Raw genomic sequence first — 461,373 nt, forward strand, 5'->3', positions numbered from 1 at the left:
ATCTGATTATCAATCTCAGCGGTCTTTACCGTTAAATCACTCCGGGTCTGGGTGAGCTGCAGTTCTATCTGCATTTTCTGCGATGATAACGACTGAAATGCATTTTGCTGCTGGACGAAAAGAGAGTGCTGATTATTGTACTGATCTTTATTGATCAACCCCCGCTGCAGGTAGCTGCTGTAGTTTTTCAGCGATGTCTCAATATGTGAAAGCCCTTTTTTGGCCGTCGTCAGCATTTTCTCGGTTTCATCCAGGGAGCGCTCATAGCGCTGAATCTGGCGACGCGTGGTGCCAATAAAATCATCTTTGTTAGCTTTTAGTTTTTGGATGATATCTTCAGCATTGACAATCTTGGCTTTCACCATCGAAACATTGGTATCACTGACGTTGCCGACGTCGGTGTTTTTGGACACATCCAGCTCAAATAACACGGCGCCTTTCTTAACAACATCACCAACCTGGACATACTGTTTCGAGATCGAACCCAACAGCGGTGAGGAGATATTAAGAGGATGAGGCAAAGTGATCACCTCGCCGGCGACATCAATTCTTTTGGTATATTTAAAAAAGCAAAGCATGGCGATGATAACAGCTAAAAAAGCGATACAGCAGGCGGAAACTATCAGCGGCGAAACGCCTCCGAACAAAATCACGCGTCCTTTCCAGTAGCTTCGCTGATGCTCTATCGCTTCCTGTCTGAACAATCTTTTACCCATGAGTACCTGACCTGATATAAAAAGGCCCGACGCATCGGGCCAGAAGAGGAATTAATTCAAAATCATGGTTTAAAGGTGCCGTCGAGATAACCCTCGACCAGCTTTTGGGTATACTTCCAGGTATCATCGTAACCCACAATCGCGCCGCCGATACCGCAGGTAATGCCGCCGATAATACCGCCGACGATCATGCCAACACCCTGACCAATCGAACCAACACCCAGGAGCCCGCCGCCGTCGCCGCCGTGCGTACCACCAATAACGGCCCCGCCAGCAAAGCCGGCAACTGCGCCAAGCGTTGCGCTGACTACCGCTTCACCGATATTGCCAAAAATATCCCACGGGCTGCTCCAGGAGTAAGCACCAGAAACGGCATTCATTTCTTCAAGAGAAAGTACTTTCATCACAATTCCTTATATATTTAATTTGTATATTCCAGATGGTATAAATTTATCAATCACATATGCTGTGTTGATGGGAGGCTATTTTCGGCACTTCCTGTAAAAAAACAACTTTAGTTTCATGAATAATCCAGGCTTCAGATCTAAATAAGAAATAAAAATATGAATAAGAAAAGTGATTGTTATCAAAGAGTATCGTTATCCGGACTTAACCTGTTTTCTACAGCCTTCGATCATATAGAGGGCAGCATCCTCATACCGCGGTGCTGATACCAGCGTCGGCCGTGATGACCTGTCGCGAAGGGTGCCGGACTGGGCACTATTATTTTTTCTGAATCACAAAAAAGAAGGTGTAATTTGTAATATTTAACAATAACATAGAACAAAATTAACCAAGGAGAAAACCAAGACATCAACGACTCAGCGGCCCATGGATGATGAACTTCAACCCTCACTGGTAGCTATCTCATTTTTTATTTTCTGAGCACCAGAGCTTGCAAAGCGTTACCGCTGTCGATAACAAGGATATTACGACTGCCATGAATAATAATAATCACGCGGCCACGATTATTATAAGCGTTTCACTACTATCTTACCTAAAAGAAGAGCGACGCTGACTCAGCGCCTCAAATCAAACCGCACTCAATCTTTATAGATATTAACTTTGTTTAACCTCGTAACTTATCTCAACGGATGTTTTCCCACCTATATCGCCCCGGCAGCGCCCGCCATGAGTACGCTCCCCATCGTCCAGGAAAGCCATTTCCCCTGCTCGCTGCTTAACGTTTTACCTGTATTAAGTTTTATTGAAAAAAATTCAGATGAGTATTTTAACAGACCAGGATTAATATAGCGGCACTTACCCATACAAGCCGTAAGGGTTGCAGAGTAAGTATATATGGATACATACGGGAGAAGTTGCTGAAGTCTATATACACGGTCTCTTTTCCGGTACTCAATATTTTAACTTTAAATGAATGGATTAAACGGATGAAAAAAACAATTCTGGCTATGGTTATTACTGCCGCTACCGCTTTCAGTGCTCAGGCTTTGGCAACGAACCAGGCTGAAGTTACTATTCTGGGTGAAGTAGCAGACTCTCAGACTTCCTGCGTCGTGACACCGACCGGTACCCTCAACAACGGTATCGTTAAGTTAATGACCGTGACCACTGCTGAAGCAACCGGTCAGTCTGTTAATACCTTATTTAAAAACCAGAAGTTTGGTTTCCAGGTTAAAGACTGTGCTATCGGCGGCGCGGATGAAAGCAACATTACCGGTCTGAGCGTGAAAGTCACCGGTACATCCTCTGTAGCCCCTGAGATTCTGGACAACGTTGCCGATAACGGCGCTAAAAACATCGGTATTGGTATTCAGAAAGTAAGCAACAGCGCTCGTATCAAATTCGATGGCACTGCGGTTGCTGAAGCCTATACCCCGCAGCAGGCAACTAACCTGGAATATCTTGCTGGCTACGTGAAAGTCAACGCGGCAAACCCGGTTACTGAAGGCCCGGTTAAAGGTGTTGCAACCTTTACCATTGATTACACCCTCTAATTAATTTTTAAGGGGCCTGCTCATTCAGCAGGCCCTTTTAATTAAATGCTGAAGGAATCTAATGTACCAGATGATGATCAAGGCAATCATTGCCTTCGCCATGATACTGAGCGGCTTTGCGCATGCAGGTATTGTTATCGAATCAACTCGCTATCTTTATAAAGAAGGCGCTCGTGAGATATCTGCGCAGATTGATAATAAAGACGAAATGCCTTACCTGATCAAGTCGTGGGTTGAAGCAGCAGAGGGAAAACCTCCTGCATTTATGGTCACGCCCCCCCTTTTTCGCCTGGAGATGAAACAGAAAAATACCGTCCGTATATTCTCCACTGGCAACGTCAATGCCCCCACTGACCGTGAATCATCCTATTTTTTCAATATTATGGCCATCCCGCCGTCGGATGATACCTATGCGAGCAACAATACTATACAGCTCGCCGTTCGCCATCGCATGCGGCTTATTTACCGACCGAAGGCGCTAGCCGAGCTGTCCAATAATACCGAAGCCGAGAAAATAGAATGGCGCAGGGCCGGAAAGCAGCTCACCATAAAAAACCCAACGCCATTTTTCTTTTATTTCAGAAATGTCCAGATTGGCGCCAGTGAATATCAGGCACAAATTAAATTTATTGAGCCTTTCTCCTCAAAAGCTATAACGCTAAAAGATAACGGCAATGCTACCAAAGTAACGTGGAAAATAGTCAATGATTATGGAGGTGCAGGTTCCCTCTATTCATCGATATTGCCATAAACAGTTCGCATTTATAAATGGATGTTTTTATGCCAATAGAACACAAAGATCACTTCAGGCTATCTACGCTCTGCATAGCGATTATTACTATAATGACGGCGAGCATTCACACTACGGTGAATGCGCGTGAATTCTTTGATCCCGCATTTATTACATCAGCCAATGGAGGTGACGCCTCCAACGTCCCCGACCTGTCAATTTATCAGTCGGTCAACGCTCAGGCTCCGGGCGACTACCGGGTTGACGTCGTCTTTAATGGTCGCTACCTGGAAACCAAAAACGTTAAATTTGTCGCGACCGAGCGCAGCAGCAGGCTTGATAAACAGCTAAACCTAACCCCCTGCTTTACGCTGGAGGCCCTCTCCCGGTATGGCGTCAGAGTTAAATCATTTCCCGAGCTAAAAGAGAACGAACAAGGCTGCGCCAACTTCGATATTATTCCAGACAGCAAAACAGTGTTCGATTTCACCGCCCAGCGCCTGGATATTTCCACCCCTCAGGCCGCGATGAGCACGGTAGCCAACGACTACATCCCGCCGGAAAAGTTTGATGACGGCATAAACGCCATGTTTGTGAACTACCAGTTTAACGGTTCGCAGGATTATAAAAGCGATAATGAATACTACGGCCTGAATCTGGAATCCGGGATAAACCTCGGCCCCTGGCGCATCAGGAACCTTAGCATGTGGAACAAAAGTAAGGGGGAATCAGCTCATTTTGATTCCGCCTATCTTTATCTGCAGCGCAGCTTGCGCTCTATCAGCAGCGACCTGATCATCGGTGAAAGCTCTTCTCTATCCGGCATATTTGATAGCGTCCCCTTTTCCGGCGTGCAGCTGGCGACGGATACCAGCATGCTGCCGGAGAGCATGCGCGGCTACGCCCCGGTGATCCGCGGTATTGCTAAAACCAACGCCCGGGTGGTGATCAAACAGAATGGCTATCAGGTTTACCAGACCTACGTCGCGCCGGGCGCGTTTGAAATTACGGATATGTACCCCAGCGGTGGGAGTGGCGATCTGTATGTTACGGTTGAAGAGTCCGATGGCTCGAGACAGAACTTTATCGTGCCCTTTGCGGCTCTGCCGGTGATGCTGAGGGAGAACCAGTTCGAATATGAAATCACCTCGGGGAGATACCGCCCTTACGTCGGCAGCATTGATGAACCCCCTTTTACACAGGCCACCGCCAAATACGGCTTATCAACCAGCGCCACCATTTTTGGCGGTATGCAGGCATCGGCAAAATATCAGGCCCTTTCTGGCGGAATGGGGTATAACCTCGCCAACCTGGGCGCCCTGTCGGCCGACGTGACCCAGGCATGGTCAAAAAAACGCTATGACGATAAAACGTCCGGCCAGTCGTGGCGCATACGCTACGGTAAAAATATTATCGAAACCGGAACCAATTTCACTATTGCCGGCTATCGCTACTCGACAAAAGGGTTTAACACCCTTTCCGAAGTGCTTAATACCTATTCCGATGACGGACGTTATTACTCGGCGCGCTCTTTACGCAATCGTACTAACCTGACGCTTAACCAGAGCCTGGGTAAATCGCGAGGTAGCCTGTCCATCAGCGCCCTCATCGAAGATTACTGGGATAACAAGCGTACCAATAAATCATTGAGCCTCGGCTATAACGGCGGCTGGCGGGGTGTTAACTACTATCTGGGCTATAGCTATAACCGCTATACCTGGGGTACACACAGTTCCAGCCATGAGGTGCGAAACGATCAGCGCCTCGCGCTCACCATCTCCATACCTCTGAGCAACTGGCTGCCAAATACCTATGCCAGCTATCAGATCACCGAAAGTAGCCCAGGCTCTACGGATCAGTACGTTTCTTTAGGCGGCATCGGGCTGGAAAACAATAATCTCGCCTGGGACATCCAGCAGGGTTACAGCAACCGTGAGCACTATAGCGGCGACCTCAGGGGAACCTATAACGGCTCGCGCGGCAGCGTCAACGCCGGCTATAGCTACGACAACAACAGCCGGCGCTTCGACTACGGCGCCAGCGGCAGCCTGATCGCGCATGCGAACGGAATAACGTTTGGCCAGAATATCAGCAACGCGGCCGTGCTAATCCAGGCCCCAGGTCTGGACAACGTCAGGCTCAGCTCGGATTCAACAATCGTCACCGACAGTCGCGGCTACGCCATCGTTCCCTATATTACCCCCTACCGCAGTACCGATATCACTCTGGACAGCACATCCTTTGGCGACGACATGGAGCTGATGCAGACCACGCAGCAGGTTGTTCCCACCCGTGGCGCCATCGTGCGCGCAAACTATGCCGGGAATATTGGGCAGCGGGCATTTATTCGGCTTAAAACGCCAGCAGGCCGGGAGGTGCCATTTGGCGCGATGGCCACGCTTGCCGGTGCGGCTAAATCCCAGGCCAGCATCGTGAGCGACGCAGGCATGGTTTATATGACCGGCCTGCAGCCAACAGGTGCACTGACGGTCAGCTGGGGTAAAAATGCGGGCCAGAAATGTACCGCCATCTATACCTTACCTGCCAGTCAGAAGAAAAACGCCGGAGTCAGCCAGACTGAAGCCCTGTGTCGATAATAATCATAACGAGATGAGTGAAATGAAAAAAATGATTGTACTGCTGGCCGGAATATTTTTCTGCGGCGGGGTTTCGGCTGCACGGCTATGCTCTTATACCGATTCTGCGGGTAAAGAGGGTCCTAATGGTGGCGTAGAAGAACGTCAGGGTATGACGATGTACCCCAAGATATCAGCCGATCCGACTCTTCCGGTTGGCGCAATCCTTTATAGCCGAACGATAGGCGGGATGAATCTACATCACCGACTCTATACCTGCGGACCGGGAGCAAATTATATCGTCGCCGTGAGCAGGCCAGAGGTTCCGGGGATGAGCCTTCGCGGCATGCCCGTTTATGAAACCGGCGTTGACGGTATCGGTATTCAGTTCAGCGATATATTCTCGAGCCGGATCGGTAAACAGATCGTCGGAAAGGCAGGAACCTGGCCAACGCCTTATGATAAATCCGCGCAGTTTCTCGCAACGCCGTACTTTTCTGCCTGGTTAGTTAAAACGGGCCCCATTGATACCAGCGGGGCGACCAACATCAACGTCGAAATTGAGTTTCGCGTGGCAGACCCGGCCGACCCGGGATATGCAAGAAAAGGCGCTATCTACTGGGTAAACCCCAAAACATCAAGAGCAATATCCTTTCGTAATGAGAGCTGCAATATTTCGCTTAAAGGGCCGAGTACGGTCCATCTGCAAAGAATTGCCAAAAGCGATCTGCTGGCGCTTGCTCGCGGGGCGACAACCGGCAAAGGTAAAGAAATTGACATGAATATTACCTGCCCAACTGAACTGCAAGGTCAGAAACTCACCTACTGGTTTAACCCCAAGGGAGCGGTTGGCACCGCTCCAGGAGTACTGGAAAATACAGCAGTACCCGGAGGCGCCAACAACGTTGGGATCATTTTGAAAAAAAATAATCTTCCGGTGAAATTTTTCGATACCGATGCCTACACTATTCCATCCCTTAGCCTTAATCAGGACATCAGCTTTACCGCTGATTATTACATGATAGATCCTGCTATTACGGACGGGCCGGTTAAAGCGGTTCTCGAGGTCGTTATCCAGGAAGATTAATCCCCGGCATTCAGAGTATAAAATGCCCTCAGCAAGAGGGCTTAAACGATTGGGGTAGATACGGGTATTTTGAATACGTTGGCAGGGCCTGCTACACGAACCTCCGCATTCGGCCGTTAACAGCCCGACTCAGGAAACAAAACGACTAGCGGGGCCCTTATCCTTAGGCCAGCCCTGAAGTTCAGGAGACCGCCCTGCCAGCCTGACTCATCGCAGCTTTTTTACATATCTGGCCTGAGCGTTCCTTTGACAGGCTCAGAGCGAAACGGCTAGCGAGCCTTCACCTAACGTCACGAACGAGTATGTTTAAATAATATAATAATAACAAAATTCATTTTACAGCTATTACGCTCACGTGCTTATGCTTGTCTTTTACCAGGAGATAAATAAAATGGCGAACGACAGCAATAAATTACATAAATTAATAACAGACTTACGCACCAATTATATCATTAATGAATGCGTAGAGTTCCAGCCGGCGACAAGTACCCTACGTAATATCCACAATCCAGATCTTAAGGTCACGCTTAATTTACCCGCCGGGCGCTGTTTGCTGTTATTAATTAATCATGGGGGCGACGTCGTCACACAGCAGGATTTTATGAATATCGTCTGGAAACAGAGCGGCATGCGAGTCACCGCCAACGCCTATTACCAGAATATCTCGATTCTCCGCAGAGGCCTTACCCATGCAGGGTTAGAGGAAAATGTGATTATCACCCTTCCCCGGATCGGGCTGACTCTGGCCTCCGGCACGCAAATCCGCCAATCAGTCACGGACGCATCCCCTGACTCAAGAAGCACCAAGAAACCGCTCCACAATACATCGATCGCGGTGGTTAAAGACAATAGCCACAAGGAGATCGAACTCGCATCGACGATTATGGACGAATATAGCTTAAAAAATGAGCCGGCATGGTCGGAAGACCGCAACAAACCCTTGCCAGCCACTCTTGTCAGCATTAAGAGACGCAGACCGGTTCTCACGGTAAAAAATGGCGTTCTTCTGGCGGCAGCCATCGTGGCGATTGCCGCGCTTTTCTCATACATGGCGGGTATAAAAGAAAGCTATTTTTCTGGCTATGAAACGATAACCTCGACCCAACAACGCTGCCATGTTTTTTCGGCAGAACCGGCATCCGACAGCCTGAAAAAAGCAGTGCTCAGCAAATATGGCGAACATATCACCCGCGATTGCCGGAACTATCCCTGGGTATACGTGACGACAACAACAGACCTCCCGAGAACCTCGATCATCCGCTGCAATAAACCCTTCGCGCAATCGACTGCGTGTATTTCCGAATACTTTATTGAATAATGGCAAAAACGTTATGCCACCATTTCGCTGCATTGACGGATTAAAACATCAAGTAAAAATCATGCCGGGATCGCTCTTAATTTAATCTGATATCAGACAATCTGCCGTCAGGTTCATGCCGACGCATAATGGCAACCCGATGATTCGCTTATGTTATTGAGGGAAAGAATGTCCTGCCCGCGATAGCCCGCTCGGACAGGCTCGTTGATTCAAAGCAATTATATAAATAAGACTTTTCGCCAGGAGTCAGAGTATGCAGTGCTTAATCTATCACTTATACTTTTATCTAAATGTGAAAATATCTTAATTTTATCTGCATCCGCCGGATAAATCTTACCTGCTGCTGAATGAGTTATATATAATTAATGCATAGATATTACGTTATTAACAATGCTGTTGAATTCCACCCAACGACCCGCAAGTTAAGAAATATTATCATCCCCACGAATATGGTCGTTCTGAACTCTCCGGCAAGCCGTTGTTTATTATTATTAATCGAGAGATCCGGCACAATTGTGACGCAGCAAGAGTTTATGTATAACGTTTGGGAAAAACTCGGGCTCGTAGTCTCAGCAAATACCTACTATCAAAACATTTGTCTACTCAGAAAGGGGATGAAAGAGATTGGGTTTCACAGCGACCCCATCACAACGATACCGCGTATTGGCTTAACGCTGGCCCTTGATACACAGATTCAGACCATTGAATCCACTGACCCGCCAGCACCAGACAATGATGATGGACAGGCAGCCGATGACGCAGCATTGCCCGCATCTTATGAAGAGCTGAACAAAGCGGACTCTGGCCATGCCAGCAGCCCGCACGAAACCGTCGAGTCCGTTGCTGATATACCGGCATCAGTCCCCGACATTCCCGATCCGCTGTACCTGAAAAAGGGAGACGCCGGCAGACTCAGTAAACTTTTTTTGCTCATCTCGATTCTTATCTTTTCTATTCTGCTGACGGATCTCAAGGTCATTGTGGCCCACTTCCAGGATCAGCGTTACTTCGAAAACTATCAGCTCACCGTCAACACCGATGGCTGCCATCTGTTCCTCAATAAAGATATTCATAGCGCCGATGAACGAACGAAAGCGCTTAACTACGGCGTTCAGTTCAAATCTGACTGCCAAAAGTTCCCATGGGTATATATCAGCAGATACGCCATGCTGCCCAGGGCTTCGGTGATTCGCTGTAATAAACCCATGTCCAGCCCTAACTACTGTATTTCAAACTATTTTATTGAGGATCATTAGAATGAGACATTACCGTGTATCGGTGTATGTGCTTTGTGTATGCTTATTTTTAACTTTAATACTGGCGGGTTATTCGTTGTGGCAGCGCTATCAGCCGCTTGAATTCACATGCAAAGCAACCTTTGTTCAGCACCACGCGGACGAGAACCTCTATGTCTCGTTAACTTACAGAATTAGCAAAGATAGCGGCATGCTCAGCATGAATGGCCGCTCCCTTACTAATGGGGCAAACAAATTCAATCGAAAAATATTTTTCAACATTGAAAAGCGCAACAACGTTTATCACCTGCACTCGGTTAACAATGTCGTTTTCCCTGATGAAACCGTTAACAACAGCTGGTTAGAGAAATATGAACCTATGTTTTTCGTTTATCCCCAAAAGGATATTTACGTGAAAATACTTGAGCAACAAAACAGCTATTTATTTATATTCTCGACCTTGCCAGCCTACGTATGTCATAAGCAAAAAGGTCTCTGAGATCGTCATCGTCCTTGCAAGCCACGGCGCTCTTTGCGTAACCGGCCATGACAGGCAGAGTCCTGCCGGATGATTTAAACGTGATTATATTTCTTACAGTAGAACACCGGCATATTATGTAAGTAGATGACAGGATTTTTATACTTATCGTACTCAATCTTCAGCGCAAGCTCTTTTCCTGCTTCATAAAAGAATGCAGGAAAATGAAAATCCACATTGCTGCCTTTGCTGTTATCGGTACTCAGGTACTCGACATACTGATTTTTAAGTATGTAAACATCATTATTTTTCACGTATGTAAAATTAATGACTCTGCCAACCTGCGACTGCACGCCATTCTCAGCGGCGATGGCGTGCACCGTGAGTTCGCCTTTATCATTCCCCAGGGTGAAACCAAAATTTGAGTCCAGACGAAAACCATCATGCAGCAAGGTATGACGACTCTGGCATACAATTTTATTATTTGAATCATCCGAATTGAAAAAATAGACCGCCGCAAATACAGTCACTATCAGTAAAGCTGCCAGGTAATATATCTTTGTTCGCATTACTTTACCTTCATGTTTTTCATTACCGTCAGCGAGCGGCAGTTTTGATTGTTTTTATCGTATACGGGGCAATACATTAAGTTTAAGCGTGTATTCATTGGCGACGCAGTAAAATAAACCACTTCTTTATTCGCACAGGATAACCCTAGTGCCCTGAGGATTTCCTTAATCTCGGCGGGTGAATAATTGCGGTCTGCTGAAAATAGAGTACAGCCATCGGAAGAGATTTTGATATAGTCAGCAAAAGCATCGCCGCCGGCGCTATAGTGATGATTAAAAATACTCACTAAAGCCATCGCCACAATGACGACTATCCCTGCATTCCTTAACCATTTACCTCTGTTATTGCCATGACTATTTACCGAACTCTCTGCTGGCTTGATTTCATCTACCGCCGGATCGTGTAATACCTCGGGCGTGCTATTAAACACCTCCAGAGTATCATCAACCTCTGCCAGGGCTGGAATTTCATTCGCGATATTATTCGGAGCCAGGGCCTCTTTGCCGTCAAGGTCGGTTTTTACACTGTTGTCAATTTGTAGCTCAATATCTTCATCCGGATACAGATATGCTACTTTTACGCTATTATTAAACCTCAATCCGTGCCTTGGCACCGTATCAATAACGTCTGAAAACCCTAAAGCTGCAAGGGACTTTCGGAGATGTAAAATACACTGGTAATAAGTGTTATGGCTCACCCCGGCATTGCGCTTGCTTCCCCATCCGCAGAGGATCAGCTCTTCCTGAGAAACTATCTCGCCCTGGTGACGGAGTAACTTTTCCAGACAGCAGCTCGCAGGAAGATGTAGCTTAATTTCTTTTGCATTTAGCTTATCAACAATCACCCGCTGGGAAGGGACGAACGCAGCCCTCTCCCCAATAATAAAGCTTTGGATGTTATCTGAGCGATCCATATTACTACACCCTTAGCTACCAGTGTCTTTGAAATCAGTGAGTTAGATATTCGGCGAATGAAGAAAATTTTTCGCGCAAATATTAACCGAACAAATAAAGATTAACAAACGGAATTTAACTATGTTCCGGTGTAGAAAATCCATATCGCAATACGCAAAATGCGAGGGATCTCTATTTATTTCAGCAACATCCATTGACAGACTATCAACTTGTTTCCAGGTTAGCATTGGTGTAACTAATTATAAATGCTAATGCCTTCCAAAAAGTCTTTAAAAGGTTATCAGAATGATTAGTTTATTAATCACCGTTCCTGACAACTCGTATCACGTAGCATCATCTTCTTCCCCGCCAGCGGGATATTTAGCCAGATTCTACTCTAACCGCTTACTTTTCGCCGGCAGTCGGGACGGCTGAAACGCATGAGATGATGAACGCAAATGATAAACAAAGCTGGAGTATTGCACCACAGACCGCGATGTCGGTAGAAACATATCAAAACATTCGATAATCTTCTGAAAATAGTCGCCTGCTTCTATATCCTGAAAAGAGTGGCCAATAAGATTGATATATTAAGATCAGATTGTTACGAGACCACATCAGGTTTTAACCGTTCTAAAACACCTAACTTACACATGGCAAGCATTTCATTTACCCACCAGGTATTCGAGTTTAAAACACTCTGCGACTATATACAGGCACTGATTATAAAGCCGACAAACCAGATATTCAGCCACGAGAATTGATGGTAGCTTTTGTTCACAATAAGGCAATCTGTTTTTCGAGGGGCAAATAATTAACGAACTATCGTGTGGCGAAGGGGTTACAAAACACCACGGCAAATCAGCGGCACGCTCGGCCGGAACAATAAGATAGCGTCGGGAGCGATTAAGGCGGCGAGGCTGGACGATATCGCCTTCTCTATCGCGGGCATCGACTGCGCGCTCCATGCCCTCCATGCGAATAAATCCGGGAAATGACGTCTATCTGCAGGATGTACAGAACCCAATGCAAAGCGCTATCGGCATCGCGCTGCGGGGAAGGTTTCGGCAGTCATCCTCAGGAACTGCGCGCACAGCCCGCGCTAAGATAAATAAAGGACGTTATCTCCGGCGCCGGTTACCGCCCGCCTTCAGCGTAAAGGAGAGTAAAACCGCCGGGCAAACTGGCAGTCTCGGGCAGAATTACTAAGCTTAATCAGGTAAAACGGTTATTTTTCTTATAGGGAGCGTATATGGGATTCTGGAGAGTTGTTTTAACGATTATTCTGCCGCCGCTTGGCGTACTGTTGGGTAAAGGCTTCGGCTGGGCATTTATTCTTAACATTGTGCTGACGCTGCTGGGTTATATTCCCGGCCTGATTCACGCGTTCTGGGTACAAACCCGCGATTAACCGCCCCCACCATTACGGCGCACAGGCGCCGTTTGTTTCGTTAAGCCTGGCAGAACAATAATGGCTATCTGTATATTAAGCTTGAATAATATTTGTCAGCCGAGTCACCCTATCGCGCGGCTCAATGCCGTTTTAATAACAGCCCTCTTATTATGGGGTCTTTATTATTAGCCAAAAGCAAGGCGTGCCAGGTAAATCCGAAACCCTGCAGCTTTAGGAGCTTTACCTACGTGCGCAGAGATATTCGCGTAAGAAAGTCATTGCATGATTTTGAAACATAGGTGACGTTGACTCTTCAGGCCATTTGCAAAATGCACTTCATTTGAATAAGCCCGATGAAGTCAAAATAGAAAAGTATTTTGCTTATTACCCCATGGAACCGCCAGTGTAATAAAAACACTGGCAATATAGATAAACGATAAACGATAAACGATAAACGATAATGCCAGATAGTTAATACAGAAGCCGCAATCACAAAAAACGATGAGCCAGGATTATAACTGACGCTGCTCCAGACTGGTATGTATCGTTTTAATTTCATCTTTTAAGCTGTCGCCACGGTATACCATCGACGTATCGTAACGTTGATACTTCTCTTCCCGTGCGGCGCTAAACCAGTTAAACGAACCGATGCATAGCACCCCTTCATCCCCAATCACAATTTTACTGTGGACACGATTAACCAGTCTCGTCTCGATACCCATCTCGCTCAGCTTTTCCACGGCATCATTAAGTTGCTGCAGTTTCTCTTTACGCTTTTCATAATTGGCATGTTCGATATTAAATTTCCTGTCCGTCACTACCGTGATATCAATCCCGCGCGATCGCGCCTGAATCATCGACGTCAAAAAGCCGGTTTGTTCCAGCTTTTGCCAGGTCAGCCAGGGGGAGACGATTGTAATACTTTTCCCGATAGAGCCAAAAGTCTGGTTCAGAAACGCATCGTGCTGCTCAACACCGTGCAAGGTAGAGATCTGTGTTTGAGCTGAACTAAGATCGTGGCGTTCTGTGTACTCAAACTGCAATGCATTGCTAGTGGACGCAAACAGGTATTTTGCCAGCAATCCTCTCGGCGAGGAGCCTGGTTGGATCTCGAATAGGTCCATATCCCCCAAGACCAGGAAACTATCTTTAGCACGTGAAACCGCAACGTTCAGCATGCTGCTATCTCTGTCGATAAACCCGCCATCTTCATGCTTCGAATAAACCGGAGAGAAAAGTACAATCGCCCTTTCCGCCCCCTGCAATGAATGAACAGTACCCACAGTTAACGAATGCTCATCGCCATTACACTTAATATCCAGCTTACGTAATGACGATTTAATCGCGCTGACCTGCGCCGAAAATGGGGTCACAACGCCGACTAATTCATGTAAAGGCTTATCGTAATGGCGCTCAATGTCATCTTTGTGAGCTGCAAGCCACGCTGCTATCGTCTCAGCTTCAAAAGCGTTATAACGACTTCCACCGTTGGCCTGCATACCTTTACCATCAATATGCAAATAGCCCATTGCCGGGAATATTGTCTCTTTTTCTTCCCCTCGTTTGGGCTGCAACTTACCGTGATAGCAGAGGGTGTTACAGTAGCCAATGATGTTATCGAAGCAACGACGGTGTTCATAAAGGTACATCCCTCTCGCCAGATCCGGATCGTAATGGTAGCGGGAATTAAACTGTGCAACCTTCATAACGCTGCCAGAGGCAGCACTTTTTCCAGAGTCACACACCAGGGCATAAGCTTCAGTAAGTTCTTCCTGCGTACCTCCCGGAAGAATGTTCTCCTCAACCATATTGCCGATATCAATACCGGGCAAGCTATTCCAGATAGGCGCGATCTGTTCTGTGTCACCAATCACCAGGGCTTTCTTCGCCAGTGCGAAAGAAGCTGCCGCAACCTCAGGCAACACCTGCCCCGCTTCATCGACAATCAGCAAATCGGCAAAGTTATATAAATAGCCATCATCAAACTTCTTGCCGCCAACATGCTCCCTGATGATCATATGGTGAGGAAGCATAAAGCAGGTCATCACGACACAAGGAGTTAGTTTCATTCTACGCAGCCAGCGGGCTTTAATGGCCTTCGCCCCTTTAAGACCTTTTTCTTTTTGAAGGTTATCGATAGCAGCCATATCCATCAGCCACCGGCCTTCCCAGTAATGCGTCGCCAGCAGAAACGCCGGGAAACGGAGCAGTGTATCGGCAAGCTCATCAGCTTCGTGCAGACTTAACTCTGTTTCGCCCGGATTTCCCAGTGAGTGAGTAATATCATGCCAGCGTATAGCTGTTTCGCTTTCACGTCGGGAAATGTCCTCAGCAAGATCAATTTGCTGTTGATACCCAGCCTGCTCTTTATGAGCTTGTTCAATCAATCCATCGATAAAGGCATCAATTCCATCAGGCTGAGATCCCTGGAATGCTGTCATTCTTTCGCCAAACGTAGCCTCCAAAAACAGCTTCATTTGATAGTGACGCTTAGTACGAACGGCGGGAAGCCAGGAGAAGAGAGCGAATATGATCGACTCACCGGCTCGATATTGTTCCCACTGTTTTTTGCCCTGCGTTAATAGCGAGATTTCATTTGTGCTATTGAGCAGTAACGTTCTCTTATCCTGAATATACTGTTCGAGATCGTCACTGATGGCATGCCGTTCCTGACGGATTGCGTTCAGGTCATCCCACGCAGGCTCAATTTGCTCAAGCTCTGCAGAGAGTTCAACCAAACGCTGATGCAGGAGATCCACAACCTGTTCAGGTGAATGACATTTCTCATTCGGAAAAGCTGCCCTTGCCTTTTCAAGGAAGAAGCACTGGGCACCTTCAACATATTCAAGGGATTCAACACGGTTAAAAAAGTCTTCCGTCTGGTATTTTTTTACCGCCTCGGCTCTTCGTCCCGAAGACGGGAAGTAAGCGCCAAAGCTTTTTACATCAGGTAACCAACGCCCGGCCATAGGCCCAGTGCCGGTAGCAAAATCTTTACCGAAGGCCTCGATAATATTGGTAACGGCCTGATTGTTGGTTGATGTCGCAATCACCACCGGCGGTTCGGTTTTGTTTAAAGCCGCTCTCGCCCACTCAGTAGCAATGATTGAGAGAACCAGAGTAGTTTTCCCGGTTCCCGGAGGACCGTTCACGGCAAGAATATCGCCCGGCTGTTGAGTGAGATAATGGCTAAGGGCATCGCGCTGCGCCACAGCCAGCGGAAATTTATCACCGGAATGCCCCAGACGCTCACTGAACATGGCATTACTGGCAAGGAGCGGCTCAACAGGAAACTTATCTTTCGAGGCAAATCGCGCCAGCAATGGCACCTCTTTTTTGCACGACAGCAGATGATCGTACATAGGCAGGATATGGATGCTGGCCCCTCCTGGCTGGTTAGCTTTAATAATGTAGCCATATCCAACTGGTTCATATTGCTCAGGTGATGCAAGCCATCTGCCAGCAACATTTTTTAAAAGTTCATCAGTATCTTTAAGGTACTTTTGCCACAACTGCTGATAACGAGCATATCGTTCCACTCGTTGTTCATCAGTCTCATCACGCAGCTCATCCTCATTACCGGGACCAAAAGTGAATGAATCATGCGTGGTTTTGTACTTGTCATATTCCGCCATCTCACCAATAGAAAAGGTACCTTTAGGGAGAGGTTCAAGCAGGTCTCGGGGAATGGTGGCAGGCGATAAGGGAAACAAAAATCCTTCCCGGTTCAAGAGTGTGGAAGTTACCAGAGGCGTAACTATACCTGGTGCGCCCGCCGTTCGCTCTTTACCATGCTTTAACAGACGGAGCCATACCTGGGGCCGTAATAACACCTCGACGGTTTTAACCTGCTCGTCTTCGCCCTCGAAGAACGACTGCACGATCTCTTCACCCAACCTTCCTTGATCAACGTTCATCCATTGTGTGAATGAATCTTCATCTTTGCGCTCAAATGCCCCTTTTCCAGACTCGGCATCAGCTAAGGTGTTACGCCAGTAAGAAGTGAATCCCTGAGTGTTCCTGTCCATTCCCCGTCCTGTAGCTTAATAAAAACCAATTGATTTCATTAATATAAACGCAGTTCATGGTTGAGTATTGTCCACGATGCGAGCACGATCGCAATAATTTGTTTGTATTGAAAAGATTAATTGATTATTAGCCTAAATTGGGGAGATTCATACCAGAAATTCATAAATACGCAGGGGAATGTGCCGACTTTCGGCATATTCAACCAAGCTGACAACGATTATTCCTGATTATGACCGAAGCATATTCGCGTTAGGGCTGCGCCCACTTTGCCAGACGTAATAATTCATCCTCTTCAGATTCTGCCATTTCATTTATCATGAATAAATCATAAGGAAATAAAAAAGCTAGCAATATGCAAATGCTACCAAGTTCTAATATAAATATGGTTTATGCAATCTAGCTTGCCCCGATCATTACCGTCTTCCCGGGATTATTTTTTTTAAAACGATGGTACTGCAATATCAGTTCTGCCAAATCATCATCTACCGCATAGAAGTAGGCTTCCGGCACATCAAGTACCACTGCCAGTTTACAGGCTAATGTAAAATCAGGGGCATGGACGCCCTTTTCGTATGAGCTAATCCGGGAACTCGCGGATTCCTCTTCCAGACCCGCCTTTACACCCAATGTCGCCTGAGTCATACCGGCGATCACTCTGGCTATTTTCAGTCGCTTTCCAATCACGTTTGCCATCCAGCTCTTCTCAGAAGAGAAGAATTATCTCCCTCTGGATTGCGCACCACTTCACGTATAACAATGTAAATTCATGCAATCCTTGAATTAGAGATTAAAAAAGAGCCATTATTAAAGCAATCCATGAATTTATATGGTTATCCAGAGAAAATCTCATGGACAGATAAGAGGAGAGAGCCCCTCCAGGCCGGAAGCCTCTGTCGAAAATAAACGGGTAAATGATTAACTCGCCAGGCATTCATCTGGACCCTTTCGCCTTCAAAGAGGGCAAATATAACCCCGTTAAAACAATGAGTTTCGTTTGTAACCTTAACCACCACAGGGAACTTTACTTATGAAAATCACCACCGCTGCCGCACTGCTCACTCGCCCTACGCAAGGAGGTCGCCATGTTTCTGGTTACCCTTGCTGAAAGCTTTATCGATATCTTCCAGCTCGCCGGGAAGGTCTTTCTTGACATGATGAGCGGGATAATCCCGATGCTGATCTGCCTGCTGCTCGCCATCAACTTTCTGATGAAGCTGGTAGGCCAGCAGCGCATAGAGCGGGTCGCGACGCTGCTTGGCCGCTCGCGCATTCTGACCTATGGCCTGCTGCCGATCCTCGGCTGGTTTTTTATGAGCAGCCCCGGCGCGTTGACGCTCGGCAAGCTGCTGCCCGAAAAGAGTAAACCCGGTTATGAAGACGCTCTGGGCACCACCGCCCATCCGCTAACCAGCCTGTTTCCCCACGTGGTGCCCTCGGAGCTGTTTGTCTGGCTCGGCGTCGCCGCAGGGATCCAGACACTGGGCTACCGGTAACCGAGCTGGCGCTACGCTATATCGCTGCCGCCATCGTAATCGGCCTGCTGCGCGGCATGATCACCGAATATCTGTTCCTGCGCTTACGCCATAAAGCAACGGGAGGTACAGCATGATCTATCAGGCCCATATCGAACGCATCGGCCCTCACGTAGCGGACGGGCTGGCGGATAACCTACTGATTACCTTCCGCGCCGACGGCCCGGCGGACTGCCTGGACTATGCCCTCGCTCTGAGACCGGTTTTCCGGCACGAGCATGCCCGTCTCCTGGCGGGAGATCGGTTAGTTATCGACGGCGAAAACTACACTATCAGCGCCGTTGGCAGCCATGCCCTACAGGCTCTGCTGGAACTCGGGCACCTGACCTTCATCTTTGATGGCGCCAGCACGCCACGCCATTCGGGAGCCGTGCATCTGGCAGGGAATGCGCCAGCGCTCGTTGCATTACAAGGGGATATGACCGTTAAGGAGGGGACGCGATGAACATTGTCAATGTTGCTCCCGGCAGCGAGGGGTACGGTTCCGGGCTGGCGCTGCCAATCGGCAGCGGCCTGAAGGTGGTCTCGCTGACCGGACGCGAAATCCATCCCGTCGCCCGCAGGCTGGGTGAGCTTACGCAATCGGAAGTGATCAACGGCTTTCAGGCCGTCCCGCCAGATGAGGAGACGCTGTGCGTGGTGATCAACTGCGGCGGTTCGCTACGCTGCGGGCTGTATCCCAAAAAAGGGATCAAAACGATTAACGTGATGCCCACCGGCCAGGCCGGACCGCTGGCGCAGTTTATCAACGCCGGCAACTACGTTTCGGACGTGCGGGAGGCGCAGATTACGCGTATTACCCGGGAGACATTAGCGAGCGAGCCGCAGACGGCGATTGTCGAACCTTCCCCGCCTGCCGCGAGGCCCCAGTCCGTCCCCACGCCCGGCAACATGCTGATTCTGGCGGTGGAAAAGCTCGGCAATAAGACCGGCCACGTGATTGCCCTGCTGTTTGCCGCCAGCCGCGAGGCGGTGGACGTGTCGTTGCGCACGGTGATCCCCTTTATGGCCTTTGTGTCGGTGCTGATCGCTATCGTGCAGGCCACATCGTTGGGCAACGTAATCGCCCACGCCCTGACGCCAATGGCGAACTCGCTGTGGGGATTGTTGCTGCTGTCGGCGATCTGCGGCATCCCCTTTCTGTCGCCCATTCTCGGGCCCGGCGCGGCGATTACCCAGGTAGTGGGGGTGATGATTGGCACCCAGATTGGGCTGGGACATATCTCGCCGGCCTTCGCCCTGCCCGCTCTGTTCGCCATTAACGTGCAGGTGGGTTGTGATTTCGTCCCCGTCGGCCTCTCGATGCAGGAGGCCAAACCGGAGACCATTGCCAGCGGCGTACCGGCCTTCTTGCTTTCCCGCCAGCTAACCGGCCCGCTGGCCGTGATGATTGGCTGGGTATTTTCCCTGGGACTGTTTTAATACATCTGAAAGGAACGTCATCATGATGAACAACTTAAAAGTGGCCGTTGTCGGCGCGGGAATTTACGGCAAACATCATATCAACGCCTATCTGCATAACCCGGACGTGGAGCTGGTCGCGGTGTGTGACAACAACGTGGAGCGGTGCCATGCCGCAGCGAATGAGCTGGGCATTCCGGGCTATGCCAGCCTGCCCGCGCTGCTGGATAAACAGCAGGTGGATATCATTTCCGTGGCGACTTCCGATCCTTTCCATAAAGAACCTGCTCTGCAGGCCATTGCCCAGGGTAAGCATGTGCTGATTGAGAAACCGCTGGCGACCTCGGTCGCCGACTGCGAGGCGATTATTGCCGCCGCCGTGGCGCACGGAGTGACCGTCGGCGTCGACTTTCACAAGCGCTGGGACCCGGCAGCGCTCCGCGTGGGCATGGAGGTACAGAAGGCAGAAAGCGGCAAGATCCTGCGCGGCTATATCAATATGGATGACGTGATCGCCGTTCCGACCGAATGGCTGGCCTGGTCGGCACAGAGTTCGCCGGTGTGGTTCCTCGGCTCGCACTGCTTCGACCTGGTGCGCTATATCAGCGGGCAGGAGGTGAAATCGGTTTACGCGGTCGGGCAGAAACGGCTGCTGGCGAGCAAAGGGCTGGACACGTGGGACAGCGTGCAAAGCACCCTCCTGATGGAGGACGGCAGTTCGTGGGTGATTGAAAACAGCTGGGTCCTGCCCGCCGCTTTCCCGAAAGATAACGACGGGCGCATGGCGGTGCTGTGCGAGAACGCCTGGATCCGCTCCGATTCACAAAACCGCGGGCTGGAGATCTTCGGCCAACAGTCGGTTAAAACCCCGAACAGCTACTTTATTACCTACCGCGACGGCGTCGCCAGCGGGTTTGGTATTGACCCGATTAATGACTTTATTAAAGCGGTGAAAACCCATACTCCGTATGCCGCCAGCGCAGACGACGGGCTACAGGCCAGCCGGATTTGCGAGACGGCGCATAAAAGCCTGCAGAGCGGCCAGGTGGAGCTACTGGTTTAAAGGGGCCGGGAACAGGGATGTCTCCTCTCCCTTTGTCACTTTATACATCCGGTGACTGGCATTAGCCGATAACCGGATGGACTGCCCCGCGGATGGCTATCCCCGCCACGCCTTCGGCGCGAATCATTCACACGTCGAACACATCAATTTCTTCATGCTACCGCATCGTTTAAAAGCAGCGCGCCGCAGAACCGGACATTCCCGGAAGACGCCGGGCATCCTCCCGGGCATCGATGAAGCGAAGGGGCTTATTCGCAGGATAGCGTCATGGGCTGATATTTTTACCCTGTGGTTGATAATAATATCTCGCGTTAAATAGTTTAATTTTCAATAAGAAAGTAAATCCATTCATTTATTCTATTCATTCGCTACACACATAAAGATTAAATATCCTTATCAGCTTCTTAAAATAAGCCAGAAGGCGCCGATTAAGTTTTATTATCAGTTGGACTTTATTTTTATTACTGGGTAAATTTACAGGTGTTATTTAGCGCGATGCGAACGTGTTGAAGCACGTCCGCACCGCTTATCACAATCACTATTTACAGAGAATAGCAATTATGACTGAGACCGATTGTATTGCAGATTCATTCGATGCAGAAGCGCCGATGAAAAATAAGCGCCAGCTTACCGTGAGCTATGCGAGCCGTTTTCCGGATTATACCCGTATTCCGGCTATCGTTATGAAGGGCCAGTGGCTGGAGGCGGCCGGGTTCGCGACGGGAGCAAAGGTAGAGGTTCGGGTCATGGCGGGCTGCATCGTGCTGACGGCGATTGAGCCGGAACCGGAGCTGGAAGAAGCGATGCGCAATGTAGAGAAGCTGTCGGCAAGGAAGCAGAAACAGGTCCGGGAGTTTATTGGGGTGATTGCGGGGAAACGGGACATAAAGAATTAATGCTTCTGCGCTGGTGAGTATTTGTGGAGACAGGAGCACTACTTTCTGTCTCCCAAAAGACCCTGTACATCATTCTGTGTAAACGCCTTTCCTCAGTAACGTTGACTAAGCCCTCACATTCCAGTCATCGGTATACTGCACGTTACCATCGACATAGCGCCATGTGATTCTATCGTACATAAGGGCGATAGATTCCATATGATTGATCTGCGCGTTACCAGCCATTTTAGCGTTTGGCATACCCGGATTCACGCCTGTAATCTTCACGCCTTCAAGGGTCATAATGAAGTAGCACTCTTCCTGCCCTGCATCATTAATACGATACCAGCGAATCTCCGCGCTTTTCAGCGTCTGACCCGTCGATACGGCTCTATATAGATACGGGCTGGAGCTATCAAACTCCTTTTCAATCATCATCGGAGAGTGCGATCGCTTGCCAGTGATCTTGCCATTGGCACCGTCCACCGGAATGTTCAAACCGTGACTAAAGCCAATAATCTCGATACTCCCTTCACGATCCTTAACATCTACAGCTCCCTTAATATCTGCGCCACCATCATCTTTAAGCCACATATAAGCCGGAATAGGCATTTTACAAACTCCTTTTGATTGTGATTTTATTCATAACAACCCCATAACAAGCCACCGTTAGCAACAAATTGAAAGTCATGATTGCCGTAATAATGAGAGCTGAATATGTTTCTCTATCAGGAAAAAAAACCTGGTAAGGCAGAAATCGGAGCAGTAGCCAGAACAACAACGTGAACGCAAATAACTTAGCTAAACGCCGCAGCGTGGATAAAATCCAATTCTCAGGGAGATTGGCTGGACTAACCTTATGCGTCACGCCGCTGTAAGCGGTAATAATCGCACTCATGACAGGAACACTGATCAGGGTATTAATCAGGATACTGAAGTAAATATGTAACGATTCCCACACCTCTAAATCAGGTTCACCCAGTATGAAACGAGTAAAATTACTGGCGCTTTGGAAATCGAAAAGAGCAATGATTGAACTGACTAAACCGTCGTAAGAAATCACCTCAGAGACAATCAGCATAACAACAGAAAACAGCGCTATCTTAATGAACAAGCTAAGGACATGTTTTGCCATTGGCAATCACCTCAATTGTGCCGTAGGCCTTGAGTTTTCTCATACAAGGAACATCTACCTGCTGTGTTCTCAGCAATGCGTTGCGTAACATGGCAAAATCTGAATCATGTGGAAGGGTGATACAACCTTCTGATAGTGTGCCACTACAGTCTGCACCGCCATCATCTTTAACCACATGTACGGAGGGATTAGCATTTCATTTGCTCCTTATTTTTCTGATCAACTTCATCGTTATGAAATAAATAACAGTAGTGGTAATAACGGCCGTTAGAACGTCAAGGTAAAAATAAGTGTCATACATGGTTTCGGCGTTAATATCGCCGTAAACAAGGTCACTTATCTTTGATGCTATTGCATGATTAATGTAAATCTCTGGATTGCCTAATATTCTCCCTACAGCCATACAGATCAGCAGAAATAGAGCCGTTTTTAGCAATCTTACGCCCCATCTACGGGCAAGTGTTGGTGTTGCCATTAGCCACTACCTCAACCCAACCACGAGCCATAAGAGAGCGCATACACGGGACCTGAATAAGCGATGTGTTCATCAATGCATTGCGAATTTGTGCGAAGTCGGAGTTATGGCCAATAGTTATGCAGCCCTCTGATAATGTTCCAGGATGAAGCCGGAATAATCCACGGTAAACATCGTTAATCCAGGTTCCGTCATCAATGCCCCAATCATCCTTATACAGAGCAAACCATTCATCACGTCCAAACTCTGCGCCGTGCTTAACCTTGTTCCATGTATCCTGTCCTTTGGCTTTCAATCCTGAAAAAAAACCGCCAGCACCACGATCAACTATCCAATATTTGCCAGGAGGCAACGGGCCATCCCCTTTTACAGCGCCACACGCTCCCTTGTTTCGATAAACACCATTACCGGAAAAAGCCATGAACACGCCTACGCCGTACAGATTGAAAGGTGCATAGTCTGCCCCGTTCAAAATCAACGTTCCTTGTAGAGCCATAAACCACCTAATACCCTTTTATAATATATGGATTAGGGTATAAGCTGTTTAGCAAACAGTCTATTTTAACTTTATGATTTTATTTGAAATAATCTTATTTTGTTGATAGTAAGCTTCTGGCGATAGGATATGGGTTATGGCAAATAGTGAAATTTATCAGGATATGCATGTACTCTTCAGGAACCTGGCTGAGATGCAGATAAAGTTTAAGCCAGGCAGATACTTGCAGCGCCGTTAACACTCACAGCGGCCTTTGTGCGGGAAATAATGAGGTAACATTGAGCATGCAAGAAAATTAAAATATTTCAGTGAGCTGGTTTTAAAAAAAACAAAGTGCGCTGTCATGGCATCGCACCCGGTACGGCAGGCATGATGGCTGTACTCGATAAGACAGACAGTAATTCCGGCGGCCTCTGCACTCATTTGCGCGTTATTGCCGTTCATGCTGTTAAAGAATTGCCATTGCGCATCACTGTCAGTATCCGGCACCATAAAAGCCCCGCCGTTGCTGAGAGTGTAAAAATTCCAGATACCCCCGCTGTAATCCGCACAGAAACGGTCCATCCAGGCGAAGATGCGCGGTTCCAGTAATATCCACTGTGGAATCGTGCCAAAATGCTGCGGCCAGAAGCCGGGGCGCTGTTCATCGGCGACAGGCGTGGCGAAAATAGTGTCTGACGATAAGGTGGCGATTCAGTATTTCCAGAACCTGTTACGTATCCTGCTGAATTCAGCAGGCGTTAATCAGCTAACATCAACCCCTCTAGGAAGATTAGAGAAAATCCATTATGAACTGTTATCTATCTCACAAAGTCGGCGGTGATATAATAACATCACCTAGTCCATTACGATAGGGCTTCCAATATTTGATATCTTCAGTCACCCTTATAAACAAAAATCAAATTGTTAAATTAATTTATCAAGGTATTTCTTACCTTCAGCAGTATTCAATAAAATTTTTACAAGCTCGGAATATATAGATTTATGGCAAGTCAAATGCATGAAACTTGAGGAACTCAGATTATTTAATACATATGTATTTACAATAGCAACGCGCAGCCTCTTGCAATTATCCCAATTCGAAAACCACCCCAGATCAGGAAGTTTATCTACAAAACTATTGTAGCTCTCAGGGTTAGAACTTTCTAAATAACCATGAATCTCATCAAAGAAACTTTCGAATATTATCTCATTATCTCCAGAAGGATGTTTAAGACTTAACTCGAACAGATACAGTATTAGTTCAATGCGTTCCTTACCATCTAAATTATCAACAGCAAATTTTAAGCTTGTGGCCCAATCCTTTATATCAACAGCGAAAAGCAAATTAGATGATTTTAGTACAGTGAAATATTTATATAATGCAATTGTTGATTTTGACTTTGCTACTACACCATGCTCAATAATATATTTTGGATTCTCATCAACGATCTCAACCCATGCTTCAGATATAACACAAGATTTATCAACACAATATTTTTCAAAAGAAGAAAAAACGAAGCGAACAGTTGTTGCTTTAAATCTGCTATACATTTTCGACACTAACTCACAATCACCAATATTTAGCATTTTCAACATTAAAGATTTTGCTAACGCTACATCATCAAGTGGAATAAAATCAATGTAGTTAATTTTTTCATTAGTTGTTGCGTTTATAAACTCATCATTATCCATTAATGATGGTTTATTTAATAGCAAATACCACTTCAACTTTGGAGTTGATTTCGTTAAAGAGAAAAAATTATTGCTTTTAATATTAAGCAACATTACATTCAATAATTTAACACATAAGTCACTTTCATTACCAACAGACATCTCTCCGATTTCAAGTATTTCACCGACTCTATTATCAAAATCTAAATTGATAGAATAAATAATATCATCAGTTAACAAAGGCAATGATTCTTGAATATCATTTCGGATATAAAAAACAATCAAATCAAATGTATTAACCAATGAAAAATATGAGAACTTCCCATTAAAAATAATATCATACTTTAGCGTTTTAGCCTCATTCAATGAAGGAAAATAATATATTACCTTCCTTAGCAGATTAAAAAGAACCTCTCCTTTCAGCTCACTCTCTAAGGTGTATGAATATATCTCAGAAATATATTTAAAACTTTTACGCCCAGATAGAATATCCGTCCCATAGCGCCATAAATATCGTCTAAATATTGTCCCCTCTGAAGACATAGCATCACTTATTGCATTTTCTTTCCAAGTGGTTAATGTTTCTGACACAGAAGATATCTTTTCATATCGGGCATTAGCCGAGCTTCTCACAATTGAAATATCAAACCGATTATTCTTATCTATGGTTTTTTCATATGAGTTTGATGCAGTTCTAAATGAGAAAGAACGCCTTAATCTAGGCCATTGCTGTGACCATATACAAAAAATAGACTCATCTAAATTCTCAACAGAAGATTCTATTCTAATCTTACCGCTAAGATTATATGCTGCATTGATAATTTCATTAATGCTTTCAACACTAATATTTTTTTTATTATTAATATCCTCAGTAACTTTATCATTTATGATTATTGAACGATTATAAATATCAAATCCGCTGTCAAGATTAGGTCTTGATATATACTGAGCAAGAATAGATAGATCACGTAATCTAGCCATCTCTGGGAATGGAATTAACAATACATGCGACCAAACGCATCCAGGCCTTGGCATTTCATACGCCATCCATGTGTACATCAAGGCGTAGACCTTGGCTCCGGGAAGTGGTATCCCAGTCCAGTATCCCCCACTTGATGGCAACATCAAACCAGGAGCTAAATCGCTTAGTAATAAAAGAGTTGTAGACACATCTGGAGGCAGACTCATTGATGTGGCCAGCAAACGATGTCCATTCTCATAACCATATATACATTGATGGATTTCTATCTCTTTCATTATATTACCTATCATTTTATTCTTTAGACATTAACCAAGCAATTGGACTTGTAAGATCATGCGGTTCAGTATCTTCGCCAATACAAGTAATACGCTTACTGGGGACTTTAAGTGCCAATTCGTTCCTTGAATCACTCGTTACATCTCCCCCTTGTGCTGAAATGCCAAATATTCTAAAATTAAAATAATCTCGGTTATTCATTAAAAATTGAAAAAGTAAAGGATACTCTCTTTCTAACCATTTTAAAGGAGATAGTGATTGTGCCTCGACCACATCCCACGCAGATATAATAATGGATAATTTCCTATTTACAATTTTGAATGGCTTATTTTGTAAAAACTGTAATAACTCGACTAAACTTACTTGACTTGGAACCATTTTATGGTCCCACTCAGTGTGTTCATCTGTCACTTCTGTTATATTTTGGCTTTGATTAACAGGTGCAACATCACGAATTGACAATCCATCAGTAATTTTATCGGCTGTAACAAATAATAAGATCCCTCCATCTCCATTAAGGCCTTCAACATAATCCTTCTTACATTTCCTAGATGCTATCTGTAGCTCAAATGATTCTCCAGAAAATTCTGGGAAATTTAAAAGAGCATTTTTCCCGGTATGAGACTCTTTGACATCAATTGAAACTTTCGTCTCTGCGGCCAACGAAGTACGAGGTACTTCTTCACATTTTTGCCAAAGATCAGCAATTTTATCTAAATATACACGATTTCCCACTAAACGATTTAAGATAAATTTACTATTCACTTCATTGGATGTTAATAAATGCCATAAAGCTGCAAGATAAGTTGTTTTACCTGAACCAGGCATGCCAATTATTGTATGCTGCATCGTAATCATAAAATCAATCCATTATTGTTCGTAGAAGTAAACGATCAAATTCAGATACAAATTTTTGATATTTAATTTCTTTTCTAACAGTTATTGGTTTCGCAGAACACCAACCTTTAACTAAGTTATCTAGACCACTGGCTAATGGGTACTGTGCTGAAGGATCTCTCGCTGAAACCTCGCTAAAAGATAATTCACCTAATCTTGGCCCCATATCATTTATTAGACTAGCTTTAAACTCTTGGATTAATTCATCAAGAATTTCTTTTTGCGGTATCTCACTTAATAAATCAAGCTTTGTGGTTACAACTTGAACTTTGGATGTAGATGATAAAGCCTCAGCATCAAGAAAGGCCCATAGTGTTCTTCGAACAGCCTGCATAGCGCTATGTCGCTGAAATGGATCAGCTAGTTTTGCACCATCGAGTAATAATACAATGTAATCGGATTTTTTGATCTCAATTAACTCTTTTATACTATCTGAATTGCTTCTGGCTTGCTGATACTGTTCACCCGCTCTATCTGATAACATTAAGTCAACAAATTCATGTTCTAAATTTTCTGCTTCTTCCTTTACAAGAGAAAGATGAAAGTACCTCAAACCATCAAAAAAGGATGTGCGTAACGTATCCGGCATAACCCTCCCAGAATCAATGCGCGAATGATGTGCTCTTTTCTCAAAACCAATCAAAGTCCTACTACCTTTAAATGAATAATCAGAAAATTTCCCTTTCAAAAAACATTCATATAAAGAACAAATCAATGTAGTTTTACCACTATCGAGCTCACCTATGATTGCTACAAATTTAGCTGGCTTAGATAATAAAAAATGGTCTACATCAGCAATTGTTAAAGTTTCTCCCGATGATAGAGATACGAAATCATTATCTAACAATACATCATCGACAACTTCCTCTTCATTTTCATCTCCTTCATATCCATCTAAATCGACTAAATGAGAATCATCTATGCCGATAAATGAGCACGATTCAGGAGGAGAATGCCCCTCAAGGCAAATTCCTGTCGTCGAAAAACTACAGTCGCTTCTGGCACACAGTGAATTAGCATCCATTATGAACACACCTCAGCTTAATTTAGAGATAAGCAGTGCTTCTTGATACATTTGTACTGCAAGATTTAAAGGTGATAATTGAATTTGTGCATCTGTACATGTTAGTTTATTAAATGCTTGATACCATCCTTCACCCTGTCCTATCTCTTGCGATTTACTTATTGCTGTAGTAATGATACAAATATCGGAAACCTTAGAGTAATTATCTAAAATTTCTAATGACTGATGTAAATCTGAAGGGAGTAAATTTACGACATGAGCAATAGAAAGAGGTTTTTTGGAAAGTTTTGCTCGAGAATTTATAATCCTCTGTAGTAGAGCTGGAGCTGCAACTGGGCCACTATCACTATTTGTTAATACCGCCAAATCTAATCCCGCCATAATAGCGGCAACTCCGACATCTAAGTCTGCAAATGGTTTATCAAGTATTCGGCTATGATTACCAATAAGCCACCATAACATGCTGACCTCTTCCCTCAATTCAGAGGTTTGATTAATTAATGGCTTTAGGACGCTAAAGATCTGATTAACACTCTTCTGAAGAGCCTCGCTTGCTTCATTTGATGATGATTTTACAATATTAGCCAAAGCCGCCACATCTATTGTTTCCGCTAGCTTATCAAGCTCGATAGCAGCTTTATTTTTTGCTGGAGTTTTTATCTTAGTTATATCTGCATGAGGGGAGTTTCTTGAGTTAAATGAATGATCTACTAATGCTTGCTGCGCTTCCTGAATAAAATCTAATTGTAACAATGGCTCTCTATGACCGCATGCTGAGGCAACAACCGGAATCAAAGCGGCATTTATGTTACCATCAGCAAGTGCAGCTGAAAGTAAACACACTGATAATACAGATGCCTCACGTTTATTATCAATTAGACTAAAACTAGAATCTGTTTCGAGAAAGGAATCTCTAAACCAATTATTATCTGCAGAACAATCCATTCCAAAATAACGTCTTGTCAAATCTAATATTTTATCATCATCTAGATCTGGAAGAATTCTCTCAATAGCTTCTTGGCGGAGCCTAATAATCTCTGGGCCGGGAGCAATATTTGCTGCTCTGTATTGATCGGCAAAACTATAACTACGCATTTATATATTCTCCATCATTGAGGGCAAAAATCACGATATATCACGAATTTCCTTTTCCAACTCTTCGATCATACCTCGATCTCTAGCTCTTATGAAGACTCGACGGAACCGCTCAAAATCAGGTTGATCTCTATCTTCCTCTTCTAGGAGGCCAAGTTTTCCAGCTATAGCAGATTTTTGGCTCAATGTAAGTTTAAAGAATTTTATGCTTACATTTCGTAAATTATCCATAGGATCACTCGCTGAATCCAAAATGTTAGGTAGTGACATGGACTCATTGCTTGGTGTAATCACTGATTGGGCAGCAGGATCCCAGCTTTCTAAAGGGATCTTTTTCCGGTAAACATCGTCACTTCTACGCATTTTGGGTCTAAACTGGCCTGGAGTAGACTGCCATATTCGAATATGTGCAGCTATATCCAACTCTCTTTCCCCACTGGCTGAGTTTCCTATACTAACCTCTATAAGATTATATCCAGGCTCCCAACCCGGCTCAACGCGATCTGGGTGGGCTGCACTAGCAGCAATGCGAACAGTATCATCTTGAAGTTCAATTCGGCTAGAATGCTCATGGCCAAAAAGTTGAATTCGCGCCACATCATTCAGATGGCTTTTTAACTCCTCTCCATGTCCTAGCCAAGTAAAAGGATGATGGCAGAGAACAATATGTTCCACCCCTCTTTCTCTTGCTATTTGAAAACACGCAGGATCCACATATAAGTCACCTTTTTTATCTGCATGACTAGATACCAAAGCGGAGTTTAGCCCATTAAGTCTTAGAATCGAGCCATCGTTCAGCCTTAAATCTCGGGTAGCAATAGTCCTAAGAGGCGCTTTAACGTCACAAAAAAACTGAACTGCAAATGAGTTAAATTCATCCAAGGATGAGTAGAGAGGATGACTAGTTTCCTCATCCATAAGCATACTTCGCATCAGCCCATCACGAACAAGTGGGTTAGATTGTTTAATCTCTTTGTGTAGCATTTGCACTATCGGTCTTGAAGCGGTTTTGCGAACGACATCATGATTCCCAGGGATAACAAAGACACTCTCAATGTCCGTACCACACTCTTTAGCCAGTGTTTCAAGCCATGCCAAGGCAAATTTGTACTCTTCGGGATGTCCTGCGAACGCAATATCTCCTGATATCAATATAGCGGAAGGTGACGTTTCCAATTTTCTGCACATATCCCTTGCATCTATAACCAATTCGTTACGTAGATGTCGGTTGGGATCCATTGGCGTACTTATCTCATCGAGTCGAAAATGGATATCAGATAAGTGTAGGAGTAACATAGATGTCCTCTTAATATTCTTATAAATCAAGCCATTGATACTAAACACAACGTGTTCATGAACCAATTTAAGCCTATGGTTATGTTTTCTAAGTTAATAAAATAACAATATTGTAGCCTAACGTATTGCTTTGACTAAAAAATGCTTGAGCGATGTCAAAATCTGCAAAATGGAGGTGAAGTGTATCAGAAGTATCACGGTGACCTGCTCCCCGTTGATTAATACACCGCGATATTAGTAATGTCTTCATAAGCCACATGAGGACATCCCCATGAAGAAGCGTTTTTCCGACGAACAGAGCATCAGTATCCTCCGCGAGGCTGATGCCGGGGTTTCTGCCCGTGAGCTCTGCCGTAAGCACGCCATTTCCGACGCCACCTTTTACATCTATGGACTACCTCCGTTTTGCAAGTACTGAATCTGGTTTTGGGTTGTTGCTTACATCTATCCGGCATCAGGAAAATCTGTGCCCAAATGGGTAATCCGCACACAATCGCCTCAACAACTGGACGGCCTCTGAGGCCAGTATAAAAATCAGGTTCCGATTGTGCAGGTGCAACCTGTCACCATTTCTCAGTACGCTGCAACTTTTTCTGGCAGGGGATTAATTTCACACTACCTGATACTCGGTCTCATTTCTCAGCATCGACCAGATTATTCTCGCGTTTTTGTTAGCGACCGCCACGGTCGTTTTATTAAATCCGCGCCGTTCCTTTAACTGGTTAACCCACTGATTCATATGGCCATCATTGTTATTCGTGGCAACCCTGACGACAGCGCGGGCACCATGAATAAAGAGTGTCCGCAGATGCTTGTCGCCTTTTTCGTCATATTCATCAGCACCTGCCTGTCGCCACTCGAATGCTGGCGTGGAACCAGACCCAGCCATGCAGCAAAGTGGCGGCCATTCTTAAATTCAGTTCCTTTGCCAATAGCAGCAACAACGGCCGTGGCCGTTTTAGGGCCAATGCCTTTAACTTTGGCGATACGCTGACAGGCTTCTGATTGCCTGAATACTGTTTCAATTTCCATATCAAAAAAATGGATCCGACGCTCGAGATCGTTAAAGAGATCATAGAGTTCGGCAATTGTTCTGCGCATACGGGAACTTAGACCGTTTTCTGCATCTTCAAGGATAAGAGGAATAGCCGGCGAGCTCTGGAAACAGCACTGCCAATGGGGATCCCCCGGTCAAGTAACAGCCCTCTTATTTGACAGACTGTAGCAGTGCGGTGATTGACAATACGCTGCCTTGCCCGGTGTAAAGCCTGGATATCCTGCTGTTCGGGGCTTTTTGGCGGCACGAACTGCATTGTCGGTTGCATCAGAGCCACTGCGATGGCCTGTGCATCATTACCATCATTTTTTTGCCCGCGGACAAAGGGTTTTACATACTGAGGACTGATGACCTTTACTTTGTGCCCCAGTTTCTCAAACTCACGCTGCCAGTAAAATGCCCCGGTGGACGCTTCGATCCCAATCAGACATGCAGGAATATTTGCCAGCGTCTGGAGCAATTCTTTTCGGCCAGTGCGTTTCGTATAAACCGGTTTGCCGGCTTGGTTTAACCCGCAGAGCTGAAAAACATTTTTAGCCAGATCAATACCCAGAAATACGATATTCATGGCGATTCTCCTGGTGAGCACATTTCGTACAGTTAACCGCAGAGGGAGGAGGTAGTCCATCCCATTACCTGGCGTAAGAAGTATGGCGGTATGGAGGTACCCGAGGTTAAGCGCCTGAAGTCGCTTGAGGAAGAGAACGCCAGGCTCAAGAAGCTGCTTGCTGAAGCCATGCTGGATAAGGAGGCGCTTCAGGTGGCTCTGAGGCGAAAGTACTGACGACAGGCCAGAAGCGGGAAGCCGTGGTGTTGATGTGTGATGCGACCGGTCTGTCGCAACGTCGTACCTGCAGGCTTACAGGTTTGTCCCTGTCGACCTGCCGTTATGATGCTCAGCGTCCGGCTGCTGATGCACATTTATCAGGGCGTATTACTGAGCTGGCGCTTGAACGCAGACGTTTTGGTTATCGGCGCATCTGGCAGTTGCTGCGTAGGGAGGGCCTTCACGTCAATCACAAGCGGGTATACCGTATTTACCACCTTAATGGACTGAGCGTAAAACGCAGACGACGCCGTAAAGGGCTGGCGACCGAACGGTTTCCGCTTCTGCGCCCGGATGCGCCGAACCTTACATGGTCGATGGATTTCGTTATGGACGCTCTAACCAACGGTCGCAGGATCAAGTGCCTGACCTGTGTGGATGATTTCACGAAGGAGTGTCTGACGATTACCGCTGCTTTCGGTATTTCAGGCGTTCAGGTCACGTGTATTCTGGACAACATCGCGCTGTTTTGGGGCTATCCTACGACAATAAGAACCGATCAGGGCCCGGAATTTACCTGCCGCGCACTCGATCAATGGGCCTTTGAGCATGGTGTGGAACTACGGCTTATCCAGCCAGGTAGGCCAACGCAGAACGGATTTATTGAGAGTTTTAACGGACGCTTTCGCGATGAGTGTCTGAATGAACACTGGTTCAGCGATATTCTTCATGCCCGGAAAACGATTAATGACTGGCGGCAGGATTATAACGAGTGCCGTCCCCATTCATCGCTGGATTACCAGACACCAGCTGAATTCGCAACGGACTGGCGAAACAGGAAATATGAACAAAAACCAACCGACATTACTAACTGAAGGTTGTATCTAATCCTGGGGGCAGGTCACAGAATCCGTGAACGATGGCAATCACTCCAGCGCTTGTTACTCGCATGCCATTCACGGGCAATCGTTTCAAAGGTGTAAGCCCCCGCATTTTCAGCCTGAGCTTCTTTCTGTTCAGCTTTGGGGTCAATGCCCTGCCCTAAAATCTTTTTAGCTTAGTCACGCTTAGCACGTGCCTCAGCAAGCGTCAGACGCCAAAGGCAAGCCGGTCCTCTTTTTTGTCGGCTGGCCGTCGGTACTTCATACACCAGTACTTCGATCCTTTGGTAGTGACCTCAAGGTACAAACCGCCACCATCAGCCATTTTATAGGTTTTTTCTTTAGGCTTTGCAGTTTCGACCTGGCGGGCATTCAGCTTCATCTTGGGGGCACATTTCTTATCGAAGTGGGGATGCCTCCAGCGGGGTCTTTATTGCAACGGATGTGCTCGGACGATACCGGATGAGAAAATCATCCTACACAATGATTTTAAGTATTTTTTTGGACTTCCCCGGACGGGGATGGACAGGATACTGGTGCCGAAGGCCGGACTCGAACCGGCACGTATTTCTACGGTTGATTTTGAATCAACTGCGTCTACCGATTTCGCCACTCCGGCACAGAAGGGATACGGAAACGTTGTGGATTATACCTGTCGTTGGCTGCCATGCAAGCAACAGCGTATGCCAGCTACGCTAAGTGTCGAAAAAAACAGCGTAACCCGCCTTTTGCCGCGCTAACCCGCGCGCTCCCCTGCTCTCTCAGGCACTTATCTCCGAACCTGCTCGCAAAAAACTGCAAACGCTTCAGGGCGGTTTACATTTTCAGCCATTTGTTATCAGATCCTGTTATTGGTTCGCGTAATAACGCCGATACTTTCCCAATAACAGGGTGCCCGCTATGCGTTTCTATCAGATCGAACCCACGCTGGAGAACTACTGGCGCGGCATTATTCTGTTTGGCAAGAACGTCGCCTCTTACAAGTTCGCGCTGGCCCATGCCCTGTACGACGTCCGCCGCGACGGCAGCGACCTGATCCTGCTCGAAGACCTGGCGCTGCCCTTCAGCCAGCATCTGTGCCGCCATCTGCAGCAGGCGCCGAAGCAGATCACCTCCGCCAGAAGCCAGTTCCTTAATACCTGCGACAGCTTTAACCGCCGGGAGATAAACCAGGATCGGCTCACCGCCGCCACGGTGAAGCTCGGCTTTAGCGTGGTGCTGGATAAGTTTCATAACGTCAATCAGGGCGAAATCGATACGCGATTTTTTATCGACGAGCGCAAAACGCATAAGGGCATCCGCCTGACCGACAGCTTTTACCAGCTGACGGAGCGCCAGCAGTACCCGAACCTGATCCATGAAACCGAGGCCCGCTGGCGGCTGGTCGAGCAGGCGTGGGCGATGAACGTCTCCCGCATCCTGATCGCCATCGAGTACGATGCGGCCGAACAGCAGCTATTCAGCGCCAGCAATGCCCGTCGGGTAGCTATCTCCAGCTGTCGCGACAGCCTCAATGGCTACCAAAAAGGACGATGCTTCTACTGCTACGCACCGGTTAGCCTCGATAGCGGCGACGAGAACCTGGCCGACGTCGACCACTTTATCCCGTGGAGTGCCCGTCAGGAGGTGGGCAACATCAACGGCGTCTGGAATCTGGTCCTCGCCTGCCGGAGCTGCAACCGCGGCGAACGGGGCAAGTTTATGCGGGTGCCGTCGCAAAAATTACTCTACCGGTTGCGCGACAGGAACGAATATTTTATTACCAGCCACCTGCCGCTGCGCGAAACGCTCATCCGCCAGACCGGGAGCACCCCGGCGCGCCGGCATGATTTTTTAAACAACGCCTGGAATACCGCGCGTATTACCCTGCTTCATGAATGGGAGCCCCAGGCCGCCGGGCCGGATATCTTCTGATGACCATCAACTACTACCAACACAACGCCGACAGCTTTTTTACCGCCACCGTCGCTGTCGATATGTCCTCCCTGTACGCCCCCTTCGTTGAGGCGCTAACGCCGCCGAAGCTGATCCTCGATGCCGGCTGCGGTTCCGGGCGCGATGCGAAAGCTTTCGCCGAGATGGGCTATCGGGTCGAGGCCTTTGACGCCTCCTCGGAAATGGTGGCGCGGGCGGCGCGCTACAGCGGGCTGCCGGTCCGCCAGCGCAGTTTTGCCGACATCAGCGAAACCGCGCGCTACGATGGGATCTGGTGCTGCGCATCGCTGCTGCACGTGCCTGGCGATGAGCTTCCCGGCGTGATGCAGCGGCTGGCGACGGCGCTTAAACCCGGCGGCGTCTGGTACGTCTCGTTTAAATACGGGACCGGCGAGCGCGAAAAAGAGGGGCGACGCTTTATCGACCTCGATGAGGCGGGCCTCACGGCGCTGGTCGCCGCGCTGGCGGATATCGACATCACGCGGATGTGGCAAACCCTGGATAAGCGCCCGGACCGCAGCGAAACCTGGCTGAATGCGCTGCTGCTGAAGGCCTGAGCCTCTGCTCCCTTCCCCTTGCCGCCGGGGGGAACCCTGGCCGCTCTTCGTTTCTCGCCCCACCCACGCCCCTCCCCCCACACCTCCTTCTGCCAAGCGGCGCCACCCCCAATGCTCTACACTTCCTTCTTATCTACGCCAAACCCAAGGAAACCGTCATGAGCATAATTAAAAGCTACGCCGCCAAAGAAGCGGGCGCCGATCTGTCACTGTGGGAATACGACGCCGGCGAACTCCGGCCGGAAGATGTCGAGGTCAAGGTGGAGTACTGCGGCATCTGCCACTCGGACCTGTCGATGATCGACAACGAATGGGGCATGTCGAGCTACCCGCTGGTTGCCGGTCATGAAATCATTGGCCGCGTCGCGGCGCTGGGCAGCGCGGCGCGGGAGAAGGGGCTGAAGGTCGGTCAGAAGGTCGGCATCGGCTGGACGGCCCGCAGCTGCGGGCACTGCGACGCCTGTATCAGCGGCAACCAGATCAACTGCCTGGAAGGCTCGGTGCCGACCATCATCAACCGCGGCGGCTTTGCCGATAAGCTGCGCGCCGACTGGCAGTGGGTGATCCCCCTGCCGGAAAGCATCGATATCGAATCCGCCGGCCCGATGCTCTGCGGCGGCATCACCGTCTTTAAACCGCTGCTGATGCATCACGTCACCGCCACCAGCCGCGTCGGCGTCATCGGCATCGGCGGCCTCGGCCACATCGCCATCAAACTGCTGCGCGCGATGGGCGCGGAGGTCACCGCCTTCAGCTCCAACCCGGCAAAAGAGCCGGAAGTGCTGGCGATGGGCGCCGATCGCGTAGTCAACAGCCGCGATCCTGAAGCCTTAAAAGCGCTGGCCGGTCAGTTCGACCTGATCATCAACACCGTGGCGGTGGATCTCGAATGGCAGCCGTACTTCGAAGCGCTCTCCTGGGGCGGCAACTTCCACACCGTCGGCGCGGTGATGAAGCCGTTCCCGGTTCCCGCCTTCACCCTGATCGGCGGCGACCGCAGCATCTCCGGTTCGGCGACCGGCAACCCGTCCGAGCTGCGCAAGCTGATGAAGTTCGCCGGACGCAGCAAAGTGGCGCCAACCACCGAGCTGTTCCCGATGTCGCAAATCAACGAAGCGCTCAAGCACGTGCGCGAAGGCAAGGCCCGCTATCGGGTAGTGCTGAAAGCCGACTTCTGACGATCTCCGCCGCGCTCAGGCCGCCTATACGCTGCCTGAGCGCCGGTGTGTAACCTCTCCGCCGGGCGGCCCGTCTGCCCGGCAGCTGCGTCTCCGGTCATTAAATAGTCATCTTCCCGCCATACTTTTGCAGTCAAAGCTTCTCACAATCCGTGCTTCGACAATGCCCGATTGAGACGTCGCCGTTATGAGAAAAAGCTGGCTCCCCTGGCTGATACTGTCACCTTCGCTGCTGTTTTTACTGCTCTTTACCTGGTTCCCGCTGGGGCGATCGGTCTACGACAGCCTGTTCGATACCCGGATGGTCAGCGACGGCGCGCAGTTCGTCGGCCTCGATAACTTCACCCGCCTGTTCGCCGATAGCGTCTTCTGGCAGTCGCTGGTCAACAACCTGCTCTATATCCTGCTGACGGTGGTGCCGGGCGTGACGCTGGCCCTGCTACTGGCGGTGGCGCTGAGCGAAAACCACCGCGTCAACCGCTGGCTGCGCACCGCCTTCTTCTTCCCGATGATTATCCCGATGGTCAGCGCCGCCGCGCTGTGGCTGTTTATCTTTATGCCCGGCCTCGGCCTGCTCGACCACTATCTGACGAAGATCGTCGGCCCGATGAACAACAACTGGCTGGGGCGCAGCAACACCGCCCTGCTGGCGCTGGCGCTGATCGGGGTGTGGAAGTTTGCCGGCTACTACATGCTGTTTTTCCTCGCCGGCCTGCAGAGCATCCCGGCCTCGGCCCGCGAAGCGGCGATTATGGAAGGCGCCACCCGCAGCCAGGTGTTCTTTAAGGTCACCCTGCCGCTGCTGCGCCCGACTCTCAGCTTCGTCATCACCACGGCGCTGATCTACTCCATCACCCAGATTGACCACGTGGCGGTGATGACCCGCGGCGGGCCGGACAACGCCACCACCGTGCTGCTCTACTACATCCAGAACCTGGCGTGGGATACCCACGACCTCGGCAAAGCCTCCGCCGCCACCTTCCTGACGCTGGCCGGGCTGTTCGCCTTCTCGCTGCTTAACCTCAGACTACTGGAGAAAGGAGCCCACCATGAGCGCTGAAATCTCGCCGCTGGCCGTGCGCTCACCGGCCGCATCGCGCCCGCTGTGGCTGCGCCTGCGTCGTTCGCAGCCCTTCACTCTTAGCGTGCTGATGTGCTGCCTGGCGCTTCTGTGGGTGAGCCCGTTTATCTGGATGCTGGCAACCTCGTTCAGCGCCACCACCTTCGGCGAGGATATGGCCTCGCTGCTGCCCAGGCTGCCGCTGACCCTCGATAACTTCCGCGATGCCTGGGCCAGCGCCGACTGGCTGAGCCTCTATGCCAACACCCTTATCTTCACCTTCGGCACCTTCTTCGTGCAGCTGCTGACCATCACCACCGCCGGCTACGTCTTCGCCTGCCACGAGTTCCGCGGCAAGCAGACCCTGTTCCTGCTGTTCCTGGTGCAGCTGATGATCATGCCGGTGGTGATGATGGTGCCAAACATGCTGACCCTTAAAACCTTCGGCCTGCTCAACACCCTCACCGGGGTGATGATGCCCTACTTCACCTCGGCGTTCGGCGTGTTCCTGATGCGCCAGGCGTTCCTCGCCATCCCCAAAGAGCTGGAGGAGGCCGCGCTGATGGAGGGCTGCCGCTGGTGGCAGGTGCTGTTCCGCGTGCTGCTGCCGATGTCCTGGCCGTCGGTGCTGGCCTTCGCCACCGTCAGCATTACCTACCACTGGAACGAATACCTGTGGCCGCTGATGATGCTCAACGATCCCGATAAGCAGGTGCTGACCGTGGGGCTGGTCTCCTTCGCCATGGGCGCCGAATCCGGCGGCCAGTGGGGCACCATCGGCGCCGGGACGCTGATGGTCTGCCTGCCGCTGATGCTGGCGTTCATCCTTTTCCAGAAACAGTTCCTGCGAAGCTTCGGCTTCTCCGGGATCAAATAAGGAGTTATTGATGCTGTTAGCGCAAATTTCCGATACCCACTTCCGCAGCCACGGCCAGAAGCTGTACGGCTTTATCGACGTTAATGCCGCCAACGCCGACGTGGTTTCCCAGCTCAACGCCCTGCAGGAGCGTCCGGACGCGGTGGTGATCAGCGGCGATATCGTCAACTGCGGCCGCCCGGAGGAGTACGAGGCAGCCCGCCAGATCCTCAGCGGCCTGAACTATCCGCTGTATCTCATTCCCGGCAACCACGACGATAAAGCGCTGTTTCTCGAATACCTGCATCCGCTGTGCCCGCAGCTCGGCAGCGACCCGCAGAACATGCGCTACGCGGTGGACGATTTTGCCACCCGCCTGCTGTTTATCGACTCCAGTCGCGCCGGCACCTCCAGCGGCTGGCTGACCGACGAGACCATTAAATGGCTGGAAGCCCAGCTGTTCGACGGCGGCGATAAGCCAGCGACGGTGTTTATGCACCATCCGCCGCTGCCGCTGGGTAACGCCCAGATGGACCCCATCGCCTGTGAAAACGGCTATCGCCTGCTGGCGCTGGTGGAGCGCTTCCCGTCGCTGACGCGCATTTTCTGCGGCCATAACCATAGCCTGACGATGACCCAGCACCGCCAGGCGATTATCTCCACCGTGCCGGGAACCGTCCATCAGGTGCCCTATTTCCACGAAGATACCCGCCCGTACTACGACCTGTCGCCGGCCTCCTGCCTGATGCATCGCCTGGTGGGCGAGCAGTGGGTGAGCTACCAGCACTCGCTGGCGCACTATGCCGGGCCGTGGCTGTATGACGAAAACATCAGCTGCCCGACGCAAGAGCGCTAATCACGATGCTGAGTCTGCAAAATATCACCAAACGCTTCGACGGCAAGCCGGCCCTCAGCGCCCTGTCGCTGGATATTCACGAAGGCGAGTTCGTGGTGCTGGTTGGCCCCTCCGGCTGCGGCAAAAGCACCCTGCTGCGCCTGCTGGCCGGGCTCGATCGGGTCAGCGACGGTGAAATCTGGCTCCACGAGCAGAACATCACCGATATGTCGCCGCGCGAGCGCAACTTCGCGATGATCTTCCAGAACTACGCCCTGTTTCCGCATCTGTCGGTGCGCGACAACATCACCTTCGGCATGAAGGTGCGCAAAGAGGAGAAGGCCAGCTGGCAGCCGCGGGTGGATAACGTCGCGCAGATGCTGCAGCTGGACGCCCTGCTGGATCGCAAGCCGGCGAAGCTCTCCGGCGGCCAGCGCCAGCGGGTGGCGATGGCCCGCGCCATCGTGCGCAATCCGCGCCTGTTCCTGATGGATGAGCCGCTCTCCAACCTCGATGCGCGCCTGCGCAGCGAGGTGCGCGACAGCATTATGGACCTCCACCAGCAGTTGAAAACCAGCACCGTCTACGTCACCCATGACCAGACCGAGGCGATGTCGATGGCCGACCGCATCGTGGTGATGAACGCCGGCCACGTGCAGCAGGTCGGGCGCCCGGAGCACCTCTACGCCCACCCGGCCAATCTGTTCGTCGCCGGATTTATCGGCTCCCCGGCGATGAATCTGCTGTCGCTGCCCTGCGCCGACGGCGAGGTGCGGCTCGGCGAGCTGCGCCATCCGCTGCCGCCGGGCTATCGCGACGAGTCCCGCGTCTGGCTAGGCCTTCGCCCGGAACACATCAGCGATCGCGTGGAGGAGGGCCACCTGCGCCTCTGTGCCACCGTCCTGCAACGAGAGCTGATGGGGGCCGATTACCTGCTCCACGTCAGCACCCCCATCGGCACCCTGCGCTTTAGCCGCCGCCATCGCGGCGCGGTGCCGGAGAAAGGCGACTCGCTGCTCCTCGGCTTCTCGCCCGGGGATATTCATCTTTTTCATGCTGAGCAACAGCATAATTTAGCGCCCGCTCATCAGGCGCTTACTCCAGGAGATTGACCATGCTTAAAACTCTGACAGCGGTCGGGCTTTCGCTCGCGCTAAGCGGCGCAGCGCTGGCGAAAGAGAAGATCGATTTCATGTTCCCGGCACCGGTAGACGGCAAGCTGACCATGGAGATGACTCGCGTCATCAAGGCCTTTAACGACTCGCAGCAGGACGTCGAAGTGCGCGGGATCTTTACCGGCAACTACGACACCACCAAGATCAAAGCCGAGTCGGCGCAGAAGGCCGGGCAGCCGCCGGCGCTGGTGATCATGTCCGCCAACTTCACCACCGACCTCGCGCTCAAGGATGAGATCCTGCCGATGGACGAGCTGTTCAAATACGGCGACCAGAAGGCCGGAGATTTCCTGGTCAAAGAGTTCTGGCCGGCGATGCACAAAAACGCCCAGGTGATGGGCACCACTTACGCCATTCCGTTCCATAACTCGACGCCGATCCTCTACTACAACAAAACCCTGTTCGAGCAGGCCGGGATCAAGCAGCCGCCGCAGACCTGGGCCGAGCTGCTGGCGGATGCCAAAAAGCTGACCGACGAGAGCAAAGGCCAGTGGGGCATTATGCTGCCGTCCACCAACGACGACTACGGCGGCTGGATCTTCTCGGCGCTGGTGCGCGCCAACGGCGGGAAGTACTTTAACGAAGACTATCCTGGCGAAGTCTATTACAACGCCCCGACCACCATCGGCGCCCTGCGCTTCTGGCAGAACCTGGTCTATCAGGACAAGGTGATGCCCTCCGGCGTGCTCAACTCGAAGCAGATCAGCGCGTCGTTCTTCTCCGGCAAGCTCGGGATGGCGATGCTGAGCACCGGCGCCCTGGGCTTTATGCGCGAAAATAGCAAAGACTTCGAGCTCGGCGTGGCGATGCTGCCGGCCAAAGAGCAGCGCGCGGTACCGATAGGCGGCGCCAGCCTGGTGAGCTTTAAAGGCATTTCCGACGCGCAGAAAAAGGCGGCCTATCAGTTCCTCACTTACCTCGTCAGCCCGCAGGTCAACGGCGAGTGGAGCCGCTTCACCGGCTACTTCTCCCCGCGCAAAGCGGCCTACGATACGCCGGAAATGAAGGCCTATCTGCAGCAGGACCCGCGCGCGGCCATCGCCCTGGAGCAGCTGAAATACGCCCATCCGTGGTACTCCACCTGGGAAACCGTCGCGGTACGCAAGGCGATGGAGAACCAGCTGGCGGCGGTGGTCAACGATGCGAAGGTCACCCCGGAAGCGGCGGTCGAGGCCGCGCAGAAAGAGGCCGATGCCCTGATGAAGCCCTACGTGGATAAAACCGCGCTCGCCGAGATAAAGTAAACCCCCGCCTCGTCGCCCGCCCGGTCGCACCGCGCCGAGCGGGCGACGAGGAGTTTTCACCCCAGCCGTTTGATTTTTCAGCGTAAAAAAGGTACTTTTTCACCCTCTCCCCGCGCGAATGGTCGTACATAATGCCTATTATTCAGTCTGTTGAACGTGCCTTGACGATCCTCGATCTGTTTAACGACCAGGCGAAGGAGCTCAAAATCACCGACATCAGCAAGCAAATGGGCCTGAGCAAAAGCACGCTCCATTCGCTGCTCAAAACCCTGCAGCTGCACGGCTATATCGATCAGAACCCGGAAAACGGCAAATACCGCCTCGGCATGAAGCTGGTGGAGCGCGGCCACTTTGTGGTGGGCTCAATGGATATCCGCCAGAAGGCGAAGGGCTGGCTGACGGAGCTCTCGCAGCATACCGGGCAGACCACCCATCTCGGTATTCTCGACGGCCGCGAAGGCGTCTATATAGAGAAGATCGAAGGCCGGCTCGCCGCCATCGCCTACTCGCGCATTGGCCGCCGCCTGCCGGTGCACGCCACCGCCATCGGCAAGGTGCTGATTGCCTGGCTGAGCGACGCCGAGCGGGATCCCCTGCTCGATGGCTATCACTACACCGCCTTCACGCCCGCGACCATCACCTCCCGCGAGGCGCTGCTGGATGTCCTGGCGCAAACCCGCGCCCGGGGCTACGCCCTGGACAGCGAAGAGAACGAACAGGGCGTGCGCTGCGTGGCGGTACCGGTGTGGAATCATGAATCGCGGGTGATTGCCGCGCTGAGTCTCTCCACCCTTACCTCACGGGTGGATGACGACGAGCTCACCCGCTACCGGCTGCAGCTGGAAGAGGCCGGGCGCCAGCTGTCAAAAGCGCTGGGCTACCCGGCCTGATGGCCTACGCCTCTACCGGCAGGTAGCGGAAGTAGTCAAAATCAGCGTAGCAGCCGTCGCCGCTGATGTCCTCGCAGTGCAGGCCGACAAACGCCCCGGTAAAGAACCCGCGGCCGCCGATATAGTCGTCCGACAGCTTCCACGCCGCATAGTCGACAGGCACCCGGTGCCAGTTCTCGCCGTCAAACGAATAGCTATAGCGGTACACCAGGTGGTCGACGTCCACCCGCAGCCACACGCTCTGCGCCTCGTCCGGCACCGGGATCGGCTGCTCGTGCAGCGGCCAGGAAGGCACGTTGTGGTCGAGCTGCAGCACCTTCAGCGTTCTGCCCCGCCCCTCTTCGAAGTCGACAAAACAGTAGCTCCAGTTTTTGGTGTTGTAATAGCAGGTTAAACCGGCGCTCTGCTGGAAGTTCTCCGGCGCGAACTCCATCCGCGTTTCGGCGCGGAAGGCAAAGTGCTGCCAGCGCCGCGCCACGGTGGACTGGGTAAAGGTGGAGTTAAGCGAATCGTTGCCGTACAGGCGCAGATAGCCCGGCCGGGCGCTGAGGGAGCCGAGCGTCTCATCGAAGGGAATGCGCAGGGTTTGCAGCTCCGGGTCGAGGGCTGCGCCGTCGAACTCGTCGCACCACGCCGGCTCTGCCGCCGCTTTGCTTTCCGTCATCTGCGGGCCGGGCACCGTCAGCGCCGCGTGCTTGCCGCCCTCGATGACCGGCCAGCCGTCGCGCCAGGCGACGGGCGTAATGCCGGTTTCACGCCCCAGCGAGCAGTAGCCGCGCCCGCCGGACGCCAGCAGCGGCACGCCGGGCAGGCGCTGCGGGCGGCTGACGAGGTACGCCATATACCACTCGCCGGTATGCGTCTCCAGCAGCGAACCGTGGCCGCTTTTCTGCAGCGGGTTCTCCGGCAGGTGCCAGCTGCTCATCAGCGTCACCTCAGGAGAGAGCTCGTAGGGTCCGTCGATATTTTTCGCCCGCAGCACCACCACCGCGTGCTCGTAGCTGGTGCCGCCCTCCGCCACCAGCAGGTAGTACCAGCCCTCTTTGCGGTACAGGTGCGCCCCTTCGGTATAGCGCAGGTCGGTGCCGGTAAACAGGGTTTTGCGCGTCGGCGACAGGGTTTGCGTCTGCGGGAAGTACTCCTGCATGACGATAGTACAGTGCGGATCGCTGTGGTGGCGCGGCCCCCACGGGCGATAGATGTAGTATTTGCGGCCATCGCTATCGTGAAACAGCGACGGGTCAAACCCGCCGTTGCCCATCGCAATCGGCTCGCTCCACGGGCCTTCGACGGACGGAGCGGTCACCAGATAGTTACGGCCGTTTTTCCACGGCGAATCAACGATCTTCACATCGGTATACAGCAGCCAGAACAGGCCGTCGGCGTAGCTCAGGCACGGCGCCCAGATACCGCCAGAGTCAGGGTTGCCTTTCATATCCAGCATCGACACGCGGTCCAGCGGCGTACTGACCAGCGACCAGTTTTTCAAATCCCGCGAGTGGTAAATGCGCACGCCCGGAAACCACTCAAAGGTGGACGTCGCGATGTAGTAATCCTCGCCCTGCCGGCACAGCGACGGGTCGGGGTTGAAGCCGGTCAAAATCGGGTTAGTAATCGTATACATATTGTCTCCCTCTTAATTGGATGCGGCGGCCGCGGCGGCAGGAACATCTTCACTCTGCGCCGCGCGATGCTTAAGCAGCTGCTGGCTGATGGCCTCAACGCGCTCATCGCTCAGCTTGTAAAGTGAGAGCATGATGAACATGCCGACGTAGAGCACCACCGGCACCACGCAGAACAGGATTTTAATGGTGGTGAGCACTTCCACCGGCTGCACGCTGCTGCTGGCGGAGTAGTTCACAAAGGCGAGAACCCAGCCCACCACCGCGCCGCCGATCGCCAGGCCAATCTTCAGGCTGAACAGATAGGTGGAGAACACCAGGCCGTCGAGGCGGCGGCCGCTGCGGCTCTCTTCGTAATCCACCACGTCGGAGGCCATCAGCCACTGCAGCGGCGTGGTGGTGTTAAAGATGAACAGGAAAACGATGTTGAGCGCGAAAATCAGCGCAATATGTTCGGCAGGGATAAAGAACAGCAGCAGGCTTAACAGCGAATAGACGACGATAATTCCTTTGAAGGCCTTCACCCGATCGAAGCGCCCCAGCAGGCGCGACGAGGCCAGCGAGCCGAACATGGTGGCGATGCTGCCGTACAGCAGAAACTGCATCGCCATCTCCGGGTGATCCATTACGTATTTGACGAAGTAGAGCGTCGCCCCGCCGCGCACCACGTTGGAACAGGTCGCCATCATTTTGAAGGTGCACATGATCCGCCACTGGGTATTGCCGAACAGCAGCCGGAGATCTTTCATCACCGAGGCGCCCGGCTGTACCTCAAAGGTGTAGCGCTCTTTGGTGGTAAAGAAGCAGACGTACAGCAGCACCACGCCGGTCAGCCCCAGCACGCACATCGCGCCAAAGTAGCCCACCTGCTCGTTGCCCTTGCCGATGATCCCCACCAGCGGCAGCGCGATACCGCTGATCGCCAGCGATCCGGCGGCAGCAAGGAAAAAGCGCCACGACTGCAGCGTGTGGCGCTCTTTCGGATCGGCGGTGATCACCCCCGGCATCGCACAGTAGGGCACGTTGACGAAGGTGTACACCAGCGTCAGCAGGATATAGGTGATGCTGGCATAGATGATTTTACCCTGCGCGGAGAAGTCCGGCGTGTAGAAGGTCAGCATGCAGACGAGGCCAAACGGGATCGCCCCCCACAGCAGGAACGGGCGGAACTGACCGTGGCGGGTACGGGTGCGATCCACCAGCAGCCCCATCAGCGGATCGGTGACGGCATCCAGCACGCGCGAAACTAAAAACAGCGTGCCCATCACCCCGGCGGAGAGCCCAAAGACGTCGGTATAGAAATAGGCCAGCAGGAACATCGTTGCCTGCCAGACAAAGCCGCAGGCGGTATCACCCAGCCCGTAGCCAATTTTATCTTTCATGGTTAATTGCATATTTATCCCCAACCCCAAAGAGTGGAATGATGCAAACGTCAGGGGCCTGAAGAGGGCAAAAAAATACCCGCTGCGTCGTCAGGAAAACACCCGTGATGCGTGTGCCTAATTCACGTTTTCGTGTTAACAGAGTGTAATAAGCTGCTCGTTTTTACGGCAATGACCATTTTTAATTTATGAATTATGTTTTTTGGTTTTTGTGATTGCGGTCGGTATAAATCGAAAACTGAAAAAATATTTTTAGCTTTTATTTTTTAATGGCTTATTAAATAATAAACCCCTCTAAAAATAACCTTTTTAGGCCAATGAAAATTCGCCCGCGGAATATGTTCCGCAGGCTAAAATTAACGCTTAATTATTTATAAGCCGAGGGCTTTTTTACCGGCGTTAATAACCTCAATAATTTTATCAGTATCATAAATACAGCCTTTCCAGGTGCCGCCGCTCACCGACTGCAGCGCGGCCCAGAGCCGCGTATCGTCCGGTAAAAAATCGTGAGGGTGCAGATCCGGATGCGGCGCTCTCGCCGCCAGCGCCAGGGCGCCCTCTTCCGGCGTCAGGCGCGCCTCCGCCGTGCCGATAAAGTTCACGCTGCCGGTCAGGGCCAGGCGGTCAACCACGATCTCGATAATGTCGTTATCGCGCAGCCTGCCGATGGGCCCGCCCGCCAGCGCCTCGGGCGCGACGTGGCCAAAACAGGCGCCGGTCGAGACGCCGGAGAAGCGCGCGTCGGTGATCAGCGAAACCGTTTTGCCCCACGAAACGTGCTTCAGCGCCGAGGTGAGCTGGTAGGTCTCCTCCATGCCGGTGCCGGACGGCCCGCCGCCGATCACCACCATGATATCGCCCCGCTCAATCTCGCCGTTTTTAATCGCCCCGATCGCCCGCGCTTCAGAGACAAATACCCGCGCCCGGCCGGTGTGGCGATACACGCCGTCGTCGCCCACCACCGACGGGTCGATGGCCGTGGCTTTGACGACCGACCCTTCCGGCGCGATGTTGCCCACCGGGAAGGCCACCGTCGAGGTGAGCCCTTTCGCCCTGGCGCGCTCCGGCGGCAGGATCACGTCATCCGGATCGACGCCGTCCTGCTCCAGCAGGCACTGGCGGAACTTCTGCCGACGCTCAGAGGCCTGCCACCAGTCGAGGTTTTCCCCGACCGTCTGGCCCGTGACCGTCATGGCGTCCAGGTGCAGCAGGCCAAGATCGCGCAGGTGCAGCATGACTTCCGGCACGCCGCCGGCGAGGAACGCGCGCACCGTCGGATGATAGTCCGGGCCGTTGGGCAGCACGCTGACCAGCCGCGGGACCTTGCGGTTGATCCGCGTCCAGTGGTCAACGTCGGGAATGGTGCAGCCCGCCGCGTGGGCAATGGCCGGAATATGCAGCAGCAGGTTGGTCGAGCCGCCAAACGCGGCGTGGAGCACCATCGCATTTTCGATAGCCTTATCGGTCAGGATATCGCGGGTGGTAATGCCGCGATTATCCAGCTCGCTCACCGCCCTTGCCGACTGGCGGGAGATCTCCAGCCACACGTCCTGCCCGGACGGGGCCAGCGCCGAATGCGGCAGCGCCATGCCCAGCGCCTCCGCCACCACCTGCGAGGTGCCGGCGGTGCCTAAAAACTGGCAGCCGCCGCCCGGCGACGCGCAGGCGCGGCAGCCGAGTTCCGCCGCTTCCTGCAGCGACAGCTCGTGGTTGGCGTAGCGCGCGCCGATGGTCTGTACCTTTCCGGCATCCTCGCCAAAGGTTGGCGGCAGCGTCGCCCCGCCGGGTACGAGGATCGTCGGCAGATTATGCATCGCCGCCAGGGCGATCATCGTTGCCGGCAGCCCCTTGTCGCAGGTGGCGACGCCGATCACCGCCCGCCGGGTAGGCAGGGAGCGGATCAGGCGGCGAAACACGATCGCCGCGTCGTTGCGGTACGGCAGGGAGTCGAACATCCCGTGGGTGCCCTGGGAGCGCCCGTCGCACGGATCGCTGACGAAGGCGGCGAAGGGAATGCCGCCGTTGCGGGTGATCTCCTTTGCCGCCGCCTGCATCTGCAGGCCAATCTCCCAGTGCCCGGTATGGTAGCCCAGCGCGATCGGCCGACCGTCGCCGGCGCGAATGCCGCCCTGGGTGCCGACGATCAGCACCTCTTTGCCCGTCAGCTTGTTGGCGTCCCAGCCCATACCGGCGTTCTGCGTCATGCCGAACAGGTTGCCGCTCGGCGACTCCATCAGCATCTGCGGCGTCAGCGGCAGCGCGCCCTGAGGGCCAGCGGCGTGGGTGGTGACCGCATAGAATGCATCGTCCTGCGGGGTGAAAATCTTGTCGATAGTCATCGTTTTTTTCCGTATCAGCAGAGCTTGAGCCGTTGCAGCAGCGCTTTGAGCTGCGCCTTGCCCGCCTCATTCAGCGGCGAGGCCGGCGGCAGCACGTGCGTTGACAGCGGCCGGCCGCACAGGACTGTCGCCTCTTTAATGACGTTCACGAACGGCGTATCGAGCTGGTAGATCTGCGGGATTTGCAGCAGCGTCTGATGATAGTGCGCCGCCTGCGCCAGGTCGCCGTCGCGGAAGGCCTGCAGCAGCTTAACCGACAGCTGCGGCGCAAAGTTAGCGCTGGCCGAGATCGCCCCGTCGCCGCCCAGCAGCAGCGTATTGAACAGGTGATCGTCGTAGCCGCAGAGCACCGAGAAGTTCGGGTGCGCCGCCTTTACGGTCAGGATCATGCTGCGCAGATGGGCCACGGAGTCGATGGTGTCCTTGATGCCGACGATATTGCTGCGCGAATCCGCCAGGGTTTTGACCAGCGCTGGCGTCAGGTCCTGGCCGCTGAGCGTCGGGAAGTTATAGAGAATAACCGGCAGCGTCACGCAGTCCGCCACCTGCTGGTAGTAGCGGATCAGGTTCTGTTCCGACACTTTCCAGTAGTAGGGGTTAATCACCACAATGCCGTCAGCCCCTTCCGCCTGCGCGTGCTGGCTGAGCGCTATGGTCTCCCGCGCGTTGGTGCCGCCGGTGCCAATCAGAACCGGCACCCGCCGATCGACGTGGCCGATAGCGAATGCCGCAACCGCTTTACGCTCTTCGGTGCCGAGCTGCGAGAACTCCCCGCCGCTGCCGAGGAAGAACAGGCCGTCAACGCCCGCGGCGATCGTATCGTCGATAAGCGCCGCGAAGCCCGGCTTATCAAGCTGGCCGTCGGCGGTAAAGATGGTGGAAACAGGCGGAATAATCCCCGAGAACTGCACGGTCTGCTGCATGAGATCTCCTTGCTGAAGCATTGCTCGCTATTTTTGTTCTACATTGTAGAACAGCGTTCGTTTATTTAACGATCATACTATGCTGCCGGGAAAGGGAAGGTAAATGGGGTTGCGGACGTAAGTGCCGGTTTTTCAGGCTGGATCACATAATGCTGCAACGGCGCTGATCTATCGCCCCGCTCAGCGCAGCGGAGGCGGAGAAAATCCTCAATACGCGGCAAACTCTGCTTTCATCAGGCGCAATACGGGCGGGGAAAATGTCGAAGATAGCGCGCGGCGCCGGTGCGGACTACAGGAGCGCGGGCCCGCAGGCCCGTCTCCCCGCCAGGCGCCGGGCCTGACGGGATTCGTTGGATTAACGCTGGCTTAGGCCTTATCCGCCTGGGATTCGGCCCACACCTTACGCGCGGCCTTGCGCTCTTCGCTGGTATCAAGCCGGTCCTGCAGATAGTGCTCAATCTGCTCGAGGCTGCGGTTGCGGGTTTCCGGCACGCATTTAATGACGAACAGCGCGCCAAACACGCCGATCCCGGCGAAGATAAAGAAGGTTCCGGAGAGGCCAATCCACGACAGCAGGATCGGGAAGAAGAGCGAAATCATGAAGTTGGCGATCCACATTGAGAACACCGCCCCGCCCATAAAGATCCCGCGCAGGCGGGTGGGGAAGATCTCCGACAGCAGCAGCCAGGTCACCGGCGACAGCGCGCCCTGCTGGAAGCTGAGGAACAGCAGCATGCCCACCAGCACCATATAGGCCCGCAGCGCGTCCGGCTGGCCGTTGACGGTTTCCGGCAGCAAATAGCTCACCGCGCCGATAAACACCAGGCAGGCGGTACAGCCAAACTGGCCGATCATGGTCATCGTCCGGCGGCCAATTTTACCCAGCATCCAGATGCCGACAAAGGTCATCAATACCGACACCACCCCGTTGGCAATGGTGGCAAACAGCGCGGCGTTATCGCTCATCCCCACCGACGTCAGCACCGTTGGCGCGTAGTACATAATGGTGTTTACGCCGGTAAGCTGCTGAATAACGGCAATACCGATACCAATCATAAACAGCTTAAACAGCCACGGAGTCATAATTTCGCGGAACCGCGGCTTGCCGAGACTGCGCTGCTCATCGAGCGTTTCGCTGATCTCCATCAGCTCCCACTCGACGTCCTCTTTGCGGCGAGTGCGCTCCAGAACCCGACGCGCTTCCGCCAGGCGCCCCTTCATCGCGTACCAGCGCGGCGAATCCGGCATAAACATCATGCCAAACCACAGCAGTACGGCGGGCAGTGTGGCGACCGCCAGCATCCAGCGCCAGGTACTCTCCCCGCCCCATACGGCGTGGAAGCCAGCGTTCGAGATATAGGCCAGCAGCTGGCCCGAGACAATCATCAGCTCCTGCAGCGTCACCAGCTGCCCGCGCTTGTTCGCCGGCGCCATTTCGGCGATATAGACCGGCACGGTTGCCGCCGCGCCGCCAACCGCCACGCCGAGCACCAGGCGAAAGAAAATCATCCAGTTAACGTCGGGCGCCAGCGCGGTACCGATGGCGCCAATGGCGAAGATAACCGCCAGCCAGAGGATGATTTTCTTTCTACCCGCCGCGCTGGCCATATAGCCGGAAAGCAGCGCGCCGAACGCGGCACCGAACAGCAGCGAGCTGGTCACCAGGCCGGTGGTGAACGGGGTGAGATGCAGCTCATTGCCCATAAACAGCAATGCGCCGGAGATAACGCCGGTATCGTAGCCGAACAGCAAACCGCCGAGCGTTGCTATCAGCGCAACGACTTTCACAAACGGCGTGGTCGGGGCGTCGCTATTGGGCCCCGAGGCCCTGTTGAGGGTGAGATATTGTTCCTTTGACATAAAAGACTCCAGTAACCTGCCTTGTAGGGGGAGATCCGCTCTGGTCTGAATGCAGAGGCGATGGCCTCACTGACGTGTTTATTTGATTAGCGCACGGCGCCGGGAAAAAGCAGGCCACGCTGCTGCATGGCCTGAAGTGAAGCAACGATTAAATTCCTGCCATTTCGCGAATATATTTCCGCGCCTTCAGCGCATATTCGAAGGGGTTGGCCAGCGCCGGATCCTGCTCGGCTTCCACTACCATCCAGCCCTTGTAGCCAAAATCATCCAGCAGCTTAAATACCGGACGGAAATCGATCGCGCCGTCGCCGGGCACGGTAAAGGTGCCCTTCTTCACGCCGTCGAGGAAGGAAAGCCCCTCGCGGCGCACCTGCTCAATCACCGCCGGGCGCACGTCCTTCAGGTGCACGTGGTTGATACGCGGCAGATATTTTTTGAGGATCGCCAGCATCGGCTCCGCGCCGCCTTCGGAGTACCAGGCGTGGCCGGTGTCGTACAGCAGGAAGACGCCGTCATCCACCAGCGACATAAACTTATCGATCTCTGCCGTCGTTTGAACGCCGGTTCCCATGTGGTGGTGCAGGCAAACCTGCATCCCTTTTTCCGCAGCCAGGCGCCCCAGGGTGTTGTAGCCCTCGGCAACCCGCTGCCACTCCTCTTCGCTAAAGCACGGCTTGGCATCGGCCAGAATCGGCTTGTCCAGCCCCTGGATGCTGCCGCTTTGCTCGGAGCAGCCGATCACCTTCGCCCCCATCGCATGGAGGAAATTCATATGGTTAACGAATTCATCAATGGTTTTTTCGCGCTGCCCGTCGGCAAAAAAGGTGCTAAACCAGGCGTTGCAGATCTGGATACCGCGGATCGCCAGCATCGGCTGCAGCACCGCCGGATCGCGGGGATATTTACTGCCGACTTCGCTGCCGCTAAAGCCCGCCAGCGCCATTTCGCTGACGATCTGCTGGAAGGTGTTTTCGCTGCCCAGCTCCGGCATGTCGTCGTTAGTCCAGCCGATCGGGGCAATAGCCAGTTTGATATTATCTTTGTTCATTAGGTTGCTCCTGCCGCCGCGTCTTAACGACGCAGCAATTCACGTTCGATGAGTTCACGGGTTTCCACTGCCTGGTACTTCATCTTCTCCGGGTAGCCGAACAGGGAGGCGGCCACAATCGGCTCGCCGCCGACTTTGAACGTCCGTTCGGCAAATTTCATCTCGCGCAGCGTGCGGAACAGCGCGTTGAAATCTACGTCCCCTTCGCCGACGCCCACGTGCTGGTGCACGGCGGCATCAACGCCCGGCGGGTTAACGATGTAACGGCAGTGCCTGGTATGGTTGCGGGTATCGGCGATCAGCACGTGGGAGAGATCGTCGCCGGCGTAGCGCAGCATCTTCTCCACGTCGCCTATCCCTTTGTCATAGAAGAAGGTGTGCGGCACGCTGTACACGTACTTCACGTTTTCACTGCGGAACGACTTCACGATATCGACGGTTTCGTTGTTCTCTTCGCAGAAGTCCCACGGATGGGCCTGGATCTCAACGCGAATACCTTCGCGCTCAAAGATCGGCAGCAGCTCCTCCATTGAGCGATAGAACATCTCTTCGCAAATTTCCGGCTGGTTAGGATCGCCCGAGAACTCGGTGTTGATCACCTGGACGCCCATCTCCACCGCGACTTCGATCAGCCGCTTCCAGTTTTTCACCGCCGCCTGGCGACGCGCTTCATCCGGACCCGACCAGCGATAGACGCAGATGAATGAAGAGAGCTCAACGCCGGTGTCGCGCAGCGCCTGCTTGTACTCGGCAATCACTTCGCGACCGGCGCGCGGGTGCTTATAAAACGGGTTAATCTGCGGATGCGGCGACTGCTCAATATAGCGGTAGCCCCACTCCGCGACCTGATGCACCATCCCGCTAATCCCGAGGTCTTTAATCACATCCACATCAAAGGCAATTTTCATCATCGAGTCCTGTTTGCAGAGGTTGCACAGACGCAGCCGCGCTTAGCGCTGATAGAAAGCCGGGCACTCCGGCAGCGCGACCGCGACCGGCCCGGTGCTTTCCTGCGCCTGCAGGCAGGCGTCGGCGGCGACGGAGGCGGCATAGCCATCCCACGCCGACGGGCCCTGCAGCCTGCCGGCCCGCACGTCGTTGATAAAGGCCTGCAGCTCGACGTCGTAGGCTTTGATAAAGCGATCTTTCCAGTCTGTGAGGATCGGCGTCGATAGATTGGCCGCTTTGCGCATCTGCACCGCCGAGGGTTCCGGCAGGCGCGCAATCCCGGTTTCACCCACCACTTCGCACTGAATGTCATAGCCGTACTGGCAGTTGACGAAAACTTCGACGTCGATCAGGGCGCCTTTTTTGGTTTCAAACGAGACGATCTGCGGATCTCTCAGCCGGGCGTGGGTGTGGGAAGTGGCGCGCGGGAAGCGAACCTGCACCGAGCGATAGTCGTCGTTCAGCAGCCAGCGCAGCACGTCCAGCTCGTGGATCAGGGTGTTGGTGATCGCCATATCGGTGGTGTAGTTCTCGCCGACGCTCTGGTTGCGGTGCGCGCACTTCAGCATCAGCGGCGCGCCGATATCGCCGTCATCAATCACTTTTTTCAGCGCCAGGTAGCCTTCATCGTACGGACGCATAAAGCCGACCTGCACCAGCCTGCGGCCAGCTTTTATTTCGGCATCGACAATGCGGCGGCAGCCTTCGGCGCTCATCGCCAGCGGCTTTTCGCAGAATACCGGCTTGCCGGCGGCAATCGCCGCGAGGGTGTACTCTTCGTGAGTCGGGTCCCATGAGGTCACCAGAATAGCGTCAACGTCGCTGGCGTTAATCACGTCGTGACCGTCGGCGTAGACTTCGGCGTGAACGCCGGGCAGCGCAACCGCCGCCCGCGCGTTATCGGCATTGATGTCCGAAACGGCCACCACCGTGGCCCCCTGTAATACCTGAGTGCAGCGACGGATATGCTCTTTACCAATGGCGCCTGCGCCAATAACGCCTAATCTGAGTGACATAATAGTGTTCTCCCGCGGTTCTGTAGGGTTCAGGGTGGGTGTTCTGTTTTAGTAATCCCGCGCCTCGGCGCGTTTTTCATTAATCTGTTCTGCGACTTTGCGGATCCGCTCGGACAGCGCCGTCTGGGCCACGCCGACGTTCCACCAGCTGCCGTACTTATGCACCATGGTTTTCGGCAGCACTTTAATATCAATCAGCGTGCTGACCGTTTCACGACGCGCGGCGTCCAGCGCATGGCGCAGTTCATCAAGGGTGGTGACGCGCCAGGTTTTGCAGCCGTAGCCCGCGGCGATGGTCGCGAAATCGACCGGCACCAGGCCGCCCTGCAGCCGCCCGCTCTCCGCCGAGCGGTAGCGGAACTCGGTGCCGAAGCTGTCCATACCGTGCTCGATCTGCAGGTTGTTAATACAGCCGTTGGCCATGTTATCGAGCAGCACGATGTTGATCTTCGCGCGCTCCTGTAAAGAGGTGACCAGCTCGGAGTGCAGCATCATGAATGAGCCATCGCCCACCAGCGAATAGACCTCGCTTTGCGGCTGCGCCAGCTTCACGCCCAGCGCGGCATTCACCTCATAGCCCATGCAGGAGTAGCCGTACTCAACGTGATAGGTGTTGGTCCCCCGGTTGCGCCAGACGCGCTGCAGATCGCCGGGCAGGCTGCCCGCCGCCGCCACGATCACTGCATCGGAGGCCAGCGTTTCATTCAGCACGCCGAGCACGCTGCACTGCGTTAAGGTTGAATCCGTGATCTGGCGGAATTCGCGGTACACCGCATCGCGATCCAGGCGGTCGTCAATTTCCGGGACGAAGGACTCGTCCTGCCATACCGCCTGATAGACGCGCTGGGTCTCTTTCAGCTGGCGGCTCTGGACGCTGTCGATCTGCGCTCCCCACTCTGCCTGCCAGGACTCGCCCGCCAGGGCGTCGTCCAGCGCGGTGAGCGCTTCGCGGGCATCGGCCAGCAGCGGGATCCCGTCGAGCTTCCAGGCGTCAAAATTGCTGACGTTGACGTTAAGGAAGCGCACGCCGGGATGCTGGAAAAGCCATTTTGACGCGGTGGTGAAATCGCTGAAGCGGGTGCCGATACCGATCACTAAATCGGCCTCTTTCGCCAGCAGGTTGGCCGCCAGGCAGCCGGTTTCGCCCACCCCGCCAACGTTCAGCGGATGGGAGGAGACCACCGAGCCTTTCCCGGCCTGCGTTTCCGCAAAGGGGATGCCGTAGCGTTCGGCAAAGCGGGACAGCGCCTCGCCGGCACCGGCGTACTTCACCCCGCCGCCGCAGATAATCAGCGGCTTGCGGCTGGCCTTAATCGCCGCCAGCGCATCCGCCAGCTGCGCGGCGCTGGCCGGGCGACGGTCGAGCCGATGCACGCGTCGGGCAAAGAAAGAGAGCGGATAATCCCAGGCTTCGCCCTGAACGTCCTGCGGCAGACAGAGGGTCACGGCGCCGGTCTCAGCCGGGTCGGTCAGGACGCGCATCGCGTTAATGCAGGCGCTCATCAGCTGCTCCGGGCGCGTAATGCGGTCCCAGTATTTGCTCACCGCGCGAAACGCGTCGTTGGTGCTGATGCTCAGGTCATAGCTCTGTTCAACCTGCTGCAGGACGGGATCAGGCTGACGGGTCGCAAACACGTCGCCGGGCAGCAGAAGCAGAGGAATACGGTTGGCGGTCGCGGTGGCCGCAGCGGTAATCATGTTGGCGGCGCCCGGCCCCACGGAGGAAGTGCAGGCGATGATCTGCCGGCGCAGAGACTGTCTGGCAAAGCCGGTCGCCGCGTGCGCCATCCCCTGCTCGTTACGCCCCTGGAATACCCGCATTTCTCCGCTGTCCTGCTCCAGCGCCTGGCCCAGCCCCAGCACGTTGCCGTGGCCGAAGATGGCAAAAATACCTTTGACGAATTTATGCTCTTCGCCATCGACTTCCAGATACTGGTTATCAAGGAACTTCACCAGCGCCTGCGCCATTGTCAGTCTCAGTTTGCCCATGTTGCACAATCCTTATTGTTCAGTATTTGTGTGTGGGTTAGCGCTTTTGCCCCTGCGGCGATACCGGAAGAGGTCCAGACAAGTCGTTAACGGCCACTGGAATACTTTTGGATTATAGGCAAACATTTTTTTCATTAAACATAAATACAGAAAAAACATTTCATTTTGCGAGAAGGATCAAACTCTCGGCGCATTTCACTCGTTTCATCGACATCGGTGCGCAACCCGCCTCCCATTCTGCGTCACGCCACATACAAATATCCTTTTAAAAATCAGGTATAAAGATGTTTATTACTCACCCTTTTTCACGCAAGAGCAGCCGGCGCCAGCAAACCTTTGTATAATGGTGCCCGGCGCCGCAGAGTGGTAGATCCCTCACACTTTTGGTTTTTTAATTTCGATCCAATTTGCAAATGAAATATTTATTTCTCAAACTAAGGGGAATCGTTCACTCTCAGGCTGTTTGTGGAGACCTCGTCGATATCGACCCTTCCGTACAGCAGACATGCAAAAGGAAACCGTAGCTATGAATGCAGCAGTAAAGCGGCTCGACGTCATCTGTATTGGCCGGGTGGCTGTCGACCTCTATGCCCAGCAGATTGGCGCAAGGCTGGAAGATGTCGCCAGTTTCTCTAAATATCTGGGCGGCTCCTCGGGCAACGTGGCCTTTGGCACCGCCATTCAGGGGTTAAAATCGGCGATGCTTGCCCGCGTGGGTGATGAGCACAATGGCCGCTTTTTACGTGAAACGCTAAGCCGTGCCGGGGTCGATACCGAATACCTGATAACCGACCAGCAGCGCCTTACCGCGCTGGTGATGCTGGGAATTAAAGATCAGGAAACCTTCCCGCTTATTTTTTACCGCGACAACTGCGCCGATATGGCGCTGACGCCGGAAGATATTAAGGAAGAGTACATCGCCTCCTCCCGGGCGCTGGCGATCACCGGCACGCACCTTTCGCATGCCAACACCCGCGCAGCGGTGCTGAAAGCGCTGGAGTACGCCCGCCGCCACGGCCTGCGGACGGCGCTGGATATCGACTACCGCCCGGTTCTTTGGGGATTAACCTCGCCCGGCGATGGTGAAACGCGTTTCATTGCTTCCGGTTCCGTCACCCGTCAGCTGCAGGAAGTGCTACATCTGTTCGATTTAGTGGTCGGTACAGAAGAAGAGTTTCATATTGCCGGCGGCAGCACCGATACGCTGACGGCGCTGAAAAACGTCCGCCACGCCACCAAAGCCACCCTGGTATGCAAGCGCGGTCCGATGGGCTGCGTGGTGCTGGAAGGCGAGATCCCCGACAGCTGGGACAGCGTGCCGCTGCAGCAGGGCGTGCGGGTGGAGGTACTCAACGTACTGGGCGCCGGCGATGCCTTTATGTCCGGCCTGCTGCGCGGCTGGCTGAACGACGAGGGTTGGGAGCAGGCCTGCCGCTACGCTAACGCCTGCGGGGCGCTGGTGGTCTCTCGCCACGGCTGCGCGCCGGCGATGCCGACGAAAGTGGAGCTGGATGACTATCTGCTGCGCGCGGAATCGGTCCCGCGCCCGGATCTCGACGCCCGTCTGAACCATCTCCATCGGGTGACCAGCCGCCGCCAGCAGTGGCCTGAGCTGTGCATCTTCGCCTTTGACCACCGCAAGCAGCTGGCGGATCTGGTGCAGGAAACCGGTCGCGATACGGCCTGCATCCCGCAGCTCAAGCTGCTGCTGCTGGCCGCCGCCGAAGCGGCAGCGCAGGAGGCCGGGCTCGATCGGCGCAGCGGTATTCTCGCCGATGGCACCTACGGCCAGCGCGCGCTGAACGCCATTACCGGCAAAGGCTGGTGGATCGGGCGGCCAATCGAGCTGCCGGGCTCTCGCCCGCTGCGTCTTGAGCACGGCAATATCGGCTCTCAGCTGATCGACTGGCCGCTGGAACAGGTGGTTAAGTGCCTGGTCTTCTATCATCCGGCCGATCCGGCGGCGCTACGCGCCGAGCAGGATGCGCTGCTGCTGGAGGTCTGGCAGGCCTGCAATAAGTCCGGGCACGAGCTGCTGCTGGAAGTGATCCTGCCGGAGAGCGGCCCGGATAAGGACGAGCGCCACTATTACGCCATGCTGGAACATTTTTACCGCCTCGGTATCCAGCCCGACTGGTGGAAGCTGCCGCCGCTCTCCAGCGCAAACTGGGAGAAGATCGCCGCGCTGATCGAACGCGAAGATAGCCTGTGCCGCGGGATCCTGATCCTTGGCCTCGACGCGCCGCCCGATCGCCTGCGCGCCGGATTCGCCGAAGCTGCGAACCACCCTATCATCAAAGGCTTTGCCGTCGGCCGCACCATTTTTGGTCAGCCTTCGCGCCGCTGGATGCAGGGCGAGCTTAGCGATGAGGCGCTGATCGATGAGGTGAAACGCAACTACCTGGCGCTTATCGGCTACTGGCGCGAAGCCCGCGGCTAATCCTGCTCAGCCCGCACCTTCCCCCTCCGGTGCGGGCTTTTTTCGCTTTCTTCGTGAAATGAATCGCGTATTTCATCGCAAAAAATGAAAAATTCGCTTCATTTGGTACACTGGAAGTTATATTTCTTTCATTTCATCAGAGCGCAATTTATGGCCAATAATCCAACCCAACTTACCATCCTGCAGGATGAGATCAGGCGTCGCTACGATACGTTAAGCAAACGCTTAAAACAGGTGGCGCGCTATATTCTGGATAACAGCAATAGCGTGGCTTTCGATACCGTCGCCTCTATCGCCCAGCAGGCCGACGTTCCGCCATCCACCCTGATTCGTTTCGCTAATGCTTTTGGCTTCAGCGGCTTTAACGAAATGAAGCAGATGTTCAGACAGCATCTGATGGAAGAGACCGCCAACTATACCGAGCGCGCACGCCTGTTCCGTCAGACCACCAACGACGAGAGCTCGCCGCCGGAAACGCCGACCGAAATTCTCAATATGTTTACCATGGTCAACACCCAGGCGCTGCAGCAGCTTGCCATGCAGACCTCGGGCGACGATCTTGAGCGCGCGGTAGCCCTGCTGGCGGAAGCGGAGAATATCTACGTTATCGGCCTGCGTCGCTCGTTTAGCGTCGCCTCCTATCTGACCTACGCCCTGCGCCATCTTGACCGCAAGGCCTTCCTGATCGACGGGCTCGGCGGCATGTTTACCGAGCAGCTGAGCCTGGTCGGCCCGAAAGACGTGGTGGTAGCGGTCAGCTTCTCGCCTTACGCCCGCGAGGTGGTTGAGCTGGTTGAGCTCGGCGCTCAGCGCAAAGCGCGGCAGATTGCTATCACCGACAGCCAGGTCAGCCCGCTCGCGGCCTTCAGCGACGTCTGCTTCGTGGTGCGCGAGGCCCAGGTTGACGGGTTCCGCTCGCAGGTGGCTTCGCTGTGTCTCGCCCAGACGCTGGCGGTTTCGCTGGCCCTCAACAGCAGCAAAGATCAGCAGGCCCAGCAGCAGCAGGCCTGAGGCACCGCCTCCCCGGAGGCGGCGCGTCCGCCCGTCCGCTCGACCACGACCAGACGTACTCTCTTCTCCCGGACGGCGGCGTCAACGCCTTATCCGGGCTAGCGCCGCACGCCTTGTCATCTCGTCCAGTCAGGCGACATTGTGCAAATTCGCCCCGCCCGCCCAGACAACCTGCTATCGGCCCGGGTCGCGCGGCCGGGAACGCTCAGGCAATAAAAAAGGCCGGTTAGCAAATCTAACCGGCCCTGCGTCGCGTTCACGGCGTATCAGTCATGGCGAGGATAGTCGGGGCTATTGATCCACGCGTGATCTTCTTCCCAGCTAAACAGCCACCGGCGGTCCGGCCCGGCCATCACGTTCAGATAGTAGCTGTCATAGCCGGCAATCGCCGCCACCGGATGATAGCCGCGCGGCACCATCACCACGTCGTGGTTGTAGGGCGCCATGCAGGCGTCCAGGCTGCGGTCATCGGTATAGACGCGCTGGAAGGCAAAGCCCTGCGGCGGGTCGAAGCGGTGATAGTAGGTCTCCTCCAGCTGGGTCTCGCGGCCAGGCAGCGCGGTATCGTGCTTGTGCGACGGCCACGAGCTGGTGGCCCCCTCATCGGTGTAGACCTCGACCACCAGCAGGCAGTCAGCCTGCGCGCTGTCCGGCAGAATATTGTGCACCTGGCGCTGGTTGCGCCCTTTGCCGCGATGCTCAACGCCAACGTCCTGCGGGCGAATCACCCGCGCGGGGAAGCTCCCCTTACCCGGCGCGCTGCAGACCGCCAGCTCGAGATCGGAATCGGCGGTAACCTCGACTTTATCCTGCGGCGGCACGTAGACCGACCACGGCGGCGTGCGCTCAAACGGCGACATCCGCTGCCCGAGGTCCGGGAAATCGGCCTTCGTCGTTTTGACCGAGGCCAGCCCGGCGACCAGCACCAGGCACAGCTCGCGTTCGCCGCTTTCCAGCGTCACGCTCTGCCCTTTTTTCAGCATCCAGACGTCAAAGCCGATATAGCGCCAGCCGGCGCTTTGCGGCGTAATGTGCTGGATCTGCCCCTCTTTTTGCGATTTAGCCAGTAACGACATGGCGCTCTCCTTCGCCGATTAGCCTAACGTCGGCATGCTGAATTCAGATACGGTTTGCTGCCCTTCCGGCCAGCGGACGGTGGCGGTTTTCATGCGCGTGTAGAAACGCACGCCGTCCGGCCCGTGGACGTTCAGGGCACCGAAGACCGAGCGCTTCCAGCCGCCAAAGCTGTGGAACGCCATCGGTACCGGCACCGGCACGTTGACCCCGACCATCCCGGCCTGCACGTCATGGACGAATTCACGCGCGGTATGACCGCTGCTGGTGAAGACGGCGCTGCCGTTGCCAAACTCGTGGCTGTTCACCAGTTCCAGCGCGCTGTGATAGTCGGCGACGCGCACAATCCCCAGCACCGGCCCAAAAATCTCTTCCCGCCAGATGGTCATCTCCGGCGTCACGTTATCAAACAGCGTCCCGCCAACATAGTAACCTTCATCGTAACCCGGCACCCGCGGCTTACGGCCGTCGACTACCAGCGTTGCGCCTTCGCTGACGCCCTTATCAATATAGCCCAGCACTTTTTTCTGATGGCTGTCGGAAACTACCGGGCCCATTTCGTTCTCTTCTTTGCCGCGCATGCAGCCAGGGCCGACCTTCAGCGCCTGCACCAGCGGCTGGAGGCGGGCAATCAGCTTGTCTGCGGTTTCATCGCCGACGGCAACCACCACCGGCAGCGCCATGCAGCGTTCTCCCGCCGAGCCAAACGCGCCGCCCATAATCGCGTTCACCGTGGCATCGAGGTCCGCATCCGGCATCACGATCGCATGGTTTTTCGCTGCGCCGAAGGCCTGCACGCGCTTCCCGTGAGCGCTGGCGGTTTTGTAGATGTACTCCGCCACGCCGGAGGAGCCGACAAAGCTGACCGCCGCAATGCGCGGGTCGGTGTAGAGCTGCTCGGCATCTTCGTTGCTGCAGTGGATCACGTTAAAGACGCCATCCGGCAGGCCCGCCTCTTTGAGCAGCTCCGCAAGACGTACCGCCGCGGTAGGGGCCAGCGCAGGCGGCTTGAGGATGAAGCTGTTGCCGCAGGCCAGCGCCAGCGGGAACATCCACATCGGCACCATTGCCGGGAAGTTAAACGGCGTAATCCCCGCCACCACGCCCAGCGGCTGCATCAGGGAGTAGCTGTCGACGCCGGTACCGACGTCGGATGAATACTCGCCTTTAATCAGGTGCGGGATCCCGCAGGCAAACTCAACCACTTCCAGGCCGCGTGTCAGCTCGCCCAGCGCATCCGACCACACCTTACCGTGCTCGCTAACGATGATCCCCGCCAGCTCTTCGGCATGTTGTTCCAGCAGCATTTTAAAGTTGAACAGCACCCGGGCGCGGCGCAGGGGCGTAGTACGCGACCAGCTTTCAAACGCGTCGCGCGCGACCTGAATGGCGTCAGAGACCTCCTCGGCGGTGGAGAGCGTGACTTCGCGCACCACTTTGCCCGTCGCCGGGTCAAACACCGGCATCGTTTCATTGCTGCTGCTGGTAACGGTCTGCCCGCCAATAAAGTTTCCTGTGATCGTCATGTTCTCGCCTCATGGTGTGGAAGGCCAACGCTGCGGCCCATCTCCGATTTTGCTGTGCTATAACCGTAGTAAAATGAAATTTATATTTCAACACAGATATAAAATGAAATTCTAATTTGGTGATGATGGTCGCAATTTTAAGCAATAACGCTTCTGTTCCTGCAAGAAAGCGCGATCGCACGGAAACAGACGCTGCGGCGCTTCGGCCCGACGCGCATCGTCCCTTTTTCGCACGCTATTTTGCGAGGCGGCTCAAATAACCACCATTTCACTCATTGCCTATTTTGGAATAAACGTTTTGACTAGAGGGTAATCGAACGAAGCCACTTCATCCTGTTCCCGGAGAGTAAAATGACCATTGCCCTGCACCGCTTCTGCATTAATCGCAAGATCGCCCCTTCGCTGAATATCGAGTCCTTCTTTCGCCTGGTGAACAGCCTCGGGCTGAACAAGGTCGAGCTGCGCAACGATCTCCCCGGCGGAAAGGTGACCGACGATCTCAGCGCCCGCCAGGTGCGCGAACTGGCCGAGCGCTACCATATTGAGATTCTGACCATCAATGCGGTTTATCCCTTCAACTGCCGTACGCCGGAGGTGCGCAGCCTGACCGAATCTCTGCTGAAGGAGGCGCAGGCCGTTGGCGCGAAGTCGCTGGTGCTCTGCCCGCTCAACGACGGCAGCGCGGTCTCCACCGACGAGACGCTGAGCGCGCTTCGCGAGCTGGCGCCTCTGTTCTCTTTTTACGGCATCCACGGGCTGGTTGAGCCGCTGGGCTTTCCGCAAAGCTCGCTGCGCTCGGCGGCGCAGGCGCAAACGCTTATTCACGATGCCCGCGTGCCGTTTAAGCTGCTGATCGATACCTTCCACCACCATCTCTACCCGCAGGCGGATGAGGAGTTTTGCCAGCTGGAGATCGACGCTATCGGCCTGGTCCATCTCTCCGGCGTCGAGGATACCCGCCCGCGCGAGGAGCTCACCGACGATGAGCGCATCATGCTGACGCCGCGCGACAGGCTGCAAACCTGCGAGCAGGTCAAAAACCTCGAGGCGCGCGGCTATCAGGGCGTTTACGCCTTCGAGCCGTTTGCGCCGGAGCTGGCAAACTGGCGTGAAGACGATATCCGTCGTGAGGTAGAGCAGAGCATCGCGCTGATCCAGCAGCACTGCGCCTGAAGAAAATAAACGCCGACTCTGCCCTAAAGTGGCGATTCCCTGCGTCTTTTTGCGGCCAGGTTGCCTATAATCGACGCAGGATAAATGGAGGAATCGACCATGAGCTCACCCCTGCTGATTGCGCGTACGCTGGAAAAACAGCTGCATCTACTCCCCGGAATGGCCAACCGTCACGGCCTGATCACCGGGGCTACCGGGACCGGTAAAACCGTCACGCTGCAGAAGCTGGCGGAGTCCTTTTCCGAAATCGGCGTGCCGGTTTTTATGGCTGACGTGAAAGGTGACCTCACCGGTATCGCCGAGGCGGGCCAGAGCAGCGAAAAGCTGCAGGCGCGACTGGAAAAAATCGGCGTCACCGACTGGCAACCGCACGCTAACCCGGTGGTAGTGTGGGATATTTTCGGCGAGAAAGGCCACCCGCTTCGCGCCACGGTTTCCGACCTCGGCCCGCTGCTGCTGGCGCGCCTGCTGAACCTCAACGAGGTCCAGTCCGGGGTGCTGAATATCATTTTCCGCATCGCCGACGACCGCGGCCTGCTGCTGCTCGACTTTAAAGATCTGCGCGCCATTACCCAGTACATCGGCGATAACGCGAAAAGCTTCCAGAACCAGTACGGCAACATCAGCAGCGCCTCGGTGGGAGCTATCCAGCGCGGCCTGCTGACGCTTGAGCAGCAGGGGGCGGAGCACTTCTTCGGCGAGCCGATGCTGGATATCGCGGACTGGATGCGCGTTGATGCCAGCGGCAAAGGGGTGATTAATATCCTCAGCGCTGAAAAGCTGTATCAGATGCCGAAGCTGTACGCGTCCAGCCTGCTGTGGATGCTCTCGGAGCTCTACGAGCGCCTGCCGGAAGCCGGCGATCTGGACAAACCGAAGCTGGTCTTTTTCTTCGACGAGGCGCACCTGCTGTTTAACGATGCGCCACAGGTTTTACTCGATAAAATTGAACAGGTTATCCGCCTTATTCGCTCCAAGGCGGTGGGGGTTTACTTCGTTTCGCAAAACCCGGCGGATATCCCCGACGCGGTGCTCGGCCAGCTGGGCAACCGGGTGCAGCACGCCCTGCGCGCCTTCACGCCGAAGGATCAGAAGGCGGTAAAAACGGCGGCGCAAACCATGCGCGCCAATCCGGCGTTCAGTACCGAACAGGCTATTCAGGAGCTGGGCACCGGCGAGGCGCTGGTTTCCTTCCTCGACGAAAAAGGCAGCCCGTCGGTGGTAGAGCGGGTGATGGTTATCGCCCCCTGCTCGCGGATGGGGCCGGTGACGGACGACGAGCGTAACGGGCTGATTAACCACTCCGCGCTGTACGGAAAATACGAGGAGGAGGTCGATCGCGAGTCGGCGTTTGAAATGCTGCAAAAAGGGGTGCAGGCCACCACCGAACAGCAGGATGCGCCGCCGGCCAAAGGCCAGCAGAGCAGCGCCGACGACGGCCTGCTCGGCGGCCTGAAGGATATTCTGTTTGGCACCACCGGCCCGCGCGGCGGCAAGCACGACGGTATTGTGCAAACGGCGGCCAAAAGCGCGGTGCGTCAGGTGACGAATCAGATAGTAAGAGGGATGCTGGGTAGTTTACTCGGCGGGCGAAAACGGTAGGTTAATGCCCCCTCTCCGCGGCGGAGAGGGGGAAGTGCGCTAGCCTTTTCGCATCATCAGCCAGAGGCTTATCAGGAAGAAGCTGGCGCTCGGCAGCAGCGCGCCGATGATCGGCGGAATGCCGTAGACCAGGGTCAGCGGGCCGAAAATCTGGTCCAGCACGTAGAAGATAAAGCCGAAGCTAATCCCCGTCACCACCCTCACGCCCATCGCCACGCTGCGCAGCGGACCAAAGATAAACGACAGCGCCATCAGCATCATTACCGCCACCGACAGCGGCTGGAAGATCTTGCTCCACATATTGAGCTGGTAGCGGCCCGGATCCTGACCGCTGGACTTCAGATAGGTGACGTAGTTGTGCAGGCCGCTAATCGACAGCGCGTCGGGATCCAGCGCTACCACGCCCAGCTTGTCCGGCGTCAGCTTGGTATTCCAGGTGCCGCTGACCATCTGCGAGCCGGTAATCTGTTTCGGGTCGGTGAGGTTGGACTCATCAACCTGCGACAGGCGCCAGACCTTATTCTCGCTATCGAATTTCGCCGACGCGGCGTAGCGAACCGACTGCAGGCGACGCGCATCGTTGAAGGCGTAAATGCTCACGCCACCCAGCTCGTCGTTACCTTTAACCCGTTCGATATAGACAAAATTGTGGCCGTCTTTCGCCCACAGGCCCTGCTGGGTGGAAAGCAGCGAGCCGCCGTACATCTGCTGAGCGCGGTAGTTACGCGCCATCTGCTCGCCCTGCGGCGCAACCCATTCGCCCATCGCCATCGTCAGCAGAACCAGCGGGATAGCGGTTTTCATTACCGCCAGCGCCACCTGCAGACGAGTGAAGCCTGAGGCCTGCATCACCACCAGCTCGCTGCGCTGTGCCAGCGCGCCGAGGCCAAGCAGCGCCCCGAGCAGCGCCGCCATCGGGAAGAATATCTGCACGTCTTTCGGCACGCTGAGCAGGGTGTATAACCCTGCGCCCAGCGCGTCGTAGCTGCCCTGCCCGGCCTTTTTCAGCTGATCGACAAACTTGATAATGCCCGACAGCGAAACCAGCATGAACAGCGTCATCATGATGGTGTTGAAAATCGTCTTACCGATATAACGGTCAAGTACGCCAAACGCCTGCATCACGCCGCTCCTTTGTTAAAACGGGCACGGAAGCGACGCATTGGCACCGTATCCCACAGGTTCAACAGCACCGCCAGCGCGAAATAGAGCAGGTTGATGCCCCACATCCAGATCATCGGGTCCATTTTACCTTTGCCGCCGTTCGACTTAATCGAGGTTTGCAGCAGGAAGAAGACCAGGTAAAGCAGCATGGCCGGCAGCATCGACAGCACGCGGCCCTGACGCGGGTTGACGACGCTCAGCGGAACCACCATCAGCGCCATGATAAAGACGGTCGCCACCAGCGTGAAGCGCCAGTGCAGCTCGGCGCGCGCGCGATCGGTCTGGGTATGCCACAGCGTGCGCATATCCATCTGTTCGGTATCATCGGGATCTGAGGTGACCGCCTGATGGCCGACAATCGCCTGATAGTTTTTGAAATCGGTGATGCGGAAATCGCGCAGCATGGCGGTGCCCTCAAAGCGGGTACCTTGATTCATGGTCACCACCTGCGAGCCATCTTTCCGCTGCGAGAGTTCGCCCGAATCGGCGACCACCACCGACGGACGAGCGTTGCCTTTCGGCCGCAGCTGCGCGAGGAATACGTCCTGGAAACGCTTGCCGTTAACGCTTTCAATAAACAGCACCGCGCTACCGTCGCTGGCCTGCTGGAACTGGCCCTGGGCCAGCGCGGCCATGCCGGGGTTCGCTTTTGCTTCCGACAGCACTTCGTCCTGATGCCGGGACGACCACGGCCCCGCCCACATCACGTTGACCGCCGCGACCGCGCCGGTGAACAGCGCGAGGATCATCGCCGCCTTCACCAGCACCGCTTTGCTCAGGCCGCAGGCATGCATCACCGTGATTTCGCTTTCGGTGTAGAGTTTGCCCAGCGTCATCAGCAGCCCGAGGAACAGGCTCAGGGGCAGGATCAGCTGCGCCATTTCCGGAATGCCCAGCCCTAACAGCGAGAGCACCAGATTTGTCGGGATATCGCCATCTACCGCAGCGCCGAGGATCCTGACCAGTTTCTGACAAAAGAAAATGAGCAGCAGGATGAATAGGATCGCCAACTGGCTTTTCAGCGTCTCACGAACCAGATATCTTATGATTATCACTATAAATACGCCCGTAAAAACCCGTCTTATTGCAGGAAAATTGCTTGTTTCATGGCTTAAACGTCATTTATTCTCTTTAGTCGTCGAAATCATCGCTAAGATTAAATGACTCATCGGTTCTGCGTATCAGGTTTTTTTCTGACGAACCAAGGCCGTAATAACGTTAAGATTAACACGAAGTCACCACAACAGCGGACATGAGTTACGAAAGCTTTCAATTCTATCCGTAGCCACCGTCGTTGTCTTTAAGATTCAGGAGCGTAGTGCATGGAGTTCAGTGTAAAAAGCGGTAGCCCGGAGAAGCAGCGGAGTGCCTGTATCGTGGTCGGCGTCTTCGAACCGCGTCGCCTCTCCCCCATTGCCGAACAACTCGATAAAATCAGTGACGGCTATATCAGCGCCCTGCTGCGTCGCGGTGAACTGGAAGGTAAGCCAGGCCAGACGCTGCTGCTCCACCATGTGCCAAATATTCTGTCAGAGCGCATTCTGCTGATTGGATGTGGCAAAGAGCGCGAGCTGGATGAGCGCCAGTACAAGCAGGTGATTCAAAAAACCATTAATACCCTGAATGATACCGGGTCGATGGAAGCGGTCTGTTTCCTGACCGAGCTGCACGTCAAAGGGCGTAACAACTACTGGAAAGTTCGCCAGGCCGTTGAGACCGCGAAAGAGACGCTGTACAGCTTCGATCAGCTGAAGACTAATAAAAGCGAACCGCGTCGTCCGCTGCGTAAAATGGTCTTCAACGTGCCCACCCGCCGCGAGCTGACCAGCGGCGAGCGCGCAATCCAGCACGGTCTGGCTATCGCCTCCGGGATCAAAGCGGCAAAAGATCTCGGCAACATGCCGCCGAATATCTGCAACGCGGCCTATCTCGCCTCTCAGGCGCGCCAGCTGGCGGATACCTGGAGCAAAAACGTCGTCACTCGCGTGATCGGCGAGCAGCAGATGCGCGAGCTGGGAATGAACTCCTACCTTGCAGTCGGCAACGGCTCGCAGAACGAATCGCTGATGTCGGTGATTGAGTACAAAGGCAACCCGGCGGAAGATGCGCGCCCGATCGTGCTGGTCGGTAAAGGCCTGACCTTCGACTCCGGCGGTATCTCCATCAAGCCTGCCGAAGGCATGGACGAGATGAAGTACGACATGTGCGGCGCGGCGGCGGTGTACGGCGTGATGCGTATGGTGGCCGAGCTGCAGCTGCCGCTGAACGTCATCGGCGTGCTGGCGGGCTGTGAAAACATGCCAGGCGGTCGCGCCTATCGCCCGGGCGACGTCCTGACCACCATGTCCGGCCAGACGGTTGAAGTGCTGAATACCGATGCTGAAGGCCGCCTGGTGCTCTGCGACGTCCTGACCTACGTTGAGCGCTTCGAACCGGAAGCGGTGATTGACGTGGCGACGCTGACCGGCGCCTGCGTGATTGCCCTCGGCCACCATATCACCGGCCTGATGTCGAACCACAATCCGCTGGCCCATGAGCTGATTGGCGCATCCGAGCTGGCGGGCGACCGCGCGTGGCGTCTGCCGCTGGGTGACGAGTTCCAGGATCAGCTGGAGTCCAACTTTGCGGATATGGCCAACATCGGCGGCCGTCCGGGCGGAGCCATTACCGCCGGCTGCTTCCTGTCGCGCTTCGCCCGCAAGTACAACTGGGCGCACCTCGATATCGCCGGCACCGCATGGCGTTCGGGTAAAGCCAAAGGCGCGACCGGTCGTCCGGTGGCGCTGCTGTCGCAGTTCCTGCTCAACCGCGCCGGCTTTACCGGCGAAGAGTAATCTTGCAGGCCGGATGGCGCGACGCTTATCCGGCCCGTAAGTTCGAGCAATTAGAATTCAGTACCCTATGGATTTCGAGTTGCATCGCGGCGGCAGAGCGGCGCACACTTCCGCCAGCATAGTTCACTCTGCGGCCGGGGGTGCCCAAAGGCAGCCAACCAAGAGGCAACGGGAAAGACAACGGGTAGAGATATGAAGAACGCAACCTTTTATCTGCTGGACAACGACGCGCAGCAGGACGGCCTGAGCGCCGTCGAACAGCTGGTGTGTGAAATTGCCGCGGAGCGCTGGCGCAGCGGCAAGCGCGTGCTGATCGCCTGTGAAGATGAGCAGCAGGCGGTTCGCCTCGACGAAGCGCTATGGACGCGGCCACCGGAGAGTTTTGTTCCGCATAATCTGGCGGGAGAAGGCCCCAGAGGCGGCGCGCCGGTGGAGGTCGCCTGGCCGCAAAAGCGCAACAGCAGCCCGCGGGACATCCTGATCAGTCTGCGGGTAAACTTTGCAGATTTTGCCACCGCTTTCACAGAAGTGATAGACTTTGTCCCTTACGAAGACTCTTTGAAACAACTGGCGCGCGAACGCTACAAAGCGTACCGCATGGCTGGTTTCAACCTGAACACGGCAACCTGGAAATAATGGAAAAGACATACAACCCACAAGATATCGAACAGCCGCTTTACGAGCACTGGGAAAAGCAGGGCTATTTCAAACCGAATGGTGATGAAAGCCAGGAGAGCTTCTGCATCATGATCCCACCGCCGAACGTCACCGGCAGTTTGCATATGGGTCATGCCTTCCAGCAAACCATCATGGATACCATGATTCGCTACCAGCGCATGCAGGGTAAAAATACCCTGTGGCAGGCCGGTACCGACCACGCGGGTATCGCAACCCAGATGGTGGTTGAGCGTAAGATTGCCGCCGAAGAGGGTAAAACCCGCCACGATTACGGTCGTGACGCCTTTATCGACAAAATTTGGCAGTGGAAAGCGGAATCCGGCGGCACCATTACCCGTCAGATGCGCCGCCTGGGCAACTCTGTGGACTGGGAGCGCGAGCGCTTCACCATGGACGAAGGCCTCTCCAACGCCGTGAAGGAAGTCTTTGTCCGCCTGTACAAAGAGGACCTGATCTACCGCGGCAAGCGCCTGGTCAACTGGGATCCGAAGCTGCGCACCGCGATTTCCGATCTCGAAGTGGAAAACCGCGAGTCTAAAGGCTCCATGTGGCACATCCGCTACCCGCTGGCCGACGGTGCGAAAACCGCCGACGGTAAAGATTACCTGGTGGTGGCCACCACTCGTCCGGAAACCGTACTCGGCGATACCGGCGTGGCCGTTAACCCGGAAGATCCGCGCTATAAAGACCTGATCGGCAAATTCGTTATTCTGCCGCTGGTTGACCGCCGCATTCCCATCGTCGGCGACGAACATGCCGATATGGAAAAGGGCACCGGCTGCGTGAAGATCACCCCGGCGCACGACTTTAACGACTACGAAGTCGGTAAACGTCACGGCCTGCCGATGATCAACATCCTGACCTTTGACGGCGATATCCGCGAAACCGCGGAGGTGTACGACACCAAAGGCAACGAATCTGACGCCTACCCTAACGCCATCCCGTCCCAGTTCCAGAATCTGGAACGCTTTGCCGCGCGTAAAGCGGTGGTTGCTGCCGTCGACGCGCTGGGCCTGTTAGAAGAGGTTAAACCGCACGACCTGACCGTACCGTACGGCGATCGCGGCGGCGTGGTTATCGAGCCGATGCTGACCGACCAGTGGTACGTTCGTGCCGACGTGCTGGCAAAACCGGCGGTGGAAGCGGTTGAGAACGGCGACATTCAGTTCGTGCCGAAGCAGTACGAAAACATGTATTTCTCCTGGATGCGCGATATTCAGGACTGGTGTATCTCCCGTCAGCTGTGGTGGGGTCACCGCATCCCGGCATGGTACGACAACGAAGGCAACGTCTACGTTGGCCGCACCGAAGAAGAAGTGCGCAGCGAAAACAACCTGAGCGCAGACGTCGCGCTGCGCCAGGACGACGACGTTCTCGATACCTGGTTCTCCTCCGCGCTGTGGACCTTCTCCACCCTCGGCTGGCCGGAAAACACCGACGCGCTGCGTCAGTTCCACCCCACCAGCGTGATGGTATCCGGCTTCGACATCATCTTCTTCTGGATTGCCCGCATGATCATGATGACCATGCACTTCATCAAAGATGAAAACGGCAAGCCGCAGGTTCCGTTTAAGACCGTCTACATGACCGGCCTGATCCGCGATGACGAAGGCCAGAAGATGTCCAAGTCCAAGGGTAACGTGATTGACCCGCTGGATATGGTCGACGGTATTTCCCTGGCCGACCTGCTGGAGAAACGCACCGGTAACATGATGCAGCCGCAGCTGGCGGAAAAAATCGCTAAGCGCACCGAAAAACAGTTCCCGGACGGCATCGAGCCGCACGGTACCGACGCTCTGCGCTTCACCCTGGCGGCGCTGGCCTCAACCGGCCGCGACATCAACTGGGACATGAAACGCCTGGAAGGCTACCGCAACTTCTGTAACAAGCTGTGGAACGCCAGCCGCTTCGTGCTGATGAATACCGAAGATCAGGACTGCGGCTTCAACGGCGGCGCCATGGAGCTCTCTCTGGCCGATCGCTGGATCCTGGCTGAATTCAACCAGACCATCAAAGCGTACCGCGAAGCGCTGGATAACTTCCGCTTCGATATCGCCGCGGGCATTCTGTACGAGTTCACCTGGAACCAGTTCTGCGACTGGTATCTGGAGCTGACCAAGCCGGTAATGAACGGCGGCAGCGACGCCGAGCTGCGCGGCACCCGCAATACGCTGGTCACCGTGCTGGAAGGCCTGCTGCGCCTGGCACACCCGATCATTCCGTTTATCACCGAAACCATCTGGCAGCGCGTGAAGGTAATTTGCGGCGTAACCGCCGATACCATCATGCTGCAGCCGTTCCCGCAGTACGATGCATCCCAGGTTGATGAAGCCGCGGCTTCCGATACCGAGTGGCTGAAGCAGGCCATCATCGCCGTGCGTAACATTCGCGCGGAAATGAACATTGCCCCAGGCAAACCGCTGGAGCTTCTGCTGCGCGGCTGCAGCAACGATGCCATTCGTCGCGTAAACGACAACCGCAGCTTCCTGCTGAACCTGGCGCGCCTGGAAAGCATCACCGTGCTGGCTGCCGATGATAAAGGTCCGGTTTCCGTCACCAAGATCATCGACGGCGCCGAGCTGCTGATCCCGATGGCCGGCCTTATCGACAAGGACGCCGAGCTGGCGCGTCTGGCGAAAGAAGTGGCGAAAGTCGAAGCGGAAATTGGCCGCATCGAAAGCAAGCTTTCCAACGAAGGCTTTGTCGCCCGCGCGCCGGAAGCGGTCATTGCTAAAGAGCGTGAAAAGCTGGAAGGTTACGCGGAAGCGAAAACCAAGCTGGTTGAACAGCAGGCCGTCATCGCCGCGCTGTAACCCTCAGCCCCTTGCCTGACCGGGCAAGGGGCCCAATCACCGCGTATTCCCACGCGCTAACGACCAGGTTGCAGCACAAACGTCCGTCGCGTTGAACAGCGCTTGCGCTGCCCCCTTTTCCGATGTTATTAACAACAGCATCATCTGCCATTTTTGCTATGAGTAATCGTATGAATACCATCGCGACCATCACGGTGTCGCTGCGCCGGATCACCGCGCAAGACAATGCGGCTATCGCCGGCGTTATTCGCCAGGTTTCAGCCGAATACGGGCTGACGGCCGATAAAGGCTATACGGTAGCCGACCCTAATCTGGATGAGCTTTTCCAGCTCTACAGCCAGCCGGGTTCCGCATACTGGGTGGTGGAGCAGGATGGTCAGGTCGTCGGCGGCGGCGGCGTAGCGCCGCTGGCCCACAGCGAGCCCGATATCTGCGAGCTGCAGAAGATGTACTTTATGACTTCCGCCCGCGGACAGGGGCTGGCGAAAAAGCTGGCGCTGCTCGCGCTGGATCATGCCCGCGAGCAGGGATTCAGGCGCTGCTATCTGGAAACCACCGCCTTCCTGAAGGAAGCTGTGGGGTTATACGAGCACCTTGGTTTCGAGCATATTGACGAACCGCTGGGCCATACCGGCCACGTGGATTGTGAAGTGCGGATGCTTAAAACGCTGTAGTTGGTCTTGTTGTTTACGCTTCCCCGGCCGCGCTGCGCTTACCGGGGACCCGCCCTCTTCCCGTTGCTCCGGGAACCCCACTTCAGGCCGCCACCGGCACTCCGCTATGGAAGCGAATCTCCGCCTCCGGCGCGTTGATCAGCGCAGCTTCCGCGGCCCCCAGCTGGCGCACGCGCTCGCTGATATCTTCCCCGGCAATCTGCTGCGCCAGGCGCAGGTAATCCTCGAAGTGGCGCGCTTCGGAGCGCAGCAGCGACAGGTAGAACTTCTGCAGACTCTCCTCCAGCCACGGCGCCAGAGCGGCAAAGCGCTCGCAGGAGCGCGCTTCGATATAGGCCCCGCAGATCAGCTTATCGATCAGCATCACCGGCTCATGGGATCGCACCTCCCGGCGCAGCCCGCGGGCGTAGCTGCTGGCGGTCATTTTGACGTAGGGAATATCGTGCGCCAGCATGATCTCGCGCACCTGCCAAAAGTGGTGCAGCTCTTCTTTAATCAGCAGCACCATGCTGTCAATCAGCTGGCGTCCCCACGGGTCGTCCGTATGCGGCATGGTGCTCTTATTGATCCGCTTATGCAGCGCGACGAAATCCGGCTCCGGGCCCCAGCGGTAGGTAAAGTCCTCGTACGGCTTCAGGCAGGCCAGCAGCTCGTCGGCGCCCTCTTTATCCGCCACATATTTACGCACCAGCAGCATGGCGTTCTGCGCCGCTTTCAGCTCGCAGACCATATGATCGGTGAGTAGCAGCGGCAGGTTTTCCGGCTTACGGGCTTCATCAATCCACGCTTGCGGGGTGGTGCAGTGCAGGAAGTTGAGTACGGGGGAGAGTATTTGCGGGTAGTCCATCGAGATTCCTTGCTATACGGCGGCAGATACCGCCGTATCCATCAGCGGCTTAGTGACGTACGCCGTCGTCATCTTCATCGACGAAATCTTCGTCATCGTCTTCGTCGCCATCTTCACCGTTAGGGTCTTCGTAGTAGGTACCCCAACCGTCATACTCGACGCCAAACTTTTCTGCCAGCGTCATCAGCTGTTCAACCTGAGCATCAATCAGCTCAACCTTCAGCGCGCTCTCGCTCAGGATATCGCAGCAGATAACGGTTTCGCCCTCTTCGACTTCCAGCTCTTCCGGCTCGGTCACTTCGTAACCCAGCTTGAAGGCTTCGACCGCAACTTTTTCCAGCGTTTCGAAGTCGTCGGCGGAGAGATGATGCTCAATGGTGTACAGCGCGTCCGGATCGCTGCCGTCTTCGAGCAGCTCTTCGATAATCAGACGCGTTTCTTCACGCTGTTCTTCCAGTAGTTCCGGGTTTGCCATGGCTCGTTCCTCATAATGTGCGGCAGTTACTTCTATTGTCACATACCGCCGTGATTGCCTCCACCTTTGCGCGAAAGATTTGTGCGGCGGGGTTGCAAATGAATATTCATACATATAAAGTGAATTTTAATTCAATAAGTGGCTTAAGCCATGCGAGGGAACCATGTCGACGTTTTATCAGAAGCATTTTTTGAAGTTGCTTGATTTTACACCTGCAGAAATCACCGCCCTGCTCAAGCTGGCGACCAGACTCAAAACCGATAAAAAAAACAGCATTGAAATCCAGCATCTCGCCGGCAAAAACATCGCGCTCATCTTCGAAAAAGACTCTACCCGCACACGATGCTCTTTCGAAGTTGCCGCATTCGATCAGGGCGCGCGCGTGACCTACCTCGGGCCAAGCGGCAGCCAGATCGGCCATAAAGAGTCCATTAAAGATACCGCTCGCGTGCTGGGCCGGATGTATGACGGTATTCAGTACCGCGGCCACGGCCAGGAAGTGGTTGAAACCCTCGCCCAATACGCCGGCGTGCCGGTGTGGAACGGCCTGACCAACGAATTTCACCCTACCCAGCTGCTGGCGGATCTGCTGACCATGCAGGAACACCTGCCGGGGAAAGCGTTCAACGAGATGACCCTCGCCTACGCCGGCGACGCGCGTAATAACATGGGCAATTCGATGCTGGAAGCGGCGGCCCTTACCGGGCTGGATCTGCGCCTCGTCGCGCCGGCGGCCTGCTGGCCGGAAGAGAGCCTGGTGGCCGAGTGTAAAGCGCTGGCGCAAAAGCACGGCGGCAACATCACCCTGACCGAAGATATCGCCGCCGGCGTGAAGGGCGCAGACTTTATCTATACCGACGTTTGGGTATCGATGGGCGAAGCCAAAGAGAAGTGGGCCGAGCGTATCGCCCAGCTGCGTGACTATCAGGTGAACAGCAGCATGATGGCGCTGACTGGCAACCCGCAGGTGAAGTTCCTCCACTGCCTGCCGGCGTTCCACGACGATCAGACCGCGCTTGGCCAGCAGATGGCCGCCGAGTTTGGCCTGCATGGCGGGATGGAAGTGACCGACGAGGTGTTTGAATCCGCGGCGAGCATCGTCTTCGATCAGGCCGAAAACCGCATGCACACCATCAAGGCGGTGATGGTCGCGACCCTGAGTAAATAACCCGCGGAGACTCCCGGCGGCGGCGCGTGCGCCTTATCCGGGCCACCGCACCGCCCCCTCTCCCCGGCAAGCACTGCGCAACCGGGGAGTGATGGCCCTTAGCCCATCAGCATCTTCACCACCGCTTTGCGCACTTTGGCAGGCGAGCCCACCGCGCACAGCGGCTTATGCACCTCTCCTGGATAAAACACCACAAAATCTCCCGCGCGGAGGATCATGGTTTTCTCCTCCTCGCCGGCGGCGAGGAACGCGATGTCTTTATCCGCCAGCCAGTCGATATCCGGCGTCCCGGCGGGCCGGGTGCTGAAGGTCATCCCCTCCTCGCCCTGCAGCACAATCTGGATATCCAGGTAGCGTGCGTGATACTCGGCGCGGCGCTCGCTGAGCGCTTCGGTGGTATCCTGCGAAATCAGATAAAACAGGTTGTTACCGTCAATATCGTGCTTACCGAGCGGCGTCTGCTCGCTGACGTGAGCCTTAACGTATTCGATAGCGTGACGCAGCGGCTCCGGAAGCCAGGCCTGCAGATGGTGAATGTTGCCGACGATCATAATAACCCTCAAATATAAAACAGCTTTTCATTTCTGGTTTTTATACGCCCCTTGCGACTGCCATACCACCACTTTTTAACGCTTTTTTGCGCTGGCGCAGCGATATTGAAGCAAACGTTTACCTGTTTGTGGACTAATCGCTTGATCCGAAATTTGAGCTGCGTATAATGCCGGTCGATTTGCCGGGAGGAAGCATGGTCTATTGCGTACGACATTCTGTCTTACCGCGTCTGAAAACAGGCGCTGGCGTAGCGTTTTTCTTTCCGTTGCTCAATGAATTCTCGAAGCCCCTTATTTAAGGGGCTTTTTTTTTGCCCAGGCGTCAGGAGATAAACATGGCTAACCCGCTATATCAAAAACATATCATTTCCATAAACGATCTCAGCCGCGAAGACCTTGAACTGGTCCTGGCGACCGCTGCAAAGCTGAAAGCGCACCCGCAGCCGGAACTGCTGAAGCACAAGGTTATCGCCAGCTGTTTTTTTGAAGCCTCTACCCGCACCCGTCTGTCGTTCGAAACCTCCATGCACCGCCTCGGCGCCAGCGTGGTAGGCTTCTCCGACAGCAGCAACACCTCGCTGGGCAAAAAGGGCGAAACCCTCGCCGACACCATTTCGGTCATCAGCACCTACGTTGACGCCATCGTAATGCGTCATCCGCAGGAAGGCGCCTCACGCCTGGCAACCGAATTCTCCGGCGGCATTCCGGTGCTCAACGCCGGCGACGGCGCTAACCAGCACCCGACGCAAACCCTGCTGGATCTGTTCACCATCCAGGAGACCCAGGGCCGCCTGGAAAACCTCAACGTGGCGATGGTCGGCGACCTGAAATACGGCCGCACCGTACACTCCCTGACCCAGGCGCTGGCGAAATTTAACGGCAACCGCTTCTACTTTATCGCGCCTGACGCGCTGGCCATGCCGCAGTACATCCTCGATATGCTCGATGAGAAAGGGATTGCCTGGAGCGTCCATAGCGCCATAGATGAGGTCATGGAGGAGGTCGATATTCTCTATATGACCCGCGTCCAGAAAGAGCGCCTCGACCCGTCGGAATATGCCAACGTGAAGGCGCAGTTTGTGCTGCGCGCCGCCGATCTGGAAGGCGCCCGCGACAATATGAAAGTGCTGCACCCGCTGCCGCGCATTGACGAAATCACCACCGATGTTGATAAAACGCCGCACGCCTGGTACTTCCAGCAGGCCGGCAACGGCATCTTCGCACGCCAGGCGTTACTGGCACTGGTACTGAATAGCGAGCTGGCTCTGTAAGGGGAAACGACCATGACACACGATAATAAACTGCAGGTAGAAGCCATTAAGCGTGGCACCGTCATCGACCACATCCCCGCGCAGGTGGGCTTTAAGCTGCTGACGCTGTTCAAGCTGACCGAAACCGACCAGCGCATCACCATCGGCCTGAATCTGCCGTCAGGTGAAATGGGCCGCAAGGATCTGATTAAAATCGAGAACACCTTCCTGACCGACGAGCAGGTCAACCAGCTGGCGCTGTACGCCCCGCTGGCGACGGTAAACCGCATCGACGATTACGAAGTGGTCGGCAAGTCGCGCCCTAATCTGCCGGAGCGGATTAACAGCGTGCTGGTGTGCCCGAACAGCAACTGTATCAGCCACGCCGAGCCCGTTTCCTCCAGTTTTGCGGTGAAAAAACGTGAACATGACATCGCGCTGAAGTGCAAATATTGTGAAAAAGAGTTTTCACATAATGTGGTTCTGGCCAACTAATTGAGGTTGGTATTGGCAACCCGGCTCCCTATAATGGCCGGGTCCTTAACGCGCTATCCTTCAAGCTGCTTCCTTGTCGGCGGCGTGAGCGCCCACGGCGACTCGCCTCCTGCCGCGTCGATGCAACCCGAAGGATTTCGCGTCACTTCTTAATTAAGCTGTTATTCAGGAGAACTCATGTCTAAAACTATCGCGACGGAAAATGCACCCGCAGCTATCGGCCCGTACGTTCAGGGTGTTGATCTGGGTAGCATGATCATCACTTCCGGCCAGATCCCGGTTGATCCTAAAACGGGCAGCGTACCGGAAGATGTTGCCGCTCAGGCGCGCCAGTCTCTGGACAACGTAAAGGCTATCGTTGAAGCAGCAGGCCTGAAAGTGGGCGATATCGTTAAAACCACCGTATTCGTTAAAGACCTGAACGATTTCGCCACCGTGAATGCCGCGTATGAAGCGTTCTTCACCGAGCATGATGCGACCTTCCCGGCACGCTCCTGCGTCGAAGTTGCGCGTCTGCCGAAAGACGTGAAGATTGAGATTGAAGCGATCGCGATTCGCCGCTGATTGTTCAGCCCTCTCCGCCGCGGAGAGGGTTATCTCCCGGCCGCGGGTTGAGCAGCCGTTACGGAACGCATATTCCATTCTAAAGCCTCACGACCTTCTGTCAGCTTTCGTTACCGAAATAGGTGATTAAGCGCAGCGAAAGCGATTTAACTCATTTAGCGCCGGGAAGCGTTAATATATACACCATTAATTATATATTAATTAATCTATCTTTTAACGAAAACAATTAAAACACTCCTTTAATAACCCCTTGACGCCCGGGGAGTTCCATTATTATTAAGTAGACTGTTTGAGCAATATGCGTATTATGTATTAAAATCGCTAACTAGGATAAAGCTGAATGCATGCTGCCGATCTTTTAAGGGTAAATTTTCAGAGTCACCGCCAGTTAGCAATCAATGCCGACAAAGGATTTACAACCACGCTGCAGGCTGCGGGAGGCGTTGCATCGGATATTTATTCGGGAATTGAAAGGGCCAGCTGGTACGCAAGCTGTTTAATACCTCGATACAATGATGTTTGCCAGCAGCTGAAATCCGAAGAGATAAGGACAGCCTACTCCATAATGTCTATTTTTAGATACCGGGATGTTATCGCCCACATGCTTTACTTGTACTTCCAGACCCTGTGCGAAGATATCAAAGAAGGTAATATCAATGGGTCCGCTCAGCAGCTGATTCGCCGGACTACCGGCCTTATGGCGCATATGACAGCGGCAGGCGGAACACGGTTCGCCATAGCAGCAGCCATGGCAGAGGCTATTGCGCAGTCGGCATTTTTGAAAAAGTCCGTCGCGCAGAAGCTGGCGGGAAAAATGCCGGTTGGTACGTACCTCCTTCAGATCTATGGGATTCAACACAAAGTCGCCATGGCGGCCAGAACGCTCAAGGCAACGGCACCGAATTATTATTGGCTCCTTTACCAGGCAAAGCTAGAAATGCTCTATTACTTCATTGAGCCCGCTCTTTCTGAATTTATCCAAAAAACAAACGCCGGCATCTATGCTAACCTCGACCAGCTGGCGGATGAGATCGGAGAGAGATTCAATGTTTAACAGTTTAATCTCACTTTTACTCTATAACTTTGTCCTACCCATCATTCTGATCTGTTTTGCTATTCTGTGGTTATATTTTCTGCCTGAATACTGGTGGGGGCTAATGTTGATCACCGCTGGCCTTATCTTTTGGTTTTTCCCCATCATCACGAATAAATTTGATAAATTCAAATAAATCAATCCTGTAAATATTGAATAAATATACCTAAGGAATTTATTATGTCTAATCCAGCCTGGCTTTGGTTAGTGGATGCCAATGGTTCTCCACTCGTCGGTTCGTCCCTGGTGACCAACCGCATCGGTGCTATTGAAATTCGATCGCTGACCCATAACGTGAATCTTCCAACGGATGGAAATACGGGACGACTAACGGGAACACGTATCCACGCGCCAATCCAGTTCCAGAAAGAGTTCGATCGCGTCACTCCGTTTCTTTATAAGGCCCAAAGCGAAGGAGCGACGCTTAAATCTGCCACGATAAAAATGTATACGGTCGTTGAAGCGGGGATCGAAAAAGAGTATTTCAATATCATCCTGACCAACGTAAAAATAACGTCCATTACCGCGGATCTTTATCCTGGAGCATCCACAGGGACGCATCTGGAAACCGTTCTGCTGCGCTATGAAACCATCACGTGGAAACACTGCGACGGGAACATTATCTATACGGACAGCTGGAATCAGCGCGTTGTCGCGTAATTGCGAGGAGCGGGCGCCGCCTGTACACAACGGCTGAGTGGCGCCGGGGTATCTTTGGCTATTCATCTCGCGGCAACGCGTTCCGCTCACGCACAAAATCAATAAACGCCTGCAGGGGCACCGGGATCAGCCGACGATCGTGGTAGTAAAGATAGGGCCCGGAGAACGACAGCCACCACGGCTGTAATATTGGCTCGAGCTGGCCGCTGGCGAAAGCGGGCTGCAGCCACTCTTCAAACAGGTTGATAACGCCGGTACCGGCAATCGCGGAGTCAACCGCCAGGTCGACTGCGCTACCGACGCTCACCACCAACGGGCCATTCACCTGAATGCTGTAGCTTTCCCCCTCGCACTCAAACTCCCACGCCGGCATGACGCCCGTGGCGTAGCGGCCGCGTATACATTGATGGTGCATCAGATCGCGCGGGTGCGTAGGCCTGCCGTGCTGGCTTAAATACGCCGGTGCAGCGGCTACGGCAAATCGCTGGCGTCGCGGCCCGATAGGCAGGGCAATCACATCCTGCTCAAGCCGCTCGTCATAACGAATTCCGGCATCGCAGCCGTCACGAAGCACATCCTGGACGTTACTTTCGGCGACGATCTCCAGCTGGATATTGGGGTAACGGCGGATGAACTCCGGCACCAGCGCGGGTAATACCAGCCGCGCGGCGCTGACCGGCACGTTCAGCCGCAGCGTGCCGCCGGGAGTATTACGATAGCGATTGAGGGAATCCAGCGCGGCGTTCACTTCGTTCATCGCCGGAAGCAGACGCTCAATCAGCGCCCTGCCGGCTTCGGTCAACACCACGGTGCGCGTGGTGCGATGAAACAGCCTGATGCCAAGCTGCTCTTCCGCACGACGCACGGCATCGCTTAACCGCGACGCGCTGCTGCCAGTGATCCGCGCCGCCTCACGAAATCCGCCGGCCTTCGCCACTTCGACCACCGCATGCAGCAACCCCATATCCATCGACACTGTGCGCCACCTCGTACAGGTTGTCCTCATTTAGCTGGATAGTTGCACAGCACATTCACCGATACAATCGAAACACACTCATACAGGAGAGCACCATGTCAAAACCCACGATGACTTACCGCCTCGGCGACCGCGAAGTTAACCGTTTAGGCTATGGCGCAATGCAGCTGGCAGGTCCGGGCGTTTTTGGCCCGGTTAAAGATGAAGCGCGAGCCATTCAGGTTCTTCGCGACGCCGTCGCCTCCGGCGTTAACCACATTGATACCAGCGACTTTTACGGCCCGCATGAGACCAACCGGCTGATTAAAAAGGCGCTGCATCCCTATTCCGACGACCTGTGCATCGTCACTAAAGTTGGCGCTCGTCGGGATGAAAAGGGCGGATGGCTCCCGGCCTTCAGCCCGCAGGAGCTGACTCGCGTGGTAGAAGAGAACTTACAAAATCTGGGGCTGGACGCCATACAGGTGGTGAATCTGCGCAGCATGCACGACGTCCATGCGCCGAAGGAAGGCTCGCTGGAAAAGGAGCTGGAAACGCTGATTCAGCTGCAAGAGCGCGGATTAATCCGCCATATTGGTCTGAGTAACGTGACCGCCAAACAGATCGCCGATGCGCAAAAGATGACGCCGATCGTCTGCGTTCAGAACATGTACAACCTTGCCAACCGGCAGGACGACGGGCTGGTCGATAGCCTGGCCGCCCAGGGGATCGCCTACGTGCCGTTCTTCCCGCTTGGCGGTTTTTCGCCGCTGCAGTCCTCGCGGCTCGATGAGGTTGCCCGCGAATTACAGGCTACGCCCATGCAGATCGCCCTCGCCTGGCTGCTCAGGCGCTCGGCCAATATTCTGCCGATCCCCGGCACCTCGTCGCCGCAGCATCTGCAGGAGAACCTCGCAAGCGCGCAAATAGTATTGTCGGATGAGGTGATGGAAAAGCTGAACGGGATCGTTAGCTAAGCAGCAGGATTCAGCGGGAAAGCGCCTCTGCCACAGTGCCGGCCCTAAGGCCGGCCTGTCATATATCCCCTACTCGACCTTCGTCGCCCGCAGCAGTTTCTCCAGCGGATAGACCGCCGCAATCACCAGCTCATCCTGGGTTTTCGCCGCCTCATCCAGCTGCGCCTGCACCGACGCATACTCCTTATCATCCAGCGTGCCCTGACGGGCCACCAGGTCCGTCAGCCGCAGCCCCAGCGTCGCCAGCTTATCAACCTGCTGCACCACCGGGCCGATCGCCGCCAGCTGATAGCTGCTTTCCGTCAGCGCCAGCGCATCGGCGGTATTATTTTGCCAGCGGGTAAAGACGTGACGCAGCGCGTCCGCGCTTTCGTTATCTTCCGCGTCGCTAATCAGCCTTTCGGCCCAGCGGTCAAGGCTGCGCACGGTGTCGCTCTCCGGCGGCAGCGCGTCGGCCAGGCGGTTCAGCGGCTCAAGCTGATGATAGTTATTGGCCTGGAATTTCAGGTGCTGGCGCGTGTAATAGTGCGCCGGCTCGATGGCCTGGGCGAGGATCTGCAGCGCCAGGGTGCTGCCGCCGTTTGCCAGCCGGGTGAACTGCACCAGCTGCAGCCCGTGCTGCTGCAGGCCGACCGAAACCGTTGACCAGCCGTCCATCGCCTGCAGGCGCTGGTACATATTGTCGCTGTCTTTGACATCCTGCGCCGACCACAGGCGCTCGGCGACCGCGAAGGCCCGCGGCCACAGCTTGATATCCAGCACCGGCGCCGCCACGTTTTCCGCCCACAGCGCCGCTTCGCCGCCGAGCAGGTTCTTCTGCTGTTCGGCATCGGGAACCACCGGCTGGATCCCCTCCGGCACCTCGTCCAGCCGCTGCCCGCTCACCGGATAGCGGACGTTGCCCAGCAGGAAGTAGCCGCCAAGCCTATCGTCGTTGACGGTGAGCACCGGCCGGGTTTCCCCCATCCAGGTATCGACGCTGAAGGTTATCTGGTTATCGTTCAGCCACGCGATATCCTGCACCGCCCGACGCGATTTGCCTTTAAAATCAATAAATCCGCGCCAGCCGCTGTCGCCTTTTATCAGCGTGAAGCTGCCCTCCACCGCGCTCCCCTTCAGCCGCGGCATCACGAAGCGCCAGCTTTGGGCGCTGTCGTTATCGGTGATGGTGTCGACGCCGTTCAGGCCCTGCGGGACGACTTCATTGCGGTAGTGATAGGCGGTGTACTGCGGCTGATCGAGATAAAATCCGGTAGAGAGGATCCCGCGATAGCCGTGCTTCGCCACCTCCCCCAGCGCGTCCTGCCCCTGCCACGACTGGATCAAAATGCTTTTCGGCAGATCGGGGTGATAGATTTCGTCCCAGCCCACCATCTGCCGATGGTATTTTTCGAGGATCGTCTCCAGCCGGCGGTTGAAGTACGCCTGCAGCGCGTGGCTGTCCGCCAGCCCCTTGCCGCGCATAAACTTCTGGATCGCCGGATTCGCCTGCCACTGGCTGTCGTCAACCTCATCCCCGCCAATGTGCAGATAAGGGTCGGGGAAGATCGCCGCCAGCTCGCCGATCATCGCTTCGGCAAAGGCGTATGTGGCCTCTTTGGTCGGGTCAAGCACCGGCTTAAGCACGCCCCAGTGGCGCTCCATTTGATAGGGTCCCGGCGCGCTCATCAGCTCCGGGTAGGCCACCGCAATGGCCGAGGCGTGCCCGGGCATGTCAATTTCCGGCACCACGCGGATGCCGCGATCCGTCGCGTAGCGCACGATCTCTTTCATCTGCGCCTGGGTGTAGAACAGCCCGTCGCTGGCCTGCTGCTGCAGCTTCGGATAGCGCGTGGAGGCAAAGCGCCAGCCCTGATCGTCGGTCAGGTGCCAGTGGAAGACGTTGAGCTTGGCGGCCGCCATGCCGTCAATTTGCCGCTTGATGGCGTCCAGCGGCATAAAGTGGCGCGCGGAGTCGAGCAGCAGCCCGCGCCACGGGAAGCGCGGCGCATCGTCGATCGTAACGTAAGGAATGGCGGTATTCTCCGCGCCGTTCTGGATCAGCTGGAGCAGGGTTTCCATCCCGCGCAGCGCGCCGAAGCGGGTATTCGCCCTGAGGGTCACGCCCTCGGCGCTCACCTTCAGCTGGTAGCTTTCATCGCTGTCGGGGCGCGGAGTGGCCGGGACCTTTTTGGCAATCACCACGTTAATCGTCGGCGCTTTCGCCGGCGCCAGCTGCGGCTGCAGCGTCCAGCCGGTCTGACGGGCGATGCGCTCGCGCCAGCGGCTGGCGGCATCCCCCAAATCGTCGCCGCTGACGTTTAGCGTCAGCTGATTATTCAGCACCAGCGCGCCCTGCGTCTGTGGACGCTCGACGTGAGCCGGCCAGGGCATAAGCGGCAGATCGCCCGGCGGGGCGGCGCAGGCCAGGCCGCTGAGAATTAATCCGCTGGTAAGCACTCCATAGCGCAGGGTGTTAAGCATGAGTTTTCCTTTTGATGACGGGCCAAAAAAAAGCAAAACATTTGGTTAACATGCGCCAAAAAGAGCGTCAAGGAAATGAGATGACGCGCTTCACAACTTAATGAAGTTTAAGATAAATGCCCTCTCCCCTGAGCGGGAGAGGGGCGGAGAAAACCGGGGTTACTGCCAGCCGTAGCGGCGGCTGTAGAAGCCTTTGACCATCTGGGTCAGCGTCATGTAGCCCGCCAGAATCGCAATCAGCCACGGGAAGTAGCTCAGCGGCAGCGCCTGCAGCTGCAGATAGCCCGCCAGCGGCGAGAACGGCAGCGCGATGCCGACCACCATCACCACCAGGGTCATCGCAAACAGCGGCCACGCGGCGCGGCTCTGGACGAATGGAATGCGTCGGGTACGGATCATATGCACAATCAGCGTTTGCGACAGCAGCCCTTCAATAAACCAGCCCGACTGGAACAGCGTCTGCGCTTCCGGCACGTTGGCGTGGAATACCCACCACATCAGGCAGAAGGTGAGGATATCGAAGATGGAGCTAATCGGGCCGAAGAAGACCATAAAGCGCCCCAGCTCGGCCGGGTTCCAGCGCTGCGGCTTACGGATCTGCTCATCGTCAACGTTATCAAACGGGATCGCTACCTGGGATACATCGTACAGCAGGTTCTGAATCAGCAGGTGCAGCGGCAGCATCGGCAGGAACGGCAGAAATGCGCTCGCTACCAGCACGCTGAAGACGTTGCCGAAGTTCGAGCTGGCGGTCATTTTGATGTACTTGAGCATGTTGGCAAAAGTGCGACGCCCTTCGATAACCCCCTCTTCCAGCACCATCAGGCTCTTTTCCAGCAGGATGATATCCGCCGCCTCGCGGGCGATATCCACCGCCCCATCGACGGAAATCCCGATGTCCGCCGCGCGCAGCGCCGGGGCGTCGTTAATCCCGTCGCCCATAAAGCCCACCACGTGCCCCTCGCGTTTGAGCAGCGTCACGATGCGCTCTTTATGCAGCGGCGCCAGGCGCGCAAACAGGGTGGTGCGTTTCGCCAGCGCCGCCAGCTCATCATCGCTGAGCGCTTCAATCTGGCTGCCGACAACCACCTCACCCGCGTCCAGACCCACCTCATGGCATACCTTCGCCGCCACCAGCTCGCTATCGCCGGTGAGGATTTTGACGGTAATGCCGCTGGCCTTCAGCGCTTTCAGCGCCGGGGCGGTGGTCTCTTTCGGCGGATCGAGAAAGGCGATATAGCCTTCGAGGATCAGGTCCGACTCGTCGGCCCGCTGATAGTCCCCTTCCCGCGCCGGCAGATAGCGGGTGGCCACCGCCACCACGCGCAGCCCCTGACGGTTCAGCGTGTCGGTTACCCGGCGGATACGGCGCAGCATGGTCTCGTCCAGCGGCACGATGTCGCCGTTGTAGCGGACCTGGGTCGAGACGTTGAGGATCTCCTGCAGCGCGCCTTTGCAGATAAGCTGATGGACGCCCTCCTGCTCGCTCACCACCACCGACATCCGGCGGCGCTCAAAGTCGAAGGGGATCTCGTCCACTTTCTGCCAGCGCTCGGCAAGCTGACGGGCGGCGTCCAGCTCCACGCCCTCCAGCACTGCGGTATCGAGCAGGTTTTTCAGCCCGGTCTGGTAGTGGCTGTTAAGCCAGGCGACGTTCAGCACGCGCTCGCTGACTTTGCCTGAAACGTCGGTATGGTTTTCCAGCACGATTTTATCCTGGGTCAGGGTGCCGGTTTTATCGGTACACAGGATATCCATCGCGCCAAAGTTCTGGATGGCGTCGAGGTGTTTGACGATGACCTTCTGTTTTGACAGCTTCACCGCCCCGCGCGCCAGGGTGGAGGTGACGATCATCGGCAGCATTTCCGGCGTCAGGCCAACCGCCACCGATAGGGCGAACAGCGCCGCTTCCCACCAGTCGCCTTTGGTAAAGCCGTTGATCAGCAGCACCACCGGCGCCATCACCAACATAAAGCGGATCAGCAGCATGCTGACGCGGCTGATGCCCTTCTGGAAGGCGTTGGGTTCGCTCTCCTGCTCGCTCACCCGCCCGGCCAGCTGGCCGAACCAGGTACCGCCGCCGGTGGCGAACACGATCGCCTGCGCCGTGCCGCTCACCACGTTGGTGCCCATAAAGCACAGGGTATCGCACTCCAGCGGGTTGCTCTGCAGCGGGTCGCGGCTGCGGGCCACTTTTTCCACCGGCAGCGATTCGCCGGTCAGCGAGGCCTGGGCGACAAAAAGATCGCGCGCCTGGAGAATGCGCAGGTCCGCCGGGATCATATCTCCCGCCGAGAGCTTAACGATATCCCCCGGCACCAGCCGGTCGATAGGCAGCTCGCACCAGCGGCTTTCGCCCTGTTCGTTGACCACCCGCAGCACCGTGGCGGTGTTGCTGACCATCGCCTTCAGCGCATCCGCTGCCCGGGTGGAGCGGGCTTCCTGAATAAAGTTGAGCAGCGTGGAGATCCCGACCATCAGCGCAATCACGCCCGCGGCAAACAGATCCTCCGTAGAGTAGGAGACGATACCCAGCACGGTCAGCAGCAGGTTGAAGGGGTTGCGATAGCAGGTCCACAGATGCACCCACCACGGCGAAGGCTTCTGGGCGGGGATTTGGTTGTCGCCGTGCGCCGCAACTTTCTGCGCCACTTCGGCGGCGTTGAGCCCTTCCGGGTGGCTGTCGAAGGCGCGCCAGAGTTCGTTTTCATCCATGGCCGCCACGTTCAGGCAGCGCTTGCCCAGCGAGTCAGGGATCGGCGCGCTGGCCAGATTGCGGGCATCGGGGAGCGGATCGCGCTGCACCAGGCGGTGTGGCAGGTGGCGGCTAAGCTGCGCAAACAGCTGCCGGGTAAAATTTTTCAACATAAACAGTCCCTCCGCGCTCGCACAGCGAACGCAGCAAAATCGACGGGCACGGTAAAACATACCTGTCAGGCATTATTTTTTATGGCAGGGACATCAAGAACGTCACTGCTTTACGCTTCCGGTAAAGCAGTGCTAAGCAGGCTTACCGGAAAGAGATATAACTCCATCGAGGATGAGGAGTGGGATCGGGGTCCATAAAATCTCCGGTAAGTGAGTAAAAACGGCGCGGATTATACCGCGGCCAGCGATCTATTTGTGGCAATTATGGCTATGGTAAACCCGCGTAACTAAACCGGACGTAAACCAGACTTTGCTCATTGCGGTCTGGTTGAGTAGCATTAGGCTCAATTTAATCGGACCATCGCGAGAACCCTGCATGCAAAACCGGCTGACCATCAAAGATATCGCGCGCTTGAGCGGCGTCGGGAAATCGACGGTATCGCGCGTGCTCAACAATGAAAGCGGCGTCAACGAGCGCACCCGCGAGCGGGTGGAAGCGGTTATGCAGCAGCACGGCTTCTCGCCCTCCCGCTCCGCGCGCGCGATGCGCGGTCAGAGCGATAAGGTGGTGGCGATTATCGTCACCCGTCTGGACTCGCTGTCGGAAAACCTTGCCGTGCAGACCATGCTGCCCGCTTTTTACGAGCAGGGTTACGATCCGATTATGATGGAGAGCCAGTTCTCCCCGGCGCTGGTTAGCGAGCATCTCAGGATCCTCGCCCGCCGCCATGTCGACGGCGTGGTGCTGTTTGGCTTTACCGGCATTACCGAAGAGATGCTCACGCCGTGGCGCGAAACGCTGGTGCTGCTGGCCCGCGACGCGCCGGGCTTTGCCTCGGTCTGCTACGACGACGACGGGGCGGTGAGGATGCTGATGCAGCGCCTCTACGATCGCGGCCATCGCCATATCAGCTTCCTCGGGGTGCCGCATAGCGACGTCACCACCGGCCAGCGCCGCCATCAGGCCTACCTCGATTTCTGCCAACAGCACCGCCTCACGCCCACCGCCGCGCTGCCGGGCCTGGCGATGAAGCAGGGCTATGAAAACGTCGCCAGCGTCCTCGGCGCCGACACCAGCGCCCTGCTGTGCGCCACCGATACTCTCGCCCTTGGCGCCAGCAAGTATTTGCAGGAGCAGCGCATCGACAGCCTGCAGATCGCCAGCGTCGGCAGCACGCCGCTGATGAAGTTCCTGCATCCGGAAATTCTCACCGTCGATCCGGGCTACGCCGAGGCCGGACGCCAGGCGGCACGGCAGCTGATCGAACAGATCGCCGGCAACGCTAACCCTCGTCAAATCGTCATTCCCGCGGCGCTGATTTAATCCCGTCAGCAGGATTTATGTGATCGTGGCTGCGTTTCGGGAACGTTCCCATTTTGCAAACGAAGCGGAGCGGTTAGGATTCGTCTCAGTTCATTACGCAATCTCTTCCCTCTGTTTTGAGGCCTCACAATGAGTAAAGTAAATCAGCAGGACATCGATAAATTAATCGAACTGGTAGGCGGGCGCGACAACATCGCCACCGTCAGCCACTGTATTACCCGTCTGCGCTTTGTGTTAAATAACCCGGCCATCGCCAGGCCGAAAGAAATTGAGCAGCTGCGCATGGTGAAGGGCTGCTTTACCAACGCCGGGCAGTTCCAGGTGGTGATCGGCACCGACGTGGACGACTACTACAAGGCGCTGCTGGCCACCACCGGCCAGGCCTCTGCGGATAAAGAGCAGGCCAAACAGGCCGCGCGGCAGAACATGAAGTGGCACGAGCAGCTGATCTCGCACTTTGCCGAGATCTTCTTCCCGCTGCTGCCGGCGCTGATCAGCGGCGGCCTGATCCTCGGCTTTCGCAACGTAATCGGCGATCTGCCGATGAGCAACGGCCAGACGCTGGCGCAAATGCACCCGTCGCTGAAAACAATCTATGACTTCCTGTGGCTGATTGGCGAAGCCATCTTCTTCTACCTGCCGGTCGGCATCTGCTGGTCAGCGGTGAAGAAAATGGGCGGCACGCCGATCCTCGGCATCGTGCTGGGCGTCACGCTGGTTTCTCCCCAGCTGATGAACGCCTACATGCTCGGCCAGCAGGTACCGGAAGTGTGGAACTTCGGCCTGTTTACCATCGCCAAAGTGGGCTATCAGGCGCAGGTGATCCCGGCCCTGCTGGCCGGTCTGGCGCTGGGCTTTATCGAGACGCGTATGAAGCGCATCGTGCCTGACTACCTCTACCTGGTCATCGTCCCGGTATGCTCCCTGATCCTGGCGGTGTTCCTTGCTCACGCCTTTATCGGCCCGTTTGGCCGCATGATCGGCGACGGCGTGGCCTTTGCGGTGCGCCATCTGATGACCGGTAGCTTCGCGCCGATTGGCGCCGCGCTGTTCGGCTTCCTGTATGCGCCGCTGGTGATTACCGGCGTCCATCAGACCACCCTGGCTATCGATATGCAGATGATTCAGAGCATGGGCGGTACGCCGGTGTGGCCGCTGATTGCGCTCTCCAACATTGCCCAGGCCTCGGCGGTAGTCGGCATTATTATCGCCAGCCGCAAGCAGAATGAGCGTGAAATCTCCGTCCCGGCGGCGATCTCCGCCTACCTTGGCGTCACCGAGCCGGCGATGTACGGCATCAACCTGAAGTACCGCTTCCCGATGCTCTGCGCGATGGTCGGCTCCGGCCTCGCCGGGCTGCTGTGCGGCCTGAACGGCGTGATGGCGAACGGGATCGGCGTCGGCGGCCTGCCGGGCATCCTCTCCATCCAGCCGACCTACTGGCAGGTTTACGGCCTGGCAATGGCTATTGCCGTCGTCGTGCCGATTGTTCTTACGACCTTCGTGTACCAGCGCAAATTCCGCCAGGGCACCTTGCAGATTGTCTGATTTTATCTTCCTTCCGGGGCGCGAAAGCGCCCCCTCGTTGTAGCAGGAAAGCACTATGAATACCCTTCCCCTCTGGTGGCAAAACGGCGTTATTTACCAAATCTATCCGAAGAGTTTCCAGGATACGACCGGCAGCGGTACCGGCGATCTGCGTGGGGTCACCGCGCGCCTCGACTACCTGCACAAGCTCGGCGTGGACGCCATCTGGCTGACCCCGTTCTACGTCTCGCCGCAGGTGGATAACGGCTACGATGTGGCGAACTACACCGCCATCGATCCGACCTACGGCACGCTGGATGACTTTGACGAACTGGTGGCCGAGGCGAAAGTGCGCGGCATCCGCATCGTGCTGGATATGGTGCTTAACCACACCTCAACCGCCCACGCCTGGTTCCGCGAGTCGTTAAAGAGAGAGAGCCCGTACCGCCAGTTTTATATCTGGCGCGACGGCGAGCCCACCACCCCGCCGAATAACTGGCGCTCCAAATTCGGCGGCAACGCCTGGCAGTGGCACGCCGAAAGCGGTCAGTACTATCTGCACCTGTTCGCCGCCGAGCAGGCGGACCTCAACTGGGAAAACCCGGCCGTGCGCGCGGAGCTAAAAAAGGTCTGCGAATTCTGGGCCGACCGCGGCGTTGACGGCCTGCGCCTCGACGTTATCAACCTGATCTCGAAAGAGCAGACCTTCCCGTCCGACGCCGAGGGCGACGGCCGCCGCTTCTATACCGACGGCCCGCGCGTGCACGAATTCCTGCAGGAGATGAGCCGCGACGTCTTCACTCCGCGCAATCTGATGACGGTCGGGGAGATGTCCTCCACCACCCTGGAGCACTGCCAGCAGTACGCGGCGCAGGAGGGCCAGGAGCTGTCGATGACCTTTAACTTCCACCACCTGAAGGTGGATTATCCCGGCGGCGAAAAATGGAGCCTCGCGCGTCCTGACTACGTGGCGCTGAAGGCGCTGTTCAGCCACTGGCAGCAGGGGATGCACAACCGCGCGTGGAACGCGCTGTTCTGGTGTAACCACGATCAGCCGCGCATCGTTTCGCGTTTCGGCGACGAGGGCGAATACCGGATTCCGGCGGCCAAAATGCTGGCGATGGTGCTGCACGGGATGCAGGGCACCCCCTATATCTATCAGGGGGAAGAGATTGGCATGACCAATCCGCACTTCTCGCGAATCAGCGACTATCGCGACGTCGAAAGTCACAACATGTTTATTGAACGTGCCGCCCAGGGGCAGGCGCCCGACGAGCTGCTGGCGATTCTGGCCAGCAAATCCCGCGACAACAGCCGGACGCCGATGCAGTGGAGCGGCCGCGAGAACGGCGGCTTCAGCGAAGGCGAGCCGTGGATTGCATTGTGCGATAACTATCGCCACATCAACGCCGAGTCGGCGCTGGCCGATCCTGATTCGGTGTTCTATGCCTATCAGCAGCTGATCGCGCTGCGCAAAAGCACGCCGGTGCTGACCTGGGGCGACTATCTCGATCTTTGCCCGGCGCATCCGTCTCTGTGGTGCTATCGCCGTCAGTGGCAGGGGCAAACGCTGGTGGTGGTGGCTAACCTGAGCCGTGAATTCCAGAACTGGCAGCCGGATGAGATGAAGGGCGACTGGCGGGTATTGATGAGCAACTACGCGGAAGCGGCGAATCGCCCGGCGGCCATGACCCTGCGTCCGTTTGAAGCCATGTGGTGGCTGCAGGAGTAAGGCGACGCCGCGGCTGGCGCAGCGCTTGAGCGGGCTACGTTAGGGTAGCCCGAGCTGGCGCCGCGCCTTTGTCGTCAGACTCTGTCGGCCGTTGACAGCGCGCTGCTGGCCTCCTGGCGGGTCGAGGCGTGCTCCTCTTTCGCCTTCAGGCGATCCCACGCCCGGAAGAACGGATAGTAAACCACCAGCGAAATCGTCAGGTTCGCCACCTGCAGAATGGTGCCGGAAATATGCCCGCCCGTTGCCAGATAGCCGCTAATAAAAATCGGCGTGGTAAACGGCAGCGCAATCCCCGCCGGCGGAGCGACCAGCCCGGTCGCCATCGCGGTGTACGAGACAATCACCAGCAGAACCGGCGTCAGGATAAACGGCAGGAAGAAATAGGGGTTCATCACCAGCGGGATGCCGAACACCATCGGTTCGCTGATATTAAACAGCGCGCCGGGCGCGGCGATTTTCCCCAGCTGCTTCATCTGCTGGCTGCGGCTTCTGAACAGCATAAACAGCACCAGCCCCAGCAGCGCCCCGGTGCCGCCGGGAGCAATCCACAGATCGTAAAACTGCTGCGTAATGATGTGCGGGATCGGCTGGCCGTTCTGAAACGCGGTGAGGTTTTCCGACATATTCGACAGCCACACCGGCTGAATAAACACCAGCACGATGGCATCGCCGTGCAGCCCCAGCGTCCACAGAATGCCGATCAGGATAACCGAGAAGATCATCCCCGGCAGCGTGCCGCCGACGTGGTGCATCGGGATGCCGATAATGGTGGCGATCATGCTGTTAATGTCGCCGAACGGTGAGGCTTCGACGATCAGGCGCAGCGCCAGCACCACCGCCAGCACGCAGAATCCGGGGATCAGCGCGAGGAACGATTTCGCCACCGCCGGCGGCACGCCGTCCGGCATGCGGATAACCAGGTTGCGACTGGCGACAAAGCGGTAAATCTCGGTGGAGAGCAGCGAAATCACGATGGCAACAAACAGCCCCTGGCTGCCCACCAGCCCGACGGGGATCACCCCTTTGACCACTTCCGCCGCGCCGTGCACCGGCGTAAACAGCGTGCTTTGCGGGATCGTCATCACGAAGGCGACCAGCGACATCGCCCCGGCGGTCAGCGGATCAAGCGTGCGGTACTTCTCCGCCAGCCGGTAGGCAATCCCGAAGCTCGAGATCAGCGCCATAATGTCGTAGGTCGCTTTGACCGGATAAAGAATTTTATCGCGCCAGACGTCGCCGAACAGGCCGCTCATCATATCGGCATAGCCGGGAATGGGCAGGTAGGCGAAAATCAGGAAAAATGAACCAATCAGCATAAACGGCATATTCAGAATAATGCCGTCGCGCACCGACAGGACGTGCTTTTGCCCGGCGATTTTCAGCGCCGCAGGCATGACGTAACGTTCAATCCACGTTGTGTTCGACATAAGACGATCCCCAAAGGAAATAACGATCAGTTAAATTGCGTCAGCCATTGACGGTTGATGGTTAAGACTTCGTCCAGCAGCGCCTGCGCGTCGGTGACGTTGCCCACCAGCGGGTTGGTCACCAGCGCCAGCAGCGCGCTATCGCGGCAGCCGTGTACCGCGGCTTCAATGGTCAGCCGCTCAAAGGCCTTCACCTGCTGCGTCAGGCCGTTCATCGCCGGCGGCAGCGCGCCAAAGGTCAGCGGCCGGGCGCCCTGGGCATCAATAATGCTGTTGGTTTCCACCACCGCGTCATCGTCAAGGCCGTGAATCGCCCCGTTGTTGCGGGTGTTCACCACCATCTCCTTGCCGAGATTGTTATGAATTGCGTTGATAAGCTCCACGGCCACTTCCGAGTAGTAAGCGCCGCCGCGGAAGCTGAGCTGCTCCGGCTTCTCATCGAGGGCCGGGTTGGCGTACAGCGCGAACAGCTCCTGCTCGACCTTCATCACCTGCTCGGCGCGGGTGCCCTTGGTTTTTGCCGCCGCGATCTCCTCCGCCAGCATCGCCGGCGTCAGCCAGAAGTAGCGATGATAGGGGCAGGGAATAGCGTTCAGCGCGCGCAGGAACGGCGCCGGCCACGGTAGCTCTTTGATATTGTTCATCGACAGCGCCTGACCATCGCACAACATATCGATAACCTTGCGGGTCACGTCTTCGTGCCCCTGCATCACTTTATGCACCCATACCATATGGTTGAGTCCGGCAAAGCGCAGGTTAACCTCTTCCGCCTTCGCGCCCAGCATGCCGGTAATCATGTGCTGCATATTAATCGGCACGTTGCACAGGCCGATAATCTTCGCCTTGCTGTAGCGGCTCACCGCTTCGGTGACAATCCCGGCCGGGTTGGTGAAGTTGAGGATAAACGCCTGCGGCGCCAGCTGCTCGACCTTGCGCGCCACCTCAAGGATCGCCGGGATGGTGCGCAGCGCTTTGGCGAATCCGCCCACGCCGGTGGTTTCCTGGCCCAGCAGGTTGTACTTCAGCCCGAGGCGCTCGTCGCCGGCCCGCGCCGCCAACTGGCCGACGCGCAGCTGGGTCAGGACGAAGCTGGCCCCGCGGATCGCCTCGTCCAGCGCAAAGTGGACGCTGACGATGACGTGCTCCAGCCCTTTGCGGGTCAGCATCCGCCGCGTCAGCGCGGCGATAATTTCCACCTTCTCCCTGCCTGATTCAACGTCAACCAGCGCCAGCTCCGTAACCGGAAGCTGTTCATAACGAACGATAATTCCTTCAATAAGCTCCGGCGTATAGCTACTGCCGCCGCCAATGACGGCAATTTTTAGTGCTTGCATAGAGACCTCTTTCGGCATGCAGAGAGCCGCGCGCGGTCGACGTGAGCGCGCGTGATGGTTCAGGGATATAAGAGAAAAATCAGGAATTAAGCAGCGCGAGCGCCTTATCAAGCACCGCCGCGCCGCGCATCATGCCGTAGTCGGCCATATCGATCACCGCGACCGCTTTTCCGTGCGGAGCGGCCAGCGCGCTCAGGCGTCCGGCCTCATACTTCACCTGGGGCCCCAGCAGGATCACGTCGGCATTGGCCAGCTCGCGCTCAAATTCCGCGACCGCCACCGCGTAGATATCCAGCGACAGCGCGCGCTGCTGCGCCTCGGCTTTCATCTTCGTGACCAGCATGCTGGTTGACATACCTGCTGCACAGCACAGAACGATTCGTTGCATGACTTCTCCCCCAGATGGATTTATGACTTCGCCCGTTAGGGCCCCAGCGAATATATTGTTAAGATTGTGTGAAAGTGAAGGCTATCTGAAAATAATTTTCATCAATGTGATCGAAACGTAATTTTTGATCATTATTGCTCGCGCCGTTTGCCCGATTACCGGCGAAACCATAGGAAATACCTTGGGCTGGTGCTATAAATAGGCACAGACGGTAAGTGAAAAATATTTTCAACGTGATGTTCTGGGGAAAGGGACGGTCAGGATGGATATCGTAGGTCAGTTGCAGCAAGGGCTGGTGCGTTTTAGCACCCAGGAGTCGCGGGTTGCGGCGTTTATTCTGGAAAATTTGAGCTTTACCGCCAGCGCGTCCATCGATGAACTGGCCGCCAGCGCCGGGGTCAGCCCGGCCACCATCACCCGCTTCGCCCGCTCCGTTGGCTGCGAGGATATTCGCGATCTGCGCAAGCAGCTGGCGCAGGCCAGCGAGCGCCGGACCAGCTGGGTGAGCCCGAACAGCCACGCCCTGCCCGCCGCCTGGCGCGACAGGCTGAGCTATCTTGGCGATACGCTGACCCGGCAGTTGGCGCAGACCTCGGAGGCGGCGGTCGAGAAGCTCAAATCCCGCCTGCTGACCGCGCGCGCCGTGCACTGCTTCGCGCTCGGCGCCCAGGATGTTGCCCTCGCCACGCTGCTGCAGCACCAGCTGCTGCCCTCCGGCATCGCCATCAACCTGTGCCAGGACAGCGCCCTGATGCGCATGACGGCCTCGACGCTGAGCGACGATCACCTGCTGCTGGTGCTGGTCACCGCCGGCGCGGACAATATTTTGCAAAGCGCGACCCTGCAGGCGCGAACCCAGGGGGTAACCATCATCGCCCTGGCGCCGGAAAACCACGCCCTGGCCAACATGGCCGCCGGGATTATTCCGCTCCCCGATAGCCCGCAGCTGGCCCGCTACGCCCTGCTGCTGCTGGTCGATCTGCTGAACGATACGCTCATTGCCTGAGCCGCGCCGCCTGCCGCCTGCTCGGGCGGCGTCACGACATTTTTATGCTTGTTTTTTAAGCAGATAAATTTACATTTAGCGCAAGCGCCCATCATCCGTACTCTCACCTTTTTACTTTGTCCTGCATCAATAAAATCGCAAACATCTTTGATGCAAATCACTACATATAGAACTTAAAATGCGTCCCGGCCCAACATATTGTATTAATCGTCTATTATGTCGACACAGCCCATCGTACTCAGGCGGTGGTGGGATGTGGATAAAACGGGCCGGAACCGCAGGAAAACGGCGGCAGCTATAGCGCCTCGCGACCTCGGTATACCTTCCGCCTCTGTGGATAACCTGTTCTATAAAGTATGGAGTGATCATGACACCGCATGTGATGAAAAGAGATGGCTGCAAAATGCCGTTTAAGTCAGAGCGCATTAAAGAAGCAATTCTGCGTGCAGCTAAAGCAGCGGGAGTCGATGACGCAGACTATTGCGCCACCGTCGCAGAAGTCGTTAGCCAGCAAATGCAGAACCGGGCTCAGGTCGATATTAACGAGATCCAGACCGCCGTTGAGAACCAGCTGATGTCCGGTCCGTGGAAGCAGCTGGCTCGCGCCTATATTGAATATCGCCACGATCGCGATATCGAGCGTGAAAAACGCGGCCGCCTGAACCAGGAGATTCGCGGCCTGGTAGAGCAAACCAACTCGTCCCTGCTTAACGAAAACGCCAACAAAGACAGTAAGGTGATCCCCACCCAGCGCGACCTGCTGGCCGGGATTGTCGCCAAACATTACGCTCGCCAGCACCTGCTGCCGCGCGACGTGGTGCAGGCGCACGAACGCGGCGAGATCCACTATCACGATCTCGACTACTCGCCGTTCTTCCCGATGTTTAACTGCATGCTGATTGACCTCAAGGGCATGCTGACCCACGGCTTTAAAATGGGCAACGCCGAGATCGAGCCACCGAAATCTATCTCTACCGCCACGGCGGTTACAGCGCAGATTATCGCCCAGGTCGCCAGCCATATTTACGGCGGGACCACCATCAACCGAATTGACGAAGTGCTGGCACCGTTCGTGGCCGAGAGCTGCAAGAAGCATCGTAAAATCGCCGAAGAGTGGCAGATCCCGAACGCCGAAGAGTACGCCCGCTCTCGCACCGAGAAAGAGTGCTACGACGCCTTCCAGTCGCTGGAATACGAAGTAAATACCCTGCACACCGCCAACGGCCAGACGCCGTTCGTCACCTTTGGCTTTGGCCTCGGCACCAGCTGGGAATCGCGTCTGATTCAGCAATCGATTCTGCGCAACCGCATCGCTGGCCTCGGTAAAAACCGCAAAACCGCGGTGTTCCCAAAGCTGGTCTTCGCCATTCGCGACGGCCTGAACCACCGGTTTGGCGACGCCAACTACGACATCAAGCAGCTGGCGCTGGAGTGCGCGAGCAAGCGCATGTATCCGGATATCCTCAACTACGATCAGGTGGTGAAGGTCACCGGCTCGTTTAAAACGCCGATGGGCTGCCGCAGCTTCCTCGGGGTGTGGGAAAACGAGGACGGCGAGCAGGTTCACGACGGCCGCAACAACCTCGGCGTCATCAGCCTCAACCTGCCGCGGATCGCGCTGGAAGCGAAGGGCGACGAAGCCGCCTTCTGGAAACTGCTCGACAGCCGCCTGGAGCTGGCGCGTAAGGCCCTGATGACGCGCATTGCGCGCCTCGAAGGGGTGAAGGCCCGCGTCGCGCCAATCCTCTATATGGAAGGCGCCTGCGGCGTACGCCTGAAGGCGGACGACGACGTGGCGGATATCTTTAAAAATGGCCGCGCGTCGATTTCGCTGGGCTATATCGGCATTCACGAGACCATCAACGCGCTCTCCGGCAACCAGCATATGTACGATAGCGACGCGCTGCGCGAGAAAGGCATCGCCATCGTCAAGCGCATGCGCGACGCCGTGGAGCAGTGGAAGGAGGAGACCGGCTACGGCTTCAGCCTCTACAGCACGCCAAGTGAAAACCTGTGCGATCGCTTCTGTCGCCTCGATACCGCCGAGTTTGGCGTCATCAGCGGCGTGACCGATAAGGGCTACTACACCAACAGCTTCCACCTCGACGTCGAGAAGAAGGTGAACCCTTACGATAAGATCGACTTCGAAGCGCCTTACCCGCCGCTGGCTAACGGAGGCTTCATTTGCTACGGCGAATACCCGAACATTCAGCACAACCTGAAGGCGCTGGAAGACGTTTGGGATTACAGCTATCAGCACGTGCCGTACTACGGGACCAACACGCCCATCGACGAGTGCTACGAGTGCGGCTTTACCGGCGAGTTCGAGTGCACCAGCAAAGGGTTTACCTGCCCGAAATGCGGTAATCACGACGCGGCCCGCGTCTCGGTCACCCGCCGCGTGTGCGGCTATCTCGGCAGCCCGGACGCCCGTCCGTTCAACGCCGGCAAGCAGGAAGAGGTGAAGCGCCGCATTAAGCACCTTGGCAACGGGCAGCTCGGTTAATTCCGAGCGGTTTAGCCCCTCCCCCTCTCCCCAACGAGGAGAGGGGATCAATCAGTAGCCGTTTGACCATTCAGGAGCCGCTCCCGGATCGCGCCGCAAAGCGCTTTTTATCCAGGGCTACCGCCACTATATGGGTTTCCTCAAATCAGTTGGCGTTGTAGCAAGGCGGCAAGCGAGCAAGTCCCGGGGAGCTTACTGTAGTAAGTGACCTGGGCGCACGAGCGCAGCCAACGCCGCTACAGCGTCAAATGAGAAGAGGAAACAATGAATTACCATCAGTACTATCCGGTAGATATCGTCAACGGCCCCGGCACCCGCTGCACCCTGTTCGTCTCAGGCTGCGTCCACGAATGCCCCGGCTGCTATAACAAGAGCACGTGGCGGCTCAACTCCGGCCTGCCGTTCACCACCGAAATGGCCGACCGCATCATCGCCGACCTCAACGACACGCGCATTCAGCGTCAGGGAATCACCCTCTCCGGCGGCGATCCCCTGCATCCGCAGAACGTATCGGCGATCCTCGCGCTGGTGCAGCGCATTCGCGCCGAGTGTCCCGGGAAGGATATCTGGATGTGGACGGGCTACAGGCTTGAGGAGCTCAACGACGCGCAGATGGCGGTGGTCGACCTGATTAACGTGCTGGTCGACGGCAAGTTCGTCCAGGATCTAAAAGACCCGATGCTTATCTGGCGCGGCAGCAGCAACCAGGTGGTGCACCACCTGCGCTAGCCGCGCTTAAAAGCGGCTGACGCACTCCATTGCCACGGTTTTAAATTCGTCAAAGCTGCCGGTGGCGGCAAGACGGGCCATCGCGCGTTCGCGCAGGAAAGTCACGAAAATATCGTAGATCGCCATCGCCTCTTCATACTCGCTCTTGCTGATGGCCAGCAGGAAGATGATGTGGGCGGTTTCGTCGCCCCAGACCATACCGTTCGGGGCAATCACGGTGTAGACCACCGTTTTTTTCGCCAGCAGGCCGAGGGCGTGCGGTAGCGCAATGCCGTCGCCGAGCATGGTGCTGACGATGGCCTCACGCTCGACAACCGAGTCATAAAAACCGGCGTCGACAAACCCCTCCTCCTGCAGCTGCTGGCACAGTTCGGCAAACAGCGTCTGGCGATCGATGGGGGTGTCGATTACCCGGAAATGGGCCTCGTCGAAATACTTATCCAGCATCCACGGGCGGGTTCTGTCCACCAGCACCAGCTTACCGATCTGATCCAGCTGATAATCCGTCGGGAACGGGGCGATGGTGACCACCGGCTTATCCTTTTCACTGATGCGCACGGTGGAAATCACGAAATCCTCGGCAACGGCCTCAAGCAGCTCGTACTCGCGCTGCGACAGGGTGGCGGCAATTTCCAGCTGCGGATATTTGCGCTGCAGGGTCGCCTCGATCATCCGCACCATCGCGTTGCTGGTATCGCACACCAGCAGCACGCGCGGCTGGCGCTGGTAGCCGATATTGTAATGGCGCTCGAGGCCGACGCCGATGTGCAGTACCAGGAAGCCAATCTCGTTTTCGCTGATCGCATAGGGGGTGTATTTCCCCCAGCTGGAGACGGCCGCCAGGGTCATATCCCACGCCATCGGATAGTGCTGCTTGATGTTATCCAGCAGCGGATTGGGGATCATTATCTGGTAGCGCACCCGGGTGATCATGGTCTTAATATGGGTCAACAGATCGGCGTGCAGCTGGGCGTCATCAAGCAGGTTGTAGTTATACTGGGTGTTGATATAGCGCAGGATGTAGTTCACCAGCGCTTCGTCGTCATCGGCGCTGATGGTGCCCGGATCGACGTCCTGTACCTGGCGGGCGGCAAGGTGCACGCACAGCCACTCCTCTTCCGCCGCAGAGAGCGCCTTCCCCGCCAGCTGCTGCAGCATCCCGACCAGCTCCCGGGCGGCATCGCGCACGTTCTGCGCCACGTCTTCAGCGCTAAATTCCGCCAGCGGATAGCCTTCGCTGGCGCGACGCACCACCACCGCGCTGTAGAGGCGGATAAAACGCTCGCCCTCATCCGTCAGACGGACGTGGTGGCGGGTGAGGATCTCCTGCAGCTCGCGCGCCAGCCGGGCGGAACCCTCGGCGCTCAGACCGCCTTTATCCACCGGCAGCGGCAGTCCACCCTGCTGCGCATGCTCCCACAGGAGATCGGTCAGGCAGGCGCGAATCGACACTTCGCTGCCGAATAGCTTCATGCCGTGGCGCGGGCGCGTCTCGAGGGTTAGCTGGTAGCGCTGGAAGCGTTCGCGCACGTCCACCATATCGCTCTGCAGCGTGGCGCGGCTGACGAACCACTCGTCGGCAAGGTCTTCGAGCTTGAGCGAAAAGGCCGAGGTCAAAAAGCGTATCAGCAAAAAGTTGATGCGATCCTGCGCGGTACGCGGAATATGCTGCGCCTTCGGGGTGGTCTCCGCCAGCGTCTGGTATAGCGTCGGGTCGTCAACGTTGAGCCGATAGCCGCTGCCGCGGATAAGCATAAACTGCGCCCCGTAGGGCAGCAGCAGCGCGTTAAGCGCCGTGATATCGGCGCGTACGGTACGGGTAGAAACTGACAGCCGCTGCGCCAGTTCATCCTGCGGCAGCGTTTCGTTTTGCAGCAGGCTAAACAGCTGCGCTAAACGTTGGTTGGGGAATCGCATGTCAGTTCCTTCATCTTTACGGCTCAAGGTTGAGCGGATATCACCATCTGTGACGGGCTGCCTACCGGAGTATAGTCCGGGGCAAAGGTCAGCCTGCCGCTTTCGGGCGCCACGCTGAAACGGGTGATATTATCGCTACGCTGGTTCATGACGTACAGCCACTGCCCCTGATTATCCAGCGTGAGCGTTCGTGGGTAGTCCCCGCGCGTCCAGATATCTTCCTGATGGCTCAGGCTACCGTCCGCCATCACGCTAAAGTGGGCGATGCTGTTATGCAGGCGGTTCGCCACGTACAGCTGTCTGCCGTCGGCGCTCAGCGCCAGGCCGGCGGCAAAGCTGGTGCCTTTATAGCCCTTCGGCAGCGCGGAGATCGTTTTGCCCTCGCGCAGCAGGCCGCTGGTCTTATCAAGGTGATAGAAAGTTAGCGTAGAGGACTCTTCGTTAATCAGCCACAGTCCGTCGCCCTTCGGCGTGAAGACAAAGTGACGCGGCCCGGCGCCCGGTGAAGACGCGGCGATAAACGGCGGATCGTTGGGCGTCAGCTTGCCGCTGGCGCCGTCCATCCGGTACTGATAGATCCGATCCAGCCCCAGATCGGTGGAGTAAACGTATTTTCCGCTGGGATCGGCCGAGATCATATGGGCGTGGGGGCCGTTATGGTCGCTAATGGCGAAGCTGCCCTCAACCGCCGCCGCCGGGCGCGCCGCGCCGGCCGGTCCCTGATCCTGATGCACGTCCACCGCCTCGCCCAGGCGACCGTCTTCCTGCACCGGCAGCACGGCGGTCGTGCCGCTAACGTAGTTTGCCACCAGCAGATGGCGACCGTCCGGCGTCAGGGAGAGATAAACCGGCCCGGCCCCGCCGGAAGAGACCTGATTCAGCTCGCTCAGCTCGCCGTTGGCCCCCACGCGCCACGCCTGCACCACGCCCTTTTCCACTTCGCTGGCGGCGTACAGGGTTTTGCCGTCGCGCGAAACGGTGAGCTGCGCGACGTTGGGCAGGGAGCTGACCAGCGTTCTATTGCTCAACGCGCCGGTTTTCGCCTCGACGGTAAAGCGATACAGGCCTTCACCGTTGGGGTTGTAGGTACCGACCCAGGCGTACTGCGCCTGGGCGCAGGTGCTGGCGGCGAGCAGGGAAAGTGAAGCAACAAGCAGGTGACGAGCGGCAGGCATGGTGACTCCTTGATGGTTCGGTGAGGTGTAAGTGGCCATCCCCCGCCCCGCCCTTGCGGCGAGGTTCGGGGGACGGCAGAGCAATGACTATTTAACCAGCGCCCTGGTCATCTCCAGCAGCTGACGCACGTCCGCCGGACGGGTGTTGCCGCTCTCTTTATCAATAATAGAGCTGTAGATGTGAGGGATGATTTTACTGACGCCGGCGTCCAGCGCGATCTGCAGGATCTCGCCGTAGTTTTGCAGATCGATCCCGCCGGTCGGCTCCAGCCAGAAATCGTGGCGGGCGCAGGCCTGCGCGACGGCGAGGTACTCATCGCGGTGCTTCAGGCCGCCCATCGGGAAATATTTGATTGAGCTGCCGCCCATATCTTTTAGTAACGCAATGGCGGTTTCCAGCGGCACAATTCCGTCCGCGGCGCCGCTGCTCAGCGGGCCGGTGGAGATCTTCACCATCCCCGGCGTGCCGGTCGGCGACACCAGGCCGTTGACGACGGTTTCGCTCTGCCCCAGCAGCGCGCGGCTGGTGCCGACGCCGGTAAAGACCTGGTTGACGTGCTGCGGCTGCACCTGGCGGGAGATCTCGCTGACCATAGCCGACTGGTTTGGATCTCCCGCGCCGAGGCCCACCGACAGCGCGTTATCGATAAGCCGGGCGTATTCACGCATATCGGCCACCGCGCTCGCCACGTCCGGGTAATTTTTAGAGAGCACGCCGACCAGAACATGACCTTCCGCCGCTTCGTAGATGTCGCGGGCGTTGTCTTTACTGCCCGCCAGGACGTTCAGGCACACGCGATCGCGGTAAAAATTCGGGGTCAGTTTCATGCTTTCTTCTCCTTGTTCAGAACTTCGCCGATGCGGCGGGAGACGATCTCCAGCTGCTGTGCGGTAACGCTGCGCACGTCGGCCTCAATAATGCCTTCGTTGGCCTTATAGCCGCGGAAGTAGATGGCGTATTCGCCCTGCTTCAGCGCCTCAACCAGCTCGCCGGTGGCGATGCCGGTCACGGCTTCAGCAAACTTAATTTCCGCCCGCGCGATATCGCGACCGGCGCTGTCCCAGACCACCCGCGCGCTCACCCCGGTGAGGGCGTTGAGCTGGTTAATGAACGGCGTCATCTTCGCCACCATCTCATCGCCGCTCTCCTTGCGCGCCGTCAGGTAGTGTTCAATCGCGCAGGTCAGGCCAAGAATGCCCTCTTTACCGACCTTCATCGCCCGGCCAATGCCGCCTGACTGGCGTTTGACCCACTCCACGTACTGCGTTTTACCGATCACCAGGCCGCTGGTTGGGCCCTCAATCGCTTTGGCGCCGCTGTAAATTACCAGGTCGGCGCCGGCGCTGTAGTAGCACTGCAGATCTTCTTCCGCCGCCGCGTCGACGATCAGCGGCAGGTTGTGCTTACGCGCCACCACCACCGCCTGCTCAACGCTGAGCATGCTTTTCTGCACGCAGTGGTGCGATTTGATGTAGAGGATCGCCGCGGTCCGCGGGGTGATCGCCGCCGCCAGCTGATCGGCGGAGCACTCGTTGGCGTAGCCGGCTTCCACCAGCCTGCCGCCGCCCAGCGCCACCATCGATCCCACCGGCGCGCCGAAGTTGACGTTATGGCCCTTCGGTAGGACGATTTCGTTGTTTTCGATCGGCGTGACGTGAAGGTTCTCCAGCAGCCAGCTGCTCTCTTTCACCAGTACCGCCGCTACCGACTGGGCGATCCCCGCGGAGGCACAGGAGACAACGGTGGCCCCTTCGACGTCCAGCAGGTTGGCGATGTACTCGCCGGTTTTATTGACCAGGTCTTTCATTTCGAAGTAGTGGTTCATGCCGCTCATCACGGCTTCGACCACTTCAGGGCGCGGCGTGGATACGCCCAGCGCCGTCATGCGGCCTGATGTATTAATCACTTGTTTTAAATTGTACTTTTCAAAAATCGAAGGCATTTTCCGCGCTCCCTTGTTCGGTCAGATAGCCCTTGCCTGCGCGAATCGCGGCAAGCGGCACCAGAATAGTGTCAGCCTGCAGGCTCTCTTTTTCGGCGTCGACCAGTACCGTCGGCGCATGCTGCAGAGCAAACAGGGTTAAATCAGCGTCGTAGCCCACGGCCAGGCGCCCTTTTTGCGTCAGGCGCAGCCCGTCGGCGGCGCCGGCGGTAACGCACTCCACCACCTGCGGTAGCGACATGCCGATGGCGAGAAACTTCGACATCACCAGCGCCAGCGAACGCACCGGGCCGTCAATACGGTTGCGGCAGTAAATATCGGAGCTGATGGTCTGCGGTAGAATGCCCAGCGCTATCGCCCGGCGCGCCACCTCAAAACTGAAGCTGGCGGTGCCGTGGCCGACGTCAAGGCGCACGCCGCGCTTCAGGGCGCGGGTCACCGAGGCGCGCAGCTCGCCGGACGCGGTCAGAATGCGGTTCGGCTTGCCGTTATAGCAGTGGGTGATGATGTCCCCCGCGCTCAGCAGGTCGGCAATTTCATCGAGGTTCGGCGGGTTATTGCCGATGTGCACCATCAGCGGCAGGTCGCCGTTTTCGCGCTGCATCGCCTTCGCCCGCTCGAGGGGAGTAATGCCGTTGTCGCCAACCACGCTGCTGCTCATGCGCGCCTTCAGGCCGACGATAAAGTCTGGGTGGCGCTTCACCGCCTGGCTTACCGCATCGGCATCGACGTTGGCCATATTGGCCAGCTCGTTCTGGGCGATCAGCCCGACGCGGGAGATGTTGAGCAGCGCAAAGACCTCGGTGGCCGCGCTGCGGGTCAGCTGATAAAAGTCGTCGATATCGTCCGCGCCGGTGCTGCCGGCATCAATCACCGTGGTCACGCCGGTGGCAATGCCCACGCTGTCCGGCTGGTCGTAATAGATCGGTGAGTTCGGGTAGCAGTGAACGTGGGAATCAATCCAGCCGGCGCTGGCGTAGCAGCTGCCGTCCAGCTCAACGGTTTTGCGCGCAGGCGCGCTAATCTCGCCCAGCGCCGCAATCTTCCCGTCCTGAATGGCGATATCGGTCAGGGTATCGTCGACGAGGCGCGCACGGCGCAGGAGTAAATCAAACATGGGTCTCTCCTGTTAAAGCGGGCGCTCGCGCGCCCGCAGGACTTAACCAATAGCAATCGGGAAAAGGGAACCGAGGATCATCGCGCCAAGGATGGCGCCGCCGGTGATCGGCTTCTGCCAGATGTAAAACAGCAGGGCGCCCACCAGTGAACCGATACCGATAGGAATCGATGCGGTCATCGCGCTGAGGATAATCAGCGGCCCAAGGAAGCGGCCAGAGGCGTTACCCGCCCCCATCATGACGTCGGCACCGTAGGTGGAGTCGCTCTGATTAATGGTGAACTTACGCGCCAGGATGATGATGTAGCCGACGGCAAGGCCCAGCGCCAGGCCGGTAGCCAGCGAGGCGGCAAAGTTAGCCACCGGGAAGACGAAGCCCGCGCCCAGCAGCAGCGCCGGAACGCCGAGGCCGATACCGGTCTGAATCGCGCCGCCGATATCAAGGATCCCCACCAGCGAGCCTTCAATGATGCGCGCAAACAGGAAGCTGGCGCCAAACGCCGCGACTGCCCCGTAGGCGCCGGTATCAATGCCCGCTTTCAGCATGGCCACGAAGGCCACTTCGTTAAACGCGCCGATGCCGTAGAGGTAGTACATGTGTGTCCCGGCGAAGACGCCGGAGGAGAGCAGGCCAACGAAGATCGGGAACGACCAGTCGGCATACCAAAAACCTTTATTCTGTTCCATTGAGAGGCTCCTGTTATTTGCCGCTGAGCGAGTTGTGAATCAGATCCAGCCAGTTCGGTACGCCCAGGTGGAAGGACTCCAGGGTCTTAATATCGAAGCCGCGGAAGAAGGCGCTCAGCACGAACAGTGCAACAATGGCGGACATCATCACTTTGGTGACGCGGTGCCAGCCGCTCTCTTCGACGCCTTTACCGATCAGGATGCCCAGCACCAGACCCGGAACGGCGTTACCCATAATCAGCTGCGCGGCGCCGCCGAAAATGGTGGCCCAGAAGCCCGACTTTTTGCCGGCATCGATAGCCGCCAGCCAGAAGATAACCGGCATCACCGTGTTAACCAGCAGGTTAGCAGCGGGAACCAGGACCTTAACGGCGGTGACCTGCAGCGCTTCCGGCACGGAAGAAGCGGTCAGGTTAAGGAAGGAGACCACGAACATGCCGATAACGCCGCAGGCAATCGCCATCTTCTTCGGATCGTGCAGCGTCTCGCCGACGTTGCGGTTTTTCAGCATCAGCGCCGCGGCGCCCCAGTTAGGAATGATGCGGTGATCGACGTCCTGGGTGAAGGAGCCTGCTGCGACGGAAGAGGCCCAGGCGTTAAAGAAGAAGCCGAGGCCAAAGGAGAAGTGGGAAGCCGGATCGCCTTCACAGGAGTTCAGCTCGCCCAACGTACGAAATGCACCCATCCCTTGCGTGGTGGGCGCATGAAACATACGTGCCGCTCCGGCGCCCACACCGACGCCGACCAGGCCGCCGATAATGAGCGATTTTATTAAAATTATCAGGAACATAGTTTAACCCTATGGTGAAAATCAGGTTTGCGTGACGAAATCCACTTTATCGAGATTAATGGCGGTCACGTTGACGGTGACGTTCAGCTCCACGCTGTAGGTCCGTCGTTCACGGCGCAAAAAGAAGAATAAAAACGCTTCTTTGCGCACCGCTTCACGCGCATGAACAACCTCCACATCCTGTGGCTCAATACGCAGTAAGATGTGCGGCGAGGTTTTCATCACCGCCGCCTGCACGTGGTTCAGGGCATCGGCGAACGCCCTTGTCTTGCTCTCGCCTTTGCCCGTAACGCTCACCGTGGTGGTGAATTGCTCTTTCATACTCAGGCGCCGTATTTCTTTTTCCAGGCTTCTACCAGGCGCTCGCCCAGCTCTTCTTTATCCATAAAGCCGAAGCCCAGAACGTTGTAGCCTTCGTTGATAGCGGTGACGCCTTCATCAACGGAACGCATGCCGTATTTCGCTTTGTAGCCATATTTATTTTGCGCGGTGATGGCGCCTGCGCCGCCGCTGCCGCAGAAGGAGATGCCGAAGGTGGCGTTCTCTGCTTTCATCATGTCGCCCAGCTTCATATCAGCGGCAACGCCCGGTACCACGACTGCACGAGCTCCGGCTTTTTCCGCGCCAGCGGCAACTTTCTGCCCTTTACCCAGGCGATCGCCAATTACTACGGTGATTTGTTCCATTTTTTAGCTCCTTACAGGTTTTCTTTTGCGACTTCGAAGTGGACGGACAGCAGCCAGGACTCTTCTTCTGGCAGGTTGCCGAACTGCGCGACCACTTCGCGGGCCAGCATCATTGAATCTTGTGAAATCTCTTCAAACAGGCTGGCATCCACTTCCGGCAGCGGCTCGCCGCTAATTGACCGGTGGGCCATAGCCCGCACGTGGGAGGTCAGCATCTGCTCCTGGACGGCGTTGGGGATGATGTTACGGCGACCTAGCAGGGTATAAACCTGCTGCAGCATCTTCTCAGCCAGCTGCTCGGTTTGCGTTGCCTGCTCCCCTACGTCGTGTGTTACCGCTCCGTTATTCACTTGTCTTACCCCGTTGATGTCTCTGGGGACAAAACTAACGCCGGGGGTGAGGAGTTTGTAGCGAGTTGTTTTCCACTTCGAAGTGGAAAGGCCGCCGGACGATGCGATCCATTGCACATAATTGGCCTAAATCTGCCATTTTCGGCAAAACGGCGTGAGGAGAGTCACAAGAACGTCATTAAATTAGCGTGCGCAAGCGGCCGAAACGGCGGCAGAGAAGAGCGGGAAAATGTGACAGGGATTGGGTTTATGCGAAGACGACGTGCAGGAGGTACCGGCTGATACCTCCTGGAAAAGATCTTAACGGTACTTCTGGTGGTAGGTGTTACGCGTGGTTTTGAACGCTTCCGCAGCGGTCTGCGCCTCTTTGACCTTGCCTTCATTGGCCAGCTTCAGGGCGCCGTCAATCTGGCCAATCAGGATATCGAGGCCGTGGCGATAGTCCTTCATCTCCGCGCTGTCCGCCGCTTTGCCTTCCAGCTTCGGCGGGGTCTCTTTCTGCGCATCGACGGCGGCGTCGCGCATCTTCGTCAGCGCCGCTTTCAGCTCGCCGGCATCCGCGGTCTTCTGCACCACCTGCAGATTCTGCGCGATAGTATCCATATCCTCGCCCAGATCGGCGGCAAACGCCGACGCTGAACCCATCGCCAGGGCTGAGACAGCCAGCGCTGCTAACAGTTTTTTACGCATTGCTCACTTCCTTTTTTATTATTTAAGCATAAGGAAAAGGCGCCACCTGGGCGCCCTTCTATACCCGTTATTGCTCAAGCCGAGGCCTGAATAATCCGGTATAACACGCCGTTATTGCCCGGCGATTTTCATCTCTGGCAGCAGCACGGAACCGCACTGGATGTTGCTGCGCATTTCGATATCGTCGGCGACGGTCACGATATTACGCCACATATCTTTCAGATTTCCGGCGATGGTGATTTCGCTTACCGGATACTGAATTTCACCATTCTCCACCCAGAAACCGGACGCGCCGCGCGAGTAATCGCCGGTCACACCGCTGACACCCTGCCCCATCAGTTCGGTGACGACAAGCCCGGTGCCCATCTCTTTAAGCAACTTTTCAAAACTCAGGCCGCGGCCGTTGATTCGCCAGTTGTGGATGCCGCCCGCGTGTCCGGTGCTCTTCATGCCCAGCTTGCGCGCCGAGTAGTTGGTCAGCAGCCACTGCGTCAGAATGCCGTCCTTAATGATGTCGCGACGCTCCGTACGCACGCCTTCGCTGTCGAACGGCGTTGACGCCAGCCCTTTCAGCAGGTGCGGATGCTCTTCGATGGTCAGCCAGTCCGGGAGGATCTGGGTGCCGAGGGCGTCAAGCAGGAAGGTCGATTTACGGTACACCGCGCCGCCGGCAATCGCGCCGACCAGGTGACCAAACAGCCCGGTCGCCACTTCATTGGCAAAAATCACCGGCGCCTTCATGGTCGAGAGCTTGCGCGGCGCCAGGCGCGAAAGAGTGCGGCGGGCGCACTCGTCGCCCACCCACTCCGGCGATGCTAAATCTTCAATCGCGCGGCCGATGGTATAGGCGTAATCACGCTCCATATCGCCGTTTTCTTCCGCGATAACGCAGCTGGACAGCGAATGGCGGGTAGAACAGTAGCCCTGCAGCATGCCATGGCTGTTGCCGAACACCTTGATGCCGTAGTGGCTGTTGAAGCTGCCGCCTTCGGTGTTGGTGATACGTTTATCGGCCTGCAGCGCCACCTGTTCAGCGCGGGCGGCCAGCTCGATGGCCCGATCCGGCGTCACTTCCGCCGGGTGGAACAGGTCAAGATCCGGGGCGTCAAAGGCCAGCAGCTCTTTATCGGCAACGCCGGCAAACGGGTCCGGCGAGGTATAGCGGGCAATATCCAGCGCCGCCTGCACCGTACGGGCAATCGCCTGCGGGCTAAGATCGGTTGAGGAGGCGCTGCCTTTGCGATGCTGATGATAAACGGTGATGCCTAAGGCACCATCGCTGTTGAATTCTACGTTCTCCACCTCGCCGTAGCGGGTGCTGACGCTGATGCCGGTGGTTTTGCTGACGGAGACTTCAGCACCGTCTGATTTACCTGCCGCCAGTTCCAGCGCCGTGGTCACGGCCTCTTCCAGCGCCTTACGCTGCTGTGCAACTTGAGAGATGACTTTCATCGCTAATGCCATAATGTAGGAAGGAGTTAATTGAAGTCTAACAGAGAACCGTTTTTCAGTGCGCGCCTTAACTGGTAACATTAGCCTCTTTTTTTAAGGAGCCTGAGATGACAAAGCAGCCCGATGACTGGCTCGACGACGTTCCCGGTGATGACGTCGAAGATGAAGACGATGAAATTATCTGGGTCAGTAAAAGTGAAATTAAGCGTGACGCCGAAGAACTGAAGCGTCTTGGCGCGGAACTGGTAGAGCTGGGGAAAAACGCGCTGGATAAAATCCCGCTCGATACCGACCTGCGCGACGCCATTGAACTTGCCCAACGGATCAAGAAAGAGGGCCGCCGCCGCCAGATGCAGCTGATTGGCAAAATGCTGCGCAGCCGCGACGTTGACCCGATTCGCCAGGCGCTGGACAAGCTGAAGAACCGCCACAACCAGCAGGTTGCGCTGTTCCATAAGCTGGAGATGATCCGCGACCGTCTGATTGCCGATGGCGATGACGCGGTGCCGGAAGTGCTGAACCTGTGGCCGGAAGCTGACCGTCAGCAGCTGCGTTCGCTTATCCGTAACGCGCAAAAAGAGAAAGAAGGCAACAAGCCGCCGAAGTCCGCGCGCCTGATCTTCCAGTATCTGCGTGAGCTGGCCGAAGGCGAAAGCTAATTTCGCTCCCGCCCGCCTGGCTTCTCCGCAGGCGGCGCGCCTGTCCGGGCTACCTGATTAACGTTTAACCTGTAGCCCGGCATGCGTGCGCATTGCCGGGAAGGCTGGCTTTCCCCGCACCACCCGCAAGGGCTCTCTCTTTGTTCCCACCGTCAGGCCATCCTGAGGCCTATGTTCAGCGCCTTTCAGCTTTTTTTGCGCCTGTTTTGCCCCTGTTTTGCTTCTCTTTGCCTTCTCTTTTGCCTCCCTGCTGCTTGCCTGCGTTTTTATCCTGCCTGAGCGCCGTTTTGCCAGGCGTCAGCAGACGTGACTTTTTTGCTGCCTCTGCCGCCAACAAAAGCTGAATCGTTAAAGCTAATGGCGCATAAATTCACATTTTTATCGGCAACAATTACGCCAAATTGCATTAAAACAGGACTTCAGTCGCAGTTAAAAACAGCAAATCGCGCATATTCTCACCAGGTGAGGCACTTCACATTTTCATCATCCGCTAACTATTAGATTCCTTTCATTGATAACAATATCGATTCAGCAAAAAGGGACGAAAAATGAAAAAAATAGTAGCGTTGACGGCAGTAGCGATGATGATTTCTGGGCAAGTCGCGGCAAAAACCTGGGTGCTGACAAGCGCTGAAAGCAGTACAGAGAAAGGAAACTGGCAGGTAAGCAGCGATCAGCTGAAAATAAAAGATCGCCATTTCAGCATCGAGCAAAAAGTGCTCCACGGCGGCAAGCAGGAGGGGAGCAAAGTTATCGTGATTCGCAGCCAGGACGGCCTGACTATCGCGCTCAGCCCGACTCGCGGTATGAACTTGCTCAAAATCGAAGGTTTCGGCACGCGGATGGGCTGGGACTCGCCGGTCAAAGAGGTGGTGAACCCGGCGTTTATTAATCTGGAAAGCCGCAACGGGCTGGGCTGGCTGGAAGGTTTCAATGAGATGATGGTGCGCTGCGGCTACGAATGGACCGGTCATCCGGTCACCGCCGACGGACAGATTTACACCCTGCACGGCAAAGCCGGAAACACGCCGGCCTCGCAGGTTGAGGTCGAGGTTGCCGATAGCGCGCCGTATGAAATTCGCATTCGCGGGCTGGTGAAGGAGAGCACCTTCAAGAAGGCCGATCTGCAGACCATGACCGAGCTGCGCTACGTGCCGGGCAGCAACAGCTTCAGCCTGCACGATGTCTTAACCAACCATGCCGATTATCCGCATGATTATCAGATAATCTACCACAGCAATTTCGGTACGCCGATTCTCGAAGAAGGCGCGCGTTTCCTTGCGCCGATGGCCAGCATCAGCCCGTTCAACGACTATGCCAAAGCCGGTTTGAAGACGTGGCAAACCTATGCCGGACCGACCAAAGACTTTGACGAGATGGTATTTAATATTCAGCCGCTCGCCGATGACCATCACCAAACGCTGGCGGCGGTAGTTAACAAGGCTGGCGATAAAGGCGCGTCAATTCAGTTTGATACCCGCCAGCTGCCGGTCCTGACGCTGTGGAAAAACACCGATAGCCAAAAACAGGGCTATGTTACCGGCATCGAGCCAGGCACCAGCTATGCCTATCCGGTGACCATTGAGCGCGAGCAGAAACGCGTGAAGCAGCTGCAGCCGGGCGCCAGCGCGCAGTTTGATCTGACCTATACCCTGCTGCACAACAATAAACAGGTTGCCGAGGTTGAGCAGAGGATTGCGGCGATCCAGGGCGATGCGAAGGTTGCGGAAAACGACGCGCCGATCGCCAAAGAGTAACCTCCCGGCAGGCGCTGCTCCCGGGCTTACCGCAGAGGCAGCGCCGACACCGCACATCCCCTTCCCGGCGCCAGCGCCGGGATATCGCTTAGGCCATCACCACCTGGCGCAGCTGCTGCGCAAAGCGCCGGTACTGCGCCTCGTCAATCGCCTGCGGGTAGCTCAGCGCCATCAGCGCATGATCGGCGATGCCGTAATGATAGGTCGGGTGACGGTGCGGCCACGGGTTGTCGCTAAAGCCCATCGCGGCGTAAAACTGCAGCCGCCGACGGGCGATTTCCGTGGTCAGCGGATCGATCTCGAGGATGGTCAGCGGCGCACGCTTTAGTATTTCCGCCAGCAGGCGCTTGCCGTAACCGCGCGAGCGCAGGCCGTCGTCAATCGCCAGATGTTCAATGTAGCCATAGCCCGCAAACTGCCAGCTGCCGCTTAGCCCGATAAACTCGCCGTCATCAAACCACGCCTCCAGCGCATAGTGCGGGTCGCGCAGCGCGCGCTGTTTAGCCAGCGGCTCGCGCTGCTCGTGCCAGGGGAAAGCCTTGACGTACAGCGCGTCCAGCGCGGGAAAGTGCGGCGAATCGATCGAGGTCAGTTTTTCAGAAGTGAGCATGACAAAATCCAGGATGGCAAAAAATCTGCCCTCGCGCGGAGGGCAGAGAGACGATCGTCGGAATTACTCCGCCGCAGCCGCCTTGCTGGCCAGCTTATCCAGCAGCTTCTGATGAATGCCGCCGAAGCCGCCGTTGCTCATCACCAGAATGTGGTCGCCCGGATGGGCGGTTTTGATGATCATATCCACCAGCACGTCGACATCGGCGCTCCAGTGGGCGGGCTGCACGCAGGCTTCAGCCACCTCGGCGACCTGCCACGGAATATGCTGCGGCTGCAGCAGGAAGACTTCATCCGCGCGGCCCAGCGACGGCGCCAGATCGTCTTTGCAGACGCCCATTTTCATGGTGTTCGAGCGCGGTTCGAGCACTGCCAGAATGCGGGCAGTGCCGCCAACCTTGCCGCGCAGCGCCTGCAGCGTCGCGAGGATCGCCGTCGGGTGGTGGGCAAAATCGTCGTACACGGTGACGCCGTTCGCTTCGCCGCGCAGCTCAAGGCGGCGGCGGGCGTTGATAAAGCTGCCCAGCGCGTTGGCGGCGTCTGCCGGCACCACGCCGACATGGCGGGCGGCGGCAATCGCCATCAGGCCGTTATGCATATTATGCTCGCCAACCAGCGTCCACTTCACTTCCCCGACTTTCTCACCGTCAAGCCAGACTTCCCACTGCGAGGCGTCGGCGTTAAGCTTCTTCGCCTGCCAGTGGCCCTGCTCGCCGACCAGCTCCTGCTCGCTCCAGCAGCCCATCGCCATGGTCTGCTTCAGGTTGATGTCGTTTTCCGGCAGAATAATTTTGCCCTGGCCCGGGACAATGCGCACCAGATGATGGAACTGCTTCTGGATAGCCTTCAGGTCATCAAAGATATCCGCGTGATCGAACTCAAGGTTATTGAGGATCAGGGTTCGCGGGCAGTAGTGAACAAATTTCGAACGCTTATCAAAGAAAGCGCAGTCATATTCATCCGCTTCGATAACAAAGAACGGGCTGCCGCCCAGGCGCGCGGAGACCTCGAAATTACCCGGCACGCCGCCAATCACAAAGCCCGGCTGATAGCCGCAGGCTTCGAGGATCCAGGTCGCCATGCCGGCGGTCGTCGTTTTACCGTGGGTGCCGGCTACCGCCACAACCCAGCGATCGCGCAGGACGAAATCATGCAGCCACTGCGGGCCGGACATGTACGGAATGTTGTTTTCCAGCACCGCTTCGACGCACGGATTGCCGCGGGTCATCGCGTTACCGATGATTACCAGGTCCGGCCGAGGCTCCAGCTGGCTGGCGTCATATCCTTGAATAAGATCGATCCCCTGATTTTCCAGCAGGGTGCTCATCGGCGGATAGACGTTAGCATCCGACCCCGTTACCTCATGACCGAGGGAACGCGCCAGCATTGCCAGCCCCCCCATAAACGTGCCACAGATACCTAAAATATGAATGCGCATTCGTCACTTCCCTCTTTAATCTGGCGCACATTTTACCCTTATGTTCGGCATCAGAGAAATGCATTTCAGGCGAATCCGTTTTTTGCTGGCGCGATTCACCTGTGCGTATTTTTTTTATTCTTTGTTAAGATTGTTGCGTTCGTTTTACTTCACATAAACATGCAGGGAACGGGTTATGAAAACGTTAGGTGAATTTATTGTCGAAAAGCAGCACGAGTTCTCCCACGCAACCGGCGAGCTAACTGCTTTGTTGTCGGCGATAAAACTAGGCGCCAAGATCATCCACCGCGATATCAACAAGGCCGGTCTGGTCGATATCCTGGGTGCCAGCGGTGCTGAAAACGTCCAGGGCGAGGTGCAGCAAAAACTCGATCTGTTCGCCAATGAAAAATTAAAGGCCGCACTGCGAGCGCGCGATATTGTTGCCGGGATCGCCTCTGAAGAAGAAGACGAAATCGTCGTCTTTGAAGGCTGCGAACACGCAAAATACGTGGTGCTCATGGACCCGCTGGATGGTTCCTCTAACATCGACGTTAACGTCTCTGTCGGGACCATCTTCTCCATCTACCGTCGCATAACCCCGGTCGGCACGCCGGTCACCGTCGAAGATTTCCTGCAGCCGGGCAGTAAACAGGTCGCCGCAGGCTACGTCGTTTACGGCTCCTCCACGATGCTGGTTTATACCACCGGCTGCGGCGTGCACGCCTTCACCTACGATCCTTCTCTTGGCGTATTCTGCCTCTCCCAGGAGCGCATGCGCTTCCCGGAGAAAGGTAATACCTACTCCATCAACGAAGGCAACTACATCAAATTCCCGATGGGTGTGAAGAAGTACATTAAGTTTTGCCAGGAAGAGGATATCGCGACCCAGCGCCCCTATACCTCGCGCTATATCGGCTCACTGGTAGCGGATTTCCACCGCAATCTGCTGAAAGGCGGTATTTATCTCTACCCAAGCACCGCCAGCCACCCGGACGGGAAGCTGCGTCTGCTGTACGAATGCAACCCGATGGCGTTCCTCGCCGAGCAGGCGGGCGGTAAGGCCAGCGACGGTAAAGAGCGTATTCTCGATATCGTCCCGGTTAGCCTGCACCAGCGCCGCTCCTTCTTCGTCGGCAACAACCATATGGTTGAAGACGTCGAAAACCTGATTAAAGAGTTCCCGGACGCGTAACGCTTCTGACTTCCCCTCTCGCCCGGCGAGAGGGGAATTTACGCTAGCGATTCGCCGCCCCACTCACCCGCGATACCGGCGAGTTCTGGCGGTTTTCCCACAGCACCGTCAGCCCGCGCTGCAGCGCAATAAAGATAAACAGCAGAATGCCGATCGCAATTTTCGTCCACCACGAGCTGAGCGTACCGTCAAAGTTGATGTAGGTCTGAATCAGCCCCTGAATCGCCACGCCGAACAGCGTGCCTAATACCGTGCCGACGCCGCCGCTGAGCAGCGTGCCGCCAATCACCACCGACGCAATCGCGTCCAGCTCAACGCCCACTCCGGCCAGCGCGTAACCGGCCTGGGTATAGATAGAAAAAACGATCCCCGCCAGCGTCGCCAGCCCGGTCGAGAGCATGTAGATGCGGATGGTGGTCCCACGCGTCGAAATGCCCATCAGGTTCGCCGAGACGGCGCTGCCGCCAATGGCGTACACCTGATTGCCAAAGCGGGTGCGGTGGGCCATAAAAATGCCCGCCACCACCACCAGCAGCATCAGCAGCCCCATCGCGCTCAGGCGACCGCCGCCGGGAATGGTCCATGCCAGCCCGGAGAGCGTGTCATACACCGGATGATCGATAGGGATGGACTCTTCAGAGACCAGGTAGCTCACGCCGCGCAGGAAGAACATCCCGGCGAGGGTAATGATAAACGCCGGGATCTTCAGCGTATCGATAAGCCAGCCCATCAGCGCGCCAAACGCACAGCCCATTACCAGCACCAGCGGGAACGCCAGCAGCGGCGTGATCCCCCAGACGCCAATCGCTTTTGCGAGGAACACGCCGGTGAAGGCGATGACCGACCCGACCGAGAGGTCGATGCCGCCGGAGAGGATCACGAAGGTCATCCCGACGGCAATAATGCCAAGAAAGGCGTTATCGGTGAGGATATTGCAGATCACCCGCGTCGAGGCGAAGCCGGGAAACTGGGTCAGACAATAGAGGTAGCCCAGCACGAATACGGCAAGGGTAATCATCAACGGCAAGTTACGTTTTATCACGGCCGCGCACTCCTTTCAGTAAGCTGATAAAGCGCGGCGACTGAACGATCAGTACGCACAGCACCACCACCGCTTTCACTACCTGGTTTAACTCCGGCGGGAAGCCCGACAGCAGGATCCCGGTGTTCATCCCCTGGATAATCAGCGCGCCGATGACCGAGAGCAGCAGGTTAAAGCGCCCGCCCATCAGCGATGCGCCGCCGATCACCACCGCGAGGATGGCGTCCAGCTCCAGCCACAGACCGGCGTTGTTGGCGTCGGCGCCGCGAATATCCGCCGCAACGATGATCCCGGCTATCCCCGCGCACACGCCGCTGAGCACGTAGGCCAGCATCACGACGATGCGGGTGTTGACCCCGGCATTTTTCGCCGCCCGAATGTTGATCCCGACCGCTTCAATAAACATCCCCAGCGCGGTTTTGCGGGTGAACAGCCAGAACAGCAGCAGCGTGGCGGCAGCAATCAGCACCGGCGTCGGCAGCAGCAGCAGCGAGCCGCTGCCGAGCCACGCCAGAGGCGGCGAGTCAAAGGTGACAATCTGCCCGGAAGTGATCAGCTGCGCGACGCCGCGCCCGGCCACCATCAGGATCAGCGTGGCCACGAACGGCTGGATCTTCAGCACCGCCACCAGGATGCCGTTCCATAGCCCGGCCAGCGCGCCCGCGCCCAGCGAGGCCAGCAGCACCACCGGCAGGCTATGCCCGGCAACGGTCATTGAGGCGGCGGTCGCGCCGGCAATCGCCATCACCGCGCCGACCGACAGGTCAATCCCGCCGGTAGCGATAACCAGCGTCATGCCAATCGCCAGCAGCGCGACCGGCGCCGCGCGGTTAAGAATATCGATGGGGCTACCGAACAGGCGCCCCTCCTGGAGGACAATCTGGAAAAAGTGCGGCGCCACCAGGCTATCAACGGCCAGCACCAGCAGCAGCGCAATAATTTGCGGCATACCCTTCGGCCAGCTGAAGCGACGCTTCGTTTGGCCGGTTTGCGGAAGAGATCCTGGCATCATGATTTACTCCTATGCCGCAATTGCGTTCATGATCGCCGGAACGGAGAGCTCCCCGAGCGGGATCTCCGCCACCTGCTTGCGATCGCGCATAATAATGACCCGATCGGCATAGCCCACCAGCTCTTCCAGCTCTGACGAAATGACCAGCAGCGCCAGGCCATCGGCGCATAGGGTTTCAATCAGGCGGATGATCTCGGCGTGGGCGCCGACGTCTATCCCGCGGGTCGGCTCATCGAGGATCAAAAACTGAGGTTTGGTCAGCAGCCAGCGGGAAAGCAGCACCTTCTGCTGATTGCCGCCGGAAAGAAATTCGATCGGCTGCTCGGCGCTGGGGGTACGGATACCCAGCTGGCGGATAAAGCGTTCGGCAATTTCATTTTGCTCACGCCGGGAAATCGGACGCAGCCAGCCGCGCTGCGCCTGCAGGGCCAGCACGATGTTCTCCCGCACCGACGCCGCCGCGATAATGCCGTCGGTTTTTCGGTCTTCCGGGCAAAAGCCGATCCCGAGGCTGGAGGCCTGATGCGGCGAGCGCAGCGTCTGCGGCTTGCCTTTAATCCACGCATTGCCGCTATCGGCCGGCTTGATGCCAAAAATCACCTCCGCCGTTTCGGTGCGTCCGGAGCCCAGCAGCCCCGCCAGGCCGACGATTTCGCCGGGGCGGACCTGGAGGTCGAACGGCGCGATGGTGCCCTTTTTACCAAATCCTTCAAAGGCGGCGATCGGCTTGTCGCTCAGCAGGGTGCGACCCGCACGCTGCAGCGCGTTATGCTCCAGCTCGCGGCCCAGCATCATTTTCACCAGCTCAATCTGCGGCAGTTCGCGGGTTTCCCGGCAGCCGACGAAGCCGCCGTTGCGCAGCACGGTGATCCGATCGCTCACGGCATACACCTGATCGAGAAAGTGGGTAACAAAAATCAGGCTGACGCCGCTATCGCGCAGCTGGCGCATCAGGGTAAAGAGCATCTCCACCTCCTGGGTATCCAGGCTGGCGGTAGGCTCATCGAGGATCAGCACTTTGGCCGACAGGTCAATGGCGCGGCAGATAGCGACAATCTGCTGCATCGCCACGGAAAAGCGGTTAAGCGGTTCACGCACGTCGAGGGAGAAGCCGTAGGAGGCCATCAGATCGGTGGCGCGCTTTTCCATCTCTTTGCGCCGCAGCAGGCCAAAGCGGCGGGGCTCGCGGCCGATAAACAGATTGTCCGCCACCGACATATTCGGCAGCAGGTTCACTTCCTGGTAGACGGTACCGATGCCCAGCTGCTGCGCGTGGGCGGTATTTTTCGGCGCAATGGTCTGGCCCTCAAGCCAGATAGTGCCGCGATCGGCGTGATAAACGCCGGTGAGCGCTTTGATCAGGGTCGATTTTCCCGCGCCGTTTTCACCCAGCAGGGCCATGATCTCACCGCGCCGCAGGCTGAAATCGACGTTATCCAGCGCCTTAACGCCGGGGAAAAATTTGCTCAGTCCCTCGGTACGAAGGATCTCCTGGTGTACATCGCCGTTCATGGTTTCCCCTCCCCTAACCCTCTCCCCACCGGGGAGAGGGGACTAAACCGAGCGTCCTGATGGCCTACGCTCACTCAATAGCCCATGTTTTTCTTCTTCTCTAACTCTTCTTTCGCCGTATCCGGCAGGTAGAGCGTCGATTTGGTGATGGTCAGCTTCTCAGGCAGGGTGCCGTCTTTCTTGAATTTCTCCAGCGCATCAAACGCCGGCCCGGCCATGTTTGGCGTCAGCTCGACGCTGGCGTTAGCTTCGCCGGCGATCATCGCTTTGTAGATATCCGGTACGCCGTCAATCGAGCCGGTCAGAATATCTTTGCCCGGCTTCAGCCCGGCCTCTTTAATTGCCTGGATGGCGCCGATGACCATGTCGTCGTTATGGGCGTAAACCATGCAGATGTTCTTGCCGTTGTTTTCCGCTTTGATAAAGCTCTCCATAACCTCTTTCCCTTTACTGCGGGTAAAGTCGCCGGACTGAGAGCGGATAATCTTGATGTTCGATGCTTTAGCGATGGCGTCAGCGAAGCCTTTTTTGCGGTCAATGGCGACGCTGGCCCCGACGGTGCCCTGCAGCTCAACGACGTTGCACGGCTTGCCGTCGACGGTTTTCACCAGCCAGTCGCCAATCAGCTGGCCTTCCAGCACGTTATTGGCGGTGACGGTGGTCATGTAGAGATCTTTGTCTTTTACATCAATGGAGCGGTCGAGCAGGAATACCGGAATTTTGGCCTCTTTGGCCTCTTTCAGCACCGGCTCCCAGCCCGTCGCCACGACCGGGGCGATAAAGATGGCGTCGACGCCCTGCGCAATGAAGGAGCGTACGGCTTTAATCTGGTTTTCCTGCTTTTGCTGGCCGTCGGCAATCTTCAGAGTAATACCGCGCTTAGCGGCCTCCTCCTTCGCAACGCTGGTTTCGGCCGCACGCCAGCCGGATTCAGACCCGACCTGCGAAAATCCTACGGTCAGAGGGGCAGCTATTGCCATAGATGACATAGCTGCGGAAACTGCTGTGACAAGAAGTAAGCGCTTCCACATAAGGCGATCCTCGTAGGGTTATTGTTAGTAAGATTGTTATCTGCGGACAAACTATAGACAATCAGAGATGTAACTGAATGCGTTACATCACACTTCGAAGAAGTAAACCAAATGTTAATTCATGCCGTTTAAGGCAGCTCAGAGCGGGTAAGGCTTTTGCAGCGATGCCACTATCGCCGCAGATGGCGAAAAATTTAGCACTTTGATAAATCAATCACATGCAATGTAAACGGTTACATAAATTTATTCAGGATGTGGCTATGTTTATGGATTTTCAGGTTGTTTTGCGATCGAAAATGACGCCATCTTTCCGCTGCCGGAAACAAAAGAAGCGAAGACATTCGATGTGAGTTGGCTATAATACCGGGCACTTGTTTGCTATACATTTTAAAGGAACAGACATGAGCTTACTCAACGTACCTGCGGGTAAAGATCTGCCGGAAGACATCTACGTCGTTATCGAGATCCCGGCGAACGCAGACCCAATCAAATACGAAGTCGACAAAGAGAGCGGTGCACTGTTCGTTGACCGCTTCATGTCCACCGCGATGTTCTATCCGTGCAACTACGGCTACATCAACCACACCCTGTCTCTGGACGGTGATCCGGTTGACGTGCTGGTCCCGACTCCGTATCCGCTGGAGCCAGGCTCAGTGATCCGCTGCCGTCCGGTTGGCGTTCTGAAGATGACCGACGAATCCGGTGAAGATGCCAAACTGGTTGCGGTACCGCACACCAAGCTGAGCAAAGAGTACGATCACATCAACGATGTGAACGACCTGCCGGAACTGCTGAAAGCCCAGATCACCCACTTCTTCGAGCACTACAAAGATCTGGAAAAAGGCAAATGGGTTAAAGTTGACGGTTGGGACAATGCTGCTGCAGCGAAAGCTGAAATCATTGCTTCCTTCGAGCGCGCTGCGAAGAACTAAGTTCGCCTCTGCGTGAAGCCAGACCCTGAACGCCGCCTGCCGGCTAGTAAGGGTTTTTTTATGTCCGCTGTTCGCCCCTGCCCGTTTAGTTCCCCTCTTTCTCCTGACCTGCTGACAAACCTGCGGCCAGATTTGCGCCTACCAGAATAGGGAGTCGGCCGGTCATATTTGCAATTGCGAATGAAATTAAAAATCATTATCATTTTCAATTCGTAAACAAATGTGAATAAACGTCAATGAACCTCCACAATGTGAAGACCTTAACGCTCTGTTCCGGCATGGCGCTGACCGCGGCTCTGCTACTCACCGGCCTGACCGCAACGGCTGCCGCGCTGCCTGAGAAAGATTTCCTGACTCGTGAAGTGGGTCATGGCGTCTATGAGCTGGCGGTAGACGCGCAGCAGCATGCGCTGTTCGCCGCCTCCGCCCCTTCGTTTGATAAAGACAAAACGACGGGGCAGATTTACAAGCTGGACCTGGAAAGCCTCACCACCGTTGAAGTCATCAAAACCAGCCGTCGGGCGTTTGCCACCGCGCTGGATGAGGTGAACCATGTCCTGTACGTCGGCAATACCCTCGAAGGCTCGGTCACGCTGGTCGATACCCGCAGCGGCAAGGAGCTGGCGGTGCTGCAGCTCAGCGAGGCGAGCGACCCGCAAGCGATTATCCATACGCGCGAAATGGTCCTCGATAAGCAGAACCACCGCCTGTACGTCTCCGGCGTCGCGGAGAAGGGCGTTGTCTGGGTGATCGATACCGCTAAGCGGGCGAAGATTGCGACCATCAGCGAGATGGGCGAATACCCAACCGGCATGGCGGTCGATCCGCTAAAAAACCGCCTCTACGTGGTGAACGGCAGAAATGGCCTGATCGTCATCGATACCACCAGCAATAAAATTATCGACCGCTTTACCGTCGCCGCGGATAAAAAGCGCTTTTTCCTTAATATCGCCGTGGATGCCAAAAACAGCCGCGCCTTTATTACCGACCCGGATTTACCCAATGTATTAGTGGTCGATATTGGTAACGGTAACGTCCTTTCTAAAATTGACGTGATTAACTCCCTGGCCGTGATTTATAACGAGAAGCGCCAGGAAGTTTATATTACCCACCGCAACGCCAAACTGATAACCATCGCCGACAGCGAAACCGGCAAGGTAAAACAAAGCATTCAGACTACCGCCCTGCCCAATAGCCTTGCGCTTTCCGCCGATGCCAACACGCTGTACGTCAGCATTAAACAGCCCGAAGAGCTGATCGGTAAAAAGCCTGACTACGTGATGAAAATCGACCTGACTCAATACTAATCATCATCACGCGTTATTTTTCACCTTGTGGCGGCGCGCCGTCGCGAGGTGATGTCGTTATTTTCTCTTTGCAGGTGTCTATATTATGAAAACGCGTCAACTGATTACGCTTACGGGGATCGTCGCGCTGTCCGGCGGGGTTATTTTGCCCTCTCAGGCGGAAGAACTCAGCGAAACCTCGCGCAGCGGCGAAGATCAAATGGTGGTGACCGCCACCGGCTTTGCGCAGGAAAAGCGTGAAGCACCGGCGACCATCTCGACAATCGATCGTAAAACGCTGGATGTTCAGCCCGATCGCAACGTCGGCGAGGCGATAAAAAATCTCCCCGGCGTGTCGGTGTCGAGCGGCAGCGAAATATCCTCGGGCAGCATCATGATGCGCGGCATGGACCCTTCCTACACCGCCTTCATGGTGAACAGCGTCAAGCAGAATACCGGCGAATCTCGCCCCTATGGCCAGGACCTCGGCACCGAAGCCAGCTTCCTGCCGCCGATGGAGGCGATTGAGCGTATTGAGGTGATTCGCGGCCCGATGTCCTCCCTCTACGGCTCAGACGCCATCGGCGGGGTGGTGAACGTCATCACCAAAAAGCCTTACGGCGTGAAGGAGTGGACCGGCGCCCTGGCCGCCAACACCTGGCTCCAGGAGCACCGTGATTTTGGCAATACCAGCCAGATGAATCTGTTCACCATGGGCCCGCTGATCCCCGACGTCCTCGGCCTGAGCCTCGCGGCCGACTGGCTGGATCGTCGCGATGACGAACGCGAAAACTACTTCGGCAAGCACAACCGCAAATCCCTCGATATGACGCTCGGCCTGGCCGCCAGCGAGAACAACCTCTTTGACCTGAACGTGGTCACCGGCGAGCAGGAGAAAAATCGGACCTGGCAGCGCGGCACGCCCTGGACGTGGCGCTTCGACCGCGACGCCTTAACCCTGACGCACTCCGGCTGGTATGCCGACGATACCGTCGCCACCACCAACTACATTAATTATGAAAAGGGCCGCTCAAAGTACGTCTATGGCGGGCAAACGCCGCAATACGTGCAGACGGAAAACTACGTTGCCAACAGCCAGACAACCCTGAGCCTGGCTAACCACAAGCTGACCGTGGGCGCGAACTTTACCCGCGAAGAGCTGAATGACCGCTTTGATGTCGCCAACAAAACCCTGCCGGGCGCCACGCCGGTCACCAAAGTGAGCCGCAACGGCTGGGCGCTGTTTGCCGAAGACGGCTGGACCCTCGGCGATTTCATCCTGACCACCTCAGGGCGCCTCGATCGCGATGATAACTTTGGTACCCACGTCACGCCTAAGCTGTACGGCAACTGGGCGTTTAGCGACGCATGGGCGCTGAAGGGCGGGGTCTCTGCAGGCTATAAAAAACCGGAGCTGCGCGCCACCTCCAGCGATTTTATTACGCCGCACGGCTCAACCGTACCCTATCCCTTCCTGACGGTCGGGAACGACGACCTGAAGCCGGAGAAAAGCGTTAACTCCGAGCTCGGCCTGTACTGGACGGGCAGCGCCCTGGCGCTTGACGGCACGGTCTTCTATACCCAGTTCAAAGATAAAATTACCGAGCAGAACATCTGCGAAACCACGGCTACCAGCCAGTGCTCCGTTAACGGCTACAAAGCAGACTCAATCGACAAGTACTTTAACGTCAGCAAAGCGGACGTCTACGGCGTCGAGCTCAACGCTGACTGGCAGATTAGCGCCGATATCAAGGCTAACGCCAACTACACCTACAACCACAGCGAGCAGAAAAGTGGGGCGGAAAAAGGCTATGCCCTGAACGACTACCCGCGCCACATGGCCAATCTGTCGCTCAGTTGGGCGGCAACGCAGAGTCTGGACGCCTGGAGTACGGTGAACTATCGCAGCAGCAACCGTGATAGCGGCAGCCACGATGAGTATGAGGCCTATACGATGGTGGATGTCGGCCTGCGCTATCGTGTCAACAAAAACGCGCAGCTGCTGGCGGGGATCTATAACCTGTTTGATGCCGACCCTAAACGCACCACCTCGTGGGGCGAGTACGGTCAGATAGAGGGTCGACGCTATAACCTCGGCGCGCGCGTCGAATTCTGATTAGCGGCCACAAAAAACAGCGCCACCCGAGGGTGGCGTTGTCGTTTTTAATACTGGTCTCTGTCTAACCAGTTACCGCTCTCTATCCGCGTAAATCCCTCAACCGGGCGCTGATAGACATACATCCATGCGCCGCCATACGGCGTCTGGATAAGATGGCGCGCGTATTCGCCGCCTTTGGTACGCAGAGCATCCAGTTCGGCCAGCGTCGATGCGTCAATACGATAGACTTCACCATGTACCGTGCCTTCACCGGGCACCGCGCCTGGATAGTGGCCCAGGCTGTACAGCTGATAATCGTTGACACTATGAGCGCCCAGCCACTGAGCGTTGGTCATCCAGTGGCTGTTGCCTTGTTTGCGTCGTAAACTGCCGTAAACAAATATTCGCATTGCTAAAACTCAAACTGATAGAGCAAATCGAGAGCCTGGTCTACGCCAGACACCGCTTCCATATATAGCTTCGGCATCAGGCGATAGCGTAATGTCAGCGTCGCCAGGGAGTCGAAGATACCGACCCCGTATTTTACCTGCAGACCCGGCAGCACGTAGCCGCTGACTACCACCTGGGAAGAGTCGCCTACCCCCTCGGTATCCAGCGCCAGATTGCTTACGCCAAACGTCTCGCCGATTTTACCCACAACCTGACCACTTTGTGCAACCCCCAGGCCAATAAGCATTGACGTCATTGCGGCGCTATCGCTCTGCCCGCTGCTCAATCCCTGGCCGCGCAGCAGATAAGAAAGCGCTTCCTGCTGCGACATGACCGGGTCGGAGAAGATCTCCGCCCGCGGCTGGTCGGCCGAGCCGGTGACGCGAACGCCGGCAATTACGTCGTCTTCTGTCGCATCCGGGTTGCGAATGGCTTCGATATTCAACGAAGGCTGATCCGGCGGACCGGAGAACAGGAGCTCGCCTTTACGGACGATCAGATCCTGACCGTAGGCGTGGAAGCGCCCTTCAGGAATATTGATCTGCCCGTTGAGGCCCAGACCCTGTTTATCCTGAGCAACTTTTAAATCGCCGGTCAGGCGCGCCTTCAGGCCAAACGCGCTGAGGCGAACGTTGTTACCGACGTGGATAGTCAGGTTGCTGTTGATCGGGATACCGGCGCTCTGCGGCTTAATCGGCTGCAGGGAGTCGTTCAGCATCACCTCATCGGAAGAGACGCCGACCGCGCTCTCCGGCACGTCGTTAACCACAATACGCGCCCACGGAATATCGACGCTACCGTCAAGATTAAACAAGCTCGGCGTCGCGGTAAAGACCACGTCCGGCGAAACGTCCAGGCGCACCATCGGCGGCACCGTAATACGTACCCGGCTGCCCTTCGCCGCGATCTGCGCGCGCCAGTTGTCTATCTGGGTCCAGTCGGCGTTCCCGTTCAGGCTAATCTGCCCCTGACGCGTATTCACCGTTCCCTGCAGCGTCGAGCGGGTGCCGTTGAAGTTCATCGCCAGCTGGCTCGGCTGCATATCGAACGGCATAAAGTTACCGTCAATATCCACGCCGTTCAGCTGCATCTGACCAAACAGCTGCGGATTTTTCACATCGCCGCCGAGGCGCAGGTTGGCGTTAAGCCGCCCTTCCGCCTTTTCCCCACGCGAGAAGATCGGATTAATCATCGCCAGCGAGAAGTTATTGATGTTGATATTGCCGCCGAGATTGCGTCGGCCCTGCGGGTCGGTGACCTGAACCTGCCCGTCAAGCTGACCGTTATTGGTCAGGCGGATCAGCCAGCCGAGCTGCGCGCGGTTGTTGTGCAGATCGGCGGTGAGGTTCAGGGTATCGAAAGCCACCGGCAGCGGCGCATCGTTGACCGTCTGGGTCACCTTCACGTTGCGCCCGCTCAGCGTCACCTTGCCCTGCGGCAGCCCCTCTTTGGTGGTGTCCCAGCTCACGTCGGCGTTACCGCTAAATACGCCGCTGGCCTGGGTGGCTTCCGGCATAAACGGCTTGAGCATCGCGAGGTCGAAACGGTTGAGGTTGACGACCGCCCGTCCGCTCGCGCCCGCATCGATCGTCTGCGGCACGCAAAGCTCGGCGTTCGGGTTGGTCCAGCAGTGCGGCCCAATGCTGATTTTCTGCTCGCGGTTACGGTAGTCCAGCGCGATATTACGCGTCAGCGAAACCGGGCCCACCGGCGTCTGGAAGCGGGTATTGCTCAGCGCGCCTCTCCAGCGCTCCTCTTTGCGGTCAAAGCTCCCCGCCAGCGACAGCTGGCCGGATACCGGGTCGCCCTGCACCCTAAGCTGCAGGTCATGCTGCTTCTCATTCCCCTTCGCATTGAGCTGCACCAGGCTGATATTGACGCCCGGCTGGCTGATACGATCGATACGCACGTCGAGGTTGCCGCCGATCTGATCGCTGGATTTCACGTCGCCTTTGACGTTAACCTGGGCGATCGACAGCTCCTGCCAGCGCAGGGCGCGGGCGGTGATATCCGCCAGCAGCTGCGGCGCCTCCACGGTGCCGCGCACCTTCACCAGCCCTTTCGCCGTTCCGCCAAGGCCCGGCAGGGCGTTGTCGAGATGCGGGGCATCAATGGTGGCGTCGAGATCGAGATCTTTAACCCCCAGCTCGCCTTTCACATCGGCGCTGTTGGGACCTAACGCCAGGTGCAGGCCGGGAATTTTCCACTGCATATAGCTATTGCCCTGCAGGGAACCGCTGACATCAACCTTATTCTGCTTCACGTTACCGGTGATTTTCAGCTCCGGCACCGACATCTGCCAGCTGCCGCCGTAGAGGCTGCCCTGGGTTTTGATCAGACCGTTGAGCTTCGAAGGCCAGTCCGGAACCTCTTTGGCGGTGTTAATGCCGTCGAGGGTCAGCTCGCCGCGCCAGCTAATCGCCTGCTGCCAGTCGAGCAGCGCCTTAAGCTCGGTTTTCCCTTCCAGCGCGGCGACGGTCAGCTTATCAATATTCACCTGCTGCTCGTTGCCCTTCGCATTGAGGCTGATTTTCGCCGGCGGCAGGGATTGCCCCTTCACCGCGGTACTCATCGCCAGGGCGTAGTCGGTCATCTTGCCGCTGAACGTCAGCTGCAGATCGTCGGCCTGGAACTGCTTTTCACCGCTAAACGGCCAGTAGAGCTGCTTGCTTTTCAGTTCCATATTGAGCGGCAGCCCGGCTTCCGCCAGCTGCGTTTCGGCGCGCAGCGTCATCGCCACCGGGCCGGCTAAATCAACGCCAACCGTCAGCTTTTTACGCATCTCGCCGCCGACCTTCAGCTGGACCTTCTCGCCCTTGAGCGGGTCAATATTCAGCGCACCGTTGAGGGTGATATCAACCGGCCAGCTGTCCTGCAGCTGCGCGCTGCCCGAGGCGGTGACTTTGCCCTGGTCGGAATCGACATCCAGCGTATCGAGCTTCATCTGCCCGTCAATGCTGCTGACCTTCAGCAGCAGGCTGTAGATGGTCATATCGGTATCGCCGGTGATCCGCAGCTGCTCACCGCGGAACTCCTCGATATTGAGGTTAAGCGGCAGGTGGACGTCGGCCATTTCCGGGAGCACCGGCTTCTCAAACAGCGCCTTCATCGTCTCGCCGAGCGGTTTCTCTTCCGGCTGCGGATTCTCTATCTTCGGCTCGACGATCTGCTCCTGCGCCACCTTGACAACTTTCGGCAGCGCGATAAGCAGCCCCTGCAGCGACGTCGGCGTCAGGGTCAGGTTTTTCTCCTGCCAGCGCAGGCCGGTGGAGAAGTCGCGCACCGAGACGGCGGTATCATCAATTTTGACGTTAACGTTTTGCAGCGCGACGCGGCTCAGGGTGATGGGATACGGCGTGGAGAGATTCAGCGGCCCCGTATCTTCCTCTTCTGCCGGCGCGGAAGGCGGCATTTTTGCGGTATCGATAGCGACGTAGATATCGCGCAGCGAAATATCGTTGACGCACAGGCTGCTGTCCCACAGGCAGCGTAATTTGACCGCAAGGTGGAACTGACCGGCGGTCACCGCTACGCCCGGCTGGGCAAAGCGCACGTTCTCCAGCGTCAGGTCACGCCAGCCGCCGGTGACCTTGCCGATCTCCAGGCCAGGTACCCAGCGGTCCGCCGCCTTCAGCACCAGGTGCAGGCCGCTGGTGGTGCCGACCAGGAAGCCAACCGTGCCCAGCAGCAGGACCAGAAAGAGCATGATCCCGAGGCTTATCTTCTTCCATAAACTCATAATTCAGGCCCCAGACCGATGTAAAACTGTAAACCGTGTTCGTCTTTATCGCCGACCGGAGCAGCGATATCCAGCTTGATCGGGCCGACCGGCGACTGCCAGCGCACGCCAACGCCGGCGCCGGTTTTGAAGTCGCTTTTGCGGATATCGCTGACCGCTTCACCGCCGTCGATAAACATCGCGCCCCACCATTTTCCGCTGACGTTGTATTGGTACTCCAGCGAGCCGGTAGCCAGCTTCGATGCACCAATCAGCTTGCCATCATCGTCTTTTGGCGAGATAGATTTGTATTTGTAGCCGCGAATGCTGCGGTCACCCCCGGCGAAGAAGCGCAGATCCGGCGGGACCTTGTCGAAATTATCGGCCTCAATCCAGCCGAGGTTACCGCGCACCACGAAACGGTGGCGATCGTAGAGGGTGCGGATCCACACTTCCTGTGCCTGGGCGACGACAAAGTTAATGTCCGAGCCCCACATGGTGTTGGAGTAGTCCACCGAATAGCGCTGGGAATCGCCCCAGGTCGGCATCAGGCCGCCCCGCGAGCGGGTGCGGTTAACCGATACCCCGGGATAAATCAGCATGGTGGTATTGGTGACGTTAGCCTGGGTAAAGTGATCGAGGCTCCAGCGCAGATTGATCGCGCGCTGCCAGCCGCTCGACATCTCCCAGAAACGCGACGCCCCGAGGGTGGTGGAGTCGGCTTTGGTATCGTTGAGATCCGTGCGCTTGAAGCCGCCCTGCATCAGGTAATACTGCTCCAGCGGGCTTTTCAGCAGCGGGACCTTATAGCTGAAATCAACCTGCTGTTCCGGCGCGGAGAGGCTGAGGCTGGAGGTCAGGCTGTGGCCGTAGGAGTTCATCCACGGCTTTCTCCACGTCGCCTTCACCCGCGGCCCGACGTCGGTCGAATAGCCGACACCGGTTTCGACGGTATTCTCTTTGCGCGGTGCGACGACGCCCTTCAGGGGCAGGACTTTCGTTTTTCTGGATTTTTCAAACTCCGGCGCGACCACCACCGAGCTGAACCAGCCGGTGGCCGCCAGGCGGCGGTTTAGCTCCGCCAGATCCTCGGAGGTGTACTCATCCCCCTCCTTAAATGGCACCAGATTTTGCAGATATTCGTCGCGGATCTGCGATCCGCTGAAGGTCACGGCGCCGAAGCGATAGCGCTCGCCGCTGTTGTAATCGATATCCCAGAAGGCCTGATGGCGATCGAGAGAGACCCCGAGCTGGCTTTTATTGAATTCACTATCAAAGTAGCCTTTGCGCAGCGCAACGCGGGTCAATGAGCTTTTAAAACCGTCGTAATCGCCGTGGTTCAGCACGGTGCCGATTGCCGGACGCGTTTTTAACAAATCCAGATAGTCACGGTCGGTTCGCGCGCCGCCGCGCAGGATCACGTCGGTGCCGCCAATACGCACCGGTTCGCCTGGCGTCACTTTGGCGATCAGCACCTGCCGCCCTTTTGCCGGCGGCGGACGTAAATCAAAATCGATCGTCGGTTCGTAGTAACCTAGCGCTTTTAGGCCTTCACGGATGGCATCATCAACGCGCGCGCGAAAGCGGCGATCCGGCGTGACTTCATCACTTTGGATCGTCGACAGCCGGGCACGGACGTTTTTTTGCAGCTCCCCGGATAGTCCCTCAACCTGCAAACGCACGCTCGCGGCGCTAGCGACCCCGCTGACCAGCAAAAGGCTGGTGACACATAACTGGCGGATTTGTAGCACGTTTTCTCCTGAATATCCTTGTTTCCCCCCGAAGGAAACGAAAGCGCCGTTCCACGGCTTAACAAAACCCTAACAACTAAGGGTTGAAAAAGTGACGATAACCCAAATAATTCTTATGTTTAAATCCAGACGTACCGATCGTGTTTATTGTGTAAAAAGACACGCATCGTTACAACCTTAACTACGACTTATGTTTCAGAGAGGCCAACCGTGAGTCTATTTGATAAAACGCATCTTGTCGCCCAGGCGGATGCGCTACCCGGACGCAACACCCCCATGCCGGTGGCAACGCTCCACGCCGTCAATGGCCACTCCATGACTAACGTTCCTGCGGGAATGGAAGTTGCGCTGCTGGCGATGGGCTGCTTTTGGGGAGTTGAGCGCCTGTTCTGGCAGCTGCCTGGCGTTTACAGCACCGCCGCAGGCTACACCGGCGGCTACACCCCTAACCCCACCTACCGCGAAGTTTGTTCCGGCGACACCGGCCACGCCGAGGCCGTACGCATCGTGTATGACCCGCAGGTCGTCAGCTATGAGCAGCTGCTGCAGGTATTCTGGGAAAACCACGACCCGGCTCAGGGAATGCAGCAGGGCAACGATCGCGGTACCCAGTATCGTTCGGCCATCTATCCGCTGACGCCGGAGCAGGATGCGGCCGCCAAAGCCAGCCTGACGCGTTTTCAGGCGGCGATGCGCGACGCCAACGACCCGCGGCAGATCACCACTGAGATAGGCACGGCGAAGCCGTTCTACTATGCTGAAGACGACCACCAGCAGTATCTGCATAAAAATCCGTATGGATACTGCGGGATCGGCGGTATCGGCGTATGCCTGCCGCCACAGGCCTGATAGTGAATATTACCGGGGCGCACAATTAACGCTCTGGCGGCTTTACAGTACCTTACGCTATACTAGGCTGTGTTGTAGCCGGTCCAGTGCCTTCGGACCGGTTTTTTATGTATTCCACATTAGAGTTATCAACTTCCCTTCCGAGGATCTGGCCTCAACGGCTAGATAAACTATGTTAAACAGTATTTTAGTAATACTTTGTCTGATTGCCGTCAGCGCATTTTTTTCGATATCCGAAATCTCGCTGGCCGCCTCACGTAAAATCAAACTCAAACTGCTGGCCGATGATGGCAACCTGAACGCTCAGCGCGTTCTCAAAATGCAGGAAAACCCCGGGATGTTCTTCACCGTTGTGCAAATCGGCCTGAACGCGGTAGCGATTCTCGGCGGTATCGTCGGCGATGCGGCATTCTCACCGGCCTTCAACAGCCTGTTAAGCCGCTATATGTCCTCGGAACTCTCCGAGCAGCTCAGCTTTATTATCTCTTTTACTCTGGTCACCAGCCTGTTCATCCTGTTTGCTGACCTGACCCCGAAACGCATCGGTATGATTGCGCCAGAAGCCGTGGCTTTGCGCATCATCAACCCGATGCGCTTCTGCCTGACGGTGTTCCGCCCGCTGGTGTGGCTGTTCAACGGCATGGCTAACAATATTTTCCGGCTGTTCAAAATACCGATGGTGCGTAAAGACGACATCACCTCCGACGATATTTACGCGGTCGTTGAGGCCGGCGCGCTGGCTGGCGTGCTGCGTAAGCAGGAGCATGAGCTGATTGAGAACGTGTTCGAGCTGGAATCGCGTACCGTTCCGTCGTCGATGACCTCGCGTGAAAATGTTATCTGGTTCGATCTCCACGAAGACGAGCAGAGCCTGAAGAACAAGGTTTCGGAGCATCCGCACTCCAAGTTCCTGGTCTGTAACGAAGATATCGACCATATCATCGGCTACGTGGACTCCAAGGATCTGCTAAATCGCGTGCTGGCGAATCAAAGCCTGGTGCTGACCGGCGGCGTGCAGATCCGCAATACGCTGATTGTCCCCGATACCCTGACGCTCTCCGAAGCGCTGGAAAGCTTCAAAACCGCCGGCGAAGACTTTGCGGTCATCATGAATGAATATGCGCTGGTGGTGGGGATTATTACCCTCAATGACGTCATGACCACCCTGATGGGCGATCTGGTCGGCCAGGGGCTGGAGGAGCAGATCGTCGCCCGCGATGAAAACTCATGGCTGATTGACGGCGGTACGCCGATTGATGACGTGATGCGCGTGCTCGATATCGACGATTTCCCGCAGTCCGGCAACTATGAAACTATCGGCGGCTTTATGATGTTTATGCTGCGCAAAATCCCCAAGCGCACCGACGCGGTGAAATTCTCAGGCTACAAGTTTGAGGTGGTGGACATCGATAACTACCGCATCGATCAGCTGCTGGTCACCCGCATCGACAATAAGCCGACGGTGCTGGTACCGAAGCAGTCGGAAACGATGGCAGGCGAAAAAGAGTCGGCATAATCGCCGCCTTCAGAAACACTAACGGCTCCCATCAGGAGCCGTTTTTCTTACCGTACAGCTATACCACTTTTCAGATTAAGCCATCTCTGTTTGCAGACGCAGAACCTGACGATTGACCTCGGACATCACAGAAAAGTGCTGCTTGTCCTTTACCTTCGGGATAAGGATTTTGCCCTTATCAAACTCAAAAGCGCCAACATCCTTGATATATAACCGTCCACGGAACAGGATCTTCACGTACTTCGCCACTTGCAGCGGATTGTAGCGTTGGAAAATTTTCATTGTTGTCTCCTGCCAGGGTTACGCTCCTGTGGTGCCACACTTAGCCCACGAGTCCAGAACGCAAATTTTAATGCCCTGAAACTATAGTCCAGAACTTCTGTAATACCCAGCATGCATAAGTTTATTTACCTTTTGATGACACTAATTAAGAATTTTCTTTTCATACATACGTAGAAGTGAGTATAAGTCACCGATTTTATTCGAATATGTGCGTTAACACGCAATCTGGCACTCTGATTGCGTGTCATGCCGATAAATCGCACTTATGCTTAAGCCAGACCAAGTGGTCGGATCACCTGTACATAATAAGGAAACATCATGGCCCTACGTAAAATTCTGGCGGCTTCACTCCTTCTGCTTCCGCTGATCGCCTCAGCGCATAATTTTGTCGATGGTCAGCGCGTCGCGCCGGTTGGCATCGCCGACCGGGGAGAATTAATTCTGGATAATGATAAGTTTAGCTATAAAAACTGGAATAGCTCGCAGCTGGCAGGAAAAGTTCGCGTACTGCAGCACATCGCCGGGCGCACCGCGGCAAAAGAGAAAAACGCCACGCTGATAGAGGCTATCAAGGCCGCGAAGCTGCCGCACGATCGCTATCAGACCACCACTATCGTCAATACCGATGACGCAATCCCGGGCTCAGGAGTGTTCGTGCGCAGCAGCATTGAGAGCAACAAGCAGCTCTATCCGTGGTCGCAGTTTATTGTCGACGGTAACGGTCTGGCGCGTAAGGCGTGGCAGCTGCAGGAGGAGAGCTCGGCCATCGTGGTGCTGGATAAGGACGGCCGCGTTCAGTGGGCTAAAGACGGCGCGCTAACCCAGGATGAAGTGCAGCAGGTTGTCGCCCTGCTGCACAAGCTGCTCAGTAAATAGATACCCGGAAGCCGGGGTTGAGGAAGGATTCACGCGGCGTGTAGTCGAGCGTTCTTCCCTGCCAGTCGTGAACGTGCGCCCCGGCGGCAACCGCGACCGCATGGCCGGCGGCGGTATCCCAGCTATTGGTCGGCCCGAAGCGCGGATAGAGCTGGGCCTGACCTTCCGCCACCAGGCAGAACTTCAGCGATGAGCCGATCGAAGTGGTTTGATGTTCACCGATCTGCTCCAGGTACTCCTCCAGCTCCGGATCGTTGCCGTGGGAGCGGCTGATGACCACCAGCGGAGGCCGGGCGTCGCGAACCTGAATTTGCTTACGCCTGCCGCACTCATCTTTCCAGGCCTTGCCGTTTTCCGCGCAGTACAGCACCTTCATCACCGGCGCATAGACCACGCCAAGCACCGGTTTACCCTTCTCAATCAAGGCGATATTGACCGTGAACTCGCCGTTGCGCTTGATAAACTCTTTGGTGCCGTCCAGCGGATCCACCAGCCAGTAGCGCTGCCAGTGCTGGCGCACCTGCCACTCCTGGGGGTCTTCTTCAGACAGGATCGGGATATCGGGGGTCAGCGCCAGCAGGCCGCTCATAATGACTTTATGCGCAGCAATATCCGCCGCGGTGACCGGAGAATCATCCTTCTTGCTGGCGACGTCCATCGGCTGATTTCCATCATAGACTTCCATAATGGCATCGCCGGCGATCCGTGCAAGCTGACATACTTGTTCTAACATTCTCCACCTCATCTGGTTGCAGTGGCGTTAACTCGTTGTTTTATTTATATCGCATCGCTGCGAGTTCCGCTATCTGTGATAGCGATGGCGGTTTCAATTGTCGTTTTTCTGGCATGATTCACAATTCTGTAAGCAACAGAATGTAAATACATTTTCTTCTGTGCCATTGCTCATAAAAAAGGACGCCTCTGATGATTAAGTTTAGCGCAACGCTCCTGGCCACGCTGGTCGCTGCCAGCGTAAACGCGGCGACGGTCGATTTGCGGATCATGGAAACCACCGATCTGCACGGTAATATGATGGATTTTGATTATTACAAAGACGCCGCTACGGAAAAATTTGGCCTCGTGCGCACCGCCACGCTGATTGAAAAAGCCCGCCAGGAAGTGAAAAACAGCGTGCTGGTCGATAACGGCGACGTTATTCAGGGTAGTCCACTGGGCGATTATATGGCGGCGAAAGGTCTCAAAAGCGGCGATATTCACCCGGTTTATAAGGCCATGAACACGCTGGATTACGCCGTGGGCAACCTTGGCAACCACGAGTTTAACTACGGCCTCGATTTCCTGCACAAAGCCCTCTCCGGCGCGAAATTCCCCTACGTCAACGCCAACATTATCGACGTAAAAACCGGCCAGCCGATGTTCACCCCGTACCTGATTCAGGATACCAAAGTCGAGGATAGCGACGGCAAAACGCAGACCCTGCGCATCGGCTATATCGGCTTCGTGCCGCCGCAAATCATGACCTGGGATAAAGCCAATCTCGCCGGCAAAGTGACCGTCAACGACATCACCGAAACCGCGCGCAAATTCGTTCCACAAATGCGCGAGAAAGGTGCGGACCTGGTGGTGGTTATCGCCCACTCTGGGCTCTCCGCCGACCCGTATCAGGCCATGGCGGAAAACTCGGTCTACTACCTCAGCCAGGTTCCGGGCGTTGATGCCATTATGTTCGGCCACGCGCACGCGGTATTCCCGGGGAAAGATTTCGCCAGCATCAAGGGCGCCGATATCAGCCAGGGCACGCTTAACGGCGTTCCGGCCGTGATGCCCGGCATGTGGGGCGATCATTTAGGCATCGTCGATCTGGCCCTCAGCCACAAAGACGGCAGGTGGCAGGTCACCCAGGCGAAGGCCGAAGCCCGGCCAATCTACGATCCGCTGGCGAAGAAGTCGCTGGCGGCAGAAGATGGCAACATGGTGACGGTGCTTAAAGCCGACCACGACGCAACGCGCGAATTTGTCAGCAAGCCTATCGGCCGCGCCTCCGACAATATGTACAGCTTCCTTGCGCTGGTGCAGGACGACCCGACCGTGCAGGTGGTCAATATGGCGCAGAAAGCCTACGTCGAGCACTTTATTCAGGGCGATCCTGACCTGGCGAAGCTGCCGGTGCTCTCCGCCGCCGCGCCGTTTAAGGTCGGCGGACGCAAGAACGATCCCGCCAGCTTCGTCGAAGTGGAGAAAGGCCAGCTCACCTTCCGCAACGCCGCCGATCTGTATCTCTATCCGAATACCCTGGTGGTAATGAAGGTGAGCGGCAAGGAGGTTAAAGAGTGGCTGGAGTGCTCTGCCGGACAGTTCAATCAGATAGACCCGACCAGCAGCAAGCCGCAGTCATTAATCAACTGGGACGGTTTTCGCACCTATAACTTCGACGTGATTGACGGGGTCAATTACCAGATTGACGTCAGCCAGCCGGCGCGCTACGACGGCGAGTGCCAGATGATTAACCCGCAGGCGCAGCGCATTAAGGATCTGACCTTTAACGGCAAGGCCATCGACCCGGCGGCCACCTTCCTTGTCGCGACGAACAACTACCGCGCCTACGGCGGCAAGTTCGCCGGTACCGGCGATAGCCACATTGCTTTTGCTTCCCCGGATGAAAACCGTTCGGTGCTGGCGGCGTGGATTAGCGCCGAGTCGAAAAAGGCGGGGGCCATCCACCCGGCGGCGGATAATAACTGGCGCCTGGCGCCGATCCACGGCAAGGTGCCGCTGGACATCCGCTTTGAAACTGCGCCAACCGAAAAAGCGGCGGCATTTATTAAAGAGCAGGCGCAGTACCCGATGCGTCAGGTTGCTACCGACGATATCGGCTTTGCCATTTATCAGCTGGACCTGAGTAAGTAGCTCTCTGCTCAGGCAACGGTCTGCTCGTGGTTCGCCAGAACCGCGGGCAGATTCAGCTCAATCCAGTCGGCCAGCGCCGCCACCTTCTCGCTCACCTGTTCACCCAGCGGAGTCAGGCTATATTCAACGTGCGGCGGGACCACCGGATACGACACCCGGTCGATAAAGCCATCCTGCTCCAGCGCCTGCAGCGACTGGGCCAGCATCTTTTCACTCACCCCGCCCATCTTGCGACGCAGGTCGCTGAAGCGGTGGGTTCCCGCGCGCAGCGCCACGAGGATCAGCACGCCCCAGCGGCTGGTGACGTGCTTCAATACATCACGGGACGGGCACTGCTCGGCAAACAGATTGCCGTCGCGCAGCTGCTCACTCAGCGTCGGATTCGCCATTTCATACTTACCTTTTTGTACGTACTTACTAAAAGTTAGCTAAGGTGTTAGCTTACCACAACAGTCAATAAACACGAAGGAGAAGACCCATGATCGCAATTACCGGCGCCACTGGCCAGCTAGGCCATCACGTTCTACAAGAGCTGTTAAAAACCGTTCCCGCCAGCCAGATTGTGGCGATTGTCCGTAACCCGGCGAAGGCCGAATCCCTGAGCCAGCAGGGCCTCGTCGTTCGTCAGGCGGATTATACCGACCAGGCGGCGTTCACCGCCGCGCTGCAGGGCGTGGATAAGCTGCTGCTGATCTCATCCAGCGAAGTGGGCCAGCGTGCGTCCCAGCATCGCAACGTCATCCAGGCGGCCAGGGCCGCCGGGGTCAAATTTATCGCCTACACCAGCCTGCTGCACGCGGATCAGTCTCCGCTTGGCCTGCACGCTGAGCACGTGGAAACCGAGAAGATGCTGGCCGAGTCCGGTATCGCCTATACCCTTCTGCGCAACGGCTGGTATACCGAAAACTATCTCGCCAGCGCGCCGCCGGCTCTGGAACACGGCGTCTTTATCGGCGCTGCCGGCGACGGTAAAATTGCCTCAGCGACCCGTGCCGACTATGCCGCCGCTGCCGCCCGCGTCATCGCCGAAGAGGGCCACGCCGGGAAGGTTTACGAGCTGGCGGGCGACGAGGCCTGGACCCTCAGCGAGCTGGCCGCCGAGCTGAGCAAACAGAGCGGTAAGAACGTGGTTTATCAGAACCTTAGCGAAGCCGACTTCGCCGCGGCGCTGAAGAGCGTGGGCCTGCCGGCAGGGCTGGCGGATATGCTGGCGGACTCCGATATCGGCGCCTCTCAGGGCGGCCTGTTTGACGATAGCCATACCCTGAGCAGCCTGATTGGCCGTCCGACTACCTCCCTGGCGGAGAGCGTCAAAGGCATTCTGTAACTGTTGCAAACTGGTTAATTTTTGTAGCATCCCCGCAGGTCATCTCCGATAATCAGGGATGGCCTACGGGGAGAAAGCAGATGCAGGGTGTACCGGAACAGTTCAGCGATGAGAGAGACAGCGCGCGCTTTCGCCATCTGGCGCAGGTGCCGGGCGTGGAGCTGTATCATGCCCATATCTCCCGCTACGCCTTCGAACCGCATACCCACGAAGCCTTCGGCATTGGCGCGATTGAGCTGGGCGCCGAGCGCTTCCGCTATCGCGGCAGCCAGTACGTCGCCGCGGTGAACTCCATCGTTACCATGAATCCCGACGAGCTGCACACCGGCGAAGCGGAAACCGCCGACGGCTGGCGCTATCGGATGGTCTACCTCGATCCCGCGCTGCTGGAAGAGGTAACCGGCACGCGCCACTGGTGGTTCAGCGAAGTCGTGCGCCAGGACCCAAAGCGCTCGCGACAGCTCTGCCATCTCATATACGGCCTGTGGCACACCGACGATCCGCTGGCCCAGCAGGGCCTGCTGCTCAACCTTATCGACACCTTTCGCCCGTTTGCCCATCACGCGCCGGTACTGACGGAAGCGGCCCATCGCTTCGAGCGCGTGCGCGAATATCTGCACGATAACTATATGCGCGCGGTCACCCTTGATGAGCTGGCGCAGGTTGCCGCCCTTAGCCCGTGGCACTTTCAGCGCCAGTTTAAAGCCCATTTCCACGTCACGCCCCATCAAATGCTGATGGCTATTCGCCTGTGGCGCGCCAAGGCCTTTCTGACGCACGGGATGCCCGCCGCCGAAGTTGCCGCCGCCGCCGGTCTTACCGACCAGTCGCATCTCACCCGCGCCTTTACCCGCCGCTACGGCATTACCCCGGTACGCTATCAAAAGCAGGTCATCCAGCGCTAATGCGCAATCTCATACAATATTCCCGCGCCGGCCTCCCCTACACTTTGGCCAACGATAACGATGATGGATGGCAAGATGATTAGCGGCGTGCTGTATGCCCTGCTGGCAGGGTTGATGTGGGGACTGATTTTTGTCGGCCCTCAGGTGGTGCCGGAGTACCCGGCGGTATTGCAGTCAATGGGGCGCTATCTGGCGCTGGGGCTTATCGCCCTGCCGCTGGCATGGCTCGGCCGCGTGAGGCTGCGCCAGCTTTCGGCACAGGACTGGTGGGTTGCCTGCGGGCTGACCATGATGGGCAACCTTATCTATTATGTTTGTCTCGCCAGCGCTATCCAGCGTACCGGCGCCCCGGTCGCCACCATGATTATCGGCACCCTGCCGGTGGTGCTGCCGGTGTTTGCTAACCTGCTCTACAGCCAGCGCGACGGCAAGCTGCCGTGGCGGCGTTTATTCCCGGCGCTGGCGTGCATTGCGCTCGGCCTGGCGTGCGTTAATATCGCCGAACTGCGCCAGGGCATGGAGGCGTTTAGCTTCTGGCGCTACGGCTCCGGGATCGCGCTGGCGCTGATCTCCGTTGCCTGCTGGGCGTGGTACGCGCTGCGCAACGCCCGCTGGCTGCGTGAAAATCCGGATAAGCATCCGATGATGTGGGCAACGGCACAGGCGCTGGTGACGCTGCCGCTGTCGCTGGTGGGCTACGTCGCCGCCTGCTGGTGGCTGCACGGCCAGCAGGTCAGCTTCCCCCTTCCCTTTGGCCCGCGTCCGCTGGTTTTCGTGACGCTGATGCTGGCCATCGCCGTGCTCTGCTCGTGGGTCGGGGCGCTATGCTGGAACATCGCCAGCCAGAAGCTGCCGACGGTGATCCTCGGGCCGCTTATCGTCTTCGAAACGCTTGCTGGCCTGCTGTATACCTTCCTGCTGCGCCAAAGCCTGCCGCCGCTGCTGACGCTCAGCGGTATCCTGCTGCTGGTATTAGGCGTTATCTCCGCCGTGCGCGCCCGACCGGAAAAGCCGCGGCTGGTGGCGCAGGTCAGCGCGAATAAAAAATAGCCTGGTATCCGAAAGGGGTATTCCCTTGTCGATAAGATGCATTTAAAATACATCTTATATTCTTGATGACGAGGTAATTGCTATGGCTTTCCGTGACCAACCTTTAGGCGAGCTGGCGCTGACGATCCCGCGCGCCTCCGCGCTGTTCCGTAAATACGACATGGACTACTGCTGCGGCGGGAAACAAACGCTGGATCGCGCAGCATCGCGCAAAGAGCTGGACGTTGCGGTCATCGAAGCGGAGCTGATGGAGCTTGCGCAAGAGCCGGCAGAGCGCGACTGGCGCGTCGCGCCCTACGCCGAGATCATCGACCATATTATCGTGCGCTATCATGACCGCCATCGCGAGCAGCTGCCGGAGCTTATTCTGCAGGCCACCAAAGTTGAGCGCGTGCATGCCGATAAGCCCAACGTGCCGAACGGCTTAACCAGGTACCTGACGATGCTCCACCAGGAGCTCTCCAGCCACATGATGAAAGAGGAGCAGATCCTGTTCCCGATGATTAAGCAGGGCATGGGAACTCAGGCCGCTGGCCCCATCAGCGTGATGGAAAGCGAACACGACGAAGCGGGCGAGCTGCTGGAAGTGATCAAGCACATCACCCATAACGTGACGCCGCCGCCGGAAGCCTGCACCACCTGGAAAGCGATGTACAACGGCATTAATGAACTGATCGACGATCTGATGGAACACATCAGCCTGGAAAATAACGTCCTGTTCCCGCGCGCCCTTGCCGGAAACTAAATAAAAAAAGGCGCCCGCGGGCGCCCTCGGTACTGTCACTCTTATTGGCCACTCCGGGTGGCCTTTTTTATGACGGCCGTTGCAAGCAACGTTAAAAATCTCTCCCGGAGATTTTTTTATTTCGCGAGACGTTTCTTACCGGCAAAGAACCAGCCCACCGCCAGCAGAACAAACCACAGCGGCGTGACGATCAGCGCCTGGCGCGTGTCGGTTTCCAGCGTCAGCAGCACCACCACGAAGACGAAGAACGCCATACAAACCCAGCACATCAGCTTGCCCAGCGGCATCTTATACTTCGACTGCTCGTGCAGCTGCGGGCGCTTTTTGCGATAGACCAGATACGAGCACAGGATAATGGTCCAGACGAACATAAACAGGATCGCCGAAACCGTGGTGATCATGGTGAACGCGGAAATCACGCTCGGATTCACCATCAGCATCACCACGCCGCCCAGCAGGCACATGCAAGAGAAGGTCAGGCCTTTCGCCGGTACCGCACGTTTCGACAGTTTGGCGAACATCGACGGTGCCTGACCATCCTGCGCCAGGCCAAACAGCATACGGCTGGTGGAGAATACGCCGCTGTTGGCCGAAGAGGCCGCGGAGGTCAGCACCACGAAGTTAATCAGGCTGGCCGCAGCCGGCAGGCCCACCAGCACAAAGAGTTCCACGAACGGGCTCTTGGTCGGAACCACCGAGCTCCACGGCGTCACCGACATAATCACGATCAGCGCGAAGACGTAGAACATAATGATACGCAGCGGGATAGAGTTAATCGCGCGCGGCAGGGATTTCTCCGGATCTTTGGTTTCCGCAGCGGTGGTGCCCACCAGCTCAATCCCAACGAAGGCGAAGACCGCAATCTGGAAGCCGGCAAAGAATCCGCTGATCCCTTTCGGGAACCAGCCGCCGTCATTCCACAGATGAGAAAAAGAGGCTTCTACGCCGGTCGGCGATTTGAAGTGCATCATCACCATGACCAGGCCGACGACAATCAGCGCCACGATAGCGACGATCTTGACCATCGCAAACCAGAACTCCATTTCCCCGAACATTTTCACGGTGGCAAGGTTCAGGCTCAGCAGCAGCAGGATAACCGCCAGCGAGGCCACCCAGTCGGAGAGGCCCGGGAACCAGAACTGGGCGTAGGCGGTAATCGCCACGACGTCCGCCATCCCGGTCACCACCCAGCAGAACCAGTAGGTCCAGCCGGTAAAGTATCCGGCCCACGGCCCCAGAAGATCGGCGGCGAAATCGCTGAACGATTTATATTCCAGATTCGACAGCAGCAGTTCGCCCATCGCACGCATGACGAAAAACAGCATGAAGCCAATGATCATATAAACAAAAATGATGGATGGCCCGGCGAGACTGATGGTTTTACCGGACCCCATAAATAAGCCGGTACCGATAGCGCCGCCGATGGCAATAAGCTGAATATGCCGGTTTGTAAGATTTCGCCGCAGCGTTTGTTCCGTCGGAGCCTGCTCTTCAGCAGCGACTTTAACCTGATCTACCATGTGATATTTTCCTGTTGTACCTGTCTGTGTTGTTCAGGCTCTACTGGCCCGTCATTGGTCATTACCCTTGGAAAAGGGCTTATCGATATTAGGTAAGAATCGGAAGGATGAATACTATGATTTAGATATAATGTTAATTTTATGTTTAAAGTGAGTGTTATATCACTCCGGTCACGCGAAACAGCTCACAAAACTACGCCAAAAAATCATTTAAGCAATATTAAACTCTAACTAAATTCAAACTTAAGCGTTTTACGCTATTTTTATTTGCTTCCCCGCCCCTTGGGGAGAGGAAGCCACTACTGCTTAGATAATATCCAGCAGCTCTACTTCAAAAATCAGGGTGCTGAACGGAGGAATCGATGCGCCCGCGCCGCGCTCGCCGTAGGCCAGGTTGTGCGGAATGGTCAGCTCCCATTTTGAGCCAACCGGCATCAGGGTCAGCGCCTCAATCCAGCCGCCGATCACGCCGGTTACCGGGAATTCAGCCGGTTCGCCGCGCGCAACGGAGCTGTCAAAAACGGTACCGTCGATAAGCTTACCGGTGTAGTGCACGCGAACGTGGTCGGTACGCGCCGGGATAGCGCCTTCGCCCTGGGTCAGGACGCGGAACTGCAGGCCGGATTCGGTGCTGTTCACGCCTTCGCGCTCGCGGTTTTCATCGAGGTATTTCTGGCCATCTGCCGCCAGCTCCTGGAAACGTTCGCGGCGTACCGCATCGGCACGTTCGTGAATTTCACGCAGCGCGCGGTGAACGGCTTCTACCGGCACCTGCGGCTGATTGCCTTCCAGCGCATCAGCAATACCGGCTACCAGCGCCTCAGGCAGCAGCCCCTGCAGGCCAGATTCGCTCAGCTGTTGTCCAACCTGCAAGCCGATACCGTAACTTGCCTGCGCTTCGATAGTGTCAAAAGTCGGGGTTGCCATCTTTGTTCCTTTTTTGGGGGGAAAATTCATACTCTATAAACTTCGACCTGCGGGAAGGCGGCAGGCTCCTGAGCCTTAGCGGTATAAATAACGCCATAAGCGAAGCGAGCGGCACTGCCAGCGCACCGGCAACCCGAAAGACGACGAGTATAAAGTGGTGGGCAGCATATCAGCCACAGCACGATGGGTAAAACTTTGTCGCTGGATGATGACAAATCTGAGGGAAACAGAAACAATAGGCAATATCAGGCTAACCTCACGAAACATATCTTTGTCTCGTCCATCAGGAAGTTAGCCATCTATACTCTACGGAGCAGCATAAAAATATGCGGAGCAGGAGGAAAGCCATGCACGGGCGCTTTGAAATGACACCTACCCTGGCGAAGATCTGGCACGCCCCGGATCATATTCGCATTATGGATCCGCTGCCGCCAATGCACCGTCGGGGCATTATCGCCGGAGCCCTGCTGGTGGTTATCGGCATACTGCTCCCCTCCGAGGACAGCAGCACGTCCGCCCAGGTCAGCCGCGACGCCAGCCTCGATATGCAGTCGCAGTCCCAGCCGCAATCGTCCTCACAGCAGGCTATCCCGCTGCCGCCCATTACCTCAACGCCTACGGTGAGCGACGCCGATCAGATGGCGCCGGTGGCACCAGAGCCGGTTCAGGACGAGCAGCCGGCCGAGCAGCAGAATCAGACCTACTCTCCGCCTCCGCAGCAACAGCAGCAATCTGCGCCGGGCATCGAGCAGCAGTGGCGCACCTATCGCATCGAGTCAGGGAAAACCCTGGCCCAGCTGTTCCGCGACCATAATCTGCCGCCAACCGACGTTTACGCGATGGCCCAGGTCGAAGGTTCGGGGAAACCGCTCAGCTCGCTGCAAACCGGGCAAACGGTACAGATTAGGCAGAATGCGAATGGGGTGGTAACCGGCCTGACTATCGATATCGGCGGTGGGCAGCAGGTGCTGTTTACCCGTCAGGCAAACGGCAGCTTTATTCGTGCGCGATAGTCTATCGCGAATAAATTAGCGTGGGGGAAGGCAGAAAAGCAAAACGCCGGCACAAGGCCGGCGTCTCGACGCGAGCAGAGTAAAAAATTACTCAGCTACAACGTTAACAACCAGTTTCGCGAAGACTTCGCTGTGAACCTGGAAGTCCACTTCGTGCTCACCGGTGGTGCGCAGAACGCCGTTCGGCAGACGAACTTCGCTCTTAGCGACGGCAACGCCAGCTGCAGTTACAGCGTCAGCGATGTCGCGGGTACCGATGGAACCGAACAGTTTACCTTCGTCGCCTGATTTAGACGCGATGGTAACGTTGCCCAGTGCATTGATTGCTTCAGCACGTGCGTTAGCAGCTGCCAGAACGTCAGCCAGTTTGGCTTCCAGTTCAGCGCGACGCGCTTCGAAGAATTCAACGTTTTTCTTGGTAGCTGGAACAGCTTTACCCTGTGGAACCAGGAAGTTACGAGCGTAGCCCGCTTTAACATTAACCTGATCACCCAGGCTGCCCAGGTTTGCTACTTTATCAAGCAGAATAACTTGCATTACCTTATCCTCTTAAAGTCGTTAATAGACAGCGGCCGATTACTGATGACGATCGGTATATGGCAGCAGGGACAGGTAGCGAGCGCGCTTGATGCAGCGAGCCAGCTGACGCTGGTATTTTGCGCGAGTACCGGTAATACGGCTCGGGACAATTTTACCGCTTTCGGTAATGTAGTTTTTCAGCGTAGCGATGTCTTTGTAATCAATCTCTACAACGCCTTCCGCGGTGAAACGGCAGAACTTGCGACGACGGAAATAACGTGCCATTTGGCTAGTCTCCAGAATCTATCAATTCAATCTGCTCGGCATGCAGAACCATTTTGCTCAGGCCGTTCTTTGCCTTGTGGCAAGAAATGAACCCCCGAACGATTACTGCACTGCCGACCGTTATACTGTGAGTAATGGCCTGGTTTTGGTGTCCGCTAATGATAACGGGCATTTGACACCATGCCTGCCGGTGAAAACCGGCTTCCTCCTGCACTGAACGATGCTCAAGCACGAACTGGCAGTGTGGAATTCCTGACGGGCTGACCTTACGAATTGGCGTCCTGCAGATAATGCCGGACAGCTCCAGACGGTTGGTCATCAGGATTACTCTTCAGAATCCCCAGCTTCGGAATCATCTGCGGTTTCGTTTGCGAAATCTTCGCGACGCTCACGGCGCTCGTCTTTCGCTTTAACCATCGGAGATGCTTCGGTAACAGCGTGCTTAGTACGCATTACCATGCTGCGGATAACGGCGTCGTTGAAGCGGAAGTTTGTTTCCAGCTCATCGATCGCTTCCTGCGGGGCTTCAACGTTCAGCAGAACGTAGTGAGCTTTGTGCAGTTTGTTGATCGGGTAAGCCAGCTGACGGCGGCCCCAGTCTTCCAGACGGTGGATCGTACCTTCTGCTGCAGTGATTGCACCAGTGTAACGTTCGATCATACCCGGAACCTGTTCGCTCTGGTCAGGATGGACCATAAAAACGATTTCGTAATGACGCATCGAATTGCTCCTTACGGATTATTCAGCCTCCTGTCTGGGTCAGCCGCGGCCCATGGAGGCAAGGAACGTGGTTAAAGGGCGGCTGAAAAATTGACGCGTCATTCTAATTGCGAACCACCATAAACTCAAGCTGATTGCGCAAATAATTCGCACTAACGGCAAAGCCGCGCTAAGTCAGTGATTTAAAATTAATCAACGGCAGCAGCGACACTTTTTTGAACAACTTCATCAGAAATGGTCGCGATGCACCCGGCAGGGAGTGATTACACTTACATCAAGAGCAATCTATAGCCCAATGGAGCCCGGGTTAACGTCAGGACAGTTATAAGGAGCGTAGATTATGAAATACATCCTCATTGCCGTAATGGCTGCGCTTTTACTGAGCGCCAACGCGCTGGCAGCCATCAAAATCGATGGACGTCAGGCACGTAACATGGACGATGTACAGAGCCTGGGCGTTATCTATATCAACCACAATATGGCCACTGAGCAAGAGGCCGATAAGGCCCTTAACCAGCTGAGCGACGAACAGGGGGCAAAATACTTCCAGCCGATCCTGATCCACGAACCGGAAAGCAACGGCGCAATCCACGCCAGCGCCGCGCTCTATCGCTAACCACCCTTCTCTAACCCCTTCGCCTCCGCTGCGGGGACGAAGGGTCCAGCTCGCCGCCGCGCCTAAAGCGTGCGCTTAAAGAACCCGACCGTTTCGGCCAGCGCCTCTGGCGTAATGCGATGGCGCACGCCCTGCTGCCAGACGCAGGTCAGGTTTTCGGCCAGGCCGCTTTGCTGCAGGGCCTGCTGGAGGCGGAAGGTTTCGCCAGGCGGTACCACGTCGTCCTCATCGCCGTGCCAAAGCAGCAGCGGCCTGCTGGCGAGCGTCGCCAGCTGATGGCTGACGTCCCACTCCGTCAGCTGCTCCGCGTCCAGGGAGGGTGAAGGAAACAGGCTTTGCGCGAGGCTGCTGAAATAGCCGGACCCCATCAGACAGGCGACGCTTTTCAGCTGCGGATGATGGGTCATAATGCCCAGCGCCGTCATTCCGCCCATCGAGGCGCCGGCGACCGCCAGCCTGTCGTCCGCAATCCACCCCTGCGCGGCGATCGCAGCGCGAAGCGCGGTGAATTCGGCGAAGTTCTGTAGCAAGATGGGCCAAAAGCGCTGCATTCGCCCTTTTTCATCGCCGAAGTAGCGCGCGCCATGCTCCGGCGCATCGGGCATGATGACGCGAAATCCCGCCTCCGCCAGCGCCACGGCGAAGTAGCTATAGACCAGCTTAGAAGAGGTGAATCCGTGATAAAAAACGATACACGGCAGAGGCCGGTCTGACGCATTTTGCGGACAGGCATGAAGCACCTCGCCGCCCGCAAGATTACGCACTTCCAGTACAATCATTTATCGTCTCCCATCTCTAGAGTAGCGATGTGCCATGGGCTAACATATAGCCAAAGGCGTGGGTTCAGCCGCGATTTATAATGTTGAGAACTGGGTTACGCTTTCACAACATTTTCATTCGAAAATCGCGTCAGAGATAACAATTCGGGAACATTCCCCGGAAATGTCATTCAGGCTACCACTACACTGTGACTAACAGGAAACGAGATATGGTTATGCGTAGGTTTACACCGTGGTTACTGGCGATTGTTCTGAGCGGCTGTAGCGCCCTGCAGGGAACGCCTGAAGCCCCGCCGCCTGCGACCAGCCATCCGCAAGAGATTCACCGTAACCAGACCAGCGGGCTACAAAAAATGGGGACGGTGAGCGTGCTGATGTATGGTTCGCCGATGGATGTTGAAGCTGCGCTGAAGGTCAAAGCAGAAGCGGCTAAAGCGGATTACTACGTCATCATAATGATTGATGACACCCTGGTTCCCGGCCAGTGGTATTCGCAGGCAATTCTGTACCGTAAATAACGGTGCGACGCCTTTAACCCCGCTTTACATTGCTTTGCATCCGTTCACGTTCTCCTGTGCATAATAACGTTCAGCCAGTCAAACCTGGCAGGACGTTAGCAACGGACTGCCCTCGGGCCACGCGAAATGGAGCTGACGATGAAACGATCATTTACCTTACCCAGCCTGCTGTTTAACGCTACAACGGCACATACTGCAGCACAGTCCGCAGAATTTGCCAGCGCGGACTGCGTCACTGGCCTGAATGAAATCGGCCTGATTTCCGTCAACAATATTGCCGGCAGCCAGCAGGACGTCGAGCATGCCATCGCCGTGAAGGCCGATGAGCAGGGCGCCTCCTGGTATCGCATCGTCCAGATGTACGAGGAACAGCAGCCGGACAGCTGGCGGGTACAGGCCATTCTCTACGCCTGAGGCGCCTGGCGCCCGCGCCCGGTGCCGCGCAGCAGCAGGTCATCGAGCGTTTGCGCGTCCAGCCGCACGCCGCCGCGCGGGTCGAGCATCATTCGACACCAGGCCTGAGCCAGCGGCGGTGAAGCGTAGCGCATCATCTGCGCTCCCGCGCCTAGCCGGTACACCAGCCGGGTTATCTCCCGGCCCTGCTCTTCCGCTGGCCGCCTCAGCAGCTGCTGCAGCTGACGCCATCCGCGATCGAAATGGCGATTCTGCCCTTTAACTTCCGCACACTCTGTCGCCAGCAGCTCCAGCGCCGCCGGCTGCTTGCTCAGCACCCGCATCACGTCGAGACACATAATATTCCCGGAGCCTTCCCAGATGCTGTTCACCGGCGTCTCCCGGTACAGGCGCGGCAGCTCGCTCTCCTCGCAGTAGCCGATACCGCCCAGCACCTCCATCGCTTCGCCAACAAAGGGGATCGCGGATTTGCAGATAGCAAACTTCGCCGCCGGGGTAAACAGGCGGGCCCACAGCGCCTCCTGCCCGTCGTTTCGCTTGTCCCACGCGCGCGCCAGGCGGAATAAAAAGGCGGTTTGACCCTCAAGCTGCAGCGCCATCTGGCCCAGCACCTGGCGCATCATCGGCTGCTCGACCAGGCTTTTACCGAACGCCTGGCGCTGAAAAGCGTGATAGAAGGCGACCGACCAGGCCCGACGCATTAAGGCATGGCTGCCCAGCGCGCAGTCGAAGCGGGTCAGGCCGCCCATTTTGAGGATTTGCCGTACGCCGTCCCCCTCTTCGCCCACCAGCCAGCCGCAGGCGTCATAGAACTCCACCTCGCTGCTGGCGTTAGAGCGGTTGCCGAGCTTATCTTTGAGCCTTTCGAGATGCAGCGCATTGCGCTGGCCGTCCGGCAGAAGACGCGGGACAAAGAAACAGGAGAGCCCGCCGGGCGCCTGCGCCAGCACCAGGTGCGCATCGCTTTGCGGTACCGAGAAAAACCACTTGTGGCCCACCAGACGATAAAACCCGTCGGCGCTCTTTTCGGCGCGGGTGGTATTGCTCAGCACATCCGATCCCCCCTGCTTTTCCGTCATTCCCATGCCGATCAGCAGCCCGCGCTTCTGGCTGCCCGGCACCAGGTGCGGATCGTAGCGATCGCTCAGCAGCGGCGTCAGCCAGTCGCTAAACGGCCCGGGGAGCGACTGCTGCAGCAGAGGCGTGGCGGCGAAGGTCATGGTTATCGGGCATAGCGTTCCGGCCTCCACCTGCGCATGCAGCATAAAGCGCGCCGCCCGGGCCACGAAAGCGCCGGCGCGCGCGTCGTCCTGCCAGGCGAGATTATGCACCCGGTTAGCGCACAGCCCCTGCATCAGCAGGTGCCAGGCGGGATGAAAGCGCACATCGTCAAGCCGCGTGCCGGTCGCGTCATAGCGCAGCAGCTCCGGCGGATTAACGTTAGCCAGCCTCCCTAGTTCCAGCGACTCTGCCGTTCCCAGCTGCTGGCCGATGCTGGCCAGCAGATCGCCATCCCAGGCGGCGCCCTCGCGGGCTACGGCTTCGCGCAGCGCGGTATCGGACAAGAATAAGTTGCTGTTCAGCAGCGGCGTCGGCTGATTAAACACGGTATGAGTTGGCCAGTGCATAGTGCTTCCCTCCGTCAATGGCGTTGTACTCAGTATGGTCAGCCTGGGCCGGGAGCGCCCGCGAGCCGGGTCACAAAAAAACCATTCATCCCTTCGTGAAGCGCATCACAGGCATAAGAATTTAAAATTTTATCAGGCTGAAGTTGTGGAATAATTTATTCAATTGTTATTTTTTTGTTGAAATCAGGATGGCCTATGCAGACCGCGACACGCCCTACGGGCGCGCACAAGCGCGCGCTGATCGCCGGATCTATCGGCAACTTTATTGAATGGTATGAGTTTGCGGTCTACGGCTTTCTGGCGACGGTTATCGCCCGGAACTTCTTTCAGCTAGCCGGCGAGGCGCCGCTGACGGGTCTGATCCTGACCTACGCCTCCTTCGCTATCGCCTTTTTCTTCCGTCCGCTAGGCGCCATTATTTTTGGCCGCATCGGCGATCGAATCGGCCGCAAGCCGACGCTGATCGTCGTCCTGGTGATGATGACGCTCGCCACCACGGCAATTGGCCTGGTGCCGACGTATGCCAGCATCGGGTTGGCGGCTCCGCTGATTTTGACCGGGCTGCGCATTCTGCAGGGGCTGTTTGCCGGCGGGGAGTATGGCGGTGCCGTCTCGCTGATGACCGAGTTTGCGCCTCGCGGTAAGCGCGGCCTGTATGGCGCATGGCAATCCTTCACCGTCGCCCTCGGCCTGCTGGCCGGCGCCGGGGTCGTCGCCCTGATATCCGCGGTGCTGAGCCCGGAAGAGCTCCATGCCTGGGGCTGGCGAATTCCGTTCTTCCTCGCCATCCCGATGGGGGTAGTCGCACTCTGGCTGCGGGTGAAAATGGAAGAGACGCCGGGGTTTCTCCGCCAGCAGCAGCAACAGCAACAGCAGCGTCCGCAGGCCAGCGCCGACCTGAGCCATACTCTGAAAGCGATTATCACCGGCATCGGCCGCCTGATGGTCTGGTCCGCCGCAGGCTACACCTACCTGGTGATTATGCCCGCCTACCTGCAGTCGGCGCTGCACACCGGCTTTAACCAGGCGCTGCTGATCGCGGTGATCTCCAATATTGGCTTTGCGCTCACCATTCTTCCTGCCGGGATACTCAGCGATAAGTGGGGTCGGCGTAACGTGATGGTGATGGCCGCGGTGCTGCTGCTGATACTGGCGCTGCCGCTGCTGAAAATTCTACAGGCGGAATCCAGCACGCTGCTGATAAAAGGCGCGGTGGTGCTCGTTGCCGGCGGTCTGGTGGGGGTGCTGGCAGGGCCGGGACCGGCGATGCTGGCAGAGATGTTCCCGACAAGGGTGCGCTATACCGGCCTTGGGCTGGCCTATTCGCTCTCTAATGCGGTGTTTTCCGGCTGCGCCGGGCTGATTATTACCGGCCTGATTAAACAGACCGGTAATCTTGATATTCCGGCTTACTACGTCATGGCGACGGCGGTAGTCAGCATCATCGCGCTGATGACGCTCAATAAGAACGATCACCTGCGCTCGCTGGACGAGTAGCCGCCGGGCAGCGTGCGCCCGGCGTTAATCAGCTTCGCTGGCGCACGGCTTCAAACAGGCAAATGCCGGTCGCGACGGAGACGTTCAGCGAGGAGACGCTGCCGGCCATCGGAATGCTGATCAGCTCATCGCAGTGTTCGCGCGTCAGGCGGCGCATCCCTTCCCCCTCGGCACCCATCACCAGCGCCATCGGGCCGGTCATCTTGCTCTGGAAGAGGGTATGGTCCGCTTCACCGGCGGTGCCGACGATCCAGACGTTCTCTTCCTGCAGCAGACGCATGGTGCGCGCGAGGTTAGTCACGCGGATCAGCGGTACGTTTTCCGCCGCGCCGCAGGCGACTTTTTTCGCCGTCGCGTTCAGCTGCGCCGAACGGTCGCGCGGCACGATCACCGCGTGTACGCCAGCGGCATCGGCGCTGCGCAGGCAGGCGCCAAGGTTATGCGGATCGGTAACGCCGTCGAGAATCAGCAGCAGCGGCTGATCGAGAGAGGCGAGCAGTTCAGGCAGGTCGTTCTCCTGGTACTGACGTCCCGGCTTCACGCGGGCAATAATCCCCTGATGCACGGCGCCTTCGCTTTTCTCATCGAGAAACTGGCGGTTAGCGACCTGAATCACCACGCCCTGGGCTTCCAGCGCATGGATCAGCGGCAGCAGGCGTTTATCCTCGCGGCCTTTGAGAATATAGACTTCCTGAAAACGCTCAGGAGCGCGCTCCAGCAGGGCCTGCACCGCGTGGATGCCGTAAATCATTTCACTCATTGATGTACTCGTTGCTTGTTAATATTGCCGTTCGGCTTTACAGGCCGGATGTACCGGCCTGTAAGATTGATGCCCGCTTACTCAGCGGTTTTCTTTTTCGCCGCGCGCTTCGCTTTGGTTGCGGCAGCTATTTTCTGTGTTTTGGTCGACGGCTTCTTCGCTTTTTTCTCGCCTTTAGGCTGGGCAGCCTGGGGCTGAGACTTGCCTTTCTCTTTGCGGAAGGCGCTATCCGGCTCGAAGTTGACCTGCTTACCGGCCTGGCGACGACGCCCGGAAGGTTTGCCGGCGTTCGACTTTTTCGCCTTCTCACGCTCGGTCTTGCCGACGTTGCGCGGGGCGCGTTCGCTGGAGATCAGCGAGAAGTCGATTTTACGCTCGTCCATATTGACCGCTTCCACGCGGACTTCCACGCGATCGCCCAGTCGATAGGTCTGACCGCCGGACTCGCCGATCAGACGCTGCCCAACCTGGTCAAAGCGGTAGTAGTCGTTATCCAGAGATGACACGTGCACCAGGCCGTCGATAAACAGCTCGTCCAGGCGGACGAAGAAACCAAAGCCAGTGACGCTGGCAATCACGCCCTTAAAGACGTTGCCCACCTGATCCAGCATAAAGTCACACTTCAGCCAGTCAGAGACCTCGCGGGTCGCTTCGTCGGCACGACGTTCGGCCATCGAACAGTGCGCGCCCAGCTGCAGCATCTCTTCCATGCTGTAGTGCCAGCCGCCGGTTTCAGTGCTGTTGCCTTTGTGCCCCTGCTCTTTCGCCAGCAGATACTTAATGGCGCGGTGCAGCGACAGGTCAGGATAGCGGCGGATAGGCGAGGTGAAGTGCGCGTAGGACTGCAGCGCCAGGCCAAAGTGGCCGCGGTTTTCCGGATCGTAGACCGCCTGCTTCATCGAGCGCAGCAGCATGGTTTGCAGCATCTCGTGGTCAGGACGATCGGCGATGGAGGTCAGCAGCTCGGCGTAGTCGCGCGGCTCCGGCTTGTTGCCACCAGGCAGCTCCAGACCGAGCTCCGCCAGGACCGTGCGGAAAGCGGTGATCGCTTCAGTGGTTGGCTTATCGTGGATACGGAACAGGGCCGGCTCCAGCGCCTTCTCAACGAAGCGAGCGGCGGAGATGTTCGCCAGAATCATGCACTCTTCGATAAGCTTATGGGCGTCGTTACGCTGGGTCTGCTCAATACGCTCGATGCGGCGTTCAGCGTTAAAGATGAACTTCGCTTCTTCACTTTCAAAGGAGATGCCGCCGCGTTCTTCGCGCGCGCTATCGAGGACTTTGTAAAGGGTGTGCAGCTCTTCGATATGCTTCACCAGCGGCGCGTACTGCTCACGCAGCTCGCCGTCGCCCTGCAGCATATGCCATACCTTGGTATAGGTCAGGCGCGCGTGCGAGCTCATTACCGCTTCATAGAATTTGTAGCCGGTCAGACGGCCTTTTGACGAAATCGTCATTTCGCAAACCATGCACAGGCGATCGACCTGCGGGTTCAGCGAGCACAGGCCGTTAGAGAGCACTTCCGGCAGCATCGGCACCACCTGCGAAGGGAAGTAGACCGAGGTGCCGCGGCTGCGCGCTTCGCCGTCCAGCGGCGTACCGGGACGCACGTAGTAGCTTACGTCGGCAATGGCGACCCACAGGCGCCAGCCGCCGCCGCGTTTCTTCTCGCAGTAAACCGCGTCATCAAAGTCGCGGGCGTCCTCACCATCGATGGTGACCAGCGGCAGATCGCGTAAATCAACGCGGCCGATTTTCGCCTCTTCCGGCACCTGCTCTTTGAGCACGGAGACCTGTTTTTCCACCTCTGGTGGCCAGGTGTAAGGGATTTCATGGGTGCGCAGCGCCATATCGACCGCCATGCTGGTGCCCATGTTATCGCCCAGCACCTCAACGATTTTGCCCACCGCTTTCGTGCGACGGGTCGGGCGCTGGGTCAGTTCAACGACCACCACAAAGCCCATCCGCGCGCCCATGACTTCTTCAGGCGGGATCAGGATATCAAAGCTCAGGCGGCTGTCGTCAGGGACCACGAAGCCCACGCCGGCGTCGGTGAAGTAGCGGCCGACGATCTGGCTGGTTTTTGGCACCAGCACCCGCACAATACGCGCTTCGCGGCGGCCTTTACGGTCCGCGCCCAGCGGCTGCGCCAGCACCTGATCGCCATGAATACAGGTTTTCATCTGCTCAGACGACAGGTACAGGTCGTCTTTACGCCCCTCGACGCGCAGGAAGCCAAAGCCATCGCGATGGCCGATAACCACGCCTTTGAGCAGGTCAAGACGCTCCGGCAGGGCGTAGCACTGACGGCGGGTAAACACCAGCTGCCCGTCGCGCTCCATGGCGCGCAGGCGGCGGCGTAGCCCTTCTAACTGCTCATCGCCTTCGATATTCAGTTCTATCGCCAGCTCGTCTCGGCTGGCCGGTTTTTCACGTTTTGCTAAATGATCGAGGATAAATTCCCGGCTAGGGATTGGATTCGCATACTTTTCAGCTTCGCGGTCCTGGAAAGGATCTTGTGACATGTCGGTTCCTCCGTTGTCATCTCTGATGAGAGTTTACGTCACTCCACCAGTAATAATTTATAAAGCGGTTGATTCTCTTCAACCAAATCAGCCAGCGTGTAGTTATCAAGTTCCTTAAGAAAACTTTGCGCCGCTTCTGCAAGCGCCTGTTTCAGGCGACACGCGGGAGTAATGTGGCAAAATTCGCTGCTGCAGTTGACCAGCGATAGCGGCTCAAGGTCGCGAACCACGTCACCTACACGAATCGTTTTTGCCGGCTTACCGAGGCGGATCCCCCCGTTCTTTCCCCGCACTGCCATAACGTAACCAGAGCGACTCAGCTGATTGATTATTTTTACCATATGATTACGCGACACGCCGTAGACCTCCGTCACTTCGGAGATACTCGTCATTCGGCCATCCGGTAGCGACGCCATGTAGATAAGCGCTCGTAATCCGTAATCAGTGAAACTCGTTAACTGCACAGCAACCTCAGGGTAAGGGAAAAGCGGTGAATCCGCAGGGTATGACTATATTGATGATAAACCAGCCGACGCACAGGCCGCTAATTTATTTGAAATGGGGCGGGTAGGCAGCAAAAACAAGGGGCGCCCAATCGGCGCCCCTGGAGATAATTATGCGTCGAACGGGTCGCGCAGAATCATCGTCTCGGTACGGTCAGGACCGGTAGAGATAATATCAACCGGTACGCCGGTCAGCTCTTCAATACGCGCGATGTAGTTCAGCGCCGCCTGCGGCAGGCCGCTGCGCTCTTTCACGCCGAAGGTGGTTTCGGACCAGCCCGGCATGACTTCGTAGATCGGCTCAATGCCTTCCCAGTTGTCGGCTGCCAGCGGAGTGGTGGTCACTTCGCGGCCGTCCGGCAGACGGTAAGCTACGCAGATTTTAACTTCTTTCAGGCCGTCCAGCACGTCCAGCTTGGTCAGGCAGAAGCCGGACAGGGAGTTGATCTGCACCGCGCGACGGATCGCCACGATATCCAGCCAGCCGGTACGACGACGACGGCCGGTAGTGGCGCCGAATTCGTTACCCTGCTTGCACAGGAACTCGCCGATGTCATCAAACAGCTCGGTCGGGAACGGACCTGCCCCTACGCGAGTAGAGTAAGCTTTGATGATACCCAGAACGTAATCCACATAACGCGGACCCAGGCCGGAGCCGGTTGCCACGCCACCTGCGGTGGTGTTGGAGGAGGTTACGTACGGATAGGTACCGTGGTCGATATCCAGCAGAGTGCCCTGCGCGCCTTCGAACATCACGAAGTCGCCACGCTGACGCGCCTGATCCAGCAGATCGGAGACGTCTACAACCATCGCCGTCAGGATGTCGGCAATCGCCATCACGTCATCAAGGACTTTTTGATAATCAACCGCTTCCGCTTTGTAGAAGTTCACCAGCTGGAAGTTGTGATATTCCATCACTTCTTTCAGTTTGTCAGCGAAGGTGGCTTTATCAAACAGGTCACCCACGCGCAGACCGCGGCGAGCGACTTTATCTTCGTAAGCAGGCCCGATGCCGCGACCGGTGGTACCGATAGCTTTCGCACCGCGTGCTTTTTCACGCGCAACGTCCAGCGCAACGTGATAATCGAGGATAAGCGGACAGGCTTCGGACAGCAGCAGACGCTCACGGACAGGGATACCACGGTCTTCCAGTCCTTTCATTTCTTTCATCAGCGCAGCCGGAGACAGCACAACACCGTTACCGATGATGCTGGTGACATTTTCGCGGAGAATACCTGATGGAATAAGATGCAGGACGGTTTTTTCACCGTTGATTACGAGAGTATGGCCTGCGTTGTGACCACCCTGGTAGCGCACAACATATTTAGCCCGTTCAGTCAGGAGATCGACGATCTTCCCTTTACCTTCGTCACCCCATTGGGTGCCCAGTACGACGACGTTGTTGCCCATTTTTCAAAATCACCGTTTGCTTAAAAATGGATTCTACCATCGCTTTTTCAGAGTTACAGCACTTTTTGCACTCAATATCAGCCAGGTCTGGCCATTTTTTGATCAGCCCAGTGATTTCGTCAACATGTAGTAGATGACTATCCCGGCAACCACAAGACCGCCGCCAAAACGGCGTAATAAATTATCCGGCAACTGGCTCATTGTGGCGATCATTCGACGCCAGGCGCGCGGATAAAGCAGCGGACCCAGCCCTTCAAGTACTAAAACCAGCGCCAGTGCCAGCCAGATTGTTGAGTTCATGATTAACCTTTAGAGAGAAACGAAACCCGCATCGCCGCAGAGCATCAGGGACTGAGTCATGATGCTTTTTGCCCGTGTTGCATATTGTCCGGCATTTCGCGTTGATTATGCACTTTTTTTGCAGAAAAAACGTATAACACATTGTGTTAAGAGTTATTTCTGGAATTAAAAATATAAAAAAGGCGCCTTTCTCAAGGCGCCTTTTCGCTGACTAAATCGCTTATTTGCGAGCGGAGTCAGGTGACTTCATGTAGCGGAAGAAATCGCTGTCCGGGCTGAGAACCATCACATCCTGGTTACCCTGGAAGCTGTTCTCATAGGCGCGCAGGCTACGGATAAAGGCATAGAAGCCCGGATCCTGGCTAAACGCATCGGCAAACAGCTTGGCCGACTCTGCATCGCCTTCACCACGCATGATGCGGCCCTGGCGCTCGGCTTCAGCCAGCGTCTTGGTCACTTCATAGTCCGCGGTAGCGCGCAGCTTCTCAGCCTCTTCCTGGCCCTGTGAACGGTGGCGACGGGCAACCGCTTCACGCTCAGCGCGCATACGGTTATAAATCGCTTCAGAGACTTCGGCCGGCAGGTTGATCTGCTTGATTCGTACGTCGACGACTTCAATACCCAGCGCCGCCATACTGTTCGGGTTAACAACCGGAACCTTGCCGTTAGTTTCTGCCGATACGCGCTCCGCCGCTTTGGCGATAGCGTCGTCAGCGGCCGGCGTGCTGACTTCATCTTCGGTGCCCGCTGAGCCGGAGTTCAGCGCATCGCGCACTTCCAGCGTCAGACGACCGCGGGAATCGGTTACGATATCCTTCACGTCCAGACGACCAATCTCAGAACGCAGACGGTCAGAGAATTTACGCTTCAGCAGCACCTCGGCCTGGGAGACGTCGCCGCCGCCGGTAGCCAGATAGTAACGGCTGAAGTCGCTGATACGCCACTTGATGTAGGAGTCGACGATCAGGTCTTTCTTCTCTTTGGTAACAAAGCGATCGGCCTGGTTATCCATGGTCTGAATACGCGCATCGAGCGTTTTCACGGACTCAATGAACGGGATCTTGAAGTGCAGACCCGGCGAATAGACCAGCGGTTTATTTTCGCTATCGCGCAGTACCTTACCAAAACGCAGCGTAATACCGCGCTCGCCCTCTTTAACCACAAAGATAGACATGTAAAGCACTACCAGCACGATGGCAATAATCGCAATTACAGGTTTACGCATCGTTATTCCCCCTGACGCTGGTAGTCGTTACGCTGCGCGTTAGCGCGACGTTGGTCCATAATGTTGCCATCCGTAGTGGTCGACGTGGTGCTGGCGCTGCTTGAGCTGGAAGCAGGCGGCAGGCGCAGCAGATCGTTCGCACCGCTGCTATTGCCCTTTGCTGCCGGCGTACCGGCGCCTTTCAGCATCTGGTCCAGAGGCAGAACCATCAGATTGCCGCCCTTATCGTTAACCAGCACTTTGCGGGTATGGCTCAGCACTTTTTCCATGGTTTCGATATACAGACGCTCACGGGTAATCTCCGGCGCGGCTTTGTACTCAGGCAGGATCTTCGCAAAGCGCGCGACCTCACCCTGAGCTTCAAGAACGGTCTGAGTCTTGTACGCACGCGCCTCTTCGAGGATACGCTGCGCTGCACCGTTAGCTCGCGGCTGCACTTCGTTGGTATAAGCTTCGGCTTCACGGATGTACTGCTGCTCGTTCTCACGCGCGGCAATCGCATCATCAAACGCGGCCTTCACCTCTTCCGGCGGACGTGCCGTCTGGAAGTTGACGTCCAGCAGGGTAATACCCATGTCGTACGGGCGAATCGTCTCTTCCAGCTCGCGCTGAGTATCGCTACGAATCACGGTACGGCCTTCAGTCAGAATACGGTCCATGGTGTACTTGCCGATAACGCCGCGCAGGGCGCTGTCGGTTGCCTGACGCAGGCTATCGTCGGCGCTGGCAACGCTAAACAGGTAGCGTTCTGGATCGGTTACCCGATACTGCACGTTCATCTCAACGCGCACGACGTTTTCATCAGACGTCAGCATGACGCCAGAAGCCGCCAGTTCACGTACCGATTCAACGTTGACTGCCTGAACGTTATCGATAAAGGTTGGCTTCCAGTTAAGACCCGGCTCAACCAGATGGCTGAATTTACCAAAGCGAGTCACCACACCACGTTCCGCTTCCTTGATGGTATAGAAACCGCTGGCTGCCCAGATAATAACGGCGGCTGCGGCAACGATGCCGACAATGCGTCCGCCCATAGGCCCGCGAGGTCCCTGAGAGCCGCTAGCGCCTCCCTGTCCCCCTTTGCCGCCGCCGAGACCGCCAAGTTTTTTACTTAACTTGCGGAAGATATCATCCAGATCGGGCGGCCCCTGCTCGCGACCACCTTTATTGCCATTTCCCCCGGAGTTGCCGCCTTGGTTATTGCTGCTCCCCCACGGGTCGCGGTCCTGTCCGTTATTACCGGGCTGATTCCACGCCATGTATATGCTCCATATTTGTTTTTGATATCCCCACAGGGGTTAATATCTTCAGGCAAGCTGCAAGGTCAAATCACGTAATCAACCAGCGCTGGCTCTTGTTTACAGAGGCGACGCCAGTCAACGATCGGCATGCGCACCTGCAGACTCACGCTGCCGTCATCCTCCAGCCACTCTTTTTCTATCGCCTGAAGCTGATAGAACCGACTTCTCAGTCGCCCTTCCTGCGGCGGTAAGCGCAGCGTGTGCTGAGCCACTTCACCGGAAAGCCGTTCCGTCAAAGCCTGAAAAAGCAGCGGTACCCCAACTCCGGTCTGCGCAGAAAGCCAGACCCGAATCGGTTTATTCTCTTCATCCCGGTCGATACGCGGTTCAAAATCGTCAAGCATGTCGATTTTGTTCATCACCAGCAGCACAGGGATCTCATCGGCCTCGATTTCAGCGAGAACCGTATTCACGGCATCAATGTTTTCCTGCAGACGGACGTCGGCTGCGTCAATCACGTGCAGCAGCAGCGTCGCCTGACGCGTCTCCTGCAGCGTGGCTTTAAACGCGGCGACCAAATCGTGCGGCAGGTGACGAATAAAGCCTACGGTGTCCGCCAGCACGGTTTCACCTACGTCAGTGACGTCGATGCGGCGCAGCGTCGGGTCCAGAGTCGCGAACAGCTGGTCCGCCGCGTAAACCTCAGCTTCGGTTATCTGGTTAAACAGCGTTGATTTCCCGGCGTTGGTGTACCCCACCAGCGACACGGTGGGAATATCGGCTTTGGCTCGTGACCGCCGTCCCTGTTCACGCTGCTTTGATACTTTTTCCAGCCGCCCGAGGATCTGCATAATGCGGTTACGCAGCAGTCGACGGTCAGTCTCGAGCTGGGTTTCACCCGGGCCACGCAAACCAATCCCGCCCTTCTGTCTTTCAAGGTGGGTCCAGCCGCGTACCAGGCGCGTCGCCATATGGCGCAGCTGCGCCAGCTCAACCTGCAGTTTCCCTTCGTGGGTGCGCGCTCGCTGGGCGAAAATATCTAAAATAAGTCCTGTACGATCGATAACCCGGCATTCGCACAGCTGCTCCAGGTTGCGTTCCTGGGCTGGGCTCAGGGCATGATCGAACAGCACGACCGACGCGCCAGTCGCTTTTACGGCTTCCGCAATTTCGACAGCCTTACCTTCACCAACAAAATATTTCGGGTGCGGTGCTTTACGGCTACCGGTAATCACCTGCATTGCTTCGACACCGGCAGAGGAGACCAGGGATTCAAACTCCTGAAGGTCTTCCATATCTTTGTCTTGCGAAAAATAGATGTGTACCAGCACCGCCTGCTCACCGGCATCATAACGGTCAAACAAGCGTAAACCCCTTCTAAAATACCAGCGGGGAACAGAGTCACTCGTGGTCTTTCTGGCTGCGTGAGTATTGGCCTTACTCGTTTACCCCAGCCATTTACGGCTGTAAACGCCTGGGGATTCACTACATACCGCCTTTCTGCAACCCAAACTCATAGAGTAAAATCTGGCTCCCCGCCTGGAAAAACAGCATTAACCTTATTCGGCGTCTTCGCTGTCTTGCTGCGGCGCAGAAGAACCCTGCGCGCTACCACCGTGGTGATAGTTGCTTGTACCGCCGCCAGCATTATTGCTGTGGTGAGACACCGGGCGAGACGGAACAACGGTAGAAATTGCGTGCTTGTAGACCATCTGGCTGACCGTGTTCTTCAACAGGATCACGAACTGATCGAAAGACTCAATTTGCCCTTGCAGCTTAATACCATTCACCAAATAAATAGAAACCGGAACGCGTTCCCGACGCAAAGCGTTCAGGAACGGATCTTGTAAAGATTGCCCCTTAGCCATTCTCTCTTTTCCTTATATGTATGCTTGTTTTGTACTCAGAACCTTACGATTCTTAAAAAAAATTACGCACGATACCGTTTAATTGTACACGTTCAGTCCTGGCTCGCACCAACTACCTGTAATACTTTGTTGAGCGCCTGTTCAGGTTGTTCACTGTCTAACCAGTGAATATCTTCCCAGCCGCGCAACCAGGTTATCTGACGCTTGGCTAACTGTCTCGTGGCGCAAACACCTCGATAAACCATTTCATCATACGGGATCTCGCCATCAAGGTATGACCACATCTGGCGATATCCTACACAACGAATGGAAGGCATATCCGTATGCAAATCTCCGCGGGCAAATAGCGCCCGTACTTCTGCTTCAAAACCCGAAGCTAACATCTGATGAAAACGCTGTTCTATGCGCTGATGGAGCAGTTCCCGGCTCGCCGGGGCGATGGCGAACTGATGCACCTTGTACGGCAGAGCGTCTCCCGACGTTTGCGTCAGTTCCGTTAAAGTTTTACCCGAAATGAAAAAAACTTCCAGTGCTCGGGAAAGTCTTTGCGGATCATTTGGATGAATACGCGCGGCGGCGACGGGATCGATCTCCTGTAGCTGCCGGTGCAGTGCGTGCCACCCCTGCTCTGCTGCCTGTTGCTCAATCTTTGCTCTGACCTCGGGATCTGCCGACGGTAGCGGCGAAAGCCCTTCCAGCAACGCTTTGAAATACAACATTGTTCCGCCAACCAGTAGCGGAATACGCCCGGCAGCGACGATATCCGCCATTTCTGCCAGCGCATCGCGACGAAAGTCCGCCGCGGAGTAAGCCTCTGCCGGGTCGAGAATATCCAGCAGTCGATGCGGCGCTGCGCTCAGCTCTGCCGCATCCGGCTTGGCCGTACCAATGTCCATTCCACGATAGATAAGGGCGGAATCGACACTAATCAACTCTACCGGTAAAATTTTACGCAAAGCAATGGCCAGCGCCGTTTTACCGGAGGCCGTTGGGCCCATTAAAAATATTGCCTTAGGCAGGCTCGCCTCAGTTACATCACTCATCTTTCAGGGCATTCATCGCCGAATTCAGGTCAACGGGTTGTAACAGGCCACCCGGCGGAGCTTTTACCAGCTGCGGACATAAACGCTCTACGTCCGCCAGCACGCTAATCGCCTGCGCCATATTCCACTGCGCGTGCTCGCTCGCCAGATTGCGCGCGATCCACTGCGCGATGTCACCGACGTCAAATGCGTTTCGCTGCGCCAGGTAGCCTATCAGTTCAGGAATCAAGATTTGTAAATTTTGTTGTCTTAAGGGTAAAGGCACCGCGCGAACCGTTAAATGCTGCGCATCTGACTGCAGATCGATACCCAAAGTCACCAGCGCCGCCTGCGCTTTCGCCAGCGCGTCCTTTTCCGCGCCCGAGACCTTTAGCCGCAGCGGGATCAGCAGCGGCTGTCCGCATACCGGCTCCCCGGCGGGCGTCAGCTGGGCCTGACGCAGCCAGCGTTCGGCCACCGGCAGCGCCAGAAGCGCCAGCCTGCCGTTGCGCTCCAGCAGCGCGCAATCACCCTCAACGATGGTCAGCACGCGGCCAAAGCTTTGGCTGTGCCCGGATAAACCTTCCGCCGCGGGCGCCGGGGCGCTACTTTTACGCTCGGCGGCCGGCGTCTCGAGCAGCTGACGATACAGGGCCCCCTGCTGCTTTTGGTATCCCGGCTGCGCGTGCGGCCAGCCGGCGCCGCCTCCGCCAGACGAGCTGGAAGGCTCGCGCGGCGTTTCGCGGCCGTAGCGCGCGGCGGCTGGCTCTCGTGCGGAAACCGGCTGAGCAAAATGGTTAGCGCCGGCCGCGATCCGATTCTCCGGTATCTGCAGACGCGGCGGCTGGCCCTCATCCTCTCCCGCCAGCGGCGCGCTGAGCTGCTGCTGGAGAACGCTGAGCACCCCTTGATAGATAAAATCATGGACCAGCCGGGACTGGTGAAAACGCACTTCATGCTTCGCCGGGTGGACGTTGACATCCACCTGGTGCGGGTCAATCTCAAGGTACAGGACAAAAGCCGGCTGCTGATCGGCCCCGAGCTTATCTTCACAGGCCTGGCGAATAGCGTGGTTGATCAGCCGATCGCGCATCATACGGCCGTTGACGTAGCAGTACTGGATCTCCGCCAGCGCCGGATTGGTATGCAGCGGATCGGCCACCCAGCCGCTGAGGGTCAGATCGCCGTGCTGCCACTCAATCGCCAGCGCCTGCTCAAGGAACGGCGTACCGCAGATAGCCCCCAGCCGCCGCTCGCGCTGTCCGCCCGCGGGTACGGCGCGATACTGGCGCATCGCCTTGCCGTTATGGCTGAGATTAATCGTGACGTCGAAACGCGCCAGCGCGATGCGGCGGACGATTTCATCGATGTGGTTGAATTCCGTCTTTTCGGTACGCATAAACTTGCGGCGTGCCGGGGTGTTATAGAACAGATCCAGCACTTCCAGCGTGGTGCCGACCGGGTGCGCCGCTGGCTTGACGGTCACGTCCTGATCGCGCCCTTCGGCGTAGGCCTGCCAGGCCTCCTGCTGCTCCGCCGTGCGGGAGGTCAGGGTCAGCCGCGCCACCGAGCTGATACTGGCCAGCGCTTCCCCGCGAAAGCCAAGGCTGATAATGGCTTCCAGATCGTCAAGAGAGGCAATTTTACTGGTGGCGTGGCGAGCCAGCGCCAGCGCCAGCTCGTCCTTTTTGATGCCGCAGCCGTTGTCCCGAATGCGGATAAGCTTCGCGCCGCCGCGTTCGATATCAATATCAATTCGGGTCGCGCCGGCATCAAGGCTGTTTTCGACCAGCTCCTTAACCACCGACGCCGGACGTTCCACCACCTCCCCTGCGGCAATCTGGTTGGCGAGCTGCGGCGGCAGAACCTGAATCGGCATGACTGACTCCTTAATTTATCAACGTCCTGCCAGGCGACGCGGCGCTGGCCGTTTGTGCGGGCTCGCCGCGCGGGGCTGATTGCAGCGGGTGCTGCATAAAGTAATTACGCAGACCGTTATAAATCGCTTCGGCAAGCTGCTGCTGATAGTTGTCGCTGGCCAACAGCCGCTCTTCGCCGGTGTTGCTGATAAAGCCGGTTTCGACGAGGATCGACGGAATATCCGGCGAACGCAGCACGCCAAGGCTGGCGTGTTCAGGACGGCGCTTGTGGAGATCGCCGACCCGCTGCAGCTGGCTCAATACGTTAGTCGCCACATCATACCCGACGCGCTGGGAATGGCCGAACTGTAAATCCAGCACCGCCTGACTCAGGTAGGGGTCCGACTGGCTGTTCGCCAGCACGTCGCCCGCGCCGCCGAGCAGCTCGGACTGCTTCTCATGCTGCTCAAGCCAGCCCGCCATTTCGCTATTGGCGCGACGGTTAGACAGCACCCATACCGACGCGCCGGTCGCGTCACGGTTCGGCGCCGCATCGGCGTGAATCGACACCAGGAAGTTGGCATTTTGCTTACGGGCGACGTCAGAACGACCCATCACCGAAATAAAGTAGTCGCCGTCGCGGGTCAGCACCGGCTTGAACAGCGGATCGGCGTTCAGCAGCGTACGCAGCTTGCGGGCAATCGCAATCGTCACGTTCTTCTCTTTGGTACCATCCGGGCCGATCGCGCCCGGATCCTGGCCGCCGTGGCCGGCGTCGATCGCAATAATGACCTTATCGTCCGTCGCCACCGCGCGCGCGGCCGGCCGCGTCACGGGCTGACTCTCGGTCATCACCGTTTGCCGTTCGTTACCGGATGACTTAAACGGGTTGCGCGCCGGCGCCACCGGCACCGGACGTGGGGCGATCGTCGGCGTCTCCACCCGCTTCACGACCGCCGGAGGCGGTGGAGGCGGCGGCGGAACGTCGGCGTTAATCGTGAACACCACGGTATAATTAGAGCCGTTTTGCTGCTTCACCGCGCGGGTTTTCCCGTCTTCCGTCAGGTCCACCAGCAGGCGCAGAGACTGGGTATCCTGCGCGGCGCCCGCGCGAATGCTTTTCACCAGGTTGCTGCCGCTAAACAGCAGCGGTAATCCCTGCAGGGTGCCGGTCTGCTTGATATCCAGCGCCACCGTGCGTTTGCCCTGCGGGCTAAAGGAGTATTCGGGATCGCCGATAAAGCTAATGGTAATACGGGCCTGCCGATCTCCGTTAGAGACCTGGATATCGGATAAACTTGCCGCAAGGGTCTGCATGCTAAACAGCATCAGCGCAGCGGCCAGCCAGGGGGTTATGCGATATTTCATCCCGCGATCCTTCAGGCTAAACGCGCCAGTAAAGACTCACCCAATGAGGAGACTGCCGTTACGCGCGCCTCACGCCCTTGTGCCTGATACTCAAGATGAATTTCGACATCCGGCTCGGGCAGCACGCCCGCGCCCTGCTGCGGCCATTCAACCAGGCAGATAGCATCGTCAGTAAAATAGTCGCGGATCCCCATAAACTCGAGCTCTTCGGGGTCCGCCAGGCGGTAGAGATCAAAGTGATACACCATCAGGTTTTCGAGGGTGTACGGCTCCACCAGCGTGTAGGTAGGACTTTTGACATTCCCGCGGTGGCCGAGTGCGTGTAAAAAGCCGCGGCTGAAGGTAGTTTTACCCGCGCCTAAATCGCCATACAGATAGATGACCGTGGCGCCCGTGCAGAGCCGTGCAATGCGGTTGCCAAGGTCCAGGGTTGCCTGCTCGTCGGGTAAAGGAATCACTCGGTTAATCATGGTCTACGTCAATCACATCCGGGTTAACAACACGCCTGAGCGTGGAAAAGAGATCGGTCGCCAGCATCCCACGGGTGCCATCTCTGGCAGCCAGTCGGTCTGCGGCTTCGCCGTGCGCCACGCAACCGGCGCAGGCAGCATCATACGGCGTCAGCTTTTGCCCTAACAGAGCGGCAATAATGCCGGTGAGCACATCGCCCATTCCGCCGCTGGCCATACCGGCATTGCCGGCATCGATAATACCCATCTCGCCTGCTTCACTGGCCACCACCGTCCCCGCGCCTTTCAGCACAACCACGCCACCATAACGTTTTACCAGACGTTGAGCAGAATGTAAGCGATCGCTTTCAATTTCTGCCACGCTGCAGTCAAGCAGGCGGGCGGCTTCGCCGGGGTGTGGCGTCAGCACGCGATTGTGACGTTTATCGGCATTGATTGCCAGCAGGTTCAACGCATCCGCATCCCACACCATCGGTTTCGTAAAGCTCTCCAGCTGGCGTAGCGCCCGCGTCGCCCATTCGCTTTGACCGAGTCCCGGCCCGATCGCCACCACATCAGCCCACTGCAGGCTGTCATCGAGGCTCTGCGGCGTGAGCGCATCCACCATCAGCTCCGGCCTGGCGGTAATAATCGGGGCAATATTTTCCGGATGAGTCAACACCCGCACGAGCCCCGCTCCCGCCCGCAGCGCCGCTTCTCCGGCCATCCTGATGGCGCCAGCGGTGCCGCGGTCGCCGCCAACGATCGCCAGCCTGCCGTGATCGCCTTTATGGGAGGTCGCGCGGCGCGCCGGCAGCCAGCCCGCCAGCTGCGAGGCATCAAAGCGCGCCAGCGGGAACCGTTGTCCGGCAAGCCAGCCGTCGAGGCCCAGGGAGTGGTAGTGCAGCTGACCCACCGCGTCGCGGGCTTTACCGGTCAGCAGCCCCGGCTTGAGGGCGATAAACGTTAGCGTGTGCGCCGCGTGGATCGCCGCTCCCGGCGTGGTTCCGGTCTGCGCATGGAGCCCGGAGGGGATATCCAGCGCGACTATCGGCGCCGGATGCGCATTGGCGCGCGCGATAAGCTCGGCGGCAGGCCTGCGCGGGGCGCTGCGCAGGCCGGTGCCCAGCAGTCCGTCAATAATCAGCGAGATCGCTTCCGGCCAGGCGATATCCGCCGCGTGGATCGTCCCGCCGGCGTTGAGCCACTCTTCGCGTGCGGCGTGCGCCTCCTCCGGCAGCGGCTTCTCGCTCTCCAGCGCCAGCAGCGTCACCTCAATCCCTTCCGCCTGCGCCAGGCGTGCAACTACGTAGCCGTCGCCGCCGTTGTTGCCGTGGCCGCAAAGAATCAGCCAGTTCTGGCTACCAGGGTAGCGGCCGCGCGCCAGCTGGAAAGCCGCTTCGCCGGCCCGGCGCATGAGCTCAAAGAGGGTCAGCCCGAGGCTATCGGCAGCCTCTTTTTCCGCCCGCCGGAGCGCCTCTGCAGGGCAGATGAAGTGTGGTATACTGACAGGGTTTTTCGTCATTGTATGGTCCATCATGTTACAGCCCCTCGATCTCAATAAGTTAGCGCAACAAATCAAGCAATGGGGCACTGAACTCGGGTTCCAGCAGGTGGGTATTACCGATACCGATCTCAGCGTCAGCGAACCCAAACTGCAGGCATGGCTGGACAAACAGTACCACGGAGAGATGGAGTGGATGGCGCGCCACGGCATGATGCGCGCGCGCCCTCATGAGCTTCTTCCCGGTACGTTACGCGTCATCAGCGTACGGATGAACTACCTGCCCGCGAATGCCGCTTTTGCCCGCACCCTGAAAGATCCCGCGCTTGGCTACGTAAGCCGTTATGCCCTTGGGCGTGATTATCATAAGCTGCTACGTAACCGCCTGAAAAAACTCGGTGAGATGATCCAGGAACAGTGTGCTTCGCTGAATTTTAGACCGTTTGTCGATTCCGCGCCTGTTCTGGAGCGTCCTTTAGCGGAAAAAGCGGGCCTTGGCTGGACGGGCAAGCACTCGCTGATTATTAACCGCGACGCCGGCTCGTTCTTTTTCCTCGGCGAGCTGCTGGTGGATATTCCCCTGCCCGTCGATCGTCCGGTCGCCGAAGAGTGCGGGCGCTGCGTCGCCTGCATGACGATCTGCCCGACCGGCGCCATCGTCGAGCCCTATACCGTCGACGCCCGCCGCTGTATCTCCTATTTGACCATTGAGCTGGAAGGCGCGATCCCCGTCGAGTTCCGCCCGCTGATCGGCAACCGCATATACGGCTGCGACGACTGCCAGCTGATTTGCCCGTGGAACCGCTTTTCCCAGCTTACCGATGAAGAGGATTTCAGCCCGCGCAAAGCGCTGCATGCCCCGCCGCTGGTGGAGCTGTTTGCCTGGAGTGAGAGTCATTTTCTGAAGGTGACCGAAGGATCGGCAATTCGCCGCATCGGCCATCTGCGCTGGTTACGCAATATTGCCGTGGCGCTGGGAAATGCGCCGTGGGATGAAGCGCATCTCAAGGCGCTGGAAAGCCGCCGGGGCGAGCACCCGCTTCTCGATGAGCATATCGAGTGGGCAATAGATCAGCAAATCGCCAGGCGTAGCGCCGGCGCGGTTGAGGTGCAGTTGCCGAAGAAACAGCGGCTGGTCAGGGTGGTCGAAAAAGGTCTTCCGCGAGACGCCTGATTCATTCACAGGCTGTGAATAAAAACAAAAACACATTGCGTTTCAACATGCACACGAACGTCAAGTGATCGTATTAACACTTTGAAATGAAATTTTATCGTTAAATTTCAATGAGATGAATTGATACTATTCAAAAGTCGAAGTTTTTCCGCAACGCGTCGTTTGCATTTAACCTGTGGATAACTCTGTTTACAGTATTTTCCGGTATTCAACGGAAGGCATCCCCGGCGCGCTATTGCACTGTGGATAAATTGAGTATGAGGAAGAAATTTGGAGCGGGAAACGAGACTCGAACTCGCGACCCCGACCTTGGCAAGGTCGTGCTCTACCAACTGAGCTATTCCCGCTTGGGTGTGGTAACTATCAAATTTGGAGCGGGAAACGAGACTCGAACTCGCGACCCCGACCTTGGCAAGGTCGTGCTCTACCAACTGAGCTATTCCCGCTTAATCTTCGTCTTTCAACCTGCCGCTACCTGAGTAGCTTTACCGCAAGCCGAAATCCTGTGATTAGGATAGTGCCTTTCAAATTTTGGAGCGGGAAACGAGACTCGAACTCGCGACCCCGACCTTGGCAAGGTCGTGCTCTACCAACTGAGCTATTCCCGCGTACTTCTTGCCATATTTCTATGGCGTCGTGATTTGCATTTCTGCTTCGTCACGGGAGGCGCATTATACGAGAATTCGATTTAGCTGCAACCCCCCTGCGAGCACTTTTTTTCTATTTTTGTCTGAATGGACGTTTTATCGCCAGATAGCGCCCTGAATTGTATAAATAAGCAGCGTATAAGGCAAAATAACTTTTTCCGACCTTGTTAAAGGCGCAAAATCGCCCCGCTCTGCGGGTATGATCACCCCATAGACGGTCAACAACAATGACAAACAGGGAAATTAAAATGAAAAAGACGCTCTCCGTCCTGCTGCTGATCACGCTAGCTATGGGAACGGCATCGGCAACGACGCTGCATTTTGGCACTACGACGGCCAATCCGCCCTTTGAAACCGTCAACGCGAAAAATCAGCCGGCCGGTTTTGATATCGATCTTGCCCGGGCGCTCTGTAAACAGATGCAGGCCGAGTGCACGTTTACGCCGCAAAGCTTCGATACCCTCATCCCGGCGCTGCGCTTTAAGAAATTCGACGCCATCATCGCCGGCATTGAGATCGTCCCGATGCGCGAAAGGCGGGTCGCCTTCACTCAGCCCTATCGCCAGCAGCTCTCCGGCGTGGTTGTCAGCGCAAAGAATAGCGCCCAGGGTTTTGCTGACCTGAAGGGTCAAAAGATTGGCGTCGCTAAAGGCAGCATTCATCAGCGCTACCTGCACGATAAGCAAAAACAGGTGAGCGTCGTCGCTTACGAGAGCGATGCCGCCGCGTTCAGCGCGCTGAAAGAGGGGAGCGTTAACGGGGTAATGAGCGATCGCGCCGGCGCCGAGACGTGGCTGCAGGAGAATCCTGACTACGCCATCATCGACGAGCAGGCAACCGACGCCAAATATTATGGTAAGCAGCTGGCGATCGCGGTGCGTCAGGATGACCCGGAACTGCTCAACGCGCTGAATGCCGCGCTGGAGGTCGTCAAGGCCTCCCCGGAATTCGGGCAAATGGAGCAGAAGTGGTTTAAATAGCTGGCCTGCCGCCGGGGCCTGTGATCCCAGCGGCACGATAAGAGCTTAACGTTACAGCTTGATAAAGTGCTCGCGGTAGTAGGACAGCTCCGCCACCGATTCGCGAATGTCATCCATCGCCTGATGGGTGCCCTGCTTTTTAAAGCCATCGAGGACTTCCGGCTTCCAGCGGCGCGCCAGCTCTTTTAGGGTGCTGACGTCGAGGTAGCGGTAGTGAAAGTACGCTTCCAGCTCGGGCATGTACTTAAAGAGAAAGCGGCGGTCCTGACCAATGCTGTTGCCGCAAATCGGTGATTTACCCGCGGGTACCCACTGCTTGAGGAATTCGATAGTCGCCAGTTCGGCCTCGCGATCGCCCTGGGTGCTGGCCTTGACGCGCTCCACCAGCCCGCTGCCGGTATGCGTGCGCACGTTCCACTCGTCCATCAGCGCCAGCTGCGCGTCAGACTGGTGTACCGCAATGGTCGGCCCTTCCGCCAGAATGTTCAGGTTTGCATCGGTCACCAGGGTGGCGATTTCGATAATGCGATCGCGCTCCGGATCCAGCCCCGTCATTTCAAGATCGATCCAAATCAGGTTGTTTTCATCTGCACTCATGCTATTTTCCACCCTTCTTGCGTGACTATATTCATCTAAAATAGCGTGTATCATAGAGGTTTTGCCCCTACAGGGCGACCAGGAGCCAGTTCGATTGAGTAAAAATAAACTCTCCAAAGGCCAACAGCGCCGCGTGAAGGCCAACCACCAGCGCCGCCTGAAAACGACTTCGGAGAAGGCCGACTACGATGACAATCTGTTTGGCGAGACCTCCGAAGGCGTCGTCATTAGCCGCTTCGGCATGCATGCCGACGTTGAATCCGTTGACGGTGGCGTTCACCGCTGCAACATTCGCCGGACAATCCGTTCGCTGGTCACCGGCGACCGCGTGGTCTGGCGCCCGGGCAAAGACGCCGCTGACGGCGTTAGAGTAAAAGGTATCGTTGAGGCCGTGCACGAGCGGACCTCAGTCCTGACGCGTCCGGATTTCTATGATGGCGTGAAGCCCATCGCCGCCAACATCGATCAGATAGTCATCGTTTCCGCGATTTTACCGGAGCTGTCGTTAAACATTATTGACCGCTATCTGGTGGCGAGCGAAGCGCTGGACGTCGAGCCGCTGATTGTGCTTAACAAGATTGACCTGCTGGACGAGGACGCCTTAGCGTTCGTCAACGAGCAGATGGATATCTACCGCAAAATTGGCTATCCCGTGCTGATGGTATCGAGCCGGACCCAGGACGGGCTGAAGCCGCTTGAAGAGGCCCTCACCGGCCGCATCAGCATCTTTGCCGGACAGTCAGGGGTGGGGAAATCCAGCCTGCTGAACGCGCTGCTGGGCCTGGGTGACGATCTGATCCTGACCAACGACGTCTCGGACAACTCGGGCCTCGGCCAGCACACCACCACCGCCGCGCGCCTCTACCATTTCCCGCACGGCGGCGACGTGATCGACTCCCCCGGCGTGCGTGAATTTGGCCTCTGGCATCTTGATGCGGAACAAATCACCCACGGTTTTGTCGAATTTCACGATTATTTAGGCCGTTGCAAATACCGCGACTGCAAGCATGATACCGATCCGGGCTGCGCGATTCGCGAAGCGGTTGAAAACGGCAGCATCAACGCGCGCCGTTTTGAAAACTACCACCGTATTCTGGAAAGCATGAACGAAGTGCAGGTAAAAACGCGTAAAAGCTTTTCATCATCCGATGACTGACATTTAAGCTGAGCATCGCTATACGCTTCATCCTTCAGCCTGCCTCTGCGCTGGCGACGCACGTCTCCCCGGCAATGCTGCCGGGGATTCGCAGACCGGCCGCCGAGATGCAGCCCGGATGAGTTTAGGTATAGAATCGACCCTTTTTTCAGATCCCCGACGCGTTGCGGGGGTCAGGAACGATAAATAATGGCCTGGAGGCTACCTTGTTAAACGATCTGAAACTTTCGCTGCAATACATTCTGCCTAAACTGTGGCTTACCCGCCTCGCAGGCTGGGGTGCGAGCAAACGAGCGGGTTGGCTGACGAAGCTGGTCATCGACCTGTTCGTGAAGTGCTACAAGGTCGATATGAAAGAGGCGCAGAAGCCCGATACCGCCAGCTACCGCACCTTTAACGATTTCTTTGTGCGCCCACTGCGTGATGAAGCGCGTCCGCTCAACACCGACCCGAACGTGCTGGTGATGCCTGCCGATGGCGCCATTAGCCAGCTGGGCGCTATCGAAGACGATAAAATCCTGCAGGCCAAAGGCCACAACTACACCCTGGAAGCGCTGCTGGCCGGCAACTACCAGATGGCAGAGCTGTTCCGCAACGGTAACTTCGCCACCACCTATCTGTCGCCGCGTGACTACCACCGCGTCCACATGCCGTGTAACGGTATTCTGCGCGAAATGATCTACGTTCCGGGCGATCTGTTCTCCGTTAACCACCTGACCGCGCAGAACGTGCCGAATCTGTTCGCCCGCAACGAGCGCGTCATCTGCCTGTTCGATACTGAGTTCGGTCCGATGGCGCAAATTCTGGTCGGTGCGACCATCGTTGGCAGCATTGAAACCGTATGGTCCGGTACCGTGACTCCGCCGCGTGAAGGCGTGATTAAGCGCTGGACCTGGCCGGCGGGCGACAATGAAGGCTCCATTGCCCTGCTGAAAGGCCAGGAGATGGGTCGCTTCAAGCTCGGTTCGACGGTGATCAACCTGTTTGCGCCGGGCAAGGTTAAGCTACTCGAGGAGCTGCAGAACCTCTCCGTCACTAAGCTTGGTCAGCCGCTGGCGACCGCCGTTGAGACCATGTCCACGACCGAAGGCGCCGCCAGCATTCTGGGCGACGATTCGCAAGACGAAGGTCAATAGCTGAAAAAAAGGGTTATGCCGTGCGCCTGATATATATTTTCCTGCTGGCCTGGAGCCTCAGTCTGGGGGCGTACGCAGCGACAGCCCCCGACGCTAAACAGATAGCTCAGGAACTGGAACAGGCGAAGGCGGCAAAACCCGCCCAGCCTGGTACCGTTGAAGCGCTGCAGTCCGCGCTGAACGCGCTCGAGGAGCGTAGCGCTTCCCTCGAGCGCACGCGCCAGTACCAGCAGGTTATCGATAACTTCCCCAAGCTGTTCCAGACCCTGCGCTCGCAGATCAACAACCTGGCCGATGAACCGCGCCAGGTATCAACGACGCTCTCCACCGATGCCCTGAATCAGGAAATCCTGCAGGTCAGCAGCCAGCTGCTCGAAGCCAGCCGTCAGGCCCAGCAGGAGCAGGAGCGCGCCCGCGATATCGCCGATTCGCTAAACCAGCTTCCGCAGCAGCAAACCGACGCCCGCCGTCAGCTGAACGACGTTGAGCGCCGCGTTGGCACGCAGACCAGCAATACCCCGCTGGCGCAGGCGCAAAATCTCAGCCTGCAGGCGGAATCCGCGCGCCTGAAGGCGCTGGTCAACGAGCTGGATCTGGCGCAGCTCTCCGCCAACAATCGCCAGGAGTTGTCGCGCATGCGCGCCGATCTGGCGCAAAGACAGAGCAAGCTGCTCGACGGCTACCTGCAGGCTCTGCGTAATCAGCTCAACAGCCAGCGCCAGCGCGAAGCCGAAAAGGCGCTGGAAAGCACCGAGCTGCTGGCGGAGAACAGCGAAAACCTGCCGCCGGAGCTGATGGCGCAGTTTAAAATTAACCGCGAGCTGTCGCAGGCCCTGAACCAGCAGGCTCAGCGCATGGACCTGGTGGCTTCCCAGCAGCGTCAGGCCTCCAACCAGACGCTCCAGGTTCGCCAGGCGCTCAATACGCTACGCGAGCAGTCGCAGTGGCTGGGCGCCTCCAGCCTGCTGGGCGAAGCGCTACGCGCCCAGGTCGCCCGCCTGCCGGAGACACCAAAACCCCAGCAGCTGGATACCGAGATGGCCCAGCTGCGGGTGCAGCGGCTGCGCTTTGAGGACCTGCTCGGCAGCCAGACGCAGCTCCGCCAGCTGCGCCAGGCCGACGGCCAGGAGCTGACCAGCGAGCAGAATCGCATTCTTGAGGCGCAGCTGCGCACGCAAAGCGAGCTGCTCAACTCGCTGCTGCAGGGCGGCGATACGCTGATTCTGGAGCTGACCAAGCTCAAGGTGGCCAACGGTCAGCTTGAGGACGCCCTGAAAGAGATGAACGAAGCGACCCACCGCTATCTGTTCTGGACCTCGGACGTCAGCCCTATCGGTTTTTCATGGCCGCTGGAAATTGCTCACGATCTGCGCCGCCTGGTCTCTCTCGACACCGTTAGCCAGCTCGGCAAAGCCAGCGCGATGATGTTAACCAGCAAGGAGACGCTGCTGCCGCTGTTTGGCGCGCTGATTCTGGTCGGTTTCAGCATCAGCTCGCGTCGCCACTTCACCCGCTTCCTGGAGCGTTCCAGCGCCCGCGTGGGCAAAGTAACCCAGGATCATTTCTGGCTCACCCTGCGCACCGTGTTCTGGTCGATTCTGGTGGCCTCGCCGCTGCCGGTATTGTGGATGACGCTCGGCTATGGCCTGCAGTCCGCCTGGCCCTTCCCGCTGGCGGTCGCCATCGGCGAAAGCGTCACCGCCACGGTGCCGCTGCTGTGGGTGGTGATGGTTTGCGCGACCTTTGCGCGTCCGAACGGCCTGTTTATCGCCCACTTCGGCTGGCCGCGTAGCCGGGTCACCAAGGCCATGCGCTACTACCTGATGAGCATCGGGCTGATCGTCCCGCTGATTATTGCGCTGATCATGTTCGATAACCTCAACGACCGTGAGTTCTCGGCCTCCCTCGGCCGCCTGTGCTTCCTGCTGATTTGCGGGGCGCTGGCGCTGGTCACCCTGAGCCTCAAGCATGCCGGTATTCCGCTGTATCTCGATAAGTCGGGAAGCGGCGATAATATGGTTAACCGCATGCTGTGGAACCTGCTGCTGGGCGCGCCGCTGATTGCCATGCTGGCGGCGGCCATTGGCTACCTGGCGACCGCCCAGGCGCTGCTGGCCAGGCTGGAAACGTCGGTGGCGATCTGGTTCTTACTGCTCGTGGTCTATCACATCATCCGCCGATGGATGCTGATCCAGCGCCGCCGGCTGGCCTTCGATCGCGCCAAGCATCGCCGGGCAGAAATTCTGGCCCAACGCGCGCGCGGCGAAGATGAGGCCGCGCACTCCAGCAGCCCTGAAGGGTCTGCGGAAATCGAAGTCAGTGAAATCGATCTCGATGCGATCAGTATCCGGTCGCTGCGGCTGGTACGCTCGCTGCTGATGCTGGTCGCCCTGGTCTCGGTGATCGTCCTGTGGTCAGAAATCCATTCGGCGTTTGGCTTCCTCGAGAATATCTCGCTGTGGGACGCGACCTCGACGGTACAGGGCGTTGAAAGCATCGAGCCGATTACGCTTGGAGCAGTGCTGATCGCGATTCTGGTGCTGATTATCACCACCCAGCTGGTGCGCAACCTCCCTGCCCTGCTGGAGCTGGCGATTCTGCAGCACCTGGACCTCACGCCGGGCACCGGCTACGCGATCACCACCATTACCAAATACCTGCTGATGCTGATTGGCGGCCTGGTGGGCTTCTCGATGATTGGCATTGAGTGGGCGAAGCTGCAGTGGCTGGTAGCGGCTCTCGGCGTCGGCCTCGGTTTTGGCCTGCAGGAGATCTTTGCCAACTTTATCTCGGGCCTGATTATTCTCTTTGAAAAGCCGATACGTATTGGCGATACGGTGACCATCCGCGATCTGACCGGCAGCATCACCCGCATCAACACCCGCGCCACGACCATCAGCGACTGGGACCGGAAAGAGATTATCGTGCCGAATAAGGCGTTCATCACCGAGCAGTTTATCAACTGGTCGCTGTCTGACTCCGTCACCCGCGTGGTGCTGACGGTGCCGGCCCCGGCGGATGCGAATACCGAAGAGGTTACGCAGATCCTGATTAACGCCGCCCACCGCTGTTCGCTGGTTATCGATACGCCAGCGCCGGAGGCCTTCCTCGTCGATCTGCAGCAGGGGATTCAGATTTTCGAGCTGCGTATTTACGCCGCCGAGATGGGTCACCGCATGCCGCTGCGCCACGAGATCCATAAGCTGATTCTGGCAGGCTATCGCGAACACGGTATCGATATGCCGTTCCCACCGTTCCAGATGCGTCTGGAGAGCATTGACGGCAGGAAGAGCAGCAGAGCAATGACCTCAGCAGGGAAATCCAGCCGCACGGCGGGCAGCCTGTAGGTTCAACCTGGCCGGCGGCTCGTGCGCCGGCTAGGTCCGCTCTCTGACCCGGGATGGTCGAAGAGAGACTCGGGCCGGTCAGGCGCGATCGACGGTAAAGGCGATAACCTCGCCGATGCTTTCGGCACCCAGCGCCAGCATCACCACGCGATCGACGCCCAGCGCCACGCCGGAGCAGTCCGGGAGGCCCGCCTTCAGGGCTTCCAGCAGATTGCCGTCAATTGGCTGCTGCGGCAGGCCGCGGGCCGCACGCTTGCGGTTATCCTGCTCGAAACGCTGCTGCTGTTCGCGGGCATCGGTCAGCTCGTGGAAGCCGTTCGCCAGCTCAATTCCCTTGTAATAGACCTCAAAGCGCTCCGCAACGCGGTGATCTTCGGTGCTGATCTGCGCCAGCGACGCCTGGCTTGCCGGGAAGTGATAGATAAAGCTCGGACGGTCCTTGCCGATATGCGGTTCGACGCCCATGGTAAACAGCAGCTGCAGCAGCGTATCCTTATCTTCTTCCGTATCGGCGATATTGCTCAGGTCGAGCTTCGCCGCCGCTTCGCGCAGCTGCGTCTTATCGGCCGACAGCGGATCGAGCTCAAGATGGCGCAGGAACGCCTGCTGATAGGAGAGGCTTTCCGCCGGCTGGCACTCCAGCACCTGCTGCAGTAAATCATCGACTTCGTTAATCAGACGATACATGTCATAGCACGGACGATACCACTCCAGCATGGTGAATTCCGGGTTGTGGTGACGCCCCATCTCTTCATTGCGGAAGCTGCGGCACAGCTGGAATACCGGGCCACAGCCCGCGGCCAGCAGGCGCTTCATATGGTATTCCGGGCTGGTCATCAGATACAGATCCATCCCCTGAGAGTAGCCGGGGCCGACGAAACGGGTCTGGAACGGAAACAGGTGAATATCCGTTACCGTTGCCTGGCTCATGCAGGGCGTCTCCACCTCCAACACGCCGCGGTCGGTAAAGAAACGACGAATTTCCGCCATCACAGCCGCGCGTTTTAACAGGTTTGGGATCGACGCGCTCGGCTGCCAGGTTGCCGTTTCACTCATGGTACTTTCTCCGATTTCATACAAGGGCACGAAGTCTACTCGTAACCGGCGAGTGAGACAAATTTTGTGCCAACGGCCCCTAAAGGCATACCGGAAATTTTTAACCACCAGAAAGCATAAATAGTGCTGATAAATCACCGCACATATCGATAAAAAAATCGAACACGTCAATTTTCCCTACCGACCCTAAGGCTATACTTCTTTACCTATAAAGGAGCAGTGACACATTTTCGCCAGCCCGGCGGCGAAATAAACAAAAACTGGAGGAATGTCGTGCAAACTTTTCAAGCCGATCTTGCCGTAATTGGCGCTGGCGGAGCAGGTCTTCGCGCTGCAATCGCCGCAGCGCAGGCTAATCCAAATGCCAAAATCGCACTGATTTCAAAAGTCTATCCTATGCGCAGCCACACGGTTGCGGCTGAAGGTGGCTCCGCCGCCGTGACGCAGGATCATGACAGCTTTGAGTACCATTTTCACGACACCGTCGCCGGCGGCGACTGGCTTTGTGAGCAGGATGTCGTCGACTATTTCGTCCATCATTGCCCGACGGAAATGACCCAGCTTGAACAGTGGGGATGCCCGTGGAGCCGCCGTCCGGACGGGAGCGTCAACGTCCGCCGCTTCGGTGGGATGAAGATCGAACGCACGTGGTTTGCCGCGGATAAAACCGGCTTCCATATGCTGCACACCCTGTTCCAGACCTCCCTTCAGTTCCCGCAAATCCAGCGTTTCGACGAGCATTTCGTCCTCGATATTCTGGTCGACGATGGCCAGGCGCATGGCCTGGTGGCGATGAACATGATGGAAGGTTCGCTGGTACAAATCCGCGCTAACGCGGTGGTGATGGCCACCGGCGGCGCAGGACGCGTCTATCGCTACAACACCAACGGCGGCATCGTCACCGGCGATGGGATGGGCATCGCGCTCAGCCACGGCGTTCCGCTGCGCGATATGGAGTTCGTGCAGTATCACCCGACCGGCCTTCCCGGCTCCGGTATTCTGATGACGGAAGGCTGCCGTGGCGAAGGCGGTATTCTGGTCAACAAGGACGGCTACCGCTACCTGCAGGATTACGGCATGGGCCCGGAAACGCCGCTCGGCGAGCCGAAAAACAAATATATGGAGCTCGGCCCGCGCGATAAGGTCTCTCAGGCCTTCTGGCACGAATGGCGTAAAGGCAACACCATTCCAACGCCGCGCGGCGACGTGGTTTACCTCGACCTGCGCCACTTAGGCGAGAAAAAGCTGCTGGAGCGTCTACCGTTTATCTGCGAACTGGCGAAGGCCTACGTCGGCGTTGATCCGGTTAAAGAGCCCATTCCCGTGCGCCCAACCGCGCACTACACCATGGGCGGCATCGAAACCGACCAGAGCTGTGAAACCCGCATCAAGGGGCTGTTCGCCGTGGGCGAATGCTCATCGGTCGGCCTTCACGGCGCCAACCGCCTTGGCTCCAACTCGCTGGCAGAGCTGGTGGTCTTTGGCCGCCTCGCCGGCGAGCAGGCCATCAGGCGAGCGGCGGAGGCTAAAGAAGCCAACGTAGGCGCGCTGGATGCGCAGACCGCCGACGTAGAAAAACGCCTGAAAGAGCTCATGAATCAGGAAGGCAACGAGAACTGGGCGAAGATCCGCGACGAGATGGGCCTGTCGATGGAAGAAGGCTGCGGGATCTACCGCACGCCGGAGCTGATGCAAAAAACCGTCGATAAGCTGGCCGAGCTGCAGGAGCGCTTCAAGCGCGTACGCATTACCGACAGCTCCAGCGTGTTCAATACCGACCTGCTGTATACCATCGAGCTGGGTCACGGACTGAACGTGGCGGAATGTATGGCCCACTCTGCCCTTGCGCGTAAAGAGTCCCGCGGCGCGCACCAGCGCCTGGATGAAGGCTGCACCGAGCGTGACGACGTCAATTTCCTCAAGCATACGCTCGCATTCCGCGATGCCGATGGCACCACGCGCCTTGAGTACGGCGATGTGAAGATCACCACTCTGCCGCCGGCAAAACGCGTATATGGCGCAGAATCGGAAGCAGCCGAGAAGAAGGAGACGACCAATGGCTGAGATGAAGACCCTGAAAATCGAGGTGGTGCGCTACAACCCGGAAGTGGACACCGCACCGCACAGCGCGTTCTATGAGGTTCCTTACGACGAGCAGACCTCACTGCTCGACGCCCTGGGCTATATCAAAGACAACCTCGCGGCGGATCTCAGCTACCGCTGGTCCTGCCGCATGGCGATTTGCGGCTCCTGCGGGATGATGGTCAACAAGGTGCCGAAGCTGGCGTGTAAAACCTTCCTGCGTGAATACACCAAGGGCATTAAGGTCGAAGCGCTGGCTAACTTCCCGATCGAGCGCGATCTGGTGGTCGATATGACCCACTTTATCGAGAGCCTGGAAGCGATTAAGCCCTATATTATCGGCAATTCGCGTACCCCGGACCAGGGGCCAAACAAGCAAACTCCGGCGCAGATGGCGAAATACCATCAGTTCTCCGGCTGCATCAACTGCGGCCTGTGCTACGCCGCCTGCCCGCAGTTTGGCCTTAACCCTGAGTTTATCGGCCCGGCGGCGATCACCCTCGCCCATCGCTACAACGAGGACAGCCGCGACCACGGTAAAAAGGAGCGCATGGCGCAGCTTAACGGTCAGAACGGCGTCTGGACCTGTACCTTCGTGGGCTACTGCTCGGAAGTCTGTCCGAAGCACGTCGACCCGGCAGCCGCCATTCAGCAGGGCAAGGTAGAGAGCTCGAAAGACTTTCTTATCGCCACCCTGAAACCACGCTAAGGAGTGCATTATGACGACTAAACGCAAGCCCTACGTGCGGCCGATGACGTCCACCTGGTGGAAGAAGCTGCCGTTTTATCGCTTCTACATGCTGCGTGAAGGAACGGCGGTACCGGCAGTCTGGTTCAGCATCGTCCTGATTTATGGCCTGTTTGCTCTCAAGCACGGGGCGGAAAGCTGGGCGGGATACGTTGGCTTTCTGCAAAATCCGGTGGTGGTGATCCTCAACCTGATCGCCCTCGGTGCAGCGCTGCTGCACACCAAAACCTGGTTTGAGCTGGCGCCGAAAGCCGCCAATATTATTGTCAAAGGCGAGAAAATGGGGCCAGAGCCGGTTATTAAAGGGCTGTGGGTGGTCACTGCGGTAGCAACCGTGGCGATCCTGTTTATCGCCCTGTTCTGGTAAGGAGGCTGGAATGATCAATCCCAACCCAAAACGTTCCGATGAACCGGTATTCTGGGGGCTGTTTGGCGCCGGCGGCATGTGGAGCGCCATTATTGCTCCGGTGATGATACTGCTGGTCGGTATCCTGCTGCCGCTGGGCCTGGCGCCCGCTGACGCCTTCAGCTACGAACGCGTGCTCGGCTTTGCCCAGAGTTTTATTGGCCGGGCATTTATCTTCCTGATGATCGTCCTGCCGCTGTGGTGTGGGCTACACCGCATTCATCACGCCATGCACGACCTGAAAATTCACGTCCCTAACGGCAAGTGGGTGTTCTACGGCCTGGCCGCCATCCTGAGCGTGGTCACGCTGGTCGGCGTATTATTTATCTAAGCCTCACGATGCCCGGTAGCGGAGTGTTACCGGGCTCTCTTTTGCAGAATATTTTCCCGTTTTTTCCCCGCCAGAATCTACACTTAGCAAAAAACCAGTAAGGAAAATAGTATGCGTCTGCTGCCAATGATTGCCGCTGTTGCCGCCTCGTTTCTGGTTGTTGCCTGCAGCACCCCGACGCCTCCGCAGGGCGTGACGGTGGTCAGCCCGTTTGATACCCAGCGCTATCTCGGCACCTGGTATGAAATCGCCCGTTTCGACCATAACTTTGAGCGCGGCCTGGAAAAGGTCACCGCAACCTACAGCCTGCGCGACGACGGCGGACTGAACGTCGTCAATAAGGGCTATAACCCCGATCGCGGCATGTGGCAAAAAACGGATGGCGTGGCCTACTTCACCGGCGAGACCAATCGGGCGGCGCTAAAAGTCTCCTTTTTTGGCCCCTTCTACGGCGGCTACAACGTGATTGCGCTGGATAAAGATTATCGCTACGCGCTGGTGTGCGGACCGGACCGGGATTATCTCTGGCTGCTGGCGCGTGCGCCGAAAATCGCGCCGGAAGTGAAACAGCAGATGCTGGATATCGCCTCCCGGCAGGGCTTCGACGTGAGCAAGCTTATCTGGGTCAACCAGCACTATTAGTGGGTGCTGAGCTTGAGGCCGATAATACCAATGACGATACACGCCAGGCTGGCAATACGCATCGGGCTGGCGGACTCGCCCAGCAGGACGATACCGGCAATCGCCGCGCCGACGGCGCCGATCCCCGTCCACACCGCGTAAGCGGTGCCGACCGGCAGCGTTTTCATCGCCCATGACAGCAGCGCCATGCTGACCACCATCGCCATGATGGTGATGGCACTGGGTATCAGGCGGCTAAAACCGTGGGTGTACTTCAGACCAACCGCCCAGACCACTTCCAGCAGACCGGCGATAAACAAAATTAACCAGGACATAAGGCTCCTTGATGGGGCCGTCCCCGGATGCGGTACGCTTACGGGTCGTCCCGCAAGGTGGGTGAAAAAGCGCGGATATTATAAACAACGGTGCAGGAGATGGGAAGAACGGTACGACCGTCAGCCGTACCGTCAGGGGCTATTGCTGAGCTTTACTCGCGGCACCGGAAATGGCGCTACCACCTTCTGAAATATCCTGACCGACGCCACGCGTTGTATTACATGCGGTCAGCACAGAGGAAAGAGCCAAAACCGTAAAGAACGCTGCAATCGTTTTTTTCACCATAATGTCATCCTTATTTACCAGTTTTAGTTATCGTGCCCTATAAGCATAGACAAACTGACCCGGTATGAAGGGATCTCAGCGTTTTTTAAGAGAAAAAGCGATACGGGAGGCAGGAATCAGAAGAGAGGGGGAAAGCGGTGCTTAGCTGGCGGCGTGAGAGATGGCGTGCCCCAGGCTGCGGATATCTTCACCCACGCCGTGAACCGTATGACAACCGGCCAGCAGCGCGCCGCTGAGCAGCAGCAATACCACAAGCTTTAAGGTGTTGTTCATCTTCCCTGCCTGCTATCGATACCTTGCGTGCTATAGGGGGCGCAGCAACGCGCTGCGCCAACCGTCAGAGACGTGAATTACTTCACGCGGGATACGTATTCGCCAGAGCGGGTATCCACTTTAATCACTTCACCAATCTGTACAAACAGCGGAACTTTAACCACTGCGCCAGTAGTCAGGGTCGCCGGTTTACCGCCGGTACCCGCGGTGTCGCCTTTCAGACCCGGATCGGTTTCAACGATTTCCAGCTCAACGAAGTTCGGCGGGGTCACGGAGATAGGCTGACCGTTCCACAGGGTCACGATGCACTCAGCCTGATCCAGCAGCCATTTAGCGCTTTCACCAACGGCTTTCTCGTCAGCGGCCAGCTGTTCGAAGGTGGAGTTGTTCATGAAGTGGTAGAACTCACCGTCGTTGTAGAGGTAAGTCAGATTCATATCTACAACGTCTGCGCCTTCAGCGGAGTCGGTAGATTTGAAGGTTTTCTCTACGCGGGTGCCGGTCAGCAGGCGGCGCAGCTTAACGCGGGCGAAAGCCTGGCCTTTTCCCGGTTTTACGAATTCACTCGCTTCAACGGCATAAGGTTCGCCGTCCATCATGATTTTAAGACCAGCACGAAAATCGTTGCTATAGTAAGTCGCCATAAGGCCCTCTGAAATTGTTAATTGGTAGCTAAGCCACAAAATGGCGCATATTGTAACCCTAAATACCCCATCCAGAGAAGATTGGTTAACGCAACTTGCCGATGTTGTGACCAGTCCTGATGAACTGCTGCATCTTTTAAATGTAGACGCTGATGCAAACCTGTTGGCGGGGCGCGATGCGAAGCGCCTCTTTGCGCTGCGCGTTCCCCGGGCTTTCATCGCCCGCATGGAGCGAGAAAACCCTAACGATCCCCTTTTGCGTCAAGTACTTACTTCGCAAGAAGAGTTCATCGCCTCCCCCGGATTTTCCACCGATCCGCTGGAGGAACAGCACAGCGTGGTGCCCGGACTGCTGCATAAATACGCCAACCGCGCGCTGCTGCTGGTTAAAGGCGGCTGCGCGGTAAATTGTCGTTATTGCTTCCGCAGACACTTCCCGTACGCCGATAACCAGGGCAATAAGCGCAACTGGCAGGCGGCGATGGACTATATTTCCGCCCATCCGCAGCTCGATGAGATTATTTTTTCCGGCGGCGACCCGCTGATGGCGAAAGATCATGAGCTCGACTGGCTGCTCACCCAGCTGGAAGCGATCCCGCACGTCAAGCGCCTGCGTATTCACAGCAGGCTGCCCATTGTCATCCCGGCGCGCGTCACCGAGGCGCTGGCTGCGCGTTTCGCCCGCTCCTCGCTGCAGATACTGCTGGTGAACCATATCAACCACGCCAATGAAATCGACGCTGAGTTTCGCGCGGCAATGGCGCGTTTACGTCACGCTGGCGTCACCCTGCTGAACCAAAGCGTGCTGCTGCGGGGGGTCAACGATAGCGCGCAGACGCTGGCTAATTTGAGCAATGCGCTATTTGATGCGGGGGTGATGCCGTATTACCTGCACGTGCTGGATAAGGTCCAGGGCGCGGCCCACTTTATGGTCGAAGATGAAGAAGCCCGGGCCATCATGCGCGAGCTGCTGACGCTGGTATCAGGCTATATGGTACCGAAGCTGGCGCGAGAAATCGGCGGAGAGCCGAGCAAGACGCCGCTGGATTTGCAGCTACGACAGAGCTAGCTGGCGTTCCTTCCCCTCTCCCCACCGGAGAGAGGGGAAAGCGATCAGTTCGGGCACTTATAGACCTGACCGTTCATTTCGCTATCGGTCGGCACAAAGCTCGACAGCAGGTTCTGCGTCGGGCTGCTGACGCCGTAAATCACGTTGCCGCCCATTGCTGCGGCCTGGTTACGCAGCGCATTAGCCGCGCCGCGCATAGAGCCACCCTCACCGCCGTTCTGCCCGGAGAGCCAGTTGCTCTGCTTGCCGCTAGCGGTCCCCAACAGCTGGCAATCCGCACCCGGCTTATCTTCAACAAAGCGTACGCTCTGCCCGCCTGAGCTCAGTTCGTTGCTGGAACTGCAACCCGCTAACAGTAGTGCTGCGCCGACAATCCCTGCTAAATATCTTACCTGCATGTTATTCCCCATGATCAATGAGCTGGACGCGCTGGCCCGGATGTACACCTTATACTAAAAAGCCGGAAAAAAGAAAAACCCCCGAGCATTTCTGCCCGGGGGTTTCTTTGTTTCTAAGGGGTAGAGCGCACGATTACATCATGCCGCCCATGCCACCCATACCGCCCATGCCGCCAGCAGCGCCTAAATCAGCTGCATCGCTTTTTGGCAGATCGGTAATCATGCACTCGGTAGTGATCATCAGACCAGCAACGGAGGCCGCGTACTGCAGAGCAGAACGGGTCACTTTAGTTGGGTCGAGGATACCGAAGTCGATCATGTTGCCGTATTCTTCAGTCGCCGCGTTGTAACCGTAGTTACCTTCGCCCGCTTTCACGTTGTTAGTTACCACAGACGGTTCTTCACCGGCGTTGGCAACGATCTGACGCAGCGGAGCTTCCATTGCGCGCAGCGCAACTTTAATACCGACGTTCTGATCTTCGTTCTGAGCAGTCAGGCCAGCCAGTTTAGCCGCAACGCGCACCAGCGCGACGCCACCACCGGCAACCACGCCTTCTTCTACCGCAGCACGGGTCGCGTGCAGGGCATCGTCAACGCGTGCTTTCTTCTCTTTCATTTCAACTTCGGTAGCTGCACCGACTTTGATAACCGCAACGCCGCCTGCCAGTTTAGCAACGCGTTCCTGCAGTTTTTCACGGTCGTAGTCAGAAGTGGCTTCTTCGATCTGCTTACGGATCTGAGTCACACGGCCCTGGATAGCGCCTTCTTCACCCACGCCATCGATGATGGTGGTGGTGTCTTTGTTGATCACAACGCGTTTTGCCTGACCCAGGTCTTCCAGAGTCGCTTTTTCCAGCTCCATACCGATCTCTTCAGAGATAACGGTACCGCCGGTCAGAGTCGCGATGTCCTGCAGCATAGCTTTACGACGGTCGCCGAAGCCCGGTGCTTTAACCGCAGCCACTTTAACGATGCCGCGCATGGTGTTAACCACCAGCGTTGCCAGCGCTTCGCCTTCAACGTCTTCAGCGATGATAACCAGCGGTTTGCCGGCTTTCGCTACGGCTTCCAGAACCGGCAGCATTTCACGGATGTTGGAAACTTTTTTGTCAGCCAGCAGGATGAACGGGCTTTCCAGCTCAACGGCACCGGTTTCCGGCTTGTTGATGAAGTACGGGGAGAGGTAGCCGCGGTCGAACTGCATACCTTCAACCACGTCCAGTTCGTCTTCCAGACCGGTACCGTCTTCAACGGTGATCACGCCTTCTTTACCGACTTTATCCATCGCTTCAGCGATCAGTTTACCTACGGTTTCGTCGGAGTTAGCGGAGATGGTACCAACCTGAGCAATCGCTTTAGAGTCGGAGCACGGTACGGACAGGGATTTCAGTTCTTCAACGGCAGCAACGACGGCTTTGTCGATACCACGTTTCAGATCCATCGGGTTCATGCCCGCAGCAACGGCTTTCAGGCCTTCAGCGATGATCGCCTGAGCCAGTACGGTTGCGGTGGTGGTACCGTCGCCTGCAGCGTCGTTCGCTTTAGAGGCAACTTCTTTCACCATCTGGGCGCCCATGTTTTCGAACTTGTCTTCCAGCTCGATTTCACGCGCTACGGAAACGCCGTCTTTGGTGATGGTCGGCGCACCGAAGGATTTGTCCAGGACAACGTTACGGCCTTTCGGGCCCAGTGTCACTTTAACTGCATCTGCCAGTACGTTTACGCCGCGCAGCATTTTCACACGAGCGTCGTTACCGAATTTTACGTCTTTAGCTGCCATTTTAATCTTTCCCTTAAATTCGTATGTTCAGTGTCGTTCGCAGATTAGGCTTCAACAATTGCCAGGATGTCGCTTTCGGACATGATCAACACTTCTTCATTGTCGATCTTTTCAGATTTCACGCCGTAGCCGTCGTTGAAAATGACGATATCGCCAATTTTCACGTCCAGCGGCTGCACGGTTCCGTTTTCCAGGATGCGGCCCTTACCGACAGCGATGATTTCGCCACGAGTTGATTTGGCTGCCGCAGAACCGGTCAGAACGATGCCGCCAGCAGATTTGGTTTCAACTTCTTTACGTTTGACGATCACACGATCATGTAACGGACGAATACTCATTGATAGCTCTCCTTTGAGAAAGTCATTATCAGTTATGGATGACACCGGCCCGTATACGGTTTTCCGGCTAGTGACCTGAGAGATGGGGATGGAGTTTTACCGCTTCAAGGGGCGAGTTGAAAAAAAGTTTTTTCGCGTGCCCGGGCGCACACTCCCGGCGCGTCGCTCAAACGTCATAAGCAAAAACGATTGTGGTACCATTCGGGTTTTGTTCGGGACAGGGTTGCATCATGGGTGGTTTGAAGCAGGAGTTAGGTCTGGCTCAGGGAGTCGGCCTCCTTTCCACATCATTACTGGGCACCGGCGTCTTCGCTGTTCCCGCTCTGGCCGCGCTGGTTGCGGGTGATAACAGCCTGTGGGCGTGGCCGGCGCTGATCCTGCTGGTTTTCCCGATAGCCATCGTTTTTGCCGTACTCGGCCGCCACTATCCCAGCGCCGGCGGCGTGGCGCATTTCGTCAATATGGCGTTCGGCCCCCGCATGGAGCGCGTGACCGGCTGGCTTTTTTTGTCGGTGATCCCGGTGGGATTACCCGCCGCGTTGCATATCGCCACCGGCTTCAGCCAGGCCCTGTTTGGCTGGCACGACGGCCAGCTGCTGCTCGCCGAACTGGGAACGCTGGCCATTATCTGGTGGGTGGGTTCGCGCGGAGCCAGCTCGAGCGCCAATCTGCAAACGCTGGTGGCGATCCTGATTGTTGCCCTGATTGTCGCTATCTGGTGGCGCGGCGGTATCGATCCGGCGCATATCCCCTTCCCGGCACCGCAGGATGTCGATCGGTCGCAGCTTTTTGCCGCGCTTTCGGTCATGTTCTGGTGCTTTGTCGGCCTCGAGGCCTTTGCCCACCTGGCTTCAGAATTTAAATCCCCGGAACGCGATTTTCCGCGCGCGCTGATGATTGGCCTGCTGCTGGCCGGTACCGTCTACTGGGCCTGTACGGTACTGGTGCTGCATTTTCACGCCTTCGGCGAGGGCATGGCTGCCGCCGCGTCGCTGCCTGACATCGTGGTGCGCCTGTTCGGCGTCCAGGCGCTGTGGGTCGCCTGCGTCATTGGCTACCTCGCCTGCTTCGCCAGCCTCAATATCTATATTCAGAGCTTCGCCCGCCTGGTCTGGTCGCAGGCGCAGTACAGGCCTGAGAGCCGCCTCGCCCGCCTGTCGGCCCGGCAAATCCCGCGCAACGCGCTCAATGCGGTGCTGGCCTGCTGCGTCATCAGCACCCTGTGTATTTACTGGCTCGATATCAACCTCGACGCGCTGATCGTCTACGCCAACGGCATTTTTATTATGATTTATCTGCTGTGTATGCTGGCGGGCTGCCGGCTGCTGCAGGGCCGCTATCGGGTGCTGGCGGCGATCGGTAGCCTGCTGTGCCTGCTGCTACTGGCGATGGTCGGCTGGAAAAGCCTGTACGCGCTGGTGGTGCTGGCGGCGCTGTGGCTGCTTTTACCCCGGCGCCGGTCGCTGAGCGAAACCCCGGGCGCCCAGCCATAAAAAAGCCGGATCGCGCTGCGCGTATCCGGCTTGTCACTCCACGCCCCCGGCGGTCGCCGGGCTGGCTGGATTAGCGATCGTCTTTGTGGTCCAGACGGTCGCGCTCATCGTCTTTACGCTGGTATTCCCCGTCAAAGGTATCACCTCCTCCGGTACCGGCGCTAAAGCCGCCGCCCGGCATCCGGCTAAAGCGCAGATGCGGCATCAGCTTGAGGGTCAGGTGTTTTTGCACCGGCGGCAGCAGGAGCAGCAGGCCGAGGAAGTCGGTAAAGAAGCCCGGTAACAGCAGCAGCAGGCCGGCAATAATCAGCGATACGCTTTTGATCATTTCCGCCGCCGGGCTTTCGCCGGCCGCCATTTTTTGCTGCATCAGCATAAAGTTTTTGAAGCCCTGGTTGCGCACCAGCGACATCCCGACCACCGAGCTGAAGATCACTAAAATCAGCGTCAGCAGCACCCCAAGGACATGGGAAACCTGGATAAAGATCGAGATTTCGATGTAAACGTATAAAAAAAAGGCAAAAAACGGAATCCAACGCACCGGCGTCTCCTTCATTAGCGTGCGCCGCTATCGGCACCCGCAGCTATAAGATGTGCTATTCGCATCCCATCAATATTGGGCTAACACGGGACTTTTCAATCAGCGGAAACGCTTATTTTTTTCAAGAACTGCAAAGCGGTGACTCATTTCACAGATTAATAATTCTTATAGCCCTCACTACATAATAAGTGATCAAGATTACTGATATTCGCTATCATCAGCATATGATCGTGGGCACCAGGCCGATTAAGGAAATAATCTTCGGCGAGAAAATGCGCTAAATCCTATAAATTCTGCGTATTTGGTGAATTCATTGGCAGCTTGAAAAAGAAGGTTCACATGTTAAACAACATTCGTATCGAAGAAGATCTGTTGGGTACCAGGGAAGTTCCAGCTGACGCCTACTACGGCGTTCATACTCTGAGAGCGATTGAAAACTTCTACATCAGCAATAGCAAAATCAGCGATATTCCCGAGTTTGTGCGCGGTATGGTGATGGTGAAAAAGGCCGCTGCCATGGCCAACAAAGAGCTGCAAACCATTCCTAAAGGCGTCGCGAATACCATTATTGCCGCATGTGATGAAGTGCTGAATAACGGCAAGTGCATGGATCAGTTCCCGGTTGACGTGTTCCAGGGTGGCGCGGGTACTTCCGTCAACATGAACACCAACGAAGTGCTGGCAAACATCGGTCTTGAGCTGATGGGCCACCAGAAAGGTGAATACCAGTACCTGAACCCCAACGACCACGTTAACAAATGTCAGTCCACTAACGATGCCTACCCGACCGGTTTCCGCATCGCGGTGTATGCCTCCCTGCTGAAATTAACCGACGCTATTAACCAGCTGGGCGAAGGCTTCCAGAGCAAAGCCGTTGAGTTCCAGGACGTCCTGAAAATGGGTCGTACCCAGCTGCAGGATGCGGTACCGATGACCCTCGGCCAGGAGTTCCACGCCTTCAACGTTCTGCTGAACGAAGAAACAAAATGCATTCTGCGTACCGCAGAGCTGCTGCTGGAAGTGAACCTCGGAGCCACCGCCATCGGCACGCGCCTGAATACCCCGGACGGCTATCAGCAGCTGGCGGTACAAAAACTCGCGGAAGTCAGCAGCCTGCCGGTTGTTCCGGCGGAAGACCTGATTGAAGCCACCTCCGACTGCGGCGCCTACGTCATGGTGCATAGCTCGCTGAAACGCCTGGCGGTGAAGCTGTCTAAAATCTGTAACGACCTGCGCCTGCTCTCTTCCGGCCCGCGCGCTGGCCTGAACGAAATCAACCTGCCGGAGCTGCAGGCGGGTTCATCCATCATGCCGGCCAAGGTTAACCCGGTGGTGCCGGAAGTCGTTAACCAGGTGTGCTTCAAGGTGATCGGCAACGACACCACCGTCACGATGGCCTCAGAAGCCGGCCAGCTGCAGCTGAACGTGATGGAGCCGGTTATCGGCCAGGCGATGTTCGAGTCCATTCATATCCTGACCAACGCCTGCTATAACCTGCTGGAAAAATGCGTAAACGGCATTACCGCCAACAAAGCGGTGTGCGAAAGCTATGTTTACAACTCCATCGGCATCGTCACCTACCTCAACCCGTTTATCGGCCACCACAATGGCGATATCGTCGGCAAGATTTGCGCCGAAACCGGTAAGAGCGTGCGGGAAGTGGTGCTGGAACGAGGTTTGCTCACCGAAGCGGAGCTGGACGATATTTTCTCTCCGCACAACCTGATGCATCCGGCCTATAAAGCAAAGCGTTTTACCGATGAAAGCGAACAGTAAGCTTTCAGGTTAAACTCAACGAAGGCATGTCAGCAATGACATGCCTTTTTGCTTTTCTGGGTTTACGAAATCACAACAATTCAATATCAACTTGTTAAAAAACAAGGAAGGAACATATGTTTGGTGCAGAGCTCGTCATTGTCCTGCTGGCTATCTACCTGGGCGCCAGGCTGGGTGGTATCGGTATCGGATTCGCCGGTGGTCTGGGCGTCCTCGTCCTGACCTTAATCTTTCAAATCAAGCCCGGCGCGATCCCCTTCGACGTCATTGAGATCATCATGGCGGTCATCGCCGCGATTGCCGCCATGCAGGTTGCCGGCGGCATGGACTACCTGGTCAGCCTTGCAGAGCGCCTGCTGCGCCGTCATCCGAAGTACATCACCTTTCTCGCCCCGCTGGTCACCTGGTTTATGACGGTCCTCGCGGGAACCGGCCACACCGCCTTCTCGACCCTGCCGGTAATCACCGAAGTGGCGAAGGAGCAGGGCATTCGCCCCTCCCGCCCGCTGTCGATTGCCGTCGTGGCCTCGCAGATTGCGATTACCGCCTCGCCAATTTCCGCCGCGGTGGTGTTTTTCGCCGGCATTCTGGAGCCGCTGGGCGTCAGCTACCTGACGCTGCTGGCTATCTGTATTCCGGTGACGCTGATTGCCGTGATGATCACCGCCGTGGTGTGTAACTTCCTCGGCTGCGAGCTGAAAGATGACCCGGTTTACCAGGAGCGCCTGGCAAAAGGGGAAGTTAAACTGCGCGGAAGCCAGGTATTCCAGCTGAAGCCGCACGCCAAACGTTCAGTGCTGCTGTTCCTGATCGGGATCGTCGCGGTCATGTTCTACGCTACCGCCATCAGCGATACCGTCGGACTGATTCAGAACCCGGTACTGCCGCGCAACGAAGCGATCGTGGTCTTCATGCTGACCATCGCCACGCTGATTAGCATCACCTGTAAGATCGATACCAGCGAAGTGCTGAACGCCAGCACCTTTAAATCCGGAATGAGCGCCTGCGTCTGCGTGCTGGGCGTTGCCTGGCTGGGCGATACCTTCGTGAAGGCGCATATCTCTGATATCCAGGCGGTGGCGGGCGATCTGCTGCACAACTACCCGTGGCTGCTGGCGGTGGTGCTGTTCTTCGCCGCGACCCTGCTCTACTCCCAGGCTGCGACCACCAAGGCGCTGATGCCCGCGGCGCTGCTGCTTGGCGTGAGTCCGCTGACCGCCATTGCCTCCTTTGCCGCGGTCTCCGCGCTGTTCGTCCTGCCGACCTACCCGACGCTGCTGGCGGCGGTCGAAATGGATGACACCGGCTCCACCCGCATCGGCAAATACGTCTTCAACCACGCCTTCCTGATCCCCGGAGTGATCGCCATAACCCTGTGCGTCATTTTGGGGTTCATCATCGGCGGCATCGTGCTGTAAAACTGCTTAAATTCGGGCCACATCGTGGCCCGTTTCATTAATCCCCCCGCATCTTGCGTGCTATAGTGCCTCTTTTCGCTGATACGAGGTTCACGATGACTACGCCTGATGCCGTTGTTGTACTCTGCACCGCGCCGGATGAAGCGACCGCCCAGGATTTAGCGGCCAAAGTGCTGGCAGAAAAGCTGGCCGCCTGCGCCACTCTCCTGCCGGGCGCAACCTCCCTCTACTACTGGGAAGGCAAGCTGGAGCAGGAGTATGAAGTGCAGATGCTGCTGAAAACCGACCGCGCCCATCAGCAGGCGCTGCTGGAGTGCCTGAAGTCCCATCACCCGTATCAAACCCCCGAATTACTGGTTTTACCCGTCACTCACGGAGACACTGATTACCTCTCATGGCTCAACGCATCATTACGCTGATTCTGCTGCTCTGCAGTACGTCCGCCTTCGCCGGGCTCTTTGATACGCCCGGCCGCTCAAATTTTGTGCCTGCTGACCAGGCTTTTGCCTTTGATTTTCAGCAGAGCCAGCACGAGGTAAACCTGACCTGGCAAATCAAGGAGGGTTACTATCTCTACCGCAAACAGATCAAGCTCAGCGCCGCAGACGCCGCTTTCCTTGAGCCATCGCTGCCGTCCGGCGAATGGCACGACGATGAGTTTTACGGCAAAAGTGAGATTTATCGCCAGCGGCTAACCGTGCCGGTTACGCTCAACCGGGCCGCCAAAGGGGCCACGCTGACCGTGACCTGGCAGGGCTGTGCCGACGCCGGCTTCTGCTATCCGCCGGAAACCAAAGTGGTGCCGCTCAGCGCGGCGCTGGCGCTCTCCAGCGACGGGCAGGCTCCCGCGCGCCCGGCGCTTCCCGTCGTTGGCGCGCCGAAGCTTAACCCGCCGCTCCCGGTAGAACCGCGTCCGGCGCTGGCGCTCGCGGAGCGGCCGCCGGCTGCGCCCCCCGCACCAGAGCGGCCCGCAGCCGCGACGGATGGCAGCCAGCTTCCGTTCTCCGCGCTCTGGGCGCTATTAATTGGTATCGGTATCGCGTTTACGCCCTGCGTGCTGCCGATGTATCCGCTGATCTCGGGTATCGTGCTCGGGGGCGAACGCCGGCTGTCCACAGCCCGCGCGCTGCTGCTGGCGTTTATCTATGTCCAGGGGATGGCGCTGACCTACACCGCGCTGGGTATGGTAGTGGCCGCCGCGGGCCTGCAGTTCCAGGCGGCGCTGCAGCATCCGTACGTGCTGATCGGCCTGTCGGCGGTCTTTATTCTGCTGGCGCTATCGATGTTTGGCCTGTTTACCCTGCAGCTGCCGTCATCCTTGCAGACGCGCCTGACGCTGATGAGCAATACCCAACGCGGCGGTTCCGCCGGCGGCGTGTTTGCCATGGGCGCCATTGCCGGGCTTATCTGCTCGCCCTGTACAACGGCGCCGCTGAGCGCGATTTTGCTGTACATCGCGCAAAGCGGTAACCTGTGGCTGGGCGGCGGCACGCTGTATCTCTACGCGCTCGGCATGGGGCTACCGCTGATTCTGGTCACCGTGTTTGGCAACCGTCTGCTGCCGAAGAGCGGCCCGTGGATGGCCCATGTGAAGACCGCGTTCGGTTTTGTCATCCTGGCGCTGCCGGTGTTTTTACTGGAGCGTATCCTGGGTGAGCTCTGGGGTCTGCGCCTGTGGTCGCTGCTGGCGGTGGCCTTCTTTAGCTGGGCCTTTATCACCTCCCTTGGCGCCACGCGTCCGTGGCAGCGCATCCTGCAGATCGTGCTGCTGGCCGCCGCGCTGGTGAGCGTTCGTCCGCTGCAGGACTGGGCGTTCGACGCGCCGACGGCGCAACAGCAGGCGCACCTGGCGTTTACCCGCGTCAGCACCGTCGATGAGCTCGATCGGGCGCTGGCACAGGCTAAAGGCCGACCGGTTATGCTAGATTTGTACGCTGACTGGTGCGTGGCCTGTAAAGAGTTCGAAAAATACACCTTTAGCACACCGGAAGTGCAACAGGCCCTGAAAGATACCGTTCTGTTGCAGGTAGACGTCACGAAGAACAGCGCGCAGGACGTCGCCCTGCTGAAGCATCTGCGGGTGCTCGGCCTGCCGACGATTCTGTTCTTTAACGCGCAGGGAGAGGAGCAGCCCGCACAGCGCGTCACCGGCTTTATGGATGCCGCGGCATTCAGCGCCCATTTGCGCGATCGGCAACCGTGAACGACACTTTAGGAGGTAAAATGGAGGAGAAAACCGTGCAACGTGAAGATGTTCTGGGTGAAGCCATACAAATTCTTGAAATCGAAGGTATTGCTAACACCACGCTGGAGATGGTCGCCGAGCGCGTTGCTTATCCGATCGATGACCTCAAGCGCTTCTGGCCAGACCGCGAAGCGCTACTGTATGACGCCCTCCGCTATCTCAGCCATCAGGTTGACGCATGGCGTCGCCAGCTGCTGCTGGACGAGACGCTAACGGCGGAGCAGAAGCTGCTGGCGCGCTATGCGGCGCTGACACGATGCGTGAGCAATCACCGCTATCCCGGCTGCCTGTTTATTGCGGCCTGCACCTTCTATCCGGATGCCCAGCACCCGATTCATCAGCTGGCTGAACAGCAGAAACAGGCTTCGCTCGCCTATACGCACGAGCTGCTGACCCAGCTGGAAGTGGATGACCCGGCGATGGTTGCCAAACAGATGGAGCTTATCGTCGAAGGCTGCCTGAGCCGCCTGCTGGTGAAGCGCAGCCAGGCCGACGTCGATACCGCCCAGCGCCTGGCGGAGGACATCCTGCGTTTTGCCCAGTGTCGAATGGGCGGCGCGCTAACCTGATTCCGATATCTTAACCGATCCTTCGCGCATATAATTTCCCTCTCACCGACATGCTGACAGGGTTTTATATGCGTTCTCTCCTTTGGGTTGCCATCATCGGGCTATGTCCGATATCGCTGCTGGCGGCTCCCGTACAGGGTTTTTCTTTCGCGTATAAAGACTGGGAAGTCGCCTGTGATAATACCGGCACCTGCCGGGCCGCGGGCTACGGCGTCAACCTCGGTGAAGTCAGCGTCCTGCTGACCCGCAGCGCGGGCCCGGATCAGCGCGTAAGCGGCCAGGTGACCTTTGCCCAGACCGATCGCGATATCCCCCCTGACGCCACCGTACGCCTGCTGATCGACGATCAGGATCGCGGGACGCTGGATGCCAAAGATGACAGCCACTTCCGTCTCGACAGCACGCAAACGGCGGCGCTGATTCAGGCCCTGGAGCATGAAAGCCGCATTGAGATTTCGCTTAACGGCGCGCGCAAGCCGCTCTCGAGCGCGGGCAGCAGCGCGATATTTCTTAAGATCGACGAATTTCAGCAGCGCCTGGGTACCGCCGACGCGCTGCTGCGCAAAGGCGATGCCGACGATAGCAATACGCTGAACGCGCTGCCCGCCCCGGAGATTATCGCCGCCCCAACGCTCCACAACGCGCAGCCCGAACCATTGACCGCCAAACAGCGCCAGCGCCTCCTCCCGGAGCTGATCCCGCTGCTGAATAGCCGCTGTGACGACTGGCAAAACAAAGATATCCCCGCCCGGGAACGGCAAATAACCGCCACCGCCATCGATAAAGGCCATTTGCTTATCCAGGCGCTGTGCTGGCGGGCCGCCTATAACGACGGTTACGCCATGTGGGTGGTGGACAGTGCCGCGCAGGCTAAACCTCAGCCGATCTCCACCGATGCCTCCAGCTATGCCGATGGCGCGATCGCGTTTTTCAACAAAGGCCGCGGCATCGCCGACTGCGTGAGCGGGGAGGAGCGGGTCTGGGACGGTAAATCGTTCGTCCAGAGCCTGAAATATACCACCGGCATGTGCCGCGAAATTACGCCCGGCGGGACCTGGATGCTGCCGACCTTCGTCAGCCAGGTGCGTCCTAAGCAGCAGAAAGACGCCGATAATAGCGCGCTCAAGGCGCTGTACAGCGCAGTACTGAAAGAGCAAAAGGCCAATCCGGAGCTGGAGCTGAATAAGATCGCCGAGCAGTTCCCGCTGACCGGCCACGTCACCAACTTCACGCTGACCTATGCCGACGATACCTTAGTGTCAAAAAGTAAGCCTTCCGCCGATATCAGCGACGATGAGTGGCAGGCGTTTCTCCATTCAGATATCAGCGCTGATTCAGAAAATGGCAAGGTCAGCTTTACGCTTATCGACCTCGATAACGACGGCAGGCGCGATTTGATTATCGACAGCTACGTCGGCGGAACCGGCTTATTCAGCTATACCGGGGTCTTAAAACGCGGCGATGACACCTTTGATAGCGTCAACGGCAGCGATAGCGATGACGACGATGATTTTGACGCCGGCGTACCCGGCGCGCTGTTCTCCCTCAACGGGCGCGGGGCCAACCAGTGGAGCCAGTGGGTCAGAATTAACGGCCAGGTGTATGCGCTTTGGTACAACGGCCAGTTCGGCGAGGATAATCTGTATCTGCTGCGTCCCTTCAGCCCGACGGACAGGACGCCCGCGGTGACGATTCGCTATCGCTACACGCTGAATACCATCAGCTCGCCGGAGAAGGACCAGCCGCTAACCCCGGCGCTGAATGACAAAGATAAGGCGGATTTACTCAAGTCGCTGGAGGTTATGCAGGGCACCCTGCTGAAAGATAAGCCGCAAACCGATAGCGACGCGCCGATTTGCCCCATTCCTCCCGGCACCTCCACCGACGACGCGGATAACTACTACAGCGGCATCGCCTCAAACTATATCTATGAAACGGTGGCCTATATTCCCGTCTGGCTGAATGATAAATGCTTCATCGGCACGATTTTTAGCCACCACGGGACCTACCGCCACGGCGTCGATGCGGAGCTTACCATCAGCTCCCCGCGCGAAGACGAAGAGGTGATCGGCGACTACACCCTTTCCGGCTTACGCCACGTCATCTCTGCGGTCAGCGGCTGGAAAATCCGTCAGGGCGACAACGGGATGATGTGAATTATGGTCAAAACGCGGCTTCTGATGCAAAACTGCCGCAAAGTTAAGCAATCGGCAGGAAAATCAAGAAATGTGGTTGACGCGCGGAGTGGATTACGGTTTAATTCGCCCCGTTGCCCGGATAGCTCAGTCGGTAGAGCAGGGGATTGAAAATCCCCGTGTCCTTGGTTCGATTCCGAGTCCGGGCACCACTATTTAAAGAACCCAGCCTATGGCTGGGTTTTTGCATTTCTGCAGCCGGACTCTCCATCGAACTACGTTCGATTATTCGCCGCCAGCGGCTCACCCCTTCGGGGCCGGCGCGACAGGCACGCCGTTCAACGCCTTCGGCGTTAGTCCGAGCCGGGCACCACTATTTAAAGAACCCGCCCAAAAGGCGGGTTTTTGCATTTCTGCAACCGGACTCTCCATCGAACTAGGTTCGATTATTCGCCGCCAGCGGCTCACCCCTTCGGGGCCGGCGCGACGAGCGCGCCGTTCAACGCCTTCGGCGTTAGTCCGAGCCGGGCACCACTATTTAAAGAACCCGCCCAAAAGGCGGGTTTTTGCGTTTCTGCAGCCGGACTCTCCATCGAACTAGGTTCTATTGCCCCGGCTAAAAACGCCCTGTCCTAGTCGGCGCCCCATCTCCAGGTGCGCTTCCGCCGTGCCCAGATCCGGCAGCAGCAGCATCTCAGAACTCACCACCGTAGCGCCGCAGTAGTCAAAAATCCCGTGCACGATTTGCGCGTTATACGCATCGGTAAACCCGTGAGTATCGTAGGTTTTTTGGCTTGCGGCCCCTAATGCCACCAGATGAACCCGTAGGCGGCCCAGCTTCTTGACAACGTTGCCGTCGGCCGTCTCTTCATAAGCCCAGCCGTTTGAAAACACGCGGTCGATCCAGCCCTTAAGCAGTCCCGGCATTGACCACCAGTAAACGGGGAAAACCAGCACCAGCGCGTCGGCCTTATCGATTCGGGACTGTTCCGCAACCACCTCAGCGGGCGTCGCACCGGTGAGGTGAAAAGCCGCCATATCTTCGGCAGTGAACGTCGGATTAAAGCCCTCCTGCGTTAAGTCGGCGAGTTCAGAACTATTCTGCGGATCGGATTCGGCAATCCCTTGCGCAATCGCCGTCGCGACGCTGTGGGTCAGCGAATCAGGAAGAGGATGAGATACCACAATTAATGCATGCATGACGCAGACTCCGGTTGCCAGATGACGTTATCAGAAGTAGTCTTATATACTAAGAGTAACCTACCAATGGTAACTTACCTTTGGTATATAAGCATGTCAACGGGAGAATGCGTCTAATGGCTGAACCACTTGTGCGGCAGCGTTTATCCAGAGAAGAGCGGCATACACAGCTGGTGGACGTCGCGTGGCGTATTATTCGCGAAGAAGGGACGGAAGCGCTGACCCTCGGCTATCTGGCCAAAAAGGCCGGGGTGACAAAACCGGTGGTTTACGATCATTTTGACAGCCGTTCCGGGCTTTTTGCCACCCTTTACCGGGAGTTCGATCGCCGACAGACGGCGCTAATGGACGAGATCCTGCGCAAAACGGAGCCGGACGCGGAGAAGCTCGCGTCGGTGATCGCAACGTCATACATTGAATGCGTGCTGCTTCAGGGACGCGAAATGCCCAGCGTCATGGCCGCACTGGCCGGTACGCCGGAGCTGGAAAAAATTAAGCAGGAGTACACGGCGGCCTTTACCCTGAAGTGCCGCGAACTGTTCGCTCCGCTCTGCGGCGGGCAGCCACTCAGCGATGCGACGATTCTGGCGACGATCGGCTCAGCGGAAGGTTTATCCACCGCCGTCGTAAGCGGCGTAATCACCGAACAGCAGGCAAAAAACGAGCTGTTCCAGGTCATTATGTCCATGCTAAATCGGTGCTGCCCAGAGCCTGTCGCCAAATAGCGCTCGGACGATTCAGACAGAAACGCCGCTTTGCGAACAGCGAACGCGGCGCCATCGCATTAAATCATGCCCGCGGCGCCGCCCGGCAATCAGCTACCGCCGGCTTTCTTAATCGCCGCATCCAGCGAGTCTTTATCCGCCAGGCCCGGGAAGACGGTAATATTCGCCTCCGTGGCGCCGGTCGTCGGCATCACGATAACGCCCGGCGTGCCGCTTAAACCGATGGCCTGCGCCAGCTGGTTAGTCGCCTCAAGCGCTGGCTCAACGTCGGCGGCCTTCTTCGCGTCGAAGTTGACCTTCTTCACCTGCTGCTGAATATCCGCCGCCGTCAGCTTGCCCTCGTTATGCCCGGTGGCATAAATCCCGTTATGGTAGGTCAGGTAGGCTTCCGCCCCCTTCTGCTGATAGATTTGCAGACCGGTTTTCGCCGCGGTCAGCGACGTTTCCCAGCGGCTGCCGAAAATAGGCCACTCTTTAAAAGCAAAACGGGTCTGCGGATTTTCCTTAATCACCTGAGCCATCACCGGCGCCAGACGGCTACAGTAAATGCACTGGTAATCAAAGAATTCGATAACCGTGACCTTGCCATCCGCCGGTCCGTAAGTCGGCGTATTTTTATCCTGCGTCAGCGCGGCCTGATTCTTAATGACCGCCTGGGTCGCGGCGCTGGCCTGCTGCTCTTGCTGAATCTGCTGCAGCTTCTGGCTTGCCTGCAGCAGAACCTCCGGATGGGCGACTAAATAATCCGCCGCAATCTTGCCGATGCGGGCTTCCTGCTCCGGCGTAAAGGTGGCAGCGGGGGCGTCAGCCGCTATAGCCAGGGCCGGAAGCAGCGTGGCGCCAATCAAGGCGATGGTCACTATTTTTTTAGAGCCGGACATGAGGATGATCCTTGCGATAGGTAAACGGCAGGTGAGTCTGTTGAGACAAAGTAGCATCCTTTACCGGCGAATAATCATCAGGCGATACATTGATTCGTAACTTTATTTTTCAATCCAGGGCAGCCGTGCCGCCGTTCATATTCGCCCTAACGGTGGTCAACGCGGACGAACGAGGGTACGCTTTTCCCTCCTTTTATCCTCGGGAAGGGCGTATTCCCGGTTAGATGAGTCAGGCATGAACGAGCTAGTTATTCAGTAGGATTTTACCGTTATTTTGCTGCAAATCATCGCTATCGACCTGCTGCTTGGCGGCGATAACGCGGTGGTGATTGCCATGGCCTGCCGCAAGCTGCCGCCGCACCTGCGGACCAAAGCGATCGTTATCGGCACCTTTGGCGCCATCGTGGCCCGCGTGCTGCTGCTGGCCGTGGCCATCTATCTGCTCTCATTACCGTGGCTAAAAATAGTCGGCGCGGTGCTGCTGCTGTGGATTGGTATCAAGCTGGTCGCCAATCAGGAGGAGAACGAAGAGGTCAGCAGTTCCGGCAGCCTGTGGCGCACCGCCGTCACCATCACGGTGGCGGACGTCATTATGTCCCTCGATAACGTCCTGGCCGTAGCCGCCGCCGGCAAAGGCCACCTGCTGCTGGTGGCGCTGGGGGTGCTGATCAGCATTCCGATCATCGTCGCGGGCAGTAAGCTGGTGCTGGCGATACTGAATCGTTTTCCGTCCGTTGTCCTGCTCGGCGGCGCGTTAATCGGCTGGATTGCCGGCGCCATGCTGGTCACCGACCCGACCATTATTCGCCTGTTCCCCACGGCGCCGGACGCGCTCCCGACCATCGCCGGGGCCGTTGGCGCCGGGCTGGTGCTGGCGGAAGGGCTGCGCCGAAGCTAGCGTAAAATTCAGGCCGACGGGTCGCCCATCGCACCCTCTTTCGCCGTCGATCCCGACGGCGTCAAGTTTCAGGCACATTCCTCTCACGCGCCTGCTCATTTGCCCTAAGCTTAATGGGAAAGTTGTTACCACCCCATTATGTAAAGATGAGATAACGATATGGAATTAAAGGATTATTATGCCATTTTAGGGGTTAAGCCAACGGACGATCTCAAAACTATTAAGACCGCCTACCGTCGCCTGGCTCGTAAATATCACCCCGACGTCAGCAAAGAGAGCGATGCTGAAGCCCAGTTTAAAGATCTTGCCGAAGCCTGGGAGGTGCTGAAAGATGAGCAGCGCCGAGCCGAGTACGACGAGCTCTGGCAGCACCGCAACGACCCGCACTTTGGCCAACAGCAGGCCTCCCACGAGCAGAACTACAGCCAGCAGGACTTCGACGACATCTTCTCATCGATGTTTGGCCAGCAGGCACACCACGCCCGGCGCCAGCAGGCCGCACGCGGCCACGATATAGAAATCGAAGTCGCGATGTTCCTCGAAGAGACCCTCGCCGAGCAGACCCGAACCATCAGCTACAGGCTGCCGGTGTATAACATTTTCGGCATGGTCGAGAGCGAGACGCCTAAAACGCTGAACGTAAAAATCCCGGCTGGCGTCAGCGATGGTCAGCGCATCCGCCTGAAGGGCCAGGGGACGCCGGGCGAAAACGGCGGCCCGAATGGCGACCTGTGGCTGGTTATCCATCTGGCCCCGCATCCGCTGTTCGATATCGTGGGCCATAACCTGGAAATCGTCCTGCCGCTGGCCCCGTGGGAAGCCGCGCTGGGCACTAAGGTGACGGTCCCCACCCTCAAAGAGAGCATCCTGCTGACAATCCCCCCGGGCAGCCAGCCGGGGCAACGCCTGCGGATCAAAGGCAAGGGGCTGGCGAGCAAAACCGCCACCGGCGACCTGTTTGCGGTGATAAAAATCGTTATGCCGCCGAAACCAAATGAAAAAGCCAGCGCGCTCTGGCAGCAGCTCGCGGAAGTAGAGGCGAGCTTTGAGCCGCGTAAAACATGGGGGAAAGCATAATGGCTAAGATGACAGTGACGTTCTCAATCACCGAGTTTTGTCTGCATACCGGCATTTCTGAGGACGAGCTTAGCGAAATTGTCGGCCTGGGGATGATTGAACCGCGCCAGCCGCAAACCGAGGTCTGGCTGTTCGATGACAGCGCGGTAACGATCATGCACCGCGCGGTGCGCCTGCGCCGCGAGCTGGAACTGGACTGGCCCGGCATCGCCGTGGCGCTGACGCTGCTGGATGAGAACGCGCGCCTGACCCGCGAAAACCGGCTGCTGCACCAGCAGCTGGCGCGCTTTCTGACCCACAGCTAACCCGTCAGCCCGCCAGGCGCTGCGCCTGGCCGGGTTTGGTTTGAGGTTTGAGGTTTGAGGTTTGAGGTTTGAGGTTTGAGTTAACGCCGGACCCACTCCGGCAGCCACTCGCCGTGGCTGGCAATCAGATCGTCCACCAACGCATAGATCTCCTCGATCCCCAGCACCGCCGCGGTGTGCGGATCCATCATCGTCGCGTAATAGACGTAATCGCGGTTTTCGCTGAGGATCGCCTCGGTCAGCAGGGTCTGAACGTTGATGTTGGTTTGCATCATCGCCGCCAGGTGTGCGGGCAGCTTGCCAACTTTGGTGGGCTGAATACCGTTGGCGTCCACCAGGCAGGCGACCTCCACGCAGCACCCCTGCGGCAGGTTGTCGATCAGCCCGTCGTTGCGCACGTTGCCGTACACCACGCTCGGCTCGCCGGTCCAGATCGCGTTCATAATCGTGCTGGCGTATTCCCGCGAGGGCTTAATGTCGATGCGATCGCTGGTTTTATACGTCTCCAGCTCTTTATGCCAGTTCGCCACCTGCTCCACGCAGCGCTTCGGATATTCGTCCAGAGGCACCTGGTAGCGAGCGATCAGGTCTTCACGCCCCGGCTTGATAAACCACGGGGTATATTCCGCGAAGTGCTCCGATGATTCCGTCACGAAGTAGCCCAGCTTTTTGAACATCTCATAGCGAACAATATTCTGGCAGCGTGAGTTCTCGCGGTGCTTCGGCGCGCGCCCTTCGGCAAAGGCCTGCAGCATATCCGGATAGATGCTGACGTAGCTGCCGTCCCCCGTCTTTTTCTCCAGCGACAGGTAGAACGCCATGTGGTTAATCCCGGCGCAGCGGTAGCGCAGATCCGCCGGGTCAAGGTCGAGGTCGTGCGCCAGCTCCTCCGCCGTTCCCTGTACGGAATGGCACAGGCCGACCTGCTTGATATGCGGATAGCGCGCGTACATCGCCCAGCTGTTCATTGCCATCGGGTTGACGTAGTTCAGCATCGTCGCGTTCGGGCAGACCTCGGTCATATCGTCACAGATGCGCCACAGGTGCGGAATCGTCCGCAGCGCCCGCATGATCCCGCCCGGCCCGAGCGTATCGGCGATGGTCTGCTCCAGCCCGTGCAGCTTGCAGACCTCAAAATCGGTTACCGTACACGGCTGGTAGCCACCGATCTGGAAAGCGACCACCACAAAATCCGCGTCCATCAGCGCGGCTTTCTGGTCGCGATGGCAGCTAATTTCTCCGTGAGCGCCGACCGAGTCCATCAGCTTTTGCACCACGATATGCGACTCTTCCAGCCGGTTGGCGTCGATATCCATCAGCGCGATATGGGCCGATCTCAGTGCCGGGCGTTGAAAAACGTCGCCGAGAATATTTTTAACGAAAACCGTTGAGCCAGCGCCGATAAAGGTAATTTTTGGGGCAGACATAGTGCTCTCTCCGTAAAGTCATTAGACACCCGCAGAGTGACATGCCGGACGCGCCGCGCGCTGCCCTCTTCCCGGCAGAGCACTCCCGGAAACTCAGATCGACCGTTACCCGCCACAAAATCTGAGCTTTCGGGAACAAAATGGCGAAAAAGCAGAGAAAATGGGCGATTGGATCCGCTAAGATAGGCGCATATCGGTGCAAAAAACAGCAGCTATGACGATTCAGGAATCCAAAGCCCTATGGAAAAAGACCTTACGCCGCAGCCTCCCGACCCGCATATGAGCAGCAGCGACGAGAAAAATACCCGCAGTCCGCTGGCGCTCTATTCGGAGTACCAGCGCATGGATATCGAGCTGCGCACCCCGCACGCCATGACCACCAGCCACTGGCACGGTCAGGTAGAGGTTAACGTCCCCTTCGACGGCGACGTGGAGTATCTGATTAACAACGAGGTGGTGAGCATCAGGCAGGGCTATATCAGCCTGTTCTGGGCCTGTACGCCGCATCAGCTCACCCGTCCCGGCAGCTGCCGGCAGATGGCCATCTTTAACCTGCCGATGCATCTGTTTTTGTCCTGGCCGCTGGACCGGGAGCTTATCAACAACGTCACCCACGGCATGGTCATTAAATCTCTCGCAGCGCAGCAGCTTAGCGTCTTTGAAGTCCAGCGCTGGCAGCAGGAGCTCGCCAGCGACAACGAGCAGATCCGCCAGCTGGCTATCGAAGAGATCGCCCTGATGCTCAAGCGCTTTAGCCTCTCAGGCTGGCAGCCGATTCTGGTCAACAAAACCTCGCGCACGCACAAGCACAGCGTCTCGCGGCACGCGCAGTTTTACGTCAGCCAGATGCTCGAATTTATCGCCGCGCACTACGATCGGGCGCTGACCGTCGATGCGGTCGCCGAACACGTTAAGCTCAACCCCAACTACGCGATGGGCATTTTTCAACGGGTGATGCAGCAGACCATGAAGCAGTACATCACCGCCATGCGCATTAACCACGTCCGCGCCCTGCTCAGCGATACCGATAAAACTATCCTGGATATCGCCCTGACCGCCGGCTTTCGTTCCAGCAGCCGCTTCTACAGCACCTTTAGCAAGTACGTCGGTATGCCGCCGCAGCAGTACCGCCGGCTCAGCCAGCAGCGCCGACAGAACCTGCCGCCGAATGAGGCCTAAACGGCCATAAAAAATGCCGCCGGGGGAGGCCCGCGGCGGCATTTTTCACATTCCAGGCGAATTAATCAGTCGTTAATTCGCGGGTGCTGATCCACCAGACGGGAACGTTTTTCCTGCAAATCGGCAATTTCCTGATCGAGATCTTCGATCTTGTTTTCGATGTTATCGTAGTGCTCACCGAGGATCTCTTTCGCTTCCTGAATATCCGAAGCCGCAGGCGTCGCCCCTTTCAGCGGACGGTTCGCCGTCTCCTTCATCGTCAGGCCGGTCATCAGACCAATCACCGCAATCACCATCAGATAGTAGGCCGGCATCATCAGGTTCTGCGTGGTTTCCACCAGCCAGGCCGCCAGAGTTGGCGTCAGACCGGCAACCAGCACCGAGATGTTAAAGGCGCTGGCCAGCGCGCTGAAGCGGATATGGGTCGGGAACATCGCGGGCAGCGAAGAAGCCATCACCCCGATAAAGCAGTTAAGCACCACCGCCAGCAGCAGCAGACCGCCGAAAATCAGGCCGATAACGTTGCTGTTAATCATGATAAAGGCCGGAATCGACAGCGCGAACAGCGCCACGCTACCAATCAGGATAAACGGACGACGGCCGAAGCGGTCGCTGAGCATCCCGATAACCGGCTGCACAAACAGCATCCCGACCATAATCGCGATGATAATCAGCACCCCGTGATCTTCCGAGTAGTGCAGGTTATGCGACAGGTAGCTCGGCATATAGGTCAGCAGCATGTAGTAGGTCACGTTGGTGGAAATCACCAGACCGATACAGGTCAGCAGGCTACGCCAGTGTTTGGTTGCAATCTCTTTGAACGAGACCTTCGGACCGTCCTGCAGCCCTTCGCGGTCGCCCTGCTCCAGGGTTTCAACGTGCTGCTGGAACGCCGGAGTCTCTTCCAGAGCGTGACGCAGATAAAGACCAATAAGCCCTAACGGCAGCGCGAGGAAGAACGGCAGGCGCCAGCCCCAGCTGAGGAAGTTCTCCTCGCCGACAACGCTTGAAATCAGCACGACCACGCCCGCGCCGAGGACAAATCCGGCAATGGAACCGAAGTCCAGCCAGCTGCCCATAAAGCCGCGCTTACGGTCAGGCGAGTATTCGGCGACGAAGATTGAGGCGCCGGTGTACTCTCCGCCCACCGAGAAGCCCTGCGCCATCTTACACAGCAGCAGCAGAATCGGTGCCCAGATACCAATCGACGCGTACGACGGAATAAGACCAATACAGAAGGTACTTATCGACATGATAACGATGGTTATCGCCAGAATCTTTTGTCGACCGTACTTATCGCCGAGCATGCCAAAGAACAGGCCGCCTAGCGGACGAATCAGGAACGGAACGGAGAATGTCCCTAGCGCGGCAATCATCTGCACGCTGGGATCGGCACCGGGGAAGAAGACTTTACCTAAGGCGTACGCCACGAAGCCATACACGCCGAAATCGAACCACTCCATCGCATTACCCAGCGACGCTGCGGTGATCGCTTTTTTCAGCTTGCCATCGTCAATGATGGTCACATCCCGCAGAGTGATTGGCTTTACTTTTTTCCTTTTAAGCATAATTTTCCTCTAAAGCTTCGCCGTGAGCGCACGGATCTCCGCCAAACGGCAATACCGTTTGCGTCGTGCGTTGGGAGCGGCCAATTGCTGTGCTCCTCTTTTCAAGCGTAGCAGGTTTGCCTGCACTGTCTGCTGACAGTCCGTACAACCGAACCTGTTGACGCCTGCTCTGGCGTAAATGAAACAATAAATAGAGCTACGAATAGACCTGATGAATTTACGAACTCGCCTTTTTACCCTAACAGCGTTTAAATTTGGGATCAACTTCACGAAAAATTGTTCGCCATATTACAGAGCCAAGCGGCATTAATAAGTTCAATGAATATGCACAGGCAGTGATTTATTTTTGGATATCCCGCCTCCGGCAGCACATCGAATATTGCTGATTTTTGATCGATAAAGAGAATATTCCCGCAGCGGTACTATCGGAAAAAGTGGCCGACAAATGGCCGTCACTGCGCTATAATAGCAATCACTTTTGGCTATCAGCCGCCTTTTAATGGGCCAACGGCCTGTTTTATACAGTAATCATGAGGAACGCCATGCAACTCCCACAGTGTCCTAAATGCCATTCTGAGTACACCTATGAAGACAACGGCATGTTTATCTGCCCGGAATGCGCCCATGAATGGAACAATGCCGAGCCGGCGGAAGGTAATGATGCGCTGACGGTGAAAGATGCCAACGGCAATTTACTCGTCGATGGCGACAGCGTCACCGTGATTAAAGATCTGAAGGTTAAAGGTAGCTCTTCGATGCTGAAAATCGGCACTAAAGTGAAGAATATCCGCTTGGTAGAAGGCGATCATAACATCGACTGCAAAATTGACGGTTTTGGTCAGATGAAGCTCAAATCCGAGTTCGTCAAAAAGAACTAACGCTATTTCCTTTTCGCTGAATCGTTATTTTCCCGGCCACACCCGCCGGCCGGGAAAATGAACGAATATATCTCCGCGCTATCGTCCCGCCTATTTCCCGCCTTATCGGCGATGACTGCCGAGCGCATCGCGCCTGGCGCAGGCCAGATATTGTCCTCATCCACCTCCTGACGCCGCCGCCTGGCTTAAATCGCCAACCACCCTCTACGCTTAATGGGTCAATCGTTATCTGAGGTCATGATTATGTCTTTAAGCCCCTATATCGCCTTCAGCGGCAACTGCGCTGCGGCCATCGCGTTCTACCAGCAGGCGCTGGGCGCAGAGCTTGTCCAGCAGATCACCTACGGCGAGATGCCGCAGAATATGCAGGATGCCGAGGACGGCTGCCCCTCCGGTCAGCATCTCGCCGCCGACTGCATCGCCCACGCCAGCATGCGCGTGGCGGGCAGCGAGCTGATGCTGGGCGACAGCCCCACCAGTGACAGCGAACGCTATGCCGGCTTCACGCTGGTGCTGGATACACAGGATCTGGATGAAGGTAAACGCTGGTTTGACAGCCTCGCTGCAGAAGGACGTATCGAAATGACCTGGCAGGAAACCTTCTGGGCCCACGGTTTTGGCAAAGTTTTCGATCGCTTCGGCATCCCGTGGATGGTGAACGTCGTCAAGCAGCCTTAATGCCTCTCCCTCAGGGCGGGCTCTCCCGCCCTGTCATCACCTTTGCGCTAACTCTTCATCCTGCGGTCATTATGTTTTAACCGAAATGTAACAAAAACAGGTCAGGATCGGGCCACTCTCAGAGGGAAATCCCTTCTTCTGCTTAGTGAGGCTCGACTGACATGTACTTATCCAGACATCCGACCAGTTATCCTACCCGGTATCAGGAAATTGCCGCCAGGCTAGAGCAAGAGCTTCGTCACCACTACCGCTGCGGCGACTATTTGCCCGCGGAGCAGCAGCTGGCCACCCGTTTTGAGGTCAACCGCCATACTCTGCGCCGGGCGATAGACCAGCTGGTTGAACGCGGCTGGGTTCAGCGCCGTCAGGGCGTCGGCGTGCTGGTGCTGATGCGGCCGATCGACTATCCGCTGAACGCCCAGGCGCGCTTCAGCCAGAACCTACTCGAGCAGGGAAGCCATCCGACCAGCGAAAAGCTGCTGTCGGTGCTGCGTCCTGCCAGCAGCCACGTCGCCGAGGCCTTCGCGATCAACGAAGGCGATAACGTCATCCATCTGCGCACCCTGCGCCGGGTGAACGGCGTCGCGCTGTGCCTGATCGACCACTACTTCACCGACCTGCGCTTCTGGCCCGCGCTGCAAACCTTCAGCCAGGGTTCACTGCACGATTTTCTGCGCCAGCAGCTGGACGTCGAGCTTACCCGCGCGCGCACCAAAATCAGCGCCCGCCGCGCGCAGGCCAAAGAGAGCAACATTCTGGGGATCCCCAACATGGCGCCGCTGCTGTGCGTAAGAACCCTCAACCACCGTCCCGGCGAGCAGAACGCGACGGAGTACTCCGTCAGCCTCACCCGGGCGGACATGATCGAATTCACCATGGAGCACTGAATGCACTTTGATACCGCAACCCGCCAGCGCTGGATGTCCGTGCTGGCCCACAGTGAACCGCAGGAGCTTCTGGCGCGGATGCAGACCCTGCAGCTGGCGCCGCAGTACGAATCCATTCGCGCTCCGGAGACCGGCCTCGTGCAGCTCCAGGCGCGCATGGGGGGCATCGGCGATCGTTTCTTCGCCGGTGACGCCACCCTGACCCGGGCGGCGATCCGCCTCGCCGACGGCACGCTCGGCTACAGCTGGATACTGGGGCGCGATCGCCCCCATGCCGAACGCTGCGCGGCCATCGACGCCTTGATGCAGTCGCCACACTACTTTCATTCCTTAATGGAAACCCTGATTACCCCGCTGGAAGAACAACGAAGCGCGCGCATTGAAGCCCGACGCGCCGAGGTCAACGCCAGCCGGGTCGATTTCTTCACTCTGGTTCGCGGAGATAACGCATGACCTTACAAACCGCCTTTACCCTACCGGCGCAGGATGCCCAACACAGTTTTCGTCGCCTGCTGAAAGCCATGAGCGAGCCGGGCGTTATCGTCTCCCTGCAGCAGCTTCAGCACGGCTGGCAGCCGCTGAATGTCGCCTCGACCAGCCTCCTGCTGACGCTTGCCGATCGCGACACGCCGGTCTGGTTTACCGCAGAGCTGCATAACGATCTTGTCGGCCAGAACCTGCGTTTTCATACCGGCGCGCCGCTGGTTGAGCAGCCGCAGCAGGCGGTTTTTGCCGTCACCAACGAGCGCATCAGCGCCGAACAGCTGAACGAGCTCTCCGCCGGCACCGTTGTCGCCCCGGAAACCGGCGTAACGCTGATCGTCCAGCTCCCGAGCCTCAGCGGCGGACGCATGCTGCGTCTGACCGGCGCCGGCATTGCCGAAGAGCGGATGATCGCCCCGCAGCTGCCGGACTGCATCATTGATGAACTGACCGAGCGCCCGCACCCGTTCCCCTTAGGCATTGACCTGATCCTGACCTGTGGAGAACGTCTGCTGGCCATCCCGCGCACCACCCACGTGGAGGTTTGCTAATGTACGTTGCTGTCAAAGGCGGTGAGAAGGCGATAGTCGCCGCTCACGCCCTTCAGGAACACAAACGACGAGGCGATGGACGGCTTCCAGAAATTAGCGTTGAACAGATTACCCAGCAGCTGAACCTGGCGGTTGACCGGGTGATGACCGAAGGCGGCATCGCCGACCGCGAGCTGGCGGCGCTGGCGCTCAAGCAGGCCAGCGGCGACAGCGTCGAGGCCATTTTTTTACTCCGCGCCTACCGCACCACCCTGCAGCGACTGGCGGTCAGCGAGCCGGTAAATACCGCTAACATGCGCCTGGAACGGCGAATTTCGGCGGTCTATAAGGATATTCCCGGCGGCCAGATGCTCGGCCCGACCTACGATTACACCCACCGCCTGCTCGATTTTACCCTGCTGGCCAACGGTGAGGCGCCGGCGCTGAAAACCGCCGAGCAGCCGCCGGAAGCCACGCCGCACGTCTTTAACCTGCTGGTCCAGCAGGGGCTGGCGAAAGCAGAGCAGCAGACCCTCGCCGAGCCTGACGATATTACCCGCAGCCCACCGGTTTACCCCTGCTCGCGCTCATCGCGCCTGCAGCAGCTGGTGCGCGGCGACGAAGGCTATCTGCTGGCGCTGGCCTACTCAACCCAGCGCGGCTACGGCCGCAACCACCCGTTTGCCGGTGAAATACGCAGCGGCTACGTGGCGGTAGAGATCGTTCCGGAGGAGCTGGGCTTTGCGGTCAATATTGGCGAGCTGCTGATGACCGAATGCGAAATGGTCAACGGCTTCGTTGCCCCGCAAGACGAGCCCCCGCACTTCACCCGCGGCTACGGCCTGACGTTCGGCATGAGCGAGCGCAAAGCGATGGCGATGGCGCTGGTTGACCGCGCGCTCCAGGCGCCGGACTACGGCGAGGAGGCGGCCGGCCCGGCGCAGGACGAAGAGTTTGTGCTGGCCCATGCCGATAACGTCGAGGCCGCGGGCTTCGTGTCGCACCTTAAGCTGCCCCACTATGTCGATTTCCAGGCCGAACTGGCGCTGCTGAAACGCCTGCAACGGGAGAACGAACGTGGCTAATACCCTCTCCGGCTATAACTTCGCCTATCTTGATGAGCAAACCAAGCGCATGATCCGCCGCGCCATTCTGAAAGCAGTCGCCATCCCCGGCTATCAGGTGCCGTTCGGCGGCCGCGAAATGCCGATGCCCTACGGCTGGGGAACCGGCGGTATCCAGCTGACCGCCAGCGTGATTGGCGAGAACGACGTGCTGAAGGTGATTGACCAGGGCGCCGACGACACCACCAACGCGGTATCGATTCGCCAGTTCTTCACCCGCGTGACCGGCGTCGCCACCACCGAGCGCACCGAAGACGCGACGCTGATCCAGACCCGCCACCGGATCCCTGAAACGCCGCTGACGGAAGATCAGATCCTGATTTTCCAGGTGCCGATCCCGGAACCGCTGCGCTTTATCGAGCCGCGCGAAACCGAAACCCGCACCATGCACGCGCTGGAAGAGTACGGCGTGATGCAGGTCAAGCTGTACGAAGACATTGCCCGCTTCGGCCACATTGCGACCACCTACGCCTACCCGGTGAAGGTCAACGGCCGCTACGTGATGGACCCGTCGCCAATCCCGAAATTCGATAACCCGAAAATGCACATGATGCCGGCGCTGCAGCTGTTCGGCGCCGGGCGCGAAAAGCGCATCTACGCGGTCCCGCCCTATACGCCGGTGGAAAGCCTCGATTTTGACGATCATCCGTTCACCGTCCAGGAGTGGGATGAGCCCTGCGCCATCTGCGGCTCGCGCCACAGCTATCTTGATGAAGTGGTGCTGGATGACAGCGGCAAGCGCATGTTTGTCTGCTCCGATACCGACTACTGCCGCCAACAGAGCGAGGCGCAACAAAAATGAGCCAACCGTTACTTGCGGTCAATAACCTGACCCACCTCTACGCGCCGGGCAAAGGCTTCAGCGACGTCTCTTTTGAGCTGTTCCCGGGGGAAGTGCTGGGCATCGTCGGCGAGTCCGGCTCCGGCAAAACCACCCTGCTGAAGGCCATCTCCGCGCGCCTCGCGCCGCAGCAGGGCGAGGTGCTGTACCACAGCCGCTCGCTGTACGCGATGAGCGAAGCGGATCGCCGCCGCCTGCTGCGCACCGAGTGGGGCGTGGTGCATCAGCACCCGATGGACGGCCTGCGGCGCCAGGTCTCAGCGGGGGGCAATATCGGCGAACGCCTGATGGCCACCGGCGCGCGCCACTACGGCAATATTCGCGCCACCGCCGGACGCTGGCTGGAAGAGGTGGAGATCCCGGCGTCGCGCATCGACGACCTGCCGACCACCTTTTCCGGCGGTATGCAGCAGCGCCTGCAGATCGCCCGCAATCTCGTCACCCAGCCGAAGCTGGTGTTTATGGATGAACCCACCGGCGGACTGGACGTGTCGGTGCAGGCTCGCCTGCTCGACCTGCTGCGCGGCCTGGTGGTGGAGCTGAACCTTGCGGTGGTGATTGTCACCCACGATCTCGGCGTCGCGCGCCTGCTGGCTCACCGCCTGCTGGTGATGAAGCAGGGCCAGGTGGTGGAAAGTGGTTTAACCGACCGGGTGCTCGACGATCCGCACCATCCCTATACCCAGCTGCTGGTGTCGTCGGTCTTGCAGAACTAGCCCACGAACACATTCGCTGGGTCAGGTAGCCCGGACGGGCGCGTCGCGTCGCCTCCGGGAAAACTCAGGCACAATGAGGCAACAAATGAACGCCATCCGCGTTGAAAACGTACATAAAACCTTTGTCCTGCATCAGCAAAACGGCGTCCGCCTGCCGGTGCTCGCCGACGCTTCGCTAACGGTTAACGCCGGAGAGTGCGTGGTGCTGCACGGCCACTCAGGCAGCGGTAAATCCACCCTGCTGCGCTCGCTGTATGCCAACTACCTGCCGGACACCGGGCATATTCACATCCGCCACGGCGAGGAGTGGGTTGACCTGGTGAGCGCCTCGGCGCGCAAGGTGCTGGAAGTGCGTAAAACCACCATCGGCTGGGTGAGCCAGTTTCTGCGGGTCATTCCGCGGATTTCGGCGCTGGAGGTGGTGATGCAGCCGCTGCTGGATCTCGGCGTCCCGCGCGAAGTGTGCGCCGCCAAGGCCGCGCGCCTGCTGACACGCCTGAACGTCCCGGAACGCCTGTGGCACCTTGCCCCGTCCACCTTCTCCGGCGGCGAGCAGCAGCGGGTCAACATCGCCCGCGGCTTCGCCGTTGACTATCCGATCCTCCTGCTCGACGAGCCTACCGCCTCCCTCGACGCCAAAAACAGCGCCGCGGTGGTGGAGCTGATTAACGAGGCTAAAGCGCGCGGCGCGGCTATCGTCGGCATTTTTCATGATGAAACGATACGCAACCTGGTAGCCGACCGGCTGCATCCGATGGGAATAACAGCATGATTATCAACAACGTAAAACTGGTTCTCGAAGATGAAGTGGTGGACGGTTCGCTGGAGGTGCAGGAGGGCAAGATTTACGCGTTTGCCGAAAGCCAGAGCCAGCTGCCGCAGGCTATCGACGGCGAGGGCGGCTGGCTGCTGCCGGGGCTTATCGAGCTGCATACCGATAATCTGGACAAGTTTTTTACCCCGCGCCCGAAGGTTGACTGGCCCGCCCACTCGGCGATGAGCAGCCACGATGCGCTGATGGTCGCCAGCGGGATCACCACCGTACTGGATGCGGTGGCCATCGGCGACGTCCGCGACGGCGGCGACCGGCTGGAGAATCTGGAAAAGATGATCAACGCCATCGAGGAGACGCAAAAGCGCGGCGTTAACCGCGCCGAGCACCGCCTGCACCTGCGCTGCGAGCTGCCGCACCACACCACCCTGCCGCTGTTTGAGAAGCTGGTTGGCCGCGAGCCGGTGAGCATGGTCTCCCTGATGGACCACTCTCCGGGCCAGCGCCAGTACGCCGACCGCAGCAAGTACCGCGATTACTACCAGGGGAAATATCATCTGACCAACGAAGAGATGGACCGCTTCGAAGAGGAGCAGATGGCGCTGGCGGCGACCTGGTCACAGCCGAACCGCGAAACTATCGCCGCCATCTGCCGCGAGCGTAAGATTGCCCTCGCCAGCCACGATGACGCCACCCGTGAACACGTCGTCGAATCGCACCAGCTTGGCAGCGTGATCGCCGAATTTCCCACTACCCTAGCCGCCGCTGAGGCCTCGCGTCAGCACGGCATGAACGTGCTGATGGGAGCGCCGAATATCGTGCGCGGCGGCTCGCACTCCGGCAACGTCGCCGCCCACCGGCTGGCGGCCGATAATCTGCTGGATATTCTCTCCTCCGACTACTATCCCGCCAGCCTGCTGGATGCCGCCTTCCGCATCGCCGATGACGACGGCAACCGCTATACGCTGCCGCAGGCGATTCGCCTGGTGAGCAAAAATCCGGCGCAGGCGCTGGGGCTAGGCGACCGCGGGGCGATTGCCGAAGGTAAACGCGCCGACCTCGTGCTGGCCCATCGCCGCGGGGAGCATGTGCATATCGACCACGTCTGGCGTCAAGGAAAGAGGGTCTTCTAATGTCCGGGAAACTGATTTGGCTGGTGGGGCCTTCCGGCTCAGGAAAAGATAGTCTGCTGGCGGCGCTCCGCCAGCGCGAGCACTCGCAGCTGCTGGTTGCGCATCGCTATATTACGCGCCCCTTTAACGCCGGGAGCGAGAACCATATCGCCCTCAGCAAGCAGGAGTTTTTTAGCCGCGCCGAGCGCCAGCTTTTTGCGCTGAGCTGGCACGCCAATAATAATTACTACGGCATTGGCATCGAAATTGACCTCTGGCTGCATGCCGGTTTCGACGTGGTGGCCAACGGCTCCCGCGCGCATCTGGCACAGGCCCGAGCGCGCTACGCCGACGCCCTGCTGCCTATCTGCCTGCAGGTCACGCCGGACGTGCTACGCCAGCGTCTGCAGCAGCGCGGTCGGGAAAATGAAACGGAGATCGCCCAGCGGCTTGAGCGCGCCGCGCGCTACGCGCCAACGGACTGCCTGACGCTCAACAACGACGGCACTCTCGGGCAATCGGTGGAGCAGTTCTTCACGCTTCTGCGCCGCCGCTACGCCAGGCAAGAGAATCAGCATGCCTGACCGTCAGCGACGCGAAGGGTACGCCAGGTCATCCTGGTTTTAAAAAAGCGCTGTGAGGAGGAGTATGAGCCTGACTATCCGCTTAACCGGAACCGGCGGCGCCCAGCTGGTGCCGGTCTTCGGCTGCGACTGCGCCGCCTGTCGTCGTGCCCGCACTGATGAGGCCCACCGCCGCCGCCCCTGCAGCGCGGCGGTGAAGTTCAACCACGCCGTAACCCTGCTGGACGCCGGCCTGCCGGAGCTGATGGAGCGCTGGCCCGCCGGAACTTTTCAGCAGATCTTGCTCACCCATTACCATATGGATCATGTCCAGGGCCTGTTCCCGCTGCGCTGGGGCGTGGGCGCGCGGATCCCGGTTTTTGGTCCGCCGGATGAAGCCGGCTGTGACGATCTGTTTAAGCATCCCGGGCTGCTGGATTTTAGCCATACCGTTGCGCCCTTTGTGATGTTCGAGCTGCAGGGGCTCAGGGTGACCCCGCTGCCGCTAAACCATTCAAAGCTGACGTTCGGCTATCTGCTGGAGTCGGCGCACAGCCGCGTGGCGTGGCTGTCGGATACCGCCGGGCTGCCGGAGAAGACGCTAAAGTTCCTGCTCAATAACCAGCCGCAGGCGATGATTATCGACTGCAGCCACGAGCCGCGTCCGCAAACCCCGCGTAACCACTGCGATTTAAATACAGTGCGGGCCATCAACCTGATCGTGGGCTGCCCGCGGGTCATTCTTACCCATATCGGCCACCAGTTTGATGCCTGGATGATGGACAACGCGCTGCCGCCGGGGTTTGAGGCGGGCTATGACGGTATGGAGATCGTGCTGGATTAAGCCCGGCCCCGGCACGAGCAGGGGAAGCGGCGCGATCGGGGCAGGATCAGTAGTCGTCGTCCAGCCGACGGCGATCGTTTTCCAGCTGCCGACGATCCTGATCCAGCTGGCGCTGGCGATCGTCAAGCTGTCGGCGGCGATCGTCCAGCTGACGCTGCCGATCGTCGTACTGCCGCTGGCGATCGCTGCTTTGCTGACGGCTGCCCTGGTAGCGTCCATCATCATCGCGGCTGTCGTTATAGCGATCGTCGTCATCGGAGCGGCTATCGCCGGGACGGTAGGCGTCGCTAATCGCCTGCTGAATATTGCCGATAGCGTCGTCAATAAGATCGGCGTGCGCAAGCTGGCTGCTCAGCGACAGGGTGCAGAGGATCAAAGCGGTCAAATAGCGTTTCATAGGGCCAGTCTCTTCGGGGGGCTGGCCCTACGGTAATCAACGCCCGTCGCCGCGAGTAGCGGAGGAATCTCAAATCTGCTGCTGCTCAATCGCCGCGATTGCGTCAACTCGCGCCTGATGACGACCGCCTTCAAATTCACTATCCAGCCAGGCGTCAACGATCATTTTGGCCAGCTCCAGGCCTATGACGCGCGCGCCGAATGCCAGCACGTTCGTATTGTTATGCTGACGTGAAAGCTGGGCTGAATAGGGTTCGCTGCACACCACCGCACGAATGCCGGGATGCTTATTGGCGGTAATCGAGATCCCAACGCCGGTACCGCAGATCAGAATCCCGCCATCCGCTTCACCTGTCACAATGGCCTGCGCGACGGCGCTGGCGTAGCGCGGATAATCCGTCCGCTCGGACGACCACGTCCCCTTATCCAGGGCTTCTATACCCCGCATCTGCAGGTGCATAAGGATCTCGTCTTTGAGGATGAACCCCACGTGATCGCAGCCAATGGCAATCCTTTTCATACTTAGCCTCGCCTGTTGTTAACTTTACAAAAACTATTGATGTTGTGATTTAAGCCGTAAATAACGGCGATAAAGCGCGCAAAAAACCGCCTTTAAGCGTCTTTCTACACGGCAATTTTTCACAAATCAAGCGCACAAAACGAGCTATCTACGGCATACGCCAGCAGCAAACCAGGCCAATAAAAACATAACTGATTGTTTTAAATTTGATTTAATTAAAGCAAACATCTCCACACGCATCACGACTTCACAAAAAACATAACTTTATAAAATTTATATTTTTGTGAAGTTGATTGTATATTTTCTGCCTGGAGTGTGGTGATATAGTGTCGTCTTCATTTTATGGACAAGAGAAAGCGATGAGTCAGTCAGAATCCAGTTCGCTCCCCAACGGTATCGGTCTCGCCCCCTGGTTGCGTATGAAGCAAGAAGGGATGACCGAAAATGAAAGCCGGATCGTCGAGTGGTTGCTTAAACCCGGCAACCTGAGCGATGCCCCCGCCATTAAAGATGTGGCGGAAGCGCTATCGGTTTCCGAAGCGATGATCGTTAAGGTTTCCAAACTGCTGGGTTTCAGCGGTTTTCGTAACCTGCGCAGCGCCCTGGTGGAGTATTTCTCTCAATCTGAACAGGTACTCCCTGCCGAGCTCTCCTTTGATGAAGCGCCGCAGGACGTGGTGAATAAGGTGTTTAACATTACCCTGCGCACCATCATGGAAGGCCAGTCGATCGTGAACGTCGATGAGATTCATCGTGCGGCGCGCTTTTTCGCCCAGGCCAACCAGCGCGATCTGTACGGAGCGGGCGGTTCGAACGCCATCTGTGCCGACGTCCAGCACAAGTTTCTGCGCATCGGCATGCGCTGCCAGACCTATCCGGATGCACATATCATGATGATGTCCGCCTCGTTATTGAAAAAAGGCGATGTCGTGCTGGTCGTCACCCACTCCGGGCGCACCAGCGATATTAAATCCGCAGTCGAACTGGCGAAAAAGAACGGGGCTAAAATTATCTGTATTACACACAGCTACCATTCGCCGATTGCTAAATTAGCTGATTTTATTATTTGCTCGCCAGCACCAGAAACGCCCTTATTAGGCAGAAACGCCTCTGCGCGTATATTACAACTAACATTATTAGATGCTTTTTTTGTTTCCGTCGCCCAACTGAATATTGAACAGGCCACTTTAAATATGCAAAAAACCGGCGCTATTGTTGATTTCTTTTCACCAGGCGCGCTGAAGTAAATAAAAAAACCGATCCCACGATGGTGGGATCAATATTATTGTATCCTACACCGAGAATACTACTATGAATAAATATCTGAAAATTTTCAGCGGCGTGGCTATGGGCGTAATGCTATCCACCAGCGCTTTCGCCGCCGCCGATTATGCTGTGGTATTAAAAACGTTATCAAACCCGTTTTGGGTTGATATGAAAAAAGGTATTGAAGACGAGGCCAAAACCTTGGGCGTCAGCGTCGATGTTTTTGCCTCCCCCTCAGAAGGCGATTTTCAATCACAGCTGCAGCTATTTGAAGATTTAAGCAACAAGAACTACAAAGGTATCGCTTTCGCCCCGCTCTCCTCGGTAAACCTGGTCATGCCGGTAGCCAAAGCCTGGAAGAAAGGTATTTTTCTGGTCAACCTCGATGAAAAGATCGATATGGATAACCTGAAGAAGGCCGGCGGTAACGTTGAAGGATTCGTCACCACTGACAACGTCGCGGTCGGTGCGAAAGGGGCCGACTTTATTATCGGCAAGCTGGGCGCTGAGGGCGGCGAAGTGGCCATCATCGAAGGTAAAGCCGGCAATGCCTCAGGGGAAGCCCGCCGCAGCGGTGCGGCGGAGACCTTCAAAAAAGCCGGCCAGATCAAGCTTGTTTCCAGCCAGCCTGCCGACTGGGATCGCATTAAAGCGCTGGATGTCGCCACCAATGTTCTGCAGCGTAACCCCAACCTGAAAGCCTTTTACTGCGCGAACGATACGATGGCAATGGGCGTTGCCCAGGCCGTAGCCAACGCCGGTAAAAGCAAAACGGTACTGGTCGTCGGCACCGACGGTATTCCCGAGGCGCGCAAAATGGTCGCTGCCGGACAGATGACCGCAACCATCGCCCAGAACCCGACCAATATCGGCGCTACGGGCCTGAAAATGATGGTCGATGCCGCGAAGACCGGTAAAGTCATTCCTCTGGATACAACGCCAGAATTTAAGCTGGTGGACTCGATTCTGGTCACGAAGTAACTTTCCGCTGGGTGATTGAATTCCCTTTATCCTCATGGCTACCAGCGGGTAAGAATAAATAAGGAGTGATTATGGTCACACCATATATTTCAATGGCGGGGATCGGCAAATCCTTTGGTCCGGTTCACGCATTAAAATCGGTCGATTTAACCGTTTACCCGCATGAAATACATGCATTGCTCGGGGAAAACGGTGCCGGTAAATCAACGCTAATGAAAGTTTTGTCGGGGATCCATGAACCGACCAAAGGTACCATTACGATTAACAACGTTAATTATGACAAGCTCGATCATAAATTAGCCGCGCGGCTTGGTATCGGCATTATTTATCAAGAACTCAGCGTGATCGATGAATTAACGGTGCTGGAAAATTTATATATTGGCCGACATCTGACAAAAAAAGTCTGTGGCGTCAATATTATCGACTGGAAAGAGATGCGCTTACGGGCGGCAATGATGCTGCTGCGCATCGGATTAAAAGTCGATTTAGACCACAAGGTGGCGAATCTCTCTATCAGCCACAAGCAGATGCTGGAAATTGCCAAAACGCTGATGCTGGATGCCAAAGTGCTGATTATGGACGAACCGACCTCCTCTCTGACCAACAAGGAGGTCGACTACCTGTTCCTGATCATGAACCAGCTGCGCAAAGAGGGCACCGCCATCGTCTATATCTCGCACAAGCTGGCGGAAATCCGCCGCATCTGCGACCGCTACACGGTGATGAAGGACGGCAGCAGCGTCTGCAGCGGAATGGTCAGCGAGGTCAACAACGAAGAGATCGTCCGCCTGATGGTCGGCCGCGAGCTGCAAAACCGTTTTAACGCGATAAAAGAGAGCGCCGGAAATGTCGCAAGCGAAACGGTTTTCGAGGTCAAAAACGTCACCAGCCGGGACAAGAAAAAGGTCCGCGATATCTCCTTTAGCGTGAGCCGCGGCGAAATCCTCGGCTTCGCCGGTCTGGTGGGCTCCGGACGCACGGAGCTGATGGACTGCCTGTTCGGCGTCGACAGGCGTAGCGGCGGTGAAATCCTCCTCAACGGCAAAGCGATCACCCCGCGCTCGCCGCTGGACGCCTTGAAGAAAGGCATGGGCTACATCACCGAGAGCCGCCGCGATAACGGCTTCTTCGGCAATTTCTCCATCGCCCAGAACATGGCGGTCAGCCGGAGCCTGAAGCATGGCGGCTACAAAGGCGCGATGGGGCTATTTCGCGAAGGAGACGAGCGCAAGACGGCGGAAGAGCAGCGCAGGCTGCTGGCGCTGAAGTGCCATTCGGTCGATCAGAACATTGGCGAGCTTTCCGGCGGGAACCAACAAAAGGTCCTTATTTCCAAATGGCTGTGCTGCAACCCCGAAGTCCTCATTTTTGATGAGCCGACGCGCGGTATCGATGTCGGCGCGAAAGCCGAAATTTATAAAGTGATGCGCCAGCTGGCCGATGACGGAAAAGTCATTCTGATGGTGTCATCCGAACTTCCTGAAATTATCACCGTCTGCGACCGCATTGCCGTGTTCTGCGAAGGGCGACTGACGCAAATTCTGACCAATCGCGACGACATGAGCGAAGAGGAGATTATGGTATGGGCACTGCCGCAAGAGTAAAAGGCGAGACCGATGGCAAAAAGCCGTTTAACTTCGCGCTGTTCTGGGATAAATACGGCACCTTTTTTATCCTCGCGATTATCGTCGCGATTTTCGGCACGCTGTCGCCGGAATACTTTCTGACCACCAACAACATCACGCAAATATTTGTCCAGAGCTCGGTCACGGTGCTTATCGGCATGGGCGAGTTCTTCGCGATCCTGGTGGCCGGCATCGACCTCTCCGTCGGCGCCATTCTGGCGCTTTCCGGGATGGTCACCGCCAAGCTGATGCTGGCGGGGGTCGATCCGTTCCTTGCGGCGCTGATTGGCGGCGTGCTGGTCGGCGGCGCGCTGGGAGCGATTAACGGCTGCCTGGTCAACTGGACAGGCCTGCATCCGTTCATTATTACCCTCGGCACCAACGCCATTTTCCGCGGCATCACCCTGGTTATCTCCGATGCCAACTCGGTATACGGCTTCTCATTTGATTTCGTTAACTTCTTTGCCGCCAGCGTGCTGGGGATCCCGGTGCCGGTTATCTTCTCGCTCATCGTGGCCATCATTTTATGGTTCCTGACCACCCGCATGCGGCTGGGCCGCAACATCTACGCCCTCGGCGGTAACAAAAACTCCGCCTTCTATTCCGGCATCGACGTCAAGTTCCACATGCTGCTGGTGTTCATTATTTCCGGCGTCTGCGCCGGGCTGGCGGGCGTGGTATCAACGGCGCGCCTCGGCGCCGCGGAGCCCCTGGCCGGCATGGGTTTTGAAACCTACGCCATCGCCAGCGCCATTATCGGCGGCACCAGCTTCTTCGGCGGCAAGGGACGCATTTTCTCGGTGGTGATCGGCGGTCTGATCATCGGCACCATCAACAACGGACTGAACATTCTCCAGGTACAAACCTACTACCAGCTGGTGGTGATGGGTGGATTAATTATCGCGGCTGTCGCCCTCGACCGTCTTATCAGTAAGTAAGGAATTTATGATGAAAATTTCCCCCTCTTTAATGTGTATGGACCTGCTGAAATTCAAAGAACAGATTGAGTTTATCGACCAGCATGCAGATTACTTTCACATCGACATTATGGATGGCCACTTTGTCCCTAACCTGACGCTATCGCCATTCTTCGTCAGCCAGGTGAAGAAGCTGGCCAGCAAACCGCTCGATTGTCATCTGATGGTCACCCGGCCGCAGGATTACATCAGCCAGCTGGCGCAGGCGGGGGCGGACTTTATCACCCTGCATCCGGAGACCATTAACGGTCAGGCCTTCCGCCTGATAGAGGAGATCCGCCGCCACGGTATGAAGGTCGGGCTGATTCTCAACCCGGAAACGCCGGTCGAGGCCATGAAGTACTACATTCATAAAGCCGACAAAATCACGGTGATGACCGTCGATCCGGGCTTCGCGGGACAGCCGTTTATCCCGGAGATGCTGGCTAAAATCAGCGAGCTGAAGGCCTGGCGCGAACGCGAAGGGCTGGATTACGAAATTGAGATCGACGGCTCATGCAATAAGGCGACCTATGACAGCCTCATGACGGCAGGGGCGGACGTCTTTATCGTCGGCACCTCCGGACTGTTTAACCATGCCGATAACATTCACGAGGCGTGGCAGGTTATGGCTGAACAAATTCTGGCGGCAAAAAACGAGGTATTCCCTCATGCAAAAACGGCTTAACGTCGTCGCGGGCGTGGATATGGGGGCAACCCATATCCGCTTTTGCCTGCAGACCGCACAGGGCGAGGCGCTGCACTGCGAGAAGCTTCGCACCGCCGACGTACTGGCGGGTGGCGGCCTGGTCAGCGGCATCACCCTGCTTATCCAGCAGCTGCTCGATCGCTATCAGGCACGCTGCTGCGGTCTGGTGATGGGCTTACCGGCGCTGGTCGGCAAGGATAAGCGGACGATTATCTCCACCCCCAACCTGCCGCTACCGCCAGAAATAGTGCGGACGCTGGCCGATGAGCTGGAACATTCGCTGGCCTGCTCGGTCGAGTTCTCCCGCGATGTCAATCTGCAGCTCTCTTTCGACGTGCAGGAAAACGGCCTGCAGGCGCAGCAGGTTTTAGCCGCGTATCTCGGCACCGGTATGGGCTTTGCCATCTGGCTGAACGGCGGACCGTGGACCGGCGCCCACGGCGTGGCGGGAGAGCTGGGGCACATTCCGCAGGGCGACGCCGCGCTCACCTGCGGCTGCGGTAATCCCGGCTGCCTGGAGACCGTCTGTTCAGGTATCGCGCTCAGGCGCTGGTATGAACTGCAGCCGCACGGCTATGAGCTTGGCGAGCTGTTTGTTCACGCCGCAGAGGAGCCCTTTGTCCAGGCCCTTCTGCACCATGCCGCCCGCGCCATCGCTACCAGCATCAACCTCTTCGACCCGGATGCGGTGATCCTCGGCGGCGGCGTGATAGATATGCCCGACTTTCCGCGCGAGACGCTGATCGCCATGATAAAAACGCATATTCGCCGTCCCTTGCCTTACCAGGCGGTGCGGTTTATTGCGGCATCCTCCTCGGCGTTTAACGGTGCCCGGGGGGCGGCGGCGTTGGCTCGCTACCACTATTTACCGCAACCTGTCGCAGCGCCTGCTGCAGCTGGGCGCGGGTGAAGGGCTTACGCAGCAGCTCGACGTCCGGCAGCGCGGGATTATGCGCCGGGCGCAGATCCTGGCCGCTGATCAGCAGCAGCGCCACCGTCGGGAAGCGGCGCTGCGTTTCGTTAATGACCTCCGCGCCGCTCAGCCTTCCCGGCAGCATCAGATCGCTTATCAGCAGCGCAATATCCGGCGAGGCCTCCAGCATCTGCAGCGCCTGCTCGCCGCTGGCGGTTTCCAGCGTCAGCCAGCCAAGCTGGTGCAGCTGTTCGCACAGGGTCTGGCGGACGTCCGCCTCATCCTCGAGCACCAGCGCCAGCCGCTCGGCGCCAGTTTCCTGCTCGGCCTCGGGCAGCAGCCCGCTGGCCGTCGCCTGTACCGCCGCGCGCGGCAGCTGCAGGCGCACCGTCGTCCCCTGACCGGGCGCGCTCTCAATGGCCACCCTTCCCCCGGACTGGCGTACAAAGCCATACACCATCGACAGCCCGAGGCCGCTGCCGCTGCCGGTCTGTTTGGTGGTAAAGAAGGGTTCAAAGACCTGCGCTTTCACCTCCAGCGACATCCCGCAGCCGTGATCGACCACCTCCAGCGCCACCATATCCTGCCGCCGCCCGTCGCTGCGCGCCACGCGCTGGTTCCAGCTGCGTATTCTTATCACCCCCGGCCGCCCTTCCATCGCGTCCCGCGCGTTCATCACCAGGTTGATAATGGCGTTTTCCAGCTGGCCGACGTCAATCCACGCCGGCCAGGCGGGGGACTGCGCCTCAATCTCAAGGCTCAGCGCCGCGGGCAGAGAGTGGCGCATCAGTTCGCCGAGGTTCTCCAGCAGCGGCTTCATCTCAACGGCGTGCGGGTGCAGCGACTGCTTGCGCGAGAAGGCCAGCAGCCGCTGGGTCAGCAGCGCGCCGCGTTCGGCGGCCTTGCGCGCCCTGGAGATGCGCGCCGCGTCGCCCTCGTGGGGCTGAACCAGCTCTAAGCTGCCGATAATCACCGCCAGCAGGTTATTAAAATCATGCGCCAGACCGCCGGTCAGCTGGCCGACGGCCTTCATTTTCTGGCTATGGACCAGCGCCTGCTCCAGCCCCTTGCGCTCGGTGCGATCGAGCACCACGTTGACCAGCCCACGCCCCGGCACCGGGCTGAAGCGCAGCTCAATCGTCCGGTCATTCGCCAGCTGCAGCTCCTGCGGCTTCGGCAGCGGTGAAGCAAGATTGGCCCGCACGTGCTCCGCCAGCGGCGCCGCCCGGCTCAGCAGCTGCTGGTAGTGCATGCCGCGCTGCAGATCCTGTGCCGCCAGCCCGAGCAGCAGCGGATACTGCGGATTCCACACCACCAGCTGCCCCTGATTATCAAACAGGGCAAAGCCGTCGCGCATCGCGTGGAAGGTGGTCTCCAGCAGGGTACTTTTCTCCTTCAGCAGCTGGGAAGTGTGGGCCAGCGAGGCGGTATTGCGGGCGAAGACGTTGAACGCGCGTGCCAGCTCGCCCAGCTCATCGCGCCGCTGCAGCGCGGGCACCGAGACGTTGTTCTCGCCGTGGGCCAGGCGCGACATGGCGCGTGAAATAGCGGTCAGGTTGGAGCCAAGATTGCGGTAGATATACCAGCCGGCGCAGCCGGTGATCGCCAGCGCCAGCAGCGCCGACAGCAGAATAAACATGCTGATAGAGCGCAGCTCCTGATGGCTTTGCGCCGCCCGCAGCTCCGACGCCTGCGCCACCCTGGCGACATACTGATTAATATCGCTGTTCAGCAGCGCCACCAGCGCCTTGATATGGAACATATACCAGCCGATCGCCAGATCGCTCTCCTCCAGCTGGGCGGACAGCGGCTCCAGCCGGGCAAGCTCGGCCTTAAAATCCGCAAGGATCAGGGCCTGCGTCGGGTCGGCGCTGGTGGGCGGCAGGAAGCCCATCACCTCATCCAGCTGCTGCACTATCGAACGCGGCGTTGAGGTGTGGATAGCGGCGGTAATCAGCCGGTCCATCTCCGCCAGCCGCGGCGGAGCGATCGCCGGTGCGCCGGGCCGATCGCTAAGATCCTGCAGATGGAGCAGATAGCTCTGATTTTGATACAGCGAGCTGAGCAGCTCATAGCGCTGCAGATGGCGCCGCTGGCCGCGCTCCAGCATTCCGCCTACGCTCTGCTGCAGCTCGTTGCTGCGGCGAGTAATGCTGGCGACCAGCGTCAGCTCCTGCTGCGCCAGCGGCGCGGCGGCAAGCTGGGACAGCGAGTGCTTCAGCGCCTGCTGCGTCTCCAGCAGACGCTCGGCCTCGCTTTTATACTCCAGCGCGCCCACCACCTGCGAGAGCCGAACCGCCGCGGTGGCGACGTTGGCGGTATCGCGGGCCAGGTTCATGCTGCCGGTCATATCGTCCAGCGTCTGCCGCTGCACCTGCTCCTGCAGCAGGCTGGCGTGGCGAAAACCGAGTATCGCCACCCCGGCAACCATCAGCGTCACCGCCACCATCAGCAGGTTAAACGAAAGCAGGCGTCCGCGGGCGCTGGTGAAAAACGGATAACGATGGGATGGCATAGTCGGCTCCGCGCTATTTTTGTTTATCCTGACGGCTGGCGGCGGCAACGGGGAGAGTAACGTTGCGTAATTGTGATCAAGATTAACTATTCATCAATATGACAAATATGAACGGCTTCTGACATTTTGCATTTATCAACCTGTGGTCCACTGCAGCTATCGACCGCTCTCGCAGGAGACCCTGTATGCCAGCAACGCCGGTACTATCCATGCGCAATATTGCCAAAGCCTTCGGCAAATTTTATGCGCTGAAAGGCGTCGATCTGACGGTTTGGCCAGGCGAGATCCACGCCCTGATGGGCGAGAACGGCGCCGGGAAAAGCACGCTCATGAAGATCCTCGCCGGCGCCTATACCGCCACCAGCGGCGAGATCCTGATCGACGGTAAACCGCACGCCATTAAAGGGCCAAAAGACGCGCTGGCGGCAGGCATCACGCTGATTTATCAGGAGATGCAGCTGGCGCCCAACCTCACCGTTGCCGAAAATATTTTCCTCGGCAGCGAGCTGGCGCGCGGCGGGATGGTGCAGCGCAAAGAGATGCAGAGCCAGGCCCAGGCGGTGATTGACCGTCTTGGCGCCCAGTTTAAGGCCAGCGATCGGGTGATGAAGCTGACTATCGCCGAGCAGCAGCAGGTAGAGATCGCCCGCGCCCTGCACCGTAACAGCCGAATTTTGGTGATGGATGAGCCGACCGCCGCCCTCTCCTCGCGTGAAACCCAGCGCCTGTTTGAGCTGATTCTGCGCCTGCGCGACGAAGGCATGGCGATTATCTATATCAGCCACCGCATGGCGGAAGTTTATGAGCTGTCCGATCGCGTCAGCGTCCTGCGCGACGGTCAGTACGTCGGCAGCCTGACCCGCGACAGGCTTAACGCCTCCGAGCTGGTGCGCATGATGGTGGGCCGCCCGCTCAGCGATCTGTTCAATAAAGAGCGCGATATCCCGCTCGGCAAGCCGCGCCTGCGGGTGCAGGATCTCACCGACGGCAGCAAGGTGAAGCCGAGCAGCCTGGTGGTGCACGCCGGGGAGATCGTCGGCCTCGCCGGGCTGGTCGGCGCCGGCCGCTCCGAACTGGCACAGCTGGTTTTCGGCGTGCGCAAGGCGAGCGGCGGCGTGATTGAAGTCGACGGCGAGCCGGTGGTTATCCACTCGCCGCGCGAAGCCATCGATCTCGGCATCGGCTTCCTCACCGAGAACCGCAAGGAGCAGGGGCTGTTTCTCGAACTGGCGGCGCAGGAAAACATCACTATGGCGACGCTGGAGCGCGACGCCAGCTGGGGAATGCTCAACCGCAAGAAGGCGCAGACCATCTCCGATGACGCCATCTCGCTGCTCAATATTCGCGTCCCGCATTCGCAGGTGCGGGCGGGCGGCCTTTCCGGCGGCAACCAGCAAAAGCTGCTGATCTCCCGCTGGGTGGCGATCGGCCCGCGCATTCTGATCCTCGATGAACCCACGCGCGGCGTCGACGTCGGCGCTAAAAGCGAAATTTACCGCATCATGAACCAGATGGCGCGTCAGGGCGTGGCCATTCTGATGATCTCCAGCGAACTACCGGAAGTGGTCGGCATGAGCGACCGGGTCTACGTGATGCGCGAAGGCGCAATCGTCGGCGAACTGCAGGCCGACGAGATCGGCCAGGAAAGCATTATGACGCTGGCCACCGGCGTTAACGACTCTCACCTTAAGGCGGAACAACCATGACAACGCAAAAAGAGACCGCCGCCCGGCCGGTGGCAAAATCAGCATCGGCGAAAAAAATGCTGATGGGCGATTTGATGCAAACGGTCGGCATCCTGCCGATTTTAATCCTGATTGTCGCGGTATTTGGCTTTATCGCGCCGAACTTCTTTACCGAGAGCAACCTGCTGAACATTACCCGTCAGGCCTCCATCAACATCGTGCTCGCGGCGGGCATGACCTTTATCATTTTGACCGGCGGGATTGACCTGTCGGTCGGGTCTATCCTCGGCACCACCGCGGTGGCGGCGATGGTGGTCTCGCTGATGCCGGAGCTCTCCCTGCTCTCCATTCCGGCGGCGCTGATGCTCGGCCTGCTGCTGGGCCTGTTCAACGGTGCGCTGGTCGCCTTCGCCGGACTGCCGCCGTTTATCGTCACGCTAGGCACCTATACGGCGCTGCGCGGGGCCGCCTATCTGCTGGCGGACGGCACCACGGTGATTAACTCCGATATCAGCTTCGAATGGATCGGCAACGATTACCTCGGGCCGGTGCCGTGGCTGGTGGTGATCGCCCTGGCGGTCATCGCGGTATGCTGGTTCATTCTGCGCCGCACCACGCTCGGCGTGCACATCTACGCCGTGGGCGGCAATATGCAGGCCGCCAGGCTCACCGGCATCAAGGTGTGGCTGGTGCTGCTGTTCGTCTACGGCATGAGCGGGCTGCTCTCGGGGCTGGGCGGGGTGATGAGCGCTTCTCGGCTCTACAGCGCCAACGGCAACCTCGGCGTAGGCTATGAGCTGGACGCCATCGCCGCGGTTATCCTCGGCGGCACCAGCTTCGTCGGCGGTATCGGCACCATCACCGGTACCCTGGTGGGGGCGCTGATTATCGCCACCCTCAATAACGGCATGACGCTGATGGGCGTCTCCTATTTCTGGCAACTGGTGATCAAAGGGGCGGTGATCATCATTGCAGTACTGATCGACAAATACCGTACCCGACACCATCAAAGTGCATAACAACAATACCAATACCCTACGAGTGAGGAAGACAATATGCGTTTGAAACCGTTAGCGATCGCGCTCTGTGCCGGCACGCTGCTGGCCGCAGCGCCGTTCACCCAGGCTAAAGAACTCAAATCTATCGGCGTGACGGTCGGCGATCTGGCCAACCCGTTCTTCGTCCAGATAACCAAAGGCGCCGAGCTGGAAGCCCGCAAGCTGGCCGGAGATAATGTCAAAGTGACGCTGGTTTCCAGCGGCTACGATCTCGGTCAGCAGGTCGCGCAGATCGATAACTTTATCGCCGCGAAGGTCGACATGATTATCCTTAACGCCGCCGACTCGAAGGGCATCGGCCCGGCGGTGAAGCGGGCGAAAGACGCGGGCATCGTGGTGGTGGCAGTGGACGTGGCCGCCGAAGGCGCGGACGCGACGATTACCTCCGATAACACCCAGGCGGGCGAAATGGCCTGTAAATACATCACCGACCGCCTGAAAGGGAAAGGCAACGTGGTGATTATCAACGGGCCGCCGGTCTCTGCGGTGCAGAACCGCGTCGAAGGCTGCCAGACGGAGTTCAAGCGCCACCCGGATATCAAAGTGCTGTCGTATAACCAGAACGCCAAGGGCAGCCGCGAAGGCGGACTGGAAATTATGACCTCGCTGCTGGCCGCCAATCCGAAAATCGACGGCGTATTTGCCATTAACGACCCGACCGCCATCGGGGCGGACCTGGCGGCCAAACAGGCCCAGCGCCGCGAGTTCTTTATCGTTGGCGTCGACGGTAGTCCGGACGGGGAAGAAGCGTTGAAGCGTAAGAATTCGCTGTTTGTCGCCACCCCGGCCCAGGACCCTCAGGTGATGGCGGCGAAGGCGGTAGAAATTGGCTACGACATCCTGCAGGGCAAACCGGCGCCAACGGCCCCGGTGCTGATCCCGGTGACGATGATCGATAAAAACAACATTGGTACCTATAAAGGCTGGACCGTGAAGTAAGCGCCATCGGTCAGGTGATGCCCCGGGAAGCCCCGGGGTTAGCCCCTTCGCGGCTACGCCGCCTTATCGCCGTGGATAACGTCCGCGGCGAACACATAGCCCAGGCCGCGCATGGTTTTGATCAGCGCAGGCTGATGCGGATTAAGCTCAATTTTGCGCCGCAGGCGCATGATCAGCACGTCAATCGTCCGGTCAAACACCTCAATGCTCTCGCTGTGGGTCAACGTCAGCAGCTGTTCGCGGTTCAGTACCCGCCGGGCGTTCTGCGCCAGCGCCAGCAGCAGGCCGTACTCGCCCTGGGTCAGCAGCACCGGCTGCTGCTGGGGGTTAAACAGCTCACAGCGTCCGGTGTCCAGCCGCCAGCCGTTAAAAATGAGTCCCGCACCGCCGCCGCTGCTGCTCTCAGCGGCCAGCGCGCCGCTGCGTCTGAGCACCGCTTTCACTCGCGCCACCACTACCCGGGAGTTAAACGGCTTGCCGATATAGTCATCGGCGCCCATCTCCAGCCCCACCACGACGTCGGCTTCGCTCCCGAGACCGGTCAGCATCACCACCGGCAGCTCGGGTCTGCTGCGCTGTAGCTGCTGTAGCACCAGCAGGCCGTTGGTATCGGGCAAAATCATGTCCAGCAGGACGAGGGAAATATCCGCCCGCTGCGCCGCTACCGCCAGCGCTTCGCCGCCGGTTTGGCACACCAGCACGTCAAAAACGTGCGCGCTGAGCACGTCGCACAGCAGTTCGCAGATTGCGCTGTCGTCATCAACAACCAAAATGACCGGTTTCATAGCTTGCCTCTGCCCGCCGGGGATGATCTCTGTATGATTAATTCAGCAAACCACCACCGACAAATCCATTGCCGGATAGCGTTTCTTCAACCCATGTCACAACTCCGCCCGCTTCGACACGTCAAAACTGACGACGCCCTGCTTTTCGTCAGCACTTCGCCCAAAAAACCGGCGTATTATCGGGAAATACCCACAATGAAAATATGGCATAGAAGATGCATAGTGACGGCGTGATAGCGCATATGCGCCAACTGATTAACGGGAGCAAGACCGATGAAAAAAGTCGTCACGGTTTGTCCGTATTGCGCATCAGGTTGCAAAATCAACCTGGTGGTCGATAACGGTAAAATCGTCCGGGCTGAGGCAGCACAGGGGAAAACCAACCAGGGAACCCTGTGCCTGAAGGGCTACTACGGCTGGGACTTTATTAACGATACCCAGATCCTCACCCCGCGCCTGAAAACCCCGATGATCCGCCGCCAGCGCGGCGGCAGGCTGGAGTCCGTCTCCTGGGATGAGGCCCTCGACTACGTTGCCACGCGCCTCAGCGCGATTAAGGCCAAGTACGGCCCGGATGCCATCCAGACCACCGGCTCCTCCCGCGGCACCGGGAATGAAACCAACTATGTGATGCAAAAATTCGCGCGCGCCGTTATTGGCACCAATAACGTCGACTGCTGCGCTCGCGTCTGACACGGCCCATCGGTTGCAGGTCTGCACCAGTCGGTCGGTAACGGCGCTATGAGCAATGCCATCACCGAGATTGATAATACCGATCTCGTCTTTATCTTCGGCTATAACCCGGCCGATTCGCACCCTATCGTGGCAAATCACGTGATTAACGCCAAACGCAACGGGGCGAAGATTATCGTCTGCGATCCGCGCAAAATTGAAACCGCGCGCATTGCCGATATGCATATTGCGTTGAAAAACGGCTCCAACATTGCCCTGCTCAACGCCATCGGCCACGTCATTATTAAAGAGGATCTCTACGATAAATCCTTCGTCGCCAGCCGCTCGGAAGGCTTCGAGGAGTATCGCAAAATCGTTGAAGGCTATACGCCGGAGTCGGTGGAAGAGATAACCGGCGTCAGCGCTCAGGAGATCCGCGCCTGCGCCCGGATGTACGCCAGCGCCAAATCCGCGGCCATCCTGTGGGGCATGGGCGTCACCCAGTTCTATCAGGGCGTGGAAACCGTGCGCTCGCTGACCAGCCTGGCGATCATGACCGGCAACCTCGGCAGGCCGAGCGTCGGGGTCAACCCGGTGCGCGGACAGAACAACGTCCAGGGCGCCTGCGATATGGGCGCCCTGCCGGATACCTATCCGGGCTACCAGTACGTTAAATTCCCGGAAAACCGGGAGAAGTTCGCCAAAGCCTGGGGCGTGGAGAGCCTGCCGGCGCACACCGGCTACCGCATCAGCGAGCTGCCGCACCGGGCGGCGCACGGCGAAGTGCGGGCGGCCTATATTATGGGCGAAGATCCGCTGCAGACCGATGCCGAGCTCTCGGCGGTGCGTAAAGCCTTTGAAGAGCTTGAGCTGGTTATCGTGCAGGATATTTTCATGACCAAAACCGCGGCAGCGGCGGACGTCATCCTGCCCTCCACCTCGTGGGGCGAGCATGAAGGCGTCTATACCGCGGCGGACCGCGGCTTCCAGCGCTTCTTTAAAGCGGTGGAGCCGCAGTGGGATCTGAAAACCGACTGGCAGATTATCAGCGAGATCGCCACCCGGATGGGCTACCCGATGCACTACAGCAACACCCAGGAGATCTGGGACGAGCTGCGCCATCTGTGTCCGGACTTTTACGGCGCCACCTACGAGAAGATGGGCGAGCTGGGCTACATCATGTGGCCGTGCCGCGACGAATCCGCCGCCGACCAGGGGACCTCTTATCTGTTTAAAGAGAGGTTCGATACCCCCAACGGGCTGGCGCAGTTCTACACCTGCGACTGGGTTGCGCCGATCGACAGGCTCACCGGGGAATATCCGATGGTGCTCTCAACGGTGCGCGAAGTCGGCCACTACTCGTGCCGCTCGATGACCGGTAACTGTGCGGCGCTGGCGGCGCTGGCGGACGAGCCGGGCTATGCGCAAATCAATACCGCCGACGCCGCGCGTCTGGGTATCGAGGATGAGGCGCTGGTGTGGGTTAACTCGCGTAAGGGCCGCATCATCACCCGCGCGCAGGTTAGCGATCGGCCGAATAAGGGAGCGGTCTATATGACCTACCAGTGGTGGATTGGCGCCTGCAACGAGCTGGTGACCGAGAACCTGAGCCCGATAACCAAAACGCCGGAGTACAAGTACTGCGCGGTTAACGTTGAGCGGATTGCCGACCAGCGCGCCGCCGAACAGTACGTCATTGATGAGTACAGTAAGCTAAAAGCCCGCCTGCGCGAAAGCGCGATGGGCTAAGTCAGACCGCTTTCCCGGAGGGGCGCGCCGCGCCTTTCCGGGCGACGGATCGGTCCCCCGCTGGCGCAACGCTCAGCGGCGGGACACGTTTATCGCCCCGGTTTCATCACGCCCGCTTAGCGCCTGTCATTTTCTTCTCTTACGCCTCCCTTTATACTGTTAGCTGTATCCCTAATAGATAATAAAAAATGAAATACCTCTCTTTATTGCTGGCGCTGGTCTCCCTCGCCGCAGGCGCCATGGAACCAGGCAGTCAGTACAAACAGCAGGCTGAATCGGGCGACCCGCGCGCGCAGTACTATCTCGCCGATACCTACGTCAGCTCCGGCGATTACCCGCAGGCCGAATACTGGGCGCAGAAGTCGGCGGAAAACGGCGATGGTGATGCGCTGGCGCTGCTGGCTCAGCTGAAGATCCGCAACCCGCAGAACGCCGATTACAAGCAGGCCAGGCAACTGGCGGAAAAGTCGGTTCAGGCGGGAAGCAAGGCCGGGGAGATCGTCCTTGCCCGGGTGCTGGTCAATCATCAGGCCGGCAAGCCGGACTATACGCACGCCATCACCCTGCTACAGGACGCGGCCCAGGATCCGGAAAGCGACTCCGCCGTTGACGCGCAGATGCTGCTCGGGCTGATTTACGCCAGCGGCGTGCAGATTGCGGAAGATGACGCCGCGGCCTCGCTCTATTTTAAACGCAGCTCCTCTCTGTCCCGCACCGGCTACGCCGAGTACTGGGCGGGGATGATATTCCAGCAGGGGGAGAAAGGCTTTATCGAGCCCAATCAGCAGAAGGCTCTGCACTGGCTGAACGTCAGCTGCCAGGAGGGGTTTGATACCGGGTGCGAGGAGTTTGAGCGGATAACCAAGGGGTAGCCTCTTCACGCCCGGATGGCTTTTTACGGTGGTTTGGGCGAAAGCTGTTTTTTAAGTTCCGTTCATATTCCGTGGAATGTTCCGTGGAATGTTCCGTTCACCATTGGTCCCGCATACTTCTGTTTACTGCGGCATAGGTGAACGGCCCAGGGCCGGTTTCGCCCGGCCCTGGGGACCCGGCATCCCGGCAAGAAAAATCGTCGCTGCGCGATACCTTCGTCTCCGCCGTCTGGCTATTCGGGGACGGCAAGAGGTAACCTCCCTGTAAGGCTTGCCTCCGCCAGCATCCATGCTGGCGGCCCCGGCCAGCCGCCTGCGCCTCAGCGATTTTTAGCCGGCCCAACCCCCTGCTGCATATCCCGATGCCTCATGGCTGCATGGTCATTGCTGAAAAGCCTTCAGCAATGATTTGGCTGCTGATATCTACGGGCTGACAGCGAGGGGGTTAAGGCGCATCAAGAAAACTGGCGGGAACGCAGGCGCGCATCCAGGACTGACCGCCAGGACAAAAACGCCGGGAGCGTTTTTGAACGACGTTAACGTCGGCCCCGAAGGGGTGAGTCCCATGGATGGGACGAATAAGGCGGTCAGAGAGGCAGGTCGAGACAGGGACGTCGAGTCCTGCCCGGTCCGCCAGATGAAGCCGGAGTGGAGCGTACCGCGCAGCGGCAGTTTTCAGCGCCATGCCGGGGGCCACGGGGGGCGGGCGAAACGCCCCCCGTGCCGTTCACCCGCAGCGGGTGTGAGAAAAGCGCTGGATTCACCGTGAACGGAACATTCCACAGAACTTACGCTACAGCGCTAGCCACAACACACGCTTTCGCCCAAACCACCGTTATCTGTAATCCCCTGCCCTACGATAAAAAAAACCCGGCGCAGGGCGCCGGGCTTGCTATTTCATTGCGCGTTTACTGCGCGGTCTTATCAAATTTACCCAGCACCTCACGCTCGTATGCCAGCGCTTTCTTACGGTCAAATTTGTGCTCCCACTTGGCGATAACCAGCACCGCCAGGGCATTCCCCACCACGTTCAGCGCGGTACGCGCCATATCGAGGATACGGTCAACGCCGGCAATAAAGGCCAGACCTTCCAGCGGGATCCCGACGCTGCCCAGCGTCGCCAGCAGCACCACGAAGGAGACGCCCGGCACGCCGGCAATTCCTTTCGAGGTCACCATCAGCGTCAGCACCAGCGTAATCTCCTGCCACAGCGACAGGTCAATCCCGTACAGCTGAGCAATGAAGATCGCCGCAATGCTCTGGTATAGCGTCGAACCGTCGAGGTTAAAGGAGTAGCCGGTCGGCACCACGAAGCTGGTGATGGAGGCCGGTGCGCCGTAGGCCTCCATCTTCTCAATAATACGCGGCAGCACGCTCTCGGAGCTGGCGGTAGAGTACGCGAGGATCAGCTCGTCTTTGAGGATGCGAATCAGGGTCCAGATGCTCAGGCCGCAGACCCGTGCGACCAGCCCCAGCACCACCAGCGCAAAGAACAGAATCGCGAAGTAGACCAGAATCACCAGCTTGGCCAGCGGCCACAGGGAGGCGAAGCCGAAGGTAGCAACGGTCACGGAGATCAGCGCAAACACCCCGACCGGCGCGTAGCGCATCACCATGTGCGTCACTTTGAACATGGTCTCGGAAATGGAGCGGAAAACGGTCACCAGCGGCTCACGATGCGTTGCCGGCAGCGAGGAGAGGCCGAGGCCGAACAGCACCGAGAAGAAGATAATCGGCAGCATATCGCCCTTTGCCATCGAGGCGACGATATTGGTCGGCACCAGCGACAAGATAGTCCCCATCAGGCCGTGCGCGTGGCTTTGCACTTCCGCCGTCGTACTTTGGTATTTCGAAATATCGACCGCCGCCAGCTGCGACATATCAATGCCGGTGCCCGGCTGGAAAACGTTGGCCAGGGTGATCCCCAGCACAATCGCCACCGTGGTGATCACTTCAAAATAGATAATCGTTTTGGCACCAATGCGCCCCAGCTGCTTAGCGTCGCCGACGCCCGCAATCCCGACGATCAGCGTCGAAATCACAATCGGCACCACGATCATTTTAATCAGGTGGATAAAGATGTCGCCCGCAGGCGTCAGGAGGTTCGAGATTAACCAATCACGGCTTTCGGCATGGTAATGCAGATAACTGCCCAGGAGTATGCCCAGCACCAGGGCCAGCAAAATTTGCCAGGCCAGGCTGACTTTTGTTTTTTTCATCACTACAGACTTCCTCAATGAAAGGCATCATTACCGGAGGTAATGATGCCCACTGAAAGGGGTATGAATTGTGTTGCGTTGCTCTATGGGGTTTTTTAACGCGGGATATGAGTATCATTTGCACGGCATGCTACGCAAGCCTTTAAGAACAGGCCTTTACTCTGGTTTTATGCATAAAGTCGCTCATTCCCCCCACTTATCTTGCATAAGTATTTGTTATAAAAAAATTTTAATAACTTCCATTTCTATAAATTCATTGCCGGAACTATTGCACTTAAAAGTTTCATTTGATTGATTTTCATTCAGTTGAATTAATGCGTGATCTGTCCCCCAAATAGCAAACAAAGCGCGCAAAGCCCCTACTATTAACGTTTATTTGACATATATTTAACAACCTACAGGAGAAAAAAAGCCATGAGCCAAATACATAAACACTCTATTCCCGCAAATATTGCGGACAGCTGCCTGATTAACCCGGAACAGTACAAGGCGCAGTATCAACAATCCGTGACCGACCCCGACGCGTACTGGGGCGAGCAGGGAAAAATTCTCGACTGGATGCGGCCCTATACGCGCGTGAAGAACACCTCGTTTGCCCCAGGCAACGTCTCTATCAAATGGTATGAGGACGGAACGCTAAACCTGGCGGCCAACTGTCTCGATCGCCATCTCGCGGAGCGCGGCGACCAGACGGCCATCATCTGGGAAGGCGACGACGCCAGCCAGAGCAAGAAAATTACCTATCGCGAGCTGCATCGCGACGTATGCCGCTTTGCCAACGCCCTGCTCGGCCTCGGGATTAAAAAAGGCGACGTCGTGGCTATCTATATGCCGATGGTGCCCGAAGCGGCGGTCGCTATGCTGGCCTGCGCGCGCATTGGCGCCATCCACTCGGTTATTTTCGGCGGCTTCTCGCCGGAAGCGGTTGCCGGACGCATCATCGACTCCAGCTCGCGGCTGGTGATCACCGCCGACGAGGGCCTGCGTGCCGGTCGCGCCATTCCGCTGAAGAAAAACGTCGATGACGCGCTGAAAAATCCTAACGTGACCACCATTGAAAACGTGGTCGTCCTCAAGCGCACCGGGGGCAAAACGGAATGGCACGAGGGTCGCGACCTGTGGTGGAGCGATCTGCTGGAAAACGCCAGCGACCAGCACCAGCCGGAAGAGATGAACGCCGAAGACCCGCTGTTTATCCTCTATACCTCAGGCTCAACCGGCAAGCCGAAAGGCGTCCTGCACACCACCGGGGGCTACCTGGTGTATGCGGCAACAACCTTCAAATACGTATTCGACTATCATCCTGGCGATATCTACTGGTGCACCGCCGACGTGGGCTGGGTAACCGGCCACAGCTACCTGCTGTACGGCCCGCTGGCCTGCGGCGCGACGACGCTGATGTTCGAAGGGGTACCAAACTGGCCGACTCCGGCGCGCATGTGCCAGGTGGTGGATAAGCACCAGGTCAGCATCCTGTATACCGCACCAACGGCGATTCGCGCGCTGATGGCCGAGGGCGATAAGGCTATCGAAGGCACCGACCGCTCTTCCCTGCGCATTCTGGGGTCCGTCGGCGAGCCGATCAACCCGGAAGCCTGGGAGTGGTACTGGAAGAAAATCGGCAACGAGAAATGCCCGGTGATGGACACCTGGTGGCAGACCGAAACCGGCGGCTTTATGATCACCCCGCTGCCGGGCGCGATTGAACTGAAGGCCGGCTCCGCCACCCGTCCGTTCTTCGGCGTTCAGCCGGTCATCGTCGATAACGAAGGCACGCCGCTGGAAGGGGCCACCGAGGGCAACCTGGCCATCGCCGACTCCTGGCCTGGCCAGGCGCGTACCCTGTTCGGCGACCACGAGCGCTTCGAGCAAACCTACTTCTCCACCTTTAAAAACATGTACTTCAGCGGCGACGGCGCGCGTCGTGACGAGGATGGCTACTACTGGATAACCGGCCGCGTGGACGACGTGCTGAACGTTTCCGGCCACCGTCTGGGCACCGCCGAAATTGAATCGGCGCTGGTCTCACACCCGAAAATCGCCGAAGCGGCGGTGGTCGGCATCCCGCATAACATCAAAGGTCAGGCCATTTACGCCTACGTGACGCTGAATCACGGTGAAGAGCCGACGCCGGAGCTGTACGCGGAAGTGCGCAACTGGGTGCGTAAAGAGATAGGCCCGCTGGCCACCCCGGACGTGCTGCACTGGACCGATTCGTTACCGAAAACCCGCTCCGGTAAAATCATGCGCCGCATCCTGCGCAAGATTGCCGCCGGTGACACCAGCAACCTCGGCGATACCTCAACGCTCGCCGATCCTGGCGTGGTGGAAAAACTGCTCGAAGAGAAGCAGTCCATCGCAATGCCGTCGTAAATACGTACTGAATCCCTACACCCTCTCCCCCATCGGGGAGAGGAGATAAACATAAAACCTTCCTAAGGATTCCAGGCAGCAGGAAAGCGGTAAGCAGGCAGATTCCCGACGGTTAACCGTCGGGCGGACGCGTGCTGCCGACGTCTCGCGCGTGGATGACGAAAGGAATACCTCTGGAGACGCTAAGATGAATGATCAAATTTGTCAGCGGATAGAAAATAGTGCGAATTTCAGGGAGTTAGTTGCAACCCGGCAAAGGTTTGCCGCCATTTTGTCACTGATCATGCTGGTTATCTATGTCGGCTTCATTTTGCTTATCGCCTTTGCCCCCGGCTGGCTGGGTACGCCGCTGCACGCGGGAACCAGCGTCACCCGCGGCATCCCCATCGGCATCGGCGTCATCGTTATCTCCTTCCTGCTCACCGGCGTTTACGTGTGGCGGGCCAACGGCGAATTCGATCGTCTGACGAAAAGCATTCTCAAAGAGGTGCAGGCATCATGAAGAAAGTTCTGACGGCGCTTGCCGCCACGCTCCCGGCTGCCGCAAACGCGGCCGATACGATCGCCGGCGCGGTCCAGCGCCAGCCGACAAACTGGCAGGCGATTATCATGTTCCTGATCTTCGTCGCCCTCACGCTCTATATCACTTACTGGGCGTCAAAACGGGTACGCTCGCGCAGCGATTACTATACCGCCGGGGGGAATATCACCGGCTTCCAGAACGGGCTGGCAATTGCCGGCGACTTTATGTCCGCCGCCTCCTTCCTCGGGATTTCCGCGCTGGTTTATACCTCCGGCTACGATGGGCTGATTTACTCCCTCGGCTTCCTGGTCGGCTGGCCGATTATTCTGTTCCTGATTGCCGAACGCCTGCGCAACCTCGGACGCTATACCTTTGCCGACGTCGCCTCCTATCGCCTGAAGCAGGGGCCAATCCGTACCCTCTCCGCCTGCGGTTCGCTGGTGGTGGTGGCGCTGTACCTGATTGCGCAGATGGTCGGCGCGGGCAAGCTTATCCAGCTGCTGTTCGGCCTTAACTACCACGTTGCGGTGGTGCTGGTCGGCGTGCTGATGGTGCTGTACGTGCTGTTTGGCGGCATGCTGGCAACCACCTGGGTACAGATCATTAAGGCGGTTCTGCTGCTGTGCGGCGCCAGCTTTATGGCCTTTATGGTCATGAAGCACGTCGGCTTCAGCTTCAATAACCTGTTCAGCGAAGCGATGGCGGTCCATCCAAAAGGGGTGGCGATCATGAGCCCTGGCGGACTGGTGAAAGACCCGATATCGGCGCTGTCGCTGGGGCTGGGGCTGATGTTCGGTACCGCCGGTCTGCCGCATATTCTGATGCGCTTCTTCACCGTGAGCGATGCGCGCGAAGCGCGTAAAAGCGTATTCTACGCCACCGGTTTTATGGGCTACTTCTACATCCTGACCTTTATTATCGGCTTCGGCGCGATCATGCTGGTGGGCGCCAATCCGGCGTTTAAAGACGCTGCGGGCGCGCTTATAGGCGGTAACAACATGGCGGCGGTGCACCTCGCTGACGCAGTGGGCGGTAATCTGTTCCTCGGCTTTATTTCGGCCGTGGCCTTCGCCACCATTCTTGCGGTGGTTGCAGGCCTCACCCTGGCCGGGGCCTCGGCGGTCTCCCACGACCTGTACGCCAACGTCTTCCGTAAGGGCGCCAGCGAGCGCGACGAGCTGCGGGTATCGAAAATCACCGTGCTGATCCTCGGCGTGGTCGCCATTCTGCTGGGGATCCTGTTCGAAAATCAGAACATTGCCTTTATGGTCGGACTGGCGTTCTCGATTGCCGCCAGCTGTAACTTCCCTATCATTCTGCTGTCGATGTACTGGTCGAAGTTGACCACCCGCGGGGCGATGATTGGCGGCTGGCTGGGGCTGCTGACCGCCGTCATCCTGATGATCCTCGGCCCGACAATTTGGGTACAGATCCTCGGCCATGCGAAGGCGGTCTTCCCGTACGAGTATCCGGCACTGTTCTCGATTGCCGTTGCCTTTATCGGTATCTGGTTCTTCTCCGCCACCGATAACTCGGCGGAAGGGCAGCGCGAACGCGAGCGGTTCCGCGCCCAGTTTATCCGTTCACAGACCGGTATCGGTATCGAACGCGGCCAGGCGCATTAAGCCGCTTAACCCCGGCCGTTCGGCCGGGGTTCATCAGAACATCAGCAGGCGCACCAGCGGCGCCGCCAGCACCATCACCACTCCAGACAGCATCATCACCAGGCTGGCGACAACGCCCTCCTGCGGCCCGAGCTCGTAGGAGCGCGCGGTCCCGGCACCGTGCGAGGCGGCGCCAAAGCCCGCCCCTTTCGCCATCCCTTCACGAATCGACAGGCGCAAAAACAGCACATCGCCGATCGCCATGCCAAAGACCCCGGTGACCACCACGAACAGCGCGACCAGATCCGGCTGACCGCCGAGAGGCCGGGCCGCGGCCAGCGCAAAAGGCGTGGTGACCGAACGCACCGCCAGGCTGCGCTGAATCTCATCAGAAAGGGTGAACAGGCGCGCCAGCCAGACCGAGCTGCAGACCGCCACGATTGAGGCCGTCACCACCCCGGCGCTCAGCGACATCCAGTGGCGTTTAATAATCGCCAGGTTGTCATACACCGGCACGGCGAAAGCGATGGTCGCCGGCCCCAGCAGCCACAGCAGCCAGTGGGCTTCGCCCATATAGCTTTGATATGAAATATGGCCAAAGACCAGAATCAGCACCAGCAGGATCGGGGTAAAAACCAGCGGCATCAGCGGCAGCTTGTGAAAGCGGCGATAGAGGCGTTTATTGGCAAAATAGAGCACCAGCGTCACGATCAGGCACAGAATGCTCAGATGGAGATCACTCATGCTTCATCCTACTGATTTCATAGCGATAAACTTTATCCACCACCCACGCCGTGGCGCCCAGCACCAGCGTCGTGCTCAGCGCGATCACCAGCAGAATACGCCAGCCATCCACCATCAGCAGCTGGGTGTAGTTGACCACCGCCACCACCGCCGGCACGAAGAACAGCAGCATTTCTGCCAGCAGCCAGCGGGCGCCGGCGCGCACCCACTTCAGCGGGATAATCCGACAGACGATAAGCGCCAGCAGCATCAGCATGCCGACCAGATTTGCCGGGAGCGGCAGGTGCAGCCAGTTAACCAGATATTGAGCGCAGACAAAGAGTCCGGCATAAACCAGTACCTGAACCGGTACCTGAAGGCGTTGCATAACGAAGGGGGTAACGCGAGCTGGCGCGAAGGCCATGAGCGATATTCCTGAAAAAGAAGCCAAGCGAGCAGTATAGTGAGCCGCCAGGTTGGACAGAAATGAATTAAAATCATCACAGGTATAGTCTCAGGGAATAATTATGGATATCCGCACGCTGCGTTATTTTGTCGAAGTCGTCCGTCAGCAGAGCTTCACCCGCGCGGCGGAGAAACTGTTCGTCACGCAGCCCACCATCAGCAAGATGCTAAAAAACCTCGAAGATGAGCTCAACTGTACGCTGCTAATTCGCGACGGCCGCCGGCTGCTGCTGACCGATACCGGCCGGGTGGTTTTCGAGCGCGGGCAGGCGATTTTGGGCGAATTCCGCCAGCTGGAATCCGAGCTTAGCGATATTAACCACCTGCATAAGGGCATTCTGCGGCTGGGGATCCCGCCGATGGTCGGGATGCTGATGGCCGAGCCGATCGGTCTGTTTCGTCAGCGCTATCCGGGCGTGGAGCTGAAAATTGCCGAGTTCGGCGGCCTGACCGTGCAGCAGGCGGTCAGCGACGGCGAGCTGGATCTGGCCATGACGGCGCTGCCGGTCGATGAGGAGAGCGGCCTGGCGACGCTGCCGCTGTTCAATCATCCGCTGTGCGTGCTGGCGCCGAGAACAGCGCAGTGGGAGGCGGTTAGCTCGCTGTCGCCGCAGGCGCTCGCCGCCCATCCGCTGGTTATCTATAACGAAGATTTCGCCCTCAGCCAGCAGCTGATGCAGCTGTTTACCGACCATGACGTCAAGCCCCGCATCGCGGTGCGCAGCGGACAGTGGGACTTCCTCGCCGCGATGGTTCAGGCGGGCATTGGCGTGGCTATCCTGCCGCAGCCGATTTGCGAGCGCCTCGACGCCCGGCATTTTTGCACGATCCCGCTGCAGAGCGAGCTGCGCTGGGAGCTGGGGATGATTTGGCGGGAGGGCGTCTATCTGTCGCATAGCGCCCAGGCGTGGCTGGAGTGCAGTAAAAGCTTCTGGCTCAATGAGTAAGCGCCCGGAGGCGGCGCGTTGCACCGGTCCGGGCGAGCCCTGTCGATAGCTCAGCCGCACGGCTCCCCGGCGGGGAGCGGCGGCGGCTATTGATCTTCGATGAGCAGCGCTTCCAGCAGGTCGAGGTCGTGCAGCAGCTTCTGCAGCGTCTCGTTGCTGATCTGGCGGGTGGCGCGCAGGTGGTATAGCTCACCGCGCTCTGAACGCAGCGCCGCCAGGCGGAAGCGGCGCTCAAGCTGCTCTTCGAGGATGGAGGTTTCCACGTCGTTGCGCCCGTCAACCCGCCGGCGCAGGTTACCGATCACCCGCGAGCTGACCTCCGTCAGCAGCTGGTTATCGATATTCTCTTTGGTATCCGCCGCCAGCCGCTCCTCCATTTTTTGAATCGCCACGATCGCCACGTCCGCGGTTGCGGCGCGCGCCAGGCGCTCCTCTTTACGCTGCTGGACATGGTCGGTCGACTCGATGTGGCGCAGCAGGATCGGTAGCGCAATCACGCCAACAAACAGCGAGAACAGGATGACCCCGGCGGCAAGGAACACCAGCTCATAGCGCGCAGGGAAAACGTCGCCGCTCGGCAGCAGCAGCGGTATCGACAGCACGCCGGCGAGGGTAATCGCCCCGCGCACCCCGGCCACCGAGGAGATCAGCAGCTCGCGGGTGGTCCAGGAGCCAAACTCCATCGGCTTCTTCTTCAGGAAGCGCTGACTGAGCTTGCGCATCGTCCACAGCCAGCCAAAACGAACCAGCATCAGGGCGGCGTAAATCAGGATTATATCGGTAAACAGCATCCAGGTTTCGACGTTGGGATCCGCCTCCGCCGCCACCAGCGAGCTCGACAGAATATCCGGCAGCTGCAGGCCTAACAGCAGGAACACCATGCCGTTAAACACGAACTCCAGCATCGCCCAGGTGCTGTTGGCGCGCAGGCGCATCGCCAGCGGCGCGGTGCGCATCACTCCCGAACGGGTGATGGTCATCCCCGCCGCGACCGCGGCCAGAATCCCGGAAAAACCAATATGTTCAGCGATCAGGTAGGAAGCAAACGGCAGCAGGAACAGCAGCACAATCTGCGTTGCCGGCTCATCGCCGCCCCAGCGGCTGAGGAAGCGCATCGAGCGCCCGTAGAGCCAGCTGACGACAAAACCGGCGAGGATGCCGCCTATCGCCACCTTGAAGAACTCGACGGTCGCACCGCCAACGGTAAAGACCATCGTGCCCATCGCCACCGCGACGGCAAACTTCAGCGAGACCAGGCCGGAGGCGTCGTTCATCAACGCTTCGCCCTGCAGTATCCCCATAATTTTTTTCGGGATCCGCCCTTCGCCGACAATCCCGGAGAGCGCCACCGCATCGGTTGGCGACAGAACCGCCGCCAGCGCAAAGGCCGGGATCAGCGGAATGCCCGGGACTATCCAGTAGATGAGGTAGCCGATGCCCACCACCGTCACCAGCACCAGCGCCAGCGCGAGGCCAAAAATCTCTCGCCCGTGCTCAATGAACTCGCGGGTCGGCGTCTTCCAGCCATCGGCAAAAAGCAGCGGCGGAATAAAGAGGACCAGGAAGAGCTCGGGGTCGAATTCGACGTGCAGCCCGAAGGTAGGCCAGGCTAACAGCGCGCCGATGGCGATTTGGATTAAAGGTAGTGGAACCTGAAAGGGCAGTACGCGTGTAACCACCCCGGAGAGAGAGACCACGAGGGTCATGATGAGTATGGTAAAGAATATTTCCATGTGTTCCCTGTTTGCTGCGTTTTCTTTTTTTACATCTGAGGCGTCATGTCTCGAAATGATACGCTACCCAGATTAACGCAAAAGGAAACAGGATGTGGCTTAAAAATTAAACGGGCGGCCTGAGCCGCCCGCTGTCAGCATAAATCGCTTAAATTGCCCAGCCGCCGGCGTAGAAGATAACCAGCGCTGCGGCAATGATCACGGTGCCGAGGTTCAGCTTGCGCCACTCCCCGGAGACCAGGCGTCCGATAACCAGCGACGCGAAGCCGATCATGATGCCGGTAACGATGTTGCAGGTCAGCACGATAAAGACCGCGGTAATCAGCCCCGCCATCGCATCGACAAAATCGTTGAAATCAATCTTCGCCACGTTGCTCAGCATCAGCAGGCCGACATACATCAGCGCCGGAGCGGTGGCGTAGGCGGGCACCAGATAGGAGAGCGGAGAGAGGAACAGGATCAGCAGGAACAGCACGCCAACCGTCACCGCGGTCAGGCCCGTTTTACCGCCGGCAGCGGTACCCGCAGCCGATTCGATATACACCGCCGCCGGCGCCGCACCGACCAGGCCGGAGAAGACGCTGCTCAGGGAGTCGGTGGTCAGCGCTTTACCGCCGTTGATAATCTGCCCGTCTTTGTCCAGCAGGTTCGCCTGCCCCGCGACCGCGCGGATGGTGCCGGTGGCATCAAATACCGCCGTCATCACCAGCGCCAGCACGCTCGGCAGAACAACCGGGTTCAGCGCGCCGATAATATCCAGGCTGCCGATCAGCGAATTGCCTTTATCGTCGCTCAGCGACGGCATGGCAAAAATACCGGAGAAGTGAACGTTAGGGTCGAAAATCAGGCCCACGATCGACACGCCGATAATGGTCAGCAGGATGCCGCCCGGTACCTTCAGCTTTTCGAGGCCGATAATCACCGCCAGCCCCACCAGCGACATAATCACCGGGAAGCTGTCGAAATTACCCAGCGCCACCGGCAGACCATCCAGCGGGTTCTTAATGACCAGGCCCACGCCGTTGGCAGCGATCAGCAGCAGGAACAGGCCGATACCGATACCGGTGCCGTGCGCAACGCCCTGCGGCAGGTTGCGTAAGATCCAGCTACGAATGCCGGTCGCGGAGATAATGGTAAACAGCACGCCCATCAGGAACACGGCGCCCAGCGCAACCGGGATGCTGATCTGCTGTCCCAGCACCAGGCTGAAGGCGGTAAAGGCGGTCAGCGAGATAGCACAACCGATTGCCAGCGGCAGGTTGGCCCACAGCCCCATCACCAGAGAGCCCACGCCCGCCACCAGGCAGGTGGAGACAAACACCGCTGCCGGTGGGAACCCGGCTTTACCCAGCATGCCCGGTACCACGATTACCGAGTACACCATGGCGAGAAAAGTGGTTAAACCTGCAAGAACTTCCTGACGCACGGAGCTGCCGCGAGCCGAAATTTTAAACCAGGCGTCTAATGAACCGCCGGTACGCGCTGAAGGCGTAGACATAGAAAACTTCCCCTGAGAATTTTTATCATTCGTCGGTATGCGTGGTGGACCATCCACTGCCAGTTCAACGCGATCTCCTTGTGCTATATATCGCAGCGCCAGGGGGGCTGCAAAAAAAGCAAACGTTTAACTCCGCGCATACAATACGGTGGTCAAAATTACTTTACTCACCCCCTGTTAGCAGGATAAATAGCGAGCAAAATAATAAGGCAAACGATTATCCAGCCTTTAGATGGCCCTTTTCAACTGAAGTTTGTCGTATTTCGCTAAATTTCGCTTATGACGTTCAGGAAATAACCAGCCGATGCGCAAACGTTATCGTCCATGCGCAATCTACTAACATTTTTGTATTGCGCTGATAGCAATTCGCCTCGGCCATCGTAAAAGGTGATGCCTCAGGCACCCGGTAGCGTAAAGGGGCCGCCGCGCTCAATGGCGCGCTGCCAGGCCGGACGCTGCTCGATACGCTGCGTCCAGCGGGCGATGTGCGCAAGCCCGTCAATTCCGCCGCGCGACTGCAGCGCCAGCAGCGGAAAGCTCATCTGGATATCGGCCATGCTCAGGTTTTCGCCCGCAAACCACGGCCATCGGGAGAGGTGATCTTCGATAAAGCCGGCGTGGGTCGCAATCTGCCGGTCCAGCCAGGCCTTCTGCATCCCCTTCCCCAGCGCGCCGCCCAGCGTGCGCATGCCGAACGGCACCGGAGCCTTGCCGAGGCTGGAAAAGACCAGCTTCATCAGCATCAGGGGCATCAGCGAGCCTTCGGCATAGTGCAGCCAAAAGCGGTACTGCAGCCTGTCCGCCATCGCCTGCGGCCGCAGCTGCTGCGTGCTATCGTAGGTTTCCTGCAGATATTCGAGGATCGCCCCGGACTCCGCCAGCACGTAGCCGTTATCCTCCACGACCGGAGATTTGCCCAGCGGGTGAATTTTTTTTAACTCCGGCGGTGCCAGCATATTTTTCTGCCGCGGATAGCAGACAATCTGATAGGGCAGCTGCAGCTCTTCCAGCGCCCAGAGCACGCGCTGCGATCGCGATTGATTAAGGTGATGTACCGTCAGCATGGGTCTCTCCCGTCGTTTGTTCAAATTAACTATAGGAACTGGCGGTGAATGACGGGAAAAATTCGCCAAAATAAGCGGGTGGATTTAAGGGGATGTGCCACAATTAAGGTGTCGGCGCAATCCGGAACCTCCATCAACTTGTTGCGCAATACTGAGGGGAGCCGATGTCGGGGGAAACCCTCCTGTGAACCAGCGGGATAGAGCGAAAGACAAAGACCGGAAAACAACTAAAGCGCCCTGTTGTGGCGCTTTAGTTTTTTAATCATCCTCCAGCAGCCGCGCGCCGGTCCCCTCTTCACCCAGCTTGTCTCCCGGGTTACGCAGCGGGCAGTCCCGTCGTGACAGGCAGCCGCAGCCGATGCAGCCATCCAGCTGATCGCGCAGCGCGGTGAGCGTATGAATGCGCCGGTCCAGCTCTTCCCGCCACACCGACGATAGCTGCTTCCACTCTTTGGCGCTTAGGTTGTGGCCTTCTGGCAGCACGCCAAAGGCGTCGCCGATAGTCGCCAGCGGAATGCCGATGCGCTGCGCAATCTTGATAATCGCCACCGCGCGCAGCACGTCACGACGGTAGCGCCGCTGATTGCCCGGATTGCGCTGGCTGTGAATCAGCCCTTTGCTTTCATAGAAATGGAGCGCCGAGACGGCAACGCCGGTACGTTTTGCCACTTCGCCGGGGGTCAACAGCATTTTGATACGGGGTGATTTCTTTTCCATAAAGCTCTTTACCTCAAGTTAACTTGAGGAATTATACTCGCCCGCAGACAAAACGACGAATCGAGAATTGAGAGAGAGGCCGCTTTATGTCCCATCAGGATATTATCCAAACGCTTATTGAATGGATTGATGAACATATCGATCAACCACTTAACATTGATGTAGTCGCCAAAAAATCGGGGTACTCGAAGTGGTATCTCCAGCGGATGTTCCGCGCCGTTACGCATCAGACGCTGGGTGATTACATTCGCCAACGTCGGCTGTTACTGGCCGCTGAAGCCCTCAGAACCACCCAGCGCCCGATTTTCGATATCGCGATGGATCTGGGCTACGTCTCGCAGCAGACGTTTTCACGGGTGTTCCGCCGGGAGTATGACCGCACGCCCAGCGACTATCGCCATCAGATTTCCGCCTGACGGGTTTGCGCGCAGGCGTTAAGCAGCGCTGGCGCCTTCACCAGCCACTGCTTAAACTCCTGCACCGGCATCGCCCTGGCAAAATGCCAGCCCTGGCAGTAGCGGACGCCGCGCTTCTGTAGCCACTTCACCTGGTCCAGCGTTTCGACGCCCTCGGCCACGGTTTTCAGATGCAGGCTGCGCGCCATCTCAATAATATGCTCGGCGATCGTGTGGCTGGTGCCGTGGGTCGTCAGCGTATCGATAAAGGATTTATCGATCTTGAGAATGTCGACGTTGAGCGAAGAGAGGTTATGCAGGTTGGAGTAGCCGGTGCCGAAATCATCGATGGCGACTTCATATCCCGCCTCGCGAAAGGCCTGAATCACCGGCGTCGTTTTCTGCACGTCAATAAACCCGCGCTCGGTCACTTCGATTTTAATCTGGTTGATGCATACCGCGTGGCTTTGCGCCTTTTCACTAATTTGGCTAATCAGCCGCGCGGAGTGGAAGTCGGTGGCCGAGAGGTTAATCGCGACGTACAGCTGCGGATGGCTGGCGAGGAATTCGCCCAGATCGGCAAACACCTCATCCACGACGTAGTCCGTCACCTGCGCAATCAGCCCTTCGTTCTCCGCCAGCGGAATGAACTCCGCCGGGCTCATCACCGGGCCATCGCACCCGGGCCAGCGCAGCAGCGCTTCGGCCCCGACGCAGCGGTTATTTTTAATATCGACGATCGGCTGATAGTGCAGGCACAGCTGGCGACGGCTCAGCGCGCGCTGCAGCCTGCTGCGCGGGGAGTGATACTGCCGCCGGGTTCGTAGCCACAGCATTAACATCAGCCCGCTACCAATCAGGCCCAGCGGCAGAGTAAGCATGCTCTGGTCATATAGATTTTGATAATAGCCAACGCGCGAGGTGGACATGATCACCGCGATAGGGCGGTTCGCCGAATGGGCAACGGTGTATACCCGGCGATCCTGCTGGAAAAAGGTGTCTTCACTGCGGATCAGCGGACGTAACGCCGCGGCGTTGGTATTTTTGCTGACGGAGAAGAACTGATTCGTTTTGGTATCGAACAGGCCGTAGGCTAAATCTCTATCGCTGGATATTAACGCACTATAGGAAAGCGGATTAATAACCGCGACATAGTGACCGCGCTGCATATAGGTCATGGCAAAACCGGGATAGAACGGCGTATCGCGATAGTAATAGATGGCAACATCCGGCTTTTTTATATAATTAGCCGTCTCAACATGCCAGACCGTATCGGGATGAACGACGGTTGAGCAAAAGAAATCAGCGCCTTCCGCATAGATTAAATCTTCGACGTAAAGCAGGCTGCGAACAATATCCAGCATATATCGCTGGTGCTGCGGCGAACATATTATCCCTTGATATTGCATGGCCTTTTTACGCGCCTGCTCGACCTCATGAATCACCATTTCGGTTTTCTGCAGCGCCAGTTGAGAAAACGCGCGGAGCTGGTCGTCAGTTTCCACCCTGGCCCGGTGTTGGGCAAGCCACGATGCCAGCACCACTGGCAGCAGGATAACCAGGGTAATACCTAATATTCTCAACGCCTTATGCGGCGCGCTACGACTCATTTCCGCTTTTTATCCATGCGATACGCCTTAATCACGGTAAAAGTCCACAATGGCAGATGCCTGCGCCTATACAACGCCCGGTCATTTAGCATTCGGCTATTGAGGGTAAAAACCCCACAGCTGATAATGATGAATAATACTAACTTATAGAACAATCGAGAAACATTCTCGACATAATGAGAGCGGCACCGCTTTCTGATTCGGTTTATCCGTATGATTACCGCGAACAGGTAATAAAACCCGTAGATATAAGCCTGGCAAAAAAACAATCCATCGTATTAATGCATTAGCTTCAGCATCATAGCGGGTATGGTTATGGCGCACCGCGTCATTAGCCACAATATTTAAATGGTTTATAAGTACATAAAAAACGCAATTTTTGGCTGGTGAATAAAAGAACAAATGTGATATAGTTCACACATCCTAATGAAACGGAAACATTGTTTCATTATACGTTTGTTTGCCCGTCGATAGCCAGAGCGTCACGTCATCGTTAGTCTCGCCAGGTTGTCAAAGGCCCCCGACTTTCTTTGAGGATCAGGTTAATGGCTTCCATTACTACCAGTGTCATACTCCTGCGCTGGCCGCTGGTGAGCGCAGTGCTGATGTTTTTAGCCAGCTCGATGAATATTCAGCTACGTAAAAGCGACTATGCCGGCTTAGCGGTCATCTGCAGCTGCCTGGGGCTGGTCGCCGCCTGCTGGTTTGCCACCGGCCTGCTCGGCATCACGCTGATCGACGTTGCCAAAATCTGGGGCAACATTAAAGACGTCATGGTTGAAGTGATGAGCCAGACGCCGCCAGAGTGGCCGATGATGATGACCTGATAATAAAAACGCTTCCCACCGGGAAGCGTTTTTACTGGCGGGTAGCCTGAGCGCTATTTGCCCATTTTCGCCAGCATTTCCGGGCGCATAAATTTATGAATAACCAGCATAAATAGCAGCGACGGCAGTAATAAAATCAGCGCGGTAATAGACGACACCTGATAGTTTCCCGACATGCTGGCGTTGTATAGCAGCAGCGGCAGCGTGGTGATATCCGGCGCGCCGACAAAAAAGGTGCCGGTGAACTCGTCCAGCGACTCCAGAAAGACAAAAATACTGGCGGCAATAATCCCCGGCGATGCCTGGGGCAAAACGATATGCCAAAACGTATACACCGCCCCGGCCCCCAGATTGCGCGACGCTCTTGCCAGCAGCGGATCGACCGCCGAGAACGCCGCCACGCAGATCCATACCGAATACATCAGCCCGTGCACGCTGTGCACCAGCACCACGCCGACCACGGTGCCGTTGAGCCCCCACTGATAGAAAAGCCGGGCAATATTCATATATACCGTCAGGTTAGGGAACGCCTGCGGAATAAGAAACAGCAGCATAAAGCCCACCCGCAGCGGCATCCCTCGCCGCGATAACGCATAGCCGGCGGGGATCGAAACCAGCAGGCACACCAGCACCGACAGCACGGCAATCAGCACGCTGGTCAGCAGAGAGCCCGAAACATCGCTATAGGGGCTGAACACCTGATACCAGTATTTCAGCCCCCACTGGCTGGGCAGGCTGTGGGGAAAGAACCAGCTTTCGGCCACCGTCCAGATAAGCAGATTCAGCAGCGGGCCAAACATCGCCAGCAGCATCAGAACCAGCAGCAGCGTCTGAAGCGGCAGGCTGGCGTTCAGCTTTCTCCGCCCTTTCGCCAGCAGCGTCGCGGGTGACGTCATCGTAACCTCCTTCATTATTCTCCCCCTTTTTGCCGCAGGCTGTGGCGCAGATAAAACCACGACAGCGCGCCGCAGATAAGCAGCGACACGACGCCGAGGGCGTTAGCCACGGCGTAATCCCCGTAGGAGTTCACGCGAAACGCCATATCAACGGTGATCATCGTCGGCGTACCGACGCCTATCATCAGCGGCACCGACAGCACCGACATCATGGTGACGGTCGAGAGCACCAGCGCCACGCCGATGGCGGGCAGCACCTGCGGCAGAATAATATCGAACAGGATCCGCGGACGAGAGGCGCCCAGGTTGCGCGCCGCCAGAATTTGCGACCGCTCAAGCGCCGCCATTGCGCCGCAGATAAGCAGCGTGGCGAACGCCAGCTGCTTCCAGACGAAGGTGATAATAATGCCCTTCCAGCCCAGCCAGGAGAGAGTCTCCATCGGCGTGAGCAGATCGCTGGCAACCAGCGCATTGTTCATTAAGCCGTTTTTGGCCAGAAAGGTGCGCATCATTTGCGCCGCAACGATAAAGGGTATAAACAGCGGCAGCCGATATAAAAATGCCAGCATCTGCACGATCGGCCGGCAGGACGACAGGGTAATCACCGCGGAAAGGGTGATGGAAATCACCGCCAGCAGCGCCACGGAGCTCAGCACGACGATCAGCGTAAACAGAATATCGGTGGAGTAGAGCGCATAGACTTTGCGAAAGTGGGCCAGGGTCAGCCGCTGCGCATCGTCGGTGAAGGCGGCAATCAGCGAGAAGCCCAGCGGATATAAAAACAGCACGGCGATGGTCAGCGCAGCGGGAGCAACCAGCAGCAGATATTTCAGCGAAATACGCATAGCAAACCTGATATCAGCAAGGAGAAACGCCCGGGTCGACTCGCAGCCACCCCGGGCATCGACGAAGATTAGTTGGCGACCTGGCTTTCGTAGCCTTCTTTAATATCGTCAAAATAGGCGCTAATCGGGAAGCTTTTGCCGTATTCCGCCAGCGCCTGCGGCGAGATCTCAGCAAACAGCTTTTGCCACGTCCCCGCGTCCAGCTGCGACTTAACGTGCTGCGCATCGATGCCGGGATACCAGTTAAACTGCTTCACGATCCCCTGCGCCTGCACCTCCGGGCTGGTCGCCAGCTCGATAAACTCGCGCGCCAGCTGCGGATTCGCCGCCTTCGCCGGGGTCACGTAATACATCGGCTGACCCGGCATGCCCGGCGCCAGCAGGGAGAGCTTGATCGACGGCGGCAGTTTGCCCTGATCTTTCCAGCTGTAGAACATGTCCACCCACACCGGCCCCATCGCGATCTCCCCGCGGGTCAGCATATCGAGCGTCCCGGCGTTGCCCGGCGTAAAGGTGACGTTTTTATTAAAAGCCTTCAGTTTTTCATAGGCCTGGCCCCAGTTTTTCTCCACGCCTTTATCGTACGGCAGGGAGGAGAGGCGCTGGGCGTCAGTGCCGTAGGCGTACATCCAGCCCACCACGAAGCTGACCCCGGACATGCCGTTTTTAATCCCGTTATAGCCGAAGGCCTGCGGGTTTTTCTGCGCCCAGGCCACCAGCTCATCGTAGGAGGCCGGCGGGGTTTTGATCGTCTCGCTGTTCCAGGCAATGGCGGTCTGGCTTAAAAACATCGGCATCACGTAGCCATCGACGTTAACCCCGAGGGCATTTTTAGCGTTGTCGGCGCTGACCAGGCTGCCGGTCTTAATCTGCTGACGGTACTTCTCTAACAGCCCCTTCTCCACCAGCTCGCCGCCGGCTTTTTGATGCACTACGGCGACGTCAATGTCCCAGCTGCTGGCGCCGCTCGCCTTCTGCGCCGTCAGCTTTTCGATAATTTTGTTCGAGCCCGCGTCCCCCGGCCCGGTACCGATAACCTGCACCTTAACGCCCGGATGCGCGGCCTCAAACTTTGGCCCCAGCCAGGTTTTTACGTAATCCACCATATTCTGATCGCCCGCCGTCGCGACGTTCAGGATGGTATCGGCCTGCGCGCCGTAGCTCAGGAGTACGGCGGTCGCTAGCGCAACGTTTGTTTTAGTAAACATGGTTTATCCCCAGAATGAACACGATGATGTCAACTTGCATGAGATGAAGGAAAAATATGCAGCGCCGGCGTCGGCACGTGCAGCCTGACCGGGGAGCTGGCGGGCCAGCAGCGGGTAGAATCCGCCAGCAGCAGGCGGTCGCGGCAGCGCACGCTGTGGCGATATAAATGGCCGAGGAAGGCGCTTTGTTCGACGATGCCGTCGAGGGTCAGCCCCTCCTGCGGCGCGCTATCCGCGACTGAAAGGAGCGCCGCATCGGTGCTGCGGAAATAAATAACCTGCTCGCCAGAATCGGTAGCGGAATATGCCTGTGGGCTGCGCCAGTGAATACCGTCGAGGGTGTGGATATCGCGGCTATTTATTTTATTATCGGCCCCCATAAAATCGGCGACAAAAGGCGTGGCCGGACGCTGATATATCTCTTCTGGCGTCCCTAGCTGCTCAATCCTGCCGTTATTTAATACGGCGATACGGTCAGCCATCACCAGCGCTTCCTGCTGGTCATGAGTGACGATTAATGAGGTAAAGCCGAGCTTCTTTTGCAGCGCTTTTATTTCATGGCGGACGTTAAGGCGGACTTTGGCATCGAGATTGGAGAGCGGTTCATCCAGCACCAGCACGTCCGGTTCAATCGCCAGGGCGCGCGCCAGGGCAACCCGCTGACGCTGGCCGCCGGAAAGCTCGGTCACCTTCATTTCCGCCAGCCCCGAGAGGTTGACTACCTGCAGCAGCTCCGCCACCCGGCGGTCGATATCGTCGCGCCGCCACCGGCGCAGCTTCAGGCCGTAGCCGATATTACGGGCCACCGTCAGATGCGGCCACAGCGCATAGCTTTGAAAAACCATCGTAATATTGCGCTGCTCCGGCGGGCTATGGGTAATATCCCTGCCGGCGACGACGATCTCCCCGCTCTGCGCCGGGATAAAGCCGCAGAGCGCATTTAGCAGCGTGGTTTTCCCGCAGCCTGAAGGCCCCAGCAGGGCGATCATCTCCCCCTTCTCTACCGCCAGGTCGATATTATGCAGGACAACCTTATCGCCGTAGCTAATTCTCAGGCTGGCAATGTGCAGATAGCTCATATTCGGTATCCAAAACTTTTCTGTAGGCATTTTTTATTTATTCGCGCCTGGATGAACACGTGTTCATTTGGCTGTAAAAAAAATGCAACCTTGACTCGACATGATGTGAGCCTACTTTGTCGGGTATTTGTGACAATTTAATTAAGTGCGAAAATTTTTTAGCGAGGGTAAATGAAAATAGACGTTCTCGGCTGCGGCAGCGCCTTCTCAGAGAGCCAAAATACCTCTGCGCTGCGCGTGATTGATAATAACAATCGCCAGTGGCTGATTGATTGCGGCCCCACCATCCCGCGCGCCCTGTGGCAGCGCGGGGGCGATATTAACGATATCGATGCCATTTACTTCACCCACGTCCATCCGGATCACTGTACCGGCCTGACGGCGCTGCTCAACTACTGGAAAAGCTTTTCCCGCCACAAGCCGCTGATTATCTACAGCCAGCCGCTGCAGCGTCCGGTGCTGATGCAGCTGGCGCAGCTGGCAAACTGGCCGGACATCGCGCTGTGCTTTGCGATTGAGTGGCGCGACGTCACCCCGGCGTGGACCTGGCACGACTGGCAGATCCGCACCGCCGAAACCCAGCACGAGCTCAGTAACCGCGCGATCCGCATCACCTTTGCCGGCAAAAGCCTGTTCTACAGCGGCGACGGCCGGCCGACGGCGCAGTCGATCGCGCTGATGGCAGGGGCCGATCTGGCGTTCCAGGAGTGCGCCTCGCTCACCGTCCTGAGCGACGACGCCTCCCACGGCGATTTCCCTGCCTGCCTGGCGCTGTTTCAAAGGCTGGCGCTGCCCGCCATGGGGCTCTATCACTGCTACGACGCGATCCTGCCGGCGCTGCGGGTAGCCTGCCAGCCGTGGGACGGGTTGTTCGTCAGCCAGGACGGCTTACAATACGATCTTCATCAGCCACCGCGCAGCGGCGAGGAAAGCCCGGCATGAGCGCACTCCCCCGAAAACAGAGCATTACCGCCGAGGACGTTGCCCGCCGCGCCGGAGTCTCGCGCGCGGTCGTTTCCCGCGCGCTGAGCAATAACGGCAGCATCTCGCCCGCCGCCCGCGAGCGGGTGCTGCGTGCCGCAGAAGAGCTGGGCTATCAGGTCAACTTTCTCGCCCAGGGGCTTAACCGCCGGCGCAGCCACCTGATCGGGGTGATCGTTTCCCGCATCAACGATCCGTTTCGCAGCAGCCTGCTCGACGGGCTGCTGAGCGAGATCCAGCGCCGCGATTTTCAGGCGCTGGTCAGCGAGATCCGCAGCGAGCAGGATCTGGCCCAGACCCTTCGCCGCTTCGCGCAGTTTCGCGTGTCCGGGGCGATCGTCACCTCCGGCCAGCCGCCTGAATCGCTGGTCTACGAGTTCGCCCAGCAGCAAATTCCGGTCGTCGGCATTAATCGCCAGCCCAATATTCCCGGCGTCGATTACGTCTGCTCGGACAATGCAGCCGGGGCGGCGCTGGCCGCGAAGCAGCTGGTAACCGCCGGCTGCCGCCGCTTTGGCTGGCTAAACCATCGCCACTCGACCTGGGCCGGACAAATGCGCGGGGAAGCGTTTTATCAGGCGCTCACCGAGCTTGGGGTGGATACGCGACGCAATCTTCAGCCGCTGTTTGCCACCCTCGAAGGCTATGAGGGCGGGCTGCTGGCCGCCGCCGACGCCGACGACGCGCTGGAGGGGATTTTTTGCGCCAACGCGCAGCTGGCCTGCGGCTTTCTTGACGGCATGCGCCAGCGTGGCAAAGAGGCCCCGGCGGATTTTCAGCTCATCGGGTTTGATAACACGCCGCAAACGGCGCAGTACAGCTACCGGCTCACCACTCTGCATCAGGACGTGGCGGAGATCTCCCGCCAGGCGCTCACCCGCCTGCTGGAGAGGGCCAGCGATCCGCTCCAGCCTTCACGCACCACGTGGGTGAAGGTCGATTTAATTCACCGGCGCACGTCGCCATCAACCACATAAGAGCCAGGCTATGACCGAAGAACAGCAGCAGTCGCTATGCAGTTTGATTCGCCAGTTGGGTACGCGCGCGCAGGAGCTGCGCAATGCGGGACTGCAGGTGGATAAAAAAGCGCGCCAGGATTTTGTTTCCCAGGCCGACGTTTTTGTCGAGCAGGAGATCAAGGCCTGGCTGGAGGCCCATCGCCCGGAGGACGGTTTTCTCGGCGAAGAGAGCGGCCTGCGGGCCGGGAAGCAGGGAACCTGGGTCATTGATCCTATCGACGGCACCACCAACTATATTCTGGGCATGGATTACTGGTGTATTTCTCTGGCCTGGGTCAGCCAGGGCGCGCTGGAGCTGGGAATTATCTACGCCCCGGATCGCAACGAGTTTTTCTTTGCCCGCCGCGGCGAAGGCGCATTTCTCAACGATAAGCGCCTGACGCTGCGCGAGCCGGACCCGGAAACGGTGGTGATTGGCATGGGGCGCTCCAGCCGGGCGCCTGCCGCAAACTACGCCCGCATGCTTGAGCGGGTGATTGACGCCGGTATGGAGTACCGCCGCTTTGGCGCCGGGGCGCTGATGCTGGCCCACGTCGCCGCCGGCCAGGTGCACGCCTACTATGAGGCGCATATGAACAGCTGGGATGCGCTGGCGGGTATCCTGCTGATCGTCGAAGCGGGCGGGAGCAGCAGCGACTTTCTGGCCAACGACGGCCTGCTCAGCGGTAACCTGGTGCTGGCCGGCTGCCCTGAGGTTCAGTCGCGCCTGATGGCCCTGACGGAGAGCTAACCGCCCGCCGATGGCGACGGGCAGTCGTTGGATATTTTGATAAATTGATCGTTGTAAATTATGTACTTGTCGCCAGGCTGGCGCAGCGAGGCCTGGCGCACCACGTCGCCTGGGCGTAGGTACCAGGCGTCGCCGTCCTCTTCCGTTGCCCCGCATCCGGGCTTAATCAGCAGCTTAAACCAGGTGTTGCCGCTGTTGCTGACGGTGCCCGCCTGGCGGTCAAAGGCCCATTTAAAATCGACCTGACGCGGACGCACCGCCAGGATAGTCTCCACCACCACCACCGGGTCGATGCTCACCGCCGCCCCGGCGGTATTGCGCTCGACGCGGTTGCGGGTGGGGATTTCACGAAACGAGACCCGATAGTAGCGCTCGCGGTTGTCCTGAGGCCCGTGATAGTAGAACTTAAAATATTCCCCCTCCCCCGCCTGCAGGGTCAGCTGGCGCGGCGCAAAGAGCAGCTCGCCGTCCGCCGGGCGGGAGCGAACCTCTTTCCCACCCGGACGGTCGATGCCGACCACCGAGACCTGATACAGGCGCGCGCTCTTGTTATTATTCAGCACCCGCTTGGCGGCAAAGCTCTCCTCCGCCCCCAGCGAGAAGGTCAGGTTACCGACCGATATGGCCTCTCCGACCGCCGGCAGGCAGAGGGCCAGCAGCCACGCCATCAGGCGTATCGTATTAGTTAACATTTCGCCACGTCGCCTGGACCCGAATTTCACCTGAAGCGCTCACCTCACCGAACCAGCCTTCATCGTCGATCGTTTTCAGCGAGATCGCGTCATTCATCGGGATGGAGAACCTGACCGTGGTTTTATTCATCACTCCCGGATCGCCGGAGGCGTCGTTCCACGGCGTGCTCATCCACAGCGCGTCGGTCATGTCGCGCCAGCTATCGTCGCAGCCGGCATCGTAGGTTTTGTTGCCGCCGCTTTGCGTCGTGAAGGTCAGCGTCGCCGGGAAAGGGACTTTCGTCGTATTGTCCGCGGAGCTGAAGATGCAGTATGAACGCCCGCCGATGGTCTGCGCCGGGCCGTTAACTTTGATCAGCACCTCATCGGCGGCGGTCCTGCCGCTGGTGGTGACGATATAGCCAAAATCCAGCGAGGGCTTGCCCTGGCCGACGTAGCCCTCGCGGCTCGGCGCGCTGGTGTACTCATCGGAAATAATGCTGATGCTGAAATCACGCGGCTTGATAATCAGCGAGTTGGAGGTGGAAAACTCATACCAGCCGGACTCCGGCGACGTAATGTTCTGGAAGCGGAAGTTAAACAAATCTTTGGTATTAATATCGCTGATCCCCAGCGCAACCATCTGCTTAAAGAAGTTATTCGAAAAGAAGATGTAAATGGAGTCAGAGGACTTCATCTCATTGAAATTGTAGTAGTAGGAGATGCCGCTTACCGGCTTCCACGTATTGCCGTTGAGGCTGAACTGCATATCATAGATGCCCACCGCGGAGACCAGAGACGAATTGCTGATGGCGGGGAAAACATGGATCGATGTATTGCTCAGGCCGTTGGTTTCCAGCGCATAGTTAACCATTTTGCAGCTCAGGCCGGAGCGGGGGCCGATGGTTTGGGCATGGCAGTTGGAGCTCCCCTCGCCGAGGGTCGGCACCCCGTCGGTATTGATAAACACTTCGGTAAGGGAGTGGGTATTGAGCAGCCTTAGGTTGGCGCCCTTGGTATGAGTGACCTTGCGGGTATACCAGCTCCCCGAAGCCTGATCCTTACAGCGCGCCCCGCTGCTGGCATCGTACTTAACGGAAGTCTGACAGCCGTTGATGGTCATCGAGAAGCTGCCGCCTACCGGCATCTGCTGGAGATACAGGTAGAAGGCGTCGGATAGCATCCCGTGCATCCATTTAGTCCCGCCTGAGGTTACCGTCGCGCCGTAGAAACCGCTCGCATCCAGCGCCGGTGCCTGAATCAGGCTGGTTGCCATATCGCAGCCAACGTACCAGTTTATACAGCGCAGGCCGCTCAGCGGGTTGGATACCGGCGAGTTCTCCAGCCACATGTCGAACTGCCAGTTGGCGTTCAGTATCGTGTTGTAGCCGTTATCGATATAGCCCAGGCTCTGCTGATAGATAGTGCCGGTACCGGTATACTTCAGCCCGGTCCAGCGGCTGCCGCCGGTCAGGCGCGGGTCGAGCGCGCCGCCAGGGGTAACGAAGTAGTTATCGTCAGAGTTGTTTTCCACAAACACATACTGCATCGCCGCCGCGTCGGCCCAGTTCGTTTTGCTCACCGCCGCAGAGGCCCGCGTCATTGCGCCCATGGCGAGCACAATCGCCAATAGCGCACCCCATTTAGCCTTCATAATTCTCTCCCGTCGGCAGGTTGCTGGCGTAGGTTTTCAAGCCGTTACAGGTCACATCGCCGACCCATACCGCCCCACGCGCTTTGTTAATCTCAAGCTCCACTTCGCAGCGTTGGTTGTTGCCGTAGCTGAAGTCGATGGTCGGGAATTTTTTATCTACATCCATCACAAACTCGCCTTTGTCATCGGTGCGGGTACGCCCGATGTGGTTATTAATGTGCGCATTGGCCAGCAGCGTGCCGTCTTCGGCGCGAATACGCCCGGAGACGGTCACCATCTGCTTCACTTCCGGCTCGATCACCGCCACGTTGCCCGGATAGAGGGTGAGACGGCTTTTGCGGCTGCTGACGATGTCGTAGCTGTCGATCGAGTTCTTGCTGTTCTGCAGCTCGACTTCGTAGCGGCTGTAGGGCGAGAGCGGCAGATAGCTGCGTTTGCCCGAGAGCTGGAATACCCGGCCGTTTACCCTGGCGCTGAGCTTGCCGTCATCTTCAAGACCGGTATTAAAAATCACCCCGGCGTTCCCGTCGGTACGCCCGCTGGCGCCAATATTTTTACCCTGCCAGCCCACGCTGCCGTTAGCGGTCAGGTTGGTATTCACGTAGCCGTCGGTGCCGCTGTTAACGTTCAGCGTCCCGCTGGAGTAACGGGTATCGAACTGGGCATAGGCGCCGCCGCTCAGGGTTTTGTCATCCCCGGTGTCGCCGGAGATGGCCCGGGAGATATTGGCGCCGACGGTGCGAATGGTGCTCCCTTCCTCAAACTGCTTGCGCGCCGCCAGGTTGGCCATGGTGTAGCCGTTCTGGTGGGTCATCCCGGCGCTAAACCAGTTGCCGAGCGGCAGAGAAAAGTCGAGCGCGATATATTTCCCGGTGCTGGCGCTGCTGTCGCCGTTGTTAAAGCGCTGGATCCCGGCGCGCAGGCCCAGCGAACCGTAGGCGTTGCTGTAGAGGGTCTGATAGTAGTCCGCGGTGTAGTAGTGGCTGCTATAGCGGCGATCGTCGTTATAGCTGATGCTGAAAGTGCCCAGCTTTGACCACAGCGGGCTGAGGTTCAACGTCCCGCCAATCGCCCGGTTATCGGCGTCGCTGCGCCGCAGCCTGTCGCCGATTATGGTCTTTTCCTGGTTGACCCAGACCGAGCTAAAGCCGCCGGGCAGCGTGGCGCTGACGCTGCCGATGCTGCTCCACGAGCTGTCGCTGGCCAGCATGTTTTGCAGGTTCACGTTGATAGATTGCGTCAGCGGCAGGGTTAGCCGGGTCTCGCCGACGGCGTTGTTATCGTAGCCGTAGCCGGTGGCGGCCCAGCTGAAGGCGCCCAGCGAGCCCGTCGCCGAAGCCCCGGCCAGCCAGCTCTCTTTGGCGGGGAGCGCCTTTTTGCCGCCCTCTGACCAGCGGTCCATATGGAAGCTTCCGCCCCAGACCTGCCAGGCCAAAGGCGCGCCGGCGCCGCGTCCCCGGGTGAACAGCTTGTTCACCCGCTGGGTGCGCTTGCTGACCACCCGGCCGTTGACGACAACTTCAACATTCACGTCGTAAATCCCGTACGGCAGGCCGCGGGTATCAACCTCATGGTTGCCCATCGTGAAGTTCTGCACGCTCAGCAGGCGGCCGTCGCGCGACAGATGCACCTCACCGGCGGAAGGCAGGAACGCGATAATCGGCGTCGCCGACTGGGAGTTATCAAAGACCGTCGAGCTGGCCTGGTTGCCCCAGGAGGCGCCGTAAATTTTGCCTGCCGAAATAGCGGTCATCGGCCCGAGGGACTGCAGGTTCCACGTATCGAGCATCCCGCCCGCAAAGCGGTGACCGGCGAAGTCACGCTCGTACATCGCCTTATAGATCTCGCTGTCCTGATTGCTGGTTCCGGCGCCGTAGAGCGAGCCGTCGAGCACCAGATGATGCTCGCGCAGGGAGGTAACATTGTTCATCGACAGATAGCTGGAGGTACTGTTCCCCGCGTTGCGCATCTGATTGTTATAGACGCCGAGGTTATAGTTCAGGGTGCTGCTGAGGGCGTTAACGCTGGACTGGCCGATATCTTCGCTGCGCGATCGCAGTACGGTGCCCAGGGCCTCTTTTTTCACCACCAGCTGGAGCAAAAGCTGGCGCAGGCTGAGCTGCAGCTGCGCGTCGGCGGAGATCTTAATGCGCAGGTCGCTGTCGAAGGATTCGTTCGCCAGGGCGGTGAGCGTCTGCCGGGTTTGGGCGCTCACGGTGGCATTATTATCGCTCTCCTCCAGGCGGATCTGGCGCACGCGCAGCACGCCGCCATCCAGCCAGATAAAGGCGCTGCCGAGGCGCTGATCGTCCCCGTTTCCCGTACTGCCTTCCAGATGAATAAAGAGCGGGATGCTCATCCCGTCCTGCAGGGCCTGGCTAAACGCCTGGGGAATAATTACGCCGCCGATTTGCGGTATCTGCTCCGGCGCCGCGCTGACGCTGAGCGGAACAGAAAAAATAACCATACCGTAGGCCAGGAGCGCTTTCAGCTCCGGGGAAATCCGTAGTCGCGGCATAACCTTATCCCGTCAGCACAATTGTTATTTTACGGGAACAAACTGCTCGCCCTGCCAGAGCGCGACCCGTCCTTTTTTATCGGCAACGTTGACGCGCGTGAATCGGCGCTCTTTACCGGGCATGAGGTAATAATTTTCTTTACACTCTTTGCCATCCGCCGCCTTGAGGCATGGGCCGTAGGCGAGAATGCGCAGCGTGGCGTTTCCGCTGTTCACCAGCGTGCCGTTGGCGTACTGATAGCGGTAGTTCACCTTGCGGGGCGCCACGACCAAAATGGTGCCAATACGGGCGGATGCCGTCGCCACCGCGCTGCGGGCTGCGCCATTGCGCTGGGCGTCGCTTAGCGCCTGATCGAACCAGACGATGCGGTAATAGCGCTCTTTGTCATCCGTCGGGCCTTTGTAGAAAAAGCGAATAACATCGCTGCTCTTCGCCGGCAGCAGCAGGCTGGCTGGCGTGAGTAAAACTTCGTCCTGGCTCTCCATCGCAATGACGTTACCGCCATCGAGCGGCGAGGAGAGGCGCTCCATATGGATATTGATCAGGCGTCCACTGTCGGTGGTATTTTTTATCTCTTTGCTGAGCACGCTGCTGTCGCTGTTCATAAACGAGGAGATATCGCCAACGTCCAGCGCCCGGGCAGGCATGATGGCGCAGAAACAGAGGCCAATAGCCAGAATGTGGTTTTTCATGGGAATTCAATCCGTGAAAGAAAGCAGGGGAAGCCCCCTGCTTTGTGCTACAGGGAAATCAGCTGGTCCAGGTCGCGTCGAACTGTACGCTGACGTCGCCGCTCCAGATCCCTTCCGGCAGCGTGCTGTAATCCGTTACAGCCGTGGTGCCGTCGGTGGTGCCGCTAACGATAGTAAAGTTGAAACCATCCTGAGCGGTCGTACGGCCGGCCTGGTTATAGCCGTTAGCCAGCGCGCTGAGGTTGCCGCCCAGCTTGCCGTTAGCGGTATCGATCATGGTGGTGTCCGCCGATTTTTCTACGGACTCGCCGTTGTAATCAACGCCAACGCTCAGCGTAGAGCCAGAGGTATCCAGCTGAGTCAGGGTATTGGTGATCAGACGGGAAGTCAGTTTAAAGGCCGTTGCGGTCGCATCGCCTTCAATCGCCACATCAAACAGGCCTTTCTGCGAGTTGAAGCCTTTGATCCCTTCAGCGTACTGGAACGCCAGGCTGCCCAGCGGAGTGACGACCAGCTTGCTGGTGGTATCTTTTTTAGCGGTTGCTGACCAGGTCGCTACTGCCTGAGCCGTAACATCAGCGGCCTGAACAGCGCCAACACAGAGAGTAGTCATCAGAGCTGCTGCCAACATTTTCAATTTCATATTTATCACCTGATAAAGATAAGAGGCTTTTTATGGCCCGTACTGTTCCATAGTTCTTTATGGAATGATCGCCCTTAAGAACCCTGAGTCCTTAAAAACAAATGCCTGAATAAATCGACACAATGCGCTGCAGCGGTAGATTAAATAAGCCGCAGGCCGTTTTTTGATGCCGGCAGAATAAAACGCATCAGGGCCAGCATCGTGATGTTGTTATTATTAAGCAAACCAACCTTATTGCTGGTATTGCTTTTATGTAAACTGACCGTCTTAATGCTTAAGCCGAGCGCTTGCGAAATGTCATTAATTAAATTACCGATAATCATTAATGACATTATTTTCTCTTCGCGCGGGGTCAGGCTTCGCTTCCTGATTTTATATTTCTTAAGTTTAAACATATTCTCAACCGCCTTGACGCTGGCATTGGCCGAGAGAAAATAAATATCATTAATGTCCGACACGTCGCTAACAAACTTTGCATCCGGGGCGACAATAACTTTCGCCAGGCTGTGAGAAAGATAGTATCGGTAGAAACATAATATATGATCTAAATGTGCAAAATGGATAATCACATAGTCGTCAGCACTCAGCGCCGCACATTGCCTACGGGCCAACTCGCTATCAAAACTGCCGGCGCAACCGATATAACAGAAGTCATCGGCCATATGGCTCAGGCCTTGTATAAAGAAATAATTATCAGTTACAATCAGTACCGCCATAATAACCAACCTTTATTCCATTGGGCCACCGGTCCGGAAAAAACACCTCCACGACGCCTTCGTTACTGATTATGACCGGTACGTAACAACAGTCTGATACGCCCCTGCCATTCATTAACATTGTTATCGCAGGACAACCACATCCTTTTATTAATCTTGTTACGTCACGGCCGTAACATTTTGTTGCAGCAATAATAATCGTAGTGCTCATATTTTATTACTCATAAAGTTATGAAGCGTAAAGAAATCACATTTGTTGATTTTATGTAAAAACATAACCCACTGAAATTAATGATATAAATTCCACAAAATTAACAAATTAGAGACTTTTTATAACAAACATCTTATTGGATTAAGATAATTCTTAGTTATGAATGAATGCCGGAAGTAAGCTTTAATGCTAGTATCTCAATATCAAATCTTAGATAAATCTCAGCAGCGGTAACTATTCTCACGATAAGACACGATATATGGACACTATTTACGTTATCGAGAACACGCTCAGGTTCAATCCTACGGCGCATACTCTCCATTCTATAGAAAGCAATGAGCGTATCACTCTGGCAATACCAGCAAGCCTTTGCTTTATTTTATTAATTAAAAACCAGGGCAGAATAGTCACCCAGGCAGAGCTGTTGCATAACGCCTGGGGAGAAAGAGGGATGAACGTTACGCCAAATACCCTACACCAAAATATCTCTCTGTTGCGTAAATCATTAAATCGCCTGCACGTTAACGGCAGCATAATTCAAACAATCCCGAAACGGGGATTTATGATTGCCGATGACACCACCATTTTGGCCCGGAATATTGAAAGCGACCCGGGGCCCGAAAACGATAGTGGGCCGAATGTTGAGGAAAAGGTTAATAACCCACAGCAACCTCCGGCAGTAGAAAGTATCGAACCGCAGCAGCCAGATCCGGAACCGCCGCGGGATAACCTATCGGCGTCGCCGCCGGTGAACGAAGACCCGTTCGTCCCGCGGATACTTTCCGGCCTCAGATTCACTGACAGTGAAAAAGGAACCTGTAGAGTTGCAGGTATCGCCAGCCTGCTGGCGATCGTTCTGTTGGTCTATGTTTATTATTTTCCACAGACCAGCACGCCTTTCTCTTCTTATACCGAGCTGGCTACTCCCGGTACCTGCAAGGTGTTTCGTAATGATGATTTAAGATTTGATGAATTTTTTATTAACTTTATGCTGGAGAAGCACATCAGCTGTTCCGATGGCCAAACGGTATATATTACCAACCACTATCCATCGAGCAGAACGTCGCTGATCGTTTGTCGCTATCCGATCAAATCAAGCAAGAAATCATTCTGTACCTCCTCCTACTACTTAAAATAAAAGACAATCTCGGCATATAAAATGAAGAAAACAATAACCCTCATCATCATTATTCTTATCATCGTCGGTGCTGTATATTACACTCACTTCCGCGAAGAGGATGATAGTATTAACTGTACGTCGGCCTTTTCGATTATCAGTGGCGACGAAACCTTCTCGTTTTCAGTCACCTTTTTCACTAAAAATGGCAATGGCCTGATGACCTTTACCGGCAACTCCGGAAATACTCAGGATAACATCAGCATTCGCAAATATTTTTCCTATACTAAAAACAAGAGCGATATCTATATTTTTAAAAATAATAATTCCAACATGCGAGCCAGCTCACCGGCATTCTCTGAAAAGTTCGATGATATTCTCCCGCCGTTCTTTACTGAAATTAGCAAAGAAGATAACTTTATTATTAAGATAATAAAAATAAAGCCAGATTCGTGGGTATTTATGTCGACAAACACGCCCTACTTTGTCTGTGAAAATACCCGTTCTTAATCGCCGCTGGTTTAGCATAAGGCGTGGCGATGATAGCTACCAGGGCATCGCTTAATGACGCAGTGCGGCTGGTAGCAGCACCCCTCTGCGGTGGTTGCGCTAAAGTCATGAGGGCAGGATGGCCGCTCTCTCAGCGACTCCCACTGCGTATCGCTGTAGGTCGCAATATTGTAAACCTTAAAGAAATGATATTTATTATTTATCAGAACTTTAGATGAGTACAGCTTCATTGACTCACCGGGAATCAACAGAATATCCGCTTCATACCAGATGATAAACTTTAAAAAACGCAGTCCGCAGATACTGGAGAATGCGACGCCAGAATGCGGGCATATGATTGTATTAAGCACCGTCCATTTCATGTTTCATCCTTGTATCCCTGGCCAGCAATCATGACTTCAGAAATAGCAAATATTATAATTAATCGCAAGTCCTCAGCGCAATAATGTGATATGCGACGGCCATCGCTTACAATCGTTCTAGCTATTTATAAGTAATCGCCATAATATTTAATACGTAGATATGGATGCTTAAAATACATATTTATATGTAAAGTCAGAAAACCATAAAATAACCCTAAATAACTTTACAAAAAAGTATCGCCATGGAATTCAGATTAAACAACGACATAACGGCAAAATAGACTATTTTGCCGTCTATGCGCGTATTTTTCCCTGGCGGGCAGCTCGCCGCCGGGGGTAATGGGAGTAGAAAGGCCTCGCCGCCGCCGCGTGAATGATAGCCATCAGAGCGTCATCTCTCACGCGGCGGCGCGACGCTAGTAGCGCGGTTCCTGGCCCCCGCTTACCAGGTTTTGCCGATATTAAACTGGAACTGCTCGGCCTTATCGCCATCGTACTTTTTAAAGGGCTCAGCCCAGGAGAAGACCAGCGGCCCCAGCGGCGACATCCACTGTACCGCTATCCCCGCCGACATTCGGATATGCAGCGGATCGCTATAGTCCGGGATCCCCGCCGCCAGGGTTTGGGCGTTATTCTGCCACGAGGTGCTCCATACCGTGCCGGCATCGACAAAGAGCGAGGTCCGCAAACTGTCGGCATATTTGTCGCTAATAAACGGCGTAGGAATAATAAACTCGCTGTTCAGCACCGCCATCGCATTTCCTCCAACCGCGTCGGAAGAGCTCTCCAGCGGGCAGCCGCTATAGCTGCTTTCAGAGCCATTACAGCGATAGTAGGCCGCCTTCGGGCCGATGGTATTTGAGGAGAAGCCGCGCACCGATGACGATCCGCCGGCGTAGAAATTATCGTAAAAGGGCACCGTGCTCCCCTGCAGGCCGCCGGCATAGCCCGCTTTCAGATGCTCCATCCATACCCAGCTTTGGTTTTCATTTAGCGGCACATACTGGGTGCTATCGAGGGTCAGCTTGTAATAGCGGTTATCCGATCCCGGGACGGTCACTTTGCCGCTCAGGCTGCTTTTATTGCCGGAGCGGGGGAAAAACCCGCGATCGAGATCGTTATAGCTCCATCCGAGGCTGACAAAAAAATCGTTGGCGCTGTATTCCGCCCCGCTGTCGCCATCTTTGGTCACCACCTGCGGATAAATTCCCCGCGAGTTAAGGTAATTCCAGGTGGTGAGCTCCGGATCCATATTGGTCAGGCGGTTGTGGACATAATCAACGCCCAGATTCAGCGAATTATTTTCGCTAATCGGGAAGCCGAGATTGCTACCAAGGCCGTAGCTTTGCTGGTTGTAGCTGCCGGAGTCGGCATCGGAGGCGTCATAGCTGTTATAGAAAATCTTGCCGCCGAGGCTCACGCCGTCGACGGTGAAATAGGGGTTAGTCGCGCCGAGCTCAACGTAGGACTGATAGCTATTGCGGGTGCCGTTAAAGCTGACGCTGTTGCCGGTGCCCAGCCAGTTATCCTGGGTCACTCCCAGCTGGTAGCTGACGCCGCTATCGGTACCAAATCCCAGGCCAACGTTAAATGAGCCGGTATTGCGCTCTTTCACCTTATAGACGACGTCAACCTGGTCCTGGCTGCCGGCAACCGGGGTTATCTGTTTATCAACGCTCTCGAAATAGCCCGTGCGGTCAAGACGCTCTTTTCCCTGCTGCACCTTTTCATCGTTGAGCCACGCGCCCTCCATTTGCCGCATTTCGCGGCGTAAAACGGCATCGCGCGAGGTATCGTTGCCGATAAAACGAATCTGGCGTACGGAGTAGCGGCGCCCGGCATCGACGCTAATACGCAGCGTCACGCTTTTCTGCCGATCGTCAATGTCGGCGTGCGTCGTCACCTGCGGCCAGGCATAACCATATTTACCGAAGCGCTTTTTAATCGCATTTTCGACGGCGGTAATCTCGGCTCCGCTATACCACCTGCCGGACAGCGGCTGGGCCAGCGCCTCAATTTCCTGGCCATGCGTGGCCATCTCACCCGTCACCACGGTGCGGCTGACCTTGTAGCGTTCTCCCTCTACAAGGTCAATTGTAAGATAGAGCGATTTTTTATCCGGGGTAATACTGACCTGGCTGGAATTAATGGCAAAACGCGCATAGCCGCGATCGAGATAATAGCTGCGCAGCGTTTCAAGATCCGCCGCCATTTTTTGCTTTTGATATTTTTTATCACCGATAACGTTCCACCACGGAACCCGATCGCGTAGCTGAAGCTGGTCGAGCAGCGTTTCTTCGCTAAACGCTTTATTGCCAATAATATTAATCTGGGCAATGGTTGCCGACTTCCCCTCCTGAAAGACAAATTTTAAATCCACGCGATTGCGCGGCAGCGGTGTCACCACCGCATGGACCGTGGCGCTATATTTCCCGACGCTGTAATAGAAATCCTGCAATCCCTTTTCTATTTCACTGAGGGCGTTACGATCCAACGCGCTACCCGCATCAACGCCGCTGGCGGTGAGGTTCTCTTTCAACATCTCGTCCTTCACCGATTTATTGCCGGCGAAGCTGATACTGGCAATGGTCGGGCGCTCTTTAACCTGCACCACCAGCGCACGGCCATCGCGCAGGATCTGCACGTTCTCAAAGTTGCCGCTGGCGTACAGGCCGCGTATCGCGTCGCTGATATCGTCGTTCGAGGCCTCTTCTCCCGGGTGAACGGGCATGTTTAACAGTGCCGCTCCTACGGTAACGCGCTGCAGGCCCTCAAAGCGAATATCATCAATAGTGTACGAAGTCGCGGCATAAAGCGTTAAGGGTGAAATCAATAATCCGGCAATGATATTTGTTTTCTTTAGCATGGGCGTTTTATTTAAAAGAGATTTAGAAATAGCAGGAGTCTGCTGGGATTAATCTAAGCGAGGCGCAGAATTGCACTTAATTATGGTGAAACAATGGAGAAAAAATGGATCTTAAAGAACCGTAAATAAATAAATTTATCAGCGGAACTCGCGCCTGTTTTTTCGGTCTGAAAGGGTCAGGTAGTAATATATAGCGCACTTTCAATGAATCAAAAAACAAAAAGCCCCCTTTCGCATTGGTTGAAAGGGGGAAAGATCTTGTTAGGAATGATGCTCTCTGGGGTTGACCAGGAACACGCAAAAGTTAGCTTAAAATACCGCAGATAAAATGAAGAGATATTGAAAAAATTATGCAGAGCGACCATCACGTATGCGCAAAATATATCAGCAGGGATCTTAATCCAGATTCTTCATATTTTCCTCAAAATGACAGGATATGGTCGCAGAGGCTTATGGGAGCATCATCGAAAGCCGATTGCGATATCCAAAAGCAAAGTAGTGGCGCCTTGCCAGGGACGGTAAGGCATTTTCCCGCGGCGGCGCTGGACACCGAGGCCCGGCAGAGAGCCATGCCGGGCGGCGACCTGGCCGTGACGTCACCCTCTGCCCGCGCCATGACGCGACGGGCGCCATCGTTCTGGAACCGGCATGAATCAGCGTAAAAATGGGATCCAACAGGCCGTGCTGCACGAACTGGTGCGCTGGATAAAAAATAATCTTGAGAAAAAACTTACCGTCAATGCGCTAAGCGTTTTTTCCGGCTATTCAGAGTGGCACCTGTTTCGCCTCTTCCAGCAATACTTCCAGATGTCACCGATGGAATTCATCAGGCGGCAGCGGATGCTGCTGTGCCGGGATTTGCTGCAGATAAAACCGGCCTTTCGCATCGTCGATATCTGCATTATGGCCGGCTATGAGGATATCAGCGCATTTAACCGGACCTTTAAAAAATACTATTCGGTCACGCCCAGCCAGTTCCGTAAAATTTCAGCGGCATAAAACCACCGTCCAGGCGCCTGGCCGACACGCTAACCCGGCAGAGTTGACTAAAATAAAAGGATGTCCCTGCGGAGCGCCGCGCCATGAACATCCTCTGTTTGCCGCGATTATTTATCGCCTGGTCTACCTGCCTCCTCGCGATGCTGTTTGTTGGCTTCGTTTATGCCGCTTCCGCTGAGAAAAAACCGCCGGCGCCCGAGCCACGGGAGACCCTGGAGGTCAATACCGAAGAGATGCTAAAACCCTGGCAGGGGGATCTCTCCGGCATGCTCGACCGGCGGACCATCCGGGTTTTGACCACCTACAGCAAAACCTTTTTCTTTATCGATAAGGGCACCCAGCGCGGTGCCACCCACGACATTTTCATGGAGTACGAGCGCGACCTGAATCGTCAGCTGATGAAGGAGAAAAAGCTCCGGCACCGTCACCTCAAGGTACGGATCGTTTTCGTTCCGGTGGCGCGCGACCAGCTGATCGAGGCGCTCAATGCCGGTAAGGGAGATATCGTCGCCGCGAACCTCACCATCACCCCTGAGCGCCAGCAGCAGGCCGCCTTCAGCGCGCCGATTTATACCCGCGTTCAGGAGCTGCTGCTTTCCGGGCCGGGTTCTCCCGCGGTCGCTGACATCGACCAGCTTTCAGGCAAGACGGTGTTCGTGCGCCGCTCTTCAAGCTATTACCAGAGTCTGGTCGCGCTAAACGCGCGCTTTGTCAAAGAGTCGCGCCAGCCGGTGATCATTGATGCCGCCCCGGAATCGCTTGAGGATGAGGACCTGATTGAGATGCTCAACGCCGGCCTTATCCCCCTGACCGTTGTCGATCGCCATAAGGCGCTGTTCTGGAAACAGGTGTTCCCTAAAATCGAGGTACACCAGAATATCGTCCTGCGCGACGATGGCAGCATCGCCTGGGCGGTGCGCAAAGATAGCCCCCAGCTGCTCGCTTCGCTTAATCAGTTTGCGAAGACGAATAGCCAGGGCAGCAGGCTGGGGAATACCATCCTTCTGCGCTACCTGAAAGACGCTAAATATGTCAAAAATGCGGCGGCGCAAAAGGAGCGGCAGAAATTTTTAGCGATGGTGGAGATCTTCCGTAAGTACGGCGATCGCTATGACGTCGACTGGCTGCTGATGGCGGCCCAGGGCTATCAGGAGTCACGCCTCAATCAGTCGGTGCGCAGCCACGTCGGGGCGATAGGCGTGATGCAGGTTATGCCGCGCACCGGTAAGGAGCTGAAGGTCGGGGATATCAGCAAGCTCGATCCCAACATCCACGCCGGGGTGAAATATATGCGCTGGATGATAGACCAGTACTACGGCGACGAGCCGATGACCCAGCTCGATAAGGCGCTGTTCTCCTTCGCCTCCTACAATGCCGGACCGGCGAGAATCGCCCGCCTGCGGGTTGAAACCCAAAAGCGCGGCTTTGACCCTAATATCTGGTTTGGCAACGTGGAGTACCTGGCCGCGGAGAAAATCGGCTCCGAGACCGTCACCTATGTCAGCAATATCTATAAGTACTACATCGCCTATCGGCTGATTGTCGATGAGATGACGCGCAAGCAGAAGGCCACCGCCGACGCCCAACGCGAGGAGATTCCGCTCAAGACGGGCGACGTCCCGGCGGCGCAGTAAGGCTGAGGCACCAAAAAACCCCGCCGAAGCGGGGTTTGGGTCAGCCGGGACGGCGCATTCCACAACGTGCGTCCTTTGCCCATCAGAAGAAGTATTTGAAACGCACCCGCGCGCCGTAGCGTTCATCGGTATTGCCGGTTTTGGCTGCCGACGAGTCCAGCCACGATGCGTAGGCCCCGAGGTAGATATTAAAGTTCGGCATATCCATGATATTCGGCAGCTGCCACGAGGTGTGAAGGGTGTGGATGTCATAGCGTCCCGGCGCCAGAATCGCGCAGTCGCCGTCGCACTCCGCGCTCACGCCGGACAGATTGAACTGGTCGATTTTGTTGTGCGCATAGATATAGCCAAGCTCCACGCGCTGCCATAGCGCATTAATACCGGCGCTGAAGTCCTTTTCCTCCGCCGCATCCAGATAGGCGCTGCTCAAATTGACCACCGCCCCATCCTGCGGGTCGACCTTCTGCGTATTCCAGCTTAGGGTCATACCGTAGCCGGTACGGCTCGACTGGTCGACCCAGCGGCCACGTGAGTCCTGATAGCCGTAGGCGTTATTGACGAGGTTGCTCTCCAGCGCCGCCGCCACCGACCACGCGCCGGAACGCCACGCCGCCACCGGCCGAACGTAAACCGCGTTTTTCCGATTATCCAGCGCATTGCCGTGATAGCTCTGGTCAACAAACAGCGAGCTGCCGTCCTCCACCAGCGTATTGACCTCAAAATACCAGTTATCGAGGGTTTTACTGAGCAGGAAGTTACCGCCGCTGCTGCTGCGCCCGCGCCCTTCTTTCATCATGTAGATATAACCGTAGCCGTCGCTGTACAGGTCGTTGGCCGTGTTGCCGGAATATTCAATAAACGTATCCTGATTAAGCGGGAACATATCGTAGGCTTCGAAGCGACCGATTTTAATTTTCCAGTCATTCTCCTGACCAAAGAAAAACGCCGCGTCATCAAGATTCATTTTGCCATTCATATCCGCCAGCGGCTGTACGCTAAACCCGGCGTATTTACCGTTAGCGCCTTTCCGCAATCCATCAAAGCCCAGAAGAATTCGTCCGTTAATATCCCAGCGCTCTTTATCTCCCGGAGCCCAGTTTTTATTGGCGCTGGTTTTTATCGAGGTCAGGCTGCCGGTGCGGCTGGCGCCGTCCATATTAAACTCGACGTCGCCGTAGAATTTTATATCGCCATAGTCATTAAGCTGTAACGCGGGTTTAGCCGGCCCGGCGCTGGCGACCGGCGCTGGCGTATCCTGACGTTTTAATGCGGCGATCTCCGCCTCCGCGCTGGCCGCCCGCTGCTCGGTCGCCTTCAGCCGTTGTTCCATTTGTGCCAGGCGCTCCTCAAGGGATAACGACGCCTGCGCATTGACCACAGGGGTAAATAAAGACGTCAAAAAACAGCCGACCCAGAATTTATTCATCGGTAGAGCCTTTTATTATTTAATTAAATAGAGTTTATTTTTTAGGATTTATGAATAAAGCATAACGGTAATGAAAAATAATAACCCGCCCATCGTCGCGGACGGGTTATTAACGACAAAAGTAATATTATTCGTGCGACCGAACCCCGGTTTCTGCGCCCGCCGGTGGCGTAGGCTCAGAGGCGTTCGGGTCTGCCGGTCTATTTCTCCGCACAGAGATATACTCTGAGATTCACCAGAAGGTATATTTTATTGGCGTAACTAGTTTATTGGCAGCGGCTGCTTCAGGTTTTCCTGATCATCATTTTCCTGAGGTGCAGCCTGTCGGCGATCCGCCAGTAACGCGCAAATCTCCGCATGCTTTTCTTCCGTAAAGGTATAGCGCGACATACAGCCCATCCTGATCAGCGAGCCGAATGCGGGCAGCAGGCAGATACCGAAGAACAGCCCGTTCAGCACGCTCTCGCTCTGGCTGGCCGCCTGCGGCACGTAGCCTATCAGGGTCAGAAATACGCCAATTAAGCCTCCGCCAACGGCCACCGACATTTTTCCGGTAAACGTTTGTCCGGAGAAGGTAATGGCCGCACAGCGCTTGTTGGTGTGATATTCGGCGTATTCAATGGTGTCGGCAATCATCGATGAGGTCAGGATATTGCTCATCATGATAAACAGCGTGCTGAGGCCCAGCAGAATAAAGAGCAGCGCCGCGTGCTGATAGCCAACGAACCACATCACCACCCGCACCGCAATATCCAGCCCGCAGAGGATCATAAACAGCTTTCGCTTCTGCATTCTGCGCGTCAGCATCGGGGCGACGAGGCACAGCACCGCGGCGACAATCCCCATAATACCGATCGCCATCTGCAGCCCGCCGTCGCCCATATTGTAGATAAAGAAATAGATGTAAATCCCGCCCGCGACGTTGTGGAATACGCAGAAAAAGAACGACAGCAGGACGATAAATAGCGGCTTATTTTGCCGCAGATTATGGAAGGTATCGCGCATGGTGACCTTTTCCGGGCCAGCCTGCACGCGCTCTTTAATCTGGAAAAAGCCGTTAAGCATCAGCGGCAGGCCGACCATCATCATCACCAGCGCCGCCATAAAATAGCCCTTATCGTTGCTGTACTGGGCAAAGAAGGCCGCAAGTTTGGGGAAAAAGATATTGGCGCAGGCGATACCGGCATTAACGCCGAGCATTGCCGCCGTCACCGCGCGGGTGCGCTGACCGGAGTCGTTGGTCATCACCGAGGACATCGACCAGAACGGAATATCTGATATCGCGTACAGCGTGCCCCACAGTATATAGGTCACCCCGGCGTAGATAATCATGGTGGTAATATCGGCTTCGATTTTATAAAACGCCAGCAGCGTGACCCCGGTAATTAACAGCGGCGCAATCAGCAGGAAATGACGAAACTTGCCAAAGCGGCTGTTAATGGTATCCATAATGCTGGCGAACAGCGGGTCGTGAACCGCATCCCACGCGCGTGCGATAAGGAAAATCGTACTCGCCGCCAGCGCCGATATTCCCAGTACATCGGTATAAAAATAGTTAATAAACGAGCCCACTAAACCAAAACTAAAACACTGACCTAAACCATAGCCGAAATAAGACCACAACTCGCGAGACGGTATTTTCATTGTCATTGCCATAGTGCGTACCCTAATCCCGGCGGCGTACCGCCGGATATATTTTTATTATGCCCGTGACGGCTGGGCGATGTGACGAAGCCTGCGGATGAGCGCAATCTCTTTGCGGGAAAACGGGATCCCGTTCTCTTCAAAGACGTCGTGGAACCAGAGGCGGCAGTAATCGCCAGACGCCTTCATCACCACCGGCCACGGCAGCCAGGTCTGGGTTTTCCCGCGCACCAGGCCCCATTGATAAGGCGCAACGTTCGCGATATACATCAGCGGCAGCTGCTCTTCGATGGTGCTGCCAACGTGGCGAGCCAGCCATTCGGTGCAAAAAATCGGCCGCTCCAGCTGCTGGAGCTGCTGGATAATCGCCGTCATGCGGGCGGTATTGGTATAAGCGTGATAGCTGACCACGTCCGAGAGGGCCAGCGCGGCCCGATCCAGCGGATGCTGGTAGAACACCTCTCCTTCAACCTCCTCCGGCAGGCGCCACGCGCAGACGGTGAGCGGCTGCGTCGGGTCCTCTTCTCTCGCCCAGCGGAAGGCGAGCTCCATCAGCTCCTGAGCATAGGTTTCCAGCTTTTCGTCGTACAGCACCTCAACCGTGCCGGTAGCAAAGATGCCGCGATTACCCGGCTCGTTATAGAGATCCCAGAGCAGAACGCGCTTATCGTCGCGGAACTGGCGGATAACGTCGCGGATATAGCATTCAATCTGCGGCCAGCTGTCGCGGTCGCAAACCTTGTCCCGCCCCGGGCTCGCCGCCGCCTGGCTATTATGCTTGCCGGGTACCGGCGGTTTTTGCGGCCCCAGATAGGGTTCGTCGCCCGAAAAGCCGCAGTCGTCCATCAGCGTCAGCATGGTGCTAAAGCCACGGCTATCGGCAAGCGTCAGGAAGCGCTCGATGCGCGCCATCAGGCCATCGCGATCGGCCTCCCAGACGATAAACGGCAGGTTGATGCGCAGCGTGTTGTAGCCCGCCTCTGCCGCCCAGCCCAGCTCGCGCTCGATGGTTGGCGCATCGAACGTCTCCTCCTGCCAGATATCGGTCCAGTTTACCGCCGTCGAAGGCAGATAGTTAAACCCGCAAAGCCAACCCTGCTGCTGATACCACGCCTGCGCCTGCTCTTTGCTCCACTGCTGTTTCATCACTGCTCCCGATTACTGATAATAATTAGCTAATAAATATTAGCTATGGCATCAATGAGCAAATAGCGGCATGCAGAAAAGAGATAATCCTCACAAACCTGGCGCGCTGATGTCGATGAAACGTGATCGACTGCGCAGAAGACGCTGGCCGGACAGGAAGGCTGTTTCGCAAGACGGTGAGTAGAGGACGGGAAAGCGGCTGAACGAAGAGAAAATCGTTAATCTATTGTTTATTAAAACTAATTTATTTAAACCTGACGTCAGGCGCGGCGGTCTGTTCAGTCCGGGAATGGAAGCAGGAAGCAGAAAGCAGAAAGCAGAAAGCAGAGTAGAGGAAACGGGGAACGGAGGGCAGGAAGGCGGGTCACGGTCATATAAAAAAACCCTGCCGAAGCAGGGTTTATGATTCTGAGACGACCGTTCTCAATACGTACTGATTAGAACGGGATGTCGTCGTCGAAATCCATTGGCGGTTCATTAGAAGGCGCTGCCGGAGCCTGCTGCTGCGGACGAGACTGCGCGCCGCCGCTGAACTGGTTGCCACCCTGCGGCTGCTGCTGTGGCTGCTGAGGCTGACCCCAACCGCCCTGCTGGCCGCCGCCTGCCGGAGCACCGCCGCCCTGACGGCCACCCAGCATCTGCATGGTGCCGCCAACGTTGACCACGATCTCAGTGGTGTACTTCTCAGCGCCGGACTGATCGGTCCATTTGCGGGTACGCAGCTGGCCTTCGATATAAACCTGCGAACCTTTACGCAGGTATTCGCCAGCCACTTCAGCCAGCTTGCCGAACAGCACAACGCGGTGCCATTCGGTCTGTTCTTTCATTTCGCCGGTCTGCTTATCGCGCCAGGATTCGGAAGTCGCCAGCGTGAAGTTGGCGACTGCGCCGCCACTTGGCATGTAGCGTACTTCCGGGTCCTGCCCCAGATTACCGACGAGAATCACCTTGTTTACGCCTCTGCTGGCCATGATCGAATCTCCTGAATACGTTTCTTAATAAGTGTAAACCGGTAATTCTAACACCACAAAGGCCCTTTTAGATAGCTGGGACGTCGATTCCAGTAAACATCTTATCGCTATACAATTTTTCACCATCAACCCCGGCTGCCATTCCAATACTGTATATTCAAACAGGTCGGATTGTGCCATAATTAGCCGTTTCCGCCGTTTGTTCTTCATACAAACCAGGCAATCCGTGTATCTACCTACCGGGAAAGGTGAATGGATAAGATCGAAGTTCGGGGCGCCCGCACCCATAATCTCAAAAACATCAACCTCGTTATCCCCCGCGACAAGCTGATTGTCGTCACCGGGCTTTCAGGGTCAGGCAAATCCTCACTGGCTTTCGACACGCTGTATGCCGAAGGGCAGCGCCGCTACGTTGAATCGCTCTCCGCCTACGCGCGTCAGTTCCTGTCGCTGATGGAGAAGCCGGATGTCGACCATATCGAGGGGCTGTCGCCGGCGATTTCCATCGAGCAGAAATCAACGTCCCATAACCCCCGCTCTACGGTAGGCACCATTACCGAAATTCACGACTATCTGCGTCTGCTGTACGCCCGCGTCGGCGAACCGCGCTGCCCGGACCACGACGTCCCGCTGGCGGCGCAAACCGTCAGCCAGATGGTCGATAACGTGCTTTCCCAGCCGGAAGGCCAGCGCCTGATGCTGCTGGCGCCGATTATCAAAGAGCGTAAAGGCGAGCATACCAAGACCCTGGAGAACCTGGCGAGCCAGGGCTATATCCGCGCGAGGATCGACGGCGAAGTTTGCGATCTCTCCGATCCGCCAAAGCTTGAGCTGCAGAAGAAACACACCATTGAAGTGGTTATCGATCGCTTCAAGGTGCGTGACGATCTCGCCCAGCGTCTGGCCGAGTCGTTTGAAACGGCGCTGGATCTCTCCGGCGGGACCGCCGTTGTTGCCAATATGGACGACCCGAAAGCGGAAGAGCTGCTGTTCTCCGCCAACTTCGCCTGTCCGATTTGCGGCTACAGCATGCGCGAGCTGGAACCTCGGCTGTTCTCCTTCAACAACCCGGCCGGCGCCTGCCCCACCTGCGACGGCCTTGGCGTGCAGCAGTATTTCGATCCCGAACGCGTGATCCAAAACCCGGAGCTGTCGCTGGCGGGCGGGGCGATCCGCGGCTGGGATCGACGTAACTTCTATTATTTCCAGATGCTGAAGTCGCTGGCCGAGCATTACCAGTTCGATATCGAAGCGCCGTGGGGTACCCTCAATGCCGACGTGCAGAAAGTCATTCTGTCCGGCTCCGGCAAAGAGAACATTGAATTCAAGTACATGAACGATCGCGGCGACACCTCCGTGCGCCGCCATCCGTTCGAAGGCGTTCTGCACAATATGGAACGCCGCTACAAAGAGACCGAATCCAGCGCGGTGCGCGAAGAGCTGGCGAAGTTTATCAGCAACCGCTCCTGTACCAGCTGTGATGGCACCCGTCTGCGCCGCGAAGCGCGCCACGTCTTCGTCGAAAATACGCCGCTGCCGACGATTTCCGATATGAGCATTGGCCATGCGATGGACTTCTTCACCAACCTGAAGCTCTCCGGCCAGCGGGCGCAAATCGCTGAAAAGGTGCTGAAGGAGATCGGCGATCGCCTGAAGTTCCTCGTCAACGTCGGCCTGAACTACCTGACGCTCTCGCGTTCGGCGGAGACGCTATCCGGCGGCGAAGCCCAGCGTATTCGTCTGGCCAGCCAGATCGGCGCCGGGCTGGTCGGCGTCATGTACGTGCTCGACGAGCCGTCTATCGGCCTGCATCAGCGCGACAACGAACGCCTGCTCGGGACGCTGGTTCATCTGCGTAATCTGGGTAATACGGTCATTGTCGTTGAGCATGATGAAGACGCGATTCGCGCCGCTGACCACGTGATCGATATCGGTCCCGGCGCTGGCGTCCACGGCGGAGAGGTGGTGGCTGAAGGCACGCTGCAGGATATTATGGCGGTGCCTGAATCCCTGACCGGGCAGTACATGAGCGGCAAGCGCAAGATTGCGGTGCCTGAGCAGCGCGTAGCCGCCGATCCGCAAAAGGTACTGAAGCTGACCGGCGCACGCGGTAACAACCTGAAGGACGTTACGCTGACGCTGCCTGTGGGCCTGTTTACCTGCATTACCGGCGTCTCCGGCTCCGGTAAATCAACGCTGATTAACGATACGCTGTTCCCGATAGCCCAGCGCCAGCTCAACGGCGCGACTATCGCCGAACCGGCGCCCTATCGCGACGTGCAGGGGCTGGAGCATTTCGATAAGGTTATCGATATCGACCAGAGCCCCATTGGCCGTACGCCGCGCTCTAACCCGGCAACCTATACCGGCGTGTTTACGCCGGTACGCGAACTGTTCGCCGGCGTGCCGGAATCACGTTCACGCGGCTACACGCCGGGGCGCTTTAGCTTTAACGTTCGCGGCGGCCGCTGCGAAGCCTGCCAGGGCGATGGCGTTATCAAGGTCGAGATGCACTTCCTGCCGGATATCTACGTGCCGTGTGACCAGTGCAAGGGCAAGCGCTATAACCGCGAAACGCTGGAGATTAAGTACAAGGGTAAGACTATCCATGAAGTGCTGGATATGACTATCGAAGAGGCGCGCGAGTTCTTCGACGCCGTCCCTGCGCTGGCGCGTAAGCTGCAAACCCTGATGGACGTCGGCCTGACCTATATCCGTCTTGGCCAGTCGGCGACCACGCTCTCCGGCGGCGAGGCTCAGCGCGTGAAGCTGGCGCGCGAGCTGTCGAAGCGCGGAACCGGCCAGACGCTGTATATTCTCGATGAGCCGACCACCGGTCTGCACTTCGCCGATATCCAGCAGCTGTTGGACGTCCTGCATCAGCTGCGCGATCAGGGCAACACCATCGTGGTCATTGAGCACAACCTGGACGTCATCAAAACCGCGGACTGGATTGTGGACCTTGGGCCGGAAGGCGGCAGCGGCGGCGGGGAAATTCTCGTCTCCGGGACCCCAGAGACGGTTGCCGAGTGCGAAGCCTCGCACACCGCGCATTTCCTCAAGCCGTTGCTGAGTTAATCACTGCGAAAGCTGCTGTCGGGTCGGCTCCGACAGCAGCCTAATCGCCTGCTGATAAGAGGCGTCGACCAGGTAGTAAATCTGCGAATCGGGCAGCGAACCATCAAGGAACACCGTACTCCAGTGGGCCTTGTTCAAATGCCGGCTAGGACGCACGTCAGCGTGCTGCTCCCGCAGAAGCTCGGCAAGTTCCGGGCTGGCCTTCAGCGACACCGCAGGGCGCATATCCTCCACCTCTTTGACCATCGCAAACAGCACGTCCGACACTTTAATCTGCGTCGCCTTCCAGTCGCTGTGCTCGCTTTGCTCCGCGCCAGGTTTGGCCATGCAGTAGAGCAATAACTCCGAAATTGTCATCTAATATTCTCCCCATGAGCGTCCCGACGCGATGGCGCGAACCGCCGTGAATGCGATATTCCGCGAGCCGCATCGCGGCCCGACTGTCGATGTCAGATAAGCCATTCATGCTGCGAATGAATCTTTCTAAGTGTGCAGCAATAAGCGAAAAGGTAAAACCTTCCGGAGCGGATTTTGTACAAAAAAACGGCAGCCCACCGGCTGCCGCTGTTGCTGGCTGTTATTTCGCCCGCAGGCAATCAGTAATCGGAGTTCACAATCACCTCTTCTCCCTGGGCCCCGGCCATCGGCAAAGGCTTGTAAGAGGAGTTGGAGGCGCGCAGAATGCGAATACCTCGTGCGCCCGCGTCACGGGCGGCGCCAATATCGTTATCCGAGTCGCCGTAGAAGACCTTGATGTTTTTCTCCTGCAGCCACTGGGTTTTCGTATTCTGTCCCGGCTTATCGCCGGCAAAAATGACCGGATTCATGTTTGACGCGGGGATCAGGAAATCATCCTGCAGGGTTTTCGAGACCGTTTCGGTTTTGGTCTGACTGCGGCCGGTTACAAAATAGATGCTATCGCCGCGCTTAACGTGCATCGCAATCAGCTGACGCGCGACCTCTTTCGGCATGCTGAAATCATCCCAGCCGTTGTTCATTTTTTCCCAAAACTCGGGATTTTTCAGGTAAGCATCGCTGCCGGGAGAGAATGTCTTCTGGCCGCGCCAGAATCCAGGGCTGGAAAACAGCACGGTATCGTCAATATCAAAGCCCACCGCAATCGGCTGGCGCCCCAGCAGGCTATTTTCAATCTGCGCCACCGATACCCAGTGAATCGGCGCCTGTTCAGCGAGCTTAGCGACGTTGGTTCCCGTCGAGAGGGGCTGCGGCGTCGAGGCGCGGGCAACGACGGCGCTATTGAGCGTGAACAGCAGGCAGACGGCCCCGAAGGCCAGGGTGATTTTGCGCATATTTATCCCTATAAACCGTCATCATTCAAACGGCCTCTTTGACGGCCACGGTTAGCCGAACGCTCCCTGGAGCTGAGACGCACGTTGCATGATGGCGAGTGTAAATAACCGAATCATTATAATTTTCAATAATGTGCATGCTTATAAATTCACCATGACCTTAACCTCCGCATCCGGTGATGAAAAGAGGTTTCTGCTCGAATGTCATAGAAAAAGAGAATGATCACACTTCGGGAGGGGGAAACCGCCCTCTCCTTAACGCCGGAAAGGGCCGGGTACTGCTGCGGGGCTATAGCACTGCAGAAAATGCCTGCGCGACGCGCTGAACGTTGCCCGAGTTAAGGCCCGCCATGCACATTCTTCCGCTGGAAATCAGATAGACGCCAAACTCTTCCCGCAGGCGATCGACCTGAGCGGCGCTCAATCCCGTGTAGCTAAACATACCGCGCTGCTTGAGCAGGTAGTCAAAGTTAACGCCGGGGACCGCCTCTTTCAGGACGTTCACCAGCTCCTGACGCATCGCTAAAATGCGCGTGCGCATCTCTTCGACTTCCGCCAGCCATGAGGCCTTCAGCTCCGCGTCGTTCAGCACGGTGGCAACCACCTGCGCCCCGAAGTTCGGCGGGCTGGAGTAGTTACGGCGTACGGTTGCCTTCAGCTGGCCGAGCACGCGTCCCGCCGTTTCGCTATCTTCGCAAACCACCGACAGGCCACCTACGCGCTCGCCGTACAGGGAGAAGATTTTCGAGAACGAGTTGCTGACCAGCATCGGCATACCGGCGCTGGCAATCGTGCGGATCGCCCAGGCGTCATCTTCCATGCCCGCGCCATAACCCTGGTAGGCGATGTCGAGGAAAGGGATCAGGCTGCGCGCTTTCAGCACTTTTGCCACTTCATCCCACTGGTCATGGCTCAGATCGGCGCCGGTTGGGTTATGGCAGCACGGATGCAGCAGCACGATATCGCCTTCAGGCAGCGTGCGCAGCGTCTCGAGCAGCGCCTCAAAGCGCACGCCGTTGGTCTCATTATCAAACCAAGGGTAAGCACTTACTTCGAATCCAGCCCCTTCAAAGATGGCGATGTGGTTTTCCCAGGTCGGATCGCTGACCCATACGCGCGCCTGCGGGAAGTAGCGCTTGAGGAAATCCGCCCCCACCTTCAGCGCGCCGGAACCGCCCAGCGTCTGAATGGAAGCCACGCGCTGCTGCTGCAGTACCGGGTGATCGGCGCCAAACAGCAGCGGCGCAATGGCGCTACGGTAAGCATTCAGACCCTCCATCGGCAGATACAGCGAGGCGCCGTGCGGCTGTGCGTTAAGGCGCGCTTCCGCTTCCGCCACCGCCTTCAGCTGCGGGATAATTCCGGCTTCGTTGTAGTACAAACCAATGCTGAGGTTTACTTTGTCGCTGCGAGGATCTTCTTTGAAACGCTCCATTAAGGAGAGAATGGGGTCGCCAGCGTAGGCGTCAACTTTCTGAAACACGCGATGTTTCTCCAGGTTTACAAAAGGCAGGTCATAACACAATAAACCGGATGCCGTGGCAGGTCGAGAGGATGTTGGCGGATTGCCGATGACGATCGCCCGCCAGGACGCCGACGGGGCTTTTCCCGGCCGCAGCGCTGGCGCCGTAGCCGGGCTGTCGGGTAGCGCCCTGGCCCCGGCGGCCGTGACGCTGCCGGGGAATATTGCGGTAAATCGGGGCTAATCGACGTACTTCATCGAAACGCGTGAAGTCAGGCGTGTGATAAGTTCGTAAGCACTTACTTTCGTGATTTCTGCAATCCGTTCAACGGGTAAACCTTCTCCCCACAGCACCACCGGATCGCCGGATTTCTCCTGCGCCTCGGGGCCGAGGTCGACGCAGATCATATCCATTGCCACGCGGCCGACAATCGGCACTTCCCGACCGTTAACCAGCACCGGCGTACCGGACGGCGCGGCGCGCGGATAGCCATCGCCGTAGCCCATCGCCACTACCCCGAGACGGGTATGGCGTTCGCTAATCCAGGTCCCGCCGTAGCCCACCGGCTCGCCCGCTTTATGCTCGCGAACGGCAATCAGGCTCGAGGTCAGCGACATCACCGGCTGGCAGCCAAAATCGGCGCCGGTGGATTGATTCTCTAACGGCGACACGCCGTAGAGAATAATGCCCGGACGCGCCCAGTCAAAATGCGACTGCGGCCACAGCAAAATCCCGCCGGAGGCGGCGATAGAGCGCAGGCCAGGCTTGCCATCGGTAAAGGTGGTGAAGATATCCAGCTGCCGCTCGGTGGCCCCGCACTCCGGCTCATCCGCGCGGGCAAAGTGGCTGACGACGTTCACCGGCTGGCGGACGTTTTTACAGCGGCTCAGGCGCTGGTAGAAAGCCTCCGCCTCTTCCGGCAGCACGCCCAGCCGATGCATGCCGGTATCGAGCTTCATCCAGACGCTGACCGGTTCGCTCAGCTCTGCGCTTTCCAGCGCGGCCAGCTGTTCGGGGCTATGCACCGCCGTTTGCAGGCGCTGGGCGGCAATCACCGGCAGATCGCTGGCTTCAAAAAAGCCTTCCAGCAGCAGGATCGGCTGCGTGATGCCGCCCGCCCGCAGGCGTAGGGCTTCTTCAAGCCGGGCAACGCCGAAGGCGTCGGCATCAGGGAGCGTTCGCGCGGTCTCGATAAGACCGTGTCCGTAAGCGTTCGCTTTCACGACTGCAACCAGCTTGCTGGCAGGCGCCAGTTCACGCAGACGTTGCAGGTTGTGTCGCAGAGCGCGGCGGTTAATGACTACAGTTGCCGCTTGCATTTAAGTTCCTTAATAAAAGAGTCGCCGGTATCCATCGCGCTGCCGGAAGGCGACAGGCCCGGGCGCCCCGGGAGCTTAATAGGCTAAGTGACCGAGACGGGCGGGCGAGTCAACGTACCAGCGGCGTGAAGGACTACGGAGATTTACTCATCATCATACTGAGGGCCGGCATAGTTATCGAAGCGCGACCATTGCCCGTTAAACGTCAGACGTACCGTACCAATGGGGCCGTTACGCTGCTTACCAATAATAATTTCGGCGATGCCTTTCAGGTCGCTGTTCTCGTGATAAACCTCATCACGATAGATAAACATGATTAAGTCGGCATCCTGCTCGATAGAGCCTGATTCACGGAGATCGGAGTTTACCGGGCGCTTATCGGCGCGCTGCTCCAGGGAGCGGTTAAGCTGCGACAGGGCCACCACCGGCACCTGCAGCTCTTTGGCCAGCGCCTTCAGCGAGCGGGAGATTTCGGCGATCTCCAGGGTACGGTTATCGGAGAGCGCCGGTACGCGCATCAGCTGCAGGTAGTCGATCATAATCAGGCCAATGCCGCCGTGCTCGCGGGCGATACGGCGGGCGCGGGAGCGCAGCTCCGTCGGCGTCAGGCCGGAGGAGTCATCGATATAGATATTGCGTTTTTCCAGCAGAATGCCCATGGTGCCCGAAATTCGCGCCCAGTCTTCGTCATCCAGCTGGCCGGTACGAATACGCGTCTGGTCGACGCGCGACAACGAGGCCAGGGTACGCATCATAATTTGCTCAGAGGGCATCTCGAGGCTGAAAATCAGGACCGGCTTATCCTGCAGCATCGCCGCATTTTCGACGATGTTCATCGCAAACGTCGTTTTACCCATCGACGGACGCGCCGCGACGATGATCAAATCCGACGGCTGCAGACCTGCGGTCTTTTTATTCAGGTCGTCATAGCCGGTATTGACGCCGGTGACGCCGTCGTGCGGCTGCTGGAACAGCTGCTCGATACGCGCAACGGTCGCATCAAGCACTTCGGCGATATTTCGCGGACCTTCGTCTTTATTCGCGCGGCTCTCGGCGATCTTAAAGACCCGGGACTCGGCCAGATCGAGCAGGTCTTCGCTGGTGCGGCCCTGGGGGTCAAAGCCCGCTTCGGCAATTTCGTTCGCCACCGAGATCATTTCGCGGACAACGGCACGTTCGCGCACGATATCGGCATAAGCGCTGATGTTCGCCGCACTTGGCGTATTTTTTGAGAGTTCAGCCAGATAGGCGAAACCGCCTACGCTGTCCAACTGCCCCTGGCGCTCAAGCGATTCCGCGAGCGTAATAAGGTCAATCGGGCTGCCGGTTTCCTGCAGGCGGGCCATTTCAATAAAGATATGACGGTGCGGACGCGTGTAAAAATCTTCTGCAACAACGCGCTCGGCGACGTCGTCCCAGCGTTCGTTGTCCAGCATTAAACCGCCCAACACCGACTGTTCCGCTTCAATCGAGTGCGGCGGTACTTTCAACCCGGCGACCTGCGGATCGCGAACTCGGGGTTCAGTCTGGGGTTTGTTGAAGGGTTTATTTCCTGCCATATTGAATGGAATTCCCGGTATAGAAATTGGCTCGAAAGGTTACCACATAGTTCAGGAGGAAGCATGGCAACACGTATTGAATTTCACAAGCACGGTGGCCCCGAAGTTCTGCAGGTGGTGGAGTTTGTGGCAGGGGATCCGGCAGAGCACGAGATACAGGTAGAGAACAAAGCTATTGGTATCAACTACATCGATACCTACATTCGCAGCGGCCTCTATCCGCCCCCTGCGCTTCCAAGCGGATTAGGTACCGAAGCCGCCGGCGTGGTGAGCAAGGTCGGGCGCGGCGTCACCCATATTAAAGCCGGCGATCGCGTCGTTTACGCCCAGTCGGCGCTGGGCGCCTACAGCTCGGTGCATAACGTCCCCGCCGATAAGGCCGCGATTTTGCCTGCGGCCATCTCCTTCGAGCAGGCGGCAGCCTCCTTCCTTAAGGGGCTGACGGTCTATTATCTGCTGCGTAAAACCTACGAAATCAAAGCCGGTGAGACGTTCCTGTTCCACGCCGCGGCCGGCGGCGTCGGGCTGATAGCCTGCCAGTGGGCGAAGGCGCTGGGCGCCAGGCTCATCGGCACCGTCGGCAGTGCGCAAAAGGCACAGCGTGCGAAGCAGGCCGGAGCCTGGGAGACGATCAACTATCGTGAAGAGAATATCGCCGAGCGGCTAAAAGAGATTACCGAGGGTAAGAAGGTGCACGTGGTCTATGATTCCGTGGGTAAAGACACCTGGGAGGCCTCGCTTGACTGTCTGCAGCGGCGAGGGTTGATGGTCAGCTTCGGCAACTCCTCCGGCCCGGTTACCGGCGTTAATCTGGGGATCCTCAACCAGAAAGGTTCGCTGTACGTTACCCGCCCTTCTCTGCAGGGCTATATCACCAACCGCGAAGAGCTGGTGGAAGCCAGTAACGAGCTCTTTTCGCTGATCGCCAGCGGGGTGATAAACGTCGACGTTGCCGAGAGCCAAAAATATCCGCTGGCCGACGCACGACGCGCGCACGAGGTGCTCGAAAGCCGCGCCACCGAAGGCTCAAGCCTGCTGCTGCCGTAATAGCAAAACGCCCCTGCTGCCTGAACGGGAAACCTCCCTAAATAATCCGGGCGGCAGAAAGGCGGCAAGATAGCGAATCCCCGGGAGCTTACTCCAGTAAGTGACCGGGGTGAGTTAACGCAGCCAACGCACCTGTAGTTCGAAGTATGACGGGAGAGTCGGGAGGGTAGAAAAGTTTAGGGCTTCCAAATGGAAGCCCTTACTTTTTTTAGTTCGGCTGTATGTAGGGTACAGCGCGATGAATTCGTTAACGCGCTAATAGTGACAGATTTAATAAGCAAAACCTACGCCGTTTTATGCAAAATTCCTCAGGTTGTGACCTACCACTCACTACCTTAATAACGCCAGCGGTTGTTGCTACGGTAGCGGGTGATTTTTGGCTTATTTATCGCCCGGATCACCCATACCACCGCAACGGCCAACAGCAGCCACGGCAGCAGTTTAATCATCATCGCAAACAGACCGCCGACGAACATCAGCGCCGTCGCCGCAACAATCGCGGCAATAATGCCCAGCAGCGACACGCCGGTCACCAGCAGCATCACAAAAAAACCAATAATAAATAGCAGTTCCAGCATCGTCTTCTCTCCAAAGCAATAGCCCTCTGTACTCAGGCATTACAAGAAGCGTGCCAATTATAATTTATTGAATTTAAAGCAAAACGCCCTGAAGTTAACTTCAGGGCGTGGCGTATTTGACTAAATTTTAGCGAAACGTTAACGCTTATCGGCCACCAGCTTCAGCGCGTGTTCCAGGACGTTAATATCCGCCCCGGCCTTGTGTGCGTTTTCACTCAGGTAGCGACGCCACTGGCGAGCGCCGGGGATCCCCTGGAACAGGCCCAGCATATGGCGGGTCACATGGCCAAGATAGGTCCCGTTGCTCAGCTCACGCTCGATATACGGATACATGGCGCGCACCACGGCAACCGGGTCAGTATCCGCGCCACTGGCCGCAAAAATCTCCCGGTCAACCGCGGTCAGCATGCCTGGATTCTGGTACGCTTCGCGCCCAACCATCACACCGTCCATATGCTCAAGGTGCAGCTTCGCCTCTTCCAGCGAGCGGATCCCACCGTTGATCGCCATCGTCAGATGCGGAAAATCACGCTTTAGCTGGTAGACGCGCGGGTAGTCCAGAGGCGGGATCTCGCGGTTCTCTTTCGGGCTCAGGCCGGAAAGCCAGGCTTTGCGGGCGTGGATGATAAACATATCGCATTCGCCTTTCCCGGATACGGTATCGATGAAATCACACAGGAACGCATAGCTATCCTGGTCATCAATGCCAATACGCGTTTTTACCGTTACCGGAATCGAGACCACGTCGCGCATTGCCTTAATGCAGTCGGCAACCAGCTGCGCATTGCCCATCAGGCAGGCGCCGAACATTCCGTTCTGCACGCGGTCAGACGGGCAGCCGACGTTGAGGTTGATCTCATCGTAGCCGCGCGCTTGCGCCAGCTTCGCACACTGCGCCAGCGCAGCCGGATCGCTACCGCCCAGCTGTAGCGCAACGGGATGCTCCTCTTCGCTGTAGGCCAGATAGTCGCCTTTACCGTGAATAATCGCCCCGGTGGTCACCATTTCGGTGTACAGCAGCGTATGGCGCGACAGCTGGCGCAGGAAGTAGCGGCAGTGCCTGTCGGTCCAGTCGAGCATCGGTGCGATGGAAAAACGGTGGGCAGCAAAAGCGGTAGAAGTTGATTCTGGCATCATGGCGAATAAACAGGCATCCGGGTAAAAAGGGGCGCTACTATAGCACAAAGATAAACCACAGGCGCATAGCGCCAATGGTCATATCCTGGGGTGAGAAAAACGCTATTTCCTGCGCGGCTTGCCATCGTGAGGACCGAAGAACTGCGGCGGATGGTCAACCCAGCGATCCTGGCGCGTCGCGGCGTAGCTGGGGTTAAGCGGATAGTAGATCCGGTTAAATTTTTTATTCGCTTCGCCGACCACCAGCAGGCACACCTCCTCCTCGGTGTTGTTCAGGAAGGTATGGCATACCCCGGTACCGGCGGGAAAACCCACGCTGTCCCCGGGTTCCAGCTTCCACAGATAGCCGTTTATCCACACTTCCGGATACCCTTCCAGCACGTAGATAAACTCTTCTTCATCGCTTTCCGCATGCGGATAAGAGGTGCGACGCCCCGGCAGCAGGCGTTCATGATGGATCCCCAGCCGGTTTAGCCGTAAACCCCGGGCCAGCGGCGCGCCGATGGAAAAGAGCTCGGTGCTGTCAGGATAGGTGGCATCATCCGGCCCCTCCAGCTCGCGCCAATGTCGAATGCAATCAGGTCGTTTCATCGTTTTCTCCCGAAAATGAGATGCATCAGGTATAGCACAAACCGTGGGTTCTCGGCGTTTTGCCTGGATCGTGATAAAGTAACAACTTCATCGTTACGCAACCAGAGGATGCTCATGGATAAGTCCACTTCGCAAGAAATGTTAGCGCATGCTGAAAAGCTCTGCGCGCAGCGGGGCGTGCGCCTGACTCCGCAGCGCCTGGAAGTGTTGCGCCTGATGAGTCTGCAGCAGGGGGCGATCAGCGCCTACGATTTGCTCGATCTGCTGCGCGGTAAAGAGCCGCAGGCCAAGCCGCCAACGGTCTACCGGGCGCTGGAGTTTCTGCTGGAGCAGGGTTTCGTGCACAAGGTGGAATCAACCAACAGCTATGTGCTGTGCCATCTGTTCGATCAGCCAACCCATAGCTCAGCGATGTTTATCTGCGATCGCTGCGGCGTGGTGAAAGAAGAGTGCGCGGAAGGCGTAGAGGACATCATGCATACGCTGGCGGCAAAAATGGGCTTCGCCCTGCGCCATAACGTCATTGAAGCACACGGGCTGTGCGCGGGATGCGTCGAAGTAGAAGCCTGCAACACGCCGGGGCACTGTCACCACGACCACACCATCCAGATTAAAAAGAAAGCCCGCTGAGGCGTTAGCCGCAGCGGGAATCAGGGGATTTTCGTACGTCCTTGTACCGTTCGGGCAGGCAATAACAATGCGTTAAAACAAAGGGTTAACGCTTTATGTCCGATCGCTACCAGCGATAGTCATTTTTGGTTTCCCAGTCAGACACTTCTTTCTCTGCCTGATCTTTAGCGTAGCCGTAACGCTCCTGGATTCTACCGACCAGCTGGTCGCGCTTGCCCTCGATGACGGTCATATCATCGTCGGTAAGCTTGCCCCATTGCTCTTTGGCCTTACCTTTTAACTGTTTCCAGTTACCGCCGATTTCGTCTTTATTCATAATTCAATCCTCATCGTTCGGTGAGTTAACAGCCCGCTGTGTGCCGGACGTATGATTAACTATAGATGAGAATTCTGAGTTAATTTTATTATTCGGAATCTTTAACCATCTTTACGACAAAACACGTTATGAAAACCAGGTTCCACGCTGCCAGTGCCGCCGCCAGATCAGCGCCAGCGACAGGCCCCGCAGCGCCAGGAACACCGCCAGCGCCAGCCACAGTCCGTGGTTACCGAGCACCGGCAGCGTCAGCAGGGTTAAGGCAAAGCCCAAGGCGGCCACCGCCATGCTGTTACGCATTTCGCTGCCGCGCGTCGCGCCGATAAACATCCCGTCCAGCAGATAGCACCAGACGCCGATCGTCGGCAGAATCATCTGCCACCACAGATAGCGGTCGGCGAGCTGCTGGAGCGAAGGTATTGAGGTCAGCAGAGCGATAATCTGCTCGCCCGCCACGCTGTAGATCAGCGCAAACGCCAGCGCGACCATGCCGGACTGTCGACAGGCGGCCCGCCATACCTCCAGCAGCTTGCTGCCGTCGCGCGCGCCGTAGGCCTGCCCGGAGTGGGCCTCCACGGCGTAGGCAAAGCCATCCAGCGCATAGGCGGTGAAGGTTAGCATGGTCATCAGAATGGCGTTCACCGCCACGATATCGCCTCCCAGACGCGCACCGAACACGGTCACCGCCCCGAAGCAGAGCTGCAGCAGCAGCGAACGCAGCATGATGTCGCGGTTGAGGGCCAGCAGCCGCCGGATGTCGCCGCGCCAGGCGCCCTTGAGCATAGCGAACGACACGCCGCGCAGCGTCAGCACGCGTTTCACCATCAGCAGACCAATGATAAAGGTGGCGTATTCGGCGCTCACCGTCGCCAGCGCCGCGCCCTGCACGTTCATGTGCAGACCCATCACCAGCCACAGATCGAGGACAATATTCAGCAGGTTGCCGACAATCAGCAGGATCACCGGCGCGCGGGCATACTGGACGCCCAGCAGCCAGCCAAGCAGCACCAGGTTAGCTAACGATGCCGGAGCGCTCAGCCAGCGGATCTCCAGGAAACGCCGGGCCTGCTCCAGCACCGCTTCGCTGCCGCCGACGATATGCAGCGCGAGGTTAATGAGCGGAATACGAAACACAACGATCAGCAGACCGGCGGCCAGCGCCAGGCCAAGCGGCTGCACCAGCGCGCGCGCCAGGCGAACGGGATCCTTTGCGCCAAACGCCTGCGCCGTCAGGCCGGTGGTACTCATTCGCAGAAAGAGCAGCAGCATGAACAGGAAGCTGGTCGCCGTCGCGCCGACCGCCACGCCGCCCAGATAAACCGGGCTATCAAGATGGCCGATGACCGCAGTATCCACCAGGCCCAGCAGCGGGACGGTGATATTGGAGAAAATCATCGGTAGCGCCAGGCGCCACAGGGCCTTATCAGCAGCATTAAAAAACATGGGGGAAAGCCTGAGCGAGGAGAGATAGCGCAGCATCATGCATCAGACGATGCTGCGTTAGAGAAGGCGCTTACAGCCACTCGCCGTTGCGGATGACGCCGACGGCCAGACCTTCAATGGTAAAGCTTTGCTCGCGTAGGTTCACCACGATCGGTGAAAACTCGCTGTTTTCCGGCAGAAGTTCGACGACGTTACCCTGCTTTTTAAGGCGTTTAACCGTCACTTCTTCATCGATGCGTGCGACCACAACCTGCCCGTTGCGCACATCCTGCGTTTTGTGTACCGCCAGCAGATCGCCGTCCAGAATACCGATGTCTTTCATCGACATACCGCTGACGCGCAGCAGGAAGTCCGCGCTCGGCTTGAACATTGCCGGGTCGACCTGGAAGTGGCCTTCGATGTGCTGCTGCGCCAGCAGCGGCTCGCCGGCAGCGACGCGGCCAATCAGCGGCAGGCCGGGCTCTTCTTCAGTCAGCAGACGAATACCGCGGGAGGCACCGGAAATGATCTCGATTGCGCCTTTACGCGCCAGCGCTTTCAGATGTTCTTCCGCCGCGTTTGGGGAACGGAACCCCAAGCGCTGAGCAATTTCCGCACGCGTCGGCGGCATGCCCGTCTGGCTGATATGATCCCTGATGAGATCAAACACCTCTTGCTGCCTGGTCGTTAACGCTTTCATTCCGCCCCCTGGGTGTATATACAGTTATGCTGTGAGTATATACAGCTAACGGTGATTTTGGAATCAAATTTCACACATAAATCAGGAGATTCTTTTGTTTTGATGCCCGCCGGAGCCGGTTAACGCAGAGGGGATGGTGGCGAGGCGCTGCGGCTCCACGCGAGACAAAAAAACGCGTGGAGGGAGGCTCGCCGGCCTCCGGCCCACGGACGCTAAACCGGGGCGGTGGACGGCAAACCCGATAGCCTGATGCTAGCGGCGCTTAGCGATAGTGCGACCACAGCAGCGTAACCCAGACGATCAGCGCGATGACGATCGCCAGAAAGACCGCCGCAGAGCCCATATCCTTCGCCCGTCCGGAAAGCTCATGGTGCTCGGAGCCAATCCGGTCCACCACCGCCTCAATCGCGCTATTAAGAATTTCGACTATCATCACTAACAGGACCGAGCCTATCAGCAGCACGCGCGTCACGGCGTCAACATCCAACCAGCAGGCGATCGCAATGGCAATAACGGTGGCGATCCCTTCCTGACGAAAGGCGGCCTCATTTATCCATGCCGCACGAAAACCTTTCCAGGAATACCCTGCTGCTTTAATGATTCGGGTTAACCCGGTGGTATTATTGGCCATCAAAAGAACCTTTTTATGTAAATGACGTCAATGAGTGTACGCGTTTGCCGCGTGGCGACGGAAATTTTGCGCACTTTCTGTTATTCTTGCCGCGCATTTGCATGATTAACCAGAGGCTTCACATCGTTTATGTCCGGCTGGCAACGAATTTACTATAAATTACTTAATTTACCATTACGGCTGCTGGTAAAAAGCAAGTCTATTCCCGCAGAGCCTGCTCAGGAATTAGGACTGGATACCTCGCGTCCGATTATGTACGTTCTGCCCTATAACTCGAAGGCAGACCTGCTGACGCTGCGCGCGCAGTGCCTGGAGCACGATTTAGCCGATCCGCTCGAGCCGCTCGAAATCGACGGCACCCTGCTGCCCCGCTACGTCTTCATCCATGGCGGCCCGCGCGTATTTACCTACTACACGCCGAAAGAAGAGTCCATCAAGCTGTTCCACGACTACCTGGATCTGCACCGCAACCACCCTGACCTCGATGTGCAAATGGTGCCGGTGTCGGTGATGTTTGGTCGTGCGCCCGGGCGCGAAAAAGGCGAGCTCAATCCGCCGCTGCGCATGCTTAATGGTATTCAGAAATTCTTCGCCGTGCTGTGGCTGGGCCGCGACAGCTTCGTGCGCTTCTCGCCGCCGGTGTCGCTACGCCGAATGGCGTCCGAGCACGGAACCGACAAAACCATCGCCCAGAAGCTGGCCCGCGTGGCGCGTATGCACTTCGCCCGCCAGCGCCTGGCCGCCGTCGGCCCGCGCCTGCCCGCTCGTCAGGATCTGTTCAACAAGCTGCTGGCGTCAAAAGCCATCGCCCGTGCGGTGGAAGACGAAGCCCGCAGCAAGAAAATCTCCCACGAGAAGGCGCAGCAAAACGCCATCGCGCTGATGGAAGAGATCGCCGCCAACTTCTCCTACGAGATGATTCGCCTGACCGACCGCGTGCTGGGCTTTACCTGGAACCGGCTGTATCAGGGCATTAACGTTCACAACGCCGAGCGCGTGCGGCAGCTGGCGCATGAAGGGCACGAGATCGTCTACGTTCCGTGCCACCGTAGCCATATGGACTACCTGCTGCTCTCGTACGTGCTCTACCACCAGGGGCTGGTACCGCCGCATATCGCCGCCGGCATCAACCTCAACTTCTGGCCAGCAGGGCCGATTTTCCGCCGCGGCGGCGCGTTCTTTATTCGCCGTACGTTTAAGGGCAACAAGCTCTACTCAACGGTATTCCGCGAATATCTTGGCGAGCTGTTCAGCCGTGGCTACTCGGTGGAGTACTTCGTCGAGGGCGGACGCTCCCGTACCGGGCGCCTGCTGGACCCGAAAACCGGCACCCTGTCGATGACTATTCAGGCGATGCTGCGCGGCGGCACCCGGCCAATCACGCTGGTTCCCATCTACATCGGCTACGAGCACGTGATGGAAGTCGGAACCTACGCCAAAGAGCTGCGCGGCGCGACGAAAGAGAAAGAGAGCCTGCCGCAGATGCTGCGCGGCCTGAGCAAGCTGCGTAACCTCGGCCAGGGGTACGTTAACTTCGGCGAACCGCTGCCGCTGATGACCTATCTCAACCAGCACGTGCCGGAGTGGCGCGAATCTATCGATCCTATCGAAGCCATTCGCCCGTCCTGGCTGACGCCGACGGTAAACAGCATCGCCGCCGATCTGATGGTCCGCATCAACAACGCCGGCGCGGCAAACGCCATGAACCTGTGCTGTACCGCGCTGCTGGCATCGCGCCAGCGTTCGCTGACCCGCGAGCAGCTGACCCAGCAGCTTGAGTGCTATCTCGATCTGCTGCGTAACGTGCCCTACTCTCCGGACGCGACCACGCCGGCGGCTTCCGCCAGCGAGCTGATTGACCACGCGCTGAAGATGAATAAGTTCGAGGTCGAGAAGGACACCATCGGCGACATCATTATTCTGCCGCGCGAGCAGGCGGTGCTGATGACCTACTACCGCAACAACATCGCTCATATGCTGATGATGCCTTCGCTGCTGGCGGCGATTGTGACCCAGCATCGGCGGATCACCCGCGCGGAGGTGCTGCGTCACGTCGAGATGTTCTATCCGCTGCTGAAGGCCGAGCTGTTCCTGCGCTGGGAAAAAGAGGAGCTGGCGAGCGTTATCGATGCGCTGACCGCTGAGATGCAGCGCCAGGGCCTGCTGGTGCTGAGCGATGATGAGATAAGCATCAACCCGTCGCACTCCCGCCTGCTGCAGCTGCTGGCCGCCGGCGCGCGTGAAACGCTCCAGCGCTACGCCATCACCTTCTGGCTGCTGAGCGCGAATCCTTCGATTAACCGCAGTTCGCTGGAGAAAGAGAGTCGCACGATGGCCCAGCGCCTGTCGGTTCTGCACGGTATCAACGCGCCGGAGTTCTTCGATAAGGCGGTATTCAGTACTCTGGTACTGACGCTGCGTGACGAAGGCTACATTAGCGATACCGGCGACGCCGAGCCGGAAGAGACGCTGAAGGTTTACCAGATGCTGGCGAACCTGATTACCTCGGATGTGCGTCTGACGATTGAAAGCGCCGCGCAGGATGAAGCGTAGCGCCTGAGACCTGCCCCGGCCTGCGCATCGCAGGCCGGGGAGTCATAACGAAGACTGGGGAAACTACGCCATGTAGCCCATCGCCAGGCCGAGGAACAGCACCAGCCCAACGTAGTTATTGTTTAAAAACGCTTTGAAGCAGTCGTCGCGTTCACGACGGAAAATCAGCTTCTGCTGCCAGAAAAACAGCCCCGCCGCGATAAACAGCGACCAGTAGTATTCCCAGCCCAGGCCGTTCAGCCAGCCTACCGCGCCCATCAATACCAGCACCGCGATCTGCAGCATGCCGATAATCAGGCGGTCGTTTTCACCAAACAAAATCGCCGTTGATTTGATGCCAATTTTAAGGTCATCGTCCCGGTCGACCATCGCATACTGGGTATCGTAGGCCACCGCCCACAGAATGTTGGCGAGGAACATCAGCCAGCAGCTCAGCGGCAGCGATTCGCTCACCGCGGAGAAGGCCATCGGAATCGACCAGCCAAACGCCGCGCCGAGCACCACCTGCGGCAGGTGGGTGTAGCGTTTCATAAATGGATAGACCCACGCCAGCGCCAGCGCCGCCACCGACAGCAGAATGGTCATGGTATTGAGGGTCAGCACCAGCAGGAATGAGAGCACCACCAGCACGGCAAACAGCACCCGGGCCTCTTTCTCCGTCACGTCGCCGCTGGGCAGCGGGCGACGCGCGGTGCGTTTAACGTGACCGTCAAACTTACGGTCGGCATAGTCGTTGACCACGCAGCCGGCGGCGCGCATCAGCCACACTCCGGCGACAAAAACGGCCAGAATCCACAGCGGCGGAATACCTGGCGTCGCTACCCATAGCGCCCACAGCGTCGGCCACAGCAGCAGCAGCGCGCCGATCGGTTTGTCAGTACGCATCAGGCGATGAAACGCCAACAGCTTATTCTGCGTCAGACTCCACTCCATTTTCTCTTCCTCTTAATACAGCGGCGATGCCGGCAGAAACAGCTCTGTCAGCAGCAGCGGTTTACCGCTCAGCCGAAGGCGGGAACGACGCCCCCAGAGCTCCGCATAGCGCCCAATTTCAATAAAATCACGGGTTAACGTCGAAGACGTGAACAAATAGCGGCCCAGCGGCGTCTGTCCAAGCTGCTGCAGCGCCAGTTCGGGGCCGCTCAGCGTCGATTCCGGAACGAGAGTGCGCCCGGCCAGCCAGGGTTCATTATCGGCGCAGAGAATAATTTCCCGCAGCCAGTAACGCGCTTCATCCGGCAGCAGCGCTTCTTCGCCGACCAGCGCTTCACGTCCAACGAACGCTTCGTTGACCAGCATAACGCTAACCTTTTTCCCCTGCTGCTCAAAGCGTTTGGTCATTGAGTCTTCCAGCAGCAGCCAGTCGCGCAGCGAGGGTTCCAGCGGGGGCATAGCGGCAAAATAGCGCAGCGCACGCAGTTGCGTAAGCGCAGGATGTGACATGCCTGATTCTCCGATACATAACGTGAAGGCATTGTATCGCAGAATAGGCCGATCGGGGCGGGCAAACATCAAGATACGATCTTCCGCGCAACAGCCATGCAACAGCAGCCGCGCGCGAGAAAAAAAAGTGCGTCCAGGCGGACGCACCTAAAGGCTGTGCCTAAACATCAGCATTGTGGGGAGACGATCACCCCTTGCCTTTTACACTGCTGATAAAGGTGGAACGGGCAGATTTCGAGCCGAGGCGCTCGGCTTCGTTCATCAATTTGAGGGCTTTGTCGATATCACCTTTCGCAACCGCCTGCTTGATGCCGTTGTTAAAGTAGGTTTCCGTATCGTCCAGCATCGGCTCGCTCTTCGCCGCCGGTGCGGCGACCGGAGCCACAACCGGAGCGGCGGCCGGCGCGCTGTATACCGGCGCGGCCGTATTGCCGACGGTAACCGGACCCGGGCCGGAGGAGCCAAACAGCGGGCCAACCAGCACGCTGGAGCCGGAAGAGGTTTTCACCTTCAGACCCAGGGTACCTTCGGTGGTATGTTTGGCAATCGGGTCCGGAATATCCGGTACCGCGTTACCCGTACCTTTGGCGTAGGCCTTCGCCGGATCGATTAATTTGGTGGTCCGCTGCAGATCCTGCGGCGTGGTAAAGACCAGGACGTAAATCTTTTGCTGGCCCAGCGCCGGCGTCAGACGCATCACCCCTTCGAGGCGATCCGAGCTCATTACGCCCGGCTCGAGGTAGGTAAAGTAGCTGCTCGGGAAGTACGCAGATGGCGTCATATTCTGGTCAAGAATCAGCACGTTCGGTGCAAAAACGCTGGTCTGCTTGTTCACTTCGCTGGTCAGGGTAATGGTCAGCTCACCGATGTTCGCCGGGACGCTATAGGCGGCGACCGGCCCGGTGATGCCGGGAATATTCAGCGACTGTCCTGCCGTCGCGAGGTTGGTGACCTGAGATTTTGACTGATCGACCGGCGTCCAGGTTAACTGCTGTAGCGCGGAGGCGGGGATCGTCGGTGCGGCAGCGGTATTCTGCGGCACAAAATTCACATCGGCAAAACTGACTGCGGGTACGCTGGCCAACAGGCCGGCGGACAGGCAGAGGGCAACGAGACTTTTATTCATTTTCATTGTTATCACCTCAATTCCGATGGCCGAGCGGTAGCCAGGCAATAGCTCGCAGGGCCTAAGATAGAGGGGCTTGCGCCCCTCTTTTGGTCATGACAGGTCAGGCAGGATTACCACCAGATTTCCATCTGGGCACCGAAGGTCCACTCGTCGCTATCGCCACGGCTGAAGGTCTTCGCAGAGGTGTCGTTATACGCCACGCCGGAGGTGTAGCCAGTACCGGAGTCGCCGTTCGCATAGCCCCATTTCTCATCCCACTTGGCGTAGGTTGCGAATACGCGGATTGCCGGACGCGACCAGATGCTGTCGCCAGCCTGCCACTGCTGTGCCAGGGTGATTTTGTACTGGTTGTTGTTGTCGCCGGTTTTCTGCGATTCTACGTTGTCGTAGCCAACTTCCAGCAGGGTGCTCATGATCGGCGTCCATTTGTACATTGGACGTACGCCGACGGTCCACCATTTGGTGCCGTTGTTGTTGTCGAGGTTGATATCCTGGTACATCGCAACGTACATCATGTCCCAGCTATCGCCCATGGAGATCGCGCCGTGGTCAAGCACGCGCCACATGGTACCGTCGTTGTTAATGCTGCCGCCCTGCGGAACGCCTTTGCCGTTGGAGGTCATCGCGTCGGTTGCGTACTGCAGCACGAACTTGTTGTAGCCCTTCAGCATGCTCTGGGTGTGTTCAGCGGTCAGCATCCAGCCGTCTTTAGACGCGTCTGGCTGCAGGTAGTAGTTATCCGGAACGTTGGTGTGACCGTAGTCGACGCCGAGCTCCAGGGTACCGCCTGGGTTGAGTTCCATCTGCGCTAAACGCACGTCGAAGACGTCGTTCGGCACGATGTTGTCATAAATACGGTTGCCCAGCGCATCGCGGTCAGCGAAGGTGGCAGAACCGCCGGACTCAGAAGAACGGGTTGCCGCCATAGACAGCTTACCGAAGCCCAGATCGATGTTTTCAATACCAGCACCAGGACCTGAAATATCCCAGTAGTAGAAGTCGATCATGTGAACGTCATGACGCTGGTAGAAACGCTTACCGGCCCAGATGGTGGAACCTGGCAGCCAGTCGATCAGGTTTTTACCCTGCACGTTGGCTTCACGGAATGCCGGGCTGGTTGATTCCCAGTCATTCTGCTGCGATACGGAGTACGCGACGTTAGTATCGAAGTAGAAGCTCTTATCACCTTCTTTCCATACTTCCTGGCCCAGTTTTAATTCCGCATAGGTTTCACATTCGTTACCAAGACGGTATTTACTTTGAGCACCGGTTGCCTGGAAGCACTGCTGTTCACCGCCGCTGCCGGTCCAGCCAATGCCGGAACGAGCATAACCGTGGAAATCGACGGCCATCGCCTGAGCAGACATAACGCCTGCCGCAACGGCTACCGCCAGTGGAAGTTTGCGCAGAGTAATCATCATTCTATCTCCTGAGATCATTGCTTTTCTTTGAACACTTCGCCCGTCGTTCTGCCTGCTGCTGCAGCGCTAAGGGGTTCGCGTTTTATTTTAATGGGAAGCCTTACACGCCCGGCTCTTGATGCAACCGACGACACGCCGTGCCATCCTCACGGAATAAATGGCAACGTTCCGGTGGCAAACCGATAGCGAATGTGGCTCCCTCTTTTACCAACACCACGTCGTTCTGGCGGTAGACCAGGTTCTGACGGATGGCTGGGATCTGGATATGAATTTGCGTTTCGTGACCAAGCTGCTCAACCACCTGCACTTCCCCTTCGAGGGTCACGTCGGCGATATCGCTGGGCAGCAGATGTTCCGGGCGGATGCCTAAGGACATGTTTGCGCCAACCTGAACGCGGGCGCTGTCCACCGGCAGCCAAATTTGCTGGCGGTTTGGCAGCTCTACCTGAACCTGCTCAATGGCGGTTGCGGTGACTTTTACCGGCAGGAAGTTCATCTTTGGCGAGCCAATAAAGCCCGCAACAAAGCGATCGGCCGGGTAGTGATACAGCTCAAGCGGTTTCCCTACCTGTGCGACGCGACCTGCATCCAGCACCACAATCTTGTCGGCCAAAGTCATCGCTTCAACCTGATCGTGGGTCACGTAAATCATCGTGCGTCCCAGCCGCTTGTGCAGGCGGGAGATTTCGATACGCATCTGCACGCGCAGCGCGGCATCGAGGTTTGAAAGCGGTTCATCCAGCAGGAAGACGCGAGGCTCCGCCACCAGGGTACGACCGATGGCTACGCGCTGACGCTGGCCGCCGGAAAGCGCCTTCGGCTTACGCTCAAGCAGGTGCGCCAGCTGCAGCACTTCCGCCACCTGAGTGACGCGCTGGTTGATCACATCTTTTTTGGCGCCGGCCAGCTTCAGGCCGAAAGACATATTTTCCGCGACGGAGAGATGAGGGTAGAGCGCGTAAGACTGGAAGACCATGCCGATGCCGCGTTCTGCGGGTGGGATGTCGTTCATCCGGGTTTCGCCGATAAACAAATCACCGCTGGTTATGGTTTCCAGCCCGGCGATCATACGCAGCAGGGTAGATTTGCCGCAGCCCGATGGCCCGACAAACACCACGAACTCCCCTTCCTGGATGTCGAGATTGATATCTTTCGATACCACCACGTCTCCCCAGGCTTTCGTTATATTTCGCAGCTGTACGCTCGCCATGCCCATCTCCCTTCGTTACAACTTGTCACTTAAAGACACATTCAAGATGGGCTGACTATGCGGCATTCATTAACCTGGTAAATCCTCCACCCCCGGCTTTTTTATGGGGGAGGAGACGGGAGGATGAGAGATTGCCTCTCACTGCGGGGGATGGCGCGCCAAAGTCAATTTCGTGACACAGGTTGCAAAAATAGCCGCCTTTTTATGTGCTCCACGCCCCAATACCGGCATTTCTGCAAGCCAGATCACACAAACCACGGGTGGGGCGTAGACATGGGGAGGATGGAAAGGGGTTGTTAAAAAAGGAAACTCATCACCGTTAAGCCACCTAAGTGTATCCACGAGCACATCACCAAAAAGGACTGGTATATGAAAATCAAAACCGGCGCCCGCATCCTCGCGCTGTCAGCACTGACCACGATGATGTTTTCCGCCTCTGCCCTCGCCAAAATTGAAGAAGGTAAGCTGGTAATCTGGATTAACGGCGACAAGGGCTATAACGGCCTCGCTGAAGTGGGCAAAAAGTTTGAAAAAGACACCGGGATTAAGGTCTCCATCGAGCACCCGGATAAGCTGGAAGAGAAATTCCCGCAGGTTGCGGCAACCGGCGATGGCCCGGATATTATCTTCTGGGCACACGACCGCTTCGGCGGCTACGCGCAGTCCGGCCTGCTGGCCGAGATCGCCCCGGACAAAGCTTTCCAGGACAAACTCTATCCGTTCACCTGGGACGCGGTACGCTATAACGGCAAGCTGATCGCTTACCCAATCGCGGTTGAAGCGCTGTCGCTGATTTACAACAAAGACCTGGTTCCGAATCCGCCGAAAACCTGGGAAGAGATCCCGGCGCTGGATAAAACGCTGAAGGCGAAAGGTAAGAGCGCGCTGATGTTCAACCTGCAGGAACCGTACTTCACCTGGCCGCTGATCGCCGCCGACGGTGGCTACGCGTTCAAGCTTGAAAACGGCAAATATGATGTCAAAGACGTCGGCGTGGACAGCGCTGGCGCGAAAGCGGGTCTGACCTTCCTGGTCGATCTGATCAAGAACAAACACATGAATGCTGATACCGATTACTCCATCGCTGAAGCGGCGTTCAACAAGGGCGATACCGCGATGACCATCAACGGTCCGTGGGCGTGGGCCAACATCGATAAGAGCAAAATCAACTACGGCGTAACGCTGCTGCCAACCTTCAAAGGTCAGGCGTCTAAACCGTTCGTTGGCGTTCTGAGCGCCGGTATCAACGCCGCCAGCCCGAACAAAGAGCTGGCGAAAGAGTTCCTCGAAAACTACCTGCTGACCGATCAGGGTCTGGATGAAGTGAACAAGGACAAACCGCTGGGCGCCGTTGCGCTGAAATCCTTCCAGGAGAAACTGGAAAAAGATCCGCGTATCGCCGCCACCATGGCGAACGCCCAGAAAGGCGAAATCATGCCGAACGTTCCACAGATGTCCGCCTTCTGGTATGCCGTACGTACCGCGGTTATCAACGCAGCTAGCGGTCGTCAGACCGTCGAAGCCGCGCTGAAAGACGCGCAGGCTCGTATCACTAAGTAACCTGCTAGTCCCCTCCCCCTTCTCGGGAGCGGGTCAGGATCCCGGCCGGCAGCCGCCGCCCGATCCGGGCCCTCTCTCCTGAAGGGAGAGGGAGAACAAAATACGTTGTAGAGGATGATCCCCATGGATGTCGTTAAAAAGAAACACTGGTGGCAAAGCCCGCAGCTGACATGGTCTGTGATTGGCTTGCTGTGCCTGCTGGTGGGTTACCTTGTTGTTTTGATGTACGCCCAGGGGGAGTACCTGTTTGCCATCCTGACGCTGATTTTAAGCTCGGCTGGCCTGTATATCTTTTCCAATCGCAAGGCCTATGCCTGGCGCTATGTCTATCCGGGTCTCGCCGGGATGGGGCTGTTCGTCCTGTTTCCGCTGATCTGCACCATTGCTATCGCCTTCACCAACTACAGCAGCACCAACCAGCTGACCTTCGAGCGCGCTCAGGAAGTGCTGATGGACCGCTCCTTCCAGGCCGGCAAAGCCTACAACTTCTCGCTCTACCCGGCGGGAGATAAGTGGAAGCTGGCGCTGACCGACGGTGACAGCGGCAAAAATTACGTTTCCGACGCCTTTAAGCTCGGCGGCGAGCAGAAACTGGCCCTGAAAGAAGCCGATGCGCAGCCGGAAGGCGAGCGCGCCAACCTGCGTGCTATCACCCAGAACCGTACCGCGCTGAACCAGCTGACCGCCGTGCTGCCTGACGACAGCAAGGTCATCATGAGCTCACTGCGTCAGTTCTCCGGCACCCAGCCGCTGTATACGCTGGCGGCCGACGGCGAGCTGACCAACAACCAGAGCGGCATCAAATACCGGCCGAACAACAAAGTCGGCTTCTATCAGTCCATCAACGCCGACGGCAGCTGGAGCAGCGAGAAGCTCAGCCCGGGCTACACCGTGAGCATTGGCTGGGATAACTTCACCCGCGTCTTTACCGATGAAGGGATCCAGAAGCCGTTCTTCGCCATCTTCGTCTGGACGGTGGTCTTCTCGATTCTGACCGTGATTCTGACCGTCGCGGTGGGCATGATCCTCGCCTGCCTCGTACAGTGGGAGTCCCTGAAAGGAAAAGCGATTTATCGCGTCCTGCTGATTCTGCCCTACGCCGTACCGTCGTTTATCTCGATTCTGATTTTCAAAGGGCTGTTCAACCAGAGCTTCGGTGAGATCAACATGATGCTCAGCGCGCTGTTCGGCATCAAGCCGGCCTGGTTTAGCGACCCGACCACCGCGCGTTCGATGATCGTTATCGTCAACACCTGGCTGGGCTACCCGTACATGATGATTCTGTGCATGGGCCTGCTGAAAGCCATTCCTGACGACCTGTACGAAGCGTCGGCAATGGACGGCGCCGGTCCGTTCCAGAACTTCTTTAAAATTACGCTGCCGCTGCTGATCAAGCCGCTTACGCCGCTGATGATTGCCAGCTTCGCCTTTAACTTTAACAACTTCGTGCTGATTCAGCTGTTAACCAACGGCGGCCCGGATCGCCTCGGCACCACTACGCCGGCCGGCTATACCGACCTGCTGGTGAGCTACACCTACCGTATCGCCTTCGAAGGCGGCGGCGGTCAGGACTTCGGCCTCGCGGCGGCTATCGCTACGCTGATCTTCCTGCTGGTGGGCGTGCTGGCGATTGTTAACCTGAAAGCTACACGAATGAAATTCGACTAACTGGAATGGCCAGGCGTCATTGGCACAGCCAGTTTGGACCCGGCCAGCGCGCAAGAACCGGAGCGTACGCGTAGTACGTGAGGATGATGAGCACTGCCCGGGTTCAAAATGGCAAGTGAGATAGCCTGGAGCGGTATCAAGGGGAATAAAAATATTATGGCTATGGTACAACCTAAATCTCAGAAGCTGCGTCTCTTCACCACGCACCTCCTGCTGCTCATTTTTATCGCGGCGATTATGTTCCCGTTGCTGATGGTTATCGCCATCTCCCTGCGCGAAGGTAACTTCGCCACCGGCAGCCTGATCCCGGATCAGATCTCCTGGGAACACTGGCGTCTGGCGCTCGGCTTTAGCGTTGAGCACGCGGACGGCCGCGTCACGCCGCCGCCGTTCCCGGTTCTGCTGTGGCTGTGGAACTCGGTGAAGGTTGCCGGGATCACCGCCATCGGTATTGTGGCGCTCTCCACTACCTGCGCCTACGCTTTCGCCCGCATGCGCTTCCCTGGCAAGGCTACCCTGTTGAAAGGGATGCTGATTTTCCAGATGTTCCCGGCGGTGCTGTCGCTGGTTGCCCTGTACGCCTTGTTTGACCGCCTCGGCCAGTATCTGCCGTTTGTCGGCCTCAACACCCACGGCGGCGTTATCTTCGCCTATATGGGCGGCATCGCGCTGCACGTCTGGACCATTAAAGGCTACTTCGAAACCATCGACGGTTCGCTGGAAGAAGCGGCCGCGCTGGACGGCGCGACGCCGTGGCAGGCCTTCCGTCTGGTTCTGCTGCCGCTGTCGGTGCCGATTCTGGCGGTGGTCTTTATTCTGTCGTTTATCGCCGCAATTACCGAAGTCCCGGTTGCGTCCCTGCTGCTGCGCGATGTGAACAGCTATACCCTGGCGGTTGGCATGCAGCAGTACCTCAACCCGCAGAACTACCTGTGGGGCGACTTTGCCGCGGCGGCGGTGCTCTCCGCTATCCCGATTACCGTGGTCTTCCTGCTGGCGCAGCGCTGGCTGGTGAACGGCCTGACGGCGGGTGGAGTGAAAGGTTAAGTTTGAAACACCCGCCCCAAATTTCAGAGGAGGGACGGTGGCTTAGTTGCCGTACACGAACCCCAACCGGGTACGGCAACTACCGCCCTCAGCTGAAAAAGTAAGGCAAATGCCACTGCTATCCTCAACTGGACCCTACATAAATTAAATTTGTGACTGTTGGTCAGCGGCCCTGGAGGCCGCTTTTTTTTATTCGCGTTTCAGGCGGTTGGAGTTGCACAGCCACAGCGTAATCACCAGCAGCAGGATCGCCGCGGAGTAGATCAGCACCGCCATCGGCGACTCGTGGTCAACGATAATCAGGCGCACAATCGCGGTAATACCGATGTAGACGAAATAGCGCAGCGGGAAGTGAAAGCCCGACTCAAAGTATTTCACAATCAGCGCGATAAACTCGAAATAGAGAAAATAGACCACCAGCCCTTCCACCAGCTTGTACTTGCTCACCGGCTCCGGGGTAAACAGCACGTGCGCCAGATGGAAGGTCTCCTTGCCGAGAAAGACCACCAGAATCACGCCCAGGCACAGCAGCGCCAGATTCAGAACGGCCTGCATGGCCTTCGCAACAAAACTCACCAGCGGACGATAGACCGACGGCATATTCACACCTCTTATATTCATTGTTCCTGGCGATCTGTATAACGCAAAAACGTGATCCAGATCGATAATATTCGTTAACTTTTTGCGTCTGTTGTGCCAAATGTAACAATCACTTGCCACACTGGTGGGTTAAAAAGGAGACAATCATGCTGACAATACGTACGGCGCAGCGGGAGGACGCAACCCTGCTCGGTGAAATGGGCAACGCCAGCTACCGCCACCACTTCACCCACCTCTGGCACAGCGCCAGCGAGCTGGAGCACTTTCTCCAGCAGGAGTATGCCGCCGAAGCCCTGCAGCGCAGCCTGGCCGAGACAAACTGCCGCTGGCTGATCGCCGAAGCGCAGCGCCCGGTAGGATTCGCCAAATACACACATCGTCAGCAGATTGAGCCCGATGGCCCGCAGGGCACGCTGCTGCATAAGCTCTATCTGCTGCCCGGCGAAACGGGGCATCGCTACGGTGAACGGCTTTTTAGCGCCGTCGAAGCGCGGGCCAAAGCTGAGGGCGAGCGCTGGCTGTGGCTGGAGGTGCTGGCCGCCAATAGCGGCGCCCGGCGCTTCTATGAGCGCCAGGGCATGCGGCATCTTAAAGACACCATCTTTCGCTCCGCCACCCAGCAGAGCACCATTCATATTCTGGCTAAACGCATCGGAGAGGAGTGATGCCTACGCTTCGTGATACCGGCGTTCGCAACGTCGAAAGCGGTGAAAATGTGGTGATCTACCAGCCCGCTAACCTGTACGACTGTCGCCTCGGCGATAACGTCTTCGTCGGCCCTTTCGTCGAGATTCAGGGCAATACGTCGGTCGGCGCGGACACCAAAATCCAGTCCCATACCTTTATCTGCGAATATGTAACCCTTGGCGAGCGCTGTTTTATCGGCCACGGGGTGATGTTTGCCAACGATATGTTTCGCGACGGTAAGCCCAACGCCGATCGCGAGAGCTGGGGAAGAATCGTGGTGGGCAACGACGTCTCTATCGGCAGCGGAGCCACCATTCTGGCGGTCAGCATCTGCGATGGCGCGGTGATTGGTGCGGGCAGCGTGGTCACCCGGTCGATAACCGAGAAAGGCGTGTGGGCGGGGAATCCGGCGAAATTATTGCGCCGTCTGCCATAAAAAATGCCGGCCCTGAGGCCGGCATTGAAGCGGGTTAACGCTGATTACGCGCGCCAGGACTTATAGCGGTTAATCAGACCGTTGGTCGAGCTATCGTGGCTGCTGACATCTGCGCCATCTTTCAGCTCCGGCAGAATGCGGTTAGCCAGCTGTTTACCCAGCTCAACGCCCCACTGGTCGAAGGTGAAGATATTGAGGATCGCGCCCTGGGTGAAGATCTTATGTTCATACAGCGCAATCAGCGCGCCGAGGCTGAACGGGGTGATTTCACGCAGCAGGATCGAGTTAGTCGGGCGGTTACCTTCGAAGACTTTGAACGGCACCACGTGATCCAGCGTTGCCGGATCTTTACCCTGATCGCGATACTCCTGCTCAACCACGTCACGCGCCTTGCCGAACGCCAGCGCTTCGGTCTGCGCGAAGAAGTTGGACAGCAGCTTCGGATGGTGGTCAGAGAGCGGGTTGTGCGTTACCGCAGGCGCGATGAAATCGCACGGCACCATTTTGGTTCCCTGGTGGATCAGCTGGTAGAACGCATGCTGGCCGTTGGTACCCGGCTCACCCCAGATAATCGGGCCAGTCTGGTAGTCTACGGCGTTACCGCTGCGGTCAACGTATTTGCCGTTAGATTCCATGTTGCCCTGCTGGAAGTAGGCAGCAAAGCGGTGCATATACTGGTCGTACGGCAGAATCGCTTCGGTTTCTGCGCCGAAGAAGTTGTTGTACCAGATCCCGATCAGCGCCAGCAGCACCGGCAGGTTTTGCTCCGCCGGCGTGGTGGAGAAGTGTTTATCCATCGCGTGCGCGCCGGACAGCAGCTCAACGAAGTTGTCAAAACCAACGGAGAGGATGATCGATAGGCCGATCGCTGACCACAGAGAGTAGCGGCCGCCAACCCAATCCCAGAATTCAAACATGTTGGCGGTGTCGATACCAAACTCACCCACCGCTTTGCCGTTGGTGGAGAGCGCCGCGAAGTGTTTCGCCACGTGTTTGTCATCGCCAGCCGTTGCCAGGAACCAGTCGCGCGCGCTGTGGGCGTTGGTCATCGTTTCCTGGGTGGTAAAGGTTTTTGATGCCACCAGGAACAGCGTCGTTTCCGGGTTCACGCCTTTCAGCACTTCCGCAATGTGGGTGCCGTCGACGTTGGAAACAAAGTGCATATTGAGGTGATTTTTGTACGGACGCAGCGCTTCGGTCACCATAAACGGACCGAGGTCGGAGCCGCCGATACCGATGTTAACCACGTCGGTAATCGCCTTGCCGGTATAGCCTTTCCAGCTGCCGGAGATGATGGCTTCAGAGAAGGTTTTCATCTTCTCCAGCACCGCGTTGACTTCCGGCATCACATCTTTGCCGTCAACGATGATTGGGGTATTGCTCCGGTTGCGCAGCGCGACGTGCAGCACGGCACGGTCTTCGGTACGGTTGATTTTCTCGCCGGAGAACATCGATTTGATGGCGCCTGCCAGATCGGTCTCTTTGGCCAGATCCTGCAGTTTCGCCAGCGTCTCTTCGGTAATGCGGTTTTTGGAGAAATCCACCAGCATCAGATCGTCGAACGTTGCGGAAAACTTAGTAAAACGATCGCTATCGTTAGCGAAAAGCTCGCTGATAGTGACGTCTTTCATTTCATCAAAGTGTTTCTGTAGCGCCTGCCAGGCAGATGTCTGCGTTGGGTTGATGTTTTTCATGAGCAATACTCTTCTGATTTGAGAATTGTGACTGCGGTCGATTGTAGCGCCGGAGGCAAAAAATTGTGATGATTTTTGTGTTATGCCGTTGACGCGCGTCAGGAACAGGGTCAGATCAGGGTAAAAAACCACTACCAGTATAGACATAAACGCGGGCAAAACGTCCCGCACCAGCGCGCGGGGGGATCCGCCCACGGGCGCCGGGCAGAGCGGCGGACTCTCGGCCACCGGGCGGCGGCCCGCCGGAGTGCGGCCGGGCTCATCATAAGGCTTTTTGCTGTTAATCGCCCGCGCATGAAAAATCCGCATAACCGCAGCGTTGACATACTCCCTCTGAAGCCTTTATATAGCTGCACTGCCTGCATATAACGAGGTATGTATTGCTCGCGCATTTCACACTACAGCGAAAGGGTATTGCAGGGGGAATCATGACCAGCGCCCCAGGCAAAGTGAAAGACGTCGGTAATTGCCAGAAGAGGTGCGTTGCCCAGGTAACCGTATTGGAGGAACCAGTCCGGGGAAAATACGTGAGGGGGAGCAACGCCGAGGTGAAAGAGCGTCTGGTACGTTCATCACCGGCCACAGGGGCTGAATCCCCTGGGTTGTCACCAGAAACGTTCGCAGTCGGGCGTTTCATACTCAGGAACTGACGCAAAGGTCGGGGAACGGGTCTACAAGGTGGAGCACTTCTGGGTGACATCGTAGCTGTTTATCCCTCTGCGCCCACCCTGTTTTTCGCTCTTCCCTTGTGCCATGGCTGAATAATTTGGCCTGGCTTATTAAGACATTTTATGACTGTTAGGTTGTGTCCAGCCCAAACCCAATCAGGAATCGTTTTAATAAGTCAGGCCCCCCTGACACGAGGTTGTTATGACAGATTTAGTTGTAGCCAAATTCGGCGGCACCAGCGTTGCCGATTTCGATGCCATGAACCGCAGCGTTGACGTTGCGATGATTGATGAAAACACTCGTGTAGTGGTGCTGTCTGCCTCTGCGGGTGTCACCAATCTTCTGGTTGCGTTAGCCGACGGGCTGGAACCCACCGAGCGTTTCGATAAGCTTGAGGCGCTGCGCCAGATTCAGTTCAATATTCTCGAACGCCTGCGCTATCCCAACGTGATCCGCGAAGAGATCGAGCGTCTGCTGGAGAATATCACCACCCTGGCGGAAGCCGCGGCGCTGGCAAGCTCGACGGCGCTGACCGATGAGCTGGTCAGCCACGGCGAACTGATGTCCACCCTGCTGTTTGTCGAAATCCTGCGCGAGCGCGGCATTGCCGCCCAGTGGTTTGACGTGCGTAAAGTGATGCGCACCAGCGATCGCTTTGGCCGCGCCGAGCCCGATATCGCCGCCCTGGCTGAGCTAACCCAGCTGCAGCTGACGCCGCGCCTTGCCGAAGGTCTGGTCGTCACCCAGGGCTTTATCGGTAGCGAAGCCAAAGGCCGCACCACCACCCTCGGCCGCGGAGGCAGTGATTACACCGCCGCCCTGCTGGGTGAAGCCCTTAACGCCAGCCGCGTCGATATCTGGACCGACGTCCCGGGCATCTACACCACCGACCCGCGCGTTGCCCCGGCGGCAAAACGGATCGACGTTATCGCCTTTGCCGAAGCCGCCGAAATGGCGACGTTTGGCGCCAAGGTGCTGCATCCGGCGACGCTGCTTCCCGCGGTGCGTAGCGATATTCCGGTCTTCGTTGGCTCCAGCAAAGAGCCGAAAGCCGGCGGCACCCTGGTGTGCAATAAAACCGAACACCCGCCGCTGTTCCGCGCGCTGGCGCTGCGCCGTCGCCAGACCCTGCTGACCCTGCACAGCCTGAATATGCTGCACTCCCGCGGCTTCCTCGCCGAAGTGTTCGGTATTCTGGCGCGCCATAATATCTCCGTGGATCTGATCACCACCTCAGAAGTCAGCATTGCCCTGACCATGGACACCACCGGCTCAACCTCCGCCACCGATACCCTGCTCACCCAGGCGCTGCTCACCGAGCTCTCCTCCCTGTGCCGCGTAGAGGTAGAGCAGGATCTGGCGCTGGTCGCCCTGATCGGCAACGATCTTTCGCGCGCCTGCGGCGTCGGCAAAGAGGTCTTCGGCGTGCTGGAGCCGTTCAACATTCGCATGATCTGCTACGGCGCATCCAGCCATAACCTCTGCTTCCTGGTGCCGGGCGTCGATGCTGAGAAGGTCGTGCAGAAGCTGCATCATAATTTGTTTGAATAATATTTCTCCACGCGATAAATATTACCTATAGCCGGGCTCGAACCCGGCTTTTTTTATAACTATATCAACACAACCTACTCGCAATCGTTCGGGCAGCGGGCGCAGCCGGCCTGGAAGATGACGAGCCAATTGCAAGGAAACCAACATGCTCGCTATGCTGACACGGCTGTTCCCGCTCTGGGCGCTGCTGCTCTCCGTTCTGGCCTATTACACGCCGGCCACCTTTACCCCCATCGGCCCCTGGGTCACCACCCTGCTGATGCTCATCATGTTCGGGATGGGCGTCCACCTGAAGCTGGAAGATTTTAAGCGCGTGCTGTCGCGCCCGGCGCCGGTTGCGGCGGGGATTTTTCTGCACTATCTGGTGATGCCGCTCGCCGCCTGGGCGCTGGCGCTGCTGTTCCATATGCCGCCGGAGCTGTCGGCCGGGATGGTGCTGGTGGGCAGCGTTGCCAGCGGAACGGCGTCTAACGTGATGATCTACCTGGCGAAAGGCGATGTGGCGCTCTCGGTCACCATCTCTTCCGTCTCCACGCTGGTTGGCGTGGTGGCAACGCCGCTGCTGACGCGCCTGTACGTCGATGCGCATATTCAGGTCGACGTAGCGGGTATGCTGCTCAGCATCCTGCAAATCGTGGTTATCCCGATTGCGCTGGGACTTGTTATTCATCACCTGCTGCCGAAGGTGGTCAAGGCGGTCGAGCCGTTCCTGCCCGCGTTTTCCATGCTCTGCATTCTGGCGATCATCAGCGCCGTCGTCGCCGGCTCCGCTGCGCACATTGCCTCCGTGGGCCTGGTGGTGATTGTCGCGGTGATCCTGCATAACGCCATCGGGCTGCTCGGCGGCTACTGGGGCGGGCGTCTGTTTGGCTTTGATGAGTCAACCTGCCGCACGCTGGCCATTGAGGTGGGGATGCAAAACTCAGGACTGGCGGCGGCGCTGGGGAAAATCTACTTCGGCCCTCTTGCCGCCCTGCCCGGCGCGCTGTTCTCGGTCTGGCACAACCTTTCCGGATCGCTGCTGGCCGGCTACTGGTCGGCTAAGCCCACCGGGAAGAAAGAGAAGTAGCGCCCTGCCTTCATCGCCCGGACAGGCCGCTCGCCGCGCCTGCCCGGGCGTTTTCCCGTCCTCACGGTATCCAGACTGTCAGTCAACCCGGTATTGCCGTACACTGAATTATCGGCTGACTGAGGGTTCTACTATGGCACTTCCCCGCATTACGCAACAAGATATGACCGAGCGCGAGCAGCGCGAGCTGAAAACGCTGCTTGACCGGGCGAGAATCGCGCACGGCCGTCTGCTGACTAACGCAGAAACCAACGCTGTAAAAAAAGAGTACATCGATAAGCTGATGGTGCTGCGCGAAGCTGAGGCAAAAAAGGCCCGCCAGTTAAAGAAAAAGCAGGCCTATAAACCCGACAGCGACGCGTCATTCTCCTGGTCGGCGAGCACGCCGACGCGCGGCAGGCGCTAACGCCCCTTCTTTTTACGTCCCGGCTGGTTAAAACGTTTGCCGTTTGCCGCCGGGCGTCCTTTCTCGCTGCTCTTTTCCACGTTCACCACCGGGCGCTTGATGCCCGCCGTTTTCGGCTTCGCTTTTGCCTTCGGTTTGGCCTCAGAGGAGGAGTTCTCAATCAGCTTAAACAGCGCAACCAGCTCATCATCCGTCAGGTCACGCCACTCGCCGAGGGGCAATCCCGACAGGCCGATATTCATAATCCGCGTGCGCTCAAGCTTCACGACCTCGTAGCCAAAGTGTTCGCACATCCGGCGAATCTGCCGGTTAAGCCCCTGAACCAGGGTAATGCGGAAGACGAACGGCGCTTCTTTTCTCACCTTGCACTTCTTCGTCACCGTGCCGAGAATCGGTACGCCCGCCCCCAGCCCGCGCACGAACTCATCGGTCACCGGCTTATCGACGGTCACCAGGTACTCTTTTTCGTGATCGTTACCGGCGCGGAGGATCTTATTCACCAGATCGCCATGGTTGGTCAGGAAGATCAGCCCCTGAGAGTCTTTATCCAGCCGGCCGATCGGGAAAACGCGCTTGCTGTGGTTCACAAAATCGACGATGTTGTCGCGCTCGCTGTCCTCGGTGGTGCTGACGATCCCCACCGGTTTATTCAGCGCGATAAACACCAGATCTTCCGCCTCACGCGGCTCAATCAGCTGGCCGTTAACCTTCACGACATCACCCGGGGCAACCTGGTCGCCAATGGTCGCACGCTTGCCGTTGATGAAAACGTTGCCTTGTTCAATGTAGCGATCCGCCTCGCGACGCGAGCAAATGCCGCTTTCACTGATGTATTTGTTGAGTCGGGTTGATGAGTCGGGCAGCATAACGTCTCCTAAAAACACTTCATCCTTCAAGTTGTCCCCGTATTGGCTACGCTCACGCATCCCGGCCACATAGATTGCTATGCTGCCGACGCTCGCTCTCCTGCCGCCTCGATAAAACTTGAATGCTTTTATATGTAAAACGAGAAATATACCTCAGCCGGCGGGCAATCAAAAATAATCACGTACCGGCGCCGTGGCGCTAAGTGTGATCTGCCGCGTCTTTCTACACAAAAGTGTCCCGTGGAACCCTCTGCAACTTTGTCCGGCGAAAATAAGCAGAATCAAGCGATTAGGCAATCCGGCACAAAGGTGCCGTCCGCCGGCGGGCCGATAATCAAATGTGCAATATAAACGCCCGACATAGCGCAATGAAAGGGGGGAAAATTGCTTTGTGGTCGGCTGCTGATGGGGTTATATCAGATCAAGGCAGCAACAACGTGATTTGCACAAATGTGCAGGAGCCCGCAGATGACCACCGAAAATAGCGACGATATCCGCTTAATCGTGAAAATTGCCCAGCTCTACTACGAGCAGGACATGACCCAGGCACAGATCGCCCGCGAGCTGGGTATTTACCGCACCACGATCAGCCGTCTGCTAAAACGCGGCCGCGAGCAGGGCATCGTCACTATCGCCATCAACTATGACTACAACGAGAACCTGTGGCTGGAGCAGCAGCTGAAGCAAAAATTTTCCCTCAAAGAAGCGGTGGTGGCTTCCTGCAGCTCGGCGCAGGAGGAGGACCAGCTCAATACCATCGGGCAGCACGGCGCTCAGCTGGTCGATCGGCTGCTGGAGCCCGGCGACATCATCGGCTTCTCCTGGGGACGTGCGGTGCGGGCGCTGGTCGAAACCCTGCCGCAGGCCAGCCAGTCGCGTCAGGCGATCTGCGTGCCGATTATCGGCGGCCCCTCCGGTAAGCTGGAGAGCCGCTACCACGTCAATACTCTGACCTATAGCGCGGCGGCGAAGCTGAAGGCCGAGTCGCATCTCGCCGACTTCCCGGCGCTGCTGGAAAATCCCCTGATCCGCAACGGCATCATGCAGTCCAGGCACTTTCAGACCATCTCATCCTACTGGGACAATCTGGATGTTGCGCTGGTCGGGATCGGCTCACCGGCGATCCGCGACGGCGCGAACTGGCACGCGTTTTACGGCAGCGAAGAGAGCGACGATCTCAACGCCCGCCACGTCGCCGGCGATATTTGCTCGCGCTTTTACGATATTAACGGCGGCATCGTTGAAACTAATATGAACGAAAAAACGCTCTCTATTGATATCGCCAGGCTCAAGCACGCACGCTATTCGGTGGGCATCGCCATTGGCGAAGAAAAATATAGCGGGATCCTCGGCGCCCTGAACGGCGGATATATTAATTGTCTGGTCACTAACCGGGAAACGGCTGAGCTATTGCTGAAATAAAATAAGAATATTCATTCCCGCAGCTCGCGCTGCGCGGACTCCCTTTATCTAAATAACGAGAAGACGATAATGAAAACATGGCTAAACCTTAAAGATAAAATAGTTATTGTCACCGGCGGCGCCTCCGGAATCGGCCTGGCCATCGTCGATGAATTAATTGAACAAGGCGCCAACGTGCAAATGACGGATATTCACGGCGGCGACAAATATCGTAACGGTGAGAACTATAGGTTCTGGCCCACCGATATTTCCCGCGCCGACGAGGTGAACCACAGCGTCGAGCAAATTATTCAGCGCTGCGGACGTATTGACGGCCTGGTAAATAACGCCGGGGTTAATTTTCCCCGCCTGTTAGTTGATGAAAAGGCGCCCGCCGGCCGCTATGAGCTGAACGAAGCGGCCTTTGAGAAAATGGTCAACATTAACCAAAAAGGCGTCTTTTTAATGTCCCAGGCGGTCGCCCGGCAGATGGTGAAGCAGCGCGAAGGGGCGATCGTTAACGTCTCGTCAGAAAGCGGGCTGGAAGGCTCGGAGGGCCAGAGCTGCTATGCGGCCACCAAGGCGGCGCTGAATAGCTTCACCCGCTCATGGTCGAAGGAGCTGGGCAAACACGGTATCCGCGTGGTGGGCGTCGCGCCGGGCATTCTGGAAAAAACCGGGCTGCGCACGCCGGAGTATGAAGAAGCGCTGGCCTGGACCCGCGGCATCAGCGTTGAACAGCTGCGCGAGGGCTATAGCAAAAACGCCATTCCCATCGGCCGCTCCGGGCGCCTGAGCGAGGTTGCGGACTACGTTTGCTACCTGCTGTCAGAGCGTGCGAGCTATATAACCGGAGTAACCACTAACATTGCTGGCGGTAAAACCCGCGGTTAAGGAGATCCTATGGTCAACGCTATTTTCTGCGCTCACGGCCAGCTTGCCTGCGCCATGCTGGACTCCGTTCGTATGGTCTATGGCGACGTCAACGTCAGCGCGGTGGAGTTTGTCCCGGGAGAAAATGCCGGCGACATCGCCGCTAAGCTGGAAGAGTTAGTAAGTACTCACAGCAATGATGAGTGGCTGATTGCCGTCGATTTACAGTGCGGCAGCCCCTGGAATGCCGCCGCAGGGCTGGCGATGAAAAACCCGCAGCTGCGGGTGATCAGCGGCCTCTCTTTGCCGCTGGCGCTGGAGCTGGTGGATAACCAGCAGGCCATGACCGCCGACGCCCTGTGCGACCATTTGACCGCGATTGCCAGCCAGTGCTGCGTGGTCTGGCGGCTCCCGCAAACCGTTGAGGAGGATTTCTGATGAACATCACGCTCGCCCGCATCGATGACCGGCTGATCCACGGCCAGGTGACCACCGTCTGGTCCAAAGTGGCCAACGCTCAGCGCATTATTATCTGCAACGACGATGTTTATAACGACGAGGTGCGCCGGACCCTGCTCCGCCAAGCCGCGCCGCCGGGGATGAAAGTCAACGTCGTGAATCTCGAAAAAGCGGTTGCCGTTTATCATAATCCGCAATATCAAAATGAATCCGTTTTTTATTTATTTACTAATCCGCAAGACGTTTTAACGATGGTGCAGCAGGGGGTCAAAATAGCCACGCTAAATATCGGCGGCATGGCCTGGCGACCGGGCAAGAAACAGCTCACCAAAGCCGTTTCATTAGATCAAACGGATATTGACGCATTTCGCCAACTGGACCAGCTCGGCGTTATTCTGGATTTACGCGTGGTGGCCTCCGATCCATCCATTAATATTCTCGACAAGCTCGCTCAGCAGTCCGTTACAGAATAAAGAACGCCTGTTTACTATCCGTCCGGGGTGCAGGCATTGCGGCGAAAATAAATACCTCGCCGTCAGCATAAATAACCACGTGACTGGTATATGTGCCGTAACAGGCAGGGTTCCCTACACTTTAAAGGTTATAATTATGGAAATTAGTACCCTACAAATAATAGCCATATTTATTTTTTCCTGTATTGCCGGAATGGGCAGCGTGCTGGATGAATTCCAGACCCACCGCCCGTTAATTGCCTGTACGGTGATTGGGCTGATTCTCGGTGATTTAAAAACCGGAATTATGCTCGGCGGCACGCTGGAGCTGATTGCCCTCGGCTGGATGAACGTCGGCGCGGCACAGTCTCCGGATTCAGCCCTGGCCAGCATCATTTCGGCCATTTTAGTCATCGTCGGCCAGCAAAGCATCGCGACCGGTATCGCCATCGCTCTGCCGGTTGCCGCAGCCGGACAGGTGCTGACCGTCTTTGCTCGCACCATCACGGTGGTCTTCCAGCACGCGGCGGATAAAGCCGCCGAAGAGGCCCGCTTTCGCACCATCGATCTGCTGCACGTCTCGGCGCTCGGCGTGCAGGCACTGCGCGTCGCCATCCCGGCGCTGGTGGTGTCGCTGTTCGTCAGCGCCGATATGGTCAGCAGCATGCTGAATGCGATCCCGGAATTCGTGACCCGCGGCCTGCAAATTGCCGGCGGTTTCATCGTCGTGGTTGGCTACGCCATGGTCCTGCGCATGATGGGCGTGAAGTATCTGATGCCCTTCTTTTTCCTTGGTTTTCTTGCCGGCGGCTACCTCAACTTTAGCCTGCTGGCCTTCGGCGGCGTGGGAGTCATCATCGCGCTGATCTATATCCAGCTCAATCCGCAGTGGCGCAAGCCTGAACCCCAGGCGAGCGCCGCCTCTTCCACCGCCCTTGACCAACTTGACGACTAATGGAGCCAACCATGGAACAGAAAAAACTCACGCAAGGCGACCTGGTTAGCATGTTTCTGCGCTCCAACCTGCAGCAGGCCTCTTTTAACTTCGAACGTATTCATGGCCTGGGATTTTGCTACGACATGATCCCGGCGATCAAACGCCTCTACCCGCTGAAGGAGGATCAGGTTGCGGCCCTCAAGCGCCACCTGGTGTTCTTCAATACCACCCCCGCGGTTTGCGGCCCGGTGCTGGGCGTCACCGCCGCGATGGAAGAGGCGCGCGCCAACGGCGCGGCGATAGACGACGGCGCGATTAACGGCATCAAGGTCGGGCTGATGGGGCCGCTGGCGGGGGTCGGCGACCCGCTGGTGTGGGGAACCCTGCGCCCGATTACCGCCGCGCTCGGCGCCTCGCTGGCGCTCTCCGGAAATATTCTTGGCCCGCTACTGTTCTTCTTTATTTTCAACGCGGTACGTCTGGCCATGAAGTGGTACGGGCTGCAGCTTGGCTTTCGCAAAGGGGTCAATATCGTCAGCGATATGGGCGGCAACCTGCTGCAAAAACTCACCGAAGGCGCCTCAATCCTCGGCCTGTTTGTGATGGGCGTGCTGGTGACGAAGTGGACCACCATCAACGTACCGCTGGTGGTCTCCCAAACTCCGGGCGCTGACGGCGCCACCGTCACCATGACCGTGCAGAACATCCTCGACCAGCTTTGCCCTGGTCTGCTGGCCCTGGGGCTGACGCTGCTGATGGTGCGCCTGCTCAATAAGAAGGTGAACCCGGTCTGGCTCATTTTCGCCCTGTTCGGCCTCGGGATTATCGGTAACGCGCTGGGCTTCCTGTCCTAATCTTTCGCCCCGGCGCTGCCGTCGGGGCGACTTCAATAAACTAACCCCGCAAGAGTAAGGGGATGAGGTGGTAAACATGAAAACTACGGCTCTACGTCTGTATGGCAAACGCGATCTGCGCCTGGAAACTTTCGAACTCCCGGCGATGGGGGATGATGAAATTCTCGCCCGGGTGGTCACCGACAGCCTGTGCCTCTCCTCATGGAAAGAGGCCAATCAGGGTGAGGATCACAAAAAGGTCCCGGACGACGTTGCGCTCAATCCGATCGTCATCGGGCATGAGTTTTGCGGCGAAATCCTCGCGGTCGGCAAAAAGTGGCAGCACAAATTCCACCCCGGCCAGCGCTACGTGATTCAGGCCAACCTGCAGCTGCCGGATCGCCCGGATTGTCCCGGCTACTCGTTCCCGTGGATCGGCGGCGAAGCCACCCACGTGGTGATCCCCGACGAGGTGATGACCCAGGACTGCCTGCTCCCCTGGGAGGGCGATACCTGGTTTGAAGGCTCGCTGGTTGAGCCGCTCTCCTGCGTTATTGGCGCCTTCAACGCCAACTATCACCTGCAGGAAGGCACCTATAACCATACGATGGGCATCCGGCCGCAGGGGCGCACGCTGATCCTCGGCGGCACCGGCCCGATGGGCCTGCTGGCCATTGACTATGCCCTGCACGGCCCGATCAACCCCTCTCTGCTGGTGGTCACCGACACCAATAAGCCCAAGCTGAGCTACGCCCGTCGGCACTATCCTTCAGAGCCGCAAACCCTGATCCACTACCTCGACGGCCATGACGCCAGCCGGGAGACGCTGATGGCGCTGACCGGCGGCCACGGGTTTGACGATATTTTCGTTTTCGTGCCGAAAGAGGAGCTGATTACCCTGGCCTCTTCGCTGCTGGCCGCCGACGGCTGCCTGAACTTCTTCGCCGGCCCGCAGGATAAACAGTTTAGCGCGCCGGTTAACTTTTACGACGTCCACTACGCCTTTACCCACTACGTCGGCACCTCCGGGGGCAACACTGACGATATGCGCGCCGCCGTGGCGCTGATGCAGGAGAAAAAGGTGCAGGCGGCGAAGGTGGTAACCCATATTCTTGGGCTCAACGCTGCGGGCGAAACCACCCTCGATTTACCGGCCGTCGGCGGCGGCAAGAAGCTGGTTTATACCGGAAAATCGATCCCGCTGACGCCGCTGGGCAGCATTGCCGATCCGGCGCTGGCGGCAATTATGGCGCGCCATCACGGGATCTGGTCCGGCGAAGCCGAGCAGTATCTGCTGGCCCACGCGGAGGAGATTACCCATGATTAATCGCGACACTCAGCTCTGCATGTCGCTGGCCAGCCGCCCGGGCAACTTCGGCACCCGTTTTCATAACTATCTCTATGAAAAGCTGGGGCTAAACTACATCTACAAAGCCTTTACGACGCAGGATATTGCGGCGGCGGTACAAGGCGTTCGGGCGTTGGGCATTCGCGGCTGCGCGGTATCCATGCCGTTCAAAGAGAGCTGCATGCCGTTTCTCGACGCTATCGACCCTTCTGCAAAGGTGATTGATTCAGTCAATACCATCGTCAACGATAGCGGCAGGCTGACCGGCCTCAACACCGACTATATCGCGGTGAAAAGCCTGATCGACAGCCACAGTCTGGCGCCCGCGGCGAAGGTGATGATTCAGGGCAGCGGCGGCATGGCGAAGGCGGTCATCGCCGCGTTTCGCGACGCTGGCTTCCGCGATGTCATTATCGCCGCCCGCAATCGCGATAGCGGCCTGGCGCTGGCAAAACAGTACGGCTTCCAGTGGCAGCCGCAGCCTGAGGGGATCGCGGCGGCTATCCTGGTTAACGTCACCCCTCTCGGCATGGCGGGCGGAGAGTACGCCGGGACGCTGGCCTTCAGCCAGGCCATGGTTGAGGGTGCCGACGTGGTGTTCGACGTGGTGGCCCTGCCGCCGGAGACGCCGCTGATCCGCCTGGCGCAGCGGCTGGATAAACGCACCATCAGCGGCGCGGAGGTGATTGCCCTGCAGGCGGTAGAGCAGTTTGCGCTGTACACCGGCGTGCGCCCGGACGAGGCGCTGGTTAACGAAGCGGCGGCGTTTGCCCGCGCGGGCTAAACGCCCGGGTCGTAATGCGCAGGTTGCGGCAGCGTGGCGTGCCGCAACCTGACAACATCGTGAGCCACGTCAGCGAGCACAGGCGCAAGCAGTGGTAGGATCGCCAGCCGACTTTGTCATTATGACCAGACCATAGACGTTCAGGCGCAGCGGCGCGTTTTGCGGCTCCGCCACCGCGCAAACGGCCTGAATGACGGTGGTTATCACGGAGAAAAGATGGAACTACTGCTACTGAGTAACTCGACCCTGCCCGGCAAGGCATGGCTGGAACACGCGCTGCCGGTCATTTCCGGGCAGCTGAACGGCCGCCGTTCGGCGGTGTTTATCCCTTTCGCCGGCGTCACGCAGACCTGGGATGATTACACGGCAAAAACCGCCGCGGTCTTTGCTCCTCTGGGCGTGAGCGTCACGGGCATTCACAGCGTCGCGGATCCCGTCGCGGCGATTGAGACCGCCGACGTTGTCATCGTCGGCGGCGGTAATACCTTCCAGCTGCTCAAAGAGTGCCGCACGCGCGGCCTGCTGGCGCCAATCGTTGACGTGGTCAGGCGCGGCGCGCTGTATATCGGCTGGAGCGCCGGCGCCAATCTCGCCTGCCCGACCATCCGCACCACTAACGATATGCCGATCGTTGACCCGCAGGGGTTTGACGCCCTGGGGCTGTTCCCGCTGCAGATTAACCCCCACTTCACCAACGCCCTGCCGGAAGGACATAAAGGCGAAACCCGCGAGCAGCGGATCCGCGAGCTGCTGGTGGTGGCGCCGGAGCTGGTGATTATCGGTTTACCGGAAGGAAACTGGATTCAGGTCGCGCAGGGACACGCCACCCTCGGCGGCCCGAACCCAACGCTGGTGTTTACTGCTGGAAAAGAAGCGGTTCCTGTCGCCGCCGGCCACCGGTTTTAACTACCTTCCTCCTCTCCCCGCCGGGGAGAGTCGCAGGCCCGGTTAACGCAGCGCCTGCGGGTTTTCCCCGAGGCGCTGCGGCCGACAGCGGCCTTAGCGCTTAATAATCATCCCGCTCGTCATCTTCGTCCGGCTGCTCCATCACGCTGTAGGCGACCGAACAGAATAGCGAGTTGAGACGCTTCATATCGCCCAGCAGCCCCAGATGCAGGGAGCTGGTTTCAATGCTCTGCACGTTCTGCTGGTGCAGGCGATCGACGTGCGCGTGCGCGTAGCGGCGGTTCATGATGCGGAAACGGTGCTTGTTGCGGCGCAGGCGCCGGGCGCTCGGGACGTCGCCGGAGAAGAAGACCGACATCGCCAGCTGGAGGTTGCTCAGCAGCTGATCGTACAGGCCGTCGAGCTCCTTCAACCCTTCAACGGAGAAGGCCCGCCGCGCGGCCAGCGATTTATCGGCAATTTCGCTGCCCATTCTCTCGACGATATCGGAAGCCTGCTCGAGGTTGAGCGCCATTTCGATAATCTCCGCCCAGCGGCGAGACTCCTCTTCGGCGAGCTCATCTTTCGGCATCCGCGCCAGATAGAGCTTGATGGCGGTATAAAGCACGTTGATATCGTCCGCCATTCTGCGCAGCCCCTTCTCCTCCCGCGGCTCGCCGTGCATCACCTTGCGCAGGCCGTCCAGCATCTGCTCCATGGCGTCGCCAATGCGCAGCGTCTCGCGAGCGGCGTTGGCCAGCGCCAGGGCCGGCGTATCCAGCGCCGAGGTATCCAGATGCTTCGGTTTCAGGTGCAGGTCCTGCTCAGGCTCTTCCTGAATCAGACGCCTGCAGAGCCGGGCCATCGGCTCGGCGAACGGCACCATCGCCACGCAGCGGATCAGGTTGTAGAAGACGTGGAAGTAAATCACCAGCTCCGCTTCCGGCAAAGGCAGCTTGTGCATCGCATCCGCCAGCAGGTGGACAAACGGCAGAATAATCAGGCTGCCCACCAGCTTAAACAGCAGGCTGCCCAGCGCGACGCGGCGCGCGGCGGCGTTGGCGGCGCTGTTGTTGATCATCGCCAGGATCCCGGAACCGAGGTTCGCGCCGATAACCAGGCACAGCGCGACCGGGAACGAAATCACGCCGGTGGAGGTGAGCGTGGCGGTTAGCAGCACCGCCGCGAGGCTGGAGTAGCTCACTATCGCGAACATGGCGCCAATCAGCGCATCCAGCATGATATCGCCGGTCAGCGACGCGAATATCACCTGCACGCCGTTGGCCTGGGTGATGGGATGCACCGCCTGCACGATCAGCTCCAGCGCCAGTAAAATCAGCCCCAGCCCGATACCGACCCGCCCCAGCTGGCCCGCGCGGGTCTGCTTGCGGCCAAGGAAGAAAATCACGCCGATAAATATCAGCAGCGGCGAGAGCCAAGAGAGGTCAAAGGTCAGCACCCTCGCCATCAGCGCGGTCCCCACGTCGGCGCCCAGCACAATCACCAGCGCCGGGGCCAGCGCGACCAGGTCCTGGGCGACAAACGAGGTAACCAGCATGGTGGTAGCGTTGCTGCTCTGGACCAGAGCCGTAACGCCAATACCGGCGCAGAAGGCGAGCGGTTTTTTCTCGACGCTACTGCTGAGAACGGAACGCAGGCGTGCGCCATAGACGCGCATCACGCCGGTACGAACGATATGGGTGCCCCAAACCAGCAGGGCGACGGCAGAAAGCAGGTGCAGCAGAGTTAACACGGATTCTTGTTCTCCTTATTACCCGACGGATAAATGCGGATAGCCCCGTCGGGAATTCCCCCGGCGGCGCTACGCTTAGCCGGGCTACATCGCCCAGAGCAATCCCGGTCAGTGCAGATTGCCCTGAATCAATACTCCAGTATAAGGGTTTAGCCGCAATAAAGAGACAGGGCGCCTTTTGGGCGCCCGCTAAGTTGTAAGTGAAGATAACCGATTTGCGACAGGCCGCAGGCTAGTCCGCGTCGTAGCCCAGGTTCGGCGCCAGCCAGCGCTCAACTTCGCCAGGGGTCATTCCTTTGCGCAGCGCGTAATCCTCAACCTGATCGCGCTGGATCTGCGCCACCGCGTAGTACTTGCTGTCCGGATGGCTGAAGTACCAGCCGGAGACCGAGGCGCCCGGCCACATGGCGAACGATTCGGTCAGCTTCATGCCGGTATGCGCCTCCACGTCCAGCAGCTCCCAGATCACGGCTTTTTCGGTATGCTCCGGGCAGGCCGGATAGCCCGGCGCCGGACGAATCCCCTGATAGTTCTCGCGGATCAGCTCCTCGTTGCTCAGATTCTCGTTCGCGGCATAGCCCCAGTAAACCTTACGCACCCGCTCATGCAGATATTCCGCAAACGCTTCGGCCAGACGGTCGGCGATCGCTTTGACCATGATTTTATTGTAATCATCGTGCTGAGCGTCAAAGGCCTCGGCCAGCGCGTCCTCCTCCAGCCCGCCGGTTACCGCGAACGCGCCAAGATAGTCGGCCTTGCCGCTCAGCTTCGGCGCGACAAAATCGGCGAGGCAGTAGTTGGCAAATCCGACCTTCTCAGTCTGCTGGCGCAGGTGATGGCTGACGGTCAGAACATGGGTGCGCGTCTCGTCACGGTAGATTTCGATGTCGTCGCCCACGCGGTTAGCCGGGAATAATCCCACCACCCCGCGCGGGTTCAGCGACTTCTCGGCGCTCAGCTTATCCAGCAGGTCGTTGGCATCTTTAAACAGCCGCTGCGCCTCTTCACCCACCACTTCGTCCTCGAGGATGCGCGGGTATTTCCCGGCCAGCGACCAGGTCATAAAGAACGGCGTCCAGTCGATATAGTTACGCAGCGTTTCGATGCTGGCTTCGACCTCCTGCACGCCGAGGCGATGGGCCACCGGCGGCGTATAGCTCTCCCAGTCAAACGCCAGGTCGTTATCCCGGGCGGCCTCCAGAGTGACCGGCGGAGTGCGCGGCTTCTTGCGCGCATGCTGGATACGCACGGTTTCGTACTCTTTGCGCGTGCGGGCAACGAAGTCATCGCGCTGGGTATCGGAAAGCAGCGCCGCCACGACGCCAACGGTACGCGAGGCGTTCTGCACGTAGACCGTCGGGCCGCTGTAGTTCTGCTCGATTTTTACCGCCGTATGCGCTTTGGAGGTGGTCGCGCCGCCAATCAGCAGCGGCAGGGTAAAGCCCTGGCGCTCCATCTCTTTTGCGACGTTAACCATTTCATCCAGCGACGGGGTAATCAGCCCGGAGAGGCCAATCAGGTCGGCGTTGACCTCGCGCGCGGTTCGGAGGATTTTTTCTGCCGGAACCATCACGCCAAGATCGATGATTTCGTAGTTATTACACTGCAGCACCACGCCGACGATGTTTTTACCGATGTCGTGCACATCGCCTTTGACGGTGGCGATCACCATCTTGCCGTTGCTGGAACCCTTCTCTTTGCTGGCCTCAATATAGGGCTCAAGGTAGGCCACCGCCTGCTTCATCACGCGGGCCGATTTCACCACCTGCGGGAGGAACATTTTGCCCTCGCCGAACAGGTCGCCCACTACGTTCATGCCGTCCATCAGCGGGCCTTCAATCACCTCGATAGGGCGGGTCGACTGCTGACGCGCCTCTTCGGTGTCCAGCTCGATAAATTCGGTGATCCCTTTCACCAGCGAGTATTCAAGACGCTTTTTAACGTCCCAGCTGCGCCATTCCGCCTGCTGGGCGTTGGCGGAGTCGTCCGTTTTGCTGCCGCGATATTTTTCCGCCAGCTCCAGCAGGCGATCGGTGCCCTCGGCGTGACGGTTGAGGATCACGTCTTCGACGGCATCGCGCAGCTCGGCGGGCAGGTCGTCATAAATCGCCAGCTGCCCGGCGTTCACAATCCCCATGTCCATGCCGTTACGAATGGCGTAGTACAGGAAGACGGCGTGAATCGCCTCGCGGACCGGATCGTTGCCGCGGAAGGAGAACGAGACGTTGGAGACGCCGCCGGAAATCAGCGCATGCGGCAGCTCGCGTTTGATATCTTCACAGGCGCCGATAAAGTCCTGCGCATAGTTGTTGTGCTCTTCAATGCCGGTCGCCACTGCGAAGATATTGGGGTCGAAGATAATATCTTCCGGCGGGAAGCCCACCTCTTCGGTCAGAATTTTGTACGCCCGGCGGCAAATCTCGATTTTGCGCGCGCGCGTATCGGCCTGGCCCTGCTCGTCGAAGGCCATCACCACCACGGCGGCACCGTAGCGGCGCACTTTTTTAGCGTGATGGATAAACGGCTCGATCCCCTCTTTCATCGAGATAGAGTTGACGATGCCTTTGCCCTGAATGCACTTCAGGCCTTTTTCGATGACTTCCCACTTTGAGGAGTCGATCATGATCGGCACGCGGGCAATATCGGGCTCACCGGCAATCAGGTTGAGGAAACGCACCATCGCCGCTTCCGCGTCGAGCATCCCCTCATCCATGTTGATATCGATAATCTGCGCGCCGCTCTCGACCTGCTGGCGGGCAACATCCAGCGCTTCATTGTATTTTTCTTCTTTAATCAGCCGCTTGAACTTCGCAGAGCCGGTCACGTTGGTCCGTTCGCCGACGTTAACAAACAGGCTGTCGTCGCCGATATTCAGCGGCTCGAGGCCGGCAAGGCGGCAGGCCACCGGGATTTCCGGCAGCGCGCGCGGCGCCAGTCCGGCAACGGCGCGCGACATGGCCGCGATATGCTCCGGCGTGGTGCCGCAGCAGCCGCCGACGATATTCAGGAACCCGGATTCAGCCCATTCGCGAATTTGCGCGGCCATGGTATCGGCATCCAGATCGTATTCACCAAAGGCGTTCGGCAGGCCCGCATTGGGGTGCGCGGTGACGTAGCATTCGGCGATGCGCGAGAGCTCCTGCACGTACTGGCGCAGCTCGTCCGGGCCCAGCGCGCAGTTGAGGCCGAAGGTGAGCGCATCGGCGTGGCGCAGCGAGTTGTAAAAGGCTTCGGTGGTCTGCCCGGAGAGCGTACGGCCGGAGGCATCGGTGATGGTGCCGGAAATCATGATCGGCAGATCGACGCCCAGCGCCTCAAGCTCCTCTTTGACCGCAAAAATTGCCGCTTTGGCGTTCAGGGTGTCGAATACCGTCTCAATCATAATCAGGTCGACGCCCCCTTCCACCAGCGCCTTCGTTGACTCACGGTAGGCTTCCACCAGCCCGTCGAAGGTGATGTTGCGGTAGGCCGGGTCGTTGACGTCAGGAGAGATGGAGGCGGTGCGGTTAGTCGGCCCGAGGACCCCCGCGACGTAGCGCGGCTTTTCCGGCGTGCGGGCGGTCCACTCGTCGGCGCTGGCGCGCGCCAGCTGTGCCGCGACAAAGTTGATTTCCGCCGACAGGGATTCCATCTGGTAATCCGCCATCGCGATAGTCGTCGAGTTAAAGGTGTTGGTCTCAATGATGTCCGCGCCGGCCTCGAAATAGGCGTCGTGAATGGCGCGGATCACGTCCGGCTTGCTGAGCACCAGCAGGTCGTTATTGCCTTTCAGGTCGCAAGGCCAGTCGGCAAAGCGCGCGCCGCGGAACTCTTCTTCACTCAGACGATAGCCCTGGATCATGGTGCCCATGCCCCCATCCAGAACCAAAATACGTTTTTTTAACTGCTGATGCAGTTGCTCAACTTTGCTGCTCACACTCGCTCCCGACAACGCTCAACCAGACCCCAGAAATACACAAAATCATTCAAGCTGGGTCAGGGCGGCAAGCCAGCCCCAGGCGCTTAGACAAGCAGGTAACCGGGGATGAGTCAGAGCAGCCAACGCAGAAGCAGTTTGAAGGATGAAGTGTCCGTCCATACTGGCATAAACCACAGGGTCGGGAAAGAGAGCGGCGGGCAATATGAGACATGTTCAGCTTCACTCATCCGATCAGTCGGGTTGTGATTGCAAAATGGGCAAATAAAACGAAAACTATTTCCACGATACAGAAAAAAGGAATCTGCGATGGCCACTCCCGTTCCCGCAAAGCGCGGCAGAAAACCCGCGACTCCCGCCGCCCCTCAGGCCAGCGGGCAAGTTCAGTCGCTTACCCGTGGGCTAAAATTACTCGAATGGATTTCTGAATCGCACGGCAGCGTCGCGTTAACCGAGCTGGCGCAGCAGGCCGGCCTGCCGAACTCGACAACCCACCGCCTGCTGACAACCATGCAGCAGCTGGGCTTCGTGCGCCAGGTGGGCGATCTCGGGCACTGGTCCGTCGGCGCCCACGCCTTTGTGGTCGGCAGCAGCTTTCTGCAAAGCCGCAACCTGCTGGCCATCGTGCACCCCATTCTGCGCCAGCTGATGGAGGACTCCGGCGAAACGGTCAACCTGGCGGTGCTGGATCAGGGCGACCACCAGGCGATTATCATCGACCAGGTGCAGTGTACGCAGCTGATGCGCATGTCGGCGCCGATTGGCGGCAAGCTGCCGATGCACGCCTCCGGAGCGGGTAAAGCCTTCCTGTCGCAGCTAAGCGAAGAGCAGGTCACCGGCCTTCTGCACCGCAAAGGCCTGCACGCCTACACTCACGCCACCCTGGTATCGCCGCTGCATCTGAAAGAGGACCTGGCCCAGACGCGCAAGCGCGGCTATTCGTTCGACGACGAAGAGCATGCCCTGGGCCTGCGCTGCGTCGCGTCCTGCATCTATGACGAACACCGCGAGCCGTTTGCCGCGATCTCCATCTCCGGGCCTATCTCGCGGATGACCGACGATCGCGTCACCGAGCTCGGCGCGCTGGCAATTAAGGCCGCCAAAGAGGTGACCCTGGCCTACGGCGGGGTGCGCTGAGATGAGCGATCTGCAGGCCCTCTGGCAGCAGCGCTACCCCGGCGCCTTCTGCTGGTCATTTGGCGACTCCCCCGCGCTGGCCGACGAGCTGGTGGCGCTGGTTATCGCCGGGAAAAAGCGCGGCACCTGCGGCTCGCTTGCCAGCTATCGGCAGGAAAATCCGCCGGTGACTCCGGGCTCGTTTCACATCGTGCTCAACGGCGCGGGCGAGCCGGCGTGCGTCATCCGCACCCTGGCGCTCAGAATTATTCGCTTTAATGAGATGACCGCGGATCTTGCCGCGCTGGAGGGTGAAGGCGATTTGAGCCTGGGCTACTGGCAGCAGGCTCACCGGGCCTTCTTCGAACGTGAAGGGAGCTGGTCACCGGAGATGGAGCTGGTTTACGAAGAGTTCGCGCTGATCGACGTCGCCGATGCGCTATCGTCCTGAGCCGCGACCCCGCGGCTCGCATCGGCTTTTCGCTTAGCCCGCCTGCTGCATCGCGCCGTAACGCACGCAAAAACGCTGGCGACGGCGGTAGGCGTAGACATCCTCCACGTGGCCGTTGCGGATGCGCGTCTGCAGCTCGCGCCAGTAGTCGGCCCGCAGCAGATCGGCGTGCATCTCCTCGAGCAGCGGCCCGATACGCGGGTCCGCGCAGAGCCAGTGGCGGAACTCTTCCGGGAAAACGTCCCCCGGCGACACGCTGTACCACGGCTCGCTCGCCAGCTCATCTTCCGGATAGCGCGGCGGCGGGATCTCGCGGAAATTAACCTCCGTCATGTAGCAAATCTCATCGTAATCGTAGAACACCACCCGGCCATGGCGGGTCACGCCGAAGTTTTTGAACAGCATGTCGCCGGGGAAAATATTGGCGGCGGCCAGCTGGCGAATAGCGTTGCCGTACTCCTCGACCGCATCGCGCAGCGCCTGGCCGTCGACCTGCTCCAGCCAGATATTCAACGGCACCATCCGCCGCTCGATATAGAGATGGCTGATGGCAATCCGATCCCCGAGGTCGGTAATTTTAGCCCCGGCTTCCGACTGCAGCAGCGCCATCAGCTGCGGTGCGATTTGCCGCTTATCCAGCACGAAGTTTTCAAACTCCTGGGTATCGGCCATTCGCCCGACGCGGTCGTGCTCTTTAACCAGCTGATAGCAGGCGCGGACGTGGGCGGCGGTCATCTCCTTTTGCGGCGCAAAACGGTCCTTGATGATCTTAAATACCCGGTCGAAGCCCGGCAGAGTAAAGACCAGCATCACCATGCCGCGGATGCCGGGCGCCTCGATAAACTGCTCGTCGCTGCGAGCAATATAGTGCAGGTATTCACGGTAGCTTTCCGTTTTTGCGTGCTTCTGGCAGCCAATCGCCATGTACAGCTCGGCGGTGGTTTTCCCCGGCAGGATCTCGCGCAGCCACTCGACCAGCGCACCGGGCAGCGGGGCGTAAACCATAAAATAGGAGCGCGCAAAGCCAAAGACGATGCTCGCCTCTGCGTGGGTGGTTAGACAGGCATCAATAAACAGCTCGCCTTCATCGCTGCGATGGACGGGCAGCAAAAAGGGCAGCGTTGCCACCGGCGTCACCAGTTTGCCTACCAGCCAGGCCGCCTTATTGCGATAAAAAAGTTCGTTGGCTATTTGCAGATGAGAGCGGGAGAGCATCTCGCTGCCGAGTGCCTCCACCAGGCTGGCCGTGATATAGCCGATATCCCGCGCCTTGTTTTGCCACGCCAGCCGCAGGGGGAGATCGGAGAGTACCTTGCTTAATAGCGTTTCCCAGCCGCGCTCGGGGAAAAACGTTTTCGCCAGCGGACGGGGAATTGAGCGGAAGCTGCGCTCCGGCTGCGAGCTGAAAATAAAAAGCCGCTCGGGAGTCAGCGAGCGGTGGTCAAACAACCGGCAATAGACGGAATTGAAGAAGCTCTCCGCAATTTCGAAGCGAGGGTAGTCCGGTAGCAAACGGGTGTAGTGCTCTTTCACCCGCAGTAAAAAATCGGCGTCGGTACTTTTGCCGTCAGTAATGCAGCGCAGCTGCTCAACCACCAGGCCGACGTGATGGTCGTAGAGGTGGATACGCTGCTTCATCGCCTGCTGTACCGCGTGCCAGTCGGCGTGCTCAAAGCGCTGCTGCGCGCCCGAGGTCACTTCAAGAAAACGGCCATACTGGGCGTCAAAGCCCTGCAAAATAGTCTGTGCAATCAGTAGTTCCAGGCCACGCGTCATACCTTCCCCCTCACCCAGCCCTCTCCCCGGCAGGGAGAGGGGGAAAACAGTCAGAACTGCTCTTCTTCCGTTGAACCTGTCAGCGCGGTGACTGAGGAAGCGCCGCCCTGGATAATAGTGGTCACCTTATCGAAGTAGCCGGTGCCCACCTCCTGCTGGTGGGAAACGAAGGTGTATCCCTCCGCTGCGGCGGCAAACTCCGGCTGCTGCACCTTCTCAACGTAGTGCTTCATCCCTTCACCCTGCGCATAGGAGCGGGCGAGGTCGAACATGTTGAACCACATGCTGTGGATACCCGCCAGGGTAATGAACTGATATTTGTAGCCCATGTCGGAGAGCGCCTGCTGGAAGCGAGCGATGGTCGCGTCATCGAGGTTTTTCTTCCAGTTAAACGACGGCGAGCAGTTGTAGGCCAGCAGCTTGCCCGGGAAGCGGGCGTGAATAGCATCCGCAAAGCGCTTAGCCTGCTCAAGATCCGGCTTAGACGTTTCGCACCACACGAGGTCAGCGTACGGCGCATAGGCCAGGCCGCGGCTAATCGCCTGCTCAATGCCGGCATGAGTGCGGAAAAAACCTTCATTGGTGCGATCGCCAGTAATAAACTCACGATCGTACGGATCGCAGTCAGAGGTGATCAGATCCGCAGCATCGGCGTCAGTACGGGCGATGACCAGCGTCGGTACGCCCATGACGTCGGCCGCCAGGCGAGCGGCCACCAGTTTCTGGATAGCCTCCTGCGTCGGAACCAGCACCTTGCCGCCCATATGGCCGCATTTTTTCACCGATGCGAGCTGATCTTCAAAGTGAACCGCCGCTGCACCGGCCTCAATCATCGATTTCATCAGCTCAAACGCATTCAGCACGCCGCCGAAGCCGGCTTCAGCATCCGCCACGATCGGCAGGAAATAGTCGGTATAGCGCGGATCGTCGGATTCAATGCCGGTAGACCACTGGATCTGATCGGCGCGACGGAAGGTGTTGTTGATCCGATCGACCACCGCCGGCACCGAGTTCGCCGGGTACAGCGATTGATCCGGATACATGCTGGAAGCCAGGTTGGCATCCGCCGCGACCTGCCAGCCGGAGAGATAAATCGCCTCGATCCCCGCCTTCGCCTGCTGCAGCGCCTGCCCGCCGGTCAGCGCGCCAAGGCTGTTGATATAGCCCTTTTTCGAGCCGCCGTGCAGCAGCCGCCACATTTTGGCCGCGCCAAGCTGCGCCAGGGTACATTCCGGGTTGACCGAACCGCGTAATTTCACCACTTCTTCTGCGCTATACGGGCGGGTGATGCCTTCCCAACGCGGCTGTGTCCACTCTTTGTTTAATTCTTCGATTTGCTGGGTACGAGTTTTCATGTGCAGATGCTCCATAGGGTCACGAGTGGGTGAACTACGCCAACAGGCGGTAGCCAGGCAACGTTAAGAAATCAATCAGTTCGTCTGAGGTGGTGATTTGTTCCATCAGCCGCGCGGCATCGTCAAAGCGGCCGCTGCTGTAGCGGTGCTCGCCCAGCTCCTCCTGAATAACCATCAGCTCTTCGCCAAGCCACTGGCGGAACAGCGCTTTGGTCACCGGCGTCCCGTCGCTCAGCGTCTTCTGATGGTGGATCCATTGCCAGATAGAGGTGCGCGAGATTTCGGCCGTCGCCGCATCTTCCATCAGGCCATAAATCGGTACGCAGCCGTTGCCGGAGATCCAGGCTTCGATGTACTGCACCGCCACGCGAATATTGGCGCGCATCCCGGCTTCGGTACGCTCCCCGTCGCAGGGGGCCAGCAGCTGTTCGGCGGTAATCGGCGCATCCTGGTCCCGGCTGACGCCCAGCTGATTGGTCCTTTCGCCCAGCACGCGGTTGAAAACCTCCATCGCCGTATCCGCAAGGCCCGGGTGGGCAATCCAGGTGCCGTCATGGCCGTTTTTAGCTTCCAGCTCTTTGTCGGCGGTAACTTTGCCGAGTACCTGGCGGTTGCGTTCAGCGTCTTTGCTGGGAATAAAGGCCGCCATGCCGCCCATCGCAAACGCGCCGCGCTTGTGGCAGGTTTTAATCAGCAGGCGTGAATAGGCGTTGAGGAACGGCTTGTCCATCGTCACCACCTGGCGGTCGGGTAAAACACGGTCAGCATGGTTTTTTAACGTTTTGATATAGCTGAAAATGTAGTCCCAACGTCCGCAGTTCAGGCCAACGATATGGTCACGCAGCGCGTGGAGAATCTCATCCATCTGGAACACCGCCGGCAGCGTTTCAATCAGCAGCGTCGCCTTGATGGTGCCGCGCGGCAGTTCAAAGCGATCTTCGGTGTAGCTGAAGACTTCGCTCCACCAGGCCGCTTCCTGCCAGGCCTGGGTCTTCGGCAGATAGAAATAGGGGCCGCTTCCTTTCGCCAGCAGGGCCTGGTGGTTATGGAAGAAGTAGAGCGCGAAATCGAACAGGCTGCCGGGAATCGACTCCCCGCGCCAGGTCACATGTTTTTCCGGCAGATGCAGACCACGCACCCGACAAACCAGCACCGCAGGATCGGGCTTCAGCTGGTAGATTTTCCCCGCTTCGTTGGTATAGCTGATGGTGCCGTTGACCGCATCGCGCAGGTTAATCTGACCGTCGATAACTTTGTTCCAGTCAGGCGCCAGCGAATCCTCAAAGTCAGCCATAAATACTTTCACGTTGGCATTCAGGGCGTTAATCACCATCTTGCGTTCAACGGGGCCGGTGATCTCCACCCGGCGATCCTGTAAATCGGCCGGAATACCGCGAATCGTCCAGTCACCATTACGAATGGAAGCCGTTTCCGAAATGAAGTCAGGTAGCTTCCCGTCGTCGATATCCTGCTGCTGCTGGATACGGGCCGCCAGCAGTTTATTGCGCTCAGGCGTAAAGCGGCTCACCAGTTCCGCCAGGAACTCCACCGCCTCGGGCGTTAAGACCTGCTTTTCCTGCTCGCCATAGGGCTGGCCGAAGGCCAGTTCGTCAGTGATTGTCGCCTGTTGCGTCATTGTGCAGCTCCTCTTGGTTGATCCAGTTGGCGCGAGTGAAAGATCGTTGTCTGGTTTTCGCTCAACACAATTAAGACTACGCATTATTTTTCCAAAATCAAAAACAATTTCCATTTTAATTTTAATATCAATTCAACATATTGATAACATTAAAATTAAAGTTTATTTCGCACATGAATTGAATTTCGGAAACAAAAAAGGCACCCGAAGGTGCCAGAGGCAAAATGCTGAAACGCTTTAGGATCGCGTTGGCTGGAGGATTAATCCAGAGTCGGATTCATATGCCGCAGATCGTATGGCGTGATTTGGTAGACATAGTAGTTCAGCCAGTTGGCAAACAGCAGGTTTCCGTGACTTCTCCAGCTGGCCCGCGGTGTGTTTTGTGGGTCATCATGCGGGAAATAATTGGTCGGTACTTCCGGACTGAGCCCCGCTTCCACATCGCGGAAAAACTCCCCCGCCAGGGTATTGGCATCGTATTCCGGATGTCCGGTGACGAAGGCAATGCGCTTATCTTTGCTGGCAAACAGATAGGCATCGCCCTCTTCGGTTTCTGCCAGGATCTCTAAATCGGTATAGTCGCGGATCAGTGCGGCCGGAAAATCGGCATAGCGCGAGTGCGGCGCGAGGAAAGTATCGTCGAAACCTCGGGTCAGCAGCGCATGCGGATGCAAAATATGGTGTTCAAAGACGCCGGAGATTTTTTCAGTGCGGGTTTGCTTGGGGATGCCATAAAGGATATTGAGCGCGGCCTGTACGGCCCAACAGACAAAAAGCGTGGAGGTGACGTGATCCTTTGCCCACTCCAGCACCTGCTTAATCTGCGGCCAGTAGGCCACGTCGTTGAATTCGACCAGCCCCAGCGGCGCGCCGGTGACGATCAGGCCATCAAAGTTCTGGTCGCAGATGTCCTCAAAATTGCAGTAGAAGTTGTTCAGATGCTCGGTTGGCGTGTTGCGAGATTCACGCGCGTCGATGCGCAGCAGCTGGATATCGAGCTGGAGCGGAGAGTTTGATAGCAGCCGCAGGAACTGGTTTTCGGTCTCGATTTTCTTTGGCATCAGGTTGAGAATAAGCACCTTCAGCGGGCGAATTTCCTGGGTCGTTGCGCGCGTTGCCGTCATCACAAAGACGTTCTCACTACGCAAGAAATTGACGGCCGGTAGCTCGTCCTGCACCCGAATAGGCATAACTTTATTACCTCATAGCATACGTATAAACGTTTAGACATCCAGACAGCTAACAATAACCAGGAATAAGCAAAATGTCGAGTCTGCAAGCGGAAGGTGAGAAAGTTTCAACCACGCACGGGACAGAATACAGCGATTAATCGGCAGGAAGCATCATGAATATAGCGCTGCGCCGCGCGAGTCGGCAAAAAGCGGGCAACGGCTGACAACAGGGTGCTATGTGGCGGGATAAAGCAGCATTTTGACGCTACGTTTCACCGCTGCAGGGCGGAAGAGAGAGGGATTTTTCGGCGTTTTAGCGGCTAAAGGGTCAGGGATCGCGCTGTGCGCGGCCCCCGATCCGGGCGGCGTCAGGTCACTTTTCCTGAACCGCAGACAACAAAAAAACCCCATGCTTGCGCATGAGGTTTTTTTGTTTATTTGATGCCTGGCAGTTCCCTACTCTCACATGGGGAGACCCCACACTACCATCGGCGCTACGGCGTTTCACTTCTGAGTTCGGCATGGGGTCAGGTGGGACCACCGCGCTATTGCCGCCAGGCAAATTCTGTTACCAACACGCCATCACGGCCTGTCAGTTAATCTGTATCAGCTGAAAATCTCTCAAATTCATCACACCAAACAGCTTTGGCGTTGTAAGGTTAAGCCTCACGGTTCATTAGTATCGGTTAGCTCAACGTATCGCTACGCTTACACACCCGACCTATCAACGTCGTAGTCTTCAACGTTCCTTCAGGACTCTCAAGGAGTCAGGGAGAACTCATCTCGGGGCAAGTTTCGTGCTTAGATGCTTTCAGCACTTATCTTTTCCGCATTTAGCTACCGGGCAATGCCATTGGCATGACAACCCGAACACCAGTGATGCGTCCACTCCGGTCCTCTCGTACTAGGAGCAGCCCCCCTCAATTCTCCAGCGCCCACGGCAGATAGGGACCGAACTGTCTCACGACGTTCTAAACCCAGCTCGCGTACCACTTTAAACGGCGAACAGCCGTACCCTTGGGACCTACTTCAGCCCCAGGATGTGATGAGCCGACATCGAGGTGCCAAACACCGCCGTCGATATGAACTCTTGGGCGGTATCAGCCTGTTATCCCCGGAGTACCTTTTATCCGTTGAGCGATGGCCCTTCCATTCAGAACCACCGGATCACTATGACCTGCTTTCGCACCTGCTCGCGCCGTCACGCTCGCAGTCAAGCTAGCTTATGCCATTGCACTAACCTCCTGATGTCCGACCAGGATTAGCTAACCTTCGTGCTCCTCCGTTACTCTTTGGGAGGAGACCGCCCCAGTCAAACTACCCACCAGACACTGTCCGCAACCCGGATTACGGGTCTACGTTAGAACATCAAACATTAAAGGGTGGTATTTCAAGGTTGGCTCCACGCAGACTGGCGTCCACGCTTCAAAGCCTCCCACCTATCCTACACATCAAGGCTCAATGTTCAGTGTCAAGCTATAGTAAAGGTTCACGGGGTCTTTCCGTCTTGCCGCGGGTACACTGCATCTTCACAGCGAGTTCAATTTCACTGAGTCTCGGGTGGAGACAGCCTGGCCATCATTACGCCATTCGTGCAGGTCGGAACTTACCCGACAAGGAATTTCGCTACCTTAGGACCGTTATAGTTACGGCCGCCGTTTACCGGGGCTTCGATCAAGAGCTTCTCCTTACGGATAACCCCATCAATTAACCTTCCGGCACCGGGCAGGCGTCACACCGTATACGTCCACTTTCGTGTTTGCACAGTGCTGTGTTTTTAATAAACAGTTGCAGCCAGCTGGTATCTTCGACTGATTTCAGCTCCGTGAGCAAGTCACTTCACTTACCATCAGCGTGCCTTCTCCCGAAGTTACGGCACCATTTTGCCTAGTTCCTTCACCCGAGTTCTCTCAAGCGCCTTGGTATTCTCTACCTGACCACCTGTGTCGGTTTGGGGTACGATTTGATGTTACCTGATGCTTAGAGGCTTTTCCTGGAAGCAGGGCATTTGTTACTTCAGCACCGTAGTGCCTCGTCATCACACCTCAGCGTTAACAAGAGTCCGGATTTACCTAAACTCTCCGCCTACATGCTTAAACCGGGACAACCGTCGCCCGGCTAACATAGCCTTCTCCGTCCCCCCTTCGCAGTAACACCGAGTACAGGAATATTAACCTGTTTCCCATCGACTACGCCTTTCGGCCTCGCCTTAGGGGTCGACTCACCCTGCCCCGATTAACGTTGGACAGGAACCCTTGGTCTTCCGGCGAGCGGGCTTTTCACCCGCTTTATCGTTACTTATGTCAGCATTCGCACTTCTGATACCTCCAGCAACCCTCACAGGCCACCTTCAACGGCTTACAGAACGCTCCCCTACCCAACAACGCCTAAGCGTCGCTGCCGCAGCTTCGGTGCATGGTTTAGCCCCGTTACATCTTCCGCGCAGGCCGACTCGACCAGTGAGCTATTACGCTTTCTTTAAATGATGGCTGCTTCTAAGCCAACATCCTGGCTGTCTGTGCCTTCCCACATCGTTTCCCACTTAACCATGACTTTGGGACCTTAGCTGGCGGTCTGGGTTGTTTCCCTCTTCACGACGGACGTTAGCACCCGCCGTGTGTCTCCCGTGATAACATTCTTCGGTATTCGTAGTTTGCATCGGGTTGGTAAGTCGGGATGACCCCCTAGCCGAAACAGTGCTCTACCCCCGAAGATGAGTTCACGAGGCGCTACCTAAATAGCTTTCGGGGAGAACCAGCTATCTCCCGGTTTGATTGGCCTTTCACCCCCAGCCACAAGTCATCCGCTAATTTTTCAACATTAGTCGGTTCGGTCCTCCAGTTAGTGTTACCCAACCTTCAACCTGCCCATGGCTAGATCACCGGGTTTCGGGTCTATACCCTGCAACTTAACGCCCAGTTAAGACTCGGTTTCCCTGCGGCTCCCCTATACGGTTAACCTTGCTACAGAATATAAGTCGCTGACCCATTATACAAAAGGTACGCAGTCACCCCATAAAAGAGGCTCCCACTGCTTGTACGTACACGGTTTCAGGTTCTGTTTCACTCCCCTCGCCGGGGTTCTTTTCGCCTTTCCCTCACGGTACTGGTTCACTATCGGTCAGTCAGGAGTATTTAGCCTTGGAGGATGGTCCCCCCATATTCAGACAGGATACCACGTGTCCCGCCCTACTCTTCGAACTCACAGAATGTGCATTTTAGTGTACGGGAGTATCACCCTGTACCCTGCGACTTTCCAGACGCTTCCACTAACACACAAACTGATTCAGGTTCTGGGCTGTTCCCCGTTCGCTCGCCGCTACTGGGGGAATCTCGGTTGATTTCTTTTCCTCGGGGTACTTAGATGTTTCAGTTCCCCCGGTTCGCTTCGTTAAGCTATGTATTCACTTAACGATAGTGTGTCGAAACACACTGGGTTTCCCCATTCGGAAATCGCCGGTTATAACGGTTCATATCACCTTACCGACGCTTATCGCAGATTAGCACGTCCTTCATCGCCTCTGACTGCCAGGGCATCCACCGTGTACGCTTAGTCGCTTAACCTCACAACCCGAAGCTGTTTCGTAAAACAGGTCGTGTTGTGAAAATTTGAGAGACTCGAACACACCGTTTTTCCTTTCTTATTACGGAGAAAGGAAACAGTGTGTCGTTTCAATTTTCAGCTTGATCCAGATTTTTAAAGAGCAAATATCTCAAACATAACTCACTGAGTTAGTTTTGAGATATGGGGGTCGGCGACTTTCACTCACAAACCAGCAAGTGGCGTCCCCTAGGGGATTCGAACCCCTGTTACCGCCGTGAAAGGGCGGTGTCCTGGGCCTCTAGACGAAGGGGACACTGAAGTCTCAATCGCAAGACGCCTTGCTATTTACTTTTCATCAGACAATCTGTGTGAGCACTACAAAGGCAGGTTCTTTTAGGTAAGGAGGTGATCCAACCGCAGGTTCCCCTACGGTTACCTTGTTACGACTTCACCCCAGTCATGAATCACAAAGTGGTAAGCGCCCTCCCGAAGGTTAAGCTACCTACTTCTTTTGCAACCCACTCCCATGGTGTGACGGGCGGTGTGTACAAGGCCCGGGAACGTATTCACCGTGGCATTCTGATCCACGATTACTAGCGATTCCGACTTCACGGAGTCGAGTTGCAGACTCCGATCCGGACTACGACATACTTTATGAGGTCCGCTTGCTCTCGCGAGGTCGCTTCTCTTTGTATATGCCATTGTAGCACGTGTGTAGCCCTACTCGTAAGGGCCATGATGACTTGACGTCATCCCCACCTTCCTCCAGTTTATCACTGGCAGTCTCCTTTGAGTTCCCGGCCGAACCGCTGGCAACAAAGGATAAGGGTTGCGCTCGTTGCGGGACTTAACCCAACATTTCACAACACGAGCTGACGACAGCCATGCAGCACCTGTCTCAGAGTTCCCGAAGGCACCAAAGCATCTCTGCTAAGTTCTCTGGATGTCAAGAGTAGGTAAGGTTCTTCGCGTTGCATCGAATTAAACCACATGCTCCACCGCTTGTGCGGGCCCCCGTCAATTCATTTGAGTTTTAACCTTGCGGCCGTACTCCCCAGGCGGTCGACTTAACGCGTTAGCTCCGGAAGCCACTCCTCAAGGGAACAACCTCCAAGTCGACATCGTTTACAGCGTGGACTACCAGGGTATCTAATCCTGTTTGCTCCCCACGCTTTCGCACCTGAGCGTCAGTCTTTGTCCAGGGGGCCGCCTTCGCCACCGGTATTCCTCCAGATCTCTACGCATTTCACCGCTACACCTGGAATTCTACCCCCCTCTACAAGACTCTAGCCTGCCAGTTTCGGATGCAGTTCCCAGGTTGAGCCCGGGGATTTCACATCCGACTTGACAGACCGCCTGCGTGCGCTTTACGCCCAGTAATTCCGATTAACGCTTGCACCCTCCGTATTACCGCGGCTGCTGGCACGGAGTTAGCCGGTGCTTCTTCTGCGAGTAACGTCAATCGTCAAGGTTATTAACCTTAACGCCTTCCTCCTCGCTGAAAGTACTTTACAACCCGAAGGCCTTCTTCATACACGCGGCATGGCTGCATCAGGCTTGCGCCCATTGTGCAATATTCCCCACTGCTGCCTCCCGTAGGAGTCTGGACCGTGTCTCAGTTCCAGTGTGGCTGGTCATCCTCTCAGACCAGCTAGGGATCGTCGCCTAGGTGAGCCATTACCTCACCTACTAGCTAATCCCATCTGGGCACATCTGATGGCATGAGGCCCGAAGGTCCCCCACTTTGGTCTTGCGACGTTATGCGGTATTAGCTACCGTTTCCAGTAGTTATCCCCCTCCATCAGGCAGTTTCCCAGACATTACTCACCCGTCCGCCGCTCGTCACCCAAAGAGCAAGCTCTTCTGTGCTACCGCTCGACTTGCATGTGTTAGGCCTGCCGCCAGCGTTCAATCTGAGCCATGATCAAACTCTTCAATTTAAGTTTGATGCTCGTGAATTAAACTTCGTAATGAATTACGTATGTTCACTCAGAGACTTGGTATTCATTTTTCGTCCGAGGACGTTAAGAATCCATGTCACTTTGAGTGCCCACACAGATTGTCTGATAAATTGTTAAAGAGCAGTGCAACGCGGCTTTCGCTCACCGTTGCGAGGTGGCGTATATTACGCTTTCCTCTTTCAGAGTCAACCCCTTAATTCAGGATTTTTCTCTTCAACCGAACCGGCTAGTTAGTGTGAAGTGATTCACATCCGCCGTGTCGATGGAGGCGCATTATAGGGAGTTCTCGAGCGCCCGCAATAGTTAAATTGCAGAAAAATGACTGACTGCTGCATTCCCCAGCAAAACCCCGGTTTATACCCTCTTACGCACAGAATTATCCACAGACCGTCGGCGATCCTTCTCTATAAAGGCCGTCGCAGCGCCCTTCTATAAGGAGAGATAAGGAAAGATTTCCCCCTGCAAAGAGAAAGATAAAAATTCGCGAGCGTTGCGCAAACGTTTTCGTTACAATGCCGCGCTATGACACGGACGCCCGGTTGGGTGCGTTAGGTGAGTTTTTAGGCAAAAACTCACCTAACGCTCTCTGTAATATTCAAATCCTGGGGATTTAATACCATGCAACAACGTCGTCCAGTCCGCCGCGCCCTGCTCAGTGTTTCTGATAAGGCCGGTATCGTCGAATTCGCGCAGGCTCTTTCCGCTCGTGGTGTTGAGCTACTCTCTACGGGCGGTACCGCACGCCTGCTGGCAGAGAAAGGCCTGCCGGTAACCGAAGTCTCTGACTACACCGGTTTCCCGGAAATGATGGATGGACGCGTGAAGACCCTGCATCCGAAAGTACACGGCGGCATTCTGGGTCGTCGCGGACAGGATGATGAGATCATGGCGCAGCACGCTATCTCTCCTATTGATATGGTCGTCGTTAACCTCTACCCGTTTGCCCAGACCGTCGCCCGTGAAGGCTGCTCGCTGGAAGATGCGGTTGAGAACATCGATATCGGCGGCCCGACCATGGTGCGCTCCGCGGCCAAGAACCATAAAGATGTCGCTATCGTTGTTAAGAACAGCGACTACGCCGCCATTATTAAAGAGATGGACGCCAACGAAGGCTCCCTGACTCTCGACACCCGTTTCGACCTCGCTATTAAAGCTTTCGAGCACACCGCAGCCTATGACAGCATGATTGCCAACTACTTCGGCAGCATGGTTCCGGCCTATCATGGTGAAACTCAGGAAGCTTCAGGCCGCTTCCCGCGTACCCTGAACCTGAACTTCATTAAAAAGCAGGATATGCGCTACGGTGAAAACAGCCATCAGCAGGCCGCCTTCTATATAGAAGAAGAAATTAAGGAAGCATCCGTTGCCACCGCGCAGCAGCTGCAGGGCAAAGCGCTTTCCTATAACAACATTGCCGATACCGATGCGGCGCTGGAGTGCGTGAAAGAGTTCAGCGAGCCGGCGTGCGTCATCGTCAAGCACGCCAACCCGTGCGGCGTTGCGGTAAGCGATTCCCTGCTGGATGCCTACGACCGCGCCTATAAAACCGACCCAACCTCAGCGTTCGGCGGCATTATTGCCTTCAACCGCGAGCTGGATGCTGAAACCGCGCAGGCCATTATCTCCCGTCAGTTTGTCGAAGTGATCATCGCCCCGTCCGCTAGCGAAGCGGCGCTGAAAATCACCGCGGCGAAACAGAACGTCCGCGTCCTGACCTGCGGCGAGTGGACCTCACGCGTACCGGGCCTTGATTTCAAACGCGTTAACGGTGGGCTGCTGGTACAGGATCGCGATCTGGGCATGGTCACCCACGCTGAGCTGCGCGTGGTCAGCAAGCGCCAGCCAACCGAGCAGGAGCTGCGTGATGCGCTGTTCTGCTGGAAAGTCGCCAAGTTCGTCAAATCCAACGCTATCGTGTATGCCAAAGAGAATATGACCATCGGCATAGGCGCAGGCCAGATGAGCCGCGTTTACTCCGCCAAAATTGCCGGAATTAAAGCCGCCGACGAAGGCCTGGAAGTGAAAGGCTCAGCAATGGCATCCGATGCATTCTTCCCGTTCCGTGACGGCATTGATGCGGCCGCGGCAGTGGGCGTGAGCTGCGTGATCCAGCCTGGCGGCTCTATTCGCGACGAAGAGGTGATTGCCGCTGCCGACGAGCACGGTATCGCCATGATCTTCACCGACATGCGCCATTTCCGCCATTAATTCACGGAGTAACACATGAAAGTATTAGTGATTGGTAACGGCGGGCGCGAGCACGCGTTAGGATGGAAAGTGGCGCAATCGCCGCTGGTTGATACCGTTTATGTTGCTCCGGGTAATGCCGGCACCGCCCTGGAGCCCGCGCTGCAGAACGTGGCTATCGGCGTGACCGACATTCCGGCGCTGCTGAGCTTCGCACAGCGCGAAAATATCGATCTGACCATCGTCGGCCCGGAAGCGCCGCTGGTGATTGGCATCGTCGATGCCTTCCGCGCCGCCGGACTGAAAATCTTCGGCCCAACGGAAGGTGCCGCGCAGCTCGAGGGCTCTAAGGCCTTTACCAAAGATTTCCTCGCGCGCCACAAGATCCCCACCGCCGAGTACCAGAACTTTACCGAGGTTGAGCCTGCCCTTGCGTACCTGCGTGAGAAAGGCGCGCCGATCGTTATCAAAGCTGACGGCCTGGCGGCCGGGAAAGGCGTGATTGTTGCCATGACGCTCGAAGAGGCGGAAGCCGCCGTTAACGATATGCTGGCTGGCAACGCCTTCGGCGACGCGGGCCACCGTATCGTTATCGAAGAGTTCCTCGACGGCGAAGAGGCCAGCTTTATCGTCATGGTTGACGGCGAGCACGTGCTGCCGATGGCCACCAGCCAGGACCACAAACGCGTCGGTAACGGCGATACTGGCCCTAACACCGGCGGTATGGGCGCGTACTCTCCTGCTCCGGTGGTCACGGATGAAGTTCATCAGCGCACCATGGAGCGTATCATTTGGCCAACGGTCAAAGGGATGGCGGCGGAAGGTAATACCTATACCGGCTTTCTCTACGCGGGTCTGATGATCGATAAGCAGGGCAACCCAAAGGTAATTGAGTTCAACTGCCGCTTCGGCGATCCGGAAACGCAGCCCATCATGCTGCGCATGAAGTCGGACATGGTAGAGCTGTGCCTCGCCGCCTGCGACGGCAAGCTGGATGAGAAAACGTCAGAGTGGGACAGCCGCGCCTCTCTCGGCGTGGTCGTGGCCGCGGGCGGCTATCCGGGCAGCTACAGCACCGGCGACGAGATCTTTGGCCTGCCGCAGGAAGAAGCGGCGGATGGCAAAGTGTTCCATGCAGGCACCCAGCTTTCTGCCGACCAGCGCGTACTCACCAACGGCGGCCGCGTACTGTGCGTAACGGCGCTGGGCGATAGCGTGGCTCAGGCACAGCAGCGTGCCTATGAACTGCTTACCGATATCCGCTGGAACGGCAGCTTTAGCCGTGACGATATCGGCTGGCGCGCCATCGCTCGCGAGCAAAGCTAACGGCGTCGTTTCATCTGCCGGATTCACGCATCCTTCTTTATTAACGGGTGGCCTCAGTTTTGTGGCCGCCCGTTTTATTTGGCGCGCGCGGAGTACGGTTCTGCAAGGATCGGCGGCGCGATGTCCGGCAGGTGTGGTAACGAGGATCGGATGCAGCGGAGTATGAAGCGCAGGTATAGCGTTAGAAGGTTTTTTCCTGCGGTTGCCAGGTACAGAAGTCTTCGTTTGCCACCAGCAGCAGCTGCGAACCTTCGGAGGCTTCCAGCCACGCGACGCTGACCTCGACGGAGGAGTGATCCTGGCGGCGGGCGATATGGGCTAACGCCCGGGCATCGAGGTCGGGCTTAACGGTCTGCCCTTCACAGGTGGTGACGGTCCGATCGGCGTGCCAGCGTCCCTGACGCAGCACAACGCGGCCCTGACGCAACGCGTCGCTGGTCTGGCGGATCTGCGTCGCCCGGTAGCGGTAGAGCGCGACCTGGTCACTGGAGAGCTGCTGCTTTTGCCCGTCAATTTCACGCTGCATAAAGCTCAGCTCGCCCTGGTCATCAAAGCGGGCGCGAATATGTTCCGTGGTCTTGCCGTAAACGTTGAGCTCAATCAGCGTCAGCCGATCGCCCTGCCAGCGGTACTCGCTGGTTGAAGTGTTGCCGTGACGCCACGGGCTAAAAGCGGCGAGAAGATGCACCTCGCCATTGGAATCCATGCGCCAGATACGCATCGCTCCCTGGTTGTCAGCGTAGCCGCTGGCGGTAAAAGGCGGGAGCGAGGAATCATGGCTGCAGGCAGTGAGCAACAGTACGCCTGCCAGCGTCAGCGTGCGACGCCAGATAGACAAAAGGGGCTTAAAGGCCCCTTCGGTAAAACTGTACACTGCCACGCGGTCTTACTTAACTGCGTCTTTCAGTGCTTTGCCTGAAACAAACGCCGGCACGTTAGCAGCGGCAATTTTGATTTCATTACCGGTCTGCGGGTTGCGGCCAGTACGCTCAGCGCGGTGGTTCACTTTGAAGGTACCGAAACCAACCAGTTGGACAGCATCACCTTCTTTCAGAGACTCAGTAATTGCAGCCAGGGTAGATTCCAGGGCAGCTTTTGCCTGTGCTTTGGACAGGTCAGCTTTGTCCGCAATTACATCAATCAGTTGAGTCTTGTTCATAAGTTATCCTTACAATGTGTTTATCGCTTGCTAAGCACCGAGTGCGACGGAAATGCTGAAAAACACTCTCCTGCATACACGCACCGATAGCCACTTTTTTTCGCCCTCCAAATGTAGACCAGACGGGGGGCGGAATGGAAGCCTTCAGACGCTACAATTCAGGCGGTAAATCACGTTTTCTGGTCTCACTGCTGAAAATTTATACCAATATTGCTCTCGCCGGCTTCACGAAGGTCAGCGCGCAGTCCTTTTATCAGTTCAATATCGCGCTCTTCGCACTCGGCCAGCAGGCGGAAAATTTCCCACTGAATGTCCCATTCTTGTTCAACCGCCGGGTTTTCCTTGAGCTCTTCGTCGGTCATTTCACGACCTGCCTGGGTCATTTCCAGCATCGCGACGGTGGTAATGGAGCTCTTGCTCACCTCAATGGCGTGCTCGAGAGTTTCGCCGCTCAGGCGCGAGTGAACCAGCTCGCTTAATGCGACGCAGGCATCGATCGCCGGATAGACGCCGTACATATCATAGTCGTCAGCTGCCGGGATCGCCTCTTCCAGCTTCTCCAGCTGGCTATCAAAATTCACCTTCGCGTCTTTGACCGTTAAGGTTTCCCAGATCAGATCGAGGATACGGCGATACAGCTGGCCATCGGCAAATTCGGTTTGCTGGCAAAACATGGCGTAATTGGGGTACATGCGCTCACACAAGCAGGCCATAAAAGTGACGTGCTGCCAGCTTTCCAGCTTCTCCAGGCGCAGATGAATCGGGTTTTGTAACATGATGAATTCTCGAAGTCAGAAATTAGCCGCAGTTTACCTGAATCAGCCGTGATTTGCTTGCCAACGGATAAACGCCGGGCGCTCTGATGCGACCGCATCCGCCCAGCGCGTCGGCTCCGGCAGGCGATAGCCTTTCATACAGCGTTCCACCCACATTAGGGCGCTATCCAGGCCAACCCGGTGGCCGGTGCTGATAAAGAGCGGGTTACAGCGCACCTTGCTGCGCAGAACCCACGCCAGCTGTTCGTTTTTATCCATCAACGCCGTCAGCGCCCCCGGCTCATCGCCCGGAGCGTCGCATTTGCCGCACAGGCGCTTTTTCGCCACGCCGATGGTGGGCACATCCACCAGCAGCCCGAAATGGCTGGCTACGCCAAGACGGCGGGGATGGGAAATGCCGTGGCCGTCCACGAACAGCAGATCCGGTTTTTGCGAAAGCAGCTCCCACGCTGCCAGCAGCGCGGGGGTTTCACGAAAGGAGAGGAAGCCGGGAATATAGGGCATGGTGGTGGCAACGCGCGCCACCTGATATTCAACCAGCTCCAGCGAAGGCCAGGCCAGCAGCACCATCGCCGCTCGGGTGACTTCTCCTTCCTGCTCAAACCCAACATCCGCGCCGCCGATCAGCTGAGGCGGATCGCGATCCAGCCGATCTTCACGAATGACCGATTCTGCTAAATCCCGCTGCAGGGTACGTAGAGAAGCCAAATCCATAGTCGCTCCTTAGCGATGATACTGTGCTGACAGCCGGTGAACCGCCTCCACAAACACGCCAGCATGCGCAGGATCCACGTCCTGATGAATGCCGTGTCCGAGGTTGAAGACGTGGCCCTCTCCCTGACCAAAGCCGGCAAGGATGGTAGCGACTTCTTCCTCAATGCGGGCTGCGGGCGCGTAAAGCATGGAGGGATCCATATTGCCCTGCAGCGCGACCTTATGGCCAACGCGACGACGCGCATCGGCGATATCGGTTGTCCAGTCGAGGCCCAGCGCGTCGCAGCCGGTTTCCGCAATCGCCTCCAGCCACTGTCCGCCGCCTTTGGTAAACAGGGTCACCGGCACGCGGCGGCCTTCATTTTCACGCAGCAGGCCATCGACGATTTTATGCATGTAGTAGAGCGAGAACTGCTGATAATCACGGCCGGTCAGCACTCCGCCCCAGGTATCAAAAATCATCACCGACTGAGCGCCGGCTTTAATCTGGGCGTTCAGGTACAGCGTGACGCTTTTGGCCAGCTTGTCGAGCAGCGCGTGCAGCGCCTTCGGCTCGGCGTACATCATCTTCTTAATGACGGTAAAGGCTTTGCTGCTACCGCCTTCAACCATATAGGTCGCCAGCGTCCACGGGCTGCCGGAGAAGCCAATCAGCGGAACTTCACCTTTGAGCTCGCGGCGGATGGTGCGCACCGCGTTCATAACATAGCCGAGCTCATCTTCCGGATCGGGAATCGGCAGCTTATCGACATCCGCCCTGCAGATAATCGGTGAGGTAAAGCGCGGGCCTTCTCCGGTTTCGAAGTACAGCCCCAGCCCCATCGCATCCGGGATGGTTAAAATGTCAGAGAAGAGGATCGCCGCGTCCAGCGCATAGCGGCGCAGCGGCTGCAGCGTCACTTCGCAGGCCAGCTCGGCATTTTTACACAGCGACATAAAGTCGCCCGCTTCTGCGCGAGTGGCCTTGTACTCCGGTAAATAGCGGCCAGCCTGGCGCATCATCCACACCGGGGTCACATCAACGGGCTGGCGCAGCAGCGCACGCAGATAACGATCGTTCTTCAGTTCGGTCATTTTGCAGTTCCTTCAATGCGTCAGGCCATCATTGTATCACGTCATTCATAGTCGGCCCGGCACATCGCCACCGTATCTTCAATCAGCCGGCGCGCCACGGTTCCCGGCGGCGGCAGAAGCGGTAAATCGTCGTAGCGATACCAGCCCGCCTCCAGCAGCTCTTTGCGATCGATGACAATCTCACCGCTGTCGTATTCCGCCATAAATGCGGTCATCAGCGACTGCGGGAACGGCCAGGGCTGGGAAGTCACGTAGCGCAGGTTTTTCACCTTAATGCCGCACTCTTCCATCACCTCGCGCGCCACCGTCTGTTCGAGGGTCTCCCCCACTTCAACAAAGCCGGCCAGCACCGTATGCACGCCGTTGCGGTGGCGGGTATGCTGCGCCAGCAGGATAGAGTCTTCCCGGCGAATGGCGACAATCATGCACGGTGCGATTTGCGGATAGTAGCGCTCGCGGCAGTGGCTACACAGCATCGCCCATTCGGTTTTGCTCGGGTGCATAGGGTGCCCGCAGTAGCCGCAGAACTTGTGCGAGCGATAAAACTCGGCCAGCTGAATACCGCGGCCCGCCAGCTGAAACAGGCCAGGATCCTGATCCAGCACCTGCCGCAGCGATCCCATATCCTGCCGACGATCCTGGCGTATCAGCCACACCGCGTCGCCTTGCCATTCGCCAATATGCTGCGCGTGCTGGCCGACAAGATTAAAATTTACCGCTTCGCCGTGTGGTAATTCCCCGCCGGGTAACCATAATTTTTGTTCGTGACTGACGATCCACCAGCCGCGATCTAATTTTTCAATAATACGATCCATATCTATTGCACTACCTTCGTTTTACTGGCACTTTTAACATTATATTTACATTTTGGTGAGCAACGTTATTTTCTTAATCTTGCGGAGTCAACCATGTTAAACCAGCTGGAAAACCTAACGGAACGTGTTGGAGGCAGTAATGAACTGGTCGATCGCTGGCTGCATGTACGTAAGCATTTGCTCGTGGCTTACTACAAGCTGGTTGGCCTGAAACCCGGCAAAGAGTCATTTATGCGGCTTAATGAAAAGTCGCTGGATAACTTTTGCCAAAGCCTGGTGGATTACCTCTCATCCGGTCATTTTAGTATTTATGAACGTATTATTGGGGAAATGGAAGGCGATACGCCACTTTTGGCCGCCACCAGGCTCTATCCACAGCTGGAAGCCAACACCCAGCAGATTATGGATTATTACGACACCTGCCTCGAAAACGCTATCGATCACGATAACTACCTCGAGTTCCAGCAGGCGCTCTCGGATATCGGGGAAGCCCTGGAAGCGCGCTTTGCGCTTGAAGATAAGCTGATCGCCCTGGCCGTGACCTATAACCTGAAAGACAGCATCAGCGACAATATCGCGCCGACTGCTTGAGTTGTGAGCCGTTAACGAGTAGTTTACATACATTCCCCCTCTCCGGAGGGGGTTTTATCTTGTCGGAGTGCCCATTTTCCAAAAAGCATTCGTGATGCCCTCAAGGTGACAAGTCAGTGAACCTCCAGGAACTTACATCAGTAAGTAAACGGAGTGAGCGGACGAAGCCAACGAAGAGACAGCGCGAAGGATAAAGTGGAAAAGGCTGAGACCGTTAATTCGGGATCCGCGGAACCTGATCAGGCTAATACCTGCGAAGGGAACAAGAGTAAACTGCAAAGAGCGGTCGTCCCTCCAGGACCCATCGCATCTGTTACTCCATCCGTCGTCTGACAAGCCATCTCCTTTTCGTCTGGAATGAGCTATGTCTACAGAAAAACTGACCCGTCGACAGCAGCGTGAACGCGCCCAGCACTTTATCGACACTCTTGAAGGTTCGGTCTTCCCCAACTCACAGCGTATCTACATTCAGGGTTCGCAGGATAATATTCGCGTCCCGATGCGTGAAATCCAGCTCAGCCCCACGCTTATCGGCGGCGGCAAAGAAAGTCCGCGCTATGAAGACAACGAAGCGATCCCGGTGTACGACACCTCCGGCCCCTACGGCGACCCCGATATTGCGATCGATGTCCATCAGGGTCTGGCAAAGCTGCGCCAGCCGTGGATTGACGCGCGTAACGATAGCGAGCCGCTAAGCCATCGCAGCTCCGCCTACACCCAGCAGCGCCTGGCCGATGACGGCCTCGATGAGCTGCGCTTTAGCCGCCTGCTGACGCCAAAGCGGGCCGCCGCAGGCCGCTGCGTCACCCAGCTCCACTACGCCCGCCGGGGCCTCGTCACGCCGGAGATGGAGTTTATCGCCATCCGCGAAAACATGGGCCGCGAGCGCATTCGTAGCGCAGTGCTGCGCCACCAGCACCCGGGAGAGGGGTTTGGTGCCCATCTGCCGGACAACATCACCCCGGAGTTTGTCCGTGACGAAGTGGCCGTCGGCCGCGCCATTATTCCTGCCAATATCAACCATCCCGAGTCGGAGCCGATGATTATCGGCCGTAATTTCCTGGTCAAAGTTAACGCCAATATCGGCAACTCTGCCGTCACCTCGTCCATTGAGGAGGAGGTGGAAAAGCTGGTGTGGTCAACCCGCTGGGGAGCGGATACGGTGATGGATCTCTCCACCGGCCGCTATATCCACGAAACCCGCGAGTGGATCCTGCGTAACAGCCCGGTGCCTATCGGTACGGTGCCGATCTACCAGGCGCTGGAAAAAGTGAACGGCATTGCCGAGGACCTGAACTGGGAAGCGTTTCGCGATACCCTGCTGGAGCAGGCGGAGCAAGGCGTTGACTACTTCACCATCCACGCCGGCGTCCTGCTGCGCTACGTTCCGCTGACGGCTAAACGCCTCACCGGTATCGTCTCCCGCGGCGGTTCGATCATGGCGAAATGGTGCCTGTCGCACCATCAGGAAAATTTCCTCTATCAGCACTTCCGCGAAATTTGCGAAATCTGCGCCGCCTACGACGTCTCGCTCTCGCTGGGCGACGGTCTGCGCCCCGGCTCTGTTCAGGACGCCAACGATGAAGCGCAGTTTGCCGAGCTGCGAACCTTAGGTGAGCTGACGAAAATCGCCTGGGAGTACGACGTGCAGGTGATGATTGAAGGCCCGGGCCACGTGCCGATGCAGATGATCCGCCGCAACATGACCGAAGAGCTGGAGCACTGCCACGAAGCGCCGTTCTATACCCTCGGGCCGTTAACCACCGATATCGCTCCGGGCTACGATCACTTCACTTCCGGCATTGGCGCCGCGATGATCGGCTGGTTTGGCTGCGCGATGCTCTGCTACGTGACGCCGAAAGAGCACCTCGGGCTGCCGAACAAAGAGGACGTGAAGCAGGGGCTGATCACCTACAAAATCGCCGCCCACGCCGCCGACCTCGCCAAAGGCCATCCCGGGGCGCAGATCCGCGATAACGCCATGTCCAAAGCGCGTTTTGAGTTCCGCTGGGAGGACCAGTTCAACCTCGCCCTCGACCCCTTCACCGCCCGCGCCTATCACGATGAAACCCTGCCGCAGGAGTCGGGAAAAGTCGCCCACTTCTGCTCCATGTGCGGACCCAAATTCTGTTCAATGAAAATCAGCCAGGAAGTGCGCGACTACGCCGCCCGCCAGGATATCGAAAGCGGAATGGCCGATATGTCGCAGGACTTCCGCGCTCGCGGCGGCGAAATCTATTTACGTAAGGAGCAAGCCTGATGTATCAACCCGATTTTCCACCCGTCCCTTTTCGTTTAGGACTCTACCCGGTCGTGGATAGCGTGGTGTGGATTGAACGTCTGCTGAAAGCGGGCGTGCGCACCATCCAGCTGCGAATCAAGGATAAGCGTGAGGCCGACGTTGAGGATGACGTTATCGCCGCTATCGCGCTCGGCCGGCAGTATCACGCCCGGCTGTTTATCAACGACTACTGGCAGCTGGCCATTAAGCATCAGGCCTGGGGCGTGCACCTCGGCCAGGAGGATCTGGAGACGACGGACCTGAACGCGATTCGCCATGCCGGGCTGCGCCTCGGCGTCTCGACGCATGATGATATGGAGATTGACGTCGCCCTGGCGGCACGCCCTTCTTACATCGCATTAGGCCACGTTTTCCCGACGCAAACCAAGCAGATGCCCTCCGCACCGCAGGGGCTGGAGCAGCTGGCGCGCCATATCAGCCGGCTACAGGACTACCCAACGGTGGCGATTGGCGGCATCAGCCTCGAACGCGCGCCGGCGGTCCTTGGCACCGGCGTTGGCAGCATTGCCGTGGTCAGCGCGATTACCCAGGCGGCGGACTGGCAGCAGGCCACCGCGCAGCTGCTGGAAATGGCGGGAGCAGGCGATGAATGATAGCGATTTTATGCGCTACAGCCGCCAGCTGATGCTGGAAGATATCGCCATCGAAGGCCAGCAGAAGCTGCTGGCCAGCCGGGTGCTGATCGTCGGACTCGGCGGGCTCGGCTCCCCCGCGGCGCTCTATCTGGCGGGCGCCGGTGTCGGTACGCTGGTCCTCGCCGACGACGACGATGTTCACGTCAGCAACCTGCAGCGGCAGATTTTGTTCACCAGCGACGACATTGGCCAGCCGAAAGCGACGGCCGCCCGCCAGCGGCTGGCGCGGCTCAATCCGCAAATCGATGTTATCCCCCTGCGGCAGCGGCTGAGCGGCGAAGCGCTGCTGGCGGAAGTGGCGCAGGCCGATCTGGTGCTGGACTGTACCGATAATATGGCGAGCCGCCAGGCCATCAACGCCGCCTGCGTAACCCGCACAACGCCGTTAATTACCGCCAGCGCCGTCGGGCTTGGCGGGCAGCTGATGGTTCTGACCCCGCCGTGGGAGCAGGGCTGCTATCGCTGCCTGTGGCCGGATACGGCCGAACCCGAGCGCAGCTGCCGCACCGCGGGCATTATCGGGCCGGTGGTCGGCATGATGGGTACGCTGCAGGCGCTGGAGGCGATCAAGCTGCTCTCCGGCATGGTCACGCCGCGTAATACGCTGCGGCTGTTTGACGCCCGTACCAGCGCCTGGCGCAGCCTGGCGCTACAGCGGGCGCAGAGCTGCCCGGTATGCGGAGGACAACATGCAGATTTGGTTTAACGACGAGCCGCTCCGCTGCGCCGATGCACTCACCATTGCTGCCCTGCTCGCTCAGCTGGAACAGCAGCAGGCGGGCATCGCGCTGGCGCTCAATCAACAGGTTCTGCCGCGCGAGCGGTGGGATCACCATCTTCTGCAGGAAGGCGATCGGGTCCTGCTTTTTCAGGTTATCGCCGGAGGCTGACATGTTACGTATCGCAGACAAAACGTTCGACTCACACATTTTTACCGGTACCGGGAAATTTTCCGCACCGGAACTCATGGTCGAGGCGATCCGCGCCTCGGGAAGCCAGCTGGTGACGCTGGCGATGAAGCGCGTCGATTTACGTCAGCACAATGATGCGATCCTCGCGCCTTTACTGGCCGCCGGCGTCAGCCTGCTGCCAAATACGTCAGGGGCAAAAACGGCGGAAGAGGCCGTATTCGCCGCCCGCCTGGCGCGGGAGGCCCTGGGCACTCACTGGCTGAAGCTGGAGATCCATCCTGACGCGCGCTGGCTGCTGCCGGACCCCATCGAAACCCTGAAGGCGGCGGAGATCCTGGTACGGGAAGGTTTCGTGGTTCTGCCCTACTGCGGCGCCGACCCGGTGCTGTGTAAGCGCCTGGAGGAGGCGGGCTGCGCGGCGGTGATGCCGCTCGGCGCGCCCATCGGCTCGAATCAGGGGCTGGAAACCCGCGCCATGCTGGAAATCATTATCGCCCAGGCCAGGGTACCGGTAGTCGTTGATGCCGGTATTGGCGTGCCCAGCCATGCGGCGCAGGCGCTGGAGATGGGTGCCGACGCGGTGCTGGTGAATACCGCAATCGCCGTCGCCGACGATCCGGTAACCATGGCGCGCGCGTTTCGTCTGGCGGTAGAAGCGGGCCTGCTGGCCCGTCAGGCCGGACCCGGCGCGCGCAGCGCCCAGGCGCAGGCCACCAGCCCGCTGACCGGTTTTCTGGAGGCGCTGGCATGAGCACCTTTAGCGACCGCTGGAAGCAGCTGGAGTGGGATGATATCCGCCTGCGCATCAACAGCAAAACCCCCGCCGACGTTGAGCGGGCGATAGCGGCAAAACAGCTTACTCGCGACGATATGATGGCCCTGCTCTCCCCCGCCGCCGCTGGCTATCTGGAGCCGCTGGCGCAGCGCGCGCAGCGCCTGACCCGCCAGCGCTTTGGCAACACCGTCAGCTTCTACGTTCCCCTCTATCTCTCTAACCTGTGCGCTAACGACTGCACCTACTGCGGCTTTTCGATGAGCAACCGCATCAAGCGCAAGACGCTGGATAGCGATGAAATTACCCGCGAGTGCGCCGCCATCCGCCAGATGGGCTTTGAGCATCTGCTGCTGGTCACCGGTGAACACCAGGGGAAGGTGGGGATGGACTATTTTCGCCAGCATCTGCCGGCGATCCGCAGCCGGTTCTCCTCGCTGCAAATGGAGGTGCAGCCGCTGAGCACCGAAGAGTACGCCGAGCTGAAAACGCTCGGCCTGGACGGCGTGATGGTCTATCAGGAAACCTATCATGAAAGCATGTACGCCCAGCATCATCTGAAGGGGAAGAAGCAGGACTTCTTCTGGCGTCTGGATACGCCGGATCGCCTTGGCGAGGCGGGGATCGATAAGATCGGGCTGGGCGCACTCATTGGCCTCTCCGATAGCTGGCGCGTGGATTGCTATATGGTCGCCGAGCATCTGCTGTGGCTCCAGCAGCATTACTGGCGCAGCCGCTACTCGGTCTCCTTCCCCCGGCTGCGGCCATGCGCCGGCGGGATCGAACCGGCATCGCTGATGGATGAGCGCCAGCTGGTGCAGACCATCTGCGCCTTCCGCCTGCTGGCGCCGGAGGTTGAGCTGTCGCTTTCAACCCGCGAATCCCCCGATTTCCGCGATCGGGTGATCCCGCTGGCCATTAACAACGTCAGCGCATTTTCAAAAACGCAGCCCGGCGGCTACGCCGATAATCACCCCGAGCTGGAGCAGTTTGCTCCTCACGATGGCCGTCGCCCCGAAGAGGTCGCCAGCGCGCTGGTCGCTCGCGGGTTGCAGCCGGTGTGGAAAGACTGGGATAGCTGGCTGGGACGCGCTACGCAGTCGTCCTGAAGAGGCGTGTAACGACCTGAATAGTTTGCGAGCCTGAACGCGAGAACAAAAACGGCAGATTGCCTACCCTCTGCCGTTTTCCTATTCTGCTCCTGTCAGCAGCGGACGCTGACCAGGGCGATAATTTCTCTTCCTCATTTTCGCCCTGCCTCCTTAATGGATAACCGATACGGACAGCCGATGGAGAGCGAGCGAAACCCCAGCCACGGTGAATTTAAATCCCTTGACCTGGAAGGGCGTGGTTATAATTGACGAATAGTTACCTGATTCGCTCGGCAGGCATGCTGGCTAAACCTGCGTATTAACCTACGGTTTATACCTTCTGGAACGATTTACGACTCATGGCTCGTCACAACAGAAAACTCTCTTTTACTACGCCGATTCTGGTGGGGTTTGCGGGGATTTTACTCAGTTTTTTACTGATCGCAGCGTTCGTCATTGCCACTCAGAAAAAGAATTTTCTTGAGGACTATCACCACGTTAATCGCAACTTCACCCACAATCTGGCCATTAACTACACCGAATCGCTGCTCCGCGAAAATGATTTTATTCTCAGCCGCGCCACCACCTTTTTTTCCCGCAATGACGAGCTCAATAGCGCCGTTAATCTCGATCCGCAGAAAGGTTTACGCGAGCTGATGCAGCTCCAGGAGCTGATGCAAACCGTCTCTTCTATCTCGCTGGCGGACACCCAGGCGCACTACCTGCGCGCACCGGAGGTGCTGGAGACGGAAGATAGCCGGACGTTCGATCCTGAATCTCGCCCGTGGTTTATCAAACAGGCGGAAGCCAGTACGTTCAGCCTCTATACCAGCCCCTACCTGGACTACTTCACCCATCGCCCCACCGTCACCCTGTACCGGCCGGTCATCTCCCCGGAAGGACGGCTCAAAGGCAGCCTCGCCTTCCATATGGACCTGACGTCGATGGGATACGCGCTGCGGCAAATGGTGGCGCCGGTGCAGGGCGAGTTTTTTGTCGTGCAGCGCGACGGCAAAGTGGTGCTCCATCCGGATCCTGGCGCCCTGTTTAAGCCCTACGTCAGCAGCCGCCTGATGGATGACATGACCAGCGCAGAGGGCCAGCTGTACGATACCGCCAGCGATAGCTGGTATTACTACTATTCGTTTACTAATCCCGACTGGTTCGTCATCTATCGCGTCGATAATTCCACCCTGATCGACCTGACGCGCTATGAAACCGATATTGTCGCCTGGGGATTTGCCCTCGGCGCCATTGTCATTATCCTGTTCGGCCTCTACCTGCGCCACGCTTCGCGCACGGTGCTGATGAATATCATCAACGCCATTAAGACCGGCGACGTCCAGCGCGCCCCGCGGCTGGAAGCGATGCTGAGCAAGGCTATCGAAAGCAATAAGCAGCGCGAACTCACCTACGTGCGCCAGGCCACCATCGACGCCCTGACCGGCTGTAAAAACCGCCGCGCCTTCGATAGCGACATCGCGGCGTTGATGAACGATCATCAGCCGTTCGCCCTGGCGCTGGTCGACATCGATAACTTTAAATCGATTAACGACACCTGGGGCCACCTCAACGGCGATATCGTTCTGCGCAGCGTCGCCCGTGAAGGGCTGCAAATCCTGCAGCCGCTGCAGATTTCACTCTACCGCTACGGCGGAGAGGAGTTTGCCGTGGTATTTACCGCAGAGCATCTCACTCATGCCCATACGCTGCTCGAAAGCTGGCGGATTAAGATCGCCCAGCGCACCTGGCGTGAAGAGGGGCTGAGCGTAACCTTCAGCGCCGGCCTCGGCGAATGGAATATGGAGCCGCTGGATAAACTGGTGGTCAGCGTGGACGAAGCGCTCTATAAAGCGAAACAGCAGGGTAAGAATCGGATAGTCAGAACCTAAAGCGTCTACCCTTGTAAAGCCCGCTTCGGCGGGCTTTTTTGTCTTTTCAGCCCGCAAACCGAAACCGGTTTCATTATTTTGTGATGCCTTACACACAATCGCTGCAAAGCGGTTGTTCCGTCACCCTGCCCGCGCTAAAGATGGTACATCAAGGAACATAAAGGCGACGAACTATGAAGAATATCGTTTTATGCTGTGCCGCAGGTATGTCCACCAGCATGCTGGTTCAACGTATGCAAGCTGCCGCGCAGCAGAAAGGGGTGGAAGTCTCGATTAAAGCCGTGCCGGTGGCCGAATTTAAGGACAACCTGGCGGCTGCCGATATTATCCTGCTGGGCCCGCAGGTGAAATACGAGCAGGCGAAACTGCAGGCGCTGGCCGATCCGTTCGGTAAAAAAGTCGCCGTTATCGATATGATGGATTACGGCATGATGAAAGGCGATGCCGTTCTGGATAAAGCCCTGAAGTTGATGGAGTAAGAGATGGAAGATTTAGAAACGATCATTATGGAGCTGCTGGTTAACGCCGGTTCAGCGCGTAGTTCTGCATTAACCGCACTGCAGCTGGCGCGCAAAGGCGATTTTGCCGCAGCCGAGCAGGCGATGGCAGAGTCTCATGAATTTGTGAAGCACGCGCACAAAATCCAGACCCAGCTTATCGGTCTGGATGAAGGGTCCGGCAAGCTTCCGGTCAACCTGATTACCGTTCACTCTCAGGACCACCTGATGAACGCGATGGTGATCCAGGATCTGGCGACCGATATGATCGAACTGTATCGCCGTATTCCGCAGTAAATGAAACCGCTTTATGCAGCAGGTGCCCGTTCGGCACCTGCTTTTTTTATTACAGAAATCCGTAGAGCGCGGCAAATATCCAGCCAAATACGCACGAGACGCTGACGCCAATTAACCCCGGCAGAATAAAGCTGTGGTTAATCACAAAACGGCCGATGCGGGTCGTCCCCGAGCGGTCGAACTGAATAGCGGCCAGGTCACTAGGGTAGGTTGGCAGAATATAATAACCGTAGCACGCCGGTGCAGAGGCCACGATATAGGCCGGATCGACGCCAATCGCCAGCGCAACCGGGACAATCGCCGCCAGCGCCGCCGCCTGCGAGTTGACGAATTTGGAGACAATCAGCAGGACGATAGCGTAGGCCCACGGATACTCTTTTACCATCTCGCCCAGCACGCCCTTAATCTCCGACATGTGCGCGCCAAACATGGTCTCCGCCATCCATGCAATGCCGTATACCGCCACAATGGCGATCATTCCCGAGCGAAATACCTCATTTTTAGAAATAGAGGCCGGATTGGTTTTGGTAATGATGATGATCAGCGCCCCGGAGAGCAGCATAAACATCTGGATAACCAGCACCATCGACAGCGGCTTGCCGTCGAATACGGGCCGCAGCTCGGAAAATGCGCCCAGCAGGGCGACCACGACAATCGACGCCAGGAAGATCCACATCGCCACCCAGTTGCTCGCCGGCAGCTTGCGGTCCAGCAGGGTTGCGGTGTCGCCGTAGACGTAGTGGCGGTTTTCCGGCGTCGCGATAAATGCCTGGAACTCTTCGTCTTTATCCAAATCCTTGCCGCGGAACCAGCTAAAAATACCGATCGCCAGAATGCCCAGCAGGGTTGAAGGGATGGTGATCGCCAGCAGGTCGAGAAACTCCAGGTGCTTGCCGTTAAACGTAAAGTTACCGAGCATTGCCACCAGCGAAACGACCGCAACGGAAACCGGGCTGGCGATAATACCCATCTGTGCGCCAATGGAGCTTGCCGCCATAGGACGTTCGGGACGAATATTATTCTTAATCGCGACGTCATAGATAATCGGCAGGATGGTATAGACCACGTGGCCGGTGCCGCACAGGATCGTCAGCGTACAGGTGACAAATGGCGCAACGATTGAAACGTACTTTGGATTACGCCGCAGGAGCTTTTCGGCAATCTGCAGCATCACGTCTAACCCGCCGGAAGCCTGTAGCGTCGCCGAGGCGGCCACTACCGCAATAATCACCAGCATGACATCAACCGGCGGTTTTCCCGGCTGAAGATGGAAGACAAAGACTAAAATAACCAGCCCGATGCCGCCTAAAAGGCCCAGCGCAATGCCGCCTTTTCTGGCCCCATAAAACAAACACACTAAGATAATGATGAGTTGTATAGCAAATTCCATGCATCCCCCAGAACCACTCTATTAGGTCGAAAACATCTATCGCGGTCGTCTCATTCTTATTTAGCGACCTCCTCAATGGCGTTTTAAATAGACGAAGCGGCGCCTCAGCGGGTGAGAACTGAAAATAAGGAAAGGCGCAATCACCTGATTATCCGGATTTTTTGACTATACCTTTTTTGATTTTTAATTTTTTGATACGCGTAGAACTTTTACCCATATATTTACTATGGAATAAAAACAGGAGCGGCTGGCGGGTTTTATATTAATAGAATAAGGCTTAATTGCTGCTTAGCTATTAATGGAATGTAATCAAATATAGATTAAATAAAATCACGCGCCGTTGCGGCGGCGCAGGAATAAAAAAAGCCAGTCAGGAGACCTGACTGGCTTTTTCAGCATAGCGTCAACGATTAATCGTTGTCTGAACCGCCCAGACCCGCGTTCAGCAGCTCTGCCAGGTTGGCAGAAGCTTCTTCAACGGTGACCTGCGGTGCAGCAGGCTGTTCGCCAGCTGCCTTGCGGCGCATACGATCCTGGTGGTACGCATAGCCGGTACCCGCCGGGATCAGACGACCCACGATAACGTTCTCTTTCAGGCCACGCAGTTCGTCGCGTTTGCCCGCAACGGCTGCTTCGGTCAGGACACGGGTAGTCTCCTGGAACGATGCTGCAGAGATGAACGATTCGGTTGCCAGAGACGCTTTGGTGATACCCAGCAGGTCACGGGAGTAAGTTGCCGCAACTTTGCCATTCGCTTCCAGATCGCGGTTAGCAATCTTGACGCGGGAGTATTCAACCTGCTCGCCTTCCAGGAAGTCGGAGCTACCGGCACTGTCAATGGTCGCTTTACGCAGCATCTGACGAACGATAACTTCAATGTGCTTATCGTTAATCTTAACGCCTTGCAGACGGTAAACGTCCTGTACTTCGTTGGTGATATAACGCGTTACCGCGTGTACGCCACGAAGACGCAGAATGTCGTGCGGCGCTTCCGGACCGTCGGAAACCACGTCACCACGTTCTACACGTTCACCTTCAAACACGTTCAGCTGACGCCATTTCGGAATCATCTCTTCGTATGGATCGCTACCGTCTAACGGAGTGATGACCAGACGACGTTTACCTTTGGTTTCTTTACCGAAGGAGATGATACCGCTGATTTCTGCCAGAATTGCCGGCTCTTTCGGGCGACGCGCTTCGAACAGGTCAGCAACGCGCGGCAGACCACCGGTGATATCCTTGGTACCGCTGGATTCCTGAGGAATACGCGCCAGTGCGTCACCCGCACTGATCTGGATACCATCTTCCAGCTGGACGATCGCTTTACCCGGCAGGAAGTACTGCGCAGGCATATCGGTGCCAGGGATCAGAACGTCGTTACCGTTAGCATCAACGATTTTCAGGGCCGGACGCAGGTCTTTACCACCCGCTGTACGCTCTGCAGAATCCAGAACGACCAGCGAAGACAGACCGGTCAGCTCGTCGGTCTGACGAGTAATGGTCTGGCCGTCAATCATGTCAGTAAAGCGGATGAAACCACTTACTTCAGTGATAACCGGCATGGTGTGCGGATCCCAGTTTGCTACGGTTTCGCCGCCAGCAACCTGCTCACCATCACCTTTACCCATCACCGCACCGTAAGGAACTTTATAGCTCTCTTTGGTACGACCGAATTCGTCGATCAGCTTCAGTTCGGTGTTACGCGAGGTCACTACCAGCTTACCGGCAGAGTTGACAACCGATTTAGCGTTGCTAAGACGGATGCTACCTTTGTTTTTCACCTGGATGCTGGATTCAGCAGCCGCACGAGATGCCGCACCACCGATGTGGAACGTACGCATCGTCAGCTGTGTACCCGGCTCACCGATGGACTGTGCCGCGATAACGCCGATAGCCTCACCTTTGTTGATGATGTGGCCACGCGCCAGGTCACGACCGTAGCAGTGCGCACATACACCAAAGTCGGTGTCACAGGATACGACAGAACGCACTTTGACGGAGTCAACGGAGTTCTCTTCCAGCAGATCACACCAGTGCTCGTGCAGCAGCGTGTTGCGTGGAACCAGAATATCCGCAGTACCCGGCTTCAGAACGTCTTCAGCGGTCACACGACCCAGTACGCGATCGCGCAGCGGCTCTTTAACATCACCACCCTCGATAACCGGGGTCATGGTGATGCCTTCCAGGGTGCCACAGTCGTCTTCAGTAACAACCAGGTCCTGTGCAACGTCAACCAGACGACGAGTCAGGTAACCGGAGTTCGCTGTTTTCAGTGCGGTATCCGCCAGACCTTTACGCGCACCGTGCGTGGAGATGAAGTACTGGAGTACGTTCAGACCTTCACGGAAGTTCGCGGTGATCGGCGTTTCGATGATGGAGCCATCCGGCTTCGCCATCAGACCACGCATACCAGCCAGCTGACGAATCTGTGCCGCAGAACCACGCGCACCGGAGTCGGCCATCATGTAGATGCTGTTGAAGGAAACCTGCTGCTCTTCGACGCCGTCACGGTTAATAACGGTTTCGGTTTGCAGGTTATCCATCATCGCTTTGGATACACGATCGTTCGCCGCAGCCCAGATATCGATAACTTTGTTGTAGCGTTCGCCCGCGGTAACCAGACCGGACTGGAACTGTTCCTGGATCTCAGCAACTTCAGCTTCCGCTTCGCTGATGATCTCGTGTTTTTTCTCCGGGATGACCATGTCATCAATACCAACGGATGCACCTGAACGCGCTGCATAAGCAAAGCCGGTGTACATCGTCTGGTCCGCAAAAATAACGGTCGGTTTCAGGCCCAGAATACGGTAGCAGGTGTTCAGCATCTTAGAGATCGCTTTCTTACCCAGTGCCTGGTTCACGATAGTGAACGGCAGACCTTTAGGCACGATCATCCACAGAATCGCACGGCCAACGGTCGTGTCTTTCAGGCTGGTTTTCGCTACGAACTGGTCGTTTTCGTCTTTTTCGTATTCGGTGATACGCACTTTAACGCGCGCATGCAGAGAGGCCAGGCCAGCGCGATAAATACGCTCGGCTTCTTTCGGGCCAGTCAGCACCATGCCTTCGCCTTTGGCGTTAACACAGTCACGGGTCATGTAGTACAGACCCAGTACAACGTCCTGAGACGGAACGATGATAGGCTCGCCGTTCGCCGGGGACAGGATGTTGTTGGTAGACATCATCAGCGCACGCGCTTCGAGCTGGGCTTCCAGCGTCAGCGGTACGTGAACAGCCATCTGGTCACCATCGAAGTCGGCGTTATATGCCGCACAGACCAGCGGGTGCAGCTGGATAGCTTTACCTTCGATCAGTACCGGCTCAAATGCCTGGATACCCAAACGGTGCAGGGTTGGTGCACGGTTCAGCAGTACCGGGTGTTCGCGGATAACTTCGTCCAGGATATCCCAAACGACAGCTTCTTCGCGCTCAACCATTTTCTTCGCAGCTTTAATGGTGGTAGCAAGACCACGCAGTTCCAGCTTGCCGTAGATGAACGGTTTGAACAGCTCCAGCGCCATTTTCTTCGGCAGACCGCACTGATGCAGACGCAGGTATGGACCTACGGTGATAACAGAACGACCGGAGTAGTCAACGCGTTTACCCAGCAGGTTCTGACGGAAACGACCCTGTTTACCTTTGATCATATCGGCCAAAGATTTCAGAGGACGTTTGTTAGAACCGGTGATAGCACGACCGCGACGACCGTTATCCAGCAGGGCGTCGACCGCTTCCTGCAGCATACGTTTTTCGTTGCGTACGATGATATCCGGCGCAGCCAGATCCAGCAGACGTTTCAGACGGTTGTTACGGTTAATGACGCGACGATACAAATCGTTCAGGTCAGAAGTCGCGAAACGACCACCATCCAGCGGAACCAGCGGACGCAGATCTGGCGGCAGAACCGGCAGAACGGTCAGGATCATCCACTCCGGCTTGTTGCCAGACTGAACGAAAGCTTCCAGCAGTTTGATACGCTTGGTCAGCTTTTTACGCTTGGTTTCTGAGTTGGTTTCGTTCAGCTCTTCACGCAGCTGTTCGCATTCCTGCTCCAGATCCATGCTCTTCAGCAGGGCCTGAATAGCTTCGGCGCCCATCTTCGCGTCGAACTCGTCGCCGAACTCTTCCAGCGCGTCCAGATACTGCTCTTCTGTCAGGATCTGGTTGCGTTCGAGGTTCGTCATCCCGCCTTCGATAACCACATAAGATTCGAAGTACAGAACGCGTTCGATATCACGCAGCGGCATATCCAGCAGCAGGCCGATACGGGACGGCAGCGACTTCAGGAACCAAATGTGGGCGGTCGGAGACGCCAGCTCGATGTGGCCCATGCGCTCACGACGCACTTTAGTCTGGGTCACTTCAACGCCGCACTTCTCACAGATCACACCACGGTGTTTCAGGCGCTTGTACTTACCGCACAGGCACTCGTAGTCTTTTACTGGCCCGAAAATACGCGCACAGAAAAGGCCGTCACGTTCTGGTTTGAACGTACGGTAGTTAATGGTTTCCGGCTTTTTAACTTCACCGAAAGACCATGAACGGATCATGTCTGGCGAGGCCAGAGCAATTTTGATCGCATCAAACTCTTCGGTTTTAGTCTGCGCTTTCAGAAACTTTAATAAATCTTTCACGGATTTGCTCCCGTCGGAGTTAGCACAATCTGGCGCCGGGTATGACCCCGGCACCAGTGACCTGTTTGAGCGAGAGTTACTCGTCTTCCAGTTCGATGTTGATGCCCAGCGAGCGAATCTCTTTCAACAGTACGTTGAAGGATTCCGGCATGCCCGGTTCCATCTGATGGTTGCCGTCCACGATGTTTTTATACATCTTGGTACGACCGTTAACGTCATCAGACTTGACGGTAAGCATTTCCTGCAGGGTGTATGCCGCGCCGTAAGCTTCCAGCGCCCATACTTCCATCTCACCGAAGCGCTGACCACCGAACTGAGCCTTACCACCCAGCGGCTGCTGAGTAACCAGGCTGTAAGAACCGGTAGAACGCGCATGCATCTTGTCATCAACCAGGTGGTTCAGTTTCAGCATGTACATATAGCCGACGGTAACCTGGCGTTCGAACTGCTCGCCGGTACGACCGTCGAACAGGGTAATCTGACCGGAAGTCGGCAGGCCACCCAGCTGTAACAGTTCCTTGATTTCAGACTCTTTCGCACCGTCGAATACCGGCGTTGCGATCGGCATACCTTTTTTCAGGTTTTCAGCAAGACGCAGAACTTCATCATCGGTGAAGGTATTCAGATCTACCTTCTGGCGAACGTCTGTACCCAGATCGTACGCTTTCTGGATGAATTCGCGCAGTTTCGCGACTTCCTGCTGCTGTTTCAGCATGGCGTTGATTTTCTCGCCGATGCCTTTCGCAGCCATACCCAGGTGGGTTTCCAGAATCTGACCGATGTTCATACGAGACGGTACGCCCAGCGGGTTCAGTACGATGTCTACCGGCGTGCCGTTTTCATCGTAAGGCATATCTTCGATCGGGTTGATCTTAGAGATAACACCCTTGTTACCGTGACGGCCTGCCATTTTATCACCAGGCTGAATCTGACGTTTAACGGCCAGATACACTTTAACAATCTTCAGCACGCCAGGTGCCAGATCGTCGCCTTGGGTAATTTTACGGCGTTTCGCTTCGAGTTTTTTCTCGAACTCGTGTTTCAGTTCGTCGTACTGCTCAGCCAGCTGCTCCAGCTGATTTTGTTTCTCTTCGTCGGCCAGGCCCAGTTCCAGCCAGCGGTCGCGCGGCAGCTTGTCGAGCTTCTCAGCTTCAACACCACCGGAGACCAGCACCGCGTAGATACGACCAAACAGGCCAGCTTCGAAGATCTGCAGTTCTTCAGACAGGTCTTTTTTCGCCTGCTTCAGCTGCATTTCTTCGATTTCCAGCGCACGCTTGTCTTTCTCAACGCCGTCGCGGGTAAAGACCTGAACGTCGATAACGGTACCCGATACGCCGTTCGGTACGCGCAGAGAAGAGTCTTTAACGTCAGACGCTTTCTCACCGAAGATCGCGCGCAGCAGTTTCTCTTCTGGCGTCAGCTGGGTTTCACCTTTCGGTGTGACCTTACCAACCAGAATGTCGCCGCCGGTCACTTCTGCACCGATGTAAACGATACCGGATTCGTCCAGTTTGGAGAGCGCAGCTTCACCCACGTTCGGGATATCAGCGGTGATCTCTTCCGGCCCCAGCTTGGTGTCACGGGACACGCACGCCAGTTCCTGGATGTGAATCGTGGTGAAACGATCTTCCTGAACTACGCGCTCGGAGACGAGGATGGAGTCTTCGAAGTTGTAGCCGTTCCACGGCATGAACGCTACGCGCATGTTCTGACCGAGCGCCAGTTCACCGAGGTCGGTGGACGGACCGTCTGCCAGCACGTCGCCGCGCTCAATTGGCTCACCCAGGGACACGCAAGGCATCTGGTTGATGCAGGTGTTCTGGTTAGAACGGGTGTACTTGGTCAGGTTATAGATGTCGATGCCGGCTTCGCCCGGGTACATCTCATCATCGTTAACTTTGATAACGATACGGGATGCATCCACGTACTGAACGGTACCGCCACGTTTAGCGACCGCAGTAACACCGGAGTCAACGGCAACAGCACGTTCCATACCGGTACCAACCAGCGGCTTATCAGCGCGCAGAGTCGGAACCGCCTGACGTTGCATGTTCGCACCCATCAATGCACGGTTGGCGTCATCGTGTTCCAGGAACGGGATCAGGGACGCACCGACGGAAACCACCTGCTGGGTGGATACGTCCATGTAGTCAACCTGGTCACGGCTGAACAAGCTGGATTCGCCTTTACTACGGCACGTTACCAGGTCTTCTTCAAAGTGGCCTTCGTCATCCAGGTTGGAGTTCGCCTGAGCGATGACGTAGTTACCTTCTTCGATAGCAGAGAGGTAATGAATTTCGTCGGTTACAACACCGTCAGTCACTTTACGATACGGAGTCTCGAGGAAGCCGTATTCGTTAGTCTGTGCATACACGGACAGGGAGTTGATCAGACCGATGTTCGGGCCTTCAGGCGTTTCGATTGGACATACGCGACCGTAGTGGGTCGGGTGTACGTCTCGAACTTCAAAGCCTGCGCGCTCGCGGGTCAGACCGCCTGGGCCGAGTGCAGAGATACGACGTTTGTGCGTAATCTCGGACAGCGGGTTGTTCTGGTCCATAAACTGAGACAGCTGGCTGGAACCAAAGAACTCTTTCACTGCTGCAGAAATCGGCTTGGCGTTGATCATATCCTGAGGCATCAGGGTATCCAGATCGCCCAGGGACAGACGCTCTTTAACCGCACGCTCTACGCGAACCAGGCCAACGCGGAACTGGTTTTCCGCCATTTCGCCAACGGAACGGATACGACGGTTGCCGAGGTGGTCGATATCATCGACTTCGCCAATGCCGTTACGGATACCGATGAGCTTCTTCATCACCTGAATGATGTCGTCTTTGCTCAGGATACCGGAACCTTCGATTTCGTCACGCAGCAGAGAACGGTTGAACTTCATACGACCAACCGCGGACAGATCGTAGCGGTCTTCGGAGAAGAACAGGTTCTCAAACAGGTTTTCAGCCGCTTCACGAGTCGGCGGCTCACCCGGGCGCATCATGCGGTAGATTTCTACCAGCGCGCTCAGACGATCGTTGGTCGGGTCGACGCGTACAGTCTCAGACATGTACGCACCGTGATCGAGATCGTTGGTGAACAGAGTTTCGATGCGCTTATGACCGGACTGGCTCAGTTTGGCCAGCAGATCAAGGCTCAGCTCCATGTTCGCCGGGCAGATCAGTTCGCCGGTCGCTGTATCGACATAGTCTTTAGCAGCAACTTTACCCGCGATGTACTCAACCGGAACTTCGATAAGCTTAATATCGTCTTTTTCCAGCTGGCGGATATGGCGAGCGGTAATACGGCGTGCTTTTTCTACGTAGATCTTACCGTTCGCTTCGATGTCGAAGGACGCGGTTTCACCACGCAGACGCTCCGGAATCAGCTCCATCTGCAGCTTGTTGTCGCGAATTTCAAAGACCACTTTTTCGAAGAACAGGTCAAGGATCTGCTCAGTGGTGTAATTCAGCGCGCGCAGGATGATCGTTGCCGGCAGCTTACGACGACGGTCGATACGGACAAACAGGTTGTCTTTCGGATCGAATTCGAAGTCCAGCCAGGAACCGCGGTAAGGGATGATACGTGCGTTATACAGGACCTTACCGGAAGAGTGAGTCTTACCTTTGTCACTGTCAAAGAAGACACCCGGGCTACGGTGCAGCTGAGAAACGATAACACGCTCAGTACCGTTGATAACAAAGGTACCGTTGTCGGTCATGAGCGGAATTTCGCCCATGTAGACTTCTTGTTCTTTGATGTCTTTAACGGTGCCTTCCGGCGCTTCACGCTCGTAGATCACCAGACGCAGTTTTACTCGCAGCGGTGCCGAATAGGTCACGCCACGGATCTGACATTCTTTAACATCAAATACTGGTTCGCCCAGACGGTAGCTGACGTATTGCAGCTCGGAATTACCGCTGTAGCTTTTAATCGGGAACACGGAACGGAAGGCTGCTTCCAGACCATATTGCCCTTCAGGATCTTGCTCGATAAACTTCTGGAACGAATCAAGCTGGATAGAAAGGAGATAAGGTATGTCCAGAACTTGTGGACGTTTACCAAAATCCTTACGAATACGTTTTTTCTCGGTATAGGAGTAAACCATAGGGTTCCTCAGCTCGCTGACAAGTCGACCCGTCTGCCTCAGAAAGGCAGTTTTTTATGCAACACTATTTTGTGGACCGGAAAATGGAACACTTTCCGCAATACCTGTTGCTATCACGCTTAAACCATTTCGTCGCGATTTACACAGAGCGAGCACCCTGTCGCAGTATATTAAGTCGTCGATAGAAACATGCATTGTCAGGACAACCAGCAGTCAAACAGTGTGAAATTCTACTGGCGCCTTACAGCGCAAAAAGGCTGGTGACTAAATAGTCACCAGCCATCAGCCTGATTACTCAGGCTGCAACCGGAAAGGTTGGCTTATTTGACTTCAACTTCAGCGCCAGCTTCTTCCAGAGATTTTTTCAGTGCTTCTGCGTCATCTTTGCTGATGCCTTCTTTCAGGGCAGCAGGTGCAGATTCTACCAGGTCTTTAGCTTCTTTCAGACCCAGGCCAGTTGCGCTACGTACTGCTTTGATTACAGCAACTTTGTTAGCGCCAGCAGCTTTCAGAATTACGTCGAATTCAGTTTTTTCTTCAGCAGCTTCAGCCGGGCCAGCAGCTACAGCTACAGCAGCAGCAGCGGAAACACCGAATTTTTCTTCCATTGCAGAGATCAGCTCAACAACGTCCATTACGGACATAGCGGATACTGCTTCAATGATTTGATCTTTAGTGATAGACATTTAAATTGTTCCTGAATATCAGAATAAGTTTATACGTAAGCGAGTGCTTTATAAAGAAATCTGCGATTAAGCAGCTTCTTTCGCATCGCGTACAGCAGCCAGAGTGCGAACCAGTTTGCCAGCCGAAGCTTCTTTCATGGTTGCCATCAGGCGTGCAATTGCTTCGTCGTAGGTCGGCAGAGTTGCCAGGCGGTCGATATTCGACGCCAGGATCAGCTCGCCTTCAAAGGCTGCGGCTTTAACCTCGAATTTTGCATTCGCTTTCGCGAACTCTTTGAACAGACGAGCGGCAGCGCCCGGGTGTTCCATAGAGTATGCAATCAGGGTCGGACCAACAAACGTGTCTTTCAGGCACTCGAACTGAGTACCTTCAACGACGCGGCGCAGCAGGGTGTTGCGGACAACACGCATGTAAACGCCAGCTTCACGACCTGCTTTACGCAGTTCAGTCATTTTATCTACAGTAACGCCACGGGAATCCGCAACTACTGCAGACAGCGCGCCTTTGGCTACTTCGCTGACTTCAGCAACAATCGCTTGTTTGTCTTGAAGATTTAAAGCCATTAGCTTTGCTCCTGGATGTTTGCCAGAGCTCATGCTCTGGAACTCACTTCACTCTACTCAACGAATAGAGCGTCTTAAATACGGTGAGCAGAAACAAGCCAGAGTATCCAAAAATAATCTTAGCGTTCTGTCACCGTCTACGCAGGGCATTAAGTTTCTTACGAAACACCTGCGGTCTTCGACGGAGGCCTGGATAGGCCAGGCTCCAACGAACAAATTCTTTCTACCCTTCGCTATTCAGGCCGTGCCGGCGTTGGCTGTCTTCGCTAACACCGGTTACATAGTTCACTATGCTCCCGGAGATTCACTCAGTTGCCGCCTTGCTACAACCTGACTATCTCAGATAGCGTTCTGCACGTAGCAGAATCGTGGGGGTAGAATTGTAGACAAATCCACCGCCCACGTAAAGCTAATCTTAGTTCGCAGAAGCGCTCAGACCAGCTTGATCAACGGCAACGCCAGCACCCATGGTGGTGGAGAGGCTAACTTTCTTGATGAAAACGCCTTTCGCCTGAGTCGGTTTTGCTTTTTTCAGCGCAACCAGCAGGGATTCCAGGTTTTCTTTCAGTTTGTCAGCGTCAAAGTCCACTTTACCGATGGTGGTGTGGATGATGCCGTTTTTGTCGTTACGATAGCGAACCTGGCCTGCTTTAGCGTTCTTAACAGCTTCAGCAACGTTCGGAGTAACGGTACCCACTTTCGGGTTTGGCATCAGGCCACGCGGACCCAGAACCTGGCCCAGCTGGCCAACAACGCGCATTGCATCCGGGGAAGCAATAACAACGTCGAAGTTCATTTCGCCTTTTTTGATCTGGTCTGCCAGATCTTCCATACCTACCAGCTCGGCGCCTGCAGCTTTAGCAGCTTCAGCGTTCGGGCCCTGGGCAAATACGGCTACGCGAACGGAACGGCCAGTACCGTGCGGCAGTACTGTTGCGCCACGGACGTTCTGGTCAGATTTACGAGCGTCGATGCCGAGGTTAACAGCAACGTCTACGCTTTCGGTAAATTTAGCGGTGGCCAGCTCTTTCAGCAGAGCAATAGCTTCGTTGATGTCGTACTGTTTAGTCACATCAACTTTGTCACGGATCACGCGCATACGCTTGGTCAGTTTAGCCATTTCTTAATCCTCTACTACCAGGCCCATGGAACGTGCAGTACCTTCAATGGAGCGAGTCATCGCTTCAATGTCAGAACCAGTCATGTCGGCAGCTTTGGTCTGCGCGATTTCCTGCAGCTGAGCGCGGGAAATTTTACCTACTTTATCTTTGTTCGGCTTACCGGAACCAGACTTGATGCCTGCAGCTTTCTTCAGCAGAACAGCAGCCGGCGGGGTCTTGGTAACAAAGGTAAAGGAACGGTCAGCGTAAACGGTAATAACAACCGGAGTCGGCAGACCTTTTTCCAGGGATTCTGTTTTGGCGTTAAACGCTTTACAGAATTCCATGATGTTCACACCCTGCTGACCCAGTGCTGGACCAACCGGCGGGCTCGGGTTTGCCATACCAGCTGCAACCTGCAGCTTGACGTAGGCTTGTACTTTCTTAGCCATTTAAATTTCCTCGTTTGGGTATAACGCCTTTAGAAAGGCTCCCCGTTATCAATATCGTCTTACGGACACAGGGTCCATAAAAACAAAAGGCGCGAAATTGTATGTCAATTTCGCGCCTCATGCAACGATTAAATCGCTGCTTTTTTGATCGTCGCTTAGGCTTTTTCTACCTGAGCAAAGTCCAGCTCGACCGGAGTCGCACGGCCAAAGATCGAAACAGAAACCTTCAGGCGGGACTTCTCGTAGTCAACTTCTTCAACAACGCCGTTGAAGTCAGCAAACGGACCATCGCTGACGCGGACCATTTCGCCCGGCTCGAACAGCGTTTTAGGACGCGGCTTATCGCCAACCTGCTGAAGACGGTTCATGATCGCGTCGACTTCTTTGTCGCTGATCGGCGCAGGACGGTCGGATGTACCGCCGATAAAGCCCATCACGCGCGGTACGCTGCGCACCAGGTGCCAGCTTGCGTCGTTCATCACCATCTGGACCAGAACGTAACCCGGGAAGAATTTGCGCTCGCTCTTACGGCGCAGGCCACCACGGATTTCGACCACTTCTTCGGTCGGAACCATGACTTCGCCAAACAACTCTTCCATATTGTGTAATTTGATATGTTCACGCAACGAGGTAGCTACGCGACCTTCAAAACCGGAAAACGCCTGAACGACGTACCAGCGTTTTTTAGGAGCTTCAGACATCTCAGAACCTCAGGCCAGTGATAAAGGATACCAGGCGAACCAGAATACCATCCAGTCCCCACAGGATCAGTGACATTACCGCAGTTACCGCGGCAACAATCAGTGTGGTGTGCAACGTCTCCTGGCGAGTAGGCCAGATTACCTTGCGGACTTCGGTTCTCGCTTCACGGGCGAAAGCTACGGTCGCCTTACCTTTTGTGGTTAACAGCGCGACGCCACCGGCAGCAGCGATCAGAATCACCACGGCCAACGCACGCACTGCCAGCATAATGTCACGATAAAGGAAGTTGCCTACGATGGCCACAATCAGCAGCACGGCAACGATCGTCCACTTCATCGCTTCCAGGCCGCGCCCGCTCCCTTGAGCTTCGGTATTCGCACTCATAAACCAACCTGTCACAAGAATTCAGACAAATAATTTTGCCCCGCGAGAGCGAGGCAACCAAACCGAAATGCTCTGCTGCGTTTCGGATTTAACGCCCTCTACAGAGCCTGTCTCAGCAATGATTATGACAAAAAAAATCACTGATGAGCCAGGTTCTGGTTCGAAAGCGTGCAAAAAGGGCATCAAATGATGCCCTTTTATTGCGCATTGCGTCAAATGTTATCAGCGATTAGCTGAGAACTTTAGCAACAACGCCCGCGCCAACGGTACGGCCGCCTTCACGGATTGCGAAACGCAGACCGTCGTCCATCGCGATCGGGTGGATCAGGGTAACAACCATTTTGATGTTGTCGCCCGGCATTACCATCTCTACGCCTTCCGGCAGTTCGATGGTGCCAGTCACGTCAGTTGTACGGAAGTAGAACTGCGGACGGTAGCCTTTGAAGAACGGAGTATGACGGCCGCCTTCATCTTTGGACAGGATGTAAACTTCAGATTCGAATTTGGTGTGCGGCTTGATAGAACCCGGCTTAGCCAGTACCTGACCACGTTCGATTTCTTCACGTTTGATACCACGCAGCAGAACGCCAACGTTCTCACCAGCACGGCCTTCGTCCAGCAGTTTGCGGAACATTTCAACGCCGGTACAGGTAGACTTAGCGGTGTCTTTGATACCAACGATTTCAACTTCTTCGCCAACTTTAACGATACCGCGCTCTACACGACCGGTAACAACGGTACCACGGCCGGAGATGGAGAATACGTCTTCGATAGGCAGCAGGAACGGCTTGTCGATAGCACGTTCTGGTTCCGGGATGTAAGAATCCAGGTAGCCAGCCAGTTCAACGATCTTAGCTTCCCACTCTGCATCGCCTTCCAGCGCTTTCAGAGCAGAACCACGGATGATCGGAGTGTCGTCGCCCGGGAAATCGTACTGAGACAGCAGTTCACGAACTTCCATCTCAACCAGTTCCAGCAGCTCTTCGTCATCAACCATGTCGCATTTGTTCAGGAACACGATGATGTACGGAACGCCTACCTGACGACCCAGCAGGATGTGCTCACGAGTCTGCGGCATCGGGCCGTCAGTCGCAGCAACAACCAGGATCGCGCCATCCATCTGAGCAGCACCGGTGATCATGTTTTTAACATAGTCGGCGTGGCCCGGGCAGTCTACGTGTGCGTAGTGGCGAGTCGGGGTGTCATATTCAACGTGGGAAGTGTTGATGGTGATACCACGAGCTTTTTCTTCCGGTGCGTTATCGATCTGGTCGAATGCGCGCGCAGAACCACCGTAGGTTTTAGCCAGAACGGTAGTGATTGCAGCAGTCAGCGTTGTTTTACCATGGTCAACGTGGCCGATAGTACCGACGTTAACGTGCGGTTTTGTACGTTCAAACTTTTCTTTAGACATCGATTGTCCCTCTAAGACACGGATAAATCGGTGATATCACCACATCAACCAGGCAACATGCCCGACTTGTTGAATGCAATAGAATAGAGAGAAACAGGGAAGGAGAGATAAAGAAGTGGTGCTGATACCCAGAGTCGAACTGGGGACCTCACCCTTACCAAGGGTGCGCTCTACCAACTGAGCCATATCAGCACGTCTGGAGCGGGCAGCGGGAATCGAACCCGCATCATCAGCTTGGAAGGCTGAGGTAATAGCCATTATACGATGCCCGCATCCTGAAACTCGGCTACCCAGTTCTTTCTATAACAAAAAAAAGAGAGTTATCTCTTTTCTTTGTTTGAGCTGATTAGCTTAACCAATCAACTCTGGCTCCGCAAAGCGTTGCCGAAAGATGGTGGTGGGGGAAGGATTCGAACCTTCGAAGTCGATGACGGCAGATTTACAGTCTGCTCCCTTTGGCCGCTCGGGAACCCCACCAGGCACTTGATGGTGCCGACTACCGGAATCGAACTGGTGACCTACTGATTACAAGTCAGTTGCTCTACCTACTGAGCTAAGTCGGCATCAAGTAGCGCGCATTTTAGGGAGACCTGCGGATTCATGCAACTAAAAAATTGCATAAATCGTTCTATCGCTCATATTTTGCTCTCAAACACCAAAAAGCGGTGTAATTTCAATCGATGAAGAACAAAAAAACACCATTCCTCTCGCAATATTTCCATTCAAAGCCCGCTGCGGATAGGTAAAGATCGCATTTTGGTGCAGCGGCATAGCTTTTGCCGCGCCTCCGCCACGATAAAGTCACTTTGCTCTCTGCTATATAGTGGATAGCTGATTGGCCTGAGCGACGCGTTGACTGCATCATCGCCGTTTACAGCCCGCCGTCGTTTGCCCCCGCATCAGCTTTGACGTCCTTTATTCACAAATTTCACTCTTGTGATGTTGGCGTGAGAAAGCATCATTCAATGCGTTTTTTTCTTATTATTCCCTGCAATCTGGTGTTACCCTCCTGCCCATTGTCCTGATTAACTTATGTGAAGCATCTGCGCCTGTCTTTAATTTGGCGATGGTAAGAAAATGCTTATGAGCAAAAAAGAGCAAACGTTAATGACACCTTATCTACAATTTAACCGCAACCAATGGGCTGCACTTCGTGATTCCGTTCCAATGACGCTAACAGAGGAAGAAATCACGCGGTTAAAAGGCATCAACGAAGATCTTTCGCTGGAAGAAGTCGCGGAAATTTATTTGCCGCTGTCGCGTTTGCTTAATTTCTATATCAGTTCCAACCTGCGTCGTCAGGCCGTGCTGGAACAGTTTCTTGGTACCAACGGTCAGCGTATTCCGTATATCATCAGCATCGCCGGTAGCGTCGCGGTAGGTAAAAGTACAACCGCGCGCGTGCTGCAGGCGCTGCTTAGCCGGTGGCCAGAGCATCGGCACGTTGAATTGATCACCACCGATGGCTTTCTGCATCCTAATGCCGTATTGAAAGAACGCGGCCTGATGAAGAAGAAGGGCTTCCCGCAGTCTTATGATATGCACCGCCTGGTCAAGTTCGTCTCCGATCTGAAATCAGGTATCGCTAACGCTAAAGCCCCCGTCTATTCACACCTGATTTATGATGTTATTCCCGATGGCGATAAGACGGTTTCCCAGCCGGACATTTTAATTCTTGAAGGATTAAATGTTTTACAAAGCGGGATGGATTATCCGCACGATCCGCATCATGTATTTGTTTCTGATTTCGTTGATTTTTCTATATATGTTGATGCGCCGGAAGAAATGCTGCGGAGCTGGTATATCAATCGTTTTCTAAAATTCCGTGAAGGCGCATTTACCGATCCTGACTCGTATTTCCATAATTATGCAAAGCTTTCGAAAGATGAAGCCGTCAATATAGCCACTTCGCTGTGGAATGAGATTAACCTACTGAATCTTAAAGAAAACATCCTACCAACTCGTGAAAGAGCGAGTCTGATAATGACCAAGAGCGCCAACCATTCGGTCGACGAGGTCCGCTTGCGGAAATAAAAAAGGGAGCCTCGGCTCCCTGTTATTTATTCGGCGCTGCGTAGCGATATTTCACCACCAACCCATGGTTTAATCACCCCATCTTGCTCAAGTAATAATGCTCCCTGAGTATCGATGCCACGGGAAATCCCGAAGATTTCTTTGTCTCCGATAATAAGCTTAACCGGGCGATTGAGGAAATTATCTAATTTTTCCCAGCGCGACAGGTAAGGAGTCAGCCCTTCCTGTTCAAACAGCTGCAGTCCCGCCCGTAGCTCTTTAATCAGGCGTGCGGCCAGCGCATTACGATCGATAGAGACTCCGGCTTCCTGCAGGCTAATCCAGCCCTGATTGACAACATCAGACTCCACGCGTCGCATCGCCAGATTGATCCCTGCACCGCTCACTATCTGCGCCGCATCGCCCGTTTTTCCCGTCAACTCCACCAGGATGCCGGACAGCTTCCGGTCCTGAAGGTACAGATCGTTTGGCCACTTGACGCGTACCTTATCGGCGCCGAGGCTCTGAAGTACTTCAGCAATAACAATGCCAATCACCAGGCTCAGGCCTACCGCTGCGGCAGGTCCCTGCTCCAGTCGCCAGTAGATGGAAAGATAGAGATTCGCACCGAAGGGTGAGAACCACTTGCGCCCGCGGCGACCGCGCCCAGCCTGTTGATATTCCGCAACGCAGGCATCGCCAGACTGAAGCTCGTTAAGCCTGTCCAATAAATACTGGTTTGTGGAATCAATCACCGACAGCACGGTGACGCGGCCCTGGTCGATCTGTCCGGCAATCAGCTCTTCATTTAATAATTGCACCGGTTCCGGAAGGCTGTAGCCTTTACCTGGGACGGTAAAGACATCAACTCCCCAGTCGCGCAGCGTCTGAATATGCTTATTGATTGCAGCCCGGCTCATTCCCAGACGTTCGCCGAGCTGCTCTCCGGAATGAAACTCGCCGTCAGCCAGAATAGATATCAGGGTCAGGGGAATGGTGTTGTCCCTCATGCAATCGCCTCCTCAGCGTTAACTTCACCGGTTGCGCCAATAAAGCGGACTTCGGGCTGCAGCCAGACGTTAAACATCTCGCCAACCCGCTGGCGGACGTAGTGAGCAAGATCGATCACATCGTCGCTGGTTGCATGGTGGTCATTGATTAATACCAGCGCCTGCTGGCGATGTACCGCCGCACCACCGATGGTTTTCCCTTTGAGCTGGCATTGATCGATAAGCCAGCCAGCGGCCAGCTTGATGCTGCCATCCGCCTGCGGATAGTGCGGCGCATTTGGGAAAGCGGCCAGCAGTTCCTGCCCTTTATCCGCGCTAATGACCGGGTTTTTAAAGAAGCTGCCGGCGTTACCATTTACCTTTGGATCGGGAAGCTTGGTCATTCGCATATGGCAAACAGCATCAAATACCTGTCGAGGCGTCACGGTATTTGGGTCAAGACGGGCCAAATCGCCATAGGTCAGCACCGGCTGCCAGACTTTAGGCAACCTGAGGCCAACGGCCACGATGGCATAGCGATCCTGATATTCATGTTTGAAGATACTATCCCGGTAGCCAAAACGGCACTCGTTGGCCGAAAGCCGCTGTTTGTGCCCGGTTGCCAGCTCGATACAGTCGACATACAGGCAGACACGCTGGAGCTCGACGCCATAAGCACCAATATTTTGAATGGGTGAAGAGCCAGCACAGCCGGGGATCAGGGCAAGGTTTTCCAGGCCCGGCATTTCTTTATCTAACGTAAACTGCACCAGATGGTGCCAGTTCTCCCCTGCCCCAACGTGTAGATGCCAGGCTTCAGGCGTTTCTGTGACCTCAATCCCCAGGATGCGGTTGATAATGACCGTACCAGAATAATCCTTTAGAAAGAGTACGTTGCTTCCTTCCCCGAGAATTAAGACCGGCTGTTCCTCTGCGGTGGCATCCTGCCAGGCAGACAGTAGCTGTTGTTCATTTTCGGCGCGCACAATTGCTTTGGCTGTACGATCGATGCCAAAGGTATTCCAGGGTTTAAGGGAGTGATTCATAGTGGCTTCCTGATGCAAAATCTGCACTAGTTTACCGTATATGTCAGGGGAAGGCTTGTTCGGTTTGGTCGCGGGTCGCTGGATATTCCCGGAACGCTGTGCGCAGCGCCCGATCCGGGCGGCGTCCGGCCGCTTTTCCTGAATCGCAGACAACAAAAAAACCCCATGCTTTCGCATGAGGTTTTTCTGTTTATTTGATGCCTGGCAGTTCCCTACTCTCACATGGGGAGACCCCACACTACCATCGGCGCTACGGCGTTTCACTTCTGAGTTCGGCATGGGGTCAGGTGGGACCACCGCGCTATTGCCGCCAGGCAAATTCTGTTACCAACACGCCATCACGGCCTGTCAGTTAATCTGTATCAGCTGAAAATCTCTCAAATTCATCACACCAAACAGCTTTGGCGTTGTAAGGTTAAGCCTCACGGTTCATTAGTATCGGTTAGCTCAACGTATCGCTACGCTTACACACCCGACCTATCAACGTCGTAGTCTTCAACGTTCCTTCAGGACTCTCAAGGAGTCAGGGAGAACTCATCTCGGGGCAAGTTTCGTGCTTAGATGCTTTCAGCACTTATCTTTTCCGCATTTAGCTACCGGGCAATGCCATTGGCATGACAACCCGAACACCAGTGATGCGTCCACTCCGGTCCTCTCGTACTAGGAGCAGCCCCCCTCAATTCTCCAGCGCCCACGGCAGATAGGGACCGAACTGTCTCACGACGTTCTAAACCCAGCTCGCGTACCACTTTAAACGGCGAACAGCCGTACCCTTGGGACCTACTTCAGCCCCAGGATGTGATGAGCCGACATCGAGGTGCCAAACACCGCCGTCGATATGAACTCTTGGGCGGTATCAGCCTGTTATCCCCGGAGTACCTTTTATCCGTTGAGCGATGGCCCTTCCATTCAGAACCACCGGATCACTATGACCTGCTTTCGCACCTGCTCGCGCCGTCACGCTCGCAGTCAAGCTAGCTTATGCCATTGCACTAACCTCCTGATGTCCGACCAGGATTAGCTAACCTTCGTGCTCCTCCGTTACTCTTTGGGAGGAGACCGCCCCAGTCAAACTACCCACCAGACACTGTCCGCAACCCGGATCACGGGTCTACGTTAGAACATCAAACATTAAAGGGTGGTATTTCAAGGTTGGCTCCACGCAGACTGGCGTCCACGCTTCAAAGCCTCCCACCTATCCTACACATCAAGGCTCAATGTTCAGTGTCAAGCTATAGTAAAGGTTCACGGGGTCTTTCCGTCTTGCCGCGGGTACACTGCATCTTCACAGCGAGTTCAATTTCACTGAGTCTCGGGTGGAGACAGCCTGGCCATCATTACGCCATTCGTGCAGGTCGGAACTTACCCGACAAGGAATTTCGCTACCTTAGGACCGTTATAGTTACGGCCGCCGTTTACCGGGGCTTCGATCAAGAGCTTCTCCTTGCGGATAACCCCATCAATTAACCTTCCGGCACCGGGCAGGCGTCACACCGTATACGTCCACTTTCGTGTTTGCACAGTGCTGTGTTTTTAATAAACAGTTGCAGCCAGCTGGTATCTTCGACTGATTTCAGCTCCGTGAGCAAGTCACTTCACTTACCATCAGCGTGCCTTCTCCCGAAGTTACGGCACCATTTTGCCTAGTTCCTTCACCCGAGTTCTCTCAAGCGCCTTGGTATTCTCTACCTGACCACCTGTGTCGGTTTGGGGTACGATTTGATGTTACCTGATGCTTAGAGGCTTTTCCTGGAAGCAGGGCATTTGTTACTTCAGCACCGTAGTGCCTCGTCATCACACCTCAGCGTTAACAAGAGTCCGGATTTACCTAAACTCTCCGCCTACATGCTTAAACCGGGACAACCGTCGCCCGGCTAACATAGCCTTCTCCGTCCCCCCTTCGCAGTAACACCGAGTACAGGAATATTAACCTGTTTCCCATCGACTACGCCTTTCGGCCTCGCCTTAGGGGTCGACTCACCCTGCCCCGATTAACGTTGGACAGGAACCCTTGGTCTTCCGGCGAGCGGGCTTTTCACCCGCTTTATCGTTACTTATGTCAGCATTCGCACTTCTGATACCTCCAGCAACCCTCACAGGCCACCTTCAACGGCTTACAGAACGCTCCCCTACCCAACAACGCCTAAGCGTCGCTGCCGCAGCTTCGGTGCATGGTTTAGCCCCGTTACATCTTCCGCGCAGGCCGACTCGACCAGTGAGCTATTACGCTTTCTTTAAATGATGGCTGCTTCTAAGCCAACATCCTGGCTGTCTGTGCCTTCCCACATCGTTTCCCACTTAACCATGACTTTGGGACCTTAGCTGGCGGTCTGGGTTGTTTCCCTCTTCACGACGGACGTTAGCACCCGCCGTGTGTCTCCCGTGATAACATTCTTCGGTATTCGTAGTTTGCATCGGGTTGGTAAGTCGGGATGACCCCCTAGCCGAAACAGTGCTCTACCCCCGAAGATGAGTTCACGAGGCGCTACCTAAATAGCTTTCGGGGAGAACCAGCTATCTCCCGGTTTGATTGGCCTTTCACCCCCAGCCACAAGTCATCCGCTAATTTTTCAACATTAGTCGGTTCGGTCCTCCAGTTAGTGTTACCCAACCTTCAACCTGCCCATGGCTAGATCACCGGGTTTCGGGTCTATACCCTGCAACTTAACGCCCAGTTAAGACTCGGTTTCCCTGCGGCTCCCCTATACGGTTAACCTTGCTACAGAATATAAGTCGCTGACCCATTATACAAAAGGTACGCAGTCACCCCATAAAAGAGGCTCCCACTGCTTGTACGTACACGGTTTCAGGTTCTGTTTCACTCCCCTCGCCGGGGTTCTTTTCGCCTTTCCCTCACGGTACTGGTTCACTATCGGTCAGTCAGGAGTATTTAGCCTTGGAGGATGGTCCCCCCATATTCAGACAGGATACCACGTGTCCCGCCCTACTCTTCGAACTCACAGAATGTGCATTTTAGTGTACGGGAGTATCACCCTGTACCCTGCGACTTTCCAGACGCTTCCACTAACACACAAACTGATTCAGGTTCTGGGCTGTTCCCCGTTCGCTCGCCGCTACTGGGGGAATCTCGGTTGATTTCTTTTCCTCGGGGTACTTAGATGTTTCAGTTCCCCCGGTTCGCTTCGTTAAGCTATGTATTCACTTAACGATAGTGTGTCGAAACACACTGGGTTTCCCCATTCGGAAATCGCCGGTTATAACGGTTCATATCACCTTACCGACGCTTATCGCAGATTAGCACGTCCTTCATCGCCTCTGACTGCCAGGGCATCCACCGTGTACGCTTAGTCGCTTAACCTCACAACCCGAAGCTGTTTCGTAAAACAGGTCGTGTTGTGAAAATTTGAGAGACTCGAACACACCGTTTTTCCTTTCTTATTACGGAGAAAGGAGACAGTGTGTCGTTTCAATTTTCAGCTTGATCCAGATTTTTAAAGAGCAAAACTTCGCAGTGCACCTTTTCAGGAACACTCTGAAGTTTTCTTATTTTGTGCAGTAAAAGGATGGTGGAGCTATGCGGGATCGAACCGCAGACCTCCTGCGTGCAAGGCAGGCGCTCTCCCAGCTGAGCTATAACCCCATCGTAATTGCTTTCTCTGTTTACCGGTAATTCAGACTGAGACAAGGCGTGGGAGGACGAAGCATACTGAAGTATGCGAGTCGTTTCACAACGCAGTATTCAGGATGAATTTGGTAGGCCTGAGTGGACTTGAACCACCGACCTCACCCTTATCAGGGGTGCGCTCTAACCACCTGAGCTACAAGCCTGCAGAGATTTTTTACTGCTTATTTTTCATCAGACAATCTGTGTGGACACTACAAAGGCAGGTTCTTTTAGGTAAGGAGGTGATCCAACCGCAGGTTCCCCTACGGTTACCTTGTTACGACTTCACCCCAGTCATGAATCACAAAGTGGTAAGCGCCCTCCCGAAGGTTAAGCTACCTACTTCTTTTGCAACCCACTCCCATGGTGTGACGGGCGGTGTGTACAAGGCCCGGGAACGTATTCACCGTGGCATTCTGATCCACGATTACTAGCGATTCCGACTTCACGGAGTCGAGTTGCAGACTCCGATCCGGACTACGACATACTTTATGAGGTCCGCTTGCTCTCGCGAGGTCGCTTCTCTTTGTATATGCCATTGTAGCACGTGTGTAGCCCTACTCGTAAGGGCCATGATGACTTGACGTCATCCCCACCTTCCTCCAGTTTATCACTGGCAGTCTCCTTTGAGTTCCCGGCCGAACCGCTGGCAACAAAGGATAAGGGTTGCGCTCGTTGCGGGACTTAACCCAACATTTCACAACACGAGCTGACGACAGCCATGCAGCACCTGTCTCAGAGTTCCCGAAGGCACCAAAGCATCTCTGCTAAGTTCTCTGGATGTCAAGAGTAGGTAAGGTTCTTCGCGTTGCATCGAATTAAACCACATGCTCCACCGCTTGTGCGGGCCCCCGTCAATTCATTTGAGTTTTAACCTTGCGGCCGTACTCCCCAGGCGGTCGACTTAACGCGTTAGCTCCGGAAGCCACTCCTCAAGGGAACAACCTCCAAGTCGACATCGTTTACAGCGTGGACTACCAGGGTATCTAATCCTGTTTGCTCCCCACGCTTTCGCACCTGAGCGTCAGTCTTTGTCCAGGGGGCCGCCTTCGCCACCGGTATTCCTCCAGATCTCTACGCATTTCACCGCTACACCTGGAATTCTACCCCCCTCTACAAGACTCTAGCCTGCCAGTTTCGGATGCAGTTCCCAGGTTGAGCCCGGGGATTTCACATCCGACTTGACAGACCGCCTGCGTGCGCTTTACGCCCAGTAATTCCGATTAACGCTTGCACCCTCCGTATTACCGCGGCTGCTGGCACGGAGTTAGCCGGTGCTTCTTCTGCGAGTAACGTCAATCGTCAAGGTTATTAACCTTAACGCCTTCCTCCTCGCTGAAAGTACTTTACAACCCGAAGGCCTTCTTCATACACGCGGCATGGCTGCATCAGGCTTGCGCCCATTGTGCAATATTCCCCACTGCTGCCTCCCGTAGGAGTCTGGACCGTGTCTCAGTTCCAGTGTGGCTGGTCATCCTCTCAGACCAGCTAGGGATCGTCGCCTAGGTGAGCCATTACCTCACCTACTAGCTAATCCCATCTGGGCACATCTGATGGCATGAGGCCCGAAGGTCCCCCACTTTGGTCTTGCGACGTTATGCGGTATTAGCTACCGTTTCCAGTAGTTATCCCCCTCCATCAGGCAGTTTCCCAGACATTACTCACCCGTCCGCCGCTCGTCACCCAAAGAGCAAGCTCTTCTGTGCTACCGCTCGACTTGCATGTGTTAGGCCTGCCGCCAGCGTTCAATCTGAGCCATGATCAAACTCTTCAATTTAAGTTTGATGCTCGTGAATTAAACTTCGTAATGAATTACGTATGTTCACTCAGAGACTTGGTATTCATTTTTCGTCCGAGGACGTTAAGAATCCATGTCACTTTGAGTGCCCACACAGATTGTCTGATAAATTGTTAAAGAGCAGTTGCGACGCGCTTTAGCGCTCTGTCGCGAGGTCCCGTATATTACGTTTTCCTCATTCAGAGTCAAGCGTTTATTTTGCTTTTCTCTGTCGGCTTTCGCGGCTGATATTCAGCGCTGAAGCCTTCTGACCCGGCGGCATGTTGGCCGTTGTTCCGTGTCAGTGGAGGCGCATTATAGGGAGTTCTCTGACGTTGACAAGCCCTGTTTGCAAAAAACTTTTCAACCGCTCAGTTTGCCATCATCACGGTGATTTTATCCGCTATTTGCTGTTCATTTGTGCGATCTCTCGCGCAAAATTAGCGACCTGCTGCCAGTCGGTATAGACCACTTCCTTACTGGTATCCGTTTCACCGCCGGTCATTTTCATAATCAGGCGGATCATTACGCGGTCGTACCAGCTATAGCGCGGATAGCGCAGCGCACCGGCAAACACCGCGCTACGCTGCGGCTGCCACGGTGAACTGAGCAGGAACTTGCGCGTATAGCTATTGGTTTGCGGAGTACGCTTCTCAGGTTTACGCGCCACCAGGTTAACCGAAAAAAACGCACCGGGCAGCGCGTTCAGCGACTGCAGGTGTTTCTTCACGAAGCGGTCAACCGCAGGATGAAAGTGGCCATAGCGAATGGATGCCCCAATCACCACGCGATCGTAGTCGTGCCATGCAACCGCATCGGCGCGGTTAAGGTTGAGGGTGTCCGCATCGACGCCCAGCTCTTTCAGCTCGGATGCCAGAAAGGAGGCAATTTCACGAGTCTGCCCATCACGGGTGGAAAATAGAATCAACGTTTTCACAAATACTCCAGCTATTCACGCCAGAAAGTGGGAGTAAACAGCACCAACAGGGTGAACACTTCCAGACGACCAAACAGCATATTAGCAATCAGGATCCATTTTGCGACCGGGTTCATCGTCGCAAAGTTATCCGCCACGACCCCCAGGCCCGGCCCCAGGTTGTTTAAGGTTGCGACGACCGAAGCAAATGCGGAGAAGTCATCGACGCCGGTAGCAATAATCGCCAGCATACTAATGATAAACACCAGCGCATAGGCGGAGAAGAATCCCCATACTGCTTCGAGGATGCGTTCCGGCAGCGCGCGGTTGCCCAGCTTAATGCTGTACACCGCATTCGGGTGTACCAGACGTTTCAGCTCGCGGTTCCCCTGCTTAAAGAGCAGCAGGATACGAATAACCTTCAGACCACCGCCCGTCGAACCGGCACAGCCGCCGATAAATGCCGAGCACAGCAGCAGCACCGGAAGGAATAGCGGCCAGCGCGCAATGCTATCGGTGGTGAAGCCCGCCGTCGTGGCCATTGAGACAACCTGGAAGAACGCCTGGTTCAAGGTGGTTAACGCGGAGCTATAGACATCATGCAGCCACAGCACCAGCGTACAAATCACCACCAGCGTCAGCTGTACGCCAATAAACATGCGGAATTCGGGATCACGCCAGTACACCTTCAGGCTTCGTCCGCTGAGTAATGAAAAGTGCAGGCCGTAGTTACAGCCGGAGATCAGCAGGAAGACCGCGATAATCGAGTTAATCGTCGGACTGTCAAAGTAGCCGACGCTGGCGTCATGCGTGGAGAAGCCGCCAATAGCGATGGTCGAAAAGCTGTGACCGATGGCGTCAAACGCCGGCATCCCGGCAAACCACAGCGCCAGCGCGCAGGCGATGGTTAGCAGAACGTAGATAAGCCACAGCGTTTTTGCCGTTTCGGCAATTCGCGGGCGCATTTTGTTATCCTTCAGCGGCCCGGGCATCTCCGCCCGGTACAGCTGCATCCCACCGACGCCGAGTATCGGCAGGATCGCGACCGCCAGCACAATGATCCCCATACCGCCAAACCACTGCAGCATCTGGCGATAGAAAAGGATGGCATGGGGCAGCGAGTCGAGGCCAACCAGCGTGGTTGCGCCCGTGGTGGTGAGGCCAGAGAAGGATTCAAAAAACGCATCGGTTACCGTCAGGTTTGGCTGCTCGGCGAAGATAAACGGTAGCGCACCGACGCTGCCCAGCACGGTCCAGAAGAGGACGACAATCAGAAAGCCCTCGCGGGATTTCAGCTCCCCCTTTTCACGGCGGTTCGGCCACCATAATAGAGAGCCAATAGCTAAAGCGGCGAAAAAGGTCTGGGTAAACGCCCGCCCGGCACCATCACGGTATATCAGGGCCACTAATCCCGGGAGGATCATGGTCCCCGAAAATAAAATGACCAGCAGTCCAACGATTCGGGTAATCGCGCGAAAATGCATCTCTGGCGCTTCCTTTGATATGCAAAAAATCAGGTGGGGATTATTCGTCAATCTTCAGTAATTGCAACGAGCCACGGCTAAAATCAGCCAGTTTTGCTGAAAATGACGCCACTTCAGCTTGAGGAAGCGCAACACGCAGCTGGACGAACGCCTGATATTCGCTTTCGACAATGTGCCCTGCGAACTGGGCCAACAGCGCTTCAACACCGGCTAATTGCCCGTATTCACACTGCAAAGTATATGCGGTCAGCGGCGTCTTGCGCTGCGTTGTCAGCTGAGCAAGCGCCTGGTGTACGCCACCGCCATAGGCCTTCACCAGACCACCGGTACCCAGCAGAATACCGCCGTAGTAACGCACTACGACGGCAGTTATCTCACCGACACCGCTGCCCATAAGCTGTGCCAGCATCGGTTTACCTGCCGTTCCCGCCGGTTCGCCATCGTCGGAGAAACCCAGCTGTTGTGAATCATTCGGCGGCCCGGCCACCCACGCCACGCAGTGGTGGCGAGCGTCCGGGTGATCCGCTCTTACTGATTCAACAAACGCCTTTGCCGCCATTACGCCATCGGTATGCGCCAGTAGCGTAATAAACCGGCTCTTCTTAATCTCTTCGACAAAGCTCACCGGCGCGGCCGGTATCAACCAGCTGTCCATCAGGCCAGTTTCAGATCACGCGTCATATTTTCGACACTGCTTTCATGGATAACGACGTTATCTTCGATACGAATGCCGCCAAACGGTTTCAGCGCTTCAATTTTCTGCCAGTTGAAGTGCTTGCTGAACTGCCCTTCGCGCCACGGCGCCAGCAGGGATTCAATAAAGTAGATACCCGGCTCGATGGTCAGCACCATACGCGGCTGGATCACGCGCGTGCAGCGCAGGTACGGATATTTAGACGGCGCCGCCAGATGGGTACCGGAATCATCCTGCATAAAGCCGGCGACATCATGCACCTGCAGGCCCAGCGGGTGGCCGATGCCGTGAGGCATAAACGGCCCGGTCAGGTCGTTTTCGACCATCGCCTCTTCGCTCATGTTGGTGACGATCTGATGTTTACGCAGCAGCTTAGCAATGCGCTGATGGAACTGGACGTGGTAATCCACGTAGCTGGTGCCGACTTTCAGCGTGCTAATCAGCGCCAGCTGCTCGTCATTAACGTCCTTAATCAGCTGGGCAAAGTCGCTATCGCCGTGCGCGGCCCAGGTGCGCGTGAGATCCGCCGCATAACCGTTATATTCCGCACCGGCATCGAGCAGGAAGCTGCGCGCTTCCGCCGGCGCACGGTGATCCAGTTTGGTGTAGTGCAGCACGGAGGCGTGCTCATTGATCGCCACGATGTTGCTGTACGGTACATCGGTATCGCGGTGGCCGGTCGCAGTCAGATAGGCCTGGTTGATATCGAACTCGCTCATCCCGGACAGGAAGGCTTCATGCGCCGCCCGATGACCGTTGATCGCTGATTTCTGCGCTTCGCGCATGCAGGCCAGCTCGTAATCCGTTTTATAGGAGCGGTAGTAGTGCAGATAGTCGATAACCCCTTTCGGGTTGATTTTATCCGCGGCGATCTCTAACCCCAGCGCGCGCTCAGGGACCGGGCCAATATAGCCGATGTTGCCGCGCGCCGCCGGGAGCTGGCTACCGATACCATCCGCCTTCGGCAGCGCAATCACGTCTACCTCTTCGGTCCAGAATGAAGTCGGCAGCGGCTCAACGTTATGCCAGTAATCAACCGGCAGGTAGAACCACAGCTTCGGCTTATTGACGCCATCCACCAGCAGCCAGCAGTTAGGAACCTGCGTGACGGGCACCCACGCTTTAAACTGCGGATTGACCTTGAACGGGTAGGGATGATCGTCAAGAAAAACGTTAACCAGCTCACCGGAGTGAATCAGTAAGGCATCGAGCTTAAAGCGAGATAAAACATCACGGGTACGTTCTTGTAGGGTAGCAATATGGTTTTTATAGAGCGCGGCTAGTGATTCCATCTATTTATCCTTTGATTTTATTAGATCGTGACTCTCCGCATCTTAGCACATCGACTTCAGGCAGGGCGATTTCCGCCGGGTGTGATCCGACCAGCATTTATTTAAAGACTTGTTTGCAATTCTTTAACATAAATCCCACACTCCGATCCATCTGGTACGACCAGATCATATTGCTGGATTCAGGAGACTGACATGCTCTACAAAGGCGACAACCTGTACCTCGACTGGCTGGAAGATGGCATTGCCGAACTGGTGTTCGATGCCCCCGGCTCGGTGAACAAGCTCGATACCGCAACCGTAGCCAGCCTCGGCCATGCGCTGGACGTGCTCGAAAAGCAAACAGATCTTAAAGGGCTGCTGCTGCGCTCTGAAAAAGCGGCCTTTATCGTCGGTGCCGATATAACCGAATTTCTCTCCCTGTTCCTGGTCCCGCAGGAGCAGCTGAGCCAATGGCTGCATTTTGCCAATAGCGTTTTCAACCGCCTCGAAGATTTACCGGTGCCCACCGTTTCAGCGGTCAACGGCTATGCGCTGGGCGGCGGCTGCGAGTGCGTGCTGGCAACGGACTATCGTCTGGCCACGCCGGACCTGCGCATCGGCCTGCCGGAAACTAAGCTGGGCATCATGCCGGGCTTCGGCGGTTCAGTGCGTATGCCGCGTCTGCTCGGTGCCGATAGCGCGCTGGAAATTATCGCCGCCGGCAAAGACGTCGGTGCGGATCAGGCGCTGAAAATCGGCCTCGTCGACGGCATCGTCAAGCCAGAGAAACTGCGCGACGGCGCGCTCAGCATTTTACGCCAGGCCATTAGCGGCGATCTCGACTGGCAGGCGAAGCGCCAGCCGAAGCTTGAGCCGCTGAAGCTCAGCAAAATCGAAGCGACCATGAGCTTCACCATTGCGAAAGGCATGGTTGCCCAGACCGCCGGGAAACACTATCCGGCGCCGATGACCGCCGTCAAAACCATCGAAGCTGCCGCCCGACTCGGCCGTGATGAGGCGCTGAAGCTGGAAAATCAAAGCTTCGTCCCGCTGGCGCACACCAAAGAAGCCCGCGCGCTGGTCGGCATCTTCCTCAACGATCAGTACGTCAAAGGCAAAGCGAAGAAGCTCACCAAAGACGTTGAAACCCCGAAACAGGCCGCCGTGCTGGGCGCCGGGATTATGGGCGGCGGTATCGCCTATCAGTCTGCCTGGAAAGGCGTGCCGGTCATCATGAAGGATATTAACGACAAATCGCTGACGCTCGGCATGAATGAAGCCGCCAAGCTGCTTAACAAACAGCTTGAGCGCGGCAAGATTGACGGCCTGAAGCTGGCTGGCGTCATCGGCACCATTCAGCCAACGCTGGACTACTCTGGCTTTGAGCGCGTGGACGTGGTCGTTGAAGCCGTTGTCGAAAACCCGAAAGTGAAAAAAGCGGTGCTGGCTGAGACCGAAGGCAAAGTGCGCCCGGATACGGTGCTGGCTTCCAACACCTCAACGATCCCGATCGGTGAACTGGCGGACGCTCTGCAGCGTCCGGAGAATTTCTGCGGTATGCACTTCTTTAACCCGGTGCACCGTATGCCGCTGGTTGAAGTGATTCGCGGCGAAAAAACCTCGGACGAGACGATTGCCAAAGTGGTGGCCTGGGCCAGCAAGATGGGCAAAACGCCGATCGTGGTTAACGACTGCCCCGGTTTCTTCGTCAACCGCGTGCTGTTCCCCTACTTCGCCGGCTTCAGCCAGCTGCTGCGCGATGGCGCGGACTTCCGCAAGGTCGATAAGGTCATGGAGAAGCTGTTCGGCTGGCCAATGGGCCCGGCGTACCTGCTCGACGTGGTCGGCATCGATACCGCTCACCACGCGCAGGCGGTGATGGCCGCCGGCTTCCCGCAGCGCATGCAGAAAGATTATCGCGATGCGATTGACGCCCTGTTCGACGCAACCCGCTTCGGCCAGAAAAATGGCCTTGGCTTCTGGCGCTATACCCAGGACAGCAAAGGCAAACCGAAGAAAGAAGAGGACGCGGCCGTTGACGGCCTGCTGGCGGACGTAAGCCAGCCGAAGCGCGACTTCAGCGACGAAGAAATTATCGCCCGCATGATGATTCCTATGGTCAACGAAGTGGTGCGTTGCCTGGAAGAAGGCATTATCGCCAGCCCGGCGGAAGCGGATATGGCGCTGGTTTATGGCCTCGGCTTCCCTCCATTCCACGGCGGAGCCTTCCGCTGGCTGGATACGCTGGGCAGCGCAAAATATCTCGATATGGCACAGCAGTATCAGCACCTCGGCCCGCTGTATGAGGTGCCGGAAGGTCTGCGCAGCAAAGCACGCCATAACGAACCGTATTATCCTCCGGTAGAACCAGCCCGCCCGGCGGGTGTTCTGAAAACGGCTTAAGGAGTCACAATGGAACAGGTTGTCATTGTCGATGCAATTCGTACCCCGATGGGCCGTTCAAAAGGCGGCGCGTTTCGCCACGTTCGTGCGGAAGACCTCTCCGCACACCTGATGCGTAGCCTGCTATCGCGCAATCCGGCGCTCGACGCGACCACGATTGACGATATCTACTGGGGCTGCGTACAGCAAACGCTGGAGCAGGGTTTTAACATCGCACGTAACGCTGCGCTGCTGGCGGAGATCCCGCACTCGGTACCCGCGACAACGGTTAACCGCCTGTGCGGTTCATCGATGCAGGCGCTGCACGATGCGGCGCGCATGATCATGACCGGCGATGCGAGCGTATGCCTGATTGGCGGCGTGGAGCATATGGGCCATGTCCCGATGAGCCACGGCGTCGATTTCCACCCGGGCCTTAGCCGTAACGTCGCCAAAGCGGCCGGCATGATGGGCCTGACGGCAGAAATGCTGGCGCGTCTTCACGGCATCAGCCGCGAAATGCAGGACCAGTTTGCCGCACGCTCCCACGCTCGCGCATGGGCTGCGACGCAATCCGGCGCCTTTAAAAATGAGATTGTCGCCACGGGCGGTCACGACGCCGACGGGGTACTGAAATCATTTAACTATGATGAAGTTATTCGCCCGGAAACCACCGTGGAGGCGCTGGCCGCGCTGCGGCCCGCCTTTGACCCGGTCACCGGCACCGTCACGGCAGGTACCTCTTCCGCCCTCTCCGACGGCGCTGCCGCCATGCTGCTAATGAGCGAGAGCCGCGCCCGGGAGCTGGGGCTGAAACCCCGCGCCCGCGTACGCTCAATGGCCGTTGTTGGCTGCGATCCGTCCATCATGGGCTACGGCCCGGTTCCGGCATCAAAGCTGGCGCTGAAAAAGGCCGGACTGAGCGCCAGTGATATCGACGTTTTTGAAATGAACGAAGCGTTTGCCGCGCAGATCCTGCCGTGCATAAAAGATCTGGGCCTGATGGAGCAGATCGACGAAAAGATCAACCTTAACGGCGGTGCGATCGCCCTGGGCCACCCGCTGGGCTGCTCCGGCGCGCGTATCAGTACCACGTTAATTAATCAGATGGAGTGCAAAGACGCGCAGTTTGGGCTGGCCACCATGTGCATTGGTTTAGGTCAGGGGATTGCGACGGTATTTGAGCGGGTTTGATTAAAGAGTTAATCCCTGAATAATTCTTGCGGCATCGCGGCGGTAACCAGGTAAATCCCCGGCAGCATAGATAACTATGTGACCGGGGTGAACAAGGCCAGCCAACAAAGAGACCGCGCGAATTATGACGGGGAGGGGGTTTAGTTGCCGTTCTTCCCGCCTGTCAGGGGCGGGTTTTTTATTTCTGCAATTCACCATCAGCCGCCCCTTCCCGCAAGAACGGGGCGCCGATAATCAGATAAACGCGAAGGCATCGCCAAACAGGCGATCTTCACGCGCCTGACGCTCGTTACAGAACAGGTCGCGGGCAATTTTAGCCATCTCGAAGCGACCGGCGATGTAGATATCATGCTCCGCCAGAGTGCCGTAATCCTGCAGCACCGCGGTCAGCACGGTCCCGGAACGTCCACGCCACTCCTCTTCCGGCTGTTCAACAACCGGCTCGATGCGCAGGCCAGGATGCTCAATGCTCAGCGCTTCCAGCTCAGACAGATCGTAGAGGTGCTTCGCCTCGCGGCCGCCCCAGTAGATGGCAATATCACGATTCGGATTGCGGGCCAGAGCCGTTAACAAAATGGAACGCACGTATGAAAAACCGGTTCCCCCGGCAATGAGAATGAGCGGACGATCCTCATCTTCACGCAGCCAGGCTTCGCCATGCGGGATATCAACCTCAATCTCACGCTCTTTCAGGATGCGATCCATGACCGCCATCGCATACAGATTTAGCTCAGAAGCGCCGATATGCAGTTCAATAAACTCCTGTTCCGCTGGCGTAGAGGCCATAGAGAACGGACGCTTATCGCGCTCATCCATTACCACCATCAAATACTGGCCGGCGCGGAAAGAGAAAGCCGCTTCTGGCACTAATCGAACGCGATACACGGTATCGGTAATCGCCTCCACCGAGGTCACTTTACAGCTTAAGGTTGTCATGCGTCCCCTCTGTCGGGTCTATAGAGCAAAACAGCGGCGTTAGCCCCGCTTACTGTTATTTAAAGATAGCCAGCTCGTCCCAGATGGCGTCGACGCGCGCCGTCACCTCAGGATCTTTTTTGATTGGGCGACCCCATTCTCGCTGGGTCTCGCCTGGCCATTTGTTTGTGGCATCCAGCCCCATTTTTGAACCCAGGCCGGAAACCGGCGAGGCAAAATCCAGATAATCAATTGGCGTATTTTCTACCAGTACCGTATCACGAGCCGGGTCCATCCGGGTAGTAATCGCCCAGATCACATCGTTCCAGTCGCGTGCGTTAACGTCATCATCGCAGACAATAACGAATTTGGTGTACATAAACTGGCGCAGGAAGGACCATACGCCCATCATCACCCGTTTAGCATGTCCGGCGTACTGTTTCTTCATCGTGACGACCGCCAGGCGGTAGGAGCACCCTTCCGGCGGCAGGTAGAAATCGACAATTTCCGGGAACTGCTTTTGCAGAATCGGCACAAAGACTTCGTTTAGCGCCACGCCTAATACGGCAGGCTCGTCGGGCGGTCTTCCGGTGTAGGTCGAATGGTAAATGGCATCTTCGCGTCGGGTGATATGGGTCACCGTAAACACCGGGAAGCTGTCCACTTCATTGTAATAGCCGGTATGATCGCCATACGGCCCTTCCGGCGCCATTTCACCTGGCTCAATATACCCTTCCAGCACAATTTCAGCGCTGGCGGGCACTTCCAGATCGTTAGAAATACACTTCACGACTTCCGTTTTCGTTCCGCGCAGCAGGCCGGCGAAAGCGTACTCTGAAAGGGTATCGGGAACCGGCGTCACTGCCGCAAGGATGGTCGCCGGGTCGGCGCCAAGCGCCACGGAGACCGGGAAACGCTCTCCCGGATGCGCCGCACACCACTCCTGGAAATCCAGCGCGCCGCCGCGATGGGATAGCCAGCGCATAATCAGCTTATTTTTGCCAATCAGCTGCTGGCGATAGATGCCCAGGTTCTGCCGCTCCTTATGCGGGCCGCGGGTGACCGTCAGCCCCCACGTAATCAGCGGCGCGGCATCATCCGGCCAGCAGGTCATAATCGGGATCTGCGTCAGGTCGACGCTCTCGCCTTCGATAATTTTCTGCTGACAGGGAGCGCCGCGCAGGCGCTTAGTCGGCATGTTCAGTACCTGCTTGAACTGCGGCAGCTTATCGAAGAGATCGCGAAAGCCTTTTGGCGGCTCAGGTTCTTTGAGGAAAGCTAACAGCTTGCCCACTTCCCGCAGCGAGCTAACGTCTTCCTGCCCCATGCCCATCGCCACGCGCTTAGGCGTGCCAAACAGATTACACAGCACCGGCATGGTGTAACCTTTAGGATTTTCAAATAGCAGAGCCGGGCCGCCGGCACGTAAAGTGCGATCGGCAATTTCGGTGATTTCCAGATGAGGATCGACCGGCAGGGATATCCTTTTCAGTTCCCCCTGCTGCTCCAGTAATGTCAGAAAGTCGCGTAGATCGTGGTATTTCATGGAGTTGTTATTGACCTCTATACAGGCGGCTGATTATACGGTGTTCGCCGGTGCCATGCTGTACTTTTGTTAAATTAGCGTGAAAGAATATAGAATTTTAGTTTTCACTTATAATGGCTTTCGCGATCGCTCCAGGCTTTTGTTATGCTTGCTACTAATCGAGTGGAAAGAGTTATTATGCAAGCCTGGTATTTACTGTATTGCAAGCGTGGGCAGCTTCAGCGCGCCCAGGAACATCTCGAACGGCAGGCGGTCAATTGCCTGATGCCGACGATCGCACTGGAAAAAATCGTCCGCGGTAAACGCACTACGGTCAGCGAACCCCTGTTCCCTAACTATCTGTTTATCGAATTCGATCCGGAAGTTATCCATACCACGACCATTAGCGCTACGCGCGGCGTGAACAGCTTCGTTCGTTTTGGCGCCCAGCCGGCTACCGTACCGTCGGCGGTTATCCATCAGCTCTCTATCTATAAACCGGAAGGCATTACGGACCCGGAAACGCCGCATGGCGGCGATAGCGTGCTGATTACCGACGGCGCGTTCGAAGGCCTGCAGGCAATCTTCAGCGAGCCGGATGGCGAAACTCGCTCTATGCTGCTGCTGAACCTGCTTAACAAGCAGGTGCTGCAGAGCGTCAAAAATACCGATTTCCATAAAATCTGACGGCGCGGTTAAAAGCGAACGCCAAAGAGCGTTCTGGCGTTGGCGTCCGTCACCTCCTCCAGCCGCTGAGCCTCCTCGCCGCGCCAGCCCGCAACTCGGGTCAGAATGTGCGGCAGGTGCACGGGCTCATTGCGCCGGGAATTGGGTTTAGGGCTCAGGTCTCGCGGCAGCAGATAGGGCGCATCGGTCTCAATCAGCAGGCGATCGGCCGGGATTTCCGTCAGCAGATTGCGCAGCTCGAGGCCGCGACGCTCGTCGCATACCCAGCCGGTGATCCCGATATACAAACCTCTCTCCAGACACGCGCGTACTTCATCACGACTGCCGGTAAAGCAGTGCAGCACGGCTCCGGGCAGCTTATCCAGCCACGGCGCGAGCAGCGTCAGAAAGCGCTCGTGGGCGTCGCGGCAGTGCAAAAATACCGGCAGAGAAAGCTCGGCCGCCAGCGCCAGCTGGGCGCTAAACGCCGCTTCCTGCTCCGCCGGAGTCGAAAAGTTGCGGTTGAAATCGAGGCCGCATTCACCGATTGCCACCACTTCCGGCCTGCGTGCCAGCTCGCCGATCGCCACCGCGACCGACTCCGTCCAGCTGCTGCTGTCATGCGGGTGCACGCCTGCAGTTGACCAGCAGCGGGAATAGCGCCGCGCCATCTGCTGCGCCTGTTCGCTTTCATGAAGATTGGTACCGGTCAGCAGCATGCCGGTCACGCCGGCTGCCTGAGCGCGGGCAACGACCTCATCACGATCGCGAGAAAACTGTGAACTGGTCAGATTTACGCCAATATCAAACATCGCCCCTCCCATATGACAACCGCCCTGACGGGCGGTTAGTTACTCTTCTTTACTGCCCGCCTCTTCGGCGGCGGCATCTTCATCGCGCGTCAGGCGTTTTCCGGTGTAGAAGCGGGCGAAGAAGACCCCAACTTCAAACAGGCAGTACATCGGAATCGCCAGCAGCGTTTGCGAAAATACGTCCGGCGGCGTCAGCAGCATACCCACAACGAAGGCGCCGACCAGCACATAGGGCCGTTTCTTGCGCAGATCGTCCGGCGTGGTGACGCCCATCCAGCACAGCAGCACGATGGCCACCGGCACTTCAAACGAGACGCCAAAAGCGATAAATAACGCCATGACGAAGTCGAGATAGCTGCGGATATCGGTGGAGACCTGCACGCCTTCCGGTGCCGCGTGCGTCAGGAAGCCAAACGCCAGCGGGAACACCACAAAGTAGGCGAAGGCCATACCGATGTAGAACAGCAGCGTGCTGGAGACCAGCAGCGGCATCACCAGCCGGCGTTCATGCTTATACAAGGCCGGCGCCACAAACGCCCAGACCTGATAAAGAATGACCGGCACCGACAAAATGACCGAGACCATAAATGTCAGCTTGATCGGCGTAAAGAAAGGAGAGGCTACGTCCGTGGCGATCATCGTCGCGCCAACCGGCATCTGCCGGATAAGCGGGGCCGAAACCAGCTGATAGATGTCGTTGGCAAAGTAAACCAACGCCAGAAAAATCACCAGAATCGCGAGAATGCTGTTGATCAGACGCTTACGCAGCTCAATCAGATGCGAAATTAGCGGTTGAGTATCGTCTACGCCCATGTTTACGGTTTATCACTCGATGCGGGGGAGGAATCGGTAGCTTTTACGGCAGCCTTTTCTTTGGCTTCAGGAAGCTCATTCGACGGCGTCAGCGGCTCATCGACAGCGCTGGCTGGCGCATGAACCGGTGCGCTGGCCTGGTGTTCAGCCGTCGCTGGCGTGATGTCCTGGCGCTGTTCTTCGCTGCCTTTCACCACCGGGTTATGGATAGTGTTCGCCTCGTCGCTGGCCTTCTCAGGATCGTGCGCGGAATAGGAGCGTTTCATGGATTCGGCGGCTTCACGCAGCTCGTCCATTGAGGCCTTCAGCTCAGGCGTCAGGTTATCCAGGCTCGCCTTTTCGACTTTCTTCAGGCTTTCCTGAAACTCCTGCAGTTTTAGTTCCTGAGTGATCTCATTTTGCACGGTGGCCGCCAGCGACCGCAGCGTGCGGATCCAGCTAGCCACCGTTTTTACCGCTACAGGCAGTCGCTGTGGCCCCAGTACGATGAGGCCAATCACAAACACCAGCAGTAGTTCACTAAAACCGATATCGAACACGAATTACACCTGCTCTTTGTCGTGGCGTTTTGTCTCGTCTTTTTTCGCATCATCCTGCTTGTCAGCGATAGATTTCGCCGCAAAATCCGCGTCCGGAGTTCCGTTCTCAGGCTTTTCATCATCACTCATCGCCTTTTTAAAGCCTTTGATTGATGCGCCTAAATCCGACCCCAGCGAGCTCAGCTTTTTTGTCCCAAAAAGCAGAACGACGATGACGACAACAATTAATAACTGCCAGATACTGATACCACCCATACACATTCCCCTATGACAGATGATGAATTAATGGGACGCATTATACACGTCATCCTGCGGGCTGCCTCTTCGTCAGGCCGCTCGCATGACTTCGCGCAAGAACGAATGCGCCGTGATGGAGGCCATACCGCTTAGCGCGTTTTCCGCCAGCCAATCAGCCAGGTCACAACGCCACCGGCCATTAGCCAGCCGGGCATCAGGCCCCACTCCGGCCGGTGGATAAATAACAGCGTACCGCTGAGTAACAAAACGGCGCCTATACCAAACAGATAACGGGACTCTCCCTGGCGAGCGTGTCGCACCTGGATGTCGCGGACAATCGTATCAACGCTGTGCTGCAGCTGTTTGCTCTGCTGCAGGCTCTGGTACACCAGTTCCGGTATCTCCGGCATTCTTTCAATCCAGAACGGCGCTTTTTCTTTAAACGCGCGTACCAGCGCCGGAATGCCGACCTGATCTTTAATCCACGACTCAAGGAAAGGCTTCGCCGTTTTCCACAAGTCTAACTGAGGATAGAGCTGGCGACCTACCCCTTCTACGTAAAGTAATGTCTTCTGTAGCAATACCAGCTGCGGCTGCACTTCCATATTGAAGCGTCGGGCGGTATTGAACAGGTTCAGCAGTACATGCCCAAAAGAGATTTCAGCCAGCGGCTTTTCGAAGATAGGTTCGCAGACGGTGCGGATGGCAAACTCGAACTCTTCAACGTTTGTATCCGCAGGCACCCAGCCGGAATCGACGTGCAGCTCGGCAACTTTGCGATAGTCACGGTTGAAGAAGGCGATGAAGTTTTCTGCCAGATAGCGCTTATCTTCTTTATTCAGCGAGCCCACGATACCGCAGTCAATGCCGATATATTTCGGGTTCTCCGGATGCTCATAGCTGACAAAAATATTGCCCGGGTGCATGTCCGCATGGAAGAAGCTGTCGCGGAATACCTGGGTGAAAAAGACCTGCACGCCCCGCTCTGCGAGCAGCTGCATGTTGGTGCCCTGAGCTTCCAGCGCCTCGACATCGGAAACCGGGATGCCGTAAATCCGCTCCATCACCATCATGCCTTCGCTACAGTAATCGGAGTAAACCTCCGGAACGTAGAGCATCGGGCTATCTTCAAAATTGCGCCGCAGCTGGATGGCGTTTGCCGATTCGCGCAGCAGGTTGAGCTCGTCGAGCAGCGTCTTTTCATACTCGCGCACCACTTCCTGCGGGCGCAGGCGGCGGCCGTCGGGCAGCAGGCGAGGTACCCAGCGCGCCAGGCGATAGATAAGCTTCATATCCGCTTTGATAACCGGCACGATGTCCGGGCGGATAACCTTAATCACAATCTCTTTGCCGTTCTCTTTCAGGCGCGCGGTATGCACCTGAGCAATCGAGGCGGAGGCCAGCGGCTCAATCGAGAAATCATCAAACCAGGCATCAACCGGAAGGCCGCCCATCGCCTGCTCGATCTGCTTTTTAGCCAGCTGGCCATCAAACGGCGCCACGCGATCCTGCAGGAGCGCGAGCTGATCGGCAATTTGCGGAGGAAAGAGGTCGCGACGGGTTGACAGCATCTGGCCAAATTTGATCCACACGGGCCCCAGCTCCTGCAGCGCAAGGCGTAAGCGCTCGCCGAGAGGTTTGTCTTTGTGACGATTTGGCATCCAGAACAGCGTACGCCGCCAGATACGCAGCGGCAGCGTGATACGCATTTTGGGGATCAGCTCATCGAGCCCGTAGCTCAAAAAGGTGCGGATAATAAGATACAGGCGCCGTAATTCTCCTGGCGTCATTTGCCCTCCAGCATTTCCAGCCGTTTTTCAAGCGCAGCCACGGCGCGTTCCACGGCGGCGGTCTCTTCCCCAAACCAGGCCATTTCCAGCGGGCCCGGCGCCAGACGCCACTCTTCGGTGAGCGCCTCAGCAACATACCGCTGCTGGCGCTGCGCGCCGTGCAGCAGGAAGCGAGCGCCGGTGCGGAATACTTTGCTGACGCCCTCGGCGACAATATCGCCGGTATACGGGGCCAGCAGCTCGGCGGGATCAAACTCCGCCAGATCGCACAGCGTCACCATATTCTGCACCACCTGTAGATCGCCCTGCACCTGCAGGTCACCGCTGCGGATAAGCGCGGTAAGCTGCTGACGATTGCGCAGCTGCGGCAGGACGCTCAGGCGGGTGATGATGGTACAGTCTGCTTCGCCTTCCCACGCGCCGAGCACATCGATCTGGCGCTCGCTAAAGGCCAGAACCACCGGCGTCGCCAGCTCCTGCAGCTCCACGCGCAGCACTTTCCCTGACAGACGCTGACGCGCCGGTTTTAAGGCTTTATCACGCCAGAGAAAGGTATTCAGAACCGTCTCAATACCCGCAGTTACCAGTGGTTTGAAAGGCATAGCGTCCCCCCTGTCAGAACTTATAACCGCGGTGTAACGCCACGATACCTGCCGTCAGGTTGTAGTAGTCGACGCTTTCAAAGCCCGCATCCTGCATCATGCCCTTCAGGGTGTCCTGATCGGGGTGCATGCGAATAGATTCCGCCAGATAGCGATAGCTTTCGCCGTCGCGGGCTACCAATTCGCCCACGCGCGGCAGGATATGGAAGGAGTAGGCGTCGTACGCTTTGCTCAGCGGTTCAATAATCGGTTTTGAAAACTCCAGCACCAGCAGTCGTCCGCCCGGCTTCAGAACCCGGTACATGGAGCGCAGCGCTTTTTCTTTATCGGTGACGTTACGCAGGCCGAATGAAATAGTGATGCAGTCAAAGGTGTTATCGGCAAACGGCAGCGCTTCGGCATTGGCCTGAACGTACTCAACGTTGCCGACGATGCCGACGTTGCGCAGCTTTTCGCGGCCCATTTTCAGCATTGAATCGTTAATATCGGCGAGCATGACGCGGCCAGATTCACCGACCAGGCGGGAGAATTTTGCCGTCAGGTCGCCGGTGCCGCCGGCCAGATCCAGCACGGTCTGCCCGCGACGCACGCCGCTACAATCGATGGTGAAACGCTTCCACAAACGATGAATACCAAACGACATCAAATCGTTCATCACATCATATTTCGCGGCCACAGAATGGAATACATGCGCAACCATGTCCGCCTTCTGCTCTTTGGCAACCGTCTGAAAGCCAAAGTGCGTCGTTTCTTGTGAATCCTCAACCATCTCAATGCCTGCTTGCTTATCAAGAAAATGTTCGCCGAGTGTAACAGATTTAGCGCATTTCCCATACGGTTCAACGCGGCTGAGAACCCTCGCCCGACATCGATGCAGCGGAAGGTTCGGATGAAAAACCGTTACTTTCCGATGGGTTATCATCGTCGTCCAGCCGGTATTCGTCGTCCTGGGCGGTTGCCTGTTCGACTAAGTCCGGATTAATCCCGCGCTTAACCTCCACCCCGAGGCCGCGAAAGGCTTCAGCCTGCACCAGCAGGTTGCCGCGACCGGAGGCCAGCTTTTTCATCGCCTGGCGGTAATTATCCTGCGCTTTGTCGAGGCTCTGGCCTATTGCGGACATGTCATCGACGAACAGCCGCATCTTGTCGTACAGGCGGCCCGCGCGTTCGGCAATTTTCTGCGCATTGCGGCTCTGATGCTCATAGCGCCAGAGGTTGGCTATCGTGCGTAACGCAACCAGCAGCGTGGTGGGGCTGACCAGCATAATATTGTGCTGCAGCGCTTCGCTGATAAGCTCTGGCTGGCGGTCTATCGCCAGCAGAAATGCGGGCTCAACGGGGATAAACATCAGGACGTAGTCGAGCGATCGCAGCCCCGGCAGCTGCTGATAGTCTTTCCTGCCAAGCAGGCGGATATGGCTGCGCACCGAGGCAATGTGCTCCTGCAGCGCCGCCTCGCGGGCGTAATCATCTTCAGCGTTGAAGTAACGCTCATAGGCCACCAGCGTCATTTTGGCATCAATGACCACGTCTTTTCCCTGCGGCAAACGGACGATCACGTCCGGCTGCATCCGCGAGCGGTTTTCCGTTTCAATGCTGACCTGGGTCTGGTATTCGTAGCCTTCCCGCAGCCCGGAAGCCTCCAGCACGCGGGTTAAAACCACTTCCCCCCAGTTGCCCTGGGTTTTGTTATCGCCCTTAAGCGCGCGGGTCAGGTTCAGGGCTTCCTGCGCCATCCGGGTATTCAGCTGCTGCAGATTGCGGATTTCATGGGCCAGCGTGTGGCGCTCTCGCGCCTCCTGGCCGAAGCTGTCCTGTACCTGGCGACGAAAGCCGTCCAGCTGTTCACGCAGCGGCGTCAGCAGGCCGTGCAGGCTTTGTCGATTCTGCTCATCAACCCGGCGGTTGCTGTGCTCGAAAATGCGGTTCGCCAGATTTTCAAACTGCTCGCTGAGGCGCTGTTCGCTGTTCACCATCTGGCGAACTTTCTCTTCCGCATTTAGCCGGGTGGATTCGAGGCGGGTGGTGACTTCACGGAGGTCAGCCTCCAGCGAGCTATTGATATCGCGCAGGCTGCGCAGCTCATTATTCAGCAGCTCGCACTCATCGCGCCAGTGGGCCGCCTGCACCAGCTGCTGGCGGGCCGAGCTCAGCTCAATATCCAGCTCGCGCCGCTCTTCGATGAGGTCGGCACGCGTTTGATCGGCAGCGGCCTTCGTCGCCAGCCAGCCGACGACCAGCCCTACGACCAGCGCCGCGATGGCACTTATAATAATTGAGATATCCACAACGCCCCCTGCTACTGCAACCGCCTACGGCACAAAAATAGAATTGTGCTGTACAAACGTCCAGTTTAAAAGGAATTTCCTGCGAGGCGCAGCGCAAAAAAGAGAGGCCGGGCGAGCCGGCCTTCACGATAAGGGGAGGAACTACAGCAGACGGCGGGCCGCTTCAACGACAATTTTCACCGCATGGCTTTCGGTTTGCTTCATGGTTTCGGCGTTAGGAATTTCCTGCTGGGTACGGTTAACGATAACCCCGGCAACCATCCCGGCGCGCAGGCCCTGGCTGGAGCACATGGTCAGCAGCGTGGCGGATTCCATTTCGTAGTTCATGACGCCCATCGCCTGCCACTCTGCCATCGAGCCTTTAAAACGGCTCACCACGCGACCGGAAACGGTGTCATAGCGCTCCTGGCCCGGATAGAAGGTGTCGGAAGAGGCGGTCACGCCAATATGGGTCGTTGCGCCGATTGATTTAGCCGCTTCCACCAGCGCGGTGGTGCAGGCAAAGTCAGCGACGGCCGGATATTCCATTGGCGCAAAGTGCAGGCTCGCGCCGTCAAGGCGCACGGATGCCGTGGTCACCAGCACGTCGCCAACGTTGATATTCGGCTGGATGGCGCCAGTGGTGCCGATACGCAGGAAGGTATTGATTCCCAGCTGAGCCAGTTCTTCAACGGCAATCGACGTCGACGGACCGCCGATACCGGTAGAGCATACGATCACCGGTTTGCCGTCAAGCTCGGCGCGCCAGGAGGTAAATTCGCGGTGCGATGCCAGCTTGACCGGCTTATCCATCAGCGCGGCGATCTTTTCCACACGCTCCGGATCGCCAGGGACGATAGCCAGCGTAGCCCCTTGTAAATCGTTTTTGGTGAGGCCGAGATGAAAAACATCAGACTTAGACATAAAAAACTCCTCTGTGGGTCGAATTATCAGCAGAAGCAAAACGGTACTTTACAGAAGCCATCCGCTTAATTTTGTGACACCAATCACCATGAATGAAAATCATTGCAACAATATTCCATTAAATAGTGAGTTACGTCACATTAACAAGTTATATTCACCGTGCCTGAACAAAAGATAGCCTGTTTCGGGCACTGTGATTTGTTAACGTCCGGTCTTAAGAGTCTATAGTTATCGATGCGCTAATAAATTAAGGGTACGGAGAATACCATGACCACAACCAAGCAACCCGGCTTTGCACCTGCAGCCACCCCGCACGCTTCTACCGCCGTTTATACGCCGGAAGAGAGCATTACCGCTGGAGAAACCTCGATCCCCTCTCAGGGCGAGAACATGCCGGCGTACCATGCCCGGCCGAAAAATAGCGATGGCCCGCTTCCGGTGGTGATCGTGGTGCAGGAAATTTTCGGCGTCCATGAGCACATCCGCGACGTCTGCCGTCGTCTGGCGCTGGAAGGCTATCTGGCGATCGCCCCAGAGCTGTACTTTCGCCAGGGCGATCCGAACGAGTACACCGATATCCCGACGCTATTCCAGGAGCTGGTCAGCAAAGTCCCGGACTCGCAGGTGCTGGCAGACCTTGATCATGTCGCCAGCTGGGCGGGACGTCACGGGGGCGATGCTCATCGCCTGCTGATCACCGGTTTCTGCTGGGGTGGACGCATTACCTGGCTCTATGCCGCGCATAACCCGCAGCTGAAGGCCGCCGTCGCCTGGTACGGCAAGCTGGTCGGGCAGAAAACGCTGAACTCCGCGAAGCATCCGGTGGACGTCGCCGTCGATCTTAACGCCCCGGTGCTGGGACTTTACGGCGCGAAGGATGACAGCATCCCGCAGGATACGGTAGAAACCATGCGCCAGGCGCTGCGCGCCGCCAACGCGACGGCAGAGATCGTGGTCTACCCGCAGGCCGGCCACGCGTTTAATGCCGACTATCGTGCCAGCTACCATGAAGAGTCGGCGCAGGACGGCTGGCAGCGCATGCTGGCGTGGTTTGCTCAGTATGGCGGAGGAAAGAAGGCTTAAATTTGCGCTCCCGATGAATATAAAAGAGGAGGCATCCGCCTCCTCTTTTTATTACCGCACGATCAATTTCTGCGTTACCGCTGATTTTTACCGCGGCGGCTCTTTATGCGGATTCACGCAGGTTCTGCGCGGCTTTGACCATGTTCGCCAGCGCCGCACGGGTTTCCGGCCAGCCGCGAGTTTTCAGTCCGCAGTCAGGGTTAACCCACAGACGCTCCGCCGGGATGCGCTGAGCGGCCTTCTCCAGCAGGGCTTCAATCCACTCCACGCTCGGGACGTTAGGTGAGTGGATGTCATACACGCCCGGGCCGATTTCGTTCGGATATTCGAACTCCTCGAACGACTCCAGCAGCTCCATGTCGGAACGCGAGGTCTCAATGGTAATCACGTCCGCATCCAGCGCGGCGATAGAATCCATGATGTCATTGAACTCGCAGTAACACATATGGGTATGGATCTGGGTATCATCCTGCGCCACGGCGGCGTTGATACGGAAGGCTTCCACGCCCCACTGCAGGTATGCATCCCAGTCGCTCCGCTTCAGGGGCAGGCCTTCTCGCAGCGCCGGTTCATCAATCTGGATAATGCCGATACCGGCCGCTTCCAGATCCGCCACTTCGTCACGCAGCGCCAGCGCAATCTGCTTCGCGATGGTTTCGCGGCTGACGTCTTCGCGCGGGAATGACCAGCACAGGATCGTCACCGGACCGGTGAGCATGCCTTTCACCGGTTTGTCGGTAAGAGACTGCGCGTATTTCGCCCACTCAACGGTGATAGCTTCCGGGCGGCTGACGTCGCCGATCACCACCGGTGGCTTGACGCAGCGCGAACCGTAGCTCTGCACCCAGCCGTTTTGCGTAAAGATAAAGCCGTCGAGGTGCTCACCGAAATACTCCACCATGTCGTTACGCTCGGCTTCACCGTGCACCAGCACGTCGAGACCTAAACGCTCCTGCTCAACGATCGCCTGCTTAATATGCTCCGCGATGCCGGTACGGTAGTTATTAGCGTCGAGATTGCCTTTCTTGAAGTCCAGGCGCAGGCCGCGAATTTCGGTGGTCTGCGGGAAAGAGCCGATGGTCGTGGTCGGCCACGCCGGCAGGTTAAAGCGGCTGCGCTGGGCCTGGGCACGCTCTGCGTACGGGCTGTTGCGCTGGCTGTCCCGGGCGGTAATGGCCGCCAGACGCTTTTCCACCGCGGCGTTGTGTACGCGAGTTGAGTGACGGCGGGCCTGAATCGGCGCGCTCCACGCCTCAATGGCGGCGGTATCGCCGCTGTTCAGCGCATCGCGCAGCAGCGCCAGCTCGGCGCATTTTTGCAGGGCGAAGGCAAACCAGCTTTTCACCTCCGCATCCAGGCGGGTTTCCACGCTCAGGTCGATCGGGCTGTGCAGCAGGGAGCAGGAGGAGGCGACCCACAGCTGACGTTTGCCGACGATCTCTTTAATTTGCGCATATTTCTCGGTGAGATCCGCACGCCAGACGTTACGACCGTTGACCAGGCCCGCGGAGAGCAGCCAGTCTGACGGCAGGCGCGCGTGCAGCCCGGCAACATCATCTTTACCGTGAACCAGGTCAACGTGCAGACCCTGCACCGGCAGCGCGGTGATGACGTCGAGGTTGGCGCTAACCCCTTCAAAATAGATGGTCAGCAGCAGCTTAACCTGGCCCTGCAGCGCGTCGTATGCCGGCTTGAAGGCATCCAGCCACGCCTGCGGCAGCTCCAGCACCAGCGCCGGCTCATCAATCTGCACCCACTCAACGCCGCGTTTTGCCAGCTCAGCCAGCACCTGCTGATAGACCGGCAGAATGTCATTCAGCAGCGCCAGGCGATCGAACTGCTCGCCCTTCACTTTACCCAGCCACAGATAAGTAACCGGGCCAAGCAGCACGGGCTTCACCTTATGGCCCAGCGCCAGCGCTTCGTCAACTTCGTCCAGCAGCTGGGTCCAGGTCAGTTTGAACGCCTGACCTTTCACAAACTCCGGCACCATGTAGTGATAGTTGGTGTTAAACCATTTGGTCATTTCCGCCGCTGCCGCCGGCTCACCGGTCGGCGCGCGGCCGCGGCCAATGCGGAACAGCGTATCGATATCGACGGAGCCGTCTTTGTTCTGATGACGAGCCGGCACGTTGCCCAGAAGCAGGCTGGTAGTCAGAACATGGTCGTACCAGGCGAAATCGCCCACCGGCAGCAGATCGATACCCGCCTGCTTTTGCTGATCCCAGTGGCGAGCGCGCAGCTCACGGCCCACTGCCAGCAGCTCGTCACGGGTTGCGTTACCCGCCCAGTAGCTCTCTTGCGCTTTTTTCAGCTCGCGGCGAAGACCAACGCGAGGGAAACCGAGAGTGTGATTGATAATTGTCATTTTTTGAGCCTCATGATGTGCCAATCCTAAGGATTTTAAATTCAGAGAAGGCGGCAAGTTTGCTCATCCCCGGGAGATTACATAAGTAAGTGACCGGGGTGAGGAAGTGCGGCCAACGCACCATAAATTCGAAAGATAAAGGATTTAGACGTCCAGATGTTTACACATCCATAATTGGCGGTTACTGTATATTCCTCAAGCGCAAATTATTCATGCCGAAGTGAAGGACTTTCATGATCGAAATTAAACACCTGAAAACGCTGCTGGCGTTGCGGAATAGCGGTTCACTCGCGGGCGCTGCGGCGGCCCTGCACCAGACCCAATCCGCCCTGTCCCACCAGTTCAGCGATCTGGAACAGCGCCTTGGCTTCCGTCTGTTTGTGCGTAAAAGTCAGCCTTTGCGCTTCACCGCGCAGGGCGAAATTTTGCTGCAGCTAGCACACCAGGTGCTGCCGCAAATCACCCGCGCCCTGCAGGACTGTAACGAGCCGCAGCAAACCCGGCTGCGCATCGCCATTGAGTGTCATAGCTGCATTCAGTGGCTGACGCCGGCGCTCGAGAGCTTCCGCGCCAGCTGGCCGCACGTTGAGGTTGATTTCCAGTCCGGGGTGACCTTTGACCCGCAGCCCGCGCTCCAGCAGGGCGAGCTGGATCTGGTGATGACGTCCGATATTCTGCCGCGCAGCGGGCTGCACTATTCGCCGATGTTTGATTTTGAAGTGCGCCTGGTGCTGGCGCCGGATCATCCGCTGGCCTTGAAAACGCGGATTGTGCCGGAAGACCTGGCCGCAGAGCTGCTGCTGATTTACCCGGTGCAACGCAGTCGCCTGGATATCTGGCGCCACTTTCTGCAGCCGGCAGGTATCAGCCCGCAGCTGAAGAGCGTCGATAATACGCTGCTGCTCATTCAGATGGTTGCCGCGCGGATGGGCATCGCGGCGCTGCCGCACTGGGTGGTGGAGAATTTTGAACGCCAGGGTCTGGTGGTCACCAAAACCCTGGGTGAAGGCCTGTGGAGCCGGCTGTACTCCGCCGTGCGCGACGGCGAGCAGCGTCAGCCGGTTACCGAAGCATTTATTCGCTCAGCGCGGAACCACGCTTGCGATCATTTGCCGTTTGTCCGGAGTGCGGAGCGACCCAACGGCGATGGACCCACAGCGAGGCCAGGATCACCAGAGCCCCGATAATAAAGCTCGGCCAGTGGGGCTGTTCCTGCCAGATGGCAAGGTTAACCAGCAGCCCGGCTGGAACATGGACGTTATTCATGATGCCCAGCGTTCCGGCATCCACCTGCGTCGCCCCGTAGTTCCACATAAAGTACCCCAACCCTGAAGCCACCACGCCAAGCCATACCAGAATGCTCCACTGCACCGTGGTCGTCGGCAGCCTGTGCGGGTTGCCCAGCATAAGCCAGGCCGCTACCGCCACCAGCAGCGCTCCCATATAGAACCACGCAAAAGCGTTGTGCTGGGGCATCGGCCGCAGCTCCATCAGGCGTTTGTAGCCCACCATGCCGATGGCAAAGCAGATATTCGACAGCTGAACCAGCAGCAGCCCGGTCCAGAAATGATCGCTCACTTTATCGTAGCGAATAATGCCCGCCCCCAGCACCGCCAGCCCGGCGCTGAGCAGATAGCCCCAGCGCAGCCTGCGCCCGCTGATCAGGTCATAAATCAGGGTGATATAGAGCGGCGTAAACACCGTAAACAGCAGAAATTCGGAGACCGTCAGGTAGAGGTAAGCGCGGAACGCCAGCAGATACATAATACCAAGCTGCATGGCCCCTACCAGCATATACAGCACGATAGTCCGCGGCGACTGCCCGCGGGTGCGCAAAAACGGCAGGAATACCAGCGCCGCCAGCCCAACGCGCATCAGCACCGAAAAGTAGCTATCAACGCTGCCCGCCAGGTACTCGCCGATCAGGCTAAAGGAGAAGGCCCACAGGATGGTGGTAATAATCAGTAGCGCCACAATGAATGTCTCTCAGGAGGAAGAACGCTCATTGTAGCGAAGAGTCAGGTTGACAACTGGAGAATAAATCGCCAGTCGTCAATCTTTATCAGGAGAGATAGAGCCTGCGCAGATAGTGCGGCACCGCGTCGTCAGCGTTGCTGCCGATCACCTCCAGCTCGGGGTGAAGATCTTTCAGGCGCTGGTGTGCATTCAGCATAATGCAGCCCTTGCCCGCCATCGACAGCATCTCTGCATCGTTCATGCCGTCGCCAAAGGCGATACAGTCCTTCAGGGCGTAGCCCTGCATTTTGGCAACCGCTTCGAGGGCATGACCTTTCGATACGCCGCCCGCCATCACTTCCAGACAGGTCAGCGTTGAGAAGCTGACGTTCACGCGATCGCCCCAGCGGGCGTTGATCGCCTGCTCCAGCGGCAGCAGATGCTGATGATCCTCGCAGGTGAAAAACACCTTGCTGATCCCCTGGGAATCAAGCTCGCCGGGCTCGTACAGCTTGTAGTTAAACACCGCCTCTTTGAAAAAGCGCATCTCTTCCGGGCGGTGGCGGTTCATGTACCATTCGTCTTCGCGATAGACGTTGGTGACGACCAGCGGATCGCTGCGCATCATCTCAAACAGATCGCTGGCAATATCGCGATCGAGGTTATGGGCGAATATCTGATTACCCTCGCTATCGTGCACACGCGCGCCGTTGGAGGTGATCATGTAGGACTTAATGCCGAGATTATCGCGAATCTGCCCGACGTCGATGTAATGACGGCCGGTAGCAAAAACAAAGTTGATGCCGCGAGCGGTCAGCAGCTGCAGCGTCTCTTTCGCGTAGGGGTTTAGGGTGTGATCGGGGGAAAGCAGCGTGCCATCTAAGTCAGACGCAACAACCTGGTACATAAAAATTTTAACCTCTAAGCAGGGCGACGAGAGTCTTCGTCGGATTAAGGGCCTATCCCATCAGGCTATTTTATTTGCCATTGCGGACCTGGGCAGTGCTCACAATCCTCACGTACGACCTGTACGCTCCGGTTGTTCCGCGCTGACCGTGCCCCACTGGCGGCAACAATTGACACCTGCGGGGATAGGCTCTAATTGTGTCGAGTGAAAAAATCGACGATGGCATTTAGCGCGACTGAGCGCATGGCGTCCTTTTCAAAAAGGATCTCATGGTATGCCCCTTCTATAACAAGCGGCTTATTACCTTCGCAGGAGTGGCCCGCCGCAGCGCGGAGTTCGCAGTAGCGCTCGTGCATACGGTTGTCGACCACGCGTTCTTCTTCAGCCTGCAACAACAGCGTGGGGGTAATATCTTTTTCTACGCCAGCCAGCGCCTCTTCGCCCGCGAGGATCCCCTCGCGCACCCAGTGGTACGTTGGCCCGCCCACCCGCAGCTGGGGTTCGTCCGCATAAAAGCGCAGGTTGCGCCGGTAGCGCTGGCGGCTATGCGTCAGGACGTTGACCGAGAAGGGCAGCGCCCGCCAGCGGCCGGTGCCAATGGCGTACTCTTCTCGAATGCGCTGATAGCCCTCAGCCCAGTCGAGAATATGGCGCACCATCCAGTCCGGAAAGCGCATGACTATCCCGAACATCGGCGCGCACAGCGCGATGGCATCACAATGCTGCTGGTGGCGTTGCAAAAATAAGGTCGCGATTGCGCCGCCCATTGAGTGAGCCAGTATAAAGCGTTTTCGCCAGTGGCCTGGCGCCACTTCCTGCTGCCAAAGCGCAGCAAGATCGTCAACATAATCGCTAAAGTTGACGACGTGGCCACGGTGGCTGTCGGTTAATATGCGCCCCGATCGCCCCTGTCCGCGATGATCGATAATCATCACATCGAAACCGCTGTGGAACAGATCGTAGGCCAGCTCGGCGTACTTCACGTAGCTTTCGATACGCCCAGGGCAGATAACCACCACCCGGTCGTGTTGTTTGGCGCAGAAGCGAACAAAGCGGACCGGGATGCTGTCGACGCCCGTAAATTCCGCTTCTTCCCGCTGTCGCCAGAAATCGGTCAGAGGCCCCATAGTGAAAGCCGCAAACGCGTTTTCTCGTGTGTCCCAATCCTTTTGCTGCCAAAACATCGGGTTTACACCCCTGTTAACCGCCAGAAATCGTTTTTTTACCGTGTATCACACAAGGCTTACACAATAGCGTATTGTGGCATAAAAACAGACAACCAGGGAGTTTCTCATGACGTTCGAGTGGTGGTTCGCCTATCTGCTGACATCGATTATTCTCAGCCTGTCCCCGGGTTCAGGGGCGATTAATACCATGACCACCTCAATCAGCCACGGCTACCGCGGGGCAACGGCCTCGATTGCCGGCCTGCAGACCGGGCTGGCGATTCACATCGTTCTGGTGGGTATTGGCCTGGGAACGCTGTTTTCCCGCTCGGTGCTGGCCTTTGAAGTATTGAAATGGGCGGGTGCGGCCTATCTTATCTGGCTGGGCATTCAGCAGTGGCGGGCCGCGGGGGCAATCAACTTGACCACCCTGGCTAAGGCGCAAACCCAGGGGAAATTATACCAGCGGGCGGTTTTCGTTAATCTGACCAACCCGAAGAGCATCGTGTTCCTCGCGGCCCTGTTCCCGCAGTTTATCGTGCCGCATCAGCCCCAGGTGATGCAGTATCTGGTTCTGGGGGTCACTACCATTGTGGTCGATATCATCGTGATGATCGGCTATGCCACCCTGGCGCAGCGCATTGCGGCATGGATTAAGGGGCCGAAGCAGATGACGGCGTTGAACAAGGTCTTTGGATCGCTGTTTATGCTGGTTGGCGCGCTGCTGGCTTCGGCACGCCACGCCTGAGGTGAATAACTCCGCCAGGCGCAGCCTGGCGGGTCTTCGGACTTAGCGTGAAATAATCAGGTGAATGCCAAACCCGGTGAAGAGCGCGCCGGCCACGCCGTCAATCCACTTCGCCATCCGCTGGTAGCCGCGGCGCATCGCCGGCAGCGCAAACAGGCTGGCCACGACCGCAAACCACGCCAGCGTTTCCAGGACGATCAGCAGGAAAATACCCCAGCGCTCGCCCGCACCGACGTCATCGCCAACAAACAGCGAGAAAACCGAGCCGAAGTAGATAATCGCTTTCGGGTTAGCCAGGTTGGTGAGCAGCCCTTTGAGGAAACTACGCCCGCTGCGGGCCAGTTCAACCTGCGGCTCTGCGGCGGGTGCCTCGCTCTTTTTCAGCGCGCCGCGCAGCATCTGATAGCCCATCCAGCAGAGATAGAGCCCGCCGCCGACCATAATAATGGTGTGCAGCCAGGCCATTTTTTCAATAATCAGGTGCAGACCGAGCAGCGCCACGCCCGCCCAGACCATGACCCCGCAGGTGATCCCGAGTACGCCCATCATCGCCTCTTTGCGCGAGCGGCTGACGGCAGTTTGCGAAACGAAGAAGAAGTCCGGGCCCGGACTCATCAGCGCGATGATGTGCACCAGCGCGACGGTAAGAAAAAGCATCAGCATAGTTAACCCACTGGAATAGAGTGATCAAGATGCGTCAGGGTGACAAATGAGGACATTCCCAGGCGCGAAAAACAGCCGGCGACGAGGGTGAGTGAGCGCAGTCAACGCAGAGCAGCTTGAAGGATGAAGAGAACATCCTGGCACCTTTTCGCCCGCCTGACTACTCCTCTTCACCATCAACATGCGCGCGGATCAGCGACATAAACTCTTTACCGAAGCGCTCCAGCTTGCGCGTACCGACGCCGTTGACGCTGAGCATCTCGCCGGCGGTAATCGGCGATTGCTCGGCCATTTCGATAAGCGTCGCATCGTTAAAGACGACATAGGGCGGGATATTCTCTTCGTCGGCAATGGCTTTACGCAGCTTGCGCAGCTTGGCAAACAGCTTGCGATCGTAGTTGCCGCCGAAAGATTTTTGCATCGCTTTCGGCTTCAGCGCCACGATGCGCGGTACCGCCAGCTGTAGCGGAACTTCGCCGCGCAGCACCGGGCGAGCGGCTTCGGTGAGCTGCAGCGCCGAGTGCTGGGCGATATTCTGCGTCACCAGCCCGAGGTGGATCAGCTGGCGAATCACGCTCACCCAGTGCTCGTGGCTCTGATCGCGACCAATACCGTAAACCGGCAGCTTATCGTGGGCCATATCGCGAATACGCTGGTTATTGGCGCCGCGCAGAACCTCCACCACGTAGCCCATCCCGAACCGCTGGTTGACGCGATAAATCGTCGACAGCGCCTTGCGCGCATCCATTAACGCGTCGTACTGCTTCGGCGGGTCAAGGCAGATATCGCAGTTGCCGCACGGCTCCTGACGCCCTTCGCCAAAGTAGTTCAGCAGCACCAGGCGGCGGCAGGTTTGCGCCTCGGCAAAGGCCCCCATGGCGTTCAGCTTATGGCGTTCAATATCCAGCAGCGGCCCGGCGGGCTTCTCCTCAAGGCAGCGGCGCAGCCACGCCATATCGGCCGGATCGTAAAACAGCATTGCCTCCGCCGGCAGGCCATCACGCCCGGCGCGGCCGGTTTCCTGATAGTAGGACTCAATGTTACGGGGAATATCAAAGTGCACCACAAAGCGGACGTTCGGCTTATTGATGCCCATTCCGAAGGCCACCGTCGCCACCACGATTTGTAGGTCATCGCGCTGGAACTTCTCCTGCACATCGGCACGGACCTGATGCTCCAGCCCGGCGTGGTAGGCCGCCGCGCTGACGCCGCGGCTTTGCAGGCGCGCGGCGGTATCTTCTACTTTCGAGCGGCTGTTGCAGTAAATAATGCCCGACTTGCCGCGCTGGTCCTGCACGTAGCGCATCAGCTGGTCCAGCGGCTTAAATTTTTCCATCAGCATATAGCGGATGTTGGGGCGATCGAAGCTGCTGACCTGAATCAGCGGGTCGTTCAGCCCCAGCAGGCGAACGATATCGCGACGGGTGGTGTCATCGGCGGTGGCGGTCAGCGCCATAAACGGGATTTGCGGCATCCGCTGACGCAGCTGCCCCAGGGCGGCGTATTCCGGACGGAAATCATGCCCCCACTGGGAAATGCAGTGCGCCTCATCCACCGCCAGCATCGACAAGTTCCAGTGGCTGAGATGCTCGAGGAAATTATCCAGCATCAGGCGTTCAGGGGCGATGTAGAGCAGGCGAATCTGTCCGCTGCGGCAGCCGGCCATGACCTCCTGCTGCTGCTCGCGGCTCTGGGTTGAGTTCAGGCAGGCCGCCGACACGCCGTTCGCCAGCAGCTGATCGACCTGATCTTTCATTAGCGAGATCAGCGGCGATACCACCACCGTCAGGCCGCCCAGTACCAGCGCCGGCACCTGATAGCACAGCGATTTGCCGCCGCCGGTTGGCATCACGACCAGGCAATCACGCCCTTCCAGCGCCGTGTCGATAATGGTTTCCTGACCCGGGCGGAACTGCTGGTAGCCGAAGGTTTCCTGTAAAACCTGCTTTGCCAGCAATGTTTGATTCAATACTTCCGCCTGTGCCACATTGACCCCGTCTGCCTGAAAAGAAAAACAGGCGCTATTTTCAGCGCCCGTGAGCCAGAGTGCAACGATTAAAACAGATCGTTGAGCGTCACGCCGACACCGACGCGCGTCTGGTTAAAGTTATAGTCGATGAGCGACTCGCCATAGCCGCTGTAGACCTGGGTATAAAAACGCACGTGGCGGGTAATCGGATAGCTGACGCCAACCTCTGCGCCGCCGTAGCCGGTATTCCAGTTATATTGCCCCTGCGCGCTGAGGATGGCATCGCCTAGCTGATAGCCAACTTTGAGCCGGTAATAGCCCATATATTTGGTGATGTCCGGATTATCATCGGTGCTGCCGATAACGTACCAGGGCTTCACTTCCACCAGCCAGTTGCCGTTTTGCGCCATCAGGCGGGTATACAGGCGATTCCAGCTGCGGGAGGTGGGATCGGAGCGGCCGTTGGAGTCGTGGTTATAGCCTACCTCAATATCGCGCAGCGTCCAGCCGGCAAGCCGATAATCCGTCGCAAAGCCGAGGAACAGCTGCGGCTCATAGTTCGTTTCGCGAAACGGCGCGGACTCCTTGCTGTTTGAGAGCTGCCACCAGGATTTCTGCGTATAGGAGGCACCGAGCAGCGAATTATCACCGAGGATCCCCCGCCACAGCGGGAAGGCGAGGCTGAGCTGGAACTTCACCTCATCCTTGCGGGCATTTTCGGCCCAGTCATAGCTGGAGATCGCTTCCTTGTTGATATCGCTGCTCCACGTATAGAGCAAATAGTTGCTCTCATAGGGATAGAGCAGGAACGGATTATCATGATCCTGCAGCAGGTTAGCGATAATGCTGCCGCGCACCGCGGGAGTATCGTGGATCTGATGATTAATCGGCGCGTCCTGCGCCAGAACGCCGGCCGGGAGCGCAACCAGCGCCAGCAGCCAGGCCAAAGAGATACGCATTACTGTTCTCCTGAAAGAGTGATTTTTATTTCTATTTTACACCGGGCTTATTTTACCTGTTTATCGACTCCCTGCTCGGTTATCCGTTCCGAAAGTGGAAATCAATATTTTAGAGGCATAAAATCAACATCTCATTAACGAATGGATACACCCGCTATGTCTGAACTCACTTCCGAAGCCGCCCTAAAGCTGGTGGGAGAAATTTTTGTCAACCATATGCCGTTTAACCGCGCCTTAGGCCTGAAGCTGGAGCGTTACGAAAAAGAGTTCGCCCAGCTGAGCTTTAAAAACCAGCCTATGATGGTCGGCAACTGGGCGCAAAGCATTCTGCACGGCGGCGTGATCGCCTCAGCGCTGGACGTTGCCGCCGGCCTGGTGTGCGTCGGCAGTACGCTGACCCGCCATGAGACCATTAACGAAGAAGAGCTGCGCCAGCGCCTGTCGCGTATGGGCACCATCGACCTGCGCGTCGACTACCTGCGGCCGGGCCGCGGAGAGCACTTCACCGCCACCAGCAGCCTGCTGCGCGCCGGGAATAAAGTGGCGGTCGCCCGCGTAGAATTACATAACGAAGATCAGGTTTATATCGCCAGCGCCACGGCGACGTATATGGTGGGTTGATCGGCGTAAATCGAGTAACATCGCTGTTTTGGCGTAACGGATTTTACCGATGGATGCAAAACAAACGCGGCTTGGCGTTATTCTGGCTCTTGCCGCCTATTTTATCTGGGGTATTGCACCCGCATATTTCAAGCTTATCTACTACGTTCCCGCAGATGAAATTCTGACTCACCGCGTGATCTGGTCCTTCTTCTTTATGCTGGCGCTTATCAGCCTTAGCCGCCAGTGGCCGCAGGTGAGAAAGCTGCTGCAGACGCCAAAAAAGGTGCTCCTGCTGGCGCTGTCGGCGGTGCTGATTGGCGGCAACTGGCTGCTCTTCATCTGGTCGGTGAATAACCACCATATGCTGGAAGCCAGCCTGGGCTACTTTATTAACCCGCTGGTCAACATTGTGCTGGGGATGCTTTTCCTCGGCGAACGTTTTCGCCGCATGCAGTGGCTGGCGGTATTGCTGGCGTTCTGCGGGGTGCTGGTGCAGCTATGGACCTTTGGCTCGCTGCCGATAATTGCCCTCGGACTGGCGTTTAGCTTTGCCTTCTACGGGCTGGTGCGCAAGAAGATTGCCGTTGATGCCCAAACCGGGATGCTGTTTGAAACCCTGTGGCTGCTGCCGGTTGCCGCCCTTTACCTGTTCGGTATTGCCGATAGCCCCACCAGCCATATGGGCCAAAACCCGTGGTCGCTGAACCTGCTGCTGATGGCTGCCGGCGTCGTGACCACTATCCCGCTGCTGTGCTTTACCGGCGCGGCCACCCGCCTGCGTCTCTCCACGCTGGGCTTTTTCCAGTACATTGGCCCAACGCTGATGTTCCTGCTGGCGGTGCTGTTTTACGGGGAAGTTCCGGGGGCAGATAAGATGGTCACCTTCGCCTTTATCTGGGTCGCGCTGGCGGTATTTATCGTCGACGCGCTGTACACCCAGCGCCGGCTGCGTCGGGCTTAACGTCGTCGCGTCCGCATCACGCGCCAGCCTCTCATCCACAGAGGCCGGCGCGTTATTTTTACTGCTCGGTGAGCTCCAGCTCGGCAATCAGGGGTAAATGATCGCTGGCGGATGACCAGGCAAAGGCCGGCGAGTTATGCGGCACCTCGATTTTTTTCACATTCCATTTTTGCCCCTTGAAGGTAAAAATATGGTCAATATCGATTGCCGGGTTAACCGCGGGCCAGGTGCGGTAATCCGTCCCCTGCTTCATTACGGGGTTAAAGAAATAACCCACCTCTTTTAACGGCTGCTCATCGTGCGTGGAGTTAAAATCACCCGCGAGGATTTTGATCGATGAGGCGATATCTTTAAAGTCGGATGGGGCATCGCCGATGCTCACGTCCAGAAGATGGCGAACCTGCTCCACGCGCATCGTCGGATCCTTCTGCCAGTCGAGATGGGTCACCATCACCAGCACCGGGCTGTCAAAGCCGGGAACGGCGATTTGCGCCAGCAGCGCGATTCGCTGCTCGGCATCCCCCGACGGCAGCTTAATCACCTGGGTGTGGTCAATTTTATATTTGGACAGAATACCGACGCCATATTCTCCGCCGTCGAAATCCAGCGCCTTGCCGAAGGCATAGTGATAGTGGTTGGCGTCCGCGATAGTTTTTAGCTGATCGATCTTTTGGCTTCTGCCGGTTTTATTATCGACCTCCGGAACCGCAATAATATCGGCGCCAATGTGCTTAATCGCTAAATTGAGTGAGGTAAAATCCGCCACGTTATCGGAAGCTTCATTCTTGCCGATGTTATAGGTCGCAATCTTCAGCTGAGGATAATTCTCGGCGTAGACCTTATCCGCAACGCCGCCTTTTTGAACCGCAAGAATCTCATTACCAGCAAGTTTTTCAACAGCATGTGCATTAAGGGAGAGGCAGGCAAGGGCCAGGAAGGGTAGTGTAAAGATACTTTTCATTCTAAAATTTCACCTTTTTTTTATTGGGAATATTGCGATGGTAACAATTATCCCTCAGCCGTTATGTGACTTATTGCCCACACTTATGATGCGTAGAGAATTAAGTCACTCGCAATAATCACAGCCTGTTTCCGTTCTCCGGCGCGGCGGCTGACATAAAGGCGAAAAAAAACGGCCACCTTATAAGGCAGCCGGTTTTGATATAATTTATTGTTTTAAAGCCAGTTTTTACGCTTAAAGTAGAGGTATGGCGCCAGGCCGGCCAGCATCATAAAGACGATCGCCCCCGGATAACCAAAGCTCCAGTGCAGCTCAGGCATAAACTCAAAGTTCATCCCATAGCTTGATGCCACCAGGGTTGGCGGCAGGAAGACTACGGAGACCACCGAGAAGATCTTGATGATGCGGTTCTGCTCGATGTTGATAAAGCCCATCGCCGCCTGCATCAGGAAGTTCACCTTCTGGAACAGCGATTCGTTATGCGGCAGCAGCGATTCGATATCTCGCAGGATCTCACGCGCTTGCTCCAGCTGGCCCGCCGGCAAGCGCGCCTTGCGCACGAGGAAGTTCAGCGCACGCTGGGTATCCATCAGGCACAGGCGCACCTTCCAGCCGATATCTTCCTGTTCCGCCAGGGTAGAGAGCGCGTCATCGTACTCGTCGCCCTGGCGACCTTCCATAATCACCCGGCTCAGCTTTTCCAGGTCGCTGTAGATATTTTCAATTTCATCCGCCAGCTGTTCGATTTTTGTTTCGAACAGATCGAGCAGCAGCTCGTAGGCGTTACCATCAACCATTGACTGGTTGCGCACGCGCATGCGGTAGAGACGGAATGCGGGTAGCTCACGCTCGCGCAGGGTAAAAAGGCGCCCTTCGCGGATGGTAAACGCCACCGTGGAGTTGCCGGCGTGATCCTCTGCATCTTCAAAGAAGAAAAATGAGTGAATGTGTAAACCGTCTTCATCTTCGAAGAAACGCGCCGACGCTTCGATATCTTCCAGCTCCGGACGGGTTGCCAGGTTCTGACCCAGTTCCGTCTGCACGCGGCTACGTTCTTCATCGTCAGGCTCGACCAGATCGACCCACACCGAGCTGGCAAGGTGCTTGATCTCGTCGGCTTCCAGGCGCGTCAGACGATTATTTTCCAGTTGAAATGCGCTCAGCATGACCGGGACTCCCAATGCAAAAAAATTATCGGACAGTTCGGTGGGCACACAGAAACAAAAGGGGTTTCAGACCATTAAGCCTGACTCAGAGCGACGGGAATGACGGGTCGCTGACAACCGCTAAGGCTATCAGCATAAGAGGATAGCCTTAGGAGTTGTTCCTGACGGACAGGAAGTTGAGCCAGCATCTACTGGGTGTGTCCAAGGCGAATGTCCTCTTAGCGTAATCGTGCGCGCATGTTACGCCAGCGCAAAAACGGCGTCAACACGCAACGAAACGCTAAAGAGCAAATCCTGCCCTTTAGCATATAAGGCTAGCAGATTATTACAAAAAAACGATACTTTTCTTACTGTTACACTGTTTCCAGCCGCGCATAGGCCGCCACCAGCCATTTGATGCCCTGCCCCTGGAAAGCCACCTGCAGACGGCTATGCTCGCCGCTGCCTTCCAGATTCACGATGGTGCCTTCACCGAATTTCGGATGCCGCACGCGCTGACCCAGTTTGTAGCCGGTATCGTTCTCCGCCATCGGCGTGCCCATGCGCTGATGGCTCACCGGACGACTCACCGTGGCGCGCAGGCGCACCTCTTCCACGCACGCCTCCGGCAGCTCGCCGATGAAACGCGACGGACGATGGTAAACCTCTTTGCCGTACAGGCGACGGGTTTCGGCGTAGGTCAGCGTGAGCTTCTGCATCGCGCGGGTTACGCCCACGTAGGCAAGGCGCCGCTCTTCTTCCAGGCGTCCGCCCTCGTCGAGCGCCATCTGGCTCGGGAACATCCCCTCCTCCACGCCGACGATAAACACCTGCGGGAACTCCAGACCTTTCGCCGAGTGCAGGGTCATCAGCTGGACCGCATCCTGCCAGGTATCAGCCTGCCCTTCGCCCGCCTCCAGCGCGGCATGAGAAAGGAACGCCTGCAGCGGCATTAAATCCTCATCTTCATCGTTGTAGCTGAACTGGCGCGTTGCCGTCACCAGCTCTTCTAAGTTCTCGATACGCGTCTGGCCTTTTTCGCCCTTCTCCTGCTCGTACATGATGCGCAGGCCGGAATCTTTAATCACCCGGTCGGTCTGGACGTGCAGCGGCATATCCGCCGTCTCCTGCGCCAGCGCATCGATCAGCTCCATAAAGCGCTGCAGGGCGCTGGCGGCGCGGCCCGCGAGGGCTTTATCTTTCAGCAGCTCGCGGCACGCCTGCCACAGCGTCAGCTGGCGGTCGCGCGACGTTTGGCGCACCACGTCCAGGGTGCGATCGCCGATGCCGCGGGTCGGCGTATTGACCACGCGCTCAAACGCGGCGTCATCGTTGCGATTGGCAATCAGGCGCAGGTAGGAGAGCGCATCTTTGATCTCCTGACGTTCGAAGAAGCGCATGCCGCCGTAAATACGGTACGGCATGCTGGCCTGCAGCAGCGCTTCTTCCATCACGCGCGACTGGGCGTTGCTGCGGTAAAGGATGGCGCACTGCTCCAGCGCCCCGCCGTTTTCCTGCCAGGTTTTAATCCGGTTAACCACGAAACGCGCTTCGTCGAGATCGTTAAAGGCGCAGTACAGGGAGATCGGTTCGCCGTCGGCGCCGTCGGTCCACAGCTTCTTGCCCAGACGTCCGCTGTTATTTTCAATCAGGGCGTTGGCGGCGCTGAGGATATTGTTGGTTGAGCGGTAGTTCTGCTCCAGGCGAATGGTCTCAGCGCCGGGGAAATCGGTCAGGAAGCGCTGGATATTCTCAACCTGCGCGCCGCGCCAGCCGTAGATCGACTGGTCATCATCGCCGACGATCATCACCTTGCCGCTATCGCCCGCCAGCAGACGGATCCAGGCATACTGAATATTGTTGGTATCCTGGAATTCGTCGACGAGGATATTGGTAAAGCGTTCGCGGTAGTGCTGAAGAATATGCGGCTTGTTGAGCCACAGCTCGTGCGCGCGCAGCAGCAGCTCGGCAAAATCCACCAGCCCTGCGCGATCGCAGGCTTCCTGGTAGGCCTGATACACCTTCTGCCAGGTCTGCTCCACCGGATTGCCGTAGCTCTGGATATGGTGCGGGCGCAGCCCCTCATCTTTTTGGCTGTTGATGTACCACATCGCCTGGCGCGGCGGCCACTGCTTCTCGTCGAGGTTCATCGCTTTGATCAGCCGCTTCAGCAGGCGCAGCTGATCTTCGCTATCGAGGATCTGGAAATCCTGCGGCAGCCCGGCATCAAGATGGTGGGCACGCAGCAGACGGTGCGCCAGGCCGTGGAAGGTGCCTACCCACATGCCGCCCTGGGTGGTGCCCATCAGCTGGCCGATACGATGGCGCATTTCCGCCGCCGCTTTGTTGGTAAAGGTCACCGCCATAATGGAGTAGGGCGAACAGTTTTCTACGCTGATAAGCCAGGCAATGCGATGCACCAGTACGCGGGTCTTACCGCTGCCCGCTCCAGCCAGAACCAGCATATTGGTGCGCGAGGCCGCGACGGCTTCACGCTGTTTATCATTAAGGCTGTCGAGCAGGTAAGAAACGTCCATTGGCACCGCCGGAAATGAGCAGCCCGGCAGCGCTTAGCCTGGCGGGCATACTGTTAATATATACAGAACTAATGGTGATTATATCAGCGAGGTCAGAGATGCCAACCGCGAAATTTCAATGTGCGGCAGCAGCCGGCTGTCGGTGGTGTGCATCAGGTCGGCGCCCTGCGGCTTAATCCAGCAGGCCTGCATGCCGCAGCGGATAGCACCCGCCACGTCGGTGGTCAGGTCATCGCCGACGTGGAGTATCTGCCCCAGCGGCAGCGCCAGACGCTCCGCCGCCAGATGATACATATCGGCAAACGGCTTAGAACGCCCGTCCGGCCCGGCGCGCAGCACAAAGCGGAAATAGTCGCTCAGGCCGAACAGTTCCGGCTGCGCATTGCCGTTAGTCACCGCCACCAGCGGCCACTTCTCCGCCAGCGCGGCCAGGGTATCGTGGGTTTCCTGCGGTACGTCAATCAGGCTGCGCCAGTGGGCAAAGTTCGCCATCGCCGCATCGGCGCCGGATTCGGCCTGCGCGGCAGAGAGTCCGGCGTTCACCATTCCCAGCACCAGAGCACGCCGTCGCCATTCGGTCACGTCGTGGTAAATATCCGGCTCGGTCTCCAGCAGCGTCTGGCGCAGCTGCTGCAGGTGATGGGCGTCAAACTGGCTCAGCGAAGGGTGGTAGCTGCGCACGAAGGCCAGCGACTCGTGCAGCGTCCGGTCGATGACCGGGCGGTTGTCGTAAAGGGTATCGTCCAGGTCAAACGTCAGTGCTGAAATCTGGCCCAGAGGTCGGTAAAAACGCATTATTTCCCCCGTTTGGCGCGCGGATGCGCCGCATCGTACACCGAGGCAAGGTGTTGAAAGTCAAGATGGGTATAGATTTGAGTGGTGGAGAGATTGGCATGGCCCAGCAGCTCCTGCACGCCGCGCAGATCGCCGCTCGATTCCAGCATATGCGTGGCAAAGGAGTGGCGCAGCTTGTGCGGATGAACGTGGCTGTTCAGCCCCTGCTTAATTCCCCACTCGGCAAAACGCTTTTGAACATTGCGCGCGGAGATGCGTTTGCCAAGCTTCGACAAAAACAGCGCATCGTCATCGGTGCCGAAGAGGCCGCGTAGATCCAGCCAGTGCTCAATCCACGCCACCGCGCTGCGGCCAATCGGCAGGCGGCGCTCTTTGCTGCCTTTCCCCATCACCCACACCTCTCCTGACTCCAGGTCGAGGTGCTTAATGTCGAGGTTCACCAGCTCAGAAAGACGCAGGCCCGCGCCGTACATCACTTCCAGCATCGCCCGGTCGCGTACCGCCAGCGGATCGTTTAGATCGATATCCAGCAGGCGGTTAACGTCGTCGACGTCGATATTTTTCGGTAAATGGCGCGGTATTTTAGGCGCCGAAATTCCCTTTGCCGGGTTGGCGGTCAGCTCACCCTGCGCCACCAGCCAGTCAAAGAAGCTGCGCAACGCCGAGAGGCGCAGCGCCAGGCTTGCCGGGCCCAGCCCCTGTTTTCGACTCCGCACCGCCAGACCGCGCACCTGAGCCGCATCGCACTGCTGCCAGCTTTTTAAGCCGGCGTTTTCAGCCAGCGCCACCAGCGCATCAAGCTGGCGTCGGTAGTTAAGCAGCGTAATCGGGCTAAGCTGACGCTCCACGCCAAGATAGCGCAGGAAGCGGGCAACGGCGGTAAACAGCGGAGAGTCGGTCATGCGCGTTCAACCCAGCGCTCCAGCAGGCCTGGCAGCATCAGGGCAATTTCCTGAAGCAGCTGTGTGCCCTGCCCCTGCTGATAGTGCTGCGCATCGCGGCTGCTGAACAGCATAACGCCGGGCGCATCATCGCCGCCCAGCAGCGACATCGCCACCGAGCCGATGGCTTTCGCCTCCGGCAGCACCACCAGCAGCTCCGGTCCGTTCAGCGGACCGAGGTAGTGGCGCTCCTGCCTGAGACGCTGAATGCGCACGGGTTCAAAGGCCTGTCGGGTCAACGCAAGGTGGGTGAATTTTGAGGGCGCGCCGAGCCGCCAGCTGTCGGGGAACAGACGCACCGTCGCGCCGGCCAGGCCGAGCTCGCGGGCCCAGCGATGAAAGCGATTGAGCATCTCATCGAGGCTTTCTGCCGCCGCCAGCCGCGTCTGCAGATGGAGGAGCCGCTGAAACAGGCTTTCGTTGGCCGTCGCCTGCTCCATCAGCAGCGACATGTTCTCTTCCAGCACGTTGATATGATTACGTGCGCGAGCCATGTGCCACTCGACCAGAGAAACGGTCCCCCGAACCGGGTGAGGAACCTGCATGTGCTCCACAAGAGCGGCATTACGAATAAAGAATTCAGGATGTTGCAACAGATAGTCCACCACCGCACGGTCATCCAGCGCGCCGATCGTATCCTGCTGTTCTTCCCCGAGTTGTTTCATAAATGAATAAATCCGTCGTAGACGTGTGCCGCCGGGCCAGTCATAAACAACGGTTGACCCGGGCCTTTCCAGGCGATATCAAGACGCCCGCCTGGTAATTCCACGCGTACTTCCTCGGCCAGCAGCCCCTGTTGGATACCGACCGCGACCGCCGCACAGGCGCCGCTGCCGCAGGCCTGAGTCTCGCCCGCGCCGCGTTCAAAGACCCGCAGGCGAATGCGATGACGCTCGACTATCTGCATAAAACCGATGTTCGCGCGTTCCGGGAAGCGTTCGTGGCTTTCCATCACCGGGCCAAGCGTTTCCACCGCCGCGGTTTCCACATCATCGACCTGGATGACGCAGTGCGGGTTCCCCATTGAGACCACGCCGCACAATACTGTCTGCTCAGCGACGCGCATAATATAGGTCTTTTCCGCTTTGTTCGCGCGGAACGGGACCTGGGACGGCTCGAAGTTCGGCTCGCCCATATTCACGCGCACCAGATCGTCTTCCGTTACGCTTAATACCATACGACCGTTCGCCGTGCTGACGCGGATATCACGTTTATTGGTCAGGCCTTTCAGACGTACAAACCGCGCAAAGCAACGCGCGCCGTTGCCGCACTGCGACACTTCGCTGCCGTCAGCGTTAAAGATGCGGTAATGAAAATCCAGATCCGGATCGTAGGGCGGCTCGACAACCAGCAGCTGATCGAAGCCCACGCCAAGATGCCGGTCTGCCAGCCGGCGAATCAGCTCCGGAGAGAAAAAAACATTCTGTGTTACCGCGTCAACGACCATAAAGTCGTTACCCAGGCCATGCATCTTAGAAAACTGCATCATCTGTACTCTAACTAATTTGCGTTTCAGGAGGACGGCAGGCCGTTCGTCCCGGGGAGTAGCGTCAGTAGTCTACCTGGGTCGGGCCACCGCTATCGCCGCGATCGTTACGATCCGGCGTCGCGCTCTGGATACCGCTATCGACCGGTTTAGTCGGCGGCGGTGCCGTTTTATCCGCCGGTGGGAAATAGAGCGGCCCCTTCAGACCACAGCCGGTGAGGCTGAAGATCGCCAGCAGAACGGCAAGCGTAGGAAAAACGTTTTTCATTGATAGTTGCCCGTGAGTCATTCTTTCTGCTTTCTATCATCGCAGGAGAAGACGTAAAAGCAAGCGTTTAGCATCCGACTGCGCGCGCTTTTGTTTCGCGCTATACTGCCGCCATCTTCAAAAAAGCAGGGTAGAACCATGAATGACAGTGAATTCCATCGCCTGGCCGACAGCCTGTGGATGACTATCGAAGAGCGCCTGGACGAGTGGGACGGCGATAGCGATATCGATTGTGAAATTAACGGCGGCGTGCTGACCATTAGCTTTGAAAACGGCAGCAAAATCATTATTAACCGTCAGGAACCGCTGCATCAGGTCTGGCTGGCGACCAAGCAGGGCGGCTACCATTTTGACCTCAAAGGCGACGAGTGGATCTGCGATCGCAGCGGCGAAACCTTCTGGGATCTGCTGGAGCAGGCGGCAACGCATCAGGCAGGCGAAGCGGTGAGCTTCCGTTAAAGCGGGCTAGCTGGCTAGCTGACTACGCTCATCGGTATCCCCGGTACGCTGCGCGCAGCCGGGGAATACTTCGCGATATCAGGACGCGATATCAGGAGTAGTGCTGCTGGAGCATCGGCGACGCCGCGGCATCCTGATTGACCGGTGCCGTCACGGCACCGATGGCCTGGCTACGGAAGGGAATGACCTGCGGCCGGCCGTCAACGTCAACGATCTGATAGAACTGCGGCAGGTTGAAGTTGATAAAGCTGGAGCCGTAGGTGAACCGGTCGTGCGAGGAGGAGTAGAAGCGGCTAACGTCGCGTACCAGCTCCTCTTTACTGCCTTCACAGTGATGGTAAACCTCGGCGCGGTTGCTCTCGTCGAGAATATAGATATTAAACCCGCTGTCGTTATCCGCCTCTTCAAAGAAGAACTGAATAATCCCTTCGCTGGCAAAGCCATCCACCACCTGCGGCAGCCTGACGTGGTTGGTTTCTACCTGAACCGACAGACCGTGCAGCTTGTTGTGCGAGATAGCGCCATAGAATTCAATGGCATTTTCCAGCTTCTGCACCGAGACGTTAAGACGTTCGAAGAACAGGCCCCACGTCTGCCCTGAGACGCGCAGCGCCTTGAAGCGGCCGGTGTCCTGACGGGTACTGGAGAGGCGTAGCTCAACGCACTCGGAGACCAGCTGCTGCACGCGAGTGCGGATGAGCCCGCGCAGATGCTGGCTGTAGCAGAACACTTCTACGCTATCCGGCGGCGCCGCGTCCTGGTGCATTTTGCCCAGAATGGTCTTCAGCGCTTCGATCATCGCCTGCTCGCCGTTGAAGTGCAGGGTTCGCACTTCGTTCCACGAGTTGCGATACAGCAGATCCACGCTGCCTATCAGGCACTTCTGCTCTTCGCCAAAGCTAAATACGTCCAGCTTGCGGAAGTCAAAATGCACCACCTGATTGCGGAACGCGGCGGTCGGATCGTATTCAAGGTTAACGATAATCGCCAGATGGCGGATTTCGCAGGGGCTATACAGCGCTTTCGGCGTAGGCGAAGGCAGACGCAGCGGGAAGTGGTGAGAAACATCGGCCACCATCTCCTGCAGCTTCGCCAGGTCGACAATGCCGTTGCCCTTAATAAACAAGCGGGTGCGTGACGTCAGCAGGCCGTTAAACCACGCCCATGCCACCAGCTTGTTCAGATAGCGGTTATATTCCAGCGGCTGATGGCTAACGATCGATTCCATATCCGGCGCGCGGTTATAGACATACCATCCGGTGCGGTTAGCGCGGCCCGGCGGCACGTGGATAAAGGTCAGATTCGGTTCGGAGAGATCCGGCGATATCTGCGGGTTCACCAGGGTCACTTTCCCCGGCAGCGCTTCAAACGCCGCGTACAGCTTGCGGGTCAGCACGCCAATATCCTGCGGGCTGGCGGAAACGCTGAGGTTGTTGCGACGCGCAAACCGAATCAGGTTGCGGTAGCTCTGCATCATCGCATCAAGCAGTTCGTTGTGCGCTTTGCGTACTTCGTCGATCTTCCAGTTGGCCCGGTTGTCCAGCATCGCCAGACGCTTTTCATCCCAGCCCCACTCTTTCACCAGGTGGCTCACCACCTCGCGACGCCAGCCCACGCAGGCGCGCTCGCGGCTCAGCTTTTCGCACACTTTCAGGTAGAAACAGCGGCGTACCAGGTCGAGGCGCGTCTCGTCCTCGATGGCCTGCAGGTAGATCGTGACGCGTTCCAGCATCATGCAGTAGGGATCGAGACCGAAGGAAACGATCTCGCCGTCGTGCAGGCGCTGTTTAATATCTTTCGCCAGCAGGCGGTTATTGGGGTATTCCCAGGAATAGGCTTCCAGCAGCAGCGTTTTCAGCACCGCTTTATAAGGCGAATCAATGCTTTTATACAGCTGCCACAGGCTGGCGCCGAAGTACTCTTCCGCCGACAGCGAGCTCAGGCCGCCGAGATCCATCCATTCGTTCGGCGTCAGCACGCCCTGCGCGTAGAGGCTCATGACGTAATCGTCATAGTGCTCTTCTTCGTCGCACGGCACCATGTTCCACAGAATACGCTTGCCGGCAAGGCGCACGGCGGTGCGGTAAAATTCGTCCAGCAGCAGGATATGCTGCGTAGAGCCGCAGTCTTCGCCGCCCAGGCTGCCGCTTTCGTTATGGCGGAAGCGGTTTTCATCGATCAGGAAGAAGCTGACTTCCACGCCAAGCGACGCCGCCCAGCTCTCCAGCAGGCTGCATTTACGCTGCAGCAGCTGGCGCTCGTCGGTATCGAGCCAGGCCTGGTGGCAAACCCAGATATCAAGGTCGGAAGAGCAGCTTTGGCCGACGGATGAGGTGCTGCCCATGGAGTAAACGCCGGTAATCGGCAGCTCGCCTTTCGGCGGCTCCTGCGTCAGCATTCCGCGGTTTAGCTCAAGCTCGTCAAGGTAGTGGCGTTGGGTTTCATCAGGCGTGTAAAGGCAAATGCCTCGGGGAACGTTACCGTCAAGGTAACCCGGCATCAACGGGTGATGATAATGTAGTAATGTCGGCAGTAGACTGTAAACCTGCTGAAAAGCGGGTCCCATGGCAGCAAGCGCGCGATCTACGCGCAGTTGGTTGATGGCATCCAGTCTCTGTTTCAGTGTCTCAATATAGAGGTACAAGACATATCGCCTGATGTTCAAAAACCCGACGTACCATAGCCAGTACCGGGTTTCAGTATTTCAACAAAAACCGTCACCATTCGTCGTCGGTGTGGTTGTGATGAACTGCTGACGGACAAATGGTTTAAAACGTGATCAATCTAACACCTTGCTGATTGACCGTAAAGAAAGATGCGCTACATACAAGTGTAGCACCGTTTACTGCGTGTAAATTCCTCTCTACGGTTCGGCAACCGGTATGCGCATAAAAGGCCAATAAAGAGATGGCCGAGGCCCTGACCCACAAAACTAACATCCATAAGACAACAATGTTAGGATGGTTTGTGGTCGACAATGACGGTAACAAGCATGTTAGACAAAGTTTTGAAAATTGCCACAAGGCAAAGCCCACTTGCGCTATGGCAGGCGCATTATGTGAAAGAGCGCCTTGAGTCCTGCCATCCGCAGCTCAAGGTTGAACTGGTGCCAATGGTCACTCGCGGCGACGTGCTCCTTGATACACCCCTCGCAAAAGTGGGTGGCAAGGGCCTGTTTGTCAAAGAGTTAGAGCTTGCCATTATGGAAGGGCGCGCCGATATCGCCGTCCATTCTATGAAGGATGTTCCCGTCGAGTTTCCCGAGGGCCTCGGGCTGGTAACGATTTGTGAGCGAGAAGATCCGCGCGACGCTTTTGTCTCAAATCACTATGCCTCTATTGACGCGCTGCCTCAGGGCAGCATCGTTGGCACATCAAGTTTACGCCGCCAGTGTCAGCTGGCCGCACGGCGCCCGGATCTGCAGATTCGTTCCCTGCGCGGTAACGTCGGTACCCGTTTGGGCAAACTGGATAGCGGTGAGTATGACGCGATTATTCTCGCCGCGGCGGGGCTGCTACGCCTCGGGCTCGAAGCGCGTATTCGCCAGCCGTTAAGCCCAGAACAATCTCTCCCCGCCGTCGGGCAGGGCGCAGTCGGCATTGAGTGCCGCCTTGACGACGAGTGGACGCAGGCGCTGCTGGCGCCGCTGAACCATACGCCAACGGCGATACGGGTTCGCGCCGAGCGGGCGATGAACACCCGCCTTGAGGGCGGCTGTCAGGTGCCGATCGGCAGCTACGCCGAGCTTATTGACGGCGAGCTGTGGCTACGCGCGCTAGTCGGCGCGCCGGACGGTTCACAGCTGGTTCACGGCGAACGCCGCGGGCGCCCTGAAGACGCCGAGCGCCTTGGCGTCTCTCTGGCGGAAGAGCTGCTGGATAACGGTGCCCGGGAGATCCTGACCGCCGTTTATGCCGGAGAAGCACCACGATGAGTATCCTGGTCACCCGTCCGCTGCCGCAGGGCGAAGAGCTGGTCAGCCGCCTGCGCGGGCTGGGACGCGTGGCCTGGAGCTTTCCACTGATTGAATTTACGCCCGGCCGCGAGCTGCACACGCTCGGCGACCGGCTGGCGGCCCTCTCCGCGGGCGATCTATTGTTCGCCCTCTCGCAGCACGCCGTGGAGTTTGCCCACGCTCGCCTGCAGCAGCAGGGCCTGCGCTGGCCGCTGGCTCCCGGCTATTTTGCCATTGGCCGCACCACGGCGCTGACCCTGCATAAGGTCAGCAGCCAGAATATTCGCTACCCATTAGATCGGGAAATCAGCGAAGTCTTGCTACAATTACCTGAATTACAAAACATTGCTGGTAAGAAGGCCCTCCTGCTTCGCGGCAACGGCGGCCGGGAATTACTCGGCGAAACGCTCCGCGAGCGCGGCGCTGATGTCACTTTTTGTGAGTGCTATCAACGTTGTGCAAAGCATTATGATGGTGCAGAAGAAGCAATGCGCTGGCAGTCTCGCGGCGTCTCCACGCTGGTCGTCACCAGCGGTGAGATGCTGCAACAGCTTTGGACGCTGATCCCGCAATGGTATCGAGAACGGTGGCTCCTCCGCTGTCGCATTTTAGTTGTCAGCGAGCGCCTGGCCCAGCAGGCACGGGAATTGGGCTGGCAGGATATCCAGGTTGCCGAAAGCGCCGACAACGATACGCTGCTACGCGCATTACAATAACTCTCAACATTGGAAGCCATAATGACGGAACAACAAAATCAATCCGCCGTGGTTGAAGAGACCAGGGAGGCCGTGGAAAAGACGCCACAGCCAGAGAAAACCGGGAAGGAAAAGGGCGGGAATAAAACCAGTCTTGTTTTGAGCGCGGTCGCTATCGCTATTGCCCTCGCCGCCGGCGTGGGTCTGTACAGCGTGCACAAGCAGCAGCTATCCCGACAGAACGCGGCCAGCTCAGCATTAGCCGCGCAGATTGCGGCCCTGCAGAAATCGCAGGAAGGCCAAAAAACCGAACTCGAAGGCATCATCAGGCAGCAGGCTGACCAGCTGACCGCAGCCAAAAGTCAGCAGGATGTGCTGGCGAAGCAGCTGGAAGAAGTGCAGCAGAAAGTGGCCGTTATCTCCGGGAGCGACGCTAAAACCTGGCTGCTGGCGCAGGCTGATTTCCTGGTGAAAGTTGCCGGACGCAAGCTGTGGAGCGATCAGGACGTCACCACCGCCGCCGCGCTGCTCAAAAGCGCCGATGCCAGCCTCGCCGACATGAATGACCCCAGCCTGATTGGCGCCCGCCGCGCCATCACCGACGATATCGCCTCGCTCTCGGCGGTAAGCCAGGTCGACTACGACGGCATCATTCTCAAAGTGAATCAGCTCGCTAATCAGATAGACAACCTGCGTCTGGCGGATAATAACGACGACGACTCCCCGATGGATTCCGACAGCGAAGAGCTGTCCAGCTCAATCGGCGAGTGGCGCATTAACCTGCAGAAGAGCTGGCAGAGCTTTATGGACAGCTTTATCACCATCCGCCGCCGCGATGAAACGGCAGTGCCGCTGCTGGCGCCAAACCAGGACGTCTACCTGCGCGAGAATATTCGCTCCCGCCTGCTGGTCGCCGCGCAGGCGGTTCCGCGCCACCAGGAAGAGACGTACAAGCAGGCTCTGGAAAACGTATCGACCTGGGTTCGCGCCTATTACGATACTGACGATGCCACCACCAAAGCCTTCCTTGAGGAAGTCGATAAGCTGAGCCAGCAGAGCATCACCATGAGCGTACCGGAAAATCTGCAGAGTCAGGCCATACTCGAGAAGCTGATGCAGACGCGAGTGCGTAGCCTGATGGCACAACCCGCCGTCGCGCAGAGCGGTGCTCCGGCTCCCGCCCCGGCACCAGCCCCTGCGCCACAAGGAGAGTAACGCATGTTGAAAATTCTCTTACTCTTCGCACTGCTGATCGCCGGGATCGTTATCGGTCCGATCATCTCCGGCCATCAGGGCTACGTGCTGATCCAAACCGATAACTACAACATTGAAACCAGCGTCACCGGTCTGGCGATCGTACTGATCCTCACAATGGTGGTGCTGTTTGCCATCGAATGGCTGCTGCGGCGTATTTTTCGCACCAGCGCCCATACTCGCGGCTGGTTCGTAGGACGTAAACGCCGCCGCGCGCGCAAGCAAACCGAGCAGGCGCTGCTAAAACTGGCGGAAGGCGACTATCAGCAGGTTGAAAAGCTGATGGCCAAAAATGCCGATCATGCCGAGCAGCCGGTGGTTAACTATCTTCTGGCGGCGGAAGCGGCCCAGCAGCGCGGCGATGAAGCCCGCGCCAATCAGCATCTTGAGCGCGCAACGGAGCTCGCCGGGGACGATCTGATCCCGGTAGAGATTGCCCGCGTGCGCCTGCAGCTGGCGCGCAATGAAAATCATGCGGCGCGCCACGGTATTGATAAGCTGCTGGAAATCACTCCCCGCCATCCTGAAGTCCTGCGTCTCGCGGAGCAGGCCTACACCCGCACCGGCGCCTGGCACTCGCTGCTGGACATCATCCCGTCGATGGCCAAAGCCAACGTCAGCGATGAAGAGCATCGCGCCGCGCTGGAGCAGCAGGCGTGGATTGGTTTAATGGATAAGACGCTGGCCGATCGGGGCAGCGAAGGCCTGCGCGAATGGTGGAAAAACCAAAGCCGCAAAACGCGTGGCCAGGTCGCGCTGCAGGTGGCGATGGCCAATCTGCTCATCGAGAGCGATGACCACGATACCGCGCAGCAGATTATTATCGACGGTCTGAAAAAGCAGTATGACGATCGCCTGGTGATGCTTATCCCGCGCCTGAAGACCAACAATCCGGAACAGCTGGAAAAAGTGCTGCGCCAGCAGATCAAAGCCGTCGGCGATCGTCCGCTGCTGTGGAGTACGCTGGGGCAATCGCTGATGCGTCATGGCGAATGGCAGGAAGCCAGCATCGCGTTCCGCGCCGCCCTGAAGCAGCGCCCGGATGCGTTTGACTACGCCTGGCTGGCCGATACGCTCGACCGGCTGCACCAGCCGGAAGAGGCCGCCACTCTGCGCCGCGATGGCCTGCTGCTAACCCTGCAGAACAATACGCCGCAGTAGCCGTCCCTGCCGCTGTCGCCTCATCAGGGGCGACAGCGCTCTTCTCTCTGCGCGCCGCCTTCTCCGTTTATCCCCTGCCCTTTTCTTACCAGCCCCTGAAAGAAAAAAACGCCCGCACTGATAATCAGGGCGGGCGTTAAAACAGGTCTGTTTGACAACAAATTGGGTGCTTCACTCAACGTCGTGTCCATGGTGTTTGATGAGACCAGATAATGGCGACATCTGTCAGTGGACGATAAGCACCGTAAACGGCTCTGCGTCATTCCTGAGTTTATGAGGCCCTAAGGCGAACATAAGAGATGGAATGAGCATCTACCCGTTTATTATCGCACAGGTTCTGTGGAGATGACATCTCCCCTGAGGGTGAATTGGGAGTTTTCTGGACAAATAATAGTGGTAGAAGCAGGGAGGTTTTATTTTCTAAATCAGGGAGATACGAGGATTTTTTGCGATATCAGAAAACAAAAAACCCCGCCGAAGCGGGGTTCAAAATTGGTCGGCGAGAGAGGATTCGAACCTCCGACCCACTGGTCCCAAACCAGTTGCGCTACCAAGCTGCGCTACTCGCCGATATACTGCTTTTTGAATTTTTAGTTCAATTCTTTAAAGTCGTGGTGCGAGGGGGGGGACTCGAACCCCCACATCCTAAGGACACTAACACCTGAAGCTAGCGCGTCTACCAATTCCGCCACCTTCGCAATTCACAACTCTATCAAATAATGGGGTGGCTAATGGGATTCGAACCCACGACAACTGGAATCACAATCCAGGGCTCTACCAACTGAGCTATAGCCACCACTACAAATCTTTTCACGCGGCACTGTCTTAAACAGTCCACCGCAGCTCAAGCACCGGGTTAAATGGTGCGCCCGACAGGATTCGAACCTGAGACCTCTGCCTCCGGAGGGCAGCGCTCTATCCAGCTGAGCTACGGGCGCTTAGCGCCGTTGCGGGGTCGGATATTACGGACTTCCCCCCCCGCTGTCTAGTGCCTTTTTAAATAAAATTTCCGTTTGCTCACACTTTATGCGCTTTGCTGCTTATTCAGCCGCTTTATCGACATTTCCATGCCGCCCGAGGCCAAAAACCTTATAAATAAGGGTAACCAGGGCCAGAAAAAGAATTCCGACAAACAGCGACATCCGGGTATCTTCGTTAAAACCCATGCCGATCAGCACGCAAACCAGAAACGCCATCGTAATATAGTTCGCCCATGGGAAGAGCAGCGAGCGGAACGGGTGGCTGGCCATCGCCTCCTGATGCGCACAGCGAAAACGCAGCTGGCTAATCAGGATCACAAACCACGGCACCATACCCGGCAGCACGCTCGCGCTGTAGACGTAGACGAACACCCGCTGCGGGTTGGGAATAATATAGTTCAGGCAGGAGCCCACCAGCAGGATCAGGATCGACAGCGCGACGCCGACCGCCGGTACGCCGTTGCGGGAGACCTTGCCGACTGCCGCCGGCAGCTGGCGGTTTTTTGCCAGCGCGTAGAGCATGCGGCCACAGCTGTACATTCCGCTATTGCAGCCGGAAAGCGCGGCCGTCAGAACCACAAAGTTGATAATGCCCGCCGCGGCGGTGATGCCAATCTTCGCGAAGGTCAGTACGAACGGGCTGCCGCCGGAGCCAATCTGATTCCACGGGAAGATAGTCACAATGACGAAAATCGCGCCTACGTAAAAAATAAGGATACGCCACAGAACTTTGCCGACCGCGCTGCGCAGGGTCACCTGCGGATTCTTCGCTTCTCCGGCGGTAATACCGATAAGCTCAACGCCCTGGTAGGAGGCAACGACAATACAGAGCGCGGTCAGGAAGCCCTTCCAGCCGCCGGCAAAGAAGCCGCCGTGTTCGGTCAGGTTGCCAAAGCCGATGGAGTGCCCGCCGTTACCAAAGCCAAAGAAAATAACCCCCAGCCCGACCACAATCATCACGATGATGGTCGTGACCTTAATCATCGCAAACCAGAACTCAATCTCACCGTACAGGCGCACCGCCGCCAGGTTCGCCAACGCCACCAGCCCAACGGCAATCAGGGCCGGTATCCACTGCACCATGTCGGGGAACCAGAACTGGACGTAAACCCCGATGGCCGTAATCTCCGATATCCCTACCGCCATCCACATAAACCAGTAGGACCAGGCGGTCAGATAGCCGAAGAACGGGCTCATATAGCGGTGTGCGTAAACGGCGAACGAGCCGGTTACCGGTTCGAGGAACAGCATCTCCCCCATCGAACGCATGATAAAGAAGACAAATAAGCCCGCAATAATATACGCCAGCAGGACCGACGGGCCGGCCCACTTCAGCGTACTCGCCGATCCCATAAACAAACCGACGCCAATCGTACCGCCAAGGGCGATTAGCTCAATGTGCCTGGCCTCCAGCCCGCGCTGAAGTTCCGCTTTTTTCTCAGTCATATACCCTCTTGTGTTTGCCCTGCTCCGGGTTTTACTCGTTCCCCGCCGAACGGCCTCGCTATTGGCAGCACGCACCCGTCCCTCCGTCATCATGATGGATGTCGGAAAGTCAGCTGATAAGCCGCCCTGATGCCCTTCTGAAGGTCCCGCGCATATACCGGTTATTTTTATAAATGTGTGAAAGGAAATAGCCCTGCCTGCACGCCGGCAAAGAGTGCCGGCGCGCATTAAGCATGCGAATGGTTAATTAATTTTGCCGAAATGGCAAATAAAGTATCAGCCAGGTGAATGCATTACACAGAATATGTGTGAAAACTCGCCAGTTTGCAGTGGAATATTAGAGCTGGCCGGTATAATACCAACGTAAATATCGCAGCAGCCTGATCTGTCTTTTAATCCGGCTGGGCTGTGATATCAAACGATAGAACCACTCCAGCCCCATGTTCTGCCAGAACCTGGGGGCCCGGTGAACGTGGCCAGTAAATACGTCGTAGGTGCCGCCCACGCCCATATAGAGCGCCTGCGGATAGACCAGCCGACAGTCGCGCATCAGGATCTCCTGGCGCGGTGAACCCATCGCCACGGTGACAATCCTGGCCCCGCTGTCGCGGACGCGCTCAAACAGCGCCTGACGGTGGTCGGCGGAGAAATAGCCGTCCTGGCTGCCGACGATGTTAACGTTCCAGCGCTGGCGCAGCTGCGTACAGGTCTGGGCCAGCACCTCCGGCTTGCCGCCGATCAGAAAGACCGGCGTGCCCTGGGCTCCGGCGCGCGCCATCAGGGCCTCCCACAGGTCGGCCCCCGCCACGCGCGATACCTGGGCCTGAGGATATTTTTTACGTAATGAACGCACCACGCTAATACCGTCGGCATATTTAAATTCGGCCGCTTCAATCAGCGCCCGAACCTCAGGATCGTCCTCGACTGCCAGCATCTTTTCGGCGTTGATAGCCACCAGCGTACCCTGACGAATTGCGCCGTCAGCATAGAGAAAATCCAGTGCGTGCTGCATGTCGCGCCACCCGATGAGCTGTAAACCTCTCAGCAGATACAACGGCGCGGAAGTACTCTCAGACATGTTAATCCTTATCAGACCTGAGGTTGCGAAAGCGGTTTGGTCCGCTTATGAATCAGTCCTACGCTATCCAGGAACCAGTACAGCAACTTCGCCGCCAGCAGGCAGATACCAAAGATCACGAGGAAAAACACCACGCGAGAGCCGAAAGAGTCCAGCCCTTCGCGTGCCAGCACGATCATATTGAAGATAGCGCCAAAACAGAAACTATGCAGAATGGCCGCCTTGTAGCGGTTGCTCTCCCGGTTGCCAAGCTCATACAGCCAGTCAAACCACTTAATAATCAGCCCGACCACGACCGCCCCCAGCGGAACAAACCACACCCCGCCCATCACCACCAGCGAACCAATCAGCGTTGGGGAGATGGCCAGCCCGGAGTGATTATTCAGCACTTCCCAGGTGAAGTAGTTGGCGGTATTGAGGACCATCGACGGTCGGCCGTGCCACATCCAGCTGGGGATAAAGACGTAGAAATCCCTGATCATCGGCGCCAGCCCCTGGAACGCTATCTTATCGTAGTTCTGCAGCAGCAGCGCCAGGTTCTCCCACGGCGAGAAGGTATCGCGGGTCAGGTACAGGAAGGTATAAAACGCCTCATCGCCGCTGACGTTCATCCCGTAGCGCTTCAGGGCCAGCCAGAACATACCGACAATACCCAGCACGCCGGCCGCAGCCAGCATCCACAGGCTTATCCAGCCGCGAATAATGCCGATAAACAGGAAGATGGCGAAGGCGATAATGATGTTCGCCCGCGTGCCGCCGACGATAGCGTAGGTCAGCAGGCCAAAGGCGGTGGTGCTGATAAGAAAGAAAATCCACGCCTTATAGTCCTGGCGCAGGAAGTAGACCACCAGCATCGCCGGAATAAAGAAATAGAAAAAGCGCTTCAGCGCCACGCCGGACACTTCGCTGGAGAAGATCTGGCTATAGGAGTTGAGCCTGAACAGCAGGAATCCGTTGTGGGCAAAGAAAATGCCGACGCACAGCAGCGCAACGGCCAGCAGAATCATCCATGCCAGATGGGTCTCCACGCGGTTCATGGTGAACAGCGGGCGGCGCTGGCTATCGTGAGCGTGCGAACGCAGCCGCGTTTTGTAGGTGACGTAATACACCGCGTAAAAGCACACCGACACCAGCAGGGTTTCCAGCAGCACTTCCGGCGGCGCAACGCTGACGTCAAAGCGGAAGACCAGAATGCTGGTCAGCGGGAAGCCGAAGAAGAAAGTCAGCAGAAACAGCAGCGAAAAGAAGACGTTGAAGTTAAAGCGCACCCGGCGAAACTCAAAATACGTGGCGGTGGCAATAAACAGCGACGACAGCAGCCAGACCACCAGCAACCCGCTAAATTGCATTAATGTCATGCGCTCACCCCCGAGGCAATCTGCAATGCCCGCTGCCAGCCCGTCAGGTAGTTTGGCCGGAAGAAAGCAATCTGGTTCTTATCAACGTTCGCCAGCTGACGTTGGGCCTCGCGTACCACGGCAACATCCAGGGTATCGCCGGTAAACAGTACCGGAATATTCTGCTCCGTCATATCCTGCCAGAACGGATTCTCCCGATTCAGTACGCAGGGAATACCCGCCTGAATCAGCAGGCACAGCGTACCGATCCCCTGCTGGCGGGCAAAGAGGAAATAGCCCAGATCGCAGCGGCGCAGCAGCGCCAGGTAATCGTTGAATTCCAGCCTGTCGCTGAGCACCTGTAAATTCCCGGCGCTAAACAACGCCGCGCCCGCCGCGCGCACTTCGTTAATATATTCCGCATTATTGGCCGGATAGCCCATCGGGACGATCACGTTTACCGTATCGCCAAACTGCTGATGAATAGCGCGCAGCGCCGCAATATGTTCATTGCTGCGATCGCCGGAGTTGCCCACCAGAATGGTCAGCGCGTCGGTGCGCGGGGCGCTATCCGCCAGCGTATTCAGCGCCGGATCCATCCGGGTCGGGAAATAGAGCAGCTCTCCCGCAACCTTAGGGTGGCGGCGGGCAAACCAGCTCAGGTCGCCGCGGGTGGCGAAAACGCGCCCCACGCGCCCCTGCGCCATACGGCGCAGGGGATAGAAAAGCCGGAACTTCAGGCTGGACGAATTCTCATACAGATCGGCGCCCCAGATATGCCAGTTGAACTGGGAAGGGCGAATTCCGCCACCGAGCAGCGCCAGCCACAGGCCGGTATTGAACTGACCGTGGAAGAAAAAGCGCTGGCGCCGATCCGCTTTCGCCACGGAGATGACCGCCTGCGCCAGCGATTTCTTTCCGGGATAGCAGGTGATGGATAGCGCCGGATACGCCTCGCGGACGCCCGCTGCGTCACCGACCACCATAAACGTGCGCGCCCGCTCGTCGCCGGCGGCCAGCTCGTCATTAAAGAACCGCAGAACGGTCTGGTTGTGGTGCGGAATATCCGATCCCAGTACGTGTATCAGTGCTGTCATGCCCGTTTACGCCAAAGTAAAAACACGCCGCTACAAAGGGCGAAATAAACAATATACGTAGCCATATACGCCTGCGCTGCGCCAACTGCGCCGTGCGCCGGGATAAGCCAGTGTGAGAAGGCGGTCAACAGCGTGAACTGGCTGATTTCCGTCAGAATATAAAAACGCAGTGACGCTTTGGCGATCACCAGGTAGCCATAGACATAGGCCCCGACCTTAAGGACGTCCCCCACCAGCTGCCAGGCAAACAGGTCACGCATCGCCGTGAAGCGTTCGGAAAACAGCAGCCAGATGGCAAAGTCGCGCAGTAGCCAGACGGTCAGGCTTGCCGCCGCCACCGCCGGCAGGACAAATTTTAGCGATTTGCCGATCTCGCGGGTAATATCCGCTTTGGCGGTTAGCCGGGAGAGCGTAGGCAGCAAATAGACGCTGAACGACGCGGTGATGAACTGCAGATAGGCGTCGGAAATACTGCTCACCCCCTGCCAGATCCCCACCGCCTCCCAGCCGTAATGCTCCGCCAGCAGGTTACGCATCATCACGTAAGCGACCGGCAGCGTTACCGAGGTAATCAGCGCCATCAGGGTAAATTTGGACAGCTGCCCGGCGAAGCCGTTATCCCAGCGCGGGCGCAGCGCGCTAAGCGGGATACTCCCCCGCCGCCACAACACGATAGCCGCCGGAACCACCACCAGCGCAGGAACCAGCGCCAGCCCTAGCAGCGCGCCCTGATAGCCGCCGAAATGGTAACAGGCATAGTATGCCACCACGCCAATCAGGCTACCGGCAATCAGCGATACCGCGTTCCCCGCCGCATCGCGGAAGCCTTTTATCAGCGCCAGCAGGAAGTTAGCCCAGGCAATGCCCATCTGCACCAGCGCTACCAGCCGCACCAGCCCCTGGTACTGCGTATGACCAAACAGCCCCTGGCTAATCGGCGCCGCGGCGAGTAAAAAGATAATCGCCAACAGCGTCGAGAAGCCCAGCACCATCGAAGAGGAGGTACCGACCACCTTATCCAACTGCTGGCGATCGTCATAATGCTGCGCAACCAGCTTGGTTACGCCGTTGAAAATACCGGCCCCGGCGAGGACGCCAAGCACGGTGACCAGCTGGCGAAAGTTACCGGCCTGGCCTACGCCTGCCGGCCCGAAGGAGACGGCCAGCAGCTTAACCACCAGCAGTCCGACGCCGATTTTGACCAGGGTAGACGCCGCGGTCCACAGCGAAGCTTTTGCCAACGACATATCAGGAGAAATAGCTCAGCAGCGAGTTAATCACCGTCCGCTGGTTAACCGCCGACAGATTGTAGAACAGGGGCAGGCGCAGCAGGCGCTCGCTCTCCTGAGTGGTAAAGCGGTCTTCCCCGCGGAACTCGCCGAAGTTCTCCCCTGCCGGGCAGCTGTGCAGCGGGATATAGTGGAAGACGGCGAGAATTTCGGCCTCTTTCAGCCACGCGATCAGCCTGCTGCGGTCGTCGATATCCCGCAGCTTGATATAGAACATATGCGCGTTGTGCCCGCAGTCGGCAGGGACAATCGGCAGCTCGATGCGCCCGGCGCGCGCCAGCGGCAGCAGCGCGTCGTAATAGCTCTGCCACAGCGTCAGGCGCTGCTGGTTAATTTTCTCCGCCGCTTCCAGCTGCGCCCACAGATAGGCGGCCTGCAGGTCTGACATCAGATAGCTGGAGCCGATATCGCGCCAGGTGTACTTATCCACCAGACCGCGGAAGAACTGGCTGCGGTTGGTGCCTTTCTCGCGAATGATTTCCGCGCGCTCGACCAGCTGGCGATCGTTGATCAGCGTCGCCCCGCCTTCGCCGCCGGCGGTATAGTTTTTGGTTTCATGGAAGCTAAAGCAGCCGATGTGCCCGATAGTGCCCAGCGCGCGCCCTTTGTAAGTCGACATGACGCCCTGCGCGGCATCCTCCACCACGAACAGGTTATGCCTGCTGGCAATGGCCATGATGGTGTCCATCTCGCAGGCAACGCCGGCATAGTGAACCGGCACAATCGCCCGGGTCTTCTCAGTGATGGCGGCTTCGATCAGCGTTTCGTCGATATTCAGGGTATCGCGGCGGATATCGACAAAGACAATTTTGGCTCCGCGCAGCACAAAGGCGTTGGCGGTAGAGACGAAGGTATAGCTCGGCATAATGACTTCGTCGCCCGGCTGGATATCCAGCAGCAGCGCCGCCATCTCCAGCGAAGCGGTACAGGACGGGGTCAGCAGCGCTTTTACCGTGCCAAAGCGCTGCTCCATCCACTGCTGGCAGCGGCGGGTAAATCCGCCGTCGCCGCACAGCTTGCCGCTGCCCATCGCAGACTGCATATAATCAAGCTCGGTTCCCACCACCGGCGGCGCGTTAAATGGAATCATCATGTCACCTGTATAACCAGTACGCGGTGTTTTCCACATTCGCACCGCTGAGAATATAACGTTTAAGCGCGGCGGTATTACCCATCTGGGTCGCCACCCGCAGTGTAGAGAGCCCGCGCGATCCGGCCCAGCTTCGCGCCGCCTGCATCAGCTCAGCGCCGGCGCCGCGACCGGCCAGCAGGCCGATCCGGGCGTCCGTAGCGTTGAGCTGACGCAGGGAGACAAAAGCGCGGATATCGCCGTCGGAGGTGCGAAAAATCAGGCACTGGTTATCAAAAGTCCCCAGCACCGCATTTTCAATCCATTGGGCGTAGAAACGGCCGCTGGCATCAGCGGCATACCACGGCGCGCGAAAGCGGCTGAGGGCAAACGCCTGCGCCGCCAGCTCCCGCAGGCGCGGGATGTCCGCGGCGGTAGCCATTTCGCACCCGAGGTCCTCGGCCGTCCCGGCCGGCAGCGCCAGATCGACTTCCCCTTCAACTAGCTGGAAACCCAGCTGCTGTAAGGCATCCAGCCGTTCGGTATCGTCCGCCGCAATCTTCGCCTGCAGCCGCGACCAGCCGGTCAGCGCCTGGTTCGTCAGCGGCGGGGCGTCGTGGCGAAAGCGCACGATCGCGCTGTTAACGCCAAAGAAGCGATTTTCCCACTCCAGGGGTTCAATACTGGCGCGGACGGACACGGACGAGATCCAGTAAGTATTGGCCATAGCCGGAGCCAGGGATCGGGCCCTGGCTCATACCGGTGACCAGAATCGTTCTCACCGCCATACCCCTTTGGTATCGACGATAAATGCCTGGGTTACGCTGTCGCCGCCTACCGCTTTAAACTCATGGTGATCGACCAGCATCACCAGCACATCGGCATTTGCCAGAGCATCGCTCAGCGATGCCAGGGTGCACAGACCGTCGAGCTTCTTCGGCAGCTGGTGGATATTGGGTTCAACAACCAGCGTTTCGCCGCTGTGCCAGGCCGCAATTTGCATGGCGATAGCCATCGCCGGGCTTTCGCGCAGATCGTCGATATTCGGCTTGAAGGCCAGGCCAAAGCAGGCGATTTTCAGCTCGCTGGCGCGTCGGTTGCTGGCGGCAAGACACTCGGCCACCCGCGCCTTCACCTGCTCGATAACCCATTCAGGCTTATGGTCGTTGACCTCACGCGCGGTGCGGATCAGCCGCGCCTGCTGCGGATTTTGCGCCACGATAAACCACGGATCGACCGCGATACAGTGGCCGCCAACGCCCGGCCCCGGCTGCAGAATATTGACGCGCGGATGGCGGTTCGCCAGGCGAATCAGCTCCCAGACGTTAATGTCCTGCTCGGCGCAGATCAGCGACAGTTCGTTAGCAAAGGCGATATTGACGTCGCGGAAGCTGTTTTCGGTCAGCTTGCACATCTCTGCGGTGCGGGAGTTGGTCACCACACACTCGCCTTCGAGGAAAATTTTATACAGCTCGCTGGCGCGGGCAGAACAGACCGGGGACATACCGCCAATCACGCGGTCGTTTTTAATCAGCTCAACCATCACCTGACCTGGCAGCACGCGCTCCGGGCAGTAGGCGATATTGACGTCCGCCGCTTCGCCTGCCTGCTGCGGGAAGCTCAGATCGGGGCGCAGCTCGGCCAGCCAGCCCGCCATCAGCTCCGTCGCCCCGACGGGGGAGGTGGACTCAAGGATAACCAGAGCCCCCTTCTTCAGCACCGGCGCTATTGATTTTGCCGCCGACTCGACGAAGACCATATCCGGCTCGTGCAGATCCTTAAACGGCGTCGGGACGGCAATCAGATAGGCGTCCGCTTCCACCGGGACGGTAGTGGCGCTTAAATAGCCCTGCTCGACCGCGGTCTTAACCACGCTGGCCAAATCCGGTTCCACGATATGAATCTCGCCGCGGTTAATGGTCTCCACCGCGTGCTGATTAACATCAACGCCCACCACCCGCTTTTGCCGGGAGGCGAACGCGGCAGCGGTTGGCAAACCGATATACCCAAGGCCAATCACTGAAATGGTAGAAAAACTCATAGCGTTACCTGATTATTTTTAAGTGCGGTCACAATGCGGCTACATGCCTGCCCATCGCCGTAAGGGTTGTGCGCCCGGCTCATCGCCTGGTATGCGGCATCGTTGTTCAGCAGATTCGTGACTTCCGCGACGATGCGCTGGCTATCGGTACCGACCAGCGTAACGGTGCCTGCGGCTACCGCTTCCGGCCGTTCCGTCATCTCGCGCATCACCAGAACCGGTTTGCCCAGCGAAGGGGCTTCCTCCTGAATACCGCCGGAGTCGGTGAGGATTAGCCATGCGCGATCCATCAGCCAGACAAATGGCAGGTAATCCTGCGGTTCGATCAAAATCACGTTATCAATATGACCAAGAATGCGGTTTACCGGCTCGCTGACGTTTGGGTTCAGGTGCACCGGATAGACAATTTGTACATCGGGATGGCTGGCCGCAATTTCCGCCAGCGCGTGGCAGATCTGCTCAAACCCGCGGCCGAAGCTTTCGCGACGGTGGCCGGTGACCAGGATCATCTTCTTTCCGTTAGCCAGGAACGGATAGCGCTGCGTCAGCTCTATGCGCAGCGCCTCATCGCCCAGCACGCGATCGCGAACCCAGAACAGCGCATCGATAACCGTATTGCCGGTGACCGTGATATGGCTATCGGCAACGTTCTCCCGCAGCAGGTTCTGCCGCGAGGTCTCCGTCGGCGCAAAATGCCAGGTTGCCAGCCGCCCGGTTAACGTCCGGTTACCCTCTTCCGGCCACGGCGAACTGAGATCGCCGGTGCGCAGTCCCGCCTCAACGTGCCCCACCGGGATTCGCTGATAGAAAGCGGCAAGGCTCGCCGCCATCGTGGTGGTGGTATCGCCATGCACCAGCACAACGTCAGGCTTAAACGACTCCAGAACCGGCTTCAGCCCTTCAAGGATGCGGCAGGTAATCTCCGTCAGGCCCTGACCCGGCTGCATGATATTCAGGTCGTAATCCGGAACAATAGAAAACAGCTTCAGCACCTGATCGAGCATCTCCCGATGCTGCGCGGTTACGCACACTTTTGCCTCAAAATGAGGGTCCCTGGCCAGCGCATGAACCAGCGGTGCCATTTTGATGGCTTCGGGTCTTGTGCCAAATACAGTTAGTACTTTCACATCGATTCTCTTCGATTAGGTGATGAAGTCCGCATGACCTTCATCACAGGCCGCATTCACTGGATACGACGTCGCGATAGCGCCACGCCTGCGCCGATGAGCGCGCCCACAATCCCCCACATCACCATCAGAAATACGCGGCGCGGGCTATCGCGTTTTACAGGTTCTTCCGGCGTACGCAAATACCGGTAAGTCTGAAAACGCGGATCTAATGTCGGCCCGACGTTCAGGGTATTCAGCATCGCGCGGCTTTGGTCATAGTCAAGATCGTATTCCGGACCGACCGCCTGCAGATTTTCTAACCGCGCCTGTAGCATCGGCCTGCCGAGTAAAAACAGCTCGGAATCCGGCAGCTGATCGGCAGGAATGTCGGTCTCACTGCGGGAAATATTATGCTGCTGGGCGATTTTCAGCGCCTGCTCCACGCTGTGGGTACGGCGGTTGAAAATCTCACGCGCGACCTCTTCCTGACGCTTAACCTGCGCTTTCATCTGCACGGTACGTGCCGCCCAGGCGCCCTTGAGCTCGTCATTCAGGTGGCCCGCCGCGCGCTGGCTGGCAAATGCCACGTACTGGCGCAACAGATTATTGGCATCCGGCGCGGTCTCGGCCGTCAGCTTGACGCTATCGTTAGTATTCTTTACCGCATCGCCCGGCATAAACTGGATATTGTTAATCAGATCGTCCAGCAGCGCGGCATCGGCGCGAGAATTACCCGACTGGCGCTGTTTGTAATAGTCGGTTTGCAGCCAGAAATCACGCCGGGTATCCCAGGACCCCTGCTGCATGATGAACTCTTTATAGGCGTCGTCCATTGCCGAAGGCTGATCGACCGAAGCCAGATTGGCTTTGATATCGAGATTGCGTAAAAACTGCTGTTGCGAGTAGTAGCTGCCCAGCATATTTACGGTTGGCCGGTCGGTAATTGCCGTCGCGCTCCACTCCTGGCGAGCAAAAAAGGCATAAACCAGTACGATCAGCGCAAACAGCACGGCCATCCCTGCTATCCAAATTTTCCCTGCCCATAAGGCGCGAAACAGCCCGCGAATATCCAGCTCATTCTCAACGTTCACTGCTTGTGCTCCCGGTAATGGTTGAGTCATCACGTCCCCAGTTCTACTTGGTTAATTTTGGATTATTGCTGCTGTGTCGCCGTATTCTGCGTCTGATGCGCTTAACCAGGCGCGCCACTTTCCAGGCGCGTTTAATGCAGTAGCCATAAAGGAAGAAGGCTAACAAAAAGAGTATTAACATCACCCATTCAGGAACGATACGGGTATATTCCGCCACCACCCCAACCAGCGCCAGTAAAGCGGCGGCCAGCGTGATCAGGACGAATGCCTGCCGGGAAGTAAACCCAGCGCGCATGATCAAATGATGAATGTGCTGGCGGTCCGGAGAGAACGGACTCATGCCCTTGCGCAGGCGACGATACATAATCGCCACCATATCCATCAACGGAATCGCAATAATCCACAGCGCGGTAACCGGGCTAATGGGATGCGTTTTACCCTGCGTGGTTTCCAGCAGGATCCAAATAATGGTGAAGCCAATCATGGTGCTGCCGGCATCGCCCATAAAGACCTTATAGCGACGGCCAAGCGCACCGAGGTTAAGTAAAATATAGGGCAGAATGGCGGCAATCATCGCAAAACACCACATTGCCAGGCTGTACTGGCCATCAAACCACAGGATGATGCCCGTTGCCGCGAAGGAGACCGATGACAGACCGCCGAGCAGGCCGTCGATGCCATCAACCATATTAAAGGCGTTAATTGCCGCCCAAACGGCAAAAAGAGTGAGGAAGAAACCGAAGGGGCCGAGCACCAGCTCCCATGAGCCAAAAATAAAACCGAGGCTGCTAAGATGCAGGTTTCCTGCCATCATCATGACGACAGCAATGGCGGCCTGCATAACCGCACGAATTTTTACGCTGATATCAAATCGGTCATCCAGCGCGCCGACCAGTACCAGAATACCGGCGCACGCCAGGTACAGCGAAGCATGGGGAATGTAATAATCTGCGATCGCAAATGTAAAACAAATACCCGCGTAAACTGAGATGCCACCCACTAACGGAACCAGACCCTGATGCCGTTTTCGATAGTTAGGCTTATCGACTAACCCAACCTTTTTTGCCGCCTTGCGAGCCACAAATATAAAAAGGGTAGTGAATAAGAAAATACTGATTAATTCAGTAATAGCAGTGAGTAAATTCACAACGCATGTGCTCTCAGCATGGTTAATCCGGGAAGTATAACGACGATGTCTCAACTCCTGAAGGGGTAATGCAGATCATTACAAATTTATTGTATAGATTTTAGTCTGTTAAAGTTATCTCTGCCAGGAGAGGCGCGTTCATCATACGATAATAACCGCTCCGGTTTCCCTTTCTGGATCATACAAATCCCAAAAACAAAACGCCACGCGGTTGCGTGGCGTTTTTCAGCTTTTTTAAACTTACGAACGCTTCATCATGTCGAAGAAGTCATCGTTAGTTTTGGTCATAGCCAGCTTGTTGATGAGGAACTCCATCGCGTCGATTTCACCCATCGGATGGATGATTTTGCGCAGGATCCACATCTTCTGCAGCTCTTCCTGAGTGGTGAGCAGCTCTTCTTTACGCGTACCGGAACGGTTGTAATCGATAGCCGGGAAGACGCGTTTTTCTGCGATCTTACGCGAGAGGTGCAGCTCCATGTTACCGGTGCCTTTGAACTCTTCGTAGATAACTTCGTCCATCTTGGAGCCGGTGTCGATCAGCGCCGTAGCGATGATAGTCAGGCTGCCGCCCTCTTCGACGTTACGCGCAGCACCGAAGAAACGCTTCGGACGGTGCAGGGCGTTCGCATCCACACCACCGGTCAGAACTTTACCGGAAGCCGGTACGACGGTGTTGTAGGCGCGAGCCAGACGGGTGATGGAGTCGAGCAGAATGATAACGTCTTTCTTATGCTCAACCAGGCGCTTGGCCTTCTCGATAACCATCTCGGCAACCTGAACGTGGCGGGATGCGGGTTCGTCAAAGGTAGAAGCAACAACTTCACCTTTAACCAGACGTTGCATCTCGGTCACTTCTTCCGGACGTTCGTCGATCAGCAGGACCATCAGCACGCAGTCAGGATGGTTATAAGCGATGCTCTGCGCAATATTCTGCAGCAGCATCGTTTTACCGGCTTTCGGCGGAGCAACAATCAGACCACGCTGACCGCGACCGATCGGCGAAGCCAGATCCAGGACGCGAGCGGTTAAGTCTTCAGTCGAGCCGTTACCACGCTCCATACGCAGACGTGAGTTTGCGTGCAGCGGCGTTAAGTTCTCGAACAGGATCTTATTGCGCGCGTTTTCCGGCTTGTCGTAGTTAACTTCGTTGACTTTCAACAGCGCAAAGTAACGCTCACCCTCTTTAGGAGGACGAATCTTACCGGAAATGGTGTCACCAGTGCGAAGGTTGAAACGGCGGATTTGGCTAGGGGATACGTAGATATCGTCGGGACCGGCGAGGTAGGAGCTGTCTGCGGAGCGGAGGAAACCAAATCCATCCTGCAGTATCTCCAGTACGCCATCGCCAAAGATATCTTCGCCACTCTTCGAATGCTGCTTGAGGATGGCAAAAATAATATCCTGCTTACGCATACGGGCCAGGTTTTCCAGCCCCATATTTTCGCCGAGAGTAATCAGCTCAGAAACCGGCGTATTCTTTAATTCGGTAAGATTCATAATGGTGTGGGTTCTTAAACTCGGGGTAGAACTCGAACTTCATGTTGTGAATGGTATGGCAGGAACATCCATGCCTGTTAGCGGCCTACATCTCGTGTCTGTACGTTGCCTGGTCACAGGAAAGAACGCAGAGCTGAAACGACAAAACGGAATGAGTGATAAGCCCGGAATTTTTAGCTTCACGCGCATTTCTGCGGGATGCTTCGGGTAAAGCAAGATTCAAACAATAAAGGTATGTTTAAAACGAAGTCTGAACTTAACTTAGCACGACTCAAGCCGGGCGTCCAGAGTTCCGCAAAAAATAGGAATCCGGACGCCGGAATGGCAAACTGATTACGCCAGATTGGCGTCGAGGAAGTCTTTCAGCTGGCCTTTAGACAGTGCGCCAACTTTGGTTGCCGCCACTTCGCCGTTCTTAAACAGCAGCAGAGTCGGGATGCCGCGGATGCCGTATTTCGGCGCGGTGCCTGGGTTCTGATCGATGTTCAGTTTCGCAACGGTCAGCTTGCCCTGATACTCGCCAGCGATCTCATCCAGAATCGGGGCGATCATTTTGCACGGACCACACCACTCTGCCCAGAAATCGACGAGGATTAGCCCGTCAGCCTTGAGTACGTCCGTGTCAAAACTGTCGTCAGTCAGGTGAATAATTTTATCGCTCATATTTAACTCCACAGGAATAAGCCTGGTGTGCTGGTGTCGCAGACATCAACGACGCGTTAATGCTACGTTATACACGTTATCCTTCAGGATGCCTCTGTAACTGACAGCCTGTGCGACCCGGTCCATCATGGACCTCGCCGTGCAGGAGTCAAAGCAAACCGTCTTCAAACCCGTTACCGGTAGATTATTCACCGCCGGTCCGCTTAGTAGTCTAAGCTTTCGAGGATTCATTCGGTTGCCGCAGAGCACCTTCAGTAATTTCGCGTATAGCCAACGAAAGGTTGACGTTATTTCAACGGATACGCTTTCTTAATGCAATAGTTAGCTGATATTCTACCACACTATGAGCAAAACACATTTAACAGAACAGAAGTTTTCCGACTTCGCCCTGCACCCGGCAGTTATCGAAGCCCTTGAAAAGAAAGGGTTTCATAATTGTACGCCCATTCAGGCACTCGCACTTCCGCTAACGCTGGAAGGTCGAGACGTCGCCGGGCAGGCGCAAACCGGTACCGGTAAAACGATGGCGTTCCTGACGTCAACGTTTCATTATCTTCTCTCTCACCCTGCTATCGCTGAACGCCAGGTTAACCAACCGCGTGCGCTGATCATGGCGCCAACGCGTGAGCTGGCGGTACAGATCCATGCTGACGCAGAACCGCTGGCGCAGGCCACCGGCCTGAAGCTCGGTCTGGCGTACGGCGGCGATGGCTACGACAAGCAGCTGAAAGTGCTGGAGAGCGGCGTCGACATTCTGATCGGGACTACCGGTCGTCTTATCGACTACGCCAAACAAAATCATATCAACCTTGGCGCTATTCAGGTTGTCGTCCTCGACGAAGCCGATCGCATGTACGATCTCGGCTTTATTAAAGATATCCGCTGGCTGTTCCGTCGTATGCCGCAGGCTAACCAGCGCCTGAACATGCTGTTCTCCGCCACCCTTTCCTATCGGGTCCGCGAACTGGCGTTTGAGCAGATGAACAACGCCGAATACGTTGAAGTCGAACCAGAACAGAAAACGGGTCACCGTATTAAGGAAGAGCTGTTCTATCCTTCCAACGTAGAGAAAATGCGCCTGCTGCAGACGCTGATCGAAGAAGAGTGGCCGGATCGCGCCATTATCTTCGCCAACACCAAGCATCGCTGTGAAGATATCTGGGGCCACCTCGCCGCGGACGGTCATCGCGTTGGCCTGTTGACCGGCGACGTCGCGCAGAAAAAACGCCTGCGTATCCTCGAAGAGTTTACCCGTGGCGATATCGATATTCTGGTCGCGACGGACGTTGCGGCACGCGGTCTGCATATCCCGGCCGTCACGCACGTCTTTAACTTCGACCTGCCGGACGACTGCGAAGACTACGTACACCGCATTGGCCGTACCGGTCGTGCAGGTGCCAGCGGCCACTCCATCAGCCTGGCCTGTGAAGAGTACGCGCTGAATCTGCCGGCGATTGAAACCTATATCGGGCACTCAATCCCGGTAAGCAAGTACAACCCAGATGTGCTGATGACCGATCTGCCGCGGCCGCTGCGCCTGGCGCGTCCACGCACGGGCAACGGCCCGCGCCGCAACGGACCGCCTCGCAATCGCCGTCGTTCAGGCTAATAAAGTATGTCATACACAAAATCGTTCGGGATGCATCAAGGCGCCAGGTTAGCGAATCCCGAATGACTTACTTTAGTAAGTGGTTCGGGTGACAAATCTGTGTCTGACGGATTTGAACGCTGCTTGCAGCGGCCCCATCGGGGTGAGTCCCTGGGATGGGCCGAATAAGCACGCTACTTTCGCAGAGGCAATTTGAAGGATGAAGTGTATGAGTTCCACCTCGCTTTATGCAGCTATAGATCTTGGCTCTAATAGCTTTCATATGTTGGTTGTTCGCGAGGTGGCCGGGAGCATTCAGACTCTCAGCCGTATCAAGCGCAAAGTGCGGCTTGCCGCGGGCCTGAATAGCGACAACGCGCTCTCCGCGGAAGCGATGGAGCGCGGCTGGCAGTGCTTACGGCTGTTCGCCGAGCGCCTGCAGGATATCCCCCCGGCGCAAATCCGCGTCGTCGCGACCGCGACGCTGCGTCTGGCGGTTAATGCCGATGAGTTTCTGGCTAAGGCCAGAGATATTCTCGGCTGCCCGGTGCAGGTCATTAGCGGCGAGGAAGAAGCGCGCCTGATTTATCAGGGCGTAGCGCATACCACCGGCGGTGAAGACCAGCGCCTGGTGGTTGATATCGGCGGGGCCAGTACCGAACTGGTCACCGGAACCGGCGCGCAAACCACCTCTCTTTTTAGCCTGCCAATGGGCTGCGTTACCTGGCTGGAACGCTACTTCGCCGATCGTAACCTGACGAAAGACAACTTCGAACTTGCTGAAAATGCGGCGCGCGAAGTCCTGCGGCCTATCACCGATACGCTGAACTATCACGGCTGGAAAGTGTGCGTCGGCGCCTCGGGTACCGTTCAGGCCCTGCAGGAAATCATGATGGCGCAGGGTATGGATGAGCGCATTACGCTGGCTAAACTCCAGCAGCTCAAACAGCGGGCGATTCAGTGCGGGCGTCTGGAAGAGCTTGAAATAGAAGGCCTGACTCTCGAGCGTGCGTTAGTTTTCCCCAGCGGTTTAGCCATTCTCATCGCTATATTTAGCGAGCTAAATATTCGCTGCATGACCCTGGCCGGCGGCGCGCTGCGCGAAGGCCTGGTTTACGGCATGCTGCACCTGGCGGTCGATCAGGATATTCGTAGCCGGACGCTGCGTAACATTCAGCGCCGCTTTATGATCGATACCGAGCAGGCCCAGCGCGTCGGCCGCCTGGCGGCAGACCTGGTGAGCCAGCTGGATAGCTACTGGGAGCTGGAGCCGCTTAGCCGCGACCTGCTGGTGAGCGCCTGCGCCCTGCATGAGATTGGCCTGAGCGTTGATTTTAAGTCCGCTCCGCAGCACGCGGCCTACCTGGTGCGCAATCTCGATCTTCCCGGCTTCACGCCGGCGCAGAAAAAGCTGCTTGCCACGCTATTGCTCAACCAAACCAACGCCGTCGATCTCTCTTCGCTCCACCAGCAGAACGCGGTCAAACCTCGGGTTGCGGAGCATTTATGCCGCCTGCTGCGTCTGGCTATTCTGTTTGCCAGCCGCCGTCGGGACGATCTGCTGCCGTCCGTCACCCTGACCGCCGAGGATGAAAAGCTGATGCTGAGGCTGCCGGAAGGCTGGCTGGAAAACCATCCGCTAGGCAGCGAGATGGTTGAGCAAGAGTGCCAGTGGCAAAGCTATGTCCACTGGGCCTTAGAAGTCGTCTGATACCGTCCCCCGGCAGCACGGCGCTTACCGGGGCGAGCGCGCTACTTTCCTTTCGCCTTTGCCAGCATCGCCCGGATGTTGGCGACGTTAGCCTGTCCTTTGTGCATCCGCTCTTCCGCCGAGATAACCTTGCGCTCCTGCTCCCAGATAAGATCGTCCTGCGGGAGCTCCAGCAGAAAACGACTTGGCTCCGGACGCACCAGCTCGCCGTACTGGCGGCGCTCTTTACACAGCGTAAAGGTCAGCTCTTTCTGCGCCCGGGTGATGCCCACGTACGCCAGCCGGCGCTCCTCATCGACGTTATCTTCTTCAATACTGCTCTGATGCGGCAGCAGCCCCTCTTCCATGCCAACCAGATAGACATACGGAAACTCCAGCCCCTTCGAAGCGTGCAGAGTCATCAGCTGAACCTGATCCAGCTCCTCGTCTGATTCGCCGCGCTCCATCATATCGCGCAGGGTAAAGCGGGTGACCACCTGGGTGAGCGTCATGGGCTCATCGATATCGCTGCCTTCCAGCATCTCGGTCATCCAGCTGAACAGCTGGTTGACGTTTTTCATCCGCATTTCCGCGGCCTTCGGGCCGGGCGACGTTTCATACAGCCAGGATTCATAGTCAATGCCGCGGATCAGATCGCGCACTGCGACAATCGGCTCGCTTTCCGCCAGCCGCTGAACTTCGGCCAGCCACTGCGTAAAGCCGGTGAGCGAATCATAGCCGCGCCCGGTCAGCGTCTGGGTGAGGCCCATATCAAAGCTGGCGGTAAACAGGCTTTTGTTGCGGGTCATCGCCCACTCGCCGAGCTTTTGCAGCGTTGCCGGGCCAATCTCACGCCGCGGCGTATTGACGATGCGCAGAAACGCGCTGTCATCGTCCGGGTTGGTCAACACCCGCAGGTAGGCCAGCAGGTCTTTGATCTCCGGACGGGAGAAGAATGAGGTGCCGCCTGAAATTTTGTAGGGGATGCGGTTTTGCATCAGCATTTTTTCAAACACCCGCGACTGATGGTTGCCGCGGTAAAGGATCGCATAATCCTTGTACTGGGTTTTATTGATAAAGTGGTGGGCAATCAGCTCCCCGGTTACCCGCTCCGCCTCATGCTCTTCATTATTGGCGGAGAGAACTTTCAGCTCGATGCCATAGCCCAGCTCGGAAAAGAGGCGCTTCTCAAACACGTGCGGGTTATTGGCGATCAGAATATTTGCCGCTTTCAGTATCCGGCCGGAAGAGCGGTAGTTCTGCTCCAGTTTGATGACCTGCAGCGCCGGGAAATCCTGGTTCAGCAGAACCAGGTTCTGCGGCCGGGCGCCGCGCCATGAATAGATCGACTGATCGTCATCGCCCACCACCGTAAAGCGCGCCCGCTGCCCCACCAGCAGCTTCACCAGCTCATATTGGCTGGTGTTGGTATCCTGATACTCATCCACCAGCAGGTAGCGGATCTTATTCTGCCAGCGTTCGCGGACCTCTTCATTACGCTGCAGCAGCAGCGTCGGCAGAAGGATCAGATCGTCGAAGTCCAGCACGTTGCAGGCTTTCATATGCGCATCGTACAGCTCATAGCAGTGAGCAAAGATCCGATCCCGCTCGCCCTGCGCGCTTGCCGCCGCCTGCGCCGGCGTGCGCAGATCGTTTTTCCAGTTGGAGATCGTCGAGATCAGCAGCTGAAGCACCACCTTGTCGTCTTCGATCAGCCCTTCGGTCAGATCCTTGAGCAAACCCACCTGGTCGGTATCGTCGAACAGGGAAAAGTTAGATTTCATCCCCAGCGCGGCATATTCGCGCTTAATAATGTCCAGCCCCAGCGTGTGGAAGGTGGAGATCATCAGGCCGCGCGCCTCTTTGCGTCCCAGCGTTTGCCCGACGCGCTCTTTCATTTCGCGCGCCGCTTTGTTGGTAAAGGTCACCGCCGCGATATGGCGCGCCTGATAGCCGCAGACGCGGATCAGGTGCGCGATTTTATTGGTGATAACGCGGGTCTTACCGGAACCGGCGCCCGCCAGCACCAGGCACGGTCCGGTAACGAATTCGACGGCTTGTTGTTGGCCAGGGTTTAAACGCATGGGAGTCTTGCTCAATCTTCGAACGGGGTGAGGATTGTAGCAGAAAGCCGGAAGGAGATTTACCGGCTAATGGTAAAGTGTTGGCCACATCCGTCATCCTGAGAGCGAAACCATGGCAAAGTCCGCAGCGGCCCTGCACATCCTGGTCAAAGAAGAGAAGCTGGCGCAGGAGATCCTCGCCAAACTGGAACGCGGCGTCAGCTTCGACCATCTGGCGAAGCGCTATTCACGCTGCCCCTCCGGGCGCAACGGCGGCGACTTAGGCGAGTTCCAACAGGGCGCGATGGTTGGGCCGTTTGATAGCGCGGTCTTCTCCTGCCCGCTGCTGAAACCCTACGGCCCGGTCAAAACGCGCTTTGGCTACCACATCATTAAGGTGCTGTATCGCCGTTAACGCATGCTAATATTGCGCCCTGATTCATCGCAACCTATCAAGGCACAATCATGGCTAAAACAGCGGCAGCAATGCACATCCTGGTGAAAGAAGAGAAGCTGGCACTCGACCTGCTGGAACAAATTAAAAACGGCGGCGATTTCGAGAAGCTGGCGAAGAAACACTCTACCTGCCCGTCAGGCAAGAAAGGCGGTCACCTGGGCGAATTCCGCCAGGGTCAGATGGTTCCGGCATTTGATAAAGTGGTCTTCTCCTGCCCGGTGCTGGAGCCGACCGGCCCGCTGCACACCCAGTTCGGTTACCACATCATTAAAGTGCTGTACCGTAACTAATGCATTAAAGCCTCTCTGCCACAGAGAGGCTTTTTCCTTATTTCGCCGGCAGCGTTTTCTGTGCTTCATGACATGCATGCCGATAGCTGCCTGCAACTCCTTAAACATCAATCCGCTAATCAGCGTCGCGAAGGTGATGGTGATAAACGCCGTCATGACCCAGTCAACCCGCGCAAAGCCGCTGTTTGACAGTGCCGCCTCCCGCCAAAGACCATTCCAGTCGGCAAAAGAAGCCCTCGCATCGCTTGATGCCGTTGCCTGAAGGTTGGGAGACCGTTTTCGACGACGTTTCGCGCACGATGTACGGGCCGGAAGGCGAACAGGGAGAGGTATCGGATTCGGTGATTGCGCTAAGACGTAAATAAACAGGCCCGGTAGCGCTTACGCCTACCGGGCCTTTAGAGGATTTACTGGTCGATGCGGCCCGCGGGCCGCAGGACGACGGAGATTAACCTGCTACAGCGATACGTTTCATATCGGTCATGTAGCCGCGCAGCTTGTGGCCGACGCTTTCGATTGCGTGGTTGCGAATCGCTTCGTTTACATCGCGCAGCTGGGCATTATCTACGGCACCTTCGGCAATCGCCTTGCCCAGGTCACCGGTCTGCAGCGTGGTCATGAACTCTTTCAGCAGCGGTACGCAAGCGTAGGAGAACAGGTAGTTACCGTACTCGGCGGTATCGGAGATAACCACGTTCATTTCATACAGACGCTTACGAGCGATGGTGTTGGCAATCAGCGGCAGCTCGTGCAGCGACTCATAGTATGCGGACTCTTCGATAATGCCGGATGCAACCATGGTTTCAAACGCCAGCTCAACGCCCGCTTTCACCATCGCAATCATCAGAACGCCTTTGTCGAAGTACTCCTGCTCGCCAATTTTACCTTCAAACTGCTCAGCGGTTTCGAACGCGGTGGCGCCGGTCTCTTCACGCCAGGTCAGCAGTTTCTTATCGTCGTTAGCCCAGTCAGCCATCATGCCGGAGGAGAATTCGCCGGAGATGATGTCATCCATATGCTTCTGGAACAGCGGCGCCATGATCTCTTTCAGCTGCTCTGACAGCGCGTAAGCGCGCAGTTTCGCCGGGTTAGACAGACGGTCCATCATCAGGGTGATGCCGCCCTGCTTCAGCGCTTCGGTGATGGTTTCCCAGCCGAACTGAATCAGTTTTTCTGCATATGCCGGATCGGTACCTTCCGCCACCAGCTTATCGAAGCACAGCAGGGAACCCGCCTGCAGCATGCCGCAGAGGATGGTCTGCTCGCCCATCAGGTCAGATTTTACTTCCGCAACGAAGGAGGATTCCAGCACGCCCGCACGGTGGCCGCCGGTGGCCGCTGCCCACGCTTTCGCGATGGCCATGCCTTCACCTTTCGGGTCGTTTTCCGGGTGAACCGCGATCAGCGTAGGTACGCCGAAACCGCGTTTGTACTCTTCACGAACTTCGGTACCCGGGCACTTCGGTGCCACCATCACTACGGTGATGTCTTTGCGAACCTGCTCGCCGACTTCAACGATGTTAAAACCGTGGGAGTAGCCCAGCGCCGCGCCGTCTTTCATCAGCGGCTGTACGGAACGAACAACGTCAGAGTGCTGTTTGTCCGGCGTCAGGTTAACGACCAGGTCGGCCTGCGGGATCAGATCTTCATAGGTGCCGACCGTAAAGCCATTTTCGGTCGCTTTACGCCAGGAAGCGCGCTTTTCTGCAATCGCTTCTTTACGCAGAGCGTAGGAGATATCCAGACCGGAGTCGCGCATGTTCAGGCCCTGGTTCAGACCCTGAGCACCGCAGCCGACGATGACTACTTTTTTACCCTGAAGGTAGCTCGCGCCATCGGCGAATTCTTCGCGCGCCATAAAGCGACATTTGCCCAGCTGTGCCAGCTGCTGGCGCAGGTTCAGTGTATTAAAGTAGTTAGCCATGGTGATGTACTCCGTGATGTTGTGTGTCTTATTGTTCGGTTCGCTTTTGCGAGAATGAACCCACTATATGACAGGAAATTCATTGCGGAAATTGATATATTCACAACGTCATGTTGCAATATCTGCAATATAAAATCGTGGAGTGCGGCCCGTGGATTTACGCGATCTGAAAACCTTCCTGCACCTGGCCGAAAGCCGTCATTTTGGCCGCAGCGCGCGGGCCATGCACGTTAGTCCCTCGACCCTTTCACGGCAGATCCAGCGCCTGGAAGAGGACCTCGGCCAGCCGCTGTTCGTGCGCGATAACCGCACCGTGACGCTAACCGAAGCGGGCGAAGAGCTGCGCCTTTTCGCCCAGCAGACTCTGCTGCAGTATCAGCAGCTGCGCCACGCTATCGACCAGCAGGGACCATCGCTCTCCGGCGAGCTGCATATTTTCTGCTCCGTGACCGCGGCCTATAGCCATCTGCCGCCAATTCTCGATCGCTTTCGCGCCGCCCATCCTTCGGTGGAGATCAAGCTCTCGACCGGCGATGCCGCCGACGCAATGGAGAAGGTCGTCACCGGCGAGGCGGACCTGGCCATTGCCGGGAAGCCGGAAACGCTGCCCGGATCGGTAGCCTTCTCGATGCTGGAAAATCTGGCAGTGGTGCTGATCGCCCCGGCCTTAGCCTGCCCGGTGCGTAACCAGGTCACCCAGGAGCAGCCCGACTGGTCGACCGTGCCGTTTATCATGGCCGATCAGGGGCCGGTACGTCGGCGCATTGAACTGTGGTTCCGGCGGCATAAAATCAGCAATCCATCGATTTATGCCACCGTGGGCGGCCACGAGGCGATGGTTTCCATGGTCGCCCTCGGCTGCGGTGTCGCACTTCTGCCGGAGGTGGTGCTGGAGAACAGTCCGGAACCGGTGCGCAACCGGGTGATGATTTTAGAGCGCAGCGATGAGAAAACGCCCTTTGAGCTCGGCGTATGCGCACAAAAAAAGCGGCTGTATGAGCCGCTTATCGATGCATTCTGGTCGATTTTACCCAACCCGGGCCACTAGCCGGCGAGGAAAAAGCGGAATGCCGGATTGTGCGTTTCGTCGTGGCAGTCGTAGCCCAGCTCATGCAGTCGGGTTTCAAAATCCGGCTCATGATCGCCCAGCTCAAAGCCCGCCAGTACCCGGCCATAGTCGGTACCGTGACTGCGGTAGTGGAACAGAGAGATGTTCCAGTGGGTACCCAGCGTATGCAGGAACTTGAGCAGCGCGCCCGGTGATTCCGGGAACTCGAAGCTAAACAGGCGCTCCTGCAGCGGCTTCGACGGACGCCCGCCGACCATGTAGCGCACGTGGAGCTTGGCCATTTCGTCATCGGAAAGATCGACAACGCTATAGCCCCCCTCGTTCAGCAGATCCAGAATCTCTTTACGTTCTTCCAGCCCGCGGCTCAGGCGAACGCCGACAAAAATGCAGGCATCTTTGGCATCCGCAAAGCGATAGTTGAACTCGGTAACCGAACGACCGCCCAGCAGCTGGCAGAACTTCAGGAAGCTGCCCTTCTCTTCCGGAATAGTCACCGCCAGCAGCGCCTCGCGCTGTTCGCCCAGCTCGCAGCGTTCGGAAACGTAGCGCAGGCCGTGGAAATTAACGTTGGCCCCGGACAAGACGTGCGCCAGCCGTTCGCCGCGAATATTGTGCTGCGCGATATATTTTTTCATCCCCGCCAGCGCCAGCGCGCCGGAAGGTTCAGCCACTGCGCGAACGTCTTCAAACAGGTCTTTCATCGCCGCACAGATGGCATCGCTGTCGACGGTGATAATATCGTCGAGATACTCCTGACAGACGCGGAAGGTCTCGTCGCCGATGCGCTTCACCGCAACACCTTCAGCAAACAGCCCAACGCGCGGCAGATCCACCGGATGACCGGCCTCCAGCGCCGCCTTCAGGCAGGCTGAATCTTCGGCCTCAACCGCAATCACTTTGATCTGCGGCATCAGCTGCTTGATCAGTACCGCCACGCCCGCCGCCAGTCCGCCGCCGCCAACCGGCACAAAAACGCGGTCGAGATGAGCGTCCTGCTGCAGCAATTCGAGCGCCAGCGTACCCTGCCCGGCAATGACCATCGGATGATCGAACGGCGGGACCCAGGTGAAATTCTGCTGCTGCGCCAGCTCGATGGCTTTCGCTTTCGCTTCATCAAAATTAGCGCCGTGCAGCAGCACTTCGCCGCCAAACCCGCGCACGGCATCAACCTTGATGTCCGCCGTGGCGGTAGGCATAACAATCAGCGCCTTAACGCCGAGGCGAGAAGCGGAAAACGCGACGCCCTGGGCATGGTTACCCGCGGAAGCGGTGATCACGCCGCGCGCTTTTTGCGCTTCATTCAGCCCCGCCATCATCGCGTAAGCGCCGCGGAGCTTGAAGCTATGGACCGGCTGCCGGTCTTCCCGCTTCACGAGAATGACGTTATCCAGCCGCGAGGAGATTTTTTCCATTTTTTGCAGCGGCGTAATCTGTGCAGCTTCATAGACCGGCGCACGGAGCACCGCTCTGAGATATTCCGCCCCCTCAGGGGCGGCGGACAGGGGTTGTGATTCGGCCATGATTAGCCCCCAAGTTTCGATTTATCGCGTACCGCGCCTTTATCAGCGCTCGTTGCCAGGCTTGCGTACGCACGAAGGGCGAAGGAAACCTGACGCTCACGCGCTTTCGGCGTCCAGGCCAGATCGCCACGGGCTTCCTGCGCTTCACGGCGTGCGGCAATGTCGGCGTCGCTCAGCTGCAGCTGAATGCCGCGGTTCGGGATATCAATGGCAATCATATCGCCGTCTTCAATCAGGGCGATATTGCCGCCGCTCGCCGCTTCTGGTGAAACGTGACCAATCGACAGACCGGAAGTACCGCCGGAGAAGCGGCCATCGGTGATCAGCGCGCAGGCTTTACCGAGGCCCATTGATTTCAGGAACGTCGTCGGATAGAGCATTTCCTGCATGCCTGGACCGCCTTTCGGCCCTTCGTAGCGAATCACCACGACATCGCCCGCGACGACTTTACCGCCGAGGATAGCTTCTACCGCGTCATCCTGGCTTTCATACACTTTTGCCGGGCCGGTAAACTTGAGGATGCTGTCATCAACGCCTGCAGTTTTTACGATGCAGCCATTTTCAGCAAAATTGCCGTACAGAACGGCAAGGCCGCCGTCTTTGCTGTAGGCATGCTCCAGAGAACGAATACAGCCTTCTGCGCGATCGTCGTCCAGCGTATCCCAGCGGCAATCCTGAGAGAACGCCTGGGTGGTGCGGATACCCGCCGGGCCGGCGCGGAACATCTCTTTCACCGCGTCGTCTTTGGTCAGCATAATGTCGTAGCTATCGAGCGTTTGCGGCAGGGTCAGACCCAGCACGTTTTTCACCTCACGGTTCAGCAGACCGGCGCGATCCAGCTCGCCGAGGATCCCCAGCACGCCGCCGGCACGGTGAACGTCTTCCATATGGTATTTCTGCGTACTCGGCGCTACTTTGCACAGCTGCGGCACCTTGCGGGACAGCTTATCGATATCGCTCATGGTGAAGTCGATTTCAGCTTCCTGAGCGGCGGCCAGCAGGTGCAGTACGGTATTCGTGGAGCCGCCCATGGCGATATCCAGGGTCATGGCGTTTTCAAACGCCGCTTTGTTGGCGACGTTACGCGGCAGCGCGGAGGCATCGTCCTGCTCGTAGTAGCGTTTGGTCAGCTCGACAATGCGTTTTCCCGCATTGAGGAACAGCTGTTTACGATCGGCATGAGTGGCCAGCAGGGAGCCGTTGCCCGGCTGAGACAGGCCCAGCGCTTCCGTCAGGCAGTTCATTGAGTTGGCGGTAAACATCCCGGAACAGGAGCCGCAGGTCGGACAGGCGGAACGCTCAACCTGGTCACTCTGTTCGTCGGATACTTTCGGGTCCGCGCCCTGAATCATCGCATCGACCAAATCGAGCTTGATGATCTTGTCAGAAAGCTTGGTTTTACCCGCTTCCATCGGACCGCCGGAGACAAAGATCACCGGAATATTCAGGCGCAGGGAGGCCATCAGCATCCCTGGGGTGATTTTGTCGCAGTTGGAGATGCAGACCATGGCATCAGCACAGTGTGCGTTGACCATGTACTCTACCGAGTCGGCGATCAGCTCGCGGGATGGCAGTGAATAAAGCATGCCCCCGTGACCCATGGCGATCCCGTCATCCACCGCGATGGTGTTGAACTCTTTAGCAACGCCGCCAGAGGCTTCAATTTGCTCGGCGACCAGCTTACCCAGATCGCGCAGGTGCACGTGGCCAGGGACGAATTGGGTAAAGGAGTTCACAACGGCGATAATCGGTTTACCGAAATCAGCGTCGGTCATCCCGGTTGCGCGCCACAGCGCGCGGGCACCCGCCATATTACGGCCATGAGTGGTGGTGGCGGAACGGTACTTAGGCATGCTTTTACTCCCAGTGTCTGTTAAACGAGGCGCTGCGTGTCGCCCCGTCTTTTATGCTTATCTACCCTAAATAGTCCAGGCTGCAGGAGAGAGGATCTCCGGTCGGCTGCGGTAAACGAGCGCAGCCAAAGCACATGCAGCTTAAAATATGTCGGATATTTACTGATTAACCTGATCCAACCAGCCCCATTTATCTTCGGTTTCACCGGTGAAGAGGCCAAAGAATGCTTGCTGAATACGCTTAGTCACCGTGCCACAGCGGCCTTCGCCGACCTGAATACCATCAACGCTACGTACCGGCGTAATTTCTGCTGCGGTACCGGACATGAAGACTTCATCCGCCAGGTACAGGGATTCGCGAGACAGGACCTGCTCACGAACTTCGATATTCAGATCTTTTGCCAGCTTAATGATGGCATCGCGGGTAATACCCGGCAGCGCGGAAGAGGTAAACGGCGGGGTAAACAGCACGCCATCTTTCACTTCAAACAGGTTCTCACCCGCCCCTTCGGAGATGTAGCCGTTAACGTCCAGCGCGATGCCTTCCTGGTAGCCATGTCGACGCGCTTCGCTGCCGACCAGCAGGGAGGAAAGGTAGTTACCGCCGGCTTTTGCTGCGGTCGGGATCGTATTCGGCGCCACGCGGTTCCAGGAAGAGACCATGGCATCGATCCCCTGATCCAGCGCTTCGGCGCCGAGATAGGCTCCCCACGGGAACGCCGCGATGATCACGTCAGTGGTATATCCTTCTGGCGGGTTTACGCCCATGCCCACATCACCAACAAATACCAGCGGACGAATATAGGCGCTGGTCAGGCCGTTTTTACGAATCACTTCGCGACAGGCTTCCATCAGCTCATCAACGCTCTGCGAAACCGGGAAACGGTAGATTTTGGCTGAATCATGCAAACGCTGCATGTGTTCACGATGACGGAACACCACCGGTCCTTTGTGCGAGTCATAGCAGCGGATGCCTTCAAAAACGGAAGTACCGTAATGCAGGGCATGCGACATAACGTGGACCTTAGCTTCTCCCCAAGGAACCATCTCGCCGTTGAACCAAATGTAATCAGCTTTTTTCGTCGTCATTTTTCTTCCCTTGCGCCTATGCGCGGATTTGTTGTGATGTGGGTTGCTGGATTTCGACGCAGGCAACGTCCACCAGTTTGCTTAATTGACTAAACAGTAATTCGACGGGCCGCTGGCTGGCAACGGTCAATTCGATATTTATATTGCGGGTGTCCGCGGCGGTCTCCATATTCATGGCGCAAATCTGAAAGCCACGATGGCGCACTACGCGCAGCACGCGCTCTAAGGTTTCCGGGTTGGAGCGGGCCTGCAAGGCGACCTGATGTTGCATCATGATAATTTCTCCAGCATTTCTGAGTTACTGGCGCCGGGCGGCACCAACGGCCAGACATTCTCAAGTTCATCAATTGAGACATGAAGCAGGTATGGCCCCTGGCTCGAAAGCATGGTGTCGAGAGCCGCTTCAACCTGGTCTTTACGGGTGATATGTTGGCCAGGAATGCCGAAGGCGCTGGCCAAAGTGACAAAATCGGGGTTATCGGTGAGGATCGTTTCGCTATAACGCTCCTGGAAGAACAGCTGCTGCCACTGACGAACCATGCCTAAACGCTGATTATCCAGCAGCAGGATCTTCAGCGGCAGCTGCTTGCGTTTTACGGTGCCCAGCTCCTGAACATTCATCATGAAGGAGCCGTCACCGGAGATACAGATTACCGTATCGTTCGGACGCGCGACCTGGGCACCTACCGCCGCAGGCAGACCGAAGCCCATCGTCCCTAAGCCGCTGGAGGTAATGAAATTCTCCGGGCGAGTGTAGGTCATATGCTGTGCAGACCACATCTGATGCTGGCCCACGTCGGTGGTCACCACGCTGTCAGACGGTTTGCGATCGGAAAGCTGCTTGAGCAGCAGCGGGGCGTAGATGCCTTCACCCGGGTAGTCATAGCGCCATGCATGTTCAGCGCGCAGCTCCGCGTTATGCTGACGCCAGGCGTCAATGGCCAGCGGTTGCTGCAGTGCCGGCAGCAGCGTATTGAGATCGCCGGTCAGGGCAACGTGCGCCTGACGCAGCTTGTTCAGCTCCGCCGGATCGATATCCATATGGATAACTTTGGCATGCGGTGCAAAGGTATTCAGCTTGCCGGTTACGCGGTCGTCAAAACGCGCGCCTATCGCAATCAGCAGGTCGCACTCCTGAACCGCCAGGTTAGCCGCCTTCGTCCCGTGCATGCCCAGCATCCCCAGGTAATAGGCATAGTCAGCATCAACCGCGCCCAACCCCTTCAGCGTGCAGGTCGCCGGCATTTGCGTGACCGCAATAAACTCGCGCAGAGCGGGCACCGCCTGCGCCATACCGACGCCGCCGCCGACGTACAGCATCGGCTTTTGCGACTGAGCCAGCATCTGCAGCGCTTGCTCAACCTCGGCGTGAGGGAAAGCAACGTCATCGGCTACCGTGGAAAAATAGGGTTCGAACTCACCTGTTGCCAGCTGGATATCTTTCGGAATGTCTACCAGTACCGGGCCTGGGCGGCCTGAATTCGCGACCAGGAAAGCTTCAGCAATGACGCGCGGCAGCTCTTCCAGCGATTGCACCAGGAAGCTATGTTTGGTGCAGGCCAGCGATAAGCCCAGCACGTCAATTTCCTGAAAAGCATCGGTACCGATAAGCGGTGCCGCCACCTGGCCGGTAATCGCGACAACGGGGATAGAGTCCAGCAGGGCATCCGCCAGGCCGGTGATCAGGTTAGTTGCGCCAGGGCCGGAGGTCGCGATGCAAACGCCCGTTTTACCGGTTGCTCGCGCATAGCCGATGGCCGCCATTGCTGCACCCTGCTCGTGACGGCACAACAGGTGTTCCACGCCGCCGTCATACAACGCATCGTAAACCGGCATAATCGCGCCACCCGGGTAGCCGAAAACCGTCTCGACTCCCTGTGTCCGCAAAGCATGTACTACCCACTGCGCGCCATTCATAGTTACATCCCCGTCATAGATCGGAAGAAACAGAATTTTATGCTGTTATTCATTCTCTGCTCCCCGTCTGTCATTTTTAAGTTATAAAAAAACCCCCGGACCTTTCGGTGCGGGGGTCTTAGTTCGTTAAGGCTTGATTTCTATGCCTTTCCTCGTCCAAGTGCTGCCCCGCACGGTGGGATAATAATCACCACCACGCTAATCACGACCAGGCTAATCACTCGTAGAAGGGCTGTCATTTTATGTACTTT

Annotated in this window: 402 protein-coding genes, 16 tRNA genes, 6 rRNA genes, 7 pseudogenes and 1 riboswitch (1 of these 432 running past the window's edge); of the genes and pseudogenes, 183 read left to right on the top strand and 248 right to left on the bottom strand. The window is 56.9% G+C overall.

Translation table 11 applies throughout. The annotated features are described in order from the left end of the window. Positions 1 to 716: the 5' portion of an HlyD family secretion protein gene (locus HCK03_RS23350; protein ID WP_134525193.1), read on the bottom strand. Its footprint begins 568 nt before the window's first position; only the first 716 of its 1,284 coding nucleotides appear in the window; it begins with the start codon at positions 714 to 716; its stop codon lies off the left edge, out of view. A 62-nt stretch (positions 717 to 778) separates the two neighbouring features. Next, a complete protein-coding gene (locus HCK03_RS23355; protein WP_041143852.1) occupies positions 779 to 1,120 on the bottom strand; it encodes a hypothetical protein in 342 nt (113 codons plus the stop codon). Between the two features lie 987 nt (positions 1,121 to 2,107). On the opposite strand from HCK03_RS23355, the gene HCK03_RS23360 reads away from it, so the two are divergent. The 8 genes and pseudogenes from HCK03_RS23360 (at position 2,108) to HCK03_RS23390 (ending at position 10,119) form a co-directional block, all read left to right on the top strand. Further along, positions 2,108 to 2,674, top strand: coding sequence for a fimbrial protein (locus HCK03_RS23360; protein WP_041143851.1), 567 nt, complete (start codon positions 2,108 to 2,110; stop codon positions 2,672 to 2,674). 61 nt (positions 2,675 to 2,735) lie between these two features. Beyond that, positions 2,736 to 3,425: a fimbrial biogenesis chaperone gene (locus HCK03_RS23365; RefSeq protein WP_041143850.1), complete on the top strand. Its 690-nt coding sequence runs from the start codon at positions 2,736 to 2,738 to the stop codon at positions 3,423 to 3,425. A 29-nt stretch (positions 3,426 to 3,454) separates the two neighbouring features. Then, a complete protein-coding gene (locus tag HCK03_RS23370; RefSeq protein ID WP_041143849.1) occupies positions 3,455 to 6,001 on the top strand; it encodes a fimbria/pilus outer membrane usher protein in 2,547 nt (848 codons plus the stop codon). A gap of 22 nt (positions 6,002 to 6,023) precedes the next feature. Further along, complete coding sequence (locus HCK03_RS23375; RefSeq protein WP_167692253.1) at positions 6,024 to 7,067, top strand: fimbrial protein; 1,044 nt, start codon at positions 6,024 to 6,026, stop codon at positions 7,065 to 7,067. A 391-nt stretch (positions 7,068 to 7,458) separates the two neighbouring features. Next, positions 7,459 to 8,385 (top strand): winged helix-turn-helix domain-containing protein, encoded by a 927-nt coding sequence (locus HCK03_RS23380; protein ID WP_167692254.1) that lies wholly within the window; start codon positions 7,459 to 7,461, stop codon positions 8,383 to 8,385. 449 nt (positions 8,386 to 8,834) lie between these two features. Then, positions 8,835 to 8,993, top strand: a pseudogene (locus HCK03_RS26500) (winged helix-turn-helix domain-containing protein); the annotation flags it as partial. A 6-nt stretch (positions 8,994 to 8,999) separates the two neighbouring features. Then, on the top strand, positions 9,000 to 9,641 hold the full coding sequence (locus tag HCK03_RS23385; protein WP_266096263.1) for a hypothetical protein: 642 nt from the start codon (positions 9,000 to 9,002) through the stop codon (positions 9,639 to 9,641). 1 nt (position 9,642) lies between these two features. Further along, a complete protein-coding gene (locus HCK03_RS23390; RefSeq protein WP_115193674.1) occupies positions 9,643 to 10,119 on the top strand; it encodes a hypothetical protein in 477 nt (158 codons plus the stop codon). A gap of 74 nt (positions 10,120 to 10,193) precedes the next feature. On the opposite strand, the gene HCK03_RS23395 is transcribed toward HCK03_RS23390, so the two are convergent. Both HCK03_RS23395 and HCK03_RS23400 read right to left on the bottom strand, forming a co-directional pair. Beyond that, entirely contained in the window at positions 10,194 to 10,667 is a 474-nt protein-coding gene (locus HCK03_RS23395) for a hypothetical protein (RefSeq protein WP_115193675.1), read from the bottom strand. After that, a complete protein-coding gene (locus HCK03_RS23400; RefSeq protein WP_167692256.1) occupies positions 10,667 to 11,581 on the bottom strand; it encodes a transcriptional regulator in 915 nt (304 codons plus the stop codon). The genes HCK03_RS23395 and HCK03_RS23400 overlap by 1 nt, the downstream gene beginning before the upstream one ends. 1,232 nt (positions 11,582 to 12,813) lie before the next feature. Here HCK03_RS23400 and HCK03_RS23405 point away from each other — a divergent pair. Next, entirely contained in the window at positions 12,814 to 12,972 is a 159-nt protein-coding gene (locus HCK03_RS23405; RefSeq protein WP_041143845.1) for a YqaE/Pmp3 family membrane protein, read from the top strand. Between the two features lie 494 nt (positions 12,973 to 13,466). Here HCK03_RS23405 and HCK03_RS23410 read toward each other — a convergent pair whose 3' ends face one another. After that, positions 13,467 to 16,982, bottom strand: a complete 3,516-nt coding sequence (locus tag HCK03_RS23410; protein WP_167692257.1) for an AAA domain-containing protein — start codon at positions 16,980 to 16,982, stop codon at positions 13,467 to 13,469. A gap of 397 nt (positions 16,983 to 17,379) precedes the next feature. Continuing rightward, positions 17,380 to 17,676, bottom strand: a complete 297-nt coding sequence (locus tag HCK03_RS23415; RefSeq protein ID WP_041143843.1) for a helix-turn-helix transcriptional regulator — start codon at positions 17,674 to 17,676, stop codon at positions 17,380 to 17,382. 389 nt (positions 17,677 to 18,065) lie between these two features. On the opposite strand from HCK03_RS23415, the pseudogene srlA reads away from it, so the two are divergent. The 5 genes and pseudogenes from srlA (at position 18,066) to symE (ending at position 21,875) form a co-directional block, all read left to right on the top strand. Further along, positions 18,066 to 18,592 (top strand): annotated as a pseudogene (gene srlA, locus HCK03_RS23420) (PTS glucitol/sorbitol transporter subunit IIC). Then, entirely contained in the window at positions 18,589 to 18,960 is a 372-nt protein-coding gene (locus tag HCK03_RS23425) for a PTS glucitol/sorbitol transporter subunit IIA (RefSeq protein ID WP_115193679.1), read from the top strand. Before srlA ends, HCK03_RS23425 begins: the two are co-directional and overlap by 4 nt. Next, positions 18,957 to 19,937 carry a PTS glucitol/sorbitol transporter subunit IIB gene (srlE, locus tag HCK03_RS23430; RefSeq protein WP_167692258.1) on the top strand — a complete coding sequence of 327 codons (981 nt, stop codon included), beginning with the start codon at positions 18,957 to 18,959 and terminating at the stop codon, positions 19,935 to 19,937. The genes HCK03_RS23425 and srlE overlap by 4 nt, the downstream gene beginning before the upstream one ends. A gap of 25 nt (positions 19,938 to 19,962) precedes the next feature. After that, entirely contained in the window at positions 19,963 to 20,979 is a 1,017-nt protein-coding gene (locus tag HCK03_RS23435) for a Gfo/Idh/MocA family protein (protein WP_167692466.1), read from the top strand. 560 nt (positions 20,980 to 21,539) lie between these two features. Beyond that, positions 21,540 to 21,875, top strand: coding sequence for an endoribonuclease SymE (gene symE, locus HCK03_RS23440; RefSeq protein WP_115193682.1), 336 nt, complete (start codon positions 21,540 to 21,542; stop codon positions 21,873 to 21,875). 105 nt (positions 21,876 to 21,980) lie between these two features. Here symE and HCK03_RS23445 read toward each other — a convergent pair whose 3' ends face one another. From HCK03_RS23445 to HCK03_RS23485, 10 genes and pseudogenes are all read right to left on the bottom strand, one after another. Next, positions 21,981 to 22,466 (bottom strand): Hcp family type VI secretion system effector, encoded by a 486-nt coding sequence (locus HCK03_RS23445; protein ID WP_041143831.1) that lies wholly within the window; start codon positions 22,464 to 22,466, stop codon positions 21,981 to 21,983. 1 nt (position 22,467) lies between these two features. Beyond that, entirely contained in the window at positions 22,468 to 22,989 is a 522-nt protein-coding gene (locus HCK03_RS23450) for a hypothetical protein (protein WP_167692260.1), read from the bottom strand. Then, positions 22,970 to 23,131, bottom strand: a pseudogene (locus HCK03_RS26465) (DUF2778 domain-containing protein); the annotation flags it as partial. The gene HCK03_RS23450 and the pseudogene HCK03_RS26465, both read right to left, overlap by 20 nt. Before the next feature lie 307 nt (positions 23,132 to 23,438). Beyond that, on the bottom strand, positions 23,439 to 23,960 hold the full coding sequence (locus HCK03_RS23455) for a DUF2778 domain-containing protein (protein WP_167692261.1): 522 nt from the start codon (positions 23,958 to 23,960) through the stop codon (positions 23,439 to 23,441). Positions 23,961 to 24,194: 234 nt separating this feature from the next. Continuing rightward, positions 24,195 to 24,653: an antirestriction protein gene (locus tag HCK03_RS23460; RefSeq protein ID WP_266096262.1), complete on the bottom strand. Its 459-nt coding sequence runs from the start codon at positions 24,651 to 24,653 to the stop codon at positions 24,195 to 24,197. 213 nt (positions 24,654 to 24,866) lie between these two features. Next, positions 24,867 to 26,870, bottom strand: coding sequence for a GAP1-N1 domain-containing protein (locus tag HCK03_RS23465; protein ID WP_167692262.1), 2,004 nt, complete (start codon positions 26,868 to 26,870; stop codon positions 24,867 to 24,869). 16 nt (positions 26,871 to 26,886) lie between these two features. Next, the gene (locus tag HCK03_RS23470) at positions 26,887 to 27,729 is read right to left on the bottom strand and encodes a TRAFAC clade GTPase domain-containing protein (RefSeq protein WP_167692264.1); all 843 of its coding nucleotides are present in this window, start codon (positions 27,727 to 27,729) and stop codon (positions 26,887 to 26,889) included. A 4-nt stretch (positions 27,730 to 27,733) separates the two neighbouring features. Continuing rightward, positions 27,734 to 28,792 (bottom strand): TRAFAC clade GTPase domain-containing protein, encoded by a 1,059-nt coding sequence (locus tag HCK03_RS23475; RefSeq protein WP_167692265.1) that lies wholly within the window; start codon positions 28,790 to 28,792, stop codon positions 27,734 to 27,736. A 12-nt stretch (positions 28,793 to 28,804) separates the two neighbouring features. Then, the gene (locus HCK03_RS23480) at positions 28,805 to 29,887 is read right to left on the bottom strand and encodes a GTPase-associated system all-helical protein GASH (protein ID WP_167692266.1); all 1,083 of its coding nucleotides are present in this window, start codon (positions 29,885 to 29,887) and stop codon (positions 28,805 to 28,807) included. 30 nt (positions 29,888 to 29,917) lie between these two features. Next, positions 29,918 to 31,231, bottom strand: coding sequence for a metallophosphoesterase (locus tag HCK03_RS23485; RefSeq protein WP_206110929.1), 1,314 nt, complete (start codon positions 31,229 to 31,231; stop codon positions 29,918 to 29,920). A gap of 223 nt (positions 31,232 to 31,454) precedes the next feature. On the opposite strand from HCK03_RS23485, the pseudogene HCK03_RS23490 reads away from it, so the two are divergent. Beyond that, positions 31,455 to 31,574: pseudogene (locus HCK03_RS23490) on the top strand (transposase); the annotation flags it as partial. A gap of 219 nt (positions 31,575 to 31,793) precedes the next feature. Here HCK03_RS23490 and HCK03_RS23495 read toward each other — a convergent pair. Next, positions 31,794 to 32,808, bottom strand: a pseudogene (locus HCK03_RS23495) (IS110 family RNA-guided transposase). 66 nt (positions 32,809 to 32,874) lie between these two features. Between HCK03_RS23495 and HCK03_RS23500 the strand changes: the two are divergent. Next, a pseudogene (locus tag HCK03_RS23500) lies at positions 32,875 to 33,881 on the top strand (IS3 family transposase); the annotation flags it as partial. Positions 33,882 to 33,910: 29 nt separating this feature from the next. On the opposite strand, the pseudogene HCK03_RS23505 reads toward HCK03_RS23500, so the two are convergent. Both HCK03_RS23505 and HCK03_RS23510 read right to left on the bottom strand, forming a co-directional pair. Then, positions 33,911 to 34,269 (bottom strand): annotated as a pseudogene (locus HCK03_RS23505) (Arm DNA-binding domain-containing protein); the annotation flags it as partial. Positions 34,270 to 34,421: 152 nt separating this feature from the next. Next, positions 34,422 to 34,506 (bottom strand) — tRNA-Leu (locus HCK03_RS23510). A 281-nt stretch (positions 34,507 to 34,787) separates the two neighbouring features. Here HCK03_RS23510 and HCK03_RS23515 point away from each other — a divergent pair. The 9 genes from HCK03_RS23515 (at position 34,788) to HCK03_RS23555 (ending at position 43,617) form a co-directional block, all read left to right on the top strand. Next, positions 34,788 to 35,801, top strand: coding sequence for an HNH endonuclease (locus HCK03_RS23515; RefSeq protein WP_167692267.1), 1,014 nt, complete (start codon positions 34,788 to 34,790; stop codon positions 35,799 to 35,801). Further along, positions 35,801 to 36,379, top strand: a complete 579-nt coding sequence (locus HCK03_RS23520) for a class I SAM-dependent methyltransferase (protein WP_167692268.1) — start codon at positions 35,801 to 35,803, stop codon at positions 36,377 to 36,379. Before HCK03_RS23515 ends, HCK03_RS23520 begins: the two co-directional genes overlap by 1 nt. A gap of 158 nt (positions 36,380 to 36,537) precedes the next feature. Beyond that, entirely contained in the window at positions 36,538 to 37,557 is a 1,020-nt protein-coding gene (ahr, locus tag HCK03_RS23525; protein WP_167692269.1) for an NADPH-dependent aldehyde reductase Ahr, read from the top strand. Positions 37,558 to 37,744: 187 nt separating this feature from the next. Beyond that, positions 37,745 to 38,617 (top strand): carbohydrate ABC transporter permease, encoded by an 873-nt coding sequence (locus HCK03_RS23530; RefSeq protein ID WP_167692270.1) that lies wholly within the window; start codon positions 37,745 to 37,747, stop codon positions 38,615 to 38,617. Next, positions 38,607 to 39,494, top strand: coding sequence for a carbohydrate ABC transporter permease (locus HCK03_RS23535; protein ID WP_041143815.1), 888 nt, complete (start codon positions 38,607 to 38,609; stop codon positions 39,492 to 39,494). Before HCK03_RS23530 ends, HCK03_RS23535 begins: the two co-directional genes overlap by 11 nt. A gap of 10 nt (positions 39,495 to 39,504) precedes the next feature. Beyond that, positions 39,505 to 40,329, top strand: a complete 825-nt coding sequence (locus HCK03_RS23540) for a phosphodiesterase (RefSeq protein WP_041143814.1) — start codon at positions 39,505 to 39,507, stop codon at positions 40,327 to 40,329. 5 nt (positions 40,330 to 40,334) lie between these two features. Beyond that, positions 40,335 to 41,420 carry an ABC transporter ATP-binding protein gene (locus tag HCK03_RS23545; protein ID WP_041143813.1) on the top strand — a complete coding sequence of 362 codons (1,086 nt, stop codon included), beginning with the start codon at positions 40,335 to 40,337 and terminating at the stop codon, positions 41,418 to 41,420. Between the two features lie 2 nt (positions 41,421 to 41,422). Further along, positions 41,423 to 42,727 (top strand): ABC transporter substrate-binding protein, encoded by a 1,305-nt coding sequence (locus HCK03_RS23550; RefSeq protein WP_135185279.1) that lies wholly within the window; start codon positions 41,423 to 41,425, stop codon positions 42,725 to 42,727. 131 nt (positions 42,728 to 42,858) lie between these two features. Then, positions 42,859 to 43,617: an IclR family transcriptional regulator gene (locus HCK03_RS23555; protein ID WP_041143811.1), complete on the top strand. Its 759-nt coding sequence runs from the start codon at positions 42,859 to 42,861 to the stop codon at positions 43,615 to 43,617. Positions 43,618 to 43,621: 4 nt separating this feature from the next. Here HCK03_RS23555 and HCK03_RS23560 read toward each other — a convergent pair whose 3' ends face one another. The 9 genes from HCK03_RS23560 to iolD all read right to left on the bottom strand — a co-directional run bounded on the left by HCK03_RS23560 (position 43,622) and on the right by iolD (position 56,744). Then, positions 43,622 to 45,241 carry a glycoside hydrolase family 43 protein gene (locus tag HCK03_RS23560; protein WP_115193700.1) on the bottom strand — a complete coding sequence of 540 codons (1,620 nt, stop codon included), beginning with the start codon at positions 45,239 to 45,241 and terminating at the stop codon, positions 43,622 to 43,624. Between the two features lie 12 nt (positions 45,242 to 45,253). Next, the gene (locus HCK03_RS23565; protein WP_041143809.1) at positions 45,254 to 46,633 is read right to left on the bottom strand and encodes a glycoside-pentoside-hexuronide (GPH):cation symporter; all 1,380 of its coding nucleotides are present in this window, start codon (positions 46,631 to 46,633) and stop codon (positions 45,254 to 45,256) included. A gap of 359 nt (positions 46,634 to 46,992) precedes the next feature. Next, entirely contained in the window at positions 46,993 to 48,960 is a 1,968-nt protein-coding gene (locus HCK03_RS23570) for a YjhG/YagF family D-xylonate dehydratase (RefSeq protein ID WP_041143808.1), read from the bottom strand. A gap of 14 nt (positions 48,961 to 48,974) precedes the next feature. Next, on the bottom strand, positions 48,975 to 49,883 hold the full coding sequence (locus tag HCK03_RS23575; RefSeq protein ID WP_115193701.1) for a dihydrodipicolinate synthase family protein: 909 nt from the start codon (positions 49,881 to 49,883) through the stop codon (positions 48,975 to 48,977). A 366-nt stretch (positions 49,884 to 50,249) separates the two neighbouring features. After that, positions 50,250 to 51,743 (bottom strand): sugar porter family MFS transporter, encoded by a 1,494-nt coding sequence (locus HCK03_RS23580; RefSeq protein WP_041143806.1) that lies wholly within the window; start codon positions 51,741 to 51,743, stop codon positions 50,250 to 50,252. Positions 51,744 to 51,891: 148 nt separating this feature from the next. Then, on the bottom strand, positions 51,892 to 52,791 hold the full coding sequence (iolE, locus tag HCK03_RS23585) for a myo-inosose-2 dehydratase (RefSeq protein ID WP_167692271.1): 900 nt from the start codon (positions 52,789 to 52,791) through the stop codon (positions 51,892 to 51,894). Positions 52,792 to 52,814: 23 nt separating this feature from the next. Then, positions 52,815 to 53,699 (bottom strand): sugar phosphate isomerase/epimerase family protein, encoded by an 885-nt coding sequence (locus HCK03_RS23590; RefSeq protein ID WP_115193703.1) that lies wholly within the window; start codon positions 53,697 to 53,699, stop codon positions 52,815 to 52,817. Between the two features lie 42 nt (positions 53,700 to 53,741). After that, positions 53,742 to 54,755, bottom strand: coding sequence for a bifunctional inositol 2-dehydrogenase/D-chiro-inositol 1-dehydrogenase (locus tag HCK03_RS23595; RefSeq protein ID WP_076946977.1), 1,014 nt, complete (start codon positions 54,753 to 54,755; stop codon positions 53,742 to 53,744). Positions 54,756 to 54,803: 48 nt separating this feature from the next. Beyond that, the gene (gene iolD / locus HCK03_RS23600; protein WP_041143802.1) at positions 54,804 to 56,744 is read right to left on the bottom strand and encodes a 3D-(3,5/4)-trihydroxycyclohexane-1,2-dione acylhydrolase (decyclizing); all 1,941 of its coding nucleotides are present in this window, start codon (positions 56,742 to 56,744) and stop codon (positions 54,804 to 54,806) included. A 526-nt stretch (positions 56,745 to 57,270) separates the two neighbouring features. Between iolD and HCK03_RS23605 the strand changes: the two genes are divergently transcribed. Together HCK03_RS23605 and HCK03_RS23610 are read left to right on the top strand one after the other, a co-directional pair. Next, a complete protein-coding gene (locus HCK03_RS23605; RefSeq protein ID WP_041143801.1) occupies positions 57,271 to 59,184 on the top strand; it encodes a bifunctional 5-dehydro-2-deoxygluconokinase/5-dehydro-2-deoxyphosphogluconate aldolase in 1,914 nt (637 codons plus the stop codon). A gap of 150 nt (positions 59,185 to 59,334) precedes the next feature. Then, a complete protein-coding gene (locus HCK03_RS23610; RefSeq protein WP_115193705.1) occupies positions 59,335 to 60,195 on the top strand; it encodes a MurR/RpiR family transcriptional regulator in 861 nt (286 codons plus the stop codon). Between the two features lie 266 nt (positions 60,196 to 60,461). Here HCK03_RS23610 and iolB read toward each other — a convergent pair whose 3' ends face one another. Beyond that, positions 60,462 to 61,271, bottom strand: a complete 810-nt coding sequence (gene iolB / locus HCK03_RS23615; RefSeq protein WP_041143799.1) for a 5-deoxy-glucuronate isomerase — start codon at positions 61,269 to 61,271, stop codon at positions 60,462 to 60,464. An 18-nt stretch (positions 61,272 to 61,289) separates the two neighbouring features. Beyond that, positions 61,290 to 62,795 (bottom strand): CoA-acylating methylmalonate-semialdehyde dehydrogenase, encoded by a 1,506-nt coding sequence (locus HCK03_RS23620; RefSeq protein WP_041143798.1) that lies wholly within the window; start codon positions 62,793 to 62,795, stop codon positions 61,290 to 61,292. Between the two features lie 351 nt (positions 62,796 to 63,146). Between HCK03_RS23620 and HCK03_RS23625 the strand changes: the two genes are divergently transcribed. Beyond that, a complete protein-coding gene (locus HCK03_RS23625; protein ID WP_115193706.1) occupies positions 63,147 to 63,968 on the top strand; it encodes a TIM barrel protein in 822 nt (273 codons plus the stop codon). A 99-nt stretch (positions 63,969 to 64,067) separates the two neighbouring features. After that, entirely contained in the window at positions 64,068 to 65,570 is a 1,503-nt protein-coding gene (locus tag HCK03_RS23630; protein ID WP_115193707.1) for a helicase HerA-like C-terminal domain-containing protein, read from the top strand. 39 nt (positions 65,571 to 65,609) lie between these two features. Here the strand turns inward: HCK03_RS23630 and lptG are convergent, their stop codons facing one another. Both lptG and lptF read right to left on the bottom strand, forming a co-directional pair. After that, positions 65,610 to 66,692, bottom strand: coding sequence for an LPS export ABC transporter permease LptG (lptG, locus tag HCK03_RS23635; protein ID WP_041143795.1), 1,083 nt, complete (start codon positions 66,690 to 66,692; stop codon positions 65,610 to 65,612). Continuing rightward, entirely contained in the window at positions 66,692 to 67,789 is a 1,098-nt protein-coding gene (gene lptF / locus HCK03_RS23640) for an LPS export ABC transporter permease LptF (RefSeq protein WP_041143794.1), read from the bottom strand. The genes lptG and lptF overlap by 1 nt, the downstream gene beginning before the upstream one ends. 267 nt (positions 67,790 to 68,056) lie before the next feature. Here lptF and pepA point away from each other — a divergent pair, with 267 nt between their 5' ends. The 4 genes from pepA (at position 68,057) to HCK03_RS23660 (ending at position 73,733) form a co-directional block, all read left to right on the top strand. Continuing rightward, positions 68,057 to 69,568, top strand: coding sequence for a leucyl aminopeptidase (gene pepA, locus HCK03_RS23645; RefSeq protein ID WP_041143793.1), 1,512 nt, complete (start codon positions 68,057 to 68,059; stop codon positions 69,566 to 69,568). A gap of 192 nt (positions 69,569 to 69,760) precedes the next feature. Further along, complete coding sequence (holC, locus tag HCK03_RS23650; RefSeq protein ID WP_041143792.1) at positions 69,761 to 70,204, top strand: DNA polymerase III subunit chi; 444 nt, start codon at positions 69,761 to 69,763, stop codon at positions 70,202 to 70,204. Next, complete coding sequence (locus HCK03_RS23655; RefSeq protein ID WP_041143791.1) at positions 70,204 to 73,059, top strand: valine--tRNA ligase; 2,856 nt, start codon at positions 70,204 to 70,206, stop codon at positions 73,057 to 73,059. The genes holC and HCK03_RS23655 overlap by 1 nt, the downstream gene beginning before the upstream one ends. A gap of 170 nt (positions 73,060 to 73,229) precedes the next feature. Further along, positions 73,230 to 73,733: a GNAT family N-acetyltransferase gene (locus HCK03_RS23660; protein WP_041143790.1), complete on the top strand. Its 504-nt coding sequence runs from the start codon at positions 73,230 to 73,232 to the stop codon at positions 73,731 to 73,733. A gap of 82 nt (positions 73,734 to 73,815) precedes the next feature. Here HCK03_RS23660 and miaE read toward each other — a convergent pair whose 3' ends face one another. Further along, on the bottom strand, positions 73,816 to 74,580 hold the full coding sequence (gene miaE / locus HCK03_RS23665) for a tRNA isopentenyl-2-thiomethyl-A-37 hydroxylase MiaE (RefSeq protein WP_041143789.1): 765 nt from the start codon (positions 74,578 to 74,580) through the stop codon (positions 73,816 to 73,818). A gap of 49 nt (positions 74,581 to 74,629) precedes the next feature. After that, positions 74,630 to 75,055 (bottom strand): ribonuclease E inhibitor RraB, encoded by a 426-nt coding sequence (gene rraB, locus HCK03_RS23670; RefSeq protein WP_041143788.1) that lies wholly within the window; start codon positions 75,053 to 75,055, stop codon positions 74,630 to 74,632. A 98-nt stretch (positions 75,056 to 75,153) separates the two neighbouring features. Between rraB and argL the strand changes: the two genes are divergently transcribed. Next, on the top strand, positions 75,154 to 75,249 hold the full coding sequence (argL, locus tag HCK03_RS26670; RefSeq protein WP_374756750.1) for a putative translational regulatory protein ArgL: 96 nt from the start codon (positions 75,154 to 75,156) through the stop codon (positions 75,247 to 75,249). Next, complete coding sequence (gene argF, locus HCK03_RS23675; RefSeq protein WP_041143787.1) at positions 75,219 to 76,223, top strand: ornithine carbamoyltransferase; 1,005 nt, start codon at positions 75,219 to 75,221, stop codon at positions 76,221 to 76,223. The genes argL and argF overlap by 31 nt, the downstream gene beginning before the upstream one ends. A gap of 98 nt (positions 76,224 to 76,321) precedes the next feature. Here argF and HCK03_RS23680 read toward each other — a convergent pair whose 3' ends face one another. After that, a complete protein-coding gene (locus HCK03_RS23680; protein ID WP_115193708.1) occupies positions 76,322 to 76,774 on the bottom strand; it encodes a NanQ anomerase/TabA/YiaL family protein in 453 nt (150 codons plus the stop codon). 194 nt (positions 76,775 to 76,968) lie between these two features. Between HCK03_RS23680 and HCK03_RS23685 the strand changes: the two genes are divergently transcribed. The 7 genes from HCK03_RS23685 to HCK03_RS23715 all read left to right on the top strand — a co-directional run bounded on the left by HCK03_RS23685 (position 76,969) and on the right by HCK03_RS23715 (position 80,836). After that, positions 76,969 to 77,073 (top strand): pyrBI operon leader peptide, encoded by a 105-nt coding sequence (locus tag HCK03_RS23685; protein WP_080773194.1) that lies wholly within the window; start codon positions 76,969 to 76,971, stop codon positions 77,071 to 77,073. After that, a complete protein-coding gene (locus tag HCK03_RS26505; protein ID WP_112150686.1) occupies positions 77,048 to 77,107 on the top strand; it encodes a pyrBI operon leader peptide in 60 nt (19 codons plus the stop codon). Before HCK03_RS23685 ends, HCK03_RS26505 begins: the two co-directional genes overlap by 26 nt. A gap of 2 nt (positions 77,108 to 77,109) precedes the next feature. Beyond that, positions 77,110 to 78,045, top strand: coding sequence for an aspartate carbamoyltransferase (gene pyrB / locus HCK03_RS23695; RefSeq protein ID WP_041143785.1), 936 nt, complete (start codon positions 77,110 to 77,112; stop codon positions 78,043 to 78,045). A 12-nt stretch (positions 78,046 to 78,057) separates the two neighbouring features. Continuing rightward, positions 78,058 to 78,519: an aspartate carbamoyltransferase regulatory subunit gene (pyrI, locus tag HCK03_RS23700; protein ID WP_115193710.1), complete on the top strand. Its 462-nt coding sequence runs from the start codon at positions 78,058 to 78,060 to the stop codon at positions 78,517 to 78,519. A 177-nt stretch (positions 78,520 to 78,696) separates the two neighbouring features. Then, positions 78,697 to 79,083 (top strand): 2-iminobutanoate/2-iminopropanoate deaminase, encoded by a 387-nt coding sequence (gene ridA / locus HCK03_RS23705; protein ID WP_076946998.1) that lies wholly within the window; start codon positions 78,697 to 78,699, stop codon positions 79,081 to 79,083. Between the two features lie 340 nt (positions 79,084 to 79,423). Further along, complete coding sequence (locus HCK03_RS23710) at positions 79,424 to 80,137, top strand: hypothetical protein (RefSeq protein ID WP_115193711.1); 714 nt, start codon at positions 79,424 to 79,426, stop codon at positions 80,135 to 80,137. Positions 80,138 to 80,356: 219 nt separating this feature from the next. Next, the gene (locus HCK03_RS23715; protein WP_041143780.1) at positions 80,357 to 80,836 is read left to right on the top strand and encodes an Hcp family type VI secretion system effector; all 480 of its coding nucleotides are present in this window, start codon (positions 80,357 to 80,359) and stop codon (positions 80,834 to 80,836) included. A gap of 58 nt (positions 80,837 to 80,894) precedes the next feature. Here HCK03_RS23715 and HCK03_RS23720 read toward each other — a convergent pair whose 3' ends face one another. Continuing rightward, positions 80,895 to 81,812 carry a LysR substrate-binding domain-containing protein gene (locus tag HCK03_RS23720; RefSeq protein WP_115193713.1) on the bottom strand — a complete coding sequence of 306 codons (918 nt, stop codon included), beginning with the start codon at positions 81,810 to 81,812 and terminating at the stop codon, positions 80,895 to 80,897. Between the two features lie 95 nt (positions 81,813 to 81,907). Between HCK03_RS23720 and HCK03_RS23725 the strand changes: the two genes are divergently transcribed. Next, positions 81,908 to 82,768 carry an aldo/keto reductase family oxidoreductase gene (locus HCK03_RS23725; protein WP_115193714.1) on the top strand — a complete coding sequence of 287 codons (861 nt, stop codon included), beginning with the start codon at positions 81,908 to 81,910 and terminating at the stop codon, positions 82,766 to 82,768. Between the two features lie 69 nt (positions 82,769 to 82,837). Here HCK03_RS23725 and HCK03_RS23730 read toward each other — a convergent pair whose 3' ends face one another. The 3 genes from HCK03_RS23730 to mgtL all read right to left on the bottom strand — a co-directional run bounded on the left by HCK03_RS23730 (position 82,838) and on the right by mgtL (position 88,295). Further along, entirely contained in the window at positions 82,838 to 85,231 is a 2,394-nt protein-coding gene (locus tag HCK03_RS23730) for a beta-N-acetylhexosaminidase (RefSeq protein ID WP_167692272.1), read from the bottom strand. A 159-nt stretch (positions 85,232 to 85,390) separates the two neighbouring features. Next, entirely contained in the window at positions 85,391 to 88,099 is a 2,709-nt protein-coding gene (mgtA, locus tag HCK03_RS23735; RefSeq protein WP_115193716.1) for a magnesium-translocating P-type ATPase, read from the bottom strand. Positions 88,100 to 88,241: 142 nt separating this feature from the next. Next, entirely contained in the window at positions 88,242 to 88,295 is a 54-nt protein-coding gene (gene mgtL, locus HCK03_RS26675; RefSeq protein WP_227503286.1) for a mgtA regulatory leader peptide MgtL, read from the bottom strand. A gap of 180 nt (positions 88,296 to 88,475) precedes the next feature. Between mgtL and treR the strand changes: the two genes are divergently transcribed. The 3 genes from treR (at position 88,476) to treC (ending at position 92,682) form a co-directional block, all read left to right on the top strand. Next, complete coding sequence (treR, locus tag HCK03_RS23740; RefSeq protein ID WP_041143775.1) at positions 88,476 to 89,423, top strand: trehalose operon repressor TreR; 948 nt, start codon at positions 88,476 to 88,478, stop codon at positions 89,421 to 89,423. A gap of 129 nt (positions 89,424 to 89,552) precedes the next feature. After that, on the top strand, positions 89,553 to 90,971 hold the full coding sequence (gene treB / locus HCK03_RS23745) for a PTS trehalose transporter subunit IIBC (RefSeq protein WP_143992382.1): 1,419 nt from the start codon (positions 89,553 to 89,555) through the stop codon (positions 90,969 to 90,971). Between the two features lie 55 nt (positions 90,972 to 91,026). After that, positions 91,027 to 92,682, top strand: coding sequence for an alpha,alpha-phosphotrehalase (gene treC, locus HCK03_RS23750; RefSeq protein WP_115193718.1), 1,656 nt, complete (start codon positions 91,027 to 91,029; stop codon positions 92,680 to 92,682). A 74-nt stretch (positions 92,683 to 92,756) separates the two neighbouring features. Here the strand turns inward: treC and celB are convergent, their stop codons facing one another. From celB to HCK03_RS23765, 3 genes are all read right to left on the bottom strand, one after another. Then, complete coding sequence (gene celB / locus HCK03_RS23755) at positions 92,757 to 94,109, bottom strand: PTS cellobiose transporter subunit IIC (protein ID WP_115193719.1); 1,353 nt, start codon at positions 94,107 to 94,109, stop codon at positions 92,757 to 92,759. 26 nt (positions 94,110 to 94,135) lie between these two features. Then, on the bottom strand, positions 94,136 to 95,443 hold the full coding sequence (locus HCK03_RS23760) for a 6-phospho-beta-glucosidase (RefSeq protein ID WP_115194029.1): 1,308 nt from the start codon (positions 95,441 to 95,443) through the stop codon (positions 94,136 to 94,138). Positions 95,444 to 95,522: 79 nt separating this feature from the next. Next, on the bottom strand, positions 95,523 to 95,831 hold the full coding sequence (locus HCK03_RS23765) for a PTS sugar transporter subunit IIB (protein ID WP_041143771.1): 309 nt from the start codon (positions 95,829 to 95,831) through the stop codon (positions 95,523 to 95,525). 262 nt (positions 95,832 to 96,093) lie between these two features. On the opposite strand from HCK03_RS23765, the gene HCK03_RS23770 reads away from it, so the two are divergent. From HCK03_RS23770 to nrdG, 3 genes are all read left to right on the top strand, one after another. Further along, positions 96,094 to 96,837 (top strand): MurR/RpiR family transcriptional regulator, encoded by a 744-nt coding sequence (locus tag HCK03_RS23770; RefSeq protein WP_041143770.1) that lies wholly within the window; start codon positions 96,094 to 96,096, stop codon positions 96,835 to 96,837. Positions 96,838 to 97,204: 367 nt separating this feature from the next. Then, positions 97,205 to 99,343 (top strand): anaerobic ribonucleoside-triphosphate reductase, encoded by a 2,139-nt coding sequence (gene nrdD, locus HCK03_RS23775; protein WP_041143769.1) that lies wholly within the window; start codon positions 97,205 to 97,207, stop codon positions 99,341 to 99,343. A gap of 264 nt (positions 99,344 to 99,607) precedes the next feature. Beyond that, positions 99,608 to 100,072 carry an anaerobic ribonucleoside-triphosphate reductase-activating protein gene (gene nrdG, locus HCK03_RS23780; RefSeq protein WP_041143768.1) on the top strand — a complete coding sequence of 155 codons (465 nt, stop codon included), beginning with the start codon at positions 99,608 to 99,610 and terminating at the stop codon, positions 100,070 to 100,072. A gap of 6 nt (positions 100,073 to 100,078) precedes the next feature. On the opposite strand, the gene HCK03_RS23785 is transcribed toward nrdG, so the two are convergent. The 12 genes from HCK03_RS23785 to pmbA all read right to left on the bottom strand — a co-directional run bounded on the left by HCK03_RS23785 (position 100,079) and on the right by pmbA (position 110,891). Next, positions 100,079 to 101,989 (bottom strand): BglG family transcription antiterminator, encoded by a 1,911-nt coding sequence (locus HCK03_RS23785; RefSeq protein ID WP_167692273.1) that lies wholly within the window; start codon positions 101,987 to 101,989, stop codon positions 100,079 to 100,081. A gap of 23 nt (positions 101,990 to 102,012) precedes the next feature. Beyond that, positions 102,013 to 103,164 (bottom strand): lactonase family protein, encoded by a 1,152-nt coding sequence (locus tag HCK03_RS23790; protein ID WP_115193722.1) that lies wholly within the window; start codon positions 103,162 to 103,164, stop codon positions 102,013 to 102,015. 87 nt (positions 103,165 to 103,251) lie between these two features. Then, positions 103,252 to 103,992, bottom strand: coding sequence for a 2-dehydro-3-deoxy-phosphogluconate aldolase (gene dagF, locus HCK03_RS23795; RefSeq protein WP_041143765.1), 741 nt, complete (start codon positions 103,990 to 103,992; stop codon positions 103,252 to 103,254). After that, positions 103,989 to 105,107: a DgaE family pyridoxal phosphate-dependent ammonia lyase gene (locus HCK03_RS23800; RefSeq protein ID WP_041143764.1), complete on the bottom strand. Its 1,119-nt coding sequence runs from the start codon at positions 105,105 to 105,107 to the stop codon at positions 103,989 to 103,991. The genes dagF and HCK03_RS23800 overlap by 4 nt, the downstream gene beginning before the upstream one ends. Beyond that, entirely contained in the window at positions 105,091 to 106,224 is a 1,134-nt protein-coding gene (locus HCK03_RS23805) for an amidohydrolase/deacetylase family metallohydrolase (RefSeq protein WP_115193723.1), read from the bottom strand. The genes HCK03_RS23800 and HCK03_RS23805 overlap by 17 nt, the downstream gene beginning before the upstream one ends. A 42-nt stretch (positions 106,225 to 106,266) precedes the next feature. Then, on the bottom strand, positions 106,267 to 106,911 hold the full coding sequence (locus tag HCK03_RS23810; protein WP_032689791.1) for a DUF4310 family protein: 645 nt from the start codon (positions 106,909 to 106,911) through the stop codon (positions 106,267 to 106,269). Positions 106,912 to 106,924: 13 nt separating this feature from the next. Continuing rightward, positions 106,925 to 107,701, bottom strand: coding sequence for a DUF4311 domain-containing protein (locus tag HCK03_RS23815; protein WP_041143762.1), 777 nt, complete (start codon positions 107,699 to 107,701; stop codon positions 106,925 to 106,927). A gap of 21 nt (positions 107,702 to 107,722) precedes the next feature. Then, positions 107,723 to 108,022, bottom strand: coding sequence for a DUF4312 family protein (locus HCK03_RS23820; RefSeq protein ID WP_041143761.1), 300 nt, complete (start codon positions 108,020 to 108,022; stop codon positions 107,723 to 107,725). Between the two features lie 2 nt (positions 108,023 to 108,024). Next, positions 108,025 to 108,387, bottom strand: coding sequence for an SFCGS family glycine-rich protein (locus tag HCK03_RS23825; RefSeq protein ID WP_076947013.1), 363 nt, complete (start codon positions 108,385 to 108,387; stop codon positions 108,025 to 108,027). 11 nt (positions 108,388 to 108,398) lie between these two features. Then, positions 108,399 to 108,737, bottom strand: a complete 339-nt coding sequence (locus tag HCK03_RS23830; RefSeq protein ID WP_041143759.1) for a glycine dehydrogenase — start codon at positions 108,735 to 108,737, stop codon at positions 108,399 to 108,401. A 300-nt stretch (positions 108,738 to 109,037) separates the two neighbouring features. Beyond that, positions 109,038 to 109,427, bottom strand: a complete 390-nt coding sequence (gene cybC / locus HCK03_RS23835) for a cytochrome b562 (protein ID WP_041143758.1) — start codon at positions 109,425 to 109,427, stop codon at positions 109,038 to 109,040. 111 nt (positions 109,428 to 109,538) lie between these two features. Next, complete coding sequence (gene pmbA / locus HCK03_RS23840) at positions 109,539 to 110,891, bottom strand: metalloprotease PmbA (protein WP_041143757.1); 1,353 nt, start codon at positions 110,889 to 110,891, stop codon at positions 109,539 to 109,541. Between the two features lie 95 nt (positions 110,892 to 110,986). Here pmbA and yjgA point away from each other — a divergent pair, with 95 nt between their 5' ends. After that, positions 110,987 to 111,538, top strand: a complete 552-nt coding sequence (gene yjgA, locus HCK03_RS23845) for a ribosome biogenesis factor YjgA (RefSeq protein ID WP_041143756.1) — start codon at positions 110,987 to 110,989, stop codon at positions 111,536 to 111,538. Between the two features lie 266 nt (positions 111,539 to 111,804). Here yjgA and HCK03_RS23850 read toward each other — a convergent pair whose 3' ends face one another. Further along, positions 111,805 to 111,945 carry a hypothetical protein gene (locus HCK03_RS23850; RefSeq protein ID WP_155397489.1) on the bottom strand — a complete coding sequence of 47 codons (141 nt, stop codon included), beginning with the start codon at positions 111,943 to 111,945 and terminating at the stop codon, positions 111,805 to 111,807. A 141-nt stretch (positions 111,946 to 112,086) separates the two neighbouring features. Here HCK03_RS23850 and HCK03_RS23855 point away from each other — a divergent pair, with 141 nt between their 5' ends. Beyond that, complete coding sequence (locus HCK03_RS23855; RefSeq protein WP_041143755.1) at positions 112,087 to 113,295, top strand: aldose 1-epimerase family protein; 1,209 nt, start codon at positions 112,087 to 112,089, stop codon at positions 113,293 to 113,295. An 88-nt stretch (positions 113,296 to 113,383) separates the two neighbouring features. Here HCK03_RS23855 and HCK03_RS23860 read toward each other — a convergent pair whose 3' ends face one another. Continuing rightward, on the bottom strand, positions 113,384 to 113,905 hold the full coding sequence (locus HCK03_RS23860) for a GNAT family N-acetyltransferase (RefSeq protein ID WP_167692274.1): 522 nt from the start codon (positions 113,903 to 113,905) through the stop codon (positions 113,384 to 113,386). Between the two features lie 63 nt (positions 113,906 to 113,968). After that, positions 113,969 to 115,342 carry a UDP-N-acetylmuramate:L-alanyl-gamma-D-glutamyl-meso-diaminopimelate ligase gene (gene mpl / locus HCK03_RS23865; protein WP_041143753.1) on the bottom strand — a complete coding sequence of 458 codons (1,374 nt, stop codon included), beginning with the start codon at positions 115,340 to 115,342 and terminating at the stop codon, positions 113,969 to 113,971. A gap of 175 nt (positions 115,343 to 115,517) precedes the next feature. Here mpl and fbp point away from each other — a divergent pair, with 175 nt between their 5' ends. Continuing rightward, positions 115,518 to 116,516: a class 1 fructose-bisphosphatase gene (gene fbp, locus HCK03_RS23870; RefSeq protein WP_041143752.1), complete on the top strand. Its 999-nt coding sequence runs from the start codon at positions 115,518 to 115,520 to the stop codon at positions 116,514 to 116,516. 43 nt (positions 116,517 to 116,559) lie between these two features. Here fbp and yjfF read toward each other — a convergent pair whose 3' ends face one another. From yjfF to ytfQ, 4 genes are all read right to left on the bottom strand, one after another. Further along, positions 116,560 to 117,558, bottom strand: a complete 999-nt coding sequence (gene yjfF, locus HCK03_RS23875; protein WP_041143751.1) for a galactofuranose ABC transporter, permease protein YjfF — start codon at positions 117,556 to 117,558, stop codon at positions 116,560 to 116,562. Beyond that, on the bottom strand, positions 117,545 to 118,570 hold the full coding sequence (gene ytfT / locus HCK03_RS23880) for a galactofuranose ABC transporter, ATP-binding protein YtfT (protein ID WP_041143750.1): 1,026 nt from the start codon (positions 118,568 to 118,570) through the stop codon (positions 117,545 to 117,547). The genes yjfF and ytfT overlap by 14 nt, the downstream gene beginning before the upstream one ends. A gap of 9 nt (positions 118,571 to 118,579) precedes the next feature. After that, the gene (gene ytfR, locus HCK03_RS23885; RefSeq protein ID WP_041143749.1) at positions 118,580 to 120,082 is read right to left on the bottom strand and encodes a galactofuranose ABC transporter, ATP-binding protein YtfR; all 1,503 of its coding nucleotides are present in this window, start codon (positions 120,080 to 120,082) and stop codon (positions 118,580 to 118,582) included. A 74-nt stretch (positions 120,083 to 120,156) separates the two neighbouring features. Continuing rightward, positions 120,157 to 121,113, bottom strand: a complete 957-nt coding sequence (gene ytfQ / locus HCK03_RS23890) for a galactofuranose ABC transporter, galactofuranose-binding protein YtfQ (RefSeq protein ID WP_041143748.1) — start codon at positions 121,111 to 121,113, stop codon at positions 120,157 to 120,159. Between the two features lie 401 nt (positions 121,114 to 121,514). On the opposite strand from ytfQ, the gene ppa reads away from it, so the two are divergent. From ppa to HCK03_RS23905, 3 genes are all read left to right on the top strand, one after another. Beyond that, on the top strand, positions 121,515 to 122,045 hold the full coding sequence (gene ppa, locus HCK03_RS23895; protein WP_041143747.1) for an inorganic diphosphatase: 531 nt from the start codon (positions 121,515 to 121,517) through the stop codon (positions 122,043 to 122,045). 236 nt (positions 122,046 to 122,281) lie between these two features. After that, the gene (gene yncE, locus HCK03_RS23900) at positions 122,282 to 123,352 is read left to right on the top strand and encodes a 7-bladed beta-propeller protein YncE (protein ID WP_167692275.1); all 1,071 of its coding nucleotides are present in this window, start codon (positions 122,282 to 122,284) and stop codon (positions 123,350 to 123,352) included. Positions 123,353 to 123,437: 85 nt separating this feature from the next. Next, positions 123,438 to 125,447, top strand: a complete 2,010-nt coding sequence (locus HCK03_RS23905) for a TonB-dependent receptor domain-containing protein (protein ID WP_167692276.1) — start codon at positions 123,438 to 123,440, stop codon at positions 125,445 to 125,447. A gap of 47 nt (positions 125,448 to 125,494) precedes the next feature. Here the strand turns inward: HCK03_RS23905 and HCK03_RS23910 are convergent, their stop codons facing one another. From HCK03_RS23910 to tamA, 3 genes are read right to left on the bottom strand one after another with little or no spacing between them, the layout of a single operon-like run. Next, entirely contained in the window at positions 125,495 to 125,839 is a 345-nt protein-coding gene (locus HCK03_RS23910) for a gamma-glutamylcyclotransferase family protein (protein WP_041143744.1), read from the bottom strand. 2 nt (positions 125,840 to 125,841) lie between these two features. After that, the gene (gene tamB, locus HCK03_RS23915) at positions 125,842 to 129,618 is read right to left on the bottom strand and encodes an autotransporter assembly complex protein TamB (RefSeq protein ID WP_041143743.1); all 3,777 of its coding nucleotides are present in this window, start codon (positions 129,616 to 129,618) and stop codon (positions 125,842 to 125,844) included. Continuing rightward, positions 129,615 to 131,348 carry an autotransporter assembly complex protein TamA gene (gene tamA / locus HCK03_RS23920; protein ID WP_041143742.1) on the bottom strand — a complete coding sequence of 578 codons (1,734 nt, stop codon included), beginning with the start codon at positions 131,346 to 131,348 and terminating at the stop codon, positions 129,615 to 129,617. The genes tamB and tamA overlap by 4 nt, the downstream gene beginning before the upstream one ends. Positions 131,349 to 131,558: 210 nt before the next feature. Between tamA and msrA the strand changes: the two genes are divergently transcribed. Both msrA and HCK03_RS23930 read left to right on the top strand, forming a co-directional pair. Then, positions 131,559 to 132,197 (top strand): peptide-methionine (S)-S-oxide reductase MsrA, encoded by a 639-nt coding sequence (gene msrA, locus HCK03_RS23925; protein ID WP_167692277.1) that lies wholly within the window; start codon positions 131,559 to 131,561, stop codon positions 132,195 to 132,197. Between the two features lie 172 nt (positions 132,198 to 132,369). After that, a complete protein-coding gene (locus HCK03_RS23930) occupies positions 132,370 to 133,713 on the top strand; it encodes a polyamine export protein PaeA (RefSeq protein ID WP_115193729.1) in 1,344 nt (447 codons plus the stop codon). Between the two features lie 75 nt (positions 133,714 to 133,788). Here the strand turns inward: HCK03_RS23930 and HCK03_RS23935 are convergent, their stop codons facing one another. Beyond that, positions 133,789 to 133,995, bottom strand: coding sequence for a DUF1107 domain-containing protein (locus HCK03_RS23935; protein WP_041143739.1), 207 nt, complete (start codon positions 133,993 to 133,995; stop codon positions 133,789 to 133,791). Between the two features lie 318 nt (positions 133,996 to 134,313). On the opposite strand from HCK03_RS23935, the gene HCK03_RS23940 reads away from it, so the two are divergent. After that, positions 134,314 to 134,871, top strand: coding sequence for a YtfJ family protein (locus HCK03_RS23940; RefSeq protein WP_041143738.1), 558 nt, complete (start codon positions 134,314 to 134,316; stop codon positions 134,869 to 134,871). Here the strand turns inward: HCK03_RS23940 and cysQ are convergent. Then, on the bottom strand, positions 134,861 to 135,604 hold the full coding sequence (cysQ, locus tag HCK03_RS23945; RefSeq protein ID WP_041143737.1) for a 3'(2'),5'-bisphosphate nucleotidase CysQ: 744 nt from the start codon (positions 135,602 to 135,604) through the stop codon (positions 134,861 to 134,863). The two genes, HCK03_RS23940 and cysQ, sit on opposite strands and share 11 nt — an antisense overlap. Positions 135,605 to 135,795: 191 nt before the next feature. On the opposite strand from cysQ, the gene HCK03_RS23950 reads away from it, so the two are divergent. Beyond that, positions 135,796 to 137,739, top strand: coding sequence for a bifunctional 2',3'-cyclic-nucleotide 2'-phosphodiesterase/3'-nucleotidase (locus tag HCK03_RS23950; protein ID WP_148251116.1), 1,944 nt, complete (start codon positions 135,796 to 135,798; stop codon positions 137,737 to 137,739). Positions 137,740 to 137,747: 8 nt separating this feature from the next. On the opposite strand, the gene HCK03_RS23955 is transcribed toward HCK03_RS23950, so the two are convergent. Next, on the bottom strand, positions 137,748 to 138,128 hold the full coding sequence (locus HCK03_RS23955; RefSeq protein ID WP_041143735.1) for a winged helix-turn-helix transcriptional regulator: 381 nt from the start codon (positions 138,126 to 138,128) through the stop codon (positions 137,748 to 137,750). Positions 138,129 to 138,217: 89 nt separating this feature from the next. Here HCK03_RS23955 and HCK03_RS23960 point away from each other — a divergent pair, with 89 nt between their 5' ends. The 4 genes from HCK03_RS23960 (at position 138,218) to ytfE (ending at position 141,766) form a co-directional block, all read left to right on the top strand. Then, positions 138,218 to 139,066, top strand: a complete 849-nt coding sequence (locus HCK03_RS23960) for an SDR family oxidoreductase (RefSeq protein ID WP_041143734.1) — start codon at positions 138,218 to 138,220, stop codon at positions 139,064 to 139,066. 80 nt (positions 139,067 to 139,146) lie between these two features. Beyond that, entirely contained in the window at positions 139,147 to 139,971 is an 825-nt protein-coding gene (locus HCK03_RS23965) for an AraC family transcriptional regulator (RefSeq protein WP_115193733.1), read from the top strand. A gap of 75 nt (positions 139,972 to 140,046) precedes the next feature. Next, positions 140,047 to 141,021, top strand: a complete 975-nt coding sequence (locus HCK03_RS23970) for a DMT family transporter (protein ID WP_115193734.1) — start codon at positions 140,047 to 140,049, stop codon at positions 141,019 to 141,021. 82 nt (positions 141,022 to 141,103) lie between these two features. After that, a complete protein-coding gene (gene ytfE / locus HCK03_RS23975) occupies positions 141,104 to 141,766 on the top strand; it encodes an iron-sulfur cluster repair protein YtfE (protein WP_041143731.1) in 663 nt (220 codons plus the stop codon). A 116-nt stretch (positions 141,767 to 141,882) separates the two neighbouring features. Here ytfE and cycA read toward each other — a convergent pair whose 3' ends face one another. Together cycA and fklB are read right to left on the bottom strand one after the other, a co-directional pair. Next, on the bottom strand, positions 141,883 to 143,286 hold the full coding sequence (gene cycA, locus HCK03_RS23980) for a D-serine/D-alanine/glycine transporter (protein WP_041143730.1): 1,404 nt from the start codon (positions 143,284 to 143,286) through the stop codon (positions 141,883 to 141,885). Between the two features lie 306 nt (positions 143,287 to 143,592). Further along, a complete protein-coding gene (gene fklB / locus HCK03_RS23985; protein WP_041143729.1) occupies positions 143,593 to 144,213 on the bottom strand; it encodes an FKBP-type peptidyl-prolyl cis-trans isomerase in 621 nt (206 codons plus the stop codon). A 347-nt stretch (positions 144,214 to 144,560) separates the two neighbouring features. Here fklB and HCK03_RS23990 point away from each other — a divergent pair, with 347 nt between their 5' ends. After that, on the top strand, positions 144,561 to 145,226 hold the full coding sequence (locus tag HCK03_RS23990; protein WP_167692278.1) for a LysM-like peptidoglycan-binding domain-containing protein: 666 nt from the start codon (positions 144,561 to 144,563) through the stop codon (positions 145,224 to 145,226). 87 nt (positions 145,227 to 145,313) lie between these two features. Here HCK03_RS23990 and rplI read toward each other — a convergent pair whose 3' ends face one another. From rplI to rpsF, 4 genes are read right to left on the bottom strand one after another with little or no spacing between them, the layout of a single operon-like run. Continuing rightward, complete coding sequence (gene rplI / locus HCK03_RS23995) at positions 145,314 to 145,763, bottom strand: 50S ribosomal protein L9 (RefSeq protein WP_041143727.1); 450 nt, start codon at positions 145,761 to 145,763, stop codon at positions 145,314 to 145,316. Between the two features lie 39 nt (positions 145,764 to 145,802). Beyond that, positions 145,803 to 146,030, bottom strand: coding sequence for a 30S ribosomal protein S18 (gene rpsR / locus HCK03_RS24000; protein WP_002210155.1), 228 nt, complete (start codon positions 146,028 to 146,030; stop codon positions 145,803 to 145,805). Positions 146,031 to 146,034: 4 nt separating this feature from the next. Further along, complete coding sequence (gene priB / locus HCK03_RS24005; RefSeq protein WP_041143726.1) at positions 146,035 to 146,349, bottom strand: primosomal replication protein N; 315 nt, start codon at positions 146,347 to 146,349, stop codon at positions 146,035 to 146,037. Positions 146,350 to 146,354: 5 nt separating this feature from the next. Continuing rightward, entirely contained in the window at positions 146,355 to 146,750 is a 396-nt protein-coding gene (rpsF, locus tag HCK03_RS24010) for a 30S ribosomal protein S6 (protein WP_004098001.1), read from the bottom strand. Positions 146,751 to 147,090: 340 nt separating this feature from the next. Here rpsF and HCK03_RS24015 point away from each other — a divergent pair, with 340 nt between their 5' ends. After that, a complete protein-coding gene (locus HCK03_RS24015; protein WP_041143725.1) occupies positions 147,091 to 147,366 on the top strand; it encodes a YdgH/BhsA/McbA family protein in 276 nt (91 codons plus the stop codon). Between the two features lie 62 nt (positions 147,367 to 147,428). On the opposite strand, the gene yjfP is transcribed toward HCK03_RS24015, so the two are convergent. Continuing rightward, positions 147,429 to 148,145, bottom strand: coding sequence for an esterase (gene yjfP / locus HCK03_RS24020; RefSeq protein ID WP_041143724.1), 717 nt, complete (start codon positions 148,143 to 148,145; stop codon positions 147,429 to 147,431). Positions 148,146 to 148,354: 209 nt separating this feature from the next. Here yjfP and bsmA point away from each other — a divergent pair, with 209 nt between their 5' ends. Both bsmA and yjfN read left to right on the top strand, forming a co-directional pair. Then, positions 148,355 to 148,663 carry a biofilm peroxide resistance protein BsmA gene (gene bsmA / locus HCK03_RS24025; protein ID WP_041143723.1) on the top strand — a complete coding sequence of 103 codons (309 nt, stop codon included), beginning with the start codon at positions 148,355 to 148,357 and terminating at the stop codon, positions 148,661 to 148,663. Positions 148,664 to 148,801: 138 nt separating this feature from the next. Beyond that, positions 148,802 to 149,077: a DUF1471 family protease activator YjfN gene (gene yjfN / locus HCK03_RS24030; RefSeq protein WP_041147507.1), complete on the top strand. Its 276-nt coding sequence runs from the start codon at positions 148,802 to 148,804 to the stop codon at positions 149,075 to 149,077. On the opposite strand, the gene HCK03_RS24035 is transcribed toward yjfN, so the two are convergent. Next, positions 149,068 to 150,705 (bottom strand): isovaleryl-CoA dehydrogenase, encoded by a 1,638-nt coding sequence (locus tag HCK03_RS24035; protein ID WP_167692279.1) that lies wholly within the window; start codon positions 150,703 to 150,705, stop codon positions 149,068 to 149,070. The genes yjfN and HCK03_RS24035 overlap by 10 nt on opposite strands. 195 nt (positions 150,706 to 150,900) lie before the next feature. Between HCK03_RS24035 and HCK03_RS24040 the strand changes: the two genes are divergently transcribed. Beyond that, on the top strand, positions 150,901 to 152,202 hold the full coding sequence (locus tag HCK03_RS24040) for an MFS transporter (RefSeq protein WP_167692280.1): 1,302 nt from the start codon (positions 150,901 to 150,903) through the stop codon (positions 152,200 to 152,202). 28 nt (positions 152,203 to 152,230) lie between these two features. On the opposite strand, the gene rlmB is transcribed toward HCK03_RS24040, so the two are convergent. From rlmB to nnr, 14 genes are all read right to left on the bottom strand, one after another. Continuing rightward, complete coding sequence (gene rlmB, locus HCK03_RS24045) at positions 152,231 to 152,962, bottom strand: 23S rRNA (guanosine(2251)-2'-O)-methyltransferase RlmB (RefSeq protein ID WP_041143720.1); 732 nt, start codon at positions 152,960 to 152,962, stop codon at positions 152,231 to 152,233. A 77-nt stretch (positions 152,963 to 153,039) separates the two neighbouring features. After that, complete coding sequence (rnr, locus tag HCK03_RS24050) at positions 153,040 to 155,487, bottom strand: ribonuclease R (RefSeq protein ID WP_041143719.1); 2,448 nt, start codon at positions 155,485 to 155,487, stop codon at positions 153,040 to 153,042. 38 nt (positions 155,488 to 155,525) lie between these two features. Next, positions 155,526 to 155,951 carry a nitric oxide-sensing transcriptional repressor NsrR gene (nsrR, locus tag HCK03_RS24055; RefSeq protein WP_041143718.1) on the bottom strand — a complete coding sequence of 142 codons (426 nt, stop codon included), beginning with the start codon at positions 155,949 to 155,951 and terminating at the stop codon, positions 155,526 to 155,528. A 150-nt stretch (positions 155,952 to 156,101) separates the two neighbouring features. Further along, positions 156,102 to 157,400 carry an adenylosuccinate synthase gene (purA, locus tag HCK03_RS24060; protein ID WP_041143717.1) on the bottom strand — a complete coding sequence of 433 codons (1,299 nt, stop codon included), beginning with the start codon at positions 157,398 to 157,400 and terminating at the stop codon, positions 156,102 to 156,104. A 102-nt stretch (positions 157,401 to 157,502) separates the two neighbouring features. After that, positions 157,503 to 157,700 (bottom strand): DUF2065 domain-containing protein, encoded by a 198-nt coding sequence (locus tag HCK03_RS24065; RefSeq protein WP_041143716.1) that lies wholly within the window; start codon positions 157,698 to 157,700, stop codon positions 157,503 to 157,505. Positions 157,701 to 157,920: 220 nt separating this feature from the next. Then, positions 157,921 to 158,925 carry a protease modulator HflC gene (gene hflC, locus HCK03_RS24070; protein ID WP_041143715.1) on the bottom strand — a complete coding sequence of 335 codons (1,005 nt, stop codon included), beginning with the start codon at positions 158,923 to 158,925 and terminating at the stop codon, positions 157,921 to 157,923. Positions 158,926 to 158,927: 2 nt separating this feature from the next. Continuing rightward, complete coding sequence (gene hflK, locus HCK03_RS24075; protein ID WP_041143714.1) at positions 158,928 to 160,184, bottom strand: FtsH protease activity modulator HflK; 1,257 nt, start codon at positions 160,182 to 160,184, stop codon at positions 158,928 to 158,930. A 65-nt stretch (positions 160,185 to 160,249) separates the two neighbouring features. After that, positions 160,250 to 161,530, bottom strand: coding sequence for a ribosome rescue GTPase HflX (hflX, locus tag HCK03_RS24080; RefSeq protein ID WP_041143713.1), 1,281 nt, complete (start codon positions 161,528 to 161,530; stop codon positions 160,250 to 160,252). A gap of 195 nt (positions 161,531 to 161,725) precedes the next feature. Next, entirely contained in the window at positions 161,726 to 162,034 is a 309-nt protein-coding gene (gene hfq, locus HCK03_RS24085; protein ID WP_041143712.1) for an RNA chaperone Hfq, read from the bottom strand. A gap of 92 nt (positions 162,035 to 162,126) precedes the next feature. Further along, positions 162,127 to 163,077 carry a tRNA (adenosine(37)-N6)-dimethylallyltransferase MiaA gene (miaA, locus tag HCK03_RS24090; RefSeq protein ID WP_045853364.1) on the bottom strand — a complete coding sequence of 317 codons (951 nt, stop codon included), beginning with the start codon at positions 163,075 to 163,077 and terminating at the stop codon, positions 162,127 to 162,129. Then, complete coding sequence (gene mutL, locus HCK03_RS24095; protein WP_167692281.1) at positions 163,070 to 164,935, bottom strand: DNA mismatch repair endonuclease MutL; 1,866 nt, start codon at positions 164,933 to 164,935, stop codon at positions 163,070 to 163,072. Before mutL ends, miaA begins: the two co-directional genes overlap by 8 nt. A gap of 10 nt (positions 164,936 to 164,945) precedes the next feature. Next, positions 164,946 to 166,283 carry an N-acetylmuramoyl-L-alanine amidase AmiB gene (amiB, locus tag HCK03_RS24100; protein WP_041143709.1) on the bottom strand — a complete coding sequence of 446 codons (1,338 nt, stop codon included), beginning with the start codon at positions 166,281 to 166,283 and terminating at the stop codon, positions 164,946 to 164,948. 11 nt (positions 166,284 to 166,294) lie between these two features. After that, entirely contained in the window at positions 166,295 to 166,753 is a 459-nt protein-coding gene (tsaE, locus tag HCK03_RS24105) for a tRNA (adenosine(37)-N6)-threonylcarbamoyltransferase complex ATPase subunit type 1 TsaE (protein WP_041143708.1), read from the bottom strand. Beyond that, positions 166,746 to 168,257, bottom strand: a complete 1,512-nt coding sequence (nnr, locus tag HCK03_RS24110) for a bifunctional ADP-dependent NAD(P)H-hydrate dehydratase/NAD(P)H-hydrate epimerase (RefSeq protein WP_167692282.1) — start codon at positions 168,255 to 168,257, stop codon at positions 166,746 to 166,748. The genes tsaE and nnr overlap by 8 nt, the downstream gene beginning before the upstream one ends. A 13-nt stretch (positions 168,258 to 168,270) precedes the next feature. On the opposite strand from nnr, the gene queG reads away from it, so the two are divergent. After that, positions 168,271 to 169,410, top strand: coding sequence for a tRNA epoxyqueuosine(34) reductase QueG (queG, locus tag HCK03_RS24115; protein WP_115193744.1), 1,140 nt, complete (start codon positions 168,271 to 168,273; stop codon positions 169,408 to 169,410). A gap of 271 nt (positions 169,411 to 169,681) precedes the next feature. Here queG and HCK03_RS24120 read toward each other — a convergent pair. The 3 genes from HCK03_RS24120 to HCK03_RS24130 all read right to left on the bottom strand — a co-directional run bounded on the left by HCK03_RS24120 (position 169,682) and on the right by HCK03_RS24130 (position 170,018). Next, positions 169,682 to 169,757 (bottom strand) — tRNA-Gly (locus HCK03_RS24120). A gap of 23 nt (positions 169,758 to 169,780) precedes the next feature. Further along, positions 169,781 to 169,856: transfer RNA gene (locus HCK03_RS24125), tRNA-Gly, on the bottom strand. An 86-nt stretch (positions 169,857 to 169,942) separates the two neighbouring features. After that, positions 169,943 to 170,018 (bottom strand) — tRNA-Gly (locus tag HCK03_RS24130). Positions 170,019 to 170,305: 287 nt separating this feature from the next. On the opposite strand from HCK03_RS24130, the gene HCK03_RS24135 reads away from it, so the two are divergent. After that, positions 170,306 to 171,037, top strand: coding sequence for a transporter substrate-binding domain-containing protein (locus HCK03_RS24135; RefSeq protein WP_167692283.1), 732 nt, complete (start codon positions 170,306 to 170,308; stop codon positions 171,035 to 171,037). A 51-nt stretch (positions 171,038 to 171,088) separates the two neighbouring features. On the opposite strand, the gene orn is transcribed toward HCK03_RS24135, so the two are convergent. Then, positions 171,089 to 171,634 (bottom strand): oligoribonuclease, encoded by a 546-nt coding sequence (gene orn / locus HCK03_RS24140; RefSeq protein ID WP_167692284.1) that lies wholly within the window; start codon positions 171,632 to 171,634, stop codon positions 171,089 to 171,091. Between the two features lie 94 nt (positions 171,635 to 171,728). Here orn and rsgA point away from each other — a divergent pair, with 94 nt between their 5' ends. From rsgA to mscM, 3 genes are all read left to right on the top strand, one after another. After that, on the top strand, positions 171,729 to 172,790 hold the full coding sequence (rsgA, locus tag HCK03_RS24145; protein WP_041143703.1) for a small ribosomal subunit biogenesis GTPase RsgA: 1,062 nt from the start codon (positions 171,729 to 171,731) through the stop codon (positions 172,788 to 172,790). Between the two features lie 206 nt (positions 172,791 to 172,996). Further along, positions 172,997 to 173,926, top strand: coding sequence for an archaetidylserine decarboxylase (asd, locus tag HCK03_RS24150; RefSeq protein WP_167692285.1), 930 nt, complete (start codon positions 172,997 to 172,999; stop codon positions 173,924 to 173,926). A gap of 20 nt (positions 173,927 to 173,946) precedes the next feature. Then, a complete protein-coding gene (gene mscM / locus HCK03_RS24155) occupies positions 173,947 to 177,273 on the top strand; it encodes a miniconductance mechanosensitive channel MscM (protein WP_041143701.1) in 3,327 nt (1,108 codons plus the stop codon). 78 nt (positions 177,274 to 177,351) lie between these two features. On the opposite strand, the gene epmA is transcribed toward mscM, so the two are convergent. Further along, on the bottom strand, positions 177,352 to 178,329 hold the full coding sequence (epmA, locus tag HCK03_RS24160) for an elongation factor P--(R)-beta-lysine ligase (RefSeq protein ID WP_167692287.1): 978 nt from the start codon (positions 178,327 to 178,329) through the stop codon (positions 177,352 to 177,354). A gap of 273 nt (positions 178,330 to 178,602) precedes the next feature. Between epmA and frdA the strand changes: the two genes are divergently transcribed. The 5 genes from frdA (at position 178,603) to HCK03_RS24185 (ending at position 182,538) form a co-directional block, all read left to right on the top strand. After that, positions 178,603 to 180,393 (top strand): fumarate reductase (quinol) flavoprotein subunit, encoded by a 1,791-nt coding sequence (frdA, locus tag HCK03_RS24165; RefSeq protein ID WP_167692288.1) that lies wholly within the window; start codon positions 178,603 to 178,605, stop codon positions 180,391 to 180,393. Further along, positions 180,386 to 181,120: a fumarate reductase iron-sulfur protein gene (gene frdB, locus HCK03_RS24170; protein ID WP_041143698.1), complete on the top strand. Its 735-nt coding sequence runs from the start codon at positions 180,386 to 180,388 to the stop codon at positions 181,118 to 181,120. Before frdA ends, frdB begins: the two co-directional genes overlap by 8 nt. A gap of 10 nt (positions 181,121 to 181,130) precedes the next feature. Further along, positions 181,131 to 181,526 (top strand): fumarate reductase subunit FrdC, encoded by a 396-nt coding sequence (gene frdC, locus HCK03_RS24175; RefSeq protein WP_041143697.1) that lies wholly within the window; start codon positions 181,131 to 181,133, stop codon positions 181,524 to 181,526. Positions 181,527 to 181,536: 10 nt separating this feature from the next. Then, positions 181,537 to 181,896 carry a fumarate reductase subunit FrdD gene (gene frdD, locus HCK03_RS24180; RefSeq protein WP_041143696.1) on the top strand — a complete coding sequence of 120 codons (360 nt, stop codon included), beginning with the start codon at positions 181,537 to 181,539 and terminating at the stop codon, positions 181,894 to 181,896. A gap of 111 nt (positions 181,897 to 182,007) precedes the next feature. Then, positions 182,008 to 182,538, top strand: a complete 531-nt coding sequence (locus HCK03_RS24185; protein ID WP_041143695.1) for a lipocalin family protein — start codon at positions 182,008 to 182,010, stop codon at positions 182,536 to 182,538. Here the strand turns inward: HCK03_RS24185 and sugE are convergent. The 4 genes from sugE to efp all read right to left on the bottom strand — a co-directional run bounded on the left by sugE (position 182,535) and on the right by efp (position 184,055). Continuing rightward, positions 182,535 to 182,852 carry a quaternary ammonium compound efflux SMR transporter SugE gene (sugE, locus tag HCK03_RS24190; protein WP_167692289.1) on the bottom strand — a complete coding sequence of 106 codons (318 nt, stop codon included), beginning with the start codon at positions 182,850 to 182,852 and terminating at the stop codon, positions 182,535 to 182,537. The two genes, HCK03_RS24185 and sugE, sit on opposite strands and share 4 nt — an antisense overlap. A 139-nt stretch (positions 182,853 to 182,991) precedes the next feature. Further along, entirely contained in the window at positions 182,992 to 183,138 is a 147-nt protein-coding gene (gene ecnB / locus HCK03_RS24195; protein ID WP_071844879.1) for a lipoprotein toxin entericidin B, read from the bottom strand. Between the two features lie 141 nt (positions 183,139 to 183,279). Then, the gene (locus HCK03_RS24200; RefSeq protein WP_041143693.1) at positions 183,280 to 183,411 is read right to left on the bottom strand and encodes an entericidin A/B family lipoprotein; all 132 of its coding nucleotides are present in this window, start codon (positions 183,409 to 183,411) and stop codon (positions 183,280 to 183,282) included. A 77-nt stretch (positions 183,412 to 183,488) separates the two neighbouring features. Then, positions 183,489 to 184,055, bottom strand: coding sequence for an elongation factor P (gene efp, locus HCK03_RS24205; protein WP_041143692.1), 567 nt, complete (start codon positions 184,053 to 184,055; stop codon positions 183,489 to 183,491). A 40-nt stretch (positions 184,056 to 184,095) separates the two neighbouring features. Here efp and epmB point away from each other — a divergent pair, with 40 nt between their 5' ends. Next, positions 184,096 to 185,124 carry an EF-P beta-lysylation protein EpmB gene (epmB, locus tag HCK03_RS24210; protein WP_167692290.1) on the top strand — a complete coding sequence of 343 codons (1,029 nt, stop codon included), beginning with the start codon at positions 184,096 to 184,098 and terminating at the stop codon, positions 185,122 to 185,124. 44 nt (positions 185,125 to 185,168) lie between these two features. On the opposite strand, the gene HCK03_RS24215 is transcribed toward epmB, so the two are convergent. The 3 genes from HCK03_RS24215 to HCK03_RS24225 form a co-directional block, all read right to left on the bottom strand. Then, on the bottom strand, positions 185,169 to 185,522 hold the full coding sequence (locus HCK03_RS24215; protein ID WP_041143690.1) for a DUF4156 domain-containing protein: 354 nt from the start codon (positions 185,520 to 185,522) through the stop codon (positions 185,169 to 185,171). 133 nt (positions 185,523 to 185,655) lie between these two features. After that, positions 185,656 to 187,302 (bottom strand): chaperonin GroEL, encoded by a 1,647-nt coding sequence (gene groL, locus HCK03_RS24220; RefSeq protein WP_041143689.1) that lies wholly within the window; start codon positions 187,300 to 187,302, stop codon positions 185,656 to 185,658. Between the two features lie 44 nt (positions 187,303 to 187,346). Then, on the bottom strand, positions 187,347 to 187,640 hold the full coding sequence (locus tag HCK03_RS24225) for a co-chaperone GroES (RefSeq protein ID WP_041143688.1): 294 nt from the start codon (positions 187,638 to 187,640) through the stop codon (positions 187,347 to 187,349). A 230-nt stretch (positions 187,641 to 187,870) separates the two neighbouring features. On the opposite strand from HCK03_RS24225, the gene yjeH reads away from it, so the two are divergent. Next, on the top strand, positions 187,871 to 189,133 hold the full coding sequence (gene yjeH / locus HCK03_RS24230) for an L-methionine/branched-chain amino acid transporter (RefSeq protein WP_134525141.1): 1,263 nt from the start codon (positions 187,871 to 187,873) through the stop codon (positions 189,131 to 189,133). A 70-nt stretch (positions 189,134 to 189,203) separates the two neighbouring features. On the opposite strand, the gene HCK03_RS24235 is transcribed toward yjeH, so the two are convergent. After that, on the bottom strand, positions 189,204 to 189,674 hold the full coding sequence (locus HCK03_RS24235; protein ID WP_041143686.1) for an FxsA family protein: 471 nt from the start codon (positions 189,672 to 189,674) through the stop codon (positions 189,204 to 189,206). Between the two features lie 339 nt (positions 189,675 to 190,013). Here HCK03_RS24235 and aspA point away from each other — a divergent pair, with 339 nt between their 5' ends. The 7 genes from aspA to HCK03_RS24270 all read left to right on the top strand — a co-directional run bounded on the left by aspA (position 190,014) and on the right by HCK03_RS24270 (position 198,029). Continuing rightward, a complete protein-coding gene (gene aspA / locus HCK03_RS24240) occupies positions 190,014 to 191,450 on the top strand; it encodes an aspartate ammonia-lyase (protein WP_041143685.1) in 1,437 nt (478 codons plus the stop codon). 116 nt (positions 191,451 to 191,566) lie between these two features. After that, positions 191,567 to 192,868 (top strand): anaerobic C4-dicarboxylate transporter, encoded by a 1,302-nt coding sequence (locus HCK03_RS24245; protein WP_045853385.1) that lies wholly within the window; start codon positions 191,567 to 191,569, stop codon positions 192,866 to 192,868. A 95-nt stretch (positions 192,869 to 192,963) separates the two neighbouring features. After that, positions 192,964 to 193,287, top strand: a complete 324-nt coding sequence (gene cutA, locus HCK03_RS24250) for a divalent cation tolerance protein CutA (RefSeq protein ID WP_041143683.1) — start codon at positions 192,964 to 192,966, stop codon at positions 193,285 to 193,287. After that, entirely contained in the window at positions 193,263 to 195,071 is a 1,809-nt protein-coding gene (locus HCK03_RS24255; protein WP_167692291.1) for a protein-disulfide reductase DsbD, read from the top strand. Before cutA ends, HCK03_RS24255 begins: the two co-directional genes overlap by 25 nt. A 35-nt stretch (positions 195,072 to 195,106) precedes the next feature. Then, positions 195,107 to 195,682 carry a transcriptional regulator gene (locus HCK03_RS24260; protein ID WP_071844997.1) on the top strand — a complete coding sequence of 192 codons (576 nt, stop codon included), beginning with the start codon at positions 195,107 to 195,109 and terminating at the stop codon, positions 195,680 to 195,682. Between the two features lie 68 nt (positions 195,683 to 195,750). Further along, positions 195,751 to 197,838 (top strand): DUF1176 domain-containing protein, encoded by a 2,088-nt coding sequence (locus HCK03_RS24265; RefSeq protein ID WP_167692292.1) that lies wholly within the window; start codon positions 195,751 to 195,753, stop codon positions 197,836 to 197,838. 115 nt (positions 197,839 to 197,953) lie between these two features. Then, positions 197,954 to 198,029, top strand: a tRNA-Phe gene (locus HCK03_RS24270). Positions 198,030 to 198,414: 385 nt separating this feature from the next. Here the strand turns inward: HCK03_RS24270 and HCK03_RS24275 are convergent. Continuing rightward, positions 198,415 to 199,017, bottom strand: coding sequence for an NAD(P)H-dependent oxidoreductase (locus HCK03_RS24275; RefSeq protein WP_115193748.1), 603 nt, complete (start codon positions 199,015 to 199,017; stop codon positions 198,415 to 198,417). 116 nt (positions 199,018 to 199,133) lie between these two features. Between HCK03_RS24275 and HCK03_RS24280 the strand changes: the two genes are divergently transcribed. Continuing rightward, positions 199,134 to 199,742 (top strand): TetR/AcrR family transcriptional regulator, encoded by a 609-nt coding sequence (locus HCK03_RS24280; protein WP_115193749.1) that lies wholly within the window; start codon positions 199,134 to 199,136, stop codon positions 199,740 to 199,742. 89 nt (positions 199,743 to 199,831) lie between these two features. Here the strand turns inward: HCK03_RS24280 and HCK03_RS24285 are convergent, their stop codons facing one another. After that, complete coding sequence (locus tag HCK03_RS24285) at positions 199,832 to 200,623, bottom strand: DsbA family protein (protein ID WP_167692293.1); 792 nt, start codon at positions 200,621 to 200,623, stop codon at positions 199,832 to 199,834. A gap of 271 nt (positions 200,624 to 200,894) precedes the next feature. On the opposite strand from HCK03_RS24285, the gene HCK03_RS24290 reads away from it, so the two are divergent. The 3 genes from HCK03_RS24290 (at position 200,895) to cbpM (ending at position 202,903) form a co-directional block, all read left to right on the top strand. Further along, positions 200,895 to 201,521 (top strand): TerC family protein, encoded by a 627-nt coding sequence (locus tag HCK03_RS24290; protein WP_167692468.1) that lies wholly within the window; start codon positions 200,895 to 200,897, stop codon positions 201,519 to 201,521. A 159-nt stretch (positions 201,522 to 201,680) separates the two neighbouring features. Further along, positions 201,681 to 202,598 (top strand): curved DNA-binding protein, encoded by a 918-nt coding sequence (gene cbpA, locus HCK03_RS24295; RefSeq protein WP_041143675.1) that lies wholly within the window; start codon positions 201,681 to 201,683, stop codon positions 202,596 to 202,598. Next, positions 202,598 to 202,903 (top strand): chaperone modulator CbpM, encoded by a 306-nt coding sequence (cbpM, locus tag HCK03_RS24300; RefSeq protein WP_041143674.1) that lies wholly within the window; start codon positions 202,598 to 202,600, stop codon positions 202,901 to 202,903. Before cbpA ends, cbpM begins: the two co-directional genes overlap by 1 nt. A gap of 80 nt (positions 202,904 to 202,983) precedes the next feature. Here cbpM and melA read toward each other — a convergent pair whose 3' ends face one another. Further along, positions 202,984 to 204,330, bottom strand: coding sequence for an alpha-glucosidase/alpha-galactosidase (gene melA / locus HCK03_RS24305; protein ID WP_076947074.1), 1,347 nt, complete (start codon positions 204,328 to 204,330; stop codon positions 202,984 to 202,986). 240 nt (positions 204,331 to 204,570) lie between these two features. Between melA and melR the strand changes: the two genes are divergently transcribed. Next, positions 204,571 to 205,509, top strand: coding sequence for a transcriptional regulator MelR (gene melR / locus HCK03_RS24310; RefSeq protein ID WP_041143670.1), 939 nt, complete (start codon positions 204,571 to 204,573; stop codon positions 205,507 to 205,509). 65 nt (positions 205,510 to 205,574) lie between these two features. Here the strand turns inward: melR and proP are convergent, their stop codons facing one another. Beyond that, complete coding sequence (gene proP / locus HCK03_RS24315; protein WP_041143669.1) at positions 205,575 to 207,077, bottom strand: glycine betaine/L-proline transporter ProP; 1,503 nt, start codon at positions 207,075 to 207,077, stop codon at positions 205,575 to 205,577. Positions 207,078 to 207,619: 542 nt separating this feature from the next. Between proP and HCK03_RS24320 the strand changes: the two genes are divergently transcribed. The 12 genes from HCK03_RS24320 to phnP all read left to right on the top strand — a co-directional run bounded on the left by HCK03_RS24320 (position 207,620) and on the right by phnP (position 216,505). Beyond that, positions 207,620 to 207,955: a zinc ribbon domain-containing protein YjdM gene (locus tag HCK03_RS24320; protein WP_167692295.1), complete on the top strand. Its 336-nt coding sequence runs from the start codon at positions 207,620 to 207,622 to the stop codon at positions 207,953 to 207,955. 243 nt (positions 207,956 to 208,198) lie between these two features. After that, positions 208,199 to 208,633, top strand: coding sequence for a VOC family metalloprotein YjdN (gene yjdN / locus HCK03_RS24325; protein ID WP_167692296.1), 435 nt, complete (start codon positions 208,199 to 208,201; stop codon positions 208,631 to 208,633). Between the two features lie 161 nt (positions 208,634 to 208,794). Continuing rightward, the gene (gene phnF / locus HCK03_RS24330) at positions 208,795 to 209,520 is read left to right on the top strand and encodes a phosphonate metabolism transcriptional regulator PhnF (RefSeq protein WP_041143667.1); all 726 of its coding nucleotides are present in this window, start codon (positions 208,795 to 208,797) and stop codon (positions 209,518 to 209,520) included. After that, positions 209,521 to 209,973 carry a phosphonate C-P lyase system protein PhnG gene (phnG, locus tag HCK03_RS24335; protein ID WP_041143666.1) on the top strand — a complete coding sequence of 151 codons (453 nt, stop codon included), beginning with the start codon at positions 209,521 to 209,523 and terminating at the stop codon, positions 209,971 to 209,973. Then, positions 209,970 to 210,554 carry a phosphonate C-P lyase system protein PhnH gene (phnH, locus tag HCK03_RS24340; protein WP_167692297.1) on the top strand — a complete coding sequence of 195 codons (585 nt, stop codon included), beginning with the start codon at positions 209,970 to 209,972 and terminating at the stop codon, positions 210,552 to 210,554. The genes phnG and phnH overlap by 4 nt, the downstream gene beginning before the upstream one ends. After that, positions 210,554 to 211,618 carry a carbon-phosphorus lyase complex subunit gene (locus HCK03_RS24345; protein ID WP_041143664.1) on the top strand — a complete coding sequence of 355 codons (1,065 nt, stop codon included), beginning with the start codon at positions 210,554 to 210,556 and terminating at the stop codon, positions 211,616 to 211,618. The genes phnH and HCK03_RS24345 overlap by 1 nt, the downstream gene beginning before the upstream one ends. Beyond that, positions 211,611 to 212,459 (top strand): alpha-D-ribose 1-methylphosphonate 5-phosphate C-P-lyase PhnJ, encoded by an 849-nt coding sequence (locus tag HCK03_RS24350; protein ID WP_041143663.1) that lies wholly within the window; start codon positions 211,611 to 211,613, stop codon positions 212,457 to 212,459. The genes HCK03_RS24345 and HCK03_RS24350 overlap by 8 nt, the downstream gene beginning before the upstream one ends. Further along, the gene (phnK, locus tag HCK03_RS24355) at positions 212,456 to 213,214 is read left to right on the top strand and encodes a phosphonate C-P lyase system protein PhnK (RefSeq protein WP_041143662.1); all 759 of its coding nucleotides are present in this window, start codon (positions 212,456 to 212,458) and stop codon (positions 213,212 to 213,214) included. Before HCK03_RS24350 ends, phnK begins: the two co-directional genes overlap by 4 nt. An 85-nt stretch (positions 213,215 to 213,299) precedes the next feature. Then, on the top strand, positions 213,300 to 213,986 hold the full coding sequence (phnL, locus tag HCK03_RS24360; RefSeq protein WP_167692298.1) for a phosphonate C-P lyase system protein PhnL: 687 nt from the start codon (positions 213,300 to 213,302) through the stop codon (positions 213,984 to 213,986). After that, entirely contained in the window at positions 213,983 to 215,119 is a 1,137-nt protein-coding gene (phnM, locus tag HCK03_RS24365; RefSeq protein ID WP_115193756.1) for an alpha-D-ribose 1-methylphosphonate 5-triphosphate diphosphatase, read from the top strand. Before phnL ends, phnM begins: the two co-directional genes overlap by 4 nt. Beyond that, entirely contained in the window at positions 215,119 to 215,682 is a 564-nt protein-coding gene (gene phnN / locus HCK03_RS24370; protein ID WP_041143659.1) for a ribose 1,5-bisphosphokinase, read from the top strand. The genes phnM and phnN overlap by 1 nt, the downstream gene beginning before the upstream one ends. A 64-nt stretch (positions 215,683 to 215,746) precedes the next feature. Continuing rightward, positions 215,747 to 216,505, top strand: a complete 759-nt coding sequence (phnP, locus tag HCK03_RS24375) for a phosphonate metabolism protein PhnP (RefSeq protein WP_123552898.1) — start codon at positions 215,747 to 215,749, stop codon at positions 216,503 to 216,505. Between the two features lie 46 nt (positions 216,506 to 216,551). Here phnP and yjdP read toward each other — a convergent pair whose 3' ends face one another. Continuing rightward, the gene (yjdP, locus tag HCK03_RS24380; protein WP_115193758.1) at positions 216,552 to 216,902 is read right to left on the bottom strand and encodes a DDRRRQL repeat protein YjdP; all 351 of its coding nucleotides are present in this window, start codon (positions 216,900 to 216,902) and stop codon (positions 216,552 to 216,554) included. 69 nt (positions 216,903 to 216,971) lie between these two features. Beyond that, entirely contained in the window at positions 216,972 to 217,421 is a 450-nt protein-coding gene (gene rpiB / locus HCK03_RS24385; RefSeq protein WP_167692299.1) for a bifunctional allose-6-phosphate isomerase/ribose-5-phosphate isomerase RpiB, read from the bottom strand. A 359-nt stretch (positions 217,422 to 217,780) separates the two neighbouring features. On the opposite strand from rpiB, the gene HCK03_RS24390 reads away from it, so the two are divergent. The 6 genes from HCK03_RS24390 to alsK all read left to right on the top strand — a co-directional run bounded on the left by HCK03_RS24390 (position 217,781) and on the right by alsK (position 223,868). Continuing rightward, entirely contained in the window at positions 217,781 to 218,668 is an 888-nt protein-coding gene (locus HCK03_RS24390; RefSeq protein WP_041143655.1) for a MurR/RpiR family transcriptional regulator, read from the top strand. A gap of 64 nt (positions 218,669 to 218,732) precedes the next feature. After that, a complete protein-coding gene (gene alsB / locus HCK03_RS24395; RefSeq protein ID WP_167692301.1) occupies positions 218,733 to 219,668 on the top strand; it encodes a D-allose transporter substrate-binding protein in 936 nt (311 codons plus the stop codon). 71 nt (positions 219,669 to 219,739) lie between these two features. Further along, the gene (gene alsA / locus HCK03_RS24400) at positions 219,740 to 221,272 is read left to right on the top strand and encodes a D-allose ABC transporter ATP-binding protein AlsA (protein ID WP_115193760.1); all 1,533 of its coding nucleotides are present in this window, start codon (positions 219,740 to 219,742) and stop codon (positions 221,270 to 221,272) included. Then, entirely contained in the window at positions 221,251 to 222,231 is a 981-nt protein-coding gene (alsC, locus tag HCK03_RS24405) for a D-allose ABC transporter permease (protein WP_167692303.1), read from the top strand. The genes alsA and alsC overlap by 22 nt, the downstream gene beginning before the upstream one ends. A gap of 10 nt (positions 222,232 to 222,241) precedes the next feature. Continuing rightward, positions 222,242 to 222,937 (top strand): D-allulose 6-phosphate 3-epimerase, encoded by a 696-nt coding sequence (alsE, locus tag HCK03_RS24410; RefSeq protein WP_041143651.1) that lies wholly within the window; start codon positions 222,242 to 222,244, stop codon positions 222,935 to 222,937. Next, on the top strand, positions 222,921 to 223,868 hold the full coding sequence (gene alsK / locus HCK03_RS24415) for an allose kinase (protein ID WP_167692305.1): 948 nt from the start codon (positions 222,921 to 222,923) through the stop codon (positions 223,866 to 223,868). The genes alsE and alsK overlap by 17 nt, the downstream gene beginning before the upstream one ends. Here the strand turns inward: alsK and HCK03_RS24420 are convergent. Beyond that, positions 223,780 to 226,386 carry an ATP-binding protein gene (locus tag HCK03_RS24420; RefSeq protein ID WP_115193762.1) on the bottom strand — a complete coding sequence of 869 codons (2,607 nt, stop codon included), beginning with the start codon at positions 226,384 to 226,386 and terminating at the stop codon, positions 223,780 to 223,782. The two genes, alsK and HCK03_RS24420, sit on opposite strands and share 89 nt — an antisense overlap. Before the next feature lie 185 nt (positions 226,387 to 226,571). Between HCK03_RS24420 and HCK03_RS24425 the strand changes: the two genes are divergently transcribed. The 3 genes from HCK03_RS24425 to HCK03_RS24435 are packed head-to-tail and all read left to right on the top strand — an operon-like array spanning position 226,572 to position 230,068. After that, entirely contained in the window at positions 226,572 to 228,092 is a 1,521-nt protein-coding gene (locus HCK03_RS24425) for a sugar ABC transporter ATP-binding protein (RefSeq protein WP_041143648.1), read from the top strand. Next, positions 228,089 to 229,090 carry an ABC transporter permease subunit gene (locus HCK03_RS24430; protein ID WP_041143647.1) on the top strand — a complete coding sequence of 334 codons (1,002 nt, stop codon included), beginning with the start codon at positions 228,089 to 228,091 and terminating at the stop codon, positions 229,088 to 229,090. Before HCK03_RS24425 ends, HCK03_RS24430 begins: the two co-directional genes overlap by 4 nt. Before the next feature lie 36 nt (positions 229,091 to 229,126). Continuing rightward, positions 229,127 to 230,068, top strand: coding sequence for an ABC transporter substrate-binding protein (locus HCK03_RS24435; RefSeq protein WP_041143646.1), 942 nt, complete (start codon positions 229,127 to 229,129; stop codon positions 230,066 to 230,068). A gap of 53 nt (positions 230,069 to 230,121) precedes the next feature. On the opposite strand, the gene HCK03_RS24440 is transcribed toward HCK03_RS24435, so the two are convergent. Next, on the bottom strand, positions 230,122 to 230,853 hold the full coding sequence (locus HCK03_RS24440) for a response regulator (protein ID WP_123552911.1): 732 nt from the start codon (positions 230,851 to 230,853) through the stop codon (positions 230,122 to 230,124). A gap of 273 nt (positions 230,854 to 231,126) precedes the next feature. Here HCK03_RS24440 and fdhF point away from each other — a divergent pair, with 273 nt between their 5' ends. Both fdhF and HCK03_RS24450 read left to right on the top strand, forming a co-directional pair. Then, positions 231,127 to 233,274 carry a formate dehydrogenase subunit alpha gene (fdhF, locus tag HCK03_RS24445; protein WP_143717726.1) on the top strand — a complete coding sequence of 716 codons (2,148 nt, stop codon included), beginning with the start codon at positions 231,127 to 231,129 and terminating at the stop codon, positions 233,272 to 233,274. A gap of 188 nt (positions 233,275 to 233,462) precedes the next feature. After that, positions 233,463 to 234,146: a tetratricopeptide repeat protein gene (locus HCK03_RS24450; protein WP_041143642.1), complete on the top strand. Its 684-nt coding sequence runs from the start codon at positions 233,463 to 233,465 to the stop codon at positions 234,144 to 234,146. Positions 234,147 to 235,054: 908 nt separating this feature from the next. Here the strand turns inward: HCK03_RS24450 and gltP are convergent. Beyond that, a complete protein-coding gene (gene gltP / locus HCK03_RS24455; protein WP_041143641.1) occupies positions 235,055 to 236,365 on the bottom strand; it encodes a glutamate/aspartate:proton symporter GltP in 1,311 nt (436 codons plus the stop codon). Positions 236,366 to 236,779: 414 nt separating this feature from the next. On the opposite strand from gltP, the gene acs reads away from it, so the two are divergent. The 3 genes from acs to actP all read left to right on the top strand — a co-directional run bounded on the left by acs (position 236,780) and on the right by actP (position 240,886). After that, a complete protein-coding gene (acs, locus tag HCK03_RS24460; protein ID WP_041143640.1) occupies positions 236,780 to 238,738 on the top strand; it encodes an acetate--CoA ligase in 1,959 nt (652 codons plus the stop codon). Positions 238,739 to 238,925: 187 nt separating this feature from the next. Continuing rightward, complete coding sequence (locus HCK03_RS24465; RefSeq protein WP_041143639.1) at positions 238,926 to 239,240, top strand: DUF485 domain-containing protein; 315 nt, start codon at positions 238,926 to 238,928, stop codon at positions 239,238 to 239,240. Further along, positions 239,237 to 240,886: a cation/acetate symporter ActP gene (gene actP, locus HCK03_RS24470; RefSeq protein WP_135185323.1), complete on the top strand. Its 1,650-nt coding sequence runs from the start codon at positions 239,237 to 239,239 to the stop codon at positions 240,884 to 240,886. The genes HCK03_RS24465 and actP overlap by 4 nt, the downstream gene beginning before the upstream one ends. A gap of 33 nt (positions 240,887 to 240,919) precedes the next feature. Here the strand turns inward: actP and HCK03_RS24475 are convergent, their stop codons facing one another. Both HCK03_RS24475 and HCK03_RS24480 read right to left on the bottom strand, forming a co-directional pair. Next, positions 240,920 to 241,609 carry an LrgB family protein gene (locus tag HCK03_RS24475; RefSeq protein WP_041143637.1) on the bottom strand — a complete coding sequence of 230 codons (690 nt, stop codon included), beginning with the start codon at positions 241,607 to 241,609 and terminating at the stop codon, positions 240,920 to 240,922. Next, complete coding sequence (locus tag HCK03_RS24480; protein WP_041143636.1) at positions 241,602 to 242,012, bottom strand: CidA/LrgA family protein; 411 nt, start codon at positions 242,010 to 242,012, stop codon at positions 241,602 to 241,604. Before HCK03_RS24480 ends, HCK03_RS24475 begins: the two co-directional genes overlap by 8 nt. Before the next feature lie 103 nt (positions 242,013 to 242,115). Between HCK03_RS24480 and HCK03_RS24485 the strand changes: the two genes are divergently transcribed. After that, complete coding sequence (locus tag HCK03_RS24485) at positions 242,116 to 243,000, top strand: LysR family transcriptional regulator (protein WP_041143635.1); 885 nt, start codon at positions 242,116 to 242,118, stop codon at positions 242,998 to 243,000. A gap of 86 nt (positions 243,001 to 243,086) precedes the next feature. Here HCK03_RS24485 and HCK03_RS24490 read toward each other — a convergent pair whose 3' ends face one another. The 4 genes from HCK03_RS24490 to soxR form a co-directional block, all read right to left on the bottom strand. Then, entirely contained in the window at positions 243,087 to 244,733 is a 1,647-nt protein-coding gene (locus tag HCK03_RS24490) for a Na+/H+ antiporter (protein WP_041143634.1), read from the bottom strand. A gap of 148 nt (positions 244,734 to 244,881) precedes the next feature. Beyond that, a complete protein-coding gene (locus tag HCK03_RS24495; RefSeq protein ID WP_041143633.1) occupies positions 244,882 to 246,231 on the bottom strand; it encodes an NCS2 family permease in 1,350 nt (449 codons plus the stop codon). A 395-nt stretch (positions 246,232 to 246,626) separates the two neighbouring features. Beyond that, positions 246,627 to 247,295, bottom strand: coding sequence for a glutathione S-transferase family protein (locus HCK03_RS24500; protein ID WP_041143632.1), 669 nt, complete (start codon positions 247,293 to 247,295; stop codon positions 246,627 to 246,629). 258 nt (positions 247,296 to 247,553) lie between these two features. Further along, complete coding sequence (soxR, locus tag HCK03_RS24505) at positions 247,554 to 248,012, bottom strand: redox-sensitive transcriptional activator SoxR (RefSeq protein WP_041143631.1); 459 nt, start codon at positions 248,010 to 248,012, stop codon at positions 247,554 to 247,556. A gap of 86 nt (positions 248,013 to 248,098) precedes the next feature. On the opposite strand from soxR, the gene soxS reads away from it, so the two are divergent. Then, positions 248,099 to 248,428 carry a superoxide response transcriptional regulator SoxS gene (gene soxS, locus HCK03_RS24510; RefSeq protein ID WP_041143630.1) on the top strand — a complete coding sequence of 110 codons (330 nt, stop codon included), beginning with the start codon at positions 248,099 to 248,101 and terminating at the stop codon, positions 248,426 to 248,428. Here soxS and HCK03_RS24515 read toward each other — a convergent pair. After that, positions 248,413 to 250,017 (bottom strand): EAL domain-containing protein, encoded by a 1,605-nt coding sequence (locus tag HCK03_RS24515; RefSeq protein ID WP_143967831.1) that lies wholly within the window; start codon positions 250,015 to 250,017, stop codon positions 248,413 to 248,415. The genes soxS and HCK03_RS24515 overlap by 16 nt on opposite strands. A gap of 545 nt (positions 250,018 to 250,562) precedes the next feature. On the opposite strand from HCK03_RS24515, the gene HCK03_RS24520 reads away from it, so the two are divergent. Further along, on the top strand, positions 250,563 to 250,844 hold the full coding sequence (locus HCK03_RS24520) for a YjcB family protein (RefSeq protein WP_041143628.1): 282 nt from the start codon (positions 250,563 to 250,565) through the stop codon (positions 250,842 to 250,844). Between the two features lie 53 nt (positions 250,845 to 250,897). Here HCK03_RS24520 and HCK03_RS24525 read toward each other — a convergent pair whose 3' ends face one another. The 4 genes from HCK03_RS24525 to HCK03_RS24540 form a co-directional block, all read right to left on the bottom strand. Further along, positions 250,898 to 251,740, bottom strand: coding sequence for an ABC transporter permease (locus tag HCK03_RS24525; RefSeq protein ID WP_123552968.1), 843 nt, complete (start codon positions 251,738 to 251,740; stop codon positions 250,898 to 250,900). A gap of 14 nt (positions 251,741 to 251,754) precedes the next feature. After that, the gene (locus HCK03_RS24530) at positions 251,755 to 252,585 is read right to left on the bottom strand and encodes an ABC transporter permease (protein WP_041143626.1); all 831 of its coding nucleotides are present in this window, start codon (positions 252,583 to 252,585) and stop codon (positions 251,755 to 251,757) included. A gap of 68 nt (positions 252,586 to 252,653) precedes the next feature. Continuing rightward, entirely contained in the window at positions 252,654 to 253,793 is a 1,140-nt protein-coding gene (locus tag HCK03_RS24535) for an ABC transporter substrate-binding protein (RefSeq protein WP_041143625.1), read from the bottom strand. A gap of 29 nt (positions 253,794 to 253,822) precedes the next feature. After that, complete coding sequence (locus HCK03_RS24540; protein ID WP_167692308.1) at positions 253,823 to 254,872, bottom strand: ABC transporter ATP-binding protein; 1,050 nt, start codon at positions 254,870 to 254,872, stop codon at positions 253,823 to 253,825. Positions 254,873 to 255,043: 171 nt separating this feature from the next. Here HCK03_RS24540 and HCK03_RS24545 point away from each other — a divergent pair, with 171 nt between their 5' ends. From HCK03_RS24545 to HCK03_RS24555, 3 genes are read left to right on the top strand one after another with little or no spacing between them, the layout of a single operon-like run. Further along, complete coding sequence (locus HCK03_RS24545) at positions 255,044 to 255,814, top strand: MBL fold metallo-hydrolase (protein ID WP_167692310.1); 771 nt, start codon at positions 255,044 to 255,046, stop codon at positions 255,812 to 255,814. After that, complete coding sequence (locus HCK03_RS24550; RefSeq protein ID WP_115193772.1) at positions 255,811 to 256,830, top strand: LacI family DNA-binding transcriptional regulator; 1,020 nt, start codon at positions 255,811 to 255,813, stop codon at positions 256,828 to 256,830. The genes HCK03_RS24545 and HCK03_RS24550 overlap by 4 nt, the downstream gene beginning before the upstream one ends. Before the next feature lie 10 nt (positions 256,831 to 256,840). Then, positions 256,841 to 257,602 carry an inositol monophosphatase family protein gene (locus tag HCK03_RS24555; protein ID WP_143717719.1) on the top strand — a complete coding sequence of 254 codons (762 nt, stop codon included), beginning with the start codon at positions 256,841 to 256,843 and terminating at the stop codon, positions 257,600 to 257,602. On the opposite strand, the gene HCK03_RS24560 is transcribed toward HCK03_RS24555, so the two are convergent. The 6 genes from HCK03_RS24560 to HCK03_RS24585 form a co-directional block, all read right to left on the bottom strand. Then, a complete protein-coding gene (locus HCK03_RS24560; RefSeq protein WP_167692312.1) occupies positions 257,599 to 258,294 on the bottom strand; it encodes a fimbria/pilus periplasmic chaperone in 696 nt (231 codons plus the stop codon). The two genes, HCK03_RS24555 and HCK03_RS24560, sit on opposite strands and share 4 nt — an antisense overlap. Next, positions 258,284 to 259,885, bottom strand: coding sequence for a fimbrial adhesin EcpD (ecpD, locus tag HCK03_RS24565; RefSeq protein ID WP_228283803.1), 1,602 nt, complete (start codon positions 259,883 to 259,885; stop codon positions 258,284 to 258,286). The genes HCK03_RS24560 and ecpD overlap by 11 nt, the downstream gene beginning before the upstream one ends. A 31-nt stretch (positions 259,886 to 259,916) precedes the next feature. Next, positions 259,917 to 262,445: a CS1-pili formation C-terminal domain-containing protein gene (locus HCK03_RS24570; RefSeq protein ID WP_167692316.1), complete on the bottom strand. Its 2,529-nt coding sequence runs from the start codon at positions 262,443 to 262,445 to the stop codon at positions 259,917 to 259,919. Between the two features lie 24 nt (positions 262,446 to 262,469). After that, positions 262,470 to 263,138: an EcpB family pilus assembly chaperone gene (locus HCK03_RS24575; protein WP_041143617.1), complete on the bottom strand. Its 669-nt coding sequence runs from the start codon at positions 263,136 to 263,138 to the stop codon at positions 262,470 to 262,472. A 58-nt stretch (positions 263,139 to 263,196) separates the two neighbouring features. Then, positions 263,197 to 263,781, bottom strand: a complete 585-nt coding sequence (ecpA, locus tag HCK03_RS24580) for a common pilus major fimbrillin subunit EcpA (protein ID WP_041143616.1) — start codon at positions 263,779 to 263,781, stop codon at positions 263,197 to 263,199. A 140-nt stretch (positions 263,782 to 263,921) separates the two neighbouring features. Beyond that, entirely contained in the window at positions 263,922 to 264,497 is a 576-nt protein-coding gene (locus HCK03_RS24585) for a helix-turn-helix transcriptional regulator (protein WP_167692318.1), read from the bottom strand. Positions 264,498 to 264,967: 470 nt separating this feature from the next. Here HCK03_RS24585 and HCK03_RS24590 point away from each other — a divergent pair, with 470 nt between their 5' ends. Both HCK03_RS24590 and HCK03_RS26470 read left to right on the top strand, forming a co-directional pair. Beyond that, positions 264,968 to 265,846: a winged helix-turn-helix domain-containing protein gene (locus HCK03_RS24590; protein ID WP_041143615.1), complete on the top strand. Its 879-nt coding sequence runs from the start codon at positions 264,968 to 264,970 to the stop codon at positions 265,844 to 265,846. A gap of 21 nt (positions 265,847 to 265,867) precedes the next feature. Then, entirely contained in the window at positions 265,868 to 266,335 is a 468-nt protein-coding gene (locus tag HCK03_RS26470; protein ID WP_227503269.1) for a hypothetical protein, read from the top strand. 11 nt (positions 266,336 to 266,346) lie between these two features. Here the strand turns inward: HCK03_RS26470 and iraM are convergent, their stop codons facing one another. Beyond that, positions 266,347 to 266,697: an anti-adapter protein IraM gene (iraM, locus tag HCK03_RS24600; protein WP_041143614.1), complete on the bottom strand. Its 351-nt coding sequence runs from the start codon at positions 266,695 to 266,697 to the stop codon at positions 266,347 to 266,349. Between the two features lie 442 nt (positions 266,698 to 267,139). Next, complete coding sequence (gene bamA / locus HCK03_RS24605; RefSeq protein WP_167692320.1) at positions 267,140 to 269,563, bottom strand: outer membrane protein assembly factor BamA; 2,424 nt, start codon at positions 269,561 to 269,563, stop codon at positions 267,140 to 267,142. 648 nt (positions 269,564 to 270,211) lie between these two features. Between bamA and HCK03_RS24610 the strand changes: the two genes are divergently transcribed. Next, positions 270,212 to 270,562: a helix-turn-helix transcriptional regulator gene (locus tag HCK03_RS24610; protein ID WP_115193780.1), complete on the top strand. Its 351-nt coding sequence runs from the start codon at positions 270,212 to 270,214 to the stop codon at positions 270,560 to 270,562. Between the two features lie 83 nt (positions 270,563 to 270,645). Next, entirely contained in the window at positions 270,646 to 272,196 is a 1,551-nt protein-coding gene (locus HCK03_RS24615; RefSeq protein ID WP_167692322.1) for an MltF family protein, read from the top strand. An 82-nt stretch (positions 272,197 to 272,278) separates the two neighbouring features. Here the strand turns inward: HCK03_RS24615 and HCK03_RS24620 are convergent, their stop codons facing one another. From HCK03_RS24620 to ssb1, 4 genes are all read right to left on the bottom strand, one after another. Further along, a complete protein-coding gene (locus HCK03_RS24620) occupies positions 272,279 to 273,622 on the bottom strand; it encodes a carbohydrate porin (protein WP_167692324.1) in 1,344 nt (447 codons plus the stop codon). A gap of 261 nt (positions 273,623 to 273,883) precedes the next feature. Then, complete coding sequence (locus HCK03_RS24625) at positions 273,884 to 275,278, bottom strand: MFS transporter (RefSeq protein ID WP_167692326.1); 1,395 nt, start codon at positions 275,276 to 275,278, stop codon at positions 273,884 to 273,886. Between the two features lie 45 nt (positions 275,279 to 275,323). After that, the gene (locus HCK03_RS24630; RefSeq protein WP_115193783.1) at positions 275,324 to 276,412 is read right to left on the bottom strand and encodes a cellulase family glycosylhydrolase; all 1,089 of its coding nucleotides are present in this window, start codon (positions 276,410 to 276,412) and stop codon (positions 275,324 to 275,326) included. Positions 276,413 to 276,849: 437 nt separating this feature from the next. Then, positions 276,850 to 277,383 (bottom strand): single-stranded DNA-binding protein SSB1, encoded by a 534-nt coding sequence (gene ssb1, locus HCK03_RS24635; RefSeq protein ID WP_041143607.1) that lies wholly within the window; start codon positions 277,381 to 277,383, stop codon positions 276,850 to 276,852. A 252-nt stretch (positions 277,384 to 277,635) separates the two neighbouring features. On the opposite strand from ssb1, the gene uvrA reads away from it, so the two are divergent. After that, positions 277,636 to 280,461, top strand: coding sequence for an excinuclease ABC subunit UvrA (uvrA, locus tag HCK03_RS24640; protein ID WP_167692328.1), 2,826 nt, complete (start codon positions 277,636 to 277,638; stop codon positions 280,459 to 280,461). On the opposite strand, the gene HCK03_RS24645 is transcribed toward uvrA, so the two are convergent. The 3 genes from HCK03_RS24645 to tyrB all read right to left on the bottom strand — a co-directional run bounded on the left by HCK03_RS24645 (position 280,462) and on the right by tyrB (position 283,254). Then, positions 280,462 to 280,818, bottom strand: a complete 357-nt coding sequence (locus HCK03_RS24645) for an MmcQ/YjbR family DNA-binding protein (protein ID WP_041143605.1) — start codon at positions 280,816 to 280,818, stop codon at positions 280,462 to 280,464. Positions 280,819 to 281,057: 239 nt separating this feature from the next. After that, positions 281,058 to 281,771, bottom strand: a complete 714-nt coding sequence (gene aphA, locus HCK03_RS24650) for an acid phosphatase AphA (protein ID WP_041143604.1) — start codon at positions 281,769 to 281,771, stop codon at positions 281,058 to 281,060. A gap of 289 nt (positions 281,772 to 282,060) precedes the next feature. Beyond that, a complete protein-coding gene (gene tyrB, locus HCK03_RS24655) occupies positions 282,061 to 283,254 on the bottom strand; it encodes an aromatic amino acid transaminase (RefSeq protein ID WP_041143603.1) in 1,194 nt (397 codons plus the stop codon). A gap of 88 nt (positions 283,255 to 283,342) precedes the next feature. Here tyrB and HCK03_RS26510 point away from each other — a divergent pair, with 88 nt between their 5' ends. Next, a complete protein-coding gene (locus HCK03_RS26510) occupies positions 283,343 to 283,477 on the top strand; it encodes a hypothetical protein (RefSeq protein ID WP_256870230.1) in 135 nt (44 codons plus the stop codon). Here HCK03_RS26510 and alr read toward each other — a convergent pair. Both alr and dnaB read right to left on the bottom strand, forming a co-directional pair. After that, positions 283,474 to 284,553, bottom strand: a complete 1,080-nt coding sequence (gene alr / locus HCK03_RS24660; RefSeq protein ID WP_041143602.1) for an alanine racemase — start codon at positions 284,551 to 284,553, stop codon at positions 283,474 to 283,476. The two genes, HCK03_RS26510 and alr, sit on opposite strands and share 4 nt — an antisense overlap. A gap of 143 nt (positions 284,554 to 284,696) precedes the next feature. Then, entirely contained in the window at positions 284,697 to 286,112 is a 1,416-nt protein-coding gene (gene dnaB / locus HCK03_RS24665; RefSeq protein ID WP_041143601.1) for a replicative DNA helicase, read from the bottom strand. A 63-nt stretch (positions 286,113 to 286,175) separates the two neighbouring features. On the opposite strand from dnaB, the gene HCK03_RS24670 reads away from it, so the two are divergent. Beyond that, positions 286,176 to 287,159, top strand: a complete 984-nt coding sequence (locus HCK03_RS24670; protein WP_041143600.1) for a quinone oxidoreductase — start codon at positions 286,176 to 286,178, stop codon at positions 287,157 to 287,159. A gap of 335 nt (positions 287,160 to 287,494) precedes the next feature. Here the strand turns inward: HCK03_RS24670 and pspG are convergent, their stop codons facing one another. The 3 genes from pspG to HCK03_RS24685 all read right to left on the bottom strand — a co-directional run bounded on the left by pspG (position 287,495) and on the right by HCK03_RS24685 (position 289,465). Continuing rightward, entirely contained in the window at positions 287,495 to 287,737 is a 243-nt protein-coding gene (gene pspG, locus HCK03_RS24675) for an envelope stress response protein PspG (RefSeq protein ID WP_041143599.1), read from the bottom strand. A 138-nt stretch (positions 287,738 to 287,875) separates the two neighbouring features. Beyond that, positions 287,876 to 288,874: a tRNA dihydrouridine(20/20a) synthase DusA gene (gene dusA / locus HCK03_RS24680; protein WP_143717711.1), complete on the bottom strand. Its 999-nt coding sequence runs from the start codon at positions 288,872 to 288,874 to the stop codon at positions 287,876 to 287,878. Between the two features lie 102 nt (positions 288,875 to 288,976). Further along, positions 288,977 to 289,465, bottom strand: coding sequence for a cupin domain-containing protein (locus HCK03_RS24685; protein WP_041143598.1), 489 nt, complete (start codon positions 289,463 to 289,465; stop codon positions 288,977 to 288,979). Between the two features lie 114 nt (positions 289,466 to 289,579). Between HCK03_RS24685 and zur the strand changes: the two genes are divergently transcribed. Further along, entirely contained in the window at positions 289,580 to 290,095 is a 516-nt protein-coding gene (gene zur, locus HCK03_RS24690; protein ID WP_041143597.1) for a zinc uptake transcriptional repressor Zur, read from the top strand. Between the two features lie 106 nt (positions 290,096 to 290,201). Here zur and HCK03_RS24695 read toward each other — a convergent pair whose 3' ends face one another. The 4 genes from HCK03_RS24695 to HCK03_RS24710 form a co-directional block, all read right to left on the bottom strand. Continuing rightward, positions 290,202 to 290,411: a CsbD family protein gene (locus HCK03_RS24695; RefSeq protein ID WP_041143596.1), complete on the bottom strand. Its 210-nt coding sequence runs from the start codon at positions 290,409 to 290,411 to the stop codon at positions 290,202 to 290,204. A 126-nt stretch (positions 290,412 to 290,537) separates the two neighbouring features. Continuing rightward, positions 290,538 to 291,854: an MATE family efflux transporter DinF gene (gene dinF, locus HCK03_RS24700; protein WP_041143595.1), complete on the bottom strand. Its 1,317-nt coding sequence runs from the start codon at positions 291,852 to 291,854 to the stop codon at positions 290,538 to 290,540. A gap of 70 nt (positions 291,855 to 291,924) precedes the next feature. Continuing rightward, positions 291,925 to 292,533, bottom strand: coding sequence for a transcriptional repressor LexA (gene lexA / locus HCK03_RS24705; protein ID WP_041143594.1), 609 nt, complete (start codon positions 292,531 to 292,533; stop codon positions 291,925 to 291,927). Between the two features lie 262 nt (positions 292,534 to 292,795). Next, positions 292,796 to 293,164 (bottom strand): diacylglycerol kinase, encoded by a 369-nt coding sequence (locus HCK03_RS24710; protein WP_041143593.1) that lies wholly within the window; start codon positions 293,162 to 293,164, stop codon positions 292,796 to 292,798. A gap of 129 nt (positions 293,165 to 293,293) precedes the next feature. Between HCK03_RS24710 and plsB the strand changes: the two genes are divergently transcribed. Beyond that, positions 293,294 to 295,717 (top strand): glycerol-3-phosphate 1-O-acyltransferase PlsB, encoded by a 2,424-nt coding sequence (gene plsB / locus HCK03_RS24715; RefSeq protein WP_041143592.1) that lies wholly within the window; start codon positions 293,294 to 293,296, stop codon positions 295,715 to 295,717. 63 nt (positions 295,718 to 295,780) lie between these two features. Here the strand turns inward: plsB and ubiA are convergent, their stop codons facing one another. The 5 genes from ubiA to malK form a co-directional block, all read right to left on the bottom strand. After that, a complete protein-coding gene (ubiA, locus tag HCK03_RS24720) occupies positions 295,781 to 296,650 on the bottom strand; it encodes a 4-hydroxybenzoate octaprenyltransferase (protein ID WP_041143591.1) in 870 nt (289 codons plus the stop codon). 12 nt (positions 296,651 to 296,662) lie between these two features. Next, a complete protein-coding gene (gene ubiC, locus HCK03_RS24725) occupies positions 296,663 to 297,160 on the bottom strand; it encodes a chorismate lyase (RefSeq protein WP_041143590.1) in 498 nt (165 codons plus the stop codon). A 187-nt stretch (positions 297,161 to 297,347) separates the two neighbouring features. Further along, positions 297,348 to 298,292: a maltose operon protein MalM gene (gene malM / locus HCK03_RS24730; RefSeq protein WP_041143589.1), complete on the bottom strand. Its 945-nt coding sequence runs from the start codon at positions 298,290 to 298,292 to the stop codon at positions 297,348 to 297,350. Between the two features lie 107 nt (positions 298,293 to 298,399). Then, positions 298,400 to 299,710, bottom strand: a complete 1,311-nt coding sequence (locus HCK03_RS24735; protein WP_041143588.1) for a maltoporin — start codon at positions 299,708 to 299,710, stop codon at positions 298,400 to 298,402. 100 nt (positions 299,711 to 299,810) lie between these two features. Further along, positions 299,811 to 300,920, bottom strand: coding sequence for a maltose/maltodextrin ABC transporter ATP-binding protein MalK (malK, locus tag HCK03_RS24740; protein ID WP_041143587.1), 1,110 nt, complete (start codon positions 300,918 to 300,920; stop codon positions 299,811 to 299,813). Positions 300,921 to 301,289: 369 nt separating this feature from the next. Between malK and malE the strand changes: the two genes are divergently transcribed. From malE to malG, 3 genes are all read left to right on the top strand, one after another. Continuing rightward, complete coding sequence (gene malE, locus HCK03_RS24745; protein ID WP_041143586.1) at positions 301,290 to 302,480, top strand: maltose/maltodextrin ABC transporter substrate-binding protein MalE; 1,191 nt, start codon at positions 301,290 to 301,292, stop codon at positions 302,478 to 302,480. Positions 302,481 to 302,603: 123 nt separating this feature from the next. Continuing rightward, positions 302,604 to 304,148, top strand: a complete 1,545-nt coding sequence (malF, locus tag HCK03_RS24750) for a maltose ABC transporter permease MalF (RefSeq protein WP_167692330.1) — start codon at positions 302,604 to 302,606, stop codon at positions 304,146 to 304,148. 156 nt (positions 304,149 to 304,304) lie between these two features. Beyond that, complete coding sequence (gene malG, locus HCK03_RS24755; protein ID WP_041143584.1) at positions 304,305 to 305,195, top strand: maltose ABC transporter permease MalG; 891 nt, start codon at positions 304,305 to 304,307, stop codon at positions 305,193 to 305,195. 189 nt (positions 305,196 to 305,384) lie between these two features. On the opposite strand, the gene psiE is transcribed toward malG, so the two are convergent. Next, entirely contained in the window at positions 305,385 to 305,795 is a 411-nt protein-coding gene (psiE, locus tag HCK03_RS24760) for a phosphate-starvation-inducible protein PsiE (RefSeq protein WP_041143583.1), read from the bottom strand. A gap of 146 nt (positions 305,796 to 305,941) precedes the next feature. Between psiE and HCK03_RS24765 the strand changes: the two genes are divergently transcribed. Both HCK03_RS24765 and HCK03_RS24770 read left to right on the top strand, forming a co-directional pair. Then, complete coding sequence (locus tag HCK03_RS24765) at positions 305,942 to 306,460, top strand: GNAT family N-acetyltransferase (protein ID WP_167692332.1); 519 nt, start codon at positions 305,942 to 305,944, stop codon at positions 306,458 to 306,460. Next, positions 306,460 to 306,918, top strand: coding sequence for an acyltransferase (locus tag HCK03_RS24770; RefSeq protein WP_041143581.1), 459 nt, complete (start codon positions 306,460 to 306,462; stop codon positions 306,916 to 306,918). The genes HCK03_RS24765 and HCK03_RS24770 overlap by 1 nt, the downstream gene beginning before the upstream one ends. Positions 306,919 to 306,962: 44 nt before the next feature. Here HCK03_RS24770 and pgi read toward each other — a convergent pair whose 3' ends face one another. Continuing rightward, entirely contained in the window at positions 306,963 to 308,612 is a 1,650-nt protein-coding gene (gene pgi / locus HCK03_RS24775) for a glucose-6-phosphate isomerase (protein WP_041147502.1), read from the bottom strand. Positions 308,613 to 309,077: 465 nt separating this feature from the next. After that, a riboswitch (Lysine riboswitch) is annotated at positions 309,078 to 309,309 on the top strand. 173 nt (positions 309,310 to 309,482) lie between these two features. Here pgi and lysC point away from each other — a divergent pair. The 3 genes from lysC (at position 309,483) to HCK03_RS24790 (ending at position 312,307) form a co-directional block, all read left to right on the top strand. Next, positions 309,483 to 310,832 (top strand): lysine-sensitive aspartokinase 3, encoded by a 1,350-nt coding sequence (gene lysC / locus HCK03_RS24780; RefSeq protein ID WP_041143580.1) that lies wholly within the window; start codon positions 309,483 to 309,485, stop codon positions 310,830 to 310,832. Between the two features lie 145 nt (positions 310,833 to 310,977). Beyond that, positions 310,978 to 311,901, top strand: coding sequence for a ketopantoate/pantoate/pantothenate transporter PanS (gene panS / locus HCK03_RS24785; protein ID WP_135185340.1), 924 nt, complete (start codon positions 310,978 to 310,980; stop codon positions 311,899 to 311,901). A gap of 133 nt (positions 311,902 to 312,034) precedes the next feature. Continuing rightward, positions 312,035 to 312,307 carry a YjbD family protein gene (locus tag HCK03_RS24790; protein WP_041143578.1) on the top strand — a complete coding sequence of 91 codons (273 nt, stop codon included), beginning with the start codon at positions 312,035 to 312,037 and terminating at the stop codon, positions 312,305 to 312,307. On the opposite strand, the gene rluF is transcribed toward HCK03_RS24790, so the two are convergent. Continuing rightward, positions 312,304 to 313,173, bottom strand: coding sequence for a 23S rRNA pseudouridine(2604) synthase RluF (rluF, locus tag HCK03_RS24795; protein ID WP_167692334.1), 870 nt, complete (start codon positions 313,171 to 313,173; stop codon positions 312,304 to 312,306). The two genes, HCK03_RS24790 and rluF, sit on opposite strands and share 4 nt — an antisense overlap. Positions 313,174 to 313,641: 468 nt before the next feature. Here rluF and HCK03_RS24800 point away from each other — a divergent pair, with 468 nt between their 5' ends. The 9 genes from HCK03_RS24800 to pepE all read left to right on the top strand — a co-directional run bounded on the left by HCK03_RS24800 (position 313,642) and on the right by pepE (position 321,166). Then, a complete protein-coding gene (locus HCK03_RS24800; protein WP_041143576.1) occupies positions 313,642 to 314,595 on the top strand; it encodes a sugar-binding transcriptional regulator in 954 nt (317 codons plus the stop codon). 69 nt (positions 314,596 to 314,664) lie between these two features. Continuing rightward, positions 314,665 to 315,468, top strand: a complete 804-nt coding sequence (locus HCK03_RS24805) for an SDR family oxidoreductase (protein ID WP_041143575.1) — start codon at positions 314,665 to 314,667, stop codon at positions 315,466 to 315,468. 9 nt (positions 315,469 to 315,477) lie between these two features. After that, a complete protein-coding gene (locus HCK03_RS24810) occupies positions 315,478 to 315,885 on the top strand; it encodes a mannose/fructose/sorbose PTS transporter subunit IIA (RefSeq protein ID WP_041143574.1) in 408 nt (135 codons plus the stop codon). Further along, on the top strand, positions 315,885 to 316,379 hold the full coding sequence (locus tag HCK03_RS24815) for a PTS sugar transporter subunit IIB (RefSeq protein WP_041143573.1): 495 nt from the start codon (positions 315,885 to 315,887) through the stop codon (positions 316,377 to 316,379). Before HCK03_RS24810 ends, HCK03_RS24815 begins: the two co-directional genes overlap by 1 nt. Positions 316,380 to 316,515: 136 nt before the next feature. Then, entirely contained in the window at positions 316,516 to 317,313 is a 798-nt protein-coding gene (locus tag HCK03_RS24820; RefSeq protein WP_041143572.1) for a PTS mannose/fructose/sorbose transporter subunit IIC, read from the top strand. A gap of 11 nt (positions 317,314 to 317,324) precedes the next feature. After that, positions 317,325 to 318,149: a PTS system mannose/fructose/sorbose family transporter subunit IID gene (locus HCK03_RS24825; RefSeq protein ID WP_041143571.1), complete on the top strand. Its 825-nt coding sequence runs from the start codon at positions 317,325 to 317,327 to the stop codon at positions 318,147 to 318,149. 76 nt (positions 318,150 to 318,225) lie between these two features. Next, positions 318,226 to 319,455, top strand: coding sequence for an L-sorbose 1-phosphate reductase (gene sorE / locus HCK03_RS24830; RefSeq protein WP_141335301.1), 1,230 nt, complete (start codon positions 318,226 to 318,228; stop codon positions 319,453 to 319,455). Beyond that, positions 319,448 to 320,260, top strand: coding sequence for a shikimate 5-dehydrogenase (locus HCK03_RS24835; protein WP_167692336.1), 813 nt, complete (start codon positions 319,448 to 319,450; stop codon positions 320,258 to 320,260). Before sorE ends, HCK03_RS24835 begins: the two co-directional genes overlap by 8 nt. A 216-nt stretch (positions 320,261 to 320,476) precedes the next feature. Beyond that, positions 320,477 to 321,166 carry a dipeptidase PepE gene (gene pepE, locus HCK03_RS24840; RefSeq protein ID WP_041143568.1) on the top strand — a complete coding sequence of 230 codons (690 nt, stop codon included), beginning with the start codon at positions 320,477 to 320,479 and terminating at the stop codon, positions 321,164 to 321,166. 100 nt (positions 321,167 to 321,266) lie between these two features. Here the strand turns inward: pepE and HCK03_RS24845 are convergent, their stop codons facing one another. Beyond that, the gene (locus tag HCK03_RS24845; protein ID WP_041143567.1) at positions 321,267 to 322,898 is read right to left on the bottom strand and encodes a Na/Pi cotransporter family protein; all 1,632 of its coding nucleotides are present in this window, start codon (positions 322,896 to 322,898) and stop codon (positions 321,267 to 321,269) included. Positions 322,899 to 323,130: 232 nt separating this feature from the next. Then, a complete protein-coding gene (metH, locus tag HCK03_RS24850; protein ID WP_041143566.1) occupies positions 323,131 to 326,814 on the bottom strand; it encodes a methionine synthase in 3,684 nt (1,227 codons plus the stop codon). Positions 326,815 to 327,123: 309 nt separating this feature from the next. Between metH and iclR the strand changes: the two genes are divergently transcribed. Together iclR and HCK03_RS24860 are read left to right on the top strand one after the other, a co-directional pair. Next, a complete protein-coding gene (gene iclR, locus HCK03_RS24855; RefSeq protein WP_041143565.1) occupies positions 327,124 to 327,951 on the top strand; it encodes a glyoxylate bypass operon transcriptional repressor IclR in 828 nt (275 codons plus the stop codon). A 1-nt stretch (position 327,952) separates the two neighbouring features. After that, positions 327,953 to 328,381 (top strand): ASCH domain-containing protein, encoded by a 429-nt coding sequence (locus tag HCK03_RS24860; protein ID WP_041143564.1) that lies wholly within the window; start codon positions 327,953 to 327,955, stop codon positions 328,379 to 328,381. A 33-nt stretch (positions 328,382 to 328,414) separates the two neighbouring features. Here HCK03_RS24860 and aceK read toward each other — a convergent pair whose 3' ends face one another. From aceK to HCK03_RS24900, 8 genes are all read right to left on the bottom strand, one after another. After that, a complete protein-coding gene (gene aceK / locus HCK03_RS24865) occupies positions 328,415 to 330,157 on the bottom strand; it encodes a bifunctional isocitrate dehydrogenase kinase/phosphatase (protein ID WP_041143563.1) in 1,743 nt (580 codons plus the stop codon). Positions 330,158 to 330,207: 50 nt separating this feature from the next. After that, positions 330,208 to 331,512: an isocitrate lyase gene (gene aceA, locus HCK03_RS24870; RefSeq protein ID WP_041143562.1), complete on the bottom strand. Its 1,305-nt coding sequence runs from the start codon at positions 331,510 to 331,512 to the stop codon at positions 330,208 to 330,210. Between the two features lie 34 nt (positions 331,513 to 331,546). After that, positions 331,547 to 333,148, bottom strand: coding sequence for a malate synthase A (gene aceB, locus HCK03_RS24875; RefSeq protein ID WP_041143561.1), 1,602 nt, complete (start codon positions 333,146 to 333,148; stop codon positions 331,547 to 331,549). Positions 333,149 to 333,408: 260 nt separating this feature from the next. Continuing rightward, positions 333,409 to 334,338, bottom strand: coding sequence for a homoserine O-acetyltransferase MetA (gene metA, locus HCK03_RS24880; protein ID WP_041143560.1), 930 nt, complete (start codon positions 334,336 to 334,338; stop codon positions 333,409 to 333,411). 425 nt (positions 334,339 to 334,763) lie between these two features. Beyond that, a 5S ribosomal RNA gene (rrf, locus tag HCK03_RS24885) occupies positions 334,764 to 334,879 on the bottom strand. Positions 334,880 to 334,975: 96 nt separating this feature from the next. After that, positions 334,976 to 337,883 (bottom strand): 23S ribosomal RNA (locus tag HCK03_RS24890). Positions 337,884 to 338,100: 217 nt separating this feature from the next. Further along, positions 338,101 to 338,176, bottom strand: a tRNA-Glu gene (locus tag HCK03_RS24895). 85 nt (positions 338,177 to 338,261) lie between these two features. After that, positions 338,262 to 339,803: ribosomal RNA gene (locus HCK03_RS24900) — 16S ribosomal RNA — on the bottom strand. Together the 16S, 23S and 5S rRNA genes with 1 tRNA gene alongside form the textbook arrangement of a ribosomal RNA operon. A 639-nt stretch (positions 339,804 to 340,442) precedes the next feature. Between HCK03_RS24900 and purH the strand changes: the two genes are divergently transcribed. Together purH and purD are read left to right on the top strand one after the other, a co-directional pair. Next, positions 340,443 to 342,032 (top strand): bifunctional phosphoribosylaminoimidazolecarboxamide formyltransferase/IMP cyclohydrolase, encoded by a 1,590-nt coding sequence (gene purH / locus HCK03_RS24905; protein ID WP_167692337.1) that lies wholly within the window; start codon positions 340,443 to 340,445, stop codon positions 342,030 to 342,032. Positions 342,033 to 342,047: 15 nt separating this feature from the next. Further along, entirely contained in the window at positions 342,048 to 343,337 is a 1,290-nt protein-coding gene (gene purD / locus HCK03_RS24910; protein WP_041143558.1) for a phosphoribosylamine--glycine ligase, read from the top strand. A 181-nt stretch (positions 343,338 to 343,518) separates the two neighbouring features. Here purD and HCK03_RS24915 read toward each other — a convergent pair whose 3' ends face one another. The 6 genes from HCK03_RS24915 to nudC all read right to left on the bottom strand — a co-directional run bounded on the left by HCK03_RS24915 (position 343,519) and on the right by nudC (position 347,875). Then, a complete protein-coding gene (locus tag HCK03_RS24915) occupies positions 343,519 to 344,211 on the bottom strand; it encodes a DUF1481 domain-containing protein (protein WP_045858041.1) in 693 nt (230 codons plus the stop codon). A 12-nt stretch (positions 344,212 to 344,223) separates the two neighbouring features. After that, positions 344,224 to 344,496, bottom strand: coding sequence for a nucleoid-associated protein HU-alpha (hupA, locus tag HCK03_RS24920; RefSeq protein WP_004097675.1), 273 nt, complete (start codon positions 344,494 to 344,496; stop codon positions 344,224 to 344,226). Between the two features lie 185 nt (positions 344,497 to 344,681). Then, a complete protein-coding gene (locus HCK03_RS24925) occupies positions 344,682 to 345,272 on the bottom strand; it encodes a YjaG family protein (RefSeq protein ID WP_041143557.1) in 591 nt (196 codons plus the stop codon). A gap of 42 nt (positions 345,273 to 345,314) precedes the next feature. Next, entirely contained in the window at positions 345,315 to 345,986 is a 672-nt protein-coding gene (gene nfi, locus HCK03_RS24930) for a deoxyribonuclease V (protein WP_076948187.1), read from the bottom strand. A gap of 9 nt (positions 345,987 to 345,995) precedes the next feature. After that, complete coding sequence (gene hemE, locus HCK03_RS24935; protein ID WP_167692338.1) at positions 345,996 to 347,060, bottom strand: uroporphyrinogen decarboxylase; 1,065 nt, start codon at positions 347,058 to 347,060, stop codon at positions 345,996 to 345,998. Positions 347,061 to 347,101: 41 nt separating this feature from the next. Continuing rightward, positions 347,102 to 347,875, bottom strand: a complete 774-nt coding sequence (nudC, locus tag HCK03_RS24940; RefSeq protein WP_041143554.1) for an NAD(+) diphosphatase — start codon at positions 347,873 to 347,875, stop codon at positions 347,102 to 347,104. Between the two features lie 93 nt (positions 347,876 to 347,968). Between nudC and rsd the strand changes: the two genes are divergently transcribed. The 10 genes from rsd to HCK03_RS24990 all read left to right on the top strand — a co-directional run bounded on the left by rsd (position 347,969) and on the right by HCK03_RS24990 (position 356,863). Next, positions 347,969 to 348,466: a sigma D regulator gene (gene rsd / locus HCK03_RS24945; protein WP_115193797.1), complete on the top strand. Its 498-nt coding sequence runs from the start codon at positions 347,969 to 347,971 to the stop codon at positions 348,464 to 348,466. Positions 348,467 to 348,830: 364 nt separating this feature from the next. After that, positions 348,831 to 350,726 carry a phosphomethylpyrimidine synthase ThiC gene (gene thiC / locus HCK03_RS24950; RefSeq protein WP_167692339.1) on the top strand — a complete coding sequence of 632 codons (1,896 nt, stop codon included), beginning with the start codon at positions 348,831 to 348,833 and terminating at the stop codon, positions 350,724 to 350,726. Continuing rightward, positions 350,726 to 351,361, top strand: coding sequence for a thiamine phosphate synthase (gene thiE, locus HCK03_RS24955; protein WP_135185350.1), 636 nt, complete (start codon positions 350,726 to 350,728; stop codon positions 351,359 to 351,361). Before thiC ends, thiE begins: the two co-directional genes overlap by 1 nt. Continuing rightward, positions 351,354 to 352,109: a HesA/MoeB/ThiF family protein gene (locus HCK03_RS24960; RefSeq protein WP_167692340.1), complete on the top strand. Its 756-nt coding sequence runs from the start codon at positions 351,354 to 351,356 to the stop codon at positions 352,107 to 352,109. The genes thiE and HCK03_RS24960 overlap by 8 nt, the downstream gene beginning before the upstream one ends. Beyond that, positions 352,093 to 352,293, top strand: coding sequence for a sulfur carrier protein ThiS (gene thiS / locus HCK03_RS24965; protein ID WP_123706641.1), 201 nt, complete (start codon positions 352,093 to 352,095; stop codon positions 352,291 to 352,293). The genes HCK03_RS24960 and thiS overlap by 17 nt, the downstream gene beginning before the upstream one ends. A gap of 1 nt (position 352,294) precedes the next feature. After that, positions 352,295 to 353,065, top strand: a complete 771-nt coding sequence (thiG, locus tag HCK03_RS24970) for a thiazole synthase (protein WP_041143548.1) — start codon at positions 352,295 to 352,297, stop codon at positions 353,063 to 353,065. Continuing rightward, positions 353,062 to 354,195: a 2-iminoacetate synthase ThiH gene (gene thiH / locus HCK03_RS24975; protein ID WP_167692341.1), complete on the top strand. Its 1,134-nt coding sequence runs from the start codon at positions 353,062 to 353,064 to the stop codon at positions 354,193 to 354,195. The genes thiG and thiH overlap by 4 nt, the downstream gene beginning before the upstream one ends. 341 nt (positions 354,196 to 354,536) lie before the next feature. Continuing rightward, on the top strand, positions 354,537 to 356,069 hold the full coding sequence (locus tag HCK03_RS24980; protein WP_041143546.1) for a sensor domain-containing diguanylate cyclase: 1,533 nt from the start codon (positions 354,537 to 354,539) through the stop codon (positions 356,067 to 356,069). Between the two features lie 173 nt (positions 356,070 to 356,242). Then, complete coding sequence (locus HCK03_RS24985) at positions 356,243 to 356,548, top strand: PTS sugar transporter subunit IIB (RefSeq protein WP_041143545.1); 306 nt, start codon at positions 356,243 to 356,245, stop codon at positions 356,546 to 356,548. A 3-nt stretch (positions 356,549 to 356,551) separates the two neighbouring features. Next, complete coding sequence (locus tag HCK03_RS24990) at positions 356,552 to 356,863, top strand: PTS lactose/cellobiose transporter subunit IIA (RefSeq protein WP_041143544.1); 312 nt, start codon at positions 356,552 to 356,554, stop codon at positions 356,861 to 356,863. A gap of 49 nt (positions 356,864 to 356,912) precedes the next feature. Here HCK03_RS24990 and HCK03_RS24995 read toward each other — a convergent pair whose 3' ends face one another. From HCK03_RS24995 to HCK03_RS25060, 14 genes are all read right to left on the bottom strand, one after another. Further along, a complete protein-coding gene (locus tag HCK03_RS24995) occupies positions 356,913 to 358,253 on the bottom strand; it encodes an anaerobic C4-dicarboxylate transporter (RefSeq protein ID WP_041143543.1) in 1,341 nt (446 codons plus the stop codon). Between the two features lie 410 nt (positions 358,254 to 358,663). Then, complete coding sequence (gene rpoC, locus HCK03_RS25000) at positions 358,664 to 362,887, bottom strand: DNA-directed RNA polymerase subunit beta' (protein WP_041143542.1); 4,224 nt, start codon at positions 362,885 to 362,887, stop codon at positions 358,664 to 358,666. Positions 362,888 to 362,963: 76 nt separating this feature from the next. After that, entirely contained in the window at positions 362,964 to 366,992 is a 4,029-nt protein-coding gene (rpoB, locus tag HCK03_RS25005; RefSeq protein WP_041143541.1) for a DNA-directed RNA polymerase subunit beta, read from the bottom strand. A 320-nt stretch (positions 366,993 to 367,312) separates the two neighbouring features. Beyond that, on the bottom strand, positions 367,313 to 367,678 hold the full coding sequence (rplL, locus tag HCK03_RS25010; protein WP_004118416.1) for a 50S ribosomal protein L7/L12: 366 nt from the start codon (positions 367,676 to 367,678) through the stop codon (positions 367,313 to 367,315). A gap of 66 nt (positions 367,679 to 367,744) precedes the next feature. Further along, positions 367,745 to 368,242 carry a 50S ribosomal protein L10 gene (gene rplJ / locus HCK03_RS25015; protein WP_041143540.1) on the bottom strand — a complete coding sequence of 166 codons (498 nt, stop codon included), beginning with the start codon at positions 368,240 to 368,242 and terminating at the stop codon, positions 367,745 to 367,747. Between the two features lie 415 nt (positions 368,243 to 368,657). Further along, positions 368,658 to 369,362: a 50S ribosomal protein L1 gene (gene rplA, locus HCK03_RS25020; RefSeq protein ID WP_041143539.1), complete on the bottom strand. Its 705-nt coding sequence runs from the start codon at positions 369,360 to 369,362 to the stop codon at positions 368,658 to 368,660. A gap of 3 nt (positions 369,363 to 369,365) precedes the next feature. Then, positions 369,366 to 369,794 (bottom strand): 50S ribosomal protein L11, encoded by a 429-nt coding sequence (rplK, locus tag HCK03_RS25025; protein ID WP_041143538.1) that lies wholly within the window; start codon positions 369,792 to 369,794, stop codon positions 369,366 to 369,368. Between the two features lie 155 nt (positions 369,795 to 369,949). Next, positions 369,950 to 370,495, bottom strand: a complete 546-nt coding sequence (nusG, locus tag HCK03_RS25030) for a transcription termination/antitermination protein NusG (RefSeq protein WP_041143537.1) — start codon at positions 370,493 to 370,495, stop codon at positions 369,950 to 369,952. A gap of 1 nt (position 370,496) precedes the next feature. After that, complete coding sequence (gene secE, locus HCK03_RS25035; protein ID WP_041143536.1) at positions 370,497 to 370,880, bottom strand: preprotein translocase subunit SecE; 384 nt, start codon at positions 370,878 to 370,880, stop codon at positions 370,497 to 370,499. Between the two features lie 229 nt (positions 370,881 to 371,109). Continuing rightward, positions 371,110 to 372,294, bottom strand: coding sequence for an elongation factor Tu (gene tuf / locus HCK03_RS25040; RefSeq protein ID WP_041142972.1), 1,185 nt, complete (start codon positions 372,292 to 372,294; stop codon positions 371,110 to 371,112). Between the two features lie 116 nt (positions 372,295 to 372,410). Then, positions 372,411 to 372,486, bottom strand: a tRNA-Thr gene (locus tag HCK03_RS25045). A gap of 5 nt (positions 372,487 to 372,491) precedes the next feature. Then, positions 372,492 to 372,566, bottom strand: a tRNA-Gly gene (locus HCK03_RS25050). A 120-nt stretch (positions 372,567 to 372,686) separates the two neighbouring features. Further along, positions 372,687 to 372,771 (bottom strand) — tRNA-Tyr (locus tag HCK03_RS25055). A gap of 10 nt (positions 372,772 to 372,781) precedes the next feature. Next, positions 372,782 to 372,857: transfer RNA gene (locus HCK03_RS25060), tRNA-Thr, on the bottom strand. A 520-nt stretch (positions 372,858 to 373,377) separates the two neighbouring features. Between HCK03_RS25060 and coaA the strand changes: the two genes are divergently transcribed. After that, a complete protein-coding gene (gene coaA / locus HCK03_RS25065; RefSeq protein WP_115193801.1) occupies positions 373,378 to 374,328 on the top strand; it encodes a type I pantothenate kinase in 951 nt (316 codons plus the stop codon). A 26-nt stretch (positions 374,329 to 374,354) separates the two neighbouring features. Here the strand turns inward: coaA and birA are convergent, their stop codons facing one another. The 11 genes from birA to pepQ form a co-directional block, all read right to left on the bottom strand. Next, positions 374,355 to 375,317, bottom strand: coding sequence for a bifunctional biotin--[acetyl-CoA-carboxylase] ligase/biotin operon repressor BirA (gene birA, locus HCK03_RS25070; RefSeq protein WP_123550897.1), 963 nt, complete (start codon positions 375,315 to 375,317; stop codon positions 374,355 to 374,357). Continuing rightward, complete coding sequence (gene murB / locus HCK03_RS25075) at positions 375,314 to 376,342, bottom strand: UDP-N-acetylmuramate dehydrogenase (RefSeq protein WP_135185494.1); 1,029 nt, start codon at positions 376,340 to 376,342, stop codon at positions 375,314 to 375,316. Before murB ends, birA begins: the two co-directional genes overlap by 4 nt. A gap of 199 nt (positions 376,343 to 376,541) precedes the next feature. Further along, positions 376,542 to 376,657, bottom strand: a 5S ribosomal RNA gene (gene rrf / locus HCK03_RS25080). 96 nt (positions 376,658 to 376,753) lie between these two features. Beyond that, a 23S ribosomal RNA gene (locus HCK03_RS25085) occupies positions 376,754 to 379,661 on the bottom strand. A 206-nt stretch (positions 379,662 to 379,867) separates the two neighbouring features. Then, positions 379,868 to 379,943: transfer RNA gene (locus HCK03_RS25090), tRNA-Ala, on the bottom strand. A gap of 111 nt (positions 379,944 to 380,054) precedes the next feature. Next, positions 380,055 to 380,131 (bottom strand) — tRNA-Ile (locus HCK03_RS25095). A gap of 71 nt (positions 380,132 to 380,202) precedes the next feature. After that, positions 380,203 to 381,744 (bottom strand): 16S ribosomal RNA (locus tag HCK03_RS25100). 403 nt (positions 381,745 to 382,147) lie between these two features. Further along, the gene (hemG, locus tag HCK03_RS25105; protein ID WP_041143532.1) at positions 382,148 to 382,681 is read right to left on the bottom strand and encodes a menaquinone-dependent protoporphyrinogen IX dehydrogenase; all 534 of its coding nucleotides are present in this window, start codon (positions 382,679 to 382,681) and stop codon (positions 382,148 to 382,150) included. An 11-nt stretch (positions 382,682 to 382,692) separates the two neighbouring features. Beyond that, positions 382,693 to 384,144: a Trk system potassium transporter TrkH gene (trkH, locus tag HCK03_RS25110; protein WP_041143531.1), complete on the bottom strand. Its 1,452-nt coding sequence runs from the start codon at positions 384,142 to 384,144 to the stop codon at positions 382,693 to 382,695. A 40-nt stretch (positions 384,145 to 384,184) separates the two neighbouring features. Then, positions 384,185 to 384,799 (bottom strand): IMPACT family protein, encoded by a 615-nt coding sequence (locus tag HCK03_RS25115; RefSeq protein WP_148251332.1) that lies wholly within the window; start codon positions 384,797 to 384,799, stop codon positions 384,185 to 384,187. Further along, positions 384,799 to 386,130, bottom strand: coding sequence for a Xaa-Pro dipeptidase (gene pepQ / locus HCK03_RS25120; RefSeq protein ID WP_076948012.1), 1,332 nt, complete (start codon positions 386,128 to 386,130; stop codon positions 384,799 to 384,801). The genes HCK03_RS25115 and pepQ overlap by 1 nt, the downstream gene beginning before the upstream one ends. Positions 386,131 to 386,322: 192 nt before the next feature. Between pepQ and fadB the strand changes: the two genes are divergently transcribed. Together fadB and fadA are read left to right on the top strand one after the other, a co-directional pair. Further along, on the top strand, positions 386,323 to 388,512 hold the full coding sequence (fadB, locus tag HCK03_RS25125; protein WP_123550850.1) for a fatty acid oxidation complex subunit alpha FadB: 2,190 nt from the start codon (positions 386,323 to 386,325) through the stop codon (positions 388,510 to 388,512). Positions 388,513 to 388,521: 9 nt separating this feature from the next. After that, entirely contained in the window at positions 388,522 to 389,685 is a 1,164-nt protein-coding gene (fadA, locus tag HCK03_RS25130; protein ID WP_167692342.1) for an acetyl-CoA C-acyltransferase FadA, read from the top strand. A 234-nt stretch (positions 389,686 to 389,919) separates the two neighbouring features. Here the strand turns inward: fadA and fre are convergent, their stop codons facing one another. Both fre and ubiD read right to left on the bottom strand, forming a co-directional pair. Further along, positions 389,920 to 390,621: an NAD(P)H-flavin reductase gene (gene fre / locus HCK03_RS25135; RefSeq protein WP_041143526.1), complete on the bottom strand. Its 702-nt coding sequence runs from the start codon at positions 390,619 to 390,621 to the stop codon at positions 389,920 to 389,922. A 55-nt stretch (positions 390,622 to 390,676) separates the two neighbouring features. Continuing rightward, entirely contained in the window at positions 390,677 to 392,146 is a 1,470-nt protein-coding gene (ubiD, locus tag HCK03_RS25140) for a 4-hydroxy-3-polyprenylbenzoate decarboxylase (protein ID WP_041143525.1), read from the bottom strand. Between the two features lie 177 nt (positions 392,147 to 392,323). On the opposite strand from ubiD, the gene rfaH reads away from it, so the two are divergent. Then, positions 392,324 to 392,812, top strand: a complete 489-nt coding sequence (rfaH, locus tag HCK03_RS25145) for a transcription/translation regulatory transformer protein RfaH (protein WP_041143524.1) — start codon at positions 392,324 to 392,326, stop codon at positions 392,810 to 392,812. Positions 392,813 to 392,820: 8 nt separating this feature from the next. Here rfaH and tatD read toward each other — a convergent pair whose 3' ends face one another. The 9 genes from tatD to udp all read right to left on the bottom strand — a co-directional run bounded on the left by tatD (position 392,821) and on the right by udp (position 400,775). Further along, on the bottom strand, positions 392,821 to 393,615 hold the full coding sequence (tatD, locus tag HCK03_RS25150) for a 3'-5' ssDNA/RNA exonuclease TatD (protein ID WP_166793764.1): 795 nt from the start codon (positions 393,613 to 393,615) through the stop codon (positions 392,821 to 392,823). Positions 393,616 to 393,642: 27 nt separating this feature from the next. Continuing rightward, the gene (gene tatC / locus HCK03_RS25155) at positions 393,643 to 394,416 is read right to left on the bottom strand and encodes a Sec-independent protein translocase subunit TatC (RefSeq protein WP_041143522.1); all 774 of its coding nucleotides are present in this window, start codon (positions 394,414 to 394,416) and stop codon (positions 393,643 to 393,645) included. A gap of 2 nt (positions 394,417 to 394,418) precedes the next feature. Then, a complete protein-coding gene (tatB, locus tag HCK03_RS25160) occupies positions 394,419 to 394,955 on the bottom strand; it encodes a Sec-independent protein translocase protein TatB (protein ID WP_148251329.1) in 537 nt (178 codons plus the stop codon). A 3-nt stretch (positions 394,956 to 394,958) separates the two neighbouring features. Then, positions 394,959 to 395,210 (bottom strand): Sec-independent protein translocase subunit TatA, encoded by a 252-nt coding sequence (gene tatA / locus HCK03_RS25165; protein WP_041143520.1) that lies wholly within the window; start codon positions 395,208 to 395,210, stop codon positions 394,959 to 394,961. Between the two features lie 131 nt (positions 395,211 to 395,341). Then, positions 395,342 to 396,982, bottom strand: a complete 1,641-nt coding sequence (gene ubiB, locus HCK03_RS25170) for a ubiquinone biosynthesis regulatory protein kinase UbiB (protein ID WP_041143519.1) — start codon at positions 396,980 to 396,982, stop codon at positions 395,342 to 395,344. Next, on the bottom strand, positions 396,979 to 397,584 hold the full coding sequence (ubiJ, locus tag HCK03_RS25175; protein WP_167692343.1) for a ubiquinone biosynthesis protein UbiJ: 606 nt from the start codon (positions 397,582 to 397,584) through the stop codon (positions 396,979 to 396,981). The genes ubiB and ubiJ overlap by 4 nt, the downstream gene beginning before the upstream one ends. A gap of 13 nt (positions 397,585 to 397,597) precedes the next feature. Then, positions 397,598 to 398,353: a bifunctional demethylmenaquinone methyltransferase/2-methoxy-6-polyprenyl-1,4-benzoquinol methylase UbiE gene (gene ubiE / locus HCK03_RS25180; protein ID WP_115193810.1), complete on the bottom strand. Its 756-nt coding sequence runs from the start codon at positions 398,351 to 398,353 to the stop codon at positions 397,598 to 397,600. 70 nt (positions 398,354 to 398,423) lie between these two features. Next, positions 398,424 to 399,872, bottom strand: a complete 1,449-nt coding sequence (gene rmuC / locus HCK03_RS25185; RefSeq protein ID WP_123550848.1) for a DNA recombination protein RmuC — start codon at positions 399,870 to 399,872, stop codon at positions 398,424 to 398,426. Between the two features lie 141 nt (positions 399,873 to 400,013). Next, the gene (udp, locus tag HCK03_RS25190) at positions 400,014 to 400,775 is read right to left on the bottom strand and encodes a uridine phosphorylase (protein ID WP_041143515.1); all 762 of its coding nucleotides are present in this window, start codon (positions 400,773 to 400,775) and stop codon (positions 400,014 to 400,016) included. Between the two features lie 267 nt (positions 400,776 to 401,042). Between udp and HCK03_RS25195 the strand changes: the two genes are divergently transcribed. Beyond that, entirely contained in the window at positions 401,043 to 401,858 is an 816-nt protein-coding gene (locus tag HCK03_RS25195; RefSeq protein ID WP_123550846.1) for a dienelactone hydrolase family protein, read from the top strand. 103 nt (positions 401,859 to 401,961) lie between these two features. On the opposite strand, the gene metE is transcribed toward HCK03_RS25195, so the two are convergent. After that, a complete protein-coding gene (gene metE / locus HCK03_RS25200; RefSeq protein ID WP_167692344.1) occupies positions 401,962 to 404,226 on the bottom strand; it encodes a 5-methyltetrahydropteroyltriglutamate--homocysteine S-methyltransferase in 2,265 nt (754 codons plus the stop codon). Between the two features lie 233 nt (positions 404,227 to 404,459). Here metE and metR point away from each other — a divergent pair, with 233 nt between their 5' ends. Further along, positions 404,460 to 405,413, top strand: coding sequence for an HTH-type transcriptional regulator MetR (metR, locus tag HCK03_RS25205; RefSeq protein WP_041143507.1), 954 nt, complete (start codon positions 404,460 to 404,462; stop codon positions 405,411 to 405,413). On the opposite strand, the gene HCK03_RS25210 is transcribed toward metR, so the two are convergent. The 3 genes from HCK03_RS25210 to pldB form a co-directional block, all read right to left on the bottom strand. Next, the gene (locus HCK03_RS25210; protein WP_167692345.1) at positions 405,301 to 406,200 is read right to left on the bottom strand and encodes a carboxylate/amino acid/amine transporter; all 900 of its coding nucleotides are present in this window, start codon (positions 406,198 to 406,200) and stop codon (positions 405,301 to 405,303) included. The two genes, metR and HCK03_RS25210, sit on opposite strands and share 113 nt — an antisense overlap. 88 nt (positions 406,201 to 406,288) lie before the next feature. Further along, entirely contained in the window at positions 406,289 to 407,089 is an 801-nt protein-coding gene (gene yigL / locus HCK03_RS25215; protein ID WP_041143505.1) for a sugar/pyridoxal phosphate phosphatase YigL, read from the bottom strand. 191 nt (positions 407,090 to 407,280) lie between these two features. Then, entirely contained in the window at positions 407,281 to 408,273 is a 993-nt protein-coding gene (gene pldB, locus HCK03_RS25220; RefSeq protein WP_167692346.1) for a lysophospholipase L2, read from the bottom strand. A 109-nt stretch (positions 408,274 to 408,382) separates the two neighbouring features. Here pldB and rhtB point away from each other — a divergent pair, with 109 nt between their 5' ends. Then, entirely contained in the window at positions 408,383 to 409,003 is a 621-nt protein-coding gene (gene rhtB / locus HCK03_RS25225) for a homoserine/homoserine lactone efflux protein (RefSeq protein ID WP_041143503.1), read from the top strand. Between the two features lie 42 nt (positions 409,004 to 409,045). On the opposite strand, the gene rhtC is transcribed toward rhtB, so the two are convergent. The 3 genes from rhtC to pldA form a co-directional block, all read right to left on the bottom strand. Then, on the bottom strand, positions 409,046 to 409,666 hold the full coding sequence (gene rhtC / locus HCK03_RS25230) for a threonine export protein RhtC (RefSeq protein ID WP_041143502.1): 621 nt from the start codon (positions 409,664 to 409,666) through the stop codon (positions 409,046 to 409,048). Positions 409,667 to 409,826: 160 nt separating this feature from the next. Further along, positions 409,827 to 411,653 (bottom strand): ATP-dependent DNA helicase RecQ, encoded by a 1,827-nt coding sequence (recQ, locus tag HCK03_RS25235; protein ID WP_167692347.1) that lies wholly within the window; start codon positions 411,651 to 411,653, stop codon positions 409,827 to 409,829. A gap of 68 nt (positions 411,654 to 411,721) precedes the next feature. Continuing rightward, the gene (gene pldA, locus HCK03_RS25240) at positions 411,722 to 412,594 is read right to left on the bottom strand and encodes a phospholipase A (protein WP_041143500.1); all 873 of its coding nucleotides are present in this window, start codon (positions 412,592 to 412,594) and stop codon (positions 411,722 to 411,724) included. Positions 412,595 to 412,750: 156 nt separating this feature from the next. On the opposite strand from pldA, the gene yigI reads away from it, so the two are divergent. Together yigI and rarD are read left to right on the top strand one after the other, a co-directional pair. After that, positions 412,751 to 413,215: an acyl-CoA thioesterase YigI gene (yigI, locus tag HCK03_RS25245; protein ID WP_041143499.1), complete on the top strand. Its 465-nt coding sequence runs from the start codon at positions 412,751 to 412,753 to the stop codon at positions 413,213 to 413,215. A gap of 49 nt (positions 413,216 to 413,264) precedes the next feature. Further along, on the top strand, positions 413,265 to 414,158 hold the full coding sequence (rarD, locus tag HCK03_RS25250) for an EamA family transporter RarD (protein WP_041143498.1): 894 nt from the start codon (positions 413,265 to 413,267) through the stop codon (positions 414,156 to 414,158). A 58-nt stretch (positions 414,159 to 414,216) separates the two neighbouring features. On the opposite strand, the gene HCK03_RS25255 is transcribed toward rarD, so the two are convergent. The 9 genes from HCK03_RS25255 to lptM all read right to left on the bottom strand — a co-directional run bounded on the left by HCK03_RS25255 (position 414,217) and on the right by lptM (position 422,291). Then, a complete protein-coding gene (locus HCK03_RS25255; protein ID WP_167692348.1) occupies positions 414,217 to 415,119 on the bottom strand; it encodes an endonuclease/exonuclease/phosphatase family protein in 903 nt (300 codons plus the stop codon). 215 nt (positions 415,120 to 415,334) lie between these two features. Continuing rightward, positions 415,335 to 416,285: a magnesium/cobalt transporter CorA gene (gene corA / locus HCK03_RS25260; protein ID WP_041143496.1), complete on the bottom strand. Its 951-nt coding sequence runs from the start codon at positions 416,283 to 416,285 to the stop codon at positions 415,335 to 415,337. A 148-nt stretch (positions 416,286 to 416,433) separates the two neighbouring features. Then, the gene (ysgD, locus tag HCK03_RS26680) at positions 416,434 to 416,490 is read right to left on the bottom strand and encodes a YsgD/CorL family protein (RefSeq protein WP_350028775.1); all 57 of its coding nucleotides are present in this window, start codon (positions 416,488 to 416,490) and stop codon (positions 416,434 to 416,436) included. A gap of 148 nt (positions 416,491 to 416,638) precedes the next feature. After that, positions 416,639 to 418,801, bottom strand: coding sequence for a DNA helicase II (gene uvrD, locus HCK03_RS25265; protein ID WP_076947994.1), 2,163 nt, complete (start codon positions 418,799 to 418,801; stop codon positions 416,639 to 416,641). 78 nt (positions 418,802 to 418,879) lie between these two features. Beyond that, a complete protein-coding gene (gene yigB / locus HCK03_RS25270; RefSeq protein WP_167692349.1) occupies positions 418,880 to 419,596 on the bottom strand; it encodes a 5-amino-6-(5-phospho-D-ribitylamino)uracil phosphatase YigB in 717 nt (238 codons plus the stop codon). Then, a complete protein-coding gene (xerC, locus tag HCK03_RS25275) occupies positions 419,596 to 420,498 on the bottom strand; it encodes a tyrosine recombinase XerC (RefSeq protein WP_041143493.1) in 903 nt (300 codons plus the stop codon). The genes yigB and xerC overlap by 1 nt, the downstream gene beginning before the upstream one ends. After that, on the bottom strand, positions 420,495 to 421,202 hold the full coding sequence (locus tag HCK03_RS25280; RefSeq protein ID WP_041143492.1) for a DUF484 domain-containing protein: 708 nt from the start codon (positions 421,200 to 421,202) through the stop codon (positions 420,495 to 420,497). The genes xerC and HCK03_RS25280 overlap by 4 nt, the downstream gene beginning before the upstream one ends. Further along, a complete protein-coding gene (dapF, locus tag HCK03_RS25285; protein ID WP_041147498.1) occupies positions 421,199 to 422,023 on the bottom strand; it encodes a diaminopimelate epimerase in 825 nt (274 codons plus the stop codon). Before dapF ends, HCK03_RS25280 begins: the two co-directional genes overlap by 4 nt. Positions 422,024 to 422,087: 64 nt before the next feature. Next, complete coding sequence (gene lptM / locus HCK03_RS25290; RefSeq protein WP_041143491.1) at positions 422,088 to 422,291, bottom strand: LPS translocon maturation chaperone LptM; 204 nt, start codon at positions 422,289 to 422,291, stop codon at positions 422,088 to 422,090. A gap of 138 nt (positions 422,292 to 422,429) precedes the next feature. Here lptM and cyaY point away from each other — a divergent pair, with 138 nt between their 5' ends. Next, a complete protein-coding gene (gene cyaY / locus HCK03_RS25295; RefSeq protein WP_041143490.1) occupies positions 422,430 to 422,750 on the top strand; it encodes an iron donor protein CyaY in 321 nt (106 codons plus the stop codon). 91 nt (positions 422,751 to 422,841) lie between these two features. Here the strand turns inward: cyaY and cyaA are convergent, their stop codons facing one another. Next, the gene (gene cyaA / locus HCK03_RS25300; RefSeq protein ID WP_041143489.1) at positions 422,842 to 425,394 is read right to left on the bottom strand and encodes a class I adenylate cyclase; all 2,553 of its coding nucleotides are present in this window, start codon (positions 425,392 to 425,394) and stop codon (positions 422,842 to 422,844) included. A gap of 348 nt (positions 425,395 to 425,742) precedes the next feature. Between cyaA and hemC the strand changes: the two genes are divergently transcribed. The 4 genes from hemC to hemY are packed head-to-tail and all read left to right on the top strand — an operon-like array spanning position 425,743 to position 429,815. Next, complete coding sequence (gene hemC / locus HCK03_RS25305) at positions 425,743 to 426,684, top strand: hydroxymethylbilane synthase (protein ID WP_045853608.1); 942 nt, start codon at positions 425,743 to 425,745, stop codon at positions 426,682 to 426,684. Beyond that, complete coding sequence (gene hemD, locus HCK03_RS25310; RefSeq protein ID WP_115193816.1) at positions 426,681 to 427,421, top strand: uroporphyrinogen-III synthase; 741 nt, start codon at positions 426,681 to 426,683, stop codon at positions 427,419 to 427,421. The genes hemC and hemD overlap by 4 nt, the downstream gene beginning before the upstream one ends. A gap of 21 nt (positions 427,422 to 427,442) precedes the next feature. Continuing rightward, positions 427,443 to 428,615, top strand: coding sequence for a uroporphyrinogen-III C-methyltransferase (gene hemX, locus HCK03_RS25315; RefSeq protein ID WP_167692350.1), 1,173 nt, complete (start codon positions 427,443 to 427,445; stop codon positions 428,613 to 428,615). Between the two features lie 3 nt (positions 428,616 to 428,618). After that, positions 428,619 to 429,815, top strand: coding sequence for a protoheme IX biogenesis protein HemY (hemY, locus tag HCK03_RS25320; protein ID WP_041143485.1), 1,197 nt, complete (start codon positions 428,619 to 428,621; stop codon positions 429,813 to 429,815). A gap of 493 nt (positions 429,816 to 430,308) precedes the next feature. Here the strand turns inward: hemY and HCK03_RS25325 are convergent. The 17 genes from HCK03_RS25325 to trxA form a co-directional block, all read right to left on the bottom strand. Next, positions 430,309 to 430,385, bottom strand: a tRNA-Pro gene (locus HCK03_RS25325). 42 nt (positions 430,386 to 430,427) lie between these two features. After that, positions 430,428 to 430,513 (bottom strand) — tRNA-Leu (locus HCK03_RS25330). Between the two features lie 22 nt (positions 430,514 to 430,535). Next, positions 430,536 to 430,611, bottom strand: a tRNA-His gene (locus HCK03_RS25335). Positions 430,612 to 430,676: 65 nt separating this feature from the next. Continuing rightward, positions 430,677 to 430,753: transfer RNA gene (locus HCK03_RS25340), tRNA-Arg, on the bottom strand. Between the two features lie 102 nt (positions 430,754 to 430,855). Next, positions 430,856 to 432,241, bottom strand: coding sequence for a bifunctional threonine/serine APC transporter ThrP (thrP, locus tag HCK03_RS25345; RefSeq protein ID WP_167692351.1), 1,386 nt, complete (start codon positions 432,239 to 432,241; stop codon positions 430,856 to 430,858). Positions 432,242 to 432,578: 337 nt separating this feature from the next. Next, complete coding sequence (wecG, locus tag HCK03_RS25350; RefSeq protein WP_041143483.1) at positions 432,579 to 433,319, bottom strand: lipopolysaccharide N-acetylmannosaminouronosyltransferase; 741 nt, start codon at positions 433,317 to 433,319, stop codon at positions 432,579 to 432,581. 11 nt (positions 433,320 to 433,330) lie between these two features. Continuing rightward, positions 433,331 to 434,677: an ECA oligosaccharide polymerase gene (wzyE, locus tag HCK03_RS25355; RefSeq protein ID WP_123550838.1), complete on the bottom strand. Its 1,347-nt coding sequence runs from the start codon at positions 434,675 to 434,677 to the stop codon at positions 433,331 to 433,333. Next, entirely contained in the window at positions 434,674 to 435,753 is a 1,080-nt protein-coding gene (locus tag HCK03_RS25360) for a TDP-N-acetylfucosamine:lipid II N-acetylfucosaminyltransferase (protein WP_167692352.1), read from the bottom strand. Before HCK03_RS25360 ends, wzyE begins: the two co-directional genes overlap by 4 nt. Continuing rightward, a complete protein-coding gene (gene wzxE / locus HCK03_RS25365; protein WP_041143480.1) occupies positions 435,750 to 437,000 on the bottom strand; it encodes a lipid III flippase WzxE in 1,251 nt (416 codons plus the stop codon). Before wzxE ends, HCK03_RS25360 begins: the two co-directional genes overlap by 4 nt. Before the next feature lies 1 nt (position 437,001). Further along, positions 437,002 to 438,132 (bottom strand): dTDP-4-amino-4,6-dideoxygalactose transaminase, encoded by a 1,131-nt coding sequence (gene rffA, locus HCK03_RS25370; protein WP_115194034.1) that lies wholly within the window; start codon positions 438,130 to 438,132, stop codon positions 437,002 to 437,004. 4 nt (positions 438,133 to 438,136) lie between these two features. Next, a complete protein-coding gene (rffC, locus tag HCK03_RS25375; protein ID WP_123550835.1) occupies positions 438,137 to 438,811 on the bottom strand; it encodes a dTDP-4-amino-4,6-dideoxy-D-galactose acyltransferase in 675 nt (224 codons plus the stop codon). A 78-nt stretch (positions 438,812 to 438,889) separates the two neighbouring features. Continuing rightward, complete coding sequence (gene wecC, locus HCK03_RS25380; protein ID WP_041143479.1) at positions 438,890 to 440,152, bottom strand: UDP-N-acetyl-D-mannosamine dehydrogenase; 1,263 nt, start codon at positions 440,150 to 440,152, stop codon at positions 438,890 to 438,892. Beyond that, positions 440,149 to 441,279 carry a non-hydrolyzing UDP-N-acetylglucosamine 2-epimerase gene (gene wecB, locus HCK03_RS25385; protein ID WP_041143478.1) on the bottom strand — a complete coding sequence of 377 codons (1,131 nt, stop codon included), beginning with the start codon at positions 441,277 to 441,279 and terminating at the stop codon, positions 440,149 to 440,151. The genes wecC and wecB overlap by 4 nt, the downstream gene beginning before the upstream one ends. Positions 441,280 to 441,335: 56 nt before the next feature. Further along, the gene (gene wzzE, locus HCK03_RS25390; protein WP_041143477.1) at positions 441,336 to 442,382 is read right to left on the bottom strand and encodes an ECA polysaccharide chain length modulation protein; all 1,047 of its coding nucleotides are present in this window, start codon (positions 442,380 to 442,382) and stop codon (positions 441,336 to 441,338) included. Between the two features lie 13 nt (positions 442,383 to 442,395). After that, complete coding sequence (wecA, locus tag HCK03_RS25395; protein WP_041143476.1) at positions 442,396 to 443,499, bottom strand: UDP-N-acetylglucosamine--undecaprenyl-phosphate N-acetylglucosaminephosphotransferase; 1,104 nt, start codon at positions 443,497 to 443,499, stop codon at positions 442,396 to 442,398. Positions 443,500 to 443,739: 240 nt separating this feature from the next. Then, on the bottom strand, positions 443,740 to 444,999 hold the full coding sequence (rho, locus tag HCK03_RS25400) for a transcription termination factor Rho (RefSeq protein WP_002883293.1): 1,260 nt from the start codon (positions 444,997 to 444,999) through the stop codon (positions 443,740 to 443,742). Positions 445,000 to 445,332: 333 nt separating this feature from the next. Beyond that, positions 445,333 to 445,662, bottom strand: a complete 330-nt coding sequence (gene trxA, locus HCK03_RS25405; RefSeq protein WP_041143475.1) for a thioredoxin TrxA — start codon at positions 445,660 to 445,662, stop codon at positions 445,333 to 445,335. 343 nt (positions 445,663 to 446,005) lie between these two features. Here trxA and rhlB point away from each other — a divergent pair, with 343 nt between their 5' ends. Both rhlB and gppA read left to right on the top strand, forming a co-directional pair. Then, a complete protein-coding gene (gene rhlB, locus HCK03_RS25410; protein ID WP_041143474.1) occupies positions 446,006 to 447,271 on the top strand; it encodes an ATP-dependent RNA helicase RhlB in 1,266 nt (421 codons plus the stop codon). A gap of 199 nt (positions 447,272 to 447,470) precedes the next feature. Next, the gene (gppA, locus tag HCK03_RS25415) at positions 447,471 to 448,961 is read left to right on the top strand and encodes a guanosine-5'-triphosphate,3'-diphosphate diphosphatase (RefSeq protein ID WP_166793763.1); all 1,491 of its coding nucleotides are present in this window, start codon (positions 447,471 to 447,473) and stop codon (positions 448,959 to 448,961) included. Between the two features lie 41 nt (positions 448,962 to 449,002). Here the strand turns inward: gppA and rep are convergent, their stop codons facing one another. Next, complete coding sequence (gene rep / locus HCK03_RS25420; protein ID WP_134528334.1) at positions 449,003 to 451,024, bottom strand: DNA helicase Rep; 2,022 nt, start codon at positions 451,022 to 451,024, stop codon at positions 449,003 to 449,005. Between the two features lie 112 nt (positions 451,025 to 451,136). On the opposite strand from rep, the gene ppiC (HCK03_RS25425) reads away from it, so the two are divergent. Both ppiC (HCK03_RS25425) and ppiC (HCK03_RS25430) read left to right on the top strand, forming a co-directional pair. Further along, on the top strand, positions 451,137 to 451,418 hold the full coding sequence (ppiC, locus tag HCK03_RS25425; RefSeq protein ID WP_041143471.1) for a peptidylprolyl isomerase PpiC: 282 nt from the start codon (positions 451,137 to 451,139) through the stop codon (positions 451,416 to 451,418). A gap of 50 nt (positions 451,419 to 451,468) precedes the next feature. After that, on the top strand, positions 451,469 to 451,750 hold the full coding sequence (gene ppiC, locus HCK03_RS25430) for a peptidylprolyl isomerase PpiC (RefSeq protein WP_024555327.1): 282 nt from the start codon (positions 451,469 to 451,471) through the stop codon (positions 451,748 to 451,750). 448 nt (positions 451,751 to 452,198) lie between these two features. On the opposite strand, the gene ilvC is transcribed toward ppiC (HCK03_RS25430), so the two are convergent. Continuing rightward, on the bottom strand, positions 452,199 to 453,674 hold the full coding sequence (gene ilvC / locus HCK03_RS25435) for a ketol-acid reductoisomerase (RefSeq protein ID WP_041143470.1): 1,476 nt from the start codon (positions 453,672 to 453,674) through the stop codon (positions 452,199 to 452,201). 151 nt (positions 453,675 to 453,825) lie between these two features. On the opposite strand from ilvC, the gene ilvY reads away from it, so the two are divergent. After that, complete coding sequence (gene ilvY / locus HCK03_RS25440) at positions 453,826 to 454,722, top strand: HTH-type transcriptional activator IlvY (protein ID WP_041143469.1); 897 nt, start codon at positions 453,826 to 453,828, stop codon at positions 454,720 to 454,722. Here ilvY and ilvA read toward each other — a convergent pair. From ilvA to ilvL, 6 genes are all read right to left on the bottom strand, one after another. Next, on the bottom strand, positions 454,719 to 456,263 hold the full coding sequence (gene ilvA / locus HCK03_RS25445; protein WP_041143468.1) for a threonine ammonia-lyase, biosynthetic: 1,545 nt from the start codon (positions 456,261 to 456,263) through the stop codon (positions 454,719 to 454,721). The genes ilvY and ilvA overlap by 4 nt on opposite strands. 2 nt (positions 456,264 to 456,265) lie before the next feature. Then, a complete protein-coding gene (ilvD, locus tag HCK03_RS25450) occupies positions 456,266 to 458,116 on the bottom strand; it encodes a dihydroxy-acid dehydratase (RefSeq protein WP_041143467.1) in 1,851 nt (616 codons plus the stop codon). A 159-nt stretch (positions 458,117 to 458,275) separates the two neighbouring features. Beyond that, complete coding sequence (locus tag HCK03_RS25455; RefSeq protein WP_167692353.1) at positions 458,276 to 459,205, bottom strand: branched-chain amino acid transaminase; 930 nt, start codon at positions 459,203 to 459,205, stop codon at positions 458,276 to 458,278. 16 nt (positions 459,206 to 459,221) lie between these two features. Then, complete coding sequence (gene ilvM, locus HCK03_RS25460; RefSeq protein ID WP_041143465.1) at positions 459,222 to 459,479, bottom strand: acetolactate synthase 2 small subunit; 258 nt, start codon at positions 459,477 to 459,479, stop codon at positions 459,222 to 459,224. Continuing rightward, positions 459,476 to 461,122 (bottom strand): acetolactate synthase 2 catalytic subunit, encoded by a 1,647-nt coding sequence (gene ilvG / locus HCK03_RS25465; protein WP_115193826.1) that lies wholly within the window; start codon positions 461,120 to 461,122, stop codon positions 459,476 to 459,478. Before ilvG ends, ilvM begins: the two co-directional genes overlap by 4 nt. 140 nt (positions 461,123 to 461,262) lie before the next feature. Continuing rightward, positions 461,263 to 461,361: an ilv operon leader peptide gene (ilvL, locus tag HCK03_RS25470; protein ID WP_001311244.1), complete on the bottom strand. Its 99-nt coding sequence runs from the start codon at positions 461,359 to 461,361 to the stop codon at positions 461,263 to 461,265. Positions 461,362 to 461,373 lie beyond the last annotated feature (12 nt).

The organism is Klebsiella terrigena, assembly GCF_012029655.1.
Classification (GTDB): domain Bacteria; phylum Pseudomonadota; class Gammaproteobacteria; order Enterobacterales; family Enterobacteriaceae; genus Klebsiella; species Klebsiella terrigena.

Bases quoted from the DNA above. Each gene is read 5' to 3' on its own strand.
- HCK03_RS23355 (WP_041143852.1), bottom strand. From the start codon at position 1,120: ATGAAAGTACTTTCTCTTGAAGAAATGAATGCCGTTTCTGGTGCTTAC.
- HCK03_RS23360 (WP_041143851.1), top strand. From the start codon at position 2,108: ATGAAAAAAACAATTCTGGCTATGGTTATTACTGCCGCTACCGCTTTC.
- HCK03_RS23365 (WP_041143850.1), top strand. From the start codon at position 2,736: ATGTACCAGATGATGATCAAGGCAATCATTGCCTTCGCCATGATACTG.
- HCK03_RS23370 (WP_041143849.1), top strand. From the start codon at position 3,455: ATGCCAATAGAACACAAAGATCACTTCAGGCTATCTACGCTCTGCATA.
- HCK03_RS23375 (WP_167692253.1), top strand. From the start codon at position 6,024: ATGAAAAAAATGATTGTACTGCTGGCCGGAATATTTTTCTGCGGCGGG.
- HCK03_RS23380 (WP_167692254.1), top strand. From the start codon at position 7,459: ATGGCGAACGACAGCAATAAATTACATAAATTAATAACAGACTTACGC.
- HCK03_RS23385 (WP_266096263.1), top strand. From the start codon at position 9,000: ATGAAAGAGATTGGGTTTCACAGCGACCCCATCACAACGATACCGCGT.
- HCK03_RS23390 (WP_115193674.1), top strand. From the start codon at position 9,643: ATGAGACATTACCGTGTATCGGTGTATGTGCTTTGTGTATGCTTATTT.
- HCK03_RS23395 (WP_115193675.1), bottom strand. From the start codon at position 10,667: ATGCGAACAAAGATATATTACCTGGCAGCTTTACTGATAGTGACTGTA.
- HCK03_RS23400 (WP_167692256.1), bottom strand. From the start codon at position 11,581: ATGGATCGCTCAGATAACATCCAAAGCTTTATTATTGGGGAGAGGGCT.
- HCK03_RS23405 (WP_041143845.1), top strand. From the start codon at position 12,814: ATGGGATTCTGGAGAGTTGTTTTAACGATTATTCTGCCGCCGCTTGGC.
- HCK03_RS23410 (WP_167692257.1), bottom strand. From the start codon at position 16,982: ATGGACAGGAACACTCAGGGATTCACTTCTTACTGGCGTAACACCTTA.
- HCK03_RS23415 (WP_041143843.1), bottom strand. From the start codon at position 17,676: ATGGCAAACGTGATTGGAAAGCGACTGAAAATAGCCAGAGTGATCGCC.
- HCK03_RS23425 (WP_115193679.1), top strand. From the start codon at position 18,589: ATGATCTATCAGGCCCATATCGAACGCATCGGCCCTCACGTAGCGGAC.
- srlE (WP_167692258.1), top strand. From the start codon at position 18,957: ATGAACATTGTCAATGTTGCTCCCGGCAGCGAGGGGTACGGTTCCGGG.
- HCK03_RS23435 (WP_167692466.1), top strand. From the start codon at position 19,963: ATGAACAACTTAAAAGTGGCCGTTGTCGGCGCGGGAATTTACGGCAAA.
- symE (WP_115193682.1), top strand. From the start codon at position 21,540: ATGACTGAGACCGATTGTATTGCAGATTCATTCGATGCAGAAGCGCCG.
- HCK03_RS23445 (WP_041143831.1), bottom strand. From the start codon at position 22,466: ATGCCTATTCCGGCTTATATGTGGCTTAAAGATGATGGTGGCGCAGAT.
- HCK03_RS23450 (WP_167692260.1), bottom strand. From the start codon at position 22,989: ATGGCAAAACATGTCCTTAGCTTGTTCATTAAGATAGCGCTGTTTTCT.
- HCK03_RS23455 (WP_167692261.1), bottom strand. From the start codon at position 23,960: ATGGCTCTACAAGGAACGTTGATTTTGAACGGGGCAGACTATGCACCT.
- HCK03_RS23465 (WP_167692262.1), bottom strand. From the start codon at position 26,870: ATGAAAGAGATAGAAATCCATCAATGTATATATGGTTATGAGAATGGA.
- HCK03_RS23470 (WP_167692264.1), bottom strand. From the start codon at position 27,729: ATGATTACGATGCAGCATACAATAATTGGCATGCCTGGTTCAGGTAAA.
- HCK03_RS23475 (WP_167692265.1), bottom strand. From the start codon at position 28,792: ATGGATGCTAATTCACTGTGTGCCAGAAGCGACTGTAGTTTTTCGACG.
- HCK03_RS23480 (WP_167692266.1), bottom strand. From the start codon at position 29,887: ATGCGTAGTTATAGTTTTGCCGATCAATACAGAGCAGCAAATATTGCT.
- HCK03_RS23515 (WP_167692267.1), top strand. From the start codon at position 34,788: ATGCGTTTCTATCAGATCGAACCCACGCTGGAGAACTACTGGCGCGGC.
- HCK03_RS23520 (WP_167692268.1), top strand. From the start codon at position 35,801: ATGACCATCAACTACTACCAACACAACGCCGACAGCTTTTTTACCGCC.
- ahr (WP_167692269.1), top strand. From the start codon at position 36,538: ATGAGCATAATTAAAAGCTACGCCGCCAAAGAAGCGGGCGCCGATCTG.
- HCK03_RS23530 (WP_167692270.1), top strand. From the start codon at position 37,745: ATGAGAAAAAGCTGGCTCCCCTGGCTGATACTGTCACCTTCGCTGCTG.
- HCK03_RS23535 (WP_041143815.1), top strand. From the start codon at position 38,607: ATGAGCGCTGAAATCTCGCCGCTGGCCGTGCGCTCACCGGCCGCATCG.
- HCK03_RS23540 (WP_041143814.1), top strand. From the start codon at position 39,505: ATGCTGTTAGCGCAAATTTCCGATACCCACTTCCGCAGCCACGGCCAG.
- HCK03_RS23545 (WP_041143813.1), top strand. From the start codon at position 40,335: ATGCTGAGTCTGCAAAATATCACCAAACGCTTCGACGGCAAGCCGGCC.
- HCK03_RS23550 (WP_135185279.1), top strand. From the start codon at position 41,423: ATGCTTAAAACTCTGACAGCGGTCGGGCTTTCGCTCGCGCTAAGCGGC.
- HCK03_RS23555 (WP_041143811.1), top strand. From the start codon at position 42,859: ATGCCTATTATTCAGTCTGTTGAACGTGCCTTGACGATCCTCGATCTG.
- HCK03_RS23560 (WP_115193700.1), bottom strand. From the start codon at position 45,241: ATGTATACGATTACTAACCCGATTTTGACCGGCTTCAACCCCGACCCG.
- HCK03_RS23565 (WP_041143809.1), bottom strand. From the start codon at position 46,633: ATGCAATTAACCATGAAAGATAAAATTGGCTACGGGCTGGGTGATACC.
- HCK03_RS23570 (WP_041143808.1), bottom strand. From the start codon at position 48,960: ATGACTATCGACAAGATTTTCACCCCGCAGGACGATGCATTCTATGCG.
- HCK03_RS23575 (WP_115193701.1), bottom strand. From the start codon at position 49,883: ATGCAGCAGACCGTGCAGTTCTCGGGGATTATTCCGCCTGTTTCCACC.
- HCK03_RS23580 (WP_041143806.1), bottom strand. From the start codon at position 51,743: ATGTCAAAGGAACAATATCTCACCCTCAACAGGGCCTCGGGGCCCAAT.
- iolE (WP_167692271.1), bottom strand. From the start codon at position 52,791: ATGAACAAAGATAATATCAAACTGGCTATTGCCCCGATCGGCTGGACT.
- HCK03_RS23590 (WP_115193703.1), bottom strand. From the start codon at position 53,699: ATGAAAATTGCCTTTGATGTGGATGTGATTAAAGACCTCGGGATTAGC.
- HCK03_RS23595 (WP_076946977.1), bottom strand. From the start codon at position 54,755: ATGTCACTCAGATTAGGCGTTATTGGCGCAGGCGCCATTGGTAAAGAG.
- iolD (WP_041143802.1), bottom strand. From the start codon at position 56,744: ATGGGCAAACTGAGACTGACAATGGCGCAGGCGCTGGTGAAGTTCCTT.
- HCK03_RS23605 (WP_041143801.1), top strand. From the start codon at position 57,271: ATGAATGCAGCAGTAAAGCGGCTCGACGTCATCTGTATTGGCCGGGTG.
- HCK03_RS23610 (WP_115193705.1), top strand. From the start codon at position 59,335: ATGGCCAATAATCCAACCCAACTTACCATCCTGCAGGATGAGATCAGG.
- iolB (WP_041143799.1), bottom strand. From the start codon at position 61,271: ATGTCGTTACTGGCTAAATCGCAAAAAGAGGGGCAGATCCAGCACATT.
- HCK03_RS23620 (WP_041143798.1), bottom strand. From the start codon at position 62,795: ATGACGATCACAGGAAACTTTATTGGCGGGCAGACCGTTACCAGCAGC.
- HCK03_RS23625 (WP_115193706.1), top strand. From the start codon at position 63,147: ATGACCATTGCCCTGCACCGCTTCTGCATTAATCGCAAGATCGCCCCT.
- HCK03_RS23630 (WP_115193707.1), top strand. From the start codon at position 64,068: ATGAGCTCACCCCTGCTGATTGCGCGTACGCTGGAAAAACAGCTGCAT.
- lptG (WP_041143795.1), bottom strand. From the start codon at position 66,692: ATGCAGGCGTTTGGCGTACTTGACCGTTATATCGGTAAGACGATTTTC.
- pepA (WP_041143793.1), top strand. From the start codon at position 68,057: ATGGAGTTCAGTGTAAAAAGCGGTAGCCCGGAGAAGCAGCGGAGTGCC.
- holC (WP_041143792.1), top strand. From the start codon at position 69,761: ATGAAGAACGCAACCTTTTATCTGCTGGACAACGACGCGCAGCAGGAC.
- HCK03_RS23655 (WP_041143791.1), top strand. From the start codon at position 70,204: ATGGAAAAGACATACAACCCACAAGATATCGAACAGCCGCTTTACGAG.
- HCK03_RS23660 (WP_041143790.1), top strand. From the start codon at position 73,230: ATGAATACCATCGCGACCATCACGGTGTCGCTGCGCCGGATCACCGCG.
- miaE (WP_041143789.1), bottom strand. From the start codon at position 74,580: ATGGACTACCCGCAAATACTCTCCCCCGTACTCAACTTCCTGCACTGC.
- rraB (WP_041143788.1), bottom strand. From the start codon at position 75,055: ATGGCAAACCCGGAACTACTGGAAGAACAGCGTGAAGAAACGCGTCTG.
- argL (WP_374756750.1), top strand. From the start codon at position 75,154: ATGAATATTCATACATATAAAGTGAATTTTAATTCAATAAGTGGCTTA.
- argF (WP_041143787.1), top strand. From the start codon at position 75,219: ATGTCGACGTTTTATCAGAAGCATTTTTTGAAGTTGCTTGATTTTACA.
- HCK03_RS23680 (WP_115193708.1), bottom strand. From the start codon at position 76,774: ATGATCGTCGGCAACATTCACCATCTGCAGGCCTGGCTTCCGGAGCCG.
- HCK03_RS23685 (WP_080773194.1), top strand. From the start codon at position 76,969: ATGGTCTATTGCGTACGACATTCTGTCTTACCGCGTCTGAAAACAGGC.
- pyrB (WP_041143785.1), top strand. From the start codon at position 77,110: ATGGCTAACCCGCTATATCAAAAACATATCATTTCCATAAACGATCTC.
- pyrI (WP_115193710.1), top strand. From the start codon at position 78,058: ATGACACACGATAATAAACTGCAGGTAGAAGCCATTAAGCGTGGCACC.
- ridA (WP_076946998.1), top strand. From the start codon at position 78,697: ATGTCTAAAACTATCGCGACGGAAAATGCACCCGCAGCTATCGGCCCG.
- HCK03_RS23710 (WP_115193711.1), top strand. From the start codon at position 79,424: ATGCATGCTGCCGATCTTTTAAGGGTAAATTTTCAGAGTCACCGCCAG.
- HCK03_RS23715 (WP_041143780.1), top strand. From the start codon at position 80,357: ATGTCTAATCCAGCCTGGCTTTGGTTAGTGGATGCCAATGGTTCTCCA.
- HCK03_RS23725 (WP_115193714.1), top strand. From the start codon at position 81,908: ATGTCAAAACCCACGATGACTTACCGCCTCGGCGACCGCGAAGTTAAC.
- HCK03_RS23730 (WP_167692272.1), bottom strand. From the start codon at position 85,231: ATGCTTAACACCCTGCGCTATGGAGTGCTTACCAGCGGATTAATTCTC.
- mgtA (WP_115193716.1), bottom strand. From the start codon at position 88,099: ATGTTGAAAAATTTTACCCGGCAGCTGTTTGCGCAGCTTAGCCGCCAC.
- treR (WP_041143775.1), top strand. From the start codon at position 88,476: ATGCAAAACCGGCTGACCATCAAAGATATCGCGCGCTTGAGCGGCGTC.
- treB (WP_143992382.1), top strand. From the start codon at position 89,553: ATGAGTAAAGTAAATCAGCAGGACATCGATAAATTAATCGAACTGGTA.
- treC (WP_115193718.1), top strand. From the start codon at position 91,027: ATGAATACCCTTCCCCTCTGGTGGCAAAACGGCGTTATTTACCAAATC.
- celB (WP_115193719.1), bottom strand. From the start codon at position 94,109: ATGTCGAACACAACGTGGATTGAACGTTACGTCATGCCTGCGGCGCTG.
- HCK03_RS23760 (WP_115194029.1), bottom strand. From the start codon at position 95,443: ATGCAAGCACTAAAAATTGCCGTCATTGGCGGCGGCAGTAGCTATACG.
- HCK03_RS23765 (WP_041143771.1), bottom strand. From the start codon at position 95,831: ATGCAACGAATCGTTCTGTGCTGTGCAGCAGGTATGTCAACCAGCATG.
- HCK03_RS23770 (WP_041143770.1), top strand. From the start codon at position 96,094: ATGGATATCGTAGGTCAGTTGCAGCAAGGGCTGGTGCGTTTTAGCACC.
- nrdD (WP_041143769.1), top strand. From the start codon at position 97,205: ATGACACCGCATGTGATGAAAAGAGATGGCTGCAAAATGCCGTTTAAG.
- nrdG (WP_041143768.1), top strand. From the start codon at position 99,608: ATGAATTACCATCAGTACTATCCGGTAGATATCGTCAACGGCCCCGGC.
- HCK03_RS23785 (WP_167692273.1), bottom strand. From the start codon at position 101,989: ATGCGATTCCCCAACCAACGTTTAGCGCAGCTGTTTAGCCTGCTGCAA.
- HCK03_RS23790 (WP_115193722.1), bottom strand. From the start codon at position 103,164: ATGCCTGCCGCTCGTCACCTGCTTGTTGCTTCACTTTCCCTGCTCGCC.
- dagF (WP_041143765.1), bottom strand. From the start codon at position 103,992: ATGAAACTGACCCCGAATTTTTACCGCGATCGCGTGTGCCTGAACGTC.
- HCK03_RS23800 (WP_041143764.1), bottom strand. From the start codon at position 105,107: ATGCCTTCGATTTTTGAAAAGTACAATTTAAAACAAGTGATTAATACA.
- HCK03_RS23805 (WP_115193723.1), bottom strand. From the start codon at position 106,224: ATGTTTGATTTACTCCTGCGCCGTGCGCGCCTCGTCGACGATACCCTG.
- HCK03_RS23810 (WP_032689791.1), bottom strand. From the start codon at position 106,911: ATGGAACAGAATAAAGGTTTTTGGTATGCCGACTGGTCGTTCCCGATC.
- HCK03_RS23815 (WP_041143762.1), bottom strand. From the start codon at position 107,701: ATGTTCCTGATAATTTTAATAAAATCGCTCATTATCGGCGGCCTGGTC.
- HCK03_RS23820 (WP_041143761.1), bottom strand. From the start codon at position 108,022: ATGAAAGAGCAATTCACCACCACGGTGAGCGTTACGGGCAAAGGCGAG.
- HCK03_RS23825 (WP_076947013.1), bottom strand. From the start codon at position 108,387: ATGGAACAAATCACCGTAGTAATTGGCGATCGCCTGGGTAAAGGGCAG.
- cybC (WP_041143758.1), bottom strand. From the start codon at position 109,427: ATGCGTAAAAAACTGTTAGCAGCGCTGGCTGTCTCAGCCCTGGCGATG.
- pmbA (WP_041143757.1), bottom strand. From the start codon at position 110,891: ATGGCATTAGCGATGAAAGTCATCTCTCAAGTTGCACAGCAGCGTAAG.
- yjgA (WP_041143756.1), top strand. From the start codon at position 110,987: ATGACAAAGCAGCCCGATGACTGGCTCGACGACGTTCCCGGTGATGAC.
- HCK03_RS23850 (WP_155397489.1), bottom strand. From the start codon at position 111,945: ATGCAATTTGGCGTAATTGTTGCCGATAAAAATGTGAATTTATGCGCC.
- HCK03_RS23855 (WP_041143755.1), top strand. From the start codon at position 112,087: ATGAAAAAAATAGTAGCGTTGACGGCAGTAGCGATGATGATTTCTGGG.
- HCK03_RS23860 (WP_167692274.1), bottom strand. From the start codon at position 113,905: ATGCTCACTTCTGAAAAACTGACCTCGATCGATTCGCCGCACTTTCCC.
- mpl (WP_041143753.1), bottom strand. From the start codon at position 115,342: ATGCGCATTCATATTTTAGGTATCTGTGGCACGTTTATGGGGGGGCTG.
- fbp (WP_041143752.1), top strand. From the start codon at position 115,518: ATGAAAACGTTAGGTGAATTTATTGTCGAAAAGCAGCACGAGTTCTCC.
- ytfT (WP_041143750.1), bottom strand. From the start codon at position 118,570: ATGATGCCAGGATCTCTTCCGCAAACCGGCCAAACGAAGCGTCGCTTC.
- ytfR (WP_041143749.1), bottom strand. From the start codon at position 120,082: ATGAACGGCGATGTACACCAGGAGATCCTTCGTACCGAGGGACTGAGC.
- ytfQ (WP_041143748.1), bottom strand. From the start codon at position 121,113: ATGTGGAAGCGCTTACTTCTTGTCACAGCAGTTTCCGCAGCTATGTCA.
- ppa (WP_041143747.1), top strand. From the start codon at position 121,515: ATGAGCTTACTCAACGTACCTGCGGGTAAAGATCTGCCGGAAGACATC.
- yncE (WP_167692275.1), top strand. From the start codon at position 122,282: ATGAACCTCCACAATGTGAAGACCTTAACGCTCTGTTCCGGCATGGCG.
- HCK03_RS23905 (WP_167692276.1), top strand. From the start codon at position 123,438: ATGAAAACGCGTCAACTGATTACGCTTACGGGGATCGTCGCGCTGTCC.
- HCK03_RS23910 (WP_041143744.1), bottom strand. From the start codon at position 125,839: ATGCGAATATTTGTTTACGGCAGTTTACGACGCAAACAAGGCAACAGC.
- tamB (WP_041143743.1), bottom strand. From the start codon at position 129,618: ATGAGTTTATGGAAGAAGATAAGCCTCGGGATCATGCTCTTTCTGGTC.
- HCK03_RS23930 (WP_115193729.1), top strand. From the start codon at position 132,370: ATGTTAAACAGTATTTTAGTAATACTTTGTCTGATTGCCGTCAGCGCA.
- HCK03_RS23935 (WP_041143739.1), bottom strand. From the start codon at position 133,995: ATGAAAATTTTCCAACGCTACAATCCGCTGCAAGTGGCGAAGTACGTG.
- HCK03_RS23940 (WP_041143738.1), top strand. From the start codon at position 134,314: ATGGCCCTACGTAAAATTCTGGCGGCTTCACTCCTTCTGCTTCCGCTG.
- cysQ (WP_041143737.1), bottom strand. From the start codon at position 135,604: ATGTTAGAACAAGTATGTCAGCTTGCACGGATCGCCGGCGATGCCATT.
- HCK03_RS23950 (WP_148251116.1), top strand. From the start codon at position 135,796: ATGATTAAGTTTAGCGCAACGCTCCTGGCCACGCTGGTCGCTGCCAGC.
- HCK03_RS23955 (WP_041143735.1), bottom strand. From the start codon at position 138,128: ATGGCGAATCCGACGCTGAGTGAGCAGCTGCGCGACGGCAATCTGTTT.
- HCK03_RS23960 (WP_041143734.1), top strand. From the start codon at position 138,218: ATGATCGCAATTACCGGCGCCACTGGCCAGCTAGGCCATCACGTTCTA.
- HCK03_RS23965 (WP_115193733.1), top strand. From the start codon at position 139,147: ATGCAGGGTGTACCGGAACAGTTCAGCGATGAGAGAGACAGCGCGCGC.
- HCK03_RS23970 (WP_115193734.1), top strand. From the start codon at position 140,047: ATGATTAGCGGCGTGCTGTATGCCCTGCTGGCAGGGTTGATGTGGGGA.
- ytfE (WP_041143731.1), top strand. From the start codon at position 141,104: ATGGCTTTCCGTGACCAACCTTTAGGCGAGCTGGCGCTGACGATCCCG.
- cycA (WP_041143730.1), bottom strand. From the start codon at position 143,286: ATGGTAGATCAGGTTAAAGTCGCTGCTGAAGAGCAGGCTCCGACGGAA.
- fklB (WP_041143729.1), bottom strand. From the start codon at position 144,213: ATGGCAACCCCGACTTTTGACACTATCGAAGCGCAGGCAAGTTACGGT.
- HCK03_RS23990 (WP_167692278.1), top strand. From the start codon at position 144,561: ATGCACGGGCGCTTTGAAATGACACCTACCCTGGCGAAGATCTGGCAC.
- rplI (WP_041143727.1), bottom strand. From the start codon at position 145,763: ATGCAAGTTATTCTGCTTGATAAAGTAGCAAACCTGGGCAGCCTGGGT.
- rpsR (WP_002210155.1), bottom strand. From the start codon at position 146,030: ATGGCACGTTATTTCCGTCGTCGCAAGTTCTGCCGTTTCACCGCGGAA.
- priB (WP_041143726.1), bottom strand. From the start codon at position 146,349: ATGACCAACCGTCTGGAGCTGTCCGGCATTATCTGCAGGACGCCAATT.
- rpsF (WP_004098001.1), bottom strand. From the start codon at position 146,750: ATGCGTCATTACGAAATCGTTTTTATGGTCCATCCTGACCAGAGCGAA.
- HCK03_RS24015 (WP_041143725.1), top strand. From the start codon at position 147,091: ATGAAATACATCCTCATTGCCGTAATGGCTGCGCTTTTACTGAGCGCC.
- yjfP (WP_041143724.1), bottom strand. From the start codon at position 148,145: ATGATTGTACTGGAAGTGCGTAATCTTGCGGGCGGCGAGGTGCTTCAT.
- bsmA (WP_041143723.1), top strand. From the start codon at position 148,355: ATGGTTATGCGTAGGTTTACACCGTGGTTACTGGCGATTGTTCTGAGC.
- yjfN (WP_041147507.1), top strand. From the start codon at position 148,802: ATGAAACGATCATTTACCTTACCCAGCCTGCTGTTTAACGCTACAACG.
- HCK03_RS24035 (WP_167692279.1), bottom strand. From the start codon at position 150,705: ATGCACTGGCCAACTCATACCGTGTTTAATCAGCCGACGCCGCTGCTG.
- HCK03_RS24040 (WP_167692280.1), top strand. From the start codon at position 150,901: ATGCAGACCGCGACACGCCCTACGGGCGCGCACAAGCGCGCGCTGATC.
- rlmB (WP_041143720.1), bottom strand. From the start codon at position 152,962: ATGAGTGAAATGATTTACGGCATCCACGCGGTGCAGGCCCTGCTGGAG.
- rnr (WP_041143719.1), bottom strand. From the start codon at position 155,487: ATGTCACAAGATCCTTTCCAGGACCGCGAAGCTGAAAAGTATGCGAAT.
- purA (WP_041143717.1), bottom strand. From the start codon at position 157,400: ATGGGCAACAACGTCGTCGTACTGGGCACCCAATGGGGTGACGAAGGT.
- HCK03_RS24065 (WP_041143716.1), bottom strand. From the start codon at position 157,700: ATGAACTCAACAATCTGGCTGGCACTGGCGCTGGTTTTAGTACTTGAA.
- hflC (WP_041143715.1), bottom strand. From the start codon at position 158,925: ATGCGTAAACCTGTAATTGCGATTATTGCCATCGTGCTGGTAGTGCTT.
- hflK (WP_041143714.1), bottom strand. From the start codon at position 160,184: ATGGCGTGGAATCAGCCCGGTAATAACGGACAGGACCGCGACCCGTGG.
- hfq (WP_041143712.1), bottom strand. From the start codon at position 162,034: ATGGCTAAGGGGCAATCTTTACAAGATCCGTTCCTGAACGCTTTGCGT.
- miaA (WP_045853364.1), bottom strand. From the start codon at position 163,077: ATGAGTGATGTAACTGAGGCGAGCCTGCCTAAGGCAATATTTTTAATG.
- mutL (WP_167692281.1), bottom strand. From the start codon at position 164,935: ATGCCGATTCAGGTTCTGCCGCCGCAGCTCGCCAACCAGATTGCCGCA.
- amiB (WP_041143709.1), bottom strand. From the start codon at position 166,283: ATGAAATATCGCATAACCCCCTGGCTGGCCGCTGCGCTGATGCTGTTT.
- tsaE (WP_041143708.1), bottom strand. From the start codon at position 166,753: ATGATTAACCGAGTGATTCCTTTACCCGACGAGCAGGCAACCCTGGAC.
- nnr (WP_167692282.1), bottom strand. From the start codon at position 168,257: ATGACGAAAAACCCTGTCAGTATACCACACTTCATCTGCCCTGCAGAG.
- queG (WP_115193744.1), top strand. From the start codon at position 168,271: ATGTTACAGCCCCTCGATCTCAATAAGTTAGCGCAACAAATCAAGCAA.
- HCK03_RS24135 (WP_167692283.1), top strand. From the start codon at position 170,306: ATGAAAAAGACGCTCTCCGTCCTGCTGCTGATCACGCTAGCTATGGGA.
- orn (WP_167692284.1), bottom strand. From the start codon at position 171,634: ATGAGTGCAGATGAAAACAACCTGATTTGGATCGATCTTGAAATGACG.
- epmA (WP_167692287.1), bottom strand. From the start codon at position 178,329: ATGAGTGAAACGGCAACCTGGCAGCCGAGCGCGTCGATCCCAAACCTG.
- frdB (WP_041143698.1), top strand. From the start codon at position 180,386: ATGGCTGAGATGAAGACCCTGAAAATCGAGGTGGTGCGCTACAACCCG.
- frdC (WP_041143697.1), top strand. From the start codon at position 181,131: ATGACGACTAAACGCAAGCCCTACGTGCGGCCGATGACGTCCACCTGG.
- frdD (WP_041143696.1), top strand. From the start codon at position 181,537: ATGATCAATCCCAACCCAAAACGTTCCGATGAACCGGTATTCTGGGGG.
- HCK03_RS24185 (WP_041143695.1), top strand. From the start codon at position 182,008: ATGCGTCTGCTGCCAATGATTGCCGCTGTTGCCGCCTCGTTTCTGGTT.
- sugE (WP_167692289.1), bottom strand. From the start codon at position 182,852: ATGTCCTGGTTAATTTTGTTTATCGCCGGTCTGCTGGAAGTGGTCTGG.
- ecnB (WP_071844879.1), bottom strand. From the start codon at position 183,138: ATGGTGAAAAAAACGATTGCAGCGTTCTTTACGGTTTTGGCTCTTTCC.
- HCK03_RS24200 (WP_041143693.1), bottom strand. From the start codon at position 183,411: ATGAACAACACCTTAAAGCTTGTGGTATTGCTGCTGCTCAGCGGCGCG.
- efp (WP_041143692.1), bottom strand. From the start codon at position 184,055: ATGGCGACTTACTATAGCAACGATTTTCGTGCTGGTCTTAAAATCATG.
- epmB (WP_167692290.1), top strand. From the start codon at position 184,096: ATGGCGCATATTGTAACCCTAAATACCCCATCCAGAGAAGATTGGTTA.
- HCK03_RS24215 (WP_041143690.1), bottom strand. From the start codon at position 185,522: ATGCAGGTAAGATATTTAGCAGGGATTGTCGGCGCAGCACTACTGTTA.
- groL (WP_041143689.1), bottom strand. From the start codon at position 187,302: ATGGCAGCTAAAGACGTAAAATTCGGTAACGACGCTCGTGTGAAAATG.
- HCK03_RS24225 (WP_041143688.1), bottom strand. From the start codon at position 187,640: ATGAGTATTCGTCCGTTACATGATCGTGTGATCGTCAAACGTAAAGAA.
- yjeH (WP_134525141.1), top strand. From the start codon at position 187,871: ATGGGTGGTTTGAAGCAGGAGTTAGGTCTGGCTCAGGGAGTCGGCCTC.
- aspA (WP_041143685.1), top strand. From the start codon at position 190,014: ATGTTAAACAACATTCGTATCGAAGAAGATCTGTTGGGTACCAGGGAA.
- HCK03_RS24245 (WP_045853385.1), top strand. From the start codon at position 191,567: ATGTTTGGTGCAGAGCTCGTCATTGTCCTGCTGGCTATCTACCTGGGC.
- cutA (WP_041143683.1), top strand. From the start codon at position 192,964: ATGACTACGCCTGATGCCGTTGTTGTACTCTGCACCGCGCCGGATGAA.
- HCK03_RS24255 (WP_167692291.1), top strand. From the start codon at position 193,263: ATGGCTCAACGCATCATTACGCTGATTCTGCTGCTCTGCAGTACGTCC.
- HCK03_RS24265 (WP_167692292.1), top strand. From the start codon at position 195,751: ATGCGTTCTCTCCTTTGGGTTGCCATCATCGGGCTATGTCCGATATCG.
- HCK03_RS24275 (WP_115193748.1), bottom strand. From the start codon at position 199,017: ATGCATGCATTAATTGTGGTATCTCATCCTCTTCCTGATTCGCTGACC.
- HCK03_RS24280 (WP_115193749.1), top strand. From the start codon at position 199,134: ATGGCTGAACCACTTGTGCGGCAGCGTTTATCCAGAGAAGAGCGGCAT.
- HCK03_RS24285 (WP_167692293.1), bottom strand. From the start codon at position 200,623: ATGTCCGGCTCTAAAAAAATAGTGACCATCGCCTTGATTGGCGCCACG.
- cbpA (WP_041143675.1), top strand. From the start codon at position 201,681: ATGGAATTAAAGGATTATTATGCCATTTTAGGGGTTAAGCCAACGGAC.
- cbpM (WP_041143674.1), top strand. From the start codon at position 202,598: ATGGCTAAGATGACAGTGACGTTCTCAATCACCGAGTTTTGTCTGCAT.
- melA (WP_076947074.1), bottom strand. From the start codon at position 204,330: ATGTCTGCCCCAAAAATTACCTTTATCGGCGCTGGCTCAACGGTTTTC.
- melR (WP_041143670.1), top strand. From the start codon at position 204,571: ATGGAAAAAGACCTTACGCCGCAGCCTCCCGACCCGCATATGAGCAGC.
- proP (WP_041143669.1), bottom strand. From the start codon at position 207,077: ATGCTTAAAAGGAAAAAAGTAAAGCCAATCACTCTGCGGGATGTGACC.
- HCK03_RS24320 (WP_167692295.1), top strand. From the start codon at position 207,620: ATGCAACTCCCACAGTGTCCTAAATGCCATTCTGAGTACACCTATGAA.
- yjdN (WP_167692296.1), top strand. From the start codon at position 208,199: ATGTCTTTAAGCCCCTATATCGCCTTCAGCGGCAACTGCGCTGCGGCC.
- phnF (WP_041143667.1), top strand. From the start codon at position 208,795: ATGTACTTATCCAGACATCCGACCAGTTATCCTACCCGGTATCAGGAA.
- phnG (WP_041143666.1), top strand. From the start codon at position 209,521: ATGCACTTTGATACCGCAACCCGCCAGCGCTGGATGTCCGTGCTGGCC.
- phnH (WP_167692297.1), top strand. From the start codon at position 209,970: ATGACCTTACAAACCGCCTTTACCCTACCGGCGCAGGATGCCCAACAC.
- HCK03_RS24345 (WP_041143664.1), top strand. From the start codon at position 210,554: ATGTACGTTGCTGTCAAAGGCGGTGAGAAGGCGATAGTCGCCGCTCAC.
- phnK (WP_041143662.1), top strand. From the start codon at position 212,456: ATGAGCCAACCGTTACTTGCGGTCAATAACCTGACCCACCTCTACGCG.
- phnL (WP_167692298.1), top strand. From the start codon at position 213,300: ATGAACGCCATCCGCGTTGAAAACGTACATAAAACCTTTGTCCTGCAT.
- phnM (WP_115193756.1), top strand. From the start codon at position 213,983: ATGATTATCAACAACGTAAAACTGGTTCTCGAAGATGAAGTGGTGGAC.
- phnN (WP_041143659.1), top strand. From the start codon at position 215,119: ATGTCCGGGAAACTGATTTGGCTGGTGGGGCCTTCCGGCTCAGGAAAA.
- phnP (WP_123552898.1), top strand. From the start codon at position 215,747: ATGAGCCTGACTATCCGCTTAACCGGAACCGGCGGCGCCCAGCTGGTG.
- yjdP (WP_115193758.1), bottom strand. From the start codon at position 216,902: ATGAAACGCTATTTGACCGCTTTGATCCTCTGCACCCTGTCGCTGAGC.
- rpiB (WP_167692299.1), bottom strand. From the start codon at position 217,421: ATGAAAAGGATTGCCATTGGCTGCGATCACGTGGGGTTCATCCTCAAA.
- HCK03_RS24390 (WP_041143655.1), top strand. From the start codon at position 217,781: ATGAGTCAGTCAGAATCCAGTTCGCTCCCCAACGGTATCGGTCTCGCC.
- alsB (WP_167692301.1), top strand. From the start codon at position 218,733: ATGAATAAATATCTGAAAATTTTCAGCGGCGTGGCTATGGGCGTAATG.
- alsA (WP_115193760.1), top strand. From the start codon at position 219,740: ATGGTCACACCATATATTTCAATGGCGGGGATCGGCAAATCCTTTGGT.
- alsC (WP_167692303.1), top strand. From the start codon at position 221,251: ATGGGCACTGCCGCAAGAGTAAAAGGCGAGACCGATGGCAAAAAGCCG.
- alsE (WP_041143651.1), top strand. From the start codon at position 222,242: ATGAAAATTTCCCCCTCTTTAATGTGTATGGACCTGCTGAAATTCAAA.
- alsK (WP_167692305.1), top strand. From the start codon at position 222,921: ATGCAAAAACGGCTTAACGTCGTCGCGGGCGTGGATATGGGGGCAACC.
- HCK03_RS24420 (WP_115193762.1), bottom strand. From the start codon at position 226,386: ATGCCATCCCATCGTTATCCGTTTTTCACCAGCGCCCGCGGACGCCTG.
- HCK03_RS24425 (WP_041143648.1), top strand. From the start codon at position 226,572: ATGCCAGCAACGCCGGTACTATCCATGCGCAATATTGCCAAAGCCTTC.
- HCK03_RS24430 (WP_041143647.1), top strand. From the start codon at position 228,089: ATGACAACGCAAAAAGAGACCGCCGCCCGGCCGGTGGCAAAATCAGCA.
- HCK03_RS24435 (WP_041143646.1), top strand. From the start codon at position 229,127: ATGCGTTTGAAACCGTTAGCGATCGCGCTCTGTGCCGGCACGCTGCTG.
- HCK03_RS24440 (WP_123552911.1), bottom strand. From the start codon at position 230,853: ATGAAACCGGTCATTTTGGTTGTTGATGACGACAGCGCAATCTGCGAA.
- HCK03_RS24450 (WP_041143642.1), top strand. From the start codon at position 233,463: ATGAAATACCTCTCTTTATTGCTGGCGCTGGTCTCCCTCGCCGCAGGC.
- gltP (WP_041143641.1), bottom strand. From the start codon at position 236,365: ATGAAAAAAACAAAAGTCAGCCTGGCCTGGCAAATTTTGCTGGCCCTG.
- acs (WP_041143640.1), top strand. From the start codon at position 236,780: ATGAGCCAAATACATAAACACTCTATTCCCGCAAATATTGCGGACAGC.
- HCK03_RS24465 (WP_041143639.1), top strand. From the start codon at position 238,926: ATGAATGATCAAATTTGTCAGCGGATAGAAAATAGTGCGAATTTCAGG.
- actP (WP_135185323.1), top strand. From the start codon at position 239,237: ATGAAGAAAGTTCTGACGGCGCTTGCCGCCACGCTCCCGGCTGCCGCA.
- HCK03_RS24475 (WP_041143637.1), bottom strand. From the start codon at position 241,609: ATGAGTGATCTCCATCTGAGCATTCTGTGCCTGATCGTGACGCTGGTG.
- HCK03_RS24480 (WP_041143636.1), bottom strand. From the start codon at position 242,012: ATGGCCTTCGCGCCAGCTCGCGTTACCCCCTTCGTTATGCAACGCCTT.
- HCK03_RS24485 (WP_041143635.1), top strand. From the start codon at position 242,116: ATGGATATCCGCACGCTGCGTTATTTTGTCGAAGTCGTCCGTCAGCAG.
- HCK03_RS24490 (WP_041143634.1), bottom strand. From the start codon at position 244,733: ATGGAAATATTCTTTACCATACTCATCATGACCCTCGTGGTCTCTCTC.
- HCK03_RS24495 (WP_041143633.1), bottom strand. From the start codon at position 246,231: ATGTCTACGCCTTCAGCGCGTACCGGCGGTTCATTAGACGCCTGGTTT.
- HCK03_RS24500 (WP_041143632.1), bottom strand. From the start codon at position 247,295: ATGCTGACGGTACATCACCTTAATCAATCGCGATCGCAGCGCGTGCTC.
- soxR (WP_041143631.1), bottom strand. From the start codon at position 248,012: ATGGAAAAGAAATCACCCCGTATCAAAATGCTGTTGACCCCCGGCGAA.
- soxS (WP_041143630.1), top strand. From the start codon at position 248,099: ATGTCCCATCAGGATATTATCCAAACGCTTATTGAATGGATTGATGAA.
- HCK03_RS24515 (WP_143967831.1), bottom strand. From the start codon at position 250,017: ATGAGTCGTAGCGCGCCGCATAAGGCGTTGAGAATATTAGGTATTACC.
- HCK03_RS24520 (WP_041143628.1), top strand. From the start codon at position 250,563: ATGGCTTCCATTACTACCAGTGTCATACTCCTGCGCTGGCCGCTGGTG.
- HCK03_RS24525 (WP_123552968.1), bottom strand. From the start codon at position 251,740: ATGACGTCACCCGCGACGCTGCTGGCGAAAGGGCGGAGAAAGCTGAAC.
- HCK03_RS24530 (WP_041143626.1), bottom strand. From the start codon at position 252,585: ATGCGTATTTCGCTGAAATATCTGCTGCTGGTTGCTCCCGCTGCGCTG.
- HCK03_RS24535 (WP_041143625.1), bottom strand. From the start codon at position 253,793: ATGTTTACTAAAACAAACGTTGCGCTAGCGACCGCCGTACTCCTGAGC.
- HCK03_RS24540 (WP_167692308.1), bottom strand. From the start codon at position 254,872: ATGAGCTATCTGCACATTGCCAGCCTGAGAATTAGCTACGGCGATAAG.
- HCK03_RS24545 (WP_167692310.1), top strand. From the start codon at position 255,044: ATGAAAATAGACGTTCTCGGCTGCGGCAGCGCCTTCTCAGAGAGCCAA.
- HCK03_RS24550 (WP_115193772.1), top strand. From the start codon at position 255,811: ATGAGCGCACTCCCCCGAAAACAGAGCATTACCGCCGAGGACGTTGCC.
- HCK03_RS24555 (WP_143717719.1), top strand. From the start codon at position 256,841: ATGACCGAAGAACAGCAGCAGTCGCTATGCAGTTTGATTCGCCAGTTG.
- HCK03_RS24560 (WP_167692312.1), bottom strand. From the start codon at position 258,294: ATGTTAACTAATACGATACGCCTGATGGCGTGGCTGCTGGCCCTCTGC.
- ecpD (WP_228283803.1), bottom strand. From the start codon at position 259,885: ATGGGCGCAATGACGCGGGCCTCTGCGGCGGTGAGCAAAACGAACTGG.
- HCK03_RS24570 (WP_167692316.1), bottom strand. From the start codon at position 262,445: ATGCCGCGACTACGGATTTCCCCGGAGCTGAAAGCGCTCCTGGCCTAC.
- HCK03_RS24575 (WP_041143617.1), bottom strand. From the start codon at position 263,138: ATGAAAAACCACATTCTGGCTATTGGCCTCTGTTTCTGCGCCATCATG.
- ecpA (WP_041143616.1), bottom strand. From the start codon at position 263,781: ATGAAATTGAAAATGTTGGCAGCAGCTCTGATGACTACTCTCTGTGTT.
- HCK03_RS24585 (WP_167692318.1), bottom strand. From the start codon at position 264,497: ATGGCGGTACTGATTGTAACTGATAATTATTTCTTTATACAAGGCCTG.
- HCK03_RS24590 (WP_041143615.1), top strand. From the start codon at position 264,968: ATGGACACTATTTACGTTATCGAGAACACGCTCAGGTTCAATCCTACG.
- HCK03_RS26470 (WP_227503269.1), top strand. From the start codon at position 265,868: ATGAAGAAAACAATAACCCTCATCATCATTATTCTTATCATCGTCGGT.
- iraM (WP_041143614.1), bottom strand. From the start codon at position 266,697: ATGAAATGGACGGTGCTTAATACAATCATATGCCCGCATTCTGGCGTC.
- bamA (WP_167692320.1), bottom strand. From the start codon at position 269,563: ATGCTAAAGAAAACAAATATCATTGCCGGATTATTGATTTCACCCTTA.
- HCK03_RS24610 (WP_115193780.1), top strand. From the start codon at position 270,212: ATGAATCAGCGTAAAAATGGGATCCAACAGGCCGTGCTGCACGAACTG.
- HCK03_RS24615 (WP_167692322.1), top strand. From the start codon at position 270,646: ATGAACATCCTCTGTTTGCCGCGATTATTTATCGCCTGGTCTACCTGC.
- HCK03_RS24620 (WP_167692324.1), bottom strand. From the start codon at position 273,622: ATGAATAAATTCTGGGTCGGCTGTTTTTTGACGTCTTTATTTACCCCT.
- HCK03_RS24625 (WP_167692326.1), bottom strand. From the start codon at position 275,278: ATGGCAATGACAATGAAAATACCGTCTCGCGAGTTGTGGTCTTATTTC.
- HCK03_RS24630 (WP_115193783.1), bottom strand. From the start codon at position 276,412: ATGAAACAGCAGTGGAGCAAAGAGCAGGCGCAGGCGTGGTATCAGCAG.
- ssb1 (WP_041143607.1), bottom strand. From the start codon at position 277,383: ATGGCCAGCAGAGGCGTAAACAAGGTGATTCTCGTCGGTAATCTGGGG.
- uvrA (WP_167692328.1), top strand. From the start codon at position 277,636: ATGGATAAGATCGAAGTTCGGGGCGCCCGCACCCATAATCTCAAAAAC.
- HCK03_RS24645 (WP_041143605.1), bottom strand. From the start codon at position 280,818: ATGACAATTTCGGAGTTATTGCTCTACTGCATGGCCAAACCTGGCGCG.
- aphA (WP_041143604.1), bottom strand. From the start codon at position 281,771: ATGCGCAAAATCACCCTGGCCTTCGGGGCCGTCTGCCTGCTGTTCACG.
- HCK03_RS26510 (WP_256870230.1), top strand. From the start codon at position 283,343: ATGACGATCGCCCGCCAGGACGCCGACGGGGCTTTTCCCGGCCGCAGC.
- alr (WP_041143602.1), bottom strand. From the start codon at position 284,553: ATGCAAGCGGCAACTGTAGTCATTAACCGCCGCGCTCTGCGACACAAC.
- dnaB (WP_041143601.1), bottom strand. From the start codon at position 286,112: ATGGCAGGAAATAAACCCTTCAACAAACCCCAGACTGAACCCCGAGTT.
- HCK03_RS24670 (WP_041143600.1), top strand. From the start codon at position 286,176: ATGGCAACACGTATTGAATTTCACAAGCACGGTGGCCCCGAAGTTCTG.
- pspG (WP_041143599.1), bottom strand. From the start codon at position 287,737: ATGCTGGAACTGCTATTTATTATTGGTTTTTTTGTGATGCTGCTGGTG.
- dusA (WP_143717711.1), bottom strand. From the start codon at position 288,874: ATGATGCCAGAATCAACTTCTACCGCTTTTGCTGCCCACCGTTTTTCC.
- HCK03_RS24685 (WP_041143598.1), bottom strand. From the start codon at position 289,465: ATGAAACGACCTGATTGCATTCGACATTGGCGCGAGCTGGAGGGGCCG.
- zur (WP_041143597.1), top strand. From the start codon at position 289,580: ATGGATAAGTCCACTTCGCAAGAAATGTTAGCGCATGCTGAAAAGCTC.
- HCK03_RS24695 (WP_041143596.1), bottom strand. From the start codon at position 290,411: ATGAATAAAGACGAAATCGGCGGTAACTGGAAACAGTTAAAAGGTAAG.
- dinF (WP_041143595.1), bottom strand. From the start codon at position 291,854: ATGTTTTTTAATGCTGCTGATAAGGCCCTGTGGCGCCTGGCGCTACCG.
- lexA (WP_041143594.1), bottom strand. From the start codon at position 292,533: ATGAAAGCGTTAACGACCAGGCAGCAAGAGGTGTTTGATCTCATCAGG.
- HCK03_RS24710 (WP_041143593.1), bottom strand. From the start codon at position 293,164: ATGGCCAATAATACCACCGGGTTAACCCGAATCATTAAAGCAGCAGGG.
- plsB (WP_041143592.1), top strand. From the start codon at position 293,294: ATGTCCGGCTGGCAACGAATTTACTATAAATTACTTAATTTACCATTA.
- ubiA (WP_041143591.1), bottom strand. From the start codon at position 296,650: ATGGAGTGGAGTCTGACGCAGAATAAGCTGTTGGCGTTTCATCGCCTG.
- ubiC (WP_041143590.1), bottom strand. From the start codon at position 297,160: ATGTCACATCCTGCGCTTACGCAACTGCGTGCGCTGCGCTATTTTGCC.
- malM (WP_041143589.1), bottom strand. From the start codon at position 298,292: ATGAAAATGAATAAAAGTCTCGTTGCCCTCTGCCTGTCCGCCGGCCTG.
- HCK03_RS24735 (WP_041143588.1), bottom strand. From the start codon at position 299,710: ATGATGATTACTCTGCGCAAACTTCCACTGGCGGTAGCCGTTGCGGCA.
- malK (WP_041143587.1), bottom strand. From the start codon at position 300,920: ATGGCGAGCGTACAGCTGCGAAATATAACGAAAGCCTGGGGAGACGTG.
- malE (WP_041143586.1), top strand. From the start codon at position 301,290: ATGAAAATCAAAACCGGCGCCCGCATCCTCGCGCTGTCAGCACTGACC.
- malF (WP_167692330.1), top strand. From the start codon at position 302,604: ATGGATGTCGTTAAAAAGAAACACTGGTGGCAAAGCCCGCAGCTGACA.
- malG (WP_041143584.1), top strand. From the start codon at position 304,305: ATGGCTATGGTACAACCTAAATCTCAGAAGCTGCGTCTCTTCACCACG.
- psiE (WP_041143583.1), bottom strand. From the start codon at position 305,795: ATGCCGTCGGTCTATCGTCCGCTGGTGAGTTTTGTTGCGAAGGCCATG.
- HCK03_RS24765 (WP_167692332.1), top strand. From the start codon at position 305,942: ATGCTGACAATACGTACGGCGCAGCGGGAGGACGCAACCCTGCTCGGT.
- HCK03_RS24770 (WP_041143581.1), top strand. From the start codon at position 306,460: ATGCCTACGCTTCGTGATACCGGCGTTCGCAACGTCGAAAGCGGTGAA.
- pgi (WP_041147502.1), bottom strand. From the start codon at position 308,612: ATGAAAAACATCAACCCAACGCAGACATCTGCCTGGCAGGCGCTACAG.
- lysC (WP_041143580.1), top strand. From the start codon at position 309,483: ATGACAGATTTAGTTGTAGCCAAATTCGGCGGCACCAGCGTTGCCGAT.
- panS (WP_135185340.1), top strand. From the start codon at position 310,978: ATGCTCGCTATGCTGACACGGCTGTTCCCGCTCTGGGCGCTGCTGCTC.
- HCK03_RS24790 (WP_041143578.1), top strand. From the start codon at position 312,035: ATGGCACTTCCCCGCATTACGCAACAAGATATGACCGAGCGCGAGCAG.
- rluF (WP_167692334.1), bottom strand. From the start codon at position 313,173: ATGCTGCCCGACTCATCAACCCGACTCAACAAATACATCAGTGAAAGC.
- HCK03_RS24800 (WP_041143576.1), top strand. From the start codon at position 313,642: ATGACCACCGAAAATAGCGACGATATCCGCTTAATCGTGAAAATTGCC.
- HCK03_RS24805 (WP_041143575.1), top strand. From the start codon at position 314,665: ATGAAAACATGGCTAAACCTTAAAGATAAAATAGTTATTGTCACCGGC.
- HCK03_RS24810 (WP_041143574.1), top strand. From the start codon at position 315,478: ATGGTCAACGCTATTTTCTGCGCTCACGGCCAGCTTGCCTGCGCCATG.
- HCK03_RS24815 (WP_041143573.1), top strand. From the start codon at position 315,885: ATGAACATCACGCTCGCCCGCATCGATGACCGGCTGATCCACGGCCAG.
- HCK03_RS24820 (WP_041143572.1), top strand. From the start codon at position 316,516: ATGGAAATTAGTACCCTACAAATAATAGCCATATTTATTTTTTCCTGT.
- HCK03_RS24825 (WP_041143571.1), top strand. From the start codon at position 317,325: ATGGAACAGAAAAAACTCACGCAAGGCGACCTGGTTAGCATGTTTCTG.
- sorE (WP_141335301.1), top strand. From the start codon at position 318,226: ATGAAAACTACGGCTCTACGTCTGTATGGCAAACGCGATCTGCGCCTG.
- HCK03_RS24835 (WP_167692336.1), top strand. From the start codon at position 319,448: ATGATTAATCGCGACACTCAGCTCTGCATGTCGCTGGCCAGCCGCCCG.
- pepE (WP_041143568.1), top strand. From the start codon at position 320,477: ATGGAACTACTGCTACTGAGTAACTCGACCCTGCCCGGCAAGGCATGG.
- iclR (WP_041143565.1), top strand. From the start codon at position 327,124: ATGGCCACTCCCGTTCCCGCAAAGCGCGGCAGAAAACCCGCGACTCCC.
- HCK03_RS24860 (WP_041143564.1), top strand. From the start codon at position 327,953: ATGAGCGATCTGCAGGCCCTCTGGCAGCAGCGCTACCCCGGCGCCTTC.
- aceK (WP_041143563.1), bottom strand. From the start codon at position 330,157: ATGACGCGTGGCCTGGAACTACTGATTGCACAGACTATTTTGCAGGGC.
- aceA (WP_041143562.1), bottom strand. From the start codon at position 331,512: ATGAAAACTCGTACCCAGCAAATCGAAGAATTAAACAAAGAGTGGACA.
- aceB (WP_041143561.1), bottom strand. From the start codon at position 333,148: ATGACGCAACAGGCGACAATCACTGACGAACTGGCCTTCGGCCAGCCC.
- metA (WP_041143560.1), bottom strand. From the start codon at position 334,338: ATGCCTATTCGGGTGCAGGACGAGCTACCGGCCGTCAATTTCTTGCGT.
- purH (WP_167692337.1), top strand. From the start codon at position 340,443: ATGCAACAACGTCGTCCAGTCCGCCGCGCCCTGCTCAGTGTTTCTGAT.
- purD (WP_041143558.1), top strand. From the start codon at position 342,048: ATGAAAGTATTAGTGATTGGTAACGGCGGGCGCGAGCACGCGTTAGGA.
- hupA (WP_004097675.1), bottom strand. From the start codon at position 344,496: ATGAACAAGACTCAACTGATTGATGTAATTGCGGACAAAGCTGACCTG.
- HCK03_RS24925 (WP_041143557.1), bottom strand. From the start codon at position 345,272: ATGTTACAAAACCCGATTCATCTGCGCCTGGAGAAGCTGGAAAGCTGG.
- nfi (WP_076948187.1), bottom strand. From the start codon at position 345,986: ATGGATTTGGCTTCTCTACGTACCCTGCAGCGGGATTTAGCAGAATCG.
- hemE (WP_167692338.1), bottom strand. From the start codon at position 347,060: ATGACCGAACTGAAGAACGATCGTTATCTGCGTGCGCTGCTGCGCCAG.
- nudC (WP_041143554.1), bottom strand. From the start codon at position 347,875: ATGGATCGTATTATTGAAAAATTAGATCGCGGCTGGTGGATCGTCAGT.
- rsd (WP_115193797.1), top strand. From the start codon at position 347,969: ATGTTAAACCAGCTGGAAAACCTAACGGAACGTGTTGGAGGCAGTAAT.
- thiC (WP_167692339.1), top strand. From the start codon at position 348,831: ATGTCTACAGAAAAACTGACCCGTCGACAGCAGCGTGAACGCGCCCAG.
- thiE (WP_135185350.1), top strand. From the start codon at position 350,726: ATGTATCAACCCGATTTTCCACCCGTCCCTTTTCGTTTAGGACTCTAC.
- HCK03_RS24960 (WP_167692340.1), top strand. From the start codon at position 351,354: ATGAATGATAGCGATTTTATGCGCTACAGCCGCCAGCTGATGCTGGAA.
- thiS (WP_123706641.1), top strand. From the start codon at position 352,093: ATGCAGATTTGGTTTAACGACGAGCCGCTCCGCTGCGCCGATGCACTC.
- thiG (WP_041143548.1), top strand. From the start codon at position 352,295: ATGTTACGTATCGCAGACAAAACGTTCGACTCACACATTTTTACCGGT.
- thiH (WP_167692341.1), top strand. From the start codon at position 353,062: ATGAGCACCTTTAGCGACCGCTGGAAGCAGCTGGAGTGGGATGATATC.
- HCK03_RS24980 (WP_041143546.1), top strand. From the start codon at position 354,537: ATGGCTCGTCACAACAGAAAACTCTCTTTTACTACGCCGATTCTGGTG.
- HCK03_RS24985 (WP_041143545.1), top strand. From the start codon at position 356,243: ATGAAGAATATCGTTTTATGCTGTGCCGCAGGTATGTCCACCAGCATG.
- HCK03_RS24990 (WP_041143544.1), top strand. From the start codon at position 356,552: ATGGAAGATTTAGAAACGATCATTATGGAGCTGCTGGTTAACGCCGGT.
- HCK03_RS24995 (WP_041143543.1), bottom strand. From the start codon at position 358,253: ATGGAATTTGCTATACAACTCATCATTATCTTAGTGTGTTTGTTTTAT.
- rpoB (WP_041143541.1), bottom strand. From the start codon at position 366,992: ATGGTTTACTCCTATACCGAGAAAAAACGTATTCGTAAGGATTTTGGT.
- rplL (WP_004118416.1), bottom strand. From the start codon at position 367,678: ATGTCTATCACTAAAGATCAAATCATTGAAGCAGTATCCGCTATGTCC.
- rplJ (WP_041143540.1), bottom strand. From the start codon at position 368,242: ATGGCTTTAAATCTTCAAGACAAACAAGCGATTGTTGCTGAAGTCAGC.
- rplA (WP_041143539.1), bottom strand. From the start codon at position 369,362: ATGGCTAAACTGACCAAGCGTATGCGCGTGATCCGTGACAAAGTTGAT.
- rplK (WP_041143538.1), bottom strand. From the start codon at position 369,794: ATGGCTAAGAAAGTACAAGCCTACGTCAAGCTGCAGGTTGCAGCTGGT.
- nusG (WP_041143537.1), bottom strand. From the start codon at position 370,495: ATGTCTGAAGCTCCTAAAAAACGCTGGTACGTCGTTCAGGCGTTTTCC.
- secE (WP_041143536.1), bottom strand. From the start codon at position 370,880: ATGAGTGCGAATACCGAAGCTCAAGGGAGCGGGCGCGGCCTGGAAGCG.
- tuf (WP_041142972.1), bottom strand. From the start codon at position 372,294: ATGTCTAAAGAAAAGTTTGAACGTACAAAACCGCACGTTAACGTCGGT.
- coaA (WP_115193801.1), top strand. From the start codon at position 373,378: ATGAGCAAAAAAGAGCAAACGTTAATGACACCTTATCTACAATTTAAC.
- birA (WP_123550897.1), bottom strand. From the start codon at position 375,317: ATGAGGGACAACACCATTCCCCTGACCCTGATATCTATTCTGGCTGAC.
- murB (WP_135185494.1), bottom strand. From the start codon at position 376,342: ATGAATCACTCCCTTAAACCCTGGAATACCTTTGGCATCGATCGTACA.
- trkH (WP_041143531.1), bottom strand. From the start codon at position 384,144: ATGCATTTTCGCGCGATTACCCGAATCGTTGGACTGCTGGTCATTTTA.
- HCK03_RS25115 (WP_148251332.1), bottom strand. From the start codon at position 384,799: ATGGACAGCTGGTTGATACCGGCCGCGCCGGTGAGCTTTGTCGAAGAG.
- pepQ (WP_076948012.1), bottom strand. From the start codon at position 386,130: ATGGAATCACTAGCCGCGCTCTATAAAAACCATATTGCTACCCTACAA.
- fadB (WP_123550850.1), top strand. From the start codon at position 386,323: ATGCTCTACAAAGGCGACAACCTGTACCTCGACTGGCTGGAAGATGGC.
- fadA (WP_167692342.1), top strand. From the start codon at position 388,522: ATGGAACAGGTTGTCATTGTCGATGCAATTCGTACCCCGATGGGCCGT.
- fre (WP_041143526.1), bottom strand. From the start codon at position 390,621: ATGACAACCTTAAGCTGTAAAGTGACCTCGGTGGAGGCGATTACCGAT.
- ubiD (WP_041143525.1), bottom strand. From the start codon at position 392,146: ATGAAATACCACGATCTACGCGACTTTCTGACATTACTGGAGCAGCAG.
- rfaH (WP_041143524.1), top strand. From the start codon at position 392,324: ATGCAAGCCTGGTATTTACTGTATTGCAAGCGTGGGCAGCTTCAGCGC.
- tatD (WP_166793764.1), bottom strand. From the start codon at position 393,615: ATGGGAGGGGCGATGTTTGATATTGGCGTAAATCTGACCAGTTCACAG.
- tatC (WP_041143522.1), bottom strand. From the start codon at position 394,416: ATGGGCGTAGACGATACTCAACCGCTAATTTCGCATCTGATTGAGCTG.
- tatA (WP_041143520.1), bottom strand. From the start codon at position 395,210: ATGGGTGGTATCAGTATCTGGCAGTTATTAATTGTTGTCGTCATCGTC.
- ubiB (WP_041143519.1), bottom strand. From the start codon at position 396,982: ATGACGCCAGGAGAATTACGGCGCCTGTATCTTATTATCCGCACCTTT.
- ubiJ (WP_167692343.1), bottom strand. From the start codon at position 397,584: ATGCCTTTCAAACCACTGGTAACTGCGGGTATTGAGACGGTTCTGAAT.
- ubiE (WP_115193810.1), bottom strand. From the start codon at position 398,353: ATGGTTGAGGATTCACAAGAAACGACGCACTTTGGCTTTCAGACGGTT.
- udp (WP_041143515.1), bottom strand. From the start codon at position 400,775: ATGTCTAAGTCTGATGTTTTTCATCTCGGCCTCACCAAAAACGATTTA.
- HCK03_RS25195 (WP_123550846.1), top strand. From the start codon at position 401,043: ATGACCACAACCAAGCAACCCGGCTTTGCACCTGCAGCCACCCCGCAC.
- metE (WP_167692344.1), bottom strand. From the start codon at position 404,226: ATGACAATTATCAATCACACTCTCGGTTTCCCTCGCGTTGGTCTTCGC.
- metR (WP_041143507.1), top strand. From the start codon at position 404,460: ATGATCGAAATTAAACACCTGAAAACGCTGCTGGCGTTGCGGAATAGC.
- yigL (WP_041143505.1), bottom strand. From the start codon at position 407,089: ATGTACCAGGTTGTTGCGTCTGACTTAGATGGCACGCTGCTTTCCCCC.
- pldB (WP_167692346.1), bottom strand. From the start codon at position 408,273: ATGTTTTGGCAGCAAAAGGATTGGGACACACGAGAAAACGCGTTTGCG.
- rhtB (WP_041143503.1), top strand. From the start codon at position 408,383: ATGACGTTCGAGTGGTGGTTCGCCTATCTGCTGACATCGATTATTCTC.
- rhtC (WP_041143502.1), bottom strand. From the start codon at position 409,666: ATGCTGATGCTTTTTCTTACCGTCGCGCTGGTGCACATCATCGCGCTG.
- pldA (WP_041143500.1), bottom strand. From the start codon at position 412,594: ATGCGTATCTCTTTGGCCTGGCTGCTGGCGCTGGTTGCGCTCCCGGCC.
- yigI (WP_041143499.1), top strand. From the start codon at position 412,751: ATGTCTGAACTCACTTCCGAAGCCGCCCTAAAGCTGGTGGGAGAAATT.
- rarD (WP_041143498.1), top strand. From the start codon at position 413,265: ATGGATGCAAAACAAACGCGGCTTGGCGTTATTCTGGCTCTTGCCGCC.
- HCK03_RS25255 (WP_167692348.1), bottom strand. From the start codon at position 415,119: ATGAAAAGTATCTTTACACTACCCTTCCTGGCCCTTGCCTGCCTCTCC.
- corA (WP_041143496.1), bottom strand. From the start codon at position 416,285: ATGCTGAGCGCATTTCAACTGGAAAATAATCGTCTGACGCGCCTGGAA.
- uvrD (WP_076947994.1), bottom strand. From the start codon at position 418,801: ATGGACGTTTCTTACCTGCTCGACAGCCTTAATGATAAACAGCGTGAA.
- yigB (WP_167692349.1), bottom strand. From the start codon at position 419,596: ATGCGTTTTTACCGACCTCTGGGCCAGATTTCAGCACTGACGTTTGAC.
- xerC (WP_041143493.1), bottom strand. From the start codon at position 420,498: ATGACCGACTCTCCGCTGTTTACCGCCGTTGCCCGCTTCCTGCGCTAT.
- HCK03_RS25280 (WP_041143492.1), bottom strand. From the start codon at position 421,202: ATGAAACAACTCGGGGAAGAACAGCAGGATACGATCGGCGCGCTGGAT.
- dapF (WP_041147498.1), bottom strand. From the start codon at position 422,023: ATGCAGTTTTCTAAGATGCATGGCCTGGGTAACGACTTTATGGTCGTT.
- lptM (WP_041143491.1), bottom strand. From the start codon at position 422,291: ATGAAAAACGTTTTTCCTACGCTTGCCGTTCTGCTGGCGATCTTCAGC.
- cyaY (WP_041143490.1), top strand. From the start codon at position 422,430: ATGAATGACAGTGAATTCCATCGCCTGGCCGACAGCCTGTGGATGACT.
- hemC (WP_045853608.1), top strand. From the start codon at position 425,743: ATGTTAGACAAAGTTTTGAAAATTGCCACAAGGCAAAGCCCACTTGCG.
- hemD (WP_115193816.1), top strand. From the start codon at position 426,681: ATGAGTATCCTGGTCACCCGTCCGCTGCCGCAGGGCGAAGAGCTGGTC.
- hemX (WP_167692350.1), top strand. From the start codon at position 427,443: ATGACGGAACAACAAAATCAATCCGCCGTGGTTGAAGAGACCAGGGAG.
- hemY (WP_041143485.1), top strand. From the start codon at position 428,619: ATGTTGAAAATTCTCTTACTCTTCGCACTGCTGATCGCCGGGATCGTT.
- thrP (WP_167692351.1), bottom strand. From the start codon at position 432,241: ATGACTGAGAAAAAAGCGGAACTTCAGCGCGGGCTGGAGGCCAGGCAC.
- wecG (WP_041143483.1), bottom strand. From the start codon at position 433,319: ATGTCTGAGAGTACTTCCGCGCCGTTGTATCTGCTGAGAGGTTTACAG.
- wzyE (WP_123550838.1), bottom strand. From the start codon at position 434,677: ATGACATTAATGCAATTTAGCGGGTTGCTGGTGGTCTGGCTGCTGTCG.
- HCK03_RS25360 (WP_167692352.1), bottom strand. From the start codon at position 435,753: ATGACAGCACTGATACACGTACTGGGATCGGATATTCCGCACCACAAC.
- wzxE (WP_041143480.1), bottom strand. From the start codon at position 437,000: ATGTCGTTGGCAAAAGCTTCGCTGTGGACCGCGGCGTCTACCCTGGTC.
- rffA (WP_115194034.1), bottom strand. From the start codon at position 438,132: ATGATTCCATTTAACGCGCCGCCGGTGGTGGGAACCGAGCTTGATTAT.
- wecC (WP_041143479.1), bottom strand. From the start codon at position 440,152: ATGAGTTTTTCTACCATTTCAGTGATTGGCCTTGGGTATATCGGTTTG.
- wzzE (WP_041143477.1), bottom strand. From the start codon at position 442,382: ATGACTCAACCATTACCGGGAGCACAAGCAGTGAACGTTGAGAATGAG.
- rho (WP_002883293.1), bottom strand. From the start codon at position 444,999: ATGAATCTTACCGAATTAAAGAATACGCCGGTTTCTGAGCTGATTACT.
- trxA (WP_041143475.1), bottom strand. From the start codon at position 445,662: ATGAGCGATAAAATTATTCACCTGACTGACGACAGTTTTGACACGGAC.
- rhlB (WP_041143474.1), top strand. From the start codon at position 446,006: ATGAGCAAAACACATTTAACAGAACAGAAGTTTTCCGACTTCGCCCTG.
- gppA (WP_166793763.1), top strand. From the start codon at position 447,471: ATGAAGTGTATGAGTTCCACCTCGCTTTATGCAGCTATAGATCTTGGC.
- rep (WP_134528334.1), bottom strand. From the start codon at position 451,024: ATGCGTTTAAACCCTGGCCAACAACAAGCCGTCGAATTCGTTACCGGA.
- ppiC (WP_041143471.1), top strand. From the start codon at position 451,137: ATGGCAAAGTCCGCAGCGGCCCTGCACATCCTGGTCAAAGAAGAGAAG.
- ppiC (WP_024555327.1), top strand. From the start codon at position 451,469: ATGGCTAAAACAGCGGCAGCAATGCACATCCTGGTGAAAGAAGAGAAG.
- ilvC (WP_041143470.1), bottom strand. From the start codon at position 453,674: ATGGCTAACTACTTTAATACACTGAACCTGCGCCAGCAGCTGGCACAG.
- ilvA (WP_041143468.1), bottom strand. From the start codon at position 456,263: ATGGCCGAATCACAACCCCTGTCCGCCGCCCCTGAGGGGGCGGAATAT.
- ilvD (WP_041143467.1), bottom strand. From the start codon at position 458,116: ATGCCTAAGTACCGTTCCGCCACCACCACTCATGGCCGTAATATGGCG.
- HCK03_RS25455 (WP_167692353.1), bottom strand. From the start codon at position 459,205: ATGACGACGAAAAAAGCTGATTACATTTGGTTCAACGGCGAGATGGTT.
- ilvM (WP_041143465.1), bottom strand. From the start codon at position 459,479: ATGATGCAACATCAGGTCGCCTTGCAGGCCCGCTCCAACCCGGAAACC.
- ilvG (WP_115193826.1), bottom strand. From the start codon at position 461,122: ATGAATGGCGCGCAGTGGGTAGTACATGCTTTGCGGACACAGGGAGTC.
- ilvL (WP_001311244.1), bottom strand. From the start codon at position 461,361: ATGACAGCCCTTCTACGAGTGATTAGCCTGGTCGTGATTAGCGTGGTG.